Genomic DNA, 461,373 nt, shown 5'->3' with positions numbered 1-461,373 from the left:
GAACAGCATGGCCTTGCCTTCCATCACCGGCAACGCCCCTTCGGGCCCCAAATTGCCCAACCCCAGCACGGCGCTGCCATCGGTGACGATCGCCACCATGTTTTGCTTCACCGTCAGCTCATAGACCCGATCGGGCTGGTCAGCAATGGCCCGACAAACGCGACCCACCCCCGGCGTGTAAGCCATGGCCAAATCCGCCTGGCGATCGAGCGAAATCTTGCTATTGACGGTGATTTTGCCGCCCTGGTGCAAGGCAAAGGTGCGATCGGCTGCTGCCAACACCAATACCTCCGGAATTGCCTTCACGGCTGCCACAATGGCCTCCGCGCCCTCGGTGCTGGCCGCATCCACTGACAAATCCCGGATGGTCTGTTGGCGATTTTGCTCCACGAGGGTGATATCACCCAAGTTGCCCCCAGCGTCTGCGATCGCCTGAATGACCCGGGAAAGCATTCCCACCTGGTTGGGCAACTGAAGACGCAACGAAACACTGAAACTGGGATTTGGCGTTAGTTTAACCACGAACCGATCCTTCCCGAATAGCAGGTTAATGAGTTAGAAGCTGACAAGACAGGCATAACTAAAGCTCTATAATCTACCACCCATGAGCCGTTGGCCTTGGGCGATCGGTCAGGAATTGCTGAAGATTTTTGCTCAGGTCTGAGGGAATGCCTGAACAGTCAAAGCCCTTACCTTAGTAGGTCTCATTAGCTTTCGAGTATCATTAATCGACAAGAAGATGATCAATCTTGATGATTAATTCGGTAAATGACTTGGGCAGTTTCTAAAATATTGTTACGCCGAATGGGATTATGGCTTTGCTCAATGGCGCGTCGAGTCACCAAGTCCACGGGGCGGTTCTGAAAAATCCTGCTAAATTCACATTCAATTGTGTATAGATCCAGCAGTGTAACCTTAGCGATCGGGGAAAAGCTAATTAATAAATCCACATCGCTATCGTCCCGAAATCGATCGCCAAGAATTGATCCGAATAATGCAACTTCAGTGATCTGCCAATCATCACACAACAACATCAGTTTTTGACAATCCACGGTGAGACCTGGCTGAAGCGTAATTGAGCGACACAGAGGCTTCGCTTGATCGCACTCAACACCATCAAGGCAGTTGGTCATGGAGTGAGTCATGGCAGATCGCAATTGAACTGAAGTTTTGATTGCATTTCAACTGAATTTGACGCGATAGAGGGCAAATACATCGCCTTCGCGCGTGGCGGTCACTTTGCCACCGGCTGCCTGAATAAGTTTTTTCCAGGCGATCGGCTCTTCCAAGAAAACCTCCGCCCCCAAATAGGTTTCCAAAATTGCCCAATTTTCCGCTAAGGGTAATTCGGGCAAAATGGCATCGAAGACGAATAACCCACCGGGCTTCAGGAGGGGCTTGACCCGATCGACCACGGCGGCCCAATAGTCGATCGGGTAATAACAGCTCACCCCCGTGGCAATCACCAAATCAAAGAACCCTGGCTCATAGTTCAGTTCATGGGCCGGCTGACAATGCACGCCCTTAAACAGTTTGGAGTTCAGTTGCGGCCCCCGCGCTGTTAACAAATCGCAGGCGACGCGAGCCACATCTTGTCCATAGAAAAAGGCTTGCCAATCGCGCCAGGGATAAAACAAAAAACTGCCCCCACAACCCAAATCTAAACAGCGCCAACCTTTTTGGGGCTTTGCCAATTCCCAAAAGGGGGATGTGATCCGGCTGGTGAGGGATCCAGTTGCAAATTCAGGATAGAGCGGCAAGGCGGCCACTTCGTCGGGGACTTCAAAGGCCTCACCGCGATATTCTTGGTTATATCGAGCGGCAACGGCTTGAATTTGGGCCTGTAGTTCAGGGGTATTCCAATCACGAGATTGAAGTTCGGCAATGCTCCAGTTAACCAATGAATGCGCCCTCAAAAATTGGGGTTGAATGTTGCTCTAGAAACAGGGAAATAATGATTAACCTTTGAGAGCCTTTTGGAAGTTTTTGCGATAGGAGCCATTAATTAGCAAAACTGGCCAAAGTAGGGTTAGAAAAATTCGATTTTGGGTGAAGTTGGTTCGCTGAAAGCCGTTCCAAAATTTCACCCCAAAGAAGATGTAAGCCCCAAAAATCACGAGGGTTACAAGCTGAGTCATCGATCGAGCCTCTAGATACAACGGTTAAATGCGACTGAATGCTTTTGGATGCACTTGGGTGCTAATGATGCCAGCCAACGGCGATGGGAAGGGAGTGACTCCCGGGGCTTCCGGGTTCACCCTGTCTATCAGTGTAGCCAAACCGTTAGAGTAGAAAGCGGCAAAACGCAACCATCACAAGGCAATCATGGAATTTCGAGCAAGTGTCAGCAGCCCGATCGAATGGACGGGCGCTGGTTTGGCGATCGGGCTGTTTGAGTCGGAACTGGAAACCCTGGCGGGTGACTTGGCGGCCTTGAACGATCGACTGGGTGGGGCCCTGCGCGAGGCGATCGATGAGGCCGAATTTAAGGGCAAGCCCGGCAACACTGCAACCCTGCGCGTGGGCAGCAGCACACCCGTTCGTAAATTGATCTTGATTGGGTTGGGCAGTGCCGAGAATCTGCCGCTCGATCGCCTGCGCCAAGGGGCCGCCGCCGCCGCCAAAGCTGCCCGGGCCCAAAAGTGCGATCGCCTGGCCATTGCGTTCCCGCTGGCCAACCAAGAGGCGGCCGCCGCTGCCCAAGCGATCACCGAGGGGGTGCATTTGTCGCTCTATCGCGATCGCCGCTTCAAGTCCGACAGCGAAGAAAACAGCAAAACCCCCAAGCCGGAGACGATCGAGCTGTTGCCATTCCGGAATGGAACCACGGATGCAGCGGTGATCGCCCAAGGGATCGATCGGGGTGAAAAAATCGCTGCCGGAACCATTTTGGCCCGCGAGTTAGTGGCCGCTCCGGCCAATGTGGTCACCCCCATCACCATGGCCGAAACGGCCCAGGCGATCGCCGCCAACCCCGGCTGGGAACTGACCATTTTGGAACAGGAAGATTGCGAAAAACTAGGTATGGGCAGCTTTTTGGGGGTTGCCCAAGCGTCTGACCTGCCGCCGAAGTTTATCCACTTGGTTTACAAGCCCCCAGGCACGCCCCGCAAAAAGTTGGCGATCGTTGGCAAGGGGCTGACCTTCGACAGTGGCGGCTTAAACATCAAGGCCGGCGCAGGCAGCAGCATTGAGATGATGAAAACCGACATGGGCGGCGCGGGCGCAACCTTTGGTGCGGCCCAGGCGATCGCCCTATTGCAACCGGATGTGGAAGTGCATTTCATTTCCGCCGTCACCGAAAACATGATCAGCGGGCGAGCCATGCACCCGGGCGACATCCTCACCGCCTCCAATGGCAAAACGATCGAGGTGGGCAACACCGACGCAGAAGGCCGCCTGACCCTGGCCGATGCGCTCGTCTATGCGGACAAGCTGGGCGTGGAGGCGATCGTGGACTTGGCCACCCTCACGGGCGCTTGCGTGGTGGCCTTGGGGGATGAGATTGCGGGTCTGTGGGCCACCGATGAAGCCCTGGCCAACGGTTTGAAAGCCGCCGCCGCCAAGTCCGGTGAAAAGCTGTGGCAAATGCCCCTCGAAGAACCCTACTTCGACAAGATGAAATCCGTGGTGGCTGACATGAAAAACATCGGCGGCCGCGCGGGTGGCTCAATCACCGCCGCCCTGTTCCTGAAGCAGTTTGTGAAGGACACGCCTTGGGCGCATTTAGATGTGGCGGGGCCCGTTTGGAGTGACAAGGATTCAGCCCTAAATCCCGCCGGGGCTACCGGTTATGGGGTTCGTACCTTGGTGGAGTGGATTTTGGCTTAATGACTAGCTCAATGATCGGCTGAATCGCTGGTTCAAGAGACCTCTGGCGCGAATTAGCTAACAGCCCTCATCCCCCAACCCCTTCTCCCAAGGAGGGCGAAGGGGAGCCAGAAATTGGGAATTACGGCGATTTCGTTATTGGTTGTCAAGTCCCTCTCCTGACTTGGGAGAGGGATTTAGGGTGAGGGTTTTGATTGATGCAAGAGGTCTAAGGGATGGATCTGTCTGGATCAGCAACGACCGCTCCTGGTCAAGGCGCTGCGAGGACGTATGAGGCCCGCAGCGCCGACCAACGGTGAATCCATCAGATCTCCTAGCGTTTGACGAACTGGCGACGATTCAATAGAATCGGCCCCAACTCCGTAGCCTTGTCCAGGGTCAATCTTTCGGTGGTTCGGCCGAGTTGAAAGTCTGGCCGTTGCGAAATTTGCCCCCTGCAAGCAACCCAACGTTGTGTCTGGGCAAGGCGGTGCTTGGGGATGGCGGCCGCGTCCCTTGCCCATATTTGGTGTGGTGGTATGAATTTGTCTATTGAGCCTCGCGAATCCAACCCGACGATCGCCCCCCGATCGACCTCGGCCGCTGACTGGTATGCCGACCAGCTCATGGATGACTTGTTTGGGGATTTGGAGCGATCGCTCGAAGAGGGCGTGGAACTGTTGACCCCACCCCCGGAACCCTCGCCCCCGATCGCCCTGCAATCGATCGCCGTGCCGCCCTTGGTGTTGCCAGCGGAGGTGTTGCCGCCCCCGCCGCCGCCCAAAATTCAAGAACCGGATCCAGAGCTGATCGAAGCGGTGGCCGACGCGGAGCGGGCCCGGCAATCGGTGCGCCTGTTCGATCGCCTAACCATCGGCGCGGCGGCCCTGTCCCTATTGGCCACCGTGGGCCTGTGGTTCGCCAATCGCAACGAACCGGCAGCGGTGACGGCCGACGGATCCCCGGCGGCTCCCGTTGCTTCCGTGGCCAACGACGGCAGCAGCACCCCCGACGATACGGAATTTGCTGCCTATATCTCCCGTTCTTTGGATGCGATCGAGCGGCGCACCAATGGCGGCGGCCCCGCTGCCCAGTTGCCCCAGCCCCCTGCGATCGCGCCAGTGCCCTCGCAATTGCCCAACGTTGTCACCCTCAATCCTCCAAACCCCAGCCCCGCGCCGCCGGCCTCCAGCGCTGCCGTCACGCCTGCGGCCCCGGTTGGGTTTCCCCTGTCCAGCAACTTGGTGGATGCGATCGAGCGCTTAACCCGCTTGCTGGAACGGAATCCCAACTTGGCCACCAACTTACCCCAACCCAACGGAGCCGCCACCCGCCCCAGCCCCGCGCCGGCCGCTTCCCCTCAACCGACCGCCAGCCCAGCCGCGTCACCGGGGCCCGTTGCGGTTGCTCCCAGCATGACCTACGTTCTGGTGGGGGTTTTGGAATTGGGCGATCGCTCCTCGGCCTTGGTTTCCGTGAACGGCGTGACCAGGCGGGTCAGCATGGGCGAGGCGATCGGGGCCAGTGGTTGGACTTTGGTGGAGGTGGCCAACCAAGCGGCGACTCTCCGACGAGATGGCGAAACACGCTCTGTGTTTGTGGGTCAGCAGTTTTAGGACGCTTTCAAGTCCTGGTCACAACGCGAAATCCTGGCAGCAAGGGACTTCAGCCCCTTGTCTATGAGGGGTTTGGCGAAAAATTGATGGCGGGTCTAATCTGCCAAGGTACTCGGAAAGCCAGCAGCGTTATAGCCAGGAATCTCGATCGGATCGCCCCATAGCAAGTAATAATCCTCCGCATAAATCGGGAAGCGACAAAGGTCGATCGGGGTTGTTTCCGATGGGTTAACCCCCTGAATTAACCCAGCCGCTTGGAAGGCTGCTGCAATTAATTCAGAGCAGAAAAAACTAGAGTGATCTTCCTGAGCGCAGGTTAATCCCGCTTCGTCCAAGAAGTCTAAGCCTGCCAAAGCAGCTTGCACAAAATCGTAGGCACGCTTTTCGCTTTGGCGCATGAAATTCGTGAACTTTTGCAGATCCAATCGGGAGCGATGTTGCTCTCCCAAAGGTAGCCACCAAATTTGGCCATCGTAGCCATCCATCAGGGCGCTTAATTTATTGATTTGTACGCCACTTTTGGCAATTCCCGTGTCTTGGTCAAAGCAAAGGGGATGGGATTCAATGATATAAATTTCCGGTTGATCCGTGGTCAGCATATCAATTTCGAGCAGGGAGGAAGCTAGCTCCAAACTGATATGTTCCTGATCCTCCGTTGCGCTTGCACTAGGATTTTGGTCACCCTTGGCATCTGAATCAACCTCGCTATCTGGCTTGCCATCAACGTTGATCCTGCTGGGCCCATTGATCATGAATTCTGGCTGAAATACAGCACCCACATGGGAAACCGTGGATTGGGTTGAAAGGCGCACCGTTCCCGACAGGATATCGGCCCCAGCAAAGGCAATCACATCTCCCGATCGCATCTGATGACAAACTTCGTGATATTGCGCAATATTCATGATGTTTCGGGCTGTGGCTATAGTGGGTGTGTTTCAGTTGTAAACGCTGATTTCTAAAAAAGTTATTGCTCGGGAGCAATCAGCTCCAAGGCCTGTTGCAAAATTTCGGGGCGATCGACCATTGCGGCCAATTCTTCGGCCTCATGTCGCCCTTCAAAGACTTTCAAAACGGCATAATCAAACGCACTGATATAGGCTTCATCTAGGATTTCTTGTAACTCATCAACCGATAAATAATAGCCACCAGATTTTCTGCGTTTGTTTTTTCGCTGGATGTGGCGGACGGCATTCCGAATAGCAACTTCCCAAGAACGAGTCGATCGCTGTTCTGCTTTTTGTTTGATGAGATGAATCAGAAGAATAATTGCATAGCTATAGATCTGATCGACAATCGCGCTGTGCCCCATCTCTTCGAGTTCCTCAACAATTACCAATGCACCAGCTACATCACCAGCCAGCAATAGCTCATGCAATGTCAAGATTTCTTCCATAACACTGAAGCTCCCGATCGAGCTTGCGAATCAACCATGATCATTCTTGATTTTTTCAAGTAGCTGAACCAGCTTTTGGAAGCTTTGTAGATGACCCGTTGATTGGCATCGCCTACAGAGAGCTAGAAAATACTCACTCTTTTGAACTTCAGATGGATCATTTTTTGAATACTTTAATCCATGCATTCTGAAATAGTATTGCAGATATTTTTGGTGGAATCTCTGCCGTCCTCTAAATGATTGATGAGGTGGGCAGCATTCCATAGTTTCGGGATCTTTCAGAGCGATATCGTAATATTCTCGAAATTTTTCATAGTCTGCCGTTTCTTCTGCTGACAAGCCAGAAGTTCCTCCGGTTAGTTCATTATTACCCAATGCCCATGTTTCAATGCAGCAATGTTGAATGATGACATAAATTTTATGATGAACCAATGAAATTTTTGGATGATCAAGAATAATTTGATTTATTTTTTGCGTTATTTCATCAAATCGATTTTGATAAGTCTCATTCTCAGAATCAATGCAAATAATAAGGTAATCAATAGCAGAATAACCAGACAAATCAAGCATACAGGCTTCTAACAAAGAAGGTATTTTACTGTTTCTTGGCCTGCTGACCATATTAGGGTATCCACAGCCCGCGATGATTTGAAAGTTGTTATTGATCATGTCTTCCGGGCGTAAGACCTCTTGGATGCCCGGAAACAGAAATTTGAGCCATGATCGATATATTTTTGGTTCTGTCTTTGCTCCTTCTACTAAAAACAAGAGATTCATTGCTGTGCTGATTGAAATTCCCAATAGTTAATTAATTGCGTGAATTTATCCAGATTAGAACCTGTATTTAAATCTGGAATATCAGTAGAGTGATTGACATAAATAGTATTCCCTTTTCGACTAACTAATTGCCATGTCTCCCAGGGAAGATTATTGATAATGTATGGATGGTGGCTAGTCAAGATGAACTGTGTATCATTTTCATCATCCAGAATGAGGTTAGTAACATCAGATATACAGTTGATACCTAGACTGTTTTCAAATTCATCAATCAAAACGACACATTCTTTAGGTATTAGAAAAAGTTCGGATAAAAGATAAAGACTTCGCAGCATACCTGAAGAAATCCATGATTGTGAAATCCATTGATCTGATCCCTTTTCTTTAATTGAAAAGAACACTTGATATTCTTTTGAATTCTCTGGTCGAATAGCCTCGACACGAAGATCATCAACATTTGGGAAAATATCCCAAAACAAATTCTTTAAGTTCTCAAATTGGTCTTTAAAGTTATATTGCATTAGCAGAACTTTGAAAACAATAGGAACTTTAATAACTGATTGCTTAAAATCATTAAAATCACCCAGGTTATTAATCTTGAATGCAGAAGGCTCAGTCTGAACAGATAGGATAAGGCTTTCTTCAGAAAATCTTTTGTAAGATATAGCATCAAAAGCTTCAACTACTGGCTTGATCAGGTCGTCTTCTGAGAAAAGGCTTATAGCGCTCTGATCTTTTTTTAATCGTGGGAGATGTCCATAACTTCCAAAGATTAGTTTTTCAGAATCTCGTTCAAAAATAATTTTTTCTTCACAATTTTCGCCAATGACTTCGATTAATGATTCTTGAATAATTTCCCATTTATCATTTTTTTTAAAATCACTCTCTAGATTTTTTGAATCCAAGAAATCACCTTTCAAACGCCAACGATAATTCTTATTGGCATGGGAAAAAGCAATATCCCAGCTAACTCCACCTAGTATTGCTGCTTGTCCCTTTGCAACATCACAGATCAATCCGATAGAACGCAGAATCGTTGTTTTTCCAACTCCAGACTCTCCAACTAGGAGGTTGAGTTTGCGAAAATCAATAGTTTCAATAGCCCAGTCTAGATTACGGCTCTTCAGACCAAACTTTAGTTTGTTGATATTCATAGACAAATCATGATTTGATGCCAGGACTGATAATGAAACGACGATATCAGAAGATGAGTTGAGTTTTTTATTATATACTGCGCCTTTCTTATAGCAATAGAGAATTATTATTTTTTATTATTTACTAGTAAGCTTCGGTAGTGCCTAGGGTCAGTAATCATTGATCAATGAACGTCTCGCACGGCCAGTGAATTTCTGTAAAAACAACTACCTTGCAGGCACTACCTGAATTTACGCTAATCCCATCCACACTCTAGATAATCTGAATTAATCCATCCTCGAATACCATTCACACGAGAATTAGGGCCATTAACAACTTCCACGTAGTACCACTTATCTTGCTGTCTGATAAATCGCACGGCATTATCGTTGTTCAGACCAGCGATTGATCGACCACCAGGGGCAGAGCGAACAGCCAGTTGACCGCGCTGAATATTGACAACCAAGCAATACACCACATCATTTGCTTCAGCCAAATAGGTGTTTCCTGCTGATAAGACCGTGTTATTGAGCGGTTCAATGGCCCGAGATTGAGGAGCATAGCCCATGAACAGTGCGGTAGCAGAAGTAATCAAACCCAGAGAGAGTAGCCGACGAACCATACGATGACCTTGAGATACCTTAAGAGCTTACTCAGTATATCAATTACATATATGAACTGTCCTCTGATACACCAGAAGTTAATCATATCCATCAAAAAGTGAATTTATCTCAAACCTTTACAACGCATTAACGAATCAGGAAGGACGATCGCCCGTCGCCCCGGCTCGTACTACATTCGACTGAGAGCAAACGCTGATCAGTTGAACTGTCATGTCACAACCGACGATCGAATCGATCCTTCAAGAAAATCGCACCTTTGCGCCGCCTGCGGATTTGGCGGCCAATGCCGAAATTAAAAGCCTCGATGACTATCAAGCCCTGTACGATCGCGCCGCCGCTGACCCCACCGCCTTTTGGGCCGAACTGGCTGAAAAAGAACTCGACTGGTTCCAAAACTGGGACACCACCCTCGACTGGCAGCCCCCCGTTGCCAAATGGTTTAGCGGCGGGAAAATCAACATTTCCCATAACTGTCTCGATCGGCACTTAACCACCTGGCGTAAAAACAAAGCCGCTCTGATTTGGGAAGGGGAACCCGGCGACTCGCGCACCCTCACCTATGCCCAACTGCATCGGGAAGTGTGCCAATTTGCCAACGTCCTGAAATCCCTCGGCGCGCAAAAAGGCGACATCATTGGCATCTACATGCCGATGATCCCAGAAGCCGCGATCGCCATGTTGGCCTGTGCCCGAATTGGCGCGGCCCACAGCGTCGTGTTTGGTGGGTTCAGCGCCGAAGCCCTGCGCGATCGCCTCAACGATGCCAAAGCCAAACTGGTGATCACCGCCGATGGTGGCTTCCGCAAAGACACCGCCGTGCCCCTGAAAGTCCAGGTCGATCGCGCCCTGGACAACAACGCCGCCCCCAGCGTCGAAAACGTGCTGGTCGTGAAGCGCACGGGCCAAGAAGTCCATATGGAGCCGGGCCGCGACCATTGGTGGCACGACCTGCAACAGAACGCCAGCGCCGACTGCCCCGCCGAGCCAATGGACAGCGAAGACCTGCTCTTTGTGCTCTACACCTCCGGCAGCACCGGCAAACCCAAGGGAGTCGTCCACACCACGGCGGGCTACAACCTCTACACCCACATGACGTTCAAATGGACGTTCGACATCAAAGAGACCGATGTCTATTGGTGTACCGCCGATGTGGGCTGGATTACGGGCCACAGCTACATCGTCTACGGCCCCCTGTCCAACGGAGCCACCACCCTGATGTATGAAGGCGCGCCCCGATCGTCCAACCCCGGCTGCTTCTGGGATGTGATTGAAAAATATGGCGTAACAATTTTCTACACCGCCCCCACCGCGATCCGCGCCTTCATCAAAATGGGCGAGCACCTGCCCAAGGCCCGCAACCTCACATCCCTGCGCCTGTTGGGAACCGTCGGCGAACCGATTAACCCGGAAGCTTGGATGTGGTACTACCGGGTGATTGGTGGCGAGCGCTGCCCGATCGTTGATACCTGGTGGCAAACGGAAACCGGCGGGTTCATGATCACGCCACTACCGGGGGCGATCCCGACCAAGCCCGGTTCCGCCTCCAAACCCTTCCCCGGCATTCTGGCGGATGTGGTAGACCTCGATGGCAACCCGGTAGGCGACGGCGAGGGCGGCTATCTGGTCGTGAAGCATCCCTGGCCGAGCATGATGCGAACGGTGTTTGGCGATGACCAACGGTTCCGCAGCACCTATTGGGAGCACATCGCGCCCAAGAATGGTCAGCATTTTTACTTTGCGGGCGATGGCGCGCGCCGGGATGCCGATGGTTATTACTGGATCATGGGCCGCGTCGATGACGTGGTGAACGTGTCCGGTCACCGCCTGGGGACGATGGAGGTGGAGTCGGCGCTGGTATCGCACCCGGCGGTGGCAGAAGCAGCCGTGGTGGGCAAACCGGACGATCTGAAGGGCGAAGACATTGTGGCGTTTGTCACCCTGGAAGGAACGGCGGCGGCCAGCGAGGAGCTGATCAAGGAGCTGAAACAGCACGTGGTGAAGGAAATCGGGGCGATCGCCCGGCCCGGTGAAATTCGCTTTACCGATGCGCTACCGAAGACGCGATCGGGCAAAATCATGCGCCGTCTGTTGCGATCGCTCGCCTCGGGCCAAGAGGTTTCTGGGGACACTTCAACCCTGGAAGATCGCTCCGTCCTCGACAAACTCCGCGAAGGATCGTAATTGCTAGACTATGGGCAGGGTGGAGAGTCTTCTACCCTGCCCAAAATACCAGTTCAATCCCAATCAGATCAGTCCTATGTCCAGTAACAAAACTATGCTTTCGGTGGGCGCAATTACAGTTGGAGAAATCGTACTGCCAACCTATCAGTTTTCACAAACTGAATATGCATTTCCTTTGCATACGATTTTGCAATTTTTAAAACTTGAGAATCATCACTTCCCACAGGAACCAGAATTTTTTATCACAATTAATACTCAAACAGGCTCACCTGAAAAATTTATTTCTATTGAAACCCTTGTTAAATTCCTGATTGACCTATTGCAGAAAGAACACCATTCTCAAGCCACGGCAATATTGCAAAGTCTCGCAATTCATGGCTTTGAACTCTACTTACAGAACCGCTCTGATATGGTCTCTGATTCTGAATTTCAAGGACAGCCTGTATTCAAAACCCCCGATTCTGACAGATTCAGCACTGAACTCAAATTGAATACCTATGAAGCGTTTGAGACTGAATCACCTGATCTAGACCACCTTCAGAAAATCAGAGAGCGAAATAGGAATCTTGTAAACCTACTCGATGAGTGGAATGTCAATCCTGATTACGAATTAGATCGCACCTGGAACGAGGTAATGGCTAACTTATAGAGGTTTTTGGTGATTATTTATCTATTGAACTTTTTCACGTAATTTTAACAAAAATGGAAATCATCAACAAACTTACTATTGATACCAATATTTTAGGTCAGCTACTGAACCCTAATCCCACAAAATTTACTGAGTTAAAAAGCTGGTTTCGAGTAGTACTGATGTCTGATACTGAAATTTTTCTTCCAGGAATTGTTGATTATGAAATGCGGCGATCTTTAGAATTACAGCGCCTTAAAGATCCGAATTACAGAGGTGTTGAGCGATTAAACCGATTTTTGCAATCGGTTCGATACCTACCCATCACGATGACTGATCTGAATCTTGCGGCGACTCTCTGGGCTGATGCACGTCGCCGGGGACAAAAGACAGAACAGGATCATGATTTGGGCGGCGATCCCATTTTGGCAGCTCAGGTGAGATCGCTCTTTTCACCCTGGGCAAATGTGGTGTTGGTCACGGAAAATCGCAAGCACCTAACGCGCTATGGCATTGATGCTCGATCGTTCCAAGAAATCCTATTCCCAGAAATGAAATCATGAACAATAACCCCATACCTGAGCACTCAGAAAAGTCCTGAATTATTTAGCTGAGATGGGCTGCGATCGCCTGAACTTGCTTGAAATTCCAAAGATTGAGCTTGATTTTCAAGCTTAATCAGGTTTTCTTGAAGCTGCTTTTAGTTGCTGTTGGAGTTCATCAATCTGTTTTTGTTGCTCACGCAGCAGATGCAGAATTTCGCTCAACTCTGCCTCGCGTAGAAGATTGATTTTGTCATGTAGCAGCTCAATTTCCAGTTCCGATTTCAGATTTACTTCATGATCGTGCTTAGCCTCTTGGCGATCAATTTCATTTTGCCGATTTTGGCTCATCATGATGATTGGTGCTGTGTATGCTGCTTGGAATGACAACATCAAATTCAGCAAAATGAATGGATAGGAATCCCAATGGATCGTCTTGTTGCTGACATTGCAAAAAATCCAGAAACCTAAACAAATGGACTGGATGATGACAAATTTCCAGGAGCCAACCGTTGAAGCCACCAGGTCAGCAAGATGCGAACCCAAATCCGCTTTTTCTTTGGGTGGGTTCTCGGCGGGATTTCGTTCCCGTAGGCGCTGAATCAGCCGATATTGCTCGGGGGTGATATTGGCGCGGCTGGGGCGACGAGGATAGCCAGGAGAATTGACGGGCATAACGCGATCTCGTGGGAGAAAGTTAGCACTAGGATATTGAGGCTTAAGGGGTTGTGGCTAAAAATAATCGCAGCGAAAGGCAGGAGTTTCTGGTATTCACACCACTGTTGCTCCACTCCCCCCTGATCGCTCTCGGTTGGTTAACAGCAGTAAACTCAACCCAATGTTTCTCTATGCCGGTTGCCCAACACCTGTGAAAGTTCCTCTTCCGTCACCCCTAGCCTCGATCGCTCGGTTGTTTCAACAGCCCAAGATGGCTGCCCTGCTGCTCTTGGGGTTTAGCTCGGGGTTGCCCTTGCTGTTAACCAGCCGTACCCTTCAGGCTTGGATGACGATGGAGCAGGTGAACCTGAGCGCGATCGGGGCTTTTAGTTTGGTGGGATTGCCCTACTCCTTGAAGTTTCTGTGGGCCCCCTTGCTCGATCGATTTGTACCACCGTTTTTTGGGCGACGGCGGGGTTGGTTAGCCCTCAGTCAAGGGGCGATCGCCTTGGCCCTGTTGGCGTTGGGGGTGCAAAATCCCCAGCAGGGGCTACAGGGTGTGGCGATCGCGGCGGTGTTGGTGGCCCTGTTCAGCGCCACCCAGGACATTGCCGCCGATGCTTATCGCACGGATGTGTTGACTCCTCGGGAAATGGGAGCCGGAGCAGCGATCTTTGTGTTGGGCTATCGCGGGGCCCTGCTCATTGCGGGCGGAGCAGCGCTGGTGTTGGCCGATCGCTTCACCTGGCCGGTCACCTACAGCATGATGGCGGTTTTGATGGCCGGTTGCATTCTGTTGAGTTGGCTGGCTCCAGAACCGACTACCGCCCAACAACCACCCGCCAGCCTGTCGGAGGCCGTTTGGTTGCCTTTTAAGGATTTCCTCGATCGCTACCATTGGCGGCGGGGCTTGGCCATTTTGGCCTTTATTGTGCTCTATCGCTTGGGCGATTCGATGGTTAACAACATGGCCCTGCCCTTTTTGCTGCAAACGGGCTTTAGCCAAACGGAAGTGGGAGCCATTCAAGGGGTAATGGGTCTGATTGCCACCATTGTTGGTTCCTTAACGGGCGGTGCAATTCTCAGCCAAATTGGCATTGGCCGATCGCTCTGGGTCTTTGGAGGATTACAAGCCCTCAGCAATGTTGCCTATTTAATTTTGGCTTGGGTGGGGAAAAATGCCACTGCCATGGTGTTAGCGATTAATGTGGAAAATTTCTGCGGCGGATTAGCAACAGCAGGATTTACGGCATTTTTGATGAGTCTTTGTAATGCTCGTTTTTCCGCCACCCAATATGCTTTGCTGTCTAGTTTGATGGCGGTTAGTCGCGATTTGTTTTCGGCTCCTTCCGGTGCTTTAGCCCAGCAATTGGGTTGGCCCGGCTTCTTTTTACTCACGATCGGGGCGGCGCTACCGGGGTTGGCATTGTTGCCCTGGTTTGCCCCTTGGCATCAATCGAACTTGCCATCGGATCTTAATCAATAGACTGCAACCCCAGCTAACTTCAGCCTGAGAGGATCTTTGAAAGGCTGAAACTGCTAGCTTTTGGTTCTCATCAACCAATAGAGACAAGGGGCTTAAGCCCCTTGCCCCCACGATCGCTAGTACTTTGTAAGTCCCCCAATTTGCTTTTCAGACATCCTCTAAATCATTGGGCAGCCTTCCGCTAGGGCACGGTGCTAGCCAGAGGATCTTTGAAAGGCTGAAACTGCTAGCTTTTGGTTCTCATCAACCAATAAAGACAAGGGGCTTAAGCCCCTTGCCCCCACGATCGCTGGTACTTTGTAAGTCCCCCAATTTGCTTTTCAGGCATCCTCTAAATCATTGGGCAGCCTTCCGCTAGGACACGGTGCTAGCCAGGCGATCGACCAAATTCGCCACATAATCTAGCGCTTGGGAAATGGTCGCCGGATCTTCCAAATCCACACCCACATAATGCTTAAGGGCAGCCATTTGGTTTTCGCTGCCGCCACTAGCCAGCAGTTGTAAATAGCCGGGTACAAAATCTTGGCCCCGCTGGCGATATTGTTGATAGCAAGCCAGGCTTACGATGTCCGAAGCGGCGTATTGGTAGCAGTAAAAGGGCTTGAAGAAAATATGACCAATTCGGGCCCAGTCGTATTGGTGCTCCGGCAAAATTTCCACCGCATCGCCACATAAATCTCGATAGAGACTATCCCAAACTTCATTTACAAATTCAGCATCAAACCGTCCCTTTGCAGCCCGATCGTGCAGGGCCAGTTCCAATTGGCTAATGGTGGTTTGTCGGAAGAGCAAACTGAGTTGATCTTCTAGTTGGCGCGTAATTAAACTGCGCTGCATATTCGGATCGGCGTGGCGATCGAGCAAATAATCCAACAACAGCAGTTCATTAAAAGTGGAAGCCACTTCCGCCAACACCAAAGGCGGATTGCTGTTGAAATAGCGTTGATGATCGTTAATCCAGGCAAAGTGCAAGCCATGACCCATCTCATGGGCCAAGGTGAATAGAGAGCTGTAATCGTCGGTGTAGGACAAAAACAAATAGCTATGTTTGCCGTGGGTGTAGTTGCAAAATGCGCCGCCCCGTTTGCCCGGCCGCACGGACGCATCAACCCAACGGTTCAGGAAAAATTCTTCGGCCCGTCTTGCATAGGTTGCGTCGAATTGTTCCAGGGCCGCCAGCAGGGTTTGAATGCCGTCTTGGAATGGCAGCGGGGCGATCGGCTCGGTGCTCCAGGGAGCATAAACATCACAGGTGCGAATGGCGGCTCCGGTGGCTTTTGCTTTGATTCGGTAATAGGTTTGCCAAATTTCGGTGCGATCGCGCGTGCCATTCATCACGGCCCAAAACACCCCTTCGGGCACTTCGTCGCTAATTAACTGTTTTTCCAGAGTCGATCGATAGCCGCGCATTTGGTTTTCGATCGCGTGATCCTGGGTAATCGTGCTCAGGATGTAGGCATAGAGGGTGTTGTGCTGTTGGCTGACGGCTCGCACCGAGTGATAGGCCCGTTCGCGCAGGGTGCGATCGCCCTGAAACAACAGAGCCGAAAGTTCGGCTTCCGTGGTGGCGGTTTTGCCATCGGCCATGGTGACGGGGGTGTAGGTTTGTTCGCCCAAATGGATCGATCGCAACTGGATAAAGGCTTGCCGCCCGGTCAGGCTGTCCCGATTGCGCGTTTGTTCCACTGCTTCCGGCAACCGAAACGGTGCAAATCGCCCCACGGATTCCAGGTAATGGGCATAAAGCCGCAGTTCTGGGGCCTGTCGCAATTCCGCCAAGTGATCGGCGCACATGGCCTGAAGTTCCAAGTCAAAAAAGACCAGCTCGTTATTCACGGTGGTCAGGGCCGTTTGGATTCGATCGACCTCCGCTTGGGCGGTGGTGTCTCGGGTGTTGGCCGCAAAGGTGAGCGAGGGAAAGCTCCAAAGATAGCCCACCACCTGGTAGATGCCTTCTAGCTCTTCCAAGGCCTGGGCTAGCTCCTGGGCGGTCAGCGAGGCCGTGCGATCGCGGTAGGTGATCCGAAAATTCTCGGCTCGATCGCTCACCCAGTGCAAATCAGCCTCATAGCGGGGATCATCAAATCCCGCGTATAGATCGGCTAAATTCCAGGTCAATGGGTCGTTTTTGTCGGTGGCTTGGGCCGTCCCGATCGCACTTGCTACCATAGCTCCAACCTTCGCCTCAACCTTGGGTTCACGCAGTAATTTCAGGCGTTCAAATTCAATTCAAGCCGGTTCAATCAAGCGGGTTCAATCAGGCCGGCTCGAGTGAGCCAGCTCGATCGATTTGGCTTGATCAAGTCGGTTTGATCAAATCGAGTTGATCAACTCGATTCGACTGGGTTCAATCAATTTGGCCCGATCGTAAAACAATCCAGGGTACAGGAGTTGAACCTGTCTGAGGCGAATTATGAGTTCGCTGCCTAAACCGCTCGGCCAACCCTGGAAAATGTCGGAGACCCAATGCTCAGCGATAGGTTTTGAGGGTGGTCTATCGCTTTTGGAGAGTCGTGTGAGTTTACACTCGTCATTAATTTTGCCATTGGCCGCTAGTTTGGGCAATATTCTTGGATAGAGTTTGAATGGCTTGAGTGATCAGCCAGCCGCCATCTGCTCTGGATCCCTCAACCTCTCTCAAGTAATCTTCATCAACTGCCGTGAATCCCAGCGCTGGTTTGACCATTCTGTTGTTGTTGTTGATGGCGGGCACGGGCATTGCCAGCACCTCCTGGGGCTATAACCTCGGCCGGGAGGCGCTGAAGGGCATTGTGCAGCCGGACTTTCGCCCCACGGCGGACTCCTCAGGGCGCGGCGGCAAGCGACCGGAACCGGCTCCCCTGAAACTGCTGAATGAGCAACAGTTGCTGGCCAAAACCAAGGCCATCACCCAAACGGCTCCCGTGGGCAATGCATCGCCAAAGCCGGTGGATCCGGCCCTGACCCAAACCCAACCTCAGGCCAAGCCTTTGTCACAAACGGCGGTGGCCAAGCTGCCCATTTCGGCCAAGGCGGAAGGTGTGACCCTGACGGTGGTGGGAGCCAGCCGGGTGGGCGATTCGTTGGTGCTGGAGTTGACGCTGCGCAATCAGGGCGATCGGGCGGTGCAGTTTCTCTATAGCTTTTTGGAAATGGCGGACGATCGGGGTGATCCCCTGAGCGCGATCGTGGAAGATTTGCCCAGTGAGCTACCGGCCGACGGAGCCACCGTTCGGGGCAAGGCGATTGTGCCGACGGTGTTGCTGGATGGGGTGAAGTCGTTGCAACTGTCCCTGACCGATTATCCCGATCAGCAATTACAGCTTCAAATTCAGGGAATTCCGGTGCGTTAGGGGTGATTGATCGCCCTTGGCCATACCCCCATCAGCCATGGATTCCAAGAGCATATTGATTCCGAGAGCAGGTTAACGGCTTTGAGAAAGCCCCGTCAGCAAGATGGCCGAGCCGGTCGTTTTTGAATAGAACCAAGCAAAATCCAGCAAGCTTAACCAGGATCAAGCAAACTCGATCAAACTCAATCAAACGGAATTAGTAGCGGTGGATAGTCAAGGCTGGACGTTGAGCTTGTGGGTGCTGCTGTTGCCCATCACGCTGAATGCGTTCTTTGTGGCGGCAGAATTTTCCATGGTGGCTGTGCGACGATCGCGCATTGATCAACTCGTCGCAGATGGGGATCCGGCGGCCCGCAGCGTCCAGTATTTGCAACAACATGTTGATCGGCTGCTGTCCACAACCCAGTTGGGGATTACCCTGGCGGCCCTCACCCTGGGTTGGTTGGGTCAGTCGGTTTTGGCCGCACCCTTAATCAGCGGCGCAATTTACTACTGGCCCGCTGCGGCCGATCGCCCTTTGGTGCAGGCGGCGGCCGTGGGGACGGCGTTTCTATTGGTGGCCTACCTGCAAATTGTGTTTGGGGAATTGGGCCCCAAGTCGATCGCCCTGCGCCATGCAGAACAGGTGGCCTTGGTATTGGGGCCGCCCAGCGTCACAATCGGGCGATTTTTGCAGCCGATCGTTTGGTTTTTGGAACGTTCCACGCGGTGGGTGTTGCGGGCCTTGGGGTTGCGGCCCAGCGATCGCCATTGGGCCAGCCCGATCGCCCTGTCGGAGTTGCAACAAATTGTGGGCAATTCCACGGAGTCCCCGGACTTGGAAGCCGATGAGCGCCGCCTGCTGCAAAATGTTTTGGCCTTTCGAGCCGTGACGGCCCGGGATGTGATGATTCCCCGCACTCAGATGGTGGTGTTGGAACAGTCCGATTCCGTGACGGATTTGCTGGCGGCCGTGGGCCAAACGGGCCACCTGCGCTACCCGGTGATGGGCGACTCGATCGATGACATTGTGGGCATGGTGCGATTTAAGGATCTGGCCACGCCTCTGGCCGTCGGGGAATTGAGCCTGGACACGCCCCTGAGTGCTTGGATTCAGCCCGCTTGTTTTGTGCCGGAATTTGCCAACACAGCGGATTTGTTGCGATCGCTCCGGCGATCGGGACAACCCATGGCGATCGTGGTCGATGAATTTGGCAACACGGCGGGTTTGGTCACGCTCACCGATGTGGCGGAGGAAATTGTGGGGCCCCTGGCCGCCGACGACAGCTCGATCGAGGCGATCGATGAGCAAACCGCCTGCGTGCCCGCCCAAATCACGATCGATGAAGTGAATGGCCGTCTGGGGCTAACCCTGCCCGAAGCCGACGATTACCAAACCTTGGCCGGGTTTGTACTCTGTCATCTGCAACGAATTCCCCAAGTGGGCGAAAGCTTTCGTTACAACGGTTTGGAATTTGAAATTGAAGCGGCCAATGGGGCCCGAATCGATCGGATCCGCATTCGCCGCCTGCACTAGATTCTTCAGATCTCTCAATCGAGAATCTTTAAGCTTTGGCCGAAATCAGGCCCTAAACGCCCACCAGATGGTGGTGATAGGCCGCCCCAAGACCAGCCGCCATTTCAGCGGGGGTGATTTTGCCATCTCGGTTGGAATCTAGGGCATCAAAAACCGCATCGCTCCCAGCCCATTCTTCACGGGTAATGAAGCCATCTCCGTCCAAATCGTAGACATGGAAAATGTCATCGGCCGCATGGCTGAGGGCTTCTTGGCCTTCCAGTTGAGCCAGGCGATTTTTTAACAGCAACTCCAGGGATTCCAGCGCTTTCGAGAAGCCTTCAATCCCCTCCGTGAGCTTTTCGGAGGCCATTGCATCGTCTTGGTGCATTTGATCGAAAACTTCGCGATTCATCTCGATTTTTTCGATCGGCTCTGCACCGGCCAAGTCAGGACTCAGCTTGCGCACCAGCTCGCCCTGATTGCTTTCCAGCTCATCCAGGAGGGCCGGCGAAATGGTCAGCAAGTCACAACCGGCCAGTTCCACAATTTCGCCCATGTTGCGGAAACTCGCCCCCATCACCTCCGTTTGATGGCCAAAGGTTTTGTAGTAGTTATAAATCCGCGTCACGGACAACACACCGGGATCTTCTGGGGCCGGAAACGAATCGCGGCCAGTCTTTTTCTTGTGCCAATCCAAAATTCGACCCACGAAAGGCGAAATAAGGGTCACGCCCGCCTCTGCACAGGCGATCGCCTGGTGCAAACCAAACAACAGGGTGAGATTGCAGTGAATGCCTTCTTGTTCCAACACTTCGGCGGCGCGAATGCCTTCCCAAGTGGCGGCAATTTTGATCAGAATTCGATCGCGTGAAACACCGGCTTTTTCGTACTCCGAAATCAGATAACGACCCTTGGCGATCGTCGCTTCCGTGTCATAGGACAGGCGCGCATCGACCTCCGTGGAGACCCGACCGGGAATAATTTGCAAAATCTTTTTACCAAAGGCCACCGCCAAGCGCTCAAAGGCCAGGGAAGCCACCTCCTCCGCGCTGGCTTGCTTGCCCTTTTCGGTGCGGGCCTCCAGCAGGGTTTGATCCACAATTTCCTGGTATTGCGGCATTTGGGCCGCAGCGGTGATCAATGAAGGGTTCGTTGTGGCATCGCGGGGCTTGAGTCGTTCGATCGCTTGAATGTCGCCGGTATCGGCCACCACGATCGTCATTGCGCGTAATTGTTCAAGCAAGGTCTGAGCCATGATCACTTCTCGCTGAGAGCGTTGCGAGTGTCCCGCCCTCTCGGTTGGGCCGGGAAATGTGCTTCCAGTGTGGCCGATCCCACCGGGAATGGTGACGCTCCCGATGAGAACTTCAACAAAATCACAGAAAAGTTCAAAGAGGGCGGGAGTTCCTGGTAAGTGTTCAATCAGCGATCGATAAGAAACCTCATCACTTGATCACAATTGCTTATCAGGCTCCCTGGCCTTCTCTAGAGTATTAGCAGGGCTGGTGGCTGCTTCCTGTATGCCGGCCCAAGGCGATGCAGGCGACATGACTGGACTAATCGCAACATCTCGGTTGTTGTTGGATGATCTGGCTCGACAAGGAACGCGATCGGGCATCAGTGGCTATTTGCCAGACTACGTGCCCGCTTTGGCCAAGGCCAATCCGCAAGAGTTTGCGGCCGCCGTGCAGGCCGTGGATGGCCGCAGTTGGGATCGATCGCCCCCGGGGCGGCGGGTGGTGTTGATGAGCGTCATGAAACCCCTGCTGCTGTTCTATGCCCTTGCGCTTCTGGGCCCCGAGGTTGTGAGCGGCTTGGTGGGCTGTCAACCATCCGCCAAGGCCTACAACGACTTGGATCAACTGCTGGAAGATGCGGGCCATCCCCGCAATCCCATGCTGAATAGTGGGGCCTTGGCCCTAGCGGGGGCCCTGCCTGGAACCACCGCGCGTGATCGGGTGCGACGGTTCCAAGCTTGGTTATATCGGGAAACAGGCTGCCTAATGCCCGTGAATGAAACCGTGCTGGCTTCGGTGCAGAGCCTGCCCAACGGTCGCAATCGTGCTTTGGTGCAAACCTTGGTGGACTCTGGCCGGGTGGCGGAGCCGGAAATTGCCCTGGAGATTTACAACCGGCTTTGTTGCCTGGGGATCACGATGCCTGAGTTGGCGGCTTTGGGCTGTTGGTTTGCTAATCCGCCCTCCCAATGGGCTGAGTTGGTGCAGCAAACCCTAGGGGCGATCGCGGTGGGCGGTCTCTACCAAGATTCGGAAACCTGGATGGCGCGTGTGGGCTGGCCCACCAAGTCCGGCGTGAGCGGCGTGGTTTGGTCAATCCAGCCCGGTCAAGGATCGATCGCCTGTTACAGTCCGCTGCTGAATCCCCAAGGCCATTCGATTTTGGGGTTGGACTTTGTGGAAGGGGCGATTCGCTGGTTTTGATTCACCCTGAACCCAATAGCCTGAATCCAATCAATCACTTCAAGTAATCACCTCAAATCCTGTTGAAAGGTTATTGAAGGGTTGTTGATTGACAAGGTTGTTGATTGGGCCACGGTTCAGGAGGCAGACTCGGGGCGATCGGCTTGATTTTTGCGGCGACGACAGCGATCGGAGCAGTATTTCACTTCGTCCCAGCAGTCTGCCCATTTTTTGCGCCAGGTAAACGACAAACCACAAACGACACAAACTTTGGTAGGAAAGTCGGCTTTCTTGCGTTGTTTGGGCATGGAATGTTCAAGCGGATGGAGCGCGCCATTCAATTGGCGCAGGCAAGTATTTTAACGAATTTTCACCCCGAACTCTTGGCAGGTTCCCAAAGGTCTCTGGTATCCAAGCCCCCTGACATCCAAGACCTCAGGCATCCAAGACCTCAGGCCTCAGGCGAATTCTTGCCTCCTGCGGGAAACCAAAGGTGTCGATCGGCATCAATCTCGATTCGGCCTTGGGCTTGGAACAGTTGCAACAGCCGAGTCACGGTGACCCGGGTGGTTTGGGCAGCGCTGGCCAATTGCCGATGGGTGAGGCGCAAATTCAAACGACGCGCTGAGCCAAGGGGCTGCCCAAATTCCCGATCGAGCAGTTGCAGCAGTTGCCAAAGGCGCTCATCGGCTCGCTTCAGGGTGAGCAAGGATTTCAAATCGCTGGCCTGATCCAAACGGCGCAGGGCGTGGAACAGCAGGTTGCGGGCCAGGATCGGGGATCGCTGCACCTGGTCGATCGAGAGGGGCAACAGATCCGTGGGAGCCAAGGCCGAGGCCCGGTAAGGATTCACCGCGCTCAGAACTTGTCCAAAAAATGTCCCCGTGCTCGCAAAGCCCAAAATTGCTTCGGAACCGTCCGGCAGCAGGGTTTCGAGGGCTACGGCCCCGCGATAAACAACCCAGAGGCGATCGGGTTGGAGGGGAATGGTTTGGTTGGTGCGAAACGATTCGAGGTTTTGGCTACGGTATTGGGCTTCGAGCAACCGGCGCAGTTCCAAGTCGGTGCTACTGGCCAGGGTCGATCGGATCATTTTGGGCATGGGAGGGGAAGCAGAGGGCGATGGGGTGCGATCCCAGGACGCAAATCACGGGTGCTGAGTCTTGGGAGTTGGGACTTGAATGATCTGTGCTCGATGACTGCCAATTGAGATCGTATCAGTTTTTGACCAATTGACAGTAATTTTCAATAAGCGATGGCCAAATCATCGGCAAAACCTCAGTAATTGCGAGGCTGGGGGTCTCAGCTTGTCAGGAGCCTCTGCAATAACTGGGTCAAAACTGTAGTGCCCCACACCAACTCAGGCTAACGGCGACCGTTTAACCCCTTGCCAAGGGAATGTTAACGATCCATGAAGATTGTGCCGCAGCGCCTAGGGATGATCCCCCCTCTCCGAGGATGTCTAAGCAGCATCTTTCAGTATGGGCCAAGCATCAATTGCCGTGGGGGCAAGGGGCTTAATCCTTAACATTGAACTTGTTTAGCGCTTTTGGCTTGACTCAAGCATCAATTGCTGTGGGGGCAAGGGGCTTAAGCCCCTTGTCTGCGCCGATCGCTGGAGCTTACAGGGTGGCAATTTTGGCTTTTCAGACACCCTCTTAAGGTAGGCGGGCCAGTTCCGTTTGCAGGATTTGGCAAAGTTCCCCATGATTCGGGCCGTTGCTGGCAATGCGGCCGCCCCACTGGTTCAAATCGCCCGTGGCATAGCGCAGGGGTTGACCGTCAAAGTGGGTGAACTGGCCGCCCGCTTCCGTCAAGATCAATTCCGGGGCGGCCATATCCCAATCCTTGGGGGCCGATTTGCCCGAAAGGGAAAGATACAAATCCGCTTTTTGCTCCACGATCGCGGCAATTTTGCCACCAACACTGCCCACGGCGTGCTGATTTTGGCAAGGCAGGGCGGCCAGCAATTGGTTAAACCGCTGGTCTCGGTGCGATCGACTGACCACCACGGTCAGCTCCGAGAGTTGGGCACAGTCCGACACCCGGGGCGATCGGGTTTGGCCAGCGCGATCGAACGCCACCGTTCCCGACCCTTTCACGGCTGCATACAACTGTTCCGCCTCCGGGCAAGCCACGATCGCCAGTTCCGGCCGCCCTTGATAAACCAGCGCCAGGTGAATGGCATATTCGCCGGTTTTTTGAATAAAGTCCTTGGTTCCATCCAGGGGATCGATGATCCAAATCCAATCCCGATCGGCTGGAATGCCTTCTGATTTGTAGGTTTCTTCGCTCAGGTAGCCAAATTCAGCGCTCCCCAATTCCTGCTGCAAATGACTGAGGATGGTTTGATTGGCTGCCAGGTCGGCGGCCGTGACGGGCCCGTCGCCTTGGTCTTCAATCGCCAACTGATCGCCTCGGTAATAGGCCCGCAGCACGTCGCTGGCGGCCCAGGCGGCTTGACGGGCGATCGCGCACAAATCCTCAAGGGGTCGCATGGTGGCTCAAATGCAGGACAGGGGCCTTGATGGTATCAGTTGATTAGGCTCTTGGGGGATTAGATGATTGGGTGACCAAAATTCAGGTAGCTTCCGGGCGATCGGGTCACTCGGGTTAACTGTCGATCGATCCCAAATTCAAATACCCAATCGGCAGCCCCGGCCGCCAGCAACGGATCAACAAATAGCTTTGGGTGCAAGGCTTTCCAAAAGTAATCCACAAAATCGGAAATTTCCGCCTCACTCAGCCCCTGCCCTCCGGCGGCAATTCGATCGCGCTCGGCTTGCTGTCGCCACTGTTTTGAAAATTGGTAATCAGTGGGTTTCAAAATCAAGAGTCGATCGCACCATTCCCAAAGGGGTAAATAATCCCGCAGCCGTTGATTACAATCCTGAGCAAAGGCGCGATCGTCCTCCGAAAAAATGGGTGCTGGCCAATCCACAAGAGTCGTGAAATCAATCGGCTTCACTCCCACAAACCACCCTTCAAACAACACAATATCAACTGGTTGAATCATCTCCGCCGCCACGCGATCGCCCTGTCCCCCATGACAGGATTTATCGAATCGCGGAATGGCTATGGTGGAAGCTTGGGGCGATCGCAAGGCCCGCAACGTTTCCAGCCCCAGATCAACATCATGGGTTCCCGGCGGCCCTCGCCAAATGAGTCGCGGATCCTGGGCTTGCAGCCGTTGCCGATCGGCATAGGTTTTGTAAAGGTCATCGATCGACCAACTGAGAGTTCGCCACCCCAACAGTTCCAACGCCACGGCCATTGCGCCACAGAAGGTGGTTTTGCCTGCACCCTGAACACCCAAAATTCCCAACACGATCGGGCGATCGCTCTGGGCGCGTAATTGCCCTAACGCCAAGGCCAAAGGCCACCAAGCTTGCTCCATCATGGCCCGATTGCTGGGGTGATTGAGCAAAAAGGCCCAGCGCGATCGCTGGCTCAGGGCTTCACAAAATGCTGCAAAATCCGGCATGAATTCCCAAGTTTCTAGGGGCGGTTTGTCCGCAAGCAATTAGTTGATGACAGCCCCTAGGCAGCCAACATTGTTTCCAAGGTATGTTGATTCCAAAGGTCGCGATATAACCCCGGTCGCGAGAGCAATTCATCGTGGGTTCCCATGTCCACAATGGAGCCTTGATCCATCACCAAAATTCGATCGGCAGTGGCGGCGGCGGACATTTGATGGGAAATAAAAATCACGGTTTTCTTAGCGGTTCCGTCCGTCAGATTGCGCAAAATTTCCGTGGCAGTTTGGTTATCGACGCTCGATAGAGCATCATCCAAAATCAAAATGGGGGAACTGATCAACAGAGCGCGGGCCAGGGCGGTGCGCTGGCGTTGGCCGCCGGAAAGGGTGATGCCTCGCTCTCCGACCACCGTTTCGTATTGCTGGGGGAAGGTGAGGATTTCGTTGCGAATTTGGCTGGTGTCGGCGGCGGCTTCCACGGCCCCCAGGTCGATCGCGGGATTGCCGTAGCGAATGTTGTTGGCGATCGAGGTGCTGAACAGAAAACTATCTTGGGGCACATAGGCGATCGCCCCGCGCAGATCGTGGATCCGCAGTTGGGTAATGTCAATTCCATCGAGCCACAGTTGGCCCGGCTTCAGATCCAGCAGGCGCGGCAGGGCATTGGCCAATGTGGACTTGCCGCAACCCACGGGGCCCACGATCGCCACCATTTCCCCCGGTTGAATCTCGAAGTTCAGATCGCTCAAGGCCAGGCGATCGCTCCCCGGATAGCCGTAGCTGAGGTGGGTGGCCTTGAGATGGCCCACCACTTGCTCCAGCGGCAGGGCGATCGATTCGCTGTTGTCGATAATCTTCGGTTCCGTCTGCAAAATCGCTTCCACACGATTGATGCTGACTTCGCCCCGCTGATAGGTGCTGATCGTGAAACCCAAAAGCGCCGTGGGGAAAACCAATCGCTCCACATAAATCAGCAGTGCCACAAAATTCCCGATCGACAGTTCCCCTTGGGCGATCGCATCGGAACCAAACCACAACAGCACCAGCAAGCTGACACTCGCCAGCCCTCCTAGCAATGGAAACAGCACACTACGGGTTTTAGCGAAACTCAAATTCACCCGCAGCAACTGATCATTCACCCGCCGAAAAGCTTGCCGCTCATTCTCCTCTTGGGCATAGATTTTGATCGGAGAAATGCCGCTCATGTCCTCTTGAATGAGGTCGCTCATTTCCGAAAGCCGCTCTTGTACCTCCAACTGCTGGGTTCGCAATTGATTGGCAAACAACTGCACCAACACCAACATCAAGGGATAAACCAACAGAGCCAACAGCGTTAACCGCACGTTGATGCTGAGCATAATGGGTAGGGTTAACGCATAGGCAAATAGGGTATTCGCCAAGCTTAGAACGGCAAACCCCATTAACCGGCGAATGTTGTCTACATCGCTGGTGGTGCGGTTAATGAGATCTCCGGCCGTGTTCACCGCAAAATAGGCTGGCTCCAGGGTCAATAAATGTTGAAAAATGCGTTGTTTCAGGTCAAATTCCACCTGGCGACCCACCCCAAACACCAGCACCCGCGACACCATCCGAATCACCCACATCACCGAGGCCAAAATCATCACGGTGACGGCGAATAAGAGAATGCGATCGAACGAGAAGCTCGCTTGCAACTCATCAATTCCATTCCGAATCAGCAGGGGAATATAAACCCCCAACACATTCACCAGCAGGAGTGTGCCAATCCCGATCGAGGTTTTTTTCCAATAGGGGCGTAAATAGTTTCCTAAGATTTTCAGGTTCGATCGATTGGAGCCAGCCATAAATTAGACCATCCTGATATAGGAATTCTTCAAAGGAGTTCGTTGAACAGACAAGCTTCGCCCGCAAATCGTCCCCAAGGTGAAAACCTGGGGGTTTTGGTTTTTTTGGGGCCTTGATTCTTGAATCTTGAGCTTTGAATCTTGAACCTTAGATTTTGAGCCTTGAGCCTTCGAGGCCGTTTGAAAAGCCAAAATTACTACTCAGTAAACCCTAGCGATCGACGCAGACAAGGGGCTTAAGCCCCTTGCCCCCACAACTATCGGTGCTTGACCCGTGCCAAAAGATACTTTTTAGACACCCTCTTAGGTTTTCAGAATCTTGCGCTTTAGTCTTGAGTTGAGCGCCGTTGGTTCAGGGTCTTAATTTAAGGCCGTTTCCGCCTCCCCAGAGCCTGGCCCATCAAAGGATTCACCCAAATAAATTGCCCGAATATCTGGCGGTAAGGCTGATTCCAAGGCGCGGTAACTTTGGCGCAACTTGGCCCGCACAGCGGCCGGTGACAAGGATTCCCCCTCCGCTTGCAAATAGGCGGCAATTCGTGGCTCGCTCCAGTGCAGGGTTTGGGCCATCAACACCATCAACCGCGCCGTGGGATCCTGGCGATCGAGCGCTGATTGCAGGTAACACCAAAGGGGCGGCGGGGCAGCCGTCAAGGAATAGTGAATGGATTCCACGGGGGGCAATTCCGCCTGATTCACCATCAAAGCCGTCATATTAATCAGCCAGTTTTGCAAGGTAAATTCATCAGCGCGATCGATGCGAGTTGCCCGGGCCCGTTCCAAATCTAAAGTGGGTAATTCGCGAAAGATTCGGAACCAAATTTGGGCAAATAAATAATCCGCTTGGGCATCGGACGGCGCGGAATGTTGCACCAGGGAATAGACGATCGGGCTATAGCGACAAAACAAGGCTACAAAATAGCGGCCGGAGTCGGGATAGCGTTTAAATAAGTCCAATAATTCTGAATCACTGTATTGATTGAGGGACTGAACGATCGGGTGACGACATTCATGAAAACTAGGTGCATCCATGGGCAATCAGGCAGTATCCGTTGCGGTGGCAAAATGCGGCCAAGGGAGGTAACCCCCCTCGCCGGGATTAGGGTCTGGCCGGAACCATCAACCTAGCTTCGGGGCCTAATCATCCCCCAAGGAAGCCACATCATGCAGGGCATCTTCCATCTGCATTCGTTGTTCCATTTGCCGTAAAAAATAGCCCGTCATCATGGCCGAGGCCAACAATCCGGCCAGATTTTCTCGATCGGTCACGATTTGGATGCTGAAATGTTCACCGGGCAAGGAACCGACCAAGCCTTGAACATTTTGGGAAACAATTTGCTTCACATCAGGGGTCACCGCCCGGGCCACGCGGGCCAACACTTCCGGCGATTGACGCTGGAGGTATTGCAGCAGCGGATTGACGCGATCGTCATTTGATGCGTCATCAAACCAGTCAGCCGTTTCGGGGTTAAAAACCATAGCGTCGATTCAGTCGGAAGGACGATCGGACTCTGGGAGAATCCTATAGAAATGCTGGTTAGCGTTCTGGTTGGCGTTAACGATGTTGTTGAGTTCACCTGCAACTTTATGCAACAACGATCTGCCGCACATTGCAACGGTTGGTGAGTCAAGCATTACCCAGAACGGGACTGGAAGCGTGCAAAGGGAAATTGAGGGGACGGTGAATGGATTTGCACGCATTCCCGATTGAGTGGGATGGCACCAACGGAAACACAATATAGAAGCACTAACAGAAATTAACGAACATTGCTCAACAATCTGGCCCTATTGTGACATTTTTGCTCAAGTCTGCAACGGAAGTTGACGAGCGGTGATTTCCTTTGTCTAACCGTTGATTAACCCTTTCTCAACTCATCCTAAGTTGAGGATGCCCGGTTCAGGTGTCGATCGAGCAGCCGATCGAGCCAGTGCAGCAACCCCAACACCAGCCCCACACTCAGCACGGGCCAAATCCAAAATCCTCGGGCGATCGCTGGGGAGGCATCGAGGGCCAGCCCACCCAACGGCGGCCCCACCGCATAGCCCACGGCCCAGCAAAGGGAATTGATCGAAAGGTAAGTGCCGCGTAGGGATTCCGGAGCCAAATCCACCACCAGGGCCGAACCAGAGGGCGTATAGGCCACCATGGCCAGGGACAACAACGCCAGGGCCCCGCTCGCCCCGGCCAAGGCCCAGGCTCCGGGCTGAATCCACCAAACGGCGGCAAACCCCACCCCAAACAACCCGGCAGCGATCGCCAACGATCGGGCATGGCCATAGGGGCGCAGCAACCGGGACATGGGCAGTTGGGCCACCGCCGCTAAAATAATATGCCCCGAGAAGAGAACCCCGATTTGCGCGGGAGCCAAGCCCACAATCCGCTTGAGATAAAGGGGCAAGGTGGCTTCCACTTGGGCCAAATAGGTGGTGAACAAAATATTAGCAATCACAAACAGGCCGAGGAGCCGATCGCTCAGGGTTTTGCGCCAGCCGGCCCAATGGCCGATCGCCGTTTGGACTGCGGGCCGGCGATCGGGCACCAGGGCCACCACCGCCACCGCAAACAGCACAAAAGACAGGGCATCGCCCAAAAACAGCAACCGATAGAGACCGGTTTGGCCCACCAGCAATCCCCCGATCGCCGTGCCCAATCCCAGCCCCACCACATCCGCCAGCCGCGTGACCGCAAAGGCTTCCCGCCGATGTTCCTCCGGGGTAAAGTCCGCCACCAGGGCTTCCATGGCCGGCCAATATAGCCCCACGCCCAAGCCCATCAGCAGATTGCCCACCACCAGCAACGGAAACCCCGCCGCAAACCCCAACACCCCATCCCCCAGGGCCGAGGCGATCGCCGACAACAGCAACACATTCCGTCGGCCCACCCGGGGCGAATCCGACCATGAACCGCTGGCCACCCGGCCCAGCACCCCCGACAACTGCCCCAACCCCAGGGCAGTACCCACGGCGGTGGCCGACAGGCCCACCTGTTCCACAAAGTAGATCGCTCCGTAGAACATGACCAAGCCAGTGCCCAGGTGCAACAGGACGCGCCCCAGGGTCAAAATCCAGACCACACCGGGCAAGGGGGGCAACCATCGTTGAACGGTGGGTGGGACTGTGGATTGGGGCGATCGACCTTTGGGAAACAGCCCCTGCTTCAATCGTTGTTGGATTTGACGCAACGCGCCCATGAACAAACCCCACCCCGCAAGGATTTAATCGACCGTTTCCGAAACCGGGAAGCGATCGAGCAGGGCCCGCGCTTCGCTGGCCCGATCCTTCAAGTCTCCCGCCAAATAGGGCACATGAATCACCTGGGAGAGCAAATCCAGCGTTCGGCGCACCATCCGCACCACATCCCCATCATCCAAGCTGGTGCGGGCCGACAAGTCCGACCATTCCGCCCCCAAGGCCCACTGCTCCACCAAGCCGATCAGTTCGTCTTCCAGCAAAATCGGCAACATCACCCGATAGCGCCGCTGAATCTTGAACAGTTCCCGCCGCTGATCGCTCAAATCTTCCAGGGTGGCCAACACGCCATCCGTAGGGAGTGCATCCGTCCAAGTGTCCGGGCGGGGTTCTTCAATCAGCAGGGCCGCACAGGCGGCGGCCAGTTGGGGCGGCTCCAGGCGATCGAACTCGCCAGACATCAGGGCCAACCCCAGCCACAGCTCATTTTCTCCGCGCAACGTTGCGATCGCCTGACCCAATTCCGTGGGCTTGTGGTTTTCGTCCAAACACTCAAAATATTGCAGGATTTCAATCAGATTCACGAACTCCTGCCAATAGCGCTCAGACATACGCCCCAACTGGCCGCGTTTTTCCGCCAAGGTATCCGCCAACGTATCCAAGCTGTGCAACGCCTTGAACAGGTACTTGCGATTAGTCCATTGGGAAACGGGATGCTCCTCCAACTGAGCCGCCACCGATTCCACCCGTTCTCGTTGCTCAATCACTTCCGGCGCATCCTCCGGATCGGGCAACACAGGAATCCGATGAATGATGGCCAGGGTTTCTTCGTCGCCGGCCAGGTGCTGGCCAGGCCGCAGGGGTAAAGCCACCGGGGGTTCCAGGCGATCGACCGCTGAAATGCGCGGAAATTCCCCGTAAAGGCCCGCCACATCCTCGGTTTTCACCACATGCCAAGCATTGTCAATCCCCAAACAAACCAGATAGGGGAATCGACCGGAGCCAGCCACCTTCAGCACCAACACCGCTGGCAACGGTTCCTTCACCGGCATTGACGGCCCCTTGAGGGCTAGCACGGTTCCCGCCACCGCAAATTGCAAAGCGGGGGCCAAGTCCTTGCCGCGCACCACCTCCGCTTGTTCTTGCAAGGTTCGCAGCAACCGTTCTTCGGCCTTGAGTCGCTGGTTGAGCTTTTCGTATTGGGCCACTTGGGCCAAGTCCACCTCGGCCGTTTGGGCTTGCAGTTGCTCCAGCTCGGCCGCCAGTTCCTCCACTTCTTCTTGGTAGGGAATGAGGTGAATGGTGGAGAGGTATTGGCCAAAGCTGCGTTCCACCAGGCTGCGCGCTTCCTCTAGGGAGTGGGTTTGCAGCAGGTTCAGCACCATGCCATAGGTGGGGGTGAACTGACTGACGAGGGGATCCGGTTGGGAGGTGGCCAGGTGGGCCGCTTCCTTGGCTCCTTCAAAGGGCGTTTGCAGGGTCACCACATAGCCCTGAATGTCTTTGCCCCGGCGACCGGCTCGGCCAGCCATTTGCAAAAACTCGGAGGCGTTCAACAGGCGATGTCCCCGATCGGTTCGTTTGGACAGGCTGGAAATCACCGTGGTGCGGGCGGGCATGTTGATGCCGGCGGCCAGGGTTTCCGTGGCAAACACCACCTTAATCAGGCCGTCTTGGAACAGCTCTTCAACAAGGCTTTTCCAGGCGGGCAAAATTCCCGCATGGTGAGCAGCAATCCCCCGATAGAGGGCGGCTAGTTGGCCATCGCGAGCTGCGCCGGGATTTTTGACCAAAAAACTATCGATGCGGGTTTTGAGGAGTGCGGCTTCGCGATCGGACACCAAGGAGAGGCCGGCAGCGTTGGCCACGGCCCGATCGCACCCTCGGCGGCTGAAGATGAAATAAATGGCCGGGAGCATGTCCCGCTGCTGGAGTTGGGCCAGCACAAAGGCAATATCCGGCGTTTCGGCCCGCAGATCCCGCTTCACCTGGTCGCGGGGCTTGCGACGGTTGCGGCGTTCCGACTTGAACTGAGGATGCAGCCGTTTGCCTTCGTCATCCAGCAGCGGAAACAACCCCTTGTAGTTGCCAAAGCTGAACTGCAAGGGCACTGGGCGAAAGTCGGAATAAATTAATTCCGTGGGCCCATGGACATAGTTCAGCCAATCCGTGAGCTGTTGGCTGTTGGCCACGGTGGCCGACAGGGCCACCAGTTGAATTTCAAAGGGGCAATAGATGATCGACTCTTCCCAAACGGTTCCCCGCTGGGAGTCGTTCATGTAGTGACATTCATCGAGCACCACCGTTTGCACATCGGTCATGGAAGTGCCGATTTGCCCGATCGGGGTGCCATAGAGCATGTTGCGGAAAATCTCCGTGGTCATCACCACCACGGGGGCATCGCGGTTAATGGACACATCCCCGGTCAATAAACCCGCTTGATCTTCGCCAAACTGCTCTTTAAAGTCGCGGAATTTCTGATTGGAAAGGGCCTTGAGGGGCGTGGTGTAAAACACCCGTTTGCCTTGGCTGAGGGCGCGATAGATCGCATATTCACCCACCAGGGTTTTGCCAGAACCAGTGGGGGCACAAACCACCACGGATTTGTTGGCATTCAGCGCCTCGATCGCTTCCAATTGAAAGCGATCGAGATCAAAGGCAAAAACATCGGCAGGAGGCGGCCCTTGAGCGATCGAAACTGAGCCGGCCTGGGGCGAAATGGGGGAAACAGTCACGCGCGGCAGTTACTCAAACGGGGTGAAGGGGCGATCGGCCTTAACCTGTTGGATGGGTGATGCACAGGCTAGAACCGTCTTCAATAGTAGAGCGAATTGGAAAACCCGTGCCACCACGCCCCCATCCCCCAACCGGCTCAAGGGTCATTCCTAGGCGGGCACTTCCGCCACCAGTTTGTGGCCACTGAGGGCAGACTTGCGGCTGTCAAAGAGCTTGCCCAGCCCCTCCGTCACGTCCGCCACAATCTTTTGGGGGCATTCCGCAATGAAGGCCTCGGCGGATAGTTCACCGGCAAAGAAGGCCTTACCCCGATCGCGCAGTCGTGACATTTCGTCATAGCCCATGGCCTTCACCATGTAGGTCGTGAGGGGCGAGTTTTTGATGTCGTAGTCAAAATCCTGCAACCGGCCCACTTCCACCAGGGTCAACACCTCCTCTTCAATGGTGTTGCGGGGGTAATAAACATGATCCAGCGCGGGCAGAAAGTCCGCCAAGGAGGAAACATTGAACCCTTCGCTCGGCATTTCACCCATCAACATGGACAGGGGAATATCCTTGCCAAAGCGCATGGACAGGGCTTCTAGAAAGGCGATCGTAAATAACTTTGTGCCCAGATAAAGGCGACCAATTTCCAAGTTGCTGCGGGCCTGTTCCACCAGAGCATTAAAGGTGGCATCGTCTGGCTCATCGCGAAACTGATGAAAAATCCGCTCCGGTTGCAGGGAATTCATGAAGCCTTCCATTTTTTGGAGGGCAACCCGGTATTGATAGACCGTATAGGAGGTGGAAAACTTCAGATTGTGGTTGGTTTCCGGCAACAGGCTCCAGGTGTTGTCCAAGAACCGAGCGGCGCTGGGGTTGGCAAAGCTGCCCACGTCCCGGTTAGCCAAGCGCACCGATCGCTTGACGGTTTTTTCAATTAACGCCTCATCTAGCCCCAAATCATATTTTTCATTGACCAGGTTCAGGCGCTGATACAGAACATCACAGTTACTGAACCCCTCGGTACTTTTGGGCCGAAACGGAATCGTTCCCTCAATGCAGGCGGTGATTTGGGCAATCAGGGCAGCGGGGGCATAGTCTTCTAAAATCTTGCCGGCGGCCAGGGCACTGAGATACTCATTCATCCCGGCATAGGGAGAGAGGGTCTGCCCCGGCCCAAAGCCAAAAATATCGGTAACCAACGCAAAGGTTTGGTCTTTTTCCAGCAGTTCCGACTGATCGCGAATAATTAAAGCTTCTCCCTCTTCGCGTACAAAGGGGGTGATGAAGTAGCTGAGGTTGAAGTTAACGCTGCGATCGACCTGGACATAAACCAAGTCGTGGAACAGGGCCGAGAGCACCTCGATCGGGTCTTCATGGCCCCCCACTTCAAAGATGTGCTCCGGCGTGTGGAAATAGCGCCACGGGCCGGTCATGGTTTGCACGATCGTGGCGGCAATCTTATCGAGCGGGGCCCGATCAATCGACAGCCCCGATGCCTGAGTTGCCCACACAAGCTTCTCAAGGCATTCTTCTCGATCGCGTTCTCGGCTCATCGCGTTGCCCCCGATAGGTTTGCCTGATGGTGATTAGACAGCCTCCCCACCGTTGGCGGTTGGGAATCTCAATGTCTAGGTTGGTTGAGGTTGAATCTTCCGAATCTTAACCGACATTCTGAGCGAGGCGGTCGGAATCATCACTTTTGAGCTGTTTGGCTCCCCGCCCAGCGGTCTGGCTCTGTCCGATGAGCTAAACACCAGTCCATGGCATCTAGTCCATGGCATCTGGCCCATGGCATTAAGCGGCATTTCTTAATCGCATTTATAGCGCATGGGATAGGGTCTAGGGGTGATTTTTGACACCAGTACCCATGAGGTCGATCGGTCAGCAGTGACGCTTCGGGGCCAGCGCTGGGGGAAATCGGCGGGGGAAACCAATGATATTCGCCCTAGGGGCATTCTAGCGATTCTCGAGTATCTGCGCCGGTTTGGGGATTGGTGCCAGCCGCATATTCACAGAGCCGGGCCGCTTGCAGGCGATCGAGCGCTGCGTAGGTAAAATCGGCTCCCTGTACCTTGGCCCCTTTGAAGGTCGATCGCAGCAACATCGCATCGGACAGCACCGCATCGGTTAAGTCCGCGCCGTTGAAATTGCTCAGGTAGCCAATTCCGTTGCTGAAATCCACGCCTTGCAGGTTTGCGCCGCTGAGATTGCTGCCATTGAAAACGGCTCCTCGCAAATTGGCTCCATGGAAGTCGGCTTGCTCCAGGTTTTCGCTGGCAAATTCAGCCCGCTCCAGGTTTTGGCCAGCGAAGTTGCGATTGCTCACTTCCGCATCGTCAATGGCCCGAATGGCGGCAGAGCTAGCAGCCCAAGCAGGAGCAGCGATCCCCAGCCCAATCACCATTAACAGGGCCGTGAGCGCGATCGCCCCCACGGCGGCCCGCCACCGGGAAAACACGAAACCGCGAGGCAAAAAACCAAAAGACAGAAAACCGCAGGACAGGATCGATCGAGCTGATCGTGAGAGTTGGGAAGAATGATGGGCAAAAACGATCATGACGGCGATCCCCGAAAGACAGCTTGAGAAACGGCTTGAGGCTATAGGCATTTTGCCATGAGCCTTTTCGAGCCGATCCGTCGGTGGTAATTTTTTCGGTGATGATTTTTGAGGAAGGAATTCTCGGACGGTAGGGCTTGTCGTCAAATCACCTGAACCCCTGATTCCACCGTTGGCAAATCGTTTGGGGCAAGGGGCTTAAGCCCCTTGTCTAGGGCGGTCAGGGCTTTGAAAATCATGACCCTAGGGCAGCACGATCGCCTCACGGGCCCGACGATCGCGTTGTCGTCGGTAGGCCCACAGGCTCGATCGCAACAGTAACCCCAAGGAGGCTAACTCCCCGGGCGACTCCCGAGACTGCCACTGGCCCGGCTGGCAATAGAGCCATTCCACCAGTTGCCGCTGTTGGGTCGGGGTCAAGGGTTCCCAGGCCACTTCCAACAGCGCTTCCCCGGTTTGGGGATCGCGATCGGGCTGATGGAGCACTCGCACCGGCAAAACCAAGGGCTGCCCAAAGGCGCGATCAATGAGGTGTAATTGCCCCTGCTCCGGGTTCTCGGCGGTGGAACTCAGCGGCGGGAAATCCGTGAGCATCGAAGTGGCCTTGGTCGCTGGGGATGGTTGCGCTTCTCCCAACAGGATCCGGCGCACCGTTGCCCAACAGGCCCCAATCCCGGATTTCGGAGTGGGTTGGGGCGATCGAGTGAGGGCCACAATTGCTCCTGATTCGGAAGCCAAACGCAGCGTCACTCCCATGGGCCAGGGGCGATCGGCCAGTTGCAGCAACCCCGGGCGATCGCGCCGGAACCACTCATGCCGATTCGGCTTCGGAGCATCCACAGAAGCCAAAACCGCCGCCCCCACCAACAGCAGGTTATAGGTCAGCCAAGCCAAATTCAGTTCGCTGCCGCTTTGGCCCGCTGGCAAGGGTAACCACCCCAACACCTGTACCAAAGACCAGCCCCAAGCCATGGCCGTCAGTCCCCAAATGCCAAGCAGCGGCAGCCCCGGCATGGGGTTAAACACTGCCCGATCGCGAGCAATGCCCTTGGGAGTGACCCGAAAGGCGCGGCCAAAGGGCCGCCAAAGCGTGTGCAATACCGTGAGGGCGATCGGGAAGCAATTCACAATGGCATAAACATCGCCCAAGGTGGCCGAACACGATCGCCGGTTCAACCAATTGCAGGTGGCCAAATGGGCCACATAAAGCGGCAAAAACCACAGCAACCACTCCATCACATCCGCCTGCATGGGCGAAATGCCCAGCAGGGCGATCGGCAACGGAGCCACCAAAAACAACAGCCGAATCAGCGACAGGCCCCAATAAAACCAGCCTTGGGCATAGTGCAACCGCTGCACCAACGTCAGCCCCCGAATGGTCAGCGGATTTTCCGGAATGAAAAATCCCTGCATGGTTCCCGCTGCCCAGCGCTGTTGTTGGGCAATGTAAGCCGACATGCTCTCAGGCGATAGCCCCGCACTCAAGGCCTCATTCAAATAGCGAATTTGGTAGCCACTGGACATCAAGGCAATCCCCGTGAAGTAGTCTTCGCAAAGACTGCTGGTGACAAAGCCGCCCACCTGCTCCAGGGCACTGCGGCGCACCACAAAGGATGAACCATAGCAAATGCTTGCGCCCACGCCGTCCCGCACCGACTGGATATAGCGGCTAAACACGTCACGGTTCGTGGTGAAGCGATCGCCCAGCCCCAGGTTATAGACGATCGGGTCTGGGTTGAAGAAATGCTGGCGAGTTTGCACCAGTCCCACCGAGGGATCATGGAAAAAACCCACCGTTCGCTGCAAAAAGTTGCGAGTGGGCACAAAATCCGCATCAAAACAAACGATTAATTCTCCCTGGGTGTAACCCAAGGCATGATTTAAATTACCGGCCTTGGCATGGGTGTTGTTTGCCCGCGTCAGGTAATGACAACCCAGGGATTGGGCCAAGTCACGCACCTCGGGCCGCCGGCCATCATCTAATAAATAAATTTGCTTGGGGCCGTAGTTCAGCGCTTGGCAGCCAATTACCGTGCGGCGCAACACGTCCACCGGCTCGCCATAGGTGGGAATCCAAATATCCACGGTGGGTTGATAGCCCGTGGCGACCAACGCGGCGGCCCGGGCCGCTTCGGCCCGGCGATCGCCCGATCGCAACATCAGCGCCAAATCCAAACCACTATTCACCCAAAGGGCAATTTCACAAACCAACAGCAAGCCACTGGCCAGCCCATCGGCCACCGTGCTGAAATTCAGCGTCATGGTGACCCGCCAAACGATGTAGCGCAGGGTCAAAGCACCCACGATCGCCACCACCAAGGCGCGCGATCGTTGGCTGGGCATTCGTCGCCAGCGAGGTACGAGGGCCACCGTTGCCACCAACCCCACCACCATCGCCACTAACCAACTGCGATATTCAGGCTGGTCGGGTGTTTGTCCCAACAGTTCCAACCCCCAAAGGGGCAACATCAAAGACGACTGGGCAAATTCCGTCAGGCCGGTGCAACGCGCTAGGGACTCCGCCAACAACAGCATTAGCCCGATCGCCCCGGCCAAAATGCCCAGCCAACGCCCCGTCAATCGCCGTGGTTTTTGACCATGCGCCCGGGCCGGCGAGGTACGACGTAACCAAGAAAGAGTCATAGGTTCAGAATCGTTACAACCGTCAAAACGCCATTCCGTTTCGCTATTTCGTTTCGCTATCTCATGTCACCGTTAGGACTCGATCGGATCTAACTCGATCACCGTTTACCCGGTCGCCTCTGCCGTGCTCATCCCCAAGGCCACGCTTACTCAGCCACTCCAGCCTAGGGACTCCGGATTAATTCGGCGGTGACCCCCGATCGAGCAAGATGCGTCGTTCATCACTCCCTCTGCCAGAGTAACAATTCTTCGTAAAAATATCTTTACAAAATAATGGACGCTGATAGGCACGATGAGTAAAGGTGATCGCAAGCTTCAGCAGCGTTGAGGCGGCGATCGCCCCAACCCATCACAATCCACCAGCGGCATCGGGGCGATCAAGCTATAGTCTGATCAGAATTTTGATCAGCGATTGCGGGGCTTAGAGCTTGTCATCAGCTCGCCTAAAACCCTGATTGCACCGCTAGCAGATCGTGGAGGGCAACGGGCTTAGGGGCTGTCGTCGTTTAGCCCGAAGCCCTAGATCTGCCGTTAGCGGATCGTGGGGAACAAGGGGCTTAAGCCCCTTGCCTAGGGCAGTTGGGGCATGGAAAATCAGCCGTTTTCACTGGATCCCCAAAAATGGCGATCGGCCCTAGATCGGCGCTGGAACTAGCGCTTGGATCAGCCGCCCAAAGTCCAACTTCCTCGATCGTGCTTGAGCAGCCTTTAATCAGCCGGAATACCTAGAGAAACCCATGACAGCCGTAGACATTTTGGGGATTTTGCATCCAGGGCTAGCCGTTGTCCTTGTCTTCCCAATGATTGGCATTGTGTCGCGGGCCGCTTGGCAAGTTCGCCAACGTCGGCTTGCCACCGCCGCCGGTCAAAAATCAAAGATCCCGCCCGCCGTTGGCCTCGAACATGTGGAGATTGGGCGGTGGCTGACGGGATCCATCGTCGGCATTATTTTGGTTGCATTTGCCTACATTTTATTTGCAGACAAAACCAACCTCTTAGATGCCGCTAATTGGAGTCAAAAAGGCGGGCTATTTGCAACCCAGTTAGCATTTTTTGGCGTAACGATCGGCTCATTGGTTTGTTTATATCGCTCCAGCAGCAAACAGTGGCGAGCTACATTTGCCACCCTGTCCGGCATGGGTCTAACCATCATTGCCGCCCAAGAAGGAATCTATCGCCGCGATCATGAATGGTGGGTTTCCCATTTTTACTATGGAACCCTGGCTGGTCTATTGATGATTTTCGCTTTGGCAATTTTGCCGGAAATTTACCGCAACAAGACCTGGCGCAAAGCCCATATTGTGGCCAATGTGGTTGCCCTGTTGTTGTTCTTAGGCCTAGGATTTACCGGCGCAAGGGATTTGTTGGAGTTGCCCCTCAGTTGGCAGAAGAGCTTTGTGTATGGTGGCTGCAATGCCGAAACTCAAACCTGCCAAGCGCCTGCTCCACCAGCTCCATAGTTTGCAAGGGTGATCGTCTAAGCGATCGAGCCAAGGTCAGATATCAACTGCAACCGAATTAACTGCAAGGGATCAACAAGGGATCAACCGCGCGATCGAGTAATTTCCACCGCAATTGTGCCCGCAAATTCCGGAATCGGTGCGGCCGGCTTCGTTACCCGCACCACCACCCGTTCCACCCCCTTCAGGGTCAACAGCCCATCAGCAATGTTTTGGGCCACCCGTTCAATCAAGTCCACCTTGGATTGGGAAACGGTTTGGCGAATATGCTCGATCGCCGCGCGGTAGTCCAACGTATCTTCAATGCGATCGCTCTGGCCCGATGGAGCCAGGTCAATATCCAGCGTCGCATCCACCTCAAACCATTGACCCAGAACTTTTTCTTCTGGCAAAAGTCCCGTGTAACCGTAGCATCGCACTTGCGAAATATAGATTCGATCCAAACTCTTCGCCAAGTTTCTTCTCCCTACCATTTCAATTCAGCAGCAATTAAGCGGCATTGTTGGCAGCTTCAAATCTTTGCAACTCCGGTGCTTACGGCGCGGAGACACCAGGGGCTGTGACTTTGCCCCCTGCCTAGACCTGTCTAGACCTGAGTTGTAGAGCTGCACTGAGTCACTGCATTGAGTGGCGAAAACTTAGTTGCTAAGGGTGCTGGGTTCCAACCGCTGACAAGCCGCTAATCCCAAGCCGGGATCCGCTCGGTAATCATCCGTCGGCACCCACACGGTCACCGAGCGATCGCCCATCACCTGGTAAAGATATTGCACCGTGGCATCAAACAGCGGCCCCACCCGCAAGTTGGAAAAATCATCTTCGGCGCTTTCAAACCCAAACCGCACTACGATTTGTGCCAACAGGCAACCGGGAGTGTCGATCGACTCGCCTGAAATTTCCCGTTCCTGCCAAAACTTGTCTAGAAATGGCTCCAAAACCGGCAAAACCTTTTTAGGCTGACCATTCCGACTGGAATAGACAACTGCGGAATTGCCCTCAACAAGAATGTGACACGCCGTACCCATAACCGCGCCCAAAGACTGGTGAAAAGACCCAAATGCTTGCGACACATCCATCAAACCATCAAAACCGTCTTCATCTCGAAAAATTTTGAGTAGGATAGTCTGCGAGACCGCCCCAGCCCCGATCGCCCCGTGGATGTTGGCTGAAGCTTATGACCGAAGAAGGCCCCTAGCCTCCTTTCCTGAATTTGGCCTTTGGGCTAAACCGTCCAGGAAAGGGCCCGGCAACCCGGTTAGGAGATAACTAAGCGTTGCGGTAACACCATGACCGCCGCCACAATCCCCTAGACTTGGAAGCCAATGGGTTCCTCGCCCCAGCCCCCAGCCACCGTACAGGGTGCAACGGTGCGATGCAGTCCAACCGGCCGCCGATTTTTGTCGGGCCACCCTGGCCGTTGGCACGATCGCCCGTGGGTTGCTGAAGTCGCGCGAACGCAGAGTTAACCTCGTTAGATTTTTTCGATGGCAACGACGAACCCGCAACTGGAACGCGCCAAACAAGGCGACCCGGAGGCGATTGCTGCCTTGATGCGGCGATCGCTGGAACCCAAAGGCATCAACGTCCAAGCCGAAAGTGGTGGCGATGTGCTGCGTGTGGTGTTGGAAGGCTCCCAGCCTGTCAACCGCGAAGCACTGCTGGCCTTCATCCGTAAGGGGATGCTCCAGTTGGGGGTGAAGGGTCTCCGCTCGATCGCCGTGGAATGGCGGCAACCGGGTAGCTTGCTAACCGATTGGACTGATTCGATTTCCCTCGACGATGACGAACCTTACGGCCTCGATGCGCTGAGCATGTCGCAAATCGAAGCACCCAACACGCCCCCCGTGGATATGGATGCGCTATCGGATGATGACAGCTACGGCGGCGGCTATGGCGCGCAGTACGGCATGGAAGATGACTCACTGCCTATGGATGATGATGAGTCCTTGGAGTCGGAAGACAGTTCGGAACCGACCAAGCCTGCCAAAAAGGGCGGTGGCGGCGGCCTGATTGGGTTGCTGCTGGGGTTGATTGCCATTGGGGGCGGGTTGTATTACCTCTACACCAAAGGGCATCTCAACGAGGTGGTGGCCAGCTTGCCGCCGGAAGTGCAAGTTTATTTGCCACCCGTCACCCCAGAGCCAGCGGAACCGGCGATTACGGCGGATGGCACTGAGGCTCCGGCGGCCAGTCCGGCCCCGGCGGCCGAAGCTCCAGCCGCCAGCCCTGCGCCAGCGGAAGCGCCTGCCGCTAGCCCTGCGCCGGCCAGTCCAGCTCCGGCGGCCGAGTCCCCCGCCACTGAAGCTCCAGCAGCGGTTCCCGCCAGCCCCGCGCCGGCCAGCCCCGCCGCTGAGGCTCCGGCGGCCAGCCCCGCCCCGGCAGCTTCACCCGCAGCCAATCAACCGAATCCAGATTTTGCGGAAGCGGTACGCAAGGCCACCAGCGCGGCGAAGTTAGCCCAAACGGCCAAGACCAAGGCGGAATGGACAACGGTGGCGGCCGAGTGGCAGGCGGCTTCGGCCCTGATGCAGAAGGTGCCGGCCGACAGCCCGAATGCTTCCATTGCTCAAAACCGGGCCCCGCAATATGCCCAAAACGCGGCGATCGCCCGGGCCAATGCCCAGGCAGCACCGCAGTAGCATCGCGGACTGATTTCGAGTCAGAATCAGCACAGAAAATTTCCCCCGCCTAAGGATCCTTCTCGGGTCATTTGGGTGGGGGAATTTATGATGAGGGCGCGGGAATTGGGCGGTTTGCGCTGGCGCTAGGGGTTTGATTGTTGCGCGATCGCCCAGGTTTCCAACGCTTCCGCTAATCCGTCGAGGGTATATTCCCGCGCTTCCGCATCGACGCGATCGAACAAATCACGGCAGGTTTGGGAGGTTTGCGGCCCGATCGAGGCTAAACAGGCCCCCGCCACCTGGTCAATTTCAAAGCCAGCCCGCTGAAGCAGCGTTAAGAAGTTTTTAACGGTTTTGGAGCTGGCGAAGGTGATGGCATCCACCCGCTTGGCCCGCAACAGGGCGATCGCCTCGGGGGTGAGGGCCGCCGGACAACGGGACTCATAGGCCGGCACTTCCCAGATGCTGGCTCCCTGGTCGCTGAGTTCCTTGACCAGCACATCGCGCCCCCCGGTTTCCACGCGCGGAAACAGCACGGTGCGATCGCGCAGGGATTCGGGAAAATGGCTCACCAGCGCATCGGCGATGAAATCCGGGGGAATGAAATCCGGCACGATGCCGAACTGCTGAAGACATTGGGCGGTTTTTTGACCCACCACGGCCACTTTGCAATCGGCCAGGGCGCGGCTGTCTTTGCCAGCGGCCTGAAGGCGGCTAAAAAATGCCTCGACACCATTGGTGGAGGTCAAGATGAGCCAATGACACCGCTGGAGATCGGCAATGGCCCGATCGAGTGGTTCCCAGGTGCTGGGCGGGCCAATTTCCAGGGCCGGCACTTCCAGCACTTGGGCCCCGGCTGCCTGGAGTCGGCCGGTGAAACTGCCCGACTGGTTGAGCGATCGGGTCACCAGCACGGTTTTGCCCGCTAAGGGTTGGGCGATCGCGAGCTGGGCGATCGAGGGTTGGGGCATTAACGGTTGAACCAAAGGAGGAGGATCGCCAGGAGCGATCGCCCCGGCTGGCCCCAACTCAAGCAATGCAGGCAGTTGGGGCAGCACAAACCCTTGGCCCCAAGGAGCCAGAAAATCCCGCAGTCGCACCACTTCCCCCACCACCACCACGGCCGGCGAAAGGGAAACGCGCTCCGTTTGCAGGGCGATCGATTCCAGCGTGCCCGTCCAAACCTGTTGTTGGGGAGTGGCGGCGGCGCGAATGACGGCCACGGGAGTGACGGACGATCGACCATGGCGAATCAGTTGGCGGGTAATTTCCGGGAGCGATCGCCCCGCCATCAAAAACACGAGGGTTTCCAGTTGGGCCAGGGCTTCCCAGTGCAATTCATTGGGTTCATGGGCACTGGCCACCGCAAAGCAACGACTCAGCACCGCATCGGTGAGGGGAATGCCCGCCAGCAACGGCCCCGCCAAGGCACTGGAAAGACCGGGAATAATTTCAAAGGTTGCCCCCGCCGCTTGCAGGGCTTGGATTTCGCTACTGGCACGCCCAAACACAAAGGGATCGCCCGCCTTGAGCCGCACCACCCGCTTTCCCGATCGCCACTGCTCCACCAGCAAGCGATCGATCTCCGGTTGGCTGGGGGAGGGCTGGCCGCCCCGTTTGCCCACATCGATTTGTGCGCAGGTGACGGGAACCCAGTCCAACAGCGCCCGATCGACTAGGGCATCATGCACCAACACCTCCGCTTGGCGCAGCACCTGAGCCGCTTGCAAGGTGAGATAGGCCCCATGGCCGGGCCCGGCTCCCACCAGGGCCACGGGCGGGTTCACAACGGACGGGTCGATCGGGTTGGGCGAGGCTGCGGCCATGGTTGGCTCCTATACGCAACGGTTATTTCCAACTTCGCATATCTGCGGCCCGAGGCCGCCGACCCCCCAGGGCTGCACCACTGCCTCCCGCCGATTTGCCCAACCGATCGCCCCGCCGATCCGGGTTGAGATACCTTTTGAGCGATCGATGGAGTGAATCGATCGGTTAGATTGATTCAACCTGCTGCATCCCCGGTCTTGGTTATGGCCAAAGTTCGCCACACAGTTTCGCCCTCTGCACCCTGGAAACGGGCGGCTTCCCTGTCCCTGTCTGTGGCGGCGCTGTTGACCTTGGGCGGGGCGATCGCCCTGGTAACCACGGGTTTTGCGGTGGGAGTTCGCTCAATTGTTGATCCCGAGGCTGCTGCTTGGTTGGATCAATGGTTGCCCGCCACCGGAGGCATCACGCCCCGCGACCTGAAAACCGTGGCCCAACTGCGGGTGGAATTGACCAAGGGCAACCAACGGATGGGGGAAATTGTGCCACTGGGCCGTCAATGGTTGGTGGCCACCGTGCGGCAACAGCAACCCAACTGCACAGCGGGGCCCCAATGTTGGCCGATCGTGCAGTTGCGGGCTTACCAAGCCCCAAACCCGGAACCCCAGGGCGATCGCCCCCTGGCCTATCGGCTCACCACCACCTTGGACTTGGAGGGGCCGCCGGAATCCTTGGTGCTGGCTCCCCTGGTCAAGGCCGGTGTGGCCACCAGCGGCTCCACGGATCCCTTGCCGCTGATGGCGGTGCAGGGTTTGAAGGGCGGCCCAGCGGGTGGCGGTTGGTTAACCGTAAGCGGGCAATTGCCCCGATCGAACCAGCAACTTCGCTACGGCGTGATTGTGCATTTGAACATTAGCCGTTTGGGGCGACCGGGCCACCTGAGCGTCCAAGGCCAGTGGAGCAGCCCCAAGGATCGATCGCCCGTTTGGGAATCGATCACCGGCAATCGGGAACCGGAATTGATCGTGGATCAATCGGCCATCGATGCACCGGACTTGGCGATTTACCGAGCGATCCCCTCCGGGTTTGCGCCGGATCCCGTTTCCTTGGAACCGATCGTGCTGACGGAACCGTTGCTGCGATCGACTGATTTAACCGACTTGGCCCAATACCAAGAGGCCCTGAAGCTGGCCAAGCTGGAATTGTGGTCGCCGGCCTTGACCAAATTGCAGCCCCTGCGCGATCGGCTGGTGAATCGATCGCTGGTTTGGGACGATCGGGTCCAGGCCCAATACGATGCCCTGCGCTACCACGCGGATCTGGCCCGGGTGCGGGCCGACTCACCCCAAAAAGATATTCCCAGCCAGATTTTGGCCGACCTAGGCGACAGCCGTTGGCAACGGGCGCTCGATCGCTTTGCACAAGCCTCCCTGGGGGATCAGGCAACGGTGGTGCGGTGGTTGCGTTCCGCCGAAGGAGAAAAACTGGAGCGGCAGGTTAATTTGGTGCTGCAATTTGCCCCAAACCAAGCCTCTGTGATGTTCTGGAAAGCCACCAGCCTGGCGGCGCGGCAAGGTCGCCCGGCGGCGATCGCCTGGTATCGCTCCCAGCCGGGCCAGTCCGTGGAGTGGGATCAACGGATCGATCGCTGGTTGGCCCAGGTGGCCACCGTCCCGCGTTAGGGCCACGGCCAGCCGGCCGCCCCCATTTCCGATAAGCTAGTAGACTGCAATTCAGTCCCAGCCACCCCGCCCGATCGACCCATGCTCCGAGCCGGAATCGTCGGACTGCCCAACGTGGGCAAGTCCACCCTGTTTAATGCCCTGGTTGCCAACGCCAAAGCGGAAGCCGCCAACTTTCCCTTCTGCACCATTGAACCCAACGTCGGCGTGGTCTCCGTGCCCGATGAGCGGTTGCAAGTGCTGAGTGATTTGGCCAAGTCCAAGCAAATTGTCCCCACGCGGGTGGAATTTGTGGACATTGCCGGTCTGGTGAAGGGAGCCAGCAAGGGCGAAGGGCTGGGGAACCAGTTTTTGGCCAATATTCGGGAAGTGGATGCGATCGTCCATGTGGTGCGCTGTTTCGAGAACGACGACATCATTCACGTGTCCGGCTCGATCGACCCGATCCGCGACATTGAAATCATCAATCTGGAGTTGATCCTCTCGGATTTGGCCCAGGTGGAGCGCCGAGCCGATCGGGTTCGCAAGCAAGCCCGCGCCAACAAAGAGGCCCAAGCCGAACTCGCGGTTCTTGAAAAGATCCTGGCCGTCCTCGAAGATGGCCGCCCCGCCCGCCAAGTCAGCCTGAGCGAGGAAGAAGAACCCCTGATCGCCACCTTGGGCCTGCTGACCCGCAAGCGGATGATCTACGCCACCAACGTTTCGGAAGATGACCTGGCCACCGGTAACCCATGGGTGGAGCAGGTGCGGGAGTTGGCCAAGACCGAAAACGCCCAAACGGTGATTATTTCCGCCCAAGTGGAAGCGGAACTGATTGAACTATCCGATGAAGAACGGGCGGACTTCCTCGATGCATTGGGCGTGACCGAAGGGGGGCTGAAGTCCTTGATCCGCGCCACCTACGACCTATTGGGTTTGCGCACCTACTTCACCTCTGGCGAAAAGGAAACCCGCGCTTGGACGATCCATGCGGGCATGACGGCTCCCCAAGCGGCCGGGGTAATTCACTCAGACTTTGAGCGGGGTTTCATCCGGGCTGAAACCGTGGCCTACGCGGACTTGGTGGCGGCCGGCTCCCTTCCTGCTGCTAAGGAAAAGGGCCTTGTGCGCAGTGAAGGCAAAGAATATGTGGTGCAAGAGGGCGATGTTATGCTGTTTAGATTTAACGTCTAGCCCTGTCGATCGCATCGATCCAGACAAGGGGCTTAAGCCCCTTGCTCCCCACGATCCCGTAACGCAAGAATCAGGGTTTCGGGGATTTGATGACAGCCCCTAAGCCCCTTGCCCCCGACGAATCCGTTCATCACCGCTTGCCCGTTCGATCGCCTGGTTTTTGTTGATTTCGATTCCGCAGCAACCCGCCATGCACCAAAATTTCATGCCGATCGCCTATTACAAAGGCGAATTTATTCCCTTCGAGAATGCCAACCTGTCGATCGCAACCCACGCGCTGCACTACGGCACGGGGGCCTTTGGCGGGTTGCGCGGGATTCCTGACCCGGCCGATCCGAACACGATTTTGCTGTTCCGGCTCGATCGCCACAGCAAGCGCCTCAGCCAAAGCGCCAAATTCCTACATTACGATTTGCCCGCCGATAAAATTCTTTGGGCGATCGAAGAATTTGTCCGCCAAAACAAACCGACCAAATCGTTTTATATCCGTCCCTTTGTTTACACCTCTGACCTAGGGATTGCGCCCCGTTTGCACAACGTGGAAAAGAGCTTCTTTATCTACGGTTTGGAAATGGGTGATTATCTGTCCCAAGAGGGGGTCGCCTGCCGGATTAGCTCCTGGGTGCGCCAAGAAGATCGCAGCTTGCCCTTGCGTGGCAAAATCGCGGGTGCTTACATCACCTCATCGCTAGCTAAAACCGAAGCGGTGGAGTCGGGCTTTGATGAAGCGATCATGATGAATTCCCAGGGCAAGGTGAGCGAAGCCTCGGGGATGAACGTGTTTTTGGTGCGCAATGGCACGTTGATCACGCCCGGTTTTGAGCAAGATATTCTGGAAGGGATCACCCGCGACAGCATTTTGACGATCGCCCGCGATCGGGGCATCCCGATCGAAATTCGCCCGGTGGATAAAACCGAATTGTTCATCGCTGATGAAGTGTTCCTCAGCGGTACGGCAGCCAAAATTGCCCCGGTGAGCAAGATCGAAAACTACACCCTCGGGAGCGATCGCCCGGTGACGAATCTGTTGCGAGAAACCCTCACAGCGATCGTCGAAAATCGCGAACCAGCCTACGCCGATTGGGTTCACAAAATCGCCCTGTAAATGGCGAGCCAAACACAGCGCAAAACTCGACTCAGCAAGTCAATCAAGACAAGTCAGCGAGTCATCGGGACAAGGGGCTTAAGCCCCTTGTTTTTTAGGTTTTTGGCATGAGTTTCTACAAACCAACCGCATCGGCGGCTTGGCTTTCTTGGCGCAAATAGCTTTCGATAAATTGCCCCAAATCACCGTTCATCACGGACTGAATATCAGTGGTTTCCAATTCCGTGCGCAGGTCTTTCACCAACTGATAGGGGTGAAACACATAGTTACGGATTTGGGTTCCCCAGGCCGCTTCCACCATGTCGCCGCGAATATCGGCGATTTCCTTGGCCCGCTGTTCTTGGGCAATCACCAATAGTTTTGCTTTCAACAGAACCATCGCTTTTTCTTTGTTTTGCAGTTGCGATCGCTCCTCGGTGCAACGCACGGCCAGCCCCGTGGGTAAGTGGGTGATTCGCACGGCCGTTTCCACTTTGTTCACGTTTTGACCGCCTTTGCCGCCGGCCCGCGAAGTGGTAATTTCTAAATCTTTGTCCGGAATATCCAGTTGAATGGAATGATCCAAAATTGGCATCACTTCCACACCCGCAAAGCTGGTTTGGCGCTTCCCGTTGGCGTTAAACGGTGAAATTCGCACCAGGCGGTGCGTGCCCTTTTCCGATCGCAAATAGCCATAGGCATAGCGGCCTTGAATTTCCAAGGTGACGGATTTAATCCCCGCTTCGTCCCCTTCGGAAAGCTCGCTGATCGCCACTTTATATTGCTGCTTTTCTGCCCAACGGGTATACATCCGCATGAGCTGCTCGGCCCAATCTTGGGCATCGGTTCCCCCAGCCCCAGCGTTAATGCTTAAAACGGCTCCTTTGCTGTCGTAGGGGCCAGATAGTAAGCGTTGAAGCTCCCAAGCATCCAGTTCCGCCGCCAATTGATTTAAGGAGGTGAAGGCTTCCTGAAGGAGACCATCATCGGGTTCTAAGTCCAGTAGCTCCAGGGCGGCGCGGCTGTCGTTGAGGGTGTTTTGCCAGCGATCAATCTGTTGTAGATCTCCTTTGGCATCGTTTAAATCTTGCAAAATTTGCTGGGCCTGGCTTTGGTCGTCCCAAAAATCTGGCTGGGCGGCTAGGTTTTCCAGGTCGGCCACTTTGGCGTTCAAAGCAGCTTGGTCAAAGGCAGTCCTGAGCGTTGCCCAGGCGATCGCACAGCAAATCAATTTGGCGTTTCAGGTCTGAGGCATCAAACATAGGGTCAAATTAGCAACTAAGGCGATGAAACAAGGCAATAAAACGGGCTAAGCGCTGGGATTTGCGCTGACCATTTCTGTACATTTTCTTACAGGTTTGTGCGTTTTCATCGGTCTTGGATCGGTCTTTGTTCGTGCTTGCACATCTTGTTTTGCATGTCTTTGTAGACCGCTGTCCTCAGAGGATGTCTGAACAGCCAAAATTGCTACTCTGTACGACTCAGTGATCGACTTAGACAAGATGCTCAAGCCCCTTGTCTCCACGACTATTGGTGCTTGCCCGTGCCAAAGAATACTTTTTAAACATCCTCTCAGCACGATCGGCAAAGCGCGATCAGCAAACAGTTGGCCAAGGCACAGCCTAAAGACTATAGCAATCCTGTGGCATTCTGCCTGTCTGCTTTTTTTGATATGGAAGTGGGACTGCGATCGAATTGCGATCGGCCGGACGGGGTTGGGCTGCAGTGACAATCCAGCCGCCCCTGTAAGTTCTAGGCGAGCCTTGGGCACAATAAGGCTGGGTCGTGGCCGTTTCAGAGGAGATGATCTCCAAAATTGATGCCGCGCCTCGACCGATTGCAGGGACTCTATAACCACCGAGCGATCGCTCACTGATGGGTTTCATCCCCTGTGGGGTGCTTGGGTGTTTCTGATAAGCTATCTGCCCAAATGGGTTTGTTCCTGAATGGCGATCTTTTTGAGTTCCATGCTTCAGAAAGGTGGCAGATTTGATCGCCAAATCTTAGAGGATGTCTGAACAGTACCCTTAGGGACTTGCCGAATCCCGATTAGGACGAAGGTAAGGGGCTTAAACCCCTGGTTTCGTCGATCGGCAGGGCAAGGAGCGTCTCAATTCTGGCTTTTCAGACATCCTCTCAGGAGACAGCGACAGGTTCAAAGTTGCAATTCCGTGTGGTTGGTGCGCGATCGCTCCTAGGAGCTTGCAAACGCACTTTTCTGACCCAACGTATAATGAAACCGTTTAGGAATCATCAGTGGGCATTGGTCAAACTTGCTCCTGATATGGCCTAATGGGTGGGCTGATTAATGGTTCAAGGGTAACGACCGAGCGGTTATTCCTAACGAGGCGATCGGGAACTTGAGAGATATGGAAGTGCAAATCCAAGATCGTGGTTGGTTTGCTAACCGTCATTTCTCGACATCGCCTATGTCGAATCCTGCCGGAGACTCTGGGGACGATATGGATTCGGATGAAACAATCACGACCAATGCCGACTTGCGAGAAGCGGAAACCACAATGGCAAAGCTGCTCCATGACGGTTTTGAGGCCTATCGAGAACGACAGTTCAATCAGGCAGAGCAGTTATTTGAAGCGTTGTTGACCTTGGCGATCTCGGTGAAGGATCACCATCGCGAAGAACGGGCCTATAACGGCCTGTTTTTGGGCTACTACGCCCGCCATCAGTACGAGCAAGCCCTGGACTGTGCGCGCCGCTGGCTGGCCACCACCCGCGCCCATGGCAATTGGCAAGGTCAAACCCACGCCTTGGCCCATTGGGGCAATGCTTGCCGTCACTTGGGCCAGTTTGATCGCGCCATTGTTTATCAGCAGGAAGCCTTGGCGATCGCCCGAGACATGGGGGAGCTAGATAGCCAAATTGCCATCCTGAATAATTTAGGTTTGACCTACAAAGCCGCCGGGGACTATCCCAACGCGATCGTTTATCAGCGCCAAAGCCTGGATGCAGTGCGACAGGTGGGCGATCGGGAAGCCGAGCGGCAAGTGCTCAAGAACTTGGGCAATAGTTACTATGCCTGTGGCGACTACGGCAGCGCGGTGGAATATTATGACCAACTGCTGCGGCTGTCCTACGCCAATGATGACTATGCAACGGCCAACCAGGTTTTACGCAGCTTGGCGAGCGCCTGTCGGCATCTGGGCAACATGCAGCAGGCCATTCATTACTGCAAGCAGCGGCTAACGGTGACGCGGGCCCTCAAGGATTTGCGAGGTGAAGAGCAAACCCTAGGAGCGTTGGGCGTGGCCTACGATGCCCAGGCTAACTATGGCACGGCGATCGAGTATTACCAGCAACGGTTGATCGTTTCGCGCCTGATTCCTGACTTGGACGTGGAGCTACAGGCGCTAGCGAGTTTGCGCGTGGCCTATTACTCGTTGGGAAATTATGCCAAAGCCAATGAGTATGCTCGGCAGCGGGAGGCGCTGGTGGGTCACTCGCCTGATGATTCGGAGGTGGATAGCAGTGCGGTGGAAACCACGATCGGGATGCTGAGTGATGAGGCGAAGAATTAGGGCCGATCGTCGTTTCCCGGAATCAAGCGCCTGAAACCCTGATGATCTCGTTCTGCAAACCAATCAGCCGTAGGGGCGAGGTCTCCTCGCCCATTCCCGTGATCCTTGGGTGTTCCCAGGGACGGACAGGGTTGTAGCGATCGCCCGGGTTAGGGTTGGGAGACCCAACCCTACGGCGATGGAAATGATGACAGCCCCTAAGCCGTCTGATCGCCGGTTTGCAATCGCCACAGTTCCGCATAGATTCCGTTGCGATCGAGCAGGTCTGCATGGCGGCCCGATTCCACCAATTGCCCCTGATCCATCACATAGATACAGTCCGCATTGCGGATGGTTGAGAGGCGGTGAGCGATCGCGATCGTGGTGCGATTTTGGGTGATTTTATCGAGCGATCGTTGAATCGCCGCTTCGGTTTCGTTGTCCACAGCCGAAGTCGCTTCGTCCAACACTAAAATGGGGGGATTTTTCAACACCGCCCGGGCGATCGCGATCCGCTGCCGCTGCCCGCCCGACAGCTTTTGACCCCGCTCACCGACAATGGTTTCGTAACCCTGGGGAAGTTGCTGAATGAAATCATCAGCTTCTGCAATTTTAGCCGCCGCTAGAATTTGATCTTGGCTGGCGTGAAATGTGCCATAGGCGATGTTTTCAGCCACAGTTCCATGGAACAGAAAAACATCTTGACTCACCAAACCAATGGCTCCGCGCAAACTTTCTAGGTCAATTTCACGGGTATCAATTCCATCGAGAAAAATAGCGCCATCGTTAATTTCATAAAGACGCAGCAGCAGCTTCACCAAAGTGCTTTTGCCAGAACCAGTAGCTCCCACAATTGCAATTGTTTGACCAGCGGGGATCGTGAGAGAGAGATTTTGCACCACGGGCGATCGACCTCGATAGGCAAAGGTCACGCGATCGAGCACAATTTCGCCGCGAATTTCCGAAGGGGCAAAGGTTTTGGTTCCTGAATGGGCATCAATGGGTGTATCCAACAAATTAAAAATTCGCCGAATAGAAGCCATGGCTCGCTGATAGTTATCCAGGGTTTGGCCCAAAGTAGTGAGGGGCCACAAAAGCCGCTGAATAATGAAAATCGAGGTGCTGTAAACCCCGATCGACATGCGCCCCGCCGCCGCTTCCAAACCGCCCACCACCAAAGTGGCCGTGAACCCACAAAGGATCACCATCCGAATCAAAGGCACAAAGGCAGCGCTATAGGCGATCGCCCTTCGGTTAGAACGACGGTAGGCATTGCTATCGATCATTACCCGATCGTGTTCATAGCGCTCCGCCGTAAAACTTTTGATGGTTAAAATGCCACCTAAATTATTCGCCAATCGGGCACTCAGCAAGCCCACGGTTTCTCGCATTTCGGAATAGCGAGGGGCCAAATTTTTCTGAAAGGCGATCGATCCCCACAAAATAAATGGCATGGGCAACATCGACAGCCAGGCCACCTGAGGCGCAACCGCAAAAAAGCTACCCCCAATGATCAAAACTGTTGTGGTCACCTGCAAAACATCATTTGCACCCGTGTCTAGAAATCGCTCCAACTGATTGACATCATCATTCAAAATTGAGAGCAGTTCTCCGGTGCTGCGCTCTTCAAAATAAGCCAACTCCAAGGACTGCAAATGATCATAGACCTCCAGTCGCAAATCATGCTGAATAGACTGGGCTAGATTGCGCCAAACTCGCTTGTAGGCATATTCAAAAACAGACTCCAAAATCCAAATTAGCCAGGTTAAAACCGCCAGTACCAAGAATTGCTCTGTGATTCCCTGAAGCCCCCAGGAAGCCAACCAGGAATCCTGCCGCTGCACCAATGTGTCAACGGCTAAGCCTAGTAAAGCTGGCGGAGCCAGGTCAAAAACTTTATTCAGAACCGAATAGGCTGTCGCTTGCCAAAGCTGACTGCGATATTGCGGCAAGTAAAGAAATAAACGACGAAGGGGATGCAAAACCTGAGTCATGGGAATAGGCAACGTAAAAACAGGAATTAATTAGCTCATCTTTTTTTCAGAGCGCGATCGAGAACTCCAAACTTCCGCAATGATGATAATTGCAGAAGCCATGAGGGTGCTGCCAAATAACCCTAGGGCCAAAACCTTGACTTTGCCACCAGAAGATGGCTTACGAGGCACAGTCGCTGGCTCTAGAATTCTGGTGCTGTTGTTGCGCTGTTCTTCCTTGACCAGGAGCGTTTGCAAATTGGAAAGTAGGGTTTCATAGGTTCCCTGGGCGGCCTTTAGCTTGCGTTCCAGATAGCGTTGTTCTTGTTCAATTTTGGGCAAGCTGCGGCTCCGTCGGAGATACATGGATCGGCTGTCTTCAAAGGACTTGAGTTTATTGACCGCGCTCACTCGCTCCGTTTCAGAGTTGAGGTATTGCTGAATTAAACTCACCCGCAATTCCCCAGCCTGTAAGAAACTGGGCGGAACCACTTGCCGATCGCCCAAAGTTTCTTGAATTCGCTTTTGCAAAATGTCTTGTAATTGTCGCTCCCGTTCCATTAACCGGGAAACCGTGGGGCTGCTGTCTGTAAAGCGCGATCGCTGCTCTGCGAGTTCTTTTTGGGTGTCTTGCAAATCTACCAAAACTTTCTGAACACTGGGGGACTGGCTCACGGCCGCCACCACCACAGCTTCCTGGGGAGAAAGATTGAGTTGACGGCGCAAGACTGTGGCTTTGGCAGCCGCTTCCATTGCTGCGGCTTCCGTGTTGGTAATTTGCTCGTCGAGCAACCGCAGAGCCAGCACCGAAGTTCGCGCTTCCTCTTCTAAATTAATCACCTGATTTTGTTCTTTAAATCGCTGAAGTCTCAGTTCCAAATTTCGCAGTTGCTTTTCCACCTGTGGCAACTCACGAGACAGAAAAATGCGAGCCTGAACGGTGTCTTCTCGGGCGATCGCCACGTTGTTATTGCGATAGACCTCAATCACGGAATTCACAACGGCCGCCGCCAACTCTGGAGACTCATTGACATACGTAATGCTGACCACATCCGTTGCGCCAATGATCTTGACTTCCAGCGCTGTCTTCAGCTCCGCTGGCCCTAAGGGTTCGCCTTTTTTATCTCGCAAATCCAGCTTTTTGATGGTGCGCTCTAGTAATGGTTCCGAGAGCAAAATTTCCATCTGATTACTGATGGGACTCTGGTCAACCAACAGCGATCGCAGCGGATTATCCGACTCATCCCGTGCAAGACCCGTCAACTCTTGAGTGGAGTCAATTCTGAAGAGAATCTTGGCTCCAGCCTCATACACAGGCTTCACGCGCCGGGCCGCCAAAACAGAACCACCCATGCCCAAAATAAAAACACAAGCAGCCGGTAGCCAGGCCCGTTGACAAGCCTTAAGGATAAGCCCTAGGGGATTGAAGTCGATCGCCTCGCGGGATGTCTGGGACTGCATAGGGTTCAGGTAATGAAATCGAAGGCCGAGGGCTAGGCAGTTTATTGAATTACTGAAAATTGGGAGCGCTGGGGGCCAACAGGCGACGCAGGTTCGAGAGATTATCCACAGGCGACAGCAACACCCGCAGGAAGTCCGTAATTCGGGTCACGCCATTGGTGTTGATCACCACGATGTCGTTGTTCAGCAACAGGGGATTGGTTTCCTCATTCAGGCCGGCTTGCAGGTCAAGGGAGATGCGGCGGGCGGTGGCTGACCCATCGGGATTAATCCGAATCAGGTCAACTTGGCTGGAGATGGCGCGGGGGCGCAGGAATCCGCCGGCCGCCAAGACGGCCTGATTGAGGGTGGCGTTGGGTGGCAGCTTAATGAGGCCGGGGGCTTTCACTTCGCCAACCACGTTCACCCCGATCGTTTCGGGGGCAAAGCTAGCCCGGGCCACGCGCGAAACCTCCTCAGAAGAAAAGGTGCTGGCCTTTGGAATCATCAGCATGTCTCCATCCCGCAGCAGGATATTTTGGCTGAGGTCGCCACTTTCCAGCAGTTGCCAAAGGTTAAGGGTTTGGTCTTGGGGATTGCCGCCCGGATCTGAGCGCCGGAGGCGGATGTTGCGAATATCGGCGAGGGGGGTGATGCCGCCGGCCGCCACAATCGCCCGGGTCACGTCTGGCCATTGAAGGGGTAACTGATTGGGCACCACGTCCCGATTGCTGACCTCGATCGCGTAGGAGCCGGGTCGATTCACTTCCCCAGAAACACCAATCCGAACCGGGCGGGGCGTTAAAACATTGACGGTGATGATTGGGGTCTTTACGAAGGGGCGATAGGCCTGGCTGAGGGCACTGGCCAATTGCTGAGGAGTTAAGCCTCGGGCCCGCACAGAACCAATCCAGGGTACGGAAATCGTGCCATCAACCAGCACCAGGTAGATACGGTTGCTGAATTCGGGCACATCAAAAATTTCCACCTGTAGCCGATCGCCCGTATCCAGTTGATACCCATCGATCGGGGGTTGCAGCGTCGGATCAAGCATGGAACCCGCCGAGGTGGACGCGGGAGCCAGAAGCAACCGAGGCAAAGGCTGAAGGGTTGCAGAATTCGGCGCGGAGTCTGGCGTGGAATTGCTGGAGGTGGAGTTAGCCGATGGATTGAGGGTGGGATCGGGTGCTGCAACGCTGGAGGGGCTGTCGGGCGCACTGAGGGCCGGTTCATCAAAAGGGTCGAGGGGTTGGGCCGCCACGGGTTGGGCGATCGATCCCCAACAGCAACCACCTAAAATGCTAACAAGCAGTGCAGTTATTCGACTCGACGGCCGAGGGCTTTGAAGCAGGGCTGACATAGACAGCAGAGGATTGAGCAAATGCGCGGGCAAGGGTTTAAGTGACCATGGAACGGTAACTGCGCTGCAATGCACCCGATTCTTGAATAGGTTGGGTAGGTTGGGTCAATGGAGCGATCGCACTTGTTGAGGGGTTTGGGTGGGTGGCCTGCGCCCCAATCCCAGTCATGATCGGGAATTGGGGCATTTTGAGGAATTTCCCAAGATTTTGCCCAAGCAGTGATCGTTTCCAGGGAATCAACTACCATCGCGACCATCATAATCTGACCGATAGCGAGGATGGTGCTCAGGTTAACTCATCCATTACTCACCCTGGGGATCGGCTGAAAGGGAATTTGCCCATCGCAGAATCCGGGTATTCTTCACGAGTCGATCGGGATCGACCGCAATCAATCCCCAAAAATCCAAGGGTTTCAGGGTTGCGGCAAGGGAAGCCGAGGGGGATTTACGATCGGGATCCTTCGGCAACGGCTCGATCGATAGCGGGCCAGATGCTCCTTTAGATTGCACCAGTGATGGTCAAGATTTGGTAGCAATTTTCACGAGATTCCCCGTAATCTTGCAGGGTTTACCCAAAATCGATCTTCCATCAAATTTTCTGCTCGTAATTGGCTACATTCTCAGCCTTTCTGTATTTTTCTATCAATTTCTGATCCTGCCAACCCTGTTTTGAGTCAGTCAATTCTCGGTCAATCTTTCGCCAAACACTGGGGCAGATGCTTGGGTCAATACTTAAACAAATACCCAGCAAATACCCAGCAAATACCCCAACAAACACCATTGAGTGAACCCCACAGAAACCCCACAGAGCAGCCTTTTCGAGACACCCTCCTTGAGAATGTACCCATGGTGCTTCCTTGACCTAACGGCGATCAAGGAAATCGATTAACACCGATTAACACCGATCACAGAACCGATCGCTCCGATCGCGACCAAACCCAAACAGCTTTAGAAGATGTCTCGGTGATCTCTTGAGACACTCACCAATCACCACTCGATCTTGAAGGCAAGCGGCTTCAGCTCCCTGTTCTCGTCGATTGGTGCGCCCAATTAGGCATCCGTTTTGGCATTTCAAACCCCCTCTCGGGTTGAGCAAACTGGGAAAAGAGTCTTGAAAAAAAGCCAAGAACCGTCACCCCTTGCCTGAATCCGGTTTAGGGTCGTGAGAGATTGATCCGCGTTGGGATTGATTCCCTCACCCCTTGGGTCAAAATAACTGCCGGGGCTGACCCTGTGGGTTCAAGCCCGTTTGATTCATGACTTCGCAAGCAGGAGAGTTTTGATCATGGCCCCGATTAAGGTTGCCATTAACGGTTTCGGACGCATTGGCCGATTGGTGTTTCGCGGTGCGATCGCCAATCCCGACATTGAAGTTTGCGCAATTAACGACCTGTTCCCCCCCGAGAGCCTCGCGTACTTGCTGAAATATGACTCCACCCACGGCCGGTTTAAGGGCACGGTGGAAACGGCCGAAGGCGGCCTGGTGGTGAATGGCAAACTGATTCCCTGTTTTGCTTGCCGCAACCCGGAGGAGTTGCCCTGGGGTGACCACAATGTGGACTTTGTGGTGGAAGCCACCGGAATTTTCATTGACCACGCAGGAGCCAGCAAGCACCTGGCCGCTGGAGCGAAGCGGGTGATCCTCTCCGCACCCACGAAGGATCCCGATCGCGTGCCGACCCTGGTGGTGGGCGTGAACCACAGCAACTTTGACCCGGCCAAGGATTTCATCGTGTCCAACGCCAGTTGCACCACCAACTGTTTGGCCCCGATCGCCAAGGTAATTCATGACAACTTCGGTCTCGCCGAAGGGTTGATGACCACCGTCCATGCCGCCACCGCCACCCAACCCACCGTGGACGGCCCCAGCCGCAAGGATCTGCGCGGCGGCCGCAGCGCCATGCAAAACATCATTCCCGCCTCTACCGGAGCCGCCAAGGCCGTGACCCTGGCTCTGCCGGCCCTGAAGGGGCGCTTGACTGGCATGGCGTTCCGCGTGCCCACGGCCGATGTGTCGGTGGTGGATTTGACCTTCCGCACGGAGCAAGCCACCAACTATCAAGCCATTTGCGCCGCCATGAAGGCCGCTGCTGAAGGCGAGCTGAAGGGCGTTTTGGGCTACACGGAAGATGCGGTGGTTTCCACGGACTTCACCAGCGATGCCCATTCGAGCATCTTTGACGCAACGGCGGGCATTGAGCTGAACTCGAATTTCTTCAAGATTGTGTCTTGGTATGACAACGAGTGGGGCTACTCGATGCGGATGGTTGATTCGATCGTGGCGATGGCTGCCAAAATTGGCTAATGATTGGCTAATTCATTAACGCAGCAGACAAGGGGCTTAAGCCCCTTGTCTCCATGATTTTGTAGCGGCAGGACGGCTAATTTAACCGACCCTTGAAATCTGCCATCCTGCCCAGAACTTGCATCCCAAAACACTCTGAAGGCACTGTGGAGGAACAGCAATGGAAAAACCCTACAGCACCCACGAGTTATTACAAATTTTGGCCGAAGAACAGCGGGCCTGTATGCAGGGTCAACGCTTACATTTGACGGCGAAAGTATCGGGAATTGCGCCGCTCGATCGCCTGATTGACCCCAAAGGGATCCAAAAATTTACGGCTTATCAAAACTTTCGGGCCCAAATTCATGCCTACCAGCGTGAGCAGGGGGTGTCGGGCTTGGTGTGGCGATCGATCGCCCTGGGCCCCCATCGGCTGAACTATCCCGAATTACATGATCAGTTAATTGCGCTGCCGGAGGATATCCACACCCTCCAACGCTTTAAGGATGACGCGATCGAATTTTGGCGATCGGTCACGCGGGGGTTCGATCGCCACCTGAGCGTGGCCGGGGGGCGGGACTTTTGCACCCTCACCCCCAATGATGAGCAGCGTTTGATCGATCGCGCTGAATGGGTCAGTTTGGATCCGCGTGGCCAAGCCTTGCCCTGCGAGGTGGTGTTGCAGTTGGGCTGGGGCGATCCGGCCGGCGCACGCTACCGACGCGATTGGCCCCAATCGGGCAGTGAGTTGGTTCATGCCGTGCCGCCTGGGGGGTGCCCCATGCCCTAGCCGCCGGCCGCAAAAATGCCCATCACAATGGCCGACAGCAGCAGCCCGGGACTCAGCAGCAATACCAATGTGCCTAGATCATGCCAATTCATAGTCTTAATCCTCGTTTCAGTCCTCGATCGCGACGATCCTTCAACACAACCCTTCAAAAACCGAACCATTCCAGAATGGCTTGAAAGTCTTTGGGGCTTTGGAAATTTTTGGGGCCAAACCGTGGCCTGCTCCCGATCGTAGCGGCTCTTTTTGATCCCGTCCCGGAAGATCAGCTTTGACTTCAGGTTTCACAGCCAATTGCCCACCAGGATATAGGGGGCCCAAAAGAAGGGATGACGAAAGTTGGGGTTTTTGAGCAAGGCAAGCTGGGCCTGGCGCAGGGATTCAGATTTGGTGGCTCCGGTGCGCAGGCTTTGGTAAAAGTCTCCCATTAACAACGCCGTGGATTCGTCGCTGACCTGCCAGAGCGTTCCCAACACGCTGCGAGTGCCGGCCTGAATGGCGATGCCCGTGAGGCCAAGGGTGGCACGATCGTCCCCTCGGGCTGTTTCGCAAGCACTCAACACCAACAGTTCGATCGGGGGGCGGCTGACCGGTCGGCGCAACAGTTGGTCAAAATCCGCCAGATCAATGCGGCGATCCCAAGCCAGCAGAAAGGTGCGATCGGCTCGGGAACTGAACTGGGCATGGGTGGCCACATGGACGATCGGGGCATTGTTTTGCTGCAAGGCTTGGCGCAGGGCCTGCTCCGTTAGGGCCTGGTCGCGCAGGACGGCCGCCGGTAACTCCTGGGCCAAAATATCCAGCTCATCGGCCACAAAGGGCAAGGCTCCCAATTTTTCCGCCTGGAAACTGGGGGCCACTTCCGAAACCCCCGCCGCCAAGACGTTGAGCGATCGCGGGTTCAGGGCTTTGGGGGCAAAAAGCTGCAAGCCCAAGGCCCTGGCGGTGTTGTAGCGCTCCAAGAGATATTGCTCTCCGTCATGGAGGGCGGCGATTGGGATATTGGCCAAGGGCCCATCCAGCACAAACACCAGGGTTTTGACTCCCGATTGGGCTAATTCTGAGGCAATGGGAGCCACTAACCAGTCATAAACCTGCTTAGACAGGCGCAAGCGCTCCCGATTGGGAATGGTTGGGTCTTGGACGGCCTGTTGCACCCGTTGCAGGGTTTGGAGAACGGTAGCTCGGGGCACGGGAACCACGGCGTAGCGCAACGGTTGGCCGGGTAATTTGGTGAGGGTGGCCACGCGATCGCTTAAAACAATCGCTTCCACGGCGGCCGTGTCCGATCGCCCGTCAATGGCCCGATCGAGCGGCTCCGGTTTGGCATCCAAACAAGCTTGGCGAAAGAAGTTTTCCAATTCCACCAACTGCAAAGCCTCGATCGCCGATCGGGCCGCTTGCAAGTCGTCCTGGCTGGGGTTGCCGCGCAACAACTGATCCACAAACTCCCGATAAACCGGCTCCACCCGATCGCGGAAGGAAAACTGCACCACGGAATCCATCCCAGCCAGATCATTACGCAATTGCCCGATCGCTTGGGTGGCCAGGCGATAGGCCGCCAGGGAACCGGTGCGATCGCCCCCTTGGGCCCGCAACTGCCCGAGGGAACGAGCCGTGCGATAGGTCACCTCCGGAGCCGCCAACCCTTCCACCAGCGCCAAGGATTGCTCCAGCCAACGCGCCGCCAGGGCGGTTTCCCCCCGTTGCCGATAGGTTTCGCCCAACTGCCCCCAAACCGCCGCCGTCAAACGGTGATCGCCCAGGGCTTGGGCCGATTGGGCCGCCTGTTGCAATCCTGCTAGGGCCAAGGCCGGTTCATTCACGGTTGACCACCAGCGGGCTAGGCGCATTTGGGCCGCAATCCGATCGCGCCCGATCGGGAGTTGTGACACCTGGTTCGCCAAATCTTGCAGTTGTGCCTTGCTGACGGTTTCTCCGGGCGGGTTGCCCGTTTCCAAACCCAGAAACACCATCTCCCAACGTTCCAACTGGCCCCACAGTCGATCGCGATCGCTTCCGGCCGCGGCCGCCGCCACCCTTGCTCGATCGAAGGCCGCCATGGCCTGTTGTCGGAGGGCCATCCATTGGGGATCATTGCGGTCTAACCCTTGGCGAGCCAACAGGGCCCGAGTGCGCGCCAGGGCCAATGCTGCGGTGCTGCGATCGGCCAGGGTTCCCGACTGTTCCAACACCGTTGCCGCTTGACTCAACCAAGTTTCCGCTCGGGTCAACTGCCCCAGCGATCGCAAGGCTTCCCCAGCCGACAGCAGGCCCAACCCTTGCAGGCGCGTGGGTTCGCGGGGGGCCTCCGGGGTCGTGCCAATTTGCCCTTCAATCACCATCAGGGCACGCCCGTAGAGTCCCAATGCTTGCAGGGCCTGGGCCCGATTCAGGCTGGTTCCCAATTGCCCATCCCGATCGCCCGCCGATCGATACAGGGATTCCGCTTGCTCCAAAAGTTGAATCGCCCGGGCCGCCTGCCCGGCCGTCAGCTCCAACCGGGCTTGCTGATTCAAGGCCGCCGCCCGCAACCGCACGGCTCCCTCACCGCGCAACGCTGCCAGCAGGCCCAAACTCTGTTGCACCGCTTGCAGGGCTGCTGTTCGATCGCCCAATTGCCCCCAGGCCAAGCTGATGCCATGCCAGGCGGCTCCTTGGGCCGCGCGATCATCCCGCTGGGCCGCCTGTTGGGCCGCCCGCTGCCAATGGTCGATCGCCTCCGTAAACCGGCCCGCTTCGTAGGCTTGGCGTGCTTGTGCAAACTCCGGAGCGCCAGCCGGGGCGACCAGGGGGGCTGGGGTTTGCCCTTGGGCGATCGCGGGGAACGCAGCGAAGGAAACTGTTCCCAACACCAACCCACAACCTATCCAGTTCAACCATCGGGGCGATCGGCCCCATTGCCCCCACGCCCGCTCGTTACCTTGCCCCATGCCCATCAATCACGCTCGCTGTTGTGGATCAATTTCCTTTCTCCACTATCACCGACCGATCCAAAATTTCCGGTCTCTTCTCCGGTCTTTTAACGGTGCTTTGAGCGTGATTTTGGTTGTTTTGACCGGTTTTTGACTGGTTTTTAACTGGTTTGATGGACAATCATGTCAGAACCGATAGCGATGGTGCGCTTCGAGCCAACTCCGGAGTTCCCGCTCAGCCGGGCTAGAGAATCGATCGCCCGTGCGCGGATCCCAACCGTAAAAAATTTCCTCACCGGTTGGCAGCGTCCGCGACCAAATTCGGATTTGATCGGGCGTGCTGAGCCGCATCACTGCTCGATGACCCCAATGGGCCAGCCGTTGCCCCAAATTGCCTAGGATGGTGTTTTCAGCACAGCAGTTCGCCAACCGCCGCAGGGGCGATCGGGTTACAGAGGTAAAGTGCATGACTCGGTTCTCCTGAAGAAACAAATCTCCTGGCCATCGTTGTGGAAGGCGGTAGCCAGGAGATTTGCTGTGCTCTCACCCTATCAAGGGTCGGCGGCTCGATCGACCGATGGCTTGCATGGGAGGTATGAATGAAATCGATGGATGTCTTGGTTGATCCCCCAAAGTGCCGGTATAGCATGGAGAGCAATTCGGCTCCGGTTTCTGACGGCACTTTTCCCCATTGGCCGGATTTGGTCTGTCAAATTTAATCTGCTGAATTTGCTGAATCAGTTGCTGAATTTTTGATCGCTTTCCAGTCGATTCAACATCGACTCAGCCATGGGCGAAATTGCTGCAAAACTCAAGTTGTCTCAACTACGAACCCTGGTGGCGATCGCCGATCGGGGAAATTTCAGCCAAGCCGCCCTGGATCTCGACATTTCCCAATCCGCCGTCAGCCACGCGATCGCCACCCTCGAAGACGAACTGGGGGCCATTTTGCTGAATCGCGGCCGCCACGGCGCAACCCTCACCGACACCGGGCGCGAAATTGCTGACAGTGCCCGCAAAATTTTGGAACTGCTCAACGACATTGAGCGCCAGGCCAAAAGCGCCCGCGGCCTCGATTCGGGCCATGTGCGCGTGGCCTGTTTTCGCAGCGTGGCCACCCACTTGTTACCTAAGGCGATCGAGCACTTGCGCCACCGCTACCCTGGCATCGCGATCGCCATTGATGAATACGACACCAGCCAGGACATTGAAGAAGAACTCCGCACCGGCCGGGCAGATGTTGGTTTTGTGCTGTTGCCCGCGAGCGCTGAATTTGAAACCTGGAACGTGATGATGGATGAGTATTGGGCGATCGTCCCCAGTAGCGATCGGTACGCCACGGAGGTGATTGCCTGGGAAGATTTATTCTCTCGCCCGCTGATTTTGCCGCCCCGGCGATTTTTGTGTGCGCAAATTGTGCTCGATCGCTTTGCCAAGCTGGGCCTCAATGTGGAACCCAGCTACGAAGTCCGGGAAGATTCCACCATCCTGAGCATGGTGGCCCAAGGACTGGGCGCAACGGTGATGGCCCGGCTGGCCGCAGAACCGATCCCCGCCCAGGTGCGGGCCTATCGGCTGCCCGTGCCCTTTCACCGACATATCGGTCTGGCCATCTTGGCCAATGCGCTGCACTTGCCGCCCGTGTTTGCGGTGCGTGATGCATTGAAGGAAACGATCGCCCATTTAACGCTGCCGGGCCAACCCCGACCAGAACAGCCCTGGCCCAATCTCAAGCGATCGGGACGGTCTGCCTAATCAGCGTTCCACTAATACAGTTAATACAGCCCAACACACCAACACACTAAACCAACAGACCCAACCAATAAAATAGACCCCCGATCACACCAGAGCGATCGGGGGTCTATTTGTTGATGTCGCTAACCGCCAGGTGGCCCTAATCCCAAGCTCAGTGATTTAGCTTGAAATTAAAAACTACTGGGAATTAGAAACTGATTGAAATTACTTGTTGGGCTGGGGAGTCATGCGCAGGTAAGGCTTGATTTCCGTCACACCCTTGGGGAATTTCTGGCGGGCTTCCTCGGTCGGGATCGAGGGAACCACCACGCAATCGCCGCCATCTGTCCAGTCGGCGGGCGTAGCCACACTGTAGTTATCGGTCAGTTGCAGCGAGTCAATCACGCGCAACAGCTCATCAAAGTTGCGGCCGGTGCTGGCGGGATAGGTGATCGTCAAACGCAGCTTTTTGTTGGGATCGATGATGAAGACCGATCGCACCGTCAGGGTGTTACCGGTGCTGGAATTGGGGTGAATCATCCCGTACAGTTCCGACACTTTCTTATCTTCGTCGGCCAGAATCGGATAATTCAGGGTCGTGCTTTGGGTTTCTTCAATGTCGGCCGTCCAGCCATGGTGCGAATCCACGCTGTCAACGCTCAGGGCCAACGCCTTCACATTGCGCTTGTCAAATTCACCCTTCAGTTGGGCAACGCGGCCCAGCTCGGTGGTGCAAACGGGGGTATAGTCCGCCGGGTGCGAAAACAGCACCACCCAGCTATCGCCTGCCCAAGTGTAGAAGTCGATCGAGCCGTGGGTGGAAGCCTGCGTGAAATCGGGGACGGTATCGCCAAGTCTGAGAGTCATGATTCTTCGTTGGTCAATGATTAATTGATTGACATCCTCCTCGCCCCAAAGGGTGAGGATTCCTCACCGCGCCTGAACCCAGCGAATCGGGCCGAGGTCGCTGAATGGGGTTGACGCTTCACAGGCCACCACTGGCGAACCAGTCTGACGCTGGCCTCCACGTCCGTTTAAAGTCTCGGACTGCCCGCCCGCGACGATGCATCAAACCAGTCAGGAGTGAATTTGCGGGCTGACGGGTCTGGGGGGCTAGAGGGGAGAGCGCCCGCAGATCATGATGCCACGAAACCCCAGTTTTCCGACCGGATTTTCGATCTTTTTCACCCAACAGGCCCGCCAGCGGAATTCCAGGCGACAAATGCAGTTGATTCGGCTTGGCAGTTCCGCTGTAGCTAGGGCTTGTACTGCTGGAAAAATTAATGAAGCGCTTTTACGATTAGGCGTTCGGGTCATCCTAATCACAGCCCGGAGTAACGATCAGGTGTTCAGGTCATCCTAATCACGGCCCGGGATGCGAATCTTGCGATCTGGATGTTCAGGATAGCAGGACTCTGTAGCGAAATTATCAGTCTTCGTAAATCTGCAATCCTTCCGGGGACAAACCGTAAAGTTCCGCAATGATCCTGAAATGTTCGCCATGCTTGCTTAAACCATCATTTCGGGCAGGATGCTGAAATGCAGGCGAGGGAGAAGGTGCGCAGGGCAGCAATTTGGCTCATTTGGATTTCGTGGCCCCCATCAAGTTCCAAATAGGTGACGGTGGCATCGCGGGCTTGGAGATCGTCGCGCACTTGCCAGGCAGCTTGGATTGGAACGACGAGATCTTGGCGGCCGTGGGTCACCAGCACTTGGGGCCCCTGTTTGAGGGAGCTGACTTGCGGCAGAGCGTGGAAATAGCCGCTGAGGGAAGCAACGCCGGCCAGGGGTAGCGCTAACCCCACATCTAGGGCCATGGCTCCGCCTTGGGAAAATCCGCAAAGGACGGTTCGATCGAGCGGTATGCCCGATCGCTCCGTGGTGGCCAACAGCCAGTTTTGGAGCTGGTCTCGGCTGGCCTGCAAGCCTGGATAGTCGGACGATTCCAAGTCGTACCACATGCGCCCTTCGTTGGAGTAGGGATAGGCCATGGGAGCTTGGGGAAATTCCATTTGCCAATCCGGCAAGTTCAGCAACGGAGCCAACGCGGCCACATCATTTGCATTTGCCCCCCAACCATGAAGCGCGACCAGCATTGCCGCTGGTGTGCGGTTCGCCTCGGGGGAAATCGCGATCGCCTCTAATAAAGCCACGCGACAACTCCTCGGTAGAATGAACCCGTTAAGCCTCAATCCTAACGGACTCTTCCATGACGCGGACAGCCCTGCTTAGTGTTTCTGACAAAACTGGTCTAATCGAACTGGCTCGCCAACTGGTGGAACGGTTCGGCTTTACCCTGGTCAGCAGCGGTGGCACGGCTAATGCCATCAAAGCCGCAGGACTCCCCGTGACCAAGGTTTCGGACTATACAGGCTTCCCGGAAATTTTGGGCGGCCGGGTCAAGACACTCCACCCGCGCGTGCATGGGGGAATTTTGGCCCGCACCGATTTGGAGGGCGATCGCGCTGATTTGACTGCCAATGCGATCCCCGCGATCGATTTGGTGGTGGTGAATCTTTATCCCTTTGAGCAGACGATCGCCCGGGAAGGGGTGACGCTGCCGGAGGCGATCGAACAAATTGATATCGGTGGCCCCGCCATGATCCGTGCCGCCGCCAAAAACCACAGCCGCGTAACGGTGCTGTGCAACCCTGCTCAATACGATCGCTACTTACATGAGCTGAGCAGCAATGGCACGCCCTCCTTGGAATTCCGGTTGCAGTGCGCTCGCGAAGCCTTTTGGCACACGTCCACCTATGACAGCGCGATCGCCACTTACCTGAGCCAACAGGCTGACAATCCCGCCGATTTGGATCGCCCGGCCTTGGCCACTCCGGTGGAATGGGCGATCGCGGGTAAGCGGGTGCAAAGCCTGCGCTATGGCGAAAATCCCCACCAAAGCGCCGCTTGGTATCGCAGCGGCTCCACCCCCAGCGGTTGGGCGGCGGCGGAACAACTCCAAGGCAAAGAACTGAGTTACAACAACTTGGTGGATTTGGAGTCGGCCCGGAGCCTGATTGCGGAGTTTGTGGCCGCCGATGCCCCCCCGGCGGCGGCCATTCTGAAGCACAACAATCCCTGTGGTGTGGCCCTGGGATCGTCGGCCGATGCGCCCCTGCTGGAGGCCTATCGCAAGGCCTTGGAAGCGGATTCGATGTCAGCATTTGGCGGCATCGTGGCCCTGAACCGCCCGATCGACGCGGAAACGGCCGCCGCGCTCACGGAAACCTTCCTGGAGTGCATTGTGGCTCCTGGCTGTGATGAAGCCGCCCGCGCCTTGTTGCAGAAAAAACAAAACCTGCGAGTCCTGGTGCTGCCGGATCTGTTGGCGGGGCCGGCGGCCACGGTGAAGACAATCGCGGGCGGCTTTTTGCTCCAGGCGGCCGACGACGAACCCAGCGACCCGAACACCTGGCGCGTGGTGACGGAGAAGCAACCAACAGCGGATCAACTCGCGGAGTTGGCCTTTGCCTGGCGCGTGGTGAAGCATGTGAAGTCCAATGCGATCGTGGTGACCAGCAACCGATCGACCCTGGGGATCGGTGCGGGCCAAATGAATCGCGTGGGTTCTGTGGCGATCGCCCTCAACCAAGCGGGCGACCAAGCCCCGGGCGCTGTTTTGGCCAGCGATGGGTTCTTTCCCTTTGATGACTCGGTGCGGACGGCGGCGGCGGCGGGCATCGGGGCGATCGTCCAGCCCGGTGGCAGTGTGCGCGATGAAGACTCGATCAAAGCGGCCAATGAACTGGGTTTGGTAATGCTGATGACCGATCGCCGCCACTTCCTGCACTAACGGTTGTTCAGTCTGCTCCGAAGCCATCCCCAGGTTCGGCCGATCGCTGACCGCACCACTCGCTGACTACATCATCGGAGACAAGGGGCTTAAGCCCCTTGTCTAGTCGTGGTTAGCGTTGATTGATGGGTTCAGGTTTGGTGTATTTGATCCCTACTGGGGCAGCGGGGCCACATTGTTATTGGCCGCAATCCGATTCCGAAGCATGGTTACAGCCCGCGTGTATTGGGGATCGCTCTCGGTGGCCAACAGCCGCCCGCCATTGGAGAACAGATAATATTCCTGCTCATCCGATAGCTTGATTTCCACATCGGGGCTGATGCCGGTTTTGTTAATGTCCGTACCAGCGGGGGTGTAGTAATGGGCGATCGTGACGGCTAAACCCGAACCATCACCCAAACTATGCACCGATTGAACCAGGGCCTTACCAAAGGTTTGGCTTCCCACCACGATCGCCCGGCGGTTGTCCTTCAGCGCCCCGGTCAGAATTTCGCTAGCACTGGCGGAATTGCCATCCACCAACACCGCCAGCGGCAAGCTAGTGAGGGATGTGCGATTTGCCCGGGCGGCTTGGCTGTTTCCTGCGCGATCGGTCGTGCTGACAATGCTGCCGGCATCGAGCCACATGCGTGCAATCTCAATGCTGGCGTTCAAGAGACCGCCCGGATTGCCGCGCAGATCCAACACAAACGCTTCGGCCTGCTTGCCCTTCAAATCCTCGATCGCCCGCTCCATCTGCTCGGCCGCATGGGCGCTGAACTCGTTGAGGCGGATATAGCCTACCCGAATGCCCGATTCCGTTTGTAGGTTCGATCGGACGATCGGCACTTCAATCCGGGCACGGGTTAAGGACACCGAAAACGGCGCACCCCCCGCCCGCTGAATTTCCAGCTTCACCGCCGTGCCCGCCTGGCCCCGAATCAAACTGGAAGCCTTTTCGGGAGACATGTCCTTGGTGGCTTGCCCATCGATCGTCAAGATCAGATCTCCTGCCTTCAAACCGGCCCGAGTGGCCGGTGAGTTGGGCATTGGCTCCACCACTTGCAAATGCTTCGTCTTGTCATCTACCCCCATCCGAATCCCAATCCCCGACAGCTCGCCGGCCGTTTGATTGGTCAGCTCCTCAAACTGCTCAGGAGTCATGAAGCGGGTATAGGGATCATTGAGCAGCTTAATCGCCTTGCGCAGGGCTTCGTAGGCTTCATCCCGCGATGTATATTGGCGGCTCAGCAGGTCTTGGCGGATGGCTTGCCAATCATTTTGGTTAAACTGCCCATCCACATATTCACGGTTGATGATTTGCCAAGCTTCATCCACGATTTGCTTGGGGCTGTCTTGAAATTGGCCGGGTTCTGGGGCGGGCGGTTCCCGGTCTTGGCTGAAGGCCGGCAAACTCAGGGCCGGATGAAGCAGGGCAACGCTGGCCGCCGCGATCGCCACCTTTACGCCCAGGCTCTTGGGCGATCGCCGCCAATCAAACCAATGACGCGAAACCGACGAGACAGCGGGCATAGATTTGGGATCAACCTGGGGCATACGGCCAACGTTTTTGAGTGAAATCAAGGGGATACAAAACCAGCATCCAGCAATATTGGGGAGTTATGGCAGGATGGCTGATAGATGATTGCTATTCATCATAGAGCGCCGATCGGGAACCGTGGGTGACTCCAGACACCGATCGAATCGCCACATTCAATCCCGAATGGATCTCTAACGGGTAGTTGACCATGATTTGGAAACGTACTCAGCCCCCCGAATCGCCATCTTCCCAGGTTGCTCGATCGACCCCATCCCCTTCATCGCCCCTATCTGGTTCGCCCGCATCAACCGCAGCCCTGAGCCGATCGCTCCGGCGGCTGCAATGGTTGGGCCACCTCACCAACGGGGCGATCGCCCTGATCGCGATCGGGGGCATCGTCTTCCTGCAACAGACCACTATCCAACGCGCCCCCCAGGGGTTGGAAGATCCCGTTTTGGCTCAGGATCGCACCCGCACGCAATTGCAACTGGCGGCCCGAATCCCCAGCCTCGGGTTTGATAATTTGCTGGCCAATTGGGCGTTTTTAAGCTATTTGCAATATTTCGGAGATACGGAAGTTCGCCAGGCCACGGGCTACACCGCCAATGAAGATTACTTTGAGCTAATGACCCTGCGGGATCCCCGATTCACCACGTTGGCTCCTTTCATTTCGGCGGGTGTGGCGTACTATGCGGGCAAGCCGGAAAAGTCCGTGGCCCTCATGAACCGGATGACCGATGTGCTGGATCCCAAGCACCAACCCGATGCCTTTTGGGTTTGGCGCTTCAAGGCGTTTGATCAATACCTGTTGCTGAATGACATCCCGGCCACCGTGGCTTCCCTGGAGATGGCGGGTCGCTGGGCAGCCATGACCTCAAAATATCGGCGGGTGGCCCCGTTTTTCCAAGAAACAGCGGACTTTTTGCGCCGGGATCCCAACACGTTGGCGGTGCGGTTTTACGCCTGGAATGAGGTTTATCAAGCGGCGGTCGATCGTCTGGTGATTCAGCGGGCTGAGCAGGAATTGTTAGCCATGGGAGCCAAGCGGGGCCAACGGCTGCCCAATGGTCGATCGCAGTTTTTGCCGCCGCCCGGTGTCATTGCGCGTTAAAACGAGCCGTAGGGCTTGTCGTTAATCGTGGGGACAAGGGGCTTAAGCCCCTTGTCGCGGTTGGTTGTGGGAGCAAGGGGCTTAAACCCCTTGTCGCGGTTGGTTAGGGTATGGAAGATTAACCGTTTTCACTGGATCCTAGGAAATGACGACCAGCCCTGGTCTATTAATCGTCTCGATCGCCTCAATCAACCGATCAACCTAGATCGCCCTATGCAGCCATTTCGTCGAAAAATTGGGCTGATTACCGCTGGCCTGTTGACCTTGGGGGGCCTGTGGTGGGGCGGGCGGCTGTTGGTGGCGGCTTCGAGCCCGCCGGAAGTGCTGTGGGTGCTGGGAGGCAGCATTCGGCGCGAAATGGCGGCGGTTCAGTGGGCGGCGGCCCATCCCCAACAACGGGTGCTAATTTCCGGGGGTTCCAAGCCCCCCTGCGTGAAGGCGCTGTTCGATCGCGCTGGTGTGAAGGGCGATCGCGTTTGGCTGGAGCAATGCGCCCAATCCACGTTTGGGAACTGCTATTGGAGTCTGCCGATTTTGCAGCGTTGGGGCACCAAACGGGTAATTCTGATGACCTCCGGTTCCCACCAATGGCGGGCCGGGGCCATGGCCCGTCTCATTCTGGGCAGTCACGGTATTTGGGTGGATGTGGTGACGGTGCCGGAAACCGGTGTGCCTGCCAACCAAGAAAACCCGCTGAAAACCGTTTTGGATGTGGGGCGCGCGGGTGCTTGGGCGATCGGTAGCCAGTGGAATAGCCCCCAGTGCCAACAGGTAGGGCACTTGGAGCAGGTGAATATTGCCGCTTGGTGCCAGCGGGCGTTTCGCTGTGAATATCAAGCGGGGCTATCTAAAATTTGTGCGCGATCGAGTCAGGGATTGCCCCAACCCGATCGCGCACCTTCAGCGACTCCTCAATCACCATCAACCCGCTAGGGATTCGCGCGGCTCAACAACCGATCGATTGAAGTTTGTTGAGGCTTGTTGAATCCAGCCGATCGAGATCGGATCGAGATCAATGGTTAGTTGGACTGCTGATTCAAGTAAGCGGCGATCGCCTCATTGATCAACGCGGTGGCTGACTGTCCCCGATCGGCGGCCAGGGCCTGCACCGACTTGTACAGCTCATCGCGAATGCCAATTCGGTGACGGGGAGCGGCGCTGCCGTTGCTGGCTTGCCCCTGACCGTTCTTCTCCGCCTTGGCATCGATCGGGCGATAGGCCTGCATAAAGTGCCGCAGCGTATCAAACCCCACCCGATGGCAGAAATCACCAAAGCTTTCGCCCGGTTCGCGCGATCGCTTGAAGTAAACCAAAATCGGCTCTAGGAACGATTCCAGATCCGTATCCTTCATCCGTTCCGTAAACGTTTGGGCTAGGCGGGTTTGGCTAGGAGAACCCCCGAGCCACACTTGGTAGGCATTGGGCGCGCTGCCCACAAAACCCAACTCAGCCATGTAGGGCCGAGCACAGCCGTTGGGGCAACCGGTCATCCGAATCACGAAGGATTCATCACCCAAGCCCAAGCGCTCCATTAGCGATCGGATGCGTTCCACAAAGCCCGGCAGGGCCCGCTCCGATTCGGTGATCGCCAGGCCGCAGGTGGGCATGGCCGGGCAAGCCATCGCCAGCCGCTCTAGGGGATCAATTTGCTCGATCGCCCAAACCCCGCAGTCGGTCAGGATTTTCTCAATGGCGGCGCGATCGCCCGGCTTGATGTCATAGAACAGCACATTCTGATGGGGAGTCAGCAACATCGGCAACTGGAACTGTTTCACAATTTGCCGCAGGGCCGATCGCAGTTTGAAAGTGCCCTGGTCATGCACCCGCCCATTTTGGATCGACAGGCCCAAGAACCAATGGCCATCGCCCTGTTCGTGCCAGCCCAAGAAGTCCTCATAGCGCCAAGCGGGCAGGGGGCGTGCCGGTTCCAGCTTCTTGCCCAAGTAATCTTCCACATGGTCGCGGAACTTGGCCACGCCCCAATCGTGCAGCAGGTACTTCATCCGGGAGTGACGACGATCGAAGCGATCGCCATAATCCCGTTGCACCGCCACGATCGCCTTCACCAGTCCATAGACATCCGCCGCCGCCACAAAGCCAATTTCATCGGCAATGCGGGCGAAGGTTTCTTCCTTGTTGTGGGTGCGGCCCAAACCGCCACCGGCATAGACATTGAACCCTTCTAATTCCCCTTGCTCATTGGTGATCACCACCAAGCTCAAGTCCTGGGAAAACAGATCCACGGAGTTATCCCCCGGAACCGTCACCGCGCATTTGAATTTACGGGGCATGTAGGTTGCTCCGTAAATCGGCTCTTCCGTGTCCAGGCGCATGGGCGTGGAGCCGTTGCTTTGGCGGGCCGCCTTCACGGCCGGGTCTTCTTCGGCGGAAATGGCCTTTTCCCCATCCAGCCAAATTTCGTAGTAAGCCCCCGTTTGCGGCGTGAGCAAGTCCGCAATGTTGTTGGCATAGGCCAGCGCCAGTTGATACTCGGGGCGGTTTTTGTAGGGCGCGGGCGGGGCCATCACGTTGCGGTTCAGGTCGCCGCAAGCGCCGAGGGTTGACCCCATGCTGTTGACGATCGCGGCGATCGTGGCTTTCAGGTTCTTTTTGAGAATCCCGTGCAACTGAAAGCCCTGACGGGTTGTGGCGCGCAGGGTTTCGTTGCCATATTCACTGGCCAGGCGATCGAGCGTCAGATACAGTTGCGGCGGGATGAACCCTCCCGGGCTGCGGGTGCGCAACATCATCTGATAGGGCTTTTCCTGGCCCGGCTTTTGCAGGTCTCGATCGACCTGTTGATAGGAGCCGTGGAATTTCAGGATTTGAATTGCATCATTGGAAAAATAATTGGTGTCCAGCAACAGTTCCGACGCAACGGGTTCCCGGAGAAAGTTGCTTCGTTCTTTGAGTCCTTCAACTTTCGAGAGACGAGTTTCGGTGGGTGCAGCAACCGGCGAGCTAGCAGATTTGGCCATGAGTCCAGCAGTGGCAAATAAGGGGGGATTGAATGCCCCGTAAGTCGATCGAGATATCGGAGAATTGATACTCCATCCTACCATTGGCTCGGTAGGATCCACGATCCATCACTATTCACTGTAGGGCTTAGGCGGGTTGAGTTGCGCGGATGTTAACGGAAAAACTCAGTTGGGGTCTGTCGATCGCGCTGAAACTCCTGCCAACACCAGTTCACAAACCCAAAGTAACGATCGCGAAACACATCGGGACTGAAGGACTGGGCATGGCGGTGAATCGCCTCCGCACTCAGGCGCGATCGATAGTCTTCAAAGGCCGTCACCGCCGCCGCGATCGCCTCGCTGGTTTGTTGCTCAAACAGCAGCCCCGTGCCCGTTTTGGGATCCTGGCGACAGTCGCGCACCGTTTCGCCGGTTCCCCCTTGGGCAAAGGCAATTACGGGCGTGCCGCAGGCCTGGGCTTCCACGGGCGCAATCCCAAAATCCTCAAACGCCGCATAAACAAAGGCCCGCGCCTGGGCCATGGCTTGGGCCACCACTGCGTCCGGCTGCTCGCCCAACAGTTGCACGTTGGCCCCAGCCTGCTCGCGCAAGGAGTCCAGCATTGGCCCGCCCCCAATTACCATCAGGGGCAATCCCAACTGATTGAACGCCTCCACAATCAAGTCCACCCGCTTATAGGGCACAAGCCGGGTAACGCAGAGGTAATAGTCATCCTTGGTGGTTTGCAGGGAAAATCGATCGACCTGTACCGGTGGGTAAATCACCTCCGCCCGCCGTCGATAGCAGCGCCAAATCCGATTGGCCGTGGTGCGAGAATTGGCCGCGAAAAAATCAACCCGATTCGCCGCCAGCACATCCCACAACCGCAACCGATGCAGCAGATAGCGAGTGAGCCAGCCGATCGGGCCGCGCCCCGATCGACTCCCCGCCAAATAATCATGGGTCAAGTCCCAGGCATAGCGCATGGGGGCATGGCAATAGCAAACATGCAACTGATGGGCCGCCACTAACGCCCCCTTTGCCACCGCATGGGACGAGGACAGGATGATGTCATAGGCCCGCAAGTCTAATTGCTCGATCGCTAAGGGCCAAAGGGGCAAATAGCGCTGCACCCCACGAATGGCTCCCGGAAAGCGCTGCAAAAAAGTATGGCCGATCGCTCGGCCATACAAGTAACTTTCAGAATTGCTAGACTCGAAATCGATCAGCGCGTGCAAAGCCACCGGTTCCGGCAACCAGCGATCGAGCTGGGTCACAATTTCCCGCACCACCAACTCAGACCCCCCCGTGGCCAGCGGAGTTAACCATTCATGCACCAGGGCATAGCGGCGATCGCATGGAATCATGGGGTGATGCATCCTGACAGGGGCTTTGTTGATGGGTTGACGGGGCTGAAATCATGCCCGTTGCTACCTAGGGGCGCTGGTCTTGGTTGATGGATCACGCCGATCAAGCGAGCCTTGGCCCCGTGACTCGAAGCCCCGCAACGGGCGATCGTGTCAACACCCACTCAAGGGTGCTGGGGCGGTGCTGACCAGCATGAAACGGGATCAGACAGCGTTAAACGGCGCAAAATGGCCCCAACATCCGTACCTCCGGCTCTAGAAGCACATCCCAACGGCTGTACACCTCATTACGGACACAATCAATCAGATTAAAAATGTCCGTGGCTGTGGCGTTATCGCGGTTCAAGATGAAGTTCGCGTGCATTTGGGCCACTTCCGCGCCCCCAATGCGATGCCCCTTCAAGCCCGACTGCTCAATCAGCCAACCGGCCTTGCGGGGTTCCGGATTGCGAAACACACTGCCGCAACTGGGCAGATGGTAGGGCTGGGTAGCGTGGCGGCGCTCCAGGTGCTCGCGAGTTTGGGCTTGCAGGGCTTGGGAGTCGTGGCCGGGCTGGAGTTGGAAGGTGGCTTCCGTGACCAGTTGGCTGTCTCCTTGCAGGCTGGAGGTGCGATAGCTGTAGCCCAAATCCACTGCCGATCGGTGTTGGATTTGACCCGTTTGGGGAGCCAAAACGGTGGCCTGCAACAACACGTCACGAATTTCGCTGCCATGGGCCCCAGCGTTCATAACGATGCTGCCGCCGATGCTGCCGGGAATGCCCACCGACCATTCCAGACCGCCCCAGCCCAGATAGGCCGCTTTCCAGGCCAAGGCGGCCATGGATACGCCAGCGCCGGCTGTGATCCTGGCGTTTTCCCGATCGATCTGAATCCGCCGTAGATAGCGTGTGCCGATGGTTAAACCCGAAATGCCCCGATCGCTGATCAAAAGGTTGGATCCCGCCCCCAAAAGGGTCACGGGAACACTATTGCGATCGGCCCACTCAAAGCACTCGTATAAATCATCAAGGGTTTTGGGAGCGGCATACCATTCGGCTGGCCCCCCAACCCGAAAAGAGGTAAACCGCGCTAGGGAGACATTGGACTGAATCAGGCTACCCGTCTTTGTGGCGGGTGAGTGCAGTTGAGTCACCATAGGTTCAAAATTGCAACAAACAGATTGCGACAAGGGATTGCAACAAACGAATTGCGGATTGCGATTAGAAACTGCAACTAGGGAGGATGCAGTGAACTGGTGCAACGAAGCCGAGATGCGGAACCGAACCAGAGAACTAGGAACTGCAACCAAGACCCGCAACCCAGATCCAAAATCGAAATTCAGAATCGAAATCCAAAATCGAGATTCAGAATCAGGATCCAGGGCCTAGATGAGCCTAGATATAGAGAACTGGAATGCGATGGAGCGCATCCAAACTCTAAAGGTCGATTCAAAACGGTTCAGTCAGCGAGGTAGCAACAGCACCCGATCGGGTAATGCACCCGCAGATTAGAGAGCGCTGCTGGTTTTGCAATCATCTGTGGCCCGATCGGCCCGGGCTGCCAAATCCTTCAGCACCGAAGGCACGATTTGATTGAGATTCCCTGCACCCAAAAAGAGGGCTAGGTCACCCGGTTGAAGAGCCGCAGACAGAAATTGGTGTGTGTTGTCGAGCGAGCCGCAATAGGACACTTCGGGATGGTAGGCCGCCACCCGATCGGCCAAGGTTTGGCCGCTGAGTCCTGGAACCTGTTTCTCACCAGCGGCATAAATATCCGCAATGGCCACTAAATCTGCATCCTGAAATGATTGGGCAAACTCCTCAAGAAAGGTTTGGGTGCGACTGTAGCGGTGGGGCTGAAAAATTGCCACTACTCGCGATTGCCCTGCTTGGGCGCTCAACCGTTGGCGAGCCGCGGCCAAGGTGGCGCGAATTTCGCTCGGATGGTGTGCGTAGTCGTCATACAGGGCAATTCCCCCCTCGGTGCCCCGATGCTCGAAGCGACGCTGGGCCCCCTGAAAGCCCGCCAATCCTTCGGCAATTTGGGCAAAGTCCAACCCCAAGTCCCGACCCACGGCCACGGCAGCCAGGGCATTGCTGAGATTGTGCTGACCCATCAGTTGCAGTTGGATTTCCCCGAGCACCTCCCCACGTTCTAGCACTGTGGCTATTACACCCTGGGCCGTATATTGGGGGTTCAGAACGGTGTAATCGGCCACGCGATCGGGATCGAGGCTGTAGGAAATATCGGGTTTGAGGCGATCGCGCAACGTGGGACAGTCCAAACACCCCACCCAGCGTTGGCAGTTGTGGGTAAACTGCTCAAAAATTTCGACCACCCCATCGATCGATTGGTAGTGATCGGGGTGGTCGAGTTCAATGTTGGTGATAACACCGAGTTCCGCAAAAAGCTTAATCAGTGAGCCATCGGACTCATCCGCCTCCGCCACCAGGTAAGGGCCCTGGCCTAAGCGGGCGTTGCCCTCCCAAGCGTCCACCTCGCCGCCCACAATGATGGTGGGATCAATGCCTGCCTGAAGCAGCATGTAACCGATCAGACTGCTGGTGGTGGTTTTGCCGTGGGTTCCGGCAACGGCGATCCCGCGCGATCGGGTCATCAGCGCCGCCAGCAGGTCTGAACGATGCAAAATTGGACAACCCAGCTCCACAGCCGCTTGATATTCCGGGTTTTCTGCCTGAATCGCCGTTGAACAGACAACCTGCGGCAGGACTTGCGGTGCGGTGGAGTGCGCTTCGGCCTCGGGAACCGTGGCTAGGGCCATTGCTGCCAAGGGAACATCAGAGGCCAGCGCGGGAGGAGTTGCAAAAGGCACACCGGAACGAAAGACATCGAAGTTCGTTGCGGATTGTTGCCAAAAAATTTGAGCACCTAGTTGTTCCAGGCGTTGTGTAATATGGCTCGATCGCGCGTCCGATCCAGAAACGGGGATCTTCTGCTTGACCAGAATATACGCGAGAGCCGACATGCCGATGCCACCGATGCCAATAAAGTGGAAAGGCCTTCCGCTAAAATCCACAAGATTCGGCATTGCCGCTCCTCAAAACACCACACCAACAATCACGCCATATCATATCAGCAACGGTCAAATTGCCGCAGAGAAGCGTTGATCCTCCTAAAACCAGCCTGGGCTGTGGGTTTCGGCGAACGATCGTGGCCTAAAATCTGGCAAATTTCTTGCGAATTCAACCCATTTTGATGGGGAATAGCCCAATTAGTCCGATCGACCCAGAAGGGTGTTTGAGCGGCCCCAGCCAAGCCTCCAGCAGACCTCCAGCAGACCTTAACCAAGCCCAAACCCAGCTTTTGCGATCGCCCCACCGGGCCTCATTCCCAGCGGCCATCACTCACTTCGAGGCCAAACAGCAACCAGCGATCATGATCCCCGCAAAAATTCTGCAAAATCCGTTGCGATTAGTTTGGGATTCGGCCGGGATCGATGGTTAAATGTGGGCACATTGCTGGCATGATGGCTTGGCACTTGTCAGGCGATCACTTGGGGCAGCTTTTCGTGTGCTCGCCCTCTGTTTTGGGAGGATCGATCGACCCGATCAACCCCGCCTCAGTTCCCAGAATCAGATCGTGCAGTTAGCCTGTACCATATGATTTTGGGTACAATCAACGCCTTCAAGTCGCGGGCGGGCAGTCCGAGACTCGAAACAGACGCAGAGGTCAGCGCCAGCCTGGTTCGCCAGCAGCAGCCGATGAAGCGTCAACCCGTGGTCTAGTTGAGCAACTTTAGTAGTTGCTGAATTAGGGCTGGCAATCCCGCTCCGAAAATGTGGGAAAAACGTCAACTATTTCCTTAATACACCCTAAGCACGCGAGGGCATAGCATAGTGATTAGAGTCGCCATTAACGGTTTTGGCCGAATCGGTCGTAACTTCTTAAGATGCTGGTTGACCCGCCAAGATAGCCAGCTCGAACTGGTGGGCATTAACGATACGTCCGACCCCAAGACGAATGCCCACCTGCTCAAGTACGACACGATGCTCGGCAAGCTAAATGCCGACATTCAGGCTGACGAAAATTCCATTACCGTCAACGGCAAAACGATCAAATGCGTGTCCGATCGGGATCCGCTCAAGTTGCCCTGGGCCGAGTGGGGCATTGACCTGATCATTGAATCGACAGGCGTATTTGTTAGCGAAGAAGGCGCTTCTAAGCACATCCAAGCCGGTGCCAAGAAAGTCCTGATCACCGCTCCGGGCAAGGGTGACGGTGTTGGCACGTTCGTGATGGGCGTGAACGACAGCGACTACGACCACGACAAATTCAACATCGTTAGTAACGCAAGCTGCACCACCAACTGCTTGGCTCCCGTGGTGAAGGTGTTGCATGAGAACTTTGGCATCATCAAAGGCACCATGACCACCACCCACAGCTACACGGGCGACCAACGGTTGCTCGATGCGAGCCACCGGGATGTGCGTCGGGCCCGTGCTGCGGCCATGAACATTGTGCCTACTTCCACGGGTGCTGCCAAGGCGGTGGCCCTGGTGTTGCCGGAAATGAAGGGCAAACTGAACGGGATCGCGATGCGTGTGCCGACCCCGAACGTTTCGGTGGTGGACTTTGTGGCCCAGGTGGAAAAGAGCACGATCGCCGAGCAGGTGAACGAAGTGCTGAAGGCCGCCGCTGAAAACGGCCTGAAGGGCATTTTGGAATACAGCGATCTGCCCTTGGTTTCGTCGGACTACAAGGGAACCGATGCTTCCTCGATCGTGGACGCTAGCCTGACCTTGGTGCTGGGCGGCGACATGGTGAAGGTGATCGCTTGGTATGACAACGAGTGGGGCTACAGCCAGCGCGTTGTGGACTTGGCGGAACTGGTTGCCCGCAAGTGGAAGTAGTTTCCAAATGCTTCAGCTAGCTACTCGATCTTGCAATGTTCTGTAGCTAGTCTTCGCTAGTAGTTTTTTGAATCATGCGGGAGGCAGGATGTTATATTCTGCCTCCCTTTTTTGATTGTTGATGGATCTATTTTGGAGTCTTGACTTAGAAGAGGTCTGAAAAGCATTTTTTGGCGCAGGTCAAGCAATCATCATCATCGGGGCAAGGGGCTTAAGCCCCTTGTCTTCGCTGGCTTGCAAGATCTGAAAGGTTAGCCAGTTAGGCTTTTCAGAGATCCTCTTAACTGTCACGACTTAGCCTGAAGAATACCCAGCAAAATGGCGATCAGGTCGTCTAGATTTCCAGGAATTGTATAGGCATTCAGGTCTTTATAAACCGCTTGACTGGCGCGATCGAGTTGGCCAAAAACCCAAACATTCCCGATTGTCACGGCTCCGTATAACCAGGGTTGGCCAGGGGCGATCGCCCGATCTAAGGCAATTAATTCAACGGCTAATTGGTTAAAACCGCGCTCTAAATCGCCCTTTTTCGCTTCAATAATCAGCATTTGATCCGTTGCCTTCAGGCAATAGTCTACGGTTCCACTGAGGTTTTCACCACCATTGAGGCTATATTCCACTTCAATTTCGATCGGGGCGTAGTCGAGTAATTCCAACAACAGGGGTGCAATATAAAATTCTCGTTTGGCCGTTTCCGAAGTCAACGAAATGAAGGGCAGTTTTTGGGTGTAGGTGGCACGGAGGCGAGATTGCTCCGTCAGGCTCACGCCATCACTCGGCCGGAGGGTTTGCGTCGCAGCCGCACCGCTGGATTGCGGCCAGCGGGGGAGATTGAGGGGCTGAAGATGGTAGGAACAGCCAAAATATTCAACTAGCTCGCGGGTAGAAATATTGAGGTCGAAGTAGTCGGAAAAGGTATATCGACGATCGGGGTTTAAGAGGGGGGCTAGGCGATTGGGCATGGTGTTTTGGCAACCAAGTTAGGAGTGATCCAATAGCCCGATCGTCGCACGACCGACGAAGGACAATTACTGTTCAACCATTGAGGTCTCATTGGATTGAGGTTGAGGAATATTCAACAAGGGCAACCGATCGCCCCGAAAGATTTCTTCCGCCAATTCTCCCAATTCTGCCGTTGCCGTTGCCAACATCCGAACACCCACAAAACCTGTCAAAACGGGCAAGACGGCCAGACTCAACATCCATTCCGGTGTTGGCAAATAGCGGCTCAGGGCCTGGCTGTTCCAAGTGGGGCGATCGGGCGTTGGTTGAGAACCGGGGGAATGGGGATTGGTTGCAGGCATAAGACAATATCTCGGAATCTCGGAGTTCAAATCAACCGTCAGACAAGCCAGAAACGCTGAAAATCGAGCAATTTCAACCGGAAGTGCTAGGGAGTGACCCGCTCATACACCAGCCATCTCAGAGAAATTGGGGGCCGTTGTTGCTCCCCCAGGGGGAAGAGTCGATCGCCCGTGGCCCAGGGATCCAACCACGCTCGGGCCGCCAAGGCTTCCGGGGGCAAGTGTTCCCGCTCATAGGCCAAGGCCGGCTCGTCGGACACCACCCGCAGGGGCAACGAGGCGATCGCCCGGGCTAGCTCCGCTGGCTGCAACAGGAAACTATCCGTTACGTAGGATAGCTGCCGCGCCAGCGGCGTGGGGTCATAGCCATCGGTGGTAACAAAGCAATCCATCACGATTTTGCCGCCGGGCCGCAATGCCGGAGCCAGCTTGGCCAACAGGTGTGCCAGTTGGGCCGGGTCGCTGAAATATTGCACCACGCCGGTCAGAACGATCAGACCGTAGCGATCGAGCTTGGGGGTGAACGCCGGGTCGCGAATATCCTGCTCAATCAGGTCGATCGCCACACCTGCATCCTTGGCCAGTTGGCGAATGGTGTCGAGCATTTCGGGGGTGAACTCGATCGCATCCACCAGGTGACCTTGTTGGGCCAGGGCGATCGCATTGCGCCCCGTCCCGGCTCCCACATCCAGCACCGGAATTGTGGCGGCGGGGGCTTGATCCCTAAGGGTCGCTGCCAAATCCAACACCTTGGCATCGGGATAGCGATCGCAGTCCTGGGGTGGACGATATTGCAAAAACAGCTTGGCCCGATCGCTGTAGGAAATCGCCACCGGCCGAATATCCCAAACCAGACCCCGATGGGGGGGCGGAGCCGGTGAATAGCGCACCAGCAACTGCGAATAGGGAGAAGCCGCAAACCCTTCCTCCACATTTTGGGCCACCGTGGCTCGCACCCGCGCCATTTCCTCCGGCGAAAAGGGATAGCCCAACACGGCGGCCAACATCTCCAGCCGCCGCACATGCAAATCGATCATCCCCGGCACACAAAGCAGGGCCAATTCCCCACGGGAGGCCTCCCAGGCGTGGGCCCCTTGCAGCAGAGCGCGATCGAGCCGATCGGGATCCGTAACCACAGTTGGCGCGATCGGCTCTTCAGGAGCGCTGGTTTCTGCCGAGTTCGGGAGCAAGGGTGAGTTAGGAGATGAATCAATCACGCAGCCAGATTCCAAAAATTGTGCAAACGCAACCCGTCGGTTCCCAAGGTGTCCTGATTTTCCCAACCAGATCAACAGAACTAGGCTGAATTGGGTTGCCGTAGCTGTTGAAGAACCTTGGTTGATTGCGATTGTACTGTTGATTAACCCTTGTCAGGAAAGCTGATGGGGCAATCTTTTGGCGCAATCTTGGGGGAGCGATCGGACCAGGGCCACCAAAGCGCAATTGCCTTGCGATCGCGATCGCACCACTCACCCCCACTCGATCGCATCTCCCCTAGGGCAATTTCACAACTGGCTACGGATAGCGATCGCCGCAAAACCATCTGAAAACCACGATTCTTTAGACGAACCGGTCGCGACAATTGCTAACCCCGATGCTTTTGGGGTGAATTTCGCGGCTCGGTGAAATGATTTTTGGTTGCATCACACAGGTTGGAGTTGCCGTCATGACTGAAGTTCGCATGGGTAAACGCATTCAGTACACTTTGACTGAAGTGGAACGAGAAATTTTGGCCCTGGTGCAAATGCTGGCCCACAACTCCACCGCCATCAGCTCCGCCACCATTTCCGCCTGCTCTCGATATACGCGCCCGGAAGTGGAGCAAGCACTCTCTAGCTTGATGGCCGCTGGCTTGATTTGTCAGCGTTAGAGATTGGGGGTTCGCGGGCCTTGACTGGGCCCTGCTATTTGGCCCCGATTGCTTTGCTACCAATTATTTTGCTACCAATCATTTTGCCCCTGCTATTTTGTTCCTGTTTTTGATAACCTGATCGTCATGAACTATGGGTCACATCGCCCATTGTCCACCGATTTGAAGCTGCAATTGTTTAGCAATGGGTTTTAGAATGCAAACTTTAGTTTATGAAGACAAGTTGAGGCTCAATTTCAGATCAAAACAGTTAATTTCAGAACGATTAATTCTCCATACCCTAACCGCCCTAGACAAGGGGCTTAAGCCCCTTGCCCACCCACAATCCGCCAAAGGATTTTCATCCTGAGTCTAAACTGGCTTACCCTAACCGCCCCAGACAAGGGGCTTAAGCCCCTTGCCCACCCACGATCCTCCCAAGGATCTTCATCCTGTTTCTAAACTGCCTTTGAGAAACCGTTATAGGTCTGGGCACGCAGATAACGATCGAACACAGAAGCAATATTTCGCACCAACAACCGACCGATCGGGGTGATGGCGATCCGGTTGGGCATCAGGGTTAACAGACCATCGCTTTCCAGATTTCGCAAATCCAAATATTCCTGCGAAAAATGGGCTTCCAAACTGTGCTTAAAAGACAGCCCATATTTTTGGGCCAGCGCATCCCGATCGACCTGAAATTGACACATCAGCTCCATGATGATGGAACGCCGCAAAATATCATCAGCGTTCAGAGTAACCCCACGCTCGATCGGGAGCGTTTGATAGTCAATGGCTCGGTAATAATCCCGCAGGCGCTTTTGATTTTGGGTATACACATCGTTCAGCATTCCGATCGAAGTCATCCCAAACCCAATCAGGTCAGAATCGGGCTGTGTTGTATAGCCTTGGAAGTTGCGGTGAAGCTGCCCCTGGCGCTGGGCGATCGCCAATTCATCATCGGGTTTCGCAAAGTGATCCATCCCAATGAAGGTGTAGCCCGCTTCCGTGAGGGTGGCGATCGTCATTTGCAAAATGTCGAGTTTCTCTTCCGCCGATGGCAATGCATCGTAGGGAATCCGCCGCTGAATTGGTTTCATCCAAGGCACATAGGCAAAGTTGAACACTGCAATTCGATCGGGATTCAGCGCCAGGGTTTTATGCAGCGTTTCCCGGAAGGTGTTGAGATCCTGGAAAGGCAACCCATAGATTAAATCCACATTGATGCTCTCAAACTCAGCCGATCGCATCCAATCCATCGCCTGGAAAAGCATTTCTTCCGGTTGAATGCGGTTAATGGCTTCCTGAACAACAGGATTGAAGTCTTGAATGCCAAAGCTAATGCGATTGAAGCCGAGTGATCGCAAGGCAGAAACATAGGCTTCCGTGAGAGGACGCGGATTCACCTCGATCGACAGTTCTGCATCATCGGTAAATTGGAAATGTTGGTGCAGAATTTTCCAAAGATGTTGCACCTGCTCGATCGATAAATAATTTGGAGTGCCGCCTCCCCAATGCATCTGATTGACCAATCGGTCATCTGATAAATACCTTGAGACTTGCTCAATGTGCCGTTGCAAATAATCCAAATAGGTTTCTGTGACGGCCTTGTGTTGAGTAATGACCGTGTTGCAACCACAAAAATAGCAAGCCGATTCGCAAAAAGGAATGTGGCAATACAGCGAAAGGGGCGTTTTGCGATCGTTGCCACGCTGAATGGATTGGATCCAGTCTTGTTCTGGAAACTGAGTCGAAAGTTCTGTGGCGGGTGGGTAGCTGGTATAGCGAGGTAAAGAGCAATTATATTTTTGAATCAAATCTGCATCAAAGGCCAAATTTAAAGCTTGATCTAAAACTTGCATGGGTGGAGTTCCTAGCGGGATTCAAAAACACCAAACGGCAAAATACGAACAGGTCAAGAAAGGAGCGATCGCCCAGAAAATCAATAAATTAATTCACCGAGCGATCGCCCGAGCAATGGTTGTTGTGGGATGAACAGTTGATTGGCTGAGAATTCACCAACAATTGCGAGTGAACAACAGATGAATGGCGAACATGGCGGGTGATCGCTAACTCACACTCACCAATTCAGTGCTGCCCTTGCGAGATTGCAAAACCACTTCTTCAAAAATGGCGGGATTCACGGCCGCTTGAATCACCGGTTCCAAACTTTCCACCAACTGGCGATTCAAACGAAAGGCGAGGTTCGCCTCTTCAACGATGCCCGCCACTTGCGCTTCACTCAAGGGTAGTGCGTTTAAAAGATCCCGATAGCGCATCTTGAAATCCCGCTTGGCTTCGGGCGTTGGCAATGAGTCAAATTCATGCAAACGGGTTCCCTGATCGGCTGGCAAATTCAAAGCCGATCGCGCGATCGTCCGTAGGCCTTGACCGCCCGACAAATCACCCAAATAGCGCACATAGGCATGGGCGATCAACCGTTCGGGCTGCTCTGAAGCTGCCCAGTGAATCCGCATCAAATAGTTCAAGGTGATGCTGCTGGGATTAATTTTCGTTTCCCAATCTTCCCCGTAATAAAAGGCAAGATCGCGGGCTAATTGATCGCGCCGCAGCAACTCTGGAAAGTAGATTTGTCCAACGATCGGGTGATCTTTCAGCCGATCGAGTTCCGTTTCCAGGGCATCATAAACCCAATACAAATTCGCCAAAAGTTTCTGAAAAGCCTCGCGCACCACAATGCCCTTCAGAAAGCACTTCATGTAGGCCGTGTTCTCGGCGCTGGTGTGGGATTGCTGGGTTCCCTCCCGCAGGCGCGCGGCGAGTTGATGTCCGGGGGCGAGGGGTTGGGGACTGTGGCTCAGGTCGTGGCTCATGGTGGCCCGCTCCTAGGCTGCGTAAAATTCTGTTAACGATAAATAACCATATAGCGATTAAATGATTCAATAGTAGGAAATTCTCATAACTTAACAAACCAGTCCCCCGGCAGGCGGTCACCACCGACGATTCGGCTCTCCCAGCACCGCCAGCAGACCCACTTCCCGCCCCATCCCAGCGCTCAGCGCTGACAGTTGGGGGTTTCCGAGCGCCAGCGCAGACTCAACTTGAGCTTTTGTTTAGTCTTCGTTCCGTTTTGGTTCAGTCCTTAATTTCTGATCTTCGATCTTTAACCATGGTTGATTCATTGGCAAAACCCGCGATCGCCAAGCAGGTCGCAATTCAAGAAAATCTCCTGACACCACGCTTTTACACCACAAATTTTGAGGTGGCGGCGGGCCTGGATTTGTCAGCCCAAGCAACGGAACTAGAAGCGATGTTGGCGGAAATGCGCGCGGACTACAATCGCGATCACTTTGTGCGCGATCAATCGTTTAATCAGTCCTGGGATCACATTACGGGTGAGGCTCGGCAGGCGTTTATTGACTACCTGGAGCGATCGTGCGTTTCTGAATTTTCGGGGTTTTTACTCTTTAAGGAACTGTCGCGCCGCGTGAAGCAACGCAGCCCGTTGTTGGCGGAAATGTTCCAATTAATGGCGCGGGATGAGGCTCGCCATGCGGGATTTCTGAACAAGGCCATGGGAGATTTTGGCCGTACTTTGGATTTGGGACATTTAACCAAGAATCGTCAGTACACCTTCTTCCCGATCGAGTGGGTGATCTACACGGTTTATTTGTCTGAAAAAATTGGCTACTGGCGCTATATTCTGATTCATCGCCACTTGGCTGCTCATCCCGAAAATCAGTTTTATCCACTGTTCAAATACTTTGAACCTTGGTGTCAGGATGAAAATCGCCATGGAGATATCTTCAAGGCCCTCCTGCGATCGCAGCCCAGCCTGTGGCAAACCTGGCAATCGCGCCTCTGGAGCCGCTTTTTCCTGCTGACGGTGTTTGCAACCCACACCCTGACGGTACATGAGCGCGCGAATTTTTATCACACCCTAGGCATCGATCCCACGGATTTTGATGCGGAAGTGATTCGCAAAACCAACGAAACGGCGGCGCGGGCTTTCCCCTCCGTTTTGAATGTGGATCATCCAGAATTTCTCGATCGGCTCCATCAATGTTCTGATCTGAATCAGCAGATGAGTACGATCGAGAAGTCACCACAGCCCAAGTGGTTAAAGTCCCTGAAGAAGCTCCCGATTCAGGTGCAAATTTTTGGGCATTTGCTGCGTCTGTTCCTGTTACCGGGAGTGGATGCGGAAGCGCTACGGGGAACCGTTCGCTAACTGAGGTGCTAGCTGAGTTGCTAACTAGGTTTTTAACTCAGTGACCCACGCTGAATTGTCCGCGATTGAGTGCTTTCCTCGGCCGGTGCTGCGATCGACTTTGATGCTTGATGATCATTTTCAAAGCATGAAGCATGAGAGCGATCGTTAACTGGTCAAGTTCTCTAAATCTTTGGTGGAATTTTGGTGGTTGAGGGGCTTCGGCCCCTTTTTTTATGGAAGAATTTGAAATTTCTGCACGAGAATAGTAAATAAAACGATCAATTTAGGGCGCACATCAGTGCGCCCCTACCTTAGATTTGTTGGGTTAGCGTGCTTGAGTTCCTGTCGATTGGGATTGATTGCCCAAACACGATCCCAGTTGCCTAGGCCGGAACGGTCGATCGAGTGCGGCGGGCATCTTGCATCGATCGCACGAATTTTTCAAACAGATAATCGGCATCGTGGGGGCCGGGGCTAGCTTCTGGGTGATATTGCACCGAAAACAGCGGCAATTGGCGGTGGCGCAAGCCCGCGATCGTTCGATCGTTCAGGTTCAAATGCGTCACTTCCACCTCCCCTTCCGTTAGGGAACCATCGGAAATAGCGAAGCTGTGGTTTTGGCTGGTAATTTCCACCTGCTGCCCCGCAAAGCCGGCCGGTTGGTTCAGGCCGCGGTGACCAAACTTGAGCTTGAAGGTTTCGGCTCCCAGGGCCAAACCCAAAATTTGGTGACCCATGCAAATGCCAAACATGGGCTTGTTGGCATTCACCAGTTGTTGCACCGTTTCAATACCTTCGGTGACAGCGGACGGGTCGCCGGGGCCGTTCGAGAGAAAAATCCCATCGGGATTGAATCCCAAAATGGTGTCGATCGGGGTGCTGGCGGGCACCACAATGATGCGGCAACCAAAACTCGCCAACCGGCGCAGAATATTCCGCTTCACACCAAAATCCAGCGCCACCACCGTCAACGGCTGATCACCCGTGGTGGCCTTGGCCGCCTCCGTCGCCGGGTTAAATTCCCATTCCGGTTGGGTTCCTTCCGTCCACTCGTAAATTTCCGCCGTGGTGACTTCCTTCACCAGGTTCAAGCCCGCCATGCTCGGGGTTTGTTGCACCAACCGCAGCAGATCTGCTGGATCCAAAATTTCCGTGGAAATTGCCCCGTTCATGGCCCCCACGGCCCGAATTTTGCGGACGATCGCCCGAGTATCAACCCCGTAGATCCCTGGAATATCATGGCGGGCCATGTAGTCCGGCAGGGCCTCGGTCGATCGCCAGTTGCTCGGCCGGCGAGACACGTTGCGGGCGATCGCCCCGCACACATAGGGGCGATCGGACTCCTCATCTTCCGGGTTGATGCCAACGTTGCCCAACTCCGGATAGGTGAACAGCACAATCTGGCCGCAATAGCTCGGATCGGTCAGCACCTCCTGATAGCCAGTCATGCCGGTGTTAAAGACGACTTCGCCAACGGTTGTGCCGGTGGCTCCGAAGCTGCGACCCAAATAGGCGCTGCCATCGGCCAAGACTAAAAGCGCTGGGCGATCGGAAGTTGAAGACATGGTGAGCAATGCCTGTGCAGCAGTCGATGAAGTGGGCATAAAATCAAGTCTATATAGAATCATTTCTGGCCCGCGAGTGCTATCAAATTCGACAGTTTTCTATAGGATTTTGGGAAACCTAGGAAAAAATATTGGGGAAAGGTCAGTCTCAGAGGATGTCTGAAAAGCCAAAATCAATACTCTGCACGCCTCATTGATCGACGAAGACAAGGGGCTTAAGCCCCTTGCCCCCACGACTATTGGTGCATTGCCCGTGCCAAAAGACACTTTTCAGACATCCTCTCAGGGGTTGTTGCCTGTTCGATCGATCAAGATGTCAAGGGCTGATTTTCCCGACCCACCCCCCAAATTAAGGGGCTTTTTTGCAGTCAACGTTGCCGTTAACCTTCAAACCAAGAATCAAAGCCATGTGGAAGCAACTGTGGGCAACCTGGATTGGGCTAGGGGCGATCGCCCTGGCCGGTTGTGAGGCGCTGCCCCTTGGCTCTGCCCCGACCGCCGCGCCCGCCGAAACCAACGAAAGCGCCCCCGCCCCGATCGCCGCGAAGCCCCAAGTACCCACCACGCCCACCCCGGTGATCGACGGAGCCGCCACCTTCCAAAAGGCCCTGGACTTGGGCTATGGCGCAGCAAAGCTCACCCAATCGGCCTACATCCCAGCGGATTGGCAATATGTCATGTCCCGTTGGCAAGAGGCGATCGTGGTGCTGCAATCAGTACCGCCCCAAAGTGCCCAATATGCCCAGGCCCAAGCCAAAATCCAGGAATACCGCAGCAACTTGGCCTATGCCCGGGAGCGATCGCGCCAGCCGATCGCCCAACCCCCTGCCACCATTGCTGCCCAACCCCTGAGCGCCCCCGCCAGTAACACCACCCCAAGCAACAACGGCGGAACCCAACCGGGAGCCGCCGCCACCCCCATCCCCGTCAGCAGCCCCAGCGGCAACCCTGACACCAGCTCCAACCTGCCCGCGCCAGAAACCAGCAGCGACAGCCCAAACAGCACCGTTGCCAGTTCCGGGCCCGTCATCGCCACCATCCCCATCATTCAGCGGGTCAGTGGCATTCCCGTCATTGAAGTGACCTTCAACGGGCGCAAATTTCCCATGATGTTGGACACCGGAGCCAGCGCCACCGTGATCACCAGCAAAATGCTGTCAGCCCTCGGCATTCGGCCCCACGACAAGATTTTGGTTTCAACCCCGAGCGATCGCCGTGTCACCATGGACTTGGCCCGCATTGACACCGTGCAAGTGGAAGGCCTGTCGGTCAGCAACCTAGAAGTGGGCGTTGCACCGGCCTTGGAAATTGGGCTATTGGGTCAAAACTTTTTCGGTGGCTATGACCTGATCATTCGGGGCAATCAAATCGAGTTCCACAGTCGCGGCTAAAAGACCCAAAAATCAACAAAGACAAGGGGCTGAAGCCCCTTGCCCAAGATCATGGGGGTGAGCAGATCTACATTGAGCAGATCCACATATCCCAGCCCCATTGAATCGAGTTTTCATGAATCGAATTTGAGGACGCGCCCCAATCTCGCAAGTGGCGAGGGTTAGTGAACGATCCTATTCGTACAGCCACTTGCTGATCGTCGGAGACCAGTTGGCCAGCTCCTCATCCTTGAACCACAATGCGATTTCGCGCTGGGCCGTTTCCACTGCATCGGAACCATGGATCAGGTTGCGGCCAATGTTGACCCCAAAGTCACCCCGGATTGTGCCCGGATTGGCGGTCAGGGGGTTGGTGGCCCCAATGATTTGGCGGGCCGATGCCACCACGCCGTCACCTTCCCACACCATCGCCACCACGGGGCCGGAGGTGATGAATTCCACCAAGCCAGCAAAGAAGGGGCGCTCGCGATGTACCGAGTAGTGCTCTTCAGCTAGCTCGCGGCTCACGTTCAGCAGCTTGAGACCCACGAGGGTGAAGCCTTTGACTTCAAAACGCTTGATGATTTCACCAATCAGACCGCGCTGCACGCCATCGGGTTTGATGGCAATAAACGTACGTTCCACGACTTGCACTCCTCAAGAAAGGGAAAAATAATAGGGGCGGGAAATTTTTGCCCTTCTAATAGTGCAAAAAAATGGGCCAGTTTGGTCAGGATCGATCGCCGGGACTGTCGATTAGGGCTTTGCGGATGACTTCACAGGTCGCCCTAGGGCTGCGGGGGTATAACCAAAAGTTAACCGAATCCTTACCCCACCGGGATTGCCGCCCTTTTGATTGGAATTAGGATACACTGAGAAGCTGGTTTATCTTAGTCCGGTCATTGCCGGTCATTATCAATCAAGCAGACCCGCTGCTAGCTGGACTGTCGTCTGGAGGTTGACGAAAAATGGGGATCGATTTGACGGTCGAGACTGCCACGGCGGAATCGACGATCGCCCAGGCCGAAAGTCCAATGGTGGACGGGTCGGTTACTGCAAAGGAAACGGAAGAATCAGCCCGCAGTGACCGGGGCGGACGACGCAAGCGCGGAATGCGGGCCGATGCACGCACGGCAATTCAGGGTTTAACGGAATTGGCACAAAAAACAAATAGCGTGACCGGGGAACGTCCCTGGACGATCGAGGACAGCGAAGCCACCTATCGCATTCGGGCATGGGGTGAGCCGTATTTTTCGATTAATGCGGCGGGTCACGTGACGGTTTCGCCAAAAGCGGAGCGCGGCGGGGCGATCGACTTGCACGAACTCGTTGAAGCGCTCAAGCAGCGAAATTTGGGTTTGCCTCTGTTGATTCGGTTCACGGATATTTTGGCCGATCGCATTGAACGGCTCACGGCGGTTTTTGCTAAGGCGATCGCCAAGTACAAATACGCCGGGGGCTATAAGGGCGTGTTCCCCGTCAAGTGCAACCAGCAGCGCCACTTGATTGAAGACCTGGTGGAATTTGGCCAGCCCTATCAATTTGGGCTGGAAGCCGGGTCAAAGCCAGAATTGATGATCGCCCTGGCGATGTTGACCACCCCGGGAGCCATGCTGATTTGCAATGGCTACAAGGATCGGGAATATATCGAAACGGCAATCTTGGCCCAGCGCTTGGGCAAAACGCCCGTCATTGTGCTGGAGCAGGTGGAAGAGGTGAAACTGGCCATCTCCGCCAGTCAACGGTTAGGCATCAAGCCGATTTTGGGTGTCCGGGCCAAGCTGAATGCGAAGGGCGTGGGCCGCTGGGGAGATTCGGCGGGCGATCGGGCAAAATTTGGCCTGACGATTCCGGAAATTCTGGGCGCGGTGGATCAACTGCGCCAAGCGGATATGCTCGACTGTTTGCAGTTGCTGCATTTCCACATTGGTTCTCAGATCTCCTCAATCAGTGTGATTAAGGATGCGATCCGCGAAGCCAGCCAGATTTATGTGGAACTGCATGAACTGGGTGCGGGGATGCAATACCTGGATGTGGGAGGCGGCTTGGGGATCGACTATGACGGTTCCAAGACGAATTTCCACGCTTCCACCAACTACACGCTGCAAAATTACGCCGATGACATTGTGGCGGCGGTGAATGATACCTGTTCGTCGCGAGGGGTGAAGGTTCCCACCCTCATTAGCGAGAGCGGGCGGGCGGTGGCTTCGCACCAGTCGGTGTTGGTGTTTGATGTGTTGAGTGTGAGCCAAATGGCTTTCACGGAGCCGCAACCCTCGGAACCGGAAGACCACGCAGCCCTCAAGAGCCTCTACGAAACCTATTCGTTGATCGATCGGGACAACTATCAAGAGATGTTCCACGATGCAACGCAAACTCGGGATGAGGCCTTGAGCCTGTTTAGTTTTGGTTATTTGAGCCTGACCGATCGCGCCAAAATTGAGCGGTTGTATTGGGCTTGCTGCACCAAGATTCGGGAAATTGTCCGCAAGGAAGATTATGTGCCCGATGATTTGGAATACCTAGAACAGATGATGTCGTCGATTTACTACATCAATATGTCGGTGTTTCAGTCGGCCCCGGATACTTGGGCGATCGGGCAACTTTTCCCGATCGCGCCGATCCACCGCCTCGATGAGGAACCCACCGAGCGGGGAATTTTGGCGGATCTCACCTGCGACAGCGACGGCAAAATCGACCAATTCATCGATTTGCGCGACGTGAAAAACGTGTTGGAACTGCACGCCCTAAAGCCGGTTGATCCCAGTCAACAGGAGTCCTATGGAGATCGGGAATATGAACCCTACTACCTGGGCATGTTCCTAAATGGCGCTTATCAGGAAATTATGGGCAGTTTGCACAATCTGTTTGGCGACACCAACACCGTTCATATCCACCTCACCCCCAAGGGCTACCGCATTGAGCATGTGGTGAGGGGTGACACCATGAAGGAAGCCCTCAGCTACGTGCAATACGAGCCGGAGGATTTGGTGGAAAGTATGCGCCGGCAAGCGGAGCAAGCCATGCAGGAAAAACATATTTCCTTGCGGGAGTCGCAACTGCTGCTACAAAACTATGAGCGCAGCCTTCAGGGCTATACCTACCTCGCGCCTTAGTTGGATTAGTTGGATCAGAGTTTTCAGGGGCGGCGTTGCGGGGAGCTGAACTCGATCTGGCTCCGGTTCCCCGATTCGTGCCTCTGACTCCCCCGTGACTCATGACGGTGCTCATCAAGATGGTGGCCAAGCGGCAGTAACAGCCGTTTGTCCACCGTTTTGGTCGGCAGTTTCTACCAAGAATCTTGGCCCGAAGTTTTTACTGAAAGTCTTCGCCGGAGCCAAATCACGGCCGCTGCAAAGTCGTAGGGGCAAGGGGTTTAAACCCCTTGTCTGGGATGGTTGCGCCTCTAGGGTTTGGCCTTTAGGCGGGTGATCTGGGCGAATGATTACGTTTGGGGCGAATGAATCGAGGAACAATGCAAGATTTTGGCCGTGCGCCTAGGCCGCTTCGCAGACGATCGGGCCCATTTGCGATCGAGCAATCACCATTTCGCCATGGCCAGGAATCCAGACCGTCCAGGCTTCATCCTCATGCTCACAAAGCAACAGCGCCCGATCGTGGCAGGTATCATTCGGCAACCAGAGCAGATCAACCCAGCAGCGCTCCTGAGGGCGGGCAAGGTTAGCCGCGGCCGTCCAAGTTGTGGGGCTGTAGGAACGGGTGACGCGATCGCTCAGTTGCATGGCCTCAACTCCTTTGGACATCAACGCCCAGCTTAAAAGACCAGTCTTTTTCTGTATCCAAAGCTACGGAATTGTCATCAGACCTGTCAATGTTCCGTTGAAGAACGTTACAGATGCCCATGAGGTCGCCTGCTTTCCCATGAAGAACGTTACAGATTCAATCGCGATCGCCTGTTTTCCCGTCGATCCCTAACGGGCTGCCCCCACCAGGGAAAAGGCCGCCCAATTCACCGGATCCGGGTGACGCTGTTGGGTATCCAGCATGGCCGCCCGCAGGGCCGCGGCCCGATCGCCCGACTTCAAAAATTCCCGGTAGAACGTCAACATCAACTCCGAAGTGGGCTGATCCGGCACTGCCCAAAGGGAAACAACCGTGCTGGGCGCACCCGCCACAATAAACGCCCGCGACAGCCCGATCGCCCCATCGCTAGTGAGTCGCCCCCGTCCCGTATCGCAGGCACTCAGCACCACCAACTGCGCCTTTAGCTTCAGGTTCAAGATTTCCTCGGTGGTCAGGAATCCATCTTGGTCATCCCCTTCCGGATTGGGGCTGGGAGCCAACGCCAAAGCCCCCGGAACCGCCGGAATGACCCCCTCGCCGAAGTAGTCATCCAGCAGGCCATGGGTGGCAAGGTGAATAATTTGGGATTCTTCCATCCGGGCGGTGACGGCGGTTTCGGTGGCCGCTGCGCCCTCCAGGGGCTGAGTGTTCAGCAATTGGGCGATCGCCCGGGCCTCCAAGCTGGCTCCCGGCAAGGGGGCCAAGGAGCGCTCCTGGTCGCCCAAGTTGCGATCGGGAATTTGGGGCATGGTCGGGTTACCCACCACCAAAGCCGGGCCGCGCAGGGGTTGGGGTTGTCCCGCCGATAGTGGGGGCAGTTGGCTGCTGGCCAGGGCCAACACGCGAATGGAAGGAGAGACCGACAGGGTGTGATTTTGGATCAGGTATTGGCCATCGGCATTGCGCAGGGCCGCAAAGGGCACTAAAAACAGCGTGCCTTGGGGAATAAACACCACCCGATCGCTCGGCTCCTTGGGCAACAGATCGACGATCGGTTCAATCAACAGGCTATGGAGTTGGCGCAGGCTGGGCAACTGTTGAAAGGTCACCTTGCTGCGGCTGCGGCTCACCAAATCGTTCAAGGGAACGGGATGAGGCTGGTTTTCGGCCTGGGGTAACTGGCCGCGCCGAAAGTGAATTTGTCCCTCGGGCGACACCACCCAAATATTCACCTTGTCCGGTGGCGGCGGGTTGAGGGCGCTGGTTTGGGGCTTGGCGGTGGTTAATTGGCAGGACTTGCTGTAGATGCTGCAATAGGTCGTGCTGTCCTCTTGCTGAACCGCGTAGATCACCAGGGTGGCCCGCTGCGATCGGGCTGTGGCCTGGATGCTTTCCACCGACACAGCGGAATCGGGGTTAGCCAAACGACCTTGGGCAGCCAATTTCCCCATCATCAAGTCCAAAAACACGCGTGATCGCCCCTGTTCTGACACCACCAGGGCCTGTTCCGGGCGGTTTTGAGCCAAGTACACATCCTGAAGCCGTTGATTGACTTGAGTTTGCAGCTCCATGAACCCCACCTTGAAATAATCCTCGCCAATGAAGGTTTGCACCAGCTCATCCCAACCTTCGCTCGCTTGGGTGAGGACGCTGGCTGCTCGGTTCAAATCGCCGGATTGGTGTAGAGCCAACCCCAAATCACTGAGCACCTCCACGCGGCCCCGTCGATCGTTCACCGTTTGGGCAATGTTCAGCGCCGCTTCATAGGATTTGATGGCCGCGCCCCAGTTGCCTTGGGCCGCTTGGGCCAGGCCGATCGAGCGCTGGGCCGCATATTTCAATCGGGGGCTGGGGGCAATTTCCCAGGCCTGTTCTGCCGCTGCGATCGCCGCTGTAAAGTTGCCTTGGTTCAGGTCAAGGGCGCTGCTCAGTTGCCAAAACTCCGGCTCCCACAGCCGATTGCTGACCCCTTTCAGGTCTTGGCGGGCTTCGTTCAGGTAGCGGCGAGCCTGGGCATAGTCTCCCGCACCGATCAGGCCTTGCACCATGGTGATCAAGGCTCCTAAGCGCCGAACGGGTGTGGCCGTTTGCAGCGGATCGTTGAGCACCTCCAAGCTGTCGAGCATTCCGGTGGCATAGTCGCCAATGGCGATCGCCCCCTTGGCGCGATCGATCAAAGCCGCATGGTAAAAGGGGCCACCAGCGGAAGCCTGTAACCGTTGTTGATAAAACTCCAGGGCTTTCAGATAATCTGCCCGTTCATAGTGAACATTGCCAATGATCCCCAAGGCTACCGATTCCGCACTGGCCGATCGCTCCTGCCGCGCCAGGTTCAGCGCCTGGAATCCCCAATCGATCGCCTGATCCAATTGCCCCCGCTGAAAGGTGACCATAGCCAACTGGGCCATGGTCACCGCCGCGCCCGCCCCATCCCGATCGCGCCGATAAATTCCCAGGGCTTGTTCCCAGGTGGTCTGGGCTTCCGGCAACCGACCTTGGCCCAACAGGTTCACGCCCTGCTCCAACAGGCGATCGCCCTCCGCCGAATTTGGTTGCTCCTGAATCAGAATTGCCGGCCCCTCCTTGGGCAGCGGGCCACCGTAGCCAATCACCCCCGCCATTTCGGCCCCATCGATGTTGGCTCCGTCCAGCTTGGCTCCGGTCAAATTCGCCCCATTCAAATCGGCCCCAAACAGAATTGCCCCCGTTAGATCAGCATTGGTCAAATTCGCCCGGTTTAACTCCGCCCAAGACAAATCGGCTCCCATCAACTTTGCCTCTGTCAGGTTCGCTCCGTTGAAACTGACTCTGGACAAGTCCACGCCGCTGAGGTCAACCCCCGCCAAATCCGTGCCATCTAGATCGCAATCCTCCAGGATGGCTGATCGCAAATTCACCCCCTGCAAATTCGCCCTCGACAGGGTGGCATCTTCCAAATTGGCTCCCGTCAAGTTAGCCCCGGCCAAGTTGGCACGCCAAGCCAAAACCGACTTCAGATTGGCCCCCGATAAGTTCGCGCCCCGCAAATCGGCCCCGCTCAGGTTGGCATAGCTCATCCGTTGGCCACTGAGATCCGCCCCCGACAGATCACAGCCCTCGCATTGATTGGTGGCAAACAATTGGCGCAAATGCTCGGGATTAAAGGCCCAGGCGCGATCGCCCCCGCTCCCCAAACAACTTCCCCACAACAGCAGCACCAGCAACCGATTACCAGAGCGATGGAGCCAAGTTGCCATGGGAGTTGTCCTTGGGTTACTAAGAGGAGAGCTGAGAAACCAGTGACGCGGCAGTTAATCGCAGGCAAGGTTGAATCGACCTCGGCAGAACGATTAGGTTACGCGCAACTCAGCACAGTCTTAATCCAAAAAACAGCGGCAATTCAAGAGCGACAATTCAAGACAACGACCTTTCGCTTCAGCCGCTCAAGATAGGCTTCCGACCATCGCAAAGCACTGCATCCCAATGGGCAATCGTTTGGCCAATCAGTGACCAATCAGCGGCCAGGGTCACTTGGCATGATGTAGTTTTGTATAAGGTTACACAGTTTTGGCGAAATACTGAGAATTAGACCCCAAAACCCATCTAGGATAGGAATAGGTATTCGATGAGAAATGGATCAGCAATGACTGGCCATTAACTTTTCAATCGTTTCTTTAATTATTTTTTCAATCATTATTGATCGGTTCTCAATCGTTGGTTTTTGGCTATTGCTTCAACGCTGTTTTGGCATGATTAGCTCATCACTAATTGACTTTTAACAAATACTTCAATCAATCTTTAACTCACTTTAACTCAGAACAGAATTGGTACTTGATCAATCCTTAAGCGATTTTGGGTCAGTGCAGAATCGGTTCTGATGGGACATGGACGAAGTAGGAGGTGTCCAGTGGCCATTGCAACTGTCAATCCCACAACCGGGCAGTGGGTTCAACGTTTTGAACCGCTCACGGATCAGGCATTAGCCGCCAAACTGGATTTAGCCGATCGCGCCTTTCAGGCTTACCAAACTGTCCCGATCGCCCAACGAGCAGCCTGGTTAAACCAAGTGGCCGATCGCCTGGAAACGGACTGCGAAGCCCTCGCCCGGCTGGCTGTTTTGGAAATGGGAAAACCCCTAACCGCAGCGATCGGGGAAGTGCAAAAATGCGCCGCCGTTTGTCGTTTTTATGCCGATCGAGCAGCCGAATTCTTAGCGGATGAAATGGTTGAAACCGATGCTCATCGCAGCTTTATTCGGTATCAACCCTTGGGCATCGTTTTGGCCGTCATGCCTTGGAATTTTCCCTATTGGCAAGTGTTTCGCTTTGCTGCTCCGGCCCTGATGGCCGGCAATGGGGCCCTGCTGAAACATGCGTCCAATGTGCCGCAGGTGGCCCAAAAGCTAGAGGACTTATTTTTGGCGGGAGGGTTTCCGGCGGGCATCTTCCAAACCTTGCTGATTGGGAGCGATCGGGTGGCGGCCCTGGTGGCGGATCCGCGAATCGCGGCGGCCACCCTCACCGGCAGCGAAGGGGCAGGCAGCGCCCTGGCGAGCCATTGCGGAACCCACCTCAAAAAAACCCTGTTGGAGTTGGGCGGCAGCGATCCGCTGATCGTTTGCCCCAGTGCCGATTTTGAGCAAGCGGTGGCCACGGCCGTCGCGTCTCGAATGCTGAACAACGGCCAAACCTGCATCGCCGCCAAGCGATTCATCACCGTGGGATCGATCGGGCCGGCCTTTGAAGCGGCCGTTGCCCAAGCCTTTGCTCAGTTGGTGGTTGGCGATCCGGGCGATCGCGCAACCCAACTCGGCCCCCTGGCCACGGCCCAAATTCTGGAGGAGTTGGCAGACCAGGTGAACCGGGCGATCTCTACCGGGGCCCGGGTGGTGGTTGGGGGCGATCGGGCCGCCTTGCTCGATCGCCTGCCGCCCTCCCTGCAAGGTGGGCACTTCTATCCCCCAACCCTGCTGGCGGACTTGCCCCCCAACGCCCCGATCGCCCAAGAGGAATTCTTTGGCCCCGTTGCCCTCCTATTTCACACCGAAACCCTCGACCAGGCGATCGCCCTAGCCAACAACACGCCCTTCGGCTTGGGGGCCAGCATTTGGACTACGGATTCTTCAGAAATTGAGCAAGGAATTCAACAACTACAAGCGGGTGCTGTGTTTGTGAATAGCCTGGTGAAATCGGATCCGCGATTGCCCTTTGGCGGCATCAAACGTTCCGGCTATGGTCGCGAACTGGCTCGTCAGGGCATGTTGGAATTTATGAACGCCAAAACCGTTTGGGTTCACTAGGCATTTGAACATCGAAGAAGACAAGGGGCTTAAGCCCCTTGCTCCTACGACTACCTGTACCGTTTGGGTTCATTAGGTATTTGAACATCAACGGAAACAAGGGACTTCAGCCCCTTGCTCCTACGACTATCTGTACCTTGCTATTACCCACAGATACTTTCATCCTTCAGGAATTTATCTGTTTAACCAACCACCATTGACGCTCCCGGAACTTGATCTATGAATACCGCAGAATTATTGGTCAAATGTCTTGAAAACGAAGGCGTGCAATATATTTTTGGACTGCCTGGAGAAGAAAATCTCCACTTGTTAGAAGCCATCAGCCAATCTTCAATTCAATTCATCACCACCCGCCATGAACAGGGAGCTGCTTTCATGGCTGATGTTTATGGTCGCTTAACCGGCAAAGCTGGGGTTTGTTTATCCACCTTGGGCCCCGGAGCCACCAACCTGATTACCGGTGTGGCCGATGCCAATTTGGATGGGTCACCGGTCGTGGCGATCGCGGGACAAGTGGGCACCGATCGAATGCATATTGAATCCCATCAATATCTGGATTTGGTGTCAATTTTTGCCCCAATTACCAAGTGGAGCAGCCAAGTTGTTCGCCCCAGCAACACTCCGGAAATTATTCGCAAAGCCTTCAAACGGGCCCAAAGCGAAAAACCCGGCGCTGTTTATATTGACTTGCCAGAAAATATTGCTGCCATGGCCGTAGAAGGCAAACCCTTGGCCACGGATCAGAATGAAAAAACCTTTGCTTCCTTCAGTGCCCTCAATTCAGCCGCAAACCTGATTGCCAAAGCGAAAAATCCCCTGATTTTGGCTGGCAATGGAGCCATTCGGGCCCGGGCCGATCAAGCGGTTACCGAGTTTGCCACCCAATTGCACATTCCGGTGGTCAACACCTTTATGGGCAAGGGCATTATTCCCTACACCCATCCCTTGGCTTTGTGGACAACGGGACTCCAGAAACGAGACTTTATTACCTGTGCGTTTGAAGCTGCCGACTTGATCATTGCGATCGGCTATGACTTGGTGGAATATTCCCCAAAACGCTGGAATCCTCACGGCTCAATTCCAATTATCCATGTGGGGGCAATGCCCGCTGAAATTGATAGTAGCTACATCCCCCAAGTGGAAGTTGTTGGCGATATTTCTGATTCACTGTTGGAGCTGTTGCGACGCACCGATCGCTCCCATCAGCCGGAACCCTTTGCGGTGCAATTGCGGGCTGAAATTCGCGAAGATTATGAACAATACGCGGGCGATCGGGCGTTTCCGATTAAGCCCCAAAAGATTGTTTATGACATTCGGCAAGTGCTGGCCCCCGAAGATATTTTGATTTCCGATGTGGGGGCCCACAAGATGTGGATTGCGCGGAATTACCACTGCGATCGCCCCAACACTTGCCTCATTTCCAATGGGTTTGCAGCCATGGGCATTGCGATCCCGGGAGCCGTCGCTGCCAAGCTGGTTTATCCCGATCGCAAGGTTTTGGCCGTGACTGGTGATGGTGGATTTTTGATGAATTGCCAGGAATTAGAAACAGCCCTGCGCATTGGCACGCCCTTTGTCACGTTGGTTTTCAATGACAGCGGCTATGGACTGATTGAGTGGAAACAGCAGGATGCTTTTGGGCGATCACACTATGTCAAATTCGGTAATCCTGATTTCGTGAAGTTTGCCGAAAGTATGGGACTAAAAGGCTATCGAGTGGAGTCCAATGATGACTTGATGCCGATTTTGAAACAGGCCTTGGCAGACTCTGTACCTGCTGTGATTGATTGCCCCGTGGACTATCAGGAAAATTTCAAATTTTCTCAAAAATCCGGCAATTTACACTGTCCGATCTAACCTGTAATTTCGTCTCCACTCTTTGACTTAATCTTTAACTCAAGGCGATCACCATAATCAGAATCCAGTAGTGTGACAGGCTTAATGCATTGGGTCAAAGTTGCGGAGTCAGTCGTGGTAACAAGGGGCTTAAGCCCCTTGCTGCTCAACGATCAGGTGACGGTAATAGTCATGTAATTTGATCCAGTGAATTAAGGCATCCGCGCTATTAGGATGTGGTGAGCCAATTGCTCAGGGCCGATCGCACCTGCTGCAAGGGTTCTGACCAATCGCCCGGTTTTGCTTGTCGAAATAGCCGCATGGTGGGATACCAAGGAGAATCGGGGCGATCGAGCAGCCACCGCCAATCACAGCGGGCCGGCAACAACACCCAAGTGGACTTGCCCAACCCACCTGCTAAATGCACCACCGAAGTGTCCACCGAGATCAACAAATCAAGCTGCTGACAAATGGCCGCCGTATCCGCAAAGTCCTGAATCCAAGGGCTACAATCCACCAAATTGAAATCTGGAAATTGCCCCATCGAAGGTTGATAATCCTGAGCATTTTTTCCAACTTGTAAGCTATAAAGCATCACTGGAAATTCCTGCAAAGCCTTCAGCAGAAGTTCGCAAGGTAGGGACTTATCCAGATAGATATCATGCAGTTCATCTTCCATTCGATAGCCACTCGCCCAAACGATGCCAATCTTTTTGGGTTTTGCGGGTAATTTCTTGAAAGGTGGCGGCAGTGGCCAGGCAGGATCAACGGTTAGGTAGGGAATTTGGTTGGGAATTGTTGCCCAATCGGTCTTGCATTGGTGGGGCAAACTCAAGAGGGGCGATCGATAGTCTACGCCGGGAAGAATTTGCCCTGGTTCCAATACAGGTAAGACCCGATCGATGGCGGGCAATTGGGCAAAAAGCCGATGCAAAACGGCAGGGCCACTAAACCAAACCCTTGCTCCCCAGCTTGCTAACAAATCCGCATAGCGAATGAATTGCAAAGAATCTCCTAACCCTTGTTCTGCTTGCAAGAGAATGGTGCGGCCATGTAGTGATTCTCCTTGCCATTGGGGATGGGATAATTCCGGCGGTGGTTGCACCGTTGCCCAGCGCCACTCATATTCGCGAAATCCTTCGGTGAGTCGTCCCAGCGCCAAGAGAATATGACTTAGATTCCAATGACTTTTAGCATCGTGAATATTGCATTGAATCGCATTCTGAAAGGCTGAAATTGCTTGCAAATAATCAGCCTTTTTCCAATAAAAATTTCCTAGATTGTAATGATAATTGGCAGCTTGAGGATCGAGAGCAATTGCTTTTTGGTGCGCTGTTTCTGCCTCAGACCATTGCCCCACTGCGGTTAAAGCACAACCCAAATCACTCCAGTAGCTGGCTTGTTGGGAATTCAGGCTCAGGGCATTTTGATAGGCCTGAATTGATGGTTTATAGGCTCGATCGAGATAGGCCGCTTTGCCGAGTCGGGCCCAGGCTTGGGCCAATCGATCGGGCAGTCTTACATCGGGACAGCCCTGAGCGATCGCCCGTTGATAGGCTTGAACTTCTGCCGCAAAATCCTGGCTTTTTTGAGCAATCCAACCGCAGTTGAAATAGGCTTCCCAGCATTGGTGATCTTGGACGATCGCCCATTCATAGCACTGGTGAGCTTGGGCTAATTTTCCCTGCTGGGCCAGTTGATTGCCCAATTGCAAATAGTCACGACTGCTCACCAATTGCGGGTCAAGTTCCAGGGCCCGCCACTGATCGGTTGCAGCTCGTTGAATGTTTCCCAATTGGTGGGCCAGGGCCGATCGCTGCACCCAAAAACTGGCGCGATCGGGAGCTAATTTCAATGCTTGGGCCAAGGCGCGATCGGCTGCGGCCAGTTGACCGGCGGCCCACAAATCCATCGCTAATTGCTGATAGAACTCAGCAGCATTCGGTGTGTGGCACAACCGATCGCGCCATTTCGCAATGATCGAACTCAAAATCACCCCAAAACCAACCCAAGACAGATTTTAGTCTAGGATGGCCGGGGCGCTGAAAATCAGCCATTTGGGCTGATCATGATAGGCCCCAGCTCCAACCGGTGCGATCGCCCCCGGCCCTAGCCCTTCGTTTCTGGCAGCAGGCACTTGTCCGAATCGCAGCCCGCCGGGCCCGCTTCCGCCATTTCGCCCTTGTCATAGCGCCGCAGGGCCTCGTGGAAACTGCTGATCCGCCGCCGCTGGAGCGCCGCATCGTACATTTCCTGATAGGTTTCCCGCGAAATTGGCTCAAAGGGCAACCGGGGGAAGGTTTGCAGATCGTCAAACCGGGCCAGCAACGCCGCTGAGATGTAGCCCTCGTCGTTTTGGATGGCCTGATAGATCCGCCGGCCCAGGAGTTCGATTTCCGGTTCCCGCAGCTCGATCGTGGCGCTGGTGTTGTGGGTGGTGTAGTGGGTTTGCACCTGCATGTAGAAGTCAAACTGAGCCAGAGCGCTGAACTGCTCGATCGCGATCGTGTCCGCCCCCGGCAAGTCCGCCCAAGACACCGCCACCGGAATTTCCACCAGCCACTCAGTGCAGCGCGGATCAAACGGATCATTCAGCAAATTGCCATTTTCATCCTTATCGGACTGGGACGGCACAATACTGTAGCCATAGTCCAGGCAAGCCAGCGCCACCGGGTCGTTTTTGCGGAACGTGATCCGCCGAATGAACCGCGCAGCCTTGGGTGGGTGCCAACCGGGTGAAGCCCCCGTCAACAGCGATTTTGTGCCCGAGGGTTGCACCGTCGTGCAGCGATTGGGCCGGCGCAGACCATGGCGATCGCAGTAATCCCAAACCGTTTGATGGACAATTTCCCGCCAACGGCTGAGGTATTGCCGCTCCTGGTCTTTAAATTCCAAACCTTGCACGCTGTCCGGGCGACCCGCTTCCCACCAGCGCAACCAATCGACCCCAAAGGCTTGCACAAAGAAATCGAACAAACCGGTGAAGGAAACACCCACGATCGGGTCAATCGACCGACTGTATTGGTAGCGCTCTTCTTGGAACCGATGGTTGAGCAAACCCGCTACCGACAAGGCCCCAGCCTTGAAAGCATCCTCTTGGGTTTTGTAATCTTTCGGATCAATTTGATTGAGGTGAATTTCGCTCAGGTTGCACTGGCCGGTCAAAGTGCCACCAAAAACGCCCTTGTGGAACTCTGGCTCATTGAAACAGAAGGTGTCGTGGCGACCATCCAACGGTTCGATCGAGCGAATCACCTGCCATTTCCCCTTAGCGGCCGGTTGATGACCACGGCTGGTATCTACTCGCTGGCAAGGAATGGCGGCACAGTCGGTGATTTGCAAATACCACAAATCTTTCTGACGAACACCTAGGTTAGTCGTTTCTTCCGCCCGGGCCATCAGGTTGATGGAAGAGCGAATGCCGCATTTCAGCAACAACAGATAGATCCGATAGGCGCGATCGTAGCCCGAGAGGTAGAGGCGAACGCCACCGGTCGCCGTTAGGGAACCATCCGCATCAATCAAACCCGCAATGAAGTGCAGAATGGCCTCACGATTCCAGCGGGCGATCGCCTCAAAGGGTTCAGCGGTCTGCTTCAGGTTCCGCACCTGCTCCGGATCAAATTCTCGATCAAAGCCGGTGTAGAGCAAGCAGGGGGTGTCGGGGTTTTCCGCATAGAACCGAGGTTGACCCGATGTGCGACCCGCGATCGCCAATTCCTTCTGGTAGCTCTTGACTCCATAGAGCCGCAGTTGCAGTTGGGGCTTGCCATGGGATTGGCACAGAGAACCATCCCCAACCAATTGCCCGAGGGTGTAGGCCCAAATCGGATCGATCGCCTCACCATCCCGATGGTCAATTTGGAAAGGTTCCGTATGGATGGCGTATTTCAGGTTCGGCAACTGGTCGATCAATTCGGCCGTTGTCCGTTCTTGATAGTCTTTGCCAAAGCGATCTTTGACAAAGAATCGGTGGCCTTCCGTCACATCCAAATGCGTGCCATCCGCAAAATGAACTCGGAAGAGTGCGCGATCGCGACCGGTTAAAATCGGCGTGACAGAACTCCAGCGCCGTCCATTCCAAACTTCCACGGATTGCCCCACCAAGGACTGAATTTCATGCAGTCCATCCCGGGTAATCAGCAGCGTATTCCCGGCAACACAGTGGAAATCAGCGCCTAGGATTTCACCACAGTTGTGAGCCACGAAGCCATTCGCATCAAATCGTGATGGGCCAGGAACTGTACAGTCATAAACTGCTTCAATTCCGTCAGGTGCGATTTCAGCGATCGTGACACTGAAGCGATCGCGATTCAGCTTGCGCTTGTAGTGACTTAATAGCTCGTTGAGCTTGGCTTGTTTCTCTGGTTGCCGGAAGCCGACCCGATCACGAAACTCCGTGAGGTTGTCATTGGCAATCACCAATTCATGTTGCGCTTGGCAGAAGTAAGGAGCCAAGTTGCGATCAGAATCGGGCATCAAACGGACACCGGCTGGCCGACGATTTTGATAGATCGTTGAAACAATGCCAATCCGCAGCAACATCCGCTGAACGGCTTCTAGGGTTGCCAAGTTACTTTGGGCTAAGCGGACGCTAATGCCTTTTTGCTGAGTGCCTTGAACACTGCCATCAGCATCAAATAGTCCCCGCAAGAAGCCGCAGTGAAACTCATAGCTCGATCGCTCAATTTCACCCGTCACCCATTTTTCGCGTCGATGAATTCCAAAGCGATCGGCTAGGGCCGCCAAGCCACTCGAAGCAATTTGATGTAGGTGATGATGGGGATGATAGGAGCCAGCCAAGTTCGCGCCACAGGCAACCGTTTTCTGGAGCGTTGCCACAGCATATTCAGCCATTTCCTGTTGCGAATCACCCCAAAAACGCAGAATTCCTTGATCGCTCCAGCTTGTTTCTGCGAGGGAGCCATCGCCAACCAGGTTTCCGAGCAACCAGCCTTCATCAGAAGTCCCGTGACCCGACCAGGGTTGAATATCACGGTGATTATGAATAGAGAGGCGATCGCCCGGTTGCAAATCTTCAACAGCAGTCCATTCCAAATACTGCCGTTTTTGAGTTTGAGCACTCACGCGCAAGAGTTGGTGGTTTGCAGTCAGTCGCAGCGACAACCCTTCGCGAGTGGTTACTTTGAAGACTGGTTTATCGCCTGTGTAGAAAAAGCCTTCTGCCGTCGTGCTGAAAAGCTCGCCATTGACATAGGTTCCATGCTGTTGACCAATCAGCTCCTTGACCTGGCACGGGCCAAATTCTGTATGTACCCAGGTATCAGCCGTGATGCAAGGATTCAAGCCATAGCGTTGTAGACGATGGGCAGATTCTCGCTCATCAATTTCTGGTGACTTTGCTTTCAGCCACTCTGCACCCTTCTGTTCCTGAAAAGCAGCAATAAACGCTCTCTTTTCATCGGTTCCAGAGATCAAATCGGCATTGCTGCGGGCGATCGCCTCGCCGGCCCATTGAATGGCACCTTCACCGGAATAGAACTGCTTGCGAACCGCGTCAATACACTCCGTTTCTGTTGGTTTGCGATGAAAAACACGGGTATGATTCGCCATCCGAAGTGAGTCGCGATCGGGATCAATTCGCCAATTGCCCGACTCATCTTGCTGCCATAAGTTATCCTTGGCTTTGGCTCCCAGTTCATCATTGCTGTTGAATTGCCGCATTCCGGCACTTCTTCTTATGTTGCCTGCAACAATTGTGACAGCCGCTTCGTCGATAAGTAAGCAGCATTCCACCGAGGTGAGTTGCCGACCGATCGCCCGGTTCAAGATGCGAGTCACCCGATCGTAGAGTTCCGGCAGCTTGATCGGGTTAGCCACGCCGCCGAAGCCCCGGAGCGTTTCCCCAGCCGGCCGCACGTTGCTGAGGTCGATCGCCACTTGCACTTCGCCATCAAAGCGCTCATCGCTGCACAGATCCAGCAAGGTTTGGTAAGACTTCACCCAGCCCTGGCGACTGTCGCCCACCACCACACGCACCGCGTTGCCAACGATATCCACCGTTGTTTCCTGCAAGCGTTGACCCACCGGAACCGTACCCAGCTCGCCCGTCACCGTCACGGTGATTGAGTTGCGCACTGGCGGGAGTTGTTCAATGTAGCGCGGTTCCAGCACGCCGCCCGTGCCACAGCCCATCATTGCCAAGTCCATCATCAGCCCGAAGGCTTTCCAGTCGATGACATTGGTGCTGGTGCAGTTGTAGGCTCCTGAAAAGTTTTGCGGGTTTTCGAGCCAGTCCGTGCCCCCAACCCACAGCCAACGCCCGGACGGCAGCGCCACAATCCGCTTCTGCATTCGATCGAGCAGGCTCGCTTCCTGATCGGAAAGATTGCCCAACTTGACCAAGCCGCGCAGGGTGCGATCGGTCGTTTGCTGCCACGATTCCCGCTCCCCGTCCATCCGACGGCTGTAGGTGCGGTAAAACACCGGGTAGGCGGTGGGGGCGTGGTCAGGGAAATCGACGGGTTGCTGCTGAGCGCGGTTCAGTTCTTGCACCATGGGATTGGCTGTGAACAACAGTTGAGACGACACGAAAGACCGCTGGTCATCGATCAACGCAACATGTAGCGTTGATCGATGACCAGCCGATCCAATAAACACCAAATCTGGGTGACTTGCAAATGATTGTTACCGGAATGACGGCGAATCCGCAATCAAAATGGGCTAGGTAGGATGCACAGCACGATAAATCAACCACCCGATCGCCAATCCAACCACAGCCGCCAACGTTAGCCAAACAACCGTCAATGCTTTGCGGCCTCCCAGGTCATCAGCCGCGAATCCCGGGAGCATACCCAAGCTTAGGGGCCAACTCCCCCACCACAGCACTGCGAACAGCAATCCATAACCACTCACTAACTCCCACGATCCGCGCCATAGCACCACCCCAGCCCCAGCGATCGTCCAGGCAACGGCCACTGCACCCACAGCCAGCATCAAAGCCGCCATCAAGATGTCGTATACAGCTTTCGAGGTTCGATCGTTAGGAACAAATGTAAGACTCGGCGAGAATCTGGCTGCAAGCCTAAATAGATGGCCGAACACATCGCCAACCACCTTCGTTCCCGTCACAGATCCAGCCCAAGACCAAGCCCCAGCCCAGGCCATAACTGCTACAAAAGCCAACCACCCAAGCCATGTTAGTTGGGTCGCTGAGGCGCTAACACCAATGCCAATAATGGTGTACGAAATCATGCAACCCAATAGCCATTTTGTAGCGATCGCCATTTAACCGATCTCCGGGGTTCAGCGTCATCTCGCTTGCCATTGTCCGCGACTGCATCCCCTCGATTATGCCCTGTCAACCGCTCTGGGTCAGCCCAGGGGCGATCGCTATAATCGGTCTATTCCCAGGCGATCGCCCGAGGCCAGCCATGACCCTCACGCAACCGCGACCCACCCCCGAATCCTCCGCCTCATCCCCTTGGACAGATGCCGCCTTCATGGCGCTGCCCAATGACGGCCATCGCTACGAAATCGTCAATCATCAACTCATTGATCTGGGAAACTCCGGTGCTTTACATGGCTATATTTGCAGCACCTTGATCATTTTATTGGGGAGTTATATTCGGAGCCAAAAACCGGGATTGCTGTTTGATTCCAGTACTGGCTTCAAGATGCAAAATGGCAACACCCGATCGCCTGATTTAGCCTTTTTTTGCCAAAAACCGACTTCAAGGATTTACCACCCTTCCCACCGGATTTCTCGAAGGCGCACCCGACTTAGCCGTAGAAGTATTATTGCCAGGATTATCGCCAGGAAACACCGTTGAAGAAATTGACGGGAAAATCACGGAATATTTTGCTAACGGCACAAGGTTAATGTGGGTGATTAATCCAAAGCAGCGCTATATTTTGGTTTATCGATCGCCCCAAGAACCCGATCGCCTGCTTAAAACAGCCGATCGCCTCGATGGTGAAGCGATCATTCCAGGTTTCAGCCTCCCGATCGCTGAATTAGTTCAAGAACTTGATTTTTAATGGCTTTGGATAGCCATATTGCCCTGCATGATGCAGCATTTGTCCCAAGGGGTTTTGAATGCTTGGATGACCTGTCCGCGACAGTTTCAACATCTTTATTTGGATTGCTTACTGTTGCCGGCCAATCCCCACCAACAGGAACGAATGGTTTGGGGAAGTCGGTTCCATTGGTTGATGCAACAATCCATTCAGAATCATGGAGCGGAATGCAAGCTCACTGAATTGGGGGCTGAATCGGCGGCCGAGATGTCCTTGGTTTTGCAGGCAGGAGAGGATGCGGAAGCCCAAGCGCTCCATCAAGCGGTCGATCGCACTTGGGATAGCCTGCGCCAGTGGTGGGATCAATCGGGAGCCAGCGATTGGAAACTGGATGCGGAACATCGCCGCACTTTGGCAATGGGTGATCACTTGCTCACTGTGGTGTATGACCTGTTGGCGACGCGGCCCACGGAAGCGCAGATTTTTGACTGGAAAACTCACGCCCAACCCCTGTCGCGCGATCGACTGCAAGAGGATTGGCAAACCCGTTTGTATCTTTTTGTGTTGGCGGAAACGAGCCATTTACCGCCCGATCGCCTGACCATGAGCTATTGGTTTGTGCGATCGCCAGCCGCTTCAACCGCTGCCAACGGGCCAGAGTTGGCTTACGAAACGTTTGCATACAGCGCAGATTGGCATCAAGCAACTCGGGCGCAATTGCTGGAGATGTCCCAGGCGATTGACTCATCAATTACCACCTACCACGGGGGGCAGGCGCTGCCGCAATTGCCGGCCCACAGCCCCGCCTGTCGATCGTGTGCCTTTGCCAGCCGTTGCGGCCGATCGACCTCGGTGGCGGAATCGGCCGTGGCGGCTTTGCCTTGGACGTTGACGGAATCGCTCGATCGCCTGTGGGATGCGATCGAGGAAATCCCGATTTGAATTGGATTTTAGAATTAGCTTTTGGAATTAACTTTTGAAATTTTTTGGAATTTGCTGCCAACCGATCGCGCCTGAGTTGGGTCTGAGTTGGGTCTGATCTGCCCTGGCCCCAATCTACTCAGGGCCGTTAGCTGCGTCCCGATTTGACAGCCTGGGAGCCGCTCGATACGGTAGAAGAAAGGCTCGAAGCCTCAAACCCGCCGCCGGATCCTTGGTTTCGGCCCGGGGCATCAATGAAATTTGGGGAAATTTGGGAATTTAACATTTCCCCAAGCTTCCCCCCCTATTTCCTTTAGCTGGTGTGAGTGGTTGCGTCCCATGGATGTGAAATTGATTTTGGCGGTGTTGACCGGTTTGTTTACGGTGGCTTGCCTGTTTTTTGGCACGCGCAACGGGTTCTACGACACGGATAACTATCACGGCAACGGTTCGGCTCACTAACGAAGGGCGATCGGCCCGGTGGCGGCCGATCGATCAAGGAACCCAAACCTGTGACCGAGCTAGAGTGCTTGCCCTATGCCGTGGGCCATGGGGGCGAAGGGATGTGCCTGGTGGTGCGATTGGGAACCCATCGCGTCATGTTGGACTGTGGCTTGCGGAGCCTGTCGCCCCTTTTGGGTGAAGGGTGGGATCATCCAAACCCCATCCGACCGCGATCGGGAATAGTGGGTTGGGGCCGAATGCCGGCCGATTGGGTGGTTTGCAGCCATGCCCACCGCGATCACGCGCGCGGGTTGCTGAAGCTCCATGAGCAGTTCCCCCATTTGCCAATTTTTGCCAGTGGCGAAACGGCCCAATTGTTGCCCACCAACTGGCTCGATCGCCCTTTGGAGTCGATTCCGCTGTTTTGCCAGGCCCTTCCTTGGCGATCGCCTGTGGCCTTGGCGGATGATTTGACGGTGGAGTTGTTGCCCGCTGGTCATTTGCCGGGAGCAGCCCTCACCCTGTTGCGATACCAGTCCCGGGCCGAATCTCGCAGCAATCGATCGCGCGAATATTGCGTGGCCTATAGTGGCGATTTTTTTCTGTCCAATGGCCGGTTGGTGGAAGGAATGCCCCTCACGGAGGTGCGCGGCCTTGCGCCAGATGTGTTGATCGTGGAGGGATCCTACGGGGTGGCCCGTCGATCGCGTCGTCGCCGCCAGGAAAATGATCTAGCGGATCAGGTTAGCCAAGCCCTGGCCCAGGGGCGATCGGTGCTGTTGCCCGTGCCGCTGCTGGGTCTGGGCCAAGAGCTGTTGATGCTGTTACGCAGCCACCACTACTTCACAGGGCGCGAATTCACCATTTGGGTCGATCGCCAGGTGGCGGCCGGCTGTGATGCCTATTTGGCAATTCTTGATCGATTGCCGGAGTCGGTGCAGAATTTTGCCCGCCATCAAAACCTGTTTTGGGACGATCGGGTGCGGCCGCTGGTGCGGCGGCTGTCGAGCGATCAAAACGGGCCCGATCTGGCGTTGGAAGGCCCCTGCCTGCTGTTGGTGGATGATGATTTGCCCGTGGCCCAACTGTGCGATCGCTTCTGTCAGACGGGACGTTGGTTGGTGTCTGTGCAGGCGGCTGCGGGTGGCCGGTTGGAATCCGAACCCCTCCGCAGCCCTAATGAGGGCGATCGGATTCTTTACAGCACCTACGAGCTGTCGGAACATTCGGACGGCTTGGGCACGCTGCAACTGATCCACAACATGCGCCCCCAGCATGTGGTGTTTGTCCATGGGGGCATTGACCATTTGGCGGGCTTGGCTGCCCTGGATGAACTCAATAGCCGCTACCAAATCCATTGCCCCAGTGCGGGCGCTGCTTTGGAGTTGCCGATCGGGGAAAGCTTTGCCCAACCGGCCGCCCCGATCGAGCGATACGAAGGAGAAATCAGCACCGGAGAAGGAGCCGCCACGGTTCATCTGCCCGATGCGATCGTCCATAGCCCCCGCTGGAAAGCCTTTGCGGAAACGGGGTTGGTGGAAGTCCGTTGGCAGGGGGCGGATTTGGTGTTGCGGGGCATGTCCCCTCGGGAAGTGCTCGATCGCAACACCGCCTGGCCCGACACACCGGACTTGATCTGTTGCCAAACTTGCCAGTTTTATCGGGGGCAACATTGCCGAAATCCCGCCTCTCCTCTGGCCGATCGGCGCGTGGCCCCCGATGGTTGTTGCCCGGTCTATGCCAGCAACAGCGATCGACAGCCTACCTAAGCACAGTCCACCTAAACAACGTTTGCACTGGGCTAGGGGCCGGCATTTCGGTTAGTTCAAGCTCATGGTAATCAGACCCTGTTGCCCCAGCAGCACTTCACGCAACAGGCTGACTAACCCAACCCAAATGATTGGGCTGATGTCCACACCGCCGATCGGGGGGACGATCGCGCGAGTCACCTTCAAAAAGGGTTCCGTCGGAGCCACCGCCAACTTAAAGGGCAGCTTTTGGGCATCCACCTGGGGATACCAAGTCAGCACGATTCGGACAATGAACAACAAAATGAACAGACCCAACAGCAGGCTCAGGGCCCACGATCCAATCACAACGGTACTCATGCCGAACTTGGGGTAGAAATTGAGAAGGGCGGGCGATCGGCCTTGGGGGAATGGCTAGCGCAAAATCTGGCTCAGAGGGCAGGGCCCGGCCCAGATGCCACCCAACCCCGCTCGGAGATAGTCAGCCGCCGCACGGATGATCGTAAAGCTTGGCGGATCAATCTGGGAAATTCTCAATTCCGCTGGGGCGACAGAGCGCCGATCGGGCGATAAAATACAACCCTAGAGCCAATTGTGCGTTTTCAATCCGAGGATAACTATGACTGCTTCTTTGGCGAATTTCCTGTGGAGCCTGCTCTTGGGAGCCGTAATTGTGGTGCTGCCGATTACCGTTGGCTTGATCGTCATCAGCCAGAACGACAAGGTAAAACGCACTTTCTAAGGTTGCTTGTCGTGTCGCTCAACCCCTGTGGTTGGGATAGCCTCGGCGCGATCGCCCGCAAAGGACGGCGGTTCCGGTAACCCCATCGGAGCCGCCGTTCGTCGTTAGAATAAACCCGTAACGTTCTTGAGGGACGATGGTTAACGTTGGCTTTAGCTGGGGCAGCCTCATCGGCATCATCCTCGCGGTGGCGGGCGCTGCACTCTATTTCATTCGATCGTACAAGCCAGGACTGGCCCGCGATTACGACATCTTTTTCGCGGCGGTGGGTCTGCTGTGCGGTGGCATTCTGTTTTTTAATAGCTGGCGGCTGGATCCGATTCTGCAATTCAGCCAATTCCTGTTGGCAGGGTCAGCCATCTTTTTCGCTTACGAAAGTATTCGGTTGCGGAATGTGACCACGGAGCAGGCCAAGCGCACCGCGCCCTTGGTCGATGACGATCGGCCCGTGAGTCGGGTGTATCGGGCGGAACTGGATGACATGGAGCCGATCGAACGCCAGCCCTACAATCGCCGGATTCGGGGCAGCGACGACAGCCGCGACAGCCGCGCCGCCGAGGAGTATGGCAGCCGACCGCGCGATGGCCGTGAAGTCCGTGACAGCCGTGATGGTCGTGATGGTGGGTATGATGCACCGCCACGCCGCCGACCGCCGACCCAACGCCCCCCACGCGATGACCGCGATTCCTTTGGCGGCCCCAGTGCCGGAGCTAGCCCCGATAGTGGTGTTCCGCGCAAGCGTCGGCCCGCCCAGCGCCCGCCCAACCGCCCCGAAACGGGAGCTGATTGGAGCGAGCCGCCCGTGAGCCGATCGAGCCGTCGCCCCGCTGTTGACCCCACCCGAGTTGACCCTGCACGGGTTGAACCCACTCGATCGGAGGAATCTTGGGGCGAAGATCGCTGGGAACAGCCCGATCGGCCCCCTCGCAGTCGGCGCGATCGACCCAGTAGCCCCGAGGATCGCGCTCCCACTCGCAAGCGTCGTTCTGGCGCGGCTCCCCTGGCCGATGAGCCACCGGTCAGCCGCACCAACTACGTTGACGAACCGCCCGCCCGCAAAAGCAGCTACAGCGATAGCTATGCCGCAGAGGTGGAACCCGCCGATAGCTACGTGTCCTATCAACCGATCGACCCGGAACCCACCGAAGAAGATTGGGATCGCTACGCCGACCAGGCCAGCAGTCGTCCGCCCCTGGATCTGAGTCCCAAGGACGAGGAAGGGGATGGCTCCCTGGGCAACAACCGTGACTCGGAAGCCCGTTTTTCCGATGGTAACGGCGGCGATCGCTACGAAGACGACTTCGATCGCCCCGTTAAGTTTGAACGCTAACCTCCAGCGAAACTTCCCCTAAACGCCCTTGTCCGTTTTGCGATCGTCCCTCAGATTGGGTCAACGGGCCCTAAGCCGGAGCGCGGTTGTTCTCAGCACAGCCGCGCTCCTGGTTGCTTGTGGCAACGGAGCCAACCTCAACATTCCCCTCACCCTCAATTCCCGCTATGCCGATGAGCAGCCCAGTCTCAGCGGCGATGGGCGGATGTTGGCCTTTGTGTCCAACCGAGGGGGCAGCCGCCAGATTTTGCTATTTGACTTGCAGCAGCGCCGCTTCATTGAGCTGCCTCGGTTGAACCGCCGAGACGCGATCGCCGAGCAACCCAGCCTCAGCCAAACCGGTCGCTATTTGGTTTACCTGGCCAGCGACTATGCCCGCCCGGAGGTTGAGCTATACGATCGGGCAACGGGCCAGGTTCAAGTGCTCACCCAGGGCTATCGCGGTTGGGTACGATCGCCCCGCATCAGTCCCGATGGTCGCTTTATTGTGTTTGAAAGCGGGGCCCGAGGTCAGTGGGATATTGAAGTGCTCGATCGGGGAACCAACATCGAACTGGATTTACCAGAAGGCCAGCCCCAACCCAGCACGGAACCCTAGAACTTCTCAGCTCCTAACCGTTGAATTGGCCCTACAGGTTTGGGTCTGAGATTCTGGTTGAAGATTTGGATTGAAGATGCCGGTTAAAGATTCTGGTTGAAGATTTGGAGAGAAACTCTTGGGTGAAGCTCTGGGCTGAAATGGGGTTCTAGACCTGGGTTTGCTGGCGTTGAATTTCGTACAACAGAAGCGCCGCCGTCACTGACACATTCAGGGACTCAACCCCCGGCGCAAGGGGAATGCGCACAGCCGTGTCTGCTTCAGCAATTAGCTCCGGAGAAAGACCCGCGCCCTCGTTGCCCAACAACACCATCACGGGCGATCGCAAATCCGCCTCCCAATAGCTGAGATCGGTCGTGGGCAGCGTGGCCACGATTTTGAAACCCTGTTGCTTCAGGTCGCGCACGGTCGATCGCAAATCTTCCGCCGCCTGCATCGGCATTCGGAACCACTGACCCGCCGTTGAGCGCAGCACCTTGGGATGATCCAGATCAACGCTGTCGTCGCTTAACCAAATTTGATCACAACCGGCCGCCGCCGCTGCCCGCACGATCGTGCCCAGGTTCCCCGGATCCTGAAGCCGTTCTAAGCCCAAGGCAATTTGGAGCGATCGCTGAGGGGCGATCGGGCAACGCTGGGCCACCGCCACCACCCCGTCCGGGTTCACCGTGGTGGCAATCGCTTGGAGCACTGGTTCGGCCACCAGCTCGATCGGGGCGTGGGCCGCCGCCCGTGCAAAATCCACTGGATATTTTTCTTGCCAGGCGGGTGTGCAACAAACAAAATCGAGGGAATAATCCACTGCAATTGCTTCTTGCAACAGATGAGTTCCCTCGATTAAGAATTGATTTTCTTCGCGTCTTCCCTTGGCTTGATGAAGCTTTTTAAGCTGCTTAACCAGTGGATTTTTGACGCTTGTAATCATGTTGGCGTTTAAGATGCGGAACCCGGGACTTGAACCCGGAAGTCCTTGCGAACACAAGAACCTGAATCTTGCGCGTCTACCAATTCCGCCAGTTCCGCTTGCGCGGAATCAATATTAGCACTTTCAGTCTGGAGCGCAACCCCTTTTAGAAATTTTTTTTGGATTTGTTTGAGCAACATTAAAAAAGTGGGTTCCATTGGGATCAAGTCGCGGGCGATCGCCCATGATGTTTAGCGCCTGTTCAAGCACCCACTCGGGCACTGGCTAACCCCCCTTCGATGAGAATTGGCTAGGCAATCAGGCTCACCCCGCCCGATCTCGCTGGCCAGGGTTCAGCTTGCTGGGAAGCATCGAAATCGGAATCGCCCGATCGCCCCCCATGCATGGGTTTTGGGATCTGGAGAACATTGCCAGGGAAGTTGAGTTGTGTAGAATCTAAACGAAATTTGCATTCTCGCAACATTTCAGCTTGGCGCGCGTTTTTGGAGGACCACGGCCATAGTTTCCCCGTCTAGCACTTCCCCCCTCTCTGCTTCCCGCGAAGCGGATGAACCCATCCTCGAAATCGTGGGTGGTCAGCCACTCAGCGGCCATGTCTCAGTCAGTGGAGCCAAAAACTCCGCCCTCGTACTGCTGGCGGCCACGGTGCTGTGCTCCGGAGAATGCCGAATCCGTAACGTGCCCTTGCTGGTGGATGTGGCGCGGATGGGGCAGGTGTTGGAAGCGCTGGGGCTGAAAACCTGCTGCCTGGGCGACACATGGGAAATTGACGCACGCCACATCAACCGCGCCGAAGCCCCCTATGAGTTGGTCAGTCAACTGCGGGCTAGCTTTTTCGCCATTGGGGCCCTGTTGGCTCGGATGGGCGAGGCCCGGTTCCCCCTGCCCGGCGGCTGCGCGATCGGGGCGCGGCCGGTGGAACTCCATGTGCGGGGTCTCCAGGCCATGGGGGCCGATGTGCATATCGACAGCGGCATTGTATTCGCCAGCATTCGCGGTAAGTCGCGCCTCACGGGGGCCCGCATTTATCTGGACTATCCCAGCGTGGGGGCCACGGAAACCTTGATGATGGCGGCGACCCTCGCGGAAGGGGAAACCATCCTGGAAAATGCGGCACGGGAGCCGGAAATTATTGATTTGGCCAATTTCTGCAACGCGATGGGGGCGAAGGTTCGCGGCGCAGGAACGGATACGGTGGTGATTGAGGGCGTGGAAAAGCTTCATTCCACGGAACATTCCGTCATTCCCGATCGAATCGAAGCGGGAACGTTTTTGGTGGCAGCAGCGGCCACTCGCTCAGACCTGTTGGTGGGGCCAGTGATTCCCGACCACATGAGCGCCACCCTGGCCAAGTTGGAGGCGATCGGGGTGCAGACGGCGATCGAGGGAACCAGCATCCGTGTTTTTCCCGGTCAGGGCCTGTTGGCCACGGATCTGGAAACCCTGCCATTCCCCGGTTTCCCCACGGATATGCAAGCCCAATTCATGGCCCTGCTCACCCTCTGCGAAGGCAGCAGCACCATTACCGAAACGGTGTTTGAAAACCGCCTGCGCCATGTGGCGGAGCTGAACCGGATGGGAGCTAACATCCGGGTTAAAGACCGGGTGGCGATCGTCAAGGGCGTGCCGTTCCTGTCCGGTGCGCCGGTCACCGCTTCGGATTTGCGGGCGGGGGCGGCCCTGGTGGTGGCGGGCTTGGCGGCCCGGGGCAAAACCACGATCCGCGGCCTGCATCACCTCGATCGGGGCTATGAAAACATCGAAAACAAACTTCGCTCGATCGGGGCCAACATTCAGCGCCTGAATGGCTTTGCAGAAGGCGCAGTGCCCGCAGCCGTGAGCTAAACTCAAGCCAGAGTCAGGGCCCCGCGGCCCATCCCCCAAATCTTCCTTTGTCCAACACAATGGCTGACGGTTCCGAGCATTCCACCTCCAAAACGCCCCTGCGGCTGTTGGGGTTGCGCGCCAACCAATTTCGACACCCCCTCGACTTGGCCGCGACCCAATCGCTCGATCGCTGGCCGGGTTTGGATTTGCTGGTGCGTAATCTGGTGGGCCCGATCGCGGAAGAGGTGATGTATCTCGAAAACATTGCCGCCAGCCTGTTGGTGGGGCCCAACCAACTGCCTCACCTGCACCATCTTTTGCAAGAGGCGGCCCAGCGGTTGGACTTGGAAGCACCGCAGCTTTACGTGCGCCAACATCCGGTTCCCAACGCCTACACCTTTGCGATGCGAGGGCGGCGGCCCTTTGTGGTTATTCACTCGGCCCTGTTGGATTTGCTCACTCCCCTGGAAACCCAGGCGGTGATTGCCCACGAGCTGGGCCATCTCAAGTGTGAACATAGCCTCTACCTGACCTTGGCCAACGTGCTGGTGTTGGCGGCGGGACAAGTGCCCGAGTGGGGACGGTGGTTCGCCCAGGGCTTGCAGGAGCGGCTGCTGGAGTGGTCTCGCTGTGCAGAATTCACCTGCGATCGGGCGGCCCTGTTGGCCGTGCAAGATCCCACGGTGGTGGCTTCGGTGTTGATGAAGTTGGCGGGTGGCTCGCCGAACCTTGCGCCCCTGTTGAATGTCGAAGCATTCCTGGCCCAGGCTCGGGCCTATGACGCGATCGACCAATCCCAACTGGGAGCCGCCCTCAAACGCGCTCGCACCGCGACGTTGACCCATCCCGTTCCTGTGTTACGGGCCCGTGAAATTGACCGTTGGGCCCACAGCCGAGAATATCGAGATTTGTTGCACCATTTTTCAAAAAATCCGCTATAATTGCAGAGCGCTACGGGCAAGTGGCGGAACGGTAGACGCACCGCACTCAAAATGCGGCGGAGAAATCCATGAGAGTTCGAATCTCTCCTTGCCCACTTTTGACTCATCAAATTGAAAATCAGTCAGGTTAGAAGTCAATCGAACTAAATCGCTCGATTGATCAACTCACCCAACTGATCAGCAAGTTGGTGATTAATTGAGATTGAATTAAGCAAGATCGAATTAAGCTCGGGTTGAATCGACCCAGGAAGCTTCCTAAATCAAAATTTCGATCCATACTTTCGATCTGTAACTTCAATAACTTCAATCTGTAACCCAGAATCCCAATTCGCTATTTCTGAAGCTGAGTCACCAAGTGAACTAGCTCCGGCAGAATCAGAGAATCCAGGGCAAGGCTAACTGCATTGCTCGATCCGGGCATCGAAAATACCAACTTTCCTTGGCAAACCCCAGCGATCGCCCGAGAAGCCATGGCCCGTGAGCCAACCTCCGCAAAGCTCAGTTGCCGAAGCAGTTCACCAAATCCGGGTAAGGTCTTGTCGAGCAACCGGGCGATCGCGTCGTAAGTTGTGTCCCGAGGCGCAATGCCCGTGCCCCCATTCAGCAACAGGGCATCAATGTCCGGGCTTTGGCACAGTTGCAACACCGTTTCCGCAATCAGCTCTGGCTCATCGTTCAAAATTTGGTAGGTTACGATCACGTGGCCCGCCCAGGTCAGGCGATCGCGAATCAGTTGCCCACTGCGATCGGTCTCAAAATTGCGCGTATCACTGACGGTGATTACCGCACAACGCACCTGAAGAGACTCGCGATCGGGATGGGGCCCCTCCAGGGACTGTGGCTGACTCATGGGCGATCACCCCCTCGGGCATGGTTTTGGGATGGTGGAATGGTCGGGCGCTGAGTGGCTAGGCGTAATTGAAGAGTTGGGCGATCGCTAGCTGTCAGCCTTCGTGAAGCCCAAGCCGTTCGCTTCCGCGTAGCGATTCATAAACCGCATGAACCGTTCCCAATCGTTCTCCGAGGTCATGACGTAGTAGGCTTCAATGCCCGACGGCTGACCGTTAACAAACTTGCCTTTCACATCACGGGTCATCAACTCACCCTCTTCGTCGATTAGGTACATGCCGGTGATTTCTTGATCGGCGGATGCAGCCAACGTTTTAGGGTTATCAAAGATAAAGATGGCGCGGCCGTTGCTCCCATCACGCGATCGCGTCAAGCGGACATCAGGTACCACCTCTTCGTTAATGCCTCGGATGAATTGAATGACTGCCATATTGTTAAAACTGTTAGTTGAAGCGTGATGAACCGCCAAAAAGCGTCGTTCGATCATCGCACAAAACCTCCACCCCACCAAATGGGCAACCGCTGCCGATCGCCGCGCATCAATAGCCTAAAAACTCGCACTCCAACGCGAACAACAGGACTGATTATGAAACTCAACTGGAAATTGCTAACGAATCAGGGCTGGATTGGACTAGGCTGTGCGGCCGCCGTAGCCGGGGCTAGCCTGGTGGCGACCCTGGCAGAAGCAGCCACCCCAGCCAACCAGGCAAAGGCCGCAGCTCCCGCCATTCAAGGAGCGATCGAACAGTCCTGGGAAGGGATGCTGGCGGTTTCGCCCCAAGGTTTGGCCCAGCACCTGCGGCAAATTGGCGCAAAAATGTACGGAGCCTATTGGTGCGGCCATTGCCAAAATCAAAAGGAACTGTTTGGCCAGGCGTTTAACCAAATTCGCTACATTGAGTGCGACCCTCGAGGCCGCAACCCGCAGCCGCAACTGTGCGCACAGGCGGGGATCGAGGGCTATCCCACCTGGGAAATTCGGGGGCGCAAATATCCGGGTGTCCAGCCCTTGGCAACCCTGGCGCGACTGTCCAACTATCGTGGCCAATGATTTCGCTATGGCCAGTAATTTTGCTACGGCCAATACTTGTCTGGCCAATGATTGGACTTGACCGTTGCTAGGCCAAGCCTAACTCCCGTTGGAGATGGTTCATGGATTGGCTGCCGATGTAGTTTTCGCAACAGATCACCTGCGGGGGGCGGATGATGTCTTCTCGGTGAGCGGAAACGGCGGCCTTGACCTTGGGGAAGCTGTCCCGATCGCACCCGATATACCGCACGGTTTTGACCAATGCGCCGAGTTTGTAGGTGTCGCTGGGGAGGGTGGTCATCACCAAAATTTCTTCGCCCCGGAAGCTGTGGACAATCACTTCCGAAGCTCGCAACCAGCCGGGACTGATGCTGACCAGGCCGATGCGCGTACCGGCCGGGAGATTCTTCACGAATTCAATTTCTTCGGCATAGTCATAGATATCCACGGGGATGACGCGGGCCGATTTGGGGGCGGCGATTTTTTCCGCATCGCCAATGAAGTAGCGACTGGTGACCACGGTGGCGGAAGCGGTGCGATCGAGGGCGGCGGGCAAATCTTCCATGGCCACCAATTGCACGGGAATTTGCAGCGATTGCTCAATTTCACCGGCCATAATTTCGCCCACGCCCAAGTCCTGTTGAGGGGCGGTGACAATCACGCGGGCGCTGCATCGCAGTCGCCAATCCACTTCCCCCAGAAACAGTTCCCGAGCGGTGCTGAGGCTGCAACCAGCTTCGATCAGTCGATCAAGGCTCTGTTTCACCAGTTGATAGGCCTCGGGGTTTTTGTCAAAAACAGGCGATCGCAGTTGGGCCCCGCCTTCATGACCCAAGGCCCGCACGTAGATACCGGAGCCGGGCTGGGCTTCCACTAGGCCGTTATCTTCAAGCTGGCGATAGACCTTGCTGATGGTGTTGCGATGCAAGCCCGTTTCCATGGCCAGTTGGCGGGTGCTGGGCAAACGGTGCCCCGGCGGAAACTGCCGCGAAGCGATCGCAAACCGAATTTGGTTAAACAACTGCGTGGATGCCGGAATATCACTGTCAGCTTGAATACGGAACCGAACCATAGCTAAAGCTAGAGCCGCTCGCTCAATGGGTTAATGAATGGAACAGAAAACAGTAAGCGTAGGGGAGAGAGGCGCTGAAGAGGAGTGGTCACGGAAACCCTTGACCCAGCGTGCCGACCAGGATCCTTTCGGTGAAAAAGCGGAGAACTGACCGGAGCAGGGCTGGTTTTGGGCTGATCTTGCCCCCCATCATACCCATGGAAATTCCAATCGGCCCGTTGGGTGGCACATCTTCCGCCAACGAAGCCTGGCGCGATCGCCCGGAGAGACCCCAGCAGACCGGCGCAATTGTCCAAGGGCTGCGGCAACCGATCGGGGCATTGGGCCACAATTCAGACGTGGGGGGTTTCGCGGTTCGCGATAGGATAGGCTCTGCAAGGGGCTTATACGCTGTCTGTTTCGCGTTTTTGTCTTGCGTTTTTTAACGATTTAAATGTCACGGTTTCAATGTCACGGATAGTCATGTGGGTTCGGGGTTGGGCACTGGGTAGCGTTATTGCTCGCTGGTGGGGACGACAGGGGCTAACTCGGGCGATCGCCCTGCTGCTGTCGTTAACGATCGGGGGTTGGGCCTTGGGGGCCCTGCCAGCCCAGGCCACATTGAATGACGATAATTTTGATGGCAATATTTTTGCGCTCTATGCGGGCAATGGTTCTTTAGTGCCGCCTCGGGTGACCTTGGCCCAATCGCGGGAACGGCAGCGCCCCACCCTGTTGGTGTTTTTTGTGGACGATAGCCGCGATTGCAAGCGGTTTTCCTCCACAATCTCCCAGTTGCAGGCGTTTTACGGCAAGGCGGCGGACTTTTTGCCCATTGTGGCCGATTCTCTGCCCCTGGAGCCGGTGGCGGATCCACTGCAACCGGCGCACTACTACCGTGGCGTTGTGCCCCAAACGGTCTTAATTGATCAATCGGGAAAAGTATTGCTCGATCGCGCCGGTCAAGTGCCTTTCGAGGAACTGGACGATCGATTCCGAGCAGTGTTTAACCTGCTGCCGCGCTCGGAGTCCGTGGAACTGCGCCGCCGGGAAGTGAATGAGGTGAATGTGGAATTGGTTCCAGAGCCGGCCAAGCCGGCCTCCCAGGCGCAATCGACCAACCGCGATCGCTAAGGAGGACTGCTATGCCGGTGAATGATGACCTCGGGTTACTCGACTTAGATTCAGCAGAGTCAGATCATCTGAATATTCTCGAAACCCCACCCCCGAGCGAAGCTGCGCCGCTCCCCGATCCAGATGTGATGTTGCAACTGTTGCAAGATCCGGATCCGGCCCAGCGGGCGGTGGGAGCCAGGGCGTTTTGTGAGCTGCAAGACCCCAGAGCCAGCGAACGGCTGATTTTACTCATTAACGATGTTTGTCCGTTGGTGCGGATGAGCGCCGCCTATGCCTTGGGCCGCAACCCAGATCCAGGGGCGATCGACCCCTTGATTGGCCAACTCCAACGGGATTGGAATGGCTACGTGCGCAAAGGCATTGTTTGGGCCCTGGGCAATGGGCGCGATCGCCGGGCCTTGGCTCCGTTGGTGCAAACCTTGCAGCGGGACATTGCGGCCGTGCGCCTGTGGGCGGCCAGTTCCCTGGGGCAAATGGGAGCTGTGGGTTATGAGGCGATCGTGGGGGCCGTGCCGCCGCTGATTGTGGCCCTGCGCCAAGATCCTGTTCCGGCCGTGCGCAGTAACTGTGCTTGGGCCCTGGGGCAACTGTGCCGCGACTTGCCCTCCAATGCAATCTATGCGGGAGCTGTGGATGGGTTGATTGAAGCCCTGGTGGAAGATCGCGAACTCGGCATTAAGGAAGACGCGCGATCGGCCCTCTTGAAGCTGGGAGATTCCCGCGCCCTGCAAATCATTGCGGAACTGGAGCAGGAAGGCTGGTTATAACCGAGCCGTCAAACTCACCCCGCTGAGACTGCCTAACTTGCGGGTCTGATCAATCAACAAAGATAAGGGGTTTAGGACGTGTCGTGAAACCCTAATAATCTCGTTCTCCCAATCGATCAGTCGTCGGGGCGAGGTCTCCTCGCCCATTTCCGTGATCCTTGGGTGTTCCCAGGGGTGGACAGGGTTGTAGCGATCGCTCGGGTTAGTAGCGATCGCCCGGGTTAGGGTTGGGAGACCCAACCCCTACGGCGATGGAAATGACGACCGGCCCTAAGTCCCTTGCCCTGACGACGGTTATGGATTGACCTATGCCAAAAAATACTTCTCAGACCTCCCCTAAGCCAGGGGGGGTGGTTTTGGGTTGGAAATCTGGACAATTGATCGCCGCTTCTGACAGGGCCTCGCTGGGACGGACGGGACATTTGAGGTGGTAATCGCCCGTGAAAAAGGCACAGTCCGCACAGGGAATTTGGTGCAAAGTGCGCACCCGCGAAACGCCCTCTTGGGTGAAGCTGGCGATCGATCGCACCAGAACGGCCACCAAATACCAAGCCAACCCAAAGCAGAGGGGAATCATCACCGTTTGGGGAATGTGAGCAACGGCCGCACGCAACAGAAGACTGGCAATATCCATGAGCCAAAGGGGCGATCGAGCAAGACAGTTCCATCTTGCCCGATCGCCCCCAGGATCCTCAAGCGAAATTCAGCATGAACCGGACGATCCGGGTTAACCAACATTCACAACCAATCGGCCTGGATTGCCTCATCAGGGTCGGAATTACCCGCAGCCTCCTAGCCTCGATTAACCTGAGCCAGGATCTCATTCAAAATTTCCTGGGCCCCTTGGGCGCGCAGCTTTTGGGCCAACTCCGTGCCCAGATCTTCGGCGCTGGTGTGGGGGCCGCTCACGGTGTCTTTGATCAGTTGCTTACCGTCCACACTGGCCACCAGGCCCGCCAGGGTCAAGGTGTCACCCTCCAAGCTGGTATTCACCCCGATCGGGACTTGGCAGCCCCCTTCCAAATCGCGCAGGAAAGCCCGCTCTGCCAAGCAGCGCCACTTGCTGGGTTCATGTTCCAGCACCTTCAGCACGCGCAAAATGTCCTCATCGCCCTCGCGGCACTCAATGCCCAAGGCCCCTTGGCCCACCGCATGAAGCGACACATCCGACGGCAACAATTGATCAATGCGATCGGCTAAATCCATCCGCTGCAAACCGGCCGCCGCCAAAATCGTCGCATCATACTCGCCGCTGTCGAGCTTCTTCAGCCGAGTATTCACATTGCCACGAATATCCTTGAAGCTCAGATGGGGGTAGTGATAGCGCAACTGAGCCAGCCGCCGCAGGGACGACGTACCAATCACAGCGCCTGCGGGCAATTGGTCGATCGTTTTGCCCTTGTGTTGAGCATGGAGCACCACCGCATCAGCCGGGTTCACCCGTTCTGTCACGCAACCCAAGGTCAACCCTTCCGGCAAGCGGGTTGGCAAATCTTTCAGGGAATGCACCGCCAGATCATAGATCCCATCGCGCATTCCATCTTCCAACTCGCGAGTAAACAACCCCTTATCCCCAATTTTGGACAGGGCCACATCCAGCACCTTGTCCCCTTGGGTTTCGATCGCGCAGACCTCAAACGTAATGTCCGGAAAATGCCGCTGCAATTCCCCTTGTACCCAGTGCGTTTGCACAAGAGCCAATTGGCTTTTACGAGAGCCGATGCGGATGGTACGGGTGGGACTAGCGACGGACATAATACGGTTGGAGGTCGGTTAACGAACGTTAGTTGCAATCCTCAGATTGTCTAGATCGGCAGTTGGCGGACGATCGAGCCAATCTGGCCACCCCTCAGCGCCAGTGTGCGCATCCGGTTGGAATTTTTATGGGACTTTGCTCGCTAACTGGGAGAAGCAAACCCGAGCATCCGGTGGGATCAGGCGCGGTCTAGCGTACCGTTCGGGCGCGATCGCGATCGAGCGATCGACATGTTCGTTAACAATCACCCCAAAAGGGATCAACTCACCAAAAATCTATCCCCCCCAAAAAATTCGCAGCTCAACCTAGGGCAGCGTGGTCAACACAAAGGCCGCCTGTTGCACCGCCAAATACATTTGGGTTGCTTCACTTTCTTCCAGGGTGATGGGATTGGCAAACTGCAACGACACCAAAGCCCCAACCGCATCGCGATAGATGGCTGGAATCACCACATGGGTCGCCACCCCGCCCTCTTGATAGAATGCTGTTCCGGCCAAATCCGCATTCGCCGCCGCATTCAAACAGACTTGCAGCTTTTTCTCGGCGATCGCCTGTTGGCTGAGTGGATCACCCGCCAGGGAAACGGCTCCCGCTTGGCCGCTGTGGTTGCCCAGTTGCCCTGCTTGCACGAGTTGAATGGTGCAGCCATCGGCCTCGAACCGTTCCACAAACGCCGCCGCCAGCCGCTCCGCACAAACCTCAAACGTGCCGCTGTCGGCCGCGGCCAAAATTGCCGCCAACAGTTGCATCTGTGCCTGGGCCCGTTCCAGCTCGATCGAACGATTCTTCAAAGAATCGTAACTATCGGCTGCCCGTTGCACCACGGTTTTCAACTCATCAGGATCCCAAGGCTTGGTGATGTACTTATACACCTGCCCTGAGTTAATCGCTTCCACCAGATCTTCCACATCCGTGAAGCCCGTCAAAATAATCCGCACGGTGTCTGGAAACTGGGGCACGGTTTTACTCAAAAACTCCGTTCCCTTCATCTCCGGCATCCGTTGATCGGAAATGATGACAGCCACTTCCCCTTCCTCGGCCAACAGTTCCAAGGCTCGGGCCCCGCTTTCGGCCTTGAGCACGTTGAAATCTCGGCGGAAGGTGCGATAAAGCAAATCGAGATTATCCGGCTCGTCATCGACGACGAGCATCTTGGGTTTGGGGGGACGGCGAGCGCTTTTCAACTGTTCGCGAAGGCCTTCGAGGTCAACGATGAGTTTGTTCATAGCAAGTGGGGTGCATCAGGGGCAATAGGGTGCGATCGCGATCGAAACAGGATGCATCACACCTCCCCTAGGGGCCTGATCAATGGCGGGCAACCAACCATCAACCGGCTTGCAAAATACGGCTCAAAACGGGTTGCGGCAATCCAGAGAGCATTTTGACATACTCCTCAACCGCCGCGGCCGTTCCGGGAAACACCGGGCAGCCATTGCCCCAAAATCATACCCCCTCAGTCCTAGCATGAATTCCGGGGAACCACACCCGTGAGGCATTGCCCCCAATCAGCCCCAAAGCCACAGTTGCGCCCTCCGTAGGCGGAAAGTCAGCGCCTGAAACTAGCCGGTTCAGCAAAATCCGGCATCAAAGTCAAGAACCTTCAGTCCAAATGAGACAAAAAATTACCTGATGCATCCCGAGCTAACGAAAAATATATTTGCCTTGATTGATCCAACAATTAGCTGTTCTAATTGTCCCAATCATCCATTATTCAAAGCCATTAAAAGTCAAGCATCACGATATTTGTTCTGATTTACCCCGTAATCAGTTTTTCAAGATAATCCAGCGCCAATAAGGATTTACACCACGTACACCTTTATAGAAAACTGATGAACGAGTCTATAGAAATTAGTTCAGCACAACTATTTCAAGACCTGCCTGGAGATCGGCCCCTTCTCAACACCCTAGATACAGGTTTTTTGAGCAAAACCTGTGCTATGGGAATGAAGCGCCTCCCTCTGACTTTCTTTAACACTTTCAAAGTTCATGTAGTGGACTAGGAGGTATTTGTGGATTTCTTGTCCCTTTTCGTAAAAGACTTCATTGCCCAGTTGCAATCTCCAACATTGGGTTTTTTGATTGGGGGGATGGTGATTGCTGCTCTGGGTAGCCAATTGGTGATTCCAGAATCGATTTGTACAATCATCGTCTTCATGTTGCTCACCAAAATCGGTCTAACCGGTGGAATTGCAATCCGGAATTCCAACCTGACCGAGATGGTTTTACCGGTAATATTTGCAGCAACCGTAGGGATTCTAGTTGTCTTCATCGCTCGCTACACCTTGGCCAAACTACCGAAGGTCAAGACCGTTGATGCGATCGCGACGGGTGGCTTGTTTGGGGCGGTCAGTGGTTCCACCATGGCGGCAGCCCTGACCCTGCTCGAAGAACAAAAGATTGGGTATGAAGCATGGGCGGGCGCACTCTATCCCTTTATGGATATTCCGGCGCTGGTCACGGCAATTGTTGTAGCGAACATCTATCTCAACCAGAAAAAGCGCAACAAAGCCACTGCTGCGGACTCCCAGGAGCAGCCCAGCACCCGTCAGGAATATCGCGATCAGCAGCAGGGTCAGACTAAGGTCAAAATCTGGCCGATTATCGAAGAAAGCCTGCAAGGGCCTGCTTTGTCTGCCATGTTGCTCGGTTTGGCCTTGGGGATCCTCACCCGGCCGGAAAGCGTTTATAAAGGCTTCTACGATCCGGCTTTCCGGGGCTTGCTTTCAATCCTGATGCTGGTGATGGGGATGGAAGCTTGGTCGCGGATTGGCGAACTGCGCAAAGTGGCTCAGTGGTACGTTGTTTACAGTGTGGTGGCCCCCTTTCTCCATGGGCTGATTGCCTTCGGCCTGGGCATGATTGCTCACTACACGATGAACTTCAGTCTGGGTGGTGTGGTCGTTCTGGCGGTCATTGCATCCTCTAGCTCAGACATTTCGGGCCCACCCACCTTGCGCGCCGGGATCCCGTCGGCGAACCCTTCCGCCTACATTGGTGCTTCCACGGCCGTTGGTACACCGATCGCGATCGGTCTGTGCATTCCATTTTTTATCGGGCTGGCTCAAGCACTCGGGGGTTAATCGCCCTGAGCAGGTGAGGTCTGTCGGTGCTCTCTCATGGCCCGACAGACTCGTTAGATTAGTAGACAAAAGAGGTAACCAAAATGGCTAAACCAGCCAAAAAGCTTGTCATCATCACCGAAAAGGTTCTGCTGAAGAAGGTCGCCAAGATCATTGAAGAGTGCGGGGCCAAGGGGTATACGGTGTTGGAAACGGGCGGCAAGGGCAGCCGCAACGTGCGATCGTCCGGGCAGCCCAATGTTTCCGATACCCAAGCGAATATCAAGTTTGAGGTGTTGACCGACACTCGAACGCTGGCTGAGGCGATCGCCGATCGCGTGGCGGTGGAGTTCTTCCTGAATTACGCAGGCATCATCTATATCTGTGACGCAGAGGTGCTGTATGCCCACAGCTTCTGTGGGCCTGAGGGCTGCTAGGTCGTCAGTTTTGAAACACAACGAGTTTTGAAACACAACTTTGATCACGAGAGCCGGGGGATAACCCCGGTTTTTTGATGATCATTTAATCTTGCCTAGGCGAATGTCGAGAGCGGGGAGAGTGCTTCACCCAAAACAGCACAATCGGACTCATGACACCCACAGTGGGGGCCAAGACATTCATCAAGCTCAGACTATTGACAAGGAGTTGGGGTGGTTGGATCAGGGGTTGTTGCTGTCCATCGCGGGCGACGTTTTGGCGACCGATTTCGCTCAACCAGCCATAGGCAAAAACGTTGATGACGAAGATGATGGCGGCGGCGATCGCCCAGCCTTTTAAGATGCCTGGAGATTTGTCTCGGCGCACAAAGATCGAGACCATCAAAAAGCTGAATGCGAGGACTCCGCCAATCGCTAGCCCTGCGATCGCCAGGGCCACGAGGGAGAGGGCTTCAAATTCTCCAGGCATGATATCCATCATGGCAACGATCAAAGCTTGACTTGGAAGAGGATGCCTGCAAGATATCTTGCGCCACTTCCTCAGCGCCAACCCATGTGGAGGAACAGAAAGCGATCGCTCCGTCCACTATTTTTTGATTGGGCGCTCAACTTGTCTGAGCGTTCGCAATCAGAGTTTTGATCCAACGGGGCGATCGGGCCTTGAAAAACAAATTGATTCATTCTCATAAAATGGTCACAGTCTCACCAGTAATCGCCCCATGACTCCCAGCCCGATCGAGCAAACCCTCCTAAACCAGTTTCGCCAGCTTCCCCAGGCACTCCAACAACTGGTGATTCAATTCATCAACTTGCTATTGGCCGAGCGATCGCAAGTTACTCCGTTCCTCAGTCGTCCGGAGCCTTCTACTTCAGTATTTGACCTCGCTGGTTCTTTAATTGGCAGCGCTGAAGGGCCAAGTGATCTCTCGACAAATCCCAACTATCTAGAAGGTATGGGGCGCGAGTGAAAGAGGTTTTAATCGATACCGGCCCCTTGGTTGCCGTCATTAACCGGCGTGACCATTACCATGACTGGGCGACAGAACAGCTTAGGCAACTGCCATCTCCCCTGATTACCTGTGAACCCGTTCTTACGGAATCTTGGTTTCTGCTCGGGCGTACCAATTGTGGTCGAGAGATGATGCTTCAGTGGATTGAGCGGGGATTGCTAAGGGTTGATTTCTCGCTTCAGAACAGTCAGGCTAGGGTCATCGAACTGATGCGTCAATACCAATCTGTGCCTATGTCTTTAGCGGATGCTTGCTTAGTTTGTTTATCAGAGCAACGCCCGAACAGTACAGTTATGACCCTGGATAGTGATTTTCAAATCTATCGACGTTTTAACCGACTAGAAATACCAGTCATTTCGCCTTAATTGCTTAGGCTAAGTTGAGTTATCCAATCGACACTACAGCCCTTACCTCGCTTAATAAGTACAGCGGACTGTAGGGTAAGCAATGCCCACCGACTAACAGCTTCGTAATCATCTGCGATCTGACGTACCAATCGTTTGAGGTAAAGGCTGTAGCAAGCTTTGTAATAATCGAATTTAGTTCTGAGAAGCTCAAATTAGCTTACAGCTCTGACATTAGATATCTTCGATGGAAGCGCGGTCGATGCCGTAGATTTGCCGTGTCGATTTTTGGATAATCATCCGATTATAGACGCGTACTTCCTCTGTAGTTAGAAGCTTCACAGTGACAGAACGAGAAGGAGCGCCAAAGTCAAATAAAACTCCCAAATTTGGGGATACTGGATAGTAGAGTTCAAGCTCCTGTGGGAGCAATCCTGGTTCTAGGTTAATCGCTTTCATATTCACCATGGGTTGATCTCCAGTGATGAGGGGGCTAGAACTGGCACGGAGAAAGGTCACATGAAGATTGTTCCGTCTGAGCCAAAGTGCATGACCAACATTGTATGAACAGATTGTCCGAATCAAGCCAAAAGATGCATCAACATTAAAGCCTGGTATCGTCCTGAGAGCACTGGTCATCTTCTCCAACATAGTTGGTGTACGGAAGTATTGTGCAGCTAGAAACCAAGTGTGAAATCTGGACTCTTCTGCGTCAAAAAGCAACATAGAGTTCTCGCTGCGAAGCAGCTCAAGAAACGGAACTGCTCGTTGTTCAAGATCAGCCAAAATATCCTCTTCTAAATTATTTATATATTCATCCAAGGCAAGTTCGATATGCACATATCCTGCGTCTTGAAATTGTCGCTTGATCTCAAATAACTGAGTAAATTGGGAAATCCACCCTTCAGCAATTTTACGTAGATCTAATGTCAGTGACTTTATTACCAGCTCTCTAACTACTGAAAGGTCAAATTCAGACATTTCGCGAAGGCGATAGAAGTCTCTCTCATGGGCAACGTTTTGCGTACTTGTTGAGAACACGTTTTTGCCGAAATGATGACACCATAATTTTCCGTTCAGTGCCCACGCTTCCAAGTAATGTCTCCATACATAGTGTTGACGGCGTTTCTTCATTATCTTGGTTTAACTTCAGAGATTCTTTCAAAAATCCATTGTTATAGCAGACTGGACTGCACGGGGCATGAGGCAGCATGGCCAGCCGATCGCCGTTTCGCGAGAGTTTTGGGTAAGATAGCGCGGTGGAACGCTGTTTCCGCCTGCCCCGTCCTTGCAACCCGCCCCGTGAGCGGTCGCCGGCCCGTTGTACATCAAGCAAGTTGAAATCACGAACTTCAAATCCTTTGGCGGCACGACGCGAGTTCCCTTGCTGCCCGGATTCACCGTGGTTTCCGGCCCCAACGGCTCCGGCAAATCCAACATTCTCGATGCGCTGCTGTTTGCCCTCGGCCTCTCCTCCTCCAAAGGAATGCGGGCCGATCGCCTGCCCGACTTGGTGAACCAAAGCCAAATGGGCAAAGGTCAAGGCAAAGGCAAGCGATCGACCGTAGAAGCCGCCGTTACCGTCACCTTTGATCTGAGCGAAGAAGCCGCCCTGCTGGCCACCGTTTCCGCCGAAGCCGCCGAAGACCTGCCCGGTTTGCGCGATGCCGACGGCCAGCCCCTCAGTGAATGGACTGTCACCCGCAAACTGCGCGTCACCCAACAGGGAACCTACACCTCCAACTACTACATTGGCGGCGAACCCTGCACCCTCAGCGAGTTGCACCAATCCCTCTCAAAGCTGCGGATCTATCCCGAGGGCTACAACGTGGTGTTGCAAGGGGACGTGACCAGCATCATTTCCATGAACCCCCGAGAGCGGCGGCAAATTGTTGATGAGCTGGCGGGGGTGGCCAACTTCGATCGCAAAATTACCCAAACCAAGCAAACCCTGGAAGAGGTGAAGGAGCGGGAAGATCGTTGCCGCATCCTGGAACAAGAGTTGCAAATTCAGTGCGATCGCCTGGCCAAAGACCGCACCAAGGCGTTGAAATATCAGCAAATTCGCCAGGAAATGCAGGGCCAGCAAGGACGCTTGGCGGTGGTGGATTGGCTGCTGGAACAATCGAAAGTGGAGCAGTTGCGCCAATCGATCGCCCAGCGGGAACAGGATTTGGCACAGTTGGCCGATCGGCTGGTGGCGGAACGGGCGGCAGTAGAAACCCAGGCGGCGGAACTGGAGCGGCTGAACCAAACGGTGAAATCCCTGGGGGAATCGGAACAAATCGCCCTGCAAACGGAGCTGGCCACCCACCGCGCCCAACGGGATCAGCACCAACGCCAACAAGCGGAACTGACCCAACAGCAACAAACCCACCAAAAGACGATCGCCCGGTTAACGGCGGAGGTGGCGGAGGTTGATCGCACCGAAGCCGCCTTGGCTGCCACGGGGCCGGAATTGCAAGAGCGCCTGGAGGAATTGCAACAGGCCCACGATCGAGCAGCGGCCAACCTGAACCGGGCCCGGGCGGAGGCGGCGGAGTTGGCGGAAGCGTCCCAGGCTTGGGTGCAACAGCAAACGGACTTGCGCCACCAGTTGGAGACGATCCAAGAGTCGATCGATCCCCAGCGCACGGAGCGGGCAACGTTGCAAGAGCGGCTGAAGCAAATCGAAACCCAGTTGGCGGAAATCGCCACGGAATGGGAGCGGGCGGGCGATCGCCTGAATGAGCACGATCGGGACTTTCAAACGGTCGATCGGCAAACCCGCAGCCTGGAACCCCAAATCCAAACGGCCGCCGAGCAGTTGGCTGCCGCCGAGCAGGAATTGCAGCTCCAACAGAAAACCCGTAGCCGCTTGCAGGACGAGCAGCGACAAGTGCAACGGCAACTGGACAAACTGGAAGCCCAAACCCAGGCCCAACGGGAAGCCCAAGGCACGTTTGGGGTGCAATTGCTGCTGCAAAGTGACTTGCCGGGAATCTGTGGATTGGTGGCCAATTTGGGCCAGGTGGAACCGCCCTATCAGGTGGCGTTGGAAATTGCGGCCGGGGCGCGGCTGGGCCATTTGGTGGTGGAAGATGATGCGGTGGCGGCGGCGGCGATCGAAATCCTGAAACGGGAGCGGGCCGGTCGTGTCACCTTCTTGCCCCTGAACAAAATTCGCGGCGGGGGCGGCGGCGAGTCGGCGGCCATGGCCCGGGGTCGAGCGACAGTGGCGGGCTGGATTGATTACGCGGTCAACCTGGTGGATTTTGACGATCGCTACCGCAACATTTTTGAGTATGTGTTTGGCGGGACGGTGGTGTTTGAGCGGTTGGATCAGGCGCGATCGCTCCTGGGTCGCCATCGGATCGTGACGCTAGATGGGGAATTGCTGGAAACCAGCGGGGCCATGACCGGCGGTAGCTTGCAAAAGTCCCGGGGGAGCCTCCGGTTTGGGGGTGGCGAGCAAACGGAGGAAGCGAAGGCGGCGGCGGAACTGCGCGATCGACTGCGGGATATTGATCGGGTGTTGGGCCGTTGTGATGGGGCGATCGCCCAGGCTCAAGTAGACAGCCAGCGCCACACCCAAACCCTCAACGATTTGCGCCAGACTCGCCGCGATGCCCAACGACAACTGGAGCAACTGCAAGCGGCCCTGACGGCCACCACGGGCCAACGCGATCGCCTGGCCCAACAGCGCGATCGGCTGACCCAGGAGCTGACCACCAGCCGGGAGCGCTTGGCCACCCTCGATCGGGCCCTGCCGGCCGCCGAACGCCAGTTGGCCAACCTGCGACAGGCGATCGCCCAACTGGAGGACTCGCCCGCCCACAGCCAATGGAGCGAGGCCCAAACGGAAATCCGCGATCGGGAATCGGTGCTCTCACAATTAGCGGATAACTTGCGATCGGCCCAAGCCCAGCAGGCCGACCAAACCCGCGAAGCCGATCGCCTCAACCAACAGCGCCAACAACTGGCGCAACAGATCACCCAAGCCCAAGATCAGATCACCACCGCGACCGATCGGCTCCAACAACTGCAAGCACAGCAAGCCGACCTCGATCGGCAAATTGCTGATCTGCAAACCCAAATTGCTGCTTTAGAAACCACCCTGGGCGAAACCAAACAAGCGCGCGATCGCCAAGAAACGACGCTGAATCGTCAACGCCAAGCGCTCCAAACCCTGGAATTTCAGCGCGATCGACTCGCAGAAGCCCAACAACAACAGCAAGCGGAATTGCAGGAGTTGGAAAACCGCGCCGAGGGCGATCGGCCCGATCTACCGCCCGATTCGGAACCTTTACCCAGCGATCCCGCCGAATTGGCCGCCCACCGCGAACAACTGGATCAAACCATTCGCACGTTGCAGCGGCGGTTGGAAAGTCTGGAGCCGGTGAATATGCTGGCCCTGGAAGAATACGATCAGGTGCAAGGCCGCCTGAATCAACTGAGCGAAAAGCTAGCGACGATCGAGCAAGAACGCACGGAATTGTTATTGCGGGTGGAAAATTTCACCACCTTGCGCCAACAGGCCTTTTATGAGGCCTTTGATGCGGTCGATCGCAACTTTCAAATCATCTTTGCCGAGCTATCCCAGGGCGACGGCCGCTTGCAATTGGATGATCCCGAAAGCCCCTTAGAAAGCGGTCTCAACCTGGTGGCCCACCCCAAGGGCAAACCGGTGCAGCGGCTGGCTTCCATGTCCGGCGGCGAAAAGTCCTTGACGGCTCTCAGCTTCATTTTTGCCCTTCAGCGCTACCGCCCCTCGCCGTTCTATGCTTTCGATGAGGTGGATATGTTCCTTGATGGATCGAACGTGGAGCGCTTGGCCAAAATGGTCAAACAACAGGCCGCTGAAGCACAGTTCATTGTGGTTAGTTTGCGCCGTCCCACCATTGAAGCGTCCGATCGGGTGATTGGCGTGACCCAAGCCCGAGGCGCGCAAACCCAAGTCCTGGGTGTGGTGCTTTGACCCCAGTGGGCTAGCTGCTAACTATTTTGACTATTTCTTCTTACGGCTCGGTCTAGGTTGAACTTCTGGTTGCTTCCTATCTCCTTTAGGTCTCGTGAATCCCTCTCTTTCAGCCGCTTCTGTTGTAGGAAAGCACCAATGAATGCTCTGCATACCATCTCGCTCATTTGGCAGATAATAACGTTTGAGCTTTTTTGTTGCACGAATTGGATAACATGCTGGACAGAGAATCAAGCCGTCAGAGTATTCAATTGGTGGAGATCCTGATTGATAGCCAGATCTTAATCTTTCATTTGCTCGGGCTTGAGAAATACAATTTGCCTCATCCAGAGATTGTCTGATAACCCCTTGCAATATTCGCAATTTATCTGAACTTATATGATTTCCTTCTGTCTTCAGTTTATCTCTATGTCTGGCTAAAATTTCACTTGCTTTCCGTATTTTTGCAATTTCTTCTTCGAGTGAACTATCATCACTCTCTGAAAGTGATTTTATCTTCTCAAGAGATAGATTATATAGAGAGGTATTAACGCTATTTATGCCTAAAAAAAGAAGCATAAAGAAATATATGATTAGATTAGGACTGCTTAAATAGCCACATCCTAGTAGTAATACAAGAATCCAAAAAAATTCATAGCGAGCCTTTATCTCAAACCAGACAAGGCTGTCACTGGATTGATTTTTCTTCATGGCATTAGCGAACCTGAGTTAGGTTTTTTCCAGAAGAATTGGTCGTGTTTTTGATGGATCAACTCTTAAATCAATAGTCTCTTTTGTTGGCTTGAAGCCAGCTTTTTGAAGAAGAACATCAACACTTTTGCGTTCAGGCAGTTCAAGCTCAATATAGCCATTACGGTCTGAAACTTTTCTGATTGGCGCACCTTCGGATATGATAATAACCTCCACTTCACTAACTGCATAGCCTTGCTTGGTTAGAATTTGAAGTCCAAGGCGTATTAGCTTGTCAGATTGATTAGAGTTTGATGAATTGCCATCAGAGTTTTGTGATGCTGCAATACTGTTAATATCAACTCCCCAATGATTCTTTATGATCTGGGAGGAGATGGCTGTAGTCAGAATTACAGCAAAGACGGCTATTGCCTTTGTTGTTGGGGGCCAACTGTTCATGAATGACATAAAATGAGTACTTTAACTGATCTGGGAGTGACTTGTCTATTATAGTGTCTTCCTTCTACTCCTTGTGACGTTGGATATAATTTGCAGAGAGTTTGGGACGATCAAGACCTGATCTAGCCTAATGGTTCTGGGGCTGTGGGGAATTCGTCAGTGATCGCGCCGATTGCAACCGGCGAAAGTACGGGCGATCGACTCGTAAGCATTCAGGGCGATCGCTTGCCCAAATTCACACCATAAAATGAACTAGGGGGAGATCAACTCTCCCTCTTTTTGGATTGGGATCAAGCCACCTGTTAGAAGGCTTGGGTCAAAGTCCCTAGCGATCATTCGGGAGTCTTGCCATGTCGATCGCCCTATTACCGGAACCTGCAATCATTACTGCTGATGATTATTTAGCCCAAGAAATTTTGGCTGAAACTCGAAATGAATATCGCAATGGAGTGGTTGTTCCAATGACGGGAGGGACACCGGAGCATAACGAAATTGCGAGCGTCTTGAATGCTCTGCTCAGAACCGCTTTGAAGGGAAAGGGATACAGTATTTTTGTGGCCGATCAGCGGCTGTGGATTCCGGAGCCGAATTTATATACCTATCCTGACGTGATGGTGGCGCGGCGACCCATTGAGCGGAAGCCCGATCGCACCGATACGGTAATGAATCCGATCCTGATTGCTGAGGTACTTTCCAAATCAACAGCGGCTTATGATCGCACTGAAAAATTTGCCGCCTACCGCACGATTGCGAGTCTGCAAAACTATCTGTTAATTGATCAATATCAACCCCATGTGGAACTCTACGCCCGAACGGGGGATCAGCAGTGGCTGTTCAGTGAATATGGGCAACTGAGCGATCGGGTGTTGTTCGATCAACTGGCGGTAACAGTAAATCTCTCTGATCTCTATGAAGCGCTGGAGTTTTAGTGAATGATGCCGATCGCCCTATTACCGGAACCTAAAATCATTACTGCTGATGATTATTTAGCCCAAGAAGTTTTGGCTGAAACTCGAAATGAATATCGCAATGGGGTAGTTATTCCAATGACAGGGGGTACACCGGAGCATAATTTCATTGCGATTAATTTGATTACGATTCTGAAATTTGCCTTGCGAGGACAAGCTTATGATCTCGCTTTGGCGGATCAACGGCTGTGGATCCCGGAGCCGAATTTATATACCTATCCTGATGTGATGGTGGCGCGGCGACCCATTGAGCGGAAGCCCGATCGCACCGATACGGTAATGAATCCGATCCTGATTGCTGAGGTGCTTTCCAAATCAACAGCGGCTTATGATCGCACTGAAAAATTTGCCGCCTACCGCACGATCGCGAGTCTGCAAAACTATTTGTTAATTGATCAATATCAGCCCCATGTGGAACTCTACGCCCGAACGGGGGATCAGCAGTGGCTGTTCAGTGAATATGGGCAATTGAGCGATCGGGTGTTGTTGGATGCGGTGTCGGTGGAATTGTCCCTTGCGGATCTATATGAGGCGATCGAGTTTGGCCGCGAGGCTTGACTCAATCCCCGATCGGGAACACCGGTTCAAAATATTTCACAAACTCCAACAGGTTGCGACCATCTGGCTGGGGATCATAGCTCAGGCGATCGGCCACCCGGTTCAGGATGGTCAAGCCCCGTCCGCCACCGCTGAGCTGTTCAACATCAAAAGTTTCTGGGGGTTCAGGAGTCTGGCCCCGCTCCAACACCGCCTGCCGCAAGTCAAACGGCTCCCCATAGTCCCAAAGGCGCAGGGTTAAGGCCGTGGCCGTGAGTTCTGCTTCCAAGTCGATCGGGGTGTCGCAAGGGTGTTGGCGATGGGCATGGCGCACCGCATTCGTGAAAACCTCCGCCAGCACCGAGAGGCATTGGAGCCAGACAGTACGAGGCACATGGGGTCGATCGAGCGTGTCAAACCAGTTCAAAACGCGATCGAGCACCGCCAAATCGCTAGCAATGCGAAGTCGAATCGTTTGGTTTACGCTGGGATTCAAAGCATCCAACCTCTGCGGCGCGTTCAAGCAAAGCGTTCGGAATTCTCAAGCCTTCAGTCTCAACCCTGAATTTTAGCCACGCCATCCCAGGCATTGTGCCAAAATCAGCCGTAGTCCGTACCATTCTAGGTACTCCACTGATAGCTCACGATTCCTACTCCAGCCAGGGCGGAATTCCCGTGACCGAGACTCGTCCGTTTCGGGGCGCGATCGCAACCCGTTGCACGTTGTGGCCCAGGCCCAGCCAACTCAACCCTCAGCCGCCAATCCCAGGGACAATTCGTGAAGGATCACGCATTACTCCCCAGGCTAACTTGCTTCGGAGAATGGCTCAACTCTTCCGGACTATTCGACTGGAATGGCGGCAATCCCCAGCGACGCTCATCCCTGGTGCCCATTCTCGGTGCTCATCTACGTCAAGGGCCCATCGGACTCGGCGCGATCTCGTTGGCATCGGCTCAATTTGGTTCGCCTGATGTCATTCGATTGACCCCATTTGCCCCATTTGATTTACGCGATTTGGCGTATTTCATCCGGTGTATTTCATTTGGCTTTTTTCATTCACTCGGTTCATTTCAGTTCAGCGGCTGCATCTTACGCCGACATCACGCCTAAGACATCACGCCTAAGACATTACGCCTGAATTGACCAATACTTGGGCTGCTCCTCTTGTTCCATCTTGCCACCACTGCCTTGACCTATGTTCCGTCTGCTGATTATCGATGACGATCCCACCATCCGCCGTCTGCTAGAGCGCACCCTGACCAAACAGGGCTATGAGGTGTTGGTTGCAGAAGATGGTGTTGCTGGTTTGGAGTTGGCCTGTAGTCAGCAGCCCGCTCTGATCATTTGCGATTGGATGATGCCGAAGATGGACGGCATTGAGGTTTGTCGGCGGGTCAAGCTGGAGGCCAGTTTATCCTCCACGTTCTTCATTTTGTTGACCTCCCTTGGCTCCGTGGACGATCGGGTCAGGGGGTTGGATGCCGGAGCCGATGACTTCCTGTCCAAGCCGATCGAGATGAACGAACTCAAGGCCCGGGTGCGGGCGGGCCTGCGGCTGCATCAACTGAACCAGGACTTGAAGGAACAAAAGCGGCTGTTGGAAGAGGAAATGGCCGAAGCGGCCGATTATGTCAAAACCCTGCTGCCCGCACCCATGGATGGCGCGGTGGATATTTCGGCCAAATTTGAACCGTCCAGCCGCTTGGGGGGTGACTGTTTCGATTTTTATTGGCTCGATGACGATCGACTCGTGGTTTATCTGGTGGATGCGGCGGGCCATGGCCTGAAGGCGGCGCTGCCCTCGTTGTCGGTGTTGAATTTGCTACGCTCCCGATCGCTCCCCATCCAGGACTATGGCAGCCCCAGCGAGGTGTTGCGGGCCCTGAATGGCGCATTCCAGATGAACGATCGCAACGACAAATACTTCACCGCTTGGTATGGAGTCTACAGCCGCCGCACCCGGAGCCTGGCCTATGCCAGCGCTGGCCACCCGCCCGGAATTTTGCTCTCGCCCAGCAAAGAATCGTTACCAACGGCCCAGCGCCTCAGAACGGTGGGGCTGCCCGTTGGCATGTTTGCGGAGGCTAAATATAGCGAAGCCTTTTGCGAAGTCCCCCCCGGCAGCACGCTCTACATCTTCAGCGATGGCATTTATGAACTGGGAATGCCCGATGGTACCGTTTGGGGGCTGGATCCCTTCGTGGAGGTGCTGCGGGAATGCTGGGCGGTTCCTGATCGGGGAGCGGTGGAGCAAATCGTGAATCGGGTGCAAGACTTTAACAGTGGCCGCAGCTATTTTGAGGATGACCTCTCTTTATTGCGGCTGCAATTTGCTTAAAGACTGGGAAGATGCTGAAGGTAGGGAGCAGTTTTTGGGATTTTTGTGGAGATCTTGCGGGGCCAATCAACAGATATTGCGAAGAGGCTTTGAAAATTTGAAGCAATTTCAGCAGCCCTTGAAGCAATTTGAGGCTACCCAAGGCTGTTTTTCAGAGTGACGAACCGGGCGATCGGGCGGCGATCGGGTGATGATCCAAGGGCGATCGATTACTGGCTAGTTATCGGGGCATTTGGGGATTGTTATCGCCTATCCAGCGCGATCGCGTAGCGATCCACGCGCCAACCCCTAAAATGGTTAACCGAACGCAGGCCGCATTTCCCTGCAACCTAGAAATGGCAATTGTTTCAAGCGCTCAACGGATTTAATTCCCTATGGACTTCTCAACCGTTGCCTCACAGCTCAACGCTTGGGCAATCCTGCCAGAAGGTATTGTCATTTTGACCCTCCTGGCAGTCTTGTTAATCGATCTCGTGTCCGGGCGGGCCGCATCGCGCTGGACTCCTTATCTGGCCGTGGCCGGTCTGTTGGGATCCGTGGTGGCCCTGTGGCTGCAATGGAACCCGGAAGACCCGGTTTCTTTCCTAGGCGGCTTCAGCAACGACACCCTGGGCAGTGTTTTCCGGGGAATCATCGCCCTGTCGTCGGCGATTACGATTCTGATGTCGATCGCCTATGTGGAATCCACCGGCACGGCCCTGGGCGAATTCATCGTCATTTTGCTCACGGCAACGGTTGGCGGGATGTTCCTGTCGGGCGCTGACGAGTTGGTGATGATTTTTGTGGCGTTGGAAACCCTCAGTATCGCGTCCTACTTGTTGACGGGATACATGAAGCGGGATCCGCGCTCCAACGAAGCGGCTCTCAAGTATTTGCTGATTGGGGCTTCCAGCTCGGCCATCTTCCTCTATGGCGCTTCGTTGCTCTACGGCCTCTCGGGTGGCCACACCCGCTTGAACGAAATCGCCGCCGGAATTGCCAGCAACCCCACCACGCCCCAAATTGGGATTGTGGTGGCGCTGGTCTTCGCGATCGCGGGGATTGCCTTCAAAATTTCGGCTGTGCCCTTCCACCAATGGACTCCCGACGTGTATGAAGGCTCCCCCACTCCGGTGGTGGCCTTTTTGTCCGTGGGTTCCAAGGCGGCTGGGTTTGCCCTGGCTATTCGCCTGTTGGTGACGGCTTTCCCGCTGGTGTCAGAACAATGGCACTTTGTGTTCACGGCCCTGGCGATCCTGAGTATGGTGCTGGGGAACGTAGTAGCCCTGGCCCAAACCAGCATGAAGCGGATGCTGGCTTATTCCTCGATCGGGCAGGCCGGCTTCGTGACGATCGGGCTGCTGGCCAACAGCGCCGACGGCTACGCCAGCATGGTGTTTTACCTGTTGGTTTATTTGTTCATGAACCTGGGCGGTTTCGCCTGCGTGATTCTGTTCTCCCTGCGCACCGGTACGGATGAGATCAGCGAATACTCGGGGCTTTACCAAAAAGATCCCCTGTTGACTTTGGGGTTGAGTGTGTCGCTGCTGTCCCTGGGTGGCATTCCGCCCCTGGCGGGCTTCTTCGGCAAGATCTACCTGTTCTGGGTGGGCTGGCAAGCGGGCCTGTATACCCTGGTGCTGTTGGGTTTGGTCACCAGCGTGGTTTCCATCTACTACTACATTCGTGTGGTGAAGATGATGGTGGTGAAGGAACCGCACGAAATGTCCGAGTCGGTGAAGAACTACCCGGCCATTAGCTGGAAACTTCCGGGGATGCGTCCTTTGCAAGTGGGCTTGGTGTTGTCGGTGATTGCCACGTCGCTGGCGGGGATTTTGTCGAATCCGCTGTTCGCGATCGCCAATGATGCGGTGGCCCAATCGCCGATGTTGCAAGCTTCTTTGAAGTTGCCAGCGGCAACGGCCAAGGCTCCGGTGGTCGATCGGGCGGTGTCTTTGGCTCCGACCCTTGAACCCTAGGCCAGCCTAGACAACATTCTGGACAACATTGAGGAACCCAAACCGGGCAATGGTTTTTCCCGATTAATGGCACTTCAAGCAACAAGCCGCCGGATGCTAGACATCTGGCGGTTTTTTTGACGATGCTTTGATGATTTTCTGGCGATTTTTAGTGTTTTTGGGTGTTTTTTGAATTTTTTCTGGGTGATGTGTTTTCTGGGTGATGTGTTTTCTGGATCATGATTTAGGTGATTTTTCCGGTACTGGGTTGAGGCTGATTGGGCTGGGATCTTTGGCCGTGACCCAGAACGCCTATTGCGCTCGCCGCCCGATCGGGGCATGGTTGGATCGCCCCTTTGGTTCCCGTTGATGGTTATGGATTCGCCCACCCCATCCCCACCGTCTAATTTTGATCCGTCGGCTGCTCCGGGATCCGTGGGGGTCGATCGGGCCCATTGGCGATCGCAAATCTTGACCAATCCGATGGCCGCCGAACCCTACGCGGCCTTGGGAGAACTGTTGCGGCAGTCGGGCCAGGTGGCCGGGGCGATCGAGGCCTGGTGCAAAGCCTTGGCCCTGGAACCCCAACGAGAAACTTGGTATGCGGGGGCCCTGGCGGCCTTTGATGGGTGGTTAAAGCTGCCATCGGTTTATGAAACCGAGGCCGCCCTCGGGCAGGCGCGATCGAACTATGCCCAAGGATTGGATCGGCTGATTAGCCTCACACGATCGCACCCGGCCCTGATGCAGTTGGCGCTGCAGGCGATCGCCCTGCGGGTTCCTTTCTATTTGAACTACCAGGGCCAGAACGATCGGGCCCTGCAAGAACAATACGGTGCTTGGGTGTGCCAAACCCTAGCCACGGTTTTTCCTGATTTAGCCCCCTTGCAACCCCGCTGGCCCCGTGAGCGATCCTCAGGCGATCGATTACGGATTGGCTATTTCAGCAGCCATTTTTATCACCACTCCGTGATGAAAACCCACCTGGGTTGGTTGCGCCATGCCGATCGCGATCGCCTGGAAATCTATAGCTACTATGCCGGCAATCGCTGGGATGCCACCACGGACGAAGCCCGCCGCCTGAGTGATCGATTTGCCTTTTGGGAAACGGGCAACGACTTCAATCCCCAGCGCTATGCCGCCTTTTGCCGGGCCGCTTGGCAGGATCAGCTTGATGTGGCGGTGATGCTGGATGTGGGCATGGATTCGGTGATGTATCTGATTGGCGGTTGGCGGTTTGCGCCTGTCCAATGCGCCACCTGGGGCCATCCGGTCACTACCGGTCTGCCCACGGTGGACTATTACCTCTCGAGTGATCGGATGGAACCACCCCAGGCCGAAACCCACTACAGCGAAACCTTGATCTGTTTACCGGGATTGGGCATCGCCTACGATCGCCCCCCGATTGCCCCCCAGCCTCAGCTCGATCGGGCCCAACTGGGTCTGGCGGACGACGAAGTGGTTTATCTCTGTTGCCAATCGTTGTATAAGTATTTGCCCCAAGCCGATCGGCTCTGGGTGGAAATTGCCCAAGCGGTTCCCCGATCGCGCCTCGTTTTCCTTGCCAGCCCTTTTCCAGAAGCGGCCCCGCCCTTTGCCCAGCGCCTAGGGGCCGCCTTTGCGGCCGCCGGCCTGGCTTTTGCTGACCACTGCACGATCTTGCCACCCCAATCCCAAACACAGTTTTGGCAACTGAACCAACTGGCCGATATCTTCCTCGACTCGATCGACTGGTCCGGTTGCAACAGCACCCTGGAGGCGATCGCCGCTGGCCTCCCTGTCGTCACCCTGCCCGGAGCCTTGATGCGCGGTCGTCATGCCGCCGCCATCCTCACGGAACTGGGGCTGACGGAAACCATTGCCCAAACCCCCGAAGACTATTGTGATTTGGCGATCGGGTTAGGGTGCGATCGGGCTTGGCGACAGAATCTTCGCTTAGAAATCGCCCAGCGATCGGCCCGCATATTTAACCAAATTCACGGTGTCCGGGCCCTGGAAACTTTCTATGAATCCGCCTTGCAGCGTCGCCAACAGGAATGCACCCCCTGCCCGATCGCCCAAGCCGGAACCTAGCCATTTCCGCGCCATAGGATCTGCCAGCGGGCGCAGGGCCGCACGCCTGGTTCACTCGATGTGAGAAACAAAAGAGCCAATCCGTCACCAACTCCACAGCCCGATCGCTCCACAGCCAAACACCCGCAAAACAAAACAAGGGGCCTTGGCCCCTTGTCAGTCAGCATTCCTGATGACCGATTGATCATGCATTGATCATGCAACTGGATCATGCGCACTGCATGATCACGCCATGCTCAATGGAAATCGTCGCGATAACGATTAGCCGAAACAACCAGATTCGAGCTTAGTTGCCTTCCACCTGTTTCAGGTGAATATGCTTGCGGCCCAGGGTAATTTCAAACTCATCACCCGGCTTCAGATCCATTTGCTTGGTGTAAGCCGAGCCAATCAACAAATTGCCATTCGACTGCACCGTAATCCGATAACTTGCACTGCGGCCGCCCCGACCATTGGGCTTTGCTTTGTTATCGAGTTCAATCCCTTCCGCGTCAATCAACGCGTTATAGAACTTCATCATGTTGACGCGATCAACGCCATCCTTGGTCGTGGTGTAGTAACCACAGGCCCGCGCCTTTTCTTCCTTGCTGGCGTTTTCCAGTTCCTTGACCTTTTCCAGTAGTTGGGCACCGGTCAAGGGTTGCGGGTCGGTCTTTTTGCGCTTGCTCATTGCTGTTTTAATCCAACAGGCTGGTCAATCTAGAGAGTAATGAATGAATTCACTGATACAGCGTTTGCCGGATCTCAGGCGAAAGGCGAAGATGATCGCGGCAATGGCTGCAAACCGGAATTGTTCCGATCGGCAGCTTCCTTCTTGCCAGCAAACGCCTTTGAACATCCCAGTGATTCCCAAAAGATTCCCTGGGACAAGTTGCTTGAATCGGAAGATTGGGGAGATGAGTTCCACCAACCAAGCCGAGCGGTGTTTTTAAACTTCAAGAAGGTAATTTCATGCTAGCATCAGGCTCCATCATGGTACACGATTTGTGTTAAATCGCTAGTGGTTTTTTCAAAAAATCAATGATTGTCTGATTCAGTAGATCTGCTGACAGGATCTCCAAACATCCCTATTCTCGTCTGAGGAGGGATTAACCATCAGAATTTTGCAAGATCAGATGGCGATTCTGGCGTTCTTGAGCCATTGAAGCACCGTGGTCGGCAGCAAACTTGAGGAATGATCTTGATAATCTTCGCGGCACAAGAACGGCGCACTGGGGGCGATTTAGCGCCGGTTCTGGGAGCAAAACGGGGCGATCGGGAGTCATGGTTCCAGCCATGAAGCTAACTGCTCGCGGACGCTACAGCATCAAAGCGATGCTGGATCTCGCCTTGCAACGCGGTCTTGGCCCTTGTCCTGTCCGCGCCATTGCCCAGCGCCAAAATATTCCAATGCCCTATCTGGAAAAATTGCTCATTGAGCTGCGGCGGGCGGGGTTGGTGGAGTCGCTGCGGGGCACTCGAGGTGGCTATCAACTGGCCCGCGACCCTAAGGAAATTTTTTTGGGAGAAATTCTGCGAGCGGTGGGCGAATCATTCACCGCTGCGCTGGGGCAAGAGATGGGTGCAGATTTGGCAGAAGATTGGGTAATGCGATCGCTCTGGAAGCGGCTGGCTCAGAAAATTGGTGACGCGCTCGATCGAATTTCCCTGGAAGATCTTTACTTTGATGCCCGCAGTTGGCAAGCGGCTAAAGGCCAAGACAGCAATTTCATTATCTAGGGAGATTCAAGGTTGCCAGACCCCTTGGCTGGCTCGATCGATCCCAGCCCATTCCCACTGTAGAATTCAACAGCGCGGCGATCGCCCTTGGCCCCGATCGGAGGATCTTTTTCGGGCCCTTGCCTTGGCCCAGATGGGCGATCGCGCTGGGTCTGAACTCGCCGCAATTGGGGGCCCCAGATGGCAAGATTTTTTCGTGAATCCTGCCCTGCTTTGGGAGAATCGCGGCGGTTGTTTGGGTCGTCAATCGTCCCGCAGTGAGCCCCCAAAACCATGCCTTGCGAACAGGCTTCGCGCGGCTACTCCGCAAATAATCGCACCCCAGAATACCGCAAATGTGTGAATCATCCACCAGATCGATCCAAACAGTTACGATTTAATTTCTTAAATTAGTTTTCTCAATTATTCCCAACCGATTCCCATTCATAACCATGACCCCCGCCAATCCATTTCTGCGTTTGGATTACGAACCCGCTTTTCAGTCACTGGGGGACGATTATTTTGACCCGGTGGCGGCCGCCGAATTTCCGATGCATCAATTGCGCTTTCGGAATGATCACCTGTTGCCGAAGCTGGGGCTAGATCCGGCGGCGGTTCGTGACGATGATTTTGTGGCGGCCTTTGGACAATTTGTCGGACGGGAACCGCTGCTGGCCATGCGTTACCACGGCTATCAGTTTGGGGAATATAACCCACGGTTGGGCGATGGACGGGGGTTTTTATATGGCCAAGTGCGGGGCCAAGACGGCGTTCTTTATGATTTGGCCACGAAAGGATCTGGCCAAACCCCCTATTCCCGCAACGGCGATGGGCGCTTAACCCTCAAGGGTGGCGTGCGGGAAGTGTTGGCGACGGAGATGCTCGATCGGTTGGGGGTCAACACATCACGCACCTTGTCACTGATTGAAACGGGCGAAAAACTATGGCGGGGAGATGAACCCTCGCCCACGCGATCGTCCGTAATTGTGCGGATGGGAGAAAGCCACATTCGATTTGGCACGTTTGAGCGGCTGCACTATCTCAAGCGGCCCGATTTAATCGATCGCCTGTTGGCCCATGTGCTGGAAACCTACTATGGCCATTGGGCGTGCGATCGGGATTGGAAAGCCAAGCTCTATGCGGAATTGGTGGAGCGAGTGGCGCGGCTTTGTGCCCAATGGATGGCGGCGGGGTTCTGCCATGCGGTTTTGAACACGGACAATATGTTGATCACGGGCCAGAGTTTCGACTATGGCCCCTATGCCTTCATTCCTACCTACGATTTGCGATTTACGGCGGCCTATTTTGACTATTACGGCCGCTATGCCTATGGCAACCAACCCACCATTTGCCGCTTGAATTTGGAGCTGTTGCAACGGCCGTTGGAGATGGTGATGCCGGTGGCGGATTTAGAAGCCGGACTGGAACGATTCCCAGAACAATATGCTCAAGAATATCGCCGGTTAATGGCGGCCCGACTGGGGTTTGAGCATTTAGCAGAGACGGAGGCGGATGATTTGGTGGAGGCAACGGTGCAATTTTTGGCCGTTTCCCAAACGCCCTATCACGCGTTCTTTGCCAAACTACGCAGCCATTTTTCCCCCAGTTGGCGCGATCGCCCGGAAGACTATGCCAATGATCGCCCCTTTTGGGTGGGGCCCGCTGACAGCAACCCTCAAGGGGAAACCCTGGCCTATTGGGGAAAATGGTGTGAAGTTTATGGGCGAATTTTGCAACAACAATCGGATCAGGACTTGGCGGCCGTGGCTGACCAACTCCAGCGGGCTAACCCGTTGATCACGATCGTCCGGCCCGAAATTGAGCGTGTTTGGGAGGCGATCGACCAGGCCGACGATTGGCAACCCTTCGCGGAACTGCTGAGGGCGATCGGTTCTTAGAGGATGTCTGAAAAGCCAAAATTGCTACTCTGTACGCCCCAGAGATCGATGTAGACAAGGGGCTTAAGCCCCTTGTTCCTACGACAATAATCTTCAGCCCATACTGAAAGATACTTCTCAGACATCCTCTTAGGGTCGCAAGCCGGTAAAAGCTGTAATGATTGGCCACATCAGGACGGGAGTTCTGGATTTTTGTTAAAACGGCAATATTGCAGCCCGATCGAGCCGGCCCAATTCAGCAAGCTCCCACCCTGGCGATTCAGGGCCGTTGCTGGAGTTGCTGGCGGATCATCTGCCGCTGAGGAGATTGTTTTTCAACATAGGTTTGGGGTGATCCGCATGGCGACATTTAAAACCGAAGCCCAAAAAAGCTGTTACGAGAAGATTTTTCCTTGGCTCCAAGGGATTTGGTCCGATGTGGTGATTGATATGGAAGCGCCCCATCCCACGGCTTACATCACCGCCGGTTCTGCCTGTGTGTTGGTGGAGGTGTTGCCCTGGGGGGATGATGATGCGGTGGTGAACACGCGCTCCTATGTGGTGACCAATGTGGATTTGTCACCGGAGCTGATGCACTATCTATTACGTGAGAATGATCGGTTGCTGTTTGGGGCTTTTGGAATCGATGCCGATGGTGATATTTTCCTAAACCATGCGATCGTGGGTTCTGAGTGCGATCGCCCGGAATTGGAAGCATCGGTGCAGGCGGTTTTGTCCTTGGCGGATGAATATGACGATGCGATCGTCTCGCGCTGGGGCGGTCAACGGGCGGTCGATCGCGTGCCCAGTTTGACCTAACGGCTTGAGAGAAATTGATGAGACAAGAACAGTGGCGTGAAGAACGGTGGCGTAAAGGGCAATGGCGCAAAGGGCTAATCCTAATCAGTGGTTCCGTTGCGAGTTTGTGCTTAGCCACAACGGCTAGGGCGATCGCGCCGTCGCTGCCACAACCCAACTTGACTCCGGCTGCCGATCACTGGATGGCCCAAACTACCGACTCCGAAGGGGCGATCGGTCAGGAATCTGCGGACTTTTTTGCCAACCGGGCCCAAGAACGGCTCCGTAGTCGCGACTTCGCCGGGGCGGTGGCGGACTTTTCCAAGGCGATCGAACTGCAACCGGCGGGTCAACTGCCCCCCGCCCAACTGGCTCGGCTCTATTACAGCCGGGGCAATGCCCAATGGAACTTGCAGGCGGCGGAAGCGGCGATCGCGGACTATACCGAAGCCCTGCGTTTGGATCCGCAATTGACTAATGCTCTGGTGAATCGGGGGGTGGTGCGTCGGGCCCGGGGCGACCTGGCCGGGGCGATCGCGGACTATTCAGCGGCCCTGAGTCAAAAAGCGGATGACCCAACCATTTACTACAACCGGGGCAATGCCTATCGCGATCAACAAGATTGGGCCGCGGCTTTGACGGATTACGATCGGGCGATCGCCCTCGATCCCAACTATGTGAATGCCTACATCAACCGGGGAACAGTTCACCGCCAACGGGGCGACGGGGCGGCGGCCTTGGCGGATTTTGACGCGGCGATCGACCGGAATCCCCAATCGGCGGAAGCCCTGTTTAATCGTGGCGTGTTGCGGTTTGACCGGGGCGATCGCCCGGGCGCGGCGGCGGATTTGGATCGGGTGGTGGCCCTGCGGCCCCAGCAGGCCAGCGGCTGGGTGAAGCGCGGCCTGTTGCGCCACATTGCGGGCGATCGCAACCGGGCCATGGCCGACTACGGCCAGGCGATCGCGGTGGATCCCCAAGTGGCCGAAGCCTATAACCTACGCGGGTTAGGCTATTTCCAAATGGGACAAATTCGGGAGGCCCTGGCGGACTTGAACCGGGCGATCGAACTGGATCCGCTCTATGCCAATGCCTATGTCAACCGAGGGATGGTTTATCATCAGCGACGCAACTTTGAAGCCGCGATCGCGGACTATTCAGCGGCCCTGCGGGTGAATGTGGACTATGCGGAAGCCTTCCATGCCAGGGGGTTAGCCCGGGCCGGAATGCGCGATTGGCTCGGGGCGATCGCGGATTATTCCGAGGCCCTGCGGTTGCAGCCCACCTATGCCAACGTCCTGCTGAATCGAGCGAGGGCCCATCGCTCCCGGGGCGATCGGGGGGCGGCGCGGGCAGATCTCCAGGCGGCGGAAGTGATCTACCGCGATCGACAGGATCAAGCCGGTTTGCAACAATTGCGGGAACTGCGGAACTCGCTCTAAATTCCACACCAGGCTCGAAATGCAGACAAGGGGCTGAAGCCCTGTCGTCATTTCCTGAGATCAGACAACAACGGTTGATTTTCCATGCCCCAATCGTCGTAACAAGGGGCTTGAGCATCTTGTCCCCCACGATCTGCTAACGGTGGAATCAGGGTTTCAGGTGATTGGACGACAGGCCCTAAGCCCTTTGTCCCGACTGTGATCGGTGCTTTGCAGATCCCCTCTGTTTGTCCCGAGGGTGATCGGTGCTTTGCAAGTCCTCTTCGTTACTGCTCAGCTTCCTCAGGATCGGGATCGAGATTGGAATCGGGCGCAGGCGTTTCCGGCGGCCGGCGAGATCCATAGCGAGGTTTGGCCTCCGCCACCTTCAGAGGCGATCGCCCGGAAGACGGACTGGGCAGCAAGGTGAGTTGGCCCTTGGCGCGATCGGGTGGGGCCGCCGATGGGGTGGTGGGGCGGCGGCGATCGCTCGTGCGTTCCTCCACCGTGTCCGCCGCCACCACTTCGTAGAGAATGGCCCGTTTGCCCGGTTCACTGCCCTTCCGCAAAATTCGCCCCAACCGTTGAATGAACTGCCGAGTGGAACCGCTGCCCGCCAAGAAAATCGCCACCTTCGCATCGGGCACATCCACCCCTTCATCCAACACATTGGCCACAACGATCGTGCAATAGTCCCCCTGTTTGAACTTTTGCAGAATTTCGTGACGCTCCTTGATCGGCGTTTGGTGGGTGATGGCGGGGATTAAGAATTCCTGGGAAATTCGATAGACCGTGGCGTTGTCGTTGGTGAAAATCAACACCCGATCGGGGTGATGTTGAGCCAATAAATCCGCCAACAGGCGCAATTTGCCATCGGTGCCGAGGGCGATCGCCTTGGCCTCGTGGTGCGCCAGCAAGGCCCGGCGGCCTTCGGCCGATCGGGCAGAAACCTGAATAAACCGCTGCCAGCCATCCAGGGAGCCAAAGCTAATTTTCTGCGATCGCAAAAATTGATTTCGGGTTTGAATCAAGGCCTCGTAGCGGGCCCGCTCCCGATCGGCTAAATTCACCCGAATTTGCACCACCTCGTGATCGGCTAAGGCTTTGCCCGACAAGTCCTCCGGCGCTTTGCGATAGACCTCGGGCCCAATCAGCTCATCCAAATCCACATGGCGACCATCCGCCCGATCGGGCGTGGCCGTTAGCCCCAATCGGTATGGGGCGATCGAACAATCGGCGATCGCCCGATAAAACTGGCTGGGCAGGTGATGACATTCATCAAAAATCAACAGGCCATACTGATTGCCCAGGGTTTCGGCATGAATGGCGGCGCTGTCGTAGGTGGCCACCAACAGGGGCGTTCGATCGCGCGAGCCACCCCCCAACAACCCCACCGCCACATCGGGAAACGCCGCCGACCAATGGGCATACCACTGGTGCATCAAATCCAGCGTGGGCACAATCACCAACGTGCTGCGCGGCGTAGCCACCATGGCCATTTGGGCTAAGTAGGTTTTGCCCGCCGCCGTTGGCAACACCACCACCCCTTGGCGACCCGCCTGTTTCCAGGCCGCCAGGGCCTCCTGCTGGTGGGGATAGGGTTCCATTTGCAACCGGGGTTGCAGTTCCAGGGGGGCAAATTCCTTGGCCTCGTCCTGAAACTCGATCGCCTCGGCCCGCAAGCGTTCCACCAGCGATCGGTATTGATGCGCCGGAATCCGAAACTTTTCGATTCGATCGTCCCAAACGGCCCATTCAATCCAACTGCGGCCCTTGGGCGGTGGATGCAAAATCAGAGTGCCGCGATCGAAACTTAAGCGGGGCAACCGAGCCATGGGCAGCGCAATCGGACAGGGCTGATGGATCTGATAGAACAGAAGTGGAATTGCAGTCATGGTAGCCCGGTTTGGGTTAATCAACGGAGAGCGCCCTATGGTGGCTTGGCGATGGCACTGGTTAGCAATGGTGACGATCTCGCTCGTGGGGGGATCGGTCAGCCTCGGCGGGCCCGTGACGGCGGCCGGGCGCTTGATCCCCAACGATCAACGGTCCCAGTCCCGCCCCCTGCTCCCCCACCGGGCCCAAAATCTCGAGGTCGATCGCCTCATCCAACGGGCCGATGAATTGTTCTATCGCCAAGATCAATACGCCGAAGCTGCCCGGTTATACCAACAGGCGATCGACCAAGGGGGCGAGAATCGCCCCGAGGCCGTTGGCCCCCTGGCCCAATGTCTGATGCTGTTGGGGCGGGATGCGGAGGCCATTCCCCTGTTGCGGCGTTTTGCCAACGGGAACCCGGGCAACGAAACTTGGCTGAGTCGGTTGGCCATTGCGGAATATCGCACCCGCGACTATGCGGCCGCCGAAAAGCATCTGTTGATGGCGATTCAGTCTTGGGAAACCAAACGAGCCAGCGGCGACTTAAACGATATTCAACGGGTGACGCTGCTGGAACAACAAAGCTACGCCTATCGCCAACTGTTGCGAACGCTGATTGCCCAAGGCAAAACCGAGGCGGCCTTGGAGTGGGCCGAACGGGGTCGGGCCCGGGCGCTGGTGGAAGTGTTGATGCAACAGGCCGCCCGCCAGCCCACAACTGAATCCCTGTCGATCGGGCAAATTCGCCAACTGGCCAAACAGCTCAACGCGACCCTCGTCACCTATGCGGTCTTGGGCAAAACCCCGAAGATTATTGGTGATGAATTGGAAGACGACTCGATCGTCGCCATTTGGGCCGTGCAACCCAATGGGTCGATCGCCTTCAAGGAGGTGGATCTCGCCCAAGTGTCCGCCAAATCCCTCACGGAATTGGTGTTGGCGGCCCGGGGAGCCATGACCGCTGTGTTACCCACCGCCGACAGCGCCACCACCGAGCTAAAACGGCTCTACCAATTGTTGATCGCCCCGATCGCCCCTCAATTGCCCCGCGATCCCAAACAACGCTTGGTGTTTGTGGTGCAAGGGGCCACTAACCTGGTTCCCTTTGCGGCCCTCCAGAATCCCAACGGCGATTACCTGGTTCAAACCCAGACGATCGCCACAACGCCATCCCTTCAGGTGTTAGCCATTGCTGAGCAACGCCGTAAAACGCAAACCCCTGCGGCCCAGCCCGGCTTGGTAGTGGGTAACCCGGTCTTAATGCCCGAAGTGCCCGCCGGCCCCGACGGCCAACGGGAGCGGCTGGCTCCTTTGCCCGGAGCCGAAACCGAAGCCCAGGCGGTGGCTCAAATGCTGGGGGTGCAACCGCTGCTGACCGATCAAGCCACCAAAAGCGCGATCGTGGCTGAAATGCCCCATCAACGGATCCTGCATTTCGCCACCCACGGGGTCTTGGATCTGGATGCCAATTTGAACGAGTTTGGCCGCCCGCGCGATCCCAACGCCCCCAAAGCTCGCCACGGCGGCGTGATTGTCAGCCCTGGCTCTGTGATCATTGGCGGCAATGTAACGGTCAATGGCAACAATGCCAACCTCGCCCTAGCGGGGGAAGGGGTGGTGCAGCCGGCCGTGCCCGGCCTCTTGGCCCTGGCTCCCTCCCGAGGGGATGATGGTCTGTTACGAGCCGCAGAAATCGCCACCATGCGCTTGCAAGCCCAGCTCGTGGTGTTGAGTGCTTGTAATACTGGTCGGGGTCGCATTACGGGTGATGGGGTGATGGGTCTGGCGCGATCGTTCCTAGTGGCCGGCGTGCCCACGGTGGTGGCTTCCCTTTGGAAAGTGCCCGACAACCCCACCAAAACGCTGATGATTGCCTTTTATCAAGCACTTCAGCGCAATCCCGATACCGCTGTCGCCCTGCGCAGCGCCATGCTGGAAACCATCAAACAGCATCCAAATCCTCGGGACTGGTCTGCCTTTATCACCGTTGGGGCCCCTTAGGGCGAAAAATCAATCAAACCCTTTCAAAACTCGGCTTGTTGAACCGTCACGAGTAACCCCGCGATCGTTGCCTATCCCGAGCGATCGCTATCCAAGGGTGACCATTGATGCTTCAATTTTCTGGATGATTTCGATTGCCCTTCCCGGATTTTTTCTGGTTTGCCTGATGGGTACTTTATGGACAGTTAGCTCCCTTGGAAACCGTTGGGCCACCAACGCCCTTGGGGGTTAAAAATGGCCATCGAGACTGTTTCTTTTCAGAAATTTGCCCAAAAATTCACCTAGAGGTTGAGTTGGGGATGTTCCTGGCAATGACCTCAGAGACTTGTTTAGAGGATGTCTGAAAAGCCACAGCTACTACTTGCCGGACTTATCGATCGACGCAAGCCAGGAGCTTGGCAGCTCATCCGAACCACTTTTCAGACATCCTCTTAGCAAGAAATTGACCAAGGGACTGACCGAGGAATGGGCTTCGGACTTGACTGGAGAACTGGCTTGAGAACTGACTGGAGAATTAGCTTGAGCGTTTGCTGGAAAGTTTGCCTGAGAGTTTTGATCGCGACCCCATGATTCAACCACGCACTATTCAAGTTTGGGTTGGGGCTGTTTTGGTAATCACCATTCTGCCGTCGCTGTTTGAGTTGGCAGGGGTTTCTTTTTCCACGGTGATCCAGCCCTTGGATCCGACGGTCATCCCTGCCATGACGGATCCCAGCTTTGTGCAGGATCCGGAATTGGTGGATGGGTTACACCGCATGTTGGCGGGTAGTTTTACCCACACCATTTTGGAATGGAGTGCCTTTGCTGCTGCCACTCTGACGGCGGTGTTGGCTTTTTTGCACTTTACATTGCATCGAGATTTGGTCACCCCGCTGATTGGGTTGGTGTTGTTTTATGCCGGTTGTATGGATGCATTTCACACCCTGGCCGCCGATCGCCTGATTGATTCTGCCGGTAGCTCGGTGGACTTAATCCCTTTCACTTGGGTGCTCTGTCGGTTATTTTCTGGCACTATTTTGACCCTGGGATTGGTTGCCATTACGAACACCAACAGTCATCTTTTGCCCGATCGCTGGCAGTGGGTGGGCCGGTCTGGGCTGGGTAGCTCAGCATTAATTGGTTTCGCATCCTTAGGGTTAGGTTTGCTCGCCTATTTAACCATTTGGCTGTGCTTAACCAGTCAGAAACTGCCACCGACCTTGTTTCCCGATGCGATCGTGACTCGTCCTTGGGATTTGGGGCCGTTGGTGTTGTTTGCCCTTTTGGGTTTGTGGGGACTGCCTCGGTTTTATGAAAAATATCCCAGCTATTTTTCTTTGGCCCTTTGGGTCAGCATGATTCCCCAAGTTGCCACTCAGCTCCACATGGTATTTGGTTCGACGACCCTGTTTGATTCGGGGTTTAATATTGCCCATTTCCTGAAAATTGTGGCTTATTTGGTTCCCTTCAGTGGCCTTTGCTTAAGCTATGTGCAGGTGAATCGGGAACGCACCGTGGCGATCGGGGATTTGCGACGGGCCAATGAGTCCCTCACCGAATTGGAGCGTTTGTCGAGCGATCGGGCGGCAGTCCTCAATCAGGTGTTGTTGGATTTGCGCAACACCCAAAGCCAGCTCATCCATGCGGAGAAAATGTCCGGCTTGGGCCAGTTGGTGGCTGGCATTGCCCATGAAATCAACAATCCTGTTAGTTTTATTCGGGGCAATTTGCTGTATGCCAAAAACTACACCAAGGATTTAATTGATGTGGTGCGAGCCTATCAAGAAACCTATCCCGATCGCCCGGAACATCTACAGGACTTGGAGGCGGAATTAGATCTTCCCTTCATCCAAGACGACTTTCTGAAGCTGATGGACTCCATGCAGAATGGGGTGCTGCGAATTAACTCGATCGTCTTGGCTTTGCGCTCCTTTTCTGGTCTGGATGAGGAGGGGATGAAGCCCTTGAATTTGCAGTCGAGCATTAAGCACGCTTTGTTGATTCTGAATCATCGGCTTACGGGCAACGATTCCATGGCCAAAAAAACGGGATTGAGCGTCAATCTCGAAACGCGCTATGAGGCGGTGTCGCCAGTGTTGTGCTATCCCGACCAAATTAATCAGGTTTTGTTGCATTTACTGACCAATGCACTGGATGCGCTGGAGGAGGCAATTCGCCAAGACCGGCAATGCCAAGACCCCAACTGGCAACCCATGTTGGCCGTGTCCCTGGTCAATTTGGGCGATCGGGTGCGGGTGTTGGTGCGGGATAACGGGATGGGGATTCCTGAGTCGGCGCGAGATCAGCTCTTTGATCCCTTTTTCACCACCAAGCCGGTGGGCCGGGGGACGGGTTTGGGTTTGTCCGTGAGCGAAAGAATTGTGAAGTCCCATGGCGGACTAATTGAATTCAGTACGGCGATCGGGCAAGGAACGGAATTTCGGGTGGAGTTGCCGATTAAGCCTGACTCCCTAACCTAGGGGCGCAAAACTCAACCATTTCTATGAAGATTCGAGATCGCGGATTGGATGGGTGATGCTGCGGTGATCGCGTGGCTATGATGATAGGCGGCGATGATGATGGGTGCGTAGCCGATACCGGCGGGCTAGTCGTGGGCTAATCAACGGTCAATTCCATGCAGATCAAGATGGCGATGGATATGGAAATGGATATGGAACCCGAAGCGGTCAACGTTTCTCAAGTTTCGATGGATATCCACGGTGGTATTAAGAGCGCACTCCATCCCACCCATCCTCAAAAGCATCGCCAGCGGGGCCGGAAGCAGCCGAGCCAAAATCCCCAGAACCCCATGGGCCCAAGCTGGGGGCGTTGGTTGGGGGCCATGGCGCTGACCTGCTGCGGCCTGGGAGCGATCGCCCCCGTAGCTTGGGCCAATGACACGCTTCCCTTTGGTGCGCCCTTGCCCGGTGCGCCCGCCGCGCCGATCCCCGAAGCTGAAAGGCCCGCTGCTGCGCCCCCACCGCGCTCTCCCATTGATGTGGAAGTGTTGGAAGCGCCGCGCCCCAGCCCGATCGCGAACCCAACGGCTATGGAAGAAACCGGCTGGGTGGTGGAAGAGGGAGCAGGCTCGGGGGTGACCATGGTGCAGGAACCTCCAACCGCGTCCAGCGCGATCGCCCCGACAAACCCAACCGATCGCAACTTTTTTGAGCCGGTGGTTCCCCGCCAGGGCCGTTATGTGGTCTATGCCCTCGGCGATAGCTTGGGACTGTTTGAGCAGGTTAAACAACTGTCTCCCACGGCGGCTTTTGTCACCTATCGGGGGCAAACGGCTGTGCGGGCTGGGCTATTTGAGCGATCGATCGATGCCACTGCTCGGGTGCGGGAACTGGCTCAACGGGGGATCACTGCTGAAATTGGCGAATTGAGCGAGTCGGCAGCTTCTGGATCCGATGCCACGGTTAATGCCAGCGTCAATTCCTTTAATCGGGTGCAACCGGTTCGATCGCCCCTGCCCGCTCGATCGGGCGCGGCCGGGTGGTCACCAACGTGGGGTTCTAATCAGAATGAACCGGATCCCAGCGCACTTTTTGCCAACTTTGAACCCAATGGCAGCGATCCCCAATGGCAGCCTCCCAGCAACACGGCTCCACTCCCGATGGCGGGCCGCCGGTTGCCCCCCTTGGGGAACACCAGTCGATCGCGCAGTTTGCCCGAGCCACCACCGGAACCCATGGCCAGCCTGCCGGATTCGGAACCGATCGTTGCGCCAGCCCCCAGCCGCCTTGCGCCTTTGCCTCGATCGAGCAATCAGCTTCCCAGCACCCTGGCCGCTGCCAACTCCACGGCCACCAATGACCCGGCCTATTTTGTGGTGGTGACCAACGGGCGATCGCCCCTCGCACAATTGATTAACCGGCTCAGTGAACTGGGGGTTCCGGCTTCCAGTGTTTTCCCCAACGAAACCGGCGGTCTGCGTATTGGCCCCTTTGCCGACCAATCCATGGCCCAACAGTGGCGATCGCGTCTTGGGGCTGCCAACCTAACCACCGAGCTGATGCAAAACGGCTGGATCATCGACGGCAATAATCTCTAAGAGGATGTCTGAAAAGCCAAACTTGCTACTCTGTATGCTCCAGCAATCAACGCAAACAAGGGGCTTAAGCCCCTTGCCCCCACGATAATTGATGCTTGGCCCGTACTGAAAGATACTTCTCAGACATCCTCTAAGGCATCCCTAAGGCAGTCGCCTCCGCGTTCATGGCCCCTGTTCATGGCCCCTGTTCATGGCCCGCGATCTGGCGCGATCGCCCCTTCACCCGCCGCCAGGGTTTGGCCATGGGCGCAATAGCCCTGCAACAGCTTGAGTCGCTCTTGCATGGTCGATCGGCGCTGGGCAAAGGTCGCCGGTTGGCGAGCCATTCGCAAAAATGCCCAATCCGTTTCCAGCAAACGTAACTGTTTGTAAATTTCCACTTGCAGTGATTGCTCCAGGCCGCTGCCCTCCGCCAGCCCCGTCACCGCCATCCGCAGATCGGCCAACACTTCATTCAGATCCGCCGGAGGCTGGGTTGCCGCTTGCAAGCGCAATTCAAAGCATTCCAGCGCCAATCGTAGTTTTTCGTAGCCTCGATCCGATAAACTGCGATTATTGGCTGATTCAAGCGAGTCAAGCGCTTCTTTTTTGAGATTTGACGTATTTTTACTCATCGAATCGGGAGATTGCATAGGGCGATCGGTCGTAATGAAGGGACGGAGATCAGGGCGATCGGGTGTAATCCAAAAAACATCATTCCCAATTGCGTGAAACCGAAGAGAATTTAGTAGAATCTATTGCATTTCATAAAAATTTCCTCCAACCTTCGGGCCGTTCACAAACCACAGTCCAAAGGTCAGGGATGCTTAGAAAATTTGGTTGAAGCATGACAGAAACCAGCTTTCTAAGTTAGACCTAATTACAGCGTTCTCTAAATTTAAAACTCCTTTTAGCGATAACGGCCTCAGCCGCTGTGTTGTCCCCAGCCAGGGCCAGGGGGTTAACAGCACCCTAGCAGTTTGAGGCTCTTCTTGTCGTCTCCGCAGGTCATTTTGCTTTCAGGCTCTTTGTTTTGAATTGCTGAGTTGATGTGTGATGTTCCCTCAGCCTGGGGTCATCACTCGGCCCCATTTCAGCCAGCCTTTTCCCCGTCTAAGCATTCACTTTGGTTGGTCATTGGTTCGCCATTGGTTCAGCTCCAGCCCTGAAGAATCGCCGTTTCCGATCGCCCTTTGCGCGGATTGGGCTTGATTGCACAACCTTCAGGCTGGGGATCATTCTCATCCATGGGAATTGGCCAATGGAATGACCATTACTCGTTCGATCGCTCCTCACCCCCCATCCCAGACCCTAATTTTTTCCCTCAAAAATCCTATGGTTGTCGCCGTTTCCCACCATTACTCGCCCGTTGATGAATATCCCAGTCTGTCGCTGCCCACTTGGCTCAGCCAATGTTTAATGGAGGATTTTCATCATCCCCAAGGCGCGGAACGCCCCCTAGGCAACAGCTTGATTTGTCGAGCCTTTCAATTTGCCTATGATCTGCATCAAGATCAATATCGGGCTTCCGGCGAACCCTACATTGCCCATCCGGTGGCCGTGGCTGGTTTGCTGCGAGAATTGGGGGGCAGCCCCGAGATGATTGCAGCGGGTTTTCTACACGATATTGTGGAAGACACGGCTACAACCCTGGAAGATTTGGAAGCCAAGTTTGGTGCAGAAGTGCGATTTTTGGTGGAAGGGGTCACGAAACTTTCTAAGTTTAATTTTTCGAGTAAAAAAGAGCAGCAAGCGGAGAATTTCAGGCGTATGTTTTTGGCGATGGCCAAGGACATTCGCGTGATTGTGGTGAAATTGGCCGATCGCCTGCACAATATGCGAACTTTGGAGCACCTGGCTCCGGAAAAACAGCGCCGGATTTCCCAAGAAACCATGGATATTTTTGCGCCCTTGGCCAATCGCTTGGGCATTGGGCGCTTCAAGTGGGAATTGGAAGATCTGTCGTTTAAATATCTTCAACCGGATGCCTATCGGGAAATTCAAGAACTGGTGGCGGAAAAACGCACCGATCGCGAGGCCCGGCTCGATCGGGTGTTGCAAATTCTGCGCGATCGGCTTAATCAACTCGGCATTCAAAGCGCCGAAACCAGCGGCCGGCCCAAGCATCTCTATGGCATCTACCAAAAGATGCAGCGCCAGAATAAAAGCTTCTGGGAAATTTATGACATTGCTGCCGTGCGCGTCATTGTCCAATCGGTTGATGAATGTTACCGCGCTTTAGCCGTGGTTCATGATGAATTTCGCCCCATTCCTGGCCGGTTCAAGGATTATATTGGTCTGCCCAAACCCAACCGCTATCAATCGCTTCATACCTCAGTGATTGGCTTGACGGGACGGCCCTTGGAGGTGCAAATTCGCACCGAAGAAATGCATCGGGTGGCGGAATACGGGATTGCAGCTCACTGGAAATATAAGGAAACAGGTGGTAGCCACTTGGCCGCTAGCACCGATGATGAAAAGTTTATTTGGCTGCGGCAATTGCTGGAATGGCAAAGCGATCTGAAAGATGCGCATGAGTATCTGGAAAATGTTAAGAAAAATCTCTTTGAGGATGAGATTTATGTCTTTACACCCAAGGGCGATGTGATTGCCCTCAGCAACCATGCAACCCCGGTGGATTTTGCTTACCGAATTCATACGGAGGTGGGCAACCATTGCGCGGGGGCCCTGGTGAATCGCCGGATGGTGACCCTGGACACGGGCCTACAAAATGGCGACATCATTGAGATCATCACCCAGAAAAATGCGCACCCCAGCCTCGACTGGCTGAACTTTGTGGTGACGGCCACGGCCCGCAACCGAATCCGGCTGTGGTACAAGCGATCGCGCCGGGAAGAAAACATCAGCCGCGGCCGCGAACTACTGGAAAAGGAACTGGGTAAGCAGGGGTTTGAAAGTTTTCTGAAGTCCGCGCCCATGCAGGCGGTGGCGGAACGCTGCAACTACCACAGCGTGGATGACACCCTGGCCGCGTTGGGCTACGGGGAAATTACGCTGAATATGCTGCTGGGGCGAATTCGTGAGGTGGTGAAAACCGCGCAACCGGTGGCCGAGGCGGTGATTATGCCATCGTCCAGCCCGCGCCCCCACGGGGATTCGGGGTCAAATCGCCATCGCCTGTCGCCCATTTTGGGGGTAGAGGGGCTGTTGCATCACATGGCGGGCTGTTGTCACGCGGTGCCGGGTGAGCCGATCGTGGGGGTGGTGACCCGCAGCAGCCGGGGCTTGGCCATTCACCGCCAAGATTGCAGCAATTTGGCCAATGTGCCGGGCGATCGTCTGGTGCCGGTGAGCTGGAACCCCGAGGTGACCAATGTGGGTCGCCAGCCCACCTATCCGGTGGAAATTCGGGTGGAAACAATCGATCGGGTGGGGGTGCTCAAGGATATCCTGACCCGACTGGCGGACTCGAATGTGAACGTAAACCGGGCCGCCGTGAAAACCAAACCGGGCGAAACGGCGATGATCACCTTGGGCATTGACATTTGCGATCGAACTCAGCTCGATCGGGTCTTTACCCACATCCGCAAGATGAGCGACGTGATTGATCTGCGGCGGGTTTTCCAAAACGCGGAATAGTGATCAACAGAAATGCCTGTGGGGGCGCACGGCCGTACACCCGTACGCTCCTACTTGGGCGCTGTTGTTGCTGAGGCCTGCTGCTTAGGCTCCCATGCCGGAATATTGCCGCAGTCCCCGCCGCCAGAGCCAACGGTTCAAGCCATAGAAAAAGCCACTCCACAGCCCGATCGCCAAGAGTCCCTTACCCCAATCCACCGGTAATCCCATCAACAGGGCGGCGGGAAAGTGGATCAGATAAGGGAATGGAGTCCATTCCACAATCGATCGCACCGTGGGCGGAAACACTTCCAACGGAGCCAAAATTCCTGACCCCAGGAGATAGATAAAAAACCAAGCCTGTTCCAGGGCGGCGGCTTTTTCCATCCAAAATGCCCCCATGGCAAAGGTGTATTGAATTAAAAAACGCAGGCCAAAGGCCAAAAGCGTAATGATCATAAACCCCAAGAGATTTGCGGCGCTGGGCAGCCAAAATGATTGGGGATAGAGCACAAAAAATAAGATCACGAGTAACCCAATGATCGGCAGTCGCACAAATCGCTCCGTGAGGTGGGAAACGAGATGATGCCAAACCGGGTCGATCGGCTGTAGTAGTTTGGGCGAAAGGAGTCCTTGGTTCACTTCTTTTTCAAACTCCCAAACCACCCAAACCACGTTCATTTGCCGAGCAATAAATGCGGCCAGGTAATATTGAGCAAATTGGATGGAAGACAGCCCAAATTGCCCGGTTTCCGCCGCTTTGACCCAAGCACCCATCAAAATGAACGGTACGGCTCCCGAAAGGGCCCATAGCAATAATTCCGCCCGATATTCCAACATATAGGCGTAATAGGTGGTGCTCAGGGCACGGAGGATGGCTCCCGATCGCCGAATTTGCGAAATCAAGGGCTTAGGGGGGTGAGGAGTGGGTTTCATGGGTGAAGTGGCGATGGATTTCTAATCGAGTAGTTCCCATAGATGGGTTCTCGATGGATGAGTTCCCGATGATGAAACTGTTAATCAATCAGGACGTAGATCAAACAGTAATCAAATCGTAATCAGAGAATAATCAAAAACAGCAATCAAAAAACAGCAGTCAAAAAGAGTAATCAAAACAGTAATTAAGAAGAACGGTCAAAACAACATAGTCAAAAAAGGTAGCTCGAAAAAGGTAGCTCAAAAACAGTAAATCAAATCGTGAGGGACTGAGGCAGGGGGCATGGATTTTCAAAGACTACAGTCGATCGCCGATCGCCATGGGTTTTCGTTGGCAGCGGTCAGCCATTTGGCAGATAGGATTCGATCGGGACGCGGAGCCATGGCCCAGTTTAATCACCCGGAGTTGGGCGGGTCGGGCCAATGGATGCAGGGGGGGATGCTGATGATTGGGGATTTGTTTAATCAGTCCCTGAAGGCTCGGGTAGCCAACTTGTGCCAGGACTTGTACCAGGACTGGTGCCAAACTGGGGCGACAGAATTCCCCGCAACCCCACCGTCGGGTGTTTCCCACTCAACCCAGGTGCAATTTCAAAGCGCCCCGATCGCCCCACCCAGTCAGCCATCTCGCCAGCCTTCCAGTCCAGCCCCCTCAAGCCAACCCTCTAGCCAACCCTTCAACCAACCCTCTAGCCAACCGCTGTATTCGTGGAACCCCATGCCCCCCATGGATTTTGGGGCGGGCGATTGCTGGTGGCCCATAGACTGGGGCCAGCCCTCAATCCAAGGCCGCCAAAACCATCTGGACTATGCTTATTTTGCGTCGTTCAATCGCCTGGCCCTGCGACAGGGCGCAATGGTGACCTTTTATGACACCACGGGCTATCAGATCACGGGATTCAGCCAGCAACAAACGACGGAAAGCCAAGGGCTGATTTGTTTCAGTTCCCGGGGACAGGTGGCAGTTCGTCAGTTCCCACAGTTAGTTTGAGCATTGCCTCGACCGTTGCCATCCATGACTAGCGAACAGACCTTGGGCCTTCTACTGTTGCTAACCCTTTGTCCGGCTTTGGGCGCTTTGCCCCTCACGGACTGGATCGTGCGTTGGGGCACGGGCAAACGGTTGCGACGGTTGGGCACGGGAAATGTCAGCGTCTCGGCGGCTTTTTACCATGGGGGGGCCTGGTGGGGCCTGTTGGCTGTGTCGGGGGAGGCCCTGAAGGGCTTGGGGGCGGTGTGGTTGGCTCGGCAGTTTTTCCCGATCGAGTCGGGCTGGGAATGGCTGACGATCGGGGGTGTTGTGTTGGGGCGCTATTGGGTGGGCCGAGGCGCGGGCATGACCAACGCCACTTGGGGGGCGATCGCCCATGAACCCAGTGCAGCGCTGTTGACGGGGTTGTTGTCGGTGTCCGGGTTTGCTTTCACGCGCGATCGCCAAACCAGTCGGCTATTGGCCCTGGCGCTCTATCCCCTGATGTTGGGGTTGCTGAACCCCAATGGGGTCGATCGGGTGGTGGGGGCTATGTTGGTGGCGGCTTTGCTGGCCTGGATTTGCCAAACCATGCCCGAGGATCTGGCCTTGGGGCGATCGGGAGCGGCCGCCGGTTCCCAAGGGGCCATGGGCTTTTTTCAAGGCAAGGCAGATTCAATGCTCTCTCTCGATCAACCACTGGATCCACAACGGGCCGGCACAAAGGCCGCCACCCTGTCCCGCTTGAAGGCTTGGGGCTATCCGGTTTTGCCCGGTTGGATTTTGCTGCCGGGAGATGATCCCGTGCTGTTGGCCAATCGCCTAGCCGGCCAGGGTGAGTTAACCGAAGGGGTGGCCCAAGCCATTTTTGATCCGCCTTTGATTGTGCGATCGTCCGCGATCGGGGAAGACGGCGATCGCTCGGCCGCCGCTGGTTTGTATTGCACGGTCAGTGATGTGCGTACCCCCTTGGAGTTGGTGGAAGCGGCGGCGGTGGTTTTTGTGTCCTATGACGCACCGGAGGCGATCGAGTATCGGCGCGATCGCAACCTGCCTGATGCCAGCATGGCCGTGCTGGTGCAGCCACAAATTGCCGGAGCCTTCTCGGGAGTGGCCTTCAGCCGCGATCCCGTGACGCAACAGGGCGAAGCGGTTTTGGTGGAAGCCTTGCCCGGTTCCGCCGCCCAGGTGGTTTCCGGGCGCATCACCCCCGAATCGTACCGGATTGATCTGAGTGAATTAGACGTGACGGCCTGGCGAGAGTCCCGATCGGTTGCCTTTCCGGGCCCGGCCAATCCGCCCCAGTCGATCGAGTCAGAATTGCGGGCCCTCGCCACCAGCACGCGCCCCCTAACCGCCGAAACCGGAACCGGTGACGTACCCGGCTGGTTGGTGCGGGAAGTGGCCCTGCTGGCGCGGGACTTGGAATCTCACTTTGACGGCATTCCCCAGGATGTGGAATGGACTTTTGACGGCCAGCACCTATGGATTTTGCAGGCTCGCCCCATCACCACCCTGCTACCCATTTGGACAAGGCGGATGGCCGCGGAAGCCATTCCCGGCGTAATTCGGCCCCTCACTTGGTCTATTAATCGGCCGATGACCTGCGGAGCTTGGGGGCGGCTGTTCACGCTGGTTTTGGGCGATCGGGCAACGGGGCTAGATTTTTTGGAAACGGCCACCCTGTTCCACGGCCGCGCCTATTTCAACGTCACCCTGCTGGCGGATCTGTTTCGGCGGATGGGCTTGCCGCCCGAGAGTTTGGAAGCCCTCACCCACGGGGGCAAAATGAGCCGGCCACCCCTCACGGCCACCCTGCGCAACTTGCCGGGGCTGTGGCGGCTATTGGGTCGGGAATGGAATTTAGATCGATCGTTTCAGCGCGACTGGGAACAGTGGTTTGAACCCGGACTCCAAAACCTGGAAACCCTGCCAGCAGAACAGTTTTCGGAGCCAGAACGCCTGTTGGTGCGGGCAGAGCAAATTATGGGGCTGCTCGATCGCGTCACGGAGTACAGCATTTTGGCCCCCCTGAGTGCGGCCCTGCGCCAGGCGATCGGTCGCCGCAAACCGGAGCAACTGGATCCCAGCCGCCACCCGGAAGTGGCCGCCACCCGCTGGCTTCAGAATTTGGCTCAACGGATGCAAGCGGTTTTGTCCTTGGAGCGAATTCGCGCCTTGGATCAGGCCCCGGCCGTTTGGGCAGCCTTGGCGGAGTCACCGGAAGGACGGGAAATTCTCGCCAGCTTTCAGGTGTTTTTGGACACCTATGGCTATTTGAGTGAAGTGGGAACCGATGTGGCCGTGCCCACTTGGCGCGAGGCGGTGGAGATTCCGCAGACCCTGCTGTTGCAGTTGGCCAAAGCCCCGATCACTCAGCCCAGTAGCCCTCGTCGCCAAACTTCGATCGCCCAGCGTCGTTTGGATTTGAAAGGGCAGGTGGCAGAACTTTACAACAAACTGCTGGCGCAACTGCGATGGACCTTTGTGGCTCTGGAACAGCAGTGGCAAGCGATCGGCCTGTTGCAGCAGGAAGGCGACATTTTTTATCTGGAATTAGCTGAAATCCGGCAATGGGTGGCCCACCCCCAAAACCAAAACCTGCGGCGGATTCTGACCGCCCGGATTGCCCAACGCCGCCAGGCCTTTGCCGATTGGTGCGAAACGCCGGCCGCTCCGTTGGTTTATGGCCAAGAGCCGCCCCTTTGTGCGCTGGAGTGGAGTGCGGCGGCGGCGCGATCGACCCTGCGTGGGTTAGGGGGCAGTCCCGGCCGGGTGGAGGGGCGCGTGATTGTGATTCGATCACTGAGTGAACTGACCCTGGCTCCGGCGATCGATCAGCGATCCATTTTGGTAATTCCCCATGCGGATGCGGCTTGGGGGCCCCTCCTGGTGCGAGCGGGTGGCCTCGTTTGCGAGGCGGGGGGGCGTTTGTCCCACGGGGCGATTGTGGCGCGGGAATATCGGATCCCAGCGGTGATGGACATTCCCAACGCCACCCAAAAACTCCGCACGGGGCAACTGTTGCGGCTGGATGGCACAACCGGCACGATCGAGATCTTAGATTGATTGACCTGGGGGCCGGCTCGATCGTCCGGTTTATCGGCTGGGAAATACTTCCCTGTCAATCACAGCTCGATCGGGCATGAATCGTTAATCAACAATGGCAGTGCAGTCAATTTCTACTAAGACATTCTTGGGCAAACGAGCCACTTCCACGGTCGCGCGAGCCGGAGCCGTTGCCTCATCAAAGTATTTGGCATAAACGCCATTCACCGTGGCGAAATCATCCATATTTGCCAAGAAAATTGTGGTTTTCACCACATTCGCAAAACTGGTTCCCCCAGCTTCTAAAACTGCTTGTAGATTTTGCATCACTCGTTCCGTTTGGGCTGCCACATCACCTTCATGGACGAGCTGATTGGTGGCTGGATCAATCGAGATTTGACCCGACGCAAATAGCATTCCATTGGCCACGATCGCTTGGTTATACGGGCCAACGGGGTTAGGCGCTTTGTCGGTTTGAATCACTTGTTTAGACATGATCGGTTTCAGAGTGGTGCAAGTAACAAGAAGTCAGCAAAATCGTCAAAGGCAAAAGGCTCAATCATCCACCAGAGACAAGGGGCTTAAGCCCCTTGTCTGGGACGACTATCGATGGCGAAAACTGACAGCATAGACAACGATTTAGGGTCGTGGTCGCTGTCCATAATAGCGGTAACGGAGGTAGTCTTCGAGGATGCGATCGTGATCAAAGCAAAGATTTTTAGGTAGCTCCCAAGGATTAAAAATCGCGAAATTTCGCGCATCATCGGCCGCTTGCGGATCGCCCGTGGCCGCCGCAATAAACACCACGCTCATCGTGTGTTTGCGCGCATCCCGCTGCGGGTCGGAATACACATAAAATTGCTCGATTAACTTCACCGCCAAACAGGTTTCTTCGAGGGCTTCCCGTCGGGCTGCGTCCTCCACCGATTCGCCATAGTCCACAAAGCCGCCGGGAATCGCCCAACCCAGCGGGTCATATTTGCGCTCAATCAGGACGATCGGGCGGTGGGGGCGATCGATCAATTCAATAATTAAATCGACGGTCGGGGCGGGGTTGCGATAGGTTGGCTCGCTCATGAGGATTTTTGAGGGAAAGAATAGGAACCGGCGAGGGGGTAGACCGTGCCGCGATCGGTGTCGAAGGCCCAAGCGGTAATTTTGGGCGATCGGATAATATCCAATCGTTTTTGGGGATTAGACACCAATTTTTCTAGCTGAAAACTCTTGCTCCAGCGATTATTAGGACAAACGAAATCACCGAGAATTTGTCCCATGCCGCGATAGTTTTTGCCCACTTTGGCCGCTGTGAAGGGAATCGTTGAGCCGTCTTTTTCGTAAGCCAACAAAACCGATCGCGTGGGTTGGCAGCCCCCACCCAAGGTCAGCTCACCACCGGCCACATATTCCCAAACATCGTCATTTTTTTGAATCGTTAAGGTTTGGAAATTTCCGGCGATCGGCTGCGATTTGGCCATGATTTGCAAATCACTTTTAATCGGCATGGGCAAGGCTAGGGGTGGCCGAATGAAACCTAGCCGATTCACGTCCCCGATCGTTTTTAAAACATGCTCATTCAGCTCGGGATAAATCCACTCTGTAAAGCAGCGTTCATCTTGAAAACTGCCAATAAAGGTTAAGCAAGCCTTGCCCTGATGGCGATCGCGGCTGAAGTTCGCCAAGTTTCGCGACCCGATCGCGAAGCTAGCGTAATGCAGCACCAAAAATAGGGTTAATCCAAAGATTAGCAGCCCTTTTCGCCAAGATTTTGGTAGCCGATTTTGGGTGAACTTTGGCAGCAAAATCGCGGACAGATGGATAATCGCAATCCACAGGTATAGCGAAAAGGTTTGGTAACGGGAAGTCAGCGCAGAATCGGGCCCAAACCCAAACCGCCCCAGAGTGACGATCGCATCGGTTCCGATCGCATAGCACCCAAAAATTACCCATTCAAACGATCGCACTCGATCGCCCCGCCAAGCCAAGATTACTAACCCCAAAAAGCCCAGCAGACCCAAGCCCCCCAGCAGTTGGCTCAAGCCCAGGCCATCAAATCCCAGGATCGCCCCCATCAAGGCAAACCAATATTTCAACCCCTCGATCGGGTGTTGCAATGGCCCCGCAAAACTCGGGTGGCTGGGTGGTTTGTAATAATCCCAAAAATAGAGCAGCAAATTCGCCGCCATCGCAGTCAGCCACACCCCCAACCCAATCCAGGATTGGCGGGCCGTTGTGCCCAGGGATTGAATCGATCGCCCCAAATCCCCAACAATCCCGTAGGGGCGCACCGCCGTGCGCCCTCCACCATCTTCGTCACTTAACAATCTAGTTTCACTGACATCCCGCACCGCCGTGCGCCCACCAGCATCGTCGCTTTTTATCGATCCGTGCCCGTTGTCATCACCTCGACCCAAGCCAACAATCCAATCCTTTAAAAACAACGCCGGAAAGGATAGAAACCAGCAAAACATCCCGCTGGCGCTGGAATAAGTGCTGACCGTGGCCAACAGAATATTGCTCACAATTTTCTGCCAAAACTTCAGCGATGATTGCGCCAACCACAAACTGGTGGTGATGCAAAAAATCGGCAAGAAAACCACGATTTGAATGCTATAAACCCAGTTTTCCCACTGCGAAGGACTGAAGAGTAAGCAACTAGCGAGGGCAAAGGCGATCGCCTGAAATCGTCGATCTAAAACGGTCGATCGCCCCAGGGCAAAAATCGCCCCCGCCGCCCCACAAACCAGGGCAAAAATTACCGCCAATTCTGCTCGAATATCCCACCCGGTTAGATAGGCTAATCCCAAAAAAATCAGCCGGGGAAACACCTTGCGGCTTTCATTGTGTTGGGAAATAAAATCCGCGAAGGTCAGGGGCTGATGCTCCGCCAACTTCACGAACAGCACCCCCGGCGTGTCCCACTGGTCGTAGGTGGGCAGGTTTACGCCATACCGCACCATCAAGGCCGCCAGCAGCAGCGCGGGCAGCACCCAAACCGCCAGCCACGGCCAGCCCTTCGATCGAACGGCATTCAACACAGACCACTCCTCGCCAGAGTCCTAACGCAAATAGGCGATCGTCACGCCCGTGCCGCCGTCCTCGCGGGGGGCATCCTCAAACCGCTCCACCAATCGATGGGTTTTGAGGTGGGCGCGCACGCCGTCTCGCAGTTTACCGGTTCCCTTGCCATGCAAGATCCAGAGGCAACCAAAGTCGGCGGAAATCGCCCGATCGATCGCCTGTTCCACCTCGATTTCCGCGTCGGCAACCCGGGCCCCGCGAATATCCAAAGTGTTGCTGCTGGTGCGGAGGATCGATCGCTCCTTCGCCTTCGGTGGGGGCGCGGGTTTCGGCTCTGGTTTTTGCACCTCGATTTTTTTGCCATCGAGGGATTCCACATCGGCAAAGCTGAGGGTCGCTTTGATCAGCCCCATCCGAATCGTGATTTCCTCGTCGGCCTCATCGATCGCCAGCACCTCCGCCGCGCCGCCGAGCTTGGGCACGCGCACCCGTTCGCCCACCTGGGGTTTGTAGCCCTTGGGTTTCGGTTTCGGCTGCTGGGACGGTAGGAATTTTTGGGCAATTTCGCCCACTTGGGCCGTGGCCTGCTGGGCTTGCTGGCCCGTGGGCGTGCCCCGCTGGAGCTGGCGGATCACCTGGGCAATTTCGCCCCGCGCCCGTTCGATTTCCTTCTGGACAGCGGCTTCTTGGGTTTGTTTGAGCTGTTCTTCGCGCTCTTTCAGGGTTTGGGCCTTGCGATCGATTTGCTCATGCAAGAATTCCGCCCGCTGCAACAGGTGCGCCACCTCGTTGGCCTTGGCTTCCTGGCGGCGGCGTTCCGCTTCCAAACCGGCGATCGTCCGGTTGATGTCTTCCGATTGGCCGCCCACCCGATCGGCCGCCGCCACCACCACCGCTTCATCCAGACCCAACCGGCGGGCAATGCTCAAGGCGTTCGATCGCCCGGGAATTCCCCACAGCAACCGATAGGTGGGGCTGAGGGTTTGGTCATCAAATTCCACCGAGGCGTTCTCGAACCGGCTGTCGCGATATTTCAGGGTTTTCAGTTCCCCAAAGTGGGTCGTGGCCACGGTCAACCGGGCGCGATCGGCCAGGGTTTCCAACAGGGCGGCGGCCAAGGCGCTGCCCTCGGCCGGATCGGTTCCCGCGCCCACCTCGTCGAGCAACACCAACGATTCGGGTGGATTGTTGGTGGTGGCGGGGCGATCGGCGGAGGGCGCAAGGCCTTGCGCCCCTACGGTGTCGGTTTCATTGGATTCTGTGTTGTTGGCATCGTCAAAATCACCCTCGGGTAGGGGCGCACCGCCGTGCGCCCTTTCGATGGCGATCGCACCCAAACTGTTGGGATCGTCCGAATCGTCGTTTGTGGCTGCATCGTCGGGGGCAAGGGGCTTAAGCCCCTTGTCTAGCGATGGGTCTGGGGTGGGGCCGGGGCGATCGGGTTGGAGGGCATCCAGGATGCGGACGATGCGGCGGATGTGGCCCGAAAAGGTTGAAAGGTTCTGCTCGATCGACTGTTCATCGCCAATATCCGCCAACACCTGACTGAACCACGGCAACTCCACCGGCTCCCGCGCGGGCACAAACAGCCCCGCCTTCGCCATCAGAGCCGCCAAGCCCAGGGTTTTGAGGGTGACGGTTTTGCCGCCCGTGTTCGGCCCCGTAATCGCCACCACCCGAATTGTCGGATCCACCCGCACATCGATCGGGATTACGTCCCGCCCCTGCTCGTGCTTCTGCTGCCAAATCAACAACGGGTGGCGCAACTGCCGCAGGGTCAGGGTTTCACCCGATTCAATAAAACGCGGCGCATTGCCCTCAATCCAAAAGGAATAGCGGGCGCGGGCGGCGGCCAAGTCCAACTCCGTCGCCACCGCCAACAATCGCTCCAGATCCGGGGCCACTTCGGCGATTTGTTCACTGAGCTTGCGCCGGACGATTTCCGACTCGATCGCCTCTTGTCGTTGCCATTGGCGCAGGCGGTTGTTTTGCTCCGTAATCGTGTGCGGTTCCACGTAGAGCGTCGCGCCCGTGGAGGAGGTGTCGTGGACAATGCCGCGGATCACGTCCTTATGGCTGGCCTTCACGGGAATCACGAACCGATCGCCCCGTTGGCTAATGTTCGGTTCCTGAATCGCGTTGGACTGCTGCTGCATGATGTTGTGCAGCTTTTGGTAAATCCAATCGCGGCCGGCCCGCAGCTTTTCGCGCACTTCTGCCAACTTGGGGCTGGCCCGATCGGTCACATCCCCCCGCTCATCGATGCAGTAGTGAATCTCCTGCTCCAGCTCGGGATAAGTCCGCAGCTCTTCGACGAGGGCCGATAGGGCCGGCAAATCTTCCCGCTGGTCGATCGCCCGCCGCAGGTTGCGGGCCCCCGATAGGGTCGTCGCCACCTCCAACAATTCCTCGCCAGCCAACACGCCGCCCCGGGTCGCCCGATCGAGCGCCGAGCCAATATCGGCAATGCCGCCAAAATTCAGCCCCCCGGTGGCGCTGCGTTCCAGTTCCCAGGCCTCGCGGGTTTGGGCCAACAGGGTTTCACTGGTGGCGCGATCGCCCGGAATCGGCAATTGTCGGGCCACGATCGCCCCCAGCTTGGTGGCCGTAAAGGTTGCCAGATGCTGGCAAAGGCGCGGCCATTCCAACAATTCCAGGGTTTCAATCTGGATCGACTCAGCTTGATTAGCAATCAGTGATGATGGCAACGGAGACACAGGCAACCTAACGTTATTGCGATGAAAAACGGCGCGGTTCTTATATTGTAAAGGTCAAGCTCAAAGGACAGATCCAAGAAATTCCAGAAATTGCTGATTTTGTCCTACTTTCTCCTTGATCAAATTTTCTAATTCAGACCTGATTTTGATTCAAGGATTAATCTGACTATATTCTTAGGTCTAAGAGGATGTCTGAAAAGTGTCTTTTGGCACGGGCAATGCACCAATAGTCTTGGGGACAAGGGGCTTAAGCCCCTTGTCTTCGTCGATCGATGGGGCGTGCAGAGTATCGATTTTGGCTTTTCAGACATCCTCTAACTGTGTTGATTCTGATTGCATTTTCTGCCATTGTATTGGCCGGCCGCGTCGATCGTCTGATCGCTGACCACTCCAATTTTTGATTGATCTAATACATTTGCAATTCAATTTGCCGAATCGAAATGAAGCGTTCGTCCGGCAAAAGAATTACTCGATCTTGAAAAATCGGTCGCCCTCGAAAGGTATTCCGATTCACCACAATTCCATAGGGCCGCCGAGCGCGATCGACCATAATCACACAATAGGCTTCATAGATGGCCCGGGCTGCTCGCAACAAATCCAGCTCTGGCCCCTCTGGCGGCAGTTCCAGGTAGTCTGCATAGTCCGTTTCGGGGGTCTGAGACCGCTTAGACAGCGCACGCGATCGAGTGGATGAGTATGGCACAGGGCAGAACCAAGGTGATGATGGTGGAGGAATTGCCGATTATTCTAATTCAATGGACATTGATCGCAAATTAACCCTAAATGTCTCGATTTCAGTGAAATTTCCGTCTGATAGGTCAAGAATCAAGATTTTTCAGCAATATTGTCTAGAATATTCCGCTAGAACATGACTTTCTCAGAAATCCAAAGGCTCTGTTGATAGTCGAGGATGCAACTCCAGCCCTGTTGACTTAAAAATTCCTTGGTGAGCTTTGCTTTGCCACCGCCCGGTAACCCATTGTCATCGAGCAAAATAATGCAGCCCTGCCGTAATTTGTCCCAGGCGGCTTCAATTTCTGCCAGTTGATGGGCCTGGGATTGTTGTTGAATTTGAGGATCATCCCACCAATCCAAACTATCCAGATAAAGCAAGTCGATCGGGCGATCGAACTGTTTGAGGAAGGTCACTGAATCACTGCAAACATACTCAATACGCTGAGCCACATGCTGGGTACAGTACTGGGAAGTGGTCAGATTGTCCGGCGACAGATCCACCGTCCAAAGGCGACCCCCGTCAAAGGTTTCCAGGGTTTCGCCAAAAATGGTGGTTGAGCAACCGGCCCCCCAATCATCGGGTAGCCGCTGGGTGCCGGTTTCCACAATCACCCCATCCCGTCGATCGCCCAAATGCTGCAAAAACAGCCCGATCGCTGATTTAAACGTTGGGTAGCGGGCTTGGGGGGCTGACCCAAAGCGTTGGTCAAACCAGCCCCCAAAATAGCCAAACGTCGCAGATCGTGAAGTCATTAGGTTAAGGGTGCGATCGACTGGAGTTGCAAGCTGGGGTGATCGCCCTCCACCTGCTGACAGTTCCACTCATTCTTGAACAACAAAACGGGACGATCCCACATATCTTTGACGGTCATGGCATTAAACAGCCGGCCCACTTTGGTCAGCTCATCCCAACCGGCGGTGACCCAACGGGCCACGGAATAGGGCAACAGCTCAACCCGTGATTCCACACCGTATTCACTTTGCAAGCGGAATTGCACCACTTCAAACTGCAATTGCCCCACGGCGGCCAAAATTGGATCGCGCTTGGCTTCGTCGGTGGAATACATGATTTGGACGGCTCCTTCTTCACGAAGTTCCGAAATTCCCTTCTGAAATTGTTTGAATTTAGAAGGGTTAGGGTTTCGCAAATAGGCAAAGAGTTCCGGTGAAAAACAGGGAATGCCTTCGTATTCAATTTTGGGGCCGATGTAAATGGTGTCCCCGATCGAGAAGGCTCCAGGATTGTTTAAGCCAATGACATCGCCCGCGTAGGCTTCCTCAACGGATTCGCGATCCTGAGCAAAGAGTTTTTGCGGCCGAGCCAATCGTAAGCTCTTGCCCGATCGCGCATGGGTCACCACCATGTCTTTCTCGAATTTGCCGGAGCAAACCCGCACGAAGGCCACCCGATCGCGGTGTTTGGGATCCATGTTGGCCTGCAACTTAAAGACAAAGCCCGAAAAATGCTCATGGGTTGGTTCAACGGCTCCTGTGCGGGCGGTGCGGGGGCCTGGCTTGGCGGCATAGTCCAAGAAGGCATCGAGAAACAGTTGCACCCCGAAATTGGTCATGGCGCTGCCGAAGAAAACGGGGGTGAGTTCGCCGGCCAAAACCGCTTCGAGATCCAACTCAGAACCCACCTCTTCAATCAGTTCCAACTCATCCCTAAAGGTTTGATAAACGTCCGGTTCCACCAGTTCCAGCAGTTCCGGCGCGTCCAAGTCCAGGGTGGTTTCGTTGGCCATTTTGCTGCCATGGCGCGATCGCTGGAACAGATGCACTTTCCGGGTGCGGCGATCGAACACTCCTTTGAAGCGATCGCCCGTCCCGATCGGCCAATTCACCGGATAGGTGGCGAGTTTCAGTTCCTTTTCAATTTCATCTAATAGATTCAGCGGCTCTTGGGAGGGGCGATCGAGCTTGTTGGCAAAGGTAAAAATCGGCAATTTCCGCAACCGGCAAACCTCAAACAGCTTGCGTGTTTGTGGCTCCAAGCCTTTAGCCGCGTCAATCAACATCACCGCATTATCCGCAGCGGCCAAGGTGCGGTAGGTGTCTTCGCTGAAGTCTTGGTGACCGGGCGTATCCAACAAATTAATTTGGCAGTCTCGATATTCAAACTGCAACACTGTGGAGGTGATGGAAATGCCCCGTTGCTTTTCCAGTTCCATCCAGTCTGAGGTAGCTTGGCGCTGGTCGCGACGGGCCCGCACGGAACCGGCTTCGTGAATTGCACCGCCATACAGGAGCAACTTTTCAGTGAGGGTGGTTTTCCCTGCATCCGGGTGGGAAATGATGGCAAAGTTGCGGCGGCGGTTAACTTCCACAGCCAGTTTGGCGGAGTCGGCGAATTCAACGACCATGGTTCAACGGAAGGATTGGCTTTCAGATTATAGGGGCTTGGGCCGGTGTGGGCGGTTGGGGCCCGATCGATCGCATCTGACATAACCGATCTCGATCTCAACCATCCTGTTAAATCGATCGCACGGGAACCGAATCAATCCCTGTATCTTCTGGAAATCAGAATCTGCTGAAAGTATTAAAACGCCGTCTGACATGCCAGTGACAACCCCCTGACATCTGGCGGCCTTAGGCTAACCGACGGTTACCCAGCGGCTAGGCTGCGTTGGAGTCTTGCGTTTTGAGGTGCGATCGACATGCGAAACAATCTCAACCTTGCGATCACCACCCTAATGACCGTGGTTGGCTTGCAGCTTCTGTTGCTACCGCGATCGAGCACCACGGCCAAAATTCCCCAAACAACAGCTTGCACCCAGGCGGCGGTTTCCGGGCGCTGGTTTGGGGTCTCCTTGGGGCGATCGCAGCAGAAATTCGATGATCCTTGGACGATCGCCACCCTGGAAATTAATACCATTCCGAGTCCTCAAGGGGCGCTGGATTGGCTGCGGGGCCATACGATGGGTTGCGAACCGACCCCATCGCCCACCCCATCGCCGACCCCAACCCCAGCAGTCCGCCCGTGAGTCGCCGCCGCCGTCCTCCTGTCTCTGCCCGATCGTCCGCCTCTGACTTGACCCAGCCGATCGCCCCAGCCGTAACGGTTGCCCCTCAAGCCATCACACCTCCAGTGGGGCAACGGTTGCAAAAGGTGCTGTCCCAATGGGGACTGGCCTCCCGTCGCCATGCGGAAATTTGGATTACGGAAGGGCGAGTGCGGGTCAATGGCCAGGTGGCGCAATTGGGCTGTGTGGTCAATCCCGAGGTGGATCAAATTGAGGTGGATGGTCGGCCCGTTCGTCCAGTCGATCGCCCCGCACTGATCTATCTACTGTTGAATAAGCCCGCCCGGGTGCTGTCGGCTTGTGCAGACGATCGGCAGCGGCGAACCGTATTGGATTTATTGCCCCGATCGCTTGTTGAACAAACGGGACTGCACCCCGTGGGTCGCTTGGATTGGGATTCCACCGGGGCCTTGCTGTTAACCAACGATGGGGAACTGACCCACGCCCTCACCCACCCCCGGTTTCACCAACCCAAAACCTATCGCGTGTGGGTGCAGGGCCAACCCAGCGCCCAGATTTTGGCGCAATGGCGACAGGGCATCTTCTTGGATGGCCGGCCAACAATGCCGGCCCAAGTCCGCGAGGTGCAAGGGCGCAAGGATCATCCCCAGGGCGATCGCACGGAATTAGAAATCATTCTGAGAGAGGGTCGAAATCGGCAAATTCGACGCATGGCCGAATTATTCGGTCATCCGGTGATAAAGTTGCACCGTATTGCTATTGGTTCGCTCACCCTGAAATCAAAACAGGGGCAAGAGCTGCCCATCGGCACTCATCGACACCTGACAGCCGCTGAAATCCAGCAGTTGCGCCGCCAGGCCGGCTTAGGATCAGCCCGTTAATCCCAGTTCGACTCATTCCCCGTTGATTGATCATGATCATTAATCATCATGATTACCGGAATTCCCCTTGAATTCCCAAAAGCGTCGCGAGCGGTATCGGTCAAGACCCAGCCCATGGGACAATCCTAATCTCAGACCCAAATACCATCCTCAAGATTCTGACTTCAAAAATCTGATCTCAAAATTCTGATGGTGGTTGTCTAAACCTTCGCAAGATGGCCTCTCGGTCGCTAGGATAGTCACGAGTCTTCGTCTCCCCAACTCTCGGTACAATCTTCCAACTCCTCCCCGTTCCGCCGCATCACGCACCGCAGCAGCCACAAGGATATGAACGACAGCACGATGCCTGCTGACTCGCCCCAAGTTGAGCGCCTTGTTGAAATCGGCACTCGACTGCGGGAATGTCGCGAAAGCCAAGGCTTAACGATCGAGTCCGTCGCGGCAACCACCAAAATTCAACGTCGTATCCTGCAAGCACTTGAGGCGGCCGATTCGTCCTCGCTGCCCGAGCCGGTTTATGTGCGCGGGTTTATTGCCAAGTACGCCACGGCTTTGGGGTTGGATGGCTCCGAAATTGCCCAGGAATATCCGCTGCAAAATGGCATAGTCCCCGTGCGCTCTCAGCGGGTGCTGTCGGTAATTCCTGCTCCCCAGCTCAAGCCGGCCCATTTGGTGATGCTGTATATCGGTGTCCTGATTGCGTCGGTGTTGGGTCTGTCGGCCCTGTTGCGCCAAAGCCAGCCGGCCCCCAGCACGGTGATTGTGCAGCCGCCGGTTGCTTCGCCCAGCCCGGTGGTTACGCCTACTCCCCGATCGACCACCAGCCCCAGTACCCCAGCTCGCCCGACGGCGGCCGCTAGCCCTTCACCTAGCCCCACGCCTTCGCCTAGCCCATCGCCGACTCCTAGCCCTAGCCCATCACCGACTCCTAGCCCCAGCCCTTCACCCAGCCCGACTCCTACGGCTTCCGCCACACCGAAGCCCACCACGAGTCCTCGTGCCACGACCCCCACGCCTTCGCCGAGACGCACGGCAGCCCAGTCACCCCGCCCTGCCGCGACCAGTAGTCCTAGTAGTCCTGCGCGATCGCCCGTTCCAGCCCTGGCTAGTGGCGGTGACGGGGTGTTGGTAGCTCAGGGGATTGCTAGCCAAATTCGCTTTCCGCAGCGGTTGAACCTGTCCCCGATCGCCCCGGTGCGAGTGAACGTGCGGCTCACGGCCCGCTCTTGGGTGCGAATTTTGACCGATGGCAAGGTGACCTATGAAGGGGTCTTGCCCGAAGGAACCCAGCGTTTGGTTACGGGTCAGCGCAATGTGGTGGTGGTGACGGGCAATGCGGGGGGAACATTCCTGAGCTACAACGAGGGTACGGAACGCAAGCTGGGTAACACCGGAGCGGTGCAGTCGGCTCGCTTTGGCACACCTGGCGCGGGCCAGGCTCCGGGGCGATCGAACAATCGCCCCAATAGCCAGCGCGGTGGCACTCCGGCAACCAATCAAAATCAAGCGCGGGACGGCGCAAATCGCAACAGCTTGCCCAACTAGCCGGTTCAACTTGCGTGGCTCTTTTGTAGCCGGTTAGCGAGTGTTTCAAACCTTTTGGCTGTTCCCCGCATGTCGCAAAGCCCTCGGATCGCGATTTGATCGATCCGAGGGCTTTGAGTATCGTTAGGGGCAAGGGGCTTAAGCCCCTTGTCTACCTTGTCTACGGCGACTGGTCTCGAAATACAGCCTAATGTTTTTGCGGGGCAAGGGGCTTAAGCCCCTTGTCTACCTTGTCTACGGCGATTGGTCTCGACATACAGCCTAGTGTTTTTGGTATGTCACTAGGCTTTGAGGTTGACTCCCCCGCCAGAAACCCATGCCTACTACATTTGCTGATGATGCCGAACTGGGGAAGGCCTAATAGGCATCCTGAAGTTCGTAGAAGTCCGGCGAGATATAGTCCTTGCGCAAGGGCCAGCCCACCCAATCTTCTGGCATCAGAATCCGCTTCAGGCTTGGGTGACCTTCGTAGACAATGCCGTACATATCGTAGGCTTCGCGTTCTTGCCAGTCAGCGCCCTTCCAGATCCAATAAACCGAGGCTACGGTTGGGTTGGCACGCGGCAGGAACACCTTGACGCGCACTTCCTTGGGCTTGGTCACGTTGTCGGCCACCTGCACCAGGTGATAGAGACTCACGAGGTCTTCACCGGGGCCCAGGTCGTAGGCACACTGACACTGGAGGTAATTAAACCCGTAGGCGTAGAGGGCGGTGGCGATCGGCAGCCATTTGTCCCGATCGACCTTGATCACTTCCACGCCCAAATCATCGATTTCCAGCAGCTCGTTACCGAAACCATTGCTGGTCAGCCATTGAGAAATGTCCCCTTTGAGGGCGATCGCACCGGCTTCGTTGGTGGCGAGATCGGTGGGTTGGGTTTCGTCGGCCATGCGTTGCGTCTCCTAAGCTTCCTGTTTGGCCCGATCGGTCAACAGCGCGGGCGGCACGGGCAGCCCGATCGCGTCGGTCAGGCTCTTGGGCGGGGCTTGTCGGCCCGGCTCTTGCAAATAGCGACCGGTCAAAATCGGCGAAGTCGGCTTCATTTGGTGGTCGATTGTGTAGTAGCGGTTGGTTTGGGCCGTGGCTCCGCGCTCCGCCAGCGACTCATTGGCCACCTTTTTGCGCAGCTTGATAATTGCATCCACGATCGCTTCCGGGCGAGGCGGGCAACCGGGCAAATACACATCCACCGGAATCAACTTATCCACACCACGCACGGCCGAAGGTGAGTCCACGCTGAACATGCCACCCGTGATCGTGCAAGCCCCCATGGCAATCACATATTTCGGCTCTGGCATTTGCTCATACAAGCGCACCAGGGCCGGAGCCATTTTCATGGTGATCGTTCCGGCGGTGATCAACAGATCTGCCTGGCGCGGGCTGGAACGGGGCACCAGTCCAAAGCGGTCAAAGTCAAAACGGGAGCCAATCAGGGCCGCAAATTCAATGAAGCAACAGGCCGTGCCATAGAGCATCGGCCACAAACTCGACAACTTCGCCCAGTTGTAGAGGTCATCCACCGTGGTCAAAATCACGTTTTCCGACAGATCTTGCGTGACCTGCGGACGACCCACGGACTCGATCGGGTTAGGGTTCGGCGTTACGACCATTCCAACGCTCCTTTGCGCCAGGCATAAACAAGGGCAATGACCAGGATGGCAATGAAGACCAGGGCCTCAATGAAAGCCAACAGACCCAAGCGGCTAAAAGCCACCGCCCAGGGGTATAGAAACACGGTTTCCACGTCAAAGACCACGAAAACCAGTGCAAACATGTAGTAACGGATATTGAACTGAATCCAAGCTCCGCCGATCGGCTCCATCCCTGATTCGTAGGTCGTGCGCCGTTCCTTGCCAGGACGCTTGGGGCGCACAACGGCAGAAGCACCAAGGGCAAGCACAGGCACAATGCCGCAAAGCAGCAGGAAGCCTAGAAAGTATTCATAGCCACTCAGCGTAAACATATCTGGGGGTACTGCTGGAGAACTCTTCTAAAGCGGGGATCAGCGCCTTTTTTCCCAACCTGGGGTCGGATTCACCCAGGGTCTGCCAACCGAAGGGCTGGCCATCACTTGCTGGAAGCTGGCGCTCATTATTCTGACATGAACGAATCGATGAAAACTTTGGATGCTGGGGATTTGATGGCTTTTTCGGGAATTTTGCGAAGGGCCGATCGCCCCAGAGCCTAGACCAGAGGGGCGATCGCGCCTGTGCGATAATCGTTAAGACAATCTTTTAATCCCAGTAATTAGCCCACGTTAACTAGCCCAGGTTAACGGTGGCGGAGCATGGGCCTGTGCCCGGCTCTGTGGGGCTAAACCCGATCGAGTCCTGACCTCGATCGGCTCGGTTGAATTCCCGTCGTTTCGATCTTCACGCTTCCTGTCGCAACCCATGACTCATCCACCAGAGGACTCACCGATCGAACCGATCGCGGCTGCCGACTCCAGCGCGATCGAGGCCACCTCCTCGGAACCGGCCGCCCCCGCCCCGCCCGATCGCTATGAATGCCGCTCCTGTGGCTATGTCTACGAACCCGCCAAGGGGGATGAGCGTCGGAACGTGGCCCCCAACACCCCCTTCGAGACCCTGCCTGAAAATTGGCGCTGTCCCGTTTGTGGCGTGAAAAAATATCAATTCAAAAGCATCGGCCCCGCCGGCAAAGCCTCCGGATTTGACGAAAACCTCGGCTACGGCATTGGGGTTAACACCCTCACTCCCGGTGCAAAAAACGTCCTCATTTTCAGCGTTTTGGGCCTGGGAATTCTGTTGCTCCTGAGCTTTTATGGTCTGAATTAGCCCAAGGCAGTTTCCTTGGCTGATTCCCGCTGAGCACCCCTTTCAGACCGCACCGAAACTCTCGATTCCGGTCACCTCATCATCCCATTCATCCCATGACCCACTGGCTTCGTAATCTATTCCCCAAATTATTGCCTGTCCTGTTGGCGGCCCTGCTTTGTGTGGGCTGCACCGCTCGCAAAATCGACTCCGTAGCGGCCAACCCCTGGGAGGTGATTAACCTGCCCACCGAACAAACCATGTTGGATGTGACCCTGGTGGGCAAGGGGCCCCACGGCTGGATGGTGGGTAAAGGGGCCACCATCCTGGAAACCACCGACGGTGGTAAAACCTGGGCCGATAAGTCCCTGGATTTGGGTGACTCGCCCTATAACCTGGAATCCGTCAGTTTCTCGGGCAAGGAGGGCTGGATTGTCGGTAAGCCCGCCATCCTGCTGCACACCACCGACGAGGGTAAAACCTGGTCGGAAATTCCCCTCAGCAACCAACTGCCCGGCGATCCACGCTTGATTGTGGCTCTGGGATCCCAGCAAGCCGAAATGATGACTGACTTGGGAGCCATTTACCGCACCACGGATGGCGGCCGCAACTGGAAAGCCATGGTGCAAGAGTCGATCGGGGTGGTGCGCAATGTTTCCCGATCGAGCAGCGGTAAATATGTCTCAGTTTCCTCGCGGGGGAGCTACTACTCCACCTGGACTCCCGGCGATGAAGCTTGGCAGCAACACAACCGCAACAGCTCGCGCCGTCTGCAAAATATGGGCTTTGGCCCTGACGATCGCCTGTGGTCTCTCGCACGCGGGGGCCAGGTGCAATTCAGCAGCCCCACCGATGTGGAAACCTGGGCCGCCACCACCAGCCCCGAACTGCGCAACAGCCTGGGGCTGCTGGACTTGGCCTATCGCAATGATCAGGAGCTGTGGATTACTGGGGGGAGCGGCGATTTGCTCGTCAGCTATGACGGCGGCAAAACCTGGCAGAAGGATCGCGCCGTCGGCGATGTGCCCTCCAATTTCTACCGAATTCTGTTCTTTGGGCAGGATCAGGGCTTTGTGCTGGGCCAAAGCGGCGTAATCTTGCGCTATGACACAGCCAAGCTCAATGCCGCAGTTCCGGCTGCCAGCTAAGGCGATCGCGGCTTTGCCCATCGATTTTCGGTGAGTTGCGGTTATGACACAGCCAAGCTCAATGCCGCAGTTCCGGCTGCCAGCTAAGGCGATCGCGGCTTTGCCCATCGATTTTCGGTGAGTTGCGGTCGGGATCGTTGTTGGTGCTCGATCGCTGGTGGATCAGTCGCCGGTTCATGACAATCGCGAGACGCATCCCCAGCGATCGCCCGATCCCCGCCGCCCCTCGCAAAAAGCTCGATCGCCCAGGATTGGCTTGTGGAGTTTTTCCCCCGTTCTGTATCATGGAAACCAGCAATTGCCCATTCTCCGGCCGTCGCTGAAGTTCCCAAAACTCAGCAATTTCCGGGTTGCATGATTGGGCAAGCCGCTAGTTCTTGTTTAATTTTCCATTGAGAGAAGACTAAAGAGACTATGTCATCTGGATCAACTGGTGAGCGTCCGTTTTCGGACATCGTAACGAGCATCCGCTATTGGGTCATCCACAGCATCACCATCCCGGCTCTGTTTATCGCTGGTTGGTTGTTTGTCAGCACGGGCTTGGCCTACGACGCATTCGGAACGCCCCGCCCCAACACATACTTCACCGAGACGCGCACCGAAGTGCCGATCGTGCAAATCCGTCAAGGCGCTAAGACTCAGATTGATCAGTTCTTGCAGAAGTAGTTATTGAGCGTTTTTAACAATCATGGCGACGCAGAATCCCAACCAGCCCGTTGTTTACCCGATTTTTACCGTTCGTTGGTTGTCAGTCCACGCACTGGCAGTACCGACGGTGTTCTTCCTGGGCGCGATCGCGGCCATGCAGTTCATTCAGCGCTAGGAGATTGTCACTGTGGAACGTAGCCCTAACCCCAACAAGCAACCCGTAGAGCTGAACCGGACTTCGCTCTATCTGGGTCTGCTGTTTATTTTCGTGATTGGCATTTTGATGTCCAGCTATTTCTTCAACTAGGCTTTTTAACTGAGCCGCTATAGGGATTGAGCCTTTGGCCTACACCTTAGCTGCTGAGTTGATGAAGTATCCGTTGAATGGTCAACATCCTCCAGCCCTGAGCTGGGGAAACTCTCAGTGCGATGCGCTCTAGTGGCGCGTCCTCATCAAACCCTATTTCCTTACTAAGGAGGTCACGGCTGTGTCTGGAGGCGGACGAATTCCCCTGTGGGTTGTCGGCACGATCGCCGGTATTGGTGTCATCGGTGTTGTCGGTTTGTTTTTCTATGGCGCTTACGTCGGTCTTGGTTCGTCGATGTAATTTTGGCTGCCTGTTGATTGGGAACGCTCTTGTCGCTTGGCACAAGGGCGTTTTTGCTGATTAGGGCTGGCTCAATCTAGGCCTGCTGATCAAAGTTGGCCAGTTAGGATGAGTGGTTGGGATTGCCAGCAGGACACCCCAGCCGATCACGAACCCTGGTTCACGGTGGTGGAACCGTCGTGGAAACTCGTTGGAACCGCTGAAGATGTGTGATTGGCGACCGGGAGCCGGAAACGGGGCGCGATATACTGCAAATACCCGATAAGATCACCAATCAACGAGCACTGTTCCGCAAGTTGACATTGGCCCCTGATCAGCCAGAGTCAGACAAGGTTCCCCAGTGATCGATGGCTTGGTTTCTATTAGTTCCCATTAAACGGAGCCACAAGCCCAGGGTGCGATCGCCATTGTCCAGAACCTTGCCCAGAACCTTAGAACAGTTGATCGACGGATGCCGGGGCGGGTTGCTCTCCCCAGCTAGATTCGGGTTGTTTCCGGTGCTTTTTCGGTTTGGATACCAGTTGCAATGACCTCGTTTTCCACAGCTCGATCGGATCTCAGCGAACTTCGACGACTCAAAAGCCTGTTGCCCCCTGAGCTACAGAGCTGGGTAACCGTTGAAAAGGCCATGGACGTGAATCCGCCCCTGATTCGTTGCGAAGAAATCGGCAAGGATCAGGTGGAAATCCAGGTGGATTTGGTGGCCTGGGAGCAATTCGCGAAGGATCAGCGTAATTTGCTGTTCTGGCACGAGGTGGCCCGCATTCAAAACGACACTATCCCGCGTGACGGCTGGGAAATGGCGGCCCTGGCGATCGGGCTGGGCGGCGCGGTGGGTGAGCTGTGGGTGCAAGACGGCCTGTTGCTGCTGTTGGCCTTGGGGCTTTGTGGGGTGTCCGGCTGGCGGCTTTATCAGAAAAACAACAGCGATCGGCAACTGAAAGAATCGATCGAGGCTGATGAAAAGGCGATCGCCCTAGCCGCTCGGTTTGGCTATTCCTTGCCCAATGCCTATAAAAGTTTGGGTAGCGCCCTGAAAACCCTGGTGGAACAAACCCCCAAGAAAAAATTGCGCAGCCGGTATGAATCGCGACTGCAATCCCTGAAGCGGAGTGCCGCTAAGGCCAAAGCTCGGATGCAAGGTGGTTCGGAGTCGGAGCCGAATTTCTACCGCGATCGGGATCGGCAGTTGGAGTTTTAAGGCTGGGCCCTGGTCTGGGCCGCCGCTTGAACATTTTGGGGGGATCTCGCCAATTGACGGGATCCCCCCATGATTTAGGCCCAGTCAGCGCGGCCGAGTCGGATTGGCCCAGCTAGGCTCAATAGGGCCTGATCATCATCAATTAGGCCCGTTTGGGAAAATTAGGCCCGTTTGGGAATCAGTTCAAAGGAACGACAGCCCAAACAGGGGCCCGACGGGTTCACGGCACAACGGAGCAGTTCCGATCGCGCGTTGAATCGACAGCGCGGATCGCCAATGATCCATTGGCCTTCAAAGAAATTTTGTTCCGAGGGGCGCTGGGTCGCCTGCACATGCAGCGCAATCTTGTAGAGATGGTAGCGACCCGATCGCAGTTGATAGCGATGGTGTCGTTCCAAGACTGCATAGGTCTTGCCGGCCAAGTCCAAGTAGCTGCCGGGCTGAGGATGCCAATCAAGTTGCACATCACCGAGGGACTCACGAGGGTGGGTGACAATCACCTCCGTGGGCAATGAGGGTGGATCTTGTTGCATGGGCAAGCGGGGAAGGGATTCAGAAGGAACCTGGTTAACAAATCCGATCGGGCAGTTTGCAATCGGATGATGGGAAATCGGCGCGGGGGCATGGCCCTCAAGGGCGATCGCCCGACATTCGCAATTGTCATATCCTAGCCCGAGAGTTGCCGGAATCCGGTGACCACCTCACCGCTCGATCGCACAATTGCCGGGGACTGGTTCCGGTGGAGTTTCTGGATCACTGTGATTGCCAGCGCTCCAGAAAATTGCGCAAAACATTAGGGCGATCGCGCCAATACCTGTATACTGATCAGTCTGGAAACGTATGCCGCGGCTGGCACGTTTGTCATAAGCTTTCTGGCTCAGAAGCTTGCGTTGCTTGATCTCCAACCGTCCTTCCCGTTGTCGATTAGGCGCAAAAACCGCAACAAGGAAAGGAATCTAAAGTCTTAGTTATGTCTCGATACAGAGGTCCGCGTCTCCGCATTGTGCGTCGTTTGGGCGAGCTGCCGGGTTTGACCCGCAAGAGTGCCAAGCGTGCCTATCCGCCCGGACAACATGGCCAAAACCGCAAAAAGCGCTCGGAATATGCCGTGCGCTTGGAAGAAAAGCAAAAGCTGCGGTTTAACTATGGTGTCAGCGAGCGCCAAATGTTGCGCTACGTTCGGAAAGCTCGTCGGGCAGCCGGTTCCACGGGAACGGTGCTGTTGCAACTGCTGGAAATGCGCCTAGATAACACCGTGTTCCGTTTGGGCATGGCTCCCACCATTCCCGCCGCTCGTCAGTTGGTGAACCATGGTCACATCATGGTCAACGGCCGGCGCGTGGACGTGGCTAGCTATCAGTGCCGTCCTGGGGACGTGGTCACGGTGCGGCCGAAAGATCAATCGCGCAAAATCGTGGAAAACAACCTGCAATTCCCCGGCTTGGCCAACATGCCCAGCCACCTGGAATTTGACAAGGAAAAGTTGACCGGCAAGGTGAACAGCGTGATCGATCGCGAGTGGGTGGCGCTGCAAATCAACGAACTGCTGGTGGTTGAGTACTACTCTCGCCAAGCTTAGGTTCGTTGGGGCCAGATTCCCCACTTCTATGCAAATTTGGGATTCAGGTTTCTGGATCCAGTGCCAAAAAAGCATTTCAAGAGTCACCCAGCCCGATCGGTTGGGTGATTTTTTTGATTGCAATGCCTAATCCATCAGCACCCAAGTGTCCTTGGAACCGCCCCCTTGGGAAGAGTTGACCACCAGCGATCCCCGGCGCAGGGCCACCCGTGTCAGACCGCCGGGATGCACATAGATATCCTCCCCGTAGAGAACGTAGGGGCGCAAATCCACATGGCAGCCCTCAAACTCCCCATCGAGCAGGGTGGGAACCCGCGACAGGCAAAGAGTGGGTTGGGCGATGTAGTTGCGGGGGTTAGCCCGGATTCGATCGGCAAAATCGGCCTGTTGTTCGGCGGTGGATTGGGGGCCAATCAACATGCCATAGCCCCCGGATTCGTTGGCCGCCTTGACCACCAGCGAATCCAAATGCTCCAGCACATAGGTCAAGTCCGCCGGTTCCCAACAAAGGTAGGTGGGCACGTTGGGGATCATGGCCTCTTCATCCAGGTAGTAGCGAATCATTTTGGGCACATAGGCATAAACCGCCTTGTCGTCGGCCACGCCGGTTCCCAGCGCATTGGCGATCGCCACTCGTCCCGATCGATACACATCCGTTAGCCCCGGCACACCCAACATAGAATCGGAGCGAAACACCTGGGGATCGATGAAATCGTCGTCAATTCGTCGATAAATAGCATCCACCCGTTGCAGTCCCTTGGTGGTTTGCATTTGCAAATAGCCATCGGCCACCACCAGGTCTCGCCCCTCTACCAGTTCCACGCCCATTTGTTGAGCCAGGAAAGAATGCTCAAAGTAGGCGGAATTGTAGATCCCCGGCGTGAGCACAACGACGGTGGGATTGGCCAGGCGATCGGGCGTAAGGTTCAGCAGCGTTTCCAATAATCGCGACGGATATTCATCCACCGCCTGAATGTTGGCGTTTTCAAAGACCTTGGGGAAGGTGCTTTTCATCACGCGCCGATTTTCCAAAACGTAGGAAATGCCCGACGGGCAACGCAGGTTATCTTCGAGCACATAAAACTGCCCTTGGCGATCGCGCACCAAGTCAGTTCCGGTCACATGGCACCAAATGCCCTTGGGGGGCTGCAATCCCATGCAAGGCTGCAAAAAACCCTTGGCGGATTCGATTAAATCGCGGGGCAAAATACCATCTGCAATAATTTTTTGGTCACTATAGATATCCTGTAAAAAGCAATTCAGGGCATGAATTCGCTGTTTCAGACCCTGTTCGAGGATTTGCCATTCTTGGGCGTTAATAATGCGCGGAATGATATCGAAGGGAAAGGCTCGCTCAATGCCTTCGCTGGCCCCATACACATTGAAGGTGACCCCCTGCCGAAAGAGAGCAATTTGAGCGGCTTCTTGGCGTTGGCTTAACTCGGCGGCCGATAGCGATCGGAGGCGATCGACCAAAAATTGGGCTTCGGGGCGGGGCTGACCGGGGCCGGCAAACATCTCATCATAAAAGTCCCCTGGATCGTAGGAGTCCACATTCATAGGCGGATGCGTGGGCCGAGTCATGGGCTTTCGGGGTTGGGTCAATAAAGGATGAATCTGGTTGGGCGATCGCTGGCCGAAGCTCGGGGGATGGGTGATAGGGTCGATCGCCCCTTGGCCCGTGATAACGCAGGGGCTGGCCGTGATTCTGTAAGTTTTGACGCGATCGCGGTTGCCCAGAAATGCATGGAAGCTGGGCCAAGGTGTGATTGTTCCGGGGCGATCGCGCGGTGAAGCCTGGGTTCAGGCTAAAGGAATCGGTGAAAGGCGTTGGTGATCTCGGGATCCAAACGAGCCTGCTCAATCATCCCAGATGAACCATGGTCGTTGCGGTTGGCAGCGAGCAAGAGGCGGCGGCCCCAAGGGGTTGGGCCCCGGCGGGGGATCACCGGGCGATCGGGATCACAACACCTCTGTCAGTGGATCACGCTTGGCCTGTGAAATTACTACCCACAATCATGGGCTTTCGTCACGTGATTGCAGGGAAATAATCACGGATTGAATTACAGATGAATCACAACATTCAAGCCAAAATCACGGCATATTTAATGTCATCGAGATAACTAATTCGCAAGTGCCCAGTGCCTTCATCACTCTTAAAAATTAGTTGTCTCCAATCGCTGGCTTTCGTCCTGTTTCGCTAATCCTTAACCAACCCCAAAGATTATGGCACTGAGCACTGAAACCCGATACATCAACATCGAATTTTTTGTTAGCAATCCAATTCTGAAATGCCCTGGGAGGTTCACAGACATGTCGCAAACAACCTGGTTCTACAAAGATATGTTGGCAGAGCTGTTTTCGCGCGTTTGGGAATCCCGCTGCCTGACCATGAGCGATCGCTGGGGTCTGTCCCGTGCTTTGTTGAGCTGCTCGTTAGATCTCGAAGATTTGGCCGCGATCGATCGAATTGTTCATGCCGTGCGTCGTGGCTGGCTCAGTTGTGCAAATTAGCTCAGTAATGGGTTGAGCAGTTAGTTTGCTAATGAGCTTTTGGGTATCTAGCTTGCTCGCATCCTGTGATATCTGCCCCTACAACACCTGGCTCTGTAACACTCGGGCTTGTGATGTCTGGACTCACGGTATCTAGCCTTCCGATATAATGGATTGGCTCAATTTTTTCAGGATTTTGAACTGATTGAGTAACCATTCACAATCGTGTCGCCATTCCGATGATTCTTGGGTATCACTGGGGAAGTTTTTTCATTCAGCATGGTTTGGGCTTGATTTTGGCCACCTATTTGACGGGGTTTTCGATCGCCTACTGGCGATCACTGAGTCACCGGTTACAAATCCTCAAACAACAACAGGCGGCTCCCGAGCACTGGCGATCGGGAACCGCCTTGGTTTTGCAAACGATTTGGCCGCAATTGCTCTGGTTTTGGCCCAAGCCCAACTCATCATCAAACACAATCAAGCAGATTAACTAAGCGAGTACTTCAACAATTCAACCAAAAGGGGAGGCTTTAATGAATGTTCTAGGTCAATTAAGCCCCTGAATTTTCAGTTCCTGAATTGATTTGATACGGTCTGCCGGTTGATGTTTGATGATGCTGGCTTGATTTTTCCTAATTGCTAATTTCGGAGCTGGTGTTTTCCGGAACCACAAAGAGCAGTAGTTTGTCAGGATATAACTCGTCTTTGGCGCGTTCAGCAAGGGCTTGAACTGAAAAATTGGGAACAATAATGGTGTCGCCATCTTGAGCATTACGAATCACTTGCTCTAAGTTGGCAGCCCAGTTGTCATCGTCAATCAACGCGAGAGATTCGGCCATGGCTCTGAGGAAAAAGAAAGTCTAGAGAAGAAGAGAAGTTAACAAGAGCGGAAAAATCACGAGTCAAGAACTGAGGACTTGGCGATTTTCGTCAGCCCTTGACCAGCATTCATGGTTTATTTAACCATGCTCAATTCGGATTGATGGTGTTTTAAGGGTGATTTAATGGCGCTGGGATGATGATTCAAGGGCTGAAATTTGATCTCTGTTCAGTCTGGATATTAATTTGAATGTTGACTTGGATATGGGTCGGTGTTTCTCAATCGCCTAATTAAGGGAACCCTGCCAAAGGTCGCTGGCGAAAATGCTGGATCGCGTTGAAGGTATGGTGGTTGACAATAGCTGCCCAGATTGGTAACTGACAGAATTTGCGGTTTGATTGAAGTTTAATTTGGGTGTTTGAGGTTGCAGCACGCGATTGGCGGTTCTGCGTACCATTGGGAGATGGAATATCGGGTTTTGCCAACAACGGTGGTCTGTGCCGATCGCGATCGGGCAGAGCAGGTGGTGCAGTGGCTGGCGCAGGTGGATACGCACTGGGCCCAGTCCGCTGCGATCGTTGATGGGGCGATCGCCCAGCAGCAATGGTTGGTGAATGACAGTTCCCTGTGGCCAACGGGGTTATTGGTGGTGGATGGGGCGGTGGTGAATGAGCAGGGAGAGCCGTTGTGGCGGTGTTTGCTCCCCCCTGGGTCACCGGTTGCGATGCCCTTGTCCGGGGTGGCTGATGAACAATATCAGGTCTCGATCGCCCGCTTGTTGGTGGTGTTGGTAGACTCGCCCGCTGCGGAAGTGGCGGCCATTGAGGCGGGTGCGTTGGATGCTTTGGTGTGGTCGGCGTTGGCGGCCACGGGAGGCCTGATCCGGTTGGGGCGATCGCTGCGGTTGGTGCAAGGGGTGTTGGCCAACTGGGAACGGCAGTTGGCGTTGGCGGCTCCTTTTGCGGAAGAAATGGGTGAAATCGCGGATTCGGCTGCGGTGATTGTGCGTGCCAGTGCGGAGAGACTGAATTCAGGAACCCAATTTGCCAGCAGTCTGATCGCCGGCCCGATCGAAAACTCGACGATCAACCCGGCTCTCCACTCAAGGACGGGGGTAACTCCGGGCATCATCCCTGGTGCAGTTATCAATTGCGCCCCGGGGTTGCCTTCGATCGAGCAACCCCTGCTCACCACGGCCAGTTGCGATCGGGAAGACAACGATCACGATTCCACCCATCCGATCGCCCCATGGACAGCGGACTTGTCAGCCCGTTCAGAATCAGGATTGCAGCCTAGTGGCGATTCGGAATTGACAATCGGGTTGCCATCCGTTGCACCCGTGGGCCGGCAACCGCAAGCTCCGCCGGCCAACCCCGCCGACCAGTGGCCCGGAGTGCCGTCAACCACGGTGCTACCCGGCTTGAGAATTGCCTTGGGGGGTGGTTTTTCGGGCCCTAGCAGCGATCGGGCTGGGATAGCCGCTGAGAGTTTGTTCACCGACCCTGAAATTAGACCTGAGATTAGACCTGAAATTAGACCGGAAACCAGCTCTGATCCTGAAATTCACCCCGAAATTAACGTTGACACCAGCCCCGAAGTTAATCCTGAAATTAACCCCGAAAACTCGATCAAGGCGGTTGCCATGCCGCCTGCCCCAAGTGCCGAGGGCAACGGGCCGAAAATAGTGCCCACCGAAGGCGAAATTACCGCAATTCAAGGCGATCGCCTGCCAACCTTGGGAGCAACCGATTGGTCGCAAGCAGCATCCCAATCTTGGTTAGCGGTCTTGGATCAGGTGTTGGATCACACGATCGATGGGATCGTGATTGTGAACCGTGAGGGGCGAATTGACTATGCCAACCCGGCGGCCTGTCAGCTTTTTGGGCGATCGCCGGAACAGTTGGTGGGCGAACACCTGGGAATTCCGATCGGCTCTGAGAAAACCACAGAAATTGATATTCTGCACCCCGATGGTTCCGTGGGCGTGGGCGATTTGAATGTGTCCCCGATCGAGTGGTTGGGGGAGCCGGCCTATGCCGTCGCTATTCGGGATGTGAGCGATCGCAAGCGGGTTGAAGCAGACTTGCGCTATCGCCTCAGTCTGGAGAGCGTGGTGGCCTATGTGGCGCGTCTGTTGGTGACTGCCGATGATGATGTGCGGTTTGGGTCTGTTTTGGAAGCGGTGGGACGAGCCATGTTGGCCGATCGGGTTTTGCTGCTCCATGGGCCCATGGAACGCCCCCTGTTGAATTTGGCCTGCGAGTGGCATGAAGAGAATCAAATGCCGGTGGTACGAGACTTTAACCGCCTTGGGGGCCATTTGCCGTCCCTTTGGACCGAGCAATTGGGGCGCGATCGCGCCGTGGTGATTGAGTCCCGGCAGGCCCTGCAATCGGAAGATTCCGCCGTGACCGAGTGGCTCAACTGCTTGGGGGCCAACTCCGTACTCATTGCCGCCATTCACGATCGCCGGGATGCTCTCTGGGGAGCCTTGGTGCTTTGTGTTCATCAAGCGCGTTCCTGGTTAGCCCAAGACCTGCAAATTTTGCAAACCATTGGGGACACCATCTACGCCTGGTACGATCGCCAAGCCACCCAAGATCGGCTGCGAGCCTCAGAAGCGCTCTACTCCAGCATTTTTGAGCGATCGGACGAACGAATTTTTCTGGTTAATGTCCACCCAGATGGACGCTTCACCTACGAAACCGTGAACCCCGCCTTTGAACGGGCCTTGGAACACCGCGCCACCCACATCATCGGTCGATCGCCCCAAGACCTGTTTCCCCCCAGTTGTGCCACGCCGATCATCGCCCGGTTTCGAGCCTGCGTGGCTGGCCGGGACACCATCCGTTGCGAAGAAGAACTGATGATTCGGGGTAAACAGCGGATTTGGCACACCAGCTTAGTGCCCATCCGCGATGCCTGGAACCGTGTGATTAAGCTCCTGGGCAGTGCCCGTGACATTACCCAAGAGCGAGAAGCCGCCCTCCAGCGCAACAACCAAAACCGCTATCGGCAACTGCTCGCCTCGATCGCCTTCAAAATTCGCCAATCCTTAGATATTCAGGTGATCTTGGGGCGCACGGTCAGCGAACTGCAAAAAACCCTCAAAGCCGATCGCGTGATGTTTTACCGTTGCCAAGCGGACGGCAACGGATCGATCGCCGCCGAAGCCCTCGCCCAGCCCTTTGGGGCGATCGACCCCAGCCACACCTGGTGTTGCACCCTCAACTTAGACAACACCCACCCCAACCTCGATCGCTACTGGCAGGGGCAAATTTCCTGCGAAGACGACCTCACCCAACTGCAACTGTCCCCCGAACAGCGCAGTTGCATCGACGGCCTCAGCATTCGCAGCCAAGTGATCGTCCCCGTCACCATCGCCGCCGTTCACTTCAATCCCAGTGCCCTTGGATTTGTGCCCCCGGAAGTGCTGACCGATCGTCTACAGCCGGCCACCATTCTGTTGGGGCTGCTTTGCCTTCAGCAATGTCAGGGGCCAAGGCATTGGACTTCCTTTGAAATTGACCTGTTACAACAACTGGCCGGGCAACTGAGTATTGCCCTTTACCAAGCCCACCTCCTTGAAGAACGCACCCGAGCCATTGAAGGATTGCGGCGCTCCAACGAACAGCTTCAACAATTTGCCTACGTCGCTTCCCATGACTTGCAAGAACCCCTGCGTGGCATCATTGCTTTCTCAGAAATGCTCACGGAGGAATGCGCCCCCCAGCTTGATCAAAATGCCCAAGAATATTTGCAATTCATCATCGACAGTGGCCAACGAATGCGCCAACTGATTCGAGATCTTTTGGCCTATTCCAGAGTAGAAACTCGCGGCCGAACCCTAGAACCGGTGGATTGCAGCCAGATTATTGATATCGTACTCAATAACTTACGATTAGCAATTCAAGATAATCAGGCCACGATTCAGGCTAAAAATTTGCCCATTGTTTTGGCCGATTCCATGCAATTGGCACAACTTTTTCAAAACCTAATTGGCAATGCCCTAAAATTTCGGGGCAAATCCAATCCTATCATTACCATTACTGCCAATCATGAAGAACATCATTGGCGTTTTCAGGTCATTGATAATGGCATTGGGATTGACCCACAATATAGCGAGCGAATTTTTAATATTTTCCAAAGACTCCATAACCGTGAAGAATATGAAGGGACTGGCATTGGGTTAGCCATCTGTCGGAAAATTATTGAGCGTCACGGTGGCTCGATCGGGGTGCAATCTCAACTCGGCCAAGGATCATCATTCTGGTTTACGATTCCCGACCAGCCCGAAACCATTCCCATCACGGAGCTAAGTTTTAGCCCCAGCTAGCGATCGCAACCCTGTAGGATTGATGTTTAATTCCGCTCGATCGCCCGTGCCATAGGTTTTCGGCCGTGTCATTAAAGCTAATGATTGTTATTGAATTGTCCAATCGTTTGAGTTGGGCCAGCCCAATGAGTGCCATGAGTGCAAGGGGCTGAATTGGTTAAGTGGGTTTAATGGAGTAATTGCCAAACAACAGCAGGATTTCTCAATCGAGGGGTTCTCGATCGAACTGTGCAGGGTTTGTTGATCGATCGAAGGATTGGTGAATGAGTGAGTTTGTGAGTAAATAGGAATGATGAGTCAATAGGAATATAATCCCATTAATAATGACCCCCAATTTCAGAATCATTACCCCTTTCAGCAAATGAGCAGGCAGTGACCAGATTGTTAGGATGTCGTTATAATGCCAGCAAAAAATATTGAAGTTTTACTCATTGAAGATTCTGCGGTTGATGCCAGGCTAACAGAAAGGCTGTTTGGACGGCTGAACATTCCCCATCGATTACACTTGGTGCGAGATGGCGAAGAAGCAATCAAGTTTTTAGAGAAAACAGCATTAGTTCCTGAAAAATACTGGCCCGATTTAATTCTTTTGGATTTGAACTTACCCCGTCGTAGTGGCTATGAAGTCTTAGAAGCAATTAAAAAACATCCATCACTGAAAATTATTCCTGTCATTGTCATGACCACTTCTGATCAAGAAGAAGATATTCGCAGATGCTATGAATTGCAAGCCAATGCCTACATTACCAAGCCAGATAGTTTACATAGTCTTTTAGAAACGTTATTGGCGATCGAGGCGTTTTGGTTGCGTTCTGTGAAATTACCCTCTCCAAGGTTCTAAAAGGCATCATCGGTTTACTGTTTGAAAATAAAGTCTGGAAATGAAGCCTAAAAACAAACCCCGAAAATAAAATAGATAATTTTTGATTGCTGACAACATAAAGTTTAAAACAATGATGTAAGATCATGTAAATCCTTGATGCAGAAATCAATTTACTTGGTTATTTATTTGGTTGCATATTTGAAGAGTCAATTAATTTTTAATATGATTTTTGACTGGAAAGAAATCGAACAAATTGGACAAGTTGCTTGCATAATCAAATGTGACCACTGGCGATCAAATTATTAGCTAAAATTGATATATTTCACTCTGTAATCACTCTGGTAACATTTCGCACATTGTCCAGGCATCTCTTGACCAAACTTAGGTTGATACTGAAGAATTGACCTATAGAGAGTGCGTGATTGATCTTGAAAATATTCAAGGACAGTGATGTTTCTATCACAGCATAAAGACAATCCAAGAATATTGATTGATAGGCTTCTCTCGTTAATACTTAGACAAAAATCATGAGTTTGATTAGCTCACTTGCTAAGACTTCCCAGTTTAAGGTTGGTCTTAAAAAGATGGGTCATGATGTATAGGGCAGGAATTTGCATGAGATAGACCTAACGGGTCAAACATGCTTGGAAGTTCGGCTATGCCTTTACTTTGCCTTTACCTTTGGGAAAGTTCTGGTCATGGGGTTGGTTAAATGAGTAGGATCACTGGGATTCTGCTAGACAACCGCCCCAAGGTCTGATTGCTTTCTGGGTGGGAGGACTGCTGGAGTCGAATGGGCGGAAATGATTAGGCAAACCGGTGGCGGCAATTTTGCCAATCAATCCCCTTGGGGGTTGAGGTTTGGGTGGTTAGGCTGAAGTTGACAATGATCGAGGTCATTTGAGGTCAGTCATGCCATGCCGCTCACGATCGCGCGGCCACAGGATCTAGGAGGTTAATTCAGCGGTGGGGGACTCAGCGATTGAAGTGCTGGTCGTGGAAGACAATCCCACGGATGCGCGATTATTGGAAATGATTTTGGCGAAGGTGACGACCCAAGGATTTCGCTGGCGAAGGGTCGATCGCCTGAGCGATGCCCTGACGCTGTTGAATCAACGGCGGTACGATATTGTGCTGTTGGATTTGGCCCTGCCGGACAGCTACGGGCTGGATACGATTCGGCGGGTGCGATCGGCGGTGGCTGATGTGCCGATCGTGGTGCTGACGGGGTTGGATGACGAGGCGATCGGGTTGGCTTCCTTGCGCGAAGGGGCCCAAGACTACCTTTTAAAAGATGAATTGCGGCCAAATTTGCTGTCGCGGGCCATGCGCTATGCGATCGAGCGGCAACAAATTTTGGATGACCTGCGCCACAACCGCGAAGAATTGCAACGGCAGGAGTCGTTTTTGCGGGCAATTGTTGACGCGAATCCAAACTTTATTTTTGTGAAGGATGAGCGGGGGCGATTCACCCTAGTTAATGAAGCTTTGGCAACGTTTTACAACACAACGCCCGGGCGAATGCTGGGCAAAACAGAAGCAGAACTGGGCGGAAACTCGGCCCAGGTGCAACATAGCCAGCGGGAGGAAGAATCGATTATTGAAACCATGCAAGAAAAATATATTGCCCAGGAGCCGCGCCGCAGCTCAACGGGCGAAGTGCGTTGGTTTCAAACCATTAAAAAGCCCTTGATGTTGCCCAATTCAACCCAACGGCAACTGCTGGGTGTGATTACGGATATTACGGAACGGCAACAGGCGGAGGCCCTGCTGTGGCAACAGGCGGAACGGGAACAACTCCTAAGCCAAGTGACCCAGCAAATTCGCCGATCGCTAGATTTGGGGGAAATTCTGCAAACGACGGTGCAAACGGTGCGCGAAGTGTTGGGGGTGGATCAAACGGCCATCTATCGTCACTTGACTCCGGCGGGGATGGCGAGTCGATCGGACTCTGACCCATCCAGCACCCATGCGCTGGAGCTGTCGGCGATCAATTGCCGTGATGCCGCTCGTCCAGTCTGTGGCAGCGAGGCGGTGACCGACGGGGCGGGCCTGGAGCGGTTGCTCTACCTCGTGAAGCATGAGATTTGGGAGGTGGAGGATGTGTTGGCGGACGATCGCTGGCCGGCTGCTTACCGGGATGCCATTGCCCAGGCGGGAGTGCGCGCCATCTTAGCCGTACCCATTTTGCGAGGGGAAGCGGTGCCGGTGTTGCCGCTGAAAATGGACGATCGCCCAGAAGGCGGGACCACCACGGGACATACGCCTAATCCGCTTGGAGATGATCAGTGGGGACTGTTGGTGGTGTATCAGTGGCACGAACCCCACAGTTGGCAAGCCTGGGAAATTGAGTTTTTAAAGCAATTGGCCGGCCAACTGGCGATCGCGATTCAACAGGCGGAGTTATATCGACGGTTGGAGTTGGCTAACCGAAAGTTGGAGCGGCTGGCTACGTTGGATGGCCTGACGGGCATTTCCAACCGCCGCAGTTTCGATGAGGCCCTGGCCCGAGAGTGGCAAAGGGCCTTGCGCCAACAATCGCCCCTGGCAATTTTGGTGGGCGACATTGACTCGTTCAAAACCTATAACGATCGCTATGGCCATTTGGCGGGGGATGATTGCCTGCGCCAGGTGGCCCGCTCGATCGCCCAGGCTGTGAAGCGATCAACGGATCTCACATTTCGTTATGGGGGGGAAGAATTTGCGGTGATTTTGCCGGAAACCCACATCGACGGAGCCATGACGGTGGCGCATGGCATTCTCGAAACGATTCGCGACTTGCAAATTCCCCACGCCTATTCGCCCGTGGCTTCAATTGTGACCCTCAGCTTGGGGGCCGCCAGTCTGATTCCGCGTGCCAATTTGGATCCCTCGGCGCTGGTGGCTGCGGCTGACTTGGCCCTGTTTGAAGCCAAAACCCGTGGTCGCGATCGAGCTTGCCCAAGCGGTGAGTTGTCCCACTGAGTTCTGTGGTGTGGGATCAACTCAGGGCAACTCAAGTCACTTCAGCAGCTTCAGATCATTCAGCCAATTTCAGCAACTTCAGATCACGTCAATTAACTTCAGCCAATTTCAGCCAATCAAATCGCGTTCTGTTTAGTTGAAAGACCTCAGTAACTCCAGAGAAAACCTAGTAAAGGGGCACTGAGCGATCGATCTCCAACGCATAGGCATGAATGCCGCCTATGATGTTTTTCACAATTTGACAACCCTTCCCCTCCAGCCACTGACACATTTGAGCCGATCGTAACCCGTGGTGACAGATCACCCAGGTTTCCTGATCAAAGTTCAGGATTGACTCGATCATGGTGCTCCATTGCTCATATTCACTCAGGGGCAAATTAATAAATCCAGGGAGTTGCGACAAGGCCAATTCTTGGGGTTCCCGCACATCCACCAGTTGCACCAGTCCGGTCGGTTCGCGCAAATAGGCTGCCAAATCTTGCACAGTCACGGTATCCATTAGCATTCGTTCCAAATCACGCTTCTGTTCAAAAGGGGTGAAAGACCGCAGCAAACTGCAATTAATTGAATTTGATCGAGATTGGCCGAAAAGAAGCCCCTGTGAAGGAATTCTTCATCACCATAACCCGACTTTTAGAAACAGGCGACTAATTGTATAAACCAGAACTTAACAGCATCTTTTGCAGACACTTCGGCCAATTTCAAAAAAATTGCCAACAACAGGCCGCTTTGAAATTAACTCAATTTGGGCTATGAAGTCATGGTTTATACCATCGATCGGCATTCAATAATCGCCATCAAATAGTCGCCATCAAAGCCAGTCGCTTTGAAGTTCCAGGGTTCATGCTGATTGGTATTAAATGAATTGGGAATCGAGATTGAAATTGGTCAGCCATGATTGACCAGTGATGGTTTAGGGCGATTAGGTTGAGGGCCGATCGAGCCATCGTAATGATCTCATGAGGGATAAGGGGCTTAGGGCTTGTCGTCAAATCGCCTGAAACCCTGATTCCACGGTTGGCGGATCGTGGGAGCAAGGGGCTTAAGCCCCTTGTCTAGGGTTGTTGGATTGTGGAAGATCAACCGTTTTCACTGGATCCCAGAGAATGACAACAGAGCTTAAACCCCTTGCCTAAGGCGGTTAGGGGATGGAGACTTAACCGCTTTCACGTGCTTCCAGAAAATGACGACAGGCCCTAGCTGTAGTTTTCTCTAGCCAAGGTTTTTGATGATGGCGCTGGCAAATTCCGAGCACTTGAGCGGTGGGTTAACGGGCGGCTCCATCTGCCGAGCCAAATCATAGGTCACTTCCCGCTGTTCGATCGACTTGGCCAAACCGGTCTTAATCAGATCGGCCGCCTCTTGCCAGCCCATGAATTCCAACATCATTACGCCGGACAAAATCACCGATCCTGGATTGAGCTGATCCAATCCGGCATACTTGGGCGCAGTGCCGTGGGTGGCTTCAAAAATGGCCGCATTGTCACCAATGTTGGCCCCCGGAGCCATGCCCAAACCACCCGCGATCGCGGCGGCCGCATCGGACAAATAATCGCCATTCAGGTTCATGGTCGCCAGAATTGAATATTCATCGGGGCGAATTTGAATCTGTTGGAAAATGTTGTCAGCGATCCGATCGTTGACCATCACTTTTTCCTTCCATTGGCCGTTGCCGTGGCTGTCCCAAATTGCTTCCAGAACTTCGCGCACTTCTTGGCAAATGACTTCCCGTTTTTCGGCGGGGTAGCTGTCATAGCCGGGGTCAATCAGCTTGGCGTTGTCCTCGATCGACAGGTCAGGATTTTTCTCTTTATTGCTCAGAATCCACGATTCCCGCTCGGTCACGCATTCGGCGCGAAATTCACCGGTTGCCACCGCATAGCCCCAATCCCGGAAGGCTCCTTCGGTGTATTTCATAATGTTGCCCTTGTGTACCAAGGTCACGGCCTGTTTATGTTTGGGCAACCGCAGGGCGTTTTCAATGGCCCGGCGAACCAGGCGCTGGGAACCGGTGATGCTGATGGGTTTGATGCTGATGCCGGAATCTAACCGAATCTGTTTGTTTTTCAGTTCCGGAGTTTCGGGAATCAGTTGATTGTTTAGAAAATCAATCAATTGATCGCAGCCGGGAGTGCCCTGTTTCCACTCAATGCCGAGGTAGATATCTTCGGTGTTTTCCCGATAGATAATCACGTCCAGTTTTTCGGGGCTTTTATGGGGAGAGGGCGTGCCGTTGTAATACTTACAGGGCCGAACGCAGGCGTAGAGATCAAAAATTTGCCGCAGGGCCACGTTGAGCGATCGAATGCCGCCGCCCACGGGAGTCGTGAGGGGGCCTTTAATCGCTATGCCATATTCCCGAATGGCCGTGAGGGTATCTTCGGGAAGGTATTGATAGGTTCCGTAGACTTCGCAGGCTTCGTCGCCCGCATAGACCTTGAACCAGGAGATTTTGCGCTGACCACCGTAGGCTTTTTCGATCGCCGCATCGAGCACGCGTTGGCTGGCGGGCCAAAGGTCAACGCCTGTGCCGTCTCCGCGAATGAAGGGAACGATCGGGTTGTCGGGAACGATCGGCTGACCGTTTTCAAAGCGAATTTTTTCACCAACGGTGGGGGGCGTAATCTTGTCGTACATGGTTGCGCGAAAAACGGATTGGGGTAACTATACCGTGCGACTCGCAATTCGGCGGGTCATGGCGCACAGACTCGATCGATCTGAGGCATCGCCAATTGATCGGTTAATTGGCACTGATCAATATGGATCGATGTTAATCACCGACGCTTAACCGGCGTTAATCAGTGTTGTTAACCAGTGTTGTTAACCAGCGTTAACTGGCTCTGGGTTGATTGCTGTTATTTAACCGCTGATTAACCCTAAGCAGAGGCTAGGTCGATCGCCCGGCGGCGGGGCACTTCATAGCTCCAAAAGTCCTTGGCCATTTCCGTGTTGGGAAAAATCATTCGGGCTTCGTTCAGCAAATCGTGAAAGTCGATCGCGTTGCCCGGGGCATAGCGGGGGCTGAAGTGCGTGATGATCAGGGTTTTGACCTGCGCCGCCAAGGCCACTTGGGCGGCCATAGTGGTGGTGGAATGGAGCCGCTCAAAGGCCAATTGTGAATCTGCGTGGGCAAAGGTGGCTTCGTGGATCAGCACATCGGCATCCTGGGCTAGCTCGATCGATCGCTCACAAAAAATCGTATCGGTGCAATAAACCCATTTGCGTCCTGGTTCCGGCGGCGCACAGAGGGTTTGGCCGTTGATCGTGCGGCCATCGGGCAAGGTGACGGTTTCGCCGCGCTTCAGGCGGCCGTAGACCGGGCCGGCGGGAATTTCCAGGGCGCGGGCTTTGTCGATGTCGAACCGGCCGGGGCGATCTTTTTCCGTGACCGCGTAACCGTAGGCCGGAACCCGGTGCTCCAGCAGTTGGCAATGCACCGTGAACTCATCGTCTTCAAAAATCTTGCCCGGTTCCACGGTGTGGACTTTGACGGGAAAAGAAAACCGGGTTTGGGAATAGCGCTGACAGGCTTTGAGATAGTCCGAGAGGCCAGCGGGCCCATAGAGATCGATCGGGTGAGGTTGCCCCGCCAAGCCAGAACTGGCCAACAGTCCCATCAACCCAAAGATATGATCCCCATGCATGTGGGTGATGAAAATGCGGGTGATTTGGCTCGATCGCACTTCACTGCGCAAAAGCTGATGTTGCGTGCCTTCGCCACAGTCAAATAACCAAGCTTCGGCCCGCTGAGGCAACCGCAACACCAAACTGGAAACGTTGCGCGATCGGGTCGGTACGCCAGAACTCGTGCCCAAAAACGTCACTTCCAAGATGGTCGTTGCTCCTGCGAATCGATCGCCCCTATCTTGCCACGGGCGGGGCCGTTCGTTGCACCCGGAAGCGCCCTGCTTGATCGGGTCTGGTAACCACTCTCACGCCTCGTCTCAAGCGCTGATGTCCATGGATTGGGGGCAGTTAACTGGGACTGTCGGGGTTGCCGATCGCCGGGTGGTAGCGACCTGCTAGCAGTTCCGATCCCGACGCGCCCATGACCTCGGATAGATAGTCGGCGGTGGCTCCCACGGCCGCGATCGCCCGATCGTAATCCAGCCGGGTGGGGCCCAAAATGCCCACGCTGCCAAGGGGCGATCGGCCGTTGCCATAGAGGGAAGAAATGAGCGTGTAACCCTGAATGGGTTCCCAGGGGTTTTCCATGCCAATGCGGATGCGCACCCGGCGCTCATCTTCCGGCTCATCAAAAATCAGCGACCACAGTTGATCCTGTTCCGCTTCTAGCAAATGAATCAGGGTTTGCACCTGTTGCAGCTCCGAAAACTCCGGTTGGCGCAACACCTCCGACACGCCGCTAATCAAAATTCGGGTGGCGATCGGGGTTTGGGCCCGGCGCGCCAAATGAATCAAAGCTTCCCGCAGGGCTTGGCCCCGGCGATCGAACTCCCGGCCCAGCTCATCCCAATCCAGATGGGCCACGGCCAAGAGGGAGTGATCCCGCAAGCGAGCATCCAAAAAGTTGGACAAAATTACCAATTCCCGCTCCAGGGTTTCTGGATCCGGGAGGGGAGCTTCTTCGGTGTTCGGTAAGGGCACGATCGCGGAATGGCTTTGGTAATCATCCGTCACCACCACCACCATCACCCGATCGACCTCCATGGGCAGCAGTCGCACATGGCGCACTTGAACCGTGCGGGTTTGGGGCAGGGCGATCGCCGCAATGCAACCGCTGAGGCGAGCCAACAACTGGGCCGCTCCCTTCAGCAACACTTCCAAGTGGGGCGACGAAGCATCCAGGCGATCACTCAGGAGCTGATTCACCTTTTGGGCCGTGCGATCGGACGGGACGGCGCAGCGATCGACATAGACCCGATAGCCCGAGTCCGATGGGACGCGCCCGGCCGACGTGTGGGGTTGGTAGAGCAAGCCAGCCTTTTCCAAGGCCCCCATGGCATTTCGCACCGTCGCCGGACTCGCATCCAGTTGATATTCTTCCACCAGCACCTTTGACCCCACCGGCTCGGCCGTGGAGATGTAGTGACGGATGGTGGCGAACAAAATGCGCTCTTGGCGTTCGGTGAGCTGAAACTCCATAAATTAGGAAAAATCGAAAACGGCGATCAGTTGGATGGGGCAGTGAAAATGGGGGGCGCGATCGGGTCGATCGCCCTGGCAGGATGGCTACCAATGAGATTAGGAGGATTGATCGCCTAGAACTGGGAAGGCGGTTCAGAAGCTCGACTGCCTCCTATTGTAGGGGGCGGCGACGGGAGCAATCTGTCATGGCTGCAACTTAGATCTGAATTGGATCTGGATTTGGATCTGGATTGGGACTTGACTAGGCGTTGAGTTAGAGCTGAGTTGAAGCTGAAGCCCGATGGGTGAATTGCAGTCTAATGGACGGTTAATGAGCGTTTTCATGTAGATCTTGTGTAGATCTTGTCAATAAACATTGTCATGGACGATCGAATCAAGGGACGCTGGGCTGTTCAAGGGTTGACGGCGATCGGGGCGATCGGGCTGTTGAGCGCTGGAGCTGCCGGGGCCAAGGAGCTAGCCCAACCCCGTTGCTTGGCGGACTTGCCCTCCGCGATCGCCCAATGGCAACAGGATCCGCGTTGGGCCCGATCGCACTGGGGATTCCTGGCCCGCACTTTGGATCCTGCCAATCCCCAAACCTTAATTCAGAGCCAAGCTCAGCAATTCTTTGTGCCGGCCTCCAACGCCAAGTTGTTTTCCACGGCGGCGGCCCTGGCGGCGTTGGGCCCCGAGTTTCGATCGCCCACAAGGGCCTATTGGCGACCCAAAAGCGCTACTCAACCCCGGCCCGCCTGGTGGATTGTGCCCGGTGGCGACCCCACCGTCACCCACCAACAGCTCCAGGCTTGGGCCGATCGCCTGGCGACGTTGCACCCACCCACGGAGTCCCTGGATGTGGTGGTGTTTGATCGCCCAGAAACCCCGCCCAGTTGGGAATGGGATGACTTGACCTATGGTTATGCACCCGTGGTGAACCGGGCCATGGTCGATCGCAACGCCGTTTCCTTGACCTTTCGCCCCCAGGTTTTGGACGGCGCGCCCAGTTTGGAAGTGCAAACCCAAGAGCCAGTGGAAGGATTGTTGAATTGGTTTCAGCCTCGGGGATTTCAGGCCTTGCCGGCCGACACGGAACCGACCTGGCAATTGCAGCGCGATCGACAAACGGGATTGATTCTGTTCACTGGGGGGCTGCCCATGGGCACATCGGCTCAGGCGGAAGTGGCCCATCCCCAGCCGGGCCAACAATTTGCTTGGCTCATTGCTGATCGCCTGTCGGAGCAATTTTTTCGCCAGGTGCGATCGCGCCCGTTGGTGACTTCACCGTCGCCGCCGACCGTGAATTGGCAGCGATCGCCCTTGGAAATGTCCCCCCTGCCTGCCCCTGCCTACGATCGGTTTCGGAATCCGCCCGTTGTCCCGATCGTGAATCTGCGGAATCCGCCCGCGCCCTTGGGACAGCCCACGGCGGAACTGGCATCGGCCAACCTGGCGGCGGTGATCAGCCAGGTAAACCAGGCCAGCGATAATCTGGGGGCGGAGGCCCTTTTGCGTTGGTTGGATCCCGATCGCCCCATGGAGCGGCTGACAACCGTTTTGACGGACTTGGGTTTGGATCCGGCGGCCTATCGGCTGGTGGATGGTGCGGGCCTGTCGCGCCAAAACTTGGTTAGCCCCGAGGCGATCGTGCAACTGCTGACAATCATGGCTCGATCGCCCCATGCCCAGATTTACGAAAATTCCCTGCCGATCGCGGGGGAAACCGGCACGTTGGCCAGCCGCTTTCGGGACACGCCCCTAGTGGGCCGGTTGCGGGCCAAAACCGGTACGCTGACCGGCGTGGTGGCCCTGTCTGGCTACCTGGATCATCCCGAATGGGGGCCCGTGGCCTTCAGTTTGATGATTGACCACGCCAACACCCCCACCCGTGACCTGCGGGCCGCACTGGATCAGGTGGTGCTGTGGCTGTATGGGGTGCGATCGTGTCCCAACTAAGCCATCCCCAACCGCCCTTGATCCATCCTCAGCGCAAGAAATTCGCTGGATCCTGATCGCGGCGGTGCTTGGTGGGAATCGGTGGCCCCTGGCGATCGCCCGCCAAAGCCGCCGTCGCTTCCAGGGCTTCACGCAGATATTTCGCCGCATAAATCGACATATCCCGAGGCACGCTGATTCGATCGCGCAGATATCGCAATGCCACATCCGACCCCGGCGGCGGCACACAAACCTCACCCGTCATCAGCCGAGTCAGGGCACAGCGCAGCGCCTGATCCACCAGCTCATCGTGACTGGGATTCACCCGAATTAAATTCGCCCGATGCTTCACCACCCGAAATAGGGCCTCCGATCGGGCCGTGTCTGGTTCCTCATAGGTTGCATCCGGCAATCCAAACCAAGGGCCATGATCCACCTTGGTTTGATTCATGGCAGTTTGGGGATCTTGATTTTCCCAACAGCCGCCCATTTGTGGCGGTAAATCATGGGCGTGGGTGTGAAAGTCGCTTTGGGTTCCGCGATAGGTCGATCGGGTTTCCATCGCCGCAAACCAATCTTTCAAGCGAGGATTTTCTTCCCGTAATGAATAGCCTTTGTAGTAAAACAAACTGGCATTCATCCGCTCCACATAGGGCGTAAAAATCACATCCGCTGCACTGAACTGATCTAAGAAATAAGGCCCAGGAGTTGCCGCCAAGGCCGCCTCAACGGAGGTCACCACCTCCAAAAATTGCCGCCGATTTCGAGCCTCCTGCTGCTCCGATAAGGTTGGGTAGCAAAGCCACGAACACCAAGCCCGAAACAGCAATCGTTCCAAGCGACGCAAAGGCAACACCAGCGCCGATTCCATGCCATAGACCAATGGCCCAAATGCCTGTTCCAAAGCCAGCAAAATATCATCACTTTCCGTGATCAAATGCCCATCTAGTTCCAGGGCTGGCAACATGCCCGAGGGCACTTTGTGTTTATACCATTGCTCCTTTTGGCCATAGCAAAACATCGTGACTTTTTCAACTCGGTAAGGAATTTGTTTTTCCTCTAGCCAAAGCCAAACCTTTTGGCAATAGGGACACCAAGCGTGGTGATCGCGATAGAGCGTGACACGGGGTTCAGCGTCCGGTTGCCCAAAGAGTCGCAATTTTGCTTGGGAATTGGTGGGCCCATGGACTAAGTTCGGTTGCCATTGGGTCAGCGCTGCTAAATCAGTCCAAGATAGGGGGTCGAGGGTCATGGTTGGCGATGTAGCAAGCCTATTCAAGGTTTCATTTAGTTCTAGATTAGGATATTCGGCATGGCTTGATAACGTGAAACATGCCCAAATTCAGTTTCGGGCTTTTTAAATAGCTGCTAAGAGGATGTTTAAAAAGTATTCTTTAGCACGGGCAAGCACCCGTAGTCGTGGGGGCAAGGGGCTTAAGCCCCTTGTCTAAGTCGATCGATCTCGGGCTTTTTAAATAGCTGCTAAATAGCTGCTAAGAGGATGTTTAAAAAGTATTCTTTAGCACGGGCAAGCACCAGTAGTCGTGGGGGCAAGGGGCTTAAGCCCCTTGTCTTCGTCGATCGATGGGGCGTGCAGAGTATCGATTTTGGCTTTTCAGACATCCTCTAAGGTATTGGTAATTTTTAGCTTCAGGTTTTTGGGTTATTGCTTTAATAACTCCTGGATCATATTAGCCAATTGCTTGAGCTTTACGGGCTTGTTCAAGTAGGCGGAGGCTCCCGCTTGCAAGCACCGTTCCTGGTCGCCTGCCATGGCGAGGGCCGTCAAGGCAATGATCGGCAAGGATTGAAAGTCGGGATCTTGGCGAATTTGGGCAATGGCCGTCAGCCCATCCATTTCTGGCATTTGGATATCCATTAACACCAAAGCGGGTTGGTGCGATCGCACCATTTCGATGGCTTCTCGTCCATTTTGGGCCGATAAAATCTGATAGTTTTGTGCCTTTAGATAGCTGGAAATGGTCATGATGTTGGCTTCGTTATCTTCCGCCAACAAAATCAATGGCTGACCGGTTTCAGTCGCTTGCAGGTCAATCAATTGGGTTCCGTTGCAAGCAGGCAGTGAGCTATGGAGTCCCGGGGCTACTTCAGAAGAACTGGGCGATCGCGTTGGACTTTTTGACCAACAGGGCAAATACACCTGAAAACAACTGCCCTGGCCCACTTCGCTTCTGACGCTGACTCGGCCACCGTGCAATTCGGCAATGCGCTTCACCAGCGCCAAGCCCAAGCCGGTGCCTGCATATTGGCGGCTGAGGCGGCTGTCAATCTGTACGAAAGATTGGAACAGTTTTGATAGGTTTTCCGGCGCGATGCCAATGCCTGTGTCGCGAACGGTGAAGCAAATTTGGGCCGGTCGAAAATCTGAATGGGAACTTTGGGAATTTGAAGTTTGGGAACCTGAAGCTTGGGAATTTGAAGCTTCGATCGGCGCTGAAATGGATGCTGAAATCGGTTCTCGATCGATCGGTTCATAGGGTGGTTTTTGCGGTGCTTCTTCCATCATCACCACCAGCTCAACGGCCCCAGAATCCGGCGTGAATTTGACCGCATTGCTCAACAAGTTGATTAAAACTTGTCGCATCCGTCGCCCATCCACTTGAATCGACAAATCCCGCAGATTTTCAGCGATCGAGGCTTTCAGAGAAATCTTCTTCTGCGATGCTAACTGCTTCACAAAAGCCAAACTGTTTTCGCACAGCTCCCAAACCGAAACCAAATCCAAATCTAATTCCAGGCGATTGGCTTCAATTTTTGATAAATCCAGAATGTCGTTAATCAGCTCCAGCAAGTGCCGCCCACTTTTTTCAATGGTGGCAACGGCCTTCGTTTGTTCTGGCGTAATCGGCCCAAAAATATCTTCCTGCAAGCTTTCCGACATGCCCAAAATGGCATTCAGAGGCGTTCTTAGCTCATGGCTCATGCTAGCCAAAAACTCATCCTTGAGCCTAGTGGCCCGCTCCAATTGCGCATTGGTTTGCTTAAGGGCTTCTTCGGTATCCTTGCGATCGCTAATATCGGCAAAGTAGCCCACCAGCTCTAGGGGTTTACCTTGGGTATCGTAAACCACCCGAAACTCATCATGCAGCCAACAATAATCGCCATTACTCTTCAAGAACCGATATTCGCAAACATGATGTTTCAGGTCGTTTAAATTATGTAAGTTGTCAAGAGCATAGGTTAAGTCTTCTGGGTGAATATGCTCTAGCCAAAAGGCATGATTATGCAAAAACGCTTCTTTGGGATAGCCCAAAATCGATTCAATGTTACGGCTAACAAAGGTAAATCGATAATTTTCCCCTAGCTGACAAGTGTAAATAATGGCTGGGTTGGATGAAAGCACAAATTCCAATCGTTCCTTCAGCGATTGATTTTCATGCTCTGCTTGTTTATGTTCAGTAATGTCATAGTTAACTCCAACCATCCGCAAAGGTTGATGGTTAGTGTCGCGCTCAATGATCGCAAAGCATTGCACAAACCGTTGTTCTCCATTGGGGCGATTAATGCGCAGCTCTAGGTTTAATTCCCCTTGGTGATTCATGATGGACTGCCTCAAGGCTTCCATCGCCATGGCATCTTCTGGATGTAAGCAGCTCAGCCAATCTTGGTAAGTGGGATCGCGATCGGAGTTATGCCAGCCATAAATTTCACGAATGCGCGAATCCCACTGAACTTCATTTTGAAAGTTCCATTCCCATGTCCCGATCGCTGCCGATTGCAACGCCAAAGCTAAACGATTAGAAAGACTAGTTAGTTGTGCCTCTGTATGTTTCTGATGGCTAATATCCCGACAAACGCAAATTAAAGTGCCATCTTCAGACAATGTGAGGGACAGCCCTTCATAGAATGTGCTGCCATCCTTACGCCGGGCGATCGCCTCTCCTTGCCAGGAGCGATCGCGCTGGAGCTGGGGCAAAATATGTTGCTCAAATCGTTCAGTTTCTAGGGAATCATAAAACTGTTGCCAAGGCTGACCGATGAGTTCTTCAACCTGATCAAAACCAAGCAAATTTGCATGGGCTTGGTTCGCATAGGTCAACTGGCCATTTTCGATCAGGGCAATGCCATCAATGGCCGCTTCCATCATCGCTAGTTGTCGCTGAATGGCTTTTTCAGCTTCTTTGCGAGATGTGATATTGACCGAGATGCCACAAAGTCCGTAGGGCTGCCAGTCTCGATCGAGCAACAGAAATTTATTAGACAAAAACGTGTAGAGTCTGCCATTAATCTCTACCTCTTCTTCATATTGCTGAAAACGACCAAGCCGATAAACTTCATTGTCATTTTCGCTTAGAATTTTAGCCAATCCCGGATCAAAAAGCTCTTGGTTAGTTTTGCCTAGAATCTCGCGCTTGGTGCAGCTAAAAAACTTCAAAAACGATCGATTAACCAAGGTGTGGCGACCCTGGAGATCCTTAACATAAATAACAGCGGGTGCAAAATCAATAATTGCCTGTAGCCGGGCTTCGCTGTCTTGCAAGGCGGCGGTTCGCTGTTCCACCCGCTCCTCTAGCTCTTGGTTCAAGCGTGCCAAGGCTCGCACCGCCAGTTCCCGTTCCTTAAACAGGGCGATCGCCGCCGCAACGGAACTGAGGGGATTAATTTCGATCGCATCCCACAGATCTGGAGTGACGCGATCGAACCCAATAAACCCAAAAAATTGACCACCCACCATCAAGGGCAGTATCAAAACCGCTGCCACCTCTGGTGCAATTAAAGCCTGGAATTCCGACATTGAAACATCGGAAACTAAGCTGTTAATTAACTGGCCTTGAGTCAACCGAGAAAGGCAACGGCTTGATTCAGGATGGCAACGCAAATTCTGAAATTGGGGATTGCTAAGCTGAGATTGAATGCCAGGGCGACACCATTCCCCATGTTGGCTAATGAGAGAGTTCCCAAACCGATCCTGATGCTTTTCAAACACATAGATCCGATCGGCTCCGGCAATGGGTCCCAAAATTTCCAAAATCGTTTGATAGATATTCTGATCCGTATGGTTGGATAAAAGTTGCTTTTGGATTTCAACAATTGCGGTTAGGTAGCGCTCCCGTTTGCTGAGCAAGGATTCAGATTCTTTGCGCTCCGTGATATCTAGATGCGTCCCTGTGATCCGCAGAGGGCGGCCCGTTGCGTCGCGCTCAACAACTTTGCCCCTTGCCAACACCCAAACCCAGTGCCCCGATCGATGGCGCATTCGCAATTCACATTCATAGGCGCTGGTTTGGTTCTGAAAATGGCTATCCAGCGCTGAGACCGCCTTCGGCCAATCTTCAGGATGGGTGTATTTTTGCCAGGTTCCTAATTGAATAGGGGCTAGTTCTTCGAGGGTATAGCCAATCATGTCAGCCCAACGTTCGTTGAGGGTGACCTCGCCGCGATCGATAAACCAATCCCACAATCCCAATCCAGAACTTTCGATCGCCAATTGCAACCGCTCTTGAACTGCCTCTAATTGGGATGCCCCTAAGCGTTGTTCTCTGCGAATTTGGGCCTCACGAATTTCGCGACGGATCACTTCCGGGAGGCGGGTTGTATTGCCCTTAACAAAACAGTCCACCGCGCCCGCCTGCATGAGGTCAACGGCTAGACTATCCTCGATCGCCTCTGAAATAACAATCAGCGGTATATCACGTTTGGATGACTGCAAAATTTTGAGAACATCAAAGGCACTTAATCCAGTATCGTGATGATTAGAGATAATTAAATCCCATGATTGCTTTGCCAACGCAATTTGTAATTGCTTGGTATTTTTAACCCACTTCCAGCTTAAATTAAAGTGATGATGATAGAGTTCTCGAATAATCGATAAGACATCCTCATCTGAGGCTTGAAACAATAGCAAGCTAAGAACAGGCTTCATGACGACTAATTCCTTGGAGGCTTAATTCTTTGAAAGCTTATGCAACTATCAGCGCCTTACTATCTTTAAGAAAATGACCCGATCACCGTCATTTGAAGTTTAAGCTTTTTCACCGATTTTTTGCTGGATGTGCTGCTGCCGATTGGAGCTGCCCAAGGGTGCTGCAAATCTAGGACGAAGGAGTTGTATCAATTCTCACTGATGATTTTGCTGAAATGCCTATTAATTTCCATTAAACTGTTATTTCCGTGATAGCAAAGAGCTTTTTTATACATTACGAAGCAATTAAATTCGAGGGTGATCCGAATTGGCGAAGACGAAGAACAAACTTGTTGCTTTCTCCATTACGGGCTAGACGATGGTCGATCGCATGGAAAATTCCTGCAACAACCTAAATTTGTTCTAGCACTCATTCACCCCTCTGGGTCTCATTATCCCTCAAAATTACTGATAACTAACTAGACAGGCGACACAGACCGAATCCGGTAAAGTTCCCCTTAACCTGATACGGCTGGGTTGGATCAATCCCAATGAATTTCGACTTGGCTGGATGAGTTGGAATGGATCGAGATTCATTGAGACTGATCGAGTTTGACTGCGCCCAATCGAGGTTTGGTCAGTTGAAGGCCCGTTCAAGGAAGCAGGGAATTGCGCTGCGCCGAATCCAGCCAAAGTTGAGCTTGTTCGTCCAGGGGAGATAGATAGGGATAGATGGTGTTGGTTTGAAATTGGCGATCGACCTGCCAACCAGAACGTTGCAGTCGATCGCGCACCTCAAGGGAACTGCGAAACAACAGAAGATCATAATTGGATGGCACATTTACAGGTGATTGAGCATGTATAAATTGCATCACGACTCGAGAATTGAGGTGATAGCTGAGGGAGAACATTCGCGGCATGGTGTCGTAAGCAATAACCCAAGGTGATTCATAGCGTTCGATGACTTGAGCCAAGCGAGGAATTGCATAGCTCCCTTGTTTGTTCCACCAAGTGTTGGCAGGTAGAATCATGGCGCAAGAACTGCCGCTCGCAATCAAAAGAACACCCAAAAGACTATAGGCAATGAGCCGCTGATGAATGTGATGAATCTTCTGACCAATGCTCTGCTTGATGAACAAAAATTTGGATGAACTATTAGTGCGTTGGGCAGGGCGATCGGGAATGGCATTTGGCAACAGAAGCGTTGACAAATAACCCGTAATGGTCAGTTGCAAGCCCAAATAACAAGGCGCAAGGTAGCGAATAATGGTCGATCGAAATCCTCCTTGACTGAGGTCTAAAATCACCAATGCCAAGCCCTGCGATCCCATCATGGCCCACAATAACAATCGACTTAAAAGCGGTTGACGATAAGCTAAGTTCCAAAAACTAATGGCCACTAAAATGGCAATACCCAAGACAATTCCCTGCGCCGCGATCGGGCTGCTCAAAATCTGTCCTGTTGGCTCCCAATCTGCAAATGGTCGGGCCAGATTCAGCCACCAGTTATAAAGCAATGTGCTGAAAGGAACGGCTTGGGCGGTGAATCCGTTGGTGCGGGAAATGGTGCTGAGGTTTTGGAGAGTGGCAATGATCCAAGGCAAAAATAAAACACCAGCACTGAGGGTACTGATTCCAAAGAATTGCCATTGCCTGAGCAGCGAAGCTGGGGGAGAATTTGCCGGAGCAACTGGCTCGGTTATTGCGGATTGATTAGCCGCAGAAGATGATCTCGTGAGAGTCAATTGATCAGCCGGAACTGCCTGACTCGATCGCCAGAGCCAATAGGCCGCAACCAAGCAATATCCCCCAGCAATTAGGACTGAAAACAGATGGGTATAGAGCAACAGGGTGAGCGATAAACTCCACCCAACCCAAGCCCAAATGCCACCCGTTCTGAGTGCCCGCAACAGCAGCCAACCGGTGAGAGCAATCATGGCCGCCCAAAGGCCATATTCCCGCATTTCTTGGGCATAGAGTAAGTGAAATGGCGACAGGGAAACCATGGCCGCCGCAATCCAGCCAGCCAACGGACTACCAAACAACTCCACCGCAATGCCGGCCGATGCGGGAATGAGCAATAGGCTACAAAGGGCTGCAAAAGCTCGTTTTGTGCCCAATTCACTGCCTAAAATTTGCTCCCAAACCCTGGCGAATATATAGAAAAAAGGGGGATGTTGAGGATCATCTTCCGCGAGCGATCGAATGGTGTCATTCATCGATCGCTGCCCATGGGGTTGCTGATAGGTGGCTTGCAGTTCAGCCACGGTGCGGGGGCGCTCATCCAGCAGTTCCCTGTTGACTTCCGCAAGGGTGTAGCCCGCAATCCGAAAGGATGTGAATACTTCATCACCCCAATACACTTTGGTTTCGAGATGGCTAAATCGGAGCACAACCCCCACACCAACCAGCATGGCCAGAATCCACGCGAGCCAACGATTACCCCAAGGTTGTTTGCTTCGGGTCACGATCGTTTCTTGTGTCATTGATTTTGAACTTTCGTTAAGCAAAAATCACAGATATAGCGATCGCCCAATGAAATTTCAGGGAGATCTCCATTGCTTTTTAAGCTGACTTGTGATGCCTTTACTTGTGAATGGGTTGATTTGTGAATGAGTTGACTGATGAATCGCAAATATTCACCAAGGTGTGGATAGAGATTATCAAAATGATTTTTGACTGTGGAGGCTGTGTTTTACCGTCGGTAGCCTTGCATCTTATAACTTTCGGTTACCCATCGAATTATTTTTTGGAGCTTGTCATGGATTTCGAGGATCGATTATTCTAAATAATCAATTAGAAAATAAAAGCTAATTAGTCTAAGGGAATGTCTGAAAAGCCAAAATTGCTACTCTGTCCGCTCCAGTGATCGACGTAGGCAAGGGGCTTAAGCCCCTTGTCTCCACAACTATTGGTGCTTGGCGCGGGCCGAAAGATACTTTCCAAACATCCTCCAAGTATCGACGTAGGCAAGGGGCTTAAGCCCCTTCCACAACTATTGGTGCTTGGCACGGGCCGAAAAATACTTTCCAAACATCCTCCAAGTGTTGAGTTAAAAAAAGCACCCAAAAGAAAAGCAATTCTACGGAGTTGCATTGGAAGTTCCAGGCAAGGGTAAACAAGGTAAACCTGGTAACAACGGGCACAATAATTCCGAAATTAATTCCAAAGTTAATCTCAAAGTTTGAGTGTTGGCATCAGTGTGGGTAATAGCGCTTGAAATTTAATGAAGACAAGGGGTTGAAGCCCCTTGCCTCAATGGGGTTCTCCCGTCGGGTTGAGGATTTGAGCGATCGAGACCGATCGCCCCCAGGCCCCAGATGAGCGCGACGATCGGGGATAAATTTCCCCGCTGGTTGAGTGGCTGAGTGGATTTTTGATCGAAAACGCTTGGCCGTTGATCTAGCGACCCGGCTGCACACCCACATGCTCGATCGCCCGCACGATCGCCCGCCGTTGCAAATCGTCATAGCCCCACCGTTCCAGGAAGTCAGCGAAGGGCCCGGTTTGCTCGGTGGCTGCGGTTCGGAGTTGATGCAACAGCTCTGTGATGGAAGGGCTGGCGGCTTTTGCCAGGAGGATCGGATGGGCAGCGAAATACTGATCCAGTTGTTGAAGCAGGTTGCCCGATCGGCGGCTGGTGCGGCGAGATTGGTCAGCCATGGCCCCATCGCCCGATCGCTCGTGAATCACCACCATGGCCGCCGCCATGGCCAGGTTTTTCACCAAAAGTTCCAACACCTGGTCTGGCGATTGAGCAAGGGTGACCACAAGGGCTTCCGGCGCAGGATCCACAATCGATCGCTCGTCGGTCAAATAGACCACAAAAAAACCACGGGCCCCGGCCACATTGGCGACTAACTGAGCTGCCGCCGTTGCAAATTCTGCTGTTGTCCAGGATCCAGTAGCCCAGCGATCGAGCCATTCTTGCGTTAGCTCGATCGCCGCTTCAAAGGTTATCGGTTCCGGCAAGGTCATCGATGTTTGCATAGGATCCCATTTCAATTCATTGAGCCAATCCAGCAGACTAATTCTGAAAACCGATTAAAAGGGTAATCTTAATTACTCTGAGCGCGATTAAAACCAATCAAAAGTGATTGGCCGAAAATAATCGGCAATAATTATAGCTTGAATTTCACTGAATCGACTGGCTTGATTTTCATTTAATTTCTATTCAATGAACGGTTAAGCCCGTGTTAAGCATTTTGATCCATGCGATTGTGAATTGATTGATACTCAATGCTTTTTGCTTAATTAATGATTTTCTAAATACAGCCTTTACCTCGCTTAACAAGTACAGAAAGCTGTGGGGTGGGCATTGCTCACCGATTAACAGCTTCATGGCATCTGCGATCTGACGTACCAATCGTTTGAGGTAAAGGCTGTATTTTTGACAATTTCGATGGTAGACGATCAAGAATTTAATCTGAATTTTAAGTTTTGCCGAAAATCAATCAAAAATCAATCAACAATTAAGATTCAACTCGCTTTAGTAATTTTTAGGTTAAATACCTTTTTGGGAATTACTTTGAATTTTGTGCCGAATCTTTAAAAATCACTCATTAATTTCGTTGCCTTGTTCTGGATTAGAAGCTGAAACGGCGATTGACAAGCAAAGGCGGATTATGAATGATGAACTATGCTTTCGTCCTCGCTTTCACCCTTGCCGTCGCTGCCCATGTTTTTGTTTTTATCGAAGCTGCTGCCGCTGTTTTTCTATCCCCTGGGGCTAACTTGCGCTCTGATGGTGGCGGCGTTGGTGTTGCTGTCAATGCGGCGCGGGCGTTGGGCGGCTTGGGCGGTAGCCTTGGCGCTGGTGATTTTGTGGACGGCGGCGAATGGGTGGGTGGCGGTGGCCCTGACCCGATCGCTGGAGTCGCGGGCCCTGGTGCTTCAGCAACAGACTGGCGGCTCCGGTGACCTGCCCCGGGCCGATGCGATCGTGGTTTTGGGCGGGGGCATTAAGTCCACGGAGCCACCTCGCCCCTGGATTGATCTGGCCGATGAGGGCGATCGCACCCTCTATGCGGTGAAGCTCTATCGCGATCGCAAGGCTCCGAAGCTGATTTTTAGTGGTGGCCGGGTTGCTTGGCGAGGTGGGGGCAGTCAGCCGGAGTCGGCGGCCATGGCGGAGTTGGCGGGGGCGATGGGGGTTCCGAGTGAGGATATGTTGCAGGATCCCAATTCCTTGAACACGCGCCAAAATGCCGAAGAGGTGAAGAAAATTTTGGAGCGAGAACGGCTGCGGCGGGTGTTGTTGGTGACTTCAGCGATGCACATGCCCCGCTCGATCGCCATTTTTCGCAAGCTAGGAATTGAGGCGATCGCGGCTCCCACGGATTTTCTCTTCAGTGATCAAGATGAGCGCGAGCGGCGCAGTTCTCCTGAGGGAATCGCATTGAATTTTTTGCCCGATGCGGATAATTTGCGGGCCACAACCCGGGCCATTAAAGAATATGTGGGGATGGTGGCTTACTGGTTGCGGGGCTGGATTTAGGGCCGCCGGGATCGATCGGCTCGTGCCCCATGGGCATGTTAAGAATCGTCAAGTACACTCATAGGGATCTGAGTTGCTAAAGCAACGGGGCGTTTGGCCCGGTTGTTGTTTCCCCAGGCCGCAAGCAACTGGGGGACAATAAGTAAATATACGGATTCAACAAACGGAAAGTCTTACCGTCCCATGGATAACTGGATCTCCCTGTCCGATCGCGAACTGCAAATTGTTGAGCTAGTGGCTGCTGGTTTAACCAACCAAGACATTGCGGAGCAGTTAGAGATCAGCAAGCGAACGGTTGATAACCACATCAGTAATATCTTGACCAAAACCAGAACCGAAAATCGGGTGGCTTTGGTGCGTTGGGCGTTGCAGTGGGGCAAGGTTTGCCTAGATCAGGTCAACTGCTGCACATTACCCAACGTGCCGCCTGTGGAAGTGGAAAACGATCGCGCAACGGCTTCTTAGGAACGTCTGCCGATCGCTCCTGAGATTCATTCCAGATTCTGATCCCAGAGTTTGATCCCAGAGCCTGATCCCAGATTGATGCTAGGACAGCGCTGAACCGCGAAACACAGGCCATCATTCGCCAGGAGATTGCAAGATCAATGGTTTTGGCAACAGAGCAAGCTCAGACGAGTCGCGATCCCCAATGGTTGCCGGCCGTGCGGCGACCGGCGATCGAATTTCCGCTCACTCCCTTGACGGTGACCGCTGGGGCGATTCCCGAAAATTTGCAAGGCACGCTTTACCGCAACGGGCCGGGCCGAATGGTGCGATCGGGACAGCCCACGGGCCATTGGTTTGATGGAGATGGGGCGGTGTTGGCGGTGCATTTTGGGCGATCGCCCGATCAACCCCAAGGCCCACCCCAGGCCCGAGCCACCTATCGGATGGTGCAAACGGCGGCCTACGAACAGGAAGAAGCAGCCGATCGGTGGTTGTTTGCTAATTACGGGCAACTGGCTCCAAAACCTTGGTGGCAACGGGTGGGGCGCGATCTTAAAAATGCGGCCAATACTTCCGTGTTGCCCTGGGGCGATCGACTGCTGGCCCTGTGGGAAGGGGGTTGGCCCCATGCGCTGGATTTAGACAACTTGACCACGATCGGCCCCGATTCCCTGGATGGGGTGCTGAAACCGGGTCAAGCCTTTTCTGCCCACCCCAAAGTGGATCCAGTGACGGGCGAAATCTATAACTTTGGAGCGTTGCCGGGCCCCCGTCCCAAGCTGAACTTGCTGCGGTTCGATCGCGCCGGTCGCCTCCTGAACCAACGCCAACTGCCGCTACCGTCCCTGTCCCTGATCCATGACTGTGTGTTGGCGGGGCCCTATCTGGTCTTCTGCATTCCGCCCTTGAGTTTGGAACTGTTGCCAGCGCTGTTGAACTTCAAATGCTTCAGTGATGCGATGAAGTGGCAGGGCGATCGCCCCACCCAGGTTTGGTTTGTCGATCGCGAAACCCTGACCCTCGCCGCCACCATCGAGGCGGAACCTTGGTTTCAGTGGCACTTTGGCAACGGTTGGCAAAATCCCGATCGCTCCATCAGTCTGACCTTGGCGCGTTACCCGGACTTTGCCACCAACCAACACCTGAAGGAAGTGGCCAGCGGCAAAATCACCACCCTCGCAACATCCCAATACGTGGAATTACGGTTCGATCTCCAGCGTCGGCAATTGCTCGATCAACGAATCCTGTTCGATCGCCATTCGGACTTTCCGACCGTGGCCCCCAGCGAAGTTGGCTCCCCCAGCCGCTACAGCTACTTTTCGGCCCATCGGCCCGACCTCGATCGCCCCGAAACTTTCAAACAGGAACAATTTGGCACAATTGCCCGCCACGATGCCCAAACCGATCGCATCACCTATGCCAGCCTAGAATCAGGATGCTATCCTTCTGAGCCGTTGTTTGTGGCCGATCCGGCCGGCGACGGGCGATCGGGTTGGATCCTGAGCGTGGTCTATGATGGCAACCGGGATTGCAGCGACCTGCGCATCTGGCAGAGCGATCGGCTAGATGATGCCCCGATCGCCCGCTTAGCCCTTCCCCAGCCGATTAACCTCGGATTCCATGGGGTTTGGCATCCCAAATCCACTTCCTAAGTTGCCTGAAGGCGGTGGCTGAAAAGAGCCACGTTCAGCCACCGCTTTCATGCTTGCTTTCGCTTTCCCATCCCATGGGCAACCCCAAAACCCCTAATTCATCGCAACCCTTGAACTATGGCTAAATACATTTTGTTTGGCAGCTACTGTGAAGATGCCCTCGAAAAACGCACTCCCTATCGACAAGCGCACCTGGACGGTTTAGCCAAGCAAAAAGCAGAAGGCATTTTAATCACCCTGGGCCCCACCAAAGACAACAGCAAAGTATTTGGCATCTATGAAGCAGACAGCGAAGAAACCATTCGTCAGCTCATCGAAGCCGATCCCTATTGGGAAAACGGTATTTGGACAGAATACGAAATCAAAGAATGGATTCAAGCCTTCTAAAAACACGCCTGAGAGGATATCTCAAAAGCCTAAACAGCTACCAAACAGGTTTCACCAACCATGAAGACAAGGGGCTTAAGCCCCTTGCTCCGACGACGATTATTGCTTGCCCTATGCCTAAAATACTGCGAAGACAAGGGGCTTAAGCCCCTTGCCCCGGCAACGATTATTGTTTGACCTATGCCTAAAATACTGCTCAAAAATTCTCTGAAAAACCAGAATTGAGATGGTTGATTCTGTGGATTTCTGCCCATGTGGATGGCTCGCGGAACCCTAAACCGTAAGCTGAAATAGAGTAGTGAAATGGGCTAGCTGAACGAGTTCGCTAAACGGGCTTTTGGATCTTGATTGGTCGGGAGGATGAGACATGATTTCCCTGTTGCGATCGCTCCCTGGCCGACTGGCGATCGGGCTGGTACGCCTTTACCAAGTCTTGCTGTCGCCCTTGTTGGGCCCCAACTGTCGCTATTACCCCACCTGCTCCCACTACGCGATCGGGGCGATTCAGCGGTTTGGCCTCGGGCGCGGCGGCCTGCTAGCCTTGGCCCGCATCCTGCGCTGCCATCCCTTCCAACCGGGAGGATATGACCCCTTGCCGGAAACCTGGTCTTGGCGGGCGGCCCTGGGCCCCGGCGCGATCGACTCCGATGCAATGGCCGGCCGGCCCCATCCCCTCTGGGCCAAATATCAGCGATCGGGTAACCAGTCGATCTCCGCAGAGGCGATCGAACCCAAGGACATTGAGCCAGTTAATTTAGCCAACTTGGAAGCGGCAAATTCAGAAACAATTCAGCCAGAAGATTGAAATCTAAAAGATTGATATCCAAAAAATTAAAAAACATAAATTAATTTTGAGTCTCGATGTTTTTAGCTTCATTAACCAATCCAATCTATTAAGATTCATTCATTATCACGGCCATCATAGTCAAATTTGCCAAGCGCTACATCCTTCGCCCAAGCATAGACTTTATGGCTCACCATTCCTTTACCCATGGGAGCAACAGAAGATGAAAGTTCTAGTCGTTGATGACTATTCCACCATGCGCCGAATCATCAAGAATTTGCTGAGGCAGATTGGTTATGACGATGTTGAAGAAGCGGGTGATGGTGTTAGCGCCCTTCAGAAGTTGCGGGAGAGCAAGTTTGGGCTGATTATTGCGGATTGGAGCATGGAGCCAATGACAGGGCTGCAATTGTTAAAAGAAGTGCGAGCTAACAGCAAGCTAAGCACCACTCCTTTCATTATCGTAACGGCGGAATCCAAAACGGAAAGTGTGATTGCTGCCAAGGAAGCCGGTGTGAGCAACTACATTGTCAAGCCCTTTAATGCCGAGACGCTGAAGCAAAAAATTCAAGCCGCTTTGGGATACTAGTTAGCTTACGGTCAACTCCTAACGGTTAGTAATTGGGATCATTGATCCGGCGATCGCCCATGGAATTCAGCCAAATCTAGGCGATCGGCTTCGGTTACCAGAACAGCGCTGCAATGCTAACAATTTCTAACGGTTGCTTTCATGTCGATCGCGGTTACTGATGCCATCACAAGTCTGGCGGTTGCAGAACAAGCCCTGGCACTGGCGCGTTGGGAAGAGGGCGGCGATTTCTTCACGGAATGGCGCGATTGTTTACCGCCATTGTCGGAGGGCGATCGCGTGGCCTTGGCACAATTGCGACGACGATATCTCTATCAGCGATCGGCTGGGCAACTTTTGGAAGGAACGGTGAATCTGTTGCTGACTTCGCCCCTGTTGGCGATCGCGGGCTTTTACGATCCGCCGTTTCAAATTTGTGCGGAACCCTCGGTGGAATTGGCGATCGGGGATGGGGATGAAATCCTGCAAAGTCGTTTGGATGTGTTGGTCTTGCGCGATCGTCTCTGGATCGTGGTGATTGAGTCCAAAAAAACGGCTCTTTCAGTGTGGACAGCTTTGCCTCAATCATTGGCTTATTTGGCAGCGAATCCTGATCCCGATCGCCCCAGTTTTGGTTTTGTCACCAATGAGGATGAAATGTTTTTTGTAAAATTGCAACAGCAACCGCGTCGTTGTTACGATCTTTCGCGACTTTTTTCGCCCCTAACTTCCCTGGATGAATTGGCGATCGCAACGCAAATTCTGCGCAATCTCGGCAATCAATAGCACCGACCCGCAGCCTCTTGATCGCCTTGCTAAGCTAAGCATTAACCTAAAGTTCCCGTTTCCCTCAGGTTTCGCTATGGTTGCGTCAACCCCATCCGCTCCAAGTTTGCCGCCGTCGAGGGGCGATCGCCTGTCTTTGGCTGATTATTGGCAGCAGGAAGCGATCGCCGAGCAACGGCATGACTATCACGATGGAATTCGAGGGGCGATCGCGGGTGGATCAGAGGCGCATAGCAAAATTGCGGTGAACCTGGTGGCGTTTCTGCATTTTGCGCTGCGGGATACGGATTGGCAGGTGTATAACAGCGATTTGCGGGTTTGGATTCCTGACTATCGTTGCTGCACTTATACGGATGGGATGGTGGTGCAGGGGGAGCCGGAATTTCACGGCGATCTCAATGATGAAATTCTGAATCCTAGTTTGATTGTGGAGGTGTTGTCGCCTTCAACGGAGCGGTACGATCGGGGCGAAAAATTCCGCAAATATCGATCGCTCCCCAGCTTCCAAGATTATTGGTTGGTTAGTGCTGACGAACCCTACATCGAGCACTATTGCAAAACGGATGCGGCGGTTTGGACATTCACCAGCTACGGGGAAATCAATGCCGCGCTCTGGTTAAACAATCTGCAACTCTCAGTTCCGTTAACTGAAATCTACCGACGGGTCAACTCCCTGATCGCGTGATATTCAGCCGAAGCAACGCTTATTCGCATCGTTCCCGCGCTCTGCGTGAGAACGATATAAACTCAACTCAGACGTTACGGCTAGACCTCATAAATTGTTAAATTCCTAAACTCTGTGATTGAGCCATCACGGGTATAGCGCTTCTCGCTCATGCCAATAGAAATTACTCCATTCGCCATTTGGCTTGACAAGTTTAAATCACCCACCAAGTTGCCATTAATGTAAAACATCCCCAAACATCCGCAACACACTAGTCTGTAATGGTTTGATTCTCCTTCTCTCAGCTTTAGTTGGTAGTCACCTTGGAAAAGGGTCATATGCCAGACCATCCTCTCATCAAACCAGCCATATCCTGTTCGTCCATCTGAGTCAACAAATACTCGAACTTCTTTTCTGAAATAAATACAATTATTCCAGTGCTGCTCTGTAGTAGACCAAGGGTTGACAAATTCAACGTCTAAAATGAAGTCACGACGCTGTATTCCCGAGATGTGCGAAGCAATCCGACCTTCAGGTAAGTGTGTAATCTGACCACTGACGGGAGCCAAGATCTGATGAGCAGTTAGCTCTTGAGGGAGATTGGCTTTCATGTTGGTATTCCAGTCTTGAAGGTTAGAAGTGACTTCTGTAAATCATAGCCCGATCAGTCCTCACTAGGTCATTGTTTAGCATCAGTAGTGATAGCGGAGTTGGGCTATAAGAAGCGCGTCTTCTTCGACTTTGTAGACCATTCGGTGCTCGTCCGTGATTCGGCGTGACCAAAAGCCAGCCAGAGCGTGTTTGAGTGGTTCCGGCTTGCCAATGCCTGAAAAAGGATCGCGCTGGGTCGCGCGGATTAGCTCATTAATCCGCTTCAACATCCGTTTATCCTGCGCTTGCCAATAGAGGTAGTCCTCCCAGGCGGCTTCTGCAAAAATCAGTTTCACTCGCTTAATTCCCGTTCAACACCACCGCCTGCTAATAGTTGCTGAATTGCCCCTAACAAACGTTTCGCATTTGCCGGACTCCGTAATAAGTAAGCGGTTTCCTCCAGCGCCTTGTAATCCTCCAGAGACAACATCACCACCGCAGGCTGTCCCTTGCGCGTCACAATGATCGGCTCGTGATCATTACAAACCCGATCCATCGTGCTGGCCAAATTCGCTCGCACGGTTGAATAGCTGATCGCGTCCATTGTTCAACTCCCTAAATGTCGGCTGATATGGCCGTACAACTCATTGTACTCATCTCTAATTATCCCGGTTGGTGTTCTCTCGGACAGCCCGGCCGTCAGCCGGTAGAATCTTAGGGACTGCAACCCTTTGATGACGCAAGCGACACCGCCGTGACTGCCGACAAAACTGCCAAGGCCGAAAGCCAATATAAGGACACCGTTAACCTGCCCCAAACCGCCTTCGACATGCGGGCCAACGCCACCAAGCGCGAACCGGAAATTCAGGCCTTCTGGGCAGAAGCCAACATTTACGAAACCTTGGCAGCAGGCAACCCCGGCGAACCCTTCACCCTGCACGACGGGCCGCCCTACGCCAACGGCACGCTGCACATGGGTCATGCCCTCAACAAAACCCTGAAGGACATCATCAATCGCTACCAACTGCTGCGCGGCCGCAAAGGGCGCTACATTCCCGGTTGGGACTGCCACGGCCTGCCGATCGAACTGAAAGTGCTGCAATCCCTGGGCAAAGACGAACGCGCCGGCCTCACCCCGATCGCCCTGCGCCAAAAAGCCAAAGCCTACGCCCTCGAACAGGTCGAAGTCCAAAAGACCCAATTCATGCGCCTGGGCGTGTGGGGCGATTGGGATGATCCTTATTTGACCCTGAAGCCCGAATACGAGGCGGCGCAACTGGAAGTCTTTGGCGAAATGTTCACCAAGGGCTACATCTATCGCGGCCTGAAGCCCGTGCATTGGAGTCCCAGTTCCCAAACAGCTTTGGCGGAAGCGGAGTTGGAATATCCCGAGGGGCACATTTCCCAGTCGATCTACGCGGCCTTTCGGGTGACGGAACTGAGCGCGGCAGCTCAACCGGTGCTGGGGGAATTTGCGGCGGATTTGGGCGTGGCGATTTGGACCACGACCCCTTGGACGATCCCCGGCAACTTGGCCGTGGCCGTGAATGGGGCGCTGGATTACGCGGTGGTGGACAGGGCCGGGGAACTGGCGGGCCTGCCGCGCTATCTGGTGGTGGCCAAGGATTTGGCGGAGTCGCTGGCGGCTACCTTTGGGGCGGCCCTGACGGTGCGAGCCACGTTCAAGGGCGCGGTGTTGGAGCATTGCCAGTACAAACATCCGCTATTCGATCGCACCTCACCCGTGGTGATCGGCGGCGAATACATCACCACGGAATCGGGTACAGGGCTGGTGCACACGGCTCCCGGCCATGGTCAAGAGGACTTCATCACCGGGCAAAAGTACGGGTTAGGCGTGTTGTCGCCCGTGGACGATCGGGGCAACTTCACCGAGGAGGCGGGCCCCTTTGCTGGGTTAAACGTGCTGAAGGATGCCAACGACGCGGTAATCAACGCCCTGACCGAAGCGGGATCGCTGCTGAAGCGGGAACCCTACGCTCACAAATATCCCTACGATTGGCGCACCAAGAAGCCGACGATCTTCCGGGCCACGGAGCAGTGGTTCGCGTCGGTGGATGGCTTCCGCGAGGCAGCCATGGCGGCGATCGGGGAGGTGCGCTGGATTCCGGCCACGGGCCAAAACCGGATTGAGTCGATGGTGGGCGAGCGATCGGACTGGTGCATTTCCCGCCAGCGCAGTTGGGGCGTGCCGATTCCGGCGTTTTTCGATGCGGAAACCGGCGAGGTGCTGATGAACGGCGAGACGATCGCCCATCTGCGCGACATTTTCCGCGATCGCGGCTCCGATGCCTGGTGGGAACTGCCCATCGCCGACCTGTTGCCGGAACCCTACCGCAGCAACGGTCGCACCTACCGCAAAGGCACGGACACGATGGATGTGTGGTTCGACTCCGGTTCCTCCTGGGCGGCGGTGGTCAAACAACGCGGCCTCAGCTATCCCGCCGACATCTATTTAGAAGGCTCCGACCAACACCGGGGTTGGTTCCAATCGAGCCTGCTCACCAGCGTCGCCAACTCGGGCCATGCGCCCTATAAAACGGTGCTGACCCACGGGTTTACGCTCGATGAACAGGGCCGCAAAATGAGCAAATCCCTGGGCAACATCATCGACCCGCTGGAAATCATCAACGGCGGCAAGGATCAAAAACAAAACCCGCCCTACGGTGCGGATGTGCTGCGGTTGTGGGTCTCGTCGGTGGACTATTCCTCCGATGTGCCGATCGGGAAAACAATCCTGAAACAGATGGCCGACGTGTATCGCAAGATCCGGAATACGGCGCGGTTCCTGTTAGGTAACCTGCACGATTTCGACCCGGCTACCGATGCGGTTCCCTACGATCAACTGCCGGAACTCGATCGCTATTTGCTCCATCGAATCTCGGAAGTGTTTGGCGACATTACGGAAGCCTTCGACAGTTTCCAATTCTTCAAATTCTTCCAAACGGTGCAAAATTTCTGCACGGTGGATCTGTCGAATTTCTATCTAGATATCGCCAAGGATCGGCTCTACATCAGTGCGCCGGCCGCCGTGCGTCGTCGCAGTTGCCAAACGGTGTTGGCGATCGCCCTGGAAAACCTGGCCAAGGCGATCGCCCCGGTGCTCTGCCACATGGCCGAGGATATCTGGCAAGCGATTCCCTACACCAAATCCCATCCATCGGTGTTCCAAGCCGGTTGGACGGCGATCAATCCCGCCTGGTCGCAACCCGCCCTCGCGGAAAAGTGGCAGAGCTTGCGCCAAATCCGCACCGAAGCCAACAAGGTCTTGGAAGCAGCCCGCAAGGACGGGGCGATCGGAGCCAGCCTAGAAGCCAAGTTGCTGCTCTATGTGGCCGATGATTCCCTGCGCGATCAACTGTCAAAATTCAACCCGGTTTCGTCCCTGGGCGATGACACGAATGGGGTCGATGAATTGCGCTATTTGTTCATCACCTCCCAAGTGGAATTGCTCGATGGGGTCGATCGGCTCCAGGGCTTGAAATACAGCTTTGAATCGGAGCCGCTGGGCGTGGGCGTGGTGGATGCCGAGGGCCACAAGTGCGATCGCTGCTGGAACTATTCGCCCTCGGTCGGCACGATTGAGGAACATCCTTTGGCGTGCGATCGGTGCGTTTCGGCCTTGGCTGGCACTTTTTAAGGCTGGCGACATTGCGGGCGCGCATCGGTGCGCCCCTACTTGGAATATGCTGAATGATTCTGCTCTGCTAATCATCTCAGCCGGACTTTATGGATGATTTGAAAATAGATGACTTGAGATCGCTATCTTTGGGCGATCGAGCAACGTTGATTGATACTTATGCCCAGTCAATCACAGTTCCTCCACAGATTAAGCCCAGTTTGCAGACGGCCTATCAGCGAGCAGCGGTAATCAAGCCATTATTGTTGGATTATTGCCACGAACAAATTACAGCCGATCGGCAAGGTAAATCTGTACTCGATCGCCTAAACCAATCAGAGGCGATCGCCCAAAAATGCCATGAATTTGCCCAGCAATTCATTAACTCAATCCCGTCTTTGGTGCGATCGCCCGATCAAATTGCGGAGAATCCGAAAAATCTCTATGAACTCTGTGGGGCGACACTCTTTACCGCTAGTAATGCAATTTCCCGAAGCTTAAGCACCAAAATGGGCCAACCCTGGGAAGATTTAGCCAAGATTAGTCCTTATACTATTAGCCCAGAAAAAGACTTTGGAATCAAGATTACAGGGATCGACATCATCATTTTTGAGGTAGGTCAAACCAACCCGATCTTTACGCAACTCAAGACGACACCGGGCACATTGACAGGTAGCCAAAAGCCCAGATCTCAAGAAGAGTTAGCTATCCATGAATTTTCTTTATTTGCTGCTGCATTCTGTTTAGGAACTTGGAACTTTTCGAGTCCCACAATTTCTCGGGCTTGTGGTCATGAATTTTGGTCAAAAATTGGGATTGAGTATGAACTAGTTGAGAGCAGCGTAAAAACTATGATCTTGAATATTGAGGCGGCCTATCTTGCTTTTCAAAGTGAGCAATAGATCAAAAGATGTCTAAGCAAAGTTGCTGTAATTGAGCATGACGCGGTTCAGTCTGCTCCGGGCTGCCAACTACATCGGCCCACCAGCTCACGTCATCGGTTTTAGAGTAGCGGGAATAGGGAAAATCAGGATATTGGGTTTCAGTTTGACCATCGAGATAATCCAACAACATTTGACCGATCGCCTTTCCTAGTGAACAGGGAACCGCATTACCAATTTGGCGATAGCGATCGAGCAATCCACCAGCAATCACCCAATCATCGGGAAATTCCTGTAAGCGTTTATATTCCTGAACACTCAAAGGGCGATCTTCCTCGGGATGCGCCAAGTCGGTAGCGGGCATCGCTGGATGAGTCACGATCGTTGGTGATGGTTTATCCCAGGCTAGACGGCGATAAAAACCTGTTTTTCCACCCACTGCTTGATAGGAACCGCCCAGGGCCTCTGCATGTAATTCTGGTGGCAAATCTCGCCAATATTGTCCGGCTTTGAGCAGGCGATAATATTTCAAGCGCTTTTCAGGAAATTTCACAAATTCATGCCCTTCAGTGGGTAAGCCCGCTAAGGCATCTTTTAGCGTCCGCCAGTACGGCAAATTGTGCAGTCCTGTTTCAGAATGTGTTGGTGTTAAATAGGGCAATTTCTGGCCATCACGACTGCAAGCGATCACCACTCGCTCGCGTTGCTGAGGTGATCCAAAATTAGCAGCATTGTATAGATTGAACGAAACACTGTAGCCAGCAGCTTTAATTTTTTGAATGATATGCACTAGGGCGCTACCGCGTTTTTCTTCTGGTTTCAGGGGTGGTGCATCTTTGCCACGCAGGTGCATGGGCCGATGCTGAAGGGTGGCTGATAGTAATCCTCGAACATTTTCTAGGACGAAAAAACGAGGATTTAATTCAAGTACCAAGTCGATAAATAACAAAAAGACATTGCCGCGATCATCATTGAAGCTTTGGCGCTTTCCAGCACTACTAAAAGCTTGGCAAGGTGGCCCACCCACAACCAAATCCAGATCCTGATTAGTTTTTAGATTGGCTAGGGATCGAACTTCTGAGGCTGTGTAATCTCTCACGTCGCCCAATAGGGGCAGGTGGGGACGGTTTAGCTGAATGGTTGTTCGAGCTGCTGGATCGATCTCGGATGCGAGTAATACTTCAATGCCCGCTTTTTCGAGACCTAAATCAAGACCCATACAACCTGAAAAAAAACTTAAGGCTTGAATCATGTGAAGACTATTATTAATTGGTGGTAAGGAATTCGGGCTGATAGTACCGGCTGATAATCACTAAAAATTAGGACATCGCACTTTTCAGATTACTGACTTTGCCATGATATGAAGTTCCTTGCAAAAATCAAAAAATCTGAGGATCAAGATCTGGGGATAGTGTTGAAGCTCAGAATTGACACCCGCGCCTGAAGCATTCTGTGGTGGTTGCGATCGGTGCGTTTTGGCCTTGGCTGGCGTGTTTTAGGCGAAATTGTCCCTGAAATGGATTGCCGATCGGCTGAGGCGGTGTTTGGGCCGGTGGTTGCCGTTGATCCTTCAGTGGATTCCAGGCGCACAATTTGTGGCCCAGTCATTGCGAGAAGGGCCATGAAGCGGTACAAAGCGATCGCAGCGGGGCACTGTTCACCCGGGGTCTTGTGGCAATTGCGGAGCAGTGTAATCCATGACAGCGGACTTTTGGACTTGGTATGCACAAGCGCGCCGCCAAGCATCGGAGCAGCAAGTACCCATCGGGGAACTGGATTGGCTCCTGGTCGAATGGGCCGGGGTCGATCGGCTGCGGCTGCGGCTCCAGGTGGGCGATCTGCCTTCGGGAATCGACCTAGAACGATTGGATCAACTGTGGCAGCGGCGATTGGTCGATCGCGTGCCGGTGCAGTACCTGGCGGGGGTGGTGGGCTGGCGTAACTTTCGGCTGCGCGTTTCCCCGGGGGTGCTGATTCCTCGACCCGAGACGGAGTTAATTGTGGACTTGGCTTGGGAGCTGACGGCGACTAACGCCCTTTTGCGGCGCGGGGTTTGGGCAGATTTGGGGACGGGGAGCGGGGCGATCGCCCTGGCGCTGGCGGAAGCCATGCCAGAAGCAACGATTTGGGCGGTGGATCAATCGACAACGGCGCTGGAAATTGCCCACCTCAATGCCACGCACACAGGGCTGGATCACCGAATTCACCTCGCTTTGGGGAACTGGTTTGAACCTTTGGCAGATTTGGCCGGCCACCTGGCGGGGATGGTTTCTAATCCGCCCTATATCCCAAGCGCGGAAGTGCCTGTCTTGCAGCGGGAGGTGGCCGACCATGAACCCCATGGGGCTTTGGATGGTGGGCCCGATGGCCTCGATTGCTTGCGCCATTTGGTGAAGTTGGCTCCGGCCTATCTCCGACCGGGCGGCGTTTGGCTGGTGGAGGTGATGGCTGGGCAGGCTCCAGCGGTGATGGAACTGTTGTGGGCCAAGGGGTCGTATCAGGAGATTATGACTCATCGGGATTTGGCGGGAATTGATCGATTTGTTTCAGCCAGATACCAACCGCTACGTCGCCCGCTCCCTGTGGAAATCGCCCCCACCGCGTGATAATAGGAAGGTTATCTGAACGGGCTTTTGCCCTGGGTTGCCTGAGCGATTTCTAAGGGGCGATCGGGACTGCGATCGGGTGATGGGTGCTTGATTGGGTGGGTGCGCTGGGATCAGTGCCGCCTCCAGAAAGAGCCGGATCCAGTTCAATGGCATTGACCGCATCCGGGAAAGCGTTCAGGCAAAAATGTTCAGGGAAAACGTGGCTTCTAGTCTGGGGCTGCGGCGTTGGTGATCGTTCAGCTATGGTGTGTTGAAAGTTCATGTCCGTCACCGGTTCTACTTTGCCTAAAACCTTTTTGCTGCTTGGCTCCGGCGAGTTAGGCAAAGAGTTTGCGATCGCGGCCAAGCGTCTGGGCAACCAGGTGATTGCGGTTGATCGCTATGCCAATGCGCCCGCGATGCAGGTGGCCGACGAGGCAGAGGTCATCTCAATGTTGGATGGGGATGCGCTGGAGTCGATCGTCACGAAGCATCGTCCAGATTTCATCGTTCCGGAAATTGAAGCGATTCGCACCGAAAAGCTCGCGGAATTTGAAGCTCGCGGAATCACCGTTATTCCAACGGCCGCCGCCACCCACTACACCATGAACCGCGATCGAATCCGGGACTTGGCGGCGGGCGAGTTGGGGGTGCGCACGGCTCGCTATGGCTATGCGGCCACCTTGGCGGAATTGCAGGCCGTGGCGGCGGAGATTGGCTTTCCGAATGTGGTGAAGCCGGTGATGTCTTCGTCGGGCAAGGGGCAATCCGTGGTGCGATCGCCCGAGGAGCTACCCACCGCCTGGCAATACGCCACCGAACAGGGGCGCGGTGACCAAGCCAAGGTGATTGTTGAAGAATTTATTCACTTTGAGCTGGAGATCACGCTGCTGACCATTCGGCAGTGGGCGGGGCCGACGTTGTTTTGTCCCCCGATCGGCCATCGTCAAGAACGCGGTGACTATCAAGAATCCTGGCAACCAGCCCCGATCACCCCAGAACTGTTGAAACAGGCCCAGTCGATCGCCCAGCGGGTGACGGAGGCCCTGGGCGGCGCGGGCATTTTTGGGGTGGAATTTTTCATCACGCCTGACGCTGCCATTTTTTCTGAGCTGTCACCCCGCCCCCACGACACGGGCATGGTTACCTTGGTCTCCCAAAACCTGAATGAGTTTGAGTTGCACCTGCGGGCCATTTTGGGGTTGCCCATCCCAGAAATTACGGTTTACGAGCCGGCTGCGAGTGCTGCCATTTTGGCCAATCGCCAGTCAGATCCCGCAGAGTCGGTGGTCTATGACGGGTTGGCGGAAGCCCTGATGGAGCCGGGCACAGATGTTCGGTTGTTTGGCAAACCCAGCACCCGTCAATACCGGCGAATGGGGGTGGCCCTGGCGCGGGCTGACTCGATCGACCAGGCCCGGGCCAAGGCAAATCGAGTGGCGCGATCGGTTCAAGTCAACCTGACAGGGCTATAGGGAGCCGATGGGGCCGCTGAATATGCTGCTGGAGCGATCACCCCAGCGGCCAGCGATGATCGCTCCCCGAGGTCAGCCAGAGCTGAGGCCCCAACCGGTTTTCGATTGCGTTTTCTGGAGTCCAGTGTTTTTGCAAGGAGAATCTCGGTATGATGAGGGCGATCGTCCAAACGCATCCTCAAAAATCTTGAGAAATGTTGGCCGCTGTGGTTTTGGGACTCGCTCATTGTTGAAAAACCTTCAGCCCCATTCGGCCGCTTTTAAGTCAAGCCATCTTTAGGTTAAACCGCCAATCAATTCTTGTTTCAATGCTGGTCATTTCTGCGCTAATTTGTGGCCTTTCAATCCGATGCTATGGAAGACCCAACTCATCAACCCATCCAATAAATTGCATCAGTCCGGTTGAATTAGCCTGAGCGAATTAGCCCGACTAAATTAGCCCAATGAAACTAGCTTGATTAGACTGGCTTGCTTGAATTAGATTAAGTTCGTGTTCCGCCTGTGATTCAGTTCGCGATTCAAGGGGGGGATCCTAGCCAAATCACAGACCAACTACAGATCAATAGCAGATCAACAGCAGATTAATATCGGTGTTGCCCATCTAATTGCAGTTGAAATTGAATTTTTTGGGGTTTGTTTCAGATTTTTTGCGCAGCCAATTCCGTTGTTTGAAGACGGAAGGCCGGTCAACCTCCCTAACAGACATTTGTAGCCTGCACCATGTTGGAGTTTTTGCGTCCAGATTTGGTTGAGTTTGTCGCCTATCAGGCTCACCCGGGGGGAGAGTTACCCACGGGCGTTGAGATTGATCGTCTGGACACCAATGAATGTCCCTATCAGTTGCCGGAAGCGCTGAAAGAAAAACTCTGCTTAACCTATCAGAACCTGATTGAAACCAACCGTTACCCGGGAGGCGATCATACGGATCTGAAGCGGGCGATCGCCCAGTACGTGAATGAAGCCTGCTCGGCCATTGCCAACGGCACGGCGGAGGCGATCGCCCCTGGGCAAATTTCCGTGGGGAATGGCTCGGATGAATTAATTCGATCGATCCTGATTGCCACCTGTGTGGGCGGTCGTGGTCGTGTGTTGGTGGCCCAGCCCACCTTTGGCATGTATGGGATTTTGGCCCAAACCCTGGGAATTCCGGTGGAGCGGGTGGGCCGATCGCCCAAAACCTTTGAAATTGACCTGGATGCCGCGCGTCAAGTCATTGCCCAAGCACAACTGACCCCCTCGCCCGTGCGGGTGGTGTGGATGGTGCACCCCAACTCTCCCACTGCCAACGCTCTGACGACAGCGGAACTCAACTGGCTGCGGGGGCTGCCATCCAATATTTTGGTGGTGATTGACGAAGCCTATTTTGAGTTCAGCCGTCGCACCGTGGTGGGCGAACTGCAAGCGCGGCCCAACTGGGTGGTGTTGCGAACGTTCTCGAAGGCGTTTCGATTGGCGGCCCATCGGGTCGGTTACGCGATCGCCAATCCCGAGTTGTCCGCCATCTTGGAAAAGGTGCGCCTACCCTACAACCTGCCCAGTTTTACCCAAGCGGCCGCCCTCGCCGCGTTGGCCCACCGTCGAGATCTGTTGGCGATCGTTCCAGAGATTTTGACGGAGCGCGATCGATTGCTCCAGCAGTTGCGGGCCCTGCCAGGACTGGAACTGTGGGATAGCCAAGCGAATTTTCTTTACGCTCGCCTGAAGGGAGCCGCCAACACCGATGAAGCCATGGCTCATCTGGTGCAGCAGCTTAAGCAGCAGGGAACCCTAATTCGTCACACAGGAGGCGGATTGCGCATTACCGTGGGCACCCCGGCGGAAAATGCGCGTACGGTCGATCGAATGCGGGTGGCGTTGGCGCAAACTGTCGCCTCCCGCTAGGCTATCGGGCTGAAATTGGCTGAACCGTGTCGAAAAAATTTGCAGCAAAAGCGCTTCTCCCCGATCGATTGGCGGGAAGCACTTTTTCAGAAGCCAGATTTTAGCAGCCAGGTTTTAGGAACCAGAACAAGTCTCATCAATCACCGAAGACAAGGGGCTGAAGCCCCTTGCCCCACGGCTATTCGTGCTTTGCAAGTCCCTCAAGTTGCTTCTCAGACACCCGCTTAGAAGCTGGATGAGATCTCACTTATATCAGACATTAATTGCCGTAATTCCACCGGGCCCGATATCCCCGATTATCCACATGGGTGAAGGTGGAGCCATACCCCAGACCGCCTTCCCACCAAGGATCCAAAATCCGCTGCACCGCTTGGGGCGAAAGACCCTCCACCACAAAATCCACCCCATGGCCTCGCATGTGGGTTGAGTTGGAAGCGCCCCCCACGGCCCGGTTCACCGCTGGCGGTCGATACCAACTGGTGATGGTGATGGCGCGATCGCCCAATTTGGTGCGAATTCGCTGCATCTGTTGAGCCATCCGCACAATGTTGCGGGCAATTTCTTCCGATTCAGGAAGTCTGGTGCCGTCCTTAGTCGCTTCTCCCCAGAAAAAGGATCCGTTCGGCACAATTGGATCACGGGTTCCCACCACCCCATAGCCAGGGATCCGAATGGCGGGGCCGCGGGAAGGTGCTGGGCTAGGACTGGGCGCGGGCTGAGGTGCGGGCGCAGGAGCAGGTCTTGGGGCGGGGGCAGGAGTCGGGGCGGGGCTAGGAGCGGGAGCCGGGGCAGGGCTAGGAGCCGGACTGGCCGAAAGCAACTGATCGGCATCAATTAAATCCACATGGCCGGCAAACACAAACCAAGTTTGGCGATCGCTCACCGGCTCACTGAGCTGCACCTGATAGTGGCTACCCGATCGACTGATGGCCCGAATCCGAAAATCGCCCGGTGCTACAGACACCTCTTCATCATCCTTGAGTTCTGCGGAAGAGACGGGGCGCTGCTTAAAGATGGTGGGCACTTTGACCCGAATTTTGGGCAGAGGCGGAAAATTAGTTGCGTCCTTTGGCGGCGGGTAGGGCGGCACGTTCAACAACTCAATGTGCCCCTTAAACACGACCCAATTTTTGCGATCGCGCAGGGGCTGCATCAACACCACGCTCAGGTGGGAATCGGGCGCTTCTTCGTAGCTTTCAAGGGGAAACTCACCCCGGGCCACGCTCAACTTTTCCGCGCTGCTCAGGGCCGAAGACAGGGCCACACGGGTTTTAAAAACGGTTTCGCTCTTGACAACCAGGGTGGGGACGGCGGCAATTTCCAAGTGATCTTTAAATATGAACCACTCTTGACGATTCCCGATCGGCTCAATCAGGGTCACCCGATAGTGATTCCCTTCCAAGACGGCCGCCTGTACCGTGAGTTCGCGGGGGGCAACCGAGAGTTTTTCTGCGGTTGGCAGTTCACTCGACGAGACTGGCCGGCTTTTGAAGATCGTGGGTTGAACGATTTTCAGCTTCACCATAGGTTGCACCACACCGAAATACAGCGCCCAGTTATCGTGAACTGGTTGCAGTTACTTGGACATGCTAGCCATCAATGGGTTGGATGGCTTGAAGCTTCAAGGATTTTTACGAATTTTGCCACTCTCGTTGCTCGATCGCCATGGGGCTTCAGCCCTCGATCGCTTGGATTGGCCCTAGCAACTCATGCGCGGTGTCTACCCCATGCTGATCATTGGTTTAGGCCAGCTCAACGTTAGTAGTCATAGCTGCTGCCGCCGAGGCCGCTGGGGGGCGCAATTCGGGGATCCGGCGCGATCGCCAGCCATAGGGGAAACTGCAACAACGAAAGGCTAATGCGGCCGTCGGACTCATCCACCACAATGAACGGCACGCCACCGCCCCGCTGGATTCGATCGGCCCGTTGCGCCAAGGGATCCGGGGACTCAAATAGCATCACGCCCTGTTCGGCTCCGAAGTCAGCGCGGGAAATGCCCAGGGAATCTTGCAGGCCGCGCCGCCAGTCGCCCAGTCGCTCGGGACTGTCGATCAGGATCAGGGTTCGGAGTCGATCGCCATGGATGGCCCGCAGCACGGAGATGGTGGCGGAAACCACCAGGATGTTTTGGAGGCGGCTGCCCATGGTGCGCAGGGCCCCTCGACCGCTGAGGTCAAAAAACCACTGACTGACCCGATCGGCATGAACCTGCTCAAAGGTGCGCCGCAAACGCCACGGGGGGCCGTAATAGTCCGGCCGGGTGCGATATCGCTCGAGAATTTGCTCAATTTTGCGACGATCGCCCTGAAATTGCCCCTCGATCGCAGTGGGTGGCGTGGGGGTCGATCGCTCCGGAGCCGGGGCCGGAGTTGGGGCGGGCGGCGGCGCAAAGGATAATTCCTCAGCGGCGGCCACCAACTCTTGCAAACTACCCACCAGGTAGTCCTTAAACCCCTGAACCCTGGCGGCAACGTTTTGGGATGCACCGGCAAAGGTGCTTTTCATTTCCTGGCGAATGCGTTCCTGACGGCGCTCCAGTTGCTCAATGCTGGCGGTCAGGTTTTGGCGGCGCTGTTCCAACTCGGCAGTTCCCAAGCTGAGAATGCGGCTGAGGTCACGACGGGCTTGGGCAATTTCCGCCAGCAGTTGATCTCGCTGGGTCTGGAGATCGGCCACGCGATCGGCCAGGGATTGGGCAGCCGAGTTGGTACTTGCATCTAGCTCTGGGTCTAGATTTGGAGTTGAACTTTGATCGGGATCGGGGTTTGCACTTGAAGTGGCTGCTGGCGTTGCCCGATCGGGGTTGTCCGCCGGAGGCGCTGCCGACTCTGGAGCCGTGACGATCGGGGCCGGAGCCACCGGGGAGCTGTCGATCGGGGATTGTGAGTCGATCGTTTCCGGTGTCGCGGCCGGTTCGGGTGGGGGGGAAGCCTCGGGAGCCGAATTGGCGATCAATTCCCCTGCTGCTGTGCTCGATCGATTCGCCGAGCTGACCGGTGTTTCGGCCGCCGCCGTTTCTCCCACCTGGGGCGATGGGGCAGGGGTGGGCAACGGTTCATCGTCCCAGTTGGTTTCCGAGGGGCGATCGATCGATTCGGACAGATCAGCAATATCAGACATTTCAAGCACTAGATTGCAAACAGTGGAACGCTCAAGGGGAACAACACCGAGCGTTTAAACCTTGGCCGCCATCATCCCAGTTCCTTGAACGATTATGATTCGTAACTCCACCCGATTTTCGGTCGGGTTTCCCGAAAGCGACCGAATCCCGCTCGATCGCCCCCAGAAATTTCCCCAGCGCTCGATCGTGCCACAGCGGCCCTATTGCCAAGAGCGGCGCTTGGGCAGTTGTTTCGCTTCCAAACAGGCCCGCAAGAGCTTGGGATCAAACAAAATGGGCAGGAAATGCAGGCTTTTCACTTCCTTGAAATAGAACAAAGTCGGTAGGTAGTACCAAAAGATATCCCAGTTTTCCCAATCCTGGTAAGGAAAGCGCCGAATCAGCTTGTCGCCCCGGTAAATGTCCAAAGCCGTTGCCGTGAACAAAAGCCGCAGGGTGGCCGCTTGTAGGGTCAAAAATGCCGAAAACGCCGCCAGCGCCAGCGCCGCCAACAAATTCCAAGCCAAAAACAGAATCGAAATGGCCGCCAAACCCGTGGGCAACACAAAATCCGGCGGGAGTTCAATCACCTCCGAATCGGGCAGCGAGCCAGCGGTGGTTTCCCCAGGGCCGATCGGGGACAGATCGGGCGACTGGACAGCGGATGGGGTTGCGTTGGGTTCAGACATACTTGGGCGATCGCGAGTTGGGATCAGTTGGGACGCGAGTTGGAATCAATTGGGATCAATTGAGATCAAAAAGATACAGCAATAGTTCTGGAATAGCTCTGGGCATGGCTCTGGGGTTGCTCCAGGCCGCTTTGGCATTAAGCACAACCATTCCAACGCGGCGAAACGCGGCGATTGGATGACCACGAACAGCGGTCGCTGTCCCATTCTAAGAGGATGTCCGAAACGACGCGATCGATCCTGCGATTCACCCCTGATCTGTGATTCATGCGCCGGTTATCAGCGCATTTCTCAGCACACCTTTCAGCTCCTTTCTCCGCAAATTTACGGCAACGACACCCACCCGATCGCCCTGTTACCCTGAAAGACAGGAAGCGTTGGGGAAGCGGTGAGCAATGGAAACAGCAGTTGATCGAGTGGCGAACCCTGCAGCGATCGCGCCGGGAACTGAGACACAAGTGCCCAGGGTTGGTTTAGGACTGGGAACCCTACGACAAGTGCATCATATTGCCCTCAACGTTCAAGATATGCAGGCCTCTCGCCACTTTTACGGCTTCCTGTTGGGTCTGGAGGAGTTGACGGGCGATCGGGTTCCCAGCACTCTCAAATCCCTGGTGGCGGCGGGCAAGGTTGCCAACTTTCTGCTCCCCGATGGCTTGATTTTGGATTTGTTTTGGGAGCCAGACCTCCAACCACCGCACCCAGATCCGGATCAGCAATTCACCCGCGCCAATCATTTAGCCTTTGATATTGACCCAGAACTGTTCGATCGCGCCCTTGCCGTCCTTCAGCAGCACCAAGTGGCGATCGCCCATGGGCCCGTCACTCGCCCCACTGGTCGCGGCGTTTACTTTTACGACCCTGACGGATTCATGGTAGAAATTCGCTGTGATCCGGATCCAAAGTCTTCGGAGTCCAGTTAAAAAATCACCGTTGTTGCATTCACCCTTTGCCCCATCTTTGAACCCAACTTCAAAACCCAATTTCAAAACCCAGTTTCATAAGCCAATTTCATAAGCCAATTTCATAAGCCAATTTTGGAAGATGTCTGAAAAGCTTAAACAGACACCTGAATATAGCCATTACTTTCAAGCAAAAACCATGACTAATCTGCAAAATTCGACCGATCGAGCTACTCAATTTTATGATTGGCAAGGCTATCGCTGTAGCTATGACCAATGGGGAATAGCCCAGCCAAACCAGCCAGTTTTGCTGTTAATTCACCCGATCGGGGTTGGCCTATCGCGACACTTTTGGAAGCGGTTCATTAATGCTTGGGGGCGATCGAGCAGTGCCTTAGCCATTTTTAATCCAGACCTGTTGGGTTGTGGGGATGCGGCCAAGCCTCGTTATGCCCTGTATCCAGAAGATTGGGCTGATCAACTGCTGTATTTTGTGAAAACGGTGGTGCAGCGGCCGGTGATTTTGGTGGTGCAGGGGGCACTGTTTCCCGTGGCGATCGAGATGGTGGAGCGATCGACCAATGCCAACAATGCCAACGGGGCGATCGACATTCGCGGCCTGATTCTCTCGGGGCCACCTGCTTGGCAAGTGATGGCCGAAGTTGCACCCAAATGGCAACAAAAACTGCTCTGGAATGGGCTGTTTGACTCTTGGATTGGGGCTGCTTTTTTTCAATATGCGAAGCGGCGGCAATTTCTGAGTTCTTTTTCGGCAAAACAGCTTTTCGCTTCCTTGCCAGACATTGACGAAGAATGGCTTTCCATGCTGGATCAAGGTGCTGCGGATCCGGCCAGTCGCCATGCGGTTTTTGCGTTTCTGGCTCGGTTTTGGCAGAAGGGCTATGCTGAAAAAATTCGCAAAATTCCTTACCCAACCTTGACCTTGTTTGGAGAAACCGCCTCTAGCATCAGCAAAAGCGGCAAGCAGGAAAGCCCCGATCAGCGTCTCAATCTTTACCTTGAAAACCTTCCCCAAGGTGAAGGCTACAAACTTCCAGGACGGAATGTTTTGCCCTATGAATCTACAGCAGCTTTCACCCATGCGGTTTCGGAATTCACCCTTAAACTGCTTGTAAAGATAGATTGACTGGAAGGGAATAAAAACTAAATCAATCGATAATTAAGCCAACTCGTTTCTACTCATCGTTATTCTGAACAGAATAGAGGGAAGCAGTGAGATGGTCGATTGCCCAGAATTGATGACAATACTTCGTCATAATTCAGTCATATTGAGCGGTAATAGTCCTTTGTGACGACAAGGGGCGATCGATTTGGCTCATTCCCAAGCCAATTGAAGTAAATGGGGTGAATAACGTCATGGATGCAGATGAACTGTTGGGGCGCTATTGCTTAGGAGAACGGAATTTTCGAGGTGCAGATCTCAGTGAAGTTAATCTGATTGCGGCTGAGCTACCGGGAATTAATTTGAGCGAAGCCAATTTGGTGTTGGCTAACTTAACCCGTGCCAACTTGAGTGAAGCCAATCTGAACGGTGCAAACTTGATTGGGGTGGATTTGATTGGGGTGAATCTCAGCCGAGCTAGCCTCACTTGGGTTAGGGCGATCGGGGCCAACTTTACCGGAGCCAATTTATCAGCCACTAACTCGATCGAGGCAGTCTTCACCGGGGCGACCTTTGATGGCGCTAATCTTCATCGGCTCTGTGCCTTGGGGGCTGATTTTGTGGGCGCATCGTTGGTGGGAGTGAACCTACAAGAGGCAAATATTTTGGGAGCCAATTTTGCCGGGGCCGACCTGCACATGGCAAAGCTAGCCGAGTCCAATTTCCAAGATGCCTATTGGAAGTCTGCCAAGTTACCTCCCGATTTGATGTTGAAATTACGTCAACATCAGCGCCATCGGATTCATAGTGCTGACACGAGTGCTGAAACGGCCTAAAGGCGCTTGACTGATTTTTTTGGGGTGTGGTTTTCGCTCTGTTCACCAGTTCAAAAAGCAGGCCATAAGCTTGTAATTCAAAAGATCGATGGCATTGATCAATAATTTCTGTCCCCTGTGAGTGATTGCAAAAATGGCAGAAATTTTGAGCATCATGCCTATTTGAATGTTCAAGGATGCCTGACAGCCATCAGGGTTTATCTTTTTTGTTTGAAAATTGATCGCAAAATTACAACAAAGTCACGCAATTATTTGAATCTAATTTTCGAGGCTAATTTTTGAATCTAATTTTGATGTTTATCTGATATTCGTTAATTCTGATATTTATTAAATTTCTATCATTAAATGATAATGCCTGTGAAGTGATGATTTTCATTGAAGATTACTGATGCAGTAAGGCTTTCACCTGCTCATCATTACTAAATTATGACACTACCCATTCAATTAAAGAACTATGGATAAGAAATTTAGCGTTTTGGCTGTAATGCAGAAAATCAGCAATAGAACTTGGCTAGTAATTTAATTGATTGTCTCATCAGCTTTTGAATGGATCCAGAAGCGGATCTTGAACAGCCTGAATCGTCTCTAAATTTCATAAACAAATGTTCTAGACTGGCCGCGGGGCGTATGGGATCAAATTTTTGCGAAAACTGGGTATGTTGCTTGTTGAGCAGCTCTCCCGAAACTTCAGCGATTTGATGGCATCTTGATTTTGATTGCGTCTTGATCTCGCTGGATCTGACTCCTACTCACTGCTTGTTGTTCTTACCATGCATGTCTTGCGGAACTTAGGTGGCTGCTCCTTCGTGGGGGCGGGCGTTGGGGGATGTTTAATAATTGCGGGAATTGCGGGTTTCTTGACGATCGGGAGCTTGGGTGCTGACTCAGGGGCGGCTTGGGCCCAGTCGATCGCCCCGGCGGCCGACGGCACGGGCACGGTGGTGACTCCCCAGGGCGATCGCCTCGATATCAGCGGCGGCAGTCGATCGAGCGATGGGGCCAACCTGTTCCACAGCTTTGAGCGGTTTAATCTCAACACCCAGGAAATTGCGAATTTCCTGGCCACACCGGATTTGCGCAACATTCTGGGGCGTGTGGTGGGGGGCGATCCATCGCGCATTGATGGACTCATCCAGGTCAGCGGTGGTAGTCCCAATCTATTTTTGATGAATCCGGCGGGTTTGGTGTTTGGGCCCAATGCTCGGCTGAATGTGCCCGCTTCCTTCACGGCCACTACGGCCACGGGTGTGAGCTTTGGGGAGTCCGGGGAATTGTGGTTCCAAGCGACGGGATCCAATCAATACGCGAATTTGCTGGGCGATCCGACGGGGTTGGCGTTTGCCTTATCGCAACCGGCGGGAATTGTGAACCGGGCGGCGCTGGCCGTACCAACGGGCCAAAGCCTGAGTTTGGTGGGGGGCACGGTGTTGAGCGTGGGAACTCTGTCGGCTCCGGGAGGACGGCTGATGGTGGCGGCGGTTCCGGGCGATCGCTTTGTGCGGTTCACGCCGGAAGGATCGGTGCTGGCGTTGGATTTGCCGATCCGGGGGCGGCCCGGTGCGGATTTGACCTGGGGTCCGATCACTCCGCAAACAATTCCGGAACTGCTGGCGGGGCAACCGGTCACGGCCAATGCCTTGACGGTGCGGCCCGATGGCACGGTTTCGATCGGTCATTCCGAGGGCCCCTTGGCGGCGGGGGATGTGGCGGTGCAGTCAGCCACGGCCGGAACGGCTACCCTGTCGGCGGCCCATAACTTGCTGCTGCTGTCTAGTCAGCTCAGCACCACGGGCGATTTGCATTTGTTGGCGGGACAAGCGGCGATCGGGCGCGACAATCCCACGAATCCTTTGCGGTTGAGTGCCGGGGGACAGTTGACCCTCTGGGGCGATCGGCAGGTGGATCTATACGGCTTGCACCACCCCGACAGCGGCATCATCAGTCACCACAATCTTTTTTTAGTGAGTTCAGGGGCGATCGCCGGGAATTTGCCCCTGCGCACGGGCGGTCAATTGTTTGTGACGCAACCGACGGGCGATCGGGTGCTGTTTCGCACGGTCTTTGAACCGATTTTCAGTGATCGCAGCGGTCAAATCACCCTCGCTTTCGGTACCACACCGGCCCGCAGCAATCGCGCTCCCTTCATTTCCTCGCCCGTGGTTGCGACCACCACCACCAGACCCACTACGCCCTCGCCCAGCAGCACCAGTTCCAGCACCACCAGCACTGGCTCCACAACCCTACGTCCTGTTGTTCCTCTGAACCCCACAGGCACGGGGACAACGGGCACGGGGACAACAGGCACGATCAACCCCGGATCCATTACCCTGATTCCCGGCCCAACCAACGATCCCCCCACCACCAATCCAACCCTGAGCAATTCAGTGTCGCTGATTCCGGTGGCTCCCATGCAAACTGGCTCCAACTCCAGCACCACCAACACCACCGTTAGCGGCCTAAACACCTCCTTTAGCTTGATCCCGATCGCCCCTGTGGACTCGCCCACGACCAATTCCACCAGTTCAGAGGATGAGGACGATCAGCCCGGTTTGTTGCCGGTGAAGCCGATCGTGGTGAACAACAATTCCAATACAGGTAATACCGGGAACACCGGTTTATTCACGGTGGCTACGGTCAACCTCAATCTTGACGGTGCGAACTTTGGTGGGTTGGTGACACCGATGGTGAATGGTGCCACATGGACTACCGGCAAGCCGCCGGTTTCGACTCCTTGGGCTGCCAATGTGGATGGGTTAGTGCAGTCCACCTTGGCCAACACCACCGAACAACCGGTGAGCGCGGGGGGAAGTAGCCCAGTGGCGGGAACTGTCAATGCTGGCAATACAAATCTGGTTGGCAATAACCTAAGCACGGCCATTAGTTCCGATGCGATCGTGCAGCGGGCGAATCTGGCTTCTGCGACCTTTGCGGCGAATCCGGGATCCGTGAACGGGGTTGCCGGAAATGTGGCTCCCGTAACCGGGGCAGTCCCCACATCCGCGAATGTGTCGATCGCGCCTTCTTCCGGCCAGTCTCCCAATGCAGCACCTTTGGTTCCGCTCTCGGGGGTAACGGATGCGGCCAACAATTCGACGGTGGGAACCTTGGTGACGGGGCTACCGGTGAGCAGTAACCCCTTACCCAACAGTGGTGCGATTGGAGAGGGCGGCTCGAATCTGGCGCATTCGGCCGGCGTGGGCAATAACCAGGCCATTAGCCAAACGGACTTGCTGGGGCCCCGATCGCCCGGCTTGGAGGGAACCCATTCCTCGGGAACCCCCACCAGCAATGTGGTCACCGACCCGGGGCAAGTGTTGAATCTGCAAGCCTTGCGGGCCGAAACCCTGCAAGTGGCCCTTTGTGACAACACCGTTTGGTTAGATTGCCAACGCAAAGACCTGGAGCGGGCCCGCAACAGTGGCGATCGCAAGGCGATCGTGGTGGCCTTGCAGCGGTTGGGCCGGGCCCACTACCAAGCGGGTGAATATGGCGATGCGATTTTGGCCCATCGCGAAAGTCGTGATTTAGCGGCCGATCAGCCCCTGTTGGCCGCGATCGCAGAAAGTGACCTGGGCAGTAGCTACGGGGCTTTGGGTCAATATTCGGAAGCGATCGCCCATTACGGGCAGGCCTTGGCCCTGTTGCGATCGAACCCTGCACCCACGTTGGAAAGCAATATCCTCAACAACTTGGGTCTGATAGCGACCAACCAACAAAACCTGGAACAAGCCCGCGCCTATTTTGAACAGTCCCTGGCGATCGCCCAGCAACATCGGGATTTGAGTAATCAAGCCCGCGCCCTCACCCAAATTGGCCTGCTGGATTACCAAGCCACGCGCTACGAGGCGGCCGTGAGGGCACATCAGGCCAGCTTGGCCCTGGCAGAGCAGGCGAACGACCAACCGGCGATCGCCCGCACCCTCGATAATTTGGGTTTGGCCTACTATGCCCAAGGAGACTACGGGGCCGCGGCCACGGTTCAACAAAAGTCCCTGGCCCTGTCGCAGGCCTTGGGCGATCGCCATGGTACGGCGCGGGCCCTGTCCAACTTGGGAGATACGTACTATCGACTCCAAGACTTTGACGCGGCCACGGATTATTTGCAGCGGGCGATCGCCTCTTGGGAACAGGTGCGCGAAAACCTGACCAGTGATGGGGCCCGGCTGGCGATTTTTGAGACCCAAGAAACCACCTACAGCACCTTGCAAACGGTGTTAATTGCGGCCCAAAAACCGGAACAGGCCCTGCTGGCCAATGAACGGGGCCGGGCCCAAGCCCTCTTGAAACTGTTGGCGGAAGAGAGTCAATGGGCCGATCGACCCGCCGCGCGATCGACCCCAACCCCTAACCCATCGGAATTGACGGACTCGATCGACTTAGCACAAATCCAGCGGGTGGCCCGCGAGCAGTCCGCCACCCTGATTTCCTACGCGATCGAGCGGGATACCCGAGACCACGGAGGCCAACGCCAACTCCTCGACTTGGCTATCAATATTTGGGTGGTGCAACCTTCGGGACAGGTGCATTTTCGCCAAGTACCCTTGCCCAACAGCCAAACCTTGCGCGATCAAATCCCGTTGCTGCGGTTGTTTTTGGGAACACGCACCGCCAGCCGATCGGCCCAGTCCACGGTGAACGGCAACCGGCGATCGATCACCCCCGGTTTGCGCCAGCTCCATCGCCTGTTGATTGAGCCGATCGCCGAATGGTTACCCACCCAACCGGGCGATCGACTGATTGTGATGCCCCAGCAGGATTTGTTCCTGGTGCCCTTTTCCGCCCTGCAAGATGACCAAGGCCGATACCTGATCGAGCGCCATAGTTTGGCCATGGCTCCTTCGATTCAAGTGCTCGATCGCACCCAACACCAGGCCCAGCGCCTGCGCCAGGAAGGCACAGCCCTGACCGATCGCCCCTTGATCGTGGGTAATCCAACCATGCCGCGCTTGCCCAGCAGCCGATCCAATACCCGATCGCAATTGGCCCCGCTGCCCAATGCGGAAATCGAAGCCCAATCGATCGCCCGCATGTTGAATGCTCGCCCCCTGTTGGGATCCCAAGCCACCAAAACCGCCGTCTTGGGGCAAATGGAGCAAGCCAGCCTGATCCACTTGGCCACTCACGGGATTTTGGATGCGAAACATGGCCTAGACAGCGCGATCGCCCTGGCCCCCGGCAACAGCCCAGGGGATGATGGTTGGTTAACCGCCCGAGAACTGCTGAATCTGGACTTAAAGGCGCAATTAGTCGTCCTCAGCGCCTGCAACACCGGCCAAGGGGCAATTTCCGGCGATGGAATTGTGGGCTTATCCCGATCGCTCCTGGCGGCCGGAACCCCCAGCGCGATCGTCACCCAATGGGCCGTGCCCGACGCACCCACCGCCTTCCTGATGACTCAGTTCTATCAATTCCTGGGGCAAGGGATGGATAAGGCGGCGGCCTTGCGCCAAGCAACCCTGAGAACTATTCAGGAATATCCCGACCCGATCGACTGGGCCGCCTTCACCCTCATCGGCGACACCCGCTAGTTCTCTCCAATAGACTCCTGCCCAAAAGGTGAGCGTCGATGAATTCCAATCTCACCAGCGCCGCAAGTTGGGGAAACGATGCTATACTTCACCGAGTCGGTTCTAGCGGGGAGCAGCCGCTAGAGGTAACGGGGAAAGTTCGGTGTGAATCCGGCACTGTCCCGCAGCTGTGAAGGAGAAGTGTTTCTCCGAGTCAGAATGCCCGCCGATTCAATCCTACAAAGCCCTAAACATCTGCGAGGTACAGATGAACTTACAGCATTTTGCTGACGACCGCCAAAGGCTTGGGTCGTCAAACCTTTACAGTGCAACGCTTCAGCTCAGCACCTTAGCCGTGCCTCCCTGTCCGACTAATTCCTAAGTCCAGGCGGGCGCAGACCCCAATTCCCTCCAAGAGCTGACCGCTAGGGCCATCCAGTTTCTACCCAATGGCAAGGGCCAACCACGATGACCGGGGACTGATGATCAGGCCTCCCGATCGCTGGTTGCAATCCGGACTTTCTCTAGATTGTGAGAGACCTGATCGCCCGATCAAAGTCAGCGGGACTTGGTGTTAGCGAGACTAAAAAGACCGACAAACTCAGCCTTCGTCGCTCTCACCAGTGACAAACTCCAGCACAGGGGCACAACCGCAAACCTTGTGGATTCAGCCCCCCAGCGAGACTCGGGCACCCTCAAATTAATGCCCATACTCGCTGCATTTTGGCTGGATTAGGTCTGTCTGTCGCCTGGGACTTGGGTTCAACATTCATCCCTTGACATCGCGCGGCCTTGCCTAGCCGATCGGTGGGTGCTCGATCGAACAGAGCACCCCTCAACTGCGCTGTCATCATCACTCAAAATTTCGCAAAATTTCAGGAGCCTCGATTCCCATGGTTATTCAAACCGCCACCTTGGGCTACGCCCGCATGGGCAAAAATCGTGAAGTCAAAAAGGCCCTAGAGTCTTTTTGGCATGGCAAGTGTGAGATCAACGCATTGCGATCGACCGTAGAAGCCGTGGAAACCCATGCTTGGACAGTTCAGTTAAAGGCTGGGGTCGATCGAATTGCCGTCGGAGACCAAACTCTTTACGACCACGTTCTAGATTGGTCAGTGCGTCTGGGGCTAATTCCCGCTCGGTTTCGGCAGTTCACAGGCATTGATCAGTACTTTGCGATGGCCAGGGGCAAAGACGGGATTCCTGCACTCGAAATGACGAAATGGTTTGATACCAACTATCACTATCTTGTGCCCGAAATTGAGTCTGATCTTGTTCCCACGGCCAATTTTGATGATTTCCTAGCAACGGTCAAGCGAGCACAGCTCATTCTCAGCGATCGAACGACTCCCGTGATCCTCAGTCCGATTACGCTGCTCACCCTCAGTCGGCGCTCCAACGATCTCTACTCGGATTTAGATCGGTTGCTGCCTCTTTACCTTGACCTACTGGGGCAGTTGAAATCCCTGGGAATCACCGAGGTGCAATTCCATGAGCCAACCTTAGTAACCAGTCATGCCGGTGATTTAGAAACTGCAATTAAACATACCTACCATCAACTAGCAACTGCGGGGTTGCCGATTCAACTGGTCACCTACTTTGATGATTTGGGGGATGCCTATAACTGGGTAATGCAGCTCCCGGTAGCTGGAGTTAGCCTCGATTTCACACGAGGCAACAATCTATCTTTAGTGAAAACCCATGGCTTTCCTCACGACAAAGTGCTTGGGGCCGGTGTTGTGGACGGGCGGAGCGTTTGGGCCATTGAACCCAAAGGTCTGTTGAAACTGCTTCAGGAATTGCAGGCTATCACACCAAATTTGCGTGTTCAGCCCTCCGCGTCACTCCAGTTTGTTCCCCATGATGCAACCTGCGAAGCTCAACTCCCGCAACCCTTGCGCGATGTCCTCAGTTTTGCGGAGCAAAAGTTAACGGAAGTGGTGTTGCTGGCAAGCGGCCTCAACGGACAGGACACGACCAACGAGCAAGCTGCGATCGAGTTGCGTTGGCAGGCATTCAAGCGCTTCAACTTACCTAACCCGGCCGTGCGCGATGTGTTGCAAACCCTCAAGGTAGAGGATTTTCAGCGCTCCCTTCCCTACGAACAACGGCTGAATCAGCAACCCAAACTTCCCCCCCTGCCCACCACCACGATCGGTTCTTTTCCGCAAACCCAAGACATTCGACAACTGCGGCTCCGATACAAAAAAGGGGAAATTTCCCAAGCGGACTATCACCAGGCGATCGACACCAAAATTGCAGAGTGCATCAAACTCCAAGAGGACGTTGGGCTAGATGTGCTAGTTCACGGTGAGTTTGAGCGAACTGACATGGTGGAGTATTTTGGACAGCAACTCCAGGGCTTTGCCTTCACAACGGATGGATGGGTGCAGAGTTATGGCAGTCGTTGCGTTCGCCCACCCATCATTTATGGTGATGTGTCCCGACTGCAACCCATGACCGTTCGGGAGTTTCAAGTTGCACAATCATTGACAGATAAACCGGTGAAGGGAATGCTCACGGGCCCGGTCACCATGATCAATTGGTCATTCCCTCGGGCTGACCTCCCGCGCCGTGAACAGGCCATGCAGATTGCGCTGGCTTTACGAGATGAGGTTGCCGATTTGGAAGCCGCTGGCGCTGTCATGGTGCAAGTGGATGAACCGGCCCTCCGGGAAGGATTGCCCTTGAAATCTGCTCGGTGGAATGAGTACCTCAGTTGGGCTGTGGATTCGTTCCGATTAGCCACCGGTGGCGCGAAGACTGAAACCCAAATTCACACGCACATGTGCTATTCCGAGTTTGGAGACATTATTGAGCATATTGAACGCCTTGATGCGGATGTTCTATCCATTGAAAATAGCCGCAGCAACAACGCAACGCTCTTTGAAATCACGGATGCTGGATATCAGTATCAAGTTGGGAACGGGGTCTATGATGTCCACAGCCCAAGCGTTCCCAGTGTGGAACAAATTCTCCAGCAGTTGCGCACGGGTGCTGATCGTTTGCCTGTTCAGCAAACCTGGATTAATCCTGACTGCGGGCTAAAAACTCGCCAGTGGGAAGAAGTGCTTCCTGCGCTCAAAAATATGGTGCTCGCCACGCAAAAGCTACGGGAAGAAATTCATGATTCATCCCACTAGCCCAAGGTTGTCAAACCTGACTGTTGGCTCACCCAACTTTATTCAGGATAACTTCCTGTACATCGGCTATGTCGCATGGCAAGGCCACCTCCAATATGGACGAGGGATGGTGGCTTGCACAGTGCAAGAAACGGTGACTAATCGCTTGGGTGGGATTGAGGAGGTAACAGCAAGGTCTGTGCAATATATTCCGTTCGACCTTGCTGCTTTATACCTTGACCTTTGCCTTGTACCTGTTAGTTCGATCGATCGCCTGTTGAGCGTGATCAAAACCTATGCACCCGATCGAGAGATTTTGATTTTGGTCAAGCAAGGTCAAGATGTGGAGATTGACTGGCTGCAAAACCTAGCAATTTCACCTTCTGAGTGTTATCGCCAAGTGTGCGATCGCTGGTCAGAGTTTAATCTGGCTCCCTGATTCGATAGGCAATAAAATCGATGTCCCAGGATCAATTGCGGTCTGATGCTACAGCCCTTACCTCGCTTAATAAGTACAGCAGACTGTAGGGTGAGCAATGCCCACCGACTAACAGCTTCGTGTCATCTGCGATCTGACGTACCAATCGTTTGAGGTAAAGGCTGTAGGGAATTAACCCACATCAAGATCCGCCAGCTTCAGCAGTATCTTCATCGTCCAGGGAAAATTCCCACATCAATCCATCCATTTGCTAAACAAAAGCTTGCCCAAGAAGCAGAGCACAACAAATATCTACAAAGGCGCTCATTCCTGTGGAGACAAGTTGACCGAGGATGGCATCTAATTGGCATTATCACCGGCCCAAAATGGGATGCCATAAAGTCTTGGATGAACTTTAGTGACAACTCCGAGAAAAGCTAGACAGTTTACTCAACGATTCCCTGCGTTTTAGCAATGACTCTTTGCTCTCCCCTGACGCAGCCCACAATCCAATTCCACATGACCGCAGATGAATAGTTTACTTTTGGGACTAGGCCTGACCTTAGCAGTACTAACCGCAGGGCTAATTGCATACCTGCGCACACCCCGTAAGTATGAATCCGCTGAATCGGTTGCTCAGTCCTATGACGAATGGACTGAAGACGGCATTCTAGAGTTTTATTGGGGAGAACATATTCACCTGGGACACTACGGGTCTCCACCGCAACGCAAAGACTTCATCCAGTCCAAGCATGACTTTGTGCATGAAATGGTGCGCTGGGGAGGATTAAACCAGTTGCCGCCAGGAACGACGGTCTTGGATGTGGGCTGTGGGATTGGCGGCAGTAGCCGAATTTTGGCGCGTGACTATGGCTTTGCCGTCACTGGCATCACCATTAGCCCTCAACAGGTGCAACGAGCACGGGAGCTGACTCCGCCAAGCCTCAACGCTCAGTTCCAGGTAGATGATGCGCTGAACCTGTCTTTCCCGGATGCCAGCTTTGACGTGGTTTGGTCCGTAGAGGCAGGGCCGCATATGCCCGATAAGGCTCGCTATGCCCAAGAGATGCTGCGAGTGCTGAAGCCGGGTGGCATTTTGGTGGTGGCCGATTGGAATCAGCGAGACGATCGCCAAAAGCCGCTCAATGCTTGGGAGCGTTTAGTGATGAGACAACTACTAGATCAGTGGTCTCATCCTGCTTTCTCTAGCATTGAAGGATTTTCAGAGCAATTAGCAGCCACTGGGCTAACGGCAGGGCAAGTCGTTACGGGTGACTGGACTCAGGAAACGCTACCGGCCTGGCTGGACTCGATTTGGCAAGGGGTTGTGCGCCCTGAAGGATTGATCAAGTTTGGCTTAGTTGGGATTGTCAAGTCATTGCGAGAAGTTCCCACTTTTCTGTTAATGCGGCTGGCGTTTGGCGCAGGCTTGTGTCGCTTCGGAATGTTCCGCGCAGTCCGAGCGAACTCGACTCAACTATCTGAGTCAGTTCTGGATTTTGAAAGAGATCACGATAATCTAGTGTGCTCATGATTTCATCCGACTTTGACTTGATCATCGTTGGGGGAGGCATTCCTGGCTTGACTCTAGCCTGTGGACTGCAAGAATCAGGGCTAAAAGTTGCAGTTGTTGAAGCCCAGTCCCAAGAACAAGTTAGAAATTTCTCCAGGGCCTACGCCCTTTCTCCCCTATCTACCAAGATTTTCAAAGGGTTGGGAATTTGGCAGCAAATTGCTGCTGCAATTACTCATTTCCCAAAAGTGGTGTTGTCGGATGCTGACTCTCCGCACCGAGTGGTGTTTACACCAGAGGAACTAGGGGAGACGGCTGTGTATTACTGTGCAGAACATCAGGTACTGCAAACAGCGCTCCAACAGAAACTAGCTGCAACTCCTGGCTTTGATTGCTTCTATGAAATGCGAGTGGTGGATGTGGTTTATGGCGCTTCAAGAGTGGAGGTCAAAGTAGACCAAAATGGCCAACAGCGAGTCTTGTCTGCAGCCCTAGTGGTGGCAGCTGATGGTCAGGAATCGTTATTGCGTCGGCAAGCGGGTATTGGGGTCGATCGCTGGGATTATTGGCAGTCTTGTGTCACGGCTTTCATTACTCCGACACAATCTCACCAAAACATCGCCTATGAGCGATTTTGGCCTGCTGGCCCTTTTGCGATCTTGCCACTACCCCGAAATCGCTGCCAAATTGTGTGGGTTTTACCGCACCAAGAAGCGGAAAGGGTTGCTAGTCTTGCCCCAGAGCAGTTTATTGCTGAAATGCAGCCATACTATGGCGATCACTCGGGGTCTGTACAGCTTTTGGGTAAGCCTCGATTGTTTCCAGCTCGCTTCATGCACAGTCGAGTCTATTGCAAGCATCGACTGGCCATGATTGGAGATGCGGCCCATCATTGTCATCCGGTGGGTGGACAGGGCCTCAATCTGGGGATTCGAGATGCGATTACGCTGGCACACGTGCTGATAATGGCGCGGCAGCAGCAACAAGATTTGGGCGAGGTCAAGGTTTTGCTGCGGTATGGTCGCCGCCGTCGCCTAGAAAACTGGGTGATGTTGCTGTTCACTGATGTGCTCAACCGCACCTTTTCAAATCATTGGTGGCCACTAGTGGTCGTTCGACGGTTGGTGCTGCGATGGATGGCACATTGGCTGCCTTTACGATACTTGATCTTGCGATTGATGACAGGGTTTTGGCAACGGGCAGGAATTCCAATGTTGATGACAAATTGAGCCATATTCACTCGATGGATTCGCTGGTTTATTGGGGGTTCTCTGGTTTATGAATAAGCAGTCAATTTTGGCATTGGCAGACCATCCCACTGTGGCAGTGACAGGGCGAGTGGATCAGTGGCTCCATGATCCTGCGGGGCGGCTGCCGGTGAGCTGCACGGTTCTGGCTGTGCAGGATCGAATGGATGGCCCGGATGGCATTGAAGATAGTTGGCATTTCACGAGCCAGGCCCTCCGCTATGGGGCTGGTGTTGCGATCAACTTGTCGGCGCTTCGGCCTGCGGGTACGGTTTCGCCGAATGTCACAGCCTCTGGCCCCACATCTTTTGCCCGCATTTACAGCGTCTTGAATGAGACGATCCGCCGGGGCGGTCGATTTAAAAACGGGGCGGTCAATTTGCATTTGGATAGTCATCACCCTGATGCTCAGGACTTTATTAAGATTCCGATCGATCGCTTGCCTTGGGCTAAACGCACGCTAATTGTTCATGATGATTTGCTGCAATTGCCATACCTGAATGACATCATGGAGCAAATACAATCCGGCAGTTTGTGGCTCTCCAAAGCTCGGACGGATGCTGCGGGAAATGTGCTGTATGGCAATGTTTGCAATGAAATTTTTTTGCCGTCACGGGGAACCTGTTTGCTGCAACATGTCAATTTGGGAATGTGTTGCATTGAGGATATTCCTGATGCTTTCGAGCATGGCATGAAGATGCTCTGTTCAATTCATCCCATCACTGGTGTGGGTGAGAGTGGCCTTTATCGATCGCCCGAACACGATCGACAGGTGGGGTTGGGGGTCATTGGCTTGGCATCGCTTTTGGCGATCGAAGGCGTTACCTATCGCGAGTTGGTGGAAGCTTGGGAATTGCGCCTGCGGCCGATCGACCACGCAAGAAGTCAAACCAAGGCCGGTCGATTAGTGAACAGCCTAATTGAAGGGTTCGATCGCGCGGCGGCTTGGGCCCGAAAAGAGGGAATGGAGCGCAGTCTAACGATCGCGCCAACGGCTTCCTGTGCTTATCGCTATGTTGATCGCGATGGCTACACGACAACACCGGAAATTAGCCCCCCGATCGCCTGTGAAGTCGATCGCTACAGTGGTGTTTTTGGGATTCAAACCTACGATCATCATCCCCGAGTAGAAACTGCTTCAGAAGTGGGATATGAGGACTATTTCCGGCTGGCCAATTGTTGGCAGCAAAGCATGGAAGCGACGGGACAGGCTCACTCGATATCCTTCAACATTTGGGATACCCAGGTGATTGATCAAGATTTCCTAGAAAAATGGATGCGATCGGCACTTTGGACAACCTACTATCGATTGCCAGTTCGTCAACAGTCCGCCCTTGATAAAACCATCATTCAACAGAAATCGTTAACTTGCGATCTGTCGGCCGATGAATGTGTTGCTTGTGCTGAATAGGAAGCATTTCTGATGGACTTTTACACTGAACAATTGGCTCGCAAGCGCTCCTGGACACCCACCTGTGGCGAAAGGATGAACACAATGCCGGGCGCGGATCAAGTTTTGGGGCGGGCCCTGGCGCTGCGTGTTCTTGAATTAGAAGTGGCGGAATGGCTAGACGACGCTTTGGGCAAAACGACACTTCCGGCAACAGCAGTTGAATGTCTGCGCTCTAATATTCTTGATGAAGAACGGCACGATAAAGTGTTAGGAATGGCCGCTCAAATCTATCAACTGACGACTGACAGGGACGAAGCAGAGGCCAAACAAATTCATCAGCAATGGATTCATCATCCTGACCACCCATTGGTCAAGGCCTTCGTGTTGGAAAATTCCGTTTTTTTTGTGATTCTACCCTTGCTGCGGATGTTTGGTGGCGTGGGTTTGGGAATCATCTCAGGCGATATTTCCGGCGATGAATCTGTCCATGCGGCCGTCCATCGCCAAGCAGCGCATGATCTAGGATTGACCTACAGCAGTTCCTTAGATCGTCTTAGAAGAGATACCGTTGGTTGGCTGGTGGATGGCTTGCGAATCCCGGAAGCGGGACGTTCTGGGAAGCCTCAACGTTGGTTGGATGCGTCAGATAGTTTGCTCTATCAAGGGGCTTCTGATTTGGTGGAAACCCGTCGCGCAATTCAGCCTGCATTTTTTGAAATTGCTAACGATGCCCTACCGAGCTATCGGTAACTGGTCAGATAATGGCTTGGGTTCTATCACTAACAACCGTAGTTTTCGGCATTTTCGACCATGGGTTTTGATCTGAAGTTGTGACGAGTTGGAGTTTTTGGATGGCGACATCTTCTTCTGATTGGCAGGAGTCCTTTGTTGCCACAAATTTAATTACTCTGGGATATAACGCTTGGAGTAATTATTTGGCGGGAGGACGAGGTGCAGTGATTTGTAGCTTGAATTTACCGCAGCTCAACATCACAGGAGAAACATTTCGTACCCATTATGTTGTGAGATCACGACTCGCTGCATTTTTAAATGCCTGGCTAGCCTTTCCTGATACGGTGATTCTGAATCATCACCATATGAATGGTCATATCTTACAAGCCGTTGACAGCTACAACCCCGAAACCGATCTGGTTTTGTTGCTGGAATCTGGCGCGCAAGCCGCTTTTTTATATTTACGCGCTTTGCCCATTTCGCCTCCCAAAAGTTATCAGATCGTTTGTCAAATTCAAGATGAATTTCGTCTAGAACAACCGAACGCTGCTGAGTTGGGGCAATTTGAAATCGGCCTGAATTTTTAGTGAAATGGGCTGCGGCCGGTCGGTTTCTGGGGCGATCGCCCTATTCGATCGCCCCAACTGCGATATTCTGGTCTGTGCATTGCTCCTGGCTGTTTTATGCGTCTGTCCCAAGCCCTGTTCGTCACCCTTCGTGAAGACCCCGCCGAAGCCGTTGTCACCAGCCACAAGCTGTTGCTACGCGCGGGCTACATCCGCCAAATCGGTAGCGGGATTTATGCCTATTTGCCCCTGATGTGGCGGGTGTTGCAGAAGGTGTCGCAGATTGTGCGACAGGAAATGGACGCAACCGGCGCGCAAGAATGCCTGCTGCCGCAACTGCAACCGGCGGAACTGTGGCAGGAGTCGGGCCGTTGGGATGTGTACAAGGCAGAAGGGATCGCCTTCACCCTGAGCGATCGCGCCGATCGGGAACTGATGCTCGGGCCCACCCACGAGGAAGTGATCACCACCGTGGCCAAGGAACTGATCCGTTCCTATCGCCAACTGCCGGTGAATTTGTATCAGATTCAAACCAAATTTCGCGATGAAATTCGCCCGCGCTTTGGCCTGCTGCGGGGTCGCGAATTCATCATGAAGGATGCCTATTCCTTCCACACCTCGCCCGAAAGCCTGAAAGAAACCTACGATGCGATGGATCAGGCCTATCGAAATATGCTGCGCCGCTGTGGCCTGAAATTCCGGCCGGTGCAGGCGGATTCCGGGGCGATCGGGGGCAGCGCTTCCCAGGAATTTATGATCCTGGCGGAAACGGGCGAAGACGAAATTTTGTTCACCGAGGACGAGCAATACGCCGCCAACGTGGAAAAAGCCGTGTCGCTGCCGGTGGATGCGGTTCCCTCGCCCTTTACGAGTTTTGAAACCCTGGAAACGCCGGACACCAACACGATCGCCCGGTTGTGTGAGGTGCTGAAGTGCGACCCGACCCAGGTGGTGAAGAACGTGCTCTATGAAGCCTTGCTGGATAACGGCAAGCGGGTGCTGGTGTTGATTAGCATTCGGGGCGATCGGGATGTGAACGAGGTGAAATTGTTCAACGCGATTACCCAACGGGCCCCGAACTACGGCGGCTCGAAGGTGTTGGCCCTGAAGGTTCCCGACGCGGCGGCCCAAGCGGCTTGGGCGGCCAAACCTTTGCCCCTGGGTTACATTGCGCCGGACTTGGGCGACGACCACATCGCCACAGCCAAAGACACGGCTCCCCAATTCCTGCGGCTGGTGGATCCGAGTGCCAGCCAGCTCCAGAACTTCGTGACCGGTGCGAACCAAGCGGGCTATCACGTCGTGGGTGCAAACTGGGGAACTCAATACCAACTACCGGAAGTGGTGGAACTGGATGTGGCCCGGCCGGGCGATCGCGCGGTGCATGACCCCTCACAAATCCTGCAATCGGCGCGGGGCATCGAAGCCGGTCACATTTTCCAACTGGGGCTGAAATATTCCCAGGCGATGAGCGCAGCCTTCACGACGGAATCCGGCGAAAGCCAGCCCTTTTGGATGGGCTGCTACGGTGTGGGGGTGTCGCGGATTGCCCAAGCGGCGGTGGAACAGTCCCACGACAAAAACGGCGTGATCTGGCCCGTAGCGATCGCCCCGTACCAGGCGATCGTGACGGTTCCGAACATTGCCGACGAAAACCAAATGGCGATCGCCCAGCAGCTCTACAGCGACCTAAACGCGGCGGGCATCGAAACAATCCTGGACGATCGCGAAGAGCGGGCCGGCGTGAAGTTCAAGGATGCAGATTTGATCGGGATTCCGTTCCGGGTGGTGACGGGCCGGGCGATCGCCCAAGGCAAGGTGGAACTCGTAACCCGCGCCACGGGAACGGCGGAAGAAGTGGCGATCGCTGAGTTGGTCAGCACGCTGCAAACCAAGATTGCCGAAGCCCTGTGACGATCGCTTGAACTCCACCACGGCGCATGACGCGGTTAGCCTGAAACGAGACTTAGGCAAAACGCCTTGAGGCTGGGGAGGATGTCAACAAGTACCTACGGGGACTGGGGCGGTTGATTCAGACCGCATCGGAGTAATTCGATGCGGAGTCCCTGGAACTCGGGCGGCAGAGAATTGGTTTGCTGCCATTGATTTAAGACCGCAGCATTCGATCGACCAAAGGTGGCGATCCGAGCAAAATCCTCCGGCGTGGGTAATTGGGATAAGCGCTCTTCGCCCAAGTCGCCCACTAAAATGACCCGCTCAATAACCAGGGCTTTCTGTTGATGAGCTTGGTAGCGATCGCGGTAGGCTGCGGTTGTGAGTTGCCACTGATTGGGAGCACAAAAGGCACGATCGACCACGATTGCCACGCGCGCGGGGGGGAAGATCCAGGCGATCGCCCCACCCACTAAACCAAAGCTGCCGACTCCTACTGCGATCGTTCTCAAAAATGCCCAGTCGATCGATTTCATGTGACCTGTTCTTCCATTCAGCCGAGAGAGCCGACCTATTGGTCAAGATATGACCTGATCAATCCTGATTACTGACACCACTAAAGATTGGTTTCAAAGAGGCCTTTGAGAAGGTCACGAACCGTTTTTGGATCGCCCGTTTGCACACTAGATTCTCGCAGAGCGGCGATCGCTTCTAATTGGTTTTTATCCACCTCTCCATAGGCGATCGGATAAACCCGAATGCCGCTTTGAGCAATGATGCTTTGCACGTCCGGCAACTTAAAGCCCGCGTTCGAGTCCCCATCGCTCAACACAATTACGTAAAAACGACCATTGGGATCGATTTTCTTTTTGGCTACTAACTCATTCAAAGCCACCATTAAGCCGTCATACATGGCTGTGCCACCATCGGCTCTCAGGCTTTCAATGGCTGCTAAGAATTTCTGATGTTGCAGGCGATCGAACGGTGCCAAGGTCAGCCGCCGCACCACCTGATCGCTAAAGGTGACCAGCCCCACTTGGTTACCCGAATTAATTTGGGTGGTGGCAGCTTTTATCCCCTCTTGCACTGCTTTCAGGGGTTCACCATCCATAGAGCCACTGGTATCCACCACGGTCATCAGATAGACCGTTTTGCCTACGTCTTTGCCCCGTTTCCATTGGGCTTGGATGGCCTTCAGAATCTTGCCCGAAGGGTTGACCGGGGGGAATTTACCCGCCTTGGTATAGTCCGTTTCCACAAAGCCTGTTTCTGTGGCTAGCTTCTGCATTTCAGGCGATCGGGCAAATTCCGCAAAGGCCTTAAGGGCTGCTTTTTGGTCAGGGGTTGTCCAAGCGAAACTGACCAAGGGATTGGTGTGGGGCAAGCCGAGGGGCACAAATTTGGTTTGCTCAAACCCCGGCATTTTTTGAATGGTTTGATAGTTTTGATATTCCAGTGGAAAAGCTTGCAGGGTCGATTTATCCCGCAAGAAAATATCCTGAAGTTCCGGTGAGGTATTGGTGGCAATCAGCACTTGTTTTTGGAACTGCTCAAAGACCGAAGCCACCTGTTGGGATTGGATATCTTGTTCGGTTAGCAATCCCCCCGCTTGATCGCGACCTGCGGCTCGCCAAAACAGCGCATACATCAAGTTCAAAGCTACCGAGCTGCGATAGGGATTGGGATAGCCGATCGTGATTTTGCCAGCGGCGATCGCATTCAAAATGCTATCGAACGTAACGGGGCCAGCAGCCGCTAATTGTTGATAAACCTCACCGCGCAACACGAAGCCGATCGAGTTGGGCAAGAGGCGATCGGCCACAGGCTCAAACGCCACGCCGCTCTCCTGGAGCAGTGCTAACCACAGATTGTTAGAAGGCGAATAGGCCGCTGGTTTGGCTTGGCCCGCTGCCAGCAAGCGCATTCCCGCCCCAGAGTCAATGCGGCGCACCCCCAAGCGCACGGGCTTGCCCCCGATCGCCACATTTTTTTGATTGAATGCTTCCGCCACATCCACAAGCCAACGGCTATCGGTGCGTTCAGCATTGGACTTTTCGGTGGAGCCAAAAATCTCCACATAAATTTCGGAGTTTCCCGTGGGTTTGGCTGCAAAAACTGGAAAATCCGCCAGATCTGGCAGCGGATCGGCAATGCCTTCCACGGAATAGCGAGCGGCGGCTGCATCGCTCACCAATTCATCCTGAACGGTGATTTTAGGCATCACCTGACTGTTCAGAATATTCACCGCTTCATCAAAGCTTTTGGCTTCCGAAATACCACCACCCAAACAGGCCGTTAAAACCGTGATGCAAGCACTAATTGCAAAAACAATTGCCCATACTTGTCGCTTGAATTTTCGCTTGGGTAGTCGGCGGTGTTTGAACAGCATCGGCTTGCCTCAACAATCCTAAAGTCGATGTCCCAATCAGTTGCAATTCATCTCAATCATGAGCTGGATTGTCGTTGCAGCGCTGCTCGATTGTCCTCAACAATCAGGCTCAAGCGGGCCGGCAAGGATGATCGCCCTTCTTGGGTGGCGATCGCCCCGAGTACCAAGCTATCCCGTAATTCGGTCATGGCCGTGCAGGCTGCTTTTAAACGACCGATCGCCTCCTGTTGCTGGCTGCGTGCCCGATCGCGGTAGGCGGCCGTTTGCACCGTTTCGATCGCGGCAGTGGCTTTCATGGCCTGCTCGGCTAGCCCCAACCCCGTGACGATCGCCTCATACAAATCCGGCACCAACGACGAGTCCCGCTGGGCGATGTCCGCCGCTGCCACCCGCAGCGATTGCATTTCCTGCACCACCGTTGTCCAAAGGCGCTGGGCTGTGGCTGACTGACCGGCTAGAGATTCCAGGGCCACAAGTTGGTGATTTAGCCCCGCCGCATCCAGCAAGTCCTCACTGGCTTTCGGGATCGGCAGCCGCCGCACTTCCAGCACCCACCAGCCCAGCATGATCAGCGTGGCGATCGAACCACCTAGCCACACCACCGGCCGCAACCCCAGCCACAACAACAAACCCGCCCAACCACCTGCGGTCAGGCCAAGCAACCCATAGGTCTGGGGCAGCGATCGCAAGGTAGGTTGAGACGGGTGAGGCGGTAACTGATTGGGGGCGATCGGCATAAGCAGCAAGGGGATTGCGAGGATCGCAGAACTTGCTACCCAGGCTAACCGATCCAGATTGTGTTGGGGTTAACGGCGCGATCGCCCCGTTAGCCCACCGCTTCCGGGCGGCGATCGTACATCTTCTGGTAATAGGTTTGGTAATCGGCCGAGAGCAGCGGTTCCCACCAACTGCGGTTTGTTAGATACCAAGTCACCGTGCGGCGCAGTCCCTCTTCAACAGTGACAGAGGGTTCCCAACCCAACTCGGTGCGGATTTTTTCGGCATTGATCGCATAGCGGCGATCGTGGCCGGGGCGATCGGTCACGAAGGTAATCAGGCTGCTGCTCGGTTGGGTGGGCAAGCTCCAGCCATGCTGCGGGGCCAGCTCATCCATCAACTCGCACAGCAACTTCACCAAGTCCAAATTCCTCACCTCGTTGTTGCCACCAATGTTGTAGGCTTCGCCCGGTTGGCCCTTGTGGATGGCCACATCAATCCCGCCGCAGTGATCTTCCACATAGAGCCAATCGCGGATGTTTTGCCCGTCGCCATAGACCGGCAGCGGCTTGCCCAGCAGGATGTTGATGCACATCAGCGGGATCAGCTTTTCCGGGAAATGGTAGGGGCCGTAGTTGTTGGAGCAGTTGGTGATGATCGTGGGCATCCCGTAGGTGTGGAAGTAGGCGCGGGCCAGGTGGTCGCTGCCGGCCTTGGAGGCGGAATAGGGGCTGTTGGGCGCGTAGGGCGTGGTTTCGCTGAAGGCGGGATCGTCTTCGCCCAGGGAGCCGTAGACCTCATCGGTGGAGACGTGCAGGAACCGCCAATCGGCCGGTTTGCCCGCTGCCAGCCAATGGTGGCGGAAGGCTTCGAGGAGGGTGAAGGTGCCAACCACGTTGGTTTGCACAAACGCGCCGGGGCCGAGGATGGAGCGATCGACGTGGGATTCGGCGGCGAAATGGGCGATCGTGTCGATGTGTTCTTCGCTCAGAAGCCGATCGATCAAGGCGCGATCGGTGATGTCGCCCTGCACAAACAGCAGGCGATCGGCTGCTTCGAGATCGGCCAAGGTGGCCCGGTTGCCCGCGTAGGTCAGGGCATCGAGCACCACCACCCGATCGCCCGGATAGCGATCGCACCAATGGCGCACAAAGTTGGAACCAATGAAGCCCGCACCACCCGTGATGATGATGCGGCGAGGGGAACGGGCGATCGAGTCAGTCATGGTGGGTGAATTCAGGTCAGGGGTCGCATGTCGAGATCAACAAACAAAACCTACCAGACCCCAGAGCATTCCCTATGCGCCGGTTCCGCGCATGGCGGGCAGGTCAATTTCCTTGAGGCAGGTGGCCCGCGACAGGGACAGCACACAATCCAGAATCATCAGCAAGTCTGACAAGGGAATCGCCGCCCCTCCATCAAGTTGCGCCGCCGCCAGGTCGGCCAAGACTTCTAGCGTGCCCACATTGCCTGGATTGATGATGGTGGCGGCGATTTGTTGCGATCGCAGCTCCTCACGCAGGGCATGCACCACGCCCCGCAGCCCAAACTTGGAGGCACTGTTGGCCACTTCGCGCCCCGGGAAGTTATCGCGCCCCGACAGCGCCCCCATCAAGATAATCTTGGGATTGGGCGATCGCCGCAGGGCTGGCAGCAAGCGCTGAATTAGCCGAATCGGAGCCAACAGATTCACCGCAATCACCCGCTCCAAATCCGCATCGCTACAGGTTTCAAAGTTGTAGCGACTGGTGAAGGCATCGGTTTCCCAAGTACCGCCCATGTACAGCAGGGCATCCAGGCGATCGGCTCCAATCGCCTCCGTCACAGCAGCAACGCCCTCGGACGTGGCTAAGTCCGCCGCCACCCATTCCCCCACCGGGGCCGGGGTGCGGGAAACGGCCACCAACCGATCGGCTCGGGCCTGGAGATGTTCTGCCACGGCCAAACCAATGCCGCGACTAGCCCCCGCCACCAGAATGGTTTGAAACGCCCGACCCGACATGACAACTCCTTCCCTTGGTGCTCACCTTAGCCTTCATGGTGTCATACCAAATTCGGGCTTGAGATGTGGTGAGTCTTGAGTTTGAGCCGATACCCTCACTGACCTTGGTCGTTGCGATCGAGCATCGCTTTCAAGGCCCGTTTCATTTCATCCCGGCTGGTGGTAGCTGTACCGATGTGGCGCACCACCAGGCTGGCGGCCAAGTTGCCCAACACCGCCGACTCCCAAGGCGTGGCCCCCAGCACATAGCCCAAGGTCAGGGCCGCCACCACCGTGTCACCCGCGCCGGTCACGTCAAACACCTCCGCCCGGTTGAAGGCGGGAATGTGGGAAATGTCGCCCGATCGCCCAAACAAGCTCATGCCCGACTCACCACAGGTGATCAACACATATTCCGCCTCGGTTTTGGCCAGCAGCGTCGCCCCCGCCTTCAGCAAACTGTCTTGATCGGTGATGCCAAAGCCCGCTTCCCGTTCCGCTTCCGGCAGGTTGGGCGTAAACCAAGTGGCTCCCCGGTAGCGGGTCAGTTCCTTTTGGGCATCCACAATCACCGGTTGTCCCGTCAGGGCCGCTTGGATTACGCCGCTGGAAAATACCCCATCGCCATAGTCGGAACAAACCACCGCCTGGGCCCGGGGGGCGCGATCGGCTACAAACGCAGCCAGGCGATCGCAGTCGGCCGCCTTGGGGGGATCGTCGGACTTGCGATCGAACCGGACAATCTGTTGGGTCACGGACTGGCGCGAGTGGGCCGAAATTCGGGTTTTGGTGACCGTGGGCCGCTCCTGCTCAATGAGCGCCCCCGTGGTGTCAATGCCCGCCGCCTCAAAGATTTGACGCATGGCCAGCCCCTGCACATCGTCCCCCAAAAAGCCAGCAACCTGGACGTTTGCCCCGAGCTTCGCTAGGTTATAGACCGCATTGGCCCCGCCGCCGGGCACTTGGCGCGTTCGTTCGTGGCGGATGATCGGCACTGGTGCTTCTCGGGAGATTCGTTCCACATATCCCGTCAGAAACTCATCCAAAGTCAGATCGCCCACCACCAACACCTGCGCTTCCCCGAAGCGATCGATCAGGGTTAAGAGCCGATCGGTCGATCGGCGCAACAACGGCATGAAGTCTGGATCAAAAGTCATAGGGGGTAAGGTTACGATCGCAAGCATAGAATAGGCTATCAGCACATCAGGATCACTGCTGAAACCACATTCCATTCATTCAAAGACTCTGCAAGCGGTTGAGCGCGTCCGTATAGGTAATAAAAATAAAAAAGACCAATTCCTTTAGCGGTTAGCCATGGTTCTTGAGTGATGAATTGCTGGTTTTCGTGAACAACCAATTCATATTTTGCCAAGGGTTGCGCAATCTAAGAGGATGTCTGAAAAGCCGAAATGGCTACCTTGTGGGTTGCACTAATCGACGAAGACAAGGGGCTTAAGCCCCTTGCTCCTACAGACACCAGCGCCTTTGCAAGCGCTTCTCAGACATCCTCTAAGACAAAACTCTGATTAGATCCAAATTCTTCAAAATTCATCAACCTCAGGAAACGAGTTCTTGCGATCAAGACTTGACTGAATTGAAGCATCAATCATCATTAAATTTCTTGTGATGATTGATTGTGAATAATCAAAATCGTGCTTGTCAACTGTGCTAAATTTTGAAAATTTTGATAAGCTTTGGGTTCTGTGGCTAGCGCAATTGGCTGATTTTTTAGATCATTCAAAATGATTTCCATCTGAGGAGTATTTTATCCATGTCTTTCACCCTGATTCATCGCCTTGGTCAATCCCTCTCTGCTGGGCGATTAGTGGCCGCTTCTGCGGTGCTGTCCTTAGCTTTGGTGGGTTGCGGCGAAAGCAAAGTTGCCCAATGCAACAAGCTGATTGCCGTTGTGAACAAAGGTCAGCAGATCAGCTCCAGCATTAAGGGGATGGATGCCCCAGCGATGAAGAAACTGTCCACGGATCTGAGTGGCTTATCAACAGAAATTGGGGCTGTGGAAGTGGCCGATGAGACCCTGAAGGGTTTTCAGGGACGGTTTGTCAAAATCTATTCAGACTTGAGCACCGCTTCCAGCAAGGTGGGCGGCGCACTGGAGGAAATGGAAAAGACGAAAAAGCCGAGTCCTGAAAGCTTGAAGCGGCTGAAGCAACTACAGGAAGATGTGACCGGGGCCAGCAAGATGGGAGAAACGGCGGCGAAGGACGAAAGCGCACTGGTCAAGGAAGTGAATACCTACTGTGCCGGTAAGTAGTGTATTGGTTCGCGTGCAAGTCCATTGAATTTGAGATGAAAACTTGTTGGATGGTGGAGCAACGCTAGGGGATTGAGCTTGATTGTTGTCCCTTGCTAATGGATCGATCGTCCAACAAGATTCCTGTTCTGTGATTGTGCTGGCGATCGGGCGATCCTTGGAAATAGATTGCCCTTTTTAATGCTGGGTAGCTGAATTTTGCTAAGTTCCATGGTCACCTTGCGCAGGATCTAACCCTTGCTGAGGCGTTGGAACTTTACCAGGGCTAAGCACCTGTTTGCCCATCCAACTCACCCGTTTGGGAACCATGATTCCATCCTCCGTGGTGCTCCCCGAGGAATAGGATTGAGCAAGCACCTGCACCACGATCCAAACTAGGCGATCGACGGGCGATCGATTACGCAAGCAGCGTTCACCATCGGGACTAACCCGCACAAAGCTGCCTTCTTGAACTGGAAAAACCCAGTTATTGACTTGAAATTCCCCTTCCCCCGCCAAAAAGAGATAAATCTCTTCATTTTGCTGATGCTTGTGATAGAAAAGCAGCGACTCTTTGGGCGGAAGGCTATTAACAGAAATTTCTGCCCCGGTTAACCCTAATAAATCTTTCAAGAACAGTTTTCCAGGCGCTGGCAGCGATCGATCGCCCAGGTTGAGGGTGAAGGTGAACTGTTCGAGGTTGGCAAGCGGCCCCGCGTGGGTCACGGCAAAGTCTGGGCCGGTCTGGGCTGTGGGTTGGGTGCTGGATGAAGCGTGGTACATGGCGCTTAACTTTTAAATTGCAAGTTGCAAGTCAAAATCAAACTAACAGGGTTACTTGTAAAATGCAAGGGAGAATTGAAAAAGTTGTAAATCCCTGAACGGGAATGAATTTTGGAGCCTTGTGCTATGGCGGTTGACCACCGATCTCACTGCCCGATCGCCTGTACGCTGGATCTCCTGGGCGATCGGTGGACGCTGCTGGTCATTCGGGACATGCTGTTTTTTGGTAAGCAGCGCTTTGAGGAATTTTTGGAATCGCCTGAGGGAATTTCCACCAATATTTTGGCCAGCCGCCTGAAGTCCCTGGAAGCCCTGGGGCTAATTACCAAACAGCCCTACAGCAATCACACTCGCCGCATGAATTACCAACTCACGGAGGCGGGCGAAAGTCTGCGCCCTGTGCTGCGCTCGATCGCTCGCTGGGGCCTAAGGCAATTTCCTGAAGCTCGCCTACCGGATGCTTTAGAGTCAAGTTCCGCTAATTCAGATTATTGATTGCCCGCTGCAAGAGGTGATTGAGCAATGGATAAGCTACAGAAATACCATCAAATCATTCAAGATCTGCTGATGGAAGAAGCCCATCCTTACTGTCAGTCGGATGACGTAGAGACGGTGATTATTTGCGACTCAGAACGGCATCACTACCAACTAACCTATATTGGCTGGGAAGGGGATCAGCACTTAGCATCAAACTCAGATGCCTCGGCAGATATCATTTTGAGTGAAAATTCCATGAGATTTGGAATATCTGACTGGGTGACTTCCCAGGCTAAATTTAAGTCAACCTTGTTATATTCATGAATCAGTTTATCTCACATTCCCGCGATCGCGCGCCAAGGAATTGATGGGTGGTTTTGACGAAAATCAGTAGAAAGACGCTTGGCAACTTCGCCAATGACTGTGATTTCATACAAAACTGCTAAATGCGTCCAATGATCTGCCTTGAAAGTCTCTCGATCTATGCCATCAATAAAATCTAAAACCGTTTGGCAGGCATGATCAATATCTAGCAGATACGTTAAATCACGGTTCATAAATAGTACGAGCGGTTTTCAGAATTTCAGTGCGGCGTAGCCAGTTAGCATCTTCCTGGACTGATTGCCGTGTGAGTAAATCCACCGATCGCCCCAATAATTCAGATAGCTCTTCTTCCATTTGCACCAATCCCAGCAGACTGATTTTGGATTGAGGAGCAAAGGTGACTAAGAAATCCAAATCACTATCGGCACGGAAACGATCGGTCAAGACTGAGCCGAAAACCGCTAACTCAATCGCCTGCCATTTTTGACAAAATTCAGCTAGGCGATCGGGATGAATCGCTAGGCGATCAAAAACATCAGCAGTCGGCTTTGTGATGTCCATAGCTCATGTCCAAACTGACGCTGGCTACCCACTAGTTTATGGTTTTGGCAGACCGTAGCCGCCACCGCCGGGGGTTTCGATCGCGATCGCCTCACCTGCCTGTACCTGTACCTGATCAGTAGCCCCGAGGGGGTCGATCGCCCCGTTCAGCCGTTCCACCCAGGCGCGACCCGGTGCGCCCGGTGCGCCGCCGGCCAGGCCCGCCGGTTGGGTCGATCGCCGCCCCGAAACGATCGCCGCCGTCATCGGTTCCAAAAAGCGCAGTTTGCGGATCACGCCGTTGCCGCCCCGCTGTTGGCCCGCGCCGCCGCTGTCGGGGCGAATTTGGAAGGACTCCAGCCGCACCGGATAGCGCCATTCCAGCACCTCGGGGTCGGTGAGCCGGGAGTTGGTCATGTGCGTTTGCACCGCGTCGGCTCCGGGGAAGGTTGCGCCCGCCCCCGCGCCGCCGCAGATCGTTTCGTAATATTGGTGCCGATCGCTGCCAAAGGTGAAGTTGTTCATGGTGCCTTGGGCGTTGGCCAGCACGCCGAGGGCTTGGTAGAGCGCATCGACGACGGCTTGGGAGGTTTCCACGTTGCCGGCCACGACGGCAGCGGGCGATCGGGGATCGAGCAGGCTGGCGGGCGGCACGGTCAGCTCGATCGGGCGCAAACAACCGGCATTCAGGGGGATTTCGTCGGCCACGAGGGTGCGGAATACGTAGAGCACGGCGGCTTTGGTGATCGCGATCGGGGCGTTGAAGTTGTTCGGCTGTTGGAGCGAGGTGCCGCTGAAGTCGATCGCCGCCCGCCGACGCGCCCGATCGATCCGCACTTGCACCGTAATTTGCGCCCCACAGTCGAGGGCGATCGTTGCTTGGCCGTCCTGCAATTGGACGATCGCCCGTTCCACCGAAGCGGCGGCGTTGTCCTGCACAAACCCGGCGTAGGCCTGGATCGTGGCGGCTCCGTAGGTGTCGGCGAGGCGCTGCAATTCCTGGCAACCGCGCTCGTTGGCGGCGATTTGCGCCTGCAAGTCCGCCAGGTTTTGCACCGGGTTGCGGGCGGGGTACGGGTTGTCCGCCAGTTGCGCCAGAACGTCGGTTTCCAGGAATTCCCCGGCCCGGACGATCGGCAGGAAGTCAAACAGAATGCCTTCTTCGGCGATCGAGTGGCTGTGGGGCGGCATCGATCCGGGGGTCAGGCCGCCCAAGTCCGCATGGTGGCCGCGAGAGGCCACGAAGAAATCGGGGCGATCGCCCAGGACTCCAGCGGGCGATCGCAACCAGACCGGCGTAATCACCGTGATATCGGGCAGGTGCGTGCCGCCGTTGTAGGGGTTGTTGCTGGCAAACACATCGCCGGGCCGTAGCTCCCGCGCCGCCATCAGGGCCGTGACCGTTTCGCCCATGGAGCCGAGGTGGACGGGAATGTGCGGCGCGTTGGCGATTAGTTGCCCGGCGCGATCGAACAGGGCGCAGGAAAAGTCCAGCCGTTCCTTGATATTCACGGAATAGCTGGTGTTTTGCAGGGTTGCGCCCATCTGCTCGGCGATCGCGCTGAACCGGTTGTTGAAAATCTCCAAGCGCACCGGGTCGGGCTGCTGGATTCGATCGTCGGTGGGGCGGGCAAGGGGCTTAAGCCCCTTGTCTTCAGGATTGGGGGTTGGGGCGAGGGTTTCCAGTACCAGGCCGCCTCGATCGCCCAAGGTGGCCGCCCAGCCCGGTTCAATCACATTTGTGCCCGTTGGTTCCACGATCACCGCTGGCCCGACGATTCGATCGCCCGGTTGCAGATCCGATCGCCCAAAGACCGGCGCATCCCACCAGCGATTGGCCGTGTAGATCTGAATCGTGGTGATCGGTTCCGGCGGGGTCGATCGCTCGGCCACCAGCACCGGTTCCGGCGGCAGATCCTTGTGGCGCACCAACTCCAGGGCGATCGCCTCAATTACCACCGGCTTATCGGGTAGGGCGAACCCGTAGCGCTGACGGTGGATGGCCTCAAAGCGATCGCGCAACCAGCCCGCCGGGTCGGGTTCCGTGGCCGCCGGCCAGCTCACCACCAAGGGCGAATCCGTGCCGCCGTAACGCAGCCGAGCCGTGCGGATCGCTTCTTGGAACCCCGGCAATTGTGGCTCCAGTTCGGTTTGCAAGTCCCCAAAGATCGGCTCCAGTTCGGCGATCGCCTCCGGTTCCAAGACCCGCTCGATCGCCCGTTCGCCGATTTGCCGCACATCCGCCAGCCCAATTCCATAGGCCGACAGCACCCCGGCGTAGGGGTGGATAAAAATCCGCGTCATCCCCAGGGCTTCCGCCAACAGGCAAGCGTGCTGCCCGCCCGCCCCGCCGAAGCAACAGAGGGTGTAGTGCGCCAAATCGTAGCCGCGCTGGACGGAAATTTGCTTGATCGCCGCCGCCATTTTCTCGATCGCGATCGCCAGGAACCCGGCCGCCACCGCTTCCGGGCTGCGGCCATCGCCGGTCGATCGGGCAATCTCAGCGGTGATCTGTGCGAACCGTTCCGCGACGATCGCCTTGTCCAAGGGGCGATCGCCCTCGGGGCCAAACACCGCCGGGAACAAGTCCGGGTGCAACTTCCCAAGCTGCACATTGCAATCGGTGACGGTCAGGGGGCCGCCGCGCCCGTAGGCTGCTGGGCCGGGATTCGCCCCCGCCGAGTCGGGCCCCACCCGGTAGCGCTGGCCATCGAAGTGCAAAATCGAGCCGCCGCCCGCCGCCACCGTATGAATCGCCATCATCGGGGCCCGCAGCCGCACCCCCGCCACCTCTGTTTCAAACTGCCGCTCATACTCGCCCGCGTAGTGGGCCACATCCGTCGAAGTGCCGCCCATATCAAAGGTGACGATTTGCTCAAAGCCCGCCGCCACGCAGGTTTGCACTGCCCCGACAATGCCGCCCGCCGGCCCCGACAGCACCGCATCCTTGCCCCGGAAGCGATCGGCATCGGTTAGCCCGCCGTTGGACTGCATAAAAAACAGCTTGCCCGCCAGCGCCTCACCATCCGACCCCGCCAGGGTCGATCGCACCTGGTTCACATAACGCCGCAACACGGGCGACAAGTAAGCATCAACCACGGTGGTTTCGGCCCGGCTGACCAGCTTAATCAGCGGACTCACTTGATGGGAAACGGAAATTTGCTCAAAGCCTGCCACCGCCGCCAAGGCCGCCGCGATTTGCTCATGCTGGGGATAGCGATAGCCGTGGATCAGGGCGATCGCGCAACTGGTGCAACCCTCGGCCCGCGCCGCTTTCAGTTGGGCCAGCAAGGCCGCCTGGGCCGCCGCATCGAAGGGCCGCACCACTTCGCCTTGGGCGCTCAGCCGTTCCCGCACCTCGATCGCCCGTTCATAGAGCGGCGCGGGTTTGCGAATGTGCAGCGCAAAAATATCCGGTCGGTTTTGGTAGCCAATCTGGAGGGCATCGCCAAACCCTTCGGTGATCACCAGCACGGTGCGATCTCCTTTGCGCTCCAGCAAGGCGTTGGTGGCGACGGTGGTTCCCATCTCGATCGCCCCAATTTGCGCCAGGTCGATCGGCTCGGCGGCGGCTAATCCCATCAGGTCGCGAATCCCCTGAACAGGTGCATCGGCATAGCGATCGGGGTTTTCCGACAGCAGCTTATGCACCACCAGCCGCCCATCGGGCCGCCGCGCCACAATGTCGGTAAACGTCCCGCCGCGATCGATCCAAAACCACCACCGCCGATCCATGCTTTGCCTCAGCCCACGCGCCTAATCTCGATTCATCATATCGATTCGGGCCGTCAAGGGGGATTGGGCTTGCTGTGGTGCTGGCACAGTGCCCATGCTGTGAGTTTTGCTTATACGAGTCGTATCTGCCAGAAAAGTTTTTCAAGCTAACTAAATCTAGAAATAATATAAATATCTAAAATTTGTCTTGTAAATATAATATAATTAAGTCAGCTATGGTTCTTCTCAAAAAACAGTTGCTATCTCGCGACCAGGAGTAAAACTATTCCATGCTGTCCCTTATGGCTTTTGCTCTGGAAAGCTGACAACAAAACATTAGGAGAAATATAGAATGCAACTAATTGATGAAACCATCAAGTTCCTAAAATCAGAGAAAGAGGACAGAATTTTCTATGAAAATATCAATATCAGCTTTCAAGATATTCAAACTGATCTGTGTCACAAGGCATCAACTTGGATTATTTTCGGAGATAGAAGTGGAGAACTCAAGTTATACGAAGAAGATGTTTCAGATATTGATTGGTCAGGAATTGGTTCGGATGCGTTAATAGGTGGTCTTTCTCTCTTCATTCCAGTCGTAGGGCCTCTAATCTCTGGAGGTGTTATTGGCTCAAGGGCTAATAAACTGACTCAAAATGGAAAGAAAACATATATCTTTGTCCTCAATGCATCAGAGAAATGTGTATTTGCAATTGTAATATATTCTCAGAAGTCACAATATTCTCGTGTAAATAGCTTCTTGGATAGGGTGGAAGAATTTTTGTGCTGTGATGAAGATAATGATGCTTGTGATGAGGATGAAAGTTGAATCGTGTTTATGCAGTGCGTAGGGTGTCTAGGAGAACGTTCTCCAGAAAAATGATCGCTCTGGCATTTTCTACCACCCACCATTCATCAATTAATGATGCTGTAGTAGCAACTATTCAATAACGCTGGTTAAAAATGAATCGTATTAGGATTATCTTCGGAATACGAATTGATGGAATGGAATTTCCAGAGATTTCCTTTGCTGATACAAGCCCTTTGTATAAAAATATCAGGCTTATCTTAGATGACCTGAATAGTTGCCGGCACAAAATTATCGTTGAAAAGAATGTCGTTAATCCTGTTGGTGACGAGCTGAGAAGCATAATCCATGAGGCAAGCTCTGAGGCTCAGTCTTTTGTATATGCTTTCTCGCTAGCGGCTAATATTAAAATTTTTGAATTTACTTGCAAGGGCTACATGCAGAATGAGCAAGATAATTCTTTCATTGATATCGAGCAAGTATTTAGTTCTAACAGAGCAAAATGCTTCGCGCAGCCAACTGTTGAAGTAGGTCAATCGCACGTGAATCAAATAAAAAAGAATATGAAAAAGAATTATGAAATTTCGAAATTGAGGGTGTTTTTTGATGCAGCAACCGTTGAGGAACCTATCGGTAGATTTATTTCCCTTTATACCTTAATGCTCTATCACTGCAATGATAATCAAATAGAGGTTGATAAAGCTGTTATGGATATTGATCCGACAGTTGCAGAGTTTCCTAGTCCTGTAAGAAAACATCATGAAACAATATTTACTAGACTTCGTAATGAGCTATCGCATAAAAGGGATGGAGTGAATATGATAGAGACTCACAATCAAGTTCGCGTCAATGTGGATCGGTTTGAGTACATTGTCAAGACTCATGTGCTCAAGCCAATTGACTAGCTAGTAGTTGCAGCGGTGCGTAGGGCAAAAACGAGATTTTGGGAATAAGTAAGCGTTGCCCTACATACCCTACGAAATACTGAATGATGTGACCGTGATATCGGCTAAGGATGGCAAATTCAGCGGGGAACTGGCAAGGGCGATTAGAGGTGATCGTGTCTGCTGTTATTGTTGGATGGGTTAATCTAGATCATGACACTGATGAGCTACTTCGGATTTAAAATAAGTCAGACAGATACATTGAAAAATGAGCTAAAAGAATAGCCCAAATGAGAAAATTTGATCGTTTCGAGCATATTTATATATCTCCTAGCTTTGAAGAAATCATCAAGGATACAATTCGATTTCTTAATGGAACTCCTGTGCATAAAATTTCTATTTCAGATCGCTTTCAAGGCACAGGAGTATACGCAATTTATTGCATTTCTAAAACAGGAATCTATTCCAATTTTTACCAAATCAATCGAACTGCTTTTCATCTACCAATTTATGTAGGCAAAGCTGTTCCTAAAGGTTGGCGACAAGCACGAAAATCACAAAACATCGACAGCAATGGCTATGAATTAAATAACCGCCTTCGAGAGCATAGCCGAAGTATCCAGCAAAGTGCAGATCTAAATCTACCTGATTTCTTCTGTCGCTTCATGATTCTAGAAGGCAGAGAAAGTGATTTAATTAGCACAGTAGAAGCTGCTTTAATTAGACAGTATCAGCCTATTTGGAATACCCTAATTGATGGTTTTGGCAATCATGACCCTGGAAAAGGAAGATATCAGCAAGCCAAGTCTGACTGGGATGTTTGTCATCCAGGCCGGCCCTGGGCTGAAAAGTGTCAAGGCACACCTGCCGATCAGAAGGTATTATTTCAAAAAATTACAAGCTTTATGTCTCAATTAACTGGTACAGACAATGACTAAGTTATCTTGCCTAGAGTTATTTGCGGGCGCAGGCGGACTGGCAAAAGGAATAGAGCTAGCTGGATTCCAGCACAAGGCACTGATTGAAATCAATCATGATGCTTGTCAAACGCTCGCAAAAAACTACGATAGTAAACTTATTCACAATGTAGATGTGAGCACCTTTTGCTTTGATCAAGTGGGTCATGTTGACCTGATTTCAGGCGGCCCACCTTGCCAACCCTTTTCCATAGGAGGCAAGCATGGAGGTCACACCGACCGGCGAGATATGTTCCCGATTGCTTGCAAGGCAATTCGACTATGTAGACCCAAGGTTTTTATCTTTGAAAATGTTAAGGGTCTGCTGAGACAGTCTTTTCATAACTATTTTGAATATATTCTTTTGCGACTGACCTACCCCGATGTTTTGATTCAAGATTCAGAGTCTTGGACAGATCATTGGTCACGACTAAAAACAATTAATATCTCTGGTGAAACGGCTGGTACTCAATATAATGTTCATTTTCGATTGCTCGATGCTGCCGATTATGGAGTGCCTCAACGTCGAGAGCGAGTTTTTATTATTGGTATCCGAGAAGATTTAAATCTGGACTGGACTTTTCCTCAAAAAACTCATTCTCTGGATTCTCTGTTGTGGTCACAATTTATTAAATTGGATTACTGGGAAAGACACAAAATTCAACCATCAAGTCTTGATTTTTTAGATCAAAGAACTCAAAAACGAGTAAACCACCTAATTCAGCAACCAACACTATTTCCCCCATCTCTGAAGCCGTGGAAAACTGTTCGAGATCAAATCGGAAACTTACCAAAACCTGATGCTGAGGGCAGCTTTGATATTGAACATATTTTGCGAACTGGCGCACGAGCTTATCCTGGGCACACGGGGAGCTATCTCGATCTGCCATCTAAAACACTGAAGGCAGGTGATCATGGTGTTCCCGGCGGAGAAAATATGATTCTTTATCCAGATGGCACAGTTCGTTACTACACGACTTTCGAGGCGAAACGGGTTCAGACATTTCCTGAACGCTACGAAATTGCAGGTTCCTGGACAGAATCAATGCGACAGATTGGAAATGCTGTCCCCGTAGAGTTAGGCCATTACATCGCTAAATCTCTAGCAGATGCTATTGCTAAACCATTGATTAATTCTATAAAAAGGACAATGCTCAATAATTCCAAGCCTGTGCAGGTTGCGTAGAACAGTTTGTAGGGTATGCAGTCGATCCATCCCGGTTGCAGCGGTGCGTAAGGCAAAAACGAGATCTTGGGAATAAGTAAGCGTTGCCCTGCACGCCCTACGAAATACTGAATGATGTGACCGTGATATCGATTAGGGTTGGCAAACCCAGTGGGGAACTGGCAAGGGCGATCGACTATTCCAAAAGCTCGCCCAAGTAGCACTGCACAAAGTCGCGGGCAGCTTCGGGGTTCAATCCTTTCAAGGCTGTGACGATCTCCACAACGGTCTCAGCCGTCGGGTCGCGCTGCTCGTGAAACCACTTAAAAACCACTGACCGATCAACCTGCAACAGCACCGCCAGCCGGTTCTGGCTGATTTTGTGCTGGTCTAATACGGCTTTGAGGGCTTTTCCTGCTCTTCCCATGCCCCCAATCCTGTCAAAGAATCTTAATCCGGTAAATGTTGACCTTTGAGCTGACAGCACATAACATTCAAACGTTGACTCAAAAGACAACATCAAGCACAAAACCTCCGGGCTGGTCATGGCTGAAAGCCTGAGCCGAGGGTGATGTCTTGTTTGTCTTGCTCTGAATCATTCACAGCAGCCAATCCATTTGAGAAGGTGTGGCCATGACAATGCAGAGTTTTGTAGAAACGCCGATCGCCCCGGAATCCTTGACTGAGGGGCGATCGCAGCTCGATTCCTTGCCCGCGCGATCGGACGGGCGCGAAACGGTGAAGGTGATGGTGATTGGGTCACCGCGTGCCGTGGAAAACACGATTCGCGTGTTGTATCTGCGCGGCTTTGCGGAGTTGTATGAGTGGTCGCCCATGCAGCCGACGCAAAATCCTGGTGAGGTGATGAGCTTGATGCGGCGGCTATTGTCGTTGAGTTGAGCGCTTGTACTAGGGTGTGCGGGAGAACGTTTTTAGGAAAGTGATTGTGATTGCACCTCTCCCGCGCACCGTCAATTAATGTGCATGATCAAAATCGGAATTACGCCCCATTACTGGTTCTAGCAGTTCATCTCAACCACATTGCTACACTGAAGTTAGGGTCGATGTCGCACTGCAAGCAATTTATCAGGAGAGATTAACGAGTCCATGATTGCTCAACAGGATTTATATTTCTTCAGCCCTGATGACTATTTACAACAGGAGGCAAAATCTACCCAAAAGCATGACTATATTGATGGTGAAATTGTAGTGATGGCAGGTGCGAGTAGTGCCCATTGCACGATCGTGGCAACCTTAACGGCGCTGCTTCTCAAATCAGTTCGCCAGCAAGGGTGTCAGCTTTTTACGGGGGATATGAAAGTGCGAGTCGATCGCCATAATTGCTTTTACTATCCCGATTTGCTTGTTACCTGTGATTCGCGCGACCAAGGCACAGATTATTACAAATGCTTTCCTAAATTAATTATTGAAGTGCTTTCAGAGAGTACAGAGCTGCGCGATCGCGGCGAAAAATTCTTTAACTATAGTTCGCTAGAAAGCCTGAAAGAATATGTGCTAATTAGTCAAGATAAGATGCGAGTGGAGTGCTTTCGCCGCGATGACAATAATCGGTGGGTTTTGGAGTGGTATGGCCCGGGCGATCGCATCTTTTTCCACAGTATCCCTTGGCAAGGCATGATCAACGATTTGTACGAAGATGTGCCATTGCTGGGTTAGAGGCGATCTAAAAAGTATTTTTGGGTACGAGCCAAGCACCAATAGTCGTGGGGGCAAGGGGCTTAAGCCCCTTGTCTGCGGCAATTGCTAAACGATCCATGTTGAGTTGATCCCAAACCCGATCGGGACGGTTCAGAACCCAAAAAGAATCGGAAACCTGGGCAAACCGTAGCCGCGATCGCAGACGGGGCAGCGGCGGCCGGCGACGGTTTCCGGTAAAGTTTTTTGCACCTTTAGCGGTTGTGGGGGCAAAGACCAATGGCAACGATCGTTCAGAAATATGGCGGCACATCGGTTGGCTCGATCGAACGGATTCAGTCCGTGGCGGCTCGGGTGATCGACACCGTAAAAGCGGGAAACTCCGTGGTGGTGGTGGTTTCGGCTATGGGCAAAACCACCGATGGGCTGGTGGCCCTGGCACGGGAAATTAGCGACCAACCCAGCCGCCGGGAAATGGATATGCTGCTTTCGACCGGGGAGCAGGTGTCGATCGCCCTGTTGAGCATGGCGTTGCAGGCGGCGGGCCAACCGGCAATTTCCCTGACCGGCGCGCAAATTGGGATCGTCACGGAAGCGTCCCACACGCGGGCGCGGATTTTGAGCATTGATCCCGATCGGCTGCGTCGCCACCTCGATGAGGGCAAAGTGGTGGTGGCGGCGGGCTTCCAGGGGATCTCGAATGCCGATGATTTGGAAATTACCACCCTGGGGCGTGGCGGCTCCGATACCTCGGCGGTGGCGCTGGCGGCGGCGCTGCGGGCCGATGCCTGCGAAATTTATACGGATGTGCCGGGGGTGCTGACCACCGATCCCCGCCTCGTGCCGGACGCGCAAATCATGGCGGAAATTTCCTGCGATGAAATGCTGGAGCTGGCCAGCTTGGGCGCGAAGGTGTTGCATCCGCGCGCGGTGGAAATTGCCCGCAATTACGGTGTGCCGCTGATTGTCAAATCGAGCTGGACAACCGATCCGGGGACGCGGGTGGTGTCGCAGCCGGTGGGCGATCGCCCCTTGGAAAACCTGGAAATTGCCCGGCCGGTGGATGCGATTCGCTACAACACCAATCAGGCGCAAATCGGCTTGCTGCGTGTACCCGATCGCCCCGGGATCGCGGCCAAGTTGTTCGGCGAGCTGGCCAAGCAAGCGGTGGATGTGGACTTGATTATTCAGTCGATCCACGAGGGCAACACCAACGACATCGCCTTCACGGTGACGGAGCAGGAAGCCGATCGGGCGGAAGCCATGGCCGGGGCGATCGCACCGACCCTGCGCACGGAACCGACTCGCCCAATGGAAACGGAGGGAGCCGAAGCAGAATTGGTGGTCGATCGACATGTGGCCGAAGTCAGCATCTACGGTGCGGGCATGATTGGCCGGCCCGGCGTGGCGGCCCAAATGTTCAAGACCCTGGCCGACGCGGGGATCAATATTGAAACCATTTCCACCTCGGAAGTGCAGGTGGGTTGCATCATCGCGCCCGGTGACGACGCGGCCGATCGCGACCTGGAATCCCTCTGTCAGCGGGCGGTGGCGGCCCTGCGCCATGCCTTTGAGCTAGACACCGACCAGCTCTTGCCGGAGGTGCTGCCGATCGACCAGCCTGCTAGCCTCGATGAGCCGCCCGTGCGGGGTGTGGCGCTCGATCGCAACCAAAGCCAAATCGCCGTCCGCAACGTGCCCGATCGCCCCGGCATGGCCGCCAAGATCTTTGAACTGCTGGCGGAAAAGAGCATCAGCGTCGATACGATCGTCCAATCCCAGCGGCGGATCGTGGTCAACGGCTCCCCCACCCGCCACATCGCCTTCACCACCGCCGCCACGGACGCAGAAGCCGCCCGCGCCGTGCTGCTGGCCGCTGGCCAGGAATTCGGCTGGGGCGAAGTGGTGGTGAATGCCCAGGTGGCCAAGGTCAGCGCCGTGGGCACGGGCATGATCAACCGGCCTGGTGTGGCGGCCCAAATGTTCAACGCCTTGGCGGCCAAGGGGATCAACCTGCTGATGATCACCACTTCGGCGATCAAGATCAGTTGCGTGGTCGAACAAGACCAAGGCGTGGAAGCCCTGAAGGCGGTTCACGAAGCCTTTGATCTTTCCGGCGAGTACCAAGCCAGCAACGTCCACGGACTGACCCCGGCAAAATAGGCGAGCAACATCGTCCAGTTGCGGAGCGTGCAGCGCCAAACGCCCTCACGCTCCCACCGCCGGGCCGAGGTGAGTACCCGATCGGGCAAAATCCGAATCCGCCAGCCCTGCCGCTGAATCGATCGCATTAGGGCCACGTCTTCCATGATCGGAATTTCCGGGTAGCCGCCCAAGTCTAGAAACGCCGATCGCCGGATAAAAATCGCCTGATCCCCATAGGGCAACCGGGTCAGGCGCGATCGCACGGAAGCAATCCGGGCGATCATCCGCAAGATCCACCGCGACGAGGCGATCGATAAGTCAAACGCTCCACCCACCAGTTGATCCCCTGCGCCGTCGTGGGGGACAAGGGGCTTAAGCCCCTTGCTGCCAGGATTTGGGGCAGGATCAAGTAATTGAATGATCGATTGAAATGCCGTTGTGGGTAATTGCGTATCGGCGTGCAGAAATAACAGGATTTCCCCTCGGGTGATCGCCGCACCCGCGTTCATTTGCAGCCCCCGTCCCCGCGCCGCCGTAATCCCCCGCACCGGGCGATCGCTTGGCAAATACTGTAAAGTTGACCCCGCCCGATCGCCATCCACCACAATCACTTCGTAGGGAATTTGTCCCGAAATTTCCGCTAAGTGATCCAATGTTTTCTCAATCCGTTCCCCTTCATTCAGAACAGGCATAATCACAGAAATTGCGATCGGCTGTCGAATTTTTTCCAGCGTTGTAACTGATCGCTTCAGAGCCGGATTCTGCCGATTCAATTGCCAAAATCGATCTAAATCTTGCGCGTGGTCAATGTCGTACCAATGGGGCAGGATTGTAACGGGCTGATTAGCGGATTGGAACCGGGCAATTGTTTCCGCAAAAACCGTTTCGGTACTCCAAACCATGTTTTGAAAAATGCTGGGTAAATAGCGATCGCGCCGAAACCCCACCAAACAATAACCGCCATCTTCCGTGGGGCAAAGGGTTGCGCCGGTTTCGATTAAGGCTGCGGCCGCTTGGGTCAAAATCGCATCGGGTAAATCGGGGCTGTCGCTACCCACCAGCAAGACCCGATCGCTCCCTTGCTCGAAACAAGTCGTGAACGCCCGCGCCATTCGATCGCCCAAATCCCCATCGCCCTGGGCCACCAGTTGCCGATCGTCGCAGCCCAACCAATCGCGAACGGTCGATCGACCTGAATCAGGCGCATAGAACACGCGGATATCGGCTTGCTGGGAGTCGGCAAATTCCGTGAGCCGATCGAACCAGTCCCGCCCGATCGATCGATAAAATTTCGTCGCGAAATCCGCCCCGATCGTTTTGGCGAGGCGCGATTTCACTTGCCCTAGTTCCGGTGCTTTAACGAAGAGGGCGATCGTTAATGTTGCATGAATCAAATGTTAATCAACCTCCCATCTTCGGGATTCAGTCCAAGCGTTCAGTCTGCATGGATCAATTATTCGGGCGATCGCTGGCTCTTATCCATTTGCTATCCTAAAATCTAGAGCGCCAGGACAGTCGCAAAATGATTGCAGTGCCCAGCGGGGTTAGCGTTGCTGATTATTGGGTCATTGAGCAAAACAATAACCAGCGCTTTGAGTATCGCGAAGGGCTGGTCTACGCCATGGCCGGCGGGAGCGATCGCCACGATGAGCTGATCCTGAACCTGTTGGAGCTGATGCGACGGCATTTACGGGGGTCTGGCTGTGCGGTGCGATCGGGAAACGTGAAGGTTAACTACACCGATCGCTTCTTCTACTATCCCGACGCATTTGTCACCTGTGACCCGCGCGATCGCACTGATCGCTATGTCAAACGCTATCCCAAATTAATCGCAGAAGTGCTATCACCCTCTACAGAATTATTCGATCGCACTACCAAGTTTGAGGATTATCAAGCGATCGAAACCCTAGAAGAATATGTGTTAATTGATCAAGAAAAAGTCGCCGTGGAATGTCGGCGACGGGTCACAGGCGATCGCTGGGAAAGCCAGATTTATCAAGCGGGCGATCGGGTGGAATTAATCAGTATTGGTTTAACGATCACGATCAAGGATCTTTACGCTGGCCTCGATGAAATGTCTTAAAAATCATCAATCTAGACAAGGGGCTTCAGCCCCTTGCCTCCCAGAATTCAACGGTCAGAATCAGGTGGTGTATTCGGCGTTGATCTTCACGTAGTCATAGCTGAGATCACAGCCCCAAGCCTTCGCGGAGCCGGGCCCGTCGCCGATGCTGACCCCGATCGCCACCGTGTCGGTTTTCAGATACTCACCCTCAGCGGCGGCTTTCAGGTAGTTGTGGGCGGCCATTCGATCAAACGCCAGCGGTTGCCCGTTTTCCATCAGCACAATGTCACCGAGCTGAATCCGCAGGTTGTTTTGATCGAACTTCACGCCAGCGCGACCGGCGGCCCCGGCAATCCGGCCCCAGTTGGGATCGCGACCGAAGATGGCGGACTTGGTGAGGGCGGAACCGGCGATCGTCTTGGCCACGGCGCGGGCGGCGGCTTCGTCAGCTGCGCCGCTGACGGCCACTTCAATCAAGCAGGTGGCCCCTTCGCCATCGCGGGCGATCGCCTTGGCCAGGTGAGTGCAAACCGCTGTCAGCATGGCTTCTAGCTTTTCGGCTTCCGGGCCCCATTGGGTGATTGCCGGGGTGCGCGACTGACCGTTGGCCAGGGCAAACAGGGAATCGTTGGTGCTGGTGTCGCCATCGACGGTGATTTGGTTGAAGCTGCGATCGCCCGCTCGCGACAGCATTTCCTGCCAGAGCTGGGGCGACACGGCCGCATCACAGGTGACGAACGCCAACATCGTCGCCATGTTCGGGTGAATCATCCCCGATCCCTTCGACATCCCGCCAACCCGCACGGGGCGATCGCCGATCGTAGTTTCCAGGGCGATCGACTTGGCCACCAAATCCGTTGTCAAAATCGATTTTTCGGCGCTGGCTCCCCCCTCGTCGGACAGGGCCGCCACCACCTGGGGAATTCCGGCCCGCATCGGTTCCATCTTGATCCGCTGCCCGATCACGCCCGTGGAGGCCAGCAAGACCGTGTTGGGATCAATATCCAGTTCTTTAGCCAGCAGTTGGGCGCATTCTTCCGCGTCAGCCACGCCAGCGGCTCCCGTGGCGGCGTTGGCTTGACCGGCGTTTACCAAAATGGCGCGGGCGCTGGGCTTGGCTTGCAGGCGATCGCGGCAGTAGTCCACGCAGGCGGCGCGTACTTGGCTGGTGGTGAAAATCCCGGCGGCGATCGCCTCCACTTCAGAGTAAATCAGGGCCAAATCTGGCGCACCCGATGGTTTCAAGCCCGCCGTAATGCCCGCCGCCTTGTATCCCTTAGGAGCCGTTACGCCGCCGGAAATCACTTGCCAATCTGCCATGAGTCGATCGCCCTTTCACGATTGCTAAGTTGCCCAGAGTCCGGGCAATTGGGTGATTATAGCAAGGTCATTTCGGGCGATCGCGCTGCTTCTGTCACAGGATCACGATGCAAGTATTGTTGACATCCTCCCCACCGCAACCGGGCGGAGATTCCCAAGCCTCACGACTTGGGTTTCTGCTTCATAGCACCTACCTTCCAAGACTTGCTCTCTTCGGGTCTTACGGTCGCTCCACAGACTGAAACCGCTAGCCCAGCGGCCATCTATAAACTTAGCACGCCTTAAATCCCAGAATTGCTTGATCAAAATAGCCGATCATTCCGACAAATTGCGGCGATTCTGAATCAATTTATTTTGGATTAATTGGTAAACGAATCAGAAATTGAGTGCCTCGCCCTAGTTCTGACTGCACTTCCAAAGTACCGCTATGCTTTTCAGACACAATCTGATGGGCGATCGCTAGGCCGAGTCCTGTGCCCTTGCCAACGGGCTTGGTTGTAAACAGTGGCTCAAATAATCGTTGCTTGACTAACTCATTCATGCCAATTCCATTGTCAGCAATACAAACCGCGATTTGCTGATCATTGGTAGTCTGAGTTGTAATTTGAATTTGCAGCCCAGAATCGAGGGTTTGGCCTTTCAATGCGCTCTCATCTAGGGCATCGATCGCATTGGCTAGCAAATTCATAAACACCTGATTGATTTGCCCTGGATAGCAAGGTACGAGTGGCAATTCGCCATAGGACTTGAGAACCGAAATTTCAGGACGATGATCACTACTTTTCAAGCGATGTTGCAGAATCATCAGGGTGCTATCCAGACCTTCATGCAAGTTTGCTGGAATTTTAGTTTCGGTGTCAGAGCGAGAGAAAGTACGCAGCGATGTGGAAATGCCGCGAATTCGATCAGCTCCCAGCGTCAAGGAATTGATGATCTTGAGGCTATCTTCAAAAATAAAATCCGGTTCCAAATCTTCCAAAACGGCGGCTAATTCTGGTGAAGGCTGTGGATGTTCTTGCTGATAGAATCGCAAGATTTCTGCCATGTTGTTGATGTGCTCTCGCAGCGGATCTACATTGCTAGCAATGAAGTTGATGGGATTATTGATTTCGTGCGCAATCCCTGCGAGCATCTCTCCTAAGCTGGATAGCTTTTCCTGCTGAACCAGTTGCACTTGCATCTTTTGTAGATCGGCTGTGCGTTCATGGACTTGATGTTCCAGGGACTCCGTTAGTTTTTTGAGTTTGAGGTGAACCTGTAATCGAGCTAAAACTTCTGTTTGATCAAATGGCTTGGGAATGTAGTCCACTGCTCCAAGGGCAAAGCCTTTAGCTTTGTTTTCTGTGTCTGAAAAAGCAGTTGTAAAAATAACTGGAATAGACCTTGCAAGTGGATTAGCTTTGAGGCGGCGGCAAGTTTCAAAGCCGTCAATACCTGGCATTTGGACATCTAGCAAAATAAGATCTGGAGGATTGCGATCGACCTGCGCCAACGCACTTTCACCATCGATCGCCACGCGAAAACGCAACCCGGCACTATTCAGCGCCTCCGATAAAACCGCCAAGTTAGTTGGATTGTCATCCACAACTAAAATAAATTCATTCGACGCAGATGCTGACATAGGTCATCAGGAGTTGATTTGGTTGTCCGGTGAGTGGGAGAGACTATGCAAGTATTTCCCAAAATTTGCTGAATCTTTTTGGAGTGTTGAGGATCATTCAATCGAGAGAACCAAGCTCAACGACGAAAATAGCTATTGAGCTAAATAGTGTTCAAGCAATGTTTGTAGCTGTTTAAGCTGGAAGCGAGCCGCCAATTGAGTGACCTGCTCAGAAAAAGGTGCCATGCTCGGGTTAGACTCTGCCAGCTCAGCAACCATGGATAAGATTTCTTGAGTATCACCGTCCATCAGGAGATCGTGCAACCGTTGCACAATTTCTGAAGCGGGAGGAATGACATCTTGGGTTTGAAGGGGTTCAGTTGTTGAGGCAGTATCAGGGATGGTGGATTGCTCATAAACCCAAGTCAAATTAAGTTGCTCTTGCAAGATTTGGAGCAGCACTTCAGCCTGGACTGGTTTGGGCAAAAACAAGTTAGCCCCCGCATCGATCGCCTCTTGCTGATTGCTTTCAAAGACACTGGCTGACGAAGCGATCGCCACAACATTGCGCAAAGTTTCAGAGGTGCGAATTTGTCTGAGTAGTTGATAGCCATCCATAACATGCATCATCAAGTCCGTAATGATTAAGTCGGGAGCATGATTCAGTGCAGTTTCCCAACCATCTTGACCATTTTGGGCTTCCACAAGCTTGAAACCAAGTGGCTCTAGGAGGCTAACAATCACAGAGCGATTCTCCCAACGATCATCTACCACAATGATGGTGCGCTGCTTGCCTTCATAACCCACAATAGTTCCTTGGTCAATTGTTCTAGAAGCGATTGCCCATTCTTTGGCCTCCGGTAGCTGCACATCAAACCAAAAGGTACTGCCTTGGCCCAGCGTGCTCGCCACTTCAATTTGGCTACCCATTAAGGACACAATTCTGTGGCTGATAGCGAGTCCTAAACCAGTGCCTTCTGACTGCCTTTTGCTATTGCCCACTTGTTCAAATGGCAAAAAGATTTTTTCTAATTGTTTTGGTGTCATTCCCACGCCCGTGTCCTCAACCTGAAATCGCAGACAATATAGGGACGGATCATCGAGTTTTTGGGCTTGAACGCGAAATATCACTTGTCCTTTATCAGTAAACTTGATCGCATTGCCGAGGAGGTTAATCAAGACTTGGCGTAGTCGCTTCTCATCAGCACGAATCCCGATCGGTAAATCTGAATCGGCTCGATAGGTAAAAGCAATGCCTTTTTGCTCAGCACGGATCCGACAAATTTCGCAAACGCCCTGTAGAAATGAGGGCAAATGAAATTCATTGATTGCCAGATCAAGTTTACGAGCTTCAATTTTAGAAAGATCCAAAATGTCATTAATTAAGGTCAGCAGATGAGTTCCACACTGATGAATAATTTGGATGCCATCCTGTTCTTTTTTGCCCCAGGTTTTGGAACGGCTGAGAATTTGGGCATAGCCCAAAATGCCATTCAGGGGTGTGCGTAACTCATGGCTCATGTTTGATAGAAATTCGCTCTTAGCCTGATTAGCAAAATCCGCTGCGGCCTTGGATTGTTTGAGCTGTGCTTGCTCCGTGGATTGGACATAGACCAAAACGCCAATCAGCGTGCCCACGAGCAGCAAAACAACGATCGCAATGCCATCCAGTAGCTGAAGCTGAGATTCAATATTCTGGCGCGGAATCACCAGTGCCACAGACCATTGCGCTTCGGTGAGCGGTCGAAAACCCACATAGCTTTCAAGTCCGTCAATTTTGACCAATTGAATGTCCTGTTGCCGATTGACCATCTGTTGGGCAATGTGGGCCAATCCTGCGTCTTGGGCAATTACCAAGCTCGGCGCAGGCTTTTCGAGGGTGGACATGAATGCTGAGTTGGGATGCACGATCGCTTCGCCCTTGGAATTGAGCACAAAGGCATAGCTGCGATCGCCATATTTCAACTGATTGGTGACTTGCTTGATCCGATCGATTGTGACCACTCCATGGATTACCCCAACGGGCTGCGGTTTGGAGTTTTGATCTTTAAAAATTTGATCTTTAAAAATAGGCGCGGCAATAGCCACACCAGGAACACGAGTGATCCGAGCAATCATGGGATCATCGACATAAATTTGCCCAGTGATTGCCTTTTGAAACCATCGGCGATCGCGCACATCGGCCGGCTTGGTCTTGGGAACAGTGCTTTGGCGAATTCCTGCTGCTGTGGTGAAGCCAAAGAACGAAAAATCTCCAATTCGTTGATCTTCAGCTTTTAGATAAGGACTGGCGATCGCCCAGTCCATCGATTGCACCACCTCAACGTGGGATAACATTTCCACGCGTGTTTTCAACAATGCCAACCAACTATCGATATCCTGAGACCTGCTGGTCACACGGGATAGTGCATCCTGTTTCAAGTTTTCCAGCGTTGCTTGGCGCACGGTTTGATAGCTAATATATGCGCCCACGCCCACAAGTAGTGCCGTGCCTCCCACAATCAGCCGCATCAGCAGGTTACGGGACAATTTCAGGCTGAGAATGTTTGGCAGCGCGGCTGAAAACTTTCTGTCGGTTGTCTGGGAGTGCAAAATCATAACGATCTGAAATCGGTGGCGGGTGATCAGGTCATGAACTTGGACTGTAAAATCTGCTTAAAATTATGAACAGATCAAGTAACTTATCTGTTTCATTTCAAAGCAAATAGCAGCTCCCATTTCCCTTGTGTCCTTAGGTTGATTGCTGACTGCTAACTCTATCGGAGCTTTGTAAAAAAATCGTGAAAGAAATTGATTGGGTGTAAAAAATTACACAAGAAAATATTCGAGTGTAAAAAATCGCACAAAAAAATCCAATATCTTTACCCTATCAAAATAAATTTGCGATCGACTCTGCAAAAGTAGGCTGACTCAAGATAACACCTAAGATTAGTTTTAGGCAGCAACATCACTCTAACTTCAGAATGAATGGCGGCTTTAGGCAGTGATTTGTAGCACTGACAGGCAAGACTGATCTAGTTTTTTAGAACCAGTTGGTATATTTGCATTCATAGAATAAACTTCGGCACTGTCTGCAAAGTGATGATTTCCAGTGCAAGATTGCTTGTCCAGAAAGGCTGTCACCTGTTCATCATTACTGAGTTGCAGTACTACCTGATTGTTGAATCAATCAATCTTTAAGAGAAGGCCTGGAAAGTCCAAGTTGCTACGCTGTACGCCCCCATGATCGACGCAGACAAGGGGCTTTAGCCCCTTGCCCTCTACAATTTCGCCACGATGGAATCGAGTTTTTGAGCGATTTGACGATCAGTCCTAAACCCTTTCTCCCTCAGCCATTGGTGCTTCACCATTGCCGTAAATGACCGCTCAACCACCCTCACGACGGTGGATGCTTGACGGACTGGCGTTGATCTAGAGGCTTATGCACGATCGGTTGTGCCATGCAGCAAATCCGTGACTGCTTGGGCCACATTCGGCTGACGCATCAGGGATTCCCCCACCAACACGGCTCCGGCTCCGGCATTCATTACCCGATCGAGATCCGAACGATTGCCCAAGCCCGATTCGCTGACCACCAAAATATCGCGCGATCGCAGTTGCTCACCCCGTTGTTCTAAGAGGGCGATCGTGGTTTCCAGCGTCACCTGAAATGTGGCTAAATCCCGATTATTGATCCCCACCAATTTCACCCCATCCAGGGCCAAAACCCGGTCTAATTCGGCCAAGGTATGCACCTCAATCAATGCCGTCATTCCCAAGGCATTAATAATCTTCAAGAAATATTGCAGATCCGTATCAGTCAAGATGGCTGCAATTAACAAAATGGCATCGGCCCCGAGCGATCGAGCCAGATAAATTTGGTAAGGATAAAGCACAAATTCTTTACAGAGCAGCGGCAAATTAACCGCCTGCCGAATTTGCGCCAAATAATCGAAACTACCCTGAAAAAACTCCTGATCCGTCAGCACCGACAAACAGGCTGCACCGCTGGCCTCATAGGTTTGGGCGATCGCCACCGGATCAAAATCCGCACGAATTACGCCCTTGCTGGGGGAGGCTTTTTTCACTTCCGCAATTAGCGCTGGTTGAGGGGCTGGCGGTTGGCGCAATGCGGCTAAAAAGTCTTGAGGGGGCTGGGTTTCTCGCACTCGTTGCTGAAGTTTAACCAGGGGTAACGATTCCCGCAGCCGATCGACCTCTGCTTCCTTGTGCCAAACGATTTTTTCCAAAATATGGCGAGGCTCGCTATCGGGCACACGCACTTGATAGCGCAAGGTGTCAACGGCAATGGCCGGATTGGGTTGAACGCGGCGAATTTGCATAGAATTTAGAAGCAGTGAATCGCTAAATGAAGAAAGGGATGAATTTTGCCGATTCTGATGTAGGCTAATGGGCATCGGAGCATCGATAGCCGACCAATTAAATGGGCCAATAAGCCAAACAGCAAAGTTGGTGCTTTAATTGGCAATTTGCTAACGAGCAATTTATCCTGACCAGAGGAGATGAAAAGCGATCTTTGGGTTAGGGTTCAATGGTCGAAATGCTCTCGATGATCTATTGACCTTCGTGACCGTTTGGACGATTGATCGCTTTAGCAATGCTCTCCCGGTAACGAGCGAGCCATTGCTTCAAGGCCCTGTAGGCCACCGCCACCCTCTCAACTGCTACTTCTCAAGATCCAGCACCCAAGTCCAGTAGCGACGAATTTGGGTTGAATTGGTTTGCCAACTCGTCTTGGCTTGAGCGGCCCTAATCATACGCGAAATCAGTTGTTGCCGGATCGATCGCCCCAGAACTGGCCTGAAATGCCTTGAAATCGCTCTCAGAGAATTTCTCAAGGAAATCTTGTAAAAAACTGGTGATTACTCTGGATTGCGCTGGAATCTAGGAAGCTGGAATCTGGAAAATCCAGATCATTCATCCCGTGGCTGATTCCATGAATGCCTAACCTAGGAATATCTAACCTAGGAGACGAGCACTGGGACACCATGGGGGTGCGATCGCGATCGCTCAGATTGACGACAGCGATCGACAAGGCCGCCGAGCACTGTCACGCGCCACGGGCTGAACCATCACTGGCTCGATCGGGCGATCGTGACACAATTCAAGTACAAAGCAATTCACCCAGAAAGCATCTATCCCGCATCGGTTGAGCGATGCAACTCCTACCTCTACCCTTCACCCAAAAGGGAGGTTCATCAATGTCTGTGCTACTCGTAATTGCCGTTTTGTTTGCGCCGGTTCTGCTGTCCTCAATGATGGTAGATGAAAGCTTTGATGAAGCTTTGGGTCATCCCAATCGCCATTGAAGCGATGTTTGTGTCATTCCTGTTGGAATTTTTGTCACAACTGATTGCAGCATTAGTTGATCACAATTCATTAGTTGCAGGGGTGAATGGGTTTTCAGTAAGTGGGCCAGAAATAATGGGCAGGAAGCGCCTAAGCCCGGCTGAAGCCGATTTCAGCAATTGTATATCTGCACCACCTGTCAACTCCTAACGCCACAGCTTCGACGTTACTCAGATCCCTTTCAAGATTTAATCTACCGCAGCTCTTCAAGCGCAGTTCAGACGAAGCGCAACCCTAAAGAAGTGCAACCATAAAAAAGGAGAGGATGCTGGTTCATTGAAATTTGAACGCATCCTCTCCTTCGTTTAAGCATTTAGAGGCTGTCTGAAAAGCCAAAATGGCTACCTTGTGGGTTGGCATCGACCGACGAAGACAAGGGGCTTAAGCCCCTTGCTCCCAACGATCTCGTTACGGTGGAATCAGAGTTTTGGGTGATTTGACGACACCCTCTAAGCCCCTTGCTCCTACAGCTACTAGCACCTTTGCAAGCGCCCCAAGTTACTTCCCAGACATCCTCTGAGGATTCTTTTCAGGGCTATGGTCTTTGGCTTTAGCCGAATCGACCGGTTACATAATCGCGAGTGGCTTCTTCTACGGGATCGTGGAAAATGCGTTCCGTACGATCGTACTCCACCAAATAACCAACCTTGCTGCCCGAGTCGGTGGCTTGGGCGTTGAAGAAGGCCGTGCGATCGCTCACCCGCGAAGCCTGTTGCATGTTGTGGGTCACGATCACGATCGTGTAGTCGCCACTCAGTTCCTTAATCAGTTCCTCAATTCGGAGGGTGGAAATTGGATCCAAGGCCGAGCAAGGCTCATCCATCAGGATCACTTCCGGTTGAATGGCCACAGCGCGGGCAATGCAAAGGCGCTGTTGTTGCCCGCCGGAAAGGGCCAAGCCACTGTCGCGCAGCTTGTCCTTCACCTCATCCCAAAGGGCAGCCCGCCGCAGGGAGCTTTCAACTAGCTCATCCATGTTGCCGCGATAGCCATTGATGCGGGCCCCAAAGGCAATATTTTCGTAAATGGATTTGGGGAAGGGATTCGGGCGCTGGAATACCATCCCAATGCGGCTACGGATGGAAACGGCATCGACCTTGGGGCCGTAGAGGTCTTCTTCGTTGTAGGTGATTTGTCCCTCAACGCGGGCGCTGGGAACCAGGTCGTTCATTCGGTTAAAGCAACGTAAAATCGTGCTCTTGCCACAACCGGAGGGGCCAATGAAGGCCACAATTTCGCCCCGGGGGATGTCTAGTGATGCGTCGCGCACCGCGATGCTGGGACCGTAGTAGACCGAGACTGATCGGGCAGATAACACCGCATTGGACGTGACAGAAGATTGCATACCAGTCAAACCTGAACTGAAAAGTGAAGAAGCAAGGGAGAAGGTCGAAACATCAGCATCCAGCGCGGTCGATCTCAACCCCATCATCTGGATCCGGTGATTACGGGCCATGAGAAGGGTATGAGTTCTAATCTGATCGATCAACCGCAGAACGTTTGCAGAACTATAAAACGCACCGGTTACCAGAATTCCCAAAAAACCAGGAATCCTAGGAATCCTAAGCACTAGTTGAGGGCCTTCTGGAACCGGTTGCGCAACAGAATTGCCGTGCCATTCATGGCCAACAGAACAATCATCAAGATGACAATCCCGGCGGCGGCGTTGATGTGGAAACCTTGCTGAGGTCGGGAGACCCAGTTGTAGATCTGGATCGGCAGCGCCGTGAAGGGGCTTTGGGGATTGTTGGGGATGAAGGGAACGAAGGTTAAGGCTCCAATGGTGATCAGCGCGGCGGTTTCCCCGATCGCCCGGGACAGGGCCAAAATGGTTCCGGTCAAAATCCCCGGCAGGGCCAGCGGCAACACATGGGCCGAAACCACCTCCCAACGGGTTGCCCCCAGCGCAAAACCTGCCTGACGCAGACCGTCGGGGACGGTGCGCAGGGCTTCGCGGGTGGCCACGATGATCACCGGCAAAATCAGCAATGAGAGGGTTAGGGCCCCAGTCAGAACGCTGCGGCCGCCGGTGATGGGTTGCAGCCAGCGAGCAAACACCTGCAATCCCAGCAAACCATAAATGATCGAGGGTACGCCAGCCAGGTTGGAGATGTTGATCTCAATCAGGCGAGACCACCAAGATTCGAGTGAAAATTCTTCCAGGTACAGGCCCGCACCCACCCCGATCGGGAAAGCAATCAACGCTGTCAGCACCAGCAGCCAAATGGAACCACCTAATGCTGCGCCCACCCCGGCCAACTCCGGCTTACGCGAGGGCAGGCTCGTGATGAATTGCCAGCTAATGCGGGGCATTCCATCGATGAAGGTATCCACCAGCAGCACCACCAAAATCAGGATGGCGAACCCAGTGGCCACCCAGGTGGCCCCAGCGAAGATGTTGTCCTTGACGTAGCGCTGATCCAGACGAGGGTTGAAGAGCAACGCGCGCGATCGCCCTTGGGATTCGTTTGAGATAGCCATTAGTCGTATTTTTCCTGGAAGCGACGCACAAACCAAAAGCTGAACACGTTCAACACCAGGGTCATCACAAACAGGGTGGTACCCACTGCGAACAGGGTTCGGTAGGCGATCGACCCGGCCGGCGTATCCCCAAGGCTGACCTGCACGATGTATGCCGTCATGGTCATGGCGGAGACAAAGGGATTCAGACCCAAAGTGGCATTCTGACCCGCTGCGATCGCCACGATCATGGTTTCCCCGATCGCCCGCGACACCGCCAAAATCACCGAAGCCACAATCCCCGACAAGGCCGCCGGTAGCACGACTGCAATGATGGTTTCGCGTTTCGTGGCCCCCAACGCATAGGAGCCATCTCGCAAACTCCGGGGCACGGCATAGATCGCATCTTCACTCAGAGAGGCAATCAGCGGCGTGATCGCCACACCCAACACAATCCCCGCACTCAGGGCATTAAACCCTTGCAGTCCGGGGATGATTTTCTGAAGCAGCGGTGTGACAAACAGCAGAGCAAAGTAGCCATAGACCACCGTGGGCACACCCGCCAACACCTCTAGGGCCGGCTTCAGCACCTGTCGCACCTTGGGGCTGGCATATTCACTCAGGCAAACGGCCGACAGCAAACCCAAGGGCAGAGCCACCAAAATGGCGATTCCCGTGGTTAGCACCGTGGCACTGATCAAGACAATGATCCCGAATTGGGCGCTGGCAAAGAGCGGAGTCCAGCGGGTTTCCGTGAAAAATCGCCAAATGGGAATGATTCTGAAGAAATCGACCGTCTCAAAGATCAGGGTGAAAACAATCCCGATCGTTGTGGCGACCGATACAAATGAAAAAAGACCCAAAATCAGTCGAACGATCAACTCTGTACGGTGACTCGCTTGACGATTGGGCTGCCAAAGTGCGCGATCGCGCAGGGAACTCTCCATAGGGAAGGGGTGCGGGAACCCGCAAAAATCTTTTCGATTTTCTCTAGATTTAACTGCAAACCGGCAATGGGCTGATCAAAACTCAACGCCTGTTGCGTTCCCCTGGTCATGGGCTGGGGCGGCCGAACCTTCGCGAATTCTGGATGTTCGGCCGCAAATGTCCCATTCCAAGGATCTGCCACAGGCCGAGGCCATCAGCCAAGACCAACGGCCAAGGGATGATCAGACCCGCCATCTAAAGCCCCCGTGAGGATTTTAAAGACCCGGGCGATCGCCCCTCAGCACCAGGCTGAACCCGTTTACTTCTTCTCGGCACCGCCGGCCTTTTCAGCCGCCAGCAGATCCGACAGCTTAGCCCCAGCCGGAGCCTTGCCACCGAACACGGAACCGGTCACTCCCTTCTCCAGGCGCTCCTTCGCCAGCGTCAGCACCTCATCGGGCAGCGGCAGATAGCCCGTATCCGCAATGATTTGCTTGTTGGCCGCATCAATTTGGAATGCCACAAAGGCCTTCACCTCAGGACGGCTGAGGGCATCCTTGCGGACGTAAATGAATTCCGGACGCGACAGGGGTTCATAGGAACCGTCGGCGATCGAAGTCGCGCTCGGAGCAACGCACTTGCCGTTCTTGCCCTTGATTTCCACCAGCTTCAGCTTATCCTTGTTTGCTTCGTAGTAGGCATAGCCAAAGAAGCCCAGGGCACCTTCATCACCCGACACGCCCTGCACAATCACATTGTCGTCTTCGCTCGGCGTGTAGTCCCCACGGCTCTTACCTTCTTCACCGGTAATGGCCTTGGTGAAGTAGTCATAGGTTCCCGAATCCGTACCGGGGCCGTAGAGGGTCATCGGCTTGTCGGGGAACTTCGGATCCACATCCTTCCAGCTCTTCACCTTGCCTTCCGCGGCCGGTTCCCACATTTTCTTGAGCTGATCAACGCTCAAGCAGGCGGCGAAGTCATTTTTGGGGTTCACCACCACCGAGAGGCCATCAAAGGAGATGGGCAGCTCCACATATTCCACGTTGCCCTTCTTACAGAGTTCAATTTCTTCTGTTTTGATGGGTCGCGAAGCGTTGGAAATATCGGTTTCCCCAGCGCAGAACTTCTTGAAACCGCCACCGGTTCCCGACGATCCCACAATCACCTTGGTGCTGGTGTTGACTTTCATGAACTCTTCAGCCATGGCTTCCGAAATCGGAAACACGGTGCTGGAGCCATCAACTTTGACGGTGGTCGTTGCTTCTGCCGCAGCGGGGCTAGCACCGGCAGCAGGGCTTTCGCCAGCGGCGGGGCTGTTGCCTGCTTGGGGTGCGCCACCACAGGCGGCTAGGGAGAGGGCCAGGGCTGCGATCGAGCCAGCAGCCGCGTGACGGGTCATTCGACGCAGGAGTGAGTAATTCATAGAGCTTCCGTAAGGGGTGAAGTCAATCAACCGATCGAGTCTGAGGTCTGAAATCTGAAACCTGATTTGAAATCGGCGATGAGCTGAAGTCGAGTGGGTTGCTTTACGAGGAAACTGCCTCGCGGCGGCTAAAACTGCCGATTGCGCCGCCCGTTGGTGTGTGGTGAATAATGACAGGGGCAAACGGCGGCTAGCATAAACCGCTTGGGTAAAGAAAAGGTTAATGGGTCTGATCCGCTTGCTGTCGCGATCGCTACAAATTTTGGAGTTTTGGGCCCAGGCTCTTAGTCGCCCAGAGTTGCCTACCGATTTTCGCACCCCTCCGCAGAAATTCCGCTCATCCGCTTGGGTATAGTTAAATTGGGGCTGCATCTTAAGGTTTCTTTTAAAGTTTTCGTGAATCTCACTCCAAAGCCCCGATTTTCCGATTTGCGTCAGACCAAGCCGCGCGATCGTCAAATCCGGTCTTTGGTCGTCGCCTTTGTCGCTCGGTCAATCGTTTGCGACAGGGTTAATTGGTTGTCTACGTCCTTTTCTTAATTTCTTCGATCGTCACGAGGAAGCATCATGCCTACCACCCTGACCCCCGGCGATATCGCGATCGTTGGCTACCAACGCACTGCCAGCAGTAGCACCTCGGGCACATTCCTTTTCATCAACCTAGTTCCTTTGGAAGCAGACACTGAAATCTACTTCACCACAAAAGGCTGGACGGGAACTAGTCTGAGAAATAGTGCTGAGGAGCTGGTTAAGTTTAAGGTAACTAGTGGCAACAAGATCCCTCGAGGGACAGTTATTAGCAGTGCTGCTACATCCTCATTATTTACCTGGACAAGTAGTGGGTCACTCCCTGCTACTGGTATCAGGGCCAGTAGCGATGTCTACAGCAATCTTACTTTTGATACAGACGGCGATCAAATCATTGCCTTTCAGTCTTCCAACTCAAGCGATCCGCTCAACTCTATTTCACAAATCATTTACCAGTTGGATTTCGAGGGCGATGGCTTTGAAGGTAGTTCTGGTAATCCTAATGATAGTGCTAAGGTTGCTGCGCTAGATGCAGCTAAGGCTTTTGTAGAATTACCCAATTTCAAGTCTCCTTATACACTTGGTGAATTTTCTACACTCGGTAGTTTTTCTGGTACTAGACAACAATGGCTAGATGCCATTAACAATTCTGCTAATTGGGGATCCCCAAGTAGTCTCACGCTGTATGCTGCGGGTGATTATAAGTCGGTTCAAATTCCTGTTCAGATTACAACCAGCGCAACCACTGGTTCCGAAGCTGGAACAACAGATATCACTGTCACTGCGACGACTGATGATGGAAATGCTGCAACTGATGATTCAGTCGTAGGAAATCAGACAGTTACCTTAACGGTCACCGGAACAGGAATTACAACCGGTGACTACACCTTGAATGGGCTAACAAGCAGCACAGCCACTATCACAATTCCTGATGGAAAGACTTCGGGAACAGCTACTTTTAAGGTCGTCAATGACTCCATTGATGAGGATGACGAGACCGCAACCCTAACTCTCAGCAGTCCCTCAAGTCGGCTGGTCTTGGGCACGACCACTTCTCAAAATATTACGATTACTGATAATGACACGGCGGGCTTAACCTTTACACCAACGACGGGTTTAACAACCACCGAAGGCGGCGGAACAACAGACTTTACGGTCAAGCTCCAATCTCAGCCTACCAATGATGTAACTGTTTCTTTAACAAGTACAAACACGAGTGAAGGAACAGTTTCTCCAACTTCTTTAACGTTTACGCCTAGCACTTGGAATACTGATCAAACGGTTACCGTCAAAGGTGTTGATGATCTCGTTAAAGATGGTAACCAGTCCTATCAAATCAAACTTGATCCCAGCTCCACAGATACCAAATATAATGGACTCAGTGATGTAGCGGTTAATATCAGCAACACAGACGATGACACGGCCGATATTGTACGCACACCAGCATCAGGACTAATTACTACTGAAGCTGGCGGCACGGCAACCTTTACGCTAGTGCTGACCTCGCCACCCACCAGTAAAGTCACTGTTAATTTGACCAGTTCTGACACCACTGAGGGAACTGTTTTACCCGCTTCAGTGGACTTTGATAACACCAACTGGAGCACAGCTAAAACTGTGACCGTTACGGGTGTTGATGACTCACTGGTGGATGGCAATATTGCCTACAGCATCAATGGTTCCTTAACAAGCAGTGATGCTAATTACTCAGGTAAAACCTTCACGATTACAGCTAGTAACACCGATAACGACACGGCTAGCGGAGGTGGTTCCTCTGGAGGCGGCACTTCTGGAGGCACATCAGGAGGCAGCACACCAACCGGTGGAAGCAGCACACCAACCACCAGTGGCCCGGGAGTCGTGATCGATGCGTCGCGGGGCATTGTGATTAATGGCGGATCGAACTCGGGGTCAGGGGTCACTTTCCCGAATATTTCGACGATTACGCCGATCGGTAGTTCACGGGCCCCTGTTTGTAATCTGGCGACGCAGCCAGCACCGCCGCCCTTGCCTGATTTACCCGGGGTGCAGTTTCGGCCGAACTCGATCGCCCAGCCGGCCACGTTGGGCCGCAACTCTAGCGATTTCATCACCGGATCGGGACGCAGCGAAGAATTTCGGGGTGGCGAGGGAGCCGATCGCATCTTTGGGCTAGGCGGCAACGATAACCTCTACGGCGACACGGGCAACGACCAGCTCAACGGCAACGCGGGGGATGACGTGGTGCAAGGGGGCCCCGGGCGCGATCGGATCTTTGGGGGCAGTGGTCAGGATGCCCTGTGGGGCGGCCGCGATGATGATTTTCTGTGGGGCGATTTGGGCCAAGACCTGCTGGTGGGCGGCGCGGGCAACGACACCCTGTTTGGTGACCTTGATGGGGGAGTAACCCGAGATCTCCTGGGCAGCGAAGCGGATGCCGATCGGCTGTTGGGTGGTGAAGGCAATGATCTGTTGGTTGGTCAGAATGGCGACGATACCTTGGGCGGTGGCAATGGCAATGACACCCTCTTTGGCGGTTGGGGAAAAGATCTGCTGTTAGGCAACGATGGAGATGATTGGCTAGACGGTGGCCAAGGCGACGATACCTTGGGCGGTGGCGCGGGACGCGATACGTTCGTGTTGGGCGATCGGCCCGGAACCGTCACAATTCTGGACTTTGAGCGAGGAATCGATCGCATCACCGGTCTCGATTTTGGTCAGGTCACCTTCGAGTCTGTGGGCTGCGATACGAAGGTGCTGCTGGGTAAGCGAGTGGTGGCATACCTGGTGGGCGCTCCCGCTGACGGCATTAGCGGCTTTTAGGCCGGCTGGCTGATGGTTGCTGGTGGGTGCTGGCCAATGGCTGGGGAAATGGGGCCGATCTTGAAGCGATCGGCTCCCTTTTCAGGATCGTTTGCTCAAAATTTGGGAACTGGTTTCAGGGCGATCGACTCCTAGAACCTCTATCAGCTACGCCATTAATCGAAAACTATAGAAGTATTTAGGAATCTCAAGTGAAATCGATCGTCATCGATCAGAATCAGGCGCAAATGGCCAGTAACTGCCAATAGATGAGCTATATATGAATGAGCGGATCGAATATCCTAAAATTCGTCGTAGCTGACCGCATCATTGCTACCATTGCAAGCTCGCACTGGTATTCTGACCGCAAAGGCAAAATCGATGTTTAGGCCCTCAAAGCCTGAGTCATCGGTTAGGGAATGTCTGAAAAGCCAAAATGGCTATCTTGTGGGTCCCATCGATCGACGACAAGGGGCTTAGGCCCCCTGCCCCGAAGGCAGCTTTTGCATTGCCAGTACCCCAAGTTACGTCTCGGACATTCTCCTAGGGGTGCAACAGGATATTCGTAACTGTCTTCAGTTTCAGGTTCAACTGCTAATCATCGCGTGATTCGCACGGTTCTATGACTTCGCAGCCGACTAGTATTGGTGTTTCAACTGTGGCTGGAACCACTGAAACGGTTCTTCATATCCCTGAGCGCCTCTCTGTTCTGGAAGCCGTTGATTTTAAGGACACCTGCAAAATGCTCTGTGAATCGGAATCGCTTCCGGTTCAAATCACTCTGGACTTCAGCCGCACCGCTTTTGTGGATAGCAGCGGCATCGGTGCATTGGTCAGTAGCTATAAGCTGGCCCATGCGACGGGTGTGAGCTTTGTGCTGCGGGATGTGCAGCCACCAGTGATGGCCGTGTTGTCCATGACTGGCTTGGATGCGATGTTGCCGATCGAACGGGCCACCGCCCTCATGAGCACCAAGGCCGGATCAGAAGAGGTGTTGCCACCGGCCACTCACCCTTCGGTGCGATCGTGGGTGAAGCGCACCCTCGATATTGCGGGTTCATTGGTGGGGCTGACCATTTTGGGCGTTTTGTTTGTTCCCCTCGCGATCGCGATTCGTCTTGATAGCCCCGGCCCCATTCTTTTTAGCCAGTCCCGTTGCGGTTGGATGGGTAAGCGGTTTCGGCTTTGGAAATTTCGCTCCATGGTTTCTGATGCAGAAGCCCGGCGTAAGGAGGTCAAAAACCAAGCTGAGGGTGCGTTCTTCAAGAATGACAACGATCCCCGCATTACTCGCATTGGTCGTTTTTTACGCCGCACCAGCCTGGACGAGCTACCCCAATTCTGGAATGTGTTGCGGGGAGATATGAGCCTGGTGGGCACTCGGCCGCCCACGCCTGATGAGGTGGAGCGCTATGAGGTTCCCCAATGGCAGCGGTTAGATGTGCGTCCTGGAATGACCGGTGAGTGGCAGGTTAATGGGCGATCGACGGTGAAAAAATTTGAGGATGTGATTCGCCTAGACCTGAAATATCAGGAAAACTGGAGCTTGCAGCACGATTTAAAACTCATTCTCAAAACCGTCGCACTTCTGTTTTCCCGCAGCAGCGGCGCAATGTAGTTAGGCGAGTCACATGGGCGCGCGTCCTCAAGGTTCGATCAAATCAAACCGCTTTAAATCTCTGCGCGGCCGCCTTGCCTGGTTGCGAGATTGCTTGCGGCCCCGTCGCTGGCAGCAATGGTGGACTCAGGTGTTGGGGCCCCGTTTGCACCATTGGTGGGACTATCAAACGGATAACCGCTGGATGCCCACCAGCCATCAATCGCACCTACACCTCACAACGGATCTTCAGGAACTTCCTTCGTTGTTGCAGTGGTTTGATGTCATTTTGAAGCGGGCTATTCCTGAATCGCTGCCGCCACAATTTTTGTGGGAGTGCCAGTTGATTTTGACGGAAGGATTTACGAATGCAGCTCGCCATGCGCACCATCATCGCCCTCCCCACACCCCGATCGTGGTTGAAGTGGGCCGTTGCGGGCGTTGTTTAAATATTCAAATTTGGGATTACGGCGATCCCTTTGATTGGGACGCGAAGTTGGCTTTACTGAAACAAGAAAAGCGCAGTCCTTTGGAGAAGGAATCAGGACGGGGATTGATGTTTATGGAGCAATTGTCGCGGCGGGTGCGTTACCGTCGCTATGGCAAACGCAATTGCTTGATGGTCCAAAAATCGTTCCCCAGTTAGCTTTCCGGTTCGCTGTTAGGGATCAGGGGTTATGACCTGTTGTCCTGTCCTGGGATCCAGTGACAACGGTTGATCTGCCATCCTCTAACCACCCCAGACAAGGGGCTTAAGCCCCTTGCTCCCCAAGATCCAGTGAAAGCGGTTGATCTGCCATCCTCTAACCACCCCAGACAAGGGGCTTAAGCCCCTTGCTGATCCGTTCACGGTGGAATCAGGGTTTCAGGCGATTTGACGACAGACCCTAGGAACTTTGGGTTAAAGGGCGGCCGCGCCAAGTCCATCCCCAGCCGGTTTCGACTTTGATGATTGAGGCGATCGCGATCGCGAAAACCAAAACGCCCCCCACACCCATCAGCCACCAGTAGCGTAGGGATTGGTCAGTTTGTTGGGCGATCGCCCAGCGCATCCCGCAAACGGCGATCGTGGTGGCAAGTGCCAGCCCAAAGGACACAAAGCCAAGGGGTGAGGGGCCGTCAATCAGTAACCCGATCGCTCCGATCAATAGCCCCAGCCAGGGCATGGCAAACACGCCAAATAACCCCGCTGCTGAGATCAGGGTTTTGGGGATGTTGTTTTGGTTGGCAATGTGCCAATGCTTAGTCCAGCCTTCCCACAGGGCCGCAAAGTTCTGGTACATCCGCACGCGCATTAACCCCAGCCCCAGCGCGAAATGGAGCGATCGCCCACTTTGACGAATCTGGCGGGCGAGGGCCAGGTCTTCGGTTAATTCATGGCCCACGGCGGCATGGCCACCAATGGCGGCATAGCTCGATCGCCGAAAGAACATGAAGGGCCCCGCCGCAAAGGCTGTGGGTGATTCGGGATCGTTCAAGGTGCGGAAGTCAAAGGCAATGGCCATGGCGCTGGCCACAATGGGCTGCACCAACCATTCTGAGAGGCAGCCACAAACCAACAGGGGAGCGCAACTGAGCAAGTCGATTTGTTGGCGATCGGCGAGGGTCAAGGCGGCCCCGATCGCCCCAGGAGCCAACCGCACATCGGCATCAATAAACAGCAGATAGTCTACGGTTTCCCCGATCGCCTCTGTCACTTGGACACAGGCCCAGTTTTTGCCTAACCACAATTGCTCCGTGGGGCGCGGGGGCACTCGCAGCACCCGCAACCGGGCATCGGTGGGCATCAAGGCTGCGGCCAGGGCCAAGGTGCGATCGCTCGATTGGTCATCAGCGACCCACACTTGTAATTCCACAGTGTCCGGTAGCTCACTGGCCAAGACCGATCGCACGCAATCCACGATATTTACTTCTTCGTTGTAGGCAGGGATCACCACCGCAATCGATCGAGCCGGAACTTCCGCGAGATCCACCGGCTCCAGCCGCGATGCCCCGGCCAAGGATTGGCACGATCGCACCCAAAAGATCCCGATTCCTAACCCAGACAGGGCCAAGAGTCCATCCAGAATCAGCCAACCCACCATAGTCTCATCACCAGTCTTGTCACCGCTGCTGTGCCTGATCGCGCAGGTATCGATACCCTATGCACCAATCCCTATGCATCAATCCAATGGATTCGTACCCAACCAATGCACTCATCCTAAATGACAAGCGATCGGGCAGGTTATCCCTACCCGATCGCTCCTGGAATGACTCTGAAACAACCCTAAAACGAAGTGAATTTCAGCGGCTGAGCTTCACCTGAGTTTTAGCGCCAGTTTTAGCTACTTCGTTTCCGAGAATTCCGCATCGATCACATCATCACCATCGCTACTGGTCGAACCATCCCCAGCGGGTGCATCCGGAGCGGCCGCATCCGGGGCCCCTTGTTGATACACCGACGACCCGATCGTATAGAGCGCCTGTTGCAGGGCCTCCACCTGGGTCTTGATGGCCGGGTAATCTTCCTTCTGCAACGCATCCTTCAGGCTGGCGATTGCGGCCTCGGCCGTGGCCTTTTGGTCGTCGGAGATCTTGTCTTCCAGTTCCTTCAGTTGCTTCTCAGCCTGGTAAACCAGCGAGTCGCCTTGGTTCTTCAGGTCGATTTGTTCGCGGCGTTCCTTGTCGGCGGTGGCGTTGCGTTCCGCATCCTGCACCATCCGCTCCACATCGTCCTTCGGCAAGGTCGATGCACCGGTAATGCTGATCGACTGTTCCTTGCCCGTGCCCTTGTCCTTGGCGGTCACGTTCAGGATGCCGTTCGCGTCGATGTCGAAGGTGACTTCGATTTGCGGCACGCCCCGGGGTGCAGCCGGAATCCCATCCAAGCGGAAGGTTCCCAAGCTCTTGTTATCGTTGGCGAACTCGCGCTCCCCTTGCAGAATGTGAATTTCCACATTGGTTTGGCCGTCGGCCGCCGTCGAGAACACCTCGGACTTCTTGGTGGGGATGGTGGTATTGCGAGGGATGATCTTGGTCATCACGCCGCCCAGGGTTTCCACACCCAGCGACAGCGGAGTCACATCCAACAGCAGGATGTCCTTCACTTCCCCAGCCAGCACGCCGCCTTGAATTGCAGCGCCCACGGCCACCACTTCATCGGGGTTGACGCTTTGGTTGGGTTCCTTGTCCAGAACGCGGCGCACCAGGTCTTTGATGGCCGGGATCCGGGTTGAGCCGCCCACCAACACCACTTCGTCAATGTCAGTCTTGGTCAGCTTGGCATCGCGCAGGGAGTTCTCAACGGGGATCCGGCAGCGATCGATCAGATCAGCGCACAGCTCTTCAAACTTGGCGCGTGTCAGGGTCAAGTCCAAATGCTTGGGCCCGTCCTGGGTCGCCGTAATGAAGGGCAGGTTAATTTCGGCTTGGGTAACGCTCGACAGCTCAATCTTGGCCTTTTCGGCGGCTTCCGTCAGCCGTTGCAGGGCTTGCTTGTCCTTGCGCAGGTCAATGCCTTCGCTGGCTTGGAACGTGTCGGCCAGGAAATCCACAATCTGCTTGTCGAAGTCATCGCCGCCCAGGTGGGTATCCCCCGAGGTGGCCAGCACTTCAAACACGCCGTCGCCCACTTCCAGCACCGATACGTCAAACGTACCGCCGCCCAAGTCGAAGACCAAAATCGTTTCGTTTTCTTTTTTATCAAGACCGTAAGCCAGCGATGCGGCGGTCGGTTCGTTGATAATCCGCAGCACTTCTACGCCTGCGATTTTGCCTGCGTCTTTGGTGGCTTGGCGTTGGGAGTCGTTAAAGTATGCGGGAACCGTAATGACCGCTTGGGTAACGGGTTCACCGATATATTTGCTGGCATCTTCGATCAGCTTCCGCAGCACTTGGGCGGAAATTTGTTCCGGAGCGTATTTTTCACCCTTAGCTGTGCAGTCAATGCGAACGTTACCACTGACGTTAGCGACCGTGTAGGCTACCTCGGTGGCTTCGTGGGTGATTTCTTCAAAGCGACGACCAATGAAGCGCTTGACCGAGTAAAAGGTGTTCTCGGGGTTCATCACCGCTTGGCGCTTGGCAATTTGACCAACGAGTTTGTCGCCGTTTTTTGCGTAGGCCACGACTGAAGGGGTTGTTCTGAAACCTTCGGCGTTGGCGATGACGGTGGGTTTGCCGCCTTCCATTACGGCAACGCAAGAGTTGGTGGTTCCGAGGTCAATTCCGACGACTTTGGCCATAGGGGTATTGCTGCTTCTGAGGCGATTGGGAAAATTTGGCTGTATTTCTTGCTTTCTATAGTGGTTCGTGGGGGCGAGATGATGAAGGGGTATTTACCGAACCGGCTTGATGGCGGTTTTAGGCGTTGGGGGCATGGTTGAGGCAAGTTTTGGCCCTGGCGATCGCCCTTTGGGAAACCACCGGGGATACCTACGAGAGCTGGCGATGTGGTTGTGATTCACAGCAAATTTGGGGTGAATTGGGATCAATTGGGGGGTCAATGGGATCAATCTGAATCACTCGTAAATTGATCAAATTAATCACCCCAAGCGCGATCGACTGCCTGGGGTGATCATTAGGAATGCTATGCCTCGGATCCTGTGGAAGCGGATCGAAACAGCTTCCCAATTCCTTGGATTAAGCTGCTGCGGGGCATGAATCGGCCGGCGTTCACCAAAATTTGATTGGCCAAGCCGCCCGTAACGCAATTGGGCTTCCCTTGGGCGATCGCCTGGAGTGCCTCTTGAACAACGGCTTCGGGAGTGGCGATATCGTTGGGCATCTTCAGGCTGCTGGGGAATTCGGCCACGGCGGCAAAGTTAGTTGCGGTGGGGCCCGGACAAAGGGCCATTACCTGCACGCCGCGACCTTGGCACTCGACCCACAGGCCCTCGCTGAAGCTGAGAACAAAGGCCTTAGTGGCGGCATAGAGCGAGAGGTAGGGAATGGGCTGAAAGGCGGCAGTGGAGGCAACGTTGATGATTTGTCCTTGGCCCCGATCGAGCATGGGTTGCAAGAAGTGGTGTGTTAGCTCCATGAGGGCCACCACGTTCAGGTTTAACATCGCCCGTTGCTTGGCCAAGTCGCGAGTGGCGAATTCCCCAAAATCTCCGAAACCGGCATTGTTAATTAACCAATCGATCGGCTGACCGAGGGCTTGTACTTGGGCGGTCAACTGGTCGGCTGCGCCCGGCTCACTGAGGTCGATCGACAGGGCGATCGCCTGGATGCCAAATTGGGTGCTTAAGGCTTGGGCTAACTGTTGAAGGGTTTCGGTCGATCGAGCCGTCAAAATCACATTCACACCACGGGCCGCGAGGGCTTGGGCAAAGGCTGTGCCAATGCCGCTAGAAGCGCCGGTAATTAGGGCTGTTGCCATGGGAAAGCCTCTCTTTGGGCGATCATGAAGGTTCAATCGTGAAAGAAATCTTAGGATCGATACTGTGCCAATTGCGTCAATGGCACTGCTGGACAGGTTCCCCGGTAAATGCCGGTTTGGAAACCGTGCCATTCTGGACAACAGACCCCTATGAAGCAGCCGATAGTAATCGGGCATGGGTGGTGGGGCTAATCAGTGGTCAGCTGTGGCCTGAATGAATACCTGAACGAGTGCCTGAACATTAGTACCTAACCCTATTTTGGGTTGAATTTTGGGTTGAAGCAGGTATCAACCCGATTGAGAAAGGAGAAGGAGTGGATCATGGCTCGATCGATCAAACAACCTCAAGCAATTCAGCAAGCTCCCCTGTTGGGTCAACGTGCCATTCGCTGGATTGGCCGAGTTGGCAGCGTAGCCCTGGGAAGTGGCTTGGCGATCGCCTTGGCCGCCGGTCAGGCCCTGGCGCTGGATAAGTTAGTGTTGCGGTTACCGGGCCTGGGTGATGTGGATATCACCATGGCAGAGCTAAAAACGTTTGCGGAAACGGGGCAAGCCAGCGGCGACTTTGGGCAACTGCTGAGCGATCCCAACGTGGCCAAGCAGGTGAGCCGAGCCGATTTGCAACGGATTTTGAAAAGCCCCTTCCAGGTGGGCAGCGCGGCGGCTCGCACGGCTCCGTCTGTGTTGAAAAGCTGTCCCGGTGAGTTGGTGATCGGCTCCATTAGCCAGGTGCTTTATGCCGACAATGCCCAGGGCAATGCTCAGCCCCTGACCGCCGCGATCGAGAAGGTGCTGTCCCGCGCTTCGGCGGCACCCGTCACGGCCTTGGATGTGTTGATGCAGCTTGAACCGAAAACCATGACGGTGGATGCGGGGGAAGCACTCAAAATCTATACCCGCGTTAAAACCAAGGTGCAGCCGATTATCAGCAAGGTGGGCGGCCTGACCGTGCGGGAATTGACCAGCATGGATTCGGCCAAGCTGAACCAACTGCTCTCAGAAGCTGGGGTGACCAGCAGCGACATCAGCAAGATTCAAGGGGCAATTCAGGCTTTTGGCACGATCGACCCGGGTTCCGACCTGGATAAACTGTTGCGCCAAGTGAATCTTGGTTCCCTGCTGCAAAAGGCGGCGGCTGGCGACTTTTCGGCGTTGCTGTCGGAATTGGGATCGATCAACGTGAGCCAAATCGATCTGAAACCTTATGAAGGACGCGTTAGTGGGTTCATGGCAGCCATGATGGAAGTCCTCGGGTTGCCGGTGAATCGGGGTGCAGCCTGTCGGGCGGTGATGTAAGACCCCTGCGGTTCTTGACGATTTCCCCTGACCCGGGCCGCCACACCAAGGCAGCAACCAGTCTGATTGAAGCTGATCGCAAACTGACTTGCAAACGAACACCATTGCAAGCTTGATTGCCATCAACCATCAATACAGACTGGTTGCGACTCCCTGAAGTCTCTGATGCTGAAGCGTTGGTCAAAACGGTGCAAAAGCATTGTTAATCGGCCACGAGTCCCCATCCCACGAGTCCCCATCCAAGGACGGTACTGCTGATGGTTATGTCTGTAGGTTCTCTCTTGTCGGATTCCGGGCCGGGGTGTGCGATCGCCCCTGCTAGCCCGCTGGGTGCTGCCCCGGCAAAATCCCTTGCTTGCCTGTTGCGTCGCGGGCGTTTGGCCCTGCTGGGGGCTGGAGCGGCGTTGTTGTCGCTGGCTCCCATGGCCCAGGCGGCGGATCAGGTTCAAATTCGCTATGGCCCGATCGGGGTCAGTGCCACCCTAAAGGATCTGCAAGCCTTTGCGGCTGATAAACCGGTTTCCGATAGCTTTAATAGTTTGCTGGGGCAAATCGAGTCCTATGGCAAGGTGCCGCGCGATCGCCTGCGGGGCTATCTGAATACCTCGATCGACCTGAAAGTTTTGGGCATTGATCCCGCCGACGCGGTGAAATTGTCCTATGGTTTCGTCGGTGAGCGGTTGCTGAAGCGAGTGAGCGAAGTCATTTATCCCCCCTATGATCGGGGTAACTTCTACGCCCTGCGGGGGGCCCTGGTCACGGCGATCATGGACGATGGCAAAATCTCGGTTTTGGAAGTGCTAGAGGATTACGGCCCCAGCGTCGTGCGCCTGGATGCGGCCGGAGCCATGGGCATGGCCAACGAAATTCGCGACGCGATCGGGCAATTCTTACCCGGCAAGTAAGATCCAGTGAGCAAGATCCAGTGAGCGGGCGGACGGTGGCCGAAGTCTCGGTCAGGATTCTTTAAGAATCCGCATCTTCCGCAATTTCCAAATCGTCGCCCCTTGCCAAACTGGGCTGCTCAACAGCTAGTCTAAACAACGCAATCAACGCAATCATTGGGATGCTCAGGGCACTGGTTTTGGATGGCAACATGGCCCCAACACCAGTCCCGACAGCAAAAACCCCCAGCGATTGCGTTGTTTTAGCGCGTTTTTTTAGATTGCTCAACCATGCGCTTTGACCTTGTCACCCTGTTTCCAGACTTTTTTGAATCCCCCCTGCGATCGGGCTTGGTGGGCAAAGCGCTGCAAAAAAAAATTGCCGAAGTCTTTGTCACCAATCCCCGGGATTTCGCCACGGACAAACATCGCAAGGTGGACGATGAACCCTACGGTGGCGGCGTGGGCATGGTGATGAAGCCGGAGCCGATCGCGGCGGCCCTCGACTCTTTGCCGCAACTGCCCCGTCGGGAAGTGATTTACTTCACGCCCCAAGGGCAACCCATGACCCAATCTCTGTTTAAGGCCCTATCTGCCAATTGCGATCAACTGGTGTTGCTCTGTGGGCACTACGAAGGGGTGGATGAGCGGGTGATGAGCCTGGTTGATCGGGAAGTGTCCTTGGGGGATTTTGTGCTGACCTGCGGCGAAATTCCGGCCCTCACCCTCCTCAATGGGGTGTTGCGTCTTCAGCCGGGCACGGTGGGTAAGGAAGAATCCCTGAAGGCCGAAAGCTTTGAGGAACCGCTGCTGGATTATCCGCACTATACCCGGCCGCCGGAGTTTCGGGGGCTAACCGTACCAGCGGTTTTGATGTCTGGAAATCACGGGGCGATCGAGCAATGGCGACGCGAAGAACAAATTCTGCGCACCCGCGAGCGTCGTCCAGATTTGGATCGCCCCCCCGCCCCCTTGCCCCCCCATCCCCCTTGCATGGGGCCCGATCAATGGACTCAGGTGAAGTGGGTGATTCAGCGCCTAGAGGCTGATCAAATTCGCTATCAAGTGACGGGCGGCCTCGCGGGAAATCTCTATGGCTCCGCTTGGCCCCTGCATGATTTGGATGTTGATGTGGCCATGGCCGACTTCGATCGTGCCTATGCCTGTTTTCAGGATTGGGCGATCGCCCCGCCCGATCGATACATTGATTCGGAATTTGACCTTTTGCTACTGCGCCTCAATGTGAATGGGCTGTTGGTTGATCTTTGTGCCGATGAAGCCGCCTACGCCATTCGAGGGCAAAAACGGTTGTCCCTGAATACCGATCTCAAAACCGCCCACCGCACCCGCTACTTTGGTCAACCCCTATGGGTGCAGTCACTTCATCATCTGATTGCCTATAAGGAGCGGCTGGGGCGATCGGCCGATCTGGCTGAGCTGCGGCAACTGCTGCGTTAGGGACATTAATCATCCGGCTCTTGCAAATGCTCCAAGACCTGTTGATAGAGCACCAGGATGTGGCTGTCCTTGAGTCGGTAATAAACATGGCGGCCCTGTTTGCGGTAAGCCACCAAGCGCTGGCTACGCAAAGCCCGCAACTGATGAGACACGGCCGATTCACTCATGCCAACGGCTTCGGCCAAATCGCAAACACAGAGTTCTTGATGAACCAGGGCCGACAAAATCCGCAGGCGGTTTGGATCACCCAACAGGGCAAACACTTCCGCCATCCGCTGGGCCATGTTGGTTGAAAGCACCCGATCGCTCAAGGCATTCTCCACCAAGGGAGCAGATGCTGTTGTTTCGTCGGGCGATCGCTTGTCGATCACCAAACGGTTTGAGGGACTTATAGTGGATAGCTCTATGCAGGAATGATCGGCAGCCATACCCAGAATCCTTGTCAGTACTACGTTGCATTAACTGCTCGATGCCAAGCTAAGACCCCGTGCGGGAGTCATGGTGCTCTCAATTCTCTAGTACTACTCACTGGCAATCAAAACCAATCAAAACCAGGGGACTGCGTTTCGTTTTCTCGGAAACCGAGAACAAAAAATGATTGGCTTTTGTGAGGTGATATGAGAAGACTATCACTGAGCGAGGCTTCGAGAAGCGATCCCTATGGTTTCAAGATCCTTCCCACACCATATCGTGCTGCTTCCGGAGATGGATAAGCCCAGAAAGCCGGGATCGCACCAGCCCAGCTCAACTCCGTGGAAAATGAGAAGAGACTGGCCCCGAAGCACAAAGCGCTGGAGTCCTAGGGATTTAGGAATTAGAGTCAGTTGACGATGGTTGATTGCAAATCTTGCGATCCCACCTTGTGGTGCTGTTAGCGCTTTCTGATAACATCTTATAAAAAGTTAACGATTAGTAACGAGTCCCTCATGAGCATTCTTGTCGTTGGCGGAACCGGCACCCTCGGCAGGCAAATCGTGCGTCGCGCCCTGGATGAGGGACATACGGTGCGGTGCCTGGTTCGCAGTTACAGCCGGGCCTCATTCCTGCGGGAGTGGGGAGCAGAGCTGGTGGGCGGCGACATTTGCGATGCGGAGACGATCGCCCCGTCCTTTGCGGGTGGTGAAATTACCGCTGTGATTGACGCGGCTACGGCCCGGGCAACGGATTCCCTGGGGGTGCGCGATGTGGATTGGCGCGGCAAGGTCAATCTGATTCAAGCGGCTAAGGAATCGGGAGTCGATCGCTACATTTTTCTCTCCATTTTGAATGCGAATCAGTTCCCCAAAGTGCCGTTGATGGAAGTCAAGCGCTGCACGGAGGAATACCTGAAGCAGTTGGAGATGAATTACACAATCCTGCGGCCCTGTGGCTTTTTGCAAGGATTAATTAGCCAGTACGCCATCCCGATTTTGGAAAATCAATCGGTGTGGGTGCCCGATCAGGGATCGCCCGTGGCCTACATGGACACCCAAGATATTGCGAAGTTTGCGGTGCGGGCCCTGACGGTCACGGAAACGGAGCGTCAGGCCTTCCCGGTGGTGGGGCCCAAGGCCTGGACTCCGGCGGAAATTATTGCCCTCTGCGAAAAACTGTCCGATCGCCAGGCAAAAGTCACCAGTCCTCCCACGGGTCTGCTGAACTTGGTGCGCAGTGCGGCCCGCTGGTTTAAGTGGAGCTTGAATGTGGCCGATCGCCTGGCTTTTGCGGATGTGTTTTCTTCGGGTCAACCGCTGACGGCGGAGATGGCGGAAACCTATCGCGCGTTTGGCATTGATCCGGCGGAGATCAGCACCCTGGAAGCCTACCTGGAAGAATATTTTGGGCGAATTCTGAAAAAACTGAAGCAAATTGACTACGAACAGTCGATCGCAGCGAAGGAAAGTAAGCGTAAAAAAACCTTGCGGTTTTAAGGCGATCACAGTGGCATCCGGCTGGGGCACGATAGGATGAGTTTCGCCTGATTCGGTCACCAGGACGGAATCCTAGCCTGACTGACTCATCCACCGATTTGCTCCGCCCATCTCACTCCTTCGGTCGTTGCCCGTGTCTGACAGCGCCTGCCCAAACGTTGGAATTATCTATAACGATGCCAAACCCGTCGCGGAAAAGACGGCGGCGGATTTGGTCGAACAACTGTCGGCCCAGGGCTGTCGGGTCATTTCCACCACGGGATCCGGTGGAATTTTGGGTTGCTCGCGGCTGAACCATCCCGTTTGTTCTTCGCCGCTTGAGCAGTTGGTGCCACCGGGGTTTGATCAATCGCTGGATTTCGCGATCGTGTTGGGTGGTGATGGGACGGTACTTTCTGCCTTTCGACAGCTAGCCCCGATCGGGGTGCCCTTGCTGACCGTCAACACCGGGCACATGGGGTTTCTGACGGAAATTTACCTGAGCCAACTTCCGGCTGCGATCGAACAGCTACGGGCGGGTAATTTTTCCGTGGAAAGTCGCTCCATGTTGGAGGTGCGGGTTTTTCGGGATGATGATCCCCTCTGGGAGGTGTTGTGCCTGAATGAGATGGTGCTGCACCGGGAACCCATGACCAGCATGTGCCATTTTGAGGTGGCGATCGGGCATCACTCTCCTGTGGATATTGCGGCGGATGGCATTATTTTGTCCACGCCCACCGGCTCCACGGCCTATGCCCTGTCGTCGGGAGGGCCGGTGATTGCGCCGGAAGTGCCGGTGTTGCAACTTGCGCCCATTTGTCCCCACTCCTTAGCCTCTCGGGCGTTGGTGTTTTCCGAAACAGAGCCGGTCACAATTTTTTCGGCAACCCAAAACCCGATCGTGATGGTGGTGGATGGGAATGCGGGATGTTATGTGCAGCCGGACGATCGGGTGCGGGTAAATCGATCGGCCTATTCAGCCAAGTTCATTCGGTTACAACCGCCGGAATTTTTCCGAATTTTGCGTGAAAAGCTGGGCTGGGGGCTGCCCCACATTGCTAAACCCACATCGGTAGAACTGCCCTAGGGGGCGCTTCAGGATGGATCAATCACCGATCGAAGCACCGGGTAAATTTTCGCCTAATCAAAACCCAACTACCCTCTAGCCTTTGGGTTGCTGTAGCCATTCCGTGACCAACGTGGCGAGTTTTTCGGCGGCTCCCGGTTCTCCCCGCACGGCCCGCAACCGATCGCCCATGGCCTGGAGCTGAGCGGGGTTGGCCAACAGGGCGATCGCTTGGTCAGCTACTAAAGTTGGCGTGAGCGGCCCCACCAGTTCCGGCACGATCGCTTCCCCGGCCCACAGGTTTGGCCAAGCCAACATCCCCAGCCGACGCAAGGCCAAGCCATTAATTAACTTGGCAAAGAGGCCGCCCAAACCCGGCAGGTTTGCCAACAGCCCCGGAATGCCATTCCAGGCCCGCATGGCATCTAACTGCTGAGTAGGCAACAACACCAGCATGGGGCGAGCCAATGCGCCTAATTCGGCTGTATTTGCGCCGACGGTGGTGAGGCAGAGGTCACAGGTGCTGAGTAAGTCCCAGGCGGGCGATCGCTCCCAAAGCCAAATTTTTGTGCCCGCCGGGGTTTCCAGGTAAGGCAAGTTCTGGAGCGATCGGGGATCGGCCGGGGCGACCGATTCAGGCATTACCAGACGGGCTGTTGTGCCTGAAACCCAATCAATCACAGGATTGTGGGCGCGATCGGCATAGCGGGCTAAGGTGGACAGGTCGATCGTGGGAGCCACGGGAATCACAAATTCCGTTTGGGGCCGATCGGCTCGAATTTGATCGGCCGTGCCCAGCAATAACGGCACGCCTTGGGTGAGTTTGGCACTTTTGGAGCCGGGCAGCAGGGCTAGCCGTTCCCGATCGCCCTGCGGTGAATGGGTTAAACGGCCAGCCTCCAGCATCAGATCGCCCACCACGGCGACTTTGTGGGTGGCCCAGGAGGGAACTTGGGTGGCCAACCGGGGCAACCGCACCCCCACCCGATCGACCCAACGAAGCCAGCGTAAATCCCATTCCGCATAGATCACACTGCCATAGCCCAGGCGGCGGGCGATCGCCACGGCAAAGAACTGATCGCCGCCCAAAAACAGCACCACGCCTCGATCTCGCCAGTCCCACCCTTCTGCCGTCCGTCCCCAAAGCAAAAAGGGCCAAAAGGCCGCAGCCCCTTGCACCCGATCGACTTCTGGAAATGATTGCACCACGGCCGCTTCCTGACCCGTTGCATTGGGACAGGGGGCCAAAACCACGGAAATTCGCAGGCGCGATCGATCCGCTCCCCACTGCTGCCGCAAGGCCTGCACCACCGGGCGCACCCAGGTAGTGACCTCTCCGGGGCCGTTAGACAAAATCAAGAGATCCAGCGGCTCGGCAACAGTTGACATCATCTCAGGGGCGATCGGGCGGGAAGTCGGCATGATTGGTGCAGCCCAATGGGGTGCAGATCCAGCAGGGTGATGAACAGGATGGGCCAATGGGCTAGTGAATGGGTTGCATCAGCTAGCCGATTGTCTCAGACGGTCGATCTTCCTTGCTACCCAACTTCTCCGCCCCGATCGCCAGAGTGGGGCTTAAAGGCAATTCAGCACATTCAGTTGATCCGTGGGCCGGTTGAGCGATCGCACGGGAATCCATCCCTGAACCGGCTGGTTAATTTGCATCCACACAGCCCCTCCGGCCGTCGTGGACTCCCGATTTAACAACTGCACTTCACTCCCGACTGCCACACCACCTCGCCGGGGGCTGGTCAGATCGGGGTTAGCATGAACCGATAGGCCTTCGCCATAGACCACTCGACGGCACAATTCCGGCTTGATTGGATTTTGGGGATTTTGGGCCGTGGTGCAAGGGCGCAAGAAGGCCGCCGCTGCCCAACCTTCGACCGTGCGCGAGCCGCTGCCCGTGATCACTGTTGCCCGCACAGGAACCCAGCCATTGCGGGCACTGCCCGTGACTTCCAGGGTGCGACCCTTGGCGATCGTGCCCAAAATGGGTGCGTCGTCATCGGCCCGGCTGCGAATATTCAAGGGGCGATCGTTCGTGGCCACCACTCGGCAGGTGCGGGGCGGCGTGGCCACTGTGCAGGGCCGCAGAAAACTGCTGGCCACCCAACCTTCCACCGTGCGTGAGCCGTTGGCGGTGGGTACGGTAGCGCGAACTTGTACCCAACCATTTTGAGGGCCGCCAATCACGTCCAGGGTGCGACCCTTGGCGATCGTGCCCACAATGGAGGCGTTACTGTCGGCGCGGCTGCGAATATTCAAGGGCGAGCCGTTGGTGGTGACCACACGGCAGTTGGCTTCAGCGGCCGCAGCCGGTTGGGCCGTTGCCCCCATTACCAACCCACCGGCCACCAGGGCCACCGTCAACAGCATTGCTTGGCCATAACGCCGAGCCAGGTGGACTGAGCGAGTCCGAAGACCGAAAAGGGACTGATCCATAGGGAAAGTCTGCAATACAGCAAGCATGGTGATTCATCCTGAAGCTGGATCCCTGCGCTGGTTATGGAGCGAAGGAGGCAGGTTTGCAGGATTTGCTCCCATTCTGGTCGAGCGATCGGGCGATCGCCCAGGATTTGGATCGATCGGTCAATTGACCATTTCAAGACCTCTCGATCGCCCCTCGATCGAGCAAGATTTTTCCCCCGTGCGACGATGCTGCTGAGAAACCCGCAGGCTACAAGTCCCGGTGGGTAAAGGGTTTGGCATCGGCTCCGGCATAGGTGGCCGCCACATGCCCTTTGCCCGTTAGGCGATACTTATAGGTCACTAAGCCTTCTAGCCCAACGGGGCCGCGCGGTGGAAGGCGATTGGTGCTAATCCCCACCTCTGCTCCGAATCCATAGCGGAAGCCGTCGGCAAAGCGGGTGGAGCAGTTGCGATAGACCCCGGCCGCGTCCACTTCGGCCAGGAAGCGATCGGCGGCGGCATCGTCTTCCGTCACAATGGCTTCCGTGTGACCCGATCCATAGGTGGTGATGTGGTCGATCGCCTCGTCCAAGTCCGCCACGATTTTGATCGACAAAATCAAATCGCTATATTCCGTTGCCCAATCGGTTTCCGTGGCCGGGGCGATCGCGCAAATGCCTTGCAATAATTCACAGGTGGCCGCATCCCCGCGTAATTCCACCCCCTTGGCCACCAAGGCCCGGGCCAACTCCGGCAATCCTTGCGGGGCGATCGCCCGGTGAATCAACAGGGTCTCGATCGCATTGCAAGCGGACGGATATTGGGTTTTAGCATCCACCGCGATCGGCACTGCTTGGGTTAAGTCCGCGGCCTCATCTACATAGAGATGGCAAATGCCGTCCGCATGGCCCAGCACCGGAATTCGCGTGTTGTTTTGCACAAACTGCACAAAGGCATTGGATCCTCGGGGAATAATCAAATCCACGTAGCGATCGAGTCGTAGCAGTTCCAAGGTTTCCTCCCGCGTGGTCAGCAGTCGCACGGCCGCCGGATCCACCGCTGAGTTTGCCAAGCCCCCGTGAATCGCCTCAATCAGCGCTTGGCAGGAGCGCACCGCCTCCTTGCCCCCTTTCAGGATCACCCCATTCCCGGAGGCGATCGCCAGGGCCGCAATTTGCACCACCGCATCGGGGCGAGCTTCAAAAATCACCCCCAATACCCCCAGCGGACAGGTCACCCGCTCCAAAACCAGCCCTTGATCCAGCTCCCGGTGAATTTGCCGATCGCCCAAGGGGTCCGGCAACTGGGCCAAGTCGCGCACTCCGGCGATCGCCCCCGCCAGCTTCACCGCATCCAGCTTGAGCCGGCCATAAAGTGCCGAAGAAATTCCCTCCGCTTGGGCCGCTGTGCAATCTGCTTCATTGGCCGCCACAATCGCCGCCGCCCGATCGCTCAAAGATTGGGCCACCGCTTCCAAGGCCGCCCGTCGATCGGCCGTCGGCAGCAGCGCCAAAGCTCGGGCCGCCTGGCGGGTTTGGCGCGCAAGATCAACCAACGTGGGCGCAGATGAAGCAACAGTCATGATCGCAACAGCACAGGGGGCAAAAGGGGTAAAAGACAGTATAGGCAAGGACGGCCCATCCCATGGGCCATGACTCCGTTTGGGATCGGGCGGGGTTGGTTAACGGGGTTTGAAGGTTGACGGGGTGGCGATGCATCCCGATCGGGAGGGTTTATGAAGAGGGTTTATAAAATTTTGTAACAACACCCAAACCGGGTCTCAGGGGGGCAAAAGGTATCTAGGCGGGCGATCGCAACGATTTTTGATCCTTAATGTCCAATCGTTACTCAGTCCCAAAGAACCGAGAAAGGCTTGTGAAATAAAGGCTTTCGCCATTGTCAACCGCGATTTAACGGACTGCCATTGGGTCACGCGCTGTCTTGGAACTGGCTCAAACCCGCGAAGTTGCTACAAAACTTTCACTTCACATCGAAAATTGTCGGGCTAGAATCGCTGGAAATACCGAACTTGAGGCGTTTCCATGAACAAGGGCGAACTGATTGACCAAATTGCAGCAAAGGTCAATACCACCAAAAAGGAAGCAGATGCCATCTTGACCGCTGCCATTGAAGTGATCATGGATGCCGTGGCAGAGGGCGAAAAGGTGACCCTGGTGGGGTTTGGTACGTTTGAGCGCCGCGAGCGCCAGGCCCGCGAGGGGCGCAACCCGAAGACCGGCACGAAACTGAAAATCCCCGCTACCAAGGTTCCGGCCTTTTCAGCGGGCAAACAGTTCAAGGAGTCGGTTGCTCCTTAATTGTCGGCGCAAATTCTAGGCGCAAATTCCAACTCCCAGGCTCAACCCCCTAACCATTGTTCGATGGTTAAATTGTGCAATTTCTGTTGGCAAAGGAAAGCCCCGAGCTGGTTTCGCCAGGCCCAGGGCTGTTTTTTTTACCTAGGGGGTGAGTTCCGATGAACTGGGGGCATTGGGCCGGGGCACACCCGGTCGCCACCAAGGCAGCAGGGGCCGCAATGTGCCGTCGGGTTCGGTGGGCTGATCCAGCATGGGGTTGGCTTCGGTGTCCCACCCATCACAGGGCCGCATCTGAGCGAGGGTCAACACCACTCGATCGACCGCTGAAACCAAGGTGTCGCCATCTTGACCCGGTTGATTGACCAACACGCTAAAAACCAGGGTGTTGTAAAGCGGGTGTTCCATGTAGCCCGATAGGGCCCGGACTCCCCGGAGCGTACCGGTTTTGGCGGAAACACGACCTTGAACCGGTGTGTTGCGGAAACGACGGCGCAGCGTACCGGTTTGGCCCGCGATCGGGAGGGAGCTGCGGAAAATATCGTTTCCCTTGGCTGCGGTCATGGATTCCAATAAATGGACAAAGGCACGGGGCTGCACGGCATTGCTGCGAGACAGACCAGACCCGTCACTCATGCGATATTCACCACGATTAACGCCCAAGGGAGCCAGGGCCCGCTGCACGGCCCCGGAGCCGCCAATCGATCGAAACAGGGAATCGGCGTAGCCATTGTCGCTGTTGACGTTAATGGTGCGCACCAAGGTGCCCAAGTTGGAGTTCTTGAGCGGGGTTTGACCGTCATAGAGTTGCAGGGCCGCCGCCGTCACAAACAATTTCATGTTGGAGGCGGGAATCAACGCTTGGATGCTGTTGCGATCGAACAGGACGTTATTCCCGGCCAGGGTTTCTACCCGAATCCCCCAGCGGGCCGATCGAAAAGCAGGGGCATCAATAATTCGGCTTAAGGCTCCGGCCAGTTGGTTGCTGCAAACCCGAGGCGTTTGGGCCAGCAGGGACTTGCCTTCTACGGTTTCGATCGGCTCCTGCTTGGCGGTTTCCGGTTCGATCGAGTCCGGCTCAATCAATTCGGTTTCGCTAACCGGCTTGCGAGTGATGGTGGTTCCGGGAACCAGCTCCGTTGCAGAAGTCGGATTCAGCGCCTTAGACAGCGGTTTTGGAGCGCGCGCGGGATCCGTCGTGGGGTTGGGCGCGGAGGCCGCTGACGGCGAGATCGCCTCGGTTTGTGAAACGCTAGTCGGTTCAACGGCTGGGGTTGCTTGGGAGGTGGCCAGGGCTGGTTCAGTCAGCAAACCACCACCCAATGCCAAACCCAAACCAGCCAAACCAGCGATCCATCGGGGTTGCTCAGACATCTGTTGGATTTTCCTTAAAGGCACGACCGTTCTGCACATCCCTGCGAGTCAGTCCAATCCTCAGGATTAGGACGGGACACCTGAACCAGTTCCACAAGGCCCCAACCGGTGATAGGCGGCCGTGTTCAGCGGCTGCCCCCTTTGGCGGTGGGAGAGGAACGGCGCGATCGAGCAGGATCGGTGACCCCAAGCATTGATCGCACTCAGAACCAGCCCATTGACTCGGATGGCAACTCCGAGGACTTAGCGACTAGGGCGATCGCAAAAACGGGTGTGAGTCGCGGCGATCGTCCAACGGCCTTGGCCGAATGGCGCTAACCCTCAGCAAATCTGAGGTCATCAGGCTCGTGATGGCCCATCAGCACAAATTGCCCTCAAGAATATCAGACCTCGGCCAGTGGCCTAGCTGGATCAACCGGCCGGCGATCCCCGTCCAAACCAGTTCTTCACCATCCGAAAACTCCCATCATCACTAGCTTTTTCCCGATTCTGGCTTGGGGATCGCTGCTGCGGCTGTTCGTCAGCAAATCCTGAACTATCGGAAAAATTTGGGCGATCAATTTGGGCGTAGAGGTGGGGTCTCCCCGCCTAGCCCCCGTGATCTATACAACTCAATGCAATTGGCGTGCAATGGTAGGATGGCTTCTGGTTTATTGCAAGTTATTCTCAGGTTTTGGGCATGACCGTCGCCGATCGCCGCTGGCCGCCGCTGAATTTTAATCGCTTCCGTTTGCACCCCTTCAGCTTCACGGAAGGGTTGTGGATCTGTGCAACGGTTTTGGCGGCGGTGGCGGTGGGCGTGCCGCTCCTGGCCTCAATTGCAGCCGCCCTAAGCGCCAGTGGCCAAACCTGGAACCACCTGACCCGAACCGTGTTGGGGGAATATGTGTCGGCTTCGGTGGGGTTGGCCATCGGGACGGCGGGCCTGGCGATCGGTCTGGGGGTGGCTACGGCTTGGCTGGTGGCGGCCACCCAGTTTCCCGGGCGGCGATGGTTTGAATGGCTGTTGCTGTTGCCCTTGGCCTTCCCGGCCTATCTGTTGGCCTATGTCTACACGGATTTGCTGGATTTTTATGGGCCCATTCAGTCTTGGGTGCGATCGCTCACGGGCTGGAAATTCGGTGAATATTGGTTTCCCCCCATTCGATCGCTGCCCGGGGCCATTTTGATGATGGGCCTAGTGCTCTATCCCTACGTCTACATGCTGGCGCGGGTGGCCTTTCTGGAGGGGGCAGCCAGCCTGCTGGAGGCGGGCCGCACCTTGGGTCTGAATCCCTGGCAGGGGTTTTGGCGGGTGGCTTTGCCCATGGCTCGGCCCGCGATCGCGGGAGGCGCAGCCCTGGTGATGATGGAAGCCCTGGGCGATTACGGCACGGTGGAATTTTTTAGCGTCAACACCTTTGCGGTCGGTATTTATCGAACCTGGTTTGCCATGGGCGATCGCCCGGCGGCCTGTCAACTGTCGGCCCTGCTGTTGGGGACGGTTCTGTTGTTGGTGTGGGTGGAGCAACGATCGCGCGGCGGGGCTGGCTATCGATCGGGCGGGGCCTATGCGGTGCAAGCACCCTACTCCCTTAGGGGTGCGCGGGCGATCGGGGCCTGGGTGGTTTGTGGGTTGCCGCTGCTTTTGGGCTTTGGGTTGCCGGCCCTGCTTCTGGCCAGCATGGCAATTCGCAATCCCAATAGTCTTCTTGATCCCAGCTTCTTGCTCTATGTGCGCAACACTGCTGTAGTAGCCAGCTTGGCGGCAACCACGGCGGCGATCATTGCCGGAGCTGCCGTGTATGGGGTGCGGGTGGTTTCGGGGCCCCTGATGCGGTTCCTGTTGAAAATCATGGCGCTGGGCTATGCGATTCCCGGATCCGTGGCCGCCGTGGGTGTTTTGATTTCGGTGGGTTGGGTTGATCAACAGTTGGCGACTCAACCCTTAGCGATCGCCCCGGAAGTGGGAGCTGCATCTTCAGGTTTGTTGTTGAGCGGCACGATCGGGGCCTTGATTTTTGCCTATTGGGTCAGGTTTTTAGCCCTGGCCCTGAACCCAATTGAAGCCAGCCTCGATCGAATTGTGCCCAACCTGGATGGGGCGGCCAGAATTGCCGGATTGTCGCCGGGGGGCGTTTTGTGGCGTGTCCATGTGCCCATGCTGCGCGGGGGGCTGCTGACGGCCTTGCTGTTGGTGTTTGTGGATACGGTGAAGGAGTTACCGGCCACGCTGATTGTGCGCCCGTTTAATTTCGATACCCTGGCTGTGCGGGCCTATCAATTGGCCTCCGATGAACGGATTGTGGATGCGGCGGGGCCCGCTTTGGCGATTGTGGCGGTGGGGATTGTGCCGGTGGCGCTGTTGAGTTGGCAAATTTCCCGATCGCGCCCCCGTCGCCTCCCCAACGAGTTTAGGTAGACTCATTCCACTCGGGCTGCTCGATCGGGATTTCGATCAAGAACTCCGTGCCGCCTCCCTCTGCGGGGCGACAATCAAGGGTTCCGCGATGTTTTTCCACCACAATTTGATAGGAAATGGACAGGCCCAGCCCCGTGCCTTGGCCCACGGGCTTGGTGGTGAAGAACGGATCGAATAGCTTAGAGCGCACTTCATCGCTCATGCCGTTGCCATTGTCGGCAATCAGAATTTGTACCCGTTCTCCAACCATCAATTCCGTGGTGATCGTCAGCCGGGGCATCACGAGCGAGGTCGCAATAGGTCGATCCTCAGGGTTGTCAGTGATCCAAACCTTGCTGTTGTTGCTGCTGCCGGCCACGAGAGAGGCTTCTTCTACCTGGGCCGATCGCAAGGCTTGGGCTCGCAAATTGCGCGATCGCCCGTAACGGTCTTCCAAGGCATCGATCGCATTGCTAATCACATTCATAAACACCTGGTTCAATTGCCCCGCGTAGCAAACCACCAGGGGCAGATCACCATAGTGTTTTTCCACTTCAATTCCAGGGAAATTGCTATTGGCTTTGAAGCGATGTTGCAAAATCAGCAGCGTATTTTCGATTCCCTCGTGGATATTCACCGGCTTCATTTCCGCCTGATCCAAGCGCGAGAAGTTCCGCAAGGAGGCGACAATTTGCCGAATTCGTTCCGCTCCTAACTGCATGGATTGCAGAGTTTTGGGCAAATCATCACAGAGGAAGTCCACGTCAATGTCCCGCGAGAAATTGGCCACTGCTTCCGTCGGCACAGGATAGCTATCCCGGTAATGCTGAATGAGCGAAAGCAACTCTTGCGTGTAACGGCGGGCATAGGTCAGGTTGCCATGGATGAAGGTGGTGGGGTTGTTGATTTCATGGGCAATCCCGGCCACCATCTGCCCCAGACTGGACATTTTCTCGTTCTGAATGAGCTGGGTTTGGGCGGTTTTCAGCTCCTGGAGGGCGGCGCTCAGGCGCTTGGCTTGATCTTGGGCCTGCACAGCGGTGACCTGGGCCTTGGCATAGAGTTCCGCTTGGTCGATCGCGGTGGATAGCTGGTCGGTCACAGCGCGCAACAGCTCCACTTCCCGCTCACTCCACGTGCGCACCTGGGCACTTTGGCCGCATTCAATCACCCCGATCGCCCCGGAGCGGGTTTGCACCGGCAAGGCCAGCAGGGAACGATAGCCCCGATCCTCCATCGTTTGCCGCAGGGTGGGATTATCCAACCGCGACACATCATCGGCCCGCACACACTTGCTCCACATCAACTGCTGGAGGAAGTAGCTGGCGTGGATATGGTGATAGGGGCCGAGGGCACTGGGCACGGCCGGGGTGCGGGACTCGTTCACCACATCCCAAGCCGGAATGCCACCGCCCGCATCGGTGATATACCAAGCGAAAAGACAGCGATCAGTATCCAACAGGTTACGGATACCTTGGACGGCCGATTCCAGCACCGTATCCAAATCCAGGGAGTTGCGAATTTGGGCTGCCAACTGAAACAACAGGGCCTCGCGGCGGGTGGTCAGTTCCTGGCGGGCTTGGGCGCGGTCAATCCCCACGGCGATCGCGCTGGCCAACCAACCCAGGGCATCCTGAACCGCTTCCGCGAAGGGTTCCACACGATAGAGCGCCAACGCGCCCACCAGCCGATCCTCCACCACCAACGGGAAGCCTGCAAAATGCACTTCTGTGCGGGATTTGCCTTGATGGGGAATCAGGGCGCATTCACTGCGGAATAGGGGATTGCGCGATCGAGCCACGGCCGCCACCGTGGACAACTCCGGAGTGCTCAGGCTGATTTTGTCTCGCAGGGCATCGTCCAGCAGGGGAATATCCAGGTGCAGTGTGTTGTTGGTATTGCGATTGACCTGGGCTTGCAGGGTCAAGTAGGTGGGGTCTAAGTCCACCGTCCAGACGCGGGCCAGGTTGCAATCCAGTTGGCCGGCCATCATTTCGGCACAGGTTTGCAAAATTTCCGAGAGTTCGCCCCGTTGACAAAGGGCCACACCCACTTCCGCTTCCAAAATCGAAAGGCGCGATCGCTCCATCAGGGTTTCCTGGGCCCGTTTGCGATCGGTGATGTCCTCAACGGTTCCTTCATAACAAACCAGCCGCCCGGCATCATCGAGCAGGGCGGAGGCATTTTCCGAAATCCAAATATGTTGCCCATCCGCTCGGTACACTTCCGATTCAAACCCGGAAACGCTGCCGCTGGTCTCCAGCATGTTCAGCAGTTCCCGCGCCCGATCGATCTGGACGTAGGGCGGCCCACCCATCCGATCGAACGCTTCGATCAGCGCGGCTGGTGACTCATAGCCATAAAGGCGAGCCATGGCCGGGTTTGCACTCAGGTAGCGACCATCGGGCAAGGCTTGGTAAATACCCTCGATCGCGTTTTCAAAAATGCTGCGGAACCGCTCTTCGGCTTCGCGCACGGCCCGTTCTGCTTCCTTGCGTTCGGTGATGTCGATCCCCAGCACAAAGGCCGCTTGGTCGTTGTTGTATTTTTGGGCCACCACCAAATAGCTTTCGATGCGATCGCCCACCGGTCGCGACACTTCGCGCGTGGCCTCTTGGATCGGAGAAGCAAAAAATTCCGCCACAAATTCCCGAAATTCTTGGCCATACCCCAAAAAGCCGATGTCTTGGCCAATAAACTCTTCTGGGGCGCGGCCAAAGCTTTCGGCCAAGTGGTGGTTGACTTCCAGATAACGCAAATCACGGCCCACTCGCGACACCGTGCCGGGCACAGCGGCCAAAATCGCTTCCAATCGATCCTTCAGGGTGCGCAGGCTGGCTTCCGATCGGCGGCGCTCCGTGATGTCTTCAACCGTGCCTTCGTAATAGAGCAATTCGCCGTCTTCGTCGTAAACCGCCCGGGCCGATTCGGAAATCCAAATTCGGCGACCATCGGCCCGGTAAACCTCCGACTCAAAATTGGCGAGGGATCCCTTTTGACGAATCTGTTCAACGAATTCCTTGCGGCGGTTGGGATTGACGTAGAGATTTTGGGTGGCATTCAGGGCCAGCAGCAGCACATCGGGCCCGCTGTAGCCATAGATGCGGGCCAAGGCCGGGTTTGCACTCAGGTAGCGACCATCGGGGGTGGTTTGGAAAATGCCCTCGATCGCGTTTTCAAAGATGCTGCGGTATTGGGCTTCGGCGGCGCAAACGGCCGATTGGGACACTTGCAGGCGATCGAGCGTGGCGTTCAAAATAGCCGCCAACTCCGACAACTCATCGGTTCCGGGCATCACCTCCACCCGCTGAGTTGGGTTGCCGCTGGTGCCGATCGCGCTGACTTGTTCACTCAGCCGCATCAACCGCGCCAACACCAAGCGCTCCAGCAGCAGCAGGGTAATGGCCCCAAAAATTAAGCCCCCCAACACCAACAGCACCAGGGTGTAGCGAAGGCTAATTAGCCCTCGGTTATAGATGGCGCGATCGAGTTCAACCCGCACCAACCAAGCCGGTTGTCCATACAAATCATCCAACAGGGCATAGCTGGCCAGACGATTATCGGAAAGGGTTTCGATCGCCACCGTCTCCGTGCCCAACAGCAGGGCCTTCACCGCCCGATGGCGCAAAACCTCCGATCCCTCAGCTCCCGAGTTCGATCGGGAATCGTCGATGGCCGGGGGCATTGTCGCGGCGGAAATTCTGGCAATTTTGGGCGACTGAGGAGATTGGGGTTGGGTAGATTCGGGTTGAACGGATTCTGGGGGCGTAGAACTCAGCCGGGTTGATTGCGGTTGAATCTGTTCAGTGGGCTGAACCAGTGCTGATGGCTTCGATCGCTCAGGTTTCGATCGCTCGGGTGTTGATGTAGGGAGGGTTGGTGTGGACTGTTGCGAGGCTGGCGTGATATCAGGAGCCGATCGGGCAACGAGGGGCAACTTGGTAAGGGCTGAAGGTAGCAAAGACCGGCGGCCGGAACTGGCCGGGAGCTTGGCCCAAGCACTTGAGGGTTGCACGATCCCATGCAAACTTTGCAGGCTCAGGTTGAGTTGAGTTAAGCGGCTGACCCGTTCAATTTCCGGCCCAGCCAGAAACCTCCCCAGTAACAAGGTTCCGCGAATTGGCCCCTCCGCCTCGCTGGTGACGATCGGGCGGGCCGCCACCATCATCGGCCCCTCGGGCAACTGCAACAGGCCATGAACGGCACTGGTGGTTGATGAGTGGGTGAGCAGCGGGCTGCCCGGTTGCAAGTGTTCCCAAAGGCTGCGGGGAATCGGTGCGCGCTGCCGGCTTTCCAGGTTGTAGCCCTGTTGTAGGAGGGGCTTTCCCGATCGATCCAGCAAAATCAGAGCATTCAGCCGCAAGTAGTCGAAGGTGCGATCGACAAAGTTCGATCGCTCATAGGCAGGATCATGGGTTTCCACAAAGCTGTAGGTGGTATCCCATTCGGAATAGTCCCGCGCCGTCGCATCCAGATCCGTGGCGTTGTCCATCAAGACGCTGATGGCCCGCTGCACATCGCGCTCCACCTCACGCCGCTCAAGCTGGCTATAGCCATCTAGCAGGAGGTTGGAGGATGTTGTGAACATCACCAAGTTTAAGCAGAGCAGCGCTAGTCCAACAATGACCAGCGTTTTGAGCCGTAATTTCAAATTTGCTACCTCCTACTCAAACCCCTGGATGCGTCCCTGAATGACCGGCCCGAATTTGGGTTTGGGTCTTGGCCGCGATCGGGCGATGTGTCTCTGTGCCTTGATGGGAACCGCCACAGATTGTCCGTTGCAGATTGTCCACTGGAAACCATCTGTTGCTGACTGCCAATCGCAGACTATCTACCGCAGGCTACCCATTGAAAACCGTCTGTTGCAGACTGTCTATCGCAGGCTACCCATCGCAGACAAGCCATCACAGACAAATCATTGACGAGCTGCCTCGCGCTGGCCGACTCGGCTGGGCAGTGTCTGTAATGATGGTGACCCATGGGGGCTGCCGTTTCTTGTTTCAGCGATCGCAGCCCAAAGTCGGGACTGAAATCGAGTAGCGCCCTATTCCCTATTCTGGATCGAATTGATCAAATCTTAAGGAGATTGGATCCCAGCCGGGGCCACCCTGAGTCTAAATAACCGCCTAATCGCACCCTAACCAATCCCCGACGAAGCGTTTTGATTAAATGAGGCTCGTCTGCGATTTTGATGCACCGATGGGATGGGTCTTGGGGGGGTAGCACCCCAGAACTGTCGAGCTGCCAACTCCAATGGTTAGCCTAATCCAATCGTCGAACAGCCGTTGGTCATTTTAGCGACTTGTGGATGGGCACGTTGTCATAAAACAAACAGGTTGAGGAGTTGAAGTCAGAAATTCCAGGGTGGGCATGTGGGGCGATCGCCGTTGCGGAGTTTGCAGCCCCCCTTTAGGCCTCAGACTTCTGCTAGGTCTCAAGGACTGCGCTGATGGCCTGGGCGATGGTTTCATTGCCATCCAAGGTAAACCGCTGGCCGGGCTGGGAAGGCGTGGGCGTTGCTTGTAGAAAAGACCAATCTCCCTCAAAAAATTCTGCCGGTTGCAAAATTTGGTGGGAGGTTTGGGCTTGAATTTGGTCTAGCAAAATGGGGGCTTCGGCAAATCCATCGCGGGTGAGGGTCGCCACGGTTGGGCCTGTGCGGCAGGCTTCGGCAAAGGTTCCGTAGCCGGGTTTGGAAACGATGCGCCCACAAAGGGGCATGAAGTCCACGGGCCGAAAGGGGCGATCGCTCGCGTGGTGTTCGATCGGGTCGAGCACTTGGTACAGGTTGGGCAAGTCCGGGGCCGATCGGTCAAAGGTGATGAAGAGCCAGTCGGGGAATTGCCGCAGCCGTTCGTAGGGAATTTGTTGCAGCCCCAGACCGCCAAAGGTGAGCAAAACGGTGCGATCGCGTGGGACATCTGGTAAACCCAGCTTATCGCGCAATTCCGCCGCGCCGTAGCGGGGCGCGCCGCCCGTTAAGCCCACATCGGTTTGTTGGGGAAAGCTGGCCATGGGTTCGTGAAACGGCAACCGAAAGAGGCGATCGCACCGACGGAAGCGATCGGCAATCCAGTCCGCCTCTTGCTCAAATTCGCCACCCCAATCCCGGTAAATGAAATCCCAGCCGAAGTTACCGACCGCCCAGCAGGGCAGGCCCGCCGCTTGGGCAATGTCGATCGCCAGGGGGGGCAAATCGGCCAAAACCAAAGCCACACGCCCATTTTTGACGGACATTTGCCGAATGAAGTCCACCTCTGCCGCCACAATAGCCGCCGCCCGCGATCGCAGAGCCTGGAGTTGCTCCAGAGTTGTTTGCCGGTCAATTTGCAAACTATCTTGCTGCACCACACCCACATCCAGCGCCCTGGGCCGGTAAAGAAATTCACCGCTGATATAGGAGCCGAGGAGCCAACGGGGGGCGGTGGTGACCAAAATGGGCAGCAGGTCGGGCCGCAGCCGTTGCAGGGTATCAACTAAAGCAGCCGCTCGGGTGGCATGGCCAAATCCATGGGCAGTAATGGCAACGTAAAGAATGGGACGGGTCATGCGGCTGGGGGGTGGGCCATGAAATCCGGTCTAGAGGTCTCGAAACAGGGTTTGCACTTTTTCCCAGGCATCGGCGGCGGCCGCTGGATGGTAGCTCGATCGACGATCGCAGAAGAATCCATGGTCTGCGTCGCGGTAACGGAAGATGCGGAAGTTGCGCCCGTGGGTCACGAGGGCCGCTTCTAGGCGATCGAGCTGGTCAATGGGAATCAGCGGATCGGCCAAGCCTGCGAAAAACCAGAGCTTACCGTGAATTTGGGAAGTGCGGGTGACGGTTGGCTCGCCGCCCCCGGGGCAAAAGGTGGTGATCCCCGCGCCATAGAACGCAGCGGTGACGGCGACTTGGGGCAGGGTGGCCGCCAAATAGGCCACGTGGCCCCCAAAACAAAAACCGATGCAGCCCACAGCTCCGGCTTTGGCATTGGGTTGTTTTTGGGCAAAGGCGATCGCGGCTTGGATATCTGCCAGCAGTTGATCCGCCTTGGTTAAATCCTTGTGTTGTCGGCCGAGGGCGAGATCTTCGGCGCTGTAACCCACGGCAAAGCCCGGAGCGGTGCGCTGAAACAGGGCTGGGGCGATCGCCACATAGCCACACCCTGCCAGGCGATCGCACAGATCTCGAATGTGATCATTCACTCCAAACACTTCTTGAAGAACCACAATCACCGGATAGGAACCGGCGGCTCGGGGGCGGGCTAGGTAGCCCTGGAGGTCAATCCCTAAGCCAGGCTCCTGGGCGGGAATGATAGTAACTTCGCGGCAAATTTCAAGAACCATAGGCGCAACCTGGCAACGGAGTCATTACATCGCCGCGATCGTTGGCGATTGTTACTGCGATCGTGACTGCGATCATCGATGCGATGAACTTCCGCGAACTTCCATGAACTTCCGTTTCAGTCTACCGGGTTCGGCGAATTTCGCCGTAAGCGGCGATTAACTGCTGGGCAATGGCTGACCAACTGTAGCGATCGCCCGCACAGCGTCGGGCGTTTTGGCCGCGCTGTTGTCGTTCGGCGGGTTGGGTCAAGGCCTCGCGCACGGCCCCGGCAAAGGAAGACACATCACAAGTGCAAACCCAGCCCGATCGGGTGTCGGCCACATCGGGCCAAATATGTACCTGATCAGAAATCACCACCGGCACTCCGGCGGCCATCGCTTCAGCCACCGCAATTCCGAAGTTTTCATAGTATGACGGCAACACAAACAAATCGGCTTGGGCCAGGAGCGATCGCTTCTGTTCCCCGGTCACGAAGCCCACAATTTCCGTGCGATCGCTCAGGTGCGATCGAGTCAAATAATCTGAAATCGATTGTTCATAATCGGGATCCTGCACATTGGCCCCCGCCAATACAAACCGAAAGGGCAGCCCCGACACGGCCAACGTTTCCAGCGCAGGAATCACAATATCCAATCCTTTTTTGCGATCGAGCCGTGACATAAACAGCACCATCGGCCCCACTTCCTTGGCCGGTCGTGCCGTGGGTTGCTCACGGAGCGGCGGCAATGGAACCCCCAAAGGAATCACCCAATCGCGGGAAATGGCCCCAAACCGTTCAGAGATTTTGCACTCCTCCGCACTGGTGAAGTGAACAGCGGCAGCCTTGGCTAAATTTCGCCGCTCCAGTAGTCGCCCATACCACCATTTCAACCTGGCCTTTTTCCGCAAATCCAGCGGATCCAGCGTGCCCAGGGGCCGCAGCACGTAGGGCAACTTGCGCCACCGACAGACAATCGCTGCCATGGTGCTGATGGGCGAAAACAGGGCATGGATGTGGGCCACGTCGTATTCCGGTGCGTGTCGCCAGAGCCACCACAACAGCCCGATCGAGAACTTATAGCGTCGCCAGGGGGCGCAGCGAAAGTAATAAATCCTATAGTCCTTTTCCAACACGGGCTGGGCGATCGGCACATCCAACGGAGCCTGCCCCGCATCCCCATTGCTGTCGGTGGTTAGCAGCGTCACCTGCGCCCCCGCTGCGCCCAGGGCCTGACTTAGCCCCAACACCATCTGGCTCGGCCCGCCATAAACCAAGGACACGGATGGCACAATTTGCAACAGGCGCAAGGGGCTTGATTCGGTCATGAGAGGCGGACTCCAGCAAGAGGCGATTAGAGCGGGGGGATGAATGTGATTGCCGGGGTCGCACGGCCTGGGTGCGTCGCGCCCGTGGATTAACGATCCTGAATGATCCCGATCGAAGGGGGGATCTGAATCATGATGATCTCAATCATTCATCCAGTTCTTTACCCGTGTTCAGCACCCGTTTTCAGCAAGATTGGCCAAAACCGGGTTTTCCAACCCTAGCCTACCGAAGTCCAACCGGGAGCGGGCACTGCTAATCGGCCGTCCAGACCCATGATCGTGTTGCGGTTCTTAATCAGTCATTGATGCCGGCATTGATGCCGATATTGATGCCGAAAATACCCCCCAGTCTATTCAATTGCCGTTTGGCGTTCGATGAGTTTGATTGCAATCAGACCTATTTCAACCCCATTCGTAGCCTAGATAACTGATCTAAACTATGGTTAATGACATCTTCGTCAAGATTCTCTAAAAGTCAGCGATTCAAATCAGTTTCCATGGCTCAGTTTTCATGGCTCAGTTGCTGATGCTAACGGCACAATTTGCCCACAAGATGGGTGTGTGCCAAGGGCAAAGCTGAAACCCCCTGAAAACTGCTGATCTTTGCTTCCTTGACCCACTTCGATCGCCCCTGGGTCGCCCTAGACAGTCGGTGAGCAGGAGTTTTTACTCACCACTTTCTTAAAAAATGCTGCGTAATAAGACCGAATATGCTGACAAAGTTACCTTCGTTGATGTAACACTTTGAGTCAGCATGATGATACAGGCGAAATAACGAGCGATTCTCCCCATAACTTCGCTGCAATTCAGCAAAAATCACTAAGTAAAAATACACATTGCCCATTTTGAATGGTGCATTCTGATTTTGTTGATCATGCGGGCTAGCTAGCAAGTCATTTTGAGGCGTAAGCCATGTCTCTTGGGTTTTTGGTGCCGACTTTGATCTGTGTGGCTGCGGTTTATCTGGCTCCAAGATGGCAAGATGAACCGTCGCTGATTCTGAATGGTGTGGCGATTTTGAGCTTTCTGGTGGCCTTGGTCTTGGCTCCCTGGGAAGTTCAGGTGTTGCTGTTGCTGTCGGTGTGGTGGGTGGCGCGGTATGGCCTTCGGTCTCCGGAGCCGGTGGAGGTGCTGGAGTCGGAGGCCTTGGCCGATCGGGCGGAGTTGGCGGATGAGGCGGAATCTATGGCGGCCCATACGGCGACCAATGCAGCGAATGATTCGATTTTGGGACATCCCCATTTGGCGGTAACCGATCGGGTGTATCGCGGTGTAATTTGGCATATGCCCGATCGCGGAGGGCTGAGAATGCCGAAAAAACGGCAAGAGGTCACTTCCGAAACCACCGAAGCCCCAGAAGTTGAAGCAGCTAACCAAACGATCGAGCTGAAATATCGCGGGGCCACGTTCCGCCGCCAGGTTTGACCCAAGGTTTAACCCGAGGCTTAACCCAAGGTTTAACTGCTGCTGGACTCAAGCTAGCGGTTCCCCTCAAATTCCGCTGAGGTTTGCCATTTCGATTTTGGCCGAGCGGATGCCATTGCTAATATCAACGGCATGGCGATTATTTCTTCCAAGTCAACCGGTGGCGGCAACCCTGATCCCCAGCCTCCCCGCAAGCCAGCTCGGCGATCGAATTCCCCGCGATCGTCCGTTTCGCCGTCGCTGTTGGATCCGGCGGCTACCCCCGAGGAAGCTCACCAAGATGCGGCCAAGCCCGCCAGCCAGTCTCCTCAGGGCGATCGGCCCGATGAGCGTGTGCGCCCCCAACGACTGGCAGACTATGTGGGTCAGCAGGATTTGAAAGACGTGCTGACCATTGCGATTCAAGCGGCCCAGGGTCGCCGGGAGCCGCTGGATCACCTGTTGCTCTATGGGCCGCCAGGCCTGGGCAAAACCACGATGGCGCTGATTCTGGCCGGCGAGATGGGTGTGTCTTGCAAAATTACGACCGCACCGGCCCTGGAGCGCCCTCGGGATATTGCCGGGCTGCTGGTGAATTTGCAGCCGGGGGATTTGTTGTTTGTGGATGAAATTCACCGGTTGCCCCGGGTCACGGAAGAAATTTTGTATCCAGCAATGGAAGATTTTCGGCTGGATGTGACGGTGGGCAAGGGTCAGAGCGCCCGCACCCGATCGATCCCGTTGCCCAAGTTCACCCTCGTGGGTGCAACAACCCAGGTGGGGGCCCTCAGTTCGCCCCTGCGCGATCGCTTTGGCCTGATCCAGCGGTTGCGGTTCTATGAACCCGAAGAGCTGGCCCGGATTGTGTTGCGGACGGCGACGATCTTGCAGGTGGCGATCGAACCGGACGGGGCCGCAGAAATTGCCCGGCGATCGCGCGGTACGCCCCGGATTGCCAATCGCCTGTTGCGGCGTGTGCGGGACTACGCGCAAGTGAAAGGGGCGGAAACCCAGGGCAAAACAACCATTGACGGGGCGATCGCGGCGGCGGCCTTGGAGCTGTTCAATGTGGATCCTCGGGGGCTGGATTGGACCGATCGCCGACTCTTGAGCGCCATCATTGAGCAGTTCAACGGCGGCCCCGTGGGTCTGGAAACCTTGGCAGCCGCCACCGGGGAAGATGCCCAGACGATCGAAGAGGTCTATGAACCCTATCTGATGCAAATTGGCTATCTTCAGCGCACTCCTCGCGGCCGCGTTGCCACCCCCGCCGCTTGGAAACACCTGGGCTACTCTAAATTTCTCCCCGCATCTCTTGACTCTCTACTGGACTAGAGAATAGAGAATGGATGTGCTGCCCAGCCCTAGATCCCAAGATCCTGTCAGTACAATCTTGTGGGCAGCTTTTTTCAGTCTTTTTGATCGTTTCGATCGGCCGGCTCCCAACGCTACAGGTAGACTCTCTTGGCTGCCCCGGCTGATCGCAGGCGTAATCGTATCCTCAAAACGCCCCACCGCAGTGCTGGCAGCCGTTAGGGGTTCAGGAGGCCAAATTCTTGAACCGCTGGCAAAAAGTTGCGGTTTTCGTGGCCGGGTTGGCTGAGTTTAATGAGCGCAAATCGCTGCAAGTTACTGAGCGATCGCCACTGTTGCTCGCTCACGGTGACTCCAACCCGCGCTGCTTGTGCTGCGACTGAATCGGGCAAGTCGGCACTCAGCCAAGGAAGCGGGTTTTCCAGGGGCAAATCTTTGGGAATTTCACCCGATCGGGCTGCCACCAACTCACGTAGCTCCTGGCGATAGGTTTCCTGCTCGGGCAAGGTGTCGCAAGGAGCCAAAACTAACTGCAAGCGATCGGCCTCGGACAGTTGGTTCCAGTGGTGCAGTTTGAGTTTAATGCCGACTCGATCGAGTCGGTAGCGAACCACCATGGGGATGCACCGTAACCCAGTGATGAAGTCTTGCTCAAACCGAAAGAAAGGTGACATTTCCGAAACAATTTTTGGGCGATCGGCCATTGTGAGTGAATTGGTTGCTGAATGTTTCGTGACTGACTCAAAACCCATAGGAACCTTGAATACTCTGCTCTTGATGTTCTCAAGAGAGTTCTGAACCATGGAATCATAAATTGCAGCTTGCTATTTTTGACGATCTTTCTCTGAAATTTCTGACAAAGGACTGCAACTTTAAGCTTGTTTGGATTTAATCAGCGATGGGTGATTGCTGCGAAGTTTTGCGCTAGCATTGCCTTAACTAAATATTAACCAATCTCAAGGGATCACCGAAAATGCTCCTAAAAAACTAAATCCAAGATGCAATCATTCACCAGGACTGCCAACCTGGGACTTGAATTTCTTGGAATTTTCAGCCAGTCTCTAACCATCCTGATCCACCTTGACGATGACTAAGTAATCCGATCGCCCGATCAATCCCGCCAATTCATCAACTCACCCCTGCTAAACATCCAATGAAACAGCAGCTCTGAGAACCATACAGAGAAGCCTGTATTAAATCATTCCTGATTCGTAGATAAAATTACGGACTCAACGGGTGAGTTCACCGCTCTGTCTTCATTTTGACCGGGTTGAATTGATGGCTGTTGTATGACTGACCAGGTGATCGTTGATCGGTTCAGGTCTGCCATTCCCCCCGCCAGGAGTCGCTTTTGGGACCTGTTCCGAACATTCAAAGTAACCATTAAATCGGTCACTAACCGATCTAATGACAACGGCTGTTTATGTCAGATCATGACTTGAAAGATAGCGCGATTCAATGAGGCAGCGGCATCCGTTACCTTCGGCTGAAAACCTTTGGGAAGCGTATCAACCTGCCAATCAATAGTCTGTTTAATTTCTTCAGAAGCCCTCAAGTTAACTGAAGAATAGGACTAAACCTATGCTTTAAAGCAATTGATTCCACTGCATCCTTACAACAGGCCAAGCCTGCCACTGAAATTCCAGATCAGGACATCAACATATGGCGATTGATCTCAAGCAAATGGCGCAGGAGTTGCGACGTGCTCCTATTCTTGCCGATTGTTCTGTGCAAGAGCTGGCAAGAGTTGTGCCCTATGCCGTGGAACATTTTCTGGAAAATGGCCAACCCTTATTTCAGTCAGGTAATCCTGCTTTAACCCTCTATTTTGTGCGCCGAGGTAAAGTGCAACTTTGGGCTGGGGGGCGCGTCATTGCGGAGGTGGAACATGGTTTTGTGGGCGAAGAGGCGGCCGTTGCCTCCGACTACTACATGGCTGATGCGATCGCGGTTGACAACACGGAAGTGATTGCCTTGCCTCGCGAGGCTATTACCAAAGTGGCCGGTGTTGGCACTCCAACTATCGATCGATTCTACGCTTCCCTGCTCAGTCATTACAGCGGGCAGCCTAACCGAGAACTGGAGAGTCGATCGCCCATTAATCAGCTCAAACGGAATGACTGGGTGCAATCCTGTGGCTGGATTTTATCAGTGCTGATCCCTGGTATTTTGTACTTAGCTTTGAGGGGAACTGCGGAATTTGACTGGAATTCCCAGATGTTTTTGATCGTACTCACATCCACCATCGTGATGTGGGTTTTTGGGATGGTTCCTGAATTTATTCCTGGTCTTTTTTGCATTCTGTCATTGCTAATTTTAGATATTGCTCCCAGTGAAGTCATTCTTTCTGGCTTTGCATCGGGCAGCTTTTTTATGGCACTCAGCCTCTTTGGGTTGGGAGCCGTTTTGATGGGATCTGGATTAACCTATCGTTTAGTTTTGTGGCTCTCCCGATTCATTCCCAAAACAGAAAGTTGGTATGCCACTGCTTTGTTTTTAACTGGACTGGCCATGACCCCAATTCTGCCTTCGGCGAATGGTCGAATTGGTCTGTTATCGCCTATTCTAACGGACACCATTGATGCCACAGGGGCCAAACCAGGTGGCAAAGCTGCCAGCCATCTAGCCTTTGCTGCCTTTAGTGGGGCGAGCTTGCTTTCCCATGTATTTCTGAGTAGTAAATCCGCCAATTTTGTGGTTTATGGTCTCTTGCCTTTACAGGTTCAACAACAATTTAGTTGGGTTTATTGGTTGCAAGCGAGCTTAGTGGTGGGGATCGTGACCCTAGTGCTGTACTTTATTTCCACAAAATTCCTATTTAGCAATAATCAAGCCTTTGAAATTTCCCAACAACAGGTGGAAGCTCAGGTGGAAACCCTGGGCCCCTTGAGCAGCCAAGAGTGGATTTCGCTGGTCAGCACGATCGTGTTGTTGCTGGGAATCGTCACCGCATCCATTCACAAAATCCAATTGCCCTGGATTGGTTTGGGGGTTCTATTTCTGGTGCTATCGCTGGGGATTTTGAAAAAAAATGAATTTCGCACTCAAATTGACTGGCCATTTTTGATTCTACTGGGCAGTTTGGTCGGAATTGCAGAAGCCATGTCCTACTTAGGTCTTGATACTCACTTTGGTGGGTATTTGACTTGGCTTAGCGATTCTATGAACTCCAATTTTCCTCTTTTTATCTTTTTATTGAGCCTGACAATTCTGGTTGTACGATTTGTGATCCCCAACACGACTGCCGTTGCAATTTTTGCCACAATATTAATCCCGATGGCGGAAAGCAATGGAGTGAATCCTTGGATTGTGGGAGCGATTATCCTGAATATCAGCGATGCTTGGTTTTTTCCTTACCAATGTTCCTACTATCTACAATTTCAGGAGCTATTGGACAAACAGCAACTTTTTAATGAGCGTTTAATTTTACGAGGCAACTTACTGACAACGCTGATTCGCTTCTTTTCAATCTATCTATCATTAGGATATTTTCGTACCCTTGGAATTCTCTAGATCATTGCTGAAGACCATGAAATCAACTTTGAGCGACTCCTCAACGAGCATTCATCTGATCTTTGCGTTTCAAGCGATGGCAGCTTAAGGCCGATCCACCTCTCCACTCACTCTCTAGCCATGTCACGATTTACCTGGAAGCTTTCTAACGTTAACCGCTGGGGCAAGCAGCTTCAAAAATTACCAATTATTTTCTTTCTGATTTGTGCCTTGGTGTTCTTTGCCTTCAGCAACTCTAGTAAGCCGCGTGTATTGGTGCTGAGCAGTTATGCTACGGACTTTGCTTGGACGAAGGACATCAATGTGGGTCTTAGCTGGATTCTGGATAAGAAGCCCTACTCGATTCAGTATCACTACATGGATACGAAACGGAATCCTGGTGCGGCTTACAAGGAAAAGGCAGGGCAATTAGCGAGGCGGCTAATTGAGCGCTGGGAACCCAATGTGATTATTTCGATCGATGACAACGCTCAAGAGTTTGTCGCCAAGCATTTCAACAATCACCCCAAGATTGATATTGTCTACAGCGGGGTGAATGCAGAAGCCAGCGCCTACGGATTTGACAAAGCCAGCAATGTGACGGGCATTTTGGAGCGGATTCCCTTCCTTTCTCTGAAGGAGATTTTTCTGCAAATTTTGCCGCCCGATCGCCGTCGCATTGTTCACTATTCTGACGACTCAGAAACATCGGAAGCCATTCACCAAGAAATGGCAAATTTTGACTGGCGGCCGATCGACCTAATCGAACACCGAAAAGTAGCTACCTTTGAAGAGTGGAAGCAATTTATCAAGAATTCTGGCAAAATTGCTGACTTTTTGCTGATCACGCACTACCACACGCTGCGCCGTTCCAGTACCGATGATACGGTGGTGTCGCCGAAGGAAGTGATGAAGTGGACGATCGAGAACTCACCGATCCCTGATATTGGATGCTGGGGATTTTATGTGGATGATGGTGGGATGTTAGCGGTTGGAATTTCGCCCTATGAAATGGGAGAAGTGGCCGGCAAAATGACGACGGAAATCTTGGAAAATCATCGCCGCCCCAGCGAAATTCCCAACACGAAAAGCCAGAATTTTGTGATGTATATGCGGGAGTCGCGGCTCAAGCAATATGGCGTTGATCTCCCCAAGGTGTATAAGGACTTCGCCCACGCCACCAACCACTACTACCAATAGGCTGGCTGAGCAATCCAGAGATTCAGTTGGGGTTTAGGGGATCCGAGCCACGGCCCCTGAACCCCTTTAATTTTGTAATTTTGGGTGTTTCGTCGAACCTTGGGCAGATATTCAGGCTGGTGATGTGGGCTGACATGAGGATCTGCTCGGGTTCTGGCAACGGGTTCTTGTTCGGTTTGCTGGGTTGGCTCGACTGGCTGAGTTGCGTTCAGTTGTGCTCAGACTTGCTCATGCTAGCAGCGTGACCCATTCAGCGTGACCTATTCAGGGCGACCCATTTAGGGCAACCAACGAGGAATTTATGTTCAATCGAAGGGGTTTCTACGTAGAGGGTTAGTGATCGATTTTACTTGAATTGATCTGGTTGGCTTTGCTCTTCTTGAGTGGCAATGGCTTAGCCAGAATATGTTTAGGGCACTCTTTTGAATATCGCTCTTGGAATCTCAAGCTTAATGTCAGTGTAATTTGATGCGCTTGAGTCAAGATCTTTCGGTCTGAGACTAGGTTCGATCATAAAAGCCTATTGAAATTGAGTAGATCTTGTTAGAACTTTAAAGATTGTTGTCAATTGCGATTTTGAAATTCCATGAAGAGTAATAGACCATTTTTTGTGAAATCTTGATGATGTTGTTTGATTTTTCTGCGGATTTTGAAGCAGGAAGATTGAACAGTCAAGGGAAGGCGATCGCAAATTTGAGAATAGGAGACTGAGCATCTTTTGCTATCTTGCTGGGCGGAGCTTGGAGCGATTGACCAGCACCCATGACTCTGTTCCTGGATCATGAGCGCTGGGTAAGATGAAGGTGGGGGTAAACACTCGCATCGCATCTCGCTAGCTGCGGATTCATGGCTGAAGACGAATCAAAGTCATGGTGGCCGCTGCTAAACCTACATTTTGAGTGTGTCTCTCTGAGGTTGTTTGTGAACCGCTGGCGTTGGAGTTGGAATCCGGCTCGCTGGAAAATTGCGCCCAAGCTGTCGGCGGCTTTGTTGGCTGCGTCGCTGCTGCCAATGAGTCTGACGGCGTTTTATAACCTTCGCCAAAGCCTGTATACGGTCAAAATGGCGGAGTATAAAAATCTAGAGCTGTTGGCAAAAAGTGTGGCGGCTCGACTGGATCAGTTGCTGATTGACACGCAACGGGTGGGGATTCAGGTGGCTAGTGCCCGGGACATTGTGCAATTTGCGGGTTCGGTGGCGGCGAAAGAACCTCAGGAAAAACAGAATTATTGGCGAATTTTGGCGGCTGAAGCGATCGCGAATGTTCGCAACTCCAATCCTGATTATTTTTCAGTGTTTCTGCTCGATCGCACGGGACGTTGTTTGGTTTCAACGAATCCCAGCAACATTGGCAAGTCCTACGCCTTTCGCAATTATTTCCAAGAAGCGCGCCAAGGCAAACTCTACATTTCGGAATGGACGGTGGGATCCACAACGGGTCAGCCGGGGATTTTCCTTTCGGTGCCGGTGGTAGCTAAGGGCACGCGCAATCTGCTGGGCGTGGTGGTGATTAAGCTGCGATCGGAGGCGGTGGGCCGCTTGCTCACCAGCTTGAACCAAAAGGAAGGCGGCTCTGCTTTCTTGGTCGATCAAAACGGAATTGTGATTGCCCACACGGATCGGCGTTGGGTCTATCGCAGCTTGTTGCCTCTGTCGCCTATGCAGTTGCGGACGATCGACCCGAAAGTCCAGTTTGGTCTTGATCGAATTGAAAGTTTGAATTTGCCGGTGTTGGCGCGATCGCTGCAATTGCCCTCCGCTCCCACGGCTGCATCCTCGGCGGTTCCACTGCCCTCCATTACGCCCGCCGCCACCGCCACCCCAAACCAGTCAACGATAGGCCTAGGCCCGTCATCCTTCGGCAACATTGCCTATCGATCGCCCTTCACGGGCAAAACGGAAATCGTGGGTATGTCGGCTTTGGATATGCGGCCCTGGCGTTTGGCTATCACGGAGCCAGAGTCGGTTTTTGTCACGCCGCTGAATGCACTGGCCCATCGCACCACGGCCAGTGTGTTCCTGGTGGGGGGAGCGGTGGCCCTGCTGGCGCTGGCCCTGGCCCGGAGTATTGTGCGGCCCTTGCACTTGCTCACCCGTGCGGCTCAGGAATTGCGGATGGGGCAGTTTGACCGGGCCCATGTGGACATTCAGGGCACTGATGAGCTGGGTTTGTTGGCCGCCACCTTTAACCAAATGGTTTCCGGTTTGCGAGAACGGGAACGGGAGCTGAATATTTTTGGGCGAATGGTGTCGCCTGTGGTGCGCGAACAACTATTACGGGGTGGGGTGGAGCTAGGCGGGCAAACCTGCTGGGTTTCGGTGCTGTTTTCCGATATTCGGGGATTTTCGACCCTTTCTGAGCAATTAGATCCCCAAGGGGTGGTGGAATTTTTAAATGAATATATGACGGCGATGACGGAGGCCGTTGCACCTTGGGGTGGCTATATCAATAACTTCATTGGCGATGCGATCGTGGTGGTCTTTGGCGCGCCCGTGCCCCAGCCGGATGCGGAGTGGTGTGCGGTGTCGGCGGCGCTGGCCATGCGCGATCGCCTGGCGGAGTTGAATGAACATCGGCGCGCCCGTGGCCAAGTACCGATCCAAAGCGGCATCGGCATTGGCACCGGTCAGGCGGTGGCGGGTCAAATTGGCTCGCTCGATCGCCTGATTTACACCGTGATTGGGGACGCGGTGAATATTGCCGCCCGCCTGGAAACCCTGACCAAACAGTTCCCGGACTATCCCATTTTGATTAATGAAACCACTGCCCAAGCCCTGCGTAACTATCCAGAGGTGGTACTCCATTCCCTTGGCCCACAGCGCCTGAAAGGTCGCCATGAGCCGGTGGAGGTCTATGCACCAATGCGGGCCGAAAGTGTGGTGGGCAGCGGTTCGGCGCGATCGATTGATTTGGCAAGTGATCTGGCGGTCGATCGGCAACAACATCGCCAATCCGCCACCAGTTAACCCAGAAGAACCATCCAGGCGATTGGCCACACGATTTAGGGCAATAGCGGCCAACGTTTTCCTTGCCAGAGTCGCCCCTAGACCGGGTGGCTGCCTTAATTCGCTGGGTTAAATGACATGGCTGTTACCGTCACCTGATCGTTAAGCAGCAAGATGCTCAAGCCCCTTGTTACCACGACTGGCTCCGCAACTTTGACCCAATGTATTGAGCCTGTCATGCTACTAGACCGGGTGGCGCAAAACGCGGATCAGCGTGCCCTGGGGTGGCAGATTCTCCGGCCGCAGGGTCATGGTTTCCGTGTTCAAGGTTTTGATGTCGTAGCCGCTCATCAAGTTCAAGAAAGCCTCTAGACCATCCAGATCACATTGGCTATCGGCGGCCGCCGTGCGGTACTGGCTGGGGATCACCACCTTGGGTTGCAACGATTCGATCGCCCGTTTTGCTTCCTCAGCGTTATAGGCCTTCGATCCGCCGCCCACCGGCACAATCGCCACATCGGGCCGCCCCATCAGAATTTTTTCTTCCACGCCCAAAGGAGCCGCAATGCCGCCCAAGTGCAGGACGGAGATGCCCCCCTGCTTCCAGCGCCAAACCACATTGTCGCCAAATCGCCGCCCCCCAAATCGATCGTGGGCGGTGCGAATGCCTTGGAATTGGTTACCGCGAAACTCAAATGTCCCCGGCTCAAACAGCAAACTGGGATTGCCCGGCAGGTTGCTGACAAATCCCTCATCAAGCAGTTGGCTGCTGATGGTTACGAGATCGGCGGTGAAGTTGGGCGATCGATAACCGGCGGTGCAACCCAGCGTGTTGAAAGGATTACTCAGGATCCGCAGACCACCCCCGGTGAAGGCAAAGCAAGTGTGGCCCAAGGCCTGAATCGTTAAGCCATCGGCGGCTTGGGCTGAAGTTGCATGGCTCCCGAGCGCACTGGCCAGGGCGGCCCCTGCACCCATCAGGCCATATCGCAGAATTTGCCGCCGATTGATCCACCGATCCATAAAATTCCTCGCACCGTTTGAAATTGATTAGGGATTGAATTGATTAGAGACTGAGTTGATCTGAATTTGGATGGGAACTTCAGGGACGCTTTGGGATCTCGCGTTGAAAACTCCCTTTGGGAAACGCTCTGAAAACTCTTTGGATGAACTCTTTGCGTAAACTTTTGAGGTGAACTTCTGAGGTGAACTTTTTGGGGAACGCTTTGCGCACTCATCAACACGATCGAATCAACGTGATTGACCCGATCGACCGCAGAAACCAGGAGCCAGGATGCTCAGGATTCTTAGAAGATGTTTGAAAAGTATCTTTTGGCCTGTGCCAAACACCAATAGTTGTGGGGGCAAGGGGCTTAAGCCCCTTGTCTCCGTCGATCCCTGGGGCGTACAGAGTAGCAATTTTGGCTTTTCAGACATCCTCTTAGACCAAAGCGGCAGATTGGTGGAACTGGGCCACCGCCGTCAGCCAATTCGAGAGCAGTTGCTTACCGGCATTGGTCAGAATACTTTCGGGATGAAACTGAACCCCTTCAATGTGGGGATAGTCCCGATGGCGCACGCCCATAATGGTTCCGTCAGCCACCCAAGCGGTAATTTCTAACTGTTCCGGGCAGCTTTCGCGCTCAATGACCAAACTATGATACCGAGTCGCGGTCATGGGGGATTCAATGCCTTGAAAGACTCCCACATTGCGATGCTCGATCGGGGAGGTTTTGCCATGCATCAGTTCCGGCGCACGCACCACCTTGCCCCCAAATACTTGGCCGATACTTTGGTGACCCAAACAAACCCCAAACACCGGCAGAGTTGGCCCCAACTCCCGAATGATGTCTAGGGAAATTCCCGCTTCGTCCGGTGTGCCGGGGCCGGGCGAAATGGTGATGCCATCGGGCTTCAGTTCCCGAATTTGATCCAGGGTGATCTTATCGTTGCGAAAAACCTGAATATCCCGAGCGATCGGGTGGGTTTGGCCCAACTCGCCAAAGTATTGAACGAGGTTGTAGGTGAAACTGTCGTAGTTGTCGATGACAAGGACGGTCATGGCGGGCGATCGGGAAAGGATGCAGTGCCAGAAGCGATCGGGCGATCGCCATTCTGAACCTAGGGTTTAACTATACCGGCATCGGCTTCGATCGACACGGACTCTTTGGCCAGCGGCTCCGTAGATAAGGGCCCATCGCCCCCAGCGCCCAACCCTCCCGAACATCCGAGGCAATTGGTTTCCAGCCAGCCACCCACAGACGATCTGAGAGGATGTCTGAAAAGTATCTTTCGGCCCAAACTAAGCACCAATAGTCGTGGCAGCAAGGGGCTTAAGCCCCTTGTTTCCGTCGATCGCTGGAGCAAGCATTGTATTAATTTTGGCTTTTCAGACATCCTCTGAGATTGACACCAATTTCACGCCCCTCCTATTGCTTTGAATGCCTTGCCCAAAAACTTTGGCTATTCTCTTGCCAACAGTTCTCCTCGCCACCGTTTCAACGTCAGCGGCGACCTCCTGACGGCCACAATTTCCCGATCAACAAACCAATCACAAACACTGCCAATTCATAACCACCGACCAGGCCCAACAACACCAGAAAAACCGCAAAAATACCCACAGCCGGATAGTCAACAACCATCTTTTTAGATAAAAGTTGGGCGCGATATCGCTCATAGGATTGTGAATAGGCCTCCGGGGTGAGGGTTAAACCCTTTTGATAATCCTGTTGGCTCACCTTCAGAAATAACTGGCTGAATCCTCCCGTCACGAGCAACAACACAATCAGCTTGGCCAAGAGCCGATTCCTAGTCGATGTTTGAAAAGTAATGGTGTTGGTGGCTGCAACCATAACTGAATGATTGGCTGAATTGCTTGATGGATTATTTCCTGGATAATTTGTAGTACTTTCAGGAATGTTTTCGGGAGTATTTTCAGGAATGTTTTCGGGAGTATTTTCGGGCTGAATCTCTGCGTTTGAGCGGTCATTCGTCATTGATCGATCCCCCCATCTTGATTCAACTAAGCGGTGAGCTGCTGAGTTGTCATATCGAGTCATCCTCTACGGTTATCCCCTGACCGCACAAAATTGGCCAAGCTTTTTAGAATGGGAGATGGTTCCCGCTTATCCTTGCCTCCTTGAAACAGTGCTATGACCCTTGCCCTGCCTAATCCTCAGCCCCGATCGCCCATTCCCGATCGCCCGCCAGTTATTCAACTCTCCGAGATCTACAAAATCTATGGCAGCGACAACACCGAAGTGCGCGCCTTGAATGGGGTCAACTTGGTGGTGGACAGTGGTGAATATTGCTCAATTATGGGCGCATCGGGTTCCGGCAAATCCACCATGATGAATGTGATTGGTTGCCTCGATCGCCCCAGTTCCGGGCGCTATCAGCTTGATGGCATTGACGTGGCCGAACTGAACGAAAAAGACCTGGCCACGGTTCGCAATCGAAAGCTGGGGTTTGTGTTTCAGCAATTTCACCTGCTGCCCCAACTGAGTGCCCTGGAAAATGTCATGTTGCCGATGGTCTACGCGGGGGTGTCCAGTGGGGAGCGACGACAGCGGGCCTTGGACGCTTTGGGCCGAGTGGGTTTGGGGAATCGGGTGAATAATCGACCCAACCAACTGTCTGGGGGGCAGCAACAGCGGGTGGCCATTGCGCGCGCGATTGTGAACCGCCCGATCGTGCTGTTGGCCGACGAACCAACCGGCGCACTGGACACCAAAACCACCCAAGAAGTGCTGGATATTTTTGAAGAATTAAACCAAAGCGGCATGACCGTGGTGATGGTGACCCACGAACCGGAGGTGGCCCGTCGTACCCATCGTGTGGTTTGGTTTCGGGATGGGCAGGTTTTGCACGATCGCCTCCATCCCGAAGATTTGGGACAAGTGACCTCTGTTGCCTAAACGTTTGGAAAGTCTGAAATCATCAACGATCATCGGGACTCATCAAATCACGAGAATCACAAGAATCAACCTTCCCTAAATCTGAGGCTGAGGCTCCTCAAAAAGCTTTAGCCAAACTGCCAGTTCTGGAGGAATTACGCGCCGTTTTCGAGTCTCTTGGTCAATGCAAACATGGCGCGTGAATGCCTGGGCTGTGTGAAAGTCCCGCTGCGATCCTTCAAAGAAGAATTCATATTCACACCGAAATTCGCTTTCCTGGATCGCATAAACGCGCATGACAATTTCCAAGCGATCACCGCAGGACATGGGCTGAAAAAATTTCGCTCCCGTTTCCACGATCGGCATTACCCAAGGCTGCGATCGGCTGAAAAAATGTTTGGCATTAACCCCCGAAGCCATCAGCGAGGTTTCATAGACTTCGTGGGCCCATTCCAATAGCCGCGAAAAATACATTACCCCTGCGGCATCGGTTTCGCCAAAGCGAACGGTACGATGATAGGTAAAAGCCATGAATGATAGTTTGAATTGATCAACATGAATAATAAATTGAACTGCTTAAATTAAACGTCAACCTGAGTTGCTGTGGGATGACTAATGTTTAAGGGTGCGATCGCTGGGAGACTCGGATGGTTCGATCGGGGTGGCGGTCATGGAATTCACTCCGGCTTTAACTGGCGAGGAAATTGGTTGAGCCAAGGGAATAGCCGCTGAGGAACAACAACTTCGGTGCGATCGCGTTCTCGTTTTTCATCGTCTCAGCATTCTAGCGGCTTTAGAGCTGATTTATAAATCAATTATTAAGCATCTAGAGCAGCCAATCTTCTCACCATCAAATGCATTAAGCAGCCATAGATTATCCCTTCACTCGTCTCCGAATACAACTCATAGTCCTTGCTCAATCGCCGAAATCGGTTCAGCCAGCCAAACGTCCGCTCGACAATCCATCGCTTGGGCAACGTCTCAAACCCTTTACTGACTCGGCTGATCACCTCCACGCGCACACTCTCACCACACACATGCTTCACAGCATCCGCAAACTTTTTCCCGGAATACCCCTGATCAACCCAAATAACCTCTAGCCGAGATAGCTTCTCCTTCACTTCCTCTAACACCACAATCCCTCCCAATCGCTCAGAAGCATTCGCTTCAGTCACCAACACGCCCATTAGGAACCCTTGCGAGTCAACGATAATGTGGCGTTTACGTCCCTTAACCTTTTTGCCACCATCGAAGCCGTAGACCACCCCCTTTTTTCCGTGGTTTTCACCGACTGAGAATCACCGATACTGACCCTAGATTGCTCTGAACGACCTAATTTGCTCCGCAGTTGCTCTCGAATCTGGTCATGCATTTGCTGCCAAATTCCTTTTCGTTGCCATTTCTGGAAGTAATGGTAGACCGTACTGTAAGGGGGTAAATCGTGAGGCAGCATTTCCCACTGGCAGCCAGTCCGCTGGACGTAAAAGATGCCATTGAGGATTTCTCGGAAATCAACTTCTATCGGATGTCCAAAGCCTTTAGGAGCGGGCAGCAGCGGCTGGAGGAGCACCCACTCATCGTCGCTCAAATCACTGGGATAGGCTTTGCGGGTAGGATTGGCAATGACCGGGAGACGACTCATGAGCTGGATGATGCTTCGGGTAGGTCTAGCCTAAAACCGGATTTAGAGTTGCCAAGTCGGCTTTAGCTTCTCTTTATGAATTAGCTCTTACAGCACGGTCTACCATTACTTCCAGAAATGGCAACGAAAAGGAATTTGGCAGCAAATGCATGACCAGATTCGAGAGCAACTGCGGAGCAAATTAGGTCGTTCAGAGCAATCTAGGGTCAGTATCGGTGATTCTCAGTCGGTGAAAACCACGGAAAAAAGGGGGTGGTCTACGGCTTCGATGGTGGCAAAAAGGTTAAGGGACGTAAACGCCACATTATCGTTGACTCGCAAGGGTTCCTAATGGGCGTGTTGGTGACTGAAGCGAATGCTTCTGAGCGATTGGGAGGGATTGTGGTGTTAGAGGAAGTGAAGGAGAAGCTATCTCGGCTAGAGGTTATTTGGGTTGATCAGGGGTATTCCGGGAAAAAGTTTGCGGATGCTGTGAAGCATGTGTGTGGTGAGAGTGTGCGCGTGGAGGTGATCAGCCGAGTCAGTAAAGGGTTTGAGACGTTGCCCAAGCGATGGATTGTCGAGCGGACGTTTGGCTGGCTGAACCGATTTCGGCGATTGAGTAAGGACTATGAGTTGTATTCGGAGACGAGTGAAGGGATGATCTATGGCTGCTTAATGCATTTGATGGTGAGAAGATTGGCTGCTCTAGATGCTTAATAATTGATTTATAAATCAGCTCTAAGGGGGTAAATCGTGAGGCAGCATTTCCCACTGGCAGCCAGTGCGCTGGACGTAAAAGATGCCATTGAGGATTTCTCGGAAATCAACTTCTATCGGATGTCCAAAGCCTTTAGGAGCGGGCAGCAGCGGCTGGAGGAGCACCCACTCATCGTCGCTCAAATCACTGGGATAGGCTTTGCGGGTAGGATTGGCAATGACCGGGAGACGACTCATGAGCTGGGTGATGCTTCGGGTAGGTCTAGCCTAAAACCGAATTTAGAGCTGCCAAGTCGGCTTTAGCTTCTCTTTATAAATTAGCTCTAAGTACTGCCAGCGAAGGAACAACCCATGAATCACTATGCTCATCCTGAAGTTTTGGTCGATCCTCAGTGGCTTGCTGAGCACTTAGATGATCCGAGTTTACGAGTGATAGAAGTTGATATGAATCCAAATCTTTACCAGGATAAGCATATTCCAGGAGCCATATTTTGGAATGTGTTGAGTGATCTATTGCAACCCAATCTTCGAATCAACCTTGATCCAAGCAAGATCGCAAATTTGTTGTCTCGATCGGGTGTTACCCAAGACACTACAATTGTTGCCTATGGTAGCTACCCTGGAACTGGAGCCTGGATTTTTTGGCTTTTGAAAATGATTGGACATCTAGACGTGAGAGTGCTCAATGGTGGCCATCAGAAATGGATGGCGGAACGTCATCCGGTCACAGCAGAGCTTTCAACCGTCACACCAACCCAGTATCAGACTCAGTCATTGGATACCAGTTTGCAAGTGTTGTCAGCCGAGGTTGAAGCTGCCATTGATAATCCCAATCAAGTTTTGGTCGATGTCCGCACACTTGCAGAGTATCAGGGCGATGTATACCTAATGAAGCCCCCAGAAGCAACAGAACGTGCCGGGCATATTCCTGGCGCAATTCATGTCGAACACACCCTAACTCTTAATGAGGATGGCACCTTCAAATCATTTGATGAATTACAGGCATTGTTCAATAGCAAAGGTATTACTCCAGACAAGGACATTTTTCCCTATTGTGCTGTAGGGGGAAGATCTGCCTACATCTGGTTTGTCTTGAAGTATTTGCTAGGTTACCCCCATGTTCGGAATTATGATGGCTCATGGAACGAGTGGAGCCGTTTGCCTAACAGTGCAATTGAAAAGTAGCCTAATCCTGCTATCCATTGCACAGCATTACAACACCCATACAGACGGAATTTTTGAAGTAATTTCGTCCTAACTGCATTAGGATAAAACGCCGACCAAAATTGGTAATAGAGTCTCTAAATCGGCTGGGACTCGGTATAGATTCAAGTCTTGAATAACCTGACTATTGGTTCGATCGAACAAGCCAAATTGCCAAATCGTTCCCGTTGACACAGCCTCGCAGAGCAGCGGTGCATCCGACTCTAGCCGCTGAATTACAAGTTCTACCCATTCGCGCATCACGATCGATTTGGACGATCACCCCTGTTGCCCTGACTGTCGCTTTAAGCACCGTGCGTTGGACTTCCTAGAATGGAAGATAAGCACCGGAACGCTTTGAGAGGCTCGCACACCGTGCTTGCAACTGTCCCCAATCCCTACGAAGACCGCACCCAGTCGATCGCCTCATAAGCTACGGTTAAAATGGCGCTGAACTTGCATGGGATGCGATTGCCTATGATTTCGCTACCGATCGAGTGGCCGACTGAGGCGATCGCAGCCTGGGGCGATCGCTGGCTGGTGGCTGAGTTATCGCTGTTTGGATCGATTTTGCGTCAGGATTTTCGTGCGGATAGTGATATCGATTGTCTTGTCGCGTTCAGACCCGAGGCAGATTGGAGCCTACTTGACCATTTGCAAATGCAGCAGGAATTAATCGAGATTTTGAGACGAGATGTGGATCTGGTGAGTAAACGGGCGATCGATCGTAGTCAGAACTGGCTCCGCCGCCAAGAAATTCTTTCTACTGCCCAAGTCATTTACACAGGGCCGGTTTATGCCTAGCCAGCGTGATCAACAAGTACTTTTAGATATTGTTCGATCGGCAAATAAAATCATCGATTTTGTCCAGGGACTTGATCGATCTAGCTTCCTAGCTGATGAAAAGACACAATCCGCTGTTATCTTTCAACTGCTGATTATCGGAGAAGCAACTAAGCGCCTATCTAGGGAATTTTGGGAGAAGTCTCAGCAAGTTCCTTGGGGATTAATGGCGGGAATGCGAGACAAGTTAATCCGTGACTATGATGATATTGATAGCGAAGAAGTCTGGAAAATAGAAAGCCACGATATCCCAAATTTATTGCCCTTAATCAAATCATTAAATTAGACGCTATGACTTCTGTAACACTGAATTCAGTAATTTTCTGAATCTGGCAACAGGTCAACAGAAAGGTGACCCCTATCAGGTAATGATTTTTGTTATAAAGATAGCTTATGCGGTAAAGTTTAAATTATCCATCATTACCTAAAAATGGCACTACCAAATGAGAGACTACTTTTCTTTTATATCTTTACAATCTCATGGTGTTTTCAACATCATTTCACAACGGTCATGGGGATCTACTAATCCATTTGTAGGATATGAGGCTCTGCAGCGTATATCAGCTGGCTTAGGATGTGAATCAGAAGAAATTCTAAATCGAATAGTGTTTGCTGAGCAGGTTCATAGTAACAGGGTTTATGTTTGTAGTTTTAGCGATGGAGGATCTATTCGATTGTCGATGGACGCACTGATTAGCGGGGAGAAGCATCATATCCTGGCTATTTATTCCTCAGACTGTATACCACTGCTTGTTTATGATCCAAAATGCAAAGTCATAGGCGCAATTCATGCTGGGTATAAAGGACTTGCCAAGGGAGTATTGGTAAATACCATAACAGAATTTCAAAGGCAGTTTGGTTCCAATCCTTCTGAGCTTATAGTTGGAATGGCACCATTCATTAGAAAGTGTTGTTATGAAATTAAGGAAGATCTTTTCGATTCAGTAGAAAATGTGGATTGGAGATTACATACTCAATATAACTTTGGAAGAATATTTCTAGATCTAGAAATGATTGCCAAAACACAACTCTACGAACTTGGAGTCTTGCCTGAAAAGATCGAAGACCTAGGTATATGCACTGCTTGTAGAAGCGATATATTATTCTCATCCAGAAGAAAAAACTTTAGGGATGACAAAGGTTCTTCATTTATTAGCCTTATTGGGTTGTCAGATTTAAAGACACCCTAATTCTATATTTTAGTGCAAAAGCTCGTTCTCGTACACTAATAATTTCGTTGCCACTCATAGCTATTACTTGTTCTACAAAACCTAGAGCTTGTGAGGATCCTCCCTTTTCCCAGAGCAGTTGTGCCTTTAAGAGAAGCGCTCCTGCAGCTGTATCAACCCGACCTATACTTTGGCTCATTTCATAGCATTCATTATATTTATCCAATGCCTCCTGGAACTCTTCTCTTGCAAAATGACACTTACCTATATTCAAAAGAGGTGCTGCTTGATAGTATCGATAAGATTCACCTAAGTCTATATATTCCTGTAGAGATAAGTTGAGTTCCACAAGACTCTCGGAAAGGCGATTGAGCTTAAGATATAAACACCCTATAAGGTTGCGGATAGATGCTGCTTGAAACTTCCACTTTTTATTAGCAGCATCATACTCTCTGGTGCAAGATTTCTGAATATGATTAACCTGTCTATTTTTTACACTATTGATGATGCTCAAGCTCGCATTATAGAAAACAGATGCAGATTGAAGCCTTCGCCATCTGTGGCAAAGCACGCCTAGAAAACGTAAAGTATCACACTCTTCAAGCATATCGCCTGATAATCTTGCATTATCCAGTGATTGACTCATATACCTGCGAGCCATTGAAAAGTCATTCCATTCCATATGGCTCCACCCTAGCTGTCGCATGATTCGAGCAATCACAGCCAAATTACCAAGAGATTTAGCAGCATCAAGAGCTACGGTGCTACACGAGTAATAGTCATTCCAATATCCCAACTCCCATAAGCCTTGGTGTGTATCATCCCAAAACTCTACAACTTCTTGAAAAAGTTGAGCATCATTAAAGCTATGTAGTAAACGTACAAAATTCTTCCTCTCTTCATCTTGTCTTAAAGGCCATTCTTCCCACGAGGTCGCATCCATCTAATTTGTTCCCTCTTTAACTTTGCTACTTCTTGAAGGTATTCTCTCGATGGCTGCCAACTCTCTACAAGCCCTCCACGAACACTGCTCCTAACCCAGGGATGTAAATCGATTCTCCTATTTCCATAAACATCTAATTTCTCTTCTACTAAGCACCATTGCTTAAGATGAGCTAGTGCCTCATTAAATTCAGTCCATGACAGATTCAAATTGCTTTGAAAGTCTAGCTCTAAAACCCCAGTATTAGCTAGATGACCAGCATAACGTAAAATATTTTTAGAGTTCTCTTCAATTCGATGCCATGCAGTCTCAAAGCAAAACTTATAAAAAGCTTCAACTCTCTTTCCCGCTTCTATTAACTCAGAAATTACAGGCTCTAGGACTCCATCATGAAAGACTCTGCCTACAATGAAATGCAAAGCAAGAGGTGCTCCACAAGAAAGCTCATATAATTGATCTAACTGTTCCTTAGTTGCTTTTGTTAAAGCATCGATATTGTTCACTTTAGCTTCGTTGCTTAAAAGCTCAAAAGAACTGAATCTATCTAAACCTTTAACTTCAAGTACTTGCACGTACTGAGGCCTAGTTTTAATGCGACTCGTGATTAGTGCCCGGCTAGGGGTTAAAACCTCGACAAGCTGTGCAAGAATTTCCTGAAGATCAGAAGTTTCTGCATTATCCAAGACAACAAGATACTTTTCTCTCCTGAGTTGTTGCCTAACATCGTGCAGCGAACACTCTAACTGGCGAGCAATCTCTCCCCAAAAAATCTTTGAAGTGTAACTTCTTCCAGTATTTTCTAAGCGTGTAGATACAATTTTCTCTTCAACAAGCTCATTTGTCCTAGCTGTGACCCAGAGCACATTGGCAAATTCATCAGTATTGATCAGAGTCCTAGAAACTTGTGCAGCTAGCTCTGTCTTTCCGTAACCCGGCCCTCCCCATAAGCAAGTTATAGGAAGTTCACGAGAATCCTGGAGAACGCCTGAAATCACTTTTATGTCTGACTCACGTCCCCAAAGAGTTCGGCATCGCTGGCTAGGAATAGCTATTCCTAACTGAGGGGTACTATCAAGCCCCTCTTTTGCTTGAGCGTTTTCTATATGACTCTGTCTTATATCTAGATCACACACCTGCCGCCAATCTACCTGAACGGCACTACAAATCGCGATAAATGCACCGCGGTCAATAAAAATTCTACGCCAGAATCGCTTGAGTGTAGCTTTTGATACTTTAGACGTTGTAAGCCACTCTACTGTTTCTGTTTTCGTCCAGCGCTTTTGTCTTCGCGCTTCATCAACTATGGATAGCCCACGCTCAGAGGCTCTTAGTGTATCTGCCATTCTTAACCGCACTCCAAGCCTACACTAGCTTAGATTGACTCAATAGCTCAGTAATTGTCAATGACCTGCACCAGAATATGAGCAAAATAATGAGCCATAATGAGCTATCACGCAAGCTTTCACAGCATATCTTGATAAGAGATAGAGCAGCAGCTCAAGAGAAGCATTACTGTTCGCCAGGTTCACTCTATTTGTTCATTCTGTGGACGCAAAGGCGATGTATATCAGCACTCATCATTGCCTAAAACAGTGAGTCCTTTGGAATATGACTATGCCACAACTAAACAGCTTGCTAATCGTGAACGATTCCTGTGAACTTATCAATGAAGAGGAGATTAACTTTGATGGACTTAAGAGAAGTTGTCATTTTGATCAGAGAGGAAAGATCGTTAGATTTTCAACGCGCGCAGACTATTTTGAGTTTTTGATACAACAAGGTGACATGCTTTCATCTGAATCTACTCTGCGCCCAGAGACCGTTTTAGCTATTCAACGTAATTGGCATTTACAAGGGCAGACCGGTTGCAAGTTTGCGCAAATTTTGGCTCGGCAAAATAATTATCACTGGAGAAGGATTGTTGTTTTCGGCGTACTAGACAGCAAAATGGGAAGATCCATTGCTAATACAATCAACTTAGTAACGAATTGTTCTGTTTGGGACACTTCTACAGAGTTGATAAGTTTTATTTTCCCAGACATCGTAACCTATCAAGACTTGAACCATCTTCTTAAAACCCTATCAAACCTAAATGGATGGACTGTACAGAGGCTGGAGCAAGTTGAGTTACAGGAGCAGACTACGCAAGCTCTTCACAATGTTGCTGTTCGAGTGCGCATTGGAAGCAATGGGACACAGGCATGGGTGCTAGGTTTTGGTTCATTTGAGTCGTTAGTAGCAACAAGGAGAAGCCCTTTTACTGAAATCACTTTCAGGACGAAAGTGAGCAAGTCACCTCATGAGCATCTTGAACTGAATCAGGATGGACGGGCAATTCATCTGGCTGATGTGCCAATGGACTTATCGCCGCGACAGTTCAACATAGTTTGGGCGGCTACGAAACTAGCAAAACAATGTATGCTAATGGGAGTAAAAGATTCGAGAGCAAAAGCAAAAGCAACATTTGCTGTCCCTACTCATGTCTGGGAAAATATTTGGCAAAACTTATGAGAAAAGTGATTTACACTGTTGGCTATGAAGGGCAAACTGTTGACAGTTTTGTTGAGTCCTTACTCAATAATCAAGTTGAAGTACTAGTGGATGCGCGCTTTCGTCCTCAAAGTCGCAAAAAAGGATTTTCCAAGACTGGCTTAGCATCTTTACTTCAATCTCATGGGATTTCATACATACATGAAAGGCTTTTCGGTACGCCTCCTGAAGTCATGTCCCTTGTACGCCGTACAGGAGGGGTTTATTCTGCTGAAAATCTAAGCGCCTACAGAAGTTACTTATTAAGTCACTCGAAAGTGATTGAAAAGTTCTCTGATTTGGCTACCAAGCAAGCAATTTGCTTAATGTGCTATGAGAAGGATTACAGTTCTTGTCATAGGCAAGTTGTTGCAGAAGAACTGGCATACCTGTCAAAGATGTCTATCAAACATCTTTAGCGGTCATCAAACTTGAAGTTGTAAGGCTTAGAGATATATGAAAGTGGGTAAGCTAATTACAATCACTGGTCCTAGTGGAGTGGGTAAAGATACTCTTCTTATCACACTGCTAGAACGAAATAGTAACTTGTGCAAGCCTGTCTCTGTTACGACTCGCCCTCCACGTATCAATGAGGTGAATGGTCGAGACTACTACTTCGTGAGCAAACAAGAGTTTGAAAATATGATTACACGAGAGGAACTTTTTGAATGGACAATCTATTTGGGTAATTACTATGGAATTCCTTGTCAGCCATTGCAGACATGGCTAGCAATGGGCAAATCAGTAGTTATGGTACTAGAAGTAGAAGGCGCCCGAACTATATCTTCAAAAGTTTCAAATGTTTTTCGGATATTCATCCATCCCCCATCCATTTCTCACCTTAAAGCAAGATTGCATTACCGTGATACTGAATCAGAGGCAGCAATTTTTGAGAGATTAGAGCAAGCCAAATCAGAGATCGCAAGTGCCAATAATTTTGATACCCAGTTAGTCAATGATGATTTAGAGATAACCGTGAAAGCTATTGAATCTATTCTATTCAAGGTTTGAGGCATCATTGCGACCTCAGGTTAGTTGCTTCTTGTAAAGTGGTGAGTTGCACGGGCTAATCATGATTACAGCGGGATATATGAGCCTTTTTTATTGAGTTCAAGAGGTTTTTTACGTCCACTTAACATGGTCATCAAGTGTATAATCGCGCCTCTAGTTTTTACTATCACTTTCGGTACTGTCTGCTCAGATTCTTAACTCAGCCAGCTAAGACCGCAGTAATTGGTGAGGTTTAATTTAATAGCCTCTTTTATCAATTAGTTCTATCTTTTCGCCTCTACGATAAAATGCCGATCAAAGTTGACAATGCAAATGCAATAGATTCTCTAAATTGGCTGTGACTTGGTATAAGCTGAAGTCTTGAAAGCCTAACTACTCGCCTGATTAAGCAGACCAGATAGTTCCTGTTGAAACAGCTCTTTGGAGTAAGAGTGAATCAGATTCTAGCCATCGACCAAGCGCAATCATCTTGCTCTCCAATGGTAAAAATTTCACTCTAAATTTTCATCTTCTGCTGCTATCACGCAATATTAACAACCTCAGCTATTTCTAGAATTTCCTTTCGGCGAATCCAGTTATGACTTTGCTTGATCAATTTTTTGGTCAATAAATCAACCTTGCGTCCTAGTAACGTCTGAAGTTCGCGCTTCATCTGAACCAGCTCTAGAATTCCCAAAGGTGAATTGTTCTCAAAACTGACCATGACATCAACATCACTGTCTGGTCTAAAGTCATCTCGCAGCACAGAACCAAAGAAAGCCAGCTCTTGAATCTGCCATTTGTGGCAAAAAGCAATCAGGTCTGATTGAGAAATTGGAATCTTCAACGGCTGCTTCAACATACCTTTTATTACTTTATTACTGGTAATTTGGTGGTTCGGCAATATAGTCCGTTATACCAGCTCCTCCATCCAATCATTCATTGGGGGCAGGCTTAATGATTGGGCCCTAAGTTGGAAGTCCTATCTATTTGTACATCGCGATCGATTTGGACGATCGCCCCTTGCACCCTTGCTGTCGCTTTAAGCACCGTCCGTTGGACTTCCTAGAATGGAAGATAAGCACCGGAACGCTTTGAGAGGCTCGCACACCGTGGTTGCAACTGTCCCCAATCCTTACGAAGACCGCACCCAGTCGATCGCCCGTGACTTGATCCAGGCGACCCAAACCAAAAAAGGCTTCCTGGCCCAAATGCGCGACCAGATGAAGCTCGATGACAAGCTGATGGATTGGACCATGAGCAATCCCGGCTTGAAAGTCCAATTGTTTCGGTTCATCGACTGCCTGCCTGCCTTGCAATCAAACCCCGAAATTGCGGCTCACCTGCGGGAATACCTGACCACCGAAGCAGTGGAGTTGCCCGATCTGCTGAAGAACTTGCTGAATTTTTCTGACCCGCGATCGATGCCGGGTCAGGTGGCGGCGACGACCGTGAGTACGGCCGTGAAGACGCTGGCGCAGAAGTACATTTCTGGCGAGACGATCGAGCAGGCGATTCGGACGATCGAGCGATTGCGCAAGGACAAAATGGCCTTCACCGTCGATCTGCTCGGTGAGGCGGTGATCACGGAAGTGGAGGCGCAACAGTACCTCGATCGCTATTTGGAGTTGATGGCGCAGTTGGCGACGGCGGCCCAGCGCTGGCCAACGATCGCCCAAATCGATGAGGCGGACGGTCAGCCCCTGCCCAAGGTGCAAGTGTCCGTGAAGCTGACGGCGTTCTATTCCCAGTTTGACCCGCTGGATGTGGCGGGATCCCAGGCGAAAACGGCCGATCGGGCGCGGGTGTTGCTGCGGCGGGCCAAGGAACTGGGCGCGGCGGTGCACTTCGACATGGAGCAATACAAATATAAGGATGCGACGCTGGCGGCGTTGAAGGCGGTGTTGCTGGAGCCGGAGTTCCGCGATCGCACGGACATTGGCCTGACGCTGCAAGCCTATTTGCGCGACTCGTACCAGGATTTGCAGGGCGTGGTGGCCTGGGCCAAGGAGCGCGGCACACCCGTGACCGTGCGGCTGGTGAAGGGAGCCTATTGGGATCAGGAAACGATCCAATCGGTGCAAAAGGATTGGCCCCAGCCGGTGTTTAACGACAAGGCGGCGACGGATGCTAACTACGAAGCGATGACCCAACTGCTGCTGGAGAGCCATGCTCACTTGTATGCGGCGCTGGGAACCCACAATGCCCGATCGGCCGCGAAGGCGATCGCCGTGGCGGAAAAGGTGGGCGCACCCCGGCGGGCCTTTGAGCTGCAAGTGCTCTACGGGATGGCGGACAAACTGGGCAAAACCCTGGCGGACAAGGGCTATCGGGTGCGGGTCTATTGCCCCTACGGCGACTTGATCCCCGGCATGGCGTATCTGATTCGGCGGCTGCTGGAGAACACGGCCAACTCGTCGTTTTTGCGCCAAAGCAGCCTGGGCGAGCGGGAATTGGACGAGCTGGCCGCCGCGCCGCAGCCGAATGATGCGGCCTATGAAACGGCGGTTCCCTTTGAGAATGCGCCCGATACGGACTATTCGCGGCAGGTGTTGCGAGATCCGGCGTTGGCGGCGATCGCCCAGGTGCGGTCTCAGTTGGGGCAGCTTTACCGGCCGTTGATTGCCGGTCGGCGCGTGGAAACCAGCGAAACGATCGCCTCGGAAAATCCCTCGAAGCCCCAGGAGTTGATCGGCAAGGTGGGCCTCGCCAGCATTGAGCAGGCCGACGAGGCGATCGCGGCGGCCAAGGCGGCTTTCCCGGCCTGGAAAGCCACACCGGCCAAGGAACGAGCAGCGATTTTGCGGAAGGCGGCCGACCTGATGGAAGCGCGGCGGGCGGAGTTGTCGGCTTGGGTTTGCTTGGAAGTGGGCAAAGCCTTGCGCCAAGCGGATCCCGAAGTATCCGAGGCGATCGACTTTTGTCGCTACTACGCCGACGAAATGGAGCGGCTGGAGGCGGGCACAGCCTACGACTACCCCGGCGAAACCAACCGCTACGCCTACCAACCGAAGGGAATCACGTTGGTGATTTCGCCCTGGAATTTTCCCCTGGCGATTCCCGTGGGCATGACCGTGGCTTCGCTGGTGACGGGCAATTGCACGATCCTGAAACCCGCCGAAACCTCGTCGGTGATTGCCGCCAAATTCATTGAAATTCTGGTGGAAGCGGGCATTCCCGATGGCGTGCTGCAATACGTTCCGGCGCGCGGTTCGACGGCGGGGGCGCACATGGTCAAGCACCCGGATGTGCATACGATCGTCTTCACCGGCTCCCAGGAAGTGGGCTGCTGGATCTATGCCAACGCGGCGATTTTGCAACCGGGTCAGAAGCACCTGAAGCGGGTGATCGCGGAGATGGGCGGCAAAAATGCGATCGTCGTGGATGAGAGCGCCGACCTGGATCAGGCGGTGCAGGGCGTGGTGGATTCGGCCTTTGGCTACAGCGGCCAAAAGTGTTCCGCTTGCTCCCGGGCGATCGTGCTGGCGCCGATTTACGAGGCGTTTGTGGAGCGGCTGGTGGAGGCGGTGAAGTCCCTGAACATCGGCCCGGCGGATGATCCGAGCGTCAAGGTGGGGCCGGTGATTGATGGCACGTCCCAGGCTCGGATCCGCGACTACATCGCCAAGGGCAAGGCGGAATCGACCCTGGCGATCGAGCTGCCGGCCCCCGAGGGTGGCTACTTTGTGGGGCCGACGGTGTTTCGCGATGTGCCCCCGACGGCGGCGATCGCCCAGGAGGAGATCTTTGGGCCGGTGTTGGCGGTGATTAAGGCGGAGACGTTCGAGCAAGCCCTGGCGATCGCGAACGGGACGCAATTTGCGCTGACGGGGGGGCTTTATTCCCGCACGCCGTCGCACATCGATCGAGCGGCCCGGGAGTTCGAGGTGGGTAACTTATATATCAACCGGAACATTACGGGGGCGATCGTGGCGCGGCAACCGTTCGGTGGGTTCAAGCTCTCGGGGGTTGGCTCGAAGGCGGGCGGCCCGGACTATCTGTTGCAATTCCTGGAGCCGCGTGTGGTGACGGAAAACGTCCAGCGCCAAGGCTTTGCGCCGGTCGAGGGCTTTGAATAGGGGCGATCGGTAAGGATCAGGTGAGGGTGCGCGGCCGAAGTGCGATCGGCCGCGCAACTCTCCTGAAGTTTAGGTAGTATATTCAAGGTCATTAAAACCAGTGACCATTGGTTTTTCATTTTAAGCTTGCATATCGCTTAAAAATCAAGGTAAGAGGAGTTGCTTTTCCAAGATGGTAAGAAAACGCAAAAAAATCGGATCAGTAAAAACAGAGCTACTGACTAAATCAAGAGAAGCAATGTTGACAGCAGTTCAAGTATTTAACAACCCAAACATACAATTTAAATCAGAAACTTTTGTTGTTTTGGCAATAATTGCATGGACATACCTTTTGCACGCTTATTATAAGCACAAAAATATTGATTATAGATATCACGAGATTCATGGAAGAAAGAAGAAGTTTGACAAAACCAAAAAGGGGGCATACAAATTTTGGGAGCTGGAGAAGTGCCTGAATGTAAGCATTAGTCCTATAGACAGTGCAACAAAATCCAACTTAATTTTCTTGATAGGATTACGACACGAAATAGAACACCAAATGACAACCAAAATTGATGATTATTTAAGTTCAAAGTTTCAGGCATGCTGTCTTAACTACAATGATTATATTAAAGGTCTTTTTGGGATAAGATTTGGTATTGATAAACATTTGGCATTTTCATTGCAGTTTTCCACGATTGGAGAAGATCATCTCAGTCAGTTGCAAGAATTTACAGATTTACCAAAAAACATATCTACTTTTATCAGCGATTTTGATTCTGAAATACCTGACAATCAACGCAATAGTATGAAATATGAATGTCGCGTCCATTATACTAAAAGACTAGTCAATCATAAGAATCAAGCATGTCAAGTCATTGAATTTATTCCCTCTAACTCTCCAGAGGCAGAAGGAAAAAGTAAAGAGCAAGTTGTGATCAAACATAAAGAACCACCCAAGTATCTTCCTGGGCAGATTGTCACGCTAATGCAAAGTCAGGGTTATTGCAAGTTCAACCAGCATGAGCATACTCGACTTTGGAAATCTAGGGATGCCAAAAACAAGGAGAAAGGGTTTGGAATAGAAGTGGCAGGTACTTGGTATTGGTATGACTCTTGGATATCCGAAGTGAAAAAATATTGTCAAGATAACAACGAAAAATATAGAGATGACGGTTAAAAACATGAAAATCCAACTCAAAGGTATCCTTATGACTTTAGCTAGTCGCTTGAGCTTAGAGCTAGTAGGGTAGGCAACTCTCACTACTCCGTCGCGAATAGGAACTGACTTGAAAGTCCTTGCCTAAAATGATAAGTACGCTATGATTTTGAGTGAAATAAAAGTAACTAACCAAATGGAAGTTCCGATCGAGCAGATTGCTGAACTATGAGATCGCTGGCAGATCACCGAATTTGCCCTGTTTGGCTCAGTGTTGCGCGACGACTTTCGCTCCGACAGCGACACCGATGTTTTAGTCAGCTTTGCCCCCACCGCCCAACGGGGCCTCACGGAAACCCTGCAAATCCGTGATGAACTCGGAGCACTATTCAGCCGTCCCGTTGACTTGTTGGTAAAAGCCGCGATCGAGCGGAGCGACAACTGGTTACGTCGCCAAAACATCCTAAACACTGCCCGAGTGATTTACCCTTCACCCCACTCTTGAGGGTTGACCATGCCAACCTCCCCGATCGCCCCAAACTCAACCAATCAGGACGCGATGCTGATGCGATCGCTTGTCGGTCAATCTCGCCATCCTCACCTGGGTCAAATTGCGATCGCCCTGCGCGATAACTTACTCAACATCTACGGCGATCGCCTAGCCCATCTGATCCTCTTCGGTTCCCAAGCCCGAGGCGATGCCCAACCAGACTCCGATCTCGATGTGCTGATTGTTCTGCGCGACCAGGCCACCAAAATCGATCGACTACAAGAACAAGACCGAACCCAGTTCATCACCGATCTCTGTCTAGACTACGAATTAGTCATCTGCCCCATCTTCTGGCTAGAAAATCAGCTAGATTGGGAACACCATCCACTCTTACAAAATATCAGAGCCGACGGAATTTCATTGATCAATATTATCAATAGCTAGTGTGACTACCCAACTGGATGACTGGCAGCGCGGAACCTGGGAAGAACTCGTTGCGATCGCCCAACAAACTAATCTCGATAGTTGTCAGAATTCGCGAGGCTACTACTACAGCGGCTAGATGCGCCTAGAATCCGCTCGATCGGGTGCAGATCAAGCTCGCAGCCATGCCATAATTGCCAGCCTGGTTGGCTTGTACGCAGCCCTTACACCCATCAAGCTGGCGGGCTATGTGAATCCCATCATCCAACAACGGACAAATCACCCGCTTGCTCATCGAACAATTTCAAGAGAAAACTGAATTGGCTGTTTCCTAAACCCCTAATCAGAACCATCTGCCTAGTCAAGCGGAATGCAAGGCCTAAAATATTAGTAAAAGCCTAAAATATTCGTAGAGGTGCAGGCTCTATGTTGAAGTTTTATTTCAATCCAATTTCAGTCAATGCCCGCCGAGTTTGGGTTGCACTGCTGGAAAAGCAAATTCTCTTTGAGCCAACTTTGGTGAACTTAGATGGAGATCAATTTCACGATGACTTCACAGCAATTAATCCACTTCAGCGAGTTCCTGTAATCGTTGATGATGGATTTCGGGTGGTCGAGTCCTTAGCAATTTTAGACTACCTAGAGGCAAAGCATCCCACGCCATCGTTAATGCCTAGTGCCCCCGAGGCGATCGCAATTGTGCGGATGGTTGAAACGATTACCGTAGTTGAACTTCAACCAGCCACAATTCCCCTAACCCGACCCTTGGTAGGGTTAGACGTTGAGCCTTGGAAGCTAGAAGCCGCTCAACAGCGAATCGCGATCGCCTTGCAGTTCTTGGAAAAACTACTCAATGGAAAAACCTACTTTGTCAACGAAGAATTGACACTCGCAGATGTTGTAGCTGGAACCTTAATTCCTTCCCTACCTCTCGAGAACTATCCACACTTAAAAGCCTGGTCAGAACGATTGGCTCAACGAGAGAGCTGGCAACAAACTGTTGCGGACTTAGCATCAATCGAAGCAGCCCTTCCCAATATTCAAAAAATCCTTGAGCGTCGGTTCTAGCGATCGCAGCCCAACCCAGCATCCTGAGTGATGGAATCGGTTACCAGTCGCTCTTGGGATAACGGAGACATACACCAAGGTGTTTCAAGCTAAGGCTCGACCTACAGCGATCGATACTCAGTTCAAATTTGACCCCAGAGCCTTAGGGGGTGTCATTATTTCGTCCAAAACTCTGATTCCACTGTGAGTGGATCGTTGGGCAGCAAGGGGCTTAGGGCTTGTTGTCGTTTCGCCTAAAACTCTGATTCCACTGTGAGTGGATCGTTGGGCAGCAAGGGGCTTAAGCCCCTTGTTACGACGACTGGGGTATGAAAAATTAACCATTTCAGCTTTACCCCAGCAAATGACGGCAGGCTTTAGTCCTGTCCAGCGGGAACCCATACCGAAACAGAGCCACCTTCACAACGAAATTCGCCCCAACCCTCGTCATTCGTTAGCACTGGCTCGCTAATATGCTCAGTCAAATCAATATAGGTACAGTTCTTTTGCCCAACTTCCATAGACTTAGTACCCGCATCTCCATTGCTCAAAAGAACGGCCATTCCTCCTGGATGTTCTGCATCCCCTAGCCTTGTCCATCCAATGGTATTGGCGTGATCAAAATAGTCAAACTGTTCACCATAGGCATAGGTTTGACGCGCCCACAAAAACTTATCAATCAACCATTGATGGCTATCCAGCCAAATTTCATATTCCCCACCATCTTGGCCATTGTCGGTGTAATGAGCACCATAATAATCAGCATAAAAAATGCAAGGATACCCATCGCGCCTTAGCAAAATCAAGGCATAAGCTAAGGGTTTAAACCAAGCTTCAACCACTGACTCTAGCGATTGCAGCGGTTGAGAATCATGATTGTCAACGAGCGTCACCGCTAACGATGGCTGCTGCTGAACTAGGGTATTGTCAAAAATTTGCCGTAAATCGTAGTCGTTTCCTGCAACACTGGCTGCACTAAAGTTGTAGTGCAGCGGGGCATCAAACAGCGTAATATCGCCGCCGGTCACTTCAATAAAATGATTCAGCGCCTCTACTTCATAGGACCAGTATTCACCCACAGCAAATAATCGCCGACCTGTTTTTTTTCTCAAATAATTCAGCCACTCAGAAAAGAAGTTGGCTTTGATGTGTTTCACAGCATCGAACCGAAAACCATCAACATTGGTCAAATCAACATACCAAAGCCCCCAACGATTTAGCTCATCGCGCACCTCCGCGTTCTCCATGTCCAAATCACAGCCCATCAAATAGTCAAAGTTACCCTTTTCTAGGTCAACTTGATCTTCAAAGGACTTGTCTTTGAATAGATAAATGGCGTGTTCAGATTCATTGTCGGCATTGTAATCCACGGCATCAAAATGCCACCAATGCCATTCCATTGTGGAATACATTCCATTACGGCCGGGAAATGTAAAATGCGTCCAGGCTTTAATGGTTTGATAATCACCGATCGGGTGGTTGCGATCGTCTGGATTCAGGGGGGTTGCTTCTGCGTCTTCGGGGTGATCGGCTCCCAGTTTATGGTTTAGAACAACGTCCGCATAGACCTGCATTCCAGCGCGCTGAACAGCAGCGATCGCCTTGAGATATTCATCTTTTGTGCCATATTTGGTGCGAACTGATCCTTTTTGATCAAACTCACCCAAATCAAAAATGTCATAGACACCATAGCCCACATCGTAGCCACCACCTGCGCATTTATAAGCAGGAGGCAACCACAGGGAAGTAATACCAACCTTGGCTAGGGCCTCAGCATTTTCTGCTAACTGATTCCACAGATTGCCATCCGGGGGCAAATACCAGTGAAAGTACTGCATCATCACGCCGTTGAGATCAGACATTGCACAAGCTCCCTAGCGAATAGCTAAAGTTTTTTGGGGAACCATCATCAGCTCAGTTACCCCATGCATGAGTTCATTGCAAGAAAGCAAAATCTTGGGTTTTATTCAAAAGAATTTGATGTGATATTAATTTAGAATCAATTCAGCATTATTAACGTATTAAAAGCCAACCGAAAGATTCAATATGACACATCAAATGAAAAACGGTCTTTGCGTGAATGAATTTAGACATAAAAATATAAAGACCGTATTTTTCACAACCCATCACAATAATTGCCATGTCACCTCGGACGCTGGAACTCACCGATCGCCTCTATGACTACCTGTTAGCGGTTTCCCTCCGCGAGCCAGCTATCTTGCAGGAGCTACGCGCAGTAACAGCCTGCCATTCAGCAAATTGCGCCGGAGCAAGGGCAATTCATGGCTTTGCTGGTGCAACTATTGGGGGTACAACGGGCGATCGAAATTGGCACCTTCACCGGCTACAGCACCCTTTGTGTGGCCCTCACGATGCCGGAGCAAGGGGAAATCATTGCCTGCGACATCAACCCCAGCGACACCGCGATCGCCCAAGAATTTTGGCAGCAGGCCGGCATTGATCACAAAATTACCCTGAAAATTGCCCCAGCCCTGACCACGCTCGATCGCCTCTTGACCGAAGGGCGCGCCGATGAGTTTGACTTTGCCTTCATCGATGCGGACAAGAAAAACTACATCAACTATTTCGATTGCTGCCGTGAACTCGTGCGGCCTGGCGGGCTAATTGCGCCCTGTGCGATCGGCTACTCAATATCCACGGCGATCAAATTTCACATAGTTAAGTAAAAACAGTGAATGTTGTTAGACGTAAACAATTCATTGATTTGCTATTGGTTTCAGATAAAATCAAGAAGAGCTGCGCCACTCTGCCACACAACAAACTTTTGCCAAGATCAATTATTTGAAAAGTCAATGCGGAAACTTCTTGATTTTGCCCCCGGCATCGAATTCTATATCAAGATCGCAATTGCTTGCACACTGCTTCATCAACTATTTTTTTACTTTTTGGGAAATGTTGAAATTTCCTTTCTAAATCAAATTCTACTTTACTGGGCGGTTGGTTCTGTTTCCTTTTATGGAATTGGTATCCTAATTGAAAAAGTCATCAAGAAAAATGATGTCTTGAAAGGAAAACTCATTGCGAGAGTTGTCAAAGTCAAGGAACAGCCATTTCCTGTTTTTACGGCAAAATCAGTTATTTTTGGCGAGCTGAAATCTTTGATTGCAGCATTTATCATTCTCTACCTAGCTCCGGAAGTTCACAGGGGTAACAGCCTAATGCTGAACGTTGGATGGTTCCTAATGAGAATTGTTATTGCAGACTTTTGTTTTTATATTTCGCACTGGCTACTTCACAGAAAGCCTTTTATAAAAATTCATCTGAAACATCATGAATTTCGTGATGCTTCTAGCTTTGTTGCTGGACATAAAAATTTTCTTGAATACATCATCACCACTTTGACAGATCTTCTGCCTATTTTTATATTTGGGTATGACATCACTCAACTCTGTGCATGGACGATTATAGGTAACATCTACAATCTAGAAGGCCATAGCTCATTGTCGATTTTCTTTATTTCATCTGATTTTCACGATCTTCATCATACTGGCTTCAATGGAAATTACGGTATTCAAGACTTTTGGGATCGTGTATTCAACACTTTAAAACCAATAACAAAACAGCGGCGGCCCGTTTTTCCAGCGAATTATTTCCAACTGGGCAATCAGCACTTGTCTTCTAAATTACAAGAATCCGCTCAATCGACTACTGATTACATAGTTGGAGAAGGAATAAACAAGTAACAGAATTGAATAGGTGAAAGTGATGGGCTACATTGAAATCCGGAATTAAGAGTCCCTAATTGATACAGCCCTTACCTCGCTTAATAAGTACAGCAGACTGTAGGGTGAGCAATGCCCACCGACTAACAGCTTCGTATCATCTGCGATCTGACGTACCAATCGTTTGAGGTAAAGGCTGTATCAGCATCGATCATTGGATTCACGATCGCCAATCGGGGTAGCCGAGAAATTCAGGTTTAGCTTTTTTCGCATTCCCTAAGGTGCATTTTCCCAATCGGGAGAGAGGGCACGGAAATTAAAGAAGTCAGCGCGGGGATGGCAACGAATGCAGGTGCTGAGTTGAACGGGGTCTGGTAGCTGGACGCGAGGGTGCAAAGCCTTGAAAGTGGTGGTTCTGCCAACGCGGTAGTTAATTTGTTCGTTATTTTCGGCGGGGCGTGAATATTCTTTCAAATAGTTCCAAATGATTTGGAGGCTGGGATCTCGGGGTGTCTCAATGGTGGTTCCGTAGTGGTCGCGATCGCGAATTAGATTTCGCCAAACCTGACTGGGCATTAATCCTGGGGGCACGCCGATATGGCAGGAGGCACAATTTTCCAGGTACAGTTCTCGCCCCAGCGTGAAAGAGGGCGCAACGCGATCGATGTCGCCGTTGGGGTCGATTAACACCGATCGCTCGGCTTGGGCGATGACCGATCGATCAAAATCCGTGATCGGGAGCGAACTAGGCGCGATCGCCCGGGCCAGCCCGACCCCAAACAGCATGGCCAGCAGTGCCAGCAGGAGCGCAATCCCCCAGGATGCACGCCGCGATCGGATGAGATGCCCAAATTTGCTGTCTGCCATGCCCGATGGTTGCCGTGAAGGATTTAGAGAAAAGGAATGGGTGGGAGCTAGTCTACGGAAATCGTTTGCAAGAGCCGATCAACCACAGTACGGGCGTTTTTGCCCCCAGCGGGAATCAAGCGGTGTGCCAAAACCGAGAGCGCCAATTGTTTCACGTCATCGGGCAAAATATAATCCCGATTTTGCAAGAAGGCGAGGGCTTGGGCGGAACGTTGCATGGCAACCGCGCCCCGGGGACTGACTCCAAGGGTGATTTCGTCATCTTGGCGGGTCGATCGCACCAGGCGCAGGATATAGTCCTGGACTGCGGCGGAAACCTGCACTTGGCGACAGGCTTTTTGCAGTTCCCGCACCGACTCCAGCGTAATGCAGGGTTGCAAATCTTGGTCGATCGCCCCCATCTGGTGTCGCTGCAACATCCGCAGTTCATCTTCCGCCGACGGATAGCCTAGGGAAAAGGACAGGGCAAAGCGATCCATTTGGGCTTCCGGAAGCGGAAATGTCCCTTGATACTCGATCGGGTTTTGGGTCGCAATCACAAAAAACGGCTCCGGCACGGGCCGCGACAACCCATCCAAGGTCACCTGTCGCTCTTCCATCACTTCCAACAACGCCGCTTGAGTGCGCGGTGTGGCCCGGTTAATTTCATCGGCCAACAACACATTGCTGAAAGCGGGCCCCGCCACAAACTCGAATTGCCCCTTTTGGGGGTTCCAAATATTGGTACCGGTCACGTCAGCGGGCAACAGGTCGGGGGTGCATTGCAAGCGCTGGAACTTGCCATCAATCGATCGCGCCAGGGACTTGGCCAACAGCGTTTTGCCCACTCCGGGCACATCCTCTAGCAGCGCATGGCCGCCCCCCAGCAGCGCCACCAACACAAGCTGGATCGCTTCATCTTTGCCAACGATCGCCCGTTGGAGATTGTTCTGAAGTGCTTGCAGCGCCTGTTTATGCGATTCGAGCGTTGGCGAACTTTCACCCATGATTCAATCCTAAAATTTGGCCTGACTTGGCAAAGCCAGCTCCATCACTTCAGCTCCAAGGGTGCAGCCCCAAGGGTGCGGCCCCAAGGGTGCGGCCCCAAGCCATCTGCCAGCCATGGAACGGTTTGTCTGAATTCATCGGAGGGACTGGGAAAACCTCCCGTCAGCTTAACTTAAGGGAACAGCAGTGAGGCGATCGCGGGCCTGTTCACGATCCTGCTCAATTTGAGTTTTCAGGTCTGCCAAAGAGGCAAACCGCTGCTCTAGGCGCAGAAAATCCACTAACTCGATCGTCACCCATTGTCCATACAAATCCCCTGACCAGTCCAGCAGATGCACCTCCACGGTCACCGCCGCTTGTTCTCCCACCGTCGGCCGCCGACCAATATTCGTGACCCCCGGCCCCACGGAACCATCGGCCAAGGTGACCCGCACCGCATAGACCCCCAATCGGGGCAGTAGTTTTTCGGGGGAAATGGCTAGGTTGGCCGTTGGGAAGCCCAATTGCCGCCCCAGTTGTTGACCCGCTTCCACCCGTCCAGTAATCGCGTAGGGCCGACCCAGGAGTTCTTGGGCCTTGTACAAATCCCCATCCAAGAGAGCGGCCCGAATCCGGGAACTGCTGATGCGGCCCTCTTGGTCAGACATCAGCGACACGATTTTGACCGGCACGCCAAATTCGGCGGCAATTTCCCGCAGGCGATCGGCCGTTCCCGATCGCCCCCGGCCAAAATGAAAATCTGCCCCCACGGCGATCGCCCGGGCCTGCAAGCCCCGAATTAGGATCTCCACCGTAAAATCCTCAGGGGTCAAATCCGCCAGCGATCGCCCAAAGGGCAGAACCACAAATTGCTCAATTCCCAGCCGATCGAGCACCTGCGCCTTCTCATCCATCGGCGTGAGCAAAGGGTGCGATCGCCCACTGAAAAACGCCTTGGGGTGGGGCGAAAAGGAAACCACCGTACTCACCGGCATCGAACCTGGCTCAGCGGCAGAATCACTTGGGTCGATCGCCGGGCCATTCAAAATAGGCGCAATTACCCGTTGGTGACCCCGATGCACACCATCAAAATTACCAAGCGCGATCGTGGTCGGCGACAGTACCGAATCCAGTGCAGACGTGATCCAGACCAATAGGACTCTCTAAGCTCCCCGAACAACAAACTCCTGCGAGCTGCGCCCTCTCAATCGATCGACAACCTAGAGCGATGACCTAGACCTAGATCCAGGTTCATGACTCCGATGCATCACCTAGCTCAAGACCTGCTAGCTCAAGACTGGCCAGATCAAAGACCCATCAGCTCAAGACTTCCTAGCTCAAGGCCCGATCGGGGCAATTTCAGCTTAATCCAGGTATGCAATCTAGGGATGGCTGTCAGTCATCTAGGCGAGCACCGTCACCTCTGGGCGAATGGTCGGTTGTTCTGGTCGTCGGGGGGTCAGTTGAATTGTCATCCCCTCCATCGCAATCAACGCATGGGGGAAAGCCGCCGCCGCCTGCCGACCCATCTCATCCAAGAAGGCATCCGTGTGCAGAGGATCATGATGGAAAATGACCAACTGGTCAACATTGGCCGCCTTCGCCACCTTCACCGCCTCTTGCCAGGTGGAATGGCCCCAGCCCACCTTGCTGGTCTTAGGCGAATGGTATTCATCGTCGGTGTAGGTGGCATCGTAAATCAGCACATCCGCATCCTTGGCCAGGTGCAGCACGTTCTCATCCAGGCGATCGGAAAAATGTTCCGTATCGGTGACGTAAGCCACAACCCGCCCTTGCCAGGTGATGCGATAGCCCACCGCTTCGCCGGGGTGATTGAGAGACGCATTTTCCACATGCAGATCATCGATTGAGATCGTGTCTCCCACCTGCATGTCATAGAACGCCAAATCCGCCCCCATCACTTGCAGAGGAACCGGGAAGTTGGGATGCAACATTTGGTCATTCATGCGCTGCTTAATCGTCGCCCCATTGGGCGCGGGCGCTCCATAGATGTGGAAGCGATTGCCCTTGATAAAAGCAGGCACGAAGAACGGGAAGCCTTGAATGTGGTCCCAATGACTGTGGGTGAAGAACATGTGGGCTTCAACGGGCATCTCGGCTAGCATGGATTGCCCCAAGACCCTTAACCCCGTACCACCATCAAAAATCAACCGACGATCGCCCACGCGCATTTCGACACAGGGGGTGTTACCGCCGTATTTAACCGTCTCAGGGCCCGGGCAGGGAATACTGCCACGAACACCCCAAAAGCGGATCTGGAACTGGCTGTTCGGACTGGACATGGGTAAGCGGATAAGCCAAATTTCAGTGCAGAGTGACGCTCCCCGATGCCATACAGCCTAGCGCGATCGGTCGCATGACTGGGGAAAACATTGCGGTGGGTCAGCAGATGGAGATTCAGGCGGAATTCATACAGAGCATGACCAACGATGTTTGCCGAAAGCATTGCCGAAAACAACCGACGGTCGCAGCTCGGCCCTGGGCATAGATTGCATTGCTGAAGAATGCATCTCTAGAATTTTCAGCAAGAATTCCCAGTGAGGAATCTCGGCTTGAAGCTCTAGATTGACTTTGCGTTAGGCCAATTGATGCACAGGGATTCGCAAGATGCAAGGTGGTTGGACTGTCACCCAGGTAGAGCTTGGTTAAACCAAAACTAGAGTAAAGCCGCATTCGCACAGGCGAGGTGATTTAAATCAAAGCTTGTCCCGATTGCCGTCAGATTTGTAGTCTGGGATAGCATTTGGGCAATTCTAAAATTTTCATCGACCTGGAGCTTTGACCCAGATCCTCGACCCAGATCCTCGCCTCAGATGCCAAAGCCAGTGTCGGGCCCTGAGCGGCTCCGCACCCCCTGGATCCAGATCCTGAATTCGGATAACGGATTGATTCAGACCGATCGATCAGCAAGCGTGAAATTCCAGCAGCGCTGGGTGACTTCGATTTTGACCCGTTGGGCCCCGATCGTGCCAGGTTATGACCCGACAACTATATTGACCTAATCTGACTCAATTGGGCACTAACTGTTTTTGATGAATCGGAACCGATGGCGGGTGGGGGTTGCCCAAGGAAGCGATCAAACCTGAACCTGTTGAACCTCCCAGAATCTTAGCTGACATTCTCTGCCGGCCTGTGAGGGAGAACACAGGCGATCGGGGCAATTTCAGCAAGGATTTAGGGTAGGTTATCCCTCGTTTCGCAGATTGGGGAACAGCGTCCGGAATCCTTAAGGCTTCCAGAGCAATTCCGGCCCAGATGATTCTGGCCAAGCGCCATCGCCAAATGCCATGGCCCAGACTTGGCTAGGATCCCTGTGGTCAAGATCTGCCGCTAGACATCGGAGCCGTCTTTGATTCATTCTGGGTCTGATCTGACCGGTCTTGATTGGATTTGAGGACAAGCGGAGGCTAGCCCCTACCATTGGCTTGGGCTGAGTCCGCCGATCGGGGGTCACCCTGGAGTCATTGCCTGAGAGTGATGACTGGGGAGCGATGAACTGGAGGGGAACGGCTGGGGCGTGGGTCTGCCTGAGAGGATGTCTGAGAAGCATCTTTCAGTACGGGCCAAGCATCAATTATCGTGGGGGCAAGGGGCTTAAGCCCCTTGTTTGCGTTGATCGCTGGAGCATACAGAGTAGCAATTTTGGCTTTTCAGACATCCTCTGAGCTGTGCCTCTGTTTAAGCTTTCCTGGAGATCTCCATCTTTTATCCCTGCGCTGTTGACTACTGTTGACTACTGGTGTGGCTGATCGTGATCCAACTGCTACTTAGTCTATTGAATTGCTCTAACCAGTGCCATTAGGAGACCATTTACCATGCGATCGCGCACTGTCCGAGAGGGGGCCGTTGGTCTGCTGGTGCTATTGGGACTGGGGCTGGTTGCGGTGCTGAGTCTGTGGCTCAGTGAAACCTATTTGGGTCGTCGTCCCTATCGTTTAATTGTTGAGTTTGCCAATGCCGATGGGCTAAAGGTTGGCTCGTCGGTTCTGTTTCGTGGGGTGCCGGTTGGCAAGGTGACGGCGATTCAGGCGGCTTCCAATTCGGTTGATGTGGTGATTGAGATTGAAAATCCGGAGTTACGAATGCCTCGCCAGTCTTCGGCGGAAGTCGATCGCACCGGGTTGATTGGCGAAGCCTCGTTGGCCATTCGCCCCCTCAACGACAACCACCCAGTGCCCACGGTGGGGCCGGGGCCAACCCAAGGGGACTGTGATTCCCAGTTGTTGCTTTGTGGGGGCGATCGCCTGGTGGGCAGCCCGCCGATTAACTACGGATCGTTGATTCGGGCGATCGTCAAAATTGCGGATTTGATTACGGATCCGACGTTTCAAGGCAAGGTCGATCGAGCCATGGGTAACCTCAACGCCACCACGGTCGAAATTCGCCAGCTCAGTCGGGATGCAGCCAGTTTGGCACGAACCCTTCAGCAGGAGGTGCGCACCTTTGGCAACACCGCCCGTTCCATTACCCGCACCTCGGACACCATTAATCGCGCCACGGGCAACACCACCACGGCCATTGTTCGCACCGCCAATTCCCTGGAGCAAACCAGTACGAGCGTTAATGGGCTAATTGTCAGTAACCGGGGGAATTTGAGCCGAACGTTAACCAGCTTGGCGGAAACCAGCGCGAGTCTGCGCAACGCGTTGGGAGAGGTTGCGCCGGCCATGCGTCAGTTACGCGGCAGCAACCTCTTGCAAAATTTGGATGCGCTGACGGAAAATGCGGCCCAAACGGCGGCCAATTTGCGGGACATCACGGGGGCGATTAAGAGTCCCCAAAGTCTGTTGATGTTGCAGCAAACGGTGAATTCCGCGCGATCGACCCTCCAAAATCTTGAAAAAATCACCAGTGATTTGGATGAGCTGACGGGCGATCCACAATTTCGCAGCAGCTTGCGGGTGATTATTACAGCGCTGGGGCAATTTCTGGCCACTACGCAACAGCTTGAGGAACAGGTGCAAGCTCCGGGCCCGGGGCCGGAACGGGCAACCCCGCCGACCAATCGACCTGCTAACCGGCCCACTAACCGATCCGAAAGTGAACCGGATGTGGATGTGCGGTTTGAGCGCTAGTGGTTTGAGTGTTCGTGGCTTGAGCGTTAAGAATTTGGGCGCTGGTAGTTTGAGTGTTAGGGATTTGAGTGTTTGTGCAGGCGGCCGATCGCCCGCTTAATCTGTTTCGGGAGCCTCGTAATCCGGAGGAAAATCCGCTGCGGGCCACAGCAGTCGCAAACCCATGACTGCAAACCCGATCGCGGCGGCGGCCTTCACCAAGCGGGTGGGCAACAGTTGGGCCGTGCCCTCGCCAATCACAACCCCAATCAGGCTGGCGAACACCAGGGCGGCCGCCGTGCCCGCAAATATGGCGCGGGGCGATCGGGAACCACCGCTGAGGGCGATCGCCGCCAGTTGGCTCTTGTCGCCCAATTCCGCCAAAAACACGGTGATAAAACTCAGACCTAGTAATTGCCAGTTCATTGCCTATCCTCCAACCATGGCTTCCCACAACAGGGAGACGGATACCATCAACAAAATCGCGCCCACGATGGTTTCCAAGGTTTTGATCGATACCCAACGGGCCAAGAGCTGGCCCAACAGCACACCGACCAAACTGGTGGAAATCAGGGCGATCGTGGCCCCCAAAAACACCACCCAAGGTTGATGGGACTCGGCGGCCATCAGCAGAACAGCCACTTGCGTTTTGTCCCCAAATTCCGCCAAAAAGATGGCGATGAAGGTGGAGGCAAAGGCGCTGAGGAAACTACTGCGGGCGCTGGTGGCGGGCGATTGGGCCGCTGAGGGGCGATCGGGTTGAGCCTCGGACTGGGCCGGGGTGAGGGCAGAAGGATCAGACAAGTTCACGGGATCTCGTAACGGCGGCGGGAAACGGCGAAAACAAGGCGAAAACAAACGGAATCAGCGAGAATTAGTGCTGATTTTCACAGTGCTTTCATTTTTGATGACCCTATTCTATCGCTGATGTTGCGGATGGTTTGGGGAATTGCGATTCAGGAATTCTGGTGAGCTTGGAACTGGATGATTGGGAGCGGGATGGGCCCTGCCCAACCGGCCATCCAGAAGCGAGCTATTCGGCCAGTTCCACTCTGCAACAGCGGTGAGTTTGCGGGATGGGTGCGCTATGGTTGGGGCGATCGAGAGTTGCCGGAATTGCCGAAACCGGATGGCGGCGATCGATCCAACGGGCCAACGGCCCCACAGTGGTGTGAAGGAGACAATCGAACATGTTAGTGCAGCAACAGCCGTCCCTGACTTGGTTGCAGCGCGAGCGGGCCTGGGTGGAAATTGACCTGGCGGCCCTGCGCCACAATGTGCGCCACCTGAAAACCTGGGTGGGCGATCGGGTGGAATTGTTGGCGGTGGTCAAGGCCGATGCCTATGGCCACGGGGCGGCCACCATTGCCCGATCGTCCCTGGCGGCGGGGGCCCAATGGCTGGCGGTGGCCACAATCGAGGAAGGTGGCCAACTCCGAGAAGCCAACATTGATGCACCCATTTTGGTGTTAGGCGCAGCTCACACCGCTGATCAGATCAAGGCGCTGCTGCATTGGAAACTGCAACCCACCCTCTGCACCCTGCAACAGAGTTTTACCTTTGCGGAGGTGCTGAAATCCTTAGGGCGATCGCTGCCGGTACACCTCAACATCGACACCGGCATGGCCCGGCTGGGAACCCGCTGGACGGAAGCTGCGGACTGGGCCCAATGGGTTGCCCAAGCCCCCTCCCTGCACCTGGCCAGTCTGTATTCCCACTTCGCCACGGCCGATGAACCGGATCCCACGGTGATGCGGCTGCAATATCAGCGATTTCAGGAATTTTTGCAGGATTTTTCCCAACGGGCCCGATCGAGCGGCCTGACCCTGCCCAAAATTCACATGGCCAATTCCGCCGCCCTGTTGGCCGATCAGGCTTACCACTTCGATCGGGTGCGGGCTGGCCTGGCGCTTTATGGTCTGGCCCCCGCGCCACACCTAGCCGGTATCTTGCCCCTGCAACCGGTCATGAGCATCCGCGCCCGCATCACCCAGCTCAAGACGATCGAACCCGGCGAGGGGGTGAGCTATGGCCATCGTTACGTGGCCCAGCGGCCCACCCGGGTGGCCGTGGTCGGAATTGGCTATGCCGATGGCGTGCCGCGCAACCTGTCTAACCAAATGCAGGTTTTGATTCGTGGGCGATCGGTTCCGCAGATTGGGTCAATCACCATGGATCAGTTGATGTTGGATGTGACGGACTTCCCCGGCGATCTGATGCCGGGTGAGGTGGTCACCCTGTTGGGAGAGGATGCCGGCCAGCAAATTCGGGCAGAAGATTGGGCCGATCGCCTGGGAACCATTTCTTGGGAAATCCTTTGCGGCTTTAAGCATCGCCTCCCTAGGATTACGGTTAATGATGAATAGAGGGCTGAATTGAGCTGATGGAGGCAATTGCGGGGTTTTAGAGAAGCTTTCGCAGCTTCTAGGGCATGTCGTAAAATCGCCTGAAACCCTGATTCCGCTGTTGGCAGATCGTGGGGGACAAGGGGCTTAAGCCCCTTGTTACAACGACTGGGACATGGAAAATCAATCGTTTCCGACTGATCCTAGAAAATGACGACAGGCCCTAGCTTTCGCAGATACTAAAGAAATCCCGCTTAACCCTGCGACCCATCCCGCTCAATGACCTTTCGGGTAAAACTCTCGCTTCATGGTTGCCTGGCAACGGAGGGACTGTTAGCCCGTTTGGACTTGTGGCGCAGTCCCTATCACCAACAAACTTGCGATACTCGCCTGCCGCCTGCGCCGGAATTGGCCCAGGTGGCCACGGAATTTTGGGACTTGTGGGCGAGTTATCCCAACTTGCGAATTAAGGTGAAGGGCGTTCAGCGACAGTTGCCCCTTCCTCTGCATCGTCAACAGTGCCAAATCGCGGCCGATCGCCTGCAAACCCTGTTTAACAACTGGTTGGGGGGGGAAAGCTTTCGGGAAATGACCCATGAAATTCTGCGATTTAGCCATCCCAGTGATGATTTGTGGCTGTCGATCGCCACGGACGATCGCCATGTGCAAAGGTTGCCTTGGGACGAATGGAAGCCCTTGAAAGGTCACCGGTTTGCCTGGGGCTGTTGTTCAACCAGTGGCAAGACACCACCGATTCAGGTGAGATCGACCCCCGGAGTTGTGGTTCGGATTTTGGCGGTTTTGGGCGATCGGGTGGATTTAAACCTGGATCCCGATTATCAGGCTCTTCAACAATTGAGCAACGAGGGGTTGGCGGATGTGCAGTTGCTGGACGCGCCGACTCCTGAACAGTTTTTTGATGCGCTGCGAGATCAACAACCGCAAGTGCTGGTCTTTGCGGGCCATGGCTATCCCGAAACCAAAAGCCGATCGAGTCAGATTGGCCTTAACTTTCAGAACAACATTTCCGTAGAAAACTTCAGCCATGCCCTTGAAGGCGCGGTTCAACAGGGTTTGCAACTGGCGATTTTTAACTGTTGCCACAGTGTGGACTTGGCGGAAGCACTGCACCGATCGCACCTACCGGCCGCCATTGTGATGCGGGCTTCGGTGCCCGATCTGGTCGCTCAACATTTCCTCAAGGATTTTCTAACTCACTACGCCCAATCGCGGTCGCTGCCCCTATCTCTGTACGAAGCCCGTCGATCGCTCCAACGCTCCAGCGCCGAATTTCCCAGGGCCGATTGGTTGCCGCTGGTGTTTCACCATCCCCTGTTAGATTTGCCCACTTGGCCCGATCGCGCCCACTCGGAAGCTGATTTCCAAAGCTGGATTGAACCCGTTGGCCCCAGTGCAGCTCGGCCCGGCAGCGATCGGGCACTGAGGCAGGATCCAATCCAGAAATTTAGTCAGGAAGCCGGTCAAGAAATCAGTCAGAAATCAAGCCAGGAATTAGATCAGGAATCAAATCAGAAATTAAATCAGGAATCAAATCAGGAATCAAATCAGGCACTGAGTCCAGAAAACAATCAGCAAATTAGCTCGAAAATTAGCCTGAAAATTAGTCCGAAATCATTGCAACTGGGTGTGCAGGCACTTTTGGCCACGGGGATCACCATTGGCCTAGGCGGCATGATCCAGACCCCGGAGTTTTGGGTTTATGACGCAATGGTGCAGCGGCGGCCGTTGGAATTACAAGATCAACGCATTTTGCTGGTGACGATTGATGAAAATGACGTGGCTTATCAAGATCGTCAAGGTTGGCAACGAATTCCAACGGCCGATGGCGGGTTAAATTCCGTGGCTCCGGAGGCCTTGGCCAAGCTTCAGGAGCGGCTGACTACTCTGAAACCCAGAGTCATCGGGGTGGATATTTATTACCCCTGGCCGCTGACATCCGCTTGGCAAAAGCGCCTTTGGTCGAATCCTCGGGTGATAGGTCTGTGCAAATTAGCCGATCCAACAGAGTCTGTTGTGGAAATTCCGGCCCCAGTGGGCTTGAAGCGCGATCGGGTGGGTTTTTCTGACCAAGCCGACGATTCAGAAGGGGTGGTGCGACGGCAGCTCTTGGCCATGGCGGCTCCCAAGTCTAGCCAAACTTGTCACACTACCTATGGATTGAGCGGCCTGGTGGTGGATGAGTACCTCAAGCAACGGGGCGTGGCAAGTTTGACCGTTGGCGATCGCTGGCGGTATGGTTCCGTCACGATTCCCCAAATCACCGCCGGAGCAGGGGGGTATGGGTGGTTTGATGACCAAGCTAATCAACTGCTGTTGGCTCCTCGGCGGGCGGATTGGGTTCGTTTGCCGCTGCGGGAGGTGTTGCAAAGTACCGATCGAATTCCTTGGACTGGTCAACCCAACCCGATCGTTCTAATTGGCAATATCCAAGCCAGCTCTGAGGATCGGTGGAAACTGCCGGGTGGGCAGGAGATTCCGGGCTTGGAGATTCAGGCTCACGGCATCAGTCAACTGATTAGCGCGGTGCTGGACAATCGCCCCTTGCTTCAGGCGATCGCCTGGCCGCAGAAGGCGTTGTGGATTTTGCTCTGGGCCGTTTTGGGAGCAGGGCTGTTGGCGGTTTGGCAGGCACGATCCCCGCAGCCTCGTTGGTACGATCGGCTCTGGGTTTGGGCTTTTGGCTCGCTGATGGTGGGAGCGATCGGGATGATTAGCTTTTTTTGGGCGGCCTGGTGGTTACCGGTGGTGTCGCCCATGGTGGCGATCGGGCTGGTGTTGTTGCCATTGCCCGGGAGAAAGGGTCGTTCCCAGTTCTCCCGATGGCTAGGCCTGGTGCGGCGACTCCCTAGGCGATTGCTGAAGTCTTCTTGAGAGGTATGGCCAGGCGATCGCCCGGTTTGGGTTCCAGGATTTGGGCTGCCAATCCTGCTCTTTGCAATTGGGTTTGCAGTTCTGCGGCATTGCCCTTCGCCCGCAACAGGGACACCAGCAGGCCTTCGTATTGCACATCGCCCGCCGCCGCCGTGGGCAACATCACTTGGGGCCGCAACAGGGTTGCCAGTTTCAAGGCGCTGTTGGTTCCCTGAATAATCGGCAAGAATCCCCCGATCGACAGATCCATCAGCGGGCAAAGGGTTACATCCACCGGCCCCAACTCGCTCAACTCCGCCGGGTGATAACCGTGGGGTTCATAGTACAGACTTTCGCCGGTTTCGGGCCCCGCGATCGCCCGCAGAATATAGCCGTTTTCTAGGGTTTTGGGCCCCGTGGGGGAGCCGGTGGTGGCGCGGATCGTGACCTGTTGATCCAGCGTCCAAGTTTGGCCATGATCGAGGGCGATCGCCGTTTGGAAACCCAACTGTTCGGCAACCTTGGCCGCGCTGGGCGATCCCAACACCGGCACGGCGCGATCGATCTGTTCCAGGGTGGGGCGATGGGCATGATCTTCCAGCCCTTGGGACAGCAAAACCAAATCCAAATTGGCGGGGATTGGCCGGGGGTTGGGATGGGTGGCCTTAAAAAACCAAGCGGCATTCCCAAACATCAGCGGCCCCACAAACCAGGGATCAAGCAAAATTCGCTTGCCCGCCAGTTCAATCAACCAGCTATTGCTATCAAACCAAGTGAGGTGCATGGGTGCGATCGGGAAGTTTGCGAGTGGATCTGCCTTGTATCGTAGCGCTGGATTTTGATTCTCGATCCCGTCCCGCAACGCTCGCCAACCCGATTCCTAACTGGCGCGATCGGCCAACGTTCGATCGTCCTGCCCACCGCGATCGAGCAAACCGCGCAGGGCCCGCCGACAGATATAGGCCGTGGCTCGGGTGGTAGATTCCCGCTGCCAACGCTGGCAACAGTCCCAAACGAACTGTGGCTGTGATTTGGCCGCATCGTTCAGCCAATTGGCGACGCTGTTTTGCACATAACGCGCAGGATCCGCCCGCAGGGGTTCCAACAACGGCAACCCCAAAGATGGCTCGCGCTTCAGGGCTTGGATATGCGCACACCACACGCCCCGCGGCCGGGTTAACTCCGTGGCAAACCGGCGCAAATTTGGCGATGGGTGCAGCGTCCAGGGAATTAACTGAGCGATCGCCAGTTCCAACTGATGGGCCACATGGGGCCGCAACGCCATCCAAGCCCACTCCCGCACGTTGGCGTTGGGATCGTCCGCTAAGTTGGCGATTTGGGCCAGGCGATCGGGAAACGACAGCCCCGGAGCCAAGCCCACCATCATCGCAGCCCAACTGCGGGCCGTGTCGCTGCGGTGGGTGGCAAAGCGTTCCGAACCGGTCAAGCCATACCGATCGAGCAGCAGTTGCCCCACGATTTGCATCCGAGCCTTAATTTTCAAGCTGCCATGGGCGCTCACCTGTTCCAAAATCGGTGTTCCCAAGTCGGGGGCGATCGCCCGGAGCAGTTGCCCATGGTCGATCGCCAGCACTTCCGCAAGGGTCACAGCCTCCAGCGTGCCGTGATTCAGTTGCTGCAAAAGATCCGGGGCAATTTCTGCGATCGACTTCGCACCGGTACGGGCCGGAGCGGGGGAAACGGGACAAGTTTTCATGCCAGACACCAATGGGTTCAGTCAGCCAGGCAGGTCAGGCTGAGATCCAGCAGCCGATGCGACCACCTGCACCAGATCCTAGTGAGGCGATCGCCCAAAAACAAATTTCCGTCAGAAATGGGTTGAACATCACGCCAATGGCTGATTAACCCCGAAAGCTTTCGCTAAGGAACCCATGTAATGAACTGACCGATGAATCATGAGTTCAATCAGCACCAATTCGGGATGAATCATCAGGTTATTTCAGATGCTTTAAACACCTTTTTTTCAAAGAATGTTTTAAAACAACATCAAAGTCAAAAATGATTGCGATCGGGCCACCATTCCGCTAAAACTAGTGACTGTCGTGGGCAGTGACACCGATCAAAGTTGATGAAACCGGCTGAGTTGATCAAACTGGCTGGAGAATTCAACCGATCGAATCGCTGCCAACTCCCGATCGCCCGGGGAGCCTTGGCCCAAGACTTTGTTCTGCATGGCCATCGCGTACCCCATCCCTGGCCCGATCGCCCGATGGTCGAAACTCAAACCGACCATTTCTAGATGCCCGAACACTAATGAATCCTTCAATCTCTCAAGGCTTCAATTGCCCAATATTTCAACAATCAATGATTGAATAATTGGATGATTAGAAATTTTGAGAAATTCTAGTCAGGCTTCATTAGTCCTGCGTAGTGCCCCTAAATATCTAACCTGACTCAACAATTCATCTAAGATTTCTTGGATTCAATTGAATGAATTCATTCAATTCGTCCATGCTTGTTCATGAACTGAGGGTAATTGACCAAAGTTTGTGAACTTGATCGCCAATCATTCTGTTTTTCTGGGTGAAGTCTCTATCCAGTTTTCGAGAGAGCCAGAGGTGTAATTAACTTCCGGCTTGCTTGGGCTGCTGCGAACTGGAAAAACTGAAAACTCGCGATTACCCATTGCGATGATGGGTGAACATGGGCTGATGATTGATTCTCGATGAATCTTTGGATTGTTGTGAGATATGGCGGCAATCTGCGTTGGGCAAGGGTGATTTTTGCTGTTTTGCTGCCTGGAATAATTACTACGATGACTAAAGTCGAGTGGAGCGATCATTTCTGTATTGGTGACGATCGAGTGGATCAGGAGCACCAAGACATTTTTGAATTAGTGAATGAATTGCAGAGTGCCATCGATCGTCAGGAATCGATGGACAAGCTGGCAATGATGCTGGAACAGTTGGCTGAACACACGATCGCCCATTTTCAGCATGAAGAATCACTCATGCAACACCATGCTTACCCGGGACTCGATCGCCACAAGCATTGCCATGATCGCCTAATTCAGAAAGTGACTAAACTGATGCAGCAGTTTCAAACGGGTGAAACCGGTGCTATTCAGAATTTGATGAATTTCTTAGCCGATTGGTTGCGCCACCACATCAAGGGCGAAGATCAAAAAATGATCCAGTTTATGCAACAGAAGCACCACCAACTCGCGACGGTTTGAGGGGCTGTTTCGACAGATTGAGAATTCAGTGGGATCTGATCAGGAATTTGCCTGGAAATTTGCCAAAGATTCCACAATGACCCGAGCAGCGGTTTCCGTTGAAAAGTGCTCCATGGTGGTGGCGTATCGATCGAACTGTCGATCGATACCCATCACCTGTTGAATCGCGGTTGCCAGGGCCGTTGCGTCCCCGATCGGGATTGTTTGCACTGCGGGTAATTCACCAAAATCCACCGTAGAACCCACCGCTTCCGTGGCAATGAAGGGTAAGCCCGCTTGCAAACCTTCATTAATCACCAATCCCCAGGTTTCTCCTGCCCGATTGGAGGGCAAAATTAGCACATCTGCCGCTAAGTAAAAGGGGGGTAATTCCTGCTGATTCCGAAACCCTAAAAACTTGACCGCCAAGTCCGGCATGGTTTCCGCCTGGGCTTCCAGTTGTGGTTGCAATTCCCCAGCGCCCAGATACAGAACCGCTAATTGGGCTTGCAAGGCCGGGGGTAACTGGGCGATCGCCTGGAGAATTAAACCGGGATTTTTTTTGGGAATTAATTTACCGCTAAAGAGCAAAACGGTTCGCTCGGGATTGAGCCAAAGGGCGGCACGGGTTTTGGCCCGAATCGTTTGTTTTTTTTCAGGAGATAAATCTGCGAACCGATCGGGCACGCAGTAGTAAGCCATGGCAATTCGGCGGGCGGGAATTCCGTGACGAATCAGGTGCTCGCGGTTCAGGGAGCCGATCGCCACGGCCGAATCAAACAACCCATACAGCAACCGATAAACCAGCGATCGCACGAGGCTTTTCCAGCCCTGGCGTGGCACTGCCTGATCATTGGTTTCCACCCGCAAGCTGCAAGGAATTTTCCGAAATTTGGCGGAAATGGCAGCGGTGACAGCTCCCTTATAAATCAAGCTGTGAATCAGCAGGCGATCGGGTTTTTCTTGGCGCAATAGGGCCGGAAAACCGGTGGCTCGCAAACTCCAAAAACCCTTGGGTTGCTTTGTTTGGTTGGGATTCAAAACGACCGATCGATAGCCATTGAGTAGGGGTTCATCCCAAGCAATACTTTGGCCAAACTCCCGATCGCGATAGCCTTGAATTGAAAAATCCGAGAGATAAACCACCAACAATTCATCACCTCTGGCGGCCAATTCTTGGGCCATGCACCGAAATACCGGAGCGTGATATTGCACCGGATGGGAAGCCAAAACCAAAAGCTTCATTGTTAGACCTGTGAGACCTATCTATTGCATTCGATCGACAATGCGATATTGCACCGCTTCAGCCACGTGGCCCGGTTCAATTGTCTCGCTTTGTTCTAAATCCGCGATCGTTCGGGCCACTTTCAGGATCCGATCAGTCGCCCTTGCCGATAATCCTAACCGTCGAATTGCGTTTTCCAATAGCGATCGGGTCTGATCCGTCAGGGCACACCAGCGGCGAATCTGGCGGCTTTGCATTTCCGCATTGCATTGCACGGGCGATTGCGATTCCTCTTGGGCAAAGCGAGACTGGGCCACCTGCCGCGCCGCCAACACCCGATCGCGCACGGCCGCCGAGGGTTCCCCACCGCTCGATCGGGTCACCTCCTCCGGTTGCAGCCGATTCACCACCACCTGCAAATCAATCCGATCCATCAGCGGCCCCGACAGCTTGGCCCAATAGCGTTGACGCTGCATGGGCGAGCAGGTACAGGCCTGCACCGAATCGCCATAATAGCCACAGGGACAAGGGTTGGTGCTGGCCACCAGGGTAAACCGCGCCGGAAATCGCACCGTTTGCCGGGCCCGGGAAATGGTCACGCAGCCTTCTTCGAGGGGTTGGCGCAAAAACTCCAGCACGTCCCGTTTAAATTCCGTTAGCTCATCCAAAAACAACACCCCTCGATGGGACAGGGAAATTTCTCCCGGTCGCGGAAAGCTGCCACCACCCACCAGCGAGGGGCCAGAGGCGGAATGGTGCGGACTGCGAAAGGGGCGATCGCGCACCAAGGTTCCCCGCTCCTTCAGCAAGCCAGCCACCGAATGAATTCGCGTCACCTCCAGGGCCTCCGCAAAGGTCAACCGGGGCAAGATACCCGGCAGCCGCTGAGCCAGCATGGTTTTGCCACTCCCCGGCGGCCCCACAAAAATCAAATTATGGCCACCAGCGGCGGCAATTTCCAACGCTCGCCGGGCCTGAGTTTGGCCCTTCACATCGGCCAAGTCCAACAACGCCAAGGGATCGGGCGATCGCCCTTCTTGGGGCGGTTGATGCGGCGCGATCGTTTGCGGTTGGTTCAAAAACCGCGCCACCTCCGACAAATGCTCAAACCCGTAAACCTGCAACTCCCGCACGATCGCCGCTTCGTCCGCATTGGCCGCCGGTAACACCAAGCCCACAATGCCCAATTGAGCCGCCGCCGCCGCGATCGCTAACACGCCCGTCACTGGCCGCAAGGCTCCATCCAGCGCCACTTCTCCCACAAACAAGTGATCCCCCAGCAGGGCCGCGCTCACTTGTCCAGAGGCGGCCAAAATTCCCACCCCGATCGCCAGGTCAAAACTCGGCCCCTCTTTCCGTAAATCGGCCGGAGCCAAATTCACCACGATTTTGCGCATGGGATAGGCAAATCCGGCATTTTTCAGAGCCGCTTTCACCCGTTCGCGAGATTCTTGCACCGCCGTATCCGGTAGCCCCACGATCGCAATTCCCGGCATCCCATTGGAGACATCCACCTCCACCCCCACCTTCACCGGGTCGATGCCCACCAAGGCCGCACTCCATACTCGGGCTAACATCGATTCCCGATCGCCTCACATTTTTGTGCAAAATCCAGGCTTTAGTGTATCAGCAGCGCCGGTCTCTCGCGAAACGATCTAATTCACTTGTTGGTTCATGATTAGTTGGTTTCCATCTTTAAATACTCAAAGAGCGCTTGCCGAATAACTCCCGCTGAGTATCTTTATTGCCCAATTTAACTACTAATTTGACTATTAATTTGACTACTAATTTAGTAATTAATTTTTGCTTCAATTCTTGTCGATTCATTTTACTGAATCAAGTTACTGATCAAATGAAGAAATAGCCTAATGAATAAACCAATCATTACTCAATTATGGTTCGCTGGTTGCAATCATGGGTCAGTAATTCAGTAATCAAGAATTTTTTCAGGTATCAAAACGCACCCAGTATTAATATTTCTTGACACAATCGAATTGAACTGATGGCCACAGGAATTCGCTGGATTGATTCCTTCAGCATGGCCCCCTTGATAGACGGAATCTTTCGCCATTTCCAGGAACTTGGATTACCGTAAAGCGAAGACGCAATCTTTCCTGTGGCAGTTTCGTTCCCGTCCTGGGCCACAGATCCGAATTCCGCAACTTTGAGCTTTGAACACCAAAGCCATCCTGGCGATCGCGAATCAGTTCCTATGGTCAGCTCAGAAATTCCACTGACACAAGTTTCATCTCAGTCCCTACCCTTACCCGTGCGCCGCAAGTTTCGTCTCCGTACCACCCTGGTTTTGCCCTTTTTAGTCGAATTAGTAACCGCCGTGGGGTTGGTGGGTTGGCTGTCGTTTCGGAGCGGCCAAGAAGCAGTACGAGATTTAGCCAGTCAATTGCGCAATGAAGTGACTGCCAGGGTGAGCGATCGGGTGCGATCGTATGTGGAAACTCCCCAGTTGGTGAATCAGGTTAATCGCGACGCGATCGAACTGGGCATTATTGATCTGCAAAAAATTGCCGAAGCAAGAACTTATTTTTGGCGACAAACCATCACCTACAAAAATATTGGCTATGTGGGGTTTGCCAATCAACAGGGACAATATTTGCGAGTGGGTTGGATCAATCGCCTGTCCGCAACCGAAACGCCCCAAATTGCTGAGCAACTCATTCCCGGTGGCGGCAACTTAAACTATTACGAAATTGACGACAAAGGACAACGAGCTAAGTTAGCCAAAAGCGTGCCTAACTATGATGTGCGCAAACGCCCCTTTTACGAAGTGGCTTTCAAGGCTGGGAAACCCACCTGGAGCAAAATTTATCTCAACTTCGGAAATCCCCTGTTGCAGATTAATGCCAGCCTGCCCATTTACGATCGCAATGGGCAGCCTGCGGGTATCTTAACCAGTCAATTTGGCACGGATCAGATTCGCGGTTTTTTGCAGACTTTGCAAGTTGGTAAAACGGGTCAGGTTTTTATTGTTGAACCCAGCGGCGAACTGGTGGCCACTTCCTTGAAAAATCAACCCCTTTGGGTTGAACAATCCCAGAAAGCCAAAAAAGAACTACAACGGGTTCATGCGCTCCAAAGTAATAATCAGCTTTTGCGATCGAGCGCTGAATTCCTATACGGTCAATTTGATCAACTCTCCAATATTCATCGCGATCATCAGTTTGAATTTTGGCTGAATAATGAACGTCAATTCCTGCAAATTTCGCCCTTCAAGGATGCCTATGGCTTGAATTGGCTGATTGTGGTGGTGGTTCCCGAATCGGATTTCATGGCCAAAATTAATGAAAACACCAGAAACACGATCGCCCTTTGCTTTTTGGCGCTTTTAGTTTCGGTTCCAATTGGAATTTTAACGGCCCGCTGGATTACCCAGCCCATTTGCCGAATTGCCCAAGCTTCGGGAAAGATGGCTAAGGGCAATTTAGAGCAAACCGTTGCCAGCAGCCCGATCATTGAAGTCGATCGCCTGGCGGATGCTTTCAACAGCATGGCCACCCAACTTCAGCAGTCCTTTGAAGAATTGGAGCAGCGGGTGGAACGGCGTACCGCTGAACTGCGCAAGGAAAAGGAGCGATCGGAATTATTATTGCTGAATATTTTGCCCAGTCGGGTGGCCGATCAGCTCAAGGATTCCAACGAATCACCAGCGGAACAATTTGAGGAAGCAACGATTCTGTTTGCCGATATTGTGGGCTTCACCACCCTGGCAGCTCAACTGGAGCCTTTGGAATTAATTAATTGCTTAAACCAAGTTTTCTCCACCTTTGATCGGCTCGCAGAAAAGCACCATCTCGAAAAAATCAAGACGATCGGGGATGCCTACATGGTGGTGGGGGGCGTGCCGGTTCCCCAGGCAAACCATGCGGAATCCGTGGCGGATATGGCCTTGGAAATGCGATCGAGCATGGCCCATGCACTGGGGCCCTTGGGTGAACGGTTGGAAATCCGGATTGGCATCAACACGGGCCCTGTGATTGCCGGTGTGATTGGCACGAAAAAGTTCATCTACGATCTATGGGGCGATGCGGTTAATATTGCTTCGCGGATGGAGTCCCATGGGGTTCCTGGCTCGATTCAAGTCACCGACTCTACCTATGAACGGCTGAAAGATCGCTATCACTTTGAAGAACGGGGTTCAATTCACATCAAAGGTCGTGGTGAAATGAATACCTACTGGCTGCTGGACAAGCGATCGACCCTGTAGCCCTTCTTCAGCCCTTTGGGTTTAGCCTGTTTTGTTTCTGGGGCAGTACTTTGGGGTTGGGTTTCGGATCTGATTTTTTGAGGTGCATTGCTGAAGTTTCGGACTGAGATTTTCCAGGTGGAAATTTTCCAGACCGGAATTATTAGAGGCTGCTGGAAAAGTATTGCTCAGCAATTGCCCAGCTCCAATTGTTGTGGGAGCAAGGGGCTTAGGGCGTGTCGTCAAATCGCCTGAAACCCTGATTCCACCGTTGGCAGATCGTGAGGGACAAGGGGCTTAAACCCCTTGTTGGCAGATCGTGAGGGACAAGGGGCTTAAACCCCTCGTTGGCAGATCGTGAGGGACAAGGGGCTTAAGCCCCTTGTTGCAACAACTGGGACATAGAAAATCAATCGTTTTCACCTGATCCTAGGAAATGACGACACGCCCTAATCCTCTGGTTTCCGTCGATCGCTGGGGCAAGTTGGGGTATCAATTTGGGTTTTTCAGACATCTTCTTAGGTTGAGATTCCTCGTTGAAGTTTTTGGGCTAAAGGCAATGACCGATCGTTTAGGACTGGCGGTATTTGGGGCGGGCCGGTGGGGAACGCATCTGATTCGCAATTTTTTGGAGCATCCCCGATCGCACCTGAAGGCCGTGGTGGAAACCAATCCAGACCTGCTAGCCGCCGTGGGCGATCGATTTGCCAGCTATCCCGGTTGGGCCGAGGTGCAGCGGGTCAGCGACAGCCGATCGATCTGGAGCAATCCGGACATTGGGGCTGTGGTGATTGCCACGCCGGCCGCCAGCCATTTTGAACTGGTGCGATCGGCGCTGTTGGCGGGCAAGCATGTGCTGGTGGAAAAGCCCCTAACCCTGGATGTGGCTGAGTGCGAGGATTTGTGTACCCTGGCGCAACGGGTCGATCGCCGGCTGATGGTTGACCATACCTATCTTTTTCATCCGGCAGTGGAAGCGGGGGCCAAGGCTCTGCGATCGGGCGCGATCGGCAATCGGCGCTACGGCTATGCGGCTCGCACCCATTTGGGCCCCGTGCGCCAGGATGTGGATGTGTTGTGGGACTTGGCCATTCACGACATTGCCATCTTTAACCATTGGCTGCAGTCAACCCCGATCGCCCTGCAAGCCAAGGGGCAAACCTGGTTACAACGGGGGCGCGGAACTGGGCTGGAGGTGACCGATCGCCCCAGTCCGGCGGCGGGCTTGGCGGATTTGGTTTGGCTTACCCTTTACTATCCTGAGCAGTTCACCGCCACGATCCATCTGGCTTGGCACAATCCCGATCGGGCCCGGCGTTTGGCCCTGGTCGGAACCGAAGGAACGTTGGTTTTTGATGAAATGAACGCCCGATCGCCCCTCACCCTGTGGGCGGGATCCCTGGAACAATCTGGCAGCCATTGGCTTCCTTGCAACCAATCGGAGCAGTCGATCGAGTTAGCGAGCGGTGAACCCCTGGGGCAGGTTTGCGATCAATTCCTGGCCGGCGTTTTGGACGGCGCACCGCTCGATCTCTCCGATGGTTCCGTCGGCACGGCCCTGGTGCGGTTGTTGGCGGCTGCTTCGCGATCGTTAGCCCGCCAAGGGGAACTGGTTTGGGTTCCTTAGAAAGGCGATCCAAGGCTCACGATCGCAACAATACTCCCAACAGTGATCCCAACGCTGGCGGCGGGTTCTGATCACCGGCTGCCGGCCCCCGGGTCAAGGGGCAACTTGCGCAAATTCGCATTGCCCGTTTGGCCCTTCGGTGGGACACTGAGACTCGATCGAATTTCAGGACGACTTTTAGGACGACCCACGGCGATCATGCGAATTCTGTTCTTGCATCCCAACTTCCCCGCACAGTTTCGCCACGTCGCGGCGGCCCTCGGGCGTGACCCCGAAAACCAAGTGGTTTTTGGCACGAAAAACGAAAACCCCGAGTGGCAAATTGCCGGCGTTCAAAAAGTATTGTTCAAACCCAGCCGCGACCCCGCCCCTGGAACCCATCACTACATCCGCCCCTTCGAGGCCGCCGTGCTTCAGGGGCAATCCATGTTCCGGGTGGCCGAAGCGCTGAAATCCAATGGGTTTGTGCCCGACGTGGTTTATGGCCACTCCGGCTGGGGATCCACCCTGTTCATGAAAGATGCCTTCCCGGACACCAAGCTCTTGGGCTATTTCGAGTGGTTTTATAAATCCAAGGGAGCCGATGCGGATTTTGATCCGGCGGAACCCTTGTCCGTGGACGATCAGGCCCGGATTCGGATTAAAAATGCGTCGATTTTGCAGGATCTCTACACCTGCGATCGGGGAATTTGCCCCACGGCCTGGCAGCGATCGCAGTTCCCCGCCGAATACCAATCCAAACTGCATGTGCTGCACGACGGCGTAGACACCGATTTCTTTGTGCCCGAGCCGAACGCCAAGCTCGTGCTGCCGAATTTGGACTTGTCCCATGTGGATGAAATCGTTACCTATGTGGGTCGGGGTATGGAACCCTATCGCGGTTTCCCCGAATTCATGGAATCGTTGGTTTATTTGCAAGAGAAGCGCCCCAACTGCCATGTGGTGATTGTGGGGAGCGATCGGGTTTGCTATGGCCGCGCCCTGCCCGACGGCAAAACCTACAAGCAACTGATGCTGGAACGGTTGCCCCTGGATCTGTCGCGGATCCACTTTGTTGGTTCCTTGCCCTATGGCCTGTACCTGAAGGTGCTGCAAGCCTCGAAGGCTCACATTTATCTCACGCGGCCCTTTGTGCTCTCCTGGTCGATGATTGAATCCATGTCGGCCGGTTGCTTGGTGGTGGGTTCGGCCACCGCGCCCGTGCAGGAAGTGATTCGCGACGGGGAAAACGGCCTGCTAGCGGATTTCTTCTCGCCCAAGCAAATTGCCGATCGGGTGTCGGAAGTGCTGGATCACCCCACCCAAATGGCCCACATTCGCCAAGCGGCCCGCAACACCGTTCTGGAGCGTTATTCTCACCAAGCGCTCCTTTGGCGACATGTGCAGTTCCTGAAGGATTTTGCGGCCGATCGCCTGCCGCCGATTCAATATCCCCCCGCCAGCACCTTGGTGGATTACTACAACGAACCCAGTCGCGAGCCGGCCACAGTGGTCTAGGGATCTGCAACCCCTGCCAGCCGGTCTGAGCAATGGAGGGCCCAAGCGGGCGGGGGTTGATCAACGGTCGTGATTCTGGCCAATTTTTCCCCTCCAATTTGCGCGTTTTGCCAACTTCGCCTCCCTCTGCCCTGGATTTTGTCATGGATGATGCTGCTGTTTCTCAGGCCCTTACGCGGGCGATCCAACTGCTGCGATCGGGTCAGCTCGAACAATCGGGCCTGATTTACAAAAAAATCCTGGAGCACCATCCCAACCACCCGGAGGCGCTGCACTGGTTCGGGGCGATCGCCTATCAAATGGGCGAAATGGCGATCGCGGTGGAATATGTGGAAAAAGCCCTCACCCTCACTCCCAACGATCCGGCGGTGTTGAACACCTCGGGGCTGATTTGCCACGCGATCGGCAGTTGGGATCAGGCGCTTCAGTATTACACCAAGGCCCAAAAGATCAAGCCCGACAGTCCGGAGGTGTTGGATAACCTGCGGGTCTTGGTGGCGGATCTGTTGCCGGCCTACAGCCAATATGCCCAGTGGCATTACTTGGCGGGTAGTTTCGATCGCGTGGCCGAAATTGAGCTGGTGTCTGGCAACCTGCTGCTGGAGATTGGTGACCTGGCCGGCGCTGAACAACACTATCGTCGGGGGTTGGCCGTGCGCCCAACCCTCTGGGGCATCGAAGCGCCCGCCGCCGTGATTCAGGCCGATCGCGCCGGCCAGCCCGTTCCCCCCAAAGCCAGCCAAACCACCTGTGATCTGGGGCGCGAAGCCGACCTGCGCACCATGGCGAGCGCGGTTCCCTTTGCCCAGTTGTTGGAGCGGTTGGGGGCGTTACTGTTCGATCGGGGTGAATTGGACGCGGCCCATGAGTTGGTAACCGAAGCCCTCGCAATTCAAAATGCCTTCCCGGAAGCCCACAAGCTGCTGGGCAACATCATGCTCGGCCGCGGCAACTACCAAGAAGCCGCCAACGCTTACCAAACCGCTGTGCAGTTGAACCCCAACTATGCGGAAGCTTGGTCAAACCTGGGCAGCATTCTGCTGGGCAAGCGGCAAACGGACGAGGCGATCCAATGCTTTCAGCGAGCCATTCAGGCCAATCCCCAAATGGCCCAAGCCTACTGGAGCATGGGTTGCACCTTTGAAGTGGCCGACAAAAAGGAAGAGGCCATTCAGTGCTGGCAACAGGCCTTGGCGGTGGATCCGAAAGTGCAAGGGATTCAGGGCTACATCCGAATTGCCCAAACCCTGGTTGGCATGGGCAAGCGCCCGGAAGGGTTTGAGTGGTATGAGCGGGCGATTCATTTCGATCGCAAGCACCTGGATGCCCATTGGGACTTGATGGAACATCTATTGTTCTGGGGATATTTGCCCCAGGCCCGCCAAGTGGCCGATCGCTGCTGGCGCACCTTCAACGAGCCAGGCAGCAGCCCCCGGGAGCGCGTCCTTGCGGGCATCATCTCGACCAAAGCCTTTTGTTTTATTGGCTTGGGCCAGGTGGCCCGTCAGCGGTTCCTGGAAATCGAAGGCGAGTTTGTGCAGGTCATTGACCAGCTCTCTCCCTTCGACATCACGAAGCTCTATGGGAACGTGCTGTTTGATATGCCCCACTTGCGCGACGATGTGGCGGCCAACACTCGGGTGGCCAATGCCCTGGCGGAGGCCTATCGCAAGCTGGTGGAAAATGCCTTTAAGGATCACCAGGCCGCCAACAGCCCCCTGTATGCCATGCCCACGGCCCGATCACCCCGCACGTCCGATCGGCTGCGGATTGGGTTCATGTCTCGCCACTATCGCCGCCATTCCGTGGGGTGGTGCAGTGGCGAAATCCTCACCGCCCTCAAGGAGCATACGCCGCACCTGTTCCTTTATGTCACTGGCGACATGCCCAAGGACGATCGAACCAAGGTGTTTGAAAGCCTGGCCGAAAAGTTTTACATGCCCGGTGAAGAAGGATTCCCCGATGCCAACGCCCCCACCATCATTCGCCGGGCCCGGGAAGACAACCTCGATATCTTGTTTGACCTCGATTCGATCACGATCCTGCCCCATGCGGAAGTGCTCTATCACCGGCCCGCGCCCGTTTGCCTGACCTGGTTGGGCTACGATGCGCCCCACATTTGCCCCGATAACTACAACCTGGTGGACTGGAACACCCATCCGGCCGGCGTTGAGCACTATTACATCGAAAAGCTCGTGCGGATGTCGGGTTCCTTTGCGGCTCTGTCCTATCTGCCCACTGTGCCGACCGATCGGGCCAAACAGCGCCAAGCGTTCCGGATTGACCCCAACCAAACCATCTTCCTCAGCGTGCCCACGGGTCAAAAGGTCAGCATGGAAATGCTGCAAGCCCAAGTCCATGTGCTGCGCTATGTGCCCGATAGCATTTTGTTCTTCAAATCGCGGATTGGGGATTTGGAACTGATGCTGAGTCTCTATCACGAGGAATGCCGCCGCCAGGGCGTGAACCCCAATCGGGTGCGGCTGTTGCCCCGCACCGCCAGCGAGGAAGAACACCGGGCCGTCTATCAAATCACCGATGTGTTGCTGGATTCCTATCCCTACAGCGGCGCAACCCACAACCTGGAAGCCCTTTACTTCAACCAACCGATCGTGACCAGGGTGGGCGAGCAGTCCTTCTCTCGCCTGGGCTATTCCCTGATGCGGGCGGCGGGCCTTGACCGCGAGGGCATGGCCTGGACTTGGGATGAATATATTGAGTGGGGCGTGCGCTTAGGGCGCGATCGGGAGTTGTGCAGTGCGGTACGCCACAAGCTGCAACAGGCCAAGAATCCGGCCAATCCCGCCCCGCTTTGGAACCCCAAGGGCTTTGCGGCGGAAATGTACGGAATTTTGCAAGATTTACGCAGCAAGGCAGAATTTAGCCAAGCTTAAGGGATTATTTTGCGGCTTTTTTGCTCTTTTGCCCGCTTGCTGTCCTGAATTCTGGCCATGCAACAGGCGCATTATTCAAAGGGCGTATTATTCAAAGGGCGCATTCAGGCAGCGGCTAACCAGTTGATGGATTTTGTCAAAGGCAAAATCGTAAATCAGTTGTCCCAAATAATCAGACAACGGGGCCTGCTCCTTGGGAATGGTCTGGAGTAATGCGCGCATGGAATCTTCAGCGCAAAGGGCCGCGGCATGTTGTAACTGCATGAGCCAATCACGGGGCATTTTGGCCAGGAATTCTTGGACTTGTTGATGATGTCGAAGGCCCGAGAGTGCGTCAGCACGATCGCCCAATTGCTCGGGGAAAAAATTCATGAAATGGTCGGAAAAGTGATCCAGCCGTTGATTCAGCCGTTGATTCCATGGATCTGGCGTATCTAATGGATCTAGAGGCTCTTGACTATCCAAAGCGCCATTGAAGGGCGCAACAAATTCCGGTGAGTGATTCGGTATTGTCAATAAAAAATCAGATTGATCCCTGGGAACGTGATGCAGCGGATCCGAGGATTGATCGGCTTTTTGACAGTAATAGTCCAGTTTTTGGATTAGGATTTGATCGGAAATCGGCTTGCTTAAATAGTCATCACAGCCAACCGCGATCGCCTGATCTCGATCTTCCACCAATGCCTGGGCCGTGATCGCCAAAATTACCGTTGATCGCGAAGGCTCCAACGCCCGAATTTGTTGAGTTGCCTGATAACCATCGCAGCCGGGCATTCTTAAATCCATCAAAATTAAATGCGGATGCCAATCTTGCCACCGCTGCACCGCATCAGCCCCGTCCATGGCTTCCTGCACCGCAAACCCCAATTGACTCAACAATTGCACTAATAACAGGCGATTATCTGGGCGATCGTCCACAACCAAAATGCGATAGTGCGATCGAATGGCTGCCAAACCGATCGTTGGTGATTCTGCTGGGCGATCGCTCGCTAGAGAATCAGCCACAGCCCCCGATTCCCGGTGATTCAGCCTTGACTGAGACAACATTTTAGAATCCAGACGATCGCCCCAGAAGGACGCGGGCGATCGAGCTGATTCAGCAATTGTCGTTTGGTTTTGAGGTGGCCCCCAAGGCTGATGTTCAGACTTTTTCCCAGGCGATCGACCGGTACGCAGCGGCAGGGTAAACATAAATGTGCTCCCCAAGCCAACGGCACTTTCCACCGTCAACACTCCACCCATCAACTGCACTAACTGTTGGCTAATTGTTAAGCCTAAACCAGTGCCTTCCGAGCTTTTTTTGCCGGCTGCCGATTGGGAAAAAGCATCAAAAATCGCTTTTAAATCTTCAGATTCAATACCGGCTCCCGTATCAATCACTTGAAACTGAAGATAGTCATGATTACAAAACTGCCCTTTATAGGTCTCGTTTTGGCATGACTGAAATGTTGCAGCCTTGAAATCTGGATTCTCGGTCAATATTGGATCGCAAGCACCGGAATTAATCGGTGATCGTCCCCCTGCCAGAGATGGGTAGGGATAGACCTGAAATGTATTAACAATTAGGGTTGAAATTAAATCAACTCGAATGGCGATCGATCCTTGGGCGGTGAACTTAATCGCATTACCAACCAAGTTGAACAGAATTTGCTTCAGTTTTTTGGAATCTAAAATAATATATCGAGGAACTTTGTCGCCAATTTCCAAAATAAGTTGATTTTCTCGCTTAAGAGCCTGTTGTTGAAAAGTAATTTGCAGGGAATAGAGAATTTCATAAAGATCTACTTCTTCTTCGTCAAGGGTAAATTGACCCGCTTCAATTTTAGAAAGATCCAAAATATCATTAATTAGCATTAATAAATGAGTGCCACTATTCTGAATTAAATTCATATATTCGCGATGGCTTTCTGATAAATGAATGTCGCGGTTAATGAGCTGCGAAAATCCCAAGATAATATTTAACGGTGTTCTGAGTTCATGGCTCATATTGGCCAGAAATAGACTTTTTGCTCGATTAGCGGCCTCAGCCTTATCCTTCGCTTCCTGAAGTTGCAGTTCGGCCAGCTTGCGATCGGTAATGTCACGAGCTGCCGCATAAATCACCGAGTTAACCGGCACAGAGCGCCATTCAATCCAACGATAGGAACCGTCTTTGCAACGGTAGCGGTTCACAAATCCATGAAGTTCATTTTGATTAACCAGTTCATTCAAAGCCAGCATGGTTTCTTCAACATCCTCTGGATGAACATAGTCCATAAACCGTGATCCCTCTAATTCTTCTAAGGGATAGCCCAGAATTTTAGACCACTGTAAATTCAAGCGTTGAAAGCGCCCGTTAACATCCGCAATACACAATAAATCTAGTGCCACAGAAAAGAATTGATCGAGTTCTTCCGTTGTTTTAGCCAAGGCGTTGGCGATCGCCTTTTGATCTGTAATATCTTGAACAACCCCATGCCAAACAATTTCCTGATTCCCACGCAGCTCTGGGCGTGAATTGGCTTGCAACCACTTCACCTTACCGGAAGGTGTAATAATTCGCCATTCATGGCGGAAGTTCTGTAAATTTCGGCTTGACCATTCCACAGCCTGGATATAGCTTTCTTGATCATCTGGGTGAATTTGATTGAAAGTAATCATTGGATTTTGGATTGCTGCACTGAGAGGAACTTCATGAATTTCCTCAAAAGCAGCGCTGAGATATTCATACTCCACCGGTTTTCCCGGTTCTTCCACCACGGAATAGATCACTACAGGAGACACACTGGAAAGCCGCACTAGCCGACTTTCACTTTCACTTAAAGCATCTTGGGCAATCTTGCGATCGGTAATATCAATTGCAACGCCATACCAAGCAATTTCACCGTTTTCTCGCCGTTTTGGGCTGGCACTTCCCTGCAACCACTTCACTTTCCCCGATGGATTGATGACTCGCCATTCATGTTCAAAGGGTCGCAAACCTTCAATGCTACGTTCAACGGCTTGGTAATAGGCTTCTTGGTCATCGGGGTGAATGCGATCGAGCAAAGTATTGGCATCTTGTAAAAGAGTTGATACAGGAATTTCATGAATAATTTCAGCCGCTCGACTAATGTGCTCAAAATAAAAAGAACCATCGATGCGGCGCACCAAAATGTAGATATTGGCTGGTGAGGAATCGGAAATATCTAGAAACTTTAACTCACTTTGTTTCAGAGCAACTTCTGTTAATTTTCGATCAGTAATATCAATGGCCGTGATCGTGACATGCCAACAATCCCCTAGCACATCCCACACAGCATTATTGGTTTGCGAAATCCATCGAATAAGTCCTTGATGATTATAAATTCGATATTCATATGTTCCCGTTCTTTCATGAATAATGTCTTCTATAATTTGATCATAAACATTTTGCCAATCCTCTGGATCAATATCTTGCATCCAAAGATTTTGATTGATCAACAGCTCTTCGCAGGTGTAGCCAAATAAAGTTTCGCAACCGGCAGAAACGCGATCAATTTTCCAGGTATGATTCTTAAAAAAACGCAGACTCACGATTCCCGCGATCGCACTGTTCAAAATGTCCTTTGCTTGGGCCTCTGATGTTTTGAGGGCCCGCTCTAACTGCTTGCGCTCTGTGATGTCTGCAATAATTCCTGTAACTTGAATAATTTCCTGCTGTGCATTCAGGATTGGTTTTCCTTTAATTTGAATGTAACGGGAATTGCCCTTAGCCGTGATGATTCGTAAATCAGCATCAAAAGGCCGATGAGTAATCACTAAATTAATGACATCTTGCTGAAATCGTTCTCGATAGGCTGGATGGATGAAGTTGATTAATTGCTGAGCTTTCAAACCCTTGACTGGTTTGTCAAATTCACAAATTCGATAAATTTCCGGTGACCAGACGATCGCCCGCTTGGCCACGTTCAGCTCCCAATGGCCCACATGGGCAATTCTTTGGGCTTCTAAAAGACGGGCTTGGCTTTTTTGTAAGGCGGCGGTTTTTTCTTCAACCTTTAATTGCAGGATTTTTTCATAATCTGCCTGGGCTTGTCGAGATTTTTTCAGTGCCTTCAAAACTTTCTGAATGGAAAGATTGAGCAGATCAAATTCCAAAATCTGAACATTTTCAACTGGTTGTAATTCTTGGGTTTGGTGATCATGGTTGAGAGCCTTGGTCGCCACTCGCAACCATTGGAGCGATCGACTAATTCGATAGCCAGTCCAAATTCCTGTGGCTACTGCTCCTAGCAAAGCCAACAGGCAAAGTAAGATTGTGCGGTAAATATTGCTATGGATTTGATCCATAAATGCCGACTGGGGCAGCACAATCACCGTGAACCAATTTAGCTCGCCTCGGATAGGAATAATCTGTACAAAATAGTTTTGCTCTCGAATTTGAATCGTTAGCTTAAGCTTTGTTTTAATTTGTTCTAGATTGATTTTGTTGTTTCTAATAATCTGTGCCGTTTTTGAAATTAAATTATCCTTGCTTTGAGTGGCATCTAAGCGCCGATTATGGTGTTGAGTGTTTTGGGCTAATATTTTTCGAGGACTGGCATCAAAGGGTAACTCATTGGCAGAGCTGGCCACCAATAGCCCGTTGGGTTCCATCACAAAAATTTGTCCCTGACCATTGGTGTTAATGGATTGAAGAAAGTCTCCAAATTGTTGCAAATAAAAGCTGGCTGCTAGAACACCTTGAAACCGGCCAGACTGATCATAAAAAGGCACCGTCCGAATCAAGTGCAAGATTGGATTTTGCTTGCCCTTAGATAGACTAATTCCCAATGTCCAAAGACCAGCGGGGGTGCGTTTGGCCTTCAAGTACCAAGGATCGTGGGGTGGATCGCGATGGGGATAATAATCACGGCGAATTTCGAGCAAAACGCGCTGCTGACCCTCACGATTTGCCCAATAGCGGAGGAGCGATCGATCGGGTGAGGCAGCTTGCAACCGACGAATAATCAGCGCGTTTGGATCCGGACGCTCAACGGCTAGAAAATCGCCCGCCTCATTAGACAGGGCCAAAGTACTCAGTTTAGGAAATAGCTTAAGCTGTTCAATAAAAAATGACTCAATCCCGTTTAGGTCTAGGCTACTCAAGTGACCTTTGCGGATCAAAAACGCATTGTTTTGAGTTGTGATTTTGGGAATAGATAGGTAATGATCTAAATCCTGCTGAATTTGATTTGCTTTATTATCTAGTAGCCGATCGACCAGAGATTCAACAGCATCGCTGCCACTGCGGTAGGACAAATATCCCACCACGCTCACCACGATTCCCACTTGCAGCACAAAGGGAACCGTAATGACGTAATTGAGGGGAAGTTTATGTGTTGTAATTCGCCGAGCTAGCCTTTTCAGATACCCGGGAAAACTGACCCGTTGTAGAGACCCAAAATTCATAAATACCCAAAATTAAGACCCAGAGTCAGAAGGTGGGCGCTGGTGTCCCGGGAACTATCGCATGGGTCTAACCAGCTTTTGCAGGAAGCTTTTACAAGGAGCTTTTGCAGGAATTGATCCCACCATAACTCTGATAACAAGCAAAAGCGCCCTCCTTTTTAGCAAGGAAAGCGCCCTGATTTAGCGATATATGAAGCCTGCCGCTTCCTGGGGTAAATGCACAGAAATTCCTGGCTCTAGGAATTAACAGGCTTTGGCAGGATGGCTCCAGCCCCATGCTTCAGCCCAGCGCGTTTTGTTTTGTGTTTTGCGTTGTACTTTGTTGTTTCGCCTGTTTCGCCATTTTCTGGTGCTAAGGAACGATCAACACCGGACAGGGAGACAGGTCAATGACGCGATGGGCAGTGCTTTCGGCGGCTCCTTCGGTGGTTAGACCCATGCCCCGGCTGCCCATGACGACCAGGCTGGCTTCCACTTCATCAGCCACATCACAGATGGTGAACGCGGGCATTCCCTCGCGCTCAATCACTTCGGCTTCGAGGCCCCGCTCGGCAAACATGGCTTTAGCCCGGCTGAGGAGGGTTTCAGCCGCTTCGATGGCCCCTTCATCGGGGCCTGGAACGACCGACAGAATGACTAATCGACTGTTGTGCAGTTGCGCCAGTTGGGCAACGGTTTCGGCCGCCTCGCGAGATTCGGGCGATCGATCGATCGGAAAAAGAATCGTCTCGAACATCTTTAGGGGAAAATATTCACCGCGTGAACTTCCGCGAAAACTCCCGCGCGAATTTCCGCGAGACGCATTGAAAGGAGGTTTTTATCGTGTCAAAGAAAACTGTAGCAAATTTGTCGGCGGCTGATGTAGCTGGCAAGCGCGTCCTTGTGCGCGTTGATTTCAACGTACCTCTCGACGATGCTGGCAAAATCACCGACGACACCCGGGTTCGGGCCGCCCTGCCCACAATCCAAGACCTGACCGGCAAAGGCGCGAAGGTCATCCTGACCAGCCACTTCGGCCGTCCTAAGGGGAAGGTTGTTGATTCGATGCGTCTCACGCCCGTGGCTGTGCGGTTGTCGGAACTGCTGGGCAAACCGGTAGTGAAAACCGATGACTGCATTGGTGACGAGGCAGCAGCAACGGTTGCAGCCATGAACGATGGCGATGTGGTGCTGCTGGAAAACGTGCGGTTCTACGCGGAAGAGGAAGCAAACGATCCTGAGTTCTCGAAGAAGCTGGCTTCGCTGGCGGATCTGTACGTGAACGATGCGTTCGGTACGGCTCACCGGGCCCATGCCTCCACCGAAGGCGTGACCAAGTTCCTCAGCCCCTCCGTTGCGGGTTACCTGATCGAAAAGGAACTGCAATACCTGCAAGCGGCGATCGAACATCCGAAGCGGCCTCTGGCGGCGATCGTGGGTGGCTCGAAGGTGTCGAGCAAAATCACCGTGATCGAAACCCTGCTGGACAAGGTGGACAAGCTGTTCATCGGCGGCGGCATGATCTTTACCTTCTACAAAGCCCGTGGCCTGTCCGTGGGTAAGTCGCTGGTGGAAGAGGACAAGCTGGAGCTAGCACAGGCTCTGGAAGCCAAGGCCAAGGATAAAGGCGTGGAACTGTTGTTGCCCACCGATGTGGTGTTGGCGGATAACTTCGCTCCTGATGCCAACAGCCAAACGGTCAGCGTGGAGAAAATCCCCGATGGCTGGATGGGTCTGGACATTGGCCCCGACTCGGTGAAGGCGTTCCAAGCGGCGCTGGAAACTTGCCAATCGGTGATCTGGAACGGGCCCATGGGCGTGTTCGAGTTCGACAAATTCGCGGCCGGCACCAAGGCGATCGCGGAAACCTTGGCGACCCTGACTCCGAAGGGCGTGACCACGATTATTGGTGGTGGCGACTCGGTGGCTGCGGTGGAAAAGGTGGGCGTGGCTGACCAAATGAGCCACATTTCGACCGGTGGCGGCGCAAGCTTGGAGTTGCTGGAAGGCAAGGTGCTGCCGGGTATTGCGGCGCTGGACGAAGCCTAAATTTCGGGCTAGGGTCCATTAAACCCTGAAGATTGCGGGAATCCCTGAAGATTGTGGGGACAAGGGGCTTAAGCCCCTTGTCTTGCGCGATCCCTTGTAGGGGCACACCATCCTTGCAATCCTCCGTGGGGGCGTACGCCGGTGCGTCCCCACCCGGGTTTTCGTTCCCTTGCTTGGGGTTGATGGAATGACTCTTAGGTTTGAGTAACTTGAGTTTGAATAACTTGAGTTTGAATAACTTGAGTTTGAATAGATTTAAGCCGTTAAGTTTGAGCCATGAAATTTAGCGAATTATTGAAACAGTTAGAAAAGCTGAGCGATCGCCCCTTCGATCAATTCTCCTTGGCGGATGATCCTGAGCTGACCACGATCGCCCCGATCGCCCAGGCCCAGGGCGGTCAGTTGACCTACTTGGAAGGCGATAAGTTTGCGGACTGCTTGGAAAGCACCCAAGCCGCCGTGATTTTGCCTAATCGCCCTGAGTTAATTCACCAAGCCCGCACGCAGGGGTTAGCCTGGGTGGCGGTGCAAGATCCCAAAATGCTATTTGCAGTGGCTGTGCGGTTGTTCTATCAACCCTTTAAGCCCAAACCCGGGATTCACCCCAGCGCCTGGATTGATCCGACCGTACAACTGGGTCAAGAGGTGTCGATCGGGCCCCATGTGGCGATTTATGAGGGGGTGACGATCGGCGATCGAGTTTGCCTCATGGCCAATGTGGTGATTTATGGGGGCGCGTCGATCGGGGCCGATTCCTGGCTCCATGCCAACTGCACCATCCACGAGCGATCGATCATTGGGCAACATTGCATCATCCACAGTGGCGCAGTCATTGGTGATGAAGGATTTGGCTTTGTGCCCACGGCCCAAGGCTGGCAAAAGTTGGATCAAACCGGGCGCGTTGTGCTCGAAGACGGCGTAGATGTGGGAGTCAACAGCACGATCGACCGGCCAGCCATGGGCGAAACCCGCATTGGCCGGGGTACCAAGCTCGATAATATGGTTCACATTGGCCATGGCTGTCAATTGGGTGAAGGCTGTGCGATCGCCGCTCAAACGGGCTTGGCGGGTGGCGTGGAGTTGGGCAAAGGGGTAATTCTGGCCGGACAGGTGGGCGTGGCGAACAATGTCAAAATGGGCGATCGGGCGATCGCCTCCTCCAAGTCCGGTTTGCACAGTGACGTACCGGCCGGCGAGGTTGTCTCCGGCTATCCAGCCATTCCCAACAGTCAATGGCTCAAAACCTCCGCCATCTATCGCCGCTTGCCCGAGATGCAAAAGCTACTGCGGCAGATTCAATCTCACTTGGGCCTCAAGGACTAGGTGGTTGGGAGAATTTTCCAGTGAAAGTTCCTCATTCCTGCGACACTCTGTAATCAATCGCCCCAAGCTTCCGTATTCAGAGGACGAATTAGACGGCTTTGAATTAAGTGTTCAACGGCCCGCTCGATCGCATCCAGCGCATAGCCCGTGTTCACTTGAATCAAATCCAACGTGGCTGCAAAGCCCTTGCGATCGCACTGTTGAATAACACGTAAAACATCCTGCTCAATGGATGTTAGCTCTTGGGGAGCAAGGTGCATGGAAGATGCTTTAGACATGACAACCCTCCGACAACGTAGCAGTTCGGTGGCAGGTGTGTGGCGAGGAACTGGAATCTTCATCGACCCCATGGAAATCAATCTAGAAATTGGCCCAGAAACTAACCTGGAAGTCAATCTAGAAATCAATCCAAAAATCAAAAAGGTCGGTGAGTGAACCCATGGCAAAACAGCCTATCCATGGCGCTCATCTACGAAAAAACCAGAACGAAGGAAAGCCGACCTAAAAAACCAAAGTAAAATAGGCTATCCTTCTGAACTCTACTGTCTTTTAGAGAGCTTGACGGCGATTTCCGGACAATGTTCTCGTTTAGTTACGTAATTTTACGTAGAGTGCTGCCAAGGGCGATCGCCACTGTCTGGGATCCAGCAGAAGCGGTTGATTTTCCATGCCCTAACCACCCAAGACAAGGGGCTTAGGGCATGTCGTCAAATCGCCTGAAACCCTGATTCCACCGTTGTTGGATCGTGGGGGACAAGGGGCTTAAGCCCCTTGTTACAACGACTGGGACATGGAAAATCAATCGTTTTCACCTGATCCTAGGAAGTGACGACAGGCCCTAAGCCCCTTGCTCCCGCGATCTGGTTACGGTGGAATCCGGGTTTCAGGCGATGTGACGACGGGCCCTATTGTCCCGATCGCAGGTGGTAAACTTCCTCGGCCACGCGCTTCAAACGACGGAGCTGGGCTTGCATGTCACCTTGCACCCACCCGGCTGCCACCCGATCGAACCCCCAGCGAACGAGGGGGTTGGGGATCACGAATTCAAACCGATTAATTAACTGAGTGCCGGATCCATCGGGAATACATTCCCAAGAGTCGCGCCCCACAAAAAAGCCAGAAAAGGCCCAAACAATTTTGCCAGGCGATCGCTCCGCCACCGTGCATTGCAACGCCGGTTCCAGCAGGGGAATTTGCAACACAAATCGGGTGCGATCGCCCAAATTGGTTCCCCAGCGATCGCCCACGGGATCACAGCGTAGGGCCGGGTTTAGCCATCGATGCATCAGCTCGCGATCGGTGAAGCACCATTCAACCGCCGTGGCACTAGCCTGAATCGCGATCGACTGTTCATAAACTCGTGGCAAAACCGATTTACCTTGGCCGCGAGCCAGTTGAGTTCGAGTTGTAAAAAGACGGGAAGACATGCCAGGAGCCAAGGAAAAGTAAAAATGGGCGGCTGTATTTCTAGCTGTATTTCTAGAAGTTGCTAGAGGCCTTGAGAGACTTCTAGACCTGTGAGGGCGTTGGAAACGTCCCTTTTGGCACGGGCCAATCATGAATCGTCATGGGAGCAAAGGGCTTAAGCCCCTTGTCTGCGTTGATCACTGGGGCGTACAGAGGATCAACTGGGGAGGATCAACTGGGGCTGTTCAGACATCCTCTGTGGTTTTAGCTATTTCTGAGCATTACCAACATTCATGGCCGGTTCCCTAGTCCTAATTGGCAACCGACGCACCGTGACTGCGAGGATCCGTTGCCGCCGATTTTTGGGCCGAATCTCCAGACAACGGAGCATCAAAATCCGAAGTTTGGCCTTCGTTCACCTTTGCGTAGGGCAGGGTGGCGGTTCCGTCAGCCAAGGCCGCCAAATTCGCCGCCATGATTGATTTAGGCTGCTCCCCGATCGCCTGGGCTAGCTCCTGGCCCTGGGCATTCAAAAAAACAAAGTGCGGAATTCCATCCACTCGATAGCTCAGAATCTCAGGCAGCCATTTGGTGTTATCCACATTCAGCATCGAGAAATTGACCCGATCGCCATAGTCCTGCTTCAACTCCCGCAAATCATTGGCCATGGCCTGGCAACTGGTACACCAATCCGCATAGAACTCCAGCACCGTCGGCTTGCCATTGATGATCGCCTGATCCAACGGCACAGAGTCACGCGCCAACCGTTCCAGAATGTTGCTGTTGGGTTCCGTGCGTAGCCCCAAAAACAGCACCACCCCTAACAACGCCGCCACAATGGCCACCACCAAATTTGGCAAACGACTACCGGCCGCGGCAGCTCCGGGGATCACGGTTGAGGGCTGGGAAGTGGATTCGGGAGAAAGCTGGCTCATGGCAGAATGGCAAGACGAGAGGGCAAAGCGGAATGGCGGATCAGTTCTGGTGCTAGGCTAGCGATACAGTCCTCAAGAGCCAAGGATGATCGGGCCCGAACTTCTTTTTGGTGACTCGTTTTTGGTTCCCCATTGCTGGTGATCCAACATTTTCGGCGCAGGTTGGGTCGATCGCCCAAACCCCACGACTCCGAAACCAACGGGATCGCCCCCACAACCCCAATCACGACCGCTCTGCTCCGGTAATTGGCGCTTTGGTCAGTGTTCTAGGGTTAACAGTATTCTGCAAGGGCTATTTTGATTGTAACAACTTCGTTACATGTCTTCATGGGCTTGTTGAATTGCCGCTGGGTGGGCCGCTCGCTATTTAGGATTGGTCGCTGAAGGCTCGATCGCCCTATCCACCGGCCCGAGCGCTGTGGCTTTCCCTAATTGATCTGAATTGATCTGAACTAATCCGAATTATCCTAAATTGACCGGAATTGACCCGATTGCCCTGGTTTCCCCGATCGTTCGCTGGCGGTGATTTGTTTTGAAAAAGCGCGTCACACTCACCTTTCCGAAACATGCGGTACAAATGCCAATCACCTATCGATTGGCGAAAGAATTTAACGTGGCTGCCAACATTATTCGAGCGCAAGTGGCCCCCGATCGTGTCGGGAAATTAGTCGTTGAACTGATTGGCGACATTGACCAAATGGACGCGGCCATGGAGTGGATGGAATCCCTCGATATTGATGTTTCTTCTGCCAATCGAGAAATCTCGATCGATGAAGTAAGCTGCGTCCATTGCGGTCTTTGCACAGGGGTTTGTCCCACGGGGGCATTGTCGCTCCACCCAGAAACCTTCCGCCTAGAATTTGCTCGATCGCGCTGTGTAGTTTGCGAGCAATGTGTTCCCACCTGCCCGGTTCAAGCAATTTCCACCAGCTTTTAATTTCACCGGTTTCTTAAAATTCATCAGCTTCTCAATTACGCATTGATTTTCCATGAAAGTTGCCTTTCTTATCGATAAAACCTTGTAGTTAAAGAGGAGACAAGGTTCTGTGCGTCTATATAACAATCACACCGGACTATCGTTATTCATTCTGGCGCTGGTTTACTTAGCCTTGAGTTGGGTAGCGTTGCTCGCTGTGCCCCAGCCCCCCTCATTGGTGGAGGTGACGGTGGCGGCCCTGTTGGTTGCTGTGGCCTTGGCAGCCCTGTTTACGCTCAAGTTACCTTGGCCGAATTTTAGTCAATTCTCTTGGTTTCAAACGGCCACCAAGTCCTTCGGAGGCGCAATTCTGGCAGCGATGGCCGTTGTGATTGTGTTGTCGCGGTTGGACATTACAACGGATGTGATGTTGTTGTTGGCGGCGGAATTTTTGGCCAAGGTGGAGTTGCGGGTGGCGGGTCGATCGCGCTGGCAATCGTTTTGGCAAATGTTGGCGGCCAGTGCTGTGGGCATTGGGAGCGCGATCGGGCTGGCCCCTTGGTTTTTGATGTCGCGAGTCAGCGAGTAGTTGATTCACCCAGCTATTGACCGAGGAACCCGTCATCATGGCTCAGTCTCAGACTTCAGGATCGGGATGGTCGCAAGTGGTGCTGGTGACGGGGCCAGCGCGATCGGGCAAGAGTGAGTGGGCGGAACGGTTGGCCGCGGCCTCGGGGCGATCGGTCATCTATGTGGCCACCTCGTACCTGGATCCCCAGGATCAAGAGTGGGGCGATCGGGTGGCCCAACACCGCCAGCGCCGCCCGGAAACTTGGCAAAATTGGGAAGTGCCGCTGGAACTGGCCGCCGCCTTGGGCCAAGCGCCGGTCGATAGTTGTTTGTTGGTGGATTCACTGGGAACTTGGGTGGCCAACTGGCTCGATCGCCCCGATCCCGAATGGCAACAAACCTGTGAAGCGCTGTTGGCCACCTGTGCCGCCTTGCCAGCCATGTGTATTTTTGTGGCCGAAGAAACGGGCTGGGGTGTGGTTCCGGCCTTCCCCGCTGGTCGTCTGTTTCGCGATCGGCTGGGCAAGCTCGTGCGGGAATTGGGCAGCCGATCCGATGCCTGTTACCTAGTGACAGCGGGCTTTGCAGTTAATTTGCGGGCGATCGGTCAATCCTTAACAACCGGATAAAAACTATTTAATTTCCTTAAATATTGTCCAAGAATTGTCCAAAACTTTAATCTAAGCTCAAGATTCTTTGTCGGTAGTCCCTCTACCCTTCGCTTAGGATCGAAGTCAGGATAGTTGGTAACCCAACTTCCCATTCAAGCTTTTCCGTTAACCTGTTTCCATGCGCGCTGTTCACTCAGGTTTTCCCAATTATTTTTCCGAGTACCTCCCCAGTAATTGTTTTAAGCCAGAAGTTTGTAATTTGAAACAAACCCTTAACTCGGAATTTTAATTTTCTTCTAATTTGCTTCATAAGACCAGTTTTAACTGATCTTGAATTGAGCCTCTAAACCCAGTTTTGTTGAATCAAGCCAGCGCTAATTCCCAATCCTGGCCATCAGTTTTTTAACCTTTGGCCCTCGCCCACGGACTCCACACCAAAATGGCTCCTGAAGAACGCGTTAAACAATATCTTGCCCTTTGGTTGCAGTTGGGTAAGCAAGTGGTGTGCAGTCACGATGATCGCTTGCTGGGAACTCGCCGCACCATTGACGGTGAAGCTTACTCCGCAGAATTTGAGCAACTTTGGCAGCAAATCCTCCAAAAACCTCAGGTGTATCACTTGGCGGGCACAACCTGTTCCATGAAGGATTTATTGTCGGGACATTGGAGCTTGCTGCCCTGTGCAAGGTGTAGTTTGCTCTATCCCATCAATGACAGCTACTTGGAAGCGGGGCCCTGTCCCTGTCAGGATTTAGCCTCTTGGCCCGATGATGGGCCGCCGCCACGGGGGCCCGTCCGTGTGCAGGATTATTTGGATCAGATTCGGCTACGGCTGTCTCGCCAAAAGTTGATCCCCACACCGCCCAGCGAAGAAACGACTGAGGGCGAAGCCCGCGAATCAGATACTTGTAGTTTGCATGGGGGCGGCTTGCATGGGGGGCGATCGGAGCATTCCCTGTCCTAGGGGTTAATCAACAAGTCAACAGTGCTTGATCTGAGCTACAAACTGCTGACCATAGACTCCTAATATTTGCAAAGCCAAAATTGCTACTCTGCACGCCCCAGCGATCGACGTAGACAAGAGGCTTAAACCGACATAGACAAGGGGCTTAAGCCCCTTGCCCCCACGACGATTGATGCTTGGTCCGTGCCAAAAGATGCTTGCCAAACATCCTCATCATCACAGGCGATCGATCGGGTCGCTCGGCATCAGTTTCAGGGTCGGGATGGGGTTCTGGCGGGCTGGGCTGTCCGGGTTGGGTTGCCATCTGGGTTATACTGATCAATCGCGCTCTCAATCGGTCATCGATCGCCCGCTGAAGGATCGCCCGCCTAAGCCGGCCGCAATGGCCGATGCTTCCAACGGGCCATTGCCTGGAGAAGCGTTTTTGGGGTTGGAGTTGTGGTGAATCTCGCCTCGATCGCTTGATGGGCCGGGATCAACACAACCGCTAAGTTTTACCTTTTCGTCCTGCTTGGAGAACGTCATGTCCCGTGTTTGCCAATTGACCGGCAAAAAGGCGAACAACGCCTACGCCATTTCTCACTCGCACCGCCGCACCAAAAAGCTCCAAGAAGTTAACCTGCAATGGAAGCGAATTTGGTGGCCCCAAGGTAATCGTTGGGTGCGGTTGCGTCTTTCGACCAAAGCTCTGAAAACCCTGAACACCAAGGGTCTGCAAGCATTTGCTAAGGAAGCTGGCATTGATTTGAATAAGTGCTAGGGCCTGTCGTTAAATTTCCTGAAACCCTGATTCCACCCTTAGCGAATCGATTTCACCCTTAGCGAATCGTGAAAGACAAGGGGCTTAAGCCCCTTGCCCCCACGACGATTGGGATATGGAAAATCAATAGATTGTCTGAAACATCGATTTCACCCTTAGCGGATCGTGAGAGATAAGGGTCTTAAGCCCCTTGTTACGACGATCGGGATATGGAAAATCAATCGTTTCTGCCTGATCCTAGGAAATGACGACAAACCCTAATCCCATCCAAAGATTAAGCACTGAGCTGTTTAATCCATCCCGTCCAACTTGTCCCATGTGACAACTTTTGTTGGGTGGGAATTTTTTTGGGAAATTTGAGGACTTTTCCAGTTGCCACAGTCAGCCCGATCCTTGGTTTTGTTGGGAGGCGGCCACAGCCACGCGATCGCCCTGCGACGGCTGATCCAAAAACCCCTGCCCAGCGGCGCGATCGACTCAATCACCCTGATCAGCGAAGCACCCCAAGCGCCCTACTCAGGTATGGTTCCCGGCCATGTGGCGGGGATTTATAACCGGGAAGATTGTTTTATTGATTTGCAGTCCCTGTGCGATCGGGCGGGGGTGGCGTTGCGGGTCGATCGCGTTGTGGGGTTGAATTTGGGCGATCGGCAAGTGCAACTAGCCAGCGGGGAAACGGTTGGGTTTCGCTGGCTCTCGGTTAATTTGGGCAGCACGCCCCTGGTTCCCCCGGGTGTTCAACCGCTTCTGGGGCGATCGATTATTGCCGCGAAGCCGATCCAAGCCCTGTTGGCAAACTGGGATGCGCTATTGTCGGCCTTGCCCCAATGGGGATCCAAACCGTTGCGGTTGGTGGTGGTGGGCGGTGGTGCAGGTGGTGTTGAGCTGGCCTTGGCGGCCCAGCGACGTTTGCAACCCCTGGCGGGCGATCGCCTGTCGATTCTTTTGATTCAGCGAGATACGAAGCTCCTACCTCACTTGGCCCCGGCGGTGGGCGATCGGGTGGCCCAGGTGCTGCAATCCCAAGGAATTGAGCTGGTTTTGAGTGAAACCATCACCCACGCCACCTTCGTAGGCACAGATACCCAGTTGCGGGCTGCCTCGGGGCAATTGTTTTGGGGCGATCGGGTGCTGTGGGCCACCCAAGCCGCTGCGGCCCCTTGGTTGGCGGCCACCGGCCTCGCCACGGATCCCCAGGGATTCATTGCGGTTAACCGCTATCTGCAATCCTGCTCCCATCCCCAGGTCTTTGCGGCGGGAGATGTGGCGACGATGCTGGAGCAGCCACGCCCCAAGGCCGGCGTGTTTGCGGTGCGTCAAGGCCGCCCCCTAGCTGACAACTTGCGAGCGGCCATTTTGGGCCAGCCCCTGAAGCCTTTCAAAGCCCAAAAGCAGTTTCTCAGCCTCATTAACTTAGCCAATGGCCAGGCGATCGCCACCCGTGGCAATTGGACTTTTACAGGCGCTTGGGCTTGGGTTTGGAAAGATTATATTGATCGGAAATTTATGCGGCAATTTCAATAGCTTGAAAGTAAGTATTTTTAGATAGTCTCTAAAAAGTTTCTTTGATGCTGACCAAGTGTTAATGCAAAGTGTTAATGCAAGGAGCAATAGTCGTGGGGCAAGGAGATTAAGCCCATTGTTAAAGAGCAATAGTCGTGGGGCAAGGAGATTAAGCCCATTGTTAAAGAGCAATAGTCGTGGGGCAAGGAGATTAAGCCCATTGTTAAAGAGCAATAGTCGTGGGACAAGGGGCTTAAGCCCCTTGTTTATGATGATAGCTCAGGCATACAGAGTAGCAGTTTTAGCTTTTCAAGTATCCTTTTAAATTTCAAAATTCCTAGAGTTTTCACCACAACTCTCAAGATTAGCTGTCTCGTAAACATTGCGCGTCTAACAGCACCCAGGTTTGATCTTGCAACACGGCGCAACTATTCATTAGGGATTGCACGAGGGGTGTTTGTCCCTGCCTCAGGGTTTGCAGCGCTGGTTCACTGGCCTCTGGATATTGCTCTAGCCAAGAATCTTTGAGGTAATTTTCTGAAAAAGCGGCTCGATCGATCAGCCAAAATGAAATGTGATATCGCGCCAAAAAGAATTTCATGGTTTGGGCATCGGTGCTGTATTGGGCTTCAATGGTTCGTAAAATTCGCTCCCGAAACAGGCGGTAATATCCCAGATGATAGGGGACAGCGTATTCTTTTCCCGTGAGAATTGAACGTCCTGCAAAAGTGGGAATGTCATCACCAACATTGCTCAGAGAAGCAGTTTTAATATCAATTGGTTGACTCTGAAGGAATTGATAAAGCTTGACGGCACGACCCGTTTGATAGCTATTCGCTGGAAAAGTAGGAACTAACAGCGGATACCCCAACACCAGCACAATTAAAATAACGCTGAAGCTTCTGGAAACATAGATTTTCCAGCGAAGGGATTTTGGTTTTTGTCGAATGGCTTGTGAAATTGGGGCATTGAAAAGCGGGGGCAAGGAATAAACCGCAGAGGAATCAAAATTTGGAATCGATCGCCCGGCCCAGCGCTGGAGAGCTTCCCAAATAATCACAAGGCTAATGGCCGCTGCGATCGCGATTATGATTCGGAAGCTGTGCCCCGTGTAGCGACTGGGCAAATGAAGCCGAAACAGCAAACCATGGGCCAACAAAAACCACCCGATCGAAGCCAAGCCCAGTTGCCATAAATTGTTAACCTCAGGCGTAATGCGGTGGCTGAGGGGAAATCGCGCTTGAATACTTTTGAGCTGCGAAAGGGAGATTTGAAAAAGAGGCAAAGCAAAGCCAAAAATTAAGGTAACTGGTGTCAGGAGTGATCGGGGAATGAGATTAGTACCGCGACCGAAAAACCAGTAATCAATCCAGTCGCGATCGAAAATATTTGTGCGTCCCCCATCCAGAAATTCCGGCATTGCACGGGCAATTTTTTCAGAAACCACCGGCCCAAAATTCTGCCCCAAAAAGAGCACCGGCAACAGCACAAAAAACAAGCTGCCCAAAGCACCAATATATAAAAATAGTTGTTGACGTTCCGCATCAATAAGGCGGCTTTGAATTGCCAAAACCAGATCTGATTTCTGTAATGCTAAGTCTTCTGCCACGTTCAAGTCCGAAGGATCACGAATCGTCCAAGCGGCCGACAACCAGGCGCGTTCTAGTTTTTGATAGCCTACCCAAGCAAGTTTTAGCGAAATCAAACCACCAGAAACCAAGGCATAGGTTGGACAAATTAACCCCTGAAGGGCAATGGAACTCCACAACAATTGAGGTGATTTCCGAACTAATCCATCTAAAACTGCTAAGAAGAGCGGAAAGGCAAAGGCTCGCGACGTACCAGAAACTAGATCATCCTTGAGCCAAAGACTTTGATTGAGCAAGATAGTTGCTAAAAAACCGGCCACCGGAACTGGGAAAATGGTAAAAGTGACCCGATAGGTAAAGAAGGTGATAATCAGTCCAAGGATCGGCGGTAGGAGCTTATTAAAAATCAGGGGATTGATTTGTAAAAAAGCGGCCAGTTGATAGAGTTTGGTGTAGCCGATCGGGGCGATCGATTCAAAATAATCAGCAATCAAATCATTATGAAAAAGGCTAGGGTTTAAAAATCGCTGCATCCAAAACACATGTTGGCGAGCGTCATCCTGCACCACAAACTCACCGCTGAACCCTTGATGCAGGGACAGGCCACCATAGAGCGCTGCGATCGCTAGACTCCACCACAAGGGCCAGGGCGATCGCCCCGATCGATCAAAACAAATTTGCACGAGACGATCGCGCCAGTTCCGCCCTTGAGGATGATTAACAAAATTGCTCACGGCATCAGCCCAGATTGATTTTTTGATAGCTCGTCAATTTATCGATCGTCAGTTGATGAGCAACCGATCATCAATGGACAAGTGATATGATTCTACTGAATTTTCAGAAAGCTTACCCCGGCAAGATTGACAGCAAAGGAATCAAGACTCCCAAGCACAAAATCAACAAGAAACCCATCAATCAAATTTTGTCAGTCTCAAGGTTCTGTAATTTATTGGTAATTTCACGACAGAACTACAACAGTCCCAAAGTTCTGAGGCAACGATAGGTAATTTCCTTGCGAGCGGTTGCCTGAGCCGGTTCCTGGAGTTCCAGGTTTGTGGCAAAGAAGTAGACCTGTTCATTTTGCTCCAAATAGCCCACATACCAGCCAATTTGAGGGTTCGCGCTCATGGCCCAGCCCGTTTTCGCTCTGACGGTGTATTGTGCCGTTTGATCCATGATCATGATGTCTTTCACGATCGCGATCGCCCGTTCAGAAAAAGGCAACTGGTTTAGATAAAGACGCTGAAGAAACTGAATTTGTTCTTCGGGGGTAATTTTGAGCGGGCCCGAAAGCCAAAATTGATCAATATTAGAGGAATCGCCAATGTTGCGATCGCCGTAATTTGCCCCAATCACCCCAGCTTTCATACGCTCATAGCCAACACGCCGAGCCAGAATTTGATAGAACCAGACGGCTGAAACCTTGAAGGCCTCGCGCATGTTTAAATCTTGGTTCCAACCGGGAAAGGGTCGCTGAATGCCATCCCAAGTGAACCGCACATCTTGATCGGGAATCACTTGGGCATCAAGGGAAATTAGCGAATTTAAAATCTTGAAAGTGGAAGCGGGAGAAAACGGCGTTTGATTGCGCTCTGGATTGTGTTCATAAATTTGATTCTTCTGAGGGTCATAAATAATAATGGAGCCTTCAACGTTGAGATCTTGAAAATGTTGACCAAATTCAGAAACCACTTGTCGCTTGATCACAGCTTGCGGTTGAGATTTTGGTGTTAGTAATGCTTGTGAAAATTCTTGATGAGTCACCAACAAATTAATTGGTTTTTCAATCAGGCTTTCGTTGGTTTTAGCCAAGCTGGGCAGAGAAAAATTTAGACAACAAAAACTTAAAAATGAACCAATTATTATCAAAATCTGATCGCTCGTTCGATAATTAGATTGATTCTTTTTTTGATCATTTGGTTGATTACTGACTTGACTATTTTTCATGATTCTATAATTAATGAAAATTCAAAAACTACCTAGATTAACCTAGGTCTCGGCTCAATAACTCGAACTGAGTTGGCCGCTCCAGCATACCACTAATTTGATCCCTCTTAAACCAGACCCAAGATGGTTTCCAGCTTAAAATCAGGAAGTGAATGAAGTACCAACCGATCTCAATCAACCATGAGTGATCATCAACCCAGTTTAGAAACTGAGACAACGCTAGCTATCAATCCCGATCGCCTGCAAAAAATTAAGGCCGCCAAGGACAAGGCCCGAAACAATCGAGCTGGCAACGAACGGGGTTTATATTTGCTATTCACCGGATTGGGCAAAGGCAAAACCAGCAGCGCCATGAACTTGGTCTATCGCCATTTAGCCCATGATTTGCCTGTGGCGGTGGTGCAATTTGTGAAAAATAACGAGGCGTTTCCCGATGGCGATCGCCTGTTGCTCACCCGGTTGCAAAACTTGGGATTTCCGGTGCAAATGCACACCATGGGCGGTGGATTCACCTGGGAAACCCAGGATCCCGATCGCGATCGGGCCATGGCCACCGCTGCCTGGGAACAAGCCCTAATTTATATCCAAGATCCGCAAATTTCCCTGGTGGTGCTCGATGAGTTGCACATTGCCCTCAAGCATCAGCAACTGGATCTGGAGCTGGTGCAGGGGGGAATTCAAAATCGGCCTCACCATTGCCATGTGGCAAGCACGGGGCGTTATGCTCCTCAGGGGTTGATTGAAATGGCGGATTTGGTGACTGAAATGAACCGCATCAAACACCCGATCGCCCAGGGAATTCCCGCCCAGCAGGGTATTGAGTTTTAAAAAGCCTCAGGGCGCAATCCTGCGCCCTGGATTCATCATAGGTTACGAATCTGGGTTGATTGCAATCTTGCTTGATATTTCTTAATCAAAAAGACAACGAACTCTAAAGATTCTCAGCCGTTTGTGAACCGTACCTTTGGCCCCCGCCGATCGGGAAACTGCTCCAGGCGATCCGGTTGCCCGCCTTGAGAGACTGAATAGCCAATCTGCGATCGATAGCAGTGAAATTGGGTAAATTCGGAAGAGGCTGAACGTTGCTGAACGTTGCCGCTGAATGCTTGACCCTTCACCATGCCCCTTTGCTATCGCATCAATCAAGCGAACATCCCAGGCAAGAGACCCCAACCGAGAACCTGGCCATGAACTGGGCAATTGAAACCCGTGGTTTAAGTAAACAGTTCGATCGCAAGCTGGCCGTCAATCAGGTGGATTTGAAAATTTCCCCTGGGGAAGTTTATGGGCTAATTGGCCCCAACGGAGCAGGCAAAACCACTCTGATTCGGATGTTGGCGGCCGTGGAAGCGCCAACTCTCGGGGAAATTTTGATTGATGGTGAATATTTAACGGGTGAATCTCTCAGCGGTGAAGATCCCCATCGGCGCGGTCGGCGGGCAAAACTGAAACAGCGAATTGGCTTTTTACCGGACGATTTCCCGGTCTATGAAGATCTGACCGTTTGGGATTATTTGGACTATTTTGGGCGGCTCTATGGCCTGCGGCGATCGCACCTGCGGCAGCGGCTTTATGAAGTGCTGGATTTGGTGCAACTGCTGCCGAAACGAGATAGCCCGATCGCCACCCTTTCGCGCGGCATGAAACAGCGGCTGAGCCTAGCTCGCACCATTATTCACGAGCCGATTTTGCTCCTGTTGGATGAACCCGTTTCCGGCCTTGACCCGATCGCCCGTTTGGAATTTCGCAACCTGATGCGGATTTTGCAAGGGGCTGGCATGACCGTGCTGATTTCGTCCCATGTGCTCAGCGACTTGGCGGAACTTTGCACCGCGATCGGGGTGATGGAACTGGGGCGGTTGGTGGCCAGCGCACCTCTGGAAGCCCTCTACGCCCAATTTGCACGCCACACCCTGGTCATCACAGCCCTCGATCGGCTCAATGATTTGCAAACGATCCTGAAAGCCGACCCAAGGGCGATCGCCTGGGAATGTCATCCCACCACCGGCCGCATTACTGTGGATTTTCAGGGTGATGAAACCGACTGCGCCAACCTGCTCGGGGAAATGGTGCGGGCCCAAATTCCGATTGTGGAATTCCGGCGCGATCGAGAAAGCCTGGAGCAAATTTTCTTGAAACTGGGACACCAACAAGCTTCATGAACCCCCACCCCTCACGTTGGCTGAATCGCCTGCAAACCACCCAACGATCGCTCAAAATTCAGCTCGATCGCTGGCTCGATCGGCTCGGAAACTGGAATCCCCAACTGCTGCGAGAACTGAAAGGCAACTGCACCTCGCGCAACTTGACCTTAGCCACCCTCAGCTCCCTGATTGCCCAAGCAACCTTTTGGATGTGCTGGCAAAGGATCGCCGTTGAAACCGCCACCGTTGCCACCGAAACCGAAGGCATCCTGCGGTTTTATTGCACTGGCGAGGCCGATGAAGAACTGCGAGCTTGTGAATTGCTGTCATCCTCAACCTTTGCGGTGAATTGGCCCATATGGTGGCTGGACTTGTTCTTTTGGCTGTCTTCAATTTTGGTGGGCCTGTTGGTTTTGGGTGGCACTCAGGCCCTGATCGCCAACTGGCTTGAAGAAACCAAACAGGGAACCCTTGACTTCATCCGCATGACCCCGGAACCCAGCCATCGAGTTTTGTTGGGAAAACTCTTGGGTGCGCCGGCCCTGATTCATTGGGCAGTGCTGCTGGCCTTGCCCCTACATACCCTAGTTGGCCTGCAAGCGGGCCTTGGTGTTAGCGGCCTGTTGCTGGTGGATGGCACAGCGGTGGCTTTTCTAGGCGCGCTTTATCTGTTGGGGTTGTTTTATGCCAGCGTCAGCGACAGCAGACAAGCCCTATCCGCTTGGGCCTTTGGCATTTTGGGCCTCTTCCTGTTTGCCCCCGTCCTGACGATCGCCCGAGGGGTGATGATCCGAGGCACGATGGACACCCCTGTATCCCCTTCCTGGGTGTGGTTTGGTCAAGATTTGATCGTCCAGCCGCAGCTTTGCGCCGCCATCGCGATCGCTGGGTTTGCGGGGGTGGCCCTGGCTTTTTGGCAAGCCGTGACCCGACGGTTTCAGAACCCCGCCAACACCTGCATCACCAAAGTGCAAAGCTATTGGCTGACGATCGGGTTCAACCTGTTGGCCATGGGGTTTTTTGTGCCCTGGCATCCAACCCAATTCAAAGCTTGGGCGGTGGTGGGTTTCTTTTGGCTGATTCAAATGTTCGCTTGGGTGGTGTTGCTGCTGCCCCCGCGCCAAACCCTGTTGGACTGGGCCCGCTATCGCCATCTCCAAAAAACCCGAGACGCGCGATCGAACCAACGGGCGATCGATGACTGGCTGTGGGGAGAAAACAGCCCGCCCCTGTTGGCCTTGCTGGTGAACGGTGGGCTAACGATCGCCCTTTGGTCGCCTTGGGCCCTGGCCTTTGGTTTCAACAGCTCCACCCAAGGCCTGTTGGTGTTGGTGGCGATCGGCTGCACCACGGGTTTAGTGCTGCTCTATGGAGCACTGGCCCAGTGGGCCCTGCTGTGGCGGGTGCGCCAACCGGTCGCCTGGGCCACGGGATTGGTGGGAGCGGCGATCATCGGTTCGCTCGTGCTGGGTCTGATCATGCGATCGCGCGATGCGATCGGGTGGACCAATGCTTGGGACTGGGTTTGGCTCATGACCCCTGTGGCCCCGATGCTGATGGGCATCATTTCTGATCCGCTTTCCCTGAGCATGGCGGGAGTGGCCTTTGCGATCAACGGTGTGGCGGCCGTGGGGATCAGTTATGTGGCCCTGAACCAGCTCGATCGGCTGGGGCGATCGGAGTCGGCGGCGTTGATTCAGGGCGATCGCCCCCAAGTCTAGGAATCCAATAGGAACTCCACAGGAACTCAACCCGCATGATTCATCAACAACTCAAGCGGGTTCCATTCATTTTTTCACTCAGGCCAAATCATGAAATATTTTGTACCGAACCTCAAGCTCAGTGCCGATCTACCGCCTCAAAATCAGTTAGAAGATAAGCTGGGGGGACTCCCTTGGGGCCTGCCGCCAGACCAATATCCAATCTGTAGTCATTGCGGAAAAAGTCAGTCCCTTTTGGCACAACTCATTCACCACCCAGAGCGACTAGATTTGGGGCGATCGGGTCGTGTGCTGCTCGTTTTTCAATGCAATCACGATCCGGGCACATGCCCCACCTGGGAAGGGGGATCAGGAGCCAACGCCTGTTTAATTCTGGATCCGGAAGTATTGTCCGATCGCTTCGTGCCCATGCCAGCCGACTCACCGCCGCTAGAGTTGGAAGCCCGAATTACGACCTGGATTCCCAAAAAAGATGCGGTGACCAAGAATCAAAAACCAGCATTTTTTGATGATGATCAATATTGGGACTTGCCCGATGCTGCCACCGACAGCGTTGGTTTTATGACCAAGTTAGGCAGCGTTCCGGCATGGTTGCAAAGCCCGAGTGAAGCCCCAGGGGAAGGCTGGGTTTTTGTGGGTCAACTCAGCGATTCATACCAATTTTTAGAGCAGCCCACTAGTCCAATCGATATTTTTTGGGATGAATCAGAAAATACTTGGATTTGCGAGGGGCCGAACTTTGGTGATGGTGGCATTGGCTATATTTTTCTGCGATTTGGTGCGGATCAACCTGAAGGTTGGTTCTTTTGGCAATGTGGTTGAGGGTGGGTCGCAGAAAATAGCCTTGATCTTGCTGAATCAGTTAGCGTTCTGACTCATGCTGAAGAGTCGGCGGCTGGGGTTAGGTTGAGGCCGCGATAGATTTGCTCGATCGGGAAGCACAGATCAATACTTTTGAGGGCGATCGTGTCACCGGCTTGATAGTTCAAAATCAGCCAATCGCCTGCTTCATTCTTGTGGTACAAATCCACGGTGATGCTGGTAGAACTGACTAATAGATAGTCAATCAGCATGGGGTTTTGGCGATAGCGGCGGAATTTTTGACCGCGATCGTAGGCTTCGGTGCTTTCGGACAGCACTTCGACAACTAGGCAGGGATAGGTGATGTATTGGCTGGTGCTTTTGTCGCGATCGTCGCAACTGACGCTGGCATCGGGGTAGGTGTAATCGTTGGTTCCCAGGATGTTAACCCGAAGATCAGAGTTACCAACGATGTAGCTTTTATCCTCTAAGTGATTGTCAAGCAAGGCAGTTAGCTTGACAGCAATTCTGCTATGGGTATTATCACCCCGAATTAGGGGACATGCTTGGCCGCTAATCAGCTCATGTTTTTCAAGTTGCTGTTCTTCCCAGAGAAAATATTCTTCTGGCGTAAGGAAGTGGTGATTATCTCTGACAGCGCTCATGATTTATCTCCTGCAAATCAGATGATAAGCTTAGTAGTCATCATCTTTCTGCGACGTAACAAGTTTCGGCTGTTTCTAAGATATGGTCGCGAATTCTGGGATTTAGCGATTTGGGTAGTGCCGTAATTCAGTAATGATGAGCCAGTGAAAGTCTTGCGATGTAAGCAACCAGCCACCGAAAACTATCACCTCACAGGCAATACCTCAACAGGAATTTCAATGTGTTGGAGTTTCATGCACACAGTAACCTATCGTTCAATGCACCTGATCGCTATTTGAGGGAGGATAATTGTTGGTTTAAGTATAGAGTATTTTAAGTTATTTTAATAAATACTAAAACATCTTGACTGATCGTATGCATCCAAAATCAGGAAGCTTATCCTGATTTTATTGATGCCGAAAATCAACTTCTAGCCAGACAGGTGAACCAGCGATGATGCAAACTCAGACTTGGACATTTGGAAGACTCAATATAATTAGCGCGTACAACATGGAAAACAAGAAAAATCTTATAATGAGAGGCTTGGGATCTAATGAAACTGTTGAAGGGGGTCAATCGAAGTGGACTTTTGCCAATGTCAAGGAATTCATAAATAATAATGAAGAATTCATATACGGCACTCTAGTTCGCTATGCACCGAGAATGGAAGAAATAATGAACGAAGAGACGCACCAAATTGAAACTAGAGAAATACGTGGAAGACTCTTAGGACAGGTATTGTTCTTTATTCATGTTGAATCTGGAATCATTTCATATCATATTAGAGGCAAGCAAATTAGCAAGACTCAGTTTATTGACAAGTCTTGTGAAGTATTCAGAAAAGGCTTTAATGACTTTTTGATGGACGTTGACATACAAGCAATTCAGGATAGTGAATATGAATTTTCAGAGCGGCTCATGGATTTATCTAGGGTAGAGAGTATTAGAATATCTCTCCATCCGTCTAATCCCAGCTCAAGACCTGAATGGGATGATATCGATCAAGAGCTGAAGGAACTAGGTGCTAAAAGCTATACGGAAGATCTTAGAGCAGCTCCAAATTCCAATGGATTGAATCAGAGCAGTTTACTCAATCACTTTCTAAGTAAAATTCAGATGTCTATTGATGGTTATGGACTGACAGTAGTGAAAGGAGTTGATCAAGAAGGGAGGGAAAAGACAATTAGCACTAAGAATAATCCTATGACGGTCTCTGTGAAAGTTGATGATATGAAGGTGAAGGATGATAAGCAAGTTGAAAACCTTTTAGACCAACTCTCTAGCTCTTTTAGAGCTATTTTTTCTAGGTTCAATCACTAAATCATGAATCTCCTACAATTCTTACTAAAACTTGTTTCAAGGCATAGAGATTTTTTCTTATCCCTTATTGCCATGATTTTTTGTTATCAATTTTTTGCCAAATACCAATTCTCTAATGCATTCGCAAAAGACATATATGGAGTTGCTATTTCTGTACTTTCAATTATTTTTTCTGTATACTTTGCATCGATGGCGATCATTCTTTCTTCAGGAGATAATGACTTTCTAGAATTTTTAATTGAGCATAATACATTTGAGAGAATTGTAAAAAATATCAAAGCTGGTCTTACAATAATATTTGCATCATTGATGATATGCATAGTCTTATACATTGTCACAGCAGCTTGGATTGATTGGAAGGTTGAAAAACAGCCATTCTTTATGTTGCTCATATTTTTATTTGTATTTCTTTATGGAATGCTAGCAGCTTTAGAAACAGCAAAAGATTCTATTCGATACACTCTGTATAGAGGGAGATTTTTAGCTCTTCAGAAACAAAAACAACAACAAAATCAAAATACATCACTGGATATATCTGAGCGTAAACTCAACCAACAATCAATGATTTCTTCTATTTTATCTGCTTTATCTCGTTTTTTTCATGACTAAATCGGTCGGTTCTTGAAAAATCTGAAATCGTTTACTCGCAAAAGTGATAACCATTGACTATTGTTTAATAATAAATGACACTTGTTATTAAGACTGCTCATATCGTAATACTCTTACTCCATGACTGGATTAGCATGGTACTCGTTGGTTTATTTTCAGGGGGGTTAGGGGTTTACGGGTGGGCCGGGAGTGATCGCGAGTCGATCGCCCACTTTGAGACCCAACTGAGCCGATCGCCCTGCTGGCAATTCCAACACCGCATCCACCCATAGATTGGGGCCATAACTCGGGCAGGGATCCTCGCGGCATGGCGGCACATTCGCCTCGATCGCCACCACACGCCCCTCCCGCAAAAACACCATATCCAACGGAATCAGCGTGTTTTTCATCCAAAACCGCGCTAACCGAGCTTGCTCAAAGGGAAACAACATCCCCCGTCCCGGAGCCAACGATCGCCGAAACATCAGCCCGATCGCCTGTTGCTCCGGCGTGCGAGCCACCTCCAACAAAATCTCCTGAGTCCCGATCGTGGTGCGCGCCTCGATCGGTAACTGCTGCCCGCCCGGCTCTGGTTGGCTCGCCTCCAAAGGCGCACAGGCCATCAGCCCGATCGCCCCCAACACCAGGAGCGATCGCGCCAATTTGTGAGCCACCGCACCAAACAGACCAGGCCGATTAGGCGATCGCAGCGTCATACCTTCAGAGCCAATCCTTGAGCGTCCTAGACACTCACTAATGCAGCCGTCATCGCTTGGAACAGCGCCAACCCGTCCGTATTGCCCAACGCCGCATCGGCCGCCCGTTCCGGGTGGGGCATCATCCCCAACACATTCCCCTGATCGTTGCAGATGCCCGCGATTTGGTTCAAAGAGCCATTCGGGTTGCTGCCCTCATAGCGGAACAGCACTTGGCCCTTGTCCTCAATCTCCTTCAGGGTGTCCGGATCGGCATAATAGCGACCTTCCCCGTGGGCGATCGGTAGGTTCAGCACTTGCCCCGCCGCATAGCCATCGGCCCAGAGGCGGGCGCTGCGTTCCACCTTCACAGCCACCCGATCGCACACAAAATGCAAATTCTCGTTGCGAATCAGCGCCCCCGGCAGCAACCCCGCTTCCGTCAGGATTTGGAACCCGTTGCACACGCCCAAAACCGGCTTGCCCTGCTCCGCCGCTTCAATCACCGATCGCATGGCCGGCGAGAACCGGGCGATCGCCCCGCAGCGCAAATAGTCGCCATAGCTGAAACCGCCGGGAATCACAATTGCATCAAGATCGCTCAGGTCGCTGTCTTGGTGCCAAACCATGCGCGTGGGCAGGCCCAATAGCCCCTGAAACACCCACTGCATATCCCGATCGCAATTGGAACCCGGAAAAACGATAACGCCAACTTTCATGGACTGGAGCAAACCCGCGACTTGCGCTCCTATCCTATCGTGCGATCGGTTAACTTTAGTTTCATGCTCCTAACCGCTGACGATCTACTCTTTTTTCAGCGCTGCCCCCGGCGCGTCTTTTTGGATTTCTATGGCGATCCCAGTCGGCGCGCCCCCACGGCCGGTTTTATCCAAAAACTCCATGACGAGAGCGATCGCCACAAGCGCGATGCGGCCCAGCAAGTTGCCGAAAAGCTGGAACTCGAACCCGTGCGGCCGCAGTTTCGCCGGGGCGATCGGGAGGCGGGCGCGGCGGCCACCTTGGCGCTGATGGAAGCGGGGGCGGGGTTGATTGTGGGTGGCCTGTTGCGGGTCGAGGAAATCCCCGGTGTGGAGCTGGTGGGCCATCCCGATTTATTGGTGAAACGGCCGGGCCAGTCAGCTTTTGGCGATTGGATCTATGAGCCGGTGGATATTCGATTGGGCAAGAAGCCGAAGCTGGAATATCAACTGGTGGCGGCGCTCCATGCGGATTTGTTGACGATGATCCAGGGGGCGGCTCCGGCCAAGGCAGGGGTGATTTTGCGCGGTCGATCGCCCCATTGGGTGGACTTGCGGACGCGGCTGAAGCAGGTGCAAGACTTGCTGGCGAACTTGATCGACCAACTGATGGAGGACGATCGAGAGCCGGAGCTATTCATTTCCCGCAACCGCTGTTCCCTCTGCCATTGGGTGGGGGACTGCACCGATCGGGCGCGGCAAACCAAGCACCTGTCGCTGATCCCCGGTGTGACTCCCGCTCGCTACCGGGTGTTGGAGCGGCTGAAGATCCAGACGATCGAGCAGTTAGCGGCCACACCGGTCGATCGGCTCCAAGCATTTCCCGAGTTTGACGGTGCGGCGGAGGCGGTGTTGCTGCAAACCCGCGCCACCTTGACCCAGCAACCGATCGCCCTGGCCGTTCGTGAGGCTTGGTCGCCCGATCGCCTACCCGTTGCCCCGGTGGAACTCTATTTCGACATCGAAGCGGAGCCGGATCTATCGCTGGATTATTTGTTAGGCGTGTTGGTGGTGGATCGATCGCAACCGGAGCCGACCTTTCACCGATTCCTAGCAGAAACTCCCGAGGATGAGCAGCGAATTTGGGGGGAATTTTTGGCGCTGGTCGATCGCTACCCGAACGCGCCGATTTTCCATTTTTGTGAGTATGAGCGGGACGCGAGCAAGCGCCTGGCCAAGCTCTACGGGTTAAGTGCCCAGCGGCTGGAATCCCTGCTTGATCGGTTTGTGGATGTCCATGCTTGGGTGACGCAAACGGTGGTGTTGCCGGTGGAAGGCTATGCCCTGAAGCAAATCGCGGGCTATTTGGGGTTTGAGTGGCGCGATCGCACGGCCAATGGCTCCCAAGCGGTCTATTGGTACGATAAGTGGCTCAAAACGGGCGATCGTTCCTATTTAGAGGCGATCGTCACTTACAACGAGGACGACTGTTTGGCCACCTATCGGGTTAAACAATGGCTCGAACAATTTCATCAACAATCTGCCCAAACGATGCCAATTGATCGAGCGGAAATTGCGGTTTCGGCTGGTTGATGACTAGCGTTTTTTAGATTGACGATGTTTTGATTTGGACTTGTTTGATTTCTTGGGTCGGAGCTTGGCTTCTACTAATAGAAGTTGTGCATGATTTTTGGGTAATTTGGCTCGCAAGATCACAACAATTTCTTGGAACAGTTTTTTAGCTTGCTCGGGTTGCTCTAATTTTTCATAAATCTGCGCCAGGTTGAGCAAACGGAAAGCAAATTGCAAATCCCGAGGGACGGAGCGGCGGCGATCGATGGCAATAGCGCGACTGTAGAGGGATGCTGCTTCTGCGTATCGTCCCTGGGATTTGTAGAGGTATGCCAAGTTGTTGAGGCTGGTGGCGGTGTCGGGATGGTCGGCTCCTAGAACTTGCTCACGGATTTCCAGCGATCTCTGGCATAGGGATAGTGCTTTTGCCCATACCCGACTCGCCTTCAATTAAAAAATGCGGCAGTCATGTTCTGCCTTCATCATCTCCAGAAACGTTTGACGTTCTTTGGTGCGGTTTGCCAGCTTATGAATCTTTGCCATCTTGCTTACAGAAAATACTGATCAATCGTTTTGAACTAGTTGGGCTTGTCCGATTCGCGATCAATCTCCACCTTCTGCTTCCCATCCGCATCATTCTCGGAAAAGTCCACTCCGTCCCGACGAATGCTGTACTCTCCCTCACCCCGGAGCTTATTCCCCTGAAAAACCACCCCCACCCAAACCGGCTTTTCGTCTTCGGTTTCTGGCTCCGGCGGCTGAGCTTTCACACCCATCTTGCCACTGCTGTTAAACCACAGGGCTGTAATCCGATCACGCAGCAAAATTACAATTCCCAGCACTTGCTCACAGATTTCCAGCACTCGCCGGTAGAGGGATTTTGCTGCCTCGTAACCTCTCTGGGATTTGTAGAGTCCTGCCAAGTTGTTGAGGCTGGTAGCGGTGTCGGGATGGTCGGCTCCCAGCAATCGCTCACGTATTTCCAGGGCTTGCCGGTATAGGGGTTCCGCTGCCTCGTACCGTCCCTGGGACTGATAGAGTTCTGCCAAGTTGTTGAGGCTTTGGGCGGTGTCGGGATGGGCAGCTCCCAGCAATCGCTCACGGATTTCTAGCGCTCGCTGGCAGAGGGGTTCTGCTGCCTCGTACCGTCCCTGGGATCGATAGAGTTCTGCCAAGTTGTTGAGGCTGGCGGCGGTGTCGGGATGGTCGGCTCCCAGCAATCGCTCACGGATTTCTAGCGCTCGCCGGAAGAGGGGTTCCGCTGCCTCGTACCGTCCCTGGGATCGATAGAGTTCTGCCAAGTTGTTGAGGCCGGTGGCAGTATCGGGATGGTCGGCTCCTAGCGCCTGCTCAAAGATTTCCAGCGATCTCCGTAAGAGGGGTTCCGCTGACTTGTAGCGCCCCTGGCAATAGTAGAGTCCTGCCAAGCTGCTAAGGCTTTGGGCTGTGTGAGGATGGTTGGCTCCCAGCACCTGCTCAAAGATTTCCAGCGATCTCCGGAAGAGGGGTTCCGCTGACTCGTAGCGCCCCTGGGATTCGTAAATTAATGCCAAGTTGTTGAGGCTGATGGCGGTTTCAGGGTGGTTAGCTCCCAGCGCTTGCTCCCAGATTTCCAGCGATCGCCGGCAGAGGAGTTCCGCTGCCTTGTACCGGCCCTGAGATCGATAGAGTAATGCTAAGTTATTCAGGCTTTGGGCAGTGAGGGGATGGTTGACTCCCAGAACTTGCTCACGTATTTCCAGGGCTTGCCGGTATAGGGGTTCCGCTGCCTTGTACCGGCCCTGAGATTGGCAGAGGTATGCCAAGATGTTGAGGCTAGCGGCGGTGTCGGGATGATTGGTTCCCAGCACTTGCTCACGTATTTCCAGTGCTTGCTGGCACAGGGCTTCCGCAGCCCTGTAGTTGCCCTGTCCGGTATAAACCGTAGTCAGATTCTGTAAATGCATCGCCAGTTGCGGATGGTCAGCAGCCAAAAATTGCGCCTCAGCTTCCACAGACTGCTGCAATTTCACCAATGCATCTGCATAGTTGCCTTTTCTATAGTCAACGCAGCCTTGATAATGCTGCAAAACCAGTTGGCCTGCCCGTCCCAATCGTTGCTGCTGCTCGTGTTCTTGCCAACGAGTGAGCGCGATTTCAATTTTGTCTAAATTGCGATAATTCAACCATTCAAAAATCACAGAATCCAAGGCACAATCCCAGCGATTTGGATCTGCCAAAATTCGGTGATAGGTCATTTCAATCTTGGCATCAACCTCATCCAATCCGGCAAAGTAATCGCCCGCCCGTCGCGAATACAATAAAAATTTCTCTTGATCCGTTTTCCATAATTGATCTAAAAGAATATTGCGGCTGAGTTCATGGATATTGTGTCCATGCCCCACAAACTCTTCCACAAACTCCAAAGTTTGCAATTGCCCATAAAGATCTGAAGCTTGGTCAGCCAACTCTGGACAAAGAGCCGCCAAAACCGCTGCATCAAAAAAATGCGGAATCGCCGCCGCCCAAACCATCGTCGCCAGATCCCCTGGCAACTGAGCCAGCCGGGACTCCAACAAAACCCAATTCCGTTCCTCAACAGAATCCGCTTGCTGTAGCTTCTGTAAGAAATCGGCTATGCTGTCCATTTTGCATTCATCGTATTCAGAGCTTTAATCACTGACTCTGGAATTCCTCCGAGGTGAAGTGCCAGACACTTAATTGCATCTTCCGGTAATGTTTCAAGACCAACGCTCTTGGCATAGTTACACCACTCTTTTGGATCTTCAATGCCCTTGAGTGGAAAATGCTCGCAATTATCGCCCCAAACTGGATTATTGCAGTCAGGCACATGATGCCCCGCCACAACCATCACCACATTCGTCAGCTTCCGAGAAACGGTTTTTAACCAACGCCCACCGATCCATTGCTGCAGTGGTTCATTAGCTTCCTGAAACGTATCAAGAATGATCACAACTCGCTGACGTATTGCCAACAAGTCTTCCACAAAAGCTTCCATTAACTGCTCTTGTCGATACTCTTGTCCCCTTGCATCAACCCCAGGATTTAAAGCAATTGAAATTTGATTTTGCCCTGAAATATCATTGTCCGCAAATTCAACCCCACCAACATCCATTTGGTGCACTTGCTTCGTGAAGCGAGGAAAATTTTCTTTCCCTAAGTCTTCTAAAAACTGATACAAAAATGCTGGCAAGCTCTCCAGCCCCTTGCAGTCAAAAGCCACATAACTCACGGATTCAAAATTCTGGCACTCTTGCCGAAAACTCCTGAGCAACGTGCTTTTGCCCATGCCCGACGCGCCTTCAATCAACAAAATTCGGCAGTCATGTTCTGCCCTCACCATCTCCAAAAACGTTTGGCGTTCTTTGGTGCGGTTTGCCAGCTTATGAATCTTTGCCATCTCGCTTACAGAAAATCCCGATCGACCGTTTTGAGCTAATTGGCCTTGTCCGATTCGCGATCAATCTCCACCTTCTGCTTCCCATCCGCATCATTCTCGGAAAAATCCACCCCATCCCGCCGAATGCTGTATTCTCCCTCACCCCGGAGCTTATTCCCCTTAAAAACCACCCCAACCGGCTTTTCGTCTTCGGTTGCTGGCTCCGGCGGCTGGGCCTTCACACCCATCTTGCCGCTGCTGTCAAACCACAGAGCTGTAATCCGATCGCGCAGCAAAACCACAATCACGATCGCCACCAAGCCAACCACAACCGCCAAATAGACGAACTCCATGCCCGATCGCCTCCGCTATTTCTGGACTGAGTGTAACTTATCACCCAACCAGGTCGATTCCGCTAGCGCGCACTGGTGGCGAAGATCCAGTCGATCGCCCCCATCAGTTCAGGCAATCGATCGAGCGTGTAGCTTATTGGGTGTTTTGTGAAGGTTTCCCCCCACAGCCGCCCAAATTCCCATAACTTCCCGTTGGAGACAATGCCAAACAACGGGCGATCGCCCTCCTGGTTCAACCGTTGCGCCGCCCACAGCTCCGCCAAACATTGACCCCAACCCGCCTCAAAATCATCCCGCTTGGCCTCAACCACAATCAAATAGGGCTGCTCAAACACCACCTTTCCTCGGGGCGATCGCCGCGCCACCACATAATCCGGCGTACCCGAAAGATCATCGCTGTAGCGCAGCGGTTGATGACTCCAAATCAGCAACTCGCCCACATACGATCGCCATACTTCCGTCAAAATGGGCGAGATAATATTTTCGCAAATCGCATATTCCGAATTGAAAACTATGCCTTCGGTCAAAACCAATTGCAAGCGATCTATAAAGCTGGGATCGATCGCCAAGGCATGATGTTCAAGGAAAGATGCTTCCTGATAAGTCATCGGGAACTCTGCCAAAACATCCGCGACGGTTTTGTACTGTGTGAATGACATGATTAGGATTGAAATTGGATGGAATTTTAGAATCAGGAAAGTGCTTTTAGAATTTTGGTTTAATACAATAAATTTCCCGATCGATGATTGAGAACTCAACCACCATATCGGGAATTATTTGGAGCTGAATGATCACTGGGGCAACCCGCTCGACGAACGCTGTTAGCTTGAGCGTGCCTGATCCAACAAAGCAACCAAGTCGTTTTTCTTGGGGTTTGGTTTGCTCGCCAGACCATGCAACCGCACCAGATCCTTGAGTTCTTTGACCTTCAAAGACTTCAATACCGATAATTCTGGAATGGGGGTCAATGGCGGCGGCGTAATGTAAAAAACGCGCTCTAAATAGTCCAGCTTTGGCCCCTTGGTGATGCCACACTTTAGCTTTGTGATTGGCTCCAAATCTGACCAAGTTTCTCGGGGGGCTTCGCTGATCCGGGGAGCTGCGAGCTGTACTTTCAAGGTTTTGAGTGGTGTGTCTGGCTGGCTCACCACATATTCTAGCGCTTCAATAATTTGGTCATAGGATGCAAAGCTAAGGTTAATGCGGGGTGCAATTTCTTGCGACAAAACCCGCGCCACCTCGATCGCGAGTTCGCTATCTTCCGCCACCACGCACCAAATGCGATCGAGTCCGGCTTCTGCGGCTGCTGAATAAACAAAAGAGTTGCCGATCACTTCATAGTCATATTCAGGGTCTTGAATTTCTCGAACCACCACGGGCAACCAGTTTGATCCGCCCGATCGCGTCAGAATGTCTGCTGCTCCTTGCACCAAAAAGCTAGGCGCGGCTGTGGGCAACCCAGACCGAACTTTGTGCATCCAAAGATGCATCAGATTCCCAACATTGCTCATTGGATGAAGTACTCCTTGGCAAGATTCAGGTAATAGTCACGAGCGGTTTTGTGGGCGTAGACTGCTGGCAAGCGCGAGAAGCTGGCTCCAGAAATTTCGGCATGATTTTCCAGCTCAAAAACCCGATAGTCTTTTCGAGCATTGGTCAATCGTGGAAAAAAGTAAGGTGTAAGGTCAAATTTATAGTCTTTCTTATGGCGTGCAATTAACTCTTCTAGGTAAACTCGCACGCGCTGGTGCTGAGAATTGGAGAGTTTTTCGCCATTGAAGAAAATCGGAAGGGCGATCGGGCCGCCATCTTGTCGCTTGGCCTGAATGGCTGGAAAGAATTCGCGAATGGCTTCGGCGGCGTTGTCGATCGAGTAGACATTGTTGGGCTTGACTGGCATCAAGATCACATCGGACGCATAAACCGCCTCTTGGCTGAAATATTGCCAGTTGGGTGGTGAATCAATAAAGATATAGTCATACTCAGAACGCAGGGAGTCGATAGCTTTCTTGAGCTTGTGATAGCCAATTTTACGAATCAAATCGTTGATGTCAATGCCCTTGCTATTCGGGTCATCGGTTTTGAGATCTTCAACTTTTGGGGCGGGTAGGATGTCAATGCCGTACTCTTTGTTGGCTTTCTTATCGAGCTTGCGATAGGTCGCGATCGCCTCATGAATATCAAGTCGATCGTCGTCTAAGCAATCAAACAGGGTTGGCGATTGACTGGTCACCTCCAGGGTTTCGGTTAAGTCCCGTTGGTTCGGGTCAAAATCAATCACCAAGGTTGAATAGCCAATGAAGTTGAGAAGGCTGGCTAGGTTAATGGTGGTGGTGGTTTTGCCTACGCCGCCTTTGTTGTTGTAAACCGCAATCACCAAGGCGCGGGAAGGTTGGCGCAACAGGGGAGCAATCTGGTCATGAACCACTTGATCGATCGTTTCGGGTTTGATTTCCAAGCAGGGAGTTGCTGGAAAAATCACCTTATGGTGCTTCCGAAAAAGTTGCATGTGGACTGAATTGATGATCAATCCCCATTGGGCGTTTTTGCATTTGGGTGCTAGCAGATAGCGCCGCAATTGATTGAAGGTCGATCGATATTGCGGCGTGCCATAGCTTAAATTGCTATCGGTTCCCTTCGCTTCCACCAGGAAGTAGGGATCCACGGGAGATTGAATAAACGATCGCCCTTCTGAGTCGTCATAGCGTGCGGCAAAGTCAACGTGATCTGCACCCTGGCCCGTGGCGAATTGGGGAATTCGTTTTTGCTTGTCGAACCCCAAGACATCCATCAGAGCGTCAACAAAGTTCTGGATGACAATTGCCTCAGGAGCGGGAGCGGGCACAGTGCGGAGTGCTTGAGCTAGGACTGGTTCATTTGCCATAGGACAGTCAAGGAAGTTCGATCGCCCATATCATCTTAACGGCGCTCACTCAAAAAGGCGACACATTCCACATGGGGCGTTTGGGGGAAAAAGTCCGCTGGCTGCACCCGATCGAGCTGATATTGTCCCTGTTCACAGAGCAGCTTCAAATCTCGGGCCAGGGTGGCCGGTTTGCAGCTCATGTAAACAATCCGTGCCGGGGCGATCGCCCGCAAGGCTTCAATCACGCCCGGCTCACAACCTTTTCGAGGCGGATCCAGCAACACCACGTCCGGTTGCAGTCCCAATTGGGGCAGCAGATCCGCCACTTTCCCCACCTGAAATTCAACATTGGTGAGCTGGTTGCGTTCGGCGTTGTGGCGGGCTTGGGTGACGGCTTCCGCTTGGGCTTCCATCCCGATCGCCCGGCCGGCCCGCTGGGCCAAGGGCAGGGTCAGGGTTCCCACGCCGCAATAGGCATCCACCAAAATTTCCCGGCCGGTCAGGGCCAGTTGTTGGTGCATGGTTTTCAGCAGCTCTTCGGTTTGGTCGGTGTTCACCTGAAAGAAGGTTTCCGGGCGAATTTCAAACACCAATCCATTCAGGTGTTCCTCCAGGGCCGGCCGCCCCAGAACGCAGCGGGTTTCGGGCCCAAAAATCACGTTGTTGCGCTGGGGTTGCTGGTTCACACAGACCCCCACCAACTGCGGAAATTGCTCGCGCCACAGTTCCGCCTGGGTGACCAGACCGGGCAGCGCTTCCCAGTCGCGCACCACCAGGGTGAGGAGCATTTCGCCCGTGCGCCGCCCAATCCGTAAGGCCAGGTGACGCACCGTGCCCGTGTGGGTGGTTTCGTCGTAGGGTTCCCAACCGCTGGCGGTCAAGTCCTGTTTCACCTGTCGCAGCAGGGGATCGAGTCGATCGTCCTGCACGGGACATTGGTTCAGGTTCACGATTTTGTGGCTGCCCTTTTGGTAATAGCCCGCACGGATTTGATCATCGGGGCCGGGAGCCACGGGATAGGTGGCTTTGTTGCGGTAGGCCAAGGGGGCCGCGGCGGCCAAAATGGGCAAAACGGGCGGTTCTTCAAAGCCGCCAAGCCGGGTGAGGGCCTGTTCCACCTGTCGCTGTTTGGCCAGCAGTTGGGATCCATAGGCCACATGCTGCCATTGGCAACCGCCGCACTTGTCCGCCACGATGCAGCCGGGACGCACCCGATCGGGCGAAGGATCCAGAATCGACAAAATTTTGGCTCGGGCAAAGGTGGGCTTTACCTGCAAGAGCCGCACCGATAGGTAGTCGCCCGGGACGGTTTCCGGCACAAACACCACCCGATCGGCCCAACGGCCCACGCCATCCCCCGAGTCGGCCAGGTCGGTAATTTCCAGCTCGATCGCCGCCCCCTGTTTCCATTCCGGTTGGCTCATCTGATTGTCAAGGGTGGTGGTCATGGCTCGATCGGCCTCAATCTCAATAGCGTGCAACGGCGGGCCAATGCGGTTGAGTGGCGTTGTGGGCCCTGGGCCTCCGGTCGATCGTGCTCTTGTACCTTGGCGACGGGAAACCGAACCGGCCCGGCGCAAAGGTGCGGTGATACGATGGAGGCGCGCCACAGCTCGATCGCGTCATGACGCTCGATCGGGCGATCGCCACCGGCCAACTGCATTGGCCCCCATTATCTCGCCTAGTACGCCACCCGATCGCCTGCCATGTTGAAAGCTCTGCTGGGAGACCCCAACGCCCGCAAACTCAAGCGGTTCCAACCCGACGTGGTGGAAGTCAACCTCCTTGAAGAGGACATCGCGAAGCTGTCGGACGACGAACTCAGGGGCAAAACCGCCGAATTTCGCCAAAAACTGGCCCAAGCCCGCAACGACAGCGAACGCAAGGAACTGCTAGACGACATCCTGCCCGAAGCCTTCGCCGTGGTTCGCGAAGCGGGCAAGCGGGTGTTGGGAATGCGCCACTTTGATGTGCAACTCCTGGGCGGCATTGTGCTGCACAACGGGCAAATTGCAGAAATGAAAACCGGGGAAGGGAAAACCCTGGTGGCCACCCTGCCGTCCTATCTGAATGCCCTCACCGGCCGCGGGGTGCATGTGGTGACGGTAAACGATTACTTGGCCCGCCGGGATGCGGAGTGGATGGGCCAGGTGCATCGGTTCCTGGGCCTGTCCGTGGGGCTGATTCAGCAGGGTATGAGTCCCGAAGAGCGCCGCCGGAACTATGCCTGCGACATCACCTACGCCACCAACAGTGAGCTAGGGTTTGATTATCTGCGCGACAACATGGCCACCACCATCAACGAAGTGGTGCAGCGGCCCTTTAACTATTGCGTGATTGACGAAGTGGATTCGGTGCTGGTTGATGAGGCCCGCACCCCGTTGATCATTTCTGGCCAGGTCGATCGCCCCACCGAAAAATATCTGACCGCCGATGAGCTGGTGCGGCAACTGGTGCGCGATGACCACTACGAAGTGGACGAAAAAGCCCGCAACGTGATCATGAGCGATGAGGGGTTCATCGCCGCCGAGCAAATGTTGGGGGTTACGGATCTGTTTGATTCGGAAGATCCCTGGGCCCACTACATCTTCAACGCCCTGAAGGCCAAGGAACTCTACCTGCGGGATGTGAACTACATCGTGCGGGCCGGGGAAGTGGTGATTGTGGATGAATTCACCGGGCGGGTGATGCCGGGTCGCCGCTGGAGCGACGGCTTGCACCAGGCGATCGAAGCCAAGGAGCGGGTGGAAATCCAAAACGAAACCCAAACCCTCGCCTCCATCACCTACCAAAACTTCTTCCTGCTCTATCCCAAACTGGCGGGCATGACCGGCACAGCCAAAACCGAAGAGGCCGAGTTTGAGAAGATCTACAACCTGGAAGTGACGATCATTCCCACCAACCGCACCAACTCGCGGAAGAACTACTCGGATGTGGTTTACAAAACCGAGGTGGCCAAGTGGAAGGCCGTGGCCGAAGAGTGCTTGGAAATGCACGAAATGGGTCGTCCCGTGTTGGTGGGAACCACGAGCGTTGAAAAGTCGGAATTGCTGTCGGAACTGCTGGCGGAGCGCAATATTCCCCACAACCTGCTGAACGCCAAGCCGGAAAACGTGGAGCGGGAGTCGGAAATCGTGGCCCAGGCGGGGCGGCGCGGAGCCGTGACGATCGCCACGAACATGGCCGGTCGCGGCACGGACATCATCTTGGGCGGGAACGCGGACTACATGGCCCGGCTGAAGGTGCGGGAATACCTGATGCCCAAGTTGGTGCGCCTAGAAGAAGAGGATGAGTTTGAAGTGATGCAGGTGGCGGGCCTGAGTGGCCGGCAAAAGGCCCAGGGCTTTGGCAACTCGGGCAAAAAGCGGAAGACCTGGCAAGCGGCTCCGGAAATTTTCCCCACCCCGATTACGACCGAGGCGGAAAAGATGCTGAAGGATGCGGTGACCTTTGCGGTCAAGACCTATGGCGAGCGATCGCTCCCGGAGCTAGAAGCCGAGGAACTATTGGCGATCGCCTCGGAAAAGGCCCCCACCGATAATGAGGTGGTGCAAGGCCTGCGGGAAGCCTACAACCAAATTCGCCGGGAATATGAGGCTTTCACCGACAGCGAACATGAAGAGGTGATCCAACTGGGTGGCCTGCATGTGATCGGAACGGAGCGCCACGAATCGCGCCGGATTGATAACCAGTTGCGCGGGCGGGCCGGTCGCCAGGGTGACCCCGGTTCCACTCGGTTTTTCCTGAGCTTGGAAGATAACCTGCTGCGGATCTTTGGGGGCGATCGGGTGGCTGGCCTGATGCAAATGTTCCGTGTGGAAGAGGACATGCCGATCGAGTCGGGAATGCTGACCCGATCGCTCGAAGGGGCCCAACGGAAGGTCGAAACCTATTACTACGACATCCGGAAGCAGGTTTTTGAATACGACGAGGTGATGAATAACCAACGTCGCGCCATCTATGCCGAGCGTCGCCGCGTCCTCGAAGGGGAAGACCTGAAAGAGCGGGTGATTGAATATGCCGAGCGGACAATGTTCGACATTGTGGATGCCTATGTGAACCCCGATTTGCCAGCGGAGGAATGGAATCTGGAGAAGATGGTGGACAAGGTAAAAGAATTTGTCAGCACCATCCAAGACCTGACTCCCCAACAGATTGAGGATTTCAACCCCACGGAAATCAAGACCTTCTTGGCGGAACAGGTGCGGATTGCCTACGACATCAAGGAAGGGCAAATCGACAGCCTGCGCCCCGGCTTGATGCGGGACGCGGAACGCTATTTCATCCTTCAGCAAATTGACACCCTCTGGCGCGAGCACCTGCAACAGATGGATGCATTGCGAGAAACAGTGGGTCTGCGCGGCTATGGCCAGAAGGATCCGCTGGTGGAATACAAGAGCGAAGGCTATGAACTCTTCTTGGACATGATGACCAACATGCGCCGGAACGTGGTTTATTCCCTGTTCCAATTCCAACCGCAAGTCCAGGAGCGCGAACCGGAAACGGTTTAGGGCAGATTTCGACAGCCCCAGAGGATATCTGAGGAGTCGCTTGGGGCGCTTGCAAAACACCAGTCGTTGTTTAGGCAAGGGGCTTAAGCCCCTTGTCTGTGTTGATCGCTTGTCTGTGTTGATCGCTTGTCTGTGTTGATCAATCGAGATTCACAAGGTTGCCGTTTTGGCTGTGCAGATATCCTCTCAAGGCGACTGATCAAGGTCGATCGAGAGCTGCGCGATCTCGGGTGGGGGCGGAACCACCTTCACCTCCAACCAACCATCGGCCAACTGAATTCGGAGCCGATCGCCCGGTTGGGTTTGGGCCGCCCGCCGGACGATCGCCCCTTGATCATCGCGCACCAAGCTATAGCCCCGTTGCAACACTTGGTGTGGATCCAGCGATCGGAGGGTCTGGTTCAGGGCCCGTTGCCGTTGCTGTTCCCGATCGAGCCGGTGTTGCATGGCCATGCCCAACCGCCGCCGAAGATCCGTCAACCGCTCCGTTTCCCGCTGCCATTGGCGATCGGGGCGCAGCCGTCCCAACCGTTGCTGGAGCAGATCCACCCGATCGAGTCGATCTTGCAAGTAGCGATCCATGGCTAACTTCAGGCCCAAGGCCTGTTCCGCCCAGCGGTTGCGCAACTCCACCAGGCTCGGCACGGCCCGCTCCGCTGCGGCTGTGGGCGTGTGGGCACACCAGTCCGCCACCCGATCGCAAAGGGACTGATCCCGTTGGTGACCAATGCCGGTGATCACTGGAATCGGACAATCTGCCAGGGTGCGCACCAGTTGCTCATCGTTGAAGCAGGACAAATCCTCCGTGGCCCCGCCGCCCCGGGCCAAAATCAGCAGATCGGCTCGACCATCCACCACCACTTGCGCGATCGCCCGGATCAGACTGATCGGGGCCCGATCGCCCTGCACCAAAGCGGGCACAAACAACACCTGCAAACCGGGATGGCGCTGAAGCAAGGTGCGTTGGATGTCTCCCCAGGCCGCCGCCCGGGGAGACGTGATCACCGCCACGGTTTGGGGAAAAGCGGGCAGGGGCCGACGGAGATCGGGATCAAACAACCCTTCGGCAGCCAGGCGATCGTGCAGTTGTTGCATTCGCAGGGCCTGCAAACCTGCCCCGGCCGGCAGCAGTTGCCAGGTCACTAGTTTCAGCTCGCCCCGTTTGGGCCAAAGCTGCAATTCTCCCAAGGCGATCACCTGCTGACCCGGTTCGGGCAAGCTCGCCAGTCGATCGACCTGACCTCGCCACACCACACAGCCGATCGCGGCCGTTGCCTCCCGATCGGTCAAGGTGAAATAGATGCCGCTGGGAAACGGCTTGGCACTGGACACCTCCCCAATCACCCAAACCCGATGAAACGCCGGTTCCGCCTCCACGCAATCCTTCAACCACTGGTTGAGGGTGGCCACTGACCAAGGTTCCGTGGCACTGCTGGGGGGCAACTCCGCAGCCCAATCTTCCGCCATGGCCTATGGCTCCTGGGGACGGGCCGCCAAAATCCGCTCCACCAAACCGCTGGTGCTGCTGGGCACTTCAATTTTCACCAGCTCAATGCGGCCACCTCCGGCAAAGACGGCCGGCGCTTCCGGCAAGGTTTCCACCCGATAATCGCCCCCTTTGACATAGATGTCGGGTTGCAACGCTTCGATCAGCGCCGTGGCCGTGGGTTGCTCAAAAATCACCACCGCCGCCACCGCCCGCAGCGCCAACAACACCTCCGCTCGCTGGGCTTGGGGCACGATCGGGCGAGGAGGGAAACCGGGCCGCGCTGGTTTCAAGCCCGCCACCGATTGATCGCTGTTCAATCCCACCACCAACGATCGCCCCAGCGCGTGCGCCGCGTTCAGGTAGCGCACATGGCCCGCATGGAGCAAATCAAAACAGCCATTGGTGAACACCAACGGTCGCCAGCGATCGGGATTCTGGGCGATCGCCCGTTGCAGTCCTGCCAAATCGCTCACCATTGAGGGCAACTCGGATTCTTCCATCAGGCTCGGAGCTACCAGGGCGATCGACTGAGCAGCATTTTCAACGGCTAAGGGGGTGGTCATGGGGAGAATTTCGGGGCTTAATTTCAGGATTTGATCGTTAGGAGATTGTTTGCAAATCAGTGGTTGGAAGTCAGTCGCTTTCAAGCACTTGCAAGCCACCTAACTTTCCTGCTTCACGGCACTTTCATGCCAATCTTTGAGAAGGGCATCGGACAGGGCCGAAAGACCCACAAAAATCACAATCCCCAAGCCCGTCACCAATAACAATGCTGCAAACATTTTCGGAATTTGCAGATTGTAACTGGCAATCAGAATTTGATAGGCAATTCCCGATTTTGCGCCACCGGTTCCGGCCACAAATTCCGCCACCACGGCCCCAATGAGTGACAGGCCACCGCTGATTCGTAAGCCCCCTAAAAAGTAGGGCAACGCGCTGGGTAACCGGAGATAAATTAATCGTTGCCAGGGATTGGTGTTATAGAGCTTGAAGAGATTAGTTAGGTTGCGATCGACGCTGTTTAGCCCCAGGGTGGTGTTAGCGACAACTGGAAAAAAGGCCGCAATCCAGGCACAAAGCACCAATGCACCTAGCGTATTATCCTTGAGCCAAATCACAATCAGCGGCGCGATCGCCACCAAGGGTGTGGTTTGCAAAATCACCGCATAGGGAAACAGGCTTCGTTCAATCCACTTGTTCACCGTAAACAGCACGGAAATCCCTAGGCCAGAAACCGCCGCCGCCAAAAATGCAATGACCGTAATTTGCAGCGTCACCATCAAGGAAGAAAACAGCTCATTCCAGTTTTCAAAAAGGGTTTGCAACACCAAACCAGGCCGAGGGAGTAGATAGGGTGGCAGTCCGGTGATTTGGACAAATAAATCCCAAGCCAACAGAAAAGCCAATCCCACCCCCAAGGGGGCCAACACGTCGGCGGAAAAAACACGTTGAATGAGCGATCGCTTGGGAATTAGGGAAGAACGACTGCGACTCATAGGTTTTAAATTTCGGGAATAATTCAGAAGATTCAGGATCAGGAAGGAATGCTCAAAACCGATCTTTCAGCGGTTTTTCAGCAATTCTCAAGCAGTTTTTAAGGGGTCACTGGGCGGTTCTGGAATAATTTTAGGGAGTTTCCCAGCCATTCAAAACCGGAATTTTGCAATTCAAGCTCAGTCAATGCTCAGTTGATTTTGAGTAAATTTGGGTAAATTGGGGCAAATTCGCAAAATTGACATTTGCACCATTCCCATTGACACCCTTACAAAGGAACCGTCGCACCCATTCCGAGGGCCAAGGCTTCCGCCAATTGATAGCGATATTGACCAAAAGTTGGGGATTGACGAAACGTTTCCGATCGGGGATAGGGTTCGGGAATATCCAGCTCCGTGACGATCCGCCCGGGATTAACCCCCATTACTGCCACCCGCGTTGATAGATAAACCGCTTCATAGATGTTGTGGGTGACAAAAGCGATCGTCCAGCGCTTTTGATGCCACAGGTTCATCACGTCTTCGTTCAGTTTGTTGCGGGTAATTTCATCCAGGGCCCCAAAGGGTTCATCCATCAACAACACCTTGGGTTGGGTGACGATCGCCCGGGCGATCGAAACCCGCATTTTCATCCCGCCGGATAGTTGCCGGGGAAAGGATTTTTCAAACCCCTGTAGCCCCACCAGCTCGATCGCCTCCGCCACACGGTCTTCGCTAGCCGATCGGGAAATTCCCGCCAACTTCAACGGCAACCGAATATTTTCTTGCACTGTCGCCCAAGGCAACAGGGCAGCATCTTGGAACACAAAGGCCAAATTCCGGCGAGCGTCTGGCATCTGCCAAGTCAAATCACCTTGGGTGGGGCTGCTCAGACCCGCAATCAAGCTCAAAATGGTGCTTTTCCCACAACCGGAGGGCCCCACCAAGCTCAAAAACTCACCCTCGTGGATCGTGAGGGATACGTCTTGCAGGGCAACGGTTCCCGTGGAAAAAGCCTTGGTGACGTTGCTCAGGGAAATGGCGGGTTGCAAGGTCGATCGCGCTGGAGGAAGGGTGGAACTCACGGGGCAGGCACTCAAAAACAAACTTCAGCGCTGTTAACCAGCATGGTTGGCTCCTGCTGTTCACCGGAACGCGGCCAACGACCGTTCAGCACGGCTGTTAACCATTGTAGCGGCTTGCTTTGACCCGTCTGGGAAGCGAAGGAGCGCGAATCGGTTCCTCCCGAACCACCCAAACTCCCCTTACCCGGCCGGTGGACGACGGGGCCGCGGTGGGCGCGGGGGCAACTCTTCGTAATCCACCACCACTTCATCGGGCAAATTAGCCCCGTCGAGTTTGACCGTGCGCGAGGGGGTGGGTCTGGGTCTGGGTGTCTTGGAGGCGATCGGTGCTGAATTGTCCGGCTTTGTGGCAGCGGGCGACGGTGAATCCGCCGCTGCATTGGCGGGAGCTACGGGATCCTCACTGGGGGTGGGGGCAGAGGATGGGTTTTCCAGGGCCTGACGATATTTTTTGCGCACGTAAACGGGTTTGGAACCCTCAGCGGCAGGCTCGGGCAAGGGAGCGGGCGATGGTGCAGCTTGGTTCGGGGGCGCACCGTCCGGCGGTTGACGATATTTTTTGCGCACATAAACCGGTTGCCCTGCACTTTGCCCCTCGCTGCCTGTGGTGGTGCTCACCGGAGCGGGCGGCGCGGGAGCGGCGTTGGTCGGGGGTGGCGTTGGGCTGGGCGTTGGTTTGGAGGCTGGGTTGGGTGCTGAGTTGGGTGTTGGGGCCGGACTGCCGGCGGGAGATCGAGAAGCTCGCAGGTTGGCCAATTGGCCCTGGATCTGGAGCCAAAGCACAATCCCCAAACCGGTGAGCGATTGGCGGAAGGCTTGCCAACCGGTCAGGTTAGGCTGGCTGGGGCGAAAGAGATTCAGCAGCCCGGCCCAGCGATCGAACTGAGGCAACGCGGCAATCAGAACTTCATCGAGGCTCGATCGCGCCACTTGTTCGCGCAATACTAAGGTTTGCCACCCTTGCCAGGCGATCAGCCCCACCACCACCCCTTGGCTGAGGAGCACGGCCCCATGCAGTTGACCACTGCAAACCCACAACACGAGGGCATAAAACAGGCCAAAGCTGCTCCAAATCACGTCACTACGCCGTGACAGGATCGGAAACCGCAGGGCGATCGCGTAGAGCAACAGGCTCCCGAGCGCCACTAAAATCGCCAATCCATACGCCAACATCCCGTCTTTATTCCCCCGTGGATCACGCTAGAAACGATCGCTTTCTTGGGCCGGAACCACGCCGGGCTGATTCAAGAACAGGTTCCCCGCCGAATCGTTTTGATAAACACAGTCCACTCGGGGCTTGCTGTCAATGCTGCCGGTGAACGCAAAGGTGTTCATCCGGTTTTTGCATTCGGAAACCTGCTTATCTGTCACCACGCCCCGTTGTTGCAGCACGGCCCAGTTGTTGCTGCGCATGACGCAACCGGGTTGCATTTCCGGCTGGGACACGTAAACACTGAAGGGGCTGAGGGTCACGAAAATGCGCGCATTCATGGAAATGGCGCTGGCTCCAAATTGGGCGCAGAGTTCCGGATTGGGAGCCGCCCGATCGATAAATTCCCGCGAAGCCACGTTTTGCGGATCAACACTGGCCGAAGAGCTGAACCCAATGCCCACGCCCATCCCCAGGATGAACACGCCGGCCAAAATCGCCACCACCGTGTAGTTAAAGCCTTTTTTCTTGGGTGGTTCGGGCGATCGCCCTTCCGATCGCGGTTCGCGTTCCACGTCGCGCCCGGCTGACTCGCGAGCGCTTCCCCGATAATCACTGCGATAACTGTCGCGATCGCGGTAGGGATCGCGGGCGGGTTGCCGTTTGCGGTTCATAGCCAATGGTTAATCACCGATAGGAATTTACTGATAATCAATCTGAATCTCAGTCTAGATTGATCCAGTCTGGATTGATGCATGGTTTGTCTATTTCATGGGGCCCCGATCGGGATCCCCAACCCTAAAATTTCAATGAGTCTGGTATCTTGCAATCGATCGCTTGCCTACGAAAAAGCGCCCCACCGATGGGACGCTCGTGTGCAGAGGAGCGATAGTCGATCGTTTTGATGAGTCACATGCGAGTCTAACATGGGAGCCAGACCCCTCTGGGCCGGGATGGTTAACCGGTTTGGGGGTTGGGTTAGGTTGCCTATTTGGTGATCGTCATCAGATGGGATCGCAGATCCAAAAGCTTTTGCCAGGCCAATCCTTGATCCAAAATTGTGGCCGCTTGGGCCAAGCCATCCTTCAATGGCGTTGAATCCATGAAGTCAGTAGGGCGATCGGAGCCAGCGCTGTTCAGTCGCCAAAGATAAAAACCCGCATTCCAAATCACACTGGTGCGCCAGGGGTGATCTTGACCATGACTCCCTTGGAACAGGGAACTCAGGTTTTCAGCCCATTCAGCGGCCGTCCCCAAGGGCAGATTGCCTTGGCTATATCCCAAATCCCAGGGATTGAGACAGAGGCGATCGAACCGGCCCGGCTGCCCCAACCCTGTGATCACCGTCCGATCGTGCGGTAAATCGGGACTGCCTTCGAGGCCCTTGACCGTGGTGAAAGACTCAATTTGATGCAGCGCCAAGGCATCACGCATCATCTGTTCCGTGGGCGGATGCACAAACCCCATCACCCGATGTTGGGGCCCTTGGTAGGGCGACCAAAGCAGCTCCAGGGTGGCCAGGGGCGGCCGTTTGCCAATTTCATCGCGGTAGGCCGCCAGGGGCACGGTTTCGGGAAAATGCTTCGGCACATAGCAGTAGGTTAAACCCTGCTCTGCCAAGCACCGTTCCACCTGCTCCCAACTGGCCCGAGTCCAATCCAAACCCAAGGCCTGCCATAGTTCCGTGAGGGTGATGCCATACTTCGTGGCCATGCGATCGCCCCCATGGAACAGCAAGGGAAACCCCGCCGCCGCCAGGATCAACCCCGTGGCAATCCCCAAAGGGGCCGTGCGCGATCGCCCGTCGTAGGGAATTCCAAAGCTGACCAAGGGCCGATCAAGGGCGATCGGCCCGAAGCGCGGCCCCAACTCAGCATAAGCATCCAACATGCCCGCCAACTCTTCCCCCGTGGGCCGCTTAATCCGATGGGCAATCAGAAATGCACCAATTTGGGCTGGGGTGGCCGCCTGGGTCAACATCAGTCGCATGGCTTCGGCGGCCTGCGATCGATCCAAATTTTTGCCTGTGTGGGGCCCGCTGCCGATGGTTTTCAGCAGCTCGCGGAAGACTTTGCTCATGGGAAACGGCGGGTTACTTGCGGGTTATTGAGGACGAGACTCAGGATGATTCGGTGGAGTTTTGCGGGAGAGGCGGTCGGGGCGATCCGGGGCGTATTATCAAGGGCGATCGAGAGATTAGCAAACTCCTTTGGTGGCCGATGTAGCCTGTTGCGTGCTTTTGGCTTAAACCGGACTTGCCCCAACCGGGCCCATCAGCCGCCACCGTCGCCAAAACTGTCCCGATCGGCCCCTTTGTCCCGGAGCCAGGCGCAACCTCACTGTCAGGATGATTAGGGATGGGTGATTGCCTCAAGCGTCTCAGCAGTGATACATTCCGGCTCAATTCCTTTCTCGATCGCGTTCCACGCCGCAGCCTATGCAAGCCCCGATCGCGTCTCCTGTCATGCGCCATAACGCCGTGGTGACTCCATTTCGGCCCAAGCAACCGCAACCCCTCCGCATCATTGCCATGGGCGACAGTGTGATTTATGGCTACGGCGATCTCAGTGGCGGTGGTTGGGTTGAACGGTTGCGCCGCCAGTGGATGGCTCCCGACTCAGCCGGCCATGTGATTTATAACTTGGGTGTTCGGGGCGACAAGGTGGCCCAAGTGAGCGATCGACTGGAGTTGGAATTTCGGAGCCGGGGCGAGTTGCGCAATCGCCTGCCCGATCGCCTGATTCTTTCCGTGGGCACCAATGATTCGCCGCGAGTGGGCCGGGCCGACGGTAAAACCATGACTCCCATTGAAATTTTTGGGCCCCAAGTGGAAGCCTTGCTCGATCGGGCCCAGGGTCTCTGCCCCGTTTTGTTTGTGGGTATGATTCCCGTCAACCCCAGCAAAATGCCTTTTTTAGAGTGTTTGTATTACAACCACGCCGATCAGTACCAACATAAAGAAGTGATCCGTCGGGCCTGTGAGGCGCGGCGGATTCCATTTTTAGACTGTTTTGAATTGTGGCTTGCGCGCGGAGCGTCCTGGGTTGAACAGCGCCTCGGTTCCGATGGCTTGCATCCTAATGATTTGGGCTATGAAAGTCTCCTGGCTGATGTGACCGCATGGCAACCGATCGCCCAACTTGCCGCCATGGACACCAAGCCGATCACCTAGAAAATTTCGCAGATCCCTGAATTTCCGATTACCCCGAGGAAATTGGACAAGTATTTTGAGTCCCTTCCCCAGCGCTAACTATCATGGGGCCAGAAACTTCAATTTCTTGTCTATGTTGCTCTGTAAATTTGGCTCAGTTTCCCGTTCCTGTGCCACGAAAAATCGTGTTTCGATATAGGGCAACTCGATCGTAAAACAACTACCCACATTAACTTCACTGGTCACCCCCACACGACCACCGTGAAGCTCAACAATCCGCTTCACCAGAGCCAAGCCCAGACCCGTCCCCTCATATTTACGATTGAGGGCACTGTCAATTTGCACAAACGGCTGAAAAAGACGCTTAATATCCTCTGGTGCAATCCCAATACCCGTATCAGTGATTGAAATTCGCACAAAATATTTTTGTAATTCTCCATTTTTTTCCGCCTCATTCTCGCCCTCTTTCTTTTGGCAAGTCACTTCTAGGGTGATGCGTCCGCCCTCCGGCGTAAATTTAAAGGCATTATTGAGCAAATTCAACAAAACCTGGCGGATACGACGTTCATCGATATATAAATCTGGCAAATTAGGCGATAGATTAACTTCCAGTTGAATATTCTTTTGTTCGGCTTGGGGCTGAATGAATGCCAAGCTTGATGTGCAAAGTGGCCCGATCGCAACGGTCGTGCAATTTAGCTCCAAAAACTCCGATTCGATCTTGGCAATATCCAAAATATCGTTAATTAAATCCAGAAGATGCGCGCCACTTTTTTCAATATTCTCTAGTGCTTTGCATTGCTGCTTATTAACACTGCCAAAGATGCCCTCTTGCAAAATCTCCGCCACTCCCAAAATTGTGTTTAAGGGAGTGCGGAGTTCGTGGCTCATGGTTGCCAAAAAATTGTCTTTCAGTCGATTTGACTGCGTGAGTTGATTATTGGCTTTTTGTAACCTTTGCAGAAGGCTCTGTTGTTGATTCACCATGCTGAAAAAGACATCGGATAAATGGCTAATTTCATCCTGTGAATGGTTGGCGTTTTCATGATTCTCGATCATGCGATCGCAAACATCTAAAATGGGTTGCAAACGGCGATTTAAAAATCGAATGAATAACCAAACAACCAGCAACAACAGAAATGCTGCAATGATCGTGGCGCTGATAGCTCCCAATAGGGCAGGTTTGGCAATAGCCTCGTAAGGAATAGCCTCCAGCATCACCCATTGAGTTCTGGGAACTGTTTGATAAACCCAATAAATCGAATCAGATTCAAAATGTGATTTTTCAATGCCCTGATTGACTCGGGAAAGAATTTGTTCCCAAACAGGTTTTAGGGATGGAATGGATGAAACATTAGCCAATTGGGCAGCCTTACGAGGATCAAGAGAATAGCTCAAGAGTTGCCCATTTTTTGTGATTAGAGCATAATAGCCATTGTTATTGAACGAAAGATCATCTTGACTTAAATTAAGATCGCCAGCATCAATGTCTTTATTAAGATCATCAATATTAATATCTCCGTTCATTACAGCAATTAGCTGACCTTTTTGATTTCGGATCGTTCCTGAAAAGGTCATGAGTGGAATGGGATAATTATCATTCATATAAGGCTTTGACCAAAGGTAGCGATCGGCCTTAACCGCGTCTCTGAAGTATTGCAGTTTTGGATACTGATCGACTTCCCATAGATCAACCAATGTAAATCTAGGATCTTGAGTAAGAGTAACCCCGCGATCGGGAATAGATTCTTCAACATAGGGGCCAAACCACTCGCGATCGACCAAGCCCTTGGGGAACTGCATCACCCCAAATCCGGTGATCAGTTTAGGACGAGCTGACATAAATGAAAGTACTAATTTCTCGTAGGCCTCGGGCGATCGCACACCACTATCGTGCAAGAAAATCGTTGCGGAAACCAAACTTTTTAAAAAAGTTTCACCACTGAGCAGCTCCGCATCGAGATGCCGAACCTTATTATCCGTTTCCGAAGTTAGTTGCAAAATCCGAACGGATTTCAGCTCACTATAAAATAAATACCCTAAGCTGCCGAGACCAATGGAGGCGGCAGAAATCACCGCCACAAACAAGCGAGTGCCGATCGAACGAAGTCCAAATTTCATTGATTTAGCCGGAACAGTTAGACCGTTTTGGGTTGAATGGCTTGTCATTGCTTAGCCCAGTAGCCTCAGTGGCGGACTGTTCAAAGTATAAAGAAGCACCTCTTTAACTAAAGAAAACCTAGTCTGAAACGCTGGCTCAAGCATGTGGCAAAATCACGAGGTATAAAAACATAATTGAATCCTAAATTTATGGATGCCAAATTTTTAAATTCGACTGAGAAAGATACAACAAATCTAACAGGAGTTAATATTTTTGCCCACGATCAATTAACTGTTGAATGACCTAATCAACAGCTCATCGGCAGCCCGCCCTTGGTCGCCCGACCAATACCCACAGCCCTCGTCCGCTGACGCTGGACAGCGGATTCATTCTGGGGTGTTTCGTGTCATGCTTTTCCGACCGTTCCCGCTCAGCCCTCGTCCTCAGCGTCTTTAGGAGCCAGCGCCCCGATCGCCCGGCCCAAATAGGCCTCAACAAAGGCCCGCGCCGCCTTTGGGTTCAACTGCTCCAGCGCATCCACGATCGCCGGAATCGATTCCGCCGTTGGGTCGCGCGTTTCTGCGAACCAATGGCTAATAGTGGCGCGATTGATGCCCATCGCCACCGCTAAGCGATTTTGGGCGATGTTGTATTGCTGCAACCGAATCATCCTCGTGGGTCAAAGCGAGTGGGTCGATCGCTTGGTCAAGAGCCGCTACGTAACTGGTGTTTAGCATTATTGTTTTGAAGCTCTCGATTTTTGTACTGCTGGTGCTTATCAATTAGCTTGCTCTTCTTGAAATGGGCTTGCGTACCACTGTAAGTACCATTGTTCTGGATCCTCATCATTGGAACAGTCTTCATACTTTGGAATATGAATCTGGTAAGAATCATGAAAAGACAAGTGAAGACTGTTGTCTTCCAAAAATTCGTACCCTGTAAATATGCTTTGATTTAACGGATGAAATAGATTGCACCACTCTTGAAATCTTAGTCTGTAGTCAATATCTTCATAATGTGGGCACAAGTAGGCATCTGCAATCAGTTCTCCATTCTGCATAAATGACCAAGGTGGGTCAATCCAAATGTAACCTTGCCTTTTTAATTTGTCTTTTTTTTCAAATCTGATTTTGATGGAATTACACGCAATTGAATGGTGACAAGTCTTTCCAACAAAATCTCTCAAGATCGATTCATACTTTTGTCGATCACTAGTGATATAGCCCAATTTTCTACCTCATTCTCAATAGTACAGATGTGCTTTCAACCTTTAATCTGAAAGCTATTAACCTTGATCGCTGACAAAGAGTCTATCAAACAAGTCTATAACCTCTTTCTGAAGCAGGAAAACTATTGATTAAATGATTAGATCGCAGTTGCTTGACAACTCTTTCAGCAGAGTGTTGTGCAGCAGTGGCGAAATAATGTCATCAATTATCATACTTTTGTTGTAACGATCACCCTGGAATCGTCACAGCCCTAACCCAACAGCGCGATCGCCTGTTTCACCAGGTTTTCCACCGTCAGACCGTTGAGGCCCATCAAACGTCTTCATCGTAGGCTCTCGCAATCGCGGTGTCGAAACGGCTGGCAAGCTCGCAGAACTCCTGCCCCCAACCACTGCTTACACTGACCTCCTGGATTGGGCCGGTGGGAAGAAACAAAAGCTCAATGTTGGAACGCTTGGGTATGTCGCCAGACTCAATGCGAGAAACAATGCTGTCAATCTCTCGAAGTGCTGCCGGTGCATCCTTCCATGAAGACCAATCAAAGTTGTTGTCGGGCCGCGAGAGGAACTGGCGCGCCTCTCGGAGAACCTCAACTAACTGTTGGTGCTTGGAATTCATAGAGACGTGCGAATGACACCTAACTATTTATTAGACCGCAGCTGCGGGATGACTCTTTCAGCAGAGCGTTGTCAAGCAGTTGCAGTGTAATTTCAGTATGAAGGGTATTATCCCGCAGTTGCGAGATAATACCCCCACTTGTAGAACTTCTACCGCAACGATCGCCCTGGGATCGTCATAGCCCTAGCCCAGAAGTGCGATCGCCCGTTTCACCAGGTTCTCAGCCGTCAGACCGTTCAGGCCCATCAGTTAGCCAGCGGTGGCCGTCGTTTCGCCGCGCTTCCAGGCAAACACATCGCGCAGGGCGATCGGCTCCAGCATGGTGTTAGTCGTCGCCATCACGTTCAATCTCACGCTCAATAATCTCTTTGACAAACTCAGGCAGTTCCTTCTCAACACTGACAGCCCTTTGCTTGAGCCTTTCATAAATCTCAGTGTCATCTCCTTCCCAAAGCAGATCTATTCTTCTGATCTGCCGCATTGCAATATGCTCATAGCTTTCTGGATAAGCCCAGTAGCAAGATAGACAAATAGATTTATCCTTAATGCTGTTCCAGTTTTCGCAATGTTCGCATGACCACGACTTGGCCCGGTTAGCTGAGCCACAAAGTAACATGAAGTTTTCTGGGACTAGATCCGGCTCACCAGCAACTTCAAAAGGGACACGATGATCAATTTGTAATTCGCGTTGATTAACCTCTTCAAGATAAATAAAGCACCTACATCCATATCTGCTAATCAGTGCCTCTTTAATCTGCTTGGATAAACCTGTTCTGCCAGAAAGGCGAGTGAATCTTGTCTTGCTAATATCTCCAAATCGATATGCAGCTATTTTTCTGCCATCGCTTCCAGTAACACGAAAAGTTTCTAATGGGATACCACTTTCTCTGACATCTCTAGCTGCTCTTGGAGGATGGTTATAACCGTAAGTTTCTTTTAATTCCTCAGTTGTAATAAATCCGTGTTGCAAGATGTGGTCAATGACTGCTTTCGGTCTCTTTGCTGTTACAGAACGGCAAAGTTCCAGGAATTCATCGGGTAGCTGCTGTGAATTCTCCATGTGTTTCCAAAAGGGTTAGCTGCTTTGGTTGTTGGTCAATATAGCTAAAACCATAGATTTTAGTATTCATTAAGTTTTTGGATAAACTTGGCGACAAGTACAGCGACTCAATTGTATTTTCCGATTTGCCTAGTAAGGTAGACTGTGAAGATCTGCCAACTTCGATTTCGATTTTTTCAAGGTTTAAGCGCTTAGGAAGAACTTTGCCAAACGCCTTGTCACCCAATTTACCGTCATAACTGATGATAAATGCAGATCCTTTGCAATTTAGCTGTTCAAGCGCTAACACAAAATCATCGAAGTCTATCCCAGACAAATATCTTGAATCTCTATTTCCACATACACCTTGATACGGAGGATCCATATAGATAAAATCACCTTCTTGAATTTGCTCTAATACCTCTCGGTAATCCAAATTAGTAAATTTACATTTGCTTTTGAGCAAACTAGAAACACCGATTATATTTTTTCTCATTGTTTCGGGTCGTGTTCCTTTGCGTCTTTTGTCCGGACTTTGGTTAAACAATCCTTCAGAATTGTAGCGAACCGAACCTTTAACGCACCTTGCTAGTAGATAAAGAAGTAGTTTTGGATCGTTGGTCTCATTGAATTTTGATCTGACTTCAAAGTAATGGTCTACAGAATTGGGATGTTGTTTATTCCATAGCTCTAAGTAAAAATCGGCTATTTCGTCTGGTTTTTCTACAGCTAGTTCTAGGAGCTTGATGAGCGGATGGTTCAGATCGTTTAACCAAAAACTCTGGGTGATTTGACTTGCGGACGTAGCAACACTAATTGCAGCAGTTCCAGCAAAAGGCTCTACTAGCCTATTGATTTTTTTTGGAAAGAACTGGAGGATGTGCTTTGCTAGCTTCCTTTTGCTGCCTTGATATTGAATGAAGTGGGGTAGGTTTGCCATCGTCATACAAGGACAAATGATCTTACAGCGGCTGATTAGGATAGTTCGAGCTTATCGCTTAATTCAAGCATTTTTTCAAGGGCGATCGAAGTGGTGAGGCTGGAGTCTAAGACGACTAACAATTCATTCGGCTGCAATGATCGCCCGTTTCATCAGGTTCTCAGCCGTCAGACCGTTCAGACCCATCATTCGCGTCGATATCGTCAAAGATACTGCGCGTGCTTTGCGGCCTTTCTTGCGCTTCGACTTGTCCCAATTTTCGAGGGGATCTCTCGGGTTCCTCTAACGTATTTTCGTTAATCCATTCGTTCGTACGCTGTATTTCACGATCGATTACTTTGGCTGCACTCTCGTCATCGCCGAATCGCTTCTTGAGAGAGTCAAGTAGATCGAGAAACCGCTGCATATACTCTTCGGGCGGCTCGCCTGAAGGATGGTTGAATTCCCAATCACGCCGGACATTGCCAAGCTGCGGCAGAAGTTCTGTTCGCACCCTTCTCACCAAGTCCTCGAATTCACGATCGGTGAAAAGGCTTCGGATTTCATCGTCTTCTAGAGCGTCCGTGTCATCCCCCTCAACAGCGTAATTGCTCACCGTCTCAACGAACTTCTTCCTCTTCTCCTCCGGCAGGAGCCCGACTTCATGGAGGCGCTGTGCTAGGCGCACCTCTGGTACGGCATCGAGGAACAGTCCGGGTTCGGCGACTTGGTCGAGCAAGCCGGGATTGCCCTGTAGATACAACGATAGGAACTCCTTGGAGCAACGACGAGCGAGAAATCTTTGTAAGTCTCGCTTCGCGCCCCATGTCGATAGCCAGTCGGACTTATACGACTTGCTTCGCGACATTTCCTCAAGTTTAGCGAGCATCTGTGGAAACAATGACTTCGGCACTACGACCGCTTTTTCGATGCCGACATCGCCGCAAGTCACTTGATCGACCAGGCGCTCAGGCGCGCTGCCCTCCATGTAGATGCCAAGGTGCTCTGGACTCTGAACCAGAATTGCCGCGTACGCATCGCCGATAGTTGGATGCTTGAACTGCCAGACATATTCGCCGCTTGCGTGAGAGAGCAGAACAAGACTACCCTTCATGGCATCGAGCGCAGCGACGCATCCGCCCAGATCGCTACCGAGACGCTCAAGAGCCTGTGTCTCTGAGGGTCGGAGTTGGATCGGACTTTCCAGACGGCTATTGCGCATGTAGACCAGTGCGAGAGCCGCCTTACTGTCGGCATCGAGGCCCTGAAGCACCTCCTGGAGAAGTTGCTCGCACCTCTCGACGAACTGACTGATGTGATACTTATTGATGAACAAGTCCTTCGTGAAAAGTGGATCGCCCATACGTCGCGCCGTTTCTGGGATGAAACGTGGATGGCTCGCGACATCCTCAAGGTAAGGCTTGATCTCGGTTCGGAAGGAGCGTGGCTGTCTTCCAAGCTTGAGATGGTTGTACAAGATCTGGCGTTTTTCTTCGGCGGACAGGTCTTGAACATCGATCACGACTTGGCTCTCCTTAAGCAACGGAAACGCACTCTCCTTCAGGTCTTTGCGCGCACGGTTGTAAATGTAGTCGCGGGAGGTCATGACGATCTTCGCCCCTCGGCGGAGCATCGGTCGGATTTGCGGCAAGATGTGATTCCAGCGGTGGACTAGGAAATCCTCGTACTGGGTCACTCCGAAAGCGTCGTCCAGCCAGAAGAACTGCGACGGCTCATTCGGATTCCAGTGCTCAGTGACCTTGCCGGGATCGTCGAGCTTGAGCGGCGAGGCGTTCCACTGGTCGAGTGCCGCCATTGCCAGCAGGGATGCGATGGTCGTCTTGCCGGCAGCAGCCTCACCGATGAGCAACACGAAACTATGATTGCTGATCGCGTCGACGGCTTTCCTGTAGGCATCGGTGACGACGACCTTGGCGAGATCCTCGCGCATCGATTCAAGGATAGTTCGAGCCTGGATGTAGGCGCGCTCGTCGAGAATCTGGCTTAAGTCTCCTAGTCCGTACACTCGCGGGACGAGCATACGGAGGTGCTTGTTCTCAAGAATTTGCTGGTTTATCCAGGTGGAACCGAACGTCTCGACGTGCTTCACCCCGGCACCCTTGAAGAGGGCCTTGATCTTTGCGTTTCCAGTACCGGATACACCTGCGTTCGTCATGAGTACGTAGGAGTCGCAAAGTCCCTGCCCGACAAGCTTCTTGACCTTTTCGACTTCGTCCGACAGATCGGATGTTCTCAGGACGTAGTTGATCCTGCTGGTGAACTTGCACTGGATTACGAAAGCGCCGCTAAGGCTTTCCCGTCCCGTGGCGCTCCACGTGCCCGTGAATGCACCATCCCTCCCGCCATCGCCCGAATCGAGAAACGACTCCACTGTCTGTCCCAGGATCGCCCTTGTGATTGTCAGACATAGTCGCTGAAAATCGTTCCAGCCAAGGTTGTGTAGCGCGAACATGTCATCTACCAAATATGCAAGTGACGCGGAGTTCACTTTTGAATGGGGCTTGCTAGGAAAAACTCGCGCCTTTGCTACAAACGACGTAACTCCGGTACAAAGAAAGGGTATTACCCCGCAGTTGCGAGATAATACCCCCACCTATAGAACTTCTACCGCAACGATCGCCCTGGAAGCGTCACAGCCCTAACCCAACAGCGCGATCGCCCGTTTCACCAGGTTCTCCGCCGTCAGACCGTTCAGGCCCATCAGTTGGCCAGCGGTGGCCGTCGTTTCGCCGCGCTTCCAGGCGAACACATCGCGCGGGGCCGTGCTGCGCAGGACGATCGGCTCCAGCATCGCACTCGTACCGCCGGTCACACCCAACAACGCATCACCACCAAACAGGCGATCGAACGTCGCATCATCCACAAAGTGCGCATCCGGCTCCGAGCACATCTCCACGGCCACATCGGTCGATCGGTAGAGGCGACGGGGGCTAATCACCGACACGATCCGCGAACCGATCCCCTGGGCCGCCAGTTGTTCAGCGGCCGCCAGCGCCGGAGTCAGGGTCATGTCACCAATCACCGCCAAGACCACGGTTTTCTCACCGGGCGTTTCTTGCAGCACAAAACCACCATCCCGCAAGGCTTGGCGCGTTTGCTCAAAGGTCGAAACGATCGGCAGCGGCGACTTGCTGACCGTAATCGTGATCCCCTTGTTCACCTGAGCCAGCGCCCACTCATAGCAAGCCTGGGTGCTGTTGGCATCGCAGGGGAACAGCGGGAAGATGTTGCCGTTGCGCATCATCGCCGCGAAGTAGTTTTCGATTTCCGGGCGTTGGTGCGTCCAGCCGTTGCGGCCCTGCTCCAACGCGCCCGCCGTGAACAGGCAAACCGTGGCGGGCGTGGGGCGGCGCAACTCGGCCATGGCTTGGGTGACGGTTTGCCAAATCGGTAGCCCGTTGATCGCAAAGGATTCGTAGGAACACCAGAGCGATCGCGCCCCAAACAGGGCTTGCCCCACCGCCAACCCGGCGCAGGCATCCTCGTTCAGGGGTTCATACACCTGACCATCGGGCTGTTGGAAATAGATGGGGTCGGTGGTCGGGTGAACGATTTTCAGGCCCACATTGATGTTGTTGATCCCCGAGGCGGCGTTGCCGTCGGCGTTGGTGACGATGAAGTCGGGATCGGCTTGACCCACCTGCACCACCACATCGCCCATGGCCGTGGTCGAAACCTTCTTTTCGCCGGCCGGGAATTCCACCAGGTTCAGCTTGCCCAAATCCGCTAGGGGGCGCACCTTTTCGGTCACGGCCACCTGAGCCGCCGGGCCACCGCCCGATCGCTCAAAGTTCGTCCGCACCAGTTGCCAAGCCTCCGGCGACAGGGCCCGCTCCTTCAGGGCCGCCACAATGTAGTCCCGCTCCAGGTTGTCGCCGGGATAGAGGTTGTGGGACTGAGCACCGCGCTTGTGTACGCCCGCGCCCTTCAGTTGCTTGATGATCAACACCGTCAGCTTGCCGCCCAAGGCCAGTTTCGCGGCTTGGTCGGTGGCTTCCAGCACTGCCTGGGCAAACACCAATCGCTGGGCAAAGGAAAACTGGGTGCTATCGACGTAATCGCCCGGTTGGTTGGCATCGTCGAAGTCCTTGGCATCCAGCAGCACCACTTCTTCAAAGCCATTGCCGCGCCAGTAGGCTTCCATGGCGGCGTTGGATTTGGTGGAGACCATGCTGTGGTGCTCTTGGCTGTAGCCGTTCCAAATCAGAATCGGCAGGAAGTTCGTAGCCTGCGGATAGGCGGTATTGAAGTGGCCAAAGCTGCTCATGATGTAGGGTTCGCCCAGGCCGCCATCCCCGATCGTCACGGGGAAGAGCGTGCCGGGGAACAGCTTGGCCCCGGCCATGGCGAAGTGCTGACCCTGGCCGAGGGGGCCGGCGGGGGCCAGCAGGCCGGGAATTTGCCCCGACAGGTGGCCGAGCAGGCCGTGGGTTTCGCGGAATCGATCGCGCAATTGCTGCACCGTCGTGATGCCCATGGCTTCGAGCGATCGATCCAAGAACACCTGGGAATAGAAACCGGGGGCGTGGTGGCCCACTTCGGTGGTGAAGTTCTTGTAACCGAGCATGATCAGCGCCGCCATCACATCGGCAGAGCTGGCATAGCCGCCGGGGTGGCCCGATTCCTTGCTGGCGGTCATCTGCACGATCAGGTAACGCAGGGCATCGGCCGCCAGGAGAGTTTGGAAGGCCGCCGCTCGATCGCTCGGGCTGGCGATCGCCCCTGTGGTCGCATCCACGGCTGGCGCAGCACCCAGGATGTCAAATTCGGGCCAAGGCGCACCGAAGTATTGAATGCCGTCGCAAAACGCAGGCGTGGTCGTGGGTGCGGGGGTTGTGGCGGTCATGGGCAATTCACCTAGTGGTTCGACTCTCTCGACTGTAAGGCCAGTCTTGAGGCGATATTTTACAACCTTGATGTTGCTAAAGTCTCAGGACGATCAACTCAGGACGATCGAAACCGGCCCCTTAACGACCCGTTGTACTGGGGGCTGGACGATCAGCAGGCGATCGATTGCGGCAGTCTCTCGCTGAATTTGCCGCCCTAGTCCAGACCCAAAACGCCGCGCCCTAACCCATCAACCCTGTTGATAGACTGGGGGCAATTCCCCGATCGAAACTGGTCGCCTATGTTGACCCTGGCGCAATGGACCGTGGCGGAATATCACCAAATGATCGCGGCGGGCCTGTTGGTTGATCGCCGCGTGGAACTGTTGAACGGGCAAATTATTGAAATGTCACCGGAAGGGCCGGAGCATACCTATCGCGGCGAAACCCTGGCGGAGTGGCTGCGCGATCGCCTGCGGGGGCGAGCCTATGTGCGGGAAGCACGACCGATTACCCTAGACCATTCGGAACCGGAGCCGGATATTGCCGTGGTGCGGGGCGATCGATCCCAATTTGTCCAACGACATCCCGGCGCGGCGGATCTGTTTTGGGTGGTGGAAATTGCCCGATCGACCCTGGCCACGGATTTGACCCACAAGCGGGATCTCTACGCGCGGGTGGGAATTCCGGAATATTGGGTGGTGGATTTGGTGAATCGGCGGGTGGTGGTGTTCCGGCAACCGGAAGCGGGCCGCTACAGCCAAGCGGAAACGGTGAGCGATCGCCCGATCGCGCCGCTGGCCTTCCCGGACTGTGCGATCGACCTGACCCAGCTCTTTCAACCGTAGAGTCTGCCGCTTGATGACGCGACAACGCAATCAATTATGTTGACCCTGGCGCGATGGACTGTGGCGGAATATCACCAAATGATTGCGGCGGGCCTGTTGGTCGATCGCCGCGTGGAACTGTTGAACGGGCAAATTATTGAAATGTCACCGGAAGGGCCAGAACACCGCTACCAATGCAGCAGTTTGGGCGATCGGCTGCGGGTGCTGTTGCGCGATCGGGCTTGGATTAGTGAGGCACACCCGATTACGCTGGATGACTCGGAACCGGAGCCGGATTTGGCCATTGTTCGGTTGCCCCAATCGGCCTTTCGCGATCGCCATCCGGGGCCAGCGGATCTGTTTTGGGTGGTGGAAATTGCTCGATCGACCCTAGCCACGGATTTGACCCACAAGCGGGATCTCTACGCGCGGGTGGGAATTCCGGAATATTGGGTGGTGGATTTGGTGAATCGGCGGGTGGTGGTGTTCCGGCAACCGGAGGCGGGCCGCTACAGCCAAGAGGAAATGGTGAGCGATCGCCCGATCGCGCCGCTGGCCTTCCCGGACTGTGCGATCGACCTGGCCCAGCTCTTTCAACCGTAGGAAAATCGGGAGTTTCCTGCGCTATGGGCCGGTGCGAAACGAGGGCAAGGCTTCAAATTGGGCAAACTCAGACTCCAGTTTCCACTGCACCCGGGCGCGATCGTTCTGGGCCAAAAAGCCCTGACACCCGGCCGAAATGGCGGCAACGTTGGGCGAATCTTGGGCACAAGCGGCAGTCACTGTGTCAAAGTTTGACGAATTCCAGAGACTGGCTCCCGAGAGGAAACTATATTCCAAACTATTGCGCGCCAACCGTTTGAGATCGGCATAGCTCAACTGATAGCGCAAGATTGCCAATCCATACTCGTTGCTCAAATCAATGCGAGCAATGCCCTCATCATCGGAAGCCAACGTCATGGGCACACCGGCCGCGAGATATTCGCGGAAGGGATGTTGGTTGCCAGCCACATTCAAAATCACCTCATTGCTGGTGAGGCAAATTTCGACTAACACCCCTCGTTTGCGCATTTCTGCCATCAGTTGAAAGGGGTTGTTTTCATAGAGAATGCTCACTCCATGGCCAATGCGACTGGCCTGAGCCACTTCCACCGCTTGCCGAATATGAAAACGCAGATCATTGGGTGGCACTAAGCCCAGGGTTAGTTCCCCCGCATGAAGGGAAATTTTGACTTCCGGAAACTGCGTTTTTAGAAATTGCAACATCTGCATTTGTTGCTGGTAGTCGCGCAGGGCCACCGGGTTATCTTCTGGGGCAACTAAGTTGATACCCACAACGCGGGAGTTCGCTTTGGCCAACTCAAAGGCATAGACAAATTGGGCAAACACTTCCTCAGGTGCTTTGGTGCGTGTGGTTTGTTGCAAATAGCGCACCGTCACTTCACAGCCCGGTTGGGCCATGGGCGTATCGCAGCGTAAAGTGCTGGCGACCTGGCGTTCAAGATTCGCCACCTCTTGGCTGCCTCGGGTGACCAGCTCCATTAGGCCGCGACCGAGCAACGCGCGCCGCATCTGGGCAAAGTCGCCACTCCAGCCCACGGCCCGCCCCAGTTGACGCACTTCAGCGCCTTGAACGGTCATCAACAGTTCTAAATAGAAAATATGCTGATCAGCGGCGCGATTGGCCACTTCGGCCACCATGTCGTCCTGGCGCGACGGAGTAGAAGAAATCTCCGAAAAGCCGCCAAACGCCTGGAAAAATTGATCATGGCCCGATCGATTGGCAAAGGGCAGATTGCGGGTTGACCACAGATTAATCAGGGCATCGTAGGTGTCAGGACGATTGGGCAACTGCGAGGCGGGAAAATAGCGGCTGTTTTGGCCACAGGCACTCGGTTGAATCAGGGTCAGGGCCTGGGGATCAATGCAGTAGCCATCGGCGGCGGCCCACTCCAGATAACGCTCCGCATAAACGGCCCCGCTCAGGTGCGTATGAATGTCGCCCCCTTTCGGCATTCGCTGCACAAAGGCCCGAATCGCAGGAGGACTGGCGCGGTGCTGCTCCAACCATTGGCTCACTTGGGCTTCGGCATCACGGCGCGATCGCGGGTTTACGGGAGCTTCTTGGGCGGCAACGCTGGAAACAACCAGGCCAGAGCCAAGCAACAGTCCCCATAAAACAGCGAAGGAGGAAAGTTTGGGCATGGAAAACCGGGGGTCGGTGGGGGAATTTGGGTGAACTGTACCGCTAATTTCTGCTCAATCATTCAACCGCATTCAGATTCTAAATAAATTTAAATTTTTGTTTTCAATATCCGTCTGAAAATCAGCCAAGATTTGCAATATCTTTCTGGAAATTATTCATTATTTACATCGTTTATCTCGCCAACAAGGGGCTTAAGCCCCTTGTTCCACGTGATTTCATGGCGGCAATCTCAAGATTTTGGGTGATTTGATTAATAGCCTGAAGCCCTTTTTTGTTGATTAATGGAGTGATACAGCCCTTACCTCGCTTAATAAGTACAGCAGACTGTAGGGTGAGCAATGCCCACCGACTAACAGCTTCGTATCATCTGCGATCTGACGTACCAATCGTTTGAGGTAAAGGCTGTAAGCAGATCGGTATTTGGCCTGATTTGGCTTTTTAAGCATCCTTTAGGGGCTATTCTTGGGTTTGGAATCAGCTTGAAACGGTTGCAAAATTGCTTTGGTTTCCGGGTTGTAGAGCCGTAGATAATTCCAATAATTGCCCAACACGTTTTCCACGTAACCGCGCGTTTCCGAAAAGGGAATTTGCTCCACAAATCGATCGAGATCTGCCGTGCCAAATTGCTTCACCCAGCGGTTTACATTCCCCGGCCCAGCGTTGTAGGCGGCCACGGCTAGCAAACTGTTGTTGTCATATTCCCGGTGCGTGTAGTCCAAAAACCAAGTACCGAGTTTGATGTTGTCCGGGGGATTTTCCAGGCTGTAATCCTTGAAGCCGATTTTGTTGGCCACCCATTCGCCCGTAGAAGGCAACACCTGCATTAAGCCCACGGCATTGGCGATCGAGCGGATATCACGTTCAAAGTGGGACTCTTGGCGAATTAGCCCCAACACGAGGGCCGGATTCAGGTTTTGGGCCCGGGCCCCGGCGGCGATCGGATCCCAATAGGGACGGGGATAGAGCCGCCGCCAATAGTTCAAGTCTCGGCGGGCGGCCGCAAACTGTTCCCGATCGCCCGGTTCCTCGCGCCACCGCAAATTAGCCAGGGCAAAAAGACCGGCTAAATAATCGCCATTGCCCAGTCGCAACGTGCCGTCTGTGTATTGCTCTGCAAAGGTGGGCTGGTTGCGGTTTTGGAATTCCGTTTGCCAATAGTCAAAGGCGGCGCGGTCTTGCTCCAGTTGATAGAGCGCTTGCAGGGTGGGCGATCCGGCAGGTAGGGAGGCGCGGGGGGGCGGCGGCTGCAGGGTGGGTTGCCCCGATCGAATGGTGGTGAAATCTCCGACCGGTAACCCCAACTTCACGGCCGATCGCCAGGCGTAGTAAGACTCGGGATACTGTTGCAGGGTGTGGCGGTAGGCCGCTTGGGCGGCGGCTTGGTCTCCCAACTGGGCGGCCCATTGTCCGGCCCAAAAGCTGGCCCGGGGGGCATCTTCATGCTCAGGGTTCTGTTGCACCAGGGCGATCGCCCATTGGCGGGCCGCTTGGGGGCTGGTGGCGGCGGCTTCCTCGGCCAGTTGCCAGCGCAAATCGCCGGCCGCGTCGCTGTTGCTGAAGGTTTTGAAGAGTCGATCGCGATCGGCCGTGGTGGGCTGTTGCTGATTTTTCAGGATCCGCACTCGCTCCAACAGGGCCCGAGGGGCATGGGTGGGGTTGGCCAGGGCGCGATCGAGCAGGGCCAAGCCTTCGGCCGGCGGCACTAACCGGGCCAAACGGGTCATGCCAAAGGCCGCTTCCGGAGCTTGGGGAAATTGCTGAATCAGCCGACGATAGCGGGCGATCGCCTCGGGCCGTTTGCCGCCCAGTTGGGCCCCCCGCCCGGCCCGATAGGCATGGAGGGGGCTGGGGGTGGCTTTGGCGTAGGCATCGCCGGCCTTGGCGTATTGACGACGATCCCAATAAATCCGCCCGATCGTGGCCCAATCGGCGGGGGTGATGGCGGTGGCGAACTGACTTTCTAGGGGCCCCAGATAGTTACCCACATCCCGCGCATCGGGGGCATGGCGCAATAGATATAGAAACCAATCGGGGCGATCGGGCGTTTGGGCTAACCGTTGCTTGGCCACCGCGATCGCCCGGGGATGCGATTTCCAGGGGGAATCGGCCGCCACCAGGCGATCGAGCCATTTGGGATCCTGTTGACCCAATCCATAGAGCGCTTCCGCCGTGGCCGGATCCTGGGGAAATTGCTTCAGCAGGGCTTGCCAGGTTTGGCTGGCCCCCGCCCGATCGCCCCCTTGGAGTTGTGCCTGGGCCCGCAGCGCCAACACCGGAGCCAACAGCACCGGATCATCAGCTTTTTCTAGCCACTTCAGGGCCGTTGCATGGTCTTTGACGCTCAGGGCTTCCGTGGCCAGCACATAGCGTGCGCCCGATCGAGTCAAAGGGTTGGCCGATTCCGCCAGTTCCGTCAGGGGAGGCACTTTGGGCGCTTTGGGATCCGTGGCCTCGGGACTGGGCGTTTCTTGGTGAATTCGGGCCGCGGCCACTTCGGTTAAACCTGTTGCGGGAGATTGGTTAGCCTGACGATTGGCCAACCAATCCCCCATGGGCGACAGGGCCGCGCCAACCCCCAAGGCCACCGCTCCCGCAGCGCCCAAACCCACCACCCAAGGGCGATCGCGCCACAGGTGACGTAAACCCATTGTCCAAGTTGCAAACTTCACGGCCGGCCTCGATCGCAAGACACTCTAGCCATTGTGCCGCAGTCCCTAGGCCGATGTGGGTTGGGCCACCACCTCCGCCACCGACACCACCTCGGCCCCTTGGCAAGTCGGCAAGGGTTCAATCAAGGGTTGATTCAACAACACCATGGTGGTGCTTTGGTTTTCCTGGAAACCAATCCGCTCATAAAACGCCTGTTGATTGGTGGTCATTAAATAGACTCGCTCCACCCGGCAGAGTTGCGGGTGCGCCAAAACCGTTTGCACCAATTTGCGCCCAATGCCAGCCCCTTGATAGGTGGGATGAACCACCACATCCCAAATCGTGGCCCGATAGATGCCATCGGAGGTGGCCCGGGCAAACCCAATCAACCGATCGCCATCCCAAGCGCTAATGACCGGCAAACTGTTGGCCACAGCCAATTCCACGTCCTCTCGGCGGCGATCGCGCGCCCAAAATGCCGTGTCCTGAAACAGTTGATGGAGTTGGTCAAAATCAATCTCTTCGGCGCGATCGCGAAACTGAATATGGCTGCAATCGAGAGGCATGGCAGTCGCAGGCAAACAACGACAATTGCAGTTGATGGTAAACGACCCATCCCAACTTTGGCAGCGTCCTGGCACACGGAAATGCAGCCAGGTTCGATCGGCCCAAAATTCCTTCCAAAGTTCCTTCCAAAATTATTTCCAATATCCCTTGCTCCAAAACCTGTCCCTAATCAGTCTCTAACCTGTCCCTAATCGATCCCTAATTTGTCTCTGGTAGGGTGTTGGGCAATGGCTGCCGGGAATGTATCGCCCCCCTGCCAGCGCCCGATCGGGATCAAGGGCGCGATCGGGGCAAGGAGTTAAAACCCCTTGTCTGGAATCTGGATCGGTCTTTGTCTGCACTCAATCCGAACGCCGGGATCAGCCAGCCGGGATCAGTCCTTGCCGGAATGCCTGACATATGGAGGGCGATCAGGGAAGTTTTCCCCAACTCGCCAGCAAGCACTATTGGGTTCATCACTATTTGTAAGTAAATCGCAACTAAAAAGTCCCATTTCCGACCCCTTTATTGCTATAGATCGCGTTTTCTAACAGTTGCGAATTATTTGAACCTGTGGGGATCAAACCCATTAGAATCAGATCAGTTAGCGCTAGACAACCTAGTTAGTTAACTCCCTTAACCATCGTTTCAAGTTATTTCCTTGTTTCGTAGAGGGCTACATAGATTGTGTGGCTCTGTTCGTTAACCAAAACCCTAGTGGTTTTGCTGGGCTTGTAACATGCAGCATTGTCATTGATTCTGAATCAGAATCCCCTCGGAAGTCTTAGTTGGCTAAAACAGTAATTAGCCAATTCGTTAGCCAATTAGTTAGCTCAGCTAAAGCACAGTTGGTTATCCGTCTTTCGCAGTTGGCTTTTCACGATTTTGCGGTTCGCTGTTTCTCATTGATCGTTTGATCAGTCAGTTCTTGCTTGTTTTGTGGAACTGCTGGCACCTGAAGACAGGTTTTCTCGGCTTTTCGATCTTGATGATGTTGATGGCTGGCTTGAGTTCTAATTAACTCGCTGGCTCCACTGAACATTACGGGTCACCCTTTCGATATCTCAAAGTCTCAAACATTTCGCCTCAAACATTTCTGACGACTTAGGAGGCTCCCTAATTCCTCTCTGATTGCTGTTTGATTTGGATTTGACTTGCATTTGACGACGATTGATGATGTTGGATTTTGGTTGGGCTTGGTTTGACGAGAACTGAATTCAGTAATTTTCAGTCTCAAAGATTCAGTCGGTCTGAATTCGCCTAATACCAAGCCCCCATTCCACCATCCAATTCTCAAGTATCGGCCATGAGCATGGTGATCTGAGGCTCAAAACAAGACCGGAAACGGCCATGTCGGCAACCGCTGGAGCACTGTCCTAGCAATCGCCAGCCCAAGCATTGGCCTCGATTTGGTCAAAGGATTTGGGTCGCCTGTGTCGGTTGCAAGCCTGCCCATGGCAACGTTTGTTGCTGATGTTTCTGAGGTTTTTGAACGTTTCTTGCCAGAAGCTTTCTTGTCGAAGGCTTGCTGTTGAATTCCGAACTGTTTCCATTGTCGAATTGCGTCCAATCATTTCAATTGAATTTTCAATTGAATTCTGAAGGTTCATTCCATTAGCTGAATTGGCCGAGTAAGTCGGTTGAACATTGGCGAGTTTGCTAGATCAAATCTCGAACGTCAAATCTCTAGCTTTGGTGAAAAACTGAATCCCGATCGAAGAATCCTGATCGAAATGGGATCGATATTGATCGAGTTCGGGTTGGGCCCTTGAGTCCTGCCCGAACACTAACCGAATGCTGATTGAACATTAGCTGATCAAATCGGGGCTTTAAGTCCTGAAGAATTGCTAATTGCACATTGGCTAATTGAACACTGATCAAACATTGCTTGGATAATGGATCAAAGAGCCACCCCCATGGGGTGGTTTCTTTTTGGGATGATCTGCTGGGAGATGATTTTTGGGGAATTGGCCACAGCTTAATAAGGGAGAAATTAGGAGTTAGGAGAGGTGCGATCGGGCGGCCTTGGTTGCGGCGAAGTGTCTTGGGCGATCGGTTGCACCACTTTCGCGATCGCCTGTTGCACAAACCGTTTCACAAACTGATCGCGTTGCTCTAGCTGAAACTGTTTTTTGACCACTTCGCTAATGCCGCCATCGCCCCAATCTTGATCGTGGCGAAAATATTCAATGAAACTGCGGCCGGCGATGCGGGTTAAATAGGCCGCCGTCACCGCTTGAATGGCTCGGCTGATGATGGCGGTGGCGATGTTCACCTGGAGCGCGGCCGTCAAAATTCCCATGGCTCCTTTGACGATGCCCAAGCCGGTCATGGTTTTGGCGAGGGACAGGGCCAACTCCTGCGCCCGATCGCCACTTAAGTTGCAGCCATAGACCTTGCCCAACTCCAAAATCATCTGGGCATTGACCGCCGCCGTGGCCAACAAATCCACCACCGGAATCGGTGTGACGGCCACGGCCCCCGCCCCCAGCCACTGGTAGCGATCGACCACGGCTTCGGCCTGTCGTCGTCGCTGGGCATCAATCAGTTGGCGGGCCCGATCGCTCAAGCGCTGGGCTTGCAGCAACATATTGTCTGCGATCAGTTCTTCCCCTTCTGCCCGCAACACCGCCACAATCCGCCGAATCAGGGGCATAATTTCCGGGTCGGGGGTCAGGGTTTCCCCGTTGGGCAACTGCACCGCCGCCGGCCGCGCCGCGATCGGGACAATATCCGCCGTGGGGAGCTGTTCTGCCAACCGTTCCCGCAACTTGGCCAAAATTGCCGTGCGATCGGCCTCGGGGTAGCGATCGGTTTTGTTGAAGGCCAGCAGCGATCGCTTCCCGATCGCCAATAACTGTTGCAGTGGCTCCAATTCCGACTGCTGCAAGTCGCCTTCCACCACAAAAATCAGCAAGTCCGCTTCCGCCGCCAGCCGCCGAGCTAGGCGATCGCGCTGGGTTCCCGCCACCCCTGCTTCCAAAATGCCCGGCGTGTCGGTAATCAACACGGCGCGATCGATCTCGGACAGTGCCAGGCGATAGGTTTCGCCCTCTTCTGTTGTGCCCATGGTGGGGCCGACGGTTCCGGCCACCCGTCCCAGCAGGGCATTCACCAAGGAGGTTTTGCCCGCTGACCCCGTGCCAAACACCACCAACAGCAACTCGCCCCGGGCCAAGCTGCTTTCAATTTCGCGCGATCGATCCAATAGGGCCTGCCGTGCCACCCGATCGCGAATTAAATCCACCTGGGCCCGCACGGCTTCCAGCGCCGCGCCGGCCGCTTCGGTTTTCACTTCGGAAACGGTGGGGCTGGGTTCCGGCGGAGTGGGGGGCGTTTGTCCGGTGATCGATCGCTGGGTCACCTGCCAGAGCGATCGCCAATCTTGGGGCCAATCCAGGGGCCGCACATACCGAAAAAACGCCACCAGCAGGGCCCCCAATAGGGCCAAGGTCAGCACCACGACCACCGGCCCCAAAAACGGAGCCGTCCAACTCACCTGCCAGTAGAGTTGTTGCAGGGCGCTGACGAGCCACAGCACTAGCGCCAAGATGACGCAAAGCCCCGTCAGGACAACAATAAAGCGAGTTAGGGTCACGAGAGTTGGGTGATCGCTCCACCAAATTTTGTTTCCCTAACCAATACCATCAATTTCAATGGTCATGGCCTGGGCAAAATCGAAGGGTGGCGCGATCGGGAATGTGTCAATGGCTAATCGCGTTTCGGCTGCGGCTTGCTTGCGGGCTTTGGCATAACCTTTGGCAACGGCGGTCGCCAGCCAAGGTTGGAAACTGGGGTTATCTTCCAGCAATTCTTCAATTTCGATGCGAGCATTTTGAATTGACAATTCCCAAGAGCGCGATCGTCTTTGGGGTTGGTGTTGCCACTTCAAGAGGTGGAGATACAGCCGTGCAATTTGATTAACTAATGCAGCCCGTTGCGATGCCCCCAAACCTTCGATTTCCTCAATCAAATGTTCCAGATCTAGTTCAGTGAGTTGCCCAGCTTTTAGCAGTTTCACCTGTTGCTGAATCCAGCCATAATAGTCTGATTCATAGGTGATCGAATCAGTCGCATTCATAGGGCGATCGTTGGCATTGAATACTGATTGATTAACAGTATTGTTCGTCATCACTTCTTGTTTTGCAACGATCGCCCAAGTCAGGTTTCCGTTGCACCTACACCGGCCACTACGACCTCCAAGATCGCCTAGCCCAACTTGCAACGATCGCCCAAGTCAGGTTTCCGTTGCACCTGCGTCCACCCGCCCAACAAACTGCGAGGCAGTCTTGCAACGATCGCCCAAGTCAGGTTTCCGTTGCACCCTCAGCGATCGCCGGGATGTCGTAGGTAGTGGTCGGCAACGCTTGCAACGATCGCCCAAGTCAGGTTTCCGTTGCACCTTGTTGAGGCTAATAAGTTTGACCAGGATTCACCGCTTGCAACGATCGCCCAAGTCAGGTTTCCGTTGCACCCCTTTGAGGAGGCGATCGCCTACCTGGCGGCCAAGACCTTGCAACGATCGCCCAAGTCAGGTTTCCGTTGCACCTCGAAAAAACAGGAAGGCACGGGGCACGGGGGTCTCGGTGCCTTGCAACGATCGCCCAAGTCAGGTTTCCGTTGCACCGGTGGTGAAAGAAACGGATCCTTCATCCTGTAAATCTTGCAACGATCGCCCAAGTCAGGTTTCCGTTGCACCGGCGGTTCGGCGATCAAGGCTGGCACGGAACTCCACTTGCAACGATCGCCCAAGTCAGGTTTCCGTTGCACGTACCTGTGTTCGTTGGGGGTAGTAACTACAGTTTTCTTGCAACGATCGCCCAAGTCAGGTTTCCGTTGCACTTTAAACTGTTCCCTGTTTACTTACTTAGACTTACAAGCTTGCAACGATCGCCCAAGTCAGGTTTCCGTTGCACTGACCTACTGATTACAAGACAAGAGAATGAATAGTCTTGCAACGATCGCCCAAGTCAGGTTTCCGTTGCACCCGGCAAGCTGTTGCTGCAATACCGCATGGCCGCGCGGGCTTGCAACGATCGCCCAAGTCAGGTTTCCGTTGCACCGGATTCTTCAAAGGGGGAGCCGATGCGATTGGCTAGCACTTGCAACGATCGCCCAAGTCAGGTTTCCGTTGCACGCCCGATGTCTAGTTGCCCCACAATATCCAGTCCTTGCAACGATCGCCCAAGTCAGGTTTCCGTTGCACAATCCGGGGTGGCCGGTTGATCACCGTGGGAGCCACTTGCAACGATCGCCCAAGTCAGGTTTCCGTTGCACACCTCGATCACAAAAAGTAAGCTGGACAATCGTTTCGGGCGAGTGAATCGCGAACTTGCTACGGGTATCCTATTTTTGGGTGTTGGCTAGATCGTCGTGCAATCCTTCCGATGCTGGGATTGCAGATGGGGCAAGGCTCTCGCGACTTGCGCGAACCTTTTTATCGGCCCTCACCGCCGTCTTTCCCGCTGGGCGGGGCTTTCGGGCCGATTCAGCCACCAGACCATCAGCCGTAGCTTCCGGTTCGCGCGTAATGCGTGGCAACCTATCAGCGCTCTCAGGCGGTCTACCTCCATCCCGTTTGACCGGAACAGACGGCCCTCCAAGGGGCTTGGGTCTGGCTGCGCCAACGTGCAACCGACCTGCTTTTTTCATCGCTGGACTGGTTGCCAGCGGCTTTAAAGTGTGGGGAACAATACGCCCCGAATCCGGCCAAGCCGGATTGATTGATCGTGCCAGTATGTTAGCAGATCCCACCGCATCTCGATCGCCCTGCCACCCACAAACCCGACAGCGATAAAGTCGCCCCCTTGGTTTGTGCCGCGCCCCGCAGTTGGGGCAAGTTTGGCTCGTAAAGTGTTCATGGGCCTTGTGTAGTGTTGCCCCATATTCCTCTAGTTTTTCAACCATCATTTTCTCTTGGTTGCCATACTCCCACTGAGCGTTGCGCTTCACTTGCGCCCGTCGATTCGATCCCTTTTTGCGGCCCTTGGGAATGGATCCAACATCACCTAAGTAAACCTTGCCCACCTTGTTTCCCCGCAGCCAATCCACCGCCCGCCGAGTGATCGCATGGTTGGCATATTTGAGGTTCCGGTTCACCTGGGTGGCCACCCGCTTTTGCGTTTGCCATAGCCGATGATCGCGACGGCTCCGTTTCCTCAGTCCCAACTCCTTTCGAGCCGCACTAACCATCCGCCGCGCATACTTTGTCCCTTGCCCCGGAGACTTGGCCTCCATTGCCGCCATAGTGGCTTTTTGCTCATCGGTCAAGTACTGGCGCACCTGGGCCCGGAACACCCGAGCGCGGGCCCGCTGAAGGCCTCGGAACCGGCGATCGCGCTCTCGCTTCAGCCCGCAAATTTGCCGACCCGACAGGCTAACCGACTTGCCACTATCCAGAGTCAACACCATCGCCCGAATCTGGCCCATGTCCACACCAGCCGATCGGGTCAAGTCAGGATCCGGCGCAAAGCCATCTTCACCGGCCGCCGCATAGCTGAGGTGCAGCCAAAAATCACCGGAGCCATCGCAGGTGATCGATACCTTATTAATCGAGCATCCCGCGTATCGCTTCGGGATAGGTAGCGACACCGCACCGCCAATCTGATTGCGAGTTCCCAGCATCAAAAGATTGCCGTCCCAATCCAGCTCTTGCTTATCCACTTCCCAGATCCAACCGGAGTCGAATTGGGCCGAACGAAACTGGTTTGGCATTTGGGCCGCAAAGTCGCCGCGCTTGCGCTTTGTCCAATACCCCTGAATAAAACCTCGGATCGTTTGGGTTACTCCGCTGGCCGTTTTGGCACTCACCCCATACTTGCTTCCACGTTCATCCCGATCGGGGTAGGGGTAGCGATCGCAATGGGCCTTCAGCGCATCCCAGGGTTTAAATTGCTGCCAATCTCGCCAATCCCGAACGATGTAGCCTTCTACCAGCTCACCATCGGTCAAATACTGCTGGCGATGTTTTGCGGCCGACTTGAGAGAACAAGCACGGACGGGGCCAACACCCGGAACGATCGGGTAAATCGGTGAATTGACAGCCCGCAACGCAGCAATCACGACGTTATAGCACCAGCGCTGGGCACTCATCAGCCGCCGAAGCTGGTTTTGCTGACGGCGCGACACCTTAAGCGAGATCTTGGCCGTGCGATAAATTGCTTTGGGTTTGCCCATAGGTTCTTACCCAGTTTCGTAGGTTAGGTTGAACAATCAAAACCCGACTGTCGCCAACAGGTGGGTTCGACTTTGTTTTTTAAACCCGCCATTTTCTTTGTCAGTTACTCAAAGCTACTTGCAACGATCGCCCGACTCAGTATCTTGTTGTAATTGCGATAGCCTATCTATAAAGCTAGGTTACATGCGCCTGCCGTAATTGCCCATGACCATCGAAACGCGCCTGAGCACGCTTGAGGCCCAGCTCCAGCAGCTTACGATCAACGTCACCACCTTGGCCAGCATCACCACTCAGCAATCCTTTGAGTGGAACCAACGGTTTAATCATTTGGCGGAGTTGGTGGCCAGCAATACTAAGGCGGTCGAGGGGCTAACTCGGGCCATCGAGGGACTGAGTGAGCGAGTGGATCATGTTGAGCAACGCATTGAGCAGCTTGATCAAAAGTTAACTGAGCGAGTGGATCATGTTGAGCAACGCATTGAGCGGCTCGATCAAAAACTGGAAGACCGCACTGATTCAATCCTGGCGGCGATCGACCATGGCATTCAGCAGGCGATCGCCCAAACAGTCGAGCCGCTGCAAAGCCAGATTACCGGTTTACAAACCGAGATGCAGCGGGTCATTGAAATGATTGAGGAGATGCAAAAAAGCTAGTCGCTCTGCTTGGGAATCAGATAAATTGCGCCAGAGATCATGGTTAGGGCCACAGAAATCCAAAAGAGACCGATCGC

At 54.1% G+C, this 461,373-nt stretch carries 371 protein-coding genes, 3 tRNA genes, 6 pseudogenes, 1 CRISPR repeat array and 1 riboswitch (2 of these 382 running past the window's edge); of the genes and pseudogenes, 183 read left to right on the top strand and 197 right to left on the bottom strand.

What is annotated here, in order from left to right; translation table 11 throughout:
- The 4 genes from AC2IAX_RS03365 to AC2IAX_RS03350 all read right to left on the bottom strand — a co-directional run.
- A protein-coding gene (locus AC2IAX_RS03365) for an NAD-dependent malic enzyme (protein WP_494389328.1) crosses the window boundary here: on the bottom strand, positions 1-522 show its 5' end (the start). The gene continues 876 nt to the left of window position 1, outside the view; only the first 522 of its 1,398 coding nucleotides appear in the window; it begins with the start codon at positions 520-522; the stop codon falls past the left edge of the window.
- 221 nt (positions 523-743) lie between these two features.
- A complete protein-coding gene (locus AC2IAX_RS03360; RefSeq protein ID WP_494389327.1) occupies positions 744-1,145 on the bottom strand; it encodes a nucleotidyltransferase family protein in 402 nt (133 codons plus the stop codon).
- Between the two features lie 36 nt (positions 1,146-1,181).
- Positions 1,182-1,901: a class I SAM-dependent methyltransferase gene (locus tag AC2IAX_RS03355; RefSeq protein ID WP_494389326.1), complete on the bottom strand. Its 720-nt coding sequence runs from the start codon at positions 1,899-1,901 to the stop codon at positions 1,182-1,184.
- Between the two features lie 57 nt (positions 1,902-1,958).
- A complete protein-coding gene (locus AC2IAX_RS03350; protein WP_494389325.1) occupies positions 1,959-2,138 on the bottom strand; it encodes a hypothetical protein in 180 nt (59 codons plus the stop codon).
- 187 nt (positions 2,139-2,325) lie between these two features.
- Between AC2IAX_RS03350 and AC2IAX_RS03345 the strand changes: the two genes are divergently transcribed.
- Positions 2,326-3,831 (top strand): leucyl aminopeptidase, encoded by a 1,506-nt coding sequence (locus AC2IAX_RS03345; protein WP_494389324.1) that lies wholly within the window; start codon positions 2,326-2,328, stop codon positions 3,829-3,831.
- Positions 3,832-4,310: 479 nt separating this feature from the next.
- Positions 4,311-5,426, top strand: coding sequence for a hypothetical protein (locus AC2IAX_RS03340; protein ID WP_494389323.1), 1,116 nt, complete (start codon positions 4,311-4,313; stop codon positions 5,424-5,426).
- A 95-nt stretch (positions 5,427-5,521) separates the two neighbouring features.
- Here the strand turns inward: AC2IAX_RS03340 and AC2IAX_RS03335 are convergent, their stop codons facing one another.
- The 5 genes from AC2IAX_RS03335 to AC2IAX_RS03315 all read right to left on the bottom strand — a co-directional run bounded on the left by AC2IAX_RS03335 (position 5,522) and on the right by AC2IAX_RS03315 (position 9,352).
- Positions 5,522-6,328: a hypothetical protein gene (locus AC2IAX_RS03335; RefSeq protein ID WP_494389322.1), complete on the bottom strand. Its 807-nt coding sequence runs from the start codon at positions 6,326-6,328 to the stop codon at positions 5,522-5,524.
- Positions 6,329-6,390: 62 nt separating this feature from the next.
- Entirely contained in the window at positions 6,391-6,819 is a 429-nt protein-coding gene (locus AC2IAX_RS03330) for a DUF29 family protein (RefSeq protein WP_494389321.1), read from the bottom strand.
- Positions 6,820-6,849: 30 nt separating this feature from the next.
- Positions 6,850-7,596, bottom strand: a complete 747-nt coding sequence (locus tag AC2IAX_RS03325) for a hypothetical protein (RefSeq protein ID WP_494389320.1) — start codon at positions 7,594-7,596, stop codon at positions 6,850-6,852.
- Complete coding sequence (locus AC2IAX_RS03320) at positions 7,593-8,750, bottom strand: AAA family ATPase (protein WP_494389319.1); 1,158 nt, start codon at positions 8,748-8,750, stop codon at positions 7,593-7,595. Before AC2IAX_RS03320 ends, AC2IAX_RS03325 begins: the two co-directional genes overlap by 4 nt.
- Before the next feature lie 236 nt (positions 8,751-8,986).
- Positions 8,987-9,352, bottom strand: coding sequence for an SH3 domain-containing protein (locus AC2IAX_RS03315; protein ID WP_494389318.1), 366 nt, complete (start codon positions 9,350-9,352; stop codon positions 8,987-8,989).
- Between the two features lie 211 nt (positions 9,353-9,563).
- On the opposite strand from AC2IAX_RS03315, the gene acs reads away from it, so the two are divergent.
- The 3 genes from acs to AC2IAX_RS03300 all read left to right on the top strand — a co-directional run bounded on the left by acs (position 9,564) and on the right by AC2IAX_RS03300 (position 12,725).
- Complete coding sequence (gene acs, locus AC2IAX_RS03310; RefSeq protein ID WP_494389317.1) at positions 9,564-11,534, top strand: acetate--CoA ligase; 1,971 nt, start codon at positions 9,564-9,566, stop codon at positions 11,532-11,534.
- A gap of 76 nt (positions 11,535-11,610) precedes the next feature.
- Positions 11,611-12,183 carry a hypothetical protein gene (locus tag AC2IAX_RS03305; RefSeq protein WP_494389316.1) on the top strand — a complete coding sequence of 191 codons (573 nt, stop codon included), beginning with the start codon at positions 11,611-11,613 and terminating at the stop codon, positions 12,181-12,183.
- 53 nt (positions 12,184-12,236) lie between these two features.
- A complete protein-coding gene (locus tag AC2IAX_RS03300) occupies positions 12,237-12,725 on the top strand; it encodes a type II toxin-antitoxin system VapC family toxin (protein ID WP_494389315.1) in 489 nt (162 codons plus the stop codon).
- Positions 12,726-12,836: 111 nt separating this feature from the next.
- On the opposite strand, the gene AC2IAX_RS03295 is transcribed toward AC2IAX_RS03300, so the two are convergent.
- Positions 12,837-13,250: a DUF1003 domain-containing protein gene (locus AC2IAX_RS03295; RefSeq protein ID WP_494389314.1), complete on the bottom strand. Its 414-nt coding sequence runs from the start codon at positions 13,248-13,250 to the stop codon at positions 12,837-12,839.
- Between the two features lie 322 nt (positions 13,251-13,572).
- Between AC2IAX_RS03295 and AC2IAX_RS03290 the strand changes: the two genes are divergently transcribed.
- Positions 13,573-14,847 carry an AmpG family muropeptide MFS transporter gene (locus AC2IAX_RS03290; protein ID WP_494389313.1) on the top strand — a complete coding sequence of 425 codons (1,275 nt, stop codon included), beginning with the start codon at positions 13,573-13,575 and terminating at the stop codon, positions 14,845-14,847.
- 354 nt (positions 14,848-15,201) lie between these two features.
- On the opposite strand, the gene AC2IAX_RS03285 is transcribed toward AC2IAX_RS03290, so the two are convergent.
- Both AC2IAX_RS03285 and AC2IAX_RS03280 read right to left on the bottom strand, forming a co-directional pair.
- Positions 15,202-17,016: a M3 family oligoendopeptidase gene (locus AC2IAX_RS03285; RefSeq protein ID WP_494389312.1), complete on the bottom strand. Its 1,815-nt coding sequence runs from the start codon at positions 17,014-17,016 to the stop codon at positions 15,202-15,204.
- A 207-nt stretch (positions 17,017-17,223) separates the two neighbouring features.
- Positions 17,224-17,296, bottom strand: a tRNA-Ile gene (locus tag AC2IAX_RS03280).
- A 211-nt stretch (positions 17,297-17,507) separates the two neighbouring features.
- Between AC2IAX_RS03280 and AC2IAX_RS03275 the strand changes: the two genes are divergently transcribed.
- A complete protein-coding gene (locus AC2IAX_RS03275) occupies positions 17,508-18,179 on the top strand; it encodes a hypothetical protein (RefSeq protein ID WP_494389311.1) in 672 nt (223 codons plus the stop codon).
- A gap of 205 nt (positions 18,180-18,384) precedes the next feature.
- A complete protein-coding gene (locus AC2IAX_RS03270) occupies positions 18,385-19,695 on the top strand; it encodes a hemolysin family protein (RefSeq protein ID WP_494389310.1) in 1,311 nt (436 codons plus the stop codon).
- A 52-nt stretch (positions 19,696-19,747) separates the two neighbouring features.
- Here AC2IAX_RS03270 and AC2IAX_RS03265 read toward each other — a convergent pair whose 3' ends face one another.
- On the bottom strand, positions 19,748-20,932 hold the full coding sequence (locus AC2IAX_RS03265; RefSeq protein WP_494389309.1) for a transaldolase: 1,185 nt from the start codon (positions 20,930-20,932) through the stop codon (positions 19,748-19,750).
- Between the two features lie 292 nt (positions 20,933-21,224).
- Here AC2IAX_RS03265 and AC2IAX_RS03260 point away from each other — a divergent pair, with 292 nt between their 5' ends.
- The gene (locus AC2IAX_RS03260; RefSeq protein ID WP_494389308.1) at positions 21,225-22,118 is read left to right on the top strand and encodes a glutaminase; all 894 of its coding nucleotides are present in this window, start codon (positions 21,225-21,227) and stop codon (positions 22,116-22,118) included.
- Positions 22,119-22,234: 116 nt separating this feature from the next.
- Here the strand turns inward: AC2IAX_RS03260 and AC2IAX_RS03255 are convergent, their stop codons facing one another.
- From AC2IAX_RS03255 to AC2IAX_RS03200, 12 genes are all read right to left on the bottom strand, one after another.
- On the bottom strand, positions 22,235-22,405 hold the full coding sequence (locus tag AC2IAX_RS03255) for a DUF2256 domain-containing protein (protein ID WP_099534134.1): 171 nt from the start codon (positions 22,403-22,405) through the stop codon (positions 22,235-22,237).
- Positions 22,406-22,548: 143 nt separating this feature from the next.
- Positions 22,549-23,199 carry a Crp/Fnr family transcriptional regulator gene (locus AC2IAX_RS03250; RefSeq protein ID WP_494389307.1) on the bottom strand — a complete coding sequence of 217 codons (651 nt, stop codon included), beginning with the start codon at positions 23,197-23,199 and terminating at the stop codon, positions 22,549-22,551.
- Between the two features lie 556 nt (positions 23,200-23,755).
- On the bottom strand, positions 23,756-24,595 hold the full coding sequence (locus tag AC2IAX_RS03245) for a 3'(2'),5'-bisphosphate nucleotidase CysQ family protein (protein WP_494389306.1): 840 nt from the start codon (positions 24,593-24,595) through the stop codon (positions 23,756-23,758).
- A 59-nt stretch (positions 24,596-24,654) separates the two neighbouring features.
- Positions 24,655-25,620 carry a glycerate kinase gene (locus AC2IAX_RS03240; protein ID WP_494389305.1) on the bottom strand — a complete coding sequence of 322 codons (966 nt, stop codon included), beginning with the start codon at positions 25,618-25,620 and terminating at the stop codon, positions 24,655-24,657.
- A gap of 17 nt (positions 25,621-25,637) precedes the next feature.
- Positions 25,638-27,398, bottom strand: a complete 1,761-nt coding sequence (locus AC2IAX_RS03235; protein WP_494389304.1) for an ABC transporter ATP-binding protein — start codon at positions 27,396-27,398, stop codon at positions 25,638-25,640.
- Between the two features lie 360 nt (positions 27,399-27,758).
- Complete coding sequence (locus tag AC2IAX_RS03230; protein ID WP_494389303.1) at positions 27,759-28,430, bottom strand: sigma-70 family RNA polymerase sigma factor; 672 nt, start codon at positions 28,428-28,430, stop codon at positions 27,759-27,761.
- Positions 28,431-28,535: 105 nt separating this feature from the next.
- A complete protein-coding gene (locus tag AC2IAX_RS03225; RefSeq protein ID WP_099534128.1) occupies positions 28,536-28,877 on the bottom strand; it encodes a DUF760 domain-containing protein in 342 nt (113 codons plus the stop codon).
- Between the two features lie 398 nt (positions 28,878-29,275).
- The gene (locus AC2IAX_RS03220) at positions 29,276-30,589 is read right to left on the bottom strand and encodes an MDR family MFS transporter (RefSeq protein ID WP_494389302.1); all 1,314 of its coding nucleotides are present in this window, start codon (positions 30,587-30,589) and stop codon (positions 29,276-29,278) included.
- Between the two features lie 24 nt (positions 30,590-30,613).
- Positions 30,614-33,280, bottom strand: coding sequence for a DEAD/DEAH box helicase (locus AC2IAX_RS03215; RefSeq protein ID WP_494390265.1), 2,667 nt, complete (start codon positions 33,278-33,280; stop codon positions 30,614-30,616).
- Positions 33,281-33,472: 192 nt separating this feature from the next.
- A complete protein-coding gene (locus tag AC2IAX_RS03210; RefSeq protein WP_494389301.1) occupies positions 33,473-34,861 on the bottom strand; it encodes a hypothetical protein in 1,389 nt (462 codons plus the stop codon).
- A 392-nt stretch (positions 34,862-35,253) separates the two neighbouring features.
- On the bottom strand, positions 35,254-35,766 hold the full coding sequence (locus AC2IAX_RS03205; protein WP_494389300.1) for a pentapeptide repeat-containing protein: 513 nt from the start codon (positions 35,764-35,766) through the stop codon (positions 35,254-35,256).
- A gap of 342 nt (positions 35,767-36,108) precedes the next feature.
- Positions 36,109-38,508, bottom strand: coding sequence for a glycosyltransferase family 2 protein (locus tag AC2IAX_RS03200; RefSeq protein ID WP_494389299.1), 2,400 nt, complete (start codon positions 38,506-38,508; stop codon positions 36,109-36,111).
- 737 nt (positions 38,509-39,245) lie between these two features.
- Here AC2IAX_RS03200 and AC2IAX_RS03195 point away from each other — a divergent pair.
- On the top strand, positions 39,246-39,968 hold the full coding sequence (locus AC2IAX_RS03195) for a DUF4079 domain-containing protein (protein ID WP_494389298.1): 723 nt from the start codon (positions 39,246-39,248) through the stop codon (positions 39,966-39,968).
- Between the two features lie 83 nt (positions 39,969-40,051).
- Here the strand turns inward: AC2IAX_RS03195 and folB are convergent, their stop codons facing one another.
- Positions 40,052-40,411, bottom strand: coding sequence for a dihydroneopterin aldolase (gene folB, locus AC2IAX_RS03190; protein ID WP_099534150.1), 360 nt, complete (start codon positions 40,409-40,411; stop codon positions 40,052-40,054).
- A gap of 195 nt (positions 40,412-40,606) precedes the next feature.
- Entirely contained in the window at positions 40,607-40,990 is a 384-nt protein-coding gene (locus AC2IAX_RS03185; protein WP_494389297.1) for a histidine kinase, read from the bottom strand.
- Between the two features lie 459 nt (positions 40,991-41,449).
- Between AC2IAX_RS03185 and AC2IAX_RS03180 the strand changes: the two genes are divergently transcribed.
- Positions 41,450-42,604: a hypothetical protein gene (locus AC2IAX_RS03180; protein WP_494389296.1), complete on the top strand. Its 1,155-nt coding sequence runs from the start codon at positions 41,450-41,452 to the stop codon at positions 42,602-42,604.
- A 125-nt stretch (positions 42,605-42,729) separates the two neighbouring features.
- On the opposite strand, the gene cobA is transcribed toward AC2IAX_RS03180, so the two are convergent.
- Positions 42,730-44,412: a uroporphyrinogen-III C-methyltransferase gene (gene cobA, locus AC2IAX_RS03175; RefSeq protein ID WP_494389295.1), complete on the bottom strand. Its 1,683-nt coding sequence runs from the start codon at positions 44,410-44,412 to the stop codon at positions 42,730-42,732.
- A gap of 204 nt (positions 44,413-44,616) precedes the next feature.
- Between cobA and AC2IAX_RS03170 the strand changes: the two genes are divergently transcribed.
- The 3 genes from AC2IAX_RS03170 to AC2IAX_RS03160 all read left to right on the top strand — a co-directional run bounded on the left by AC2IAX_RS03170 (position 44,617) and on the right by AC2IAX_RS03160 (position 48,310).
- Complete coding sequence (locus tag AC2IAX_RS03170) at positions 44,617-46,032, top strand: hypothetical protein (protein ID WP_494389294.1); 1,416 nt, start codon at positions 44,617-44,619, stop codon at positions 46,030-46,032.
- A gap of 81 nt (positions 46,033-46,113) precedes the next feature.
- Complete coding sequence (ychF, locus tag AC2IAX_RS03165) at positions 46,114-47,205, top strand: redox-regulated ATPase YchF (protein ID WP_494389293.1); 1,092 nt, start codon at positions 46,114-46,116, stop codon at positions 47,203-47,205.
- Between the two features lie 190 nt (positions 47,206-47,395).
- The gene (locus AC2IAX_RS03160) at positions 47,396-48,310 is read left to right on the top strand and encodes a branched-chain amino acid transaminase (RefSeq protein ID WP_494389292.1); all 915 of its coding nucleotides are present in this window, start codon (positions 47,396-47,398) and stop codon (positions 48,308-48,310) included.
- Between the two features lie 115 nt (positions 48,311-48,425).
- Here AC2IAX_RS03160 and prfB read toward each other — a convergent pair.
- Positions 48,426-49,551, bottom strand: a protein-coding gene (gene prfB, locus AC2IAX_RS03155; RefSeq protein WP_494389291.1) for a peptide chain release factor 2 whose coding sequence is annotated in 2 segments (ribosomal slippage) — positions 48,426-49,475 and positions 49,477-49,551 — 1,125 coding nt in all. Because the reading frame shifts where the segments join, the coding sequence is not laid out codon by codon here.
- 1,167 nt (positions 49,552-50,718) lie between these two features.
- On the opposite strand from prfB, the gene AC2IAX_RS03150 reads away from it, so the two are divergent.
- Positions 50,719-51,825 carry a tetratricopeptide repeat protein gene (locus AC2IAX_RS03150; protein WP_494389290.1) on the top strand — a complete coding sequence of 369 codons (1,107 nt, stop codon included), beginning with the start codon at positions 50,719-50,721 and terminating at the stop codon, positions 51,823-51,825.
- 197 nt (positions 51,826-52,022) lie between these two features.
- Here AC2IAX_RS03150 and AC2IAX_RS03145 read toward each other — a convergent pair whose 3' ends face one another.
- Genes AC2IAX_RS03145 through AC2IAX_RS03135 form a run of 3 tightly spaced genes read right to left on the bottom strand, consistent with a single transcriptional unit; the run spans position 52,023 to position 56,478 of the window.
- Positions 52,023-53,798 (bottom strand): ABC transporter ATP-binding protein, encoded by a 1,776-nt coding sequence (locus AC2IAX_RS03145; RefSeq protein WP_494389289.1) that lies wholly within the window; start codon positions 53,796-53,798, stop codon positions 52,023-52,025.
- Between the two features lie 30 nt (positions 53,799-53,828).
- Positions 53,829-55,238, bottom strand: a complete 1,410-nt coding sequence (locus AC2IAX_RS03140; RefSeq protein ID WP_494389288.1) for a GumC family protein — start codon at positions 55,236-55,238, stop codon at positions 53,829-53,831.
- A 49-nt stretch (positions 55,239-55,287) separates the two neighbouring features.
- Positions 55,288-56,478 (bottom strand): polysaccharide biosynthesis/export family protein, encoded by a 1,191-nt coding sequence (locus AC2IAX_RS03135; RefSeq protein ID WP_494389287.1) that lies wholly within the window; start codon positions 56,476-56,478, stop codon positions 55,288-55,290.
- Between the two features lie 1,384 nt (positions 56,479-57,862).
- On the opposite strand from AC2IAX_RS03135, the gene gap reads away from it, so the two are divergent.
- Entirely contained in the window at positions 57,863-58,882 is a 1,020-nt protein-coding gene (gap, locus tag AC2IAX_RS03130) for a type I glyceraldehyde-3-phosphate dehydrogenase (RefSeq protein WP_494389286.1), read from the top strand.
- A gap of 160 nt (positions 58,883-59,042) precedes the next feature.
- Positions 59,043-59,651, top strand: coding sequence for a hypothetical protein (locus tag AC2IAX_RS03125; protein WP_494389285.1), 609 nt, complete (start codon positions 59,043-59,045; stop codon positions 59,649-59,651).
- A 281-nt stretch (positions 59,652-59,932) separates the two neighbouring features.
- On the opposite strand, the gene AC2IAX_RS03120 is transcribed toward AC2IAX_RS03125, so the two are convergent.
- Positions 59,933-62,581: a CHAT domain-containing protein gene (locus tag AC2IAX_RS03120; protein ID WP_494389284.1), complete on the bottom strand. Its 2,649-nt coding sequence runs from the start codon at positions 62,579-62,581 to the stop codon at positions 59,933-59,935.
- 168 nt (positions 62,582-62,749) lie between these two features.
- Positions 62,750-63,031 (bottom strand): hypothetical protein, encoded by a 282-nt coding sequence (locus tag AC2IAX_RS03115; RefSeq protein ID WP_494389283.1) that lies wholly within the window; start codon positions 63,029-63,031, stop codon positions 62,750-62,752.
- A gap of 321 nt (positions 63,032-63,352) precedes the next feature.
- Between AC2IAX_RS03115 and AC2IAX_RS03110 the strand changes: the two genes are divergently transcribed.
- A complete protein-coding gene (locus AC2IAX_RS03110) occupies positions 63,353-64,318 on the top strand; it encodes a LysR family transcriptional regulator (RefSeq protein WP_494389282.1) in 966 nt (321 codons plus the stop codon).
- Between the two features lie 204 nt (positions 64,319-64,522).
- On the opposite strand, the gene AC2IAX_RS03105 is transcribed toward AC2IAX_RS03110, so the two are convergent.
- On the bottom strand, positions 64,523-65,164 hold the full coding sequence (locus AC2IAX_RS03105; protein ID WP_494389281.1) for a peroxiredoxin: 642 nt from the start codon (positions 65,162-65,164) through the stop codon (positions 64,523-64,525).
- A gap of 650 nt (positions 65,165-65,814) precedes the next feature.
- The gene (locus AC2IAX_RS03100; RefSeq protein ID WP_494389280.1) at positions 65,815-66,450 is read right to left on the bottom strand and encodes an alpha/beta hydrolase; all 636 of its coding nucleotides are present in this window, start codon (positions 66,448-66,450) and stop codon (positions 65,815-65,817) included.
- 56 nt (positions 66,451-66,506) lie between these two features.
- On the opposite strand from AC2IAX_RS03100, the gene purH reads away from it, so the two are divergent.
- A complete protein-coding gene (gene purH, locus AC2IAX_RS03095) occupies positions 66,507-68,090 on the top strand; it encodes a bifunctional phosphoribosylaminoimidazolecarboxamide formyltransferase/IMP cyclohydrolase (RefSeq protein ID WP_494389279.1) in 1,584 nt (527 codons plus the stop codon).
- 153 nt (positions 68,091-68,243) lie between these two features.
- Here the strand turns inward: purH and ctpB are convergent, their stop codons facing one another.
- Positions 68,244-69,602 carry a carboxyl-terminal processing protease CtpB gene (gene ctpB, locus AC2IAX_RS03090; RefSeq protein WP_494389278.1) on the bottom strand — a complete coding sequence of 453 codons (1,359 nt, stop codon included), beginning with the start codon at positions 69,600-69,602 and terminating at the stop codon, positions 68,244-68,246.
- Positions 69,603-69,817: 215 nt separating this feature from the next.
- On the opposite strand from ctpB, the gene AC2IAX_RS03085 reads away from it, so the two are divergent.
- Both AC2IAX_RS03085 and AC2IAX_RS03080 read left to right on the top strand, forming a co-directional pair.
- Positions 69,818-70,720, top strand: a complete 903-nt coding sequence (locus tag AC2IAX_RS03085; RefSeq protein WP_494389277.1) for a hypothetical protein — start codon at positions 69,818-69,820, stop codon at positions 70,718-70,720.
- 213 nt (positions 70,721-70,933) lie between these two features.
- Positions 70,934-71,653, top strand: coding sequence for a YdcF family protein (locus tag AC2IAX_RS03080; RefSeq protein WP_494389276.1), 720 nt, complete (start codon positions 70,934-70,936; stop codon positions 71,651-71,653).
- An 86-nt stretch (positions 71,654-71,739) separates the two neighbouring features.
- Here AC2IAX_RS03080 and sir read toward each other — a convergent pair whose 3' ends face one another.
- The 4 genes from sir to murC form a co-directional block, all read right to left on the bottom strand.
- Positions 71,740-73,698, bottom strand: a complete 1,959-nt coding sequence (gene sir, locus AC2IAX_RS03075) for a sulfite reductase, ferredoxin dependent (RefSeq protein WP_494389275.1) — start codon at positions 73,696-73,698, stop codon at positions 71,740-71,742.
- Between the two features lie 152 nt (positions 73,699-73,850).
- Complete coding sequence (locus AC2IAX_RS03070; RefSeq protein WP_494389274.1) at positions 73,851-75,044, bottom strand: glycosyltransferase; 1,194 nt, start codon at positions 75,042-75,044, stop codon at positions 73,851-73,853.
- 214 nt (positions 75,045-75,258) lie between these two features.
- A complete protein-coding gene (gene murB / locus AC2IAX_RS03065; RefSeq protein WP_494389273.1) occupies positions 75,259-76,182 on the bottom strand; it encodes a UDP-N-acetylmuramate dehydrogenase in 924 nt (307 codons plus the stop codon).
- A 351-nt stretch (positions 76,183-76,533) separates the two neighbouring features.
- On the bottom strand, positions 76,534-78,075 hold the full coding sequence (murC, locus tag AC2IAX_RS03060; RefSeq protein ID WP_494389272.1) for a UDP-N-acetylmuramate--L-alanine ligase: 1,542 nt from the start codon (positions 78,073-78,075) through the stop codon (positions 76,534-76,536).
- 808 nt (positions 78,076-78,883) lie between these two features.
- Between murC and AC2IAX_RS03055 the strand changes: the two genes are divergently transcribed.
- The gene (locus AC2IAX_RS03055; RefSeq protein WP_099534083.1) at positions 78,884-79,897 is read left to right on the top strand and encodes a type I glyceraldehyde-3-phosphate dehydrogenase; all 1,014 of its coding nucleotides are present in this window, start codon (positions 78,884-78,886) and stop codon (positions 79,895-79,897) included.
- A gap of 287 nt (positions 79,898-80,184) precedes the next feature.
- Here the strand turns inward: AC2IAX_RS03055 and AC2IAX_RS03050 are convergent, their stop codons facing one another.
- The 3 genes from AC2IAX_RS03050 to AC2IAX_RS03040 all read right to left on the bottom strand — a co-directional run bounded on the left by AC2IAX_RS03050 (position 80,185) and on the right by AC2IAX_RS03040 (position 82,391).
- A complete protein-coding gene (locus tag AC2IAX_RS03050) occupies positions 80,185-80,859 on the bottom strand; it encodes a hypothetical protein (RefSeq protein ID WP_494389271.1) in 675 nt (224 codons plus the stop codon).
- A 66-nt stretch (positions 80,860-80,925) separates the two neighbouring features.
- Positions 80,926-81,201: a hypothetical protein gene (locus AC2IAX_RS03045; protein WP_494389270.1), complete on the bottom strand. Its 276-nt coding sequence runs from the start codon at positions 81,199-81,201 to the stop codon at positions 80,926-80,928.
- An 86-nt stretch (positions 81,202-81,287) separates the two neighbouring features.
- A complete protein-coding gene (locus tag AC2IAX_RS03040; protein WP_494389269.1) occupies positions 81,288-82,391 on the bottom strand; it encodes a class I SAM-dependent methyltransferase in 1,104 nt (367 codons plus the stop codon).
- A 192-nt stretch (positions 82,392-82,583) separates the two neighbouring features.
- Between AC2IAX_RS03040 and AC2IAX_RS03035 the strand changes: the two genes are divergently transcribed.
- A complete protein-coding gene (locus AC2IAX_RS03035; protein WP_494389268.1) occupies positions 82,584-82,748 on the top strand; it encodes a hypothetical protein in 165 nt (54 codons plus the stop codon).
- A gap of 119 nt (positions 82,749-82,867) precedes the next feature.
- A complete protein-coding gene (locus AC2IAX_RS03030) occupies positions 82,868-83,071 on the top strand; it encodes a hypothetical protein (protein ID WP_099534076.1) in 204 nt (67 codons plus the stop codon).
- A 437-nt stretch (positions 83,072-83,508) separates the two neighbouring features.
- Here the strand turns inward: AC2IAX_RS03030 and hemN are convergent, their stop codons facing one another.
- Positions 83,509-84,912 (bottom strand): oxygen-independent coproporphyrinogen III oxidase, encoded by a 1,404-nt coding sequence (gene hemN / locus AC2IAX_RS03025; protein ID WP_494389267.1) that lies wholly within the window; start codon positions 84,910-84,912, stop codon positions 83,509-83,511.
- Here hemN and AC2IAX_RS03020 point away from each other — a divergent pair.
- Entirely contained in the window at positions 84,911-85,045 is a 135-nt protein-coding gene (locus AC2IAX_RS03020; RefSeq protein ID WP_494389266.1) for a hypothetical protein, read from the top strand. The genes hemN and AC2IAX_RS03020 overlap by 2 nt on opposite strands.
- 74 nt (positions 85,046-85,119) lie before the next feature.
- On the opposite strand, the gene AC2IAX_RS03015 is transcribed toward AC2IAX_RS03020, so the two are convergent.
- Positions 85,120-85,884, bottom strand: a complete 765-nt coding sequence (locus tag AC2IAX_RS03015) for a biliverdin-producing heme oxygenase (RefSeq protein ID WP_494389265.1) — start codon at positions 85,882-85,884, stop codon at positions 85,120-85,122.
- 296 nt (positions 85,885-86,180) lie between these two features.
- On the opposite strand from AC2IAX_RS03015, the gene acsF reads away from it, so the two are divergent.
- Positions 86,181-87,242 carry a magnesium-protoporphyrin IX monomethyl ester (oxidative) cyclase gene (gene acsF / locus AC2IAX_RS03010; RefSeq protein WP_494389264.1) on the top strand — a complete coding sequence of 354 codons (1,062 nt, stop codon included), beginning with the start codon at positions 86,181-86,183 and terminating at the stop codon, positions 87,240-87,242.
- Positions 87,243-87,607: 365 nt separating this feature from the next.
- Here the strand turns inward: acsF and carA are convergent, their stop codons facing one another.
- A complete protein-coding gene (gene carA, locus AC2IAX_RS03005) occupies positions 87,608-88,789 on the bottom strand; it encodes a glutamine-hydrolyzing carbamoyl-phosphate synthase small subunit (RefSeq protein ID WP_494389263.1) in 1,182 nt (393 codons plus the stop codon).
- 407 nt (positions 88,790-89,196) lie between these two features.
- On the opposite strand from carA, the gene AC2IAX_RS03000 reads away from it, so the two are divergent.
- The gene (locus AC2IAX_RS03000) at positions 89,197-90,180 is read left to right on the top strand and encodes a retropepsin-like aspartic protease family protein (RefSeq protein ID WP_494389262.1); all 984 of its coding nucleotides are present in this window, start codon (positions 89,197-89,199) and stop codon (positions 90,178-90,180) included.
- Positions 90,181-90,354: 174 nt separating this feature from the next.
- On the opposite strand, the gene ndk is transcribed toward AC2IAX_RS03000, so the two are convergent.
- Positions 90,355-90,804, bottom strand: a complete 450-nt coding sequence (gene ndk, locus AC2IAX_RS02995; RefSeq protein WP_099533180.1) for a nucleoside-diphosphate kinase — start codon at positions 90,802-90,804, stop codon at positions 90,355-90,357.
- A 323-nt stretch (positions 90,805-91,127) separates the two neighbouring features.
- Between ndk and speA the strand changes: the two genes are divergently transcribed.
- On the top strand, positions 91,128-93,275 hold the full coding sequence (gene speA / locus AC2IAX_RS02990) for a biosynthetic arginine decarboxylase (protein WP_494389261.1): 2,148 nt from the start codon (positions 91,128-91,130) through the stop codon (positions 93,273-93,275).
- Positions 93,276-93,656: 381 nt separating this feature from the next.
- Here speA and AC2IAX_RS02985 read toward each other — a convergent pair whose 3' ends face one another.
- Together AC2IAX_RS02985 and AC2IAX_RS02980 are read right to left on the bottom strand one after the other, a co-directional pair.
- The gene (locus AC2IAX_RS02985) at positions 93,657-93,923 is read right to left on the bottom strand and encodes a hypothetical protein (RefSeq protein WP_494389260.1); all 267 of its coding nucleotides are present in this window, start codon (positions 93,921-93,923) and stop codon (positions 93,657-93,659) included.
- A 168-nt stretch (positions 93,924-94,091) separates the two neighbouring features.
- Positions 94,092-97,139: a CHAT domain-containing protein gene (locus AC2IAX_RS02980; RefSeq protein WP_494389259.1), complete on the bottom strand. Its 3,048-nt coding sequence runs from the start codon at positions 97,137-97,139 to the stop codon at positions 94,092-94,094.
- Positions 97,140-97,789: 650 nt separating this feature from the next.
- Here AC2IAX_RS02980 and AC2IAX_RS02975 point away from each other — a divergent pair.
- Together AC2IAX_RS02975 and AC2IAX_RS02970 are read left to right on the top strand one after the other, a co-directional pair.
- A complete protein-coding gene (locus AC2IAX_RS02975; protein WP_494389258.1) occupies positions 97,790-99,181 on the top strand; it encodes an NAD-dependent succinate-semialdehyde dehydrogenase in 1,392 nt (463 codons plus the stop codon).
- A 219-nt stretch (positions 99,182-99,400) separates the two neighbouring features.
- The gene (locus AC2IAX_RS02970; protein ID WP_494389257.1) at positions 99,401-101,038 is read left to right on the top strand and encodes an acetolactate synthase large subunit; all 1,638 of its coding nucleotides are present in this window, start codon (positions 99,401-99,403) and stop codon (positions 101,036-101,038) included.
- Between the two features lie 208 nt (positions 101,039-101,246).
- Here the strand turns inward: AC2IAX_RS02970 and AC2IAX_RS02965 are convergent, their stop codons facing one another.
- The 3 genes from AC2IAX_RS02965 to AC2IAX_RS02955 form a co-directional block, all read right to left on the bottom strand.
- The gene (locus AC2IAX_RS02965; protein WP_494389256.1) at positions 101,247-103,007 is read right to left on the bottom strand and encodes a tetratricopeptide repeat protein; all 1,761 of its coding nucleotides are present in this window, start codon (positions 103,005-103,007) and stop codon (positions 101,247-101,249) included.
- Between the two features lie 119 nt (positions 103,008-103,126).
- Positions 103,127-107,536, bottom strand: a complete 4,410-nt coding sequence (gene nrdJ / locus AC2IAX_RS02960) for a ribonucleoside-triphosphate reductase, adenosylcobalamin-dependent (RefSeq protein ID WP_494390264.1) — start codon at positions 107,534-107,536, stop codon at positions 103,127-103,129.
- Between the two features lie 165 nt (positions 107,537-107,701).
- Positions 107,702-107,986, bottom strand: a complete 285-nt coding sequence (locus tag AC2IAX_RS02955; protein ID WP_494389255.1) for a hypothetical protein — start codon at positions 107,984-107,986, stop codon at positions 107,702-107,704.
- Between the two features lie 425 nt (positions 107,987-108,411).
- Between AC2IAX_RS02955 and AC2IAX_RS02950 the strand changes: the two are divergent.
- The 4 genes and pseudogenes from AC2IAX_RS02950 (at position 108,412) to AC2IAX_RS02935 (ending at position 112,131) form a co-directional block, all read left to right on the top strand.
- A pseudogene (locus AC2IAX_RS02950) lies at positions 108,412-109,018 on the top strand (Uma2 family endonuclease).
- Positions 109,019-109,045: 27 nt separating this feature from the next.
- Positions 109,046-109,939 carry a PD-(D/E)XK nuclease family protein gene (locus AC2IAX_RS02945; protein WP_494389254.1) on the top strand — a complete coding sequence of 298 codons (894 nt, stop codon included), beginning with the start codon at positions 109,046-109,048 and terminating at the stop codon, positions 109,937-109,939.
- Between the two features lie 318 nt (positions 109,940-110,257).
- The gene (locus tag AC2IAX_RS02940; RefSeq protein WP_099533167.1) at positions 110,258-110,380 is read left to right on the top strand and encodes a DUF8629 family protein; all 123 of its coding nucleotides are present in this window, start codon (positions 110,258-110,260) and stop codon (positions 110,378-110,380) included.
- Positions 110,381-110,430: 50 nt separating this feature from the next.
- Positions 110,431-112,131 (top strand): MBL fold metallo-hydrolase, encoded by a 1,701-nt coding sequence (locus AC2IAX_RS02935; RefSeq protein ID WP_494389253.1) that lies wholly within the window; start codon positions 110,431-110,433, stop codon positions 112,129-112,131.
- Between the two features lie 51 nt (positions 112,132-112,182).
- Here AC2IAX_RS02935 and AC2IAX_RS02930 read toward each other — a convergent pair whose 3' ends face one another.
- Positions 112,183-112,470, bottom strand: a complete 288-nt coding sequence (locus AC2IAX_RS02930; RefSeq protein ID WP_099533166.1) for a YggT family protein — start codon at positions 112,468-112,470, stop codon at positions 112,183-112,185.
- 259 nt (positions 112,471-112,729) lie between these two features.
- On the opposite strand from AC2IAX_RS02930, the gene psbX reads away from it, so the two are divergent.
- The 3 genes and pseudogenes from psbX to AC2IAX_RS02915 all read left to right on the top strand — a co-directional run bounded on the left by psbX (position 112,730) and on the right by AC2IAX_RS02915 (position 114,780).
- The gene (gene psbX, locus AC2IAX_RS02925) at positions 112,730-112,852 is read left to right on the top strand and encodes a photosystem II reaction center X protein (RefSeq protein ID WP_099533165.1); all 123 of its coding nucleotides are present in this window, start codon (positions 112,730-112,732) and stop codon (positions 112,850-112,852) included.
- 136 nt (positions 112,853-112,988) lie between these two features.
- Positions 112,989-113,567, top strand: a pseudogene (locus tag AC2IAX_RS02920) (Ycf66 family protein); the annotation flags it as partial.
- 643 nt (positions 113,568-114,210) lie between these two features.
- Entirely contained in the window at positions 114,211-114,780 is a 570-nt protein-coding gene (locus AC2IAX_RS02915) for a TolB family protein (protein WP_494389252.1), read from the top strand.
- Between the two features lie 148 nt (positions 114,781-114,928).
- Here the strand turns inward: AC2IAX_RS02915 and AC2IAX_RS02910 are convergent, their stop codons facing one another.
- Entirely contained in the window at positions 114,929-115,705 is a 777-nt protein-coding gene (locus tag AC2IAX_RS02910; RefSeq protein ID WP_494389251.1) for a TrmH family RNA methyltransferase, read from the bottom strand.
- A 14-nt stretch (positions 115,706-115,719) separates the two neighbouring features.
- Positions 115,720-115,803 (bottom strand) — tRNA-Leu (locus AC2IAX_RS02905).
- 400 nt (positions 115,804-116,203) lie between these two features.
- Here AC2IAX_RS02905 and murA point away from each other — a divergent pair.
- The 3 genes from murA (at position 116,204) to AC2IAX_RS02890 (ending at position 118,568) form a co-directional block, all read left to right on the top strand.
- Entirely contained in the window at positions 116,204-117,550 is a 1,347-nt protein-coding gene (gene murA / locus AC2IAX_RS02900) for a UDP-N-acetylglucosamine 1-carboxyvinyltransferase (RefSeq protein WP_494390263.1), read from the top strand.
- Between the two features lie 59 nt (positions 117,551-117,609).
- Positions 117,610-118,473, top strand: a complete 864-nt coding sequence (locus tag AC2IAX_RS02895) for a M48 family metallopeptidase (protein ID WP_494389250.1) — start codon at positions 117,610-117,612, stop codon at positions 118,471-118,473.
- 14 nt (positions 118,474-118,487) lie between these two features.
- Positions 118,488-118,568, top strand: a tRNA-Leu gene (locus AC2IAX_RS02890).
- A gap of 236 nt (positions 118,569-118,804) precedes the next feature.
- On the opposite strand, the gene AC2IAX_RS02885 is transcribed toward AC2IAX_RS02890, so the two are convergent.
- Together AC2IAX_RS02885 and psb28 are read right to left on the bottom strand one after the other, a co-directional pair.
- Entirely contained in the window at positions 118,805-119,323 is a 519-nt protein-coding gene (locus tag AC2IAX_RS02885; protein ID WP_494389249.1) for a MogA/MoaB family molybdenum cofactor biosynthesis protein, read from the bottom strand.
- 87 nt (positions 119,324-119,410) lie between these two features.
- Entirely contained in the window at positions 119,411-119,752 is a 342-nt protein-coding gene (gene psb28, locus AC2IAX_RS02880; RefSeq protein WP_099532117.1) for a photosystem II reaction center protein Psb28, read from the bottom strand.
- A gap of 156 nt (positions 119,753-119,908) precedes the next feature.
- On the opposite strand from psb28, the gene AC2IAX_RS02875 reads away from it, so the two are divergent.
- Complete coding sequence (locus AC2IAX_RS02875; protein ID WP_494389248.1) at positions 119,909-120,373, top strand: thioredoxin domain-containing protein; 465 nt, start codon at positions 119,909-119,911, stop codon at positions 120,371-120,373.
- Between the two features lie 67 nt (positions 120,374-120,440).
- Here AC2IAX_RS02875 and AC2IAX_RS02870 read toward each other — a convergent pair whose 3' ends face one another.
- Positions 120,441-121,424, bottom strand: a complete 984-nt coding sequence (locus tag AC2IAX_RS02870; RefSeq protein WP_099532097.1) for a GntR family transcriptional regulator — start codon at positions 121,422-121,424, stop codon at positions 120,441-120,443.
- An 88-nt stretch (positions 121,425-121,512) separates the two neighbouring features.
- Positions 121,513-121,755, bottom strand: a complete 243-nt coding sequence (locus AC2IAX_RS02865; protein WP_494389247.1) for a hypothetical protein — start codon at positions 121,753-121,755, stop codon at positions 121,513-121,515.
- A gap of 131 nt (positions 121,756-121,886) precedes the next feature.
- On the opposite strand from AC2IAX_RS02865, the gene AC2IAX_RS02860 reads away from it, so the two are divergent.
- Positions 121,887-122,537 carry a thylakoid membrane photosystem I accumulation factor gene (locus AC2IAX_RS02860; RefSeq protein WP_494389246.1) on the top strand — a complete coding sequence of 217 codons (651 nt, stop codon included), beginning with the start codon at positions 121,887-121,889 and terminating at the stop codon, positions 122,535-122,537.
- 11 nt (positions 122,538-122,548) lie between these two features.
- Positions 122,549-123,307, top strand: a complete 759-nt coding sequence (locus AC2IAX_RS02855) for a HEAT repeat domain-containing protein (protein ID WP_494389245.1) — start codon at positions 122,549-122,551, stop codon at positions 123,305-123,307.
- 325 nt (positions 123,308-123,632) lie between these two features.
- Here the strand turns inward: AC2IAX_RS02855 and AC2IAX_RS02850 are convergent, their stop codons facing one another.
- From AC2IAX_RS02850 to AC2IAX_RS02840, 3 genes are all read right to left on the bottom strand, one after another.
- The gene (locus AC2IAX_RS02850) at positions 123,633-123,941 is read right to left on the bottom strand and encodes a hypothetical protein (protein WP_494389244.1); all 309 of its coding nucleotides are present in this window, start codon (positions 123,939-123,941) and stop codon (positions 123,633-123,635) included.
- Between the two features lie 158 nt (positions 123,942-124,099).
- Positions 124,100-125,062, bottom strand: a complete 963-nt coding sequence (gene hemC, locus AC2IAX_RS02845) for a hydroxymethylbilane synthase (RefSeq protein ID WP_190354751.1) — start codon at positions 125,060-125,062, stop codon at positions 124,100-124,102.
- Between the two features lie 306 nt (positions 125,063-125,368).
- The gene (locus tag AC2IAX_RS02840) at positions 125,369-126,289 is read right to left on the bottom strand and encodes a response regulator (protein ID WP_494389243.1); all 921 of its coding nucleotides are present in this window, start codon (positions 126,287-126,289) and stop codon (positions 125,369-125,371) included.
- A gap of 783 nt (positions 126,290-127,072) precedes the next feature.
- On the opposite strand from AC2IAX_RS02840, the gene AC2IAX_RS02835 reads away from it, so the two are divergent.
- A complete protein-coding gene (locus tag AC2IAX_RS02835; protein ID WP_494389242.1) occupies positions 127,073-128,143 on the top strand; it encodes a sodium-dependent bicarbonate transport family permease in 1,071 nt (356 codons plus the stop codon).
- Between the two features lie 83 nt (positions 128,144-128,226).
- Positions 128,227-128,559 carry a P-II family nitrogen regulator gene (locus AC2IAX_RS02830; protein WP_099532102.1) on the top strand — a complete coding sequence of 111 codons (333 nt, stop codon included), beginning with the start codon at positions 128,227-128,229 and terminating at the stop codon, positions 128,557-128,559.
- Between the two features lie 85 nt (positions 128,560-128,644).
- Here the strand turns inward: AC2IAX_RS02830 and AC2IAX_RS02825 are convergent, their stop codons facing one another.
- Positions 128,645-129,040, bottom strand: coding sequence for a hypothetical protein (locus AC2IAX_RS02825; protein WP_494389241.1), 396 nt, complete (start codon positions 129,038-129,040; stop codon positions 128,645-128,647).
- A gap of 238 nt (positions 129,041-129,278) precedes the next feature.
- On the opposite strand from AC2IAX_RS02825, the gene AC2IAX_RS02820 reads away from it, so the two are divergent.
- Together AC2IAX_RS02820 and AC2IAX_RS02815 are read left to right on the top strand one after the other, a co-directional pair.
- A complete protein-coding gene (locus tag AC2IAX_RS02820) occupies positions 129,279-129,527 on the top strand; it encodes a DUF2281 domain-containing protein (protein ID WP_494389240.1) in 249 nt (82 codons plus the stop codon).
- Entirely contained in the window at positions 129,524-129,934 is a 411-nt protein-coding gene (locus AC2IAX_RS02815) for a type II toxin-antitoxin system VapC family toxin (protein WP_494389239.1), read from the top strand. Before AC2IAX_RS02820 ends, AC2IAX_RS02815 begins: the two co-directional genes overlap by 4 nt.
- 213 nt (positions 129,935-130,147) lie before the next feature.
- Here AC2IAX_RS02815 and AC2IAX_RS02810 read toward each other — a convergent pair whose 3' ends face one another.
- Positions 130,148-131,047 carry a DUF4238 domain-containing protein gene (locus AC2IAX_RS02810; RefSeq protein WP_494389238.1) on the bottom strand — a complete coding sequence of 300 codons (900 nt, stop codon included), beginning with the start codon at positions 131,045-131,047 and terminating at the stop codon, positions 130,148-130,150.
- A gap of 187 nt (positions 131,048-131,234) precedes the next feature.
- Here AC2IAX_RS02810 and smc point away from each other — a divergent pair, with 187 nt between their 5' ends.
- Positions 131,235-134,870 (top strand): chromosome segregation protein SMC, encoded by a 3,636-nt coding sequence (smc, locus tag AC2IAX_RS02805; protein WP_494389237.1) that lies wholly within the window; start codon positions 131,235-131,237, stop codon positions 134,868-134,870.
- A gap of 30 nt (positions 134,871-134,900) precedes the next feature.
- Here the strand turns inward: smc and AC2IAX_RS02800 are convergent, their stop codons facing one another.
- Together AC2IAX_RS02800 and AC2IAX_RS02795 are read right to left on the bottom strand one after the other, a co-directional pair.
- Positions 134,901-135,560 carry a hypothetical protein gene (locus tag AC2IAX_RS02800; protein ID WP_494389236.1) on the bottom strand — a complete coding sequence of 220 codons (660 nt, stop codon included), beginning with the start codon at positions 135,558-135,560 and terminating at the stop codon, positions 134,901-134,903.
- An 18-nt stretch (positions 135,561-135,578) separates the two neighbouring features.
- Positions 135,579-135,998, bottom strand: coding sequence for a hypothetical protein (locus AC2IAX_RS02795; RefSeq protein ID WP_494389235.1), 420 nt, complete (start codon positions 135,996-135,998; stop codon positions 135,579-135,581).
- Positions 135,999-136,348: 350 nt separating this feature from the next.
- Here AC2IAX_RS02795 and AC2IAX_RS02790 point away from each other — a divergent pair, with 350 nt between their 5' ends.
- Complete coding sequence (locus AC2IAX_RS02790; protein ID WP_494389234.1) at positions 136,349-136,927, top strand: Uma2 family endonuclease; 579 nt, start codon at positions 136,349-136,351, stop codon at positions 136,925-136,927.
- A 3-nt stretch (positions 136,928-136,930) separates the two neighbouring features.
- Positions 136,931-137,524, top strand: a complete 594-nt coding sequence (locus tag AC2IAX_RS02785; protein WP_494389233.1) for a Uma2 family endonuclease — start codon at positions 136,931-136,933, stop codon at positions 137,522-137,524.
- A 1-nt stretch (position 137,525) separates the two neighbouring features.
- On the opposite strand, the gene AC2IAX_RS02780 is transcribed toward AC2IAX_RS02785, so the two are convergent.
- Complete coding sequence (locus AC2IAX_RS02780) at positions 137,526-137,999, bottom strand: ATP-binding protein (RefSeq protein ID WP_494389232.1); 474 nt, start codon at positions 137,997-137,999, stop codon at positions 137,526-137,528.
- A gap of 700 nt (positions 138,000-138,699) precedes the next feature.
- On the opposite strand from AC2IAX_RS02780, the gene AC2IAX_RS02775 reads away from it, so the two are divergent.
- From AC2IAX_RS02775 to AC2IAX_RS02765, 3 genes are all read left to right on the top strand, one after another.
- On the top strand, positions 138,700-139,842 hold the full coding sequence (locus AC2IAX_RS02775) for a PP2C family protein-serine/threonine phosphatase (protein WP_494389231.1): 1,143 nt from the start codon (positions 138,700-138,702) through the stop codon (positions 139,840-139,842).
- A gap of 374 nt (positions 139,843-140,216) precedes the next feature.
- Positions 140,217-141,800 carry an NAD(P)H-quinone oxidoreductase subunit N gene (locus AC2IAX_RS02770; RefSeq protein ID WP_494389230.1) on the top strand — a complete coding sequence of 528 codons (1,584 nt, stop codon included), beginning with the start codon at positions 140,217-140,219 and terminating at the stop codon, positions 141,798-141,800.
- A 354-nt stretch (positions 141,801-142,154) separates the two neighbouring features.
- Entirely contained in the window at positions 142,155-143,852 is a 1,698-nt protein-coding gene (locus AC2IAX_RS02765; protein ID WP_494389229.1) for an O-linked N-acetylglucosamine transferase, SPINDLY family protein, read from the top strand.
- A gap of 286 nt (positions 143,853-144,138) precedes the next feature.
- Here AC2IAX_RS02765 and AC2IAX_RS02760 read toward each other — a convergent pair whose 3' ends face one another.
- Positions 144,139-144,522: an AbrB family transcriptional regulator gene (locus tag AC2IAX_RS02760; RefSeq protein WP_099532113.1), complete on the bottom strand. Its 384-nt coding sequence runs from the start codon at positions 144,520-144,522 to the stop codon at positions 144,139-144,141.
- Between the two features lie 39 nt (positions 144,523-144,561).
- Here AC2IAX_RS02760 and AC2IAX_RS02755 point away from each other — a divergent pair, with 39 nt between their 5' ends.
- From AC2IAX_RS02755 to AC2IAX_RS02735, 5 genes are all read left to right on the top strand, one after another.
- The gene (locus AC2IAX_RS02755) at positions 144,562-144,810 is read left to right on the top strand and encodes a hypothetical protein (protein WP_494389228.1); all 249 of its coding nucleotides are present in this window, start codon (positions 144,562-144,564) and stop codon (positions 144,808-144,810) included.
- Positions 144,811-145,127: 317 nt separating this feature from the next.
- Complete coding sequence (locus tag AC2IAX_RS02750; protein ID WP_099532115.1) at positions 145,128-145,571, top strand: RrF2 family transcriptional regulator; 444 nt, start codon at positions 145,128-145,130, stop codon at positions 145,569-145,571.
- A 431-nt stretch (positions 145,572-146,002) separates the two neighbouring features.
- Positions 146,003-147,448, top strand: coding sequence for a protein adenylyltransferase SelO (locus AC2IAX_RS02745; RefSeq protein ID WP_494389227.1), 1,446 nt, complete (start codon positions 146,003-146,005; stop codon positions 147,446-147,448).
- 339 nt (positions 147,449-147,787) lie between these two features.
- On the top strand, positions 147,788-148,246 hold the full coding sequence (locus AC2IAX_RS02740; protein WP_099534564.1) for a T3SS (YopN, CesT) and YbjN peptide-binding chaperone 1: 459 nt from the start codon (positions 147,788-147,790) through the stop codon (positions 148,244-148,246).
- A 17-nt stretch (positions 148,247-148,263) separates the two neighbouring features.
- The gene (locus tag AC2IAX_RS02735; RefSeq protein WP_494389226.1) at positions 148,264-149,667 is read left to right on the top strand and encodes a tetratricopeptide repeat protein; all 1,404 of its coding nucleotides are present in this window, start codon (positions 148,264-148,266) and stop codon (positions 149,665-149,667) included.
- A gap of 266 nt (positions 149,668-149,933) precedes the next feature.
- Here AC2IAX_RS02735 and AC2IAX_RS02730 read toward each other — a convergent pair whose 3' ends face one another.
- Complete coding sequence (locus AC2IAX_RS02730; RefSeq protein WP_494390262.1) at positions 149,934-151,481, bottom strand: DEAD/DEAH box helicase; 1,548 nt, start codon at positions 151,479-151,481, stop codon at positions 149,934-149,936.
- A 97-nt stretch (positions 151,482-151,578) separates the two neighbouring features.
- On the opposite strand from AC2IAX_RS02730, the gene AC2IAX_RS02725 reads away from it, so the two are divergent.
- The 3 genes from AC2IAX_RS02725 to AC2IAX_RS02715 all read left to right on the top strand — a co-directional run bounded on the left by AC2IAX_RS02725 (position 151,579) and on the right by AC2IAX_RS02715 (position 157,561).
- Complete coding sequence (locus AC2IAX_RS02725; protein ID WP_494389225.1) at positions 151,579-153,525, top strand: CHAT domain-containing protein; 1,947 nt, start codon at positions 151,579-151,581, stop codon at positions 153,523-153,525.
- A gap of 566 nt (positions 153,526-154,091) precedes the next feature.
- The gene (locus tag AC2IAX_RS02720; RefSeq protein ID WP_494389224.1) at positions 154,092-155,984 is read left to right on the top strand and encodes an ATP-binding protein; all 1,893 of its coding nucleotides are present in this window, start codon (positions 154,092-154,094) and stop codon (positions 155,982-155,984) included.
- A gap of 155 nt (positions 155,985-156,139) precedes the next feature.
- Positions 156,140-157,561: an SPOR domain-containing protein gene (locus AC2IAX_RS02715; protein ID WP_494389223.1), complete on the top strand. Its 1,422-nt coding sequence runs from the start codon at positions 156,140-156,142 to the stop codon at positions 157,559-157,561.
- A gap of 188 nt (positions 157,562-157,749) precedes the next feature.
- Here the strand turns inward: AC2IAX_RS02715 and patD are convergent, their stop codons facing one another.
- Positions 157,750-158,193 (bottom strand): heterocyst frequency control protein PatD, encoded by a 444-nt coding sequence (gene patD, locus AC2IAX_RS02710; RefSeq protein ID WP_494389222.1) that lies wholly within the window; start codon positions 158,191-158,193, stop codon positions 157,750-157,752.
- A gap of 682 nt (positions 158,194-158,875) precedes the next feature.
- Between patD and AC2IAX_RS02705 the strand changes: the two genes are divergently transcribed.
- Complete coding sequence (locus AC2IAX_RS02705) at positions 158,876-161,140, top strand: RelA/SpoT family protein (RefSeq protein ID WP_494389221.1); 2,265 nt, start codon at positions 158,876-158,878, stop codon at positions 161,138-161,140.
- A gap of 84 nt (positions 161,141-161,224) precedes the next feature.
- Here the strand turns inward: AC2IAX_RS02705 and AC2IAX_RS02700 are convergent, their stop codons facing one another.
- A complete protein-coding gene (locus tag AC2IAX_RS02700) occupies positions 161,225-161,959 on the bottom strand; it encodes an ABC transporter permease (RefSeq protein WP_494390261.1) in 735 nt (244 codons plus the stop codon).
- 379 nt (positions 161,960-162,338) lie between these two features.
- Between AC2IAX_RS02700 and AC2IAX_RS02695 the strand changes: the two genes are divergently transcribed.
- Both AC2IAX_RS02695 and AC2IAX_RS02690 read left to right on the top strand, forming a co-directional pair.
- On the top strand, positions 162,339-163,046 hold the full coding sequence (locus tag AC2IAX_RS02695) for an SHOCT domain-containing protein (RefSeq protein ID WP_494389220.1): 708 nt from the start codon (positions 162,339-162,341) through the stop codon (positions 163,044-163,046).
- 24 nt (positions 163,047-163,070) lie between these two features.
- Positions 163,071-166,094: a glycerol-3-phosphate acyltransferase gene (locus tag AC2IAX_RS02690; RefSeq protein WP_494389219.1), complete on the top strand. Its 3,024-nt coding sequence runs from the start codon at positions 163,071-163,073 to the stop codon at positions 166,092-166,094.
- 84 nt (positions 166,095-166,178) lie between these two features.
- Here AC2IAX_RS02690 and AC2IAX_RS02685 read toward each other — a convergent pair whose 3' ends face one another.
- From AC2IAX_RS02685 to prfC, 7 genes are all read right to left on the bottom strand, one after another.
- Positions 166,179-166,568: a RidA family protein gene (locus tag AC2IAX_RS02685; protein WP_494389218.1), complete on the bottom strand. Its 390-nt coding sequence runs from the start codon at positions 166,566-166,568 to the stop codon at positions 166,179-166,181.
- Positions 166,569-166,712: 144 nt separating this feature from the next.
- Complete coding sequence (locus tag AC2IAX_RS02680) at positions 166,713-167,150, bottom strand: NUDIX domain-containing protein (protein ID WP_494389217.1); 438 nt, start codon at positions 167,148-167,150, stop codon at positions 166,713-166,715.
- Positions 167,147-169,108 carry a hypothetical protein gene (locus AC2IAX_RS02675; protein ID WP_494389216.1) on the bottom strand — a complete coding sequence of 654 codons (1,962 nt, stop codon included), beginning with the start codon at positions 169,106-169,108 and terminating at the stop codon, positions 167,147-167,149. The genes AC2IAX_RS02680 and AC2IAX_RS02675 overlap by 4 nt, the downstream gene beginning before the upstream one ends.
- Positions 169,109-169,129: 21 nt before the next feature.
- On the bottom strand, positions 169,130-171,808 hold the full coding sequence (locus AC2IAX_RS02670) for an endonuclease MutS2 (RefSeq protein WP_494389215.1): 2,679 nt from the start codon (positions 171,806-171,808) through the stop codon (positions 169,130-169,132).
- 406 nt (positions 171,809-172,214) lie between these two features.
- Positions 172,215-172,511, bottom strand: a complete 297-nt coding sequence (locus AC2IAX_RS02665) for a hypothetical protein (protein WP_494389214.1) — start codon at positions 172,509-172,511, stop codon at positions 172,215-172,217.
- 158 nt (positions 172,512-172,669) lie between these two features.
- A complete protein-coding gene (locus tag AC2IAX_RS02660; protein ID WP_494389213.1) occupies positions 172,670-173,296 on the bottom strand; it encodes a class I SAM-dependent methyltransferase in 627 nt (208 codons plus the stop codon).
- Positions 173,296-174,906, bottom strand: a complete 1,611-nt coding sequence (prfC, locus tag AC2IAX_RS02655; RefSeq protein WP_494389212.1) for a peptide chain release factor 3 — start codon at positions 174,904-174,906, stop codon at positions 173,296-173,298. Before prfC ends, AC2IAX_RS02660 begins: the two co-directional genes overlap by 1 nt.
- Positions 174,907-175,200: 294 nt before the next feature.
- Between prfC and AC2IAX_RS02650 the strand changes: the two genes are divergently transcribed.
- The 3 genes from AC2IAX_RS02650 to AC2IAX_RS02640 all read left to right on the top strand — a co-directional run bounded on the left by AC2IAX_RS02650 (position 175,201) and on the right by AC2IAX_RS02640 (position 177,953).
- The gene (locus AC2IAX_RS02650) at positions 175,201-175,527 is read left to right on the top strand and encodes a hypothetical protein (RefSeq protein ID WP_494389211.1); all 327 of its coding nucleotides are present in this window, start codon (positions 175,201-175,203) and stop codon (positions 175,525-175,527) included.
- 104 nt (positions 175,528-175,631) lie between these two features.
- Positions 175,632-176,408, top strand: a complete 777-nt coding sequence (locus tag AC2IAX_RS02645; protein ID WP_494390260.1) for a pseudouridine synthase — start codon at positions 175,632-175,634, stop codon at positions 176,406-176,408.
- Positions 176,409-176,735: 327 nt separating this feature from the next.
- The gene (locus tag AC2IAX_RS02640) at positions 176,736-177,953 is read left to right on the top strand and encodes a helix-turn-helix domain-containing protein (RefSeq protein ID WP_494389210.1); all 1,218 of its coding nucleotides are present in this window, start codon (positions 176,736-176,738) and stop codon (positions 177,951-177,953) included.
- A 357-nt stretch (positions 177,954-178,310) separates the two neighbouring features.
- On the opposite strand, the gene AC2IAX_RS02635 is transcribed toward AC2IAX_RS02640, so the two are convergent.
- The 3 genes from AC2IAX_RS02635 to ndhC are packed head-to-tail and all read right to left on the bottom strand — an operon-like array spanning position 178,311 to position 179,917.
- The gene (locus AC2IAX_RS02635; RefSeq protein WP_099534304.1) at positions 178,311-178,844 is read right to left on the bottom strand and encodes an NAD(P)H-quinone oxidoreductase subunit J; all 534 of its coding nucleotides are present in this window, start codon (positions 178,842-178,844) and stop codon (positions 178,311-178,313) included.
- Positions 178,845-178,856: 12 nt separating this feature from the next.
- Positions 178,857-179,564 (bottom strand): NADH dehydrogenase subunit K, encoded by a 708-nt coding sequence (locus AC2IAX_RS02630; protein WP_494389209.1) that lies wholly within the window; start codon positions 179,562-179,564, stop codon positions 178,857-178,859.
- Positions 179,555-179,917 (bottom strand): photosynthetic/respiratory NAD(P)H-quinone oxidoreductase subunit C, encoded by a 363-nt coding sequence (gene ndhC / locus AC2IAX_RS02625; protein ID WP_099534302.1) that lies wholly within the window; start codon positions 179,915-179,917, stop codon positions 179,555-179,557. The genes AC2IAX_RS02630 and ndhC overlap by 10 nt, the downstream gene beginning before the upstream one ends.
- Before the next feature lie 430 nt (positions 179,918-180,347).
- Between ndhC and AC2IAX_RS02620 the strand changes: the two genes are divergently transcribed.
- Both AC2IAX_RS02620 and AC2IAX_RS02615 read left to right on the top strand, forming a co-directional pair.
- Complete coding sequence (locus tag AC2IAX_RS02620) at positions 180,348-180,752, top strand: rubredoxin (protein WP_494389208.1); 405 nt, start codon at positions 180,348-180,350, stop codon at positions 180,750-180,752.
- Positions 180,753-180,847: 95 nt separating this feature from the next.
- Positions 180,848-181,879, top strand: coding sequence for a photosynthesis system II assembly factor Ycf48 (locus AC2IAX_RS02615; RefSeq protein WP_494389207.1), 1,032 nt, complete (start codon positions 180,848-180,850; stop codon positions 181,877-181,879).
- A 58-nt stretch (positions 181,880-181,937) separates the two neighbouring features.
- On the opposite strand, the gene AC2IAX_RS02610 is transcribed toward AC2IAX_RS02615, so the two are convergent.
- A complete protein-coding gene (locus AC2IAX_RS02610) occupies positions 181,938-182,165 on the bottom strand; it encodes a hypothetical protein (RefSeq protein WP_494389206.1) in 228 nt (75 codons plus the stop codon).
- A gap of 128 nt (positions 182,166-182,293) precedes the next feature.
- Between AC2IAX_RS02610 and psbE the strand changes: the two genes are divergently transcribed.
- The 5 genes from psbE (at position 182,294) to AC2IAX_RS02585 (ending at position 184,336) form a co-directional block, all read left to right on the top strand.
- Positions 182,294-182,545 (top strand): cytochrome b559 subunit alpha, encoded by a 252-nt coding sequence (psbE, locus tag AC2IAX_RS02605; RefSeq protein WP_494389205.1) that lies wholly within the window; start codon positions 182,294-182,296, stop codon positions 182,543-182,545.
- A gap of 22 nt (positions 182,546-182,567) precedes the next feature.
- Positions 182,568-182,702, top strand: a complete 135-nt coding sequence (gene psbF / locus AC2IAX_RS02600) for a cytochrome b559 subunit beta (RefSeq protein WP_099534297.1) — start codon at positions 182,568-182,570, stop codon at positions 182,700-182,702.
- Between the two features lie 12 nt (positions 182,703-182,714).
- Positions 182,715-182,834 (top strand): photosystem II reaction center protein PsbL, encoded by a 120-nt coding sequence (gene psbL, locus AC2IAX_RS02595; RefSeq protein ID WP_099534296.1) that lies wholly within the window; start codon positions 182,715-182,717, stop codon positions 182,832-182,834.
- Between the two features lie 181 nt (positions 182,835-183,015).
- Positions 183,016-183,135 carry a photosystem II reaction center protein J gene (locus AC2IAX_RS02590; RefSeq protein ID WP_099534295.1) on the top strand — a complete coding sequence of 40 codons (120 nt, stop codon included), beginning with the start codon at positions 183,016-183,018 and terminating at the stop codon, positions 183,133-183,135.
- Positions 183,136-183,661: 526 nt separating this feature from the next.
- Positions 183,662-184,336, top strand: a complete 675-nt coding sequence (locus tag AC2IAX_RS02585) for a DUF3318 domain-containing protein (protein WP_494389204.1) — start codon at positions 183,662-183,664, stop codon at positions 184,334-184,336.
- A gap of 161 nt (positions 184,337-184,497) precedes the next feature.
- On the opposite strand, the gene AC2IAX_RS02580 is transcribed toward AC2IAX_RS02585, so the two are convergent.
- On the bottom strand, positions 184,498-184,869 hold the full coding sequence (locus tag AC2IAX_RS02580) for a DUF6464 family protein (RefSeq protein WP_099534293.1): 372 nt from the start codon (positions 184,867-184,869) through the stop codon (positions 184,498-184,500).
- Positions 184,870-185,306: 437 nt separating this feature from the next.
- Between AC2IAX_RS02580 and rpsD the strand changes: the two genes are divergently transcribed.
- On the top strand, positions 185,307-185,915 hold the full coding sequence (gene rpsD, locus AC2IAX_RS02575; RefSeq protein ID WP_099534291.1) for a 30S ribosomal protein S4: 609 nt from the start codon (positions 185,307-185,309) through the stop codon (positions 185,913-185,915).
- 126 nt (positions 185,916-186,041) lie between these two features.
- On the opposite strand, the gene AC2IAX_RS02570 is transcribed toward rpsD, so the two are convergent.
- Positions 186,042-187,475, bottom strand: coding sequence for a circularly permuted type 2 ATP-grasp protein (locus tag AC2IAX_RS02570; protein ID WP_494390259.1), 1,434 nt, complete (start codon positions 187,473-187,475; stop codon positions 186,042-186,044).
- 51 nt (positions 187,476-187,526) lie between these two features.
- Between AC2IAX_RS02570 and AC2IAX_RS02565 the strand changes: the two genes are divergently transcribed.
- From AC2IAX_RS02565 to AC2IAX_RS02550, 4 genes are all read left to right on the top strand, one after another.
- Entirely contained in the window at positions 187,527-187,709 is a 183-nt protein-coding gene (locus AC2IAX_RS02565) for a hypothetical protein (RefSeq protein WP_494389203.1), read from the top strand.
- 86 nt (positions 187,710-187,795) lie between these two features.
- The gene (locus AC2IAX_RS02560) at positions 187,796-187,966 is read left to right on the top strand and encodes a hypothetical protein (protein ID WP_494389202.1); all 171 of its coding nucleotides are present in this window, start codon (positions 187,796-187,798) and stop codon (positions 187,964-187,966) included.
- A gap of 262 nt (positions 187,967-188,228) precedes the next feature.
- A complete protein-coding gene (locus AC2IAX_RS02555) occupies positions 188,229-188,429 on the top strand; it encodes a hypothetical protein (RefSeq protein WP_099534289.1) in 201 nt (66 codons plus the stop codon).
- Positions 188,430-188,647: 218 nt separating this feature from the next.
- A complete protein-coding gene (locus tag AC2IAX_RS02550; RefSeq protein ID WP_494389201.1) occupies positions 188,648-188,905 on the top strand; it encodes a hypothetical protein in 258 nt (85 codons plus the stop codon).
- A 138-nt stretch (positions 188,906-189,043) separates the two neighbouring features.
- Here AC2IAX_RS02550 and AC2IAX_RS02545 read toward each other — a convergent pair whose 3' ends face one another.
- Positions 189,044-189,250 carry a hypothetical protein gene (locus AC2IAX_RS02545; protein ID WP_494389200.1) on the bottom strand — a complete coding sequence of 69 codons (207 nt, stop codon included), beginning with the start codon at positions 189,248-189,250 and terminating at the stop codon, positions 189,044-189,046.
- A gap of 444 nt (positions 189,251-189,694) precedes the next feature.
- Between AC2IAX_RS02545 and AC2IAX_RS02540 the strand changes: the two genes are divergently transcribed.
- The 3 genes from AC2IAX_RS02540 to AC2IAX_RS02530 all read left to right on the top strand — a co-directional run bounded on the left by AC2IAX_RS02540 (position 189,695) and on the right by AC2IAX_RS02530 (position 197,354).
- A complete protein-coding gene (locus AC2IAX_RS02540) occupies positions 189,695-193,567 on the top strand; it encodes a PAS domain-containing protein (protein ID WP_494389199.1) in 3,873 nt (1,290 codons plus the stop codon).
- A gap of 400 nt (positions 193,568-193,967) precedes the next feature.
- Positions 193,968-194,408, top strand: coding sequence for a response regulator (locus AC2IAX_RS02535; protein WP_494389198.1), 441 nt, complete (start codon positions 193,968-193,970; stop codon positions 194,406-194,408).
- Between the two features lie 948 nt (positions 194,409-195,356).
- Positions 195,357-197,354 carry a diguanylate cyclase domain-containing protein gene (locus AC2IAX_RS02530; protein WP_494389197.1) on the top strand — a complete coding sequence of 666 codons (1,998 nt, stop codon included), beginning with the start codon at positions 195,357-195,359 and terminating at the stop codon, positions 197,352-197,354.
- A 166-nt stretch (positions 197,355-197,520) separates the two neighbouring features.
- On the opposite strand, the gene AC2IAX_RS02525 is transcribed toward AC2IAX_RS02530, so the two are convergent.
- The 4 genes from AC2IAX_RS02525 to hrcA all read right to left on the bottom strand — a co-directional run bounded on the left by AC2IAX_RS02525 (position 197,521) and on the right by hrcA (position 202,460).
- Positions 197,521-197,853, bottom strand: a complete 333-nt coding sequence (locus AC2IAX_RS02525) for a rhodanese-like domain-containing protein (RefSeq protein WP_494389196.1) — start codon at positions 197,851-197,853, stop codon at positions 197,521-197,523.
- 713 nt (positions 197,854-198,566) lie between these two features.
- A complete protein-coding gene (locus tag AC2IAX_RS02520; RefSeq protein ID WP_494389195.1) occupies positions 198,567-199,991 on the bottom strand; it encodes an NADP-dependent isocitrate dehydrogenase in 1,425 nt (474 codons plus the stop codon).
- A 239-nt stretch (positions 199,992-200,230) separates the two neighbouring features.
- Positions 200,231-201,184: a ribonuclease Z gene (locus tag AC2IAX_RS02515; RefSeq protein ID WP_494389194.1), complete on the bottom strand. Its 954-nt coding sequence runs from the start codon at positions 201,182-201,184 to the stop codon at positions 200,231-200,233.
- Between the two features lie 145 nt (positions 201,185-201,329).
- A complete protein-coding gene (gene hrcA / locus AC2IAX_RS02510) occupies positions 201,330-202,460 on the bottom strand; it encodes a heat-inducible transcriptional repressor HrcA (protein WP_494389193.1) in 1,131 nt (376 codons plus the stop codon).
- A 363-nt stretch (positions 202,461-202,823) separates the two neighbouring features.
- On the opposite strand from hrcA, the gene dacB (AC2IAX_RS02505) reads away from it, so the two are divergent.
- Entirely contained in the window at positions 202,824-204,398 is a 1,575-nt protein-coding gene (gene dacB, locus AC2IAX_RS02505; protein WP_494389192.1) for a D-alanyl-D-alanine carboxypeptidase/D-alanyl-D-alanine endopeptidase, read from the top strand.
- A gap of 28 nt (positions 204,399-204,426) precedes the next feature.
- On the opposite strand, the gene AC2IAX_RS02500 is transcribed toward dacB (AC2IAX_RS02505), so the two are convergent.
- The 4 genes from AC2IAX_RS02500 to AC2IAX_RS02485 form a co-directional block, all read right to left on the bottom strand.
- Positions 204,427-205,629: a glutathione S-transferase family protein gene (locus AC2IAX_RS02500; RefSeq protein ID WP_494389191.1), complete on the bottom strand. Its 1,203-nt coding sequence runs from the start codon at positions 205,627-205,629 to the stop codon at positions 204,427-204,429.
- Positions 205,630-206,040: 411 nt separating this feature from the next.
- The gene (locus tag AC2IAX_RS02495) at positions 206,041-210,261 is read right to left on the bottom strand and encodes a PAS domain-containing protein (RefSeq protein WP_494389190.1); all 4,221 of its coding nucleotides are present in this window, start codon (positions 210,259-210,261) and stop codon (positions 206,041-206,043) included.
- A gap of 632 nt (positions 210,262-210,893) precedes the next feature.
- Positions 210,894-212,654, bottom strand: a complete 1,761-nt coding sequence (locus tag AC2IAX_RS02490; protein ID WP_494389189.1) for a glycosyltransferase family 39 protein — start codon at positions 212,652-212,654, stop codon at positions 210,894-210,896.
- Positions 212,655-213,642: 988 nt separating this feature from the next.
- A complete protein-coding gene (locus AC2IAX_RS02485) occupies positions 213,643-214,230 on the bottom strand; it encodes a sll1618 family protein (RefSeq protein ID WP_494389188.1) in 588 nt (195 codons plus the stop codon).
- A gap of 688 nt (positions 214,231-214,918) precedes the next feature.
- Here AC2IAX_RS02485 and AC2IAX_RS02480 point away from each other — a divergent pair.
- The 8 genes from AC2IAX_RS02480 to AC2IAX_RS02445 all read left to right on the top strand — a co-directional run bounded on the left by AC2IAX_RS02480 (position 214,919) and on the right by AC2IAX_RS02445 (position 221,046).
- On the top strand, positions 214,919-215,737 hold the full coding sequence (locus tag AC2IAX_RS02480; RefSeq protein WP_494389187.1) for a YdcF family protein: 819 nt from the start codon (positions 214,919-214,921) through the stop codon (positions 215,735-215,737).
- 183 nt (positions 215,738-215,920) lie between these two features.
- The gene (gene pedR / locus AC2IAX_RS02475; RefSeq protein WP_099534603.1) at positions 215,921-216,202 is read left to right on the top strand and encodes a photosynthetic electron transport-dependent transcriptional regulator PedR; all 282 of its coding nucleotides are present in this window, start codon (positions 215,921-215,923) and stop codon (positions 216,200-216,202) included.
- A gap of 140 nt (positions 216,203-216,342) precedes the next feature.
- Positions 216,343-217,836: a carotenoid oxygenase family protein gene (locus tag AC2IAX_RS02470; protein ID WP_494389186.1), complete on the top strand. Its 1,494-nt coding sequence runs from the start codon at positions 216,343-216,345 to the stop codon at positions 217,834-217,836.
- Positions 217,837-217,953: 117 nt separating this feature from the next.
- On the top strand, positions 217,954-218,223 hold the full coding sequence (locus tag AC2IAX_RS02465; RefSeq protein WP_494389185.1) for a YciI family protein: 270 nt from the start codon (positions 217,954-217,956) through the stop codon (positions 218,221-218,223).
- A gap of 367 nt (positions 218,224-218,590) precedes the next feature.
- A complete protein-coding gene (yidD, locus tag AC2IAX_RS02460) occupies positions 218,591-219,028 on the top strand; it encodes a membrane protein insertion efficiency factor YidD (RefSeq protein WP_494389184.1) in 438 nt (145 codons plus the stop codon).
- A 202-nt stretch (positions 219,029-219,230) separates the two neighbouring features.
- Positions 219,231-219,596: a response regulator gene (locus AC2IAX_RS02455; RefSeq protein ID WP_494389183.1), complete on the top strand. Its 366-nt coding sequence runs from the start codon at positions 219,231-219,233 to the stop codon at positions 219,594-219,596.
- Between the two features lie 141 nt (positions 219,597-219,737).
- On the top strand, positions 219,738-220,361 hold the full coding sequence (locus AC2IAX_RS02450) for a type I restriction endonuclease subunit R (protein WP_494389182.1): 624 nt from the start codon (positions 219,738-219,740) through the stop codon (positions 220,359-220,361).
- Between the two features lie 76 nt (positions 220,362-220,437).
- On the top strand, positions 220,438-221,046 hold the full coding sequence (locus AC2IAX_RS02445) for a Uma2 family endonuclease (protein WP_494389181.1): 609 nt from the start codon (positions 220,438-220,440) through the stop codon (positions 221,044-221,046).
- A gap of 80 nt (positions 221,047-221,126) precedes the next feature.
- On the opposite strand, the gene AC2IAX_RS02440 is transcribed toward AC2IAX_RS02445, so the two are convergent.
- The 3 genes from AC2IAX_RS02440 to AC2IAX_RS02430 form a co-directional block, all read right to left on the bottom strand.
- On the bottom strand, positions 221,127-221,636 hold the full coding sequence (locus AC2IAX_RS02440; RefSeq protein ID WP_494389180.1) for a hypothetical protein: 510 nt from the start codon (positions 221,634-221,636) through the stop codon (positions 221,127-221,129).
- 81 nt (positions 221,637-221,717) lie between these two features.
- Complete coding sequence (locus AC2IAX_RS02435; RefSeq protein WP_494389179.1) at positions 221,718-221,972, bottom strand: Txe/YoeB family addiction module toxin; 255 nt, start codon at positions 221,970-221,972, stop codon at positions 221,718-221,720.
- Positions 221,969-222,220, bottom strand: coding sequence for a type II toxin-antitoxin system Phd/YefM family antitoxin (locus tag AC2IAX_RS02430; RefSeq protein ID WP_494389178.1), 252 nt, complete (start codon positions 222,218-222,220; stop codon positions 221,969-221,971). The genes AC2IAX_RS02435 and AC2IAX_RS02430 overlap by 4 nt, the downstream gene beginning before the upstream one ends.
- 225 nt (positions 222,221-222,445) lie before the next feature.
- Here AC2IAX_RS02430 and ileS point away from each other — a divergent pair, with 225 nt between their 5' ends.
- Both ileS and AC2IAX_RS02420 read left to right on the top strand, forming a co-directional pair.
- On the top strand, positions 222,446-225,274 hold the full coding sequence (gene ileS, locus AC2IAX_RS02425) for an isoleucine--tRNA ligase (RefSeq protein ID WP_494390258.1): 2,829 nt from the start codon (positions 222,446-222,448) through the stop codon (positions 225,272-225,274).
- An 89-nt stretch (positions 225,275-225,363) separates the two neighbouring features.
- A complete protein-coding gene (locus AC2IAX_RS02420; RefSeq protein WP_494389177.1) occupies positions 225,364-226,155 on the top strand; it encodes a hypothetical protein in 792 nt (263 codons plus the stop codon).
- A 1-nt stretch (position 226,156) separates the two neighbouring features.
- Here AC2IAX_RS02420 and AC2IAX_RS02415 read toward each other — a convergent pair whose 3' ends face one another.
- A complete protein-coding gene (locus AC2IAX_RS02415) occupies positions 226,157-227,386 on the bottom strand; it encodes a DNA cytosine methyltransferase (RefSeq protein WP_494389176.1) in 1,230 nt (409 codons plus the stop codon).
- A 445-nt stretch (positions 227,387-227,831) separates the two neighbouring features.
- Here AC2IAX_RS02415 and prmC point away from each other — a divergent pair, with 445 nt between their 5' ends.
- From prmC to AC2IAX_RS02400, 3 genes are all read left to right on the top strand, one after another.
- Positions 227,832-228,740, top strand: a complete 909-nt coding sequence (gene prmC / locus AC2IAX_RS02410) for a peptide chain release factor N(5)-glutamine methyltransferase (RefSeq protein ID WP_494389175.1) — start codon at positions 227,832-227,834, stop codon at positions 228,738-228,740.
- 263 nt (positions 228,741-229,003) lie between these two features.
- Complete coding sequence (gene purT / locus AC2IAX_RS02405) at positions 229,004-230,197, top strand: formate-dependent phosphoribosylglycinamide formyltransferase (RefSeq protein ID WP_494389174.1); 1,194 nt, start codon at positions 229,004-229,006, stop codon at positions 230,195-230,197.
- A gap of 720 nt (positions 230,198-230,917) precedes the next feature.
- The gene (locus tag AC2IAX_RS02400) at positions 230,918-232,078 is read left to right on the top strand and encodes a histidinol-phosphate transaminase (protein ID WP_494389173.1); all 1,161 of its coding nucleotides are present in this window, start codon (positions 230,918-230,920) and stop codon (positions 232,076-232,078) included.
- A gap of 259 nt (positions 232,079-232,337) precedes the next feature.
- Here the strand turns inward: AC2IAX_RS02400 and AC2IAX_RS02395 are convergent, their stop codons facing one another.
- The 3 genes from AC2IAX_RS02395 to AC2IAX_RS02385 form a co-directional block, all read right to left on the bottom strand.
- Positions 232,338-233,603, bottom strand: a complete 1,266-nt coding sequence (locus AC2IAX_RS02395) for a D-Ala-D-Ala carboxypeptidase family metallohydrolase (RefSeq protein ID WP_494389172.1) — start codon at positions 233,601-233,603, stop codon at positions 232,338-232,340.
- Positions 233,604-233,836: 233 nt separating this feature from the next.
- Complete coding sequence (locus AC2IAX_RS02390; RefSeq protein ID WP_494389171.1) at positions 233,837-235,198, bottom strand: DUF3086 domain-containing protein; 1,362 nt, start codon at positions 235,196-235,198, stop codon at positions 233,837-233,839.
- A 201-nt stretch (positions 235,199-235,399) separates the two neighbouring features.
- Positions 235,400-235,867 (bottom strand): DUF3119 family protein, encoded by a 468-nt coding sequence (locus tag AC2IAX_RS02385; RefSeq protein WP_494389170.1) that lies wholly within the window; start codon positions 235,865-235,867, stop codon positions 235,400-235,402.
- 395 nt (positions 235,868-236,262) lie between these two features.
- Between AC2IAX_RS02385 and AC2IAX_RS02380 the strand changes: the two genes are divergently transcribed.
- The 12 genes from AC2IAX_RS02380 to AC2IAX_RS02325 all read left to right on the top strand — a co-directional run bounded on the left by AC2IAX_RS02380 (position 236,263) and on the right by AC2IAX_RS02325 (position 255,140).
- A complete protein-coding gene (locus AC2IAX_RS02380; RefSeq protein WP_494389169.1) occupies positions 236,263-236,790 on the top strand; it encodes a VOC family protein in 528 nt (175 codons plus the stop codon).
- Between the two features lie 178 nt (positions 236,791-236,968).
- Positions 236,969-237,916, top strand: coding sequence for an alpha/beta fold hydrolase (locus AC2IAX_RS02375; RefSeq protein ID WP_494389168.1), 948 nt, complete (start codon positions 236,969-236,971; stop codon positions 237,914-237,916).
- Positions 237,917-238,146: 230 nt separating this feature from the next.
- Entirely contained in the window at positions 238,147-238,728 is a 582-nt protein-coding gene (locus tag AC2IAX_RS02370) for a pentapeptide repeat-containing protein (RefSeq protein ID WP_494389167.1), read from the top strand.
- Between the two features lie 770 nt (positions 238,729-239,498).
- Positions 239,499-244,256 (top strand): CHAT domain-containing protein, encoded by a 4,758-nt coding sequence (locus AC2IAX_RS02365; protein ID WP_494389166.1) that lies wholly within the window; start codon positions 239,499-239,501, stop codon positions 244,254-244,256.
- Positions 244,257-244,336: 80 nt separating this feature from the next.
- Positions 244,337-244,480: riboswitch (cobalamin riboswitch) on the top strand.
- A 648-nt stretch (positions 244,481-245,128) separates the two neighbouring features.
- A complete protein-coding gene (metE, locus tag AC2IAX_RS02360; RefSeq protein WP_494389165.1) occupies positions 245,129-247,378 on the top strand; it encodes a 5-methyltetrahydropteroyltriglutamate--homocysteine S-methyltransferase in 2,250 nt (749 codons plus the stop codon).
- Positions 247,362-247,796 (top strand): hypothetical protein, encoded by a 435-nt coding sequence (locus AC2IAX_RS02355; RefSeq protein ID WP_494389164.1) that lies wholly within the window; start codon positions 247,362-247,364, stop codon positions 247,794-247,796. Before metE ends, AC2IAX_RS02355 begins: the two co-directional genes overlap by 17 nt.
- A gap of 508 nt (positions 247,797-248,304) precedes the next feature.
- Positions 248,305-249,309 carry a methyltransferase domain-containing protein gene (locus AC2IAX_RS02350; protein WP_494389163.1) on the top strand — a complete coding sequence of 335 codons (1,005 nt, stop codon included), beginning with the start codon at positions 248,305-248,307 and terminating at the stop codon, positions 249,307-249,309.
- A complete protein-coding gene (locus tag AC2IAX_RS02345) occupies positions 249,306-250,517 on the top strand; it encodes an FAD-dependent hydroxylase (protein ID WP_494389162.1) in 1,212 nt (403 codons plus the stop codon). The genes AC2IAX_RS02350 and AC2IAX_RS02345 overlap by 4 nt, the downstream gene beginning before the upstream one ends.
- Before the next feature lie 49 nt (positions 250,518-250,566).
- Positions 250,567-251,946 (top strand): ribonucleotide reductase barrel domain-containing protein, encoded by a 1,380-nt coding sequence (locus tag AC2IAX_RS02340; protein WP_494389161.1) that lies wholly within the window; start codon positions 250,567-250,569, stop codon positions 251,944-251,946.
- A 12-nt stretch (positions 251,947-251,958) separates the two neighbouring features.
- On the top strand, positions 251,959-252,678 hold the full coding sequence (locus AC2IAX_RS02335) for a ferritin-like domain-containing protein (protein ID WP_494389160.1): 720 nt from the start codon (positions 251,959-251,961) through the stop codon (positions 252,676-252,678).
- Positions 252,679-252,779: 101 nt separating this feature from the next.
- Complete coding sequence (locus AC2IAX_RS02330) at positions 252,780-253,247, top strand: hypothetical protein (protein ID WP_494389159.1); 468 nt, start codon at positions 252,780-252,782, stop codon at positions 253,245-253,247.
- A gap of 96 nt (positions 253,248-253,343) precedes the next feature.
- Positions 253,344-255,140: a proline--tRNA ligase gene (locus tag AC2IAX_RS02325; protein WP_494389158.1), complete on the top strand. Its 1,797-nt coding sequence runs from the start codon at positions 253,344-253,346 to the stop codon at positions 255,138-255,140.
- A 95-nt stretch (positions 255,141-255,235) separates the two neighbouring features.
- Here the strand turns inward: AC2IAX_RS02325 and AC2IAX_RS02320 are convergent, their stop codons facing one another.
- The 7 genes from AC2IAX_RS02320 to AC2IAX_RS02290 form a co-directional block, all read right to left on the bottom strand.
- On the bottom strand, positions 255,236-255,655 hold the full coding sequence (locus AC2IAX_RS02320) for a hypothetical protein (protein WP_494389157.1): 420 nt from the start codon (positions 255,653-255,655) through the stop codon (positions 255,236-255,238).
- An 80-nt stretch (positions 255,656-255,735) separates the two neighbouring features.
- Positions 255,736-257,508 (bottom strand): VWA domain-containing protein, encoded by a 1,773-nt coding sequence (locus tag AC2IAX_RS02315; RefSeq protein ID WP_494389156.1) that lies wholly within the window; start codon positions 257,506-257,508, stop codon positions 255,736-255,738.
- 56 nt (positions 257,509-257,564) lie between these two features.
- Positions 257,565-258,245: a hypothetical protein gene (locus AC2IAX_RS02310; protein WP_494389155.1), complete on the bottom strand. Its 681-nt coding sequence runs from the start codon at positions 258,243-258,245 to the stop codon at positions 257,565-257,567.
- A gap of 89 nt (positions 258,246-258,334) precedes the next feature.
- Positions 258,335-259,450, bottom strand: a complete 1,116-nt coding sequence (gene rfbB, locus AC2IAX_RS02305; protein WP_494389154.1) for a dTDP-glucose 4,6-dehydratase — start codon at positions 259,448-259,450, stop codon at positions 258,335-258,337.
- A gap of 72 nt (positions 259,451-259,522) precedes the next feature.
- Entirely contained in the window at positions 259,523-260,227 is a 705-nt protein-coding gene (locus tag AC2IAX_RS02300; protein WP_494389153.1) for an SDR family NAD(P)-dependent oxidoreductase, read from the bottom strand.
- A gap of 95 nt (positions 260,228-260,322) precedes the next feature.
- Positions 260,323-261,363 carry a bifunctional heptose 7-phosphate kinase/heptose 1-phosphate adenyltransferase gene (locus AC2IAX_RS02295; protein ID WP_494389152.1) on the bottom strand — a complete coding sequence of 347 codons (1,041 nt, stop codon included), beginning with the start codon at positions 261,361-261,363 and terminating at the stop codon, positions 260,323-260,325.
- A 38-nt stretch (positions 261,364-261,401) separates the two neighbouring features.
- Positions 261,402-261,578 (bottom strand): hypothetical protein, encoded by a 177-nt coding sequence (locus AC2IAX_RS02290; RefSeq protein ID WP_494389151.1) that lies wholly within the window; start codon positions 261,576-261,578, stop codon positions 261,402-261,404.
- Positions 261,579-261,977: 399 nt separating this feature from the next.
- Here AC2IAX_RS02290 and AC2IAX_RS02285 point away from each other — a divergent pair, with 399 nt between their 5' ends.
- On the top strand, positions 261,978-262,478 hold the full coding sequence (locus AC2IAX_RS02285) for a hypothetical protein (RefSeq protein WP_190356302.1): 501 nt from the start codon (positions 261,978-261,980) through the stop codon (positions 262,476-262,478).
- 201 nt (positions 262,479-262,679) lie between these two features.
- On the opposite strand, the gene AC2IAX_RS02280 is transcribed toward AC2IAX_RS02285, so the two are convergent.
- The gene (locus AC2IAX_RS02280; RefSeq protein WP_494389150.1) at positions 262,680-263,240 is read right to left on the bottom strand and encodes a cupin domain-containing protein; all 561 of its coding nucleotides are present in this window, start codon (positions 263,238-263,240) and stop codon (positions 262,680-262,682) included.
- A gap of 126 nt (positions 263,241-263,366) precedes the next feature.
- Between AC2IAX_RS02280 and AC2IAX_RS02275 the strand changes: the two genes are divergently transcribed.
- Positions 263,367-263,735, top strand: coding sequence for a winged helix-turn-helix transcriptional regulator (locus tag AC2IAX_RS02275; RefSeq protein ID WP_494389149.1), 369 nt, complete (start codon positions 263,367-263,369; stop codon positions 263,733-263,735).
- Positions 263,736-263,762: 27 nt separating this feature from the next.
- Positions 263,763-264,041, top strand: coding sequence for an element excision factor XisI family protein (locus AC2IAX_RS02270; RefSeq protein WP_494389148.1), 279 nt, complete (start codon positions 263,763-263,765; stop codon positions 264,039-264,041).
- Here AC2IAX_RS02270 and AC2IAX_RS02265 read toward each other — a convergent pair.
- The 3 genes and pseudogenes from AC2IAX_RS02265 to AC2IAX_RS02255 all read right to left on the bottom strand — a co-directional run.
- A pseudogene (locus AC2IAX_RS02265) lies at positions 264,017-264,274 on the bottom strand (HepT-like ribonuclease domain-containing protein); the annotation flags it as partial. The gene AC2IAX_RS02270 and the pseudogene AC2IAX_RS02265 sit on opposite strands and share 25 nt — an antisense overlap.
- The gene (locus tag AC2IAX_RS02260) at positions 264,264-264,602 is read right to left on the bottom strand and encodes a nucleotidyltransferase family protein (RefSeq protein WP_494389147.1); all 339 of its coding nucleotides are present in this window, start codon (positions 264,600-264,602) and stop codon (positions 264,264-264,266) included. The gene AC2IAX_RS02260 and the pseudogene AC2IAX_RS02265, both read right to left, overlap by 11 nt.
- A 36-nt stretch (positions 264,603-264,638) precedes the next feature.
- Complete coding sequence (locus tag AC2IAX_RS02255; protein ID WP_494389146.1) at positions 264,639-268,316, bottom strand: hydantoinase B/oxoprolinase family protein; 3,678 nt, start codon at positions 268,314-268,316, stop codon at positions 264,639-264,641.
- Positions 268,317-268,647: 331 nt separating this feature from the next.
- Between AC2IAX_RS02255 and AC2IAX_RS02250 the strand changes: the two genes are divergently transcribed.
- The 4 genes from AC2IAX_RS02250 (at position 268,648) to AC2IAX_RS02235 (ending at position 272,129) form a co-directional block, all read left to right on the top strand.
- On the top strand, positions 268,648-269,124 hold the full coding sequence (locus AC2IAX_RS02250) for a hypothetical protein (RefSeq protein WP_494389145.1): 477 nt from the start codon (positions 268,648-268,650) through the stop codon (positions 269,122-269,124).
- A gap of 176 nt (positions 269,125-269,300) precedes the next feature.
- Positions 269,301-270,008 (top strand): hypothetical protein, encoded by a 708-nt coding sequence (locus tag AC2IAX_RS02245; protein ID WP_494389144.1) that lies wholly within the window; start codon positions 269,301-269,303, stop codon positions 270,006-270,008.
- 269 nt (positions 270,009-270,277) lie between these two features.
- A complete protein-coding gene (locus AC2IAX_RS02240) occupies positions 270,278-270,925 on the top strand; it encodes an Eco29kI family restriction endonuclease (RefSeq protein ID WP_494389143.1) in 648 nt (215 codons plus the stop codon).
- Positions 270,918-272,129, top strand: a complete 1,212-nt coding sequence (locus AC2IAX_RS02235; RefSeq protein ID WP_494389142.1) for a DNA cytosine methyltransferase — start codon at positions 270,918-270,920, stop codon at positions 272,127-272,129. Before AC2IAX_RS02240 ends, AC2IAX_RS02235 begins: the two co-directional genes overlap by 8 nt.
- 175 nt (positions 272,130-272,304) lie before the next feature.
- Here the strand turns inward: AC2IAX_RS02235 and AC2IAX_RS02230 are convergent, their stop codons facing one another.
- Positions 272,305-272,655, bottom strand: coding sequence for a helix-turn-helix domain-containing protein (locus tag AC2IAX_RS02230; RefSeq protein ID WP_494389141.1), 351 nt, complete (start codon positions 272,653-272,655; stop codon positions 272,305-272,307).
- A gap of 86 nt (positions 272,656-272,741) precedes the next feature.
- Here AC2IAX_RS02230 and AC2IAX_RS02225 point away from each other — a divergent pair, with 86 nt between their 5' ends.
- From AC2IAX_RS02225 to AC2IAX_RS02215, 3 genes are all read left to right on the top strand, one after another.
- A complete protein-coding gene (locus AC2IAX_RS02225; protein ID WP_494389140.1) occupies positions 272,742-273,008 on the top strand; it encodes a hypothetical protein in 267 nt (88 codons plus the stop codon).
- Positions 273,009-273,215: 207 nt separating this feature from the next.
- Complete coding sequence (locus AC2IAX_RS02220) at positions 273,216-273,785, top strand: Uma2 family endonuclease (RefSeq protein WP_494389139.1); 570 nt, start codon at positions 273,216-273,218, stop codon at positions 273,783-273,785.
- Between the two features lie 258 nt (positions 273,786-274,043).
- Positions 274,044-275,927, top strand: coding sequence for an aspartate kinase (locus AC2IAX_RS02215; RefSeq protein WP_494389138.1), 1,884 nt, complete (start codon positions 274,044-274,046; stop codon positions 275,925-275,927).
- Here AC2IAX_RS02215 and AC2IAX_RS02210 read toward each other — a convergent pair.
- Positions 275,858-277,303: a TIGR04282 family arsenosugar biosynthesis glycosyltransferase gene (locus AC2IAX_RS02210; RefSeq protein ID WP_494389137.1), complete on the bottom strand. Its 1,446-nt coding sequence runs from the start codon at positions 277,301-277,303 to the stop codon at positions 275,858-275,860. The genes AC2IAX_RS02215 and AC2IAX_RS02210 overlap by 70 nt on opposite strands.
- A gap of 128 nt (positions 277,304-277,431) precedes the next feature.
- Here AC2IAX_RS02210 and AC2IAX_RS02205 point away from each other — a divergent pair, with 128 nt between their 5' ends.
- Complete coding sequence (locus AC2IAX_RS02205; RefSeq protein WP_494389136.1) at positions 277,432-277,992, top strand: Uma2 family endonuclease; 561 nt, start codon at positions 277,432-277,434, stop codon at positions 277,990-277,992.
- Positions 277,993-278,052: 60 nt separating this feature from the next.
- Here AC2IAX_RS02205 and argJ read toward each other — a convergent pair whose 3' ends face one another.
- The 4 genes from argJ to trpC all read right to left on the bottom strand — a co-directional run bounded on the left by argJ (position 278,053) and on the right by trpC (position 285,216).
- Positions 278,053-279,294, bottom strand: a complete 1,242-nt coding sequence (argJ, locus tag AC2IAX_RS02200) for a bifunctional ornithine acetyltransferase/N-acetylglutamate synthase (protein ID WP_494389135.1) — start codon at positions 279,292-279,294, stop codon at positions 278,053-278,055.
- Positions 279,295-279,643: 349 nt separating this feature from the next.
- Positions 279,644-280,915 (bottom strand): sensor histidine kinase, encoded by a 1,272-nt coding sequence (locus AC2IAX_RS02195; RefSeq protein WP_494389134.1) that lies wholly within the window; start codon positions 280,913-280,915, stop codon positions 279,644-279,646.
- A gap of 132 nt (positions 280,916-281,047) precedes the next feature.
- On the bottom strand, positions 281,048-283,423 hold the full coding sequence (locus AC2IAX_RS02190; RefSeq protein ID WP_494389133.1) for a hybrid sensor histidine kinase/response regulator: 2,376 nt from the start codon (positions 283,421-283,423) through the stop codon (positions 281,048-281,050).
- Positions 283,424-284,313: 890 nt separating this feature from the next.
- Positions 284,314-285,216 (bottom strand): indole-3-glycerol phosphate synthase TrpC, encoded by a 903-nt coding sequence (gene trpC, locus AC2IAX_RS02185; protein ID WP_494389132.1) that lies wholly within the window; start codon positions 285,214-285,216, stop codon positions 284,314-284,316.
- 943 nt (positions 285,217-286,159) lie between these two features.
- On the opposite strand from trpC, the gene AC2IAX_RS02180 reads away from it, so the two are divergent.
- The gene (locus tag AC2IAX_RS02180) at positions 286,160-286,393 is read left to right on the top strand and encodes a hypothetical protein (RefSeq protein ID WP_494389131.1); all 234 of its coding nucleotides are present in this window, start codon (positions 286,160-286,162) and stop codon (positions 286,391-286,393) included.
- 400 nt (positions 286,394-286,793) lie between these two features.
- Here AC2IAX_RS02180 and pstB read toward each other — a convergent pair whose 3' ends face one another.
- The 4 genes from pstB to AC2IAX_RS02160 all read right to left on the bottom strand — a co-directional run bounded on the left by pstB (position 286,794) and on the right by AC2IAX_RS02160 (position 291,053).
- On the bottom strand, positions 286,794-287,588 hold the full coding sequence (gene pstB, locus AC2IAX_RS02175) for a phosphate ABC transporter ATP-binding protein PstB (RefSeq protein ID WP_494389130.1): 795 nt from the start codon (positions 287,586-287,588) through the stop codon (positions 286,794-286,796).
- A gap of 224 nt (positions 287,589-287,812) precedes the next feature.
- On the bottom strand, positions 287,813-288,724 hold the full coding sequence (gene pstA / locus AC2IAX_RS02170; protein WP_494389129.1) for a phosphate ABC transporter permease PstA: 912 nt from the start codon (positions 288,722-288,724) through the stop codon (positions 287,813-287,815).
- Positions 288,724-289,650: a phosphate ABC transporter permease subunit PstC gene (pstC, locus tag AC2IAX_RS02165; protein ID WP_494389128.1), complete on the bottom strand. Its 927-nt coding sequence runs from the start codon at positions 289,648-289,650 to the stop codon at positions 288,724-288,726. Before pstC ends, pstA begins: the two co-directional genes overlap by 1 nt.
- Positions 289,651-289,949: 299 nt before the next feature.
- Complete coding sequence (locus AC2IAX_RS02160) at positions 289,950-291,053, bottom strand: PstS family phosphate ABC transporter substrate-binding protein (RefSeq protein WP_494389127.1); 1,104 nt, start codon at positions 291,051-291,053, stop codon at positions 289,950-289,952.
- Positions 291,054-293,075: 2,022 nt separating this feature from the next.
- Here AC2IAX_RS02160 and AC2IAX_RS02155 point away from each other — a divergent pair.
- The 3 genes from AC2IAX_RS02155 (at position 293,076) to AC2IAX_RS02145 (ending at position 296,605) form a co-directional block, all read left to right on the top strand.
- Positions 293,076-294,383 (top strand): calcium-binding protein, encoded by a 1,308-nt coding sequence (locus AC2IAX_RS02155; RefSeq protein ID WP_494389126.1) that lies wholly within the window; start codon positions 293,076-293,078, stop codon positions 294,381-294,383.
- Between the two features lie 601 nt (positions 294,384-294,984).
- Positions 294,985-295,980, top strand: a complete 996-nt coding sequence (locus AC2IAX_RS02150) for a sugar transferase (RefSeq protein WP_494389125.1) — start codon at positions 294,985-294,987, stop codon at positions 295,978-295,980.
- Positions 295,981-295,993: 13 nt separating this feature from the next.
- Positions 295,994-296,605: an ATP-binding protein gene (locus tag AC2IAX_RS02145; protein WP_494389124.1), complete on the top strand. Its 612-nt coding sequence runs from the start codon at positions 295,994-295,996 to the stop codon at positions 296,603-296,605.
- A 241-nt stretch (positions 296,606-296,846) separates the two neighbouring features.
- Here AC2IAX_RS02145 and AC2IAX_RS02140 read toward each other — a convergent pair whose 3' ends face one another.
- From AC2IAX_RS02140 to AC2IAX_RS02130, 3 genes are all read right to left on the bottom strand, one after another.
- Positions 296,847-298,043, bottom strand: coding sequence for a glycosyltransferase family 2 protein (locus AC2IAX_RS02140; protein ID WP_494389123.1), 1,197 nt, complete (start codon positions 298,041-298,043; stop codon positions 296,847-296,849).
- Positions 298,044-298,283: 240 nt separating this feature from the next.
- A complete protein-coding gene (dnaK, locus tag AC2IAX_RS02135) occupies positions 298,284-300,182 on the bottom strand; it encodes a molecular chaperone DnaK (RefSeq protein WP_494389122.1) in 1,899 nt (632 codons plus the stop codon).
- 344 nt (positions 300,183-300,526) lie between these two features.
- Positions 300,527-301,321, bottom strand: a complete 795-nt coding sequence (locus AC2IAX_RS02130) for an SDR family NAD(P)-dependent oxidoreductase (protein ID WP_494389121.1) — start codon at positions 301,319-301,321, stop codon at positions 300,527-300,529.
- Between the two features lie 321 nt (positions 301,322-301,642).
- Between AC2IAX_RS02130 and AC2IAX_RS02125 the strand changes: the two genes are divergently transcribed.
- The 3 genes and pseudogenes from AC2IAX_RS02125 to trmD all read left to right on the top strand — a co-directional run.
- On the top strand, positions 301,643-302,617 hold the full coding sequence (locus AC2IAX_RS02125) for an alpha/beta hydrolase (RefSeq protein ID WP_494389120.1): 975 nt from the start codon (positions 301,643-301,645) through the stop codon (positions 302,615-302,617).
- Between the two features lie 257 nt (positions 302,618-302,874).
- Positions 302,875-303,522, top strand: coding sequence for an alpha/beta hydrolase (locus AC2IAX_RS02120; RefSeq protein ID WP_494389119.1), 648 nt, complete (start codon positions 302,875-302,877; stop codon positions 303,520-303,522).
- A 270-nt stretch (positions 303,523-303,792) separates the two neighbouring features.
- Positions 303,793-304,455: pseudogene (gene trmD, locus AC2IAX_RS02115) on the top strand (tRNA (guanosine(37)-N1)-methyltransferase TrmD); the annotation flags it as partial.
- Between the two features lie 509 nt (positions 304,456-304,964).
- Here the strand turns inward: trmD and AC2IAX_RS02110 are convergent.
- On the bottom strand, positions 304,965-305,243 hold the full coding sequence (locus AC2IAX_RS02110) for an ArsR/SmtB family transcription factor (protein ID WP_494390257.1): 279 nt from the start codon (positions 305,241-305,243) through the stop codon (positions 304,965-304,967).
- A 642-nt stretch (positions 305,244-305,885) separates the two neighbouring features.
- On the opposite strand from AC2IAX_RS02110, the gene AC2IAX_RS02105 reads away from it, so the two are divergent.
- Together AC2IAX_RS02105 and AC2IAX_RS02100 are read left to right on the top strand one after the other, a co-directional pair.
- Positions 305,886-306,869: an NmrA family NAD(P)-binding protein gene (locus AC2IAX_RS02105; RefSeq protein WP_494389118.1), complete on the top strand. Its 984-nt coding sequence runs from the start codon at positions 305,886-305,888 to the stop codon at positions 306,867-306,869.
- A 133-nt stretch (positions 306,870-307,002) separates the two neighbouring features.
- Positions 307,003-307,935 carry an NAD(+) kinase gene (locus AC2IAX_RS02100; RefSeq protein WP_494389117.1) on the top strand — a complete coding sequence of 311 codons (933 nt, stop codon included), beginning with the start codon at positions 307,003-307,005 and terminating at the stop codon, positions 307,933-307,935.
- A gap of 75 nt (positions 307,936-308,010) precedes the next feature.
- Here AC2IAX_RS02100 and AC2IAX_RS02095 read toward each other — a convergent pair whose 3' ends face one another.
- Both AC2IAX_RS02095 and AC2IAX_RS02090 read right to left on the bottom strand, forming a co-directional pair.
- Positions 308,011-309,336, bottom strand: a complete 1,326-nt coding sequence (locus AC2IAX_RS02095; protein ID WP_494389116.1) for a glycosyltransferase family protein — start codon at positions 309,334-309,336, stop codon at positions 308,011-308,013.
- Between the two features lie 153 nt (positions 309,337-309,489).
- Entirely contained in the window at positions 309,490-310,359 is an 870-nt protein-coding gene (locus AC2IAX_RS02090) for an SH3 domain-containing protein (RefSeq protein ID WP_494389115.1), read from the bottom strand.
- A gap of 25 nt (positions 310,360-310,384) precedes the next feature.
- On the opposite strand from AC2IAX_RS02090, the gene AC2IAX_RS02085 reads away from it, so the two are divergent.
- Positions 310,385-310,582, top strand: a complete 198-nt coding sequence (locus AC2IAX_RS02085) for a hypothetical protein (RefSeq protein ID WP_494389114.1) — start codon at positions 310,385-310,387, stop codon at positions 310,580-310,582.
- 12 nt (positions 310,583-310,594) lie between these two features.
- Here the strand turns inward: AC2IAX_RS02085 and AC2IAX_RS02080 are convergent, their stop codons facing one another.
- The gene (locus tag AC2IAX_RS02080) at positions 310,595-311,908 is read right to left on the bottom strand and encodes a glutamate-5-semialdehyde dehydrogenase (protein WP_494389113.1); all 1,314 of its coding nucleotides are present in this window, start codon (positions 311,906-311,908) and stop codon (positions 310,595-310,597) included.
- A gap of 460 nt (positions 311,909-312,368) precedes the next feature.
- On the opposite strand from AC2IAX_RS02080, the gene AC2IAX_RS02075 reads away from it, so the two are divergent.
- Positions 312,369-312,644 carry an HU family DNA-binding protein gene (locus tag AC2IAX_RS02075; protein ID WP_099531963.1) on the top strand — a complete coding sequence of 92 codons (276 nt, stop codon included), beginning with the start codon at positions 312,369-312,371 and terminating at the stop codon, positions 312,642-312,644.
- A 141-nt stretch (positions 312,645-312,785) separates the two neighbouring features.
- On the opposite strand, the gene dacB (AC2IAX_RS02070) is transcribed toward AC2IAX_RS02075, so the two are convergent.
- On the bottom strand, positions 312,786-314,015 hold the full coding sequence (gene dacB, locus AC2IAX_RS02070; RefSeq protein WP_494389112.1) for a D-alanyl-D-alanine carboxypeptidase/D-alanyl-D-alanine endopeptidase: 1,230 nt from the start codon (positions 314,013-314,015) through the stop codon (positions 312,786-312,788).
- Positions 314,016-314,123: 108 nt separating this feature from the next.
- Between dacB (AC2IAX_RS02070) and AC2IAX_RS02065 the strand changes: the two genes are divergently transcribed.
- Positions 314,124-314,333, top strand: a complete 210-nt coding sequence (locus AC2IAX_RS02065; protein ID WP_494389111.1) for a hypothetical protein — start codon at positions 314,124-314,126, stop codon at positions 314,331-314,333.
- 361 nt (positions 314,334-314,694) lie between these two features.
- Complete coding sequence (locus AC2IAX_RS02060; protein ID WP_494389110.1) at positions 314,695-316,416, top strand: ABC transporter permease; 1,722 nt, start codon at positions 314,695-314,697, stop codon at positions 316,414-316,416.
- Here the strand turns inward: AC2IAX_RS02060 and AC2IAX_RS02055 are convergent.
- The 4 genes from AC2IAX_RS02055 to hpsP all read right to left on the bottom strand — a co-directional run bounded on the left by AC2IAX_RS02055 (position 316,409) and on the right by hpsP (position 325,009).
- On the bottom strand, positions 316,409-321,046 hold the full coding sequence (locus AC2IAX_RS02055) for a PAS domain S-box protein (RefSeq protein WP_494389109.1): 4,638 nt from the start codon (positions 321,044-321,046) through the stop codon (positions 316,409-316,411). The two genes, AC2IAX_RS02060 and AC2IAX_RS02055, sit on opposite strands and share 8 nt — an antisense overlap.
- A 776-nt stretch (positions 321,047-321,822) precedes the next feature.
- Positions 321,823-322,944, bottom strand: coding sequence for a glycosyl transferase (locus AC2IAX_RS02050; RefSeq protein ID WP_494389108.1), 1,122 nt, complete (start codon positions 322,942-322,944; stop codon positions 321,823-321,825).
- Positions 322,945-322,974: 30 nt separating this feature from the next.
- Positions 322,975-323,721, bottom strand: coding sequence for a dienelactone hydrolase family protein (locus AC2IAX_RS02045; protein WP_494389107.1), 747 nt, complete (start codon positions 323,719-323,721; stop codon positions 322,975-322,977).
- Between the two features lie 121 nt (positions 323,722-323,842).
- Positions 323,843-325,009 carry a hormogonium polysaccharide biosynthesis glycosyltransferase HpsP gene (hpsP, locus tag AC2IAX_RS02040; RefSeq protein ID WP_494390256.1) on the bottom strand — a complete coding sequence of 389 codons (1,167 nt, stop codon included), beginning with the start codon at positions 325,007-325,009 and terminating at the stop codon, positions 323,843-323,845.
- A 930-nt stretch (positions 325,010-325,939) separates the two neighbouring features.
- On the opposite strand from hpsP, the gene AC2IAX_RS02035 reads away from it, so the two are divergent.
- The gene (locus AC2IAX_RS02035; RefSeq protein ID WP_494389106.1) at positions 325,940-326,452 is read left to right on the top strand and encodes a hypothetical protein; all 513 of its coding nucleotides are present in this window, start codon (positions 325,940-325,942) and stop codon (positions 326,450-326,452) included.
- Positions 326,453-326,584: 132 nt separating this feature from the next.
- A complete protein-coding gene (gene ruvB / locus AC2IAX_RS02030) occupies positions 326,585-327,766 on the top strand; it encodes a Holliday junction branch migration DNA helicase RuvB (RefSeq protein WP_494389105.1) in 1,182 nt (393 codons plus the stop codon).
- Positions 327,767-327,963: 197 nt separating this feature from the next.
- Here the strand turns inward: ruvB and AC2IAX_RS02025 are convergent, their stop codons facing one another.
- Positions 327,964-328,449: a nitrate reductase associated protein gene (locus AC2IAX_RS02025; protein WP_494389104.1), complete on the bottom strand. Its 486-nt coding sequence runs from the start codon at positions 328,447-328,449 to the stop codon at positions 327,964-327,966.
- A 958-nt stretch (positions 328,450-329,407) separates the two neighbouring features.
- Here AC2IAX_RS02025 and AC2IAX_RS02020 point away from each other — a divergent pair.
- From AC2IAX_RS02020 to AC2IAX_RS02010, 3 genes are all read left to right on the top strand, one after another.
- On the top strand, positions 329,408-331,258 hold the full coding sequence (locus tag AC2IAX_RS02020; RefSeq protein WP_494389103.1) for an SLC13 family permease: 1,851 nt from the start codon (positions 329,408-329,410) through the stop codon (positions 331,256-331,258).
- A gap of 120 nt (positions 331,259-331,378) precedes the next feature.
- Positions 331,379-332,437, top strand: a complete 1,059-nt coding sequence (locus AC2IAX_RS02015; protein WP_494389102.1) for an ABC transporter substrate-binding protein — start codon at positions 331,379-331,381, stop codon at positions 332,435-332,437.
- Positions 332,438-333,358: 921 nt separating this feature from the next.
- Positions 333,359-335,404 carry an adenylate/guanylate cyclase domain-containing protein gene (locus tag AC2IAX_RS02010; RefSeq protein ID WP_494389101.1) on the top strand — a complete coding sequence of 682 codons (2,046 nt, stop codon included), beginning with the start codon at positions 333,359-333,361 and terminating at the stop codon, positions 335,402-335,404.
- Between the two features lie 222 nt (positions 335,405-335,626).
- Here AC2IAX_RS02010 and AC2IAX_RS02005 read toward each other — a convergent pair whose 3' ends face one another.
- From AC2IAX_RS02005 to AC2IAX_RS01995, 3 genes are all read right to left on the bottom strand, one after another.
- Positions 335,627-336,394, bottom strand: coding sequence for an MBL fold metallo-hydrolase (locus AC2IAX_RS02005; RefSeq protein ID WP_494390255.1), 768 nt, complete (start codon positions 336,392-336,394; stop codon positions 335,627-335,629).
- A 430-nt stretch (positions 336,395-336,824) separates the two neighbouring features.
- Positions 336,825-337,445, bottom strand: a complete 621-nt coding sequence (locus AC2IAX_RS02000) for an anthranilate synthase component II (protein ID WP_190355058.1) — start codon at positions 337,443-337,445, stop codon at positions 336,825-336,827.
- A gap of 442 nt (positions 337,446-337,887) precedes the next feature.
- On the bottom strand, positions 337,888-338,379 hold the full coding sequence (locus AC2IAX_RS01995) for a hypothetical protein (RefSeq protein WP_494389100.1): 492 nt from the start codon (positions 338,377-338,379) through the stop codon (positions 337,888-337,890).
- A 156-nt stretch (positions 338,380-338,535) separates the two neighbouring features.
- Here AC2IAX_RS01995 and AC2IAX_RS01990 point away from each other — a divergent pair, with 156 nt between their 5' ends.
- Positions 338,536-339,300, top strand: a complete 765-nt coding sequence (locus AC2IAX_RS01990) for an ABC transporter ATP-binding protein (protein ID WP_494389099.1) — start codon at positions 338,536-338,538, stop codon at positions 339,298-339,300.
- Between the two features lie 75 nt (positions 339,301-339,375).
- Here AC2IAX_RS01990 and AC2IAX_RS01985 read toward each other — a convergent pair whose 3' ends face one another.
- Positions 339,376-339,810: an acyl-CoA thioesterase gene (locus AC2IAX_RS01985; protein ID WP_494389098.1), complete on the bottom strand. Its 435-nt coding sequence runs from the start codon at positions 339,808-339,810 to the stop codon at positions 339,376-339,378.
- Between the two features lie 287 nt (positions 339,811-340,097).
- Positions 340,098-340,921 (bottom strand): IS5 family transposase gene (locus AC2IAX_RS01980; protein WP_494389097.1). Its coding sequence is split into 2 segments (ribosomal slippage): positions 340,098-340,543 and positions 340,543-340,921, totalling 825 coding nucleotides; the frame shifts between segments, so codons are not numbered across the junction.
- Between the two features lie 88 nt (positions 340,922-341,009).
- Between AC2IAX_RS01980 and AC2IAX_RS01975 the strand changes: the two are divergent.
- Positions 341,010-341,620, top strand: a pseudogene (locus AC2IAX_RS01975) (IS5 family transposase); the annotation flags it as partial.
- A gap of 24 nt (positions 341,621-341,644) precedes the next feature.
- Here AC2IAX_RS01975 and AC2IAX_RS01970 read toward each other — a convergent pair.
- A pseudogene (locus AC2IAX_RS01970) lies at positions 341,645-341,857 on the bottom strand (transposase); the annotation flags it as partial.
- A gap of 114 nt (positions 341,858-341,971) precedes the next feature.
- Between AC2IAX_RS01970 and AC2IAX_RS01965 the strand changes: the two are divergent.
- The 4 genes from AC2IAX_RS01965 to pgeF all read left to right on the top strand — a co-directional run bounded on the left by AC2IAX_RS01965 (position 341,972) and on the right by pgeF (position 344,856).
- Positions 341,972-342,805, top strand: coding sequence for a sulfurtransferase (locus AC2IAX_RS01965; protein ID WP_494389096.1), 834 nt, complete (start codon positions 341,972-341,974; stop codon positions 342,803-342,805).
- Positions 342,806-343,300: 495 nt separating this feature from the next.
- A complete protein-coding gene (locus AC2IAX_RS01960) occupies positions 343,301-343,627 on the top strand; it encodes a nucleotidyltransferase family protein (RefSeq protein ID WP_494389095.1) in 327 nt (108 codons plus the stop codon).
- Positions 343,620-343,952 carry a HepT-like ribonuclease domain-containing protein gene (locus AC2IAX_RS01955; RefSeq protein WP_494389094.1) on the top strand — a complete coding sequence of 111 codons (333 nt, stop codon included), beginning with the start codon at positions 343,620-343,622 and terminating at the stop codon, positions 343,950-343,952. Before AC2IAX_RS01960 ends, AC2IAX_RS01955 begins: the two co-directional genes overlap by 8 nt.
- Positions 343,953-344,109: 157 nt before the next feature.
- Positions 344,110-344,856 (top strand): peptidoglycan editing factor PgeF, encoded by a 747-nt coding sequence (pgeF, locus tag AC2IAX_RS01950; protein WP_494389093.1) that lies wholly within the window; start codon positions 344,110-344,112, stop codon positions 344,854-344,856.
- Here the strand turns inward: pgeF and AC2IAX_RS01945 are convergent.
- Both AC2IAX_RS01945 and AC2IAX_RS01940 read right to left on the bottom strand, forming a co-directional pair.
- Positions 344,825-345,778 carry a tetratricopeptide repeat protein gene (locus AC2IAX_RS01945; protein WP_494389092.1) on the bottom strand — a complete coding sequence of 318 codons (954 nt, stop codon included), beginning with the start codon at positions 345,776-345,778 and terminating at the stop codon, positions 344,825-344,827. The genes pgeF and AC2IAX_RS01945 overlap by 32 nt on opposite strands.
- Positions 345,745-347,121 carry an NB-ARC domain-containing protein gene (locus tag AC2IAX_RS01940; protein WP_494389091.1) on the bottom strand — a complete coding sequence of 459 codons (1,377 nt, stop codon included), beginning with the start codon at positions 347,119-347,121 and terminating at the stop codon, positions 345,745-345,747. Before AC2IAX_RS01940 ends, AC2IAX_RS01945 begins: the two co-directional genes overlap by 34 nt.
- 265 nt (positions 347,122-347,386) lie before the next feature.
- On the opposite strand from AC2IAX_RS01940, the gene AC2IAX_RS01935 reads away from it, so the two are divergent.
- Genes AC2IAX_RS01935 through gmk form a run of 3 tightly spaced genes read left to right on the top strand, consistent with a single transcriptional unit; the run spans position 347,387 to position 349,318 of the window.
- Entirely contained in the window at positions 347,387-348,289 is a 903-nt protein-coding gene (locus AC2IAX_RS01935) for a hypothetical protein (protein WP_494389090.1), read from the top strand.
- Entirely contained in the window at positions 348,286-348,726 is a 441-nt protein-coding gene (locus tag AC2IAX_RS01930; protein ID WP_494389089.1) for a DUF488 domain-containing protein, read from the top strand. The genes AC2IAX_RS01935 and AC2IAX_RS01930 overlap by 4 nt, the downstream gene beginning before the upstream one ends.
- Positions 348,727-348,763: 37 nt before the next feature.
- Positions 348,764-349,318: a guanylate kinase gene (gmk, locus tag AC2IAX_RS01925; RefSeq protein ID WP_494389088.1), complete on the top strand. Its 555-nt coding sequence runs from the start codon at positions 348,764-348,766 to the stop codon at positions 349,316-349,318.
- Positions 349,319-349,838: 520 nt separating this feature from the next.
- On the opposite strand, the gene AC2IAX_RS01920 is transcribed toward gmk, so the two are convergent.
- A complete protein-coding gene (locus tag AC2IAX_RS01920) occupies positions 349,839-350,159 on the bottom strand; it encodes a nucleotidyltransferase family protein (protein ID WP_494389087.1) in 321 nt (106 codons plus the stop codon).
- Between the two features lie 208 nt (positions 350,160-350,367).
- On the opposite strand from AC2IAX_RS01920, the gene pruA reads away from it, so the two are divergent.
- From pruA to AC2IAX_RS01895, 5 genes are all read left to right on the top strand, one after another.
- Positions 350,368-353,376: an L-glutamate gamma-semialdehyde dehydrogenase gene (gene pruA / locus AC2IAX_RS01915; RefSeq protein ID WP_494389086.1), complete on the top strand. Its 3,009-nt coding sequence runs from the start codon at positions 350,368-350,370 to the stop codon at positions 353,374-353,376.
- Positions 353,377-353,548: 172 nt separating this feature from the next.
- Positions 353,549-354,535: a DUF3644 domain-containing protein gene (locus AC2IAX_RS01910; RefSeq protein ID WP_494389085.1), complete on the top strand. Its 987-nt coding sequence runs from the start codon at positions 353,549-353,551 to the stop codon at positions 354,533-354,535.
- Positions 354,536-354,758: 223 nt separating this feature from the next.
- Positions 354,759-355,019 (top strand): nucleotidyltransferase family protein, encoded by a 261-nt coding sequence (locus AC2IAX_RS01905; protein ID WP_494390254.1) that lies wholly within the window; start codon positions 354,759-354,761, stop codon positions 355,017-355,019.
- A 9-nt stretch (positions 355,020-355,028) separates the two neighbouring features.
- A complete protein-coding gene (locus AC2IAX_RS01900; RefSeq protein ID WP_494389084.1) occupies positions 355,029-355,448 on the top strand; it encodes a nucleotidyltransferase domain-containing protein in 420 nt (139 codons plus the stop codon).
- Between the two features lie 405 nt (positions 355,449-355,853).
- Positions 355,854-356,495, top strand: a complete 642-nt coding sequence (locus AC2IAX_RS01895; protein WP_494389083.1) for a glutathione S-transferase family protein — start codon at positions 355,854-355,856, stop codon at positions 356,493-356,495.
- Positions 356,496-356,851: 356 nt separating this feature from the next.
- On the opposite strand, the gene AC2IAX_RS01890 is transcribed toward AC2IAX_RS01895, so the two are convergent.
- Positions 356,852-358,336, bottom strand: a complete 1,485-nt coding sequence (locus AC2IAX_RS01890) for an alpha-amylase (RefSeq protein ID WP_494389082.1) — start codon at positions 358,334-358,336, stop codon at positions 356,852-356,854.
- A 420-nt stretch (positions 358,337-358,756) separates the two neighbouring features.
- On the opposite strand from AC2IAX_RS01890, the gene AC2IAX_RS01885 reads away from it, so the two are divergent.
- Positions 358,757-359,161 carry a class I SAM-dependent methyltransferase gene (locus AC2IAX_RS01885; protein WP_494389081.1) on the top strand — a complete coding sequence of 135 codons (405 nt, stop codon included), beginning with the start codon at positions 358,757-358,759 and terminating at the stop codon, positions 359,159-359,161.
- A gap of 9 nt (positions 359,162-359,170) precedes the next feature.
- Positions 359,171-360,178, top strand: coding sequence for a sterol desaturase family protein (locus AC2IAX_RS01880; protein WP_494389080.1), 1,008 nt, complete (start codon positions 359,171-359,173; stop codon positions 360,176-360,178).
- A 255-nt stretch (positions 360,179-360,433) separates the two neighbouring features.
- Here AC2IAX_RS01880 and AC2IAX_RS01875 read toward each other — a convergent pair whose 3' ends face one another.
- From AC2IAX_RS01875 to AC2IAX_RS01860, 4 genes are all read right to left on the bottom strand, one after another.
- Positions 360,434-361,024 carry a diheme cytochrome C gene (locus AC2IAX_RS01875; RefSeq protein WP_494389079.1) on the bottom strand — a complete coding sequence of 197 codons (591 nt, stop codon included), beginning with the start codon at positions 361,022-361,024 and terminating at the stop codon, positions 360,434-360,436.
- Between the two features lie 47 nt (positions 361,025-361,071).
- Complete coding sequence (locus AC2IAX_RS01870) at positions 361,072-362,010, bottom strand: AAA family ATPase (RefSeq protein ID WP_494389078.1); 939 nt, start codon at positions 362,008-362,010, stop codon at positions 361,072-361,074.
- A gap of 168 nt (positions 362,011-362,178) precedes the next feature.
- The gene (locus tag AC2IAX_RS01865; protein ID WP_494389077.1) at positions 362,179-363,144 is read right to left on the bottom strand and encodes a bifunctional riboflavin kinase/FAD synthetase; all 966 of its coding nucleotides are present in this window, start codon (positions 363,142-363,144) and stop codon (positions 362,179-362,181) included.
- 249 nt (positions 363,145-363,393) lie between these two features.
- The gene (locus tag AC2IAX_RS01860; RefSeq protein ID WP_494389076.1) at positions 363,394-364,293 is read right to left on the bottom strand and encodes an MBL fold metallo-hydrolase; all 900 of its coding nucleotides are present in this window, start codon (positions 364,291-364,293) and stop codon (positions 363,394-363,396) included.
- Between the two features lie 1,533 nt (positions 364,294-365,826).
- Between AC2IAX_RS01860 and AC2IAX_RS01855 the strand changes: the two genes are divergently transcribed.
- Positions 365,827-367,086 (top strand): MlaD family protein, encoded by a 1,260-nt coding sequence (locus AC2IAX_RS01855; protein ID WP_494389075.1) that lies wholly within the window; start codon positions 365,827-365,829, stop codon positions 367,084-367,086.
- A gap of 96 nt (positions 367,087-367,182) precedes the next feature.
- Here AC2IAX_RS01855 and AC2IAX_RS01850 read toward each other — a convergent pair whose 3' ends face one another.
- A complete protein-coding gene (locus AC2IAX_RS01850) occupies positions 367,183-367,491 on the bottom strand; it encodes a TMEM165/GDT1 family protein (RefSeq protein WP_494389074.1) in 309 nt (102 codons plus the stop codon).
- Between the two features lie 3 nt (positions 367,492-367,494).
- Positions 367,495-367,875 (bottom strand): TMEM165/GDT1 family protein, encoded by a 381-nt coding sequence (locus tag AC2IAX_RS01845; RefSeq protein ID WP_494389073.1) that lies wholly within the window; start codon positions 367,873-367,875, stop codon positions 367,495-367,497.
- A 380-nt stretch (positions 367,876-368,255) separates the two neighbouring features.
- On the opposite strand from AC2IAX_RS01845, the gene alr reads away from it, so the two are divergent.
- Together alr and AC2IAX_RS01835 are read left to right on the top strand one after the other, a co-directional pair.
- On the top strand, positions 368,256-369,431 hold the full coding sequence (gene alr, locus AC2IAX_RS01840) for an alanine racemase (protein ID WP_494389072.1): 1,176 nt from the start codon (positions 368,256-368,258) through the stop codon (positions 369,429-369,431).
- A gap of 258 nt (positions 369,432-369,689) precedes the next feature.
- On the top strand, positions 369,690-372,302 hold the full coding sequence (locus tag AC2IAX_RS01835; protein WP_494389071.1) for a CHASE2 domain-containing protein: 2,613 nt from the start codon (positions 369,690-369,692) through the stop codon (positions 372,300-372,302).
- On the opposite strand, the gene AC2IAX_RS01830 is transcribed toward AC2IAX_RS01835, so the two are convergent.
- Together AC2IAX_RS01830 and AC2IAX_RS01825 are read right to left on the bottom strand one after the other, a co-directional pair.
- Positions 372,277-373,065 (bottom strand): MBL fold metallo-hydrolase, encoded by a 789-nt coding sequence (locus AC2IAX_RS01830; protein WP_494389070.1) that lies wholly within the window; start codon positions 373,063-373,065, stop codon positions 372,277-372,279. The two genes, AC2IAX_RS01835 and AC2IAX_RS01830, sit on opposite strands and share 26 nt — an antisense overlap.
- A 96-nt stretch (positions 373,066-373,161) precedes the next feature.
- The gene (locus tag AC2IAX_RS01825) at positions 373,162-373,998 is read right to left on the bottom strand and encodes a DNA alkylation repair protein (RefSeq protein ID WP_494389069.1); all 837 of its coding nucleotides are present in this window, start codon (positions 373,996-373,998) and stop codon (positions 373,162-373,164) included.
- A gap of 372 nt (positions 373,999-374,370) precedes the next feature.
- Between AC2IAX_RS01825 and AC2IAX_RS01820 the strand changes: the two genes are divergently transcribed.
- Together AC2IAX_RS01820 and AC2IAX_RS01815 are read left to right on the top strand one after the other, a co-directional pair.
- Positions 374,371-374,541, top strand: coding sequence for a hypothetical protein (locus AC2IAX_RS01820; protein WP_494389068.1), 171 nt, complete (start codon positions 374,371-374,373; stop codon positions 374,539-374,541).
- Positions 374,542-375,057: 516 nt separating this feature from the next.
- Positions 375,058-375,477 carry a bacteriohemerythrin gene (locus AC2IAX_RS01815; protein WP_494389067.1) on the top strand — a complete coding sequence of 140 codons (420 nt, stop codon included), beginning with the start codon at positions 375,058-375,060 and terminating at the stop codon, positions 375,475-375,477.
- Positions 375,478-375,516: 39 nt separating this feature from the next.
- Here the strand turns inward: AC2IAX_RS01815 and AC2IAX_RS01810 are convergent, their stop codons facing one another.
- Together AC2IAX_RS01810 and AC2IAX_RS01805 are read right to left on the bottom strand one after the other, a co-directional pair.
- A complete protein-coding gene (locus AC2IAX_RS01810; protein WP_494389066.1) occupies positions 375,517-376,701 on the bottom strand; it encodes a glycosyltransferase family 4 protein in 1,185 nt (394 codons plus the stop codon).
- A 21-nt stretch (positions 376,702-376,722) separates the two neighbouring features.
- Complete coding sequence (locus AC2IAX_RS01805) at positions 376,723-378,258, bottom strand: YifB family Mg chelatase-like AAA ATPase (protein WP_494389065.1); 1,536 nt, start codon at positions 378,256-378,258, stop codon at positions 376,723-376,725.
- Positions 378,259-378,797: 539 nt separating this feature from the next.
- On the opposite strand from AC2IAX_RS01805, the gene AC2IAX_RS01800 reads away from it, so the two are divergent.
- Both AC2IAX_RS01800 and AC2IAX_RS01795 read left to right on the top strand, forming a co-directional pair.
- The gene (locus tag AC2IAX_RS01800) at positions 378,798-380,903 is read left to right on the top strand and encodes an adenylate/guanylate cyclase domain-containing protein (protein WP_494389064.1); all 2,106 of its coding nucleotides are present in this window, start codon (positions 378,798-378,800) and stop codon (positions 380,901-380,903) included.
- Between the two features lie 538 nt (positions 380,904-381,441).
- Positions 381,442-382,509: a Gfo/Idh/MocA family protein gene (locus AC2IAX_RS01795; protein WP_494389063.1), complete on the top strand. Its 1,068-nt coding sequence runs from the start codon at positions 381,442-381,444 to the stop codon at positions 382,507-382,509.
- Between the two features lie 71 nt (positions 382,510-382,580).
- Here the strand turns inward: AC2IAX_RS01795 and AC2IAX_RS01790 are convergent, their stop codons facing one another.
- On the bottom strand, positions 382,581-382,709 hold the full coding sequence (locus AC2IAX_RS01790) for a hypothetical protein (protein ID WP_494389062.1): 129 nt from the start codon (positions 382,707-382,709) through the stop codon (positions 382,581-382,583).
- Here AC2IAX_RS01790 and AC2IAX_RS01785 point away from each other — a divergent pair.
- A complete protein-coding gene (locus AC2IAX_RS01785; RefSeq protein ID WP_494389061.1) occupies positions 382,708-384,006 on the top strand; it encodes a glycosyltransferase family 4 protein in 1,299 nt (432 codons plus the stop codon). The genes AC2IAX_RS01790 and AC2IAX_RS01785 overlap by 2 nt on opposite strands.
- A gap of 143 nt (positions 384,007-384,149) precedes the next feature.
- A complete protein-coding gene (locus tag AC2IAX_RS01780) occupies positions 384,150-386,900 on the top strand; it encodes a tetratricopeptide repeat protein (protein WP_494389060.1) in 2,751 nt (916 codons plus the stop codon).
- A gap of 87 nt (positions 386,901-386,987) precedes the next feature.
- Here AC2IAX_RS01780 and AC2IAX_RS01775 read toward each other — a convergent pair whose 3' ends face one another.
- Positions 386,988-392,291, bottom strand: a complete 5,304-nt coding sequence (locus AC2IAX_RS01775) for a PAS domain-containing protein (RefSeq protein WP_494389059.1) — start codon at positions 392,289-392,291, stop codon at positions 386,988-386,990.
- Between the two features lie 352 nt (positions 392,292-392,643).
- The gene (locus AC2IAX_RS01770) at positions 392,644-393,027 is read right to left on the bottom strand and encodes a universal stress protein (protein WP_099533199.1); all 384 of its coding nucleotides are present in this window, start codon (positions 393,025-393,027) and stop codon (positions 392,644-392,646) included.
- Positions 393,028-393,113: 86 nt separating this feature from the next.
- Here AC2IAX_RS01770 and AC2IAX_RS01765 point away from each other — a divergent pair, with 86 nt between their 5' ends.
- Positions 393,114-394,319, top strand: a complete 1,206-nt coding sequence (locus AC2IAX_RS01765; protein ID WP_494389058.1) for a phosphoglycerate kinase — start codon at positions 393,114-393,116, stop codon at positions 394,317-394,319.
- 276 nt (positions 394,320-394,595) lie between these two features.
- On the top strand, positions 394,596-395,642 hold the full coding sequence (gene lpxD / locus AC2IAX_RS01760) for a UDP-3-O-(3-hydroxymyristoyl)glucosamine N-acyltransferase (protein WP_494389057.1): 1,047 nt from the start codon (positions 394,596-394,598) through the stop codon (positions 395,640-395,642).
- Positions 395,643-395,695: 53 nt separating this feature from the next.
- Here lpxD and AC2IAX_RS01755 read toward each other — a convergent pair whose 3' ends face one another.
- Positions 395,696-395,920 carry a hypothetical protein gene (locus AC2IAX_RS01755; protein ID WP_393014858.1) on the bottom strand — a complete coding sequence of 75 codons (225 nt, stop codon included), beginning with the start codon at positions 395,918-395,920 and terminating at the stop codon, positions 395,696-395,698.
- On the opposite strand from AC2IAX_RS01755, the gene AC2IAX_RS01750 reads away from it, so the two are divergent.
- Complete coding sequence (locus AC2IAX_RS01750) at positions 395,901-396,077, top strand: hypothetical protein (protein ID WP_494389056.1); 177 nt, start codon at positions 395,901-395,903, stop codon at positions 396,075-396,077. The genes AC2IAX_RS01755 and AC2IAX_RS01750 overlap by 20 nt on opposite strands.
- Before the next feature lie 470 nt (positions 396,078-396,547).
- Here AC2IAX_RS01750 and AC2IAX_RS01745 read toward each other — a convergent pair whose 3' ends face one another.
- Positions 396,548-397,069 (bottom strand): SRPBCC family protein, encoded by a 522-nt coding sequence (locus AC2IAX_RS01745; RefSeq protein ID WP_494389055.1) that lies wholly within the window; start codon positions 397,067-397,069, stop codon positions 396,548-396,550.
- A 291-nt stretch (positions 397,070-397,360) separates the two neighbouring features.
- Entirely contained in the window at positions 397,361-397,984 is a 624-nt protein-coding gene (locus AC2IAX_RS01740; RefSeq protein ID WP_494389054.1) for a thioredoxin family protein, read from the bottom strand.
- Positions 397,985-398,516: 532 nt separating this feature from the next.
- On the opposite strand from AC2IAX_RS01740, the gene AC2IAX_RS01735 reads away from it, so the two are divergent.
- The 4 genes from AC2IAX_RS01735 (at position 398,517) to AC2IAX_RS01720 (ending at position 401,045) form a co-directional block, all read left to right on the top strand.
- Positions 398,517-398,921, top strand: a complete 405-nt coding sequence (locus AC2IAX_RS01735) for an NIL domain-containing protein (protein ID WP_494389053.1) — start codon at positions 398,517-398,519, stop codon at positions 398,919-398,921.
- 109 nt (positions 398,922-399,030) lie between these two features.
- Complete coding sequence (locus AC2IAX_RS01730; protein ID WP_494389052.1) at positions 399,031-399,489, top strand: hypothetical protein; 459 nt, start codon at positions 399,031-399,033, stop codon at positions 399,487-399,489.
- A 37-nt stretch (positions 399,490-399,526) separates the two neighbouring features.
- A complete protein-coding gene (gene cobU, locus AC2IAX_RS01725; RefSeq protein WP_494389051.1) occupies positions 399,527-400,099 on the top strand; it encodes a bifunctional adenosylcobinamide kinase/adenosylcobinamide-phosphate guanylyltransferase in 573 nt (190 codons plus the stop codon).
- A gap of 421 nt (positions 400,100-400,520) precedes the next feature.
- Positions 400,521-401,045 (top strand): hypothetical protein, encoded by a 525-nt coding sequence (locus AC2IAX_RS01720; RefSeq protein WP_494389050.1) that lies wholly within the window; start codon positions 400,521-400,523, stop codon positions 401,043-401,045.
- 330 nt (positions 401,046-401,375) lie between these two features.
- On the opposite strand, the gene AC2IAX_RS01715 is transcribed toward AC2IAX_RS01720, so the two are convergent.
- Positions 401,376-401,570, bottom strand: a complete 195-nt coding sequence (locus AC2IAX_RS01715) for a hypothetical protein (protein ID WP_494389049.1) — start codon at positions 401,568-401,570, stop codon at positions 401,376-401,378.
- Between AC2IAX_RS01715 and rpmB the strand changes: the two genes are divergently transcribed.
- Together rpmB and AC2IAX_RS01705 are read left to right on the top strand one after the other, a co-directional pair.
- A complete protein-coding gene (rpmB, locus tag AC2IAX_RS01710; protein ID WP_099533188.1) occupies positions 401,569-401,805 on the top strand; it encodes a 50S ribosomal protein L28 in 237 nt (78 codons plus the stop codon). The two genes, AC2IAX_RS01715 and rpmB, sit on opposite strands and share 2 nt — an antisense overlap.
- Positions 401,806-402,198: 393 nt before the next feature.
- The gene (locus tag AC2IAX_RS01705; protein ID WP_494389048.1) at positions 402,199-403,329 is read left to right on the top strand and encodes an FAD-dependent oxidoreductase; all 1,131 of its coding nucleotides are present in this window, start codon (positions 402,199-402,201) and stop codon (positions 403,327-403,329) included.
- A 343-nt stretch (positions 403,330-403,672) separates the two neighbouring features.
- Here AC2IAX_RS01705 and AC2IAX_RS01700 read toward each other — a convergent pair whose 3' ends face one another.
- The gene (locus AC2IAX_RS01700) at positions 403,673-405,580 is read right to left on the bottom strand and encodes a hypothetical protein (protein WP_494389047.1); all 1,908 of its coding nucleotides are present in this window, start codon (positions 405,578-405,580) and stop codon (positions 403,673-403,675) included.
- A gap of 286 nt (positions 405,581-405,866) precedes the next feature.
- Positions 405,867-406,844: a class D beta-lactamase gene (gene blaOXA / locus AC2IAX_RS01695; RefSeq protein ID WP_494389046.1), complete on the bottom strand. Its 978-nt coding sequence runs from the start codon at positions 406,842-406,844 to the stop codon at positions 405,867-405,869.
- A gap of 180 nt (positions 406,845-407,024) precedes the next feature.
- Here blaOXA and cobO point away from each other — a divergent pair, with 180 nt between their 5' ends.
- The 4 genes from cobO (at position 407,025) to AC2IAX_RS01675 (ending at position 411,531) form a co-directional block, all read left to right on the top strand.
- A complete protein-coding gene (gene cobO / locus AC2IAX_RS01690; RefSeq protein ID WP_494389045.1) occupies positions 407,025-407,672 on the top strand; it encodes a cob(I)yrinic acid a,c-diamide adenosyltransferase in 648 nt (215 codons plus the stop codon).
- A 353-nt stretch (positions 407,673-408,025) separates the two neighbouring features.
- The gene (locus AC2IAX_RS01685) at positions 408,026-409,006 is read left to right on the top strand and encodes an ABC transporter ATP-binding protein (RefSeq protein WP_494390253.1); all 981 of its coding nucleotides are present in this window, start codon (positions 408,026-408,028) and stop codon (positions 409,004-409,006) included.
- Entirely contained in the window at positions 409,003-410,709 is a 1,707-nt protein-coding gene (locus tag AC2IAX_RS01680; RefSeq protein WP_494389044.1) for an ABC transporter permease, read from the top strand. The genes AC2IAX_RS01685 and AC2IAX_RS01680 overlap by 4 nt, the downstream gene beginning before the upstream one ends.
- Positions 410,710-410,799: 90 nt before the next feature.
- Positions 410,800-411,531: a hypothetical protein gene (locus AC2IAX_RS01675; RefSeq protein WP_494389043.1), complete on the top strand. Its 732-nt coding sequence runs from the start codon at positions 410,800-410,802 to the stop codon at positions 411,529-411,531.
- Positions 411,532-411,584: 53 nt separating this feature from the next.
- Here AC2IAX_RS01675 and AC2IAX_RS01670 read toward each other — a convergent pair whose 3' ends face one another.
- On the bottom strand, positions 411,585-412,175 hold the full coding sequence (locus tag AC2IAX_RS01670; protein WP_494389042.1) for a Uma2 family endonuclease: 591 nt from the start codon (positions 412,173-412,175) through the stop codon (positions 411,585-411,587).
- Positions 412,176-412,608: 433 nt separating this feature from the next.
- On the opposite strand from AC2IAX_RS01670, the gene AC2IAX_RS01665 reads away from it, so the two are divergent.
- A complete protein-coding gene (locus AC2IAX_RS01665; RefSeq protein WP_494389041.1) occupies positions 412,609-413,475 on the top strand; it encodes a DUF4747 family protein in 867 nt (288 codons plus the stop codon).
- Positions 413,476-413,478: 3 nt separating this feature from the next.
- Positions 413,479-414,084: a hypothetical protein gene (locus AC2IAX_RS01660; protein WP_494389040.1), complete on the top strand. Its 606-nt coding sequence runs from the start codon at positions 413,479-413,481 to the stop codon at positions 414,082-414,084.
- A gap of 164 nt (positions 414,085-414,248) precedes the next feature.
- Here the strand turns inward: AC2IAX_RS01660 and AC2IAX_RS01655 are convergent, their stop codons facing one another.
- Together AC2IAX_RS01655 and purQ are read right to left on the bottom strand one after the other, a co-directional pair.
- A complete protein-coding gene (locus AC2IAX_RS01655; protein ID WP_494390252.1) occupies positions 414,249-414,686 on the bottom strand; it encodes a DUF192 domain-containing protein in 438 nt (145 codons plus the stop codon).
- A gap of 119 nt (positions 414,687-414,805) precedes the next feature.
- Entirely contained in the window at positions 414,806-415,477 is a 672-nt protein-coding gene (gene purQ, locus AC2IAX_RS01650; protein ID WP_494389039.1) for a phosphoribosylformylglycinamidine synthase subunit PurQ, read from the bottom strand.
- 63 nt (positions 415,478-415,540) lie between these two features.
- On the opposite strand from purQ, the gene AC2IAX_RS01645 reads away from it, so the two are divergent.
- Positions 415,541-417,049, top strand: coding sequence for a TM0106 family RecB-like putative nuclease (locus tag AC2IAX_RS01645; RefSeq protein ID WP_494389038.1), 1,509 nt, complete (start codon positions 415,541-415,543; stop codon positions 417,047-417,049).
- A gap of 3 nt (positions 417,050-417,052) precedes the next feature.
- On the opposite strand, the gene AC2IAX_RS01640 is transcribed toward AC2IAX_RS01645, so the two are convergent.
- From AC2IAX_RS01640 to rlmD, 8 genes are all read right to left on the bottom strand, one after another.
- The gene (locus tag AC2IAX_RS01640; protein WP_494389037.1) at positions 417,053-417,478 is read right to left on the bottom strand and encodes a tetratricopeptide repeat protein; all 426 of its coding nucleotides are present in this window, start codon (positions 417,476-417,478) and stop codon (positions 417,053-417,055) included.
- 128 nt (positions 417,479-417,606) lie between these two features.
- Entirely contained in the window at positions 417,607-419,655 is a 2,049-nt protein-coding gene (locus AC2IAX_RS01635) for a tetratricopeptide repeat protein (protein WP_494389036.1), read from the bottom strand.
- A complete protein-coding gene (locus tag AC2IAX_RS01630) occupies positions 419,643-420,428 on the bottom strand; it encodes an ATP-binding protein (RefSeq protein ID WP_494389035.1) in 786 nt (261 codons plus the stop codon). Before AC2IAX_RS01630 ends, AC2IAX_RS01635 begins: the two co-directional genes overlap by 13 nt.
- 35 nt (positions 420,429-420,463) lie before the next feature.
- Positions 420,464-420,760, bottom strand: coding sequence for a hypothetical protein (locus AC2IAX_RS01625; protein ID WP_494389034.1), 297 nt, complete (start codon positions 420,758-420,760; stop codon positions 420,464-420,466).
- A 62-nt stretch (positions 420,761-420,822) separates the two neighbouring features.
- Positions 420,823-421,419, bottom strand: coding sequence for a hypothetical protein (locus tag AC2IAX_RS01620; RefSeq protein WP_494389033.1), 597 nt, complete (start codon positions 421,417-421,419; stop codon positions 420,823-420,825).
- 162 nt (positions 421,420-421,581) lie between these two features.
- On the bottom strand, positions 421,582-422,238 hold the full coding sequence (locus AC2IAX_RS01615) for an SAP domain-containing protein (RefSeq protein ID WP_494389032.1): 657 nt from the start codon (positions 422,236-422,238) through the stop codon (positions 421,582-421,584).
- Positions 422,239-422,267: 29 nt separating this feature from the next.
- Positions 422,268-423,644 (bottom strand): AAA family ATPase, encoded by a 1,377-nt coding sequence (locus AC2IAX_RS01610; protein ID WP_494389031.1) that lies wholly within the window; start codon positions 423,642-423,644, stop codon positions 422,268-422,270.
- 35 nt (positions 423,645-423,679) lie between these two features.
- Positions 423,680-425,050: a 23S rRNA (uracil(1939)-C(5))-methyltransferase RlmD gene (gene rlmD, locus AC2IAX_RS01605; RefSeq protein ID WP_494390251.1), complete on the bottom strand. Its 1,371-nt coding sequence runs from the start codon at positions 425,048-425,050 to the stop codon at positions 423,680-423,682.
- Positions 425,051-425,332: 282 nt separating this feature from the next.
- On the opposite strand from rlmD, the gene secA reads away from it, so the two are divergent.
- Positions 425,333-428,137 carry a preprotein translocase subunit SecA gene (gene secA / locus AC2IAX_RS01600; RefSeq protein WP_494389030.1) on the top strand — a complete coding sequence of 935 codons (2,805 nt, stop codon included), beginning with the start codon at positions 425,333-425,335 and terminating at the stop codon, positions 428,135-428,137.
- Between the two features lie 186 nt (positions 428,138-428,323).
- Here the strand turns inward: secA and xseA are convergent, their stop codons facing one another.
- The 7 genes from xseA to AC2IAX_RS01565 all read right to left on the bottom strand — a co-directional run bounded on the left by xseA (position 428,324) and on the right by AC2IAX_RS01565 (position 435,412).
- Positions 428,324-429,604 carry an exodeoxyribonuclease VII large subunit gene (gene xseA / locus AC2IAX_RS01595; protein ID WP_494389029.1) on the bottom strand — a complete coding sequence of 427 codons (1,281 nt, stop codon included), beginning with the start codon at positions 429,602-429,604 and terminating at the stop codon, positions 428,324-428,326.
- A 3-nt stretch (positions 429,605-429,607) separates the two neighbouring features.
- Entirely contained in the window at positions 429,608-430,102 is a 495-nt protein-coding gene (locus AC2IAX_RS01590; RefSeq protein WP_494390250.1) for an adenylyltransferase/cytidyltransferase family protein, read from the bottom strand.
- Between the two features lie 186 nt (positions 430,103-430,288).
- A complete protein-coding gene (locus AC2IAX_RS01585; RefSeq protein WP_494389028.1) occupies positions 430,289-431,122 on the bottom strand; it encodes an ABC transporter permease in 834 nt (277 codons plus the stop codon).
- A 266-nt stretch (positions 431,123-431,388) separates the two neighbouring features.
- Positions 431,389-432,183, bottom strand: a complete 795-nt coding sequence (locus AC2IAX_RS01580) for an ABC transporter ATP-binding protein (protein ID WP_494389027.1) — start codon at positions 432,181-432,183, stop codon at positions 431,389-431,391.
- 180 nt (positions 432,184-432,363) lie between these two features.
- Positions 432,364-433,356, bottom strand: coding sequence for a Ycf66 family protein (locus AC2IAX_RS01575; RefSeq protein WP_494389026.1), 993 nt, complete (start codon positions 433,354-433,356; stop codon positions 432,364-432,366).
- Positions 433,357-433,383: 27 nt separating this feature from the next.
- Positions 433,384-434,007, bottom strand: coding sequence for a DUF3172 domain-containing protein (locus tag AC2IAX_RS01570; RefSeq protein WP_494389025.1), 624 nt, complete (start codon positions 434,005-434,007; stop codon positions 433,384-433,386).
- Positions 434,008-434,320: 313 nt separating this feature from the next.
- Complete coding sequence (locus tag AC2IAX_RS01565; protein WP_494389024.1) at positions 434,321-435,412, bottom strand: anthranilate phosphoribosyltransferase family protein; 1,092 nt, start codon at positions 435,410-435,412, stop codon at positions 434,321-434,323.
- Positions 435,413-435,797: 385 nt separating this feature from the next.
- On the opposite strand from AC2IAX_RS01565, the gene AC2IAX_RS01560 reads away from it, so the two are divergent.
- Positions 435,798-436,505, top strand: a complete 708-nt coding sequence (locus tag AC2IAX_RS01560) for a GDSL-type esterase/lipase family protein (protein ID WP_494390249.1) — start codon at positions 435,798-435,800, stop codon at positions 436,503-436,505.
- Between the two features lie 81 nt (positions 436,506-436,586).
- Here the strand turns inward: AC2IAX_RS01560 and AC2IAX_RS01555 are convergent, their stop codons facing one another.
- The 8 genes from AC2IAX_RS01555 to AC2IAX_RS01520 all read right to left on the bottom strand — a co-directional run bounded on the left by AC2IAX_RS01555 (position 436,587) and on the right by AC2IAX_RS01520 (position 447,257).
- A complete protein-coding gene (locus tag AC2IAX_RS01555; RefSeq protein ID WP_494389023.1) occupies positions 436,587-438,605 on the bottom strand; it encodes a sensor histidine kinase in 2,019 nt (672 codons plus the stop codon).
- 410 nt (positions 438,606-439,015) lie between these two features.
- Positions 439,016-439,255: a helix-turn-helix domain-containing protein gene (locus AC2IAX_RS01550; protein ID WP_494389022.1), complete on the bottom strand. Its 240-nt coding sequence runs from the start codon at positions 439,253-439,255 to the stop codon at positions 439,016-439,018.
- Between the two features lie 108 nt (positions 439,256-439,363).
- Positions 439,364-439,813, bottom strand: coding sequence for a hypothetical protein (locus tag AC2IAX_RS01545; protein WP_494389021.1), 450 nt, complete (start codon positions 439,811-439,813; stop codon positions 439,364-439,366).
- 313 nt (positions 439,814-440,126) lie between these two features.
- Positions 440,127-440,432, bottom strand: coding sequence for a hypothetical protein (locus AC2IAX_RS01540; RefSeq protein WP_494389020.1), 306 nt, complete (start codon positions 440,430-440,432; stop codon positions 440,127-440,129).
- Between the two features lie 325 nt (positions 440,433-440,757).
- Positions 440,758-441,492, bottom strand: a complete 735-nt coding sequence (locus tag AC2IAX_RS01535; RefSeq protein WP_494389019.1) for an HNH endonuclease — start codon at positions 441,490-441,492, stop codon at positions 440,758-440,760.
- Positions 441,464-442,411: a DNA adenine methylase gene (locus AC2IAX_RS01530; protein WP_494389018.1), complete on the bottom strand. Its 948-nt coding sequence runs from the start codon at positions 442,409-442,411 to the stop codon at positions 441,464-441,466. Before AC2IAX_RS01530 ends, AC2IAX_RS01535 begins: the two co-directional genes overlap by 29 nt.
- 160 nt (positions 442,412-442,571) lie before the next feature.
- Positions 442,572-444,782 (bottom strand): nSTAND3 domain-containing NTPase, encoded by a 2,211-nt coding sequence (locus AC2IAX_RS01525; RefSeq protein WP_494389017.1) that lies wholly within the window; start codon positions 444,780-444,782, stop codon positions 442,572-442,574.
- A gap of 267 nt (positions 444,783-445,049) precedes the next feature.
- Entirely contained in the window at positions 445,050-447,257 is a 2,208-nt protein-coding gene (locus AC2IAX_RS01520) for a phosphoketolase family protein (protein WP_494389016.1), read from the bottom strand.
- A 282-nt stretch (positions 447,258-447,539) separates the two neighbouring features.
- On the opposite strand from AC2IAX_RS01520, the gene AC2IAX_RS01515 reads away from it, so the two are divergent.
- Both AC2IAX_RS01515 and AC2IAX_RS01510 read left to right on the top strand, forming a co-directional pair.
- Positions 447,540-448,085: a Uma2 family endonuclease gene (locus AC2IAX_RS01515; protein ID WP_494389015.1), complete on the top strand. Its 546-nt coding sequence runs from the start codon at positions 447,540-447,542 to the stop codon at positions 448,083-448,085.
- Between the two features lie 36 nt (positions 448,086-448,121).
- The gene (locus AC2IAX_RS01510) at positions 448,122-448,667 is read left to right on the top strand and encodes a Uma2 family endonuclease (protein WP_494389014.1); all 546 of its coding nucleotides are present in this window, start codon (positions 448,122-448,124) and stop codon (positions 448,665-448,667) included.
- A 21-nt stretch (positions 448,668-448,688) separates the two neighbouring features.
- Here the strand turns inward: AC2IAX_RS01510 and AC2IAX_RS01505 are convergent, their stop codons facing one another.
- The 6 genes from AC2IAX_RS01505 to AC2IAX_RS01480 form a co-directional block, all read right to left on the bottom strand.
- Positions 448,689-450,269 (bottom strand): adenosine deaminase family protein, encoded by a 1,581-nt coding sequence (locus AC2IAX_RS01505; RefSeq protein WP_494389013.1) that lies wholly within the window; start codon positions 450,267-450,269, stop codon positions 448,689-448,691.
- A 450-nt stretch (positions 450,270-450,719) separates the two neighbouring features.
- Complete coding sequence (locus AC2IAX_RS01500; RefSeq protein WP_494389012.1) at positions 450,720-452,939, bottom strand: lytic transglycosylase domain-containing protein; 2,220 nt, start codon at positions 452,937-452,939, stop codon at positions 450,720-450,722.
- A 45-nt stretch (positions 452,940-452,984) separates the two neighbouring features.
- On the bottom strand, positions 452,985-453,485 hold the full coding sequence (locus AC2IAX_RS01495; protein ID WP_494389011.1) for a GNAT family N-acetyltransferase: 501 nt from the start codon (positions 453,483-453,485) through the stop codon (positions 452,985-452,987).
- Positions 453,486-455,458: 1,973 nt separating this feature from the next.
- Positions 455,459-457,063: a YcjF family protein gene (locus tag AC2IAX_RS01490; RefSeq protein ID WP_494389010.1), complete on the bottom strand. Its 1,605-nt coding sequence runs from the start codon at positions 457,061-457,063 to the stop codon at positions 455,459-455,461.
- Between the two features lie 36 nt (positions 457,064-457,099).
- Positions 457,100-457,546, bottom strand: coding sequence for a DUF29 domain-containing protein (locus tag AC2IAX_RS01485; RefSeq protein ID WP_494389009.1), 447 nt, complete (start codon positions 457,544-457,546; stop codon positions 457,100-457,102).
- Between the two features lie 61 nt (positions 457,547-457,607).
- Positions 457,608-458,742: a CRISPR direct-repeat array (repeat unit 36 nt; unit sequence CTTGCAACGATCGCCCAAGTCAGGTTTCCGTTGCAC).
- A 69-nt stretch (positions 458,743-458,811) separates the two neighbouring features.
- Positions 458,812-460,641 (bottom strand): zinc ribbon domain-containing protein, encoded by a 1,830-nt coding sequence (locus tag AC2IAX_RS01480; protein ID WP_494389008.1) that lies wholly within the window; start codon positions 460,639-460,641, stop codon positions 458,812-458,814.
- 205 nt (positions 460,642-460,846) lie between these two features.
- Here AC2IAX_RS01480 and AC2IAX_RS01475 point away from each other — a divergent pair, with 205 nt between their 5' ends.
- Positions 460,847-461,296 (top strand): hypothetical protein, encoded by a 450-nt coding sequence (locus tag AC2IAX_RS01475; protein WP_494389007.1) that lies wholly within the window; start codon positions 460,847-460,849, stop codon positions 461,294-461,296.
- Here AC2IAX_RS01475 and pgsA read toward each other — a convergent pair.
- Positions 461,293-461,373, bottom strand: partial view of a CDP-diacylglycerol--glycerol-3-phosphate 3-phosphatidyltransferase gene (gene pgsA, locus AC2IAX_RS01470; RefSeq protein ID WP_494389006.1) — the 3' end only. 432 nt of this gene lie beyond the right edge of the window; 81 of the gene's 513 nt are visible here — the last part of the coding sequence; its start codon lies off the right edge, out of view; the stop codon is at positions 461,293-461,295. The two genes, AC2IAX_RS01475 and pgsA, sit on opposite strands and share 4 nt — an antisense overlap.

This window comes from Limnothrix sp. HT2024 (assembly GCF_059138625.1).
This window is presented reverse-complemented; position numbering and strand designations above follow the sequence as displayed.

What these genes read in the sequence shown, in the direction of transcription:
- AC2IAX_RS03360 (WP_494389327.1), bottom strand. Translation starts at nt 1,145, where the DNA reads ATGACTCACTCCATGACCAACTGCCTTGATGGTGTTGAGTGCGATCAA.
- AC2IAX_RS03350 (WP_494389325.1), bottom strand. Translation starts at nt 2,138, where the DNA reads ATGACTCAGCTTGTAACCCTCGTGATTTTTGGGGCTTACATCTTCTTT.
- AC2IAX_RS03345 (WP_494389324.1), top strand. Translation starts at nt 2,326, where the DNA reads ATGGAATTTCGAGCAAGTGTCAGCAGCCCGATCGAATGGACGGGCGCT.
- AC2IAX_RS03340 (WP_494389323.1), top strand. Translation starts at nt 4,311, where the DNA reads ATGGCGGCCGCGTCCCTTGCCCATATTTGGTGTGGTGGTATGAATTTG.
- AC2IAX_RS03335 (WP_494389322.1), bottom strand. Translation starts at nt 6,328, where the DNA reads ATGAATATTGCGCAATATCACGAAGTTTGTCATCAGATGCGATCGGGA.
- AC2IAX_RS03330 (WP_494389321.1), bottom strand. Translation starts at nt 6,819, where the DNA reads ATGGAAGAAATCTTGACATTGCATGAGCTATTGCTGGCTGGTGATGTA.
- AC2IAX_RS03325 (WP_494389320.1), bottom strand. Translation starts at nt 7,596, where the DNA reads ATGAATCTCTTGTTTTTAGTAGAAGGAGCAAAGACAGAACCAAAAATA.
- AC2IAX_RS03320 (WP_494389319.1), bottom strand. Translation starts at nt 8,750, where the DNA reads ATGAATATCAACAAACTAAAGTTTGGTCTGAAGAGCCGTAATCTAGAC.
- AC2IAX_RS03315 (WP_494389318.1), bottom strand. Translation starts at nt 9,352, where the DNA reads ATGGTTCGTCGGCTACTCTCTCTGGGTTTGATTACTTCTGCTACCGCA.
- acs (WP_494389317.1), top strand. Translation starts at nt 9,564, where the DNA reads ATGTCACAACCGACGATCGAATCGATCCTTCAAGAAAATCGCACCTTT.
- AC2IAX_RS03305 (WP_494389316.1), top strand. Translation starts at nt 11,611, where the DNA reads ATGTCCAGTAACAAAACTATGCTTTCGGTGGGCGCAATTACAGTTGGA.
- AC2IAX_RS03300 (WP_494389315.1), top strand. Translation starts at nt 12,237, where the DNA reads ATGGAAATCATCAACAAACTTACTATTGATACCAATATTTTAGGTCAG.
- AC2IAX_RS03285 (WP_494389312.1), bottom strand. Translation starts at nt 17,016, where the DNA reads ATGGTAGCAAGTGCGATCGGGACGGCCCAAGCCACCGACAAAAACGAC.
- AC2IAX_RS03265 (WP_494389309.1), bottom strand. Translation starts at nt 20,932, where the DNA reads ATGGCTCAGACCTTGCTTGAACAATTACGCGCAATGACGATCGTGGTG.
- AC2IAX_RS03260 (WP_494389308.1), top strand. Translation starts at nt 21,225, where the DNA reads ATGACTGGACTAATCGCAACATCTCGGTTGTTGTTGGATGATCTGGCT.
- AC2IAX_RS03255 (WP_099534134.1), bottom strand. Translation starts at nt 22,405, where the DNA reads ATGCCCAAACAACGCAAGAAAGCCGACTTTCCTACCAAAGTTTGTGTC.
- AC2IAX_RS03250 (WP_494389307.1), bottom strand. Translation starts at nt 23,199, where the DNA reads ATGCCCAAAATGATCCGATCGACCCTGGCCAGTAGCACCGACTTGGAA.
- AC2IAX_RS03245 (WP_494389306.1), bottom strand. Translation starts at nt 24,595, where the DNA reads ATGCGACCCCTTGAGGATTTGTGCGCGATCGCCCGTCAAGCCGCCTGG.
- AC2IAX_RS03235 (WP_494389304.1), bottom strand. Translation starts at nt 27,398, where the DNA reads ATGGCTGGCTCCAATCGATCGAACCTGAAAATCTTAGGAAACTATTTA.
- AC2IAX_RS03230 (WP_494389303.1), bottom strand. Translation starts at nt 28,430, where the DNA reads ATGGATGCACCTAGTTTTCATGAATGTCGTCACCCGATCGTTCAGTCC.
- AC2IAX_RS03225 (WP_099534128.1), bottom strand. Translation starts at nt 28,877, where the DNA reads ATGGTTTTTAACCCCGAAACGGCTGACTGGTTTGATGACGCATCAAAT.
- AC2IAX_RS03220 (WP_494389302.1), bottom strand. Translation starts at nt 30,589, where the DNA reads ATGGGCGCGTTGCGTCAAATCCAACAACGATTGAAGCAGGGGCTGTTT.
- AC2IAX_RS03210 (WP_494389301.1), bottom strand. Translation starts at nt 34,861, where the DNA reads ATGAGCCGAGAACGCGATCGAGAAGAATGCCTTGAGAAGCTTGTGTGG.
- AC2IAX_RS03200 (WP_494389299.1), bottom strand. Translation starts at nt 38,508, where the DNA reads ATGACTCTTTCTTGGTTACGTCGTACCTCGCCGGCCCGGGCGCATGGT.
- AC2IAX_RS03195 (WP_494389298.1), top strand. Translation starts at nt 39,246, where the DNA reads ATGACAGCCGTAGACATTTTGGGGATTTTGCATCCAGGGCTAGCCGTT.
- AC2IAX_RS03185 (WP_494389297.1), bottom strand. Translation starts at nt 40,990, where the DNA reads ATGGGTACGGCGTGTCACATTCTTGTTGAGGGCAATTCCGCAGTTGTC.
- AC2IAX_RS03180 (WP_494389296.1), top strand. Translation starts at nt 41,450, where the DNA reads ATGGCAACGACGAACCCGCAACTGGAACGCGCCAAACAAGGCGACCCG.
- cobA (WP_494389295.1), bottom strand. Translation starts at nt 44,412, where the DNA reads ATGGCCGCAGCCTCGCCCAACCCGATCGACCCGTCCGTTGTGAACCCG.
- AC2IAX_RS03170 (WP_494389294.1), top strand. Translation starts at nt 44,617, where the DNA reads ATGGCCAAAGTTCGCCACACAGTTTCGCCCTCTGCACCCTGGAAACGG.
- ychF (WP_494389293.1), top strand. Translation starts at nt 46,114, where the DNA reads ATGCTCCGAGCCGGAATCGTCGGACTGCCCAACGTGGGCAAGTCCACC.
- AC2IAX_RS03160 (WP_494389292.1), top strand. Translation starts at nt 47,396, where the DNA reads ATGCACCAAAATTTCATGCCGATCGCCTATTACAAAGGCGAATTTATT.
- AC2IAX_RS03150 (WP_494389290.1), top strand. Translation starts at nt 50,719, where the DNA reads ATGTCGAATCCTGCCGGAGACTCTGGGGACGATATGGATTCGGATGAA.
- AC2IAX_RS03145 (WP_494389289.1), bottom strand. Translation starts at nt 53,798, where the DNA reads ATGACTCAGGTTTTGCATCCCCTTCGTCGTTTATTTCTTTACTTGCCG.
- AC2IAX_RS03140 (WP_494389288.1), bottom strand. Translation starts at nt 55,238, where the DNA reads ATGCAGTCCCAGACATCCCGCGAGGCGATCGACTTCAATCCCCTAGGG.
- gap (WP_494389286.1), top strand. Translation starts at nt 57,863, where the DNA reads ATGGCCCCGATTAAGGTTGCCATTAACGGTTTCGGACGCATTGGCCGA.
- AC2IAX_RS03125 (WP_494389285.1), top strand. Translation starts at nt 59,043, where the DNA reads ATGGAAAAACCCTACAGCACCCACGAGTTATTACAAATTTTGGCCGAA.
- AC2IAX_RS03120 (WP_494389284.1), bottom strand. Translation starts at nt 62,581, where the DNA reads ATGGGGCAAGGTAACGAGCGGGCGTGGGGGCAATGGGGCCGATCGCCC.
- AC2IAX_RS03115 (WP_494389283.1), bottom strand. Translation starts at nt 63,031, where the DNA reads ATGCACTTTACCTCTGTAACCCGATCGCCCCTGCGGCGGTTGGCGAAC.
- AC2IAX_RS03110 (WP_494389282.1), top strand. Translation starts at nt 63,353, where the DNA reads ATGGGCGAAATTGCTGCAAAACTCAAGTTGTCTCAACTACGAACCCTG.
- AC2IAX_RS03105 (WP_494389281.1), bottom strand. Translation starts at nt 65,164, where the DNA reads ATGACTCTCAGACTTGGCGATACCGTCCCCGATTTCACGCAGGCTTCC.
- purH (WP_494389279.1), top strand. Translation starts at nt 66,507, where the DNA reads ATGACGCGGACAGCCCTGCTTAGTGTTTCTGACAAAACTGGTCTAATC.
- ctpB (WP_494389278.1), bottom strand. Translation starts at nt 69,602, where the DNA reads ATGCCCGCTGTCTCGTCGGTTTCGCGTCATTGGTTTGATTGGCGGCGA.
- AC2IAX_RS03085 (WP_494389277.1), top strand. Translation starts at nt 69,818, where the DNA reads ATGATTTGGAAACGTACTCAGCCCCCCGAATCGCCATCTTCCCAGGTT.
- AC2IAX_RS03080 (WP_494389276.1), top strand. Translation starts at nt 70,934, where the DNA reads ATGCAGCCATTTCGTCGAAAAATTGGGCTGATTACCGCTGGCCTGTTG.
- sir (WP_494389275.1), bottom strand. Translation starts at nt 73,698, where the DNA reads ATGGCCAAATCTGCTAGCTCGCCGGTTGCTGCACCCACCGAAACTCGT.
- AC2IAX_RS03070 (WP_494389274.1), bottom strand. Translation starts at nt 75,044, where the DNA reads ATGATTCCATGCGATCGCCGCTATGCCCTGGTGCATGAATGGTTAACT.
- murB (WP_494389273.1), bottom strand. Translation starts at nt 76,182, where the DNA reads ATGGTGACTCAACTGCACTCACCCGCCACAAAGACGGGTAGCCTGATT.
- murC (WP_494389272.1), bottom strand. Translation starts at nt 78,075, where the DNA reads ATGCCGAATCTTGTGGATTTTAGCGGAAGGCCTTTCCACTTTATTGGC.
- AC2IAX_RS03050 (WP_494389271.1), bottom strand. Translation starts at nt 80,859, where the DNA reads ATGCCCAATCGCCTAGCCCCCCTCTTAAACCCCGATCGTCGATATACC.
- AC2IAX_RS03045 (WP_494389270.1), bottom strand. Translation starts at nt 81,201, where the DNA reads ATGCCTGCAACCAATCCCCATTCCCCCGGTTCTCAACCAACGCCCGAT.
- AC2IAX_RS03035 (WP_494389268.1), top strand. Translation starts at nt 82,584, where the DNA reads ATGGGGCAATCTTTTGGCGCAATCTTGGGGGAGCGATCGGACCAGGGC.
- AC2IAX_RS03030 (WP_099534076.1), top strand. Translation starts at nt 82,868, where the DNA reads ATGACTGAAGTTCGCATGGGTAAACGCATTCAGTACACTTTGACTGAA.
- AC2IAX_RS03020 (WP_494389266.1), top strand. Translation starts at nt 84,911, where the DNA reads ATGGGTGGAGTTCCTAGCGGGATTCAAAAACACCAAACGGCAAAATAC.
- hemN (WP_494389267.1), bottom strand. Translation starts at nt 84,912, where the DNA reads ATGCAAGTTTTAGATCAAGCTTTAAATTTGGCCTTTGATGCAGATTTG.
- AC2IAX_RS03015 (WP_494389265.1), bottom strand. Translation starts at nt 85,884, where the DNA reads ATGAGCCACGACCTGAGCCACAGTCCCCAACCCCTCGCCCCCGGACAT.
- acsF (WP_494389264.1), top strand. Translation starts at nt 86,181, where the DNA reads ATGGTTGATTCATTGGCAAAACCCGCGATCGCCAAGCAGGTCGCAATT.
- carA (WP_494389263.1), bottom strand. Translation starts at nt 88,789, where the DNA reads ATGTCTTCAACTTCCGATCGCCCAGCGCTTTTAGTCTTGGCCGATGGC.
- AC2IAX_RS03000 (WP_494389262.1), top strand. Translation starts at nt 89,197, where the DNA reads ATGTGGAAGCAACTGTGGGCAACCTGGATTGGGCTAGGGGCGATCGCC.
- speA (WP_494389261.1), top strand. Translation starts at nt 91,128, where the DNA reads ATGGGGATCGATTTGACGGTCGAGACTGCCACGGCGGAATCGACGATC.
- AC2IAX_RS02985 (WP_494389260.1), bottom strand. Translation starts at nt 93,923, where the DNA reads ATGTCCAAAGGAGTTGAGGCCATGCAACTGAGCGATCGCGTCACCCGT.
- AC2IAX_RS02980 (WP_494389259.1), bottom strand. Translation starts at nt 97,139, where the DNA reads ATGGCAACTTGGCTCCATCGCTCTGGTAATCGGTTGCTGGTGCTGCTG.
- AC2IAX_RS02970 (WP_494389257.1), top strand. Translation starts at nt 99,401, where the DNA reads ATGAATACCGCAGAATTATTGGTCAAATGTCTTGAAAACGAAGGCGTG.
- nrdJ (WP_494390264.1), bottom strand. Translation starts at nt 107,536, where the DNA reads ATGGTGCAAGAACTGAACCGCGCTCAGCAGCAACCCGTCGATTTCCCT.
- AC2IAX_RS02955 (WP_494389255.1), bottom strand. Translation starts at nt 107,986, where the DNA reads ATGGCGGCTTTGATGCTGGCTGTGGGTGCAGTGGCCGTTGCCTGGACG.
- AC2IAX_RS02945 (WP_494389254.1), top strand. Translation starts at nt 109,046, where the DNA reads ATGATGCAGCATTTGTCCCAAGGGGTTTTGAATGCTTGGATGACCTGT.
- AC2IAX_RS02940 (WP_099533167.1), top strand. Translation starts at nt 110,258, where the DNA reads ATGGATGTGAAATTGATTTTGGCGGTGTTGACCGGTTTGTTTACGGTG.
- AC2IAX_RS02930 (WP_099533166.1), bottom strand. Translation starts at nt 112,470, where the DNA reads ATGAGTACCGTTGTGATTGGATCGTGGGCCCTGAGCCTGCTGTTGGGT.
- psbX (WP_099533165.1), top strand. Translation starts at nt 112,730, where the DNA reads ATGACTGCTTCTTTGGCGAATTTCCTGTGGAGCCTGCTCTTGGGAGCC.
- AC2IAX_RS02910 (WP_494389251.1), bottom strand. Translation starts at nt 115,705, where the DNA reads ATGATTACAAGCGTCAAAAATCCACTGGTTAAGCAGCTTAAAAAGCTT.
- AC2IAX_RS02895 (WP_494389250.1), top strand. Translation starts at nt 117,610, where the DNA reads ATGGCTGACGGTTCCGAGCATTCCACCTCCAAAACGCCCCTGCGGCTG.
- AC2IAX_RS02885 (WP_494389249.1), bottom strand. Translation starts at nt 119,323, where the DNA reads ATGAGTCAGCCACAGTCCCTGGAGGGGCCCCATCCCGATCGCGAGTCT.
- psb28 (WP_099532117.1), bottom strand. Translation starts at nt 119,752, where the DNA reads ATGGCAGTCATTCAATTCATCCGAGGCATTAACGAAGAGGTGGTACCT.
- AC2IAX_RS02875 (WP_494389248.1), top strand. Translation starts at nt 119,909, where the DNA reads ATGAAACTCAACTGGAAATTGCTAACGAATCAGGGCTGGATTGGACTA.
- AC2IAX_RS02870 (WP_099532097.1), bottom strand. Translation starts at nt 121,424, where the DNA reads ATGGTTCGGTTCCGTATTCAAGCTGACAGTGATATTCCGGCATCCACG.
- AC2IAX_RS02860 (WP_494389246.1), top strand. Translation starts at nt 121,887, where the DNA reads ATGTGGGTTCGGGGTTGGGCACTGGGTAGCGTTATTGCTCGCTGGTGG.
- AC2IAX_RS02855 (WP_494389245.1), top strand. Translation starts at nt 122,549, where the DNA reads ATGCCGGTGAATGATGACCTCGGGTTACTCGACTTAGATTCAGCAGAG.
- AC2IAX_RS02850 (WP_494389244.1), bottom strand. Translation starts at nt 123,941, where the DNA reads ATGGATATTGCCAGTCTTCTGTTGCGTGCGGCCGTTGCTCACATTCCC.
- hemC (WP_190354751.1), bottom strand. Translation starts at nt 125,062, where the DNA reads ATGTCCGTCGCTAGTCCCACCCGTACCATCCGCATCGGCTCTCGTAAA.
- AC2IAX_RS02840 (WP_494389243.1), bottom strand. Translation starts at nt 126,289, where the DNA reads ATGAACAAACTCATCGTTGACCTCGAAGGCCTTCGCGAACAGTTGAAA.
- AC2IAX_RS02830 (WP_099532102.1), top strand. Translation starts at nt 128,227, where the DNA reads ATGGCTAAACCAGCCAAAAAGCTTGTCATCATCACCGAAAAGGTTCTG.
- AC2IAX_RS02825 (WP_494389241.1), bottom strand. Translation starts at nt 129,040, where the DNA reads ATGATGGATATCATGCCTGGAGAATTTGAAGCCCTCTCCCTCGTGGCC.
- AC2IAX_RS02820 (WP_494389240.1), top strand. Translation starts at nt 129,279, where the DNA reads ATGACTCCCAGCCCGATCGAGCAAACCCTCCTAAACCAGTTTCGCCAG.
- AC2IAX_RS02810 (WP_494389238.1), bottom strand. Translation starts at nt 131,047, where the DNA reads ATGAAGAAACGCCGTCAACACTATGTATGGAGACATTACTTGGAAGCG.
- AC2IAX_RS02800 (WP_494389236.1), bottom strand. Translation starts at nt 135,560, where the DNA reads ATGAAGAAAAATCAATCCAGTGACAGCCTTGTCTGGTTTGAGATAAAG.
- AC2IAX_RS02795 (WP_494389235.1), bottom strand. Translation starts at nt 135,998, where the DNA reads ATGAACAGTTGGCCCCCAACAACAAAGGCAATAGCCGTCTTTGCTGTA.
- AC2IAX_RS02790 (WP_494389234.1), top strand. Translation starts at nt 136,349, where the DNA reads ATGTCGATCGCCCTATTACCGGAACCTGCAATCATTACTGCTGATGAT.
- AC2IAX_RS02785 (WP_494389233.1), top strand. Translation starts at nt 136,931, where the DNA reads ATGATGCCGATCGCCCTATTACCGGAACCTAAAATCATTACTGCTGAT.
- AC2IAX_RS02775 (WP_494389231.1), top strand. Translation starts at nt 138,700, where the DNA reads ATGTTCCGTCTGCTGATTATCGATGACGATCCCACCATCCGCCGTCTG.
- AC2IAX_RS02770 (WP_494389230.1), top strand. Translation starts at nt 140,217, where the DNA reads ATGGACTTCTCAACCGTTGCCTCACAGCTCAACGCTTGGGCAATCCTG.
- AC2IAX_RS02765 (WP_494389229.1), top strand. Translation starts at nt 142,155, where the DNA reads ATGGATTCGCCCACCCCATCCCCACCGTCTAATTTTGATCCGTCGGCT.
- AC2IAX_RS02760 (WP_099532113.1), bottom strand. Translation starts at nt 144,522, where the DNA reads ATGAGCAAGCGCAAAAAGACCGACCCGCAACCCTTGACCGGTGCCCAA.
- AC2IAX_RS02755 (WP_494389228.1), top strand. Translation starts at nt 144,562, where the DNA reads ATGAATGAATTCACTGATACAGCGTTTGCCGGATCTCAGGCGAAAGGC.
- AC2IAX_RS02750 (WP_099532115.1), top strand. Translation starts at nt 145,128, where the DNA reads ATGAAGCTAACTGCTCGCGGACGCTACAGCATCAAAGCGATGCTGGAT.
- AC2IAX_RS02745 (WP_494389227.1), top strand. Translation starts at nt 146,003, where the DNA reads ATGACCCCCGCCAATCCATTTCTGCGTTTGGATTACGAACCCGCTTTT.
- AC2IAX_RS02740 (WP_099534564.1), top strand. Translation starts at nt 147,788, where the DNA reads ATGGCGACATTTAAAACCGAAGCCCAAAAAAGCTGTTACGAGAAGATT.
- AC2IAX_RS02735 (WP_494389226.1), top strand. Translation starts at nt 148,264, where the DNA reads ATGAGACAAGAACAGTGGCGTGAAGAACGGTGGCGTAAAGGGCAATGG.
- AC2IAX_RS02730 (WP_494390262.1), bottom strand. Translation starts at nt 151,481, where the DNA reads ATGGCTCGGTTGCCCCGCTTAAGTTTCGATCGCGGCACTCTGATTTTG.
- AC2IAX_RS02725 (WP_494389225.1), top strand. Translation starts at nt 151,579, where the DNA reads ATGGTGGCTTGGCGATGGCACTGGTTAGCAATGGTGACGATCTCGCTC.
- AC2IAX_RS02720 (WP_494389224.1), top strand. Translation starts at nt 154,092, where the DNA reads ATGATTCAACCACGCACTATTCAAGTTTGGGTTGGGGCTGTTTTGGTA.
- AC2IAX_RS02715 (WP_494389223.1), top strand. Translation starts at nt 156,140, where the DNA reads ATGCAGATCAAGATGGCGATGGATATGGAAATGGATATGGAACCCGAA.
- patD (WP_494389222.1), bottom strand. Translation starts at nt 158,193, where the DNA reads ATGCAATCTCCCGATTCGATGAGTAAAAATACGTCAAATCTCAAAAAA.
- AC2IAX_RS02705 (WP_494389221.1), top strand. Translation starts at nt 158,876, where the DNA reads ATGGTTGTCGCCGTTTCCCACCATTACTCGCCCGTTGATGAATATCCC.
- AC2IAX_RS02700 (WP_494390261.1), bottom strand. Translation starts at nt 161,959, where the DNA reads ATGTTGGAATATCGGGCGGAATTATTGCTATGGGCCCTTTCGGGAGCC.
- AC2IAX_RS02695 (WP_494389220.1), top strand. Translation starts at nt 162,339, where the DNA reads ATGGATTTTCAAAGACTACAGTCGATCGCCGATCGCCATGGGTTTTCG.
- AC2IAX_RS02690 (WP_494389219.1), top strand. Translation starts at nt 163,071, where the DNA reads ATGACTAGCGAACAGACCTTGGGCCTTCTACTGTTGCTAACCCTTTGT.
- AC2IAX_RS02685 (WP_494389218.1), bottom strand. Translation starts at nt 166,568, where the DNA reads ATGTCTAAACAAGTGATTCAAACCGACAAAGCGCCTAACCCCGTTGGC.
- AC2IAX_RS02680 (WP_494389217.1), bottom strand. Translation starts at nt 167,150, where the DNA reads ATGAGCGAGCCAACCTATCGCAACCCCGCCCCGACCGTCGATTTAATT.
- AC2IAX_RS02660 (WP_494389213.1), bottom strand. Translation starts at nt 173,296, where the DNA reads ATGACTTCACGATCTGCGACGTTTGGCTATTTTGGGGGCTGGTTTGAC.
- prfC (WP_494389212.1), bottom strand. Translation starts at nt 174,906, where the DNA reads ATGGTCGTTGAATTCGCCGACTCCGCCAAACTGGCTGTGGAAGTTAAC.
- AC2IAX_RS02650 (WP_494389211.1), top strand. Translation starts at nt 175,201, where the DNA reads ATGCGAAACAATCTCAACCTTGCGATCACCACCCTAATGACCGTGGTT.
- AC2IAX_RS02640 (WP_494389210.1), top strand. Translation starts at nt 176,736, where the DNA reads ATGAACGACAGCACGATGCCTGCTGACTCGCCCCAAGTTGAGCGCCTT.
- AC2IAX_RS02635 (WP_099534304.1), bottom strand. Translation starts at nt 178,844, where the DNA reads ATGGCCGACGAAACCCAACCCACCGATCTCGCCACCAACGAAGCCGGT.
- AC2IAX_RS02630 (WP_494389209.1), bottom strand. Translation starts at nt 179,564, where the DNA reads ATGGTCGTAACGCCGAACCCTAACCCGATCGAGTCCGTGGGTCGTCCG.
- ndhC (WP_099534302.1), bottom strand. Translation starts at nt 179,917, where the DNA reads ATGTTTACGCTGAGTGGCTATGAATACTTTCTAGGCTTCCTGCTGCTT.
- AC2IAX_RS02620 (WP_494389208.1), top strand. Translation starts at nt 180,348, where the DNA reads ATGACTCATCCACCAGAGGACTCACCGATCGAACCGATCGCGGCTGCC.
- AC2IAX_RS02615 (WP_494389207.1), top strand. Translation starts at nt 180,848, where the DNA reads ATGACCCACTGGCTTCGTAATCTATTCCCCAAATTATTGCCTGTCCTG.
- AC2IAX_RS02610 (WP_494389206.1), bottom strand. Translation starts at nt 182,165, where the DNA reads ATGATACAGAACGGGGGAAAAACTCCACAAGCCAATCCTGGGCGATCG.
- psbE (WP_494389205.1), top strand. Translation starts at nt 182,294, where the DNA reads ATGTCATCTGGATCAACTGGTGAGCGTCCGTTTTCGGACATCGTAACG.
- psbF (WP_099534297.1), top strand. Translation starts at nt 182,568, where the DNA reads ATGGCGACGCAGAATCCCAACCAGCCCGTTGTTTACCCGATTTTTACC.
- AC2IAX_RS02585 (WP_494389204.1), top strand. Translation starts at nt 183,662, where the DNA reads ATGACCTCGTTTTCCACAGCTCGATCGGATCTCAGCGAACTTCGACGA.
- AC2IAX_RS02580 (WP_099534293.1), bottom strand. Translation starts at nt 184,869, where the DNA reads ATGCAACAAGATCCACCCTCATTGCCCACGGAGGTGATTGTCACCCAC.
- rpsD (WP_099534291.1), top strand. Translation starts at nt 185,307, where the DNA reads ATGTCTCGATACAGAGGTCCGCGTCTCCGCATTGTGCGTCGTTTGGGC.
- AC2IAX_RS02570 (WP_494390259.1), bottom strand. Translation starts at nt 187,475, where the DNA reads ATGAATGTGGACTCCTACGATCCAGGGGACTTTTATGATGAGATGTTT.
- AC2IAX_RS02565 (WP_494389203.1), top strand. Translation starts at nt 187,527, where the DNA reads ATGAATCTGGTTGGGCGATCGCTGGCCGAAGCTCGGGGGATGGGTGAT.
- AC2IAX_RS02560 (WP_494389202.1), top strand. Translation starts at nt 187,796, where the DNA reads ATGGTCGTTGCGGTTGGCAGCGAGCAAGAGGCGGCGGCCCCAAGGGGT.
- AC2IAX_RS02555 (WP_099534289.1), top strand. Translation starts at nt 188,229, where the DNA reads ATGTCGCAAACAACCTGGTTCTACAAAGATATGTTGGCAGAGCTGTTT.
- AC2IAX_RS02550 (WP_494389201.1), top strand. Translation starts at nt 188,648, where the DNA reads ATGATTCTTGGGTATCACTGGGGAAGTTTTTTCATTCAGCATGGTTTG.
- AC2IAX_RS02545 (WP_494389200.1), bottom strand. Translation starts at nt 189,250, where the DNA reads ATGGCCGAATCTCTCGCGTTGATTGACGATGACAACTGGGCTGCCAAC.
- AC2IAX_RS02540 (WP_494389199.1), top strand. Translation starts at nt 189,695, where the DNA reads ATGGAATATCGGGTTTTGCCAACAACGGTGGTCTGTGCCGATCGCGAT.
- AC2IAX_RS02535 (WP_494389198.1), top strand. Translation starts at nt 193,968, where the DNA reads ATGCCAGCAAAAAATATTGAAGTTTTACTCATTGAAGATTCTGCGGTT.
- AC2IAX_RS02525 (WP_494389196.1), bottom strand. Translation starts at nt 197,853, where the DNA reads ATGGATACCGTGACTGTGCAAGATTTGGCAGCCTATTTGCGCGAACCG.
- AC2IAX_RS02520 (WP_494389195.1), bottom strand. Translation starts at nt 199,991, where the DNA reads ATGTACGACAAGATTACGCCCCCCACCGTTGGTGAAAAAATTCGCTTT.
- hrcA (WP_494389193.1), bottom strand. Translation starts at nt 202,460, where the DNA reads ATGGAGTTTCAGCTCACCGAACGCCAAGAGCGCATTTTGTTCGCCACC.
- dacB (WP_494389192.1), top strand. Translation starts at nt 202,824, where the DNA reads ATGGACGATCGAATCAAGGGACGCTGGGCTGTTCAAGGGTTGACGGCG.
- AC2IAX_RS02500 (WP_494389191.1), bottom strand. Translation starts at nt 205,629, where the DNA reads ATGACCCTCGACCCCCTATCTTGGACTGATTTAGCAGCGCTGACCCAA.
- AC2IAX_RS02495 (WP_494389190.1), bottom strand. Translation starts at nt 210,261, where the DNA reads ATGAAGCCTGTTCTTAGCTTGCTATTGTTTCAAGCCTCAGATGAGGAT.
- AC2IAX_RS02490 (WP_494389189.1), bottom strand. Translation starts at nt 212,654, where the DNA reads ATGCTGGTTGGTGTGGGGGTTGTGCTCCGATTTAGCCATCTCGAAACC.
- AC2IAX_RS02485 (WP_494389188.1), bottom strand. Translation starts at nt 214,230, where the DNA reads ATGCAAACATCGATGACCTTGCCGGAACCGATAACCTTTGAAGCGGCG.
- AC2IAX_RS02480 (WP_494389187.1), top strand. Translation starts at nt 214,919, where the DNA reads ATGTTTTTGTTTTTATCGAAGCTGCTGCCGCTGTTTTTCTATCCCCTG.
- pedR (WP_099534603.1), top strand. Translation starts at nt 215,921, where the DNA reads ATGGATAACTGGATCTCCCTGTCCGATCGCGAACTGCAAATTGTTGAG.
- AC2IAX_RS02470 (WP_494389186.1), top strand. Translation starts at nt 216,343, where the DNA reads ATGGTTTTGGCAACAGAGCAAGCTCAGACGAGTCGCGATCCCCAATGG.
- AC2IAX_RS02465 (WP_494389185.1), top strand. Translation starts at nt 217,954, where the DNA reads ATGGCTAAATACATTTTGTTTGGCAGCTACTGTGAAGATGCCCTCGAA.
- yidD (WP_494389184.1), top strand. Translation starts at nt 218,591, where the DNA reads ATGATTTCCCTGTTGCGATCGCTCCCTGGCCGACTGGCGATCGGGCTG.
- AC2IAX_RS02455 (WP_494389183.1), top strand. Translation starts at nt 219,231, where the DNA reads ATGAAAGTTCTAGTCGTTGATGACTATTCCACCATGCGCCGAATCATC.
- AC2IAX_RS02450 (WP_494389182.1), top strand. Translation starts at nt 219,738, where the DNA reads ATGTCGATCGCGGTTACTGATGCCATCACAAGTCTGGCGGTTGCAGAA.
- AC2IAX_RS02445 (WP_494389181.1), top strand. Translation starts at nt 220,438, where the DNA reads ATGGTTGCGTCAACCCCATCCGCTCCAAGTTTGCCGCCGTCGAGGGGC.
- AC2IAX_RS02440 (WP_494389180.1), bottom strand. Translation starts at nt 221,636, where the DNA reads ATGAAAGCCAATCTCCCTCAAGAGCTAACTGCTCATCAGATCTTGGCT.
- AC2IAX_RS02430 (WP_494389178.1), bottom strand. Translation starts at nt 222,220, where the DNA reads ATGGACGCGATCAGCTATTCAACCGTGCGAGCGAATTTGGCCAGCACG.
- ileS (WP_494390258.1), top strand. Translation starts at nt 222,446, where the DNA reads ATGCGGGCCAACGCCACCAAGCGCGAACCGGAAATTCAGGCCTTCTGG.
- AC2IAX_RS02420 (WP_494389177.1), top strand. Translation starts at nt 225,364, where the DNA reads ATGGATGATTTGAAAATAGATGACTTGAGATCGCTATCTTTGGGCGAT.
- AC2IAX_RS02415 (WP_494389176.1), bottom strand. Translation starts at nt 227,386, where the DNA reads ATGATTCAAGCCTTAAGTTTTTTTTCAGGTTGTATGGGTCTTGATTTA.
- prmC (WP_494389175.1), top strand. Translation starts at nt 227,832, where the DNA reads ATGACAGCGGACTTTTGGACTTGGTATGCACAAGCGCGCCGCCAAGCA.
- purT (WP_494389174.1), top strand. Translation starts at nt 229,004, where the DNA reads ATGTCCGTCACCGGTTCTACTTTGCCTAAAACCTTTTTGCTGCTTGGC.
- AC2IAX_RS02400 (WP_494389173.1), top strand. Translation starts at nt 230,918, where the DNA reads ATGTTGGAGTTTTTGCGTCCAGATTTGGTTGAGTTTGTCGCCTATCAG.
- AC2IAX_RS02395 (WP_494389172.1), bottom strand. Translation starts at nt 233,603, where the DNA reads ATGGTGAAGCTGAAAATCGTTCAACCCACGATCTTCAAAAGCCGGCCA.
- AC2IAX_RS02390 (WP_494389171.1), bottom strand. Translation starts at nt 235,198, where the DNA reads ATGTCTGATATTGCTGATCTGTCCGAATCGATCGATCGCCCCTCGGAA.
- AC2IAX_RS02385 (WP_494389170.1), bottom strand. Translation starts at nt 235,867, where the DNA reads ATGTCTGAACCCAACGCAACCCCATCCGCTGTCCAGTCGCCCGATCTG.
- AC2IAX_RS02380 (WP_494389169.1), top strand. Translation starts at nt 236,263, where the DNA reads ATGGAAACAGCAGTTGATCGAGTGGCGAACCCTGCAGCGATCGCGCCG.
- AC2IAX_RS02375 (WP_494389168.1), top strand. Translation starts at nt 236,969, where the DNA reads ATGACTAATCTGCAAAATTCGACCGATCGAGCTACTCAATTTTATGAT.
- AC2IAX_RS02370 (WP_494389167.1), top strand. Translation starts at nt 238,147, where the DNA reads ATGGATGCAGATGAACTGTTGGGGCGCTATTGCTTAGGAGAACGGAAT.
- AC2IAX_RS02365 (WP_494389166.1), top strand. Translation starts at nt 239,499, where the DNA reads ATGCATGTCTTGCGGAACTTAGGTGGCTGCTCCTTCGTGGGGGCGGGC.
- metE (WP_494389165.1), top strand. Translation starts at nt 245,129, where the DNA reads ATGGTTATTCAAACCGCCACCTTGGGCTACGCCCGCATGGGCAAAAAT.
- AC2IAX_RS02355 (WP_494389164.1), top strand. Translation starts at nt 247,362, where the DNA reads ATGATTCATCCCACTAGCCCAAGGTTGTCAAACCTGACTGTTGGCTCA.
- AC2IAX_RS02350 (WP_494389163.1), top strand. Translation starts at nt 248,305, where the DNA reads ATGAATAGTTTACTTTTGGGACTAGGCCTGACCTTAGCAGTACTAACC.
- AC2IAX_RS02345 (WP_494389162.1), top strand. Translation starts at nt 249,306, where the DNA reads ATGATTTCATCCGACTTTGACTTGATCATCGTTGGGGGAGGCATTCCT.
- AC2IAX_RS02340 (WP_494389161.1), top strand. Translation starts at nt 250,567, where the DNA reads ATGAATAAGCAGTCAATTTTGGCATTGGCAGACCATCCCACTGTGGCA.
- AC2IAX_RS02335 (WP_494389160.1), top strand. Translation starts at nt 251,959, where the DNA reads ATGGACTTTTACACTGAACAATTGGCTCGCAAGCGCTCCTGGACACCC.
- AC2IAX_RS02330 (WP_494389159.1), top strand. Translation starts at nt 252,780, where the DNA reads ATGGCGACATCTTCTTCTGATTGGCAGGAGTCCTTTGTTGCCACAAAT.
- AC2IAX_RS02325 (WP_494389158.1), top strand. Translation starts at nt 253,344, where the DNA reads ATGCGTCTGTCCCAAGCCCTGTTCGTCACCCTTCGTGAAGACCCCGCC.
- AC2IAX_RS02320 (WP_494389157.1), bottom strand. Translation starts at nt 255,655, where the DNA reads ATGAAATCGATCGACTGGGCATTTTTGAGAACGATCGCAGTAGGAGTC.
- AC2IAX_RS02315 (WP_494389156.1), bottom strand. Translation starts at nt 257,508, where the DNA reads ATGCTGTTCAAACACCGCCGACTACCCAAGCGAAAATTCAAGCGACAA.
- AC2IAX_RS02310 (WP_494389155.1), bottom strand. Translation starts at nt 258,245, where the DNA reads ATGCCGATCGCCCCCAATCAGTTACCGCCTCACCCGTCTCAACCTACC.
- rfbB (WP_494389154.1), bottom strand. Translation starts at nt 259,450, where the DNA reads ATGACTGACTCGATCGCCCGTTCCCCTCGCCGCATCATCATCACGGGT.
- AC2IAX_RS02300 (WP_494389153.1), bottom strand. Translation starts at nt 260,227, where the DNA reads ATGTCGGGTCGGGCGTTTCAAACCATTCTGGTGGCGGGGGCTAGTCGC.
- AC2IAX_RS02295 (WP_494389152.1), bottom strand. Translation starts at nt 261,363, where the DNA reads ATGACTTTTGATCCAGACTTCATGCCGTTGTTGCGCCGATCGACCGAT.
- AC2IAX_RS02285 (WP_190356302.1), top strand. Translation starts at nt 261,978, where the DNA reads ATGTCTTTCACCCTGATTCATCGCCTTGGTCAATCCCTCTCTGCTGGG.
- AC2IAX_RS02280 (WP_494389150.1), bottom strand. Translation starts at nt 263,240, where the DNA reads ATGTACCACGCTTCATCCAGCACCCAACCCACAGCCCAGACCGGCCCA.
- AC2IAX_RS02275 (WP_494389149.1), top strand. Translation starts at nt 263,367, where the DNA reads ATGGCGGTTGACCACCGATCTCACTGCCCGATCGCCTGTACGCTGGAT.
- AC2IAX_RS02270 (WP_494389148.1), top strand. Translation starts at nt 263,763, where the DNA reads ATGGATAAGCTACAGAAATACCATCAAATCATTCAAGATCTGCTGATG.
- AC2IAX_RS02260 (WP_494389147.1), bottom strand. Translation starts at nt 264,602, where the DNA reads ATGGACATCACAAAGCCGACTGCTGATGTTTTTGATCGCCTAGCGATT.
- AC2IAX_RS02255 (WP_494389146.1), bottom strand. Translation starts at nt 268,316, where the DNA reads ATGGATCGGCGGTGGTGGTTTTGGATCGATCGCGGCGGGACGTTTACC.
- AC2IAX_RS02250 (WP_494389145.1), top strand. Translation starts at nt 268,648, where the DNA reads ATGCAACTAATTGATGAAACCATCAAGTTCCTAAAATCAGAGAAAGAG.
- AC2IAX_RS02245 (WP_494389144.1), top strand. Translation starts at nt 269,301, where the DNA reads ATGGAATTTCCAGAGATTTCCTTTGCTGATACAAGCCCTTTGTATAAA.
- AC2IAX_RS02240 (WP_494389143.1), top strand. Translation starts at nt 270,278, where the DNA reads ATGAGAAAATTTGATCGTTTCGAGCATATTTATATATCTCCTAGCTTT.
- AC2IAX_RS02235 (WP_494389142.1), top strand. Translation starts at nt 270,918, where the DNA reads ATGACTAAGTTATCTTGCCTAGAGTTATTTGCGGGCGCAGGCGGACTG.
- AC2IAX_RS02230 (WP_494389141.1), bottom strand. Translation starts at nt 272,655, where the DNA reads ATGACCAGCCCGGAGGTTTTGTGCTTGATGTTGTCTTTTGAGTCAACG.
- AC2IAX_RS02225 (WP_494389140.1), top strand. Translation starts at nt 272,742, where the DNA reads ATGACAATGCAGAGTTTTGTAGAAACGCCGATCGCCCCGGAATCCTTG.
- AC2IAX_RS02220 (WP_494389139.1), top strand. Translation starts at nt 273,216, where the DNA reads ATGATTGCTCAACAGGATTTATATTTCTTCAGCCCTGATGACTATTTA.
- AC2IAX_RS02215 (WP_494389138.1), top strand. Translation starts at nt 274,044, where the DNA reads ATGGCAACGATCGTTCAGAAATATGGCGGCACATCGGTTGGCTCGATC.
- AC2IAX_RS02205 (WP_494389136.1), top strand. Translation starts at nt 277,432, where the DNA reads ATGATTGCAGTGCCCAGCGGGGTTAGCGTTGCTGATTATTGGGTCATT.
- argJ (WP_494389135.1), bottom strand. Translation starts at nt 279,294, where the DNA reads ATGGCAGATTGGCAAGTGATTTCCGGCGGCGTAACGGCTCCTAAGGGA.
- AC2IAX_RS02195 (WP_494389134.1), bottom strand. Translation starts at nt 280,915, where the DNA reads ATGTCAGCATCTGCGTCGAATGAATTTATTTTAGTTGTGGATGACAAT.
- trpC (WP_494389132.1), bottom strand. Translation starts at nt 285,216, where the DNA reads ATGCAAATTCGCCGCGTTCAACCCAATCCGGCCATTGCCGTTGACACC.
- AC2IAX_RS02180 (WP_494389131.1), top strand. Translation starts at nt 286,160, where the DNA reads ATGAAAGCTTTGATGAAGCTTTGGGTCATCCCAATCGCCATTGAAGCG.
- pstB (WP_494389130.1), bottom strand. Translation starts at nt 287,588, where the DNA reads ATGCAATCTTCTGTCACGTCCAATGCGGTGTTATCTGCCCGATCAGTC.
- pstA (WP_494389129.1), bottom strand. Translation starts at nt 288,724, where the DNA reads ATGGCTATCTCAAACGAATCCCAAGGGCGATCGCGCGCGTTGCTCTTC.
- pstC (WP_494389128.1), bottom strand. Translation starts at nt 289,650, where the DNA reads ATGGAGAGTTCCCTGCGCGATCGCGCACTTTGGCAGCCCAATCGTCAA.
- AC2IAX_RS02160 (WP_494389127.1), bottom strand. Translation starts at nt 291,053, where the DNA reads ATGAATTACTCACTCCTGCGTCGAATGACCCGTCACGCGGCTGCTGGC.
- AC2IAX_RS02150 (WP_494389125.1), top strand. Translation starts at nt 294,985, where the DNA reads ATGACTTCGCAGCCGACTAGTATTGGTGTTTCAACTGTGGCTGGAACC.
- AC2IAX_RS02145 (WP_494389124.1), top strand. Translation starts at nt 295,994, where the DNA reads ATGGGCGCGCGTCCTCAAGGTTCGATCAAATCAAACCGCTTTAAATCT.
- AC2IAX_RS02140 (WP_494389123.1), bottom strand. Translation starts at nt 298,043, where the DNA reads ATGGTGGGTTGGCTGATTCTGGATGGACTCTTGGCCCTGTCTGGGTTA.
- dnaK (WP_494389122.1), bottom strand. Translation starts at nt 300,182, where the DNA reads ATGGCCAAAGTCGTCGGAATTGACCTCGGAACCACCAACTCTTGCGTT.
- AC2IAX_RS02130 (WP_494389121.1), bottom strand. Translation starts at nt 301,321, where the DNA reads ATGGCAACAGCCCTAATTACCGGCGCTTCTAGCGGCATTGGCACAGCC.
- AC2IAX_RS02125 (WP_494389120.1), top strand. Translation starts at nt 301,643, where the DNA reads ATGGCTCGATCGATCAAACAACCTCAAGCAATTCAGCAAGCTCCCCTG.
- AC2IAX_RS02120 (WP_494389119.1), top strand. Translation starts at nt 302,875, where the DNA reads ATGGTTATGTCTGTAGGTTCTCTCTTGTCGGATTCCGGGCCGGGGTGT.
- AC2IAX_RS02110 (WP_494390257.1), bottom strand. Translation starts at nt 305,243, where the DNA reads ATGGCCCAGCGGATGGCGGAAGTGTTTGCCCTGTTGGGTGATCCAAAC.
- AC2IAX_RS02105 (WP_494389118.1), top strand. Translation starts at nt 305,886, where the DNA reads ATGAGCATTCTTGTCGTTGGCGGAACCGGCACCCTCGGCAGGCAAATC.
- AC2IAX_RS02095 (WP_494389116.1), bottom strand. Translation starts at nt 309,336, where the DNA reads ATGCCGACTTCCCGCCCGATCGCCCCTGAGATGATGTCAACTGTTGCC.
- AC2IAX_RS02090 (WP_494389115.1), bottom strand. Translation starts at nt 310,359, where the DNA reads ATGGATCAGTCCCTTTTCGGTCTTCGGACTCGCTCAGTCCACCTGGCT.
- AC2IAX_RS02085 (WP_494389114.1), top strand. Translation starts at nt 310,385, where the DNA reads ATGGTGATTCATCCTGAAGCTGGATCCCTGCGCTGGTTATGGAGCGAA.
- AC2IAX_RS02080 (WP_494389113.1), bottom strand. Translation starts at nt 311,908, where the DNA reads ATGACTGTTGCTTCATCTGCGCCCACGTTGGTTGATCTTGCGCGCCAA.
- AC2IAX_RS02075 (WP_099531963.1), top strand. Translation starts at nt 312,369, where the DNA reads ATGAACAAGGGCGAACTGATTGACCAAATTGCAGCAAAGGTCAATACC.
- dacB (WP_494389112.1), bottom strand. Translation starts at nt 314,015, where the DNA reads ATGTCTGAGCAACCCCGATGGATCGCTGGTTTGGCTGGTTTGGGTTTG.
- AC2IAX_RS02060 (WP_494389110.1), top strand. Translation starts at nt 314,695, where the DNA reads ATGACCGTCGCCGATCGCCGCTGGCCGCCGCTGAATTTTAATCGCTTC.
- AC2IAX_RS02050 (WP_494389108.1), bottom strand. Translation starts at nt 322,944, where the DNA reads ATGACCCGTCCCATTCTTTACGTTGCCATTACTGCCCATGGATTTGGC.
- AC2IAX_RS02045 (WP_494389107.1), bottom strand. Translation starts at nt 323,721, where the DNA reads ATGGTTCTTGAAATTTGCCGCGAAGTTACTATCATTCCCGCCCAGGAG.
- AC2IAX_RS02035 (WP_494389106.1), top strand. Translation starts at nt 325,940, where the DNA reads ATGTCTCTTGGGTTTTTGGTGCCGACTTTGATCTGTGTGGCTGCGGTT.
- ruvB (WP_494389105.1), top strand. Translation starts at nt 326,585, where the DNA reads ATGGCGATTATTTCTTCCAAGTCAACCGGTGGCGGCAACCCTGATCCC.
- AC2IAX_RS02025 (WP_494389104.1), bottom strand. Translation starts at nt 328,449, where the DNA reads ATGGCCGATCGCCCAAAAATTGTTTCGGAAATGTCACCTTTCTTTCGG.
- AC2IAX_RS02020 (WP_494389103.1), top strand. Translation starts at nt 329,408, where the DNA reads ATGGCGATTGATCTCAAGCAAATGGCGCAGGAGTTGCGACGTGCTCCT.
- AC2IAX_RS02015 (WP_494389102.1), top strand. Translation starts at nt 331,379, where the DNA reads ATGTCACGATTTACCTGGAAGCTTTCTAACGTTAACCGCTGGGGCAAG.
- AC2IAX_RS02000 (WP_190355058.1), bottom strand. Translation starts at nt 337,445, where the DNA reads ATGACCGTCCTTGTCATCGACAACTACGACAGTTTCACCTACAACCTC.
- AC2IAX_RS01995 (WP_494389100.1), bottom strand. Translation starts at nt 338,379, where the DNA reads ATGACGAATGACCGCTCAAACGCAGAGATTCAGCCCGAAAATACTCCC.
- AC2IAX_RS01990 (WP_494389099.1), top strand. Translation starts at nt 338,536, where the DNA reads ATGACCCTTGCCCTGCCTAATCCTCAGCCCCGATCGCCCATTCCCGAT.
- AC2IAX_RS01985 (WP_494389098.1), bottom strand. Translation starts at nt 339,810, where the DNA reads ATGGCTTTTACCTATCATCGTACCGTTCGCTTTGGCGAAACCGATGCC.
- AC2IAX_RS01965 (WP_494389096.1), top strand. Translation starts at nt 341,972, where the DNA reads ATGAATCACTATGCTCATCCTGAAGTTTTGGTCGATCCTCAGTGGCTT.
- AC2IAX_RS01960 (WP_494389095.1), top strand. Translation starts at nt 343,301, where the DNA reads ATGATTTCGCTACCGATCGAGTGGCCGACTGAGGCGATCGCAGCCTGG.
- AC2IAX_RS01955 (WP_494389094.1), top strand. Translation starts at nt 343,620, where the DNA reads ATGCCTAGCCAGCGTGATCAACAAGTACTTTTAGATATTGTTCGATCG.
- pgeF (WP_494389093.1), top strand. Translation starts at nt 344,110, where the DNA reads ATGAGAGACTACTTTTCTTTTATATCTTTACAATCTCATGGTGTTTTC.
- AC2IAX_RS01945 (WP_494389092.1), bottom strand. Translation starts at nt 345,778, where the DNA reads ATGGATGCGACCTCGTGGGAAGAATGGCCTTTAAGACAAGATGAAGAG.
- AC2IAX_RS01940 (WP_494389091.1), bottom strand. Translation starts at nt 347,121, where the DNA reads ATGGCAGATACACTAAGAGCCTCTGAGCGTGGGCTATCCATAGTTGAT.
- AC2IAX_RS01935 (WP_494389090.1), top strand. Translation starts at nt 347,387, where the DNA reads ATGACTATGCCACAACTAAACAGCTTGCTAATCGTGAACGATTCCTGT.
- AC2IAX_RS01930 (WP_494389089.1), top strand. Translation starts at nt 348,286, where the DNA reads ATGAGAAAAGTGATTTACACTGTTGGCTATGAAGGGCAAACTGTTGAC.
- gmk (WP_494389088.1), top strand. Translation starts at nt 348,764, where the DNA reads ATGAAAGTGGGTAAGCTAATTACAATCACTGGTCCTAGTGGAGTGGGT.
- AC2IAX_RS01920 (WP_494389087.1), bottom strand. Translation starts at nt 350,159, where the DNA reads ATGTTGAAGCAGCCGTTGAAGATTCCAATTTCTCAATCAGACCTGATT.
- pruA (WP_494389086.1), top strand. Translation starts at nt 350,368, where the DNA reads ATGGAAGATAAGCACCGGAACGCTTTGAGAGGCTCGCACACCGTGGTT.
- AC2IAX_RS01910 (WP_494389085.1), top strand. Translation starts at nt 353,549, where the DNA reads ATGGTAAGAAAACGCAAAAAAATCGGATCAGTAAAAACAGAGCTACTG.
- AC2IAX_RS01900 (WP_494389084.1), top strand. Translation starts at nt 355,029, where the DNA reads ATGCCAACCTCCCCGATCGCCCCAAACTCAACCAATCAGGACGCGATG.
- AC2IAX_RS01895 (WP_494389083.1), top strand. Translation starts at nt 355,854, where the DNA reads ATGTTGAAGTTTTATTTCAATCCAATTTCAGTCAATGCCCGCCGAGTT.
- AC2IAX_RS01890 (WP_494389082.1), bottom strand. Translation starts at nt 358,336, where the DNA reads ATGTCTGATCTCAACGGCGTGATGATGCAGTACTTTCACTGGTATTTG.
- AC2IAX_RS01885 (WP_494389081.1), top strand. Translation starts at nt 358,757, where the DNA reads ATGGCTTTGCTGGTGCAACTATTGGGGGTACAACGGGCGATCGAAATT.
- AC2IAX_RS01880 (WP_494389080.1), top strand. Translation starts at nt 359,171, where the DNA reads ATGTTGTTAGACGTAAACAATTCATTGATTTGCTATTGGTTTCAGATA.
- AC2IAX_RS01875 (WP_494389079.1), bottom strand. Translation starts at nt 361,024, where the DNA reads ATGGCAGACAGCAAATTTGGGCATCTCATCCGATCGCGGCGTGCATCC.
- AC2IAX_RS01870 (WP_494389078.1), bottom strand. Translation starts at nt 362,010, where the DNA reads ATGGGTGAAAGTTCGCCAACGCTCGAATCGCATAAACAGGCGCTGCAA.
- AC2IAX_RS01860 (WP_494389076.1), bottom strand. Translation starts at nt 364,293, where the DNA reads ATGTCCAGTCCGAACAGCCAGTTCCAGATCCGCTTTTGGGGTGTTCGT.
- AC2IAX_RS01855 (WP_494389075.1), top strand. Translation starts at nt 365,827, where the DNA reads ATGCGATCGCGCACTGTCCGAGAGGGGGCCGTTGGTCTGCTGGTGCTA.
- AC2IAX_RS01850 (WP_494389074.1), bottom strand. Translation starts at nt 367,491, where the DNA reads ATGAACTGGCAATTACTAGGTCTGAGTTTTATCACCGTGTTTTTGGCG.
- alr (WP_494389072.1), top strand. Translation starts at nt 368,256, where the DNA reads ATGTTAGTGCAGCAACAGCCGTCCCTGACTTGGTTGCAGCGCGAGCGG.
- AC2IAX_RS01835 (WP_494389071.1), top strand. Translation starts at nt 369,690, where the DNA reads ATGACCTTTCGGGTAAAACTCTCGCTTCATGGTTGCCTGGCAACGGAG.
- AC2IAX_RS01830 (WP_494389070.1), bottom strand. Translation starts at nt 373,065, where the DNA reads ATGCACCTCACTTGGTTTGATAGCAATAGCTGGTTGATTGAACTGGCG.
- AC2IAX_RS01825 (WP_494389069.1), bottom strand. Translation starts at nt 373,998, where the DNA reads ATGAAAACTTGTCCCGTTTCCCCCGCTCCGGCCCGTACCGGTGCGAAG.
- AC2IAX_RS01820 (WP_494389068.1), top strand. Translation starts at nt 374,371, where the DNA reads ATGAAACCGGCTGAGTTGATCAAACTGGCTGGAGAATTCAACCGATCG.
- AC2IAX_RS01815 (WP_494389067.1), top strand. Translation starts at nt 375,058, where the DNA reads ATGACTAAAGTCGAGTGGAGCGATCATTTCTGTATTGGTGACGATCGA.
- AC2IAX_RS01810 (WP_494389066.1), bottom strand. Translation starts at nt 376,701, where the DNA reads ATGAAGCTTTTGGTTTTGGCTTCCCATCCGGTGCAATATCACGCTCCG.
- AC2IAX_RS01805 (WP_494389065.1), bottom strand. Translation starts at nt 378,258, where the DNA reads ATGTTAGCCCGAGTATGGAGTGCGGCCTTGGTGGGCATCGACCCGGTG.
- AC2IAX_RS01795 (WP_494389063.1), top strand. Translation starts at nt 381,442, where the DNA reads ATGACCGATCGTTTAGGACTGGCGGTATTTGGGGCGGGCCGGTGGGGA.
- AC2IAX_RS01785 (WP_494389061.1), top strand. Translation starts at nt 382,708, where the DNA reads ATGCGAATTCTGTTCTTGCATCCCAACTTCCCCGCACAGTTTCGCCAC.
- AC2IAX_RS01790 (WP_494389062.1), bottom strand. Translation starts at nt 382,709, where the DNA reads ATGATCGCCGTGGGTCGTCCTAAAAGTCGTCCTGAAATTCGATCGAGT.
- AC2IAX_RS01780 (WP_494389060.1), top strand. Translation starts at nt 384,150, where the DNA reads ATGGATGATGCTGCTGTTTCTCAGGCCCTTACGCGGGCGATCCAACTG.
- AC2IAX_RS01775 (WP_494389059.1), bottom strand. Translation starts at nt 392,291, where the DNA reads ATGAATTTTGGGTCTCTACAACGGGTCAGTTTTCCCGGGTATCTGAAA.
- AC2IAX_RS01770 (WP_099533199.1), bottom strand. Translation starts at nt 393,027, where the DNA reads ATGTTCGAGACGATTCTTTTTCCGATCGATCGATCGCCCGAATCTCGC.
- lpxD (WP_494389057.1), top strand. Translation starts at nt 394,596, where the DNA reads ATGAAATTTAGCGAATTATTGAAACAGTTAGAAAAGCTGAGCGATCGC.
- AC2IAX_RS01750 (WP_494389056.1), top strand. Translation starts at nt 395,901, where the DNA reads ATGGAAGATGCTTTAGACATGACAACCCTCCGACAACGTAGCAGTTCG.
- AC2IAX_RS01755 (WP_393014858.1), bottom strand. Translation starts at nt 395,920, where the DNA reads ATGTCTAAAGCATCTTCCATGCACCTTGCTCCCCAAGAGCTAACATCC.
- AC2IAX_RS01745 (WP_494389055.1), bottom strand. Translation starts at nt 397,069, where the DNA reads ATGTCTTCCCGTCTTTTTACAACTCGAACTCAACTGGCTCGCGGCCAA.
- AC2IAX_RS01740 (WP_494389054.1), bottom strand. Translation starts at nt 397,984, where the DNA reads ATGAGCCAGCTTTCTCCCGAATCCACTTCCCAGCCCTCAACCGTGATC.
- cobU (WP_494389051.1), top strand. Translation starts at nt 399,527, where the DNA reads ATGGCTCAGTCTCAGACTTCAGGATCGGGATGGTCGCAAGTGGTGCTG.
- AC2IAX_RS01720 (WP_494389050.1), top strand. Translation starts at nt 400,521, where the DNA reads ATGGCTCCTGAAGAACGCGTTAAACAATATCTTGCCCTTTGGTTGCAG.
- rpmB (WP_099533188.1), top strand. Translation starts at nt 401,569, where the DNA reads ATGTCCCGTGTTTGCCAATTGACCGGCAAAAAGGCGAACAACGCCTAC.
- AC2IAX_RS01715 (WP_494389049.1), bottom strand. Translation starts at nt 401,570, where the DNA reads ATGACGTTCTCCAAGCAGGACGAAAAGGTAAAACTTAGCGGTTGTGTT.
- blaOXA (WP_494389046.1), bottom strand. Translation starts at nt 406,844, where the DNA reads ATGAAAAATAGTCAAGTCAGTAATCAACCAAATGATCAAAAAAAGAAT.
- cobO (WP_494389045.1), top strand. Translation starts at nt 407,025, where the DNA reads ATGAGTGATCATCAACCCAGTTTAGAAACTGAGACAACGCTAGCTATC.
- AC2IAX_RS01680 (WP_494389044.1), top strand. Translation starts at nt 409,003, where the DNA reads ATGAACCCCCACCCCTCACGTTGGCTGAATCGCCTGCAAACCACCCAA.
- AC2IAX_RS01675 (WP_494389043.1), top strand. Translation starts at nt 410,800, where the DNA reads ATGAAATATTTTGTACCGAACCTCAAGCTCAGTGCCGATCTACCGCCT.
- AC2IAX_RS01670 (WP_494389042.1), bottom strand. Translation starts at nt 412,175, where the DNA reads ATGAGCGCTGTCAGAGATAATCACCACTTCCTTACGCCAGAAGAATAT.
- AC2IAX_RS01665 (WP_494389041.1), top strand. Translation starts at nt 412,609, where the DNA reads ATGATGCAAACTCAGACTTGGACATTTGGAAGACTCAATATAATTAGC.
- AC2IAX_RS01660 (WP_494389040.1), top strand. Translation starts at nt 413,479, where the DNA reads ATGAATCTCCTACAATTCTTACTAAAACTTGTTTCAAGGCATAGAGAT.
- AC2IAX_RS01655 (WP_494390252.1), bottom strand. Translation starts at nt 414,686, where the DNA reads ATGGCCTGTGCGCCTTTGGAGGCGAGCCAACCAGAGCCGGGCGGGCAG.
- purQ (WP_494389039.1), bottom strand. Translation starts at nt 415,477, where the DNA reads ATGAAAGTTGGCGTTATCGTTTTTCCGGGTTCCAATTGCGATCGGGAT.
- AC2IAX_RS01645 (WP_494389038.1), top strand. Translation starts at nt 415,541, where the DNA reads ATGCTCCTAACCGCTGACGATCTACTCTTTTTTCAGCGCTGCCCCCGG.
- AC2IAX_RS01635 (WP_494389036.1), bottom strand. Translation starts at nt 419,655, where the DNA reads ATGGACAGCATAGCCGATTTCTTACAGAAGCTACAGCAAGCGGATTCT.
- AC2IAX_RS01630 (WP_494389035.1), bottom strand. Translation starts at nt 420,428, where the DNA reads ATGGCAAAGATTCATAAGCTGGCAAACCGCACCAAAGAACGCCAAACG.
- AC2IAX_RS01625 (WP_494389034.1), bottom strand. Translation starts at nt 420,760, where the DNA reads ATGGAGTTCGTCTATTTGGCGGTTGTGGTTGGCTTGGTGGCGATCGTG.
- AC2IAX_RS01620 (WP_494389033.1), bottom strand. Translation starts at nt 421,419, where the DNA reads ATGTCATTCACACAGTACAAAACCGTCGCGGATGTTTTGGCAGAGTTC.
- AC2IAX_RS01615 (WP_494389032.1), bottom strand. Translation starts at nt 422,238, where the DNA reads ATGCACAAAGTTCGGTCTGGGTTGCCCACAGCCGCGCCTAGCTTTTTG.
- AC2IAX_RS01610 (WP_494389031.1), bottom strand. Translation starts at nt 423,644, where the DNA reads ATGGCAAATGAACCAGTCCTAGCTCAAGCACTCCGCACTGTGCCCGCT.
- rlmD (WP_494390251.1), bottom strand. Translation starts at nt 425,050, where the DNA reads ATGAGCCAACCGGAATGGAAACAGGGGGCGGCGATCGAGCTGGAAATT.
- secA (WP_494389030.1), top strand. Translation starts at nt 425,333, where the DNA reads ATGTTGAAAGCTCTGCTGGGAGACCCCAACGCCCGCAAACTCAAGCGG.
- xseA (WP_494389029.1), bottom strand. Translation starts at nt 429,604, where the DNA reads ATGGCGGAAGATTGGGCTGCGGAGTTGCCCCCCAGCAGTGCCACGGAA.
- AC2IAX_RS01590 (WP_494390250.1), bottom strand. Translation starts at nt 430,102, where the DNA reads ATGGTGAGCGATTTGGCAGGACTGCAACGGGCGATCGCCCAGAATCCC.
- AC2IAX_RS01585 (WP_494389028.1), bottom strand. Translation starts at nt 431,122, where the DNA reads ATGAGTCGCAGTCGTTCTTCCCTAATTCCCAAGCGATCGCTCATTCAA.
- AC2IAX_RS01575 (WP_494389026.1), bottom strand. Translation starts at nt 433,356, where the DNA reads ATGTTGGCGTATGGATTGGCGATTTTAGTGGCGCTCGGGAGCCTGTTG.
- AC2IAX_RS01570 (WP_494389025.1), bottom strand. Translation starts at nt 434,007, where the DNA reads ATGAACCGCAAACGGCAACCCGCCCGCGATCCCTACCGCGATCGCGAC.
- AC2IAX_RS01565 (WP_494389024.1), bottom strand. Translation starts at nt 435,412, where the DNA reads ATGAGCAAAGTCTTCCGCGAGCTGCTGAAAACCATCGGCAGCGGGCCC.
- AC2IAX_RS01560 (WP_494390249.1), top strand. Translation starts at nt 435,798, where the DNA reads ATGCGCCATAACGCCGTGGTGACTCCATTTCGGCCCAAGCAACCGCAA.
- AC2IAX_RS01555 (WP_494389023.1), bottom strand. Translation starts at nt 438,605, where the DNA reads ATGAAATTTGGACTTCGTTCGATCGGCACTCGCTTGTTTGTGGCGGTG.
- AC2IAX_RS01550 (WP_494389022.1), bottom strand. Translation starts at nt 439,255, where the DNA reads ATGATTCGGTTGCAGCAATACAACATCGCCCAAAATCGCTTAGCGGTG.
- AC2IAX_RS01540 (WP_494389020.1), bottom strand. Translation starts at nt 440,432, where the DNA reads ATGAATTCCAAGCACCAACAGTTAGTTGAGGTTCTCCGAGAGGCGCGC.
- AC2IAX_RS01535 (WP_494389019.1), bottom strand. Translation starts at nt 441,492, where the DNA reads ATGGAGAATTCACAGCAGCTACCCGATGAATTCCTGGAACTTTGCCGT.
- AC2IAX_RS01530 (WP_494389018.1), bottom strand. Translation starts at nt 442,411, where the DNA reads ATGGCAAACCTACCCCACTTCATTCAATATCAAGGCAGCAAAAGGAAG.
- AC2IAX_RS01520 (WP_494389016.1), bottom strand. Translation starts at nt 447,257, where the DNA reads ATGACCGCCACAACCCCCGCACCCACGACCACGCCTGCGTTTTGCGAC.
- AC2IAX_RS01515 (WP_494389015.1), top strand. Translation starts at nt 447,540, where the DNA reads ATGTTGACCCTGGCGCAATGGACCGTGGCGGAATATCACCAAATGATC.
- AC2IAX_RS01510 (WP_494389014.1), top strand. Translation starts at nt 448,122, where the DNA reads ATGTTGACCCTGGCGCGATGGACTGTGGCGGAATATCACCAAATGATT.
- AC2IAX_RS01505 (WP_494389013.1), bottom strand. Translation starts at nt 450,269, where the DNA reads ATGCCCAAACTTTCCTCCTTCGCTGTTTTATGGGGACTGTTGCTTGGC.
- AC2IAX_RS01495 (WP_494389011.1), bottom strand. Translation starts at nt 453,485, where the DNA reads ATGCCTCTCGATTGCAGCCATATTCAGTTTCGCGATCGCGCCGAAGAG.
- AC2IAX_RS01485 (WP_494389009.1), bottom strand. Translation starts at nt 457,546, where the DNA reads ATGAATGCGACTGATTCGATCACCTATGAATCAGACTATTATGGCTGG.
- AC2IAX_RS01480 (WP_494389008.1), bottom strand. Translation starts at nt 460,641, where the DNA reads ATGGGCAAACCCAAAGCAATTTATCGCACGGCCAAGATCTCGCTTAAG.
- AC2IAX_RS01475 (WP_494389007.1), top strand. Translation starts at nt 460,847, where the DNA reads ATGACCATCGAAACGCGCCTGAGCACGCTTGAGGCCCAGCTCCAGCAG.